This is a genomic window from Kribbella sp. NBC_01505, from assembly GCF_045040285.1.
Lineage (GTDB): Bacteria > Actinomycetota > Actinomycetes > Propionibacteriales > Kribbellaceae > Kribbella.
This window is the reverse complement of record NZ_CP109425.1, coordinates 7,623,348-8,080,653: the sequence shown is the minus strand read 5'-3', so window position 1 is coordinate 8,080,653 and position 457,306 is coordinate 7,623,348. Positions and strand designations below refer to the sequence as shown.

Genomic DNA, 457,306 nt, shown 5'->3' with positions numbered 1-457,306 from the left:
ACCCGGTCGAAGCGGCCGGGCCGAAGCATGGCCTCGTCCACGTCCCAGGGCGCATTGGTTGCCGCTAGCACCAAGAGGCCGTCGTTCTCGGAGCCGATCGCGTCCAGCTCCTGGAGCAGGACGTCGACCAGGCGCCGCGCCTCGGAACCGCCGTGCTTGTGCCGAGCGAAGGCGAGCGCGTCCAGCTCGTCGAGGAACAACACACACGGTGCATTCGCACGGGCGCGCTCGAAGGCGGCGTGCAGGTTGCGTTCGGAGACACCGAGGTAGGGGTCCATCACGTCCTCGATGCGGACGTTGATGAACGGCAGGCCACACTCCCCCGCGGTCGCCCGGGCCAGCAGCGTCTTGCCGCATCCGGGCGGGCCGTAGAGCAGCACACCGCCGCCGGACTTACGGCCGTACTTCTCGTAGAGCTCGGGGCGGCTGAGCGGCAGGATGACCATCCGGTGGATGACCCGCTTGATCTCCTCCATGCCGCCGACCTGGTCGAAGGTCGTCGTCTCCTTGAGGGTGTCGGCCGCGAACGGCGTCTCCTCCGCCTCCGGACCGACCTTGATCTTCACGCCGCTGCGCTCGGAGATCATCGTGTCGACGAGCTGCTGCAACCGCCCGGTCCCCTCGACCACGCCCTTCTGCCGCGCCGACTCCAGCAGGCTCCGGAGCAGCGCGAGCCGCCCGTTGGTCGCGGCCAGCTCACCCACCGGCACGAACTGGTCCTCGGGCAGACCGTCCTTGTCGAGCAGAACGACGTACTGATCGAGGGCCTCTTCGACATGCTCGGCCGAAGCCAGCGACTCGGCCAGAACCAGCCGCAGCAGCACGTCGTCCGGATTCGCGTCGACCGCCTTCCGCAACGCGTCGATACGCTCCTTCACGATCCCCACTTTCGGTTGAGCCAGCGGCGGAGCAGGGACGGCACCACCCAGGAGTAGACACAGAACGCCAGCCAGATCATGGCGAAGGCGAAGGACAGCGGCGCGAGGCCGGCCAGGCGCAGGCCGTAGATGATCGCGACCGCGCCGATCCAGACGATCAGCGGGTTGAACCGCGCGAACGGTCGCAGCGGCAGCATCAACGGATGGTTGATCAGCTTGGCCTCGCGGGCGGCCGCGCGCAGATCCTGGTCGGCCGGCTGGGAAGCGGCGGCCGAGGCGAGCGAGTTGTACCCCGAACGTGCGTCACCGGTCAGCATCGACGCCGTACCGTGCAGTGCTCGGGCGTGCGGATCCTCGGGATCGTGCGCCAACGCTTCGGTGCTGTGGTGGCGCATGTCCCGGTCCTTGCCGAGCGCGAAGGCGACCTCGGCCCGCGCCGACGAGACGACCGCACTCTCCGGCGCCTGCGACGCGGCGCGCTCGACCAGTGCGCTCGCCTTCTCGGCCTGACCGGCCGACAGGCAGACCCGGGCATAGCCGATCAGCAGGTCGGGATTGTTCGGATCCAGGCTCAGACCCTGCAGGTACACCGCCTCCGCCTCGGGCAGCCGCCCTTCGGACCGCAACGCCGACCCGAGCACCTGCAACAGCGGCAGGAACGGCCCATGCAACGCCAGGCCGTCCTTCAGTACGTCGATCGCCTCCGCGTGCCGGTCGAGTTGGTGCAGCGCGGCCCCGCGGAACAGGTACGCGCGGAAGTCGACAGCCGCGTCACCCCACAAACCCTGGAGCTCGTCCAGGGTCCGCTCAGGGTGACCGATCTGCAGCCAGTGACCAGCCATCTGCAGGCGGGCCTCGGTCGGCTCATTCACAGCGTCACCACCAAGGCGAGAAGGAGTGCTTCAAGGATTGCGCACACGACAACCAGGATCGGTCCGAGCACCCACATCGAGTGGTAGTCGGCCCCGCGCAGCTGGAACGCGCGGTCCATCGGCCGCTGCCAGCGCATCTGCACAAGGATGCACAGCACCGCCACCAGGCGTATGACGATCTGCACAGTCTGCGTCTGCTCGCTGTCACCCTCGTCGTTCAGACGTGCGTAGATCACCATGACGGCGACCAACCCGAGCACGCCGGTGCCCACGATCAGCCAGCGCTTGCCGCGGTCGACGCCGAGCCGTCCGCTGTTCAGCCAGGCGATGATGGTCGCGGCGATCACTCCGCCGAAGAAGGCGACGTACGCCTGCGAGTTCAGTCGCCACGGCCGCACTTTCGGATCCACACGCTCGCCGATCGTCGGCCGCAGCAGGTCGTCATGGCTCATGTGCTGGCCACCACTGCGATGGCCAGCTCGGTGAACACGCCGATCGCCACCATCGCCAGATTCCCGGCCCCGAACGGAACGACGTACTCGCGACCGCTCAGCTGGAACAGCCGATCACTGCGGCGCTGGATCCGGTACTGCACGTAGTAACAGAGCGCCGCGACAACCCGCATCGGCAGCAGCGCCTGCCACCACTCCCCACCGCCCGGCAGCAGCAGACCCGCCGCGAAGAACTCGGCCACCACGGCGGCCAGCCCGACCACCACGATCAGCCCGCGCTTGGCGTCGGGGACCGCCAGCCGCCCACTGTTGACGAACGCCAGCCAGGTGATCGGCAGGACACCACCCAGCACCGCGATGTACGCGAATCGCAGCGGCGACCACGGCGCCTCGGACGGGTCCACCTCCGTCCCCGCGCTCGGGCGCAGTACCTCGTCCGGCATCGGACTCCTCAACATCGTGGGTGATGCGGTCATTCTGACATCACAAGGATCAGGCCACTCGATACTGTGGCCCGATGAGCGAGAACTGCCTCTTCTGCGGGATCGTGGCCGGCACGATCCCCTCCACCCACGTCGGCGAGAACGACCGAGCGATCGCCTTCATGGACATCGCCCCGGCCACGCCCGGTCACCTCCTGGTGATCCCGCGTGCCCACTCCACCGACCTGCGCGAGACCGCCCCCGAAGACCTGACCGCGGTCACCCTCCTGGCCCAGTCCCTGATCAGCCGCGTCATCGAGCGCCTCGACGGAGCCACCGGAGCCAACCTCCTGAGCTGCATCGGCCCCGACGCCTGGCAGACCGTCTTCCACACCCACCTGCACGTCATCCCCCGCTACCCGAACGACCCCCTCGTCCTCCCCTGGCAACCCCACGCCGGCGACCTGGACGACATCAAGGCCGTCGGCACGAAGCTGGTGTAACGCTTTCGCCCCCTCGTGACACTGAGGGGGCATGACGCTCACCGCAGTACCTGCCGAACAGAACGTCGTACCGGCGCGCCTGCGGCGACGGTTGCTGCCGCTCTGGGCGGCGACCTTCCTGCAGGCGGTCGGCTTCTGGGTGCCGGTGGAGAAGCTGTTCATGGCCGAGATCGGGTTCGACGCGGCGACCGTCGGCGTCATGGCAGCCGCGTACGCCGCTCTGGTCCCGGTCGCCGAGGTGATCTCGGGGGTGCTGGCCGACCGGTGGTCGCGGCGCGGCGTACTGATGGTGGCCGGGGTGGCACTGCTGACGAGCGTGGCGGTGGGGGCCCTGAGCCACAACGTCGTCACCTACATCGTGGCGGCACTCATCCTTGGCATCTACTTCGCGATGTACTCCGGAACCGTCGAGGCGATCGTGTACGACGTCGTCCTGGAGGAGACCGGGGACAGCGCGGCGTACGAACGGCAGATCGGCCGGGTCCGACTGATCGAGAGCATCGCCTTGGTCAGCAGCGCGCTCATCGGCGGCTGGATCGCCTCCGCGCTGACCCCGCGCGCGACGTACCTGCTGACGCTGCCGTTCGCAGCCCTCTACCTGATCGTGCTCACCCGCTTCCGCGAGCCGACCCTGCACCGCACCGAAGTCCGCACCACTCTGCGCAGCCACCTGACGGTCACCTATCGCGCCATCACCGACGGCGGCCGGCTCATCCCGATCGCTGCCGCCACCTTGATGGGGGCGATGATCCTGCAGGCGATGTTCGAGTTCGGCCCGCTCTGGCTGGTCGAGCTCAAGGCGTCCGCGGTCTATTACGGCCCGTTCTGGGCGCTGCTCGTCGGCACCCTCGGAATCGGCGGCCTGCTGGCACACCGCCTCCGGCTCGACCGGCTGGTCGCGGTAGTCCTGGTCGTGGTCACCATGGTGGCCGCCTGCCTGGTGATGACCACGAGCCACAACCTGACGCTGCTCACCGCTGCCATGGTGGCTCTCGCCTTCCTCCTGGTTGTCATCGGCATCCACCTCAGCCAGCTCCTCCACGACGCCGTACCGTCCTCGATCCGCACCGGAGTCGCCTCCGGAGTCAGCGCACTCTCCTGGGTGGTCTTCACACCGTTCGCCCTCGTGTTCGGTGCACTCACCAAGCGGGTCGGCGTCTACACCTCCGGCTGGATGATCACTGGCGCAGTCGCGGTGGCCGGACTCGCACTGATCTGGGTACAGCGGAATGCACACCGCACCGCACTACGATGAGCCGATGGCAGCGCTGCCCGCCGACGACGTACTCATAGCGCGGTTGCGTGCCGGCGACGAGGACATGGTCGCCGTACTGCTGGACCGCTGGTCGGGCGGGATGCTGAGGGTGGCGCGCTCGTTCGTGTCGACCGAGGAGTCCGCGGCCGAGGTGGTGCAGGAGACCTGGCTCGCGGTGATCGAGGGCATCGACGGCTTCGAGGGCCGGTCGGCACTGCGGATGCCCAACTGGAAGAGCCGGATTTTTCGGCAACCCCGACCGCGATCTTGGCTCGGCACTCGCGGTCGAGGTATGCGTTTTGCAGCGCAAGGATGTTCCCGCGGAGCTCGAAGCTTGCGTTGCTTCGGTCGATCCGAATGCCGTACGAGCCCAAGCATTCGTTGGCGCATACTTCTTCGTCCGACAGGACGTCTCCAGCCAACTCCGAGGCGTACGGATCGACATTCGCTTGGCCAGAACTCGCCACGTCACTCCCCGAACTCATAAACACGATGACCACGACCAGCAAAGTCAGTGCAACAGAGACGCGCCGCAACGGGTTCAGAATCCCTTGTATGCCCAGAGCACGGTCACGACTTCCGGATCGCAGACAACGGCTGTGATGGCCATCGAGGAGATCCCATGGCACACAGGCCGTTCCGGCCATTGGGTCCTGAATGGTTTTGTCGTACAGATAAAGGTAGGGGTTGTTCCGCCTGTTCCAGGTCGACGAAGCGTCGTCGTTGTGAATTGGGACGGTGGTTCATCGCTGCAAGGCTTGCCCTGACTGCGAGACCTCGTCAAGGGCTCGGTTGTTGCCAGAAGCTGCAAAAGGGCGGGCTGCTGCACACCCATCGCGACGAGCGCGACAGGCGACTGTCAACTACGAGTGCACGGACCTGTACAACCCGTTGACACGGTCTCGGCACCGCCGTACGGTCGCTACCTCCATCTTGGTAAGGATTTTCCTGGGGAGGGATCTGTTCGATGAGGGTGTTTCCGATTGCTGCGGCCAGTCTGATCGCGCTGACTGGCTTGACAATGGCGAGTCATGCGACGGCCAGTCTTGATGAGTGCGACAACAACAACATGTGCATGTGGGACAACAACAATTTCGGTCGCCTGATCGGCGAGCGTGGGCACGGCAGTTCAACGATCACCAATCTGGGTCCTTCTGGTGACAACAAGATGGATTCGTGGGCGAACCGTTCGGCGGTGTACGGCGGCTGCATGTACACCAATGCCAACGGAGGCGGCGACAAGCAGACGATGAACGCGACCAGCAGCGACGACAACGTTTCGCCGTTGAACTCCGACGAGGTGTCGTCGTGGCGCACCCGGTACGGCTGCGGCTGACACGCCGCGACCAGACACCGGTGCGCCGGACGCCTTCTGCGACAGTGAACGTATGAGCCAAGCGGTATCAGTTGAACTGGACGAGGTCAGTCGGTCGTTCCGGACGCCGGCCGAAGTGGTGTGGGCGGTTCGCGGTCTGAACCTGCGCGCGTCGGCCGGCGAGTTCGTGTGCATCTACGGCCCCAGCGGGTCAGGGAAGTCCACGCTGGTGCGGTTGATCACTGGTCTTGACCGCCCGGATTCAGGGGAGATTACGGTCGCCGGCCGTTCCCTGGTGGGCCTTGACGAGGCCGGTCGTGGCGAGCTTCGGCTCACCACGATCGGTGTCGCCTTCCAGAATGACGCGCTGCTCGAAGAGTTCTCGGCCGCGGAAAACGTTGCCCTGCCGCTCGAAGCCCGTGGGATGGCGACCGACGACGCTTTGGCAGAAGCCGGCGAACTGCTGGATCGGGTCGGCCTGGAGCGCCTGGCGGATCGGCGGCCTGCCCAGCTCAGCGGCGGTCAGCGGCAACGCGTGGGCATCGCGCGCGCATTGGCGGGCGACCGCGAGATCCTGGTGGCCGACGAGCCGACTGGTGCGCTGGATCGTAAAGCCTCCACAGACATTTTTCAGTTGATGCGAAACCTGTGCGACCAAGGCGCTCTTGTGATCGTCTGTTCACACGACCCGCTCTGCCTGGAGTATGCGACCACAGCCTACGAGATGAACGACGGGCGGCTTCGGTGCACGACCAAGCGATGAAAGGCCATGGAGACGGTCGGAGTAGCAGTCAGAGCGACTGGGCGACTGCCCGCAAGCTCAGCCGCCGCTTGCTGCGCAACCGCCGGGTGAAATTGTCGGCACTGACACTGTTCGTGGCCTCCATCGCGACGATGGCGATGTACGTCGTCTTGGATGCGCAGACGCTGACCGGGCCAGAAACCGCCGACCGCGACCTCGGGCGATTCGATGCCTACGCCGGTTTCGCAGCCGCCTTTCCTGCTGGCAGCCCGGTCGGTCAACAGCTCGAATCCCGCGTTGCAGCCACTACCTCTGCTGCCTCCGCGATCGCGCTTACCGCCGTCGATGTCTCCATTCCGGCGTTGTCGTCCAAGCCAGTCACCTACTTCGAGATGCGATGGGACACCAACCCCTTCCCACGCCGATTCCGGCTGCTGACCGGACGCTGGCCCACCAGTCCCGGAGAAGTCGCCGTCGTCAATCCGGCCCCTGAGTCAGCGACTGGCCCAGGCACAACGTTGCGCGGTTACGGCGAACGGCTGAGTCTTCAGGTTGTCGGCACGGTCGATGACGTGTTCGCCCGCGATCCGTCACTGCTCGGCGGCTGGGGTTCCTGGCAGCGGCTCGACCCCCGGCTCGGGACCAGCGACAACCCCTTAAGTATCCAGCCGGTCGCCTACTGGAACGGTCAGAACGCCGACGCCGTACTAGCAGGCATCGTGGACATATACCACGCCAACCATCCCTTAGAGCCTAGCGACGACCTGCCGCAACTAGTCGCCGACTCCTACCGGACGCGCGCCCAGGTGGAATCCAACAGTGGCCAGTCCTGGCTGCTGAAATCACCCGCCGGCTACCTTGTCCCCTCGATCCTGCTACCACTGTTCGGCACCTTGCTCGCCTTCGCGCTGTGCCTTCGCCTGCTCGCCGGCCGGGCCGCGGTAATGATCTCGATCGGGGTGCGCCGATCGGTGGCCGTGCGGGCCGGGTCGCTCGCGGTCACGGTCGGATGCGTCATCGCCGCAACCAGCGGCGCTGTCATCGGCACACTCGGAGGTTTCGCGGCCGCGTGGGTCATGGCACGCAAACTGAGCGACCCCGACCCAGGGATCCCGCACGTATGGAGCGCAGCCACCAGCCTGTTCATCGTCACCGCCATCGGATGCTTCCTCGGAGCTGCACTGCTGCGCCGGCAACTGACACAGCAGCTCGAAACCCCACCAGCAGGCGAGCACATCGCTCACGCCGCGGGACAGCGGCAGGACCGGACGTGGCCCCAGTCAATGCGCCGACTCGCCGCCGTCGCGGCCGGGTGCGGTGTGATCGTGCAGGTCGGCCGACTGGACAGCGGCACCGGGGCGATGTTCATCGCCGCGACCATCGCAGCCGGACTCGTACTTCTTGCACCCGACATCGTTCCGCGCGCCCTGCAACTCGTCCCGGCCCGCAAGCTACGCACCCGGCTGAGTCTTCGGCAATTGCTCGCAGACACCCACCGTGTGGTCGCCGCCGTGACCATTTTGAGCGTCCTCATCGGCACCGCGATCGGCTTCATCACCCTGCTCGACACGATGGTGCGCACCGCATCCGACCAGACCCATCCCGACGTGCTACCCGGACAAATCGAACTGGCCGAACCCGGCTCTGACGTCCTACCTGCCCCACCCGCAACACAAGACGCCCTCGCCTCCGTCGCAGCGATCCAGCAGCAAACCCCCGTGACGATGCGCTTTCTGCTCGCCCTCGACGGCGACCAAGCCGTTGTCCGCGCTGCGGGATTCAACGGAGCCATCCTCGCCGTCGACTCCGCAGACGACCTCACCCGCCTCCTCGGAAGAACCCTGCCTGACACCGCCACGCAGACCTTGCAGACCGGCGGAATAACTATCTGGGAACAAGCAGAACCGGCGCGGGACCGAGTGGACCTCCGCATTCAGGGCAACGCCAAGCCAGCTCGCCTGGCAACCTCCCTGCCCGCCGCCCACCTCGACGTCGCACCCACTACCTGGAACACCCGGATCGCCGGCGCCGTACTCACCGCGACAGCACAACGACTCCAACTACCAGTCACTGCCGGCGCGAAGATGTACACCGGCCTGTCAGCCGCGCAAGCAGAACAAGTGCGTTCCGCGCTCGCTGACGCCTCCATCGACCCCCGCGTCGCCCGCATCTTCGAGACCCCGCCCGCCCCGATCCCGCCGCTCGCGCTCACCGCAACCGCGATAGGCCTGTTCGTCATAGCCCTTGGTGTAGCCTCAACGGTCGCCGCGAGTCAGACCACCGCGCTACGCGGATACCTGGCACACCTCATTGCGCTCGGCATCCCCGTCAAATGGACCCGCCGGATACTGCTCGGCCAGCAAGCAATCCTCTTGAGCTGCGCGACAGCCATCGGCCTGACTATCGCGACGCCACCAGTGCTGTTAGCCGCCGCCATCATTCCGGACTGGTCGCTCGGCATCCCCTGGACACAACTCGCCATCGCCCTGACAGCCATCTACGCTGCCTGCTTAACAGCAGCCCTCACCAGCGGCAGAAAACTCCGAGCCAACCAACCCTGAGGCGCCGGCATCCTCGGGACCATTGGTCTCTGATTGGGATTCGGGATGATGCTGTACGAGGGCTTCCCCGACCTCGTCGACCTGATCGTCGCCAACATGCCCGCCGAGGTCCAGCCGATCATCCGGCAGCTGTCCACTGCGGCGTACGCCGCTCGCGCCCTGGAGCTGTACGGGGCAACTCTGCCTCCGCAGAGCCATGAACTGGCTGCCGCGGAGCTTCGCCGGCCGTCCCGCGCGCGAACGGACGACGGGTTCCGCGGTCGGCTCACGATCCACGAACTCGGCGGCGGTATCTCCGTCACGAACTCCCGGATCGCGCCGCTGACGATCGCGAGCGGCGCGCATCGCGAGTACGACTACCTGGTCTTCCGGCTGCAGGTGACCGGCAAGGGGCTCCTGCGGCAGCGGGATCGCCAGACCGTCCTGGCGCCCGGGTCGGATGCTCGGCAGTCGATCTGCTGATGATGGCGCTGCGTGATGTCGGGACCGGCGACACCGAACGCCCAGGACGGCGTCCGGCTGCGAGTCCTCAGCGACTACGTCCGCGAACACGCCGGCGACCTGGATCTCACGGGCGAGACACTCGCGGCACCACGCGATCTCCGTCCGCCAGCGCGGGACTCGCCGAAGCACGCACGTTCGAGCGGGCCTTCCAGCGCGAGTACGGCGTACCTCCGGCTCGCTGGCGGCGCGACCACCGCAGCTAGCGGCGAGCCACCAGGTCGTAGACGGCGAGGAGTTCGGGGAGCAGGACTGACCAGTCATAGGCCTGTACGGCGGTCAGTCCGGCGGAGCGTAGGCGCTCGCGGTCTGTGGGCGCGGCGAGCAGGTTGAGGACGCGGTGGGCGAGCAGGTCCACGTTGCCCGGCTCGAACAGGTCGCCCAGGCGGCCGCCCTCAAGGACCTGGCGGAAGGCAGGGAGGTCGCTCGCCAGGACTGGGGCACCCGCGGCCATTGCCTCGAGGAGGACGATGCCGAAACTCTCGCCGCCCAGGTGCGGAGCGACGTACACGTCTGAACCGGCGAGCATGTCGGCGCGGGCTTCGTCGTCGACCATGCCGAGGAACAGCACGTTGTCGCGGCACCAGAACGGCAACGAGCGCCACGCCTCATCAGCCTGGCCGGCCCCGGCCACCAGGACCTTCAGGCCGGGCCGGGCGGTGACGAGCGCGGGCACGGCCTTGAGCAGGACGCCGAGGCCCTTGCGTGGCTCGTCGAGGCGGCCGAGGAAGCTGATCGTCCCGTCGGTCCCCTGCCACTCCTGGCGCGGGCTGCCTTTGAAGCGTGCGGTGTACAGGCCGTTCGGGATCACCACGGCCTCGCCGCCGACGTGCTGGACCATCATCGAGCGCGCGTTCTCCGAGACGGCGATCCGGGCGTCGATCTTCTCCAGCGCCGGGCGCAGCAGGCTGGACGCCGCGCTCATCGCGCGCGACCGGACCTGCCAGGTGTGGAACGTCGCCACGAACGGGCCGCCCGCCGACCAGAGCGCGATGATCGAGGCACTCGGTGTCGTCGGCTCGTGCACGTGGACCACGTCGAAGTCACCCTCGGCCAGCCAGCTCTTCACCCGCGCCGCGGTCCGCGGTCCGAAGGTGACCCGGGCCACCGAGCCGTTGTACGGAACTCCGACGGCTCGTCCGGACGAGACGACGTACGGCGGGACCTCGTTGTCGTCGACCGGGGCGAGCACCGAGACTTCGTGGCCGACGTCGAGCAGGGCCTCGGCCAGGTCGCGGACATGGTTCTGCACACCGCCGGGCATGCCCAGCGAGTACGGGCACACCACGCCGATCCTCACGGACCAATTGTCACCCGAGGCCGGTAAGCAACCGCAGCCCGTCCGCGGCCGGAGTGCCGGGCGCAGCGGAGAGTGTGACGAGCTCCATGCCGGAGTCGTCGGGCAGCGCGAAGTTCTCCTGGTGCAGTTCGAGCAGTCCGACCAGGGGATGCCGGTACGCCTTGCGCCCATGCGTGCGGGCGCGGACCTCGGCGCGGGCCCAGAGGCGGCGGAAGCGGTCGCTGTGCATCGCCAGCTCACCGATCAGCTCGGCGAGGCGCCGGTCGTCCGGGTACTGCCCGGCTGACAGGCGCAGATGGCCGACCACGTCGACTGTGCAGTCGTCCCAGTCGGCGTACAGGCCGCGCTCGTCCTCCTCGAGGAAGATGTGCCGGGCGATGTTGAGGCCCGGCATCGACCGGGCGAACAGCAGCTCGGCCAGACGGTTCCCGGCGAGCGCCTCCAGGCGGTGGTCCATGATCAGCGCGGGGGCGGCGATCAGGTCGAGGACCCGCTGCAGCTCGGGCCGGATCTTGCTCGCCGGCGCCTTCGCGCGGCGGCGGCGCTGGCGCGCGAGGCGGTCGAGGTGGCCGCGTTCGGTCTCGTCCAGGCCGAGTACGCGAGCCAGCGCGTCCAGGACCTGCTCGGAGGGCTGGGTGGCGCGGCCCTGCTCCAGGCGGACGTAGTAGTCGACGCTCACGCCGGACAGGTGGGCGACCTCCTCGCGGCGCAGCCCTTCGACCCGGCGACGGCTGTCGGTAGGGATGCCGACGGTGGCCGGAACGACCCGGGAGCGCCGGGTCCGCAGGAACCCCGCGAGATCGTCCATGCCTCCAGTATCGCCTCGAGGCGGCGTACAAGGGTGGTCCTGCCAACACCAGGAAGTCCGGTCCGACGGAAGTCGCGCCCCTGAACACCGGGCGCCGCGGTGCCCAGACTCGAGCCATGAAGACTCTGATCGTCTACGCCCACCCCGAGCCTCGTTCGCTGAACGGTTCGCTGAAGGACCTCGCGGTGTCCACGCTGGAGGGCGCGGGGCACGACGTACTGGTGAGCGACCTGTACGCGATGAACTGGAAGGCCGCCATCGACGCCGCGGACTTCGGCCCGTGCGACCCGCTGCGGATCCCCCGCGCCTCCGGCCAGGCCTTCGACGCCGGCACGCTGACTCCGGACGTCCGCGCCGAGCAGGAGAAGCTGCTCTGGGCGGACACGGTCATCTTCCAGTTCCCGCTCTGGTGGTACTCGATGCCGGCCATCCTCAAGGGCTGGGTCGATCGCGTGTTCAGCTTCCATTTCGCGTACGGCGTCGGTGAGCACAGCGACACCCGGTACGGCGAACGCTTCGGGGAAGGCACGCTGGCCGGGCGCAGGGCGATGCTGTCGGTGACCACCGGCGGCCCGGAATCGCATTACGCCGAGCGTGGGATCAACGGACCGATCGACGATCTGCTGTTCCCGATCCACCACGGGATCCTCTACTACCCCGGTCTCGAGGTGCTCCCGCCATTCGTGCTCTACGGGACCGATCGGCTGAGCGACGAGGAGTACCCGGATGTCGCCAAGGCCTGGACGGATCGGCTGCTCACCTTGGACTCGACCGCACCCATCGCGTTCCGGCGGCAGAACTACGGCGACTACGAGATCCCGTCGCTACAGCTGAAGGATGGATTGGAGCCCACCGGCCGAAGCGGCTTCGGGCTCCACGTGCGCTAGTCCTCGAGGAAGATCCGCTGCAGCATGTGCCAGTCCTCGGGGTGCGCGGCGATCCCGCGGGCATAGGCGTCGGCGCAGCGCTGGGTCATCGCCGCGGCACCGCCCTCGGTGCCGACCGGGTCGTGGAAGGTGATCACCAGATCCGGCCCGTCGAAGTGCAGCGTGGCCGGGATCAGCGGGGCGCCGGTCTTCAGGCTCAGTGCCGCCGGGCCGACCGGCATCCGCGACGGACGTCCGAAGAACGTCACCGGTACGCCGCGCTCGGACAGATCGCGATCGGCGACCAGGCAGACGAACTGCCCGGCCTGCAACTGCTCCGCGAGAACCGCGGTGACGTCCTCGTCACCACCGGTGAGCGGGAGCACCTCCATGCCCAACTGCTTGCGGTAGGCAATGAATCGGTCGAACAGCGACTCGGGCTTCAGCCGCTCCGCCACCGTCCAGACCGGCATCCCTGTGCGCCCGGCCCAGGCGCCCGCGTGGTCGTAGTTCGCCAGGTGCGGGAGCCCGCAGATGACGCCCTTCCCCGCGGCATGGGCGTCGCGGAGCAGCTTCTCGTTCACCGTCCGGACCCGGCCGACGATCTGCTCATCGGTCCAGTCCGGCAGCCGGAACGCCTCCTGCCAGTAGCGCAGGTAGGAGCGCATCCCGGCCTGCGTCAGCGCATCGAGCTCCGCCGGGGTGGCGTCGGGGCGGACGACCGCGAGATTGCTCCGCAGCCGCTGCACCCCGCGGCCGTTCCCGCGGTAGGTCCGATCCGCCGCCCGCTGGAACAACCAGGTGACGGTTCGTTCCGGCAGGCGTCGTACGACGGTCCAGGCGAGCGCGAAGGCTAGGTCGACAACCCGCTGGCGGAGCGCCTCCACGTCAGTCCTTGGCGGGCGGCGCAGGTGGCGCGGGCGGCGGCGGGGTGTCGAGACCGGCGTTGGCCGGGTCGGCCAGCACCTGCTTGCGGACCGACAGCGACCGCTGGATCACGGTGATCGTGCTCGCCGCCGCGATGTACCAGATCACGATCTCCAGCAGGATCGGCAGGTTGAACAGGTCGGAGAAGAACGCGACGACCAGCGTGAAGACCAGGCGGTCGGCGCGCTCGGCCAGGCCGCCGCTCGCCTTCAGCCCGAGGCTCTCGGCCTTGGCCCGCGCGTACGACGTCACCGCACCCATCACCAGCGCCCACAGCGTCACCGACGCCATCAGGGTCGAGTCGCCGGCGTTGGAGTTCGCGTAGAACAGCACCAGGCCGCCGAAGATCGCGCCGTCGGCGATCCGGTCCAGCGTCGAGTCCAGGTACGAACCCCACTTCGACGCGGTCCCCGACGTACGGGCCATGTAGCCGTCGATCAGGTCGGAGAAGACGAAACAGGTGATCACCAGCGCGCCCACCCAGAGGTGGCCGCGGGGGAAGAAGATCAGCGCCCCGGCCGACACCCCGACGGTGCCGACCAGCGTGACCATGTCGGCGCTGACGCCGAGCTTCAGGAGGAGGTTGGCGATCGGTCGGATCACCGCGGTCCAGAACTTCCGGAATCTGTTAAGCATGGCGACCGCGATCGTAGTCGCTCCGGATCACTATCGGATGACAGCCACCCTGCTGGGAGTGATCCTGGATACAACACGCTGGGAGGTGAGGCATGCGAATCGCCCTGTTCGCCGTGCTGATCGCGCTGGTTCTGCCTGGATGTTCGGTCGCCCGAAACGCCAATCGGGTCGACCCGTCCATCCCAGCCCCACCGCCCGGCATCCCCACTGTCATCGCTCCCCCACAGGCCCAGGGCCTCGACGGCCGGTCCGGTGCACCCGGCCCACAGGTCTGTACGGCGATCGCCGGTGAACTGACCGGTCGCCTGAGCGTGCCCGTCGTCGCCCACGCAGGCGCCTGGAACGACGGCGGTCTGCCCGCCCTCGACCTGTGCACCCTGCTCGTCGAAGGTCGCTCGGTCACGGTCGGAGTGAGCGCTCTCCCAAGGCAACCGGATTCTCTCGGCCGCCTCCTCACCGGCGCCGGCCACATCGCGCCCCTGACCGAACTCGGGCCGGAAGCTCAGATCACCGAGTCCCGGATCGTCTTCATCACCGCCGATCACGCCATCCGCATCACTCCCGCCGGCGGCATCGACCAGGGCCGCGCCGACGGCCTCGACCGCGCCAAGGCCGTGACGATCGCGCTGGCCGCGAGGGACGCCGTACCTCGTGTGCTTCGAACTGCTCGCCAGACCGACTCGACGTGTCAGATCTCGAACTCGGCGGCCGAGAAGTTCATCGGCGCCGCGGCCCAGCTACGCCGCGACTACCGCGTCCACGGCGCCCTGACCTGCATCTGGGGCACCCCCACCGCAACGGTCGCCATCGTCGAGGCCTTCGACCAAACCGCCATCCCCGAGTCCCAACGCACACCCCCACCCCACAACGCCCCCATCGGCAGCCCCGGCTACTACCTCCCCGAAAACGCCGAACTAGTCTTCCAACTAGGCCGCCGCGTAGTCCGCGTCACCGCCCTAACCACCCCACCCCGCGCAGTCCCCCTCGAAGCGCTGACCGACATCGTCGACCAAATGATGCCCCTCTTCCTGAGGTAAGCCGCTCGACCCGTGCGATCCTGGGGTGGTGGGCGAGCTTGGGTCGGTCGATCTTCAGCTGCCGTCGCCGGTGTCAGAACTCGTTGACGGCCGTCTGGCTGCAGCCGGCGTGCGGGTGCTTCTCAAGCGCGACGACCTGATCCACCCCGAGATCCCAGGCAACAAGTGGCGCAAGCTGAAATACAACATCTCCACGGCGCGTACGCTCGCCTGCGACACCCTCCTGACGTTCGGGGGTGCGTACTCCAACCACATCCGGGCGACTGCCGCGGTTGGCTCCTACGGCGGGTTCAAGACCATCGGCGTGATTCGTGGCGAAGAACATTTGCCGTTGAACCCGTCCCTCGCATATGCGGTGGCCCGCGGCATGCGGCTCAGCTATCTGGATCGAACCACTTACCGTGCAAAGACCTCGCCTGAAGTGATCGGCAGCCTGCACAGGGAATTCGGTGATTTCTATCTGCTGCCCGAAGGCGGCAGTAACAGCGACGCTCTCCGGGGATGTGCAGAGGTCCCAGCAGAGCTTGCAGTGCCGTTCGACGTGTTGTTCTGCGCGGTCGGCACCGGCGGAACGCTGGCCGGGGTCGCGGCAGGGCTGACCACTCGCCAGATGGCGATTGGTGTCCCGGTTCTGAAGGGCGGAGCCTTCCTCGAGGACGAGATTGTTGAGATGCAGCAGCGCTTGTACGGCGAACGCGTCGGCACCTGGCATCTCGAATGCGGCTATCACTTCGGTGGCTACGCGAAGCGAACACCCGAGCTGGACGACTTCATCGAGGACTTTCACTTGAAGCACGGACTCCGACTCGACTGGGTGTACGAGGCGAAGATGATGCACGCAGTGTTCGACCAGGTCGCACGCGGAACGTTCGCCCGCGGTACGACGATCGTCGCACTCCTCTGCGGATCCGGAGAGATCCCTGGGTTGTGAGCTCAGTCCTCCAGCCACTCAAGTCGCCACTCGCCCGAGTTCACCGTGAACTCCTTGCCGAATCCAAGCCACTGGCCGCTCATCGACCGCCCCTGCGGGCTGACGACGAGCTGGATGGTTCCGTGGTAACCGGCACCCCGGTAATAGCCATCCGACGATGTCCGCTCCGCCCAGGTCCCGGTGGCGATCGCTCCCTTCAGCGACAGTTCCAACTTGAGCCTCGACTCGCCCTCTGCTGGATCGTTGGTACCGACTATCCGGCGACCTGCATGACGCAGTCGCACCGTGTGCTCGCCATGGAGCCCCTTGTCTCGGCCAGATGAGTAGTAGCTGTAGCGGGAGAGCCACAACCCGGCCAGCGTTCCATCGGTGACGTCCGCGAGGTCGGCTCCTCGGAAGTCCGCCAGGTCGGCGACGAGATCTGCCACCGAGCACTGATACAACTCTGCCAACCTGGCCAGCACATCCAACGACGGCGCATAACCAGTCGCAGCCGGCCACTGCTCCCAGTATGAAAAGTTCTTGAAAGTCTTCGGGTCTTCCGGCCACTGCTCGTTCCATCGGTCCGCTGCATCGCGCTGGCTCCAATCGCGAGCCAGCCGGAAGGCGACCCGGCGATTGACGCCGAACCGGTCAGCGAAGGCATCTGCTATCTCGACCCAGGTGGAGCCCTGGCCACGCAACTCGGCTGCCCATTGCCGTCGCTCCTGGCGCATGCTCCCGCCCGCGCTGGGCCGGAGTGCTGGATTGGTACTCACAGTGACCATGGTGCCACGAAAAGTCCCTGTCTGGCGGGGAGGTGTGCCGGGAATGATCACCGGTTGCCTCGGTGGTTCCGGTGCGTGATTGGCAGCAGAGTTTGGGGTGAGGTCAGGGCGGCAGGTGAGCCCCGAGCGCGCAGGGCGGTGCGCCGTCTCCCCTGCCCTGTCGCCCTGGCCGTTCCACTCGCCGTCCACACCTACGGGGGCACCACCTATGTCGAACCCAACAGCTCCTCCGCGGCGGTTCTGGCTCGTGCAGGACGAGGCCGGAATTGTTGCTGAGGGCATCCTTTGGTCCAGCGGGCAGGTCGCCGTGCACTGGCCCGGCCGTCCAGTGGGAACGTCGCAGTGGACCTCCATCACGGACTTGCTGGCAGTGCATGCGCACGAGGTCGAGTGGATCGACACGGGCCGGGGCCGGCGCCGCGAATGCGCGCACGCTGAGTGCGTCGAATATGACAACGGCGCGATCTGGGTGCACTGATCCGGTCCGCTAGTACTGTGTGGTTCGTGCCGGATGCAGCTGCGAGGCCGGAGCGGCGGACGGTGCTGGTGTCTTGTCTGCTCGTGTTCATGACTCAGATGGCGACGACGATCTACTTGCCGTCGCTTCCGGCGGTCGAGCGGCAGTTCGGGATCTCGCGGAGCTTCGCGGCCTTGTCGGTGTCGTTGTTCGTCATCGCCGCGGCTTTGCCGGTCCTGCTATGGGGACGCGCGGCGGAACGGTACGGCCGCCGCGCAGCGGTGCTCGCCGCGCTTGCCCTCTTCGTCGTCGCCAGTGTGCTGTTGGCGCTGAACACCTCCGCGCCCGGGTTGCTGGTCCTGCGCTCGCTGCAGGGCGTCGGCGCCGGTGGCGCCGCGATCCTTGCTCGGATCATCGTGCGGGACCTCGGTGACGGCGAAGTACTCGCGCGCCGGCTATCGGTGCTGTCGATCGCATTCGTGGCCGCACTCGGGGGAGGTCAGTTCCTCGGCGGTCTGATCGGCAAGTACTCGCACTGGCAGACGGGGTTCGTCGTACTGGCGGTCGTCGGATCGATCGGCGCGCTCGCGACAACAACTCTGACGCTGGAGCCCAAGCAGGGACGAGGCCGACAGTCCGGCGCGACCCGGCTGTACCTCCAGATTCTCACCACCCCGGCATTCTTGCGCCCGACCGTCGCCGCCGGTCTCGGCTTCGCCACCATCGTCCTCCTGCAGGAGGTGGCGCCGTTCGTCTTTCAGCGGGACTTCGGCCTGAGCGTCGATGCCTACGGCAATGTCGGACTCCTGTTCGGCTTGTCCTACTTCTCCGGTGCGCTGGTGGTGAACCGATGGTCGGCTTCGATCGGCTCGGCGAAGCTGATGCGCGGCGGTGCGCTCGTCATGACGGGCTCGGGCGTCCTGCTGGTCGGTTTGTGGATCCTTCCCGGCCTTCCGCTCACCGCAGCGATGGTCACCTTCATCGCGTTGTACTGCGTCACGACCTTCGGCCAAGCAGCACTGTTTCCCAGTGGCATGGCCGTCGCGGTGACCAGCGTGCAGGGCAACGGAGCCTACGCGGTGGCTCTGTGCGGATTCGCGGCGCAGTCCATCGCCGGCCTCGTGACCAGCCTCGCAGTCGTGCTGCACGACAACGTCACTTGGGCGAGCGTCGCAACAGCGATGAGCGCCCTCGCCTATCTGCTGGTCCGCCGCAGCGCCAGGTAACCAGCCGCGCCACACTCGAGGCGGGCTGCCGGTCGTGGCGCGTCGAGTGAAGCCACCGTGGCGATGGGTGGGTAGCGGACCGCCATCAGCCACCAACTCTGCGCGGCCCGCCTGGTCCACGCTCTGCCCGCGGATCGATCACAACGTCCGAAAACACGCCGACCACGTACCGCTGTCATGTCTCGGGACATCGGTACTAGTTGCTGTCTCCGAAGATAGGTGGCAGTTATGGCTGCGGTCGAGCCGGTCTGGCGGCGTTGGGCTGTGGTTGTGAGCCTGTTGGGGAGTGCGGCGCCGGCTCGGGATCTGCGGGAGTTGTCGATCAGCGGAGTTCTGCTGCCGCTGGGTGGCAGTAGATCCACACAAAGGCGCGCCGATGGGTCGGTGCCCGTTGGCGGCCGAGCTTCCCGTTGCCTGGGCCTCAGCAAATTTTGGTGGGTTATCCGTTCAAGTTGACCCTTCTCTGGTCAAAAAACGAGGGGAGAACCAGCAACTTGAGCGGAGATCCCCTCAACCTTCCCGTGCAGCAAATCGGCCGCAGCCGCGACCCCCGGCCATGAACCAGAACTCAAGCCTGCGAACCGCTCAAAGTGTCACCAATGTCCCGCGACACACCGTGAACTATCTGACGAGACTCAACAGCCGACCACGTACCGCGAACCTTCGGACGCAACGACACCTCGCGCGGCGGTGCGGACACTGAGCGGGCGGTGTCAGGTGGTTGGCCAGGACTTGGCGAGTAGGGCGCGGGTGTCCGCGAGGAGCTGCGGCAGCACCTTGGTTTGGCCGATTACGGGCATGAAGTTCGCGTCGCCTTCCCAGCGCGGTACGACGTGCTGGTGCAGGTGCCCGGCGATCCCCGCACCGGCGATCTCGCCCTGATTCATGCCGATGTTGAACCCGTGCGCATCCGACACCGAACGCACCGCCAGCATCGCCTGCTGAGTCAGCGCAGCAATGTCAGAGACCTCAGCCGCCGTCAGCTCGGTGTAGTCGGCCACATGCCGGTACGGCACCAACATCAGGTGCCCCGGGTTGTACGGATACAGATTCAGTACGGCGTACGCCGCCTCGGCCCGGTGCACGATCAGCGCATCGGCATCCGGTTCGCCGGGCAACCGGCAGAACGGGCAGCCCGACCCGGCGTCCTTGCTCGTGGGCTTGTTCTCACCCTCGATATAGGCCATCCGATGCGGCGTCCACAGCCGCAGGAACGGATCGGCCACCCCGACCCCGTCCTGCCGCACCAGCTCCTCAGGAACATACGGCGAGTCCGGATCTGTCTCGTCGCCCATGGCTCATCCGTCCCGAAATCTGTCGGTGGTCGATGCAACGCTTGATTCATGTCCAGATACCGTCTGCAACCGACACCCCAGCAGGCCGACGCCTTGCTGCTTCATTGCAGGCATGCCCGATTTGTCTGGAATCTCGCGGTCGAGCAACACTCCTTCTGGACTCCCGACCGCAGATCGGCACCCGGCTACCTCGAGCAGTCTCGACAGCTCACCGAGGCTCGCAGGGAGTTCGAGTGGCTCCGGGATGGTTCTCAGACCGTTCAGCAGCAGGCGTTGCGCGACTTCAGCCAGGCGATGTGTGCATTCTTCAACGGAACGCATCGGCCACCTACCTGGCGGAAGGCCGGAGTCAACGAAGGATTCCGCATGGTCGCGTTCAAGCCTGCGCATCTTCGTCGCCTGAGCAAGAATGTCGGCGCGGTTCGAATCCCCAAAGTGGGCTGGACCAAATTCCGATGGAGCCGACTCCCCCCAGCCGCGAAGTCCTACCGGGTGACACTCGACCGATCCGGCCGATGGCACATCGCGTTCGCAGCGATCCCCCCGGAGATCAAAGCGCCGGGACGCGAGGAGGTCGTTGGCATCGATCGCGGAGTCGCCGTCACGATCGCTCTCTCGACCGGAGAGCTGCTCATTGCTCCGCAGCTTCGCCCAGCCGAGCAGCGCCGTTTCGAGCATCTCGCTCGCAAACTGAGCCGAGCTCAGCCGGGATCCACAAGGCGAGGACGCATCAAACTCGCGGTCGCCCGCCTGCTGGCCCGCCAGCGCGATCGGCGCAGGGATTGGATCGAGAAGCAGACGACAATGCTCGCCGGGCGCTTCGATGTCATCAAGCTCGAAGACCTGCGGGTCGGGCAGATGACCCGCTCGGCCCGACGAACCAGGGAACACCCTGGGGTCGGAGTGCGTCGCAAGTCCCAGCTGAATCGCCGGGTCCGCGACAGCGCATGGGGGATGATCGCCCAGCGGCTCCGAGACAAAGCGGCTGGACGGGTTGAGTTCGTCAGGGCAGCTTTTACTTCGCAACGTTGTCACCGTTGCGGCCACACTGCGAGAGAGAACCGCAAGAGCCAAGCGGCCTTTCGCTGTGTGACCTGCGGACACACTGATCACGCCGATGTGAATGCTGCCAAGAACATCGCGGCAGGGCATGCCGTGACTGCGCGGGGAGGCCAGCCGTTGGGCCGGCCTGCGAACCGCGAACCTCACCGCTCGACCTCCCCGGTCAGTGGCTGAACCCGGCTTACGCCGGGTGGATGTCAAACCTGGGCGCGCTTCTGCACGGCCTCGACGATCTCGGCGACCGCGTCCGCGAGCGGTACGCCGTTCTTCTGGGTGCCGTCGCGGTAGCGGAAGGACACCGACCCGGCGGCCATGTCCTCGTCGCCGGCGATGAGCATGAAGGGGACCTTGGCCTTCTGCGCGTTCCGGATCTTCTTCTGCATCCGGTCGTCGGAGGAGTCGACCTCGATCCGGATCCCCTGCGCCTTCAGTTGCTGGGCGACGTCGTACAGGTAGTCGACGTGTCCGTCGGTGATCGGGATCCCGGTCACCTGGACCGGCGCGAGCCACGGCGGGAAGACGCCGGCGTAGTGCTCGACCAGGACCGCGACGAACCGCTCGATCGAACCGAACAGCGCGCGGTGGATCATCACCGGCCGCTGCCGCGAACCGTCGGGCGCGGTGTACTCCAGCTCGAACCGCTCCGGCAGGTTGAAGTCCAGCTGGATCGTCGACATCTGCCAGGTCCGGCCGATCGCGTCGCGGGCCTGCACGGAGATCTTCGGGCCGTAGAACGCGGCGCCGCCCGGGTCCGGGACCAGCTCCAGGCCGGAACCCTCCGCGACCTCGCGCAGCGTATTGGTCGCCTCTTCCCAGACCTCGTCGGACCCGACGAACTTCTCCGGGTTCTTCGTGGACAGCTCCAGGTAGAAGTCGTCCAGGCCGTAGTCGGCGAGCAGGCCCAGCACGAAGGTGAGCAGGTTCTTCAGCTCGTCGCGCATCTGCTCACGCGTGCAGTAGATGTGCGCGTCGTCCTGGGTGAAGCCGCGGGCGCGCGTCATGCCGTGGATGACGCCGGACTTCTCCAGCCGGTAGACCGTGCCGAACTCGAACAGCCGCAGCGGCAGCTCGCGGTACGAGCGACCGCGCGCGGCGAAGATCAGGTTGTGCATCGGGCAGTTCATCGGCTTCAGGTAGTAGTCCTGGCCCTGCTTGCGGATCTGCCCGTCCGCGCCACGCTCCTCGTCGAGGTGCATGGGCGGGTACATGCCGTCGGCGTACCAGTCCAGGTGGCCCGAGGTCTCGAACAGCTGGCCCTTGGTGATGTGCGGCGAGTAGACGAACTCGTAGCCGTCCTCGACGTGGCGCTGGCGGGAGTAGTCCTCCATCACCTTGCGCAGCACGCCGCCCTTGGGGTGGAAGACCGCGAGGCCGGAGCCGATCTCGTCGGGGAAGCTGAACAGGTCCAGCTCGTTGCCCAGCTTGCGGTGGTCGCGCTTGGCGGCCTCCTCCAAGCGGGTCAGGTACGCCTTGAGCTCGTCCCGGCTCTCCCAGGCGGTGCCGTAGATGCGCTGCAGCTGCGGGTTCTTCTCACTACCCCGCCAGTACGCCGCTGCCGTCCGCATCAGCTTGAAGTTGCCCAGGTACCCGGTGGCCGGCACGTGCGGACCGCGGCACAGGTCCTTCCAGGCGACCGAGTCGTCGCGCCGGATGTTGTCGTAGATCGTCAGCTCGCCGCTGCCCACCTCGACGCTCGCGCCCTCGGCAGCGTCGGCCGCGGAACCCTTGATGCCGATCAGCTCGAGCTTGTACGGCTCGGCCTTGAGTTCCTTGCGCGCGTCGTCGTCGCTGACCACCCGGCGGCTGAAACGCTGCCGCTCCTTGATGATCTGCTGCATCTTCTTCTCGAGCTTGCCGAGGTCGTCCGGGGTGAACGGAGTCTCGACGTCGAAGTCGTAGTAGAAACCGTTCTCGACGGGCGGGCCGATGCCGAGCTTGGCGTCCGGGAACAGCTCCTGCACCGCCTGCGCGAGCACATGCGCGGTCGAGTGCCGGATGATCGCGCGGCCGTCGTCCGAGCCCGCCTTGACCGGCTCGATCTCGTCGCCGTCCGCGATCACCTTGGACAGATCGCGCAGCTCACCGTTGACGCGAGCGGCGATGGCGGAGCGGTCCTGACCGAAGATCTCGGCGAACAGCTCCCCGATCGTCGTCGTCTCGGTCACACTCCGCTCAGCCTCGCCCTCGACGCCGACCAGATGGACCTTGACTTCCGACACGGTGCACTCCTCCACTACGACCGGCCCACTGCCGGTCCCGCACGAATGGTATCGGCGACACGGTTGCCCCGGATGACGGGCACCCCTGACGAAAGTAGGGGGTCGGTCAGGTCTCTCGTCCGATGTGGGCAGGGGTCAGTCCTTCATACCGTCGGTTCATGGCCGATGCCCTGCTGCACTTCGCGGAAGAACTGATGTCTTCGTGGTGGATCTACCTCGCGGTCTGGGGGTTCGCCGCGCTCGACGGCTTCTTCCCGGCCGTCCCCAGCGAGACCCTGGTCGTCACCGCCGGCGTCTTCGCCGCCTCGATCGGCAGTCCCAACCTGTACGTCGTGATCGTGGTGGCCGCCCTCGGTGCCTTCGTCGGCGACCACCTTTCCTACTGGCTGGGCCGCGGCGCGGGTGGCCGGATGCTCGACCGCGTCAAGCCCGGGACCAAACGCCATACCGCCATCATGTGGGCGCGCCGAGCGCTCGCCGACCGCGGCGGCCTGGTCCTCATCGTCGCGCGCTACATCCCGGGCGGCCGCACCGCCGTCACCCTCACCATGGGCAGCGTCCGCTATCCCCTCCGCCGATTCACGCCGTACGCGGCACTGGCCGCCATCAGCTGGGGTCTCTACTGCACCCTCGTCGGCTACATCGGCGGCAAAGCCTTCGAGGACAACCCCCTCAAGGGCGTCGTCCTCGGCATCGGCCTGGCCCTCGGCGTCACCTTGATAGTCGAGCTCGTCCGCCACTACCTCCACAAGCGCCGCCCTCAACCTGAGGTCGAGCCTGAGGTCCTCGTCGAGGCGCAGAGCAGCCTGGCCGAGCGCTGAAGACACACGACAGCGCCCCGGCTTCGTGGAAGCCGGGGCGCTGTCAGGTGCTGGTGCTACCGCGGAACGTTGAGCGCGATCGTGATCTGCTCGGAGACCTTGGCGGCGAGCTCCAGGCCGGCGCGACGGGTGGCCGGCTGGAGGGCCGAGTGGTCCAGCGGACCCTCGGCGGCGATGTGCTGGTCGGTGGGGATGTCAACGACCGCGGCCGCGCGGGACTCGAAGTACGGCCGGAGCTGCTTCTCGACCTCGCGGTTCACGTCACCCGGACCGTTGGAGACCGCGATCACCGCACGGCGGATCAGGCGCTGCGCCTCGGGACCCTGGTTGTCCAGCTCCTCCAGCATCTGCACGGCGGCCGCACAGGACAGGCTCTTCCACTTGATCGGGATGACGAGGGCGTCGGCCGCCTTCATCGCCTCGCGCCAGTTGCTGGAACCCTCGTTGTTCCCGGTGTCGATCACGAGCACCTTGTAGAACCGGCTCAGCAGACGGTGGATCTGGTCGAAGTCCTTCGCCTCGATCTGCGCGTACGTCGTGACCGCGGACGTCAGCACGTCGTACTGACCCGAGACCTGGTGCCGCAGGTATGCCGCGACGTCGCCCAGGCGCGCATCCGGCTGGGTCAGCATCGCCATCGCCTGCAGCATGTCCGTGACCGTGGACCGCGTGTTCGTGTCGTGCGTACGCAGGTGCATGTTGCCGCGCAGCTCGTTGTTGTCCCAGGCCACGACACCGCCACCACGCGCCTGACCGAGCGCACCGGCCAGCAGCAGCGTGGTCGGGGTCTTGCCCGAGCCACCCTTCGGGTTGGCCACCACGATCGTGACCGGGCGCCGGAACGCGGTCGCCGCGGTTGCCCGCGCGATCCGCTCCGTGCGCTCGGTGGTGCCCGGGCGCAGTCGCAGCACGCTCCGCACACCGCGCTCGGCCGGAGCCTCCCGCGGCAACGGCAGCGCCTGCATCAGCTCGTCGGTCCGGTACGAGACATCGCGCTGCTGCGGGACGTTCTGGCCCGGGATGCCCTGCGGGAAGAAGTGCTGTGCGGCCGGGGACAGCTGCTGTCCACCTTGCTGGCTCGGCTGCTGCTGGCTCGGCTGCTGCTGCGGGGCGGGTGGCGTGTGGCCGCCGCCCAGACCACCGCCGGTCGGGCCCTGACCGAAAGGCGGGCCAGTGACGTTGAACGACTGACCTCCGAACACCGGAGTGGTCGGCTGCTCGACGGCCGGGGTCTCGTCTGCGACGTCGTCAGCAGCGGCGTCGTCCGACTTGTCCGCGGCAGGTTGCGTCCAGGAGCTCGTCGGCTCGGTGGCCGGCTGTGTCCAGGACGGGCTGGGCGACGGAGCCGGGCTCGCGGCTTCGTCGGCAGCTGGGGTCTGCGGCTCGCTTGGGGGCGTCGGCTTCTCCCAAGGCGCTGCTTGGCCTGTGGCCGGACGGGACCACGAGTCACCCGGGAAGTCCTCGGACAGTTCGTCCGAGCTCTCCTCCTTGGCCGCGGCCGCCTCGGCGGCCGGGTCGGAGTTCGGGTCCGGCTGGGTCCAGGAAGGCGTCGGTTGCCACATTCTCCGGACCTCGGCCGCCGCCGCTTCCCGGTCCTTGTGCTGTCCGGAGTTGTGCGAGTCGGTCACGACCTGGGTCCCCGATTTCTGTGAGAAGGGGCGGCGGTGCGCCCCACAGCTGCTATGTCGATCCGGAGGTGAGGTCCCCGGGTGTACCACTATCCCATGCGGGGGTGTCCACACCACGTCACGACCCGGAGGGTCGCAGGTTCCTGCCACCTGTAACCGTCAACCGGCTACCAAACCCGCTTCATAGGCAACAATCGCGGCCTGAACCCGGTTCTTCACCGCCAGTCGCAGCAGGATCGCACTCACATAGGCCTTCACGGTCCCCTCGACGAGGTACAGCCGCTTGGCGATCTCGGCGTTCGACATCCCGGCGCCGACCAGACCGAGCACCTCCCGCTCCCGCGGACTCAGTACGTCGACCTGCTCCTTGGCCGCCGCGGCCCGAGCCATCGAGCCGCCGCTCAGCTCGGCGATCACCCGTTGGGCCACCCGCGGCGACAGGTAAGCGGCACCCTCCGCGACAGCCTTCAGCCCGGCGATCAGCTCGCGCGGATCACCCGACTTCAACAGGAACCCACTCGCCCCGTCGCCCAGCGCCCGCGCGATGTAGGCGTCCTCGGAGAACGTCGTCAGCATCACGACCGCCGTCTCCGGGACCTGCCGGCGGATCTCCGCGCCCGCCTCGAGCCCGTCCATCCGCGGCATCCGGATATCCAGTACGGCGACGTCGGGCCGGTGCTTGCGGGTGAGTTCGACTGCCTCCAGACCGTCGGCGGCCTCGGCGACCACCTCGATCGCCGCATCGGTGCCGAGGATCGCGCGCACCCCGGCACGCACCATCAGCTCGTCGTCGGCCAGCAGAACCCTGATCGTCATCTCGCGCTCTCCGGAGTTGGCTGAACCGAACCGCTCTGCACAATCGCCTTGCCCACCAGCACCCCGCCTGAGAAGCACAACCGGTACACGTAGTTCGTCGAGAACGGCTCGGCCGGCCGGTAGTACCGGCACGACCATCCGCTCGGCGGCACGAACGACTCCGACGGCGGATCGATCATCTCCATCGCCGGGAGCGCTCTCCGTACGTCGCTCTCCGCCTGCCCGATCGCCAATCCGTCGTACTCGGCGGGTCGCAGGATCGAGCTGTAACCCGTGACCAGGTAGTAGCCCAGAGCAACGATCCCGATCACTGCGCCGAGGATCAGTGGTGCGACCACGGCCGTGACCAGGCCGCGCCGCGCGGTTCGCCGGACTTGGGCCCGTTCCACCGCTGCGCCATCTAGCTCGGGCTCGGGCTCGGGGCGTCCGCCGGTTTGCGGGATGCGCGCTCGCACTTCGAAACCGCCGGTCGCCCGCGGGCCGGCGTACAGGCTCCCGCCGACCAGCCGCACCCGCTCGCGGAGCCCGTCTAGACCGCGGCCGCTCGAGGGTATGGCCTCGGGAACCGGTCGCTGCGGTCCCGTGTCCAGCACCGTCACCGTCACGTCGCTGACCTCGACTGCGATGCGCACGGAGACCGCTCCCCCGGGTGCGTGCTTGCTCGCGTTCGTCAGCGACTCCTGCACGACCCGATGCACGGCCCGGTCGACCATCGGCGACAACTCGGCGGGGCCTTCCTCGACCAGCTCAACCGCCAGGCCCGACGCGGCCGCGCGTTCCACCAAGGCCGCCACCGACTCGTCCTGCGGAACCGTGGTCGCCTCGGCATCCCGCAGTACGCCGATGATGTCGCCTAGCCGCTCGGTCGCCATCGCGGCCGCTTCCCGCAGCGAGGTCGCGGCCTGCCGCTGCTCAACCCCCAACGCCGGATCGAGCTCGAGAGCCGCTGCCCGCAAGGCGATCAGGCTCAGCTCGTGCCCGACCGAGTCGTGCATGTCCTGAGCGATCCGAGAGCGCTCTCTGAGGCGTTCTTGCGCCACCGCCATCCGCTGCTCACGCTCGATCCGCTCGGCCCGCTCCCAGCCGGCCGATGCCAGCAGCACCTGCTGTGCGCGGTACCGGCCGATCAGCCACGGCAACACAACGAGCAACAGAGCCAGCAACAGCATGACCAGCCACGTCAGCACGGCCTCGGTCTCCGGCACCTCTGGCCGAACCACCAGCTCCAGAGCCAGCAGCCCGAGCAAGGTCCAGCTACACAGCATCACGAAGTGCCGGAGCTGCGTCTCGCGGCGGCCGGCCAGGTAGCTCATGACGATGATCGCGATCACCAGTGCGATCGGAACGCCGTGCCGGGTCCCCATCGAGAACGCCAAGATCGCGCTCTCCGCCCAGGCGACGAGCGCCAAGGCGAGCAGCGGGCGGACCCGCCGTACCAAGACCGCCGCGCCCAGGACCAGGACGCAGGGCAGCTGGATCCACCAGGGATCATCCCGGGCACCGCTCTCCGCGAGAACGGGAAGGCTCAGCGCGGCCCACAGGCCGGCATCGCCCCAGCGCCGCCAGTTCATGGCGCCGACGCTACACAGCCGCCGGACCCACGCAGTACTGCCGAAAGTCACTGATCTTCCGCGGCCTCGACGATCTCGAACGGTACGTAGGTCAGATTGGGCACCGTCTCACCGCGCAGCCGCGCGACCAGCAGGTCGACGGCGGTCTGCCCCATCGCGGTCTGGTTCTGCCGCACATGCAGGTACGGCGGACCGCCGATCGAGTCACCCGGTGAGTCGAAACAGGCGACCACGCGATTGCCGCCGAGCGCCCGGTCGGTCATCCGGGCCAGGTTGTACTCACACGCGAAGTACGCCGTCACCTCCGGATTGCGGTCCCGGAACGTGCGGATCGCCTCGATGTCGCCCTGCACACTCTCCATCGAGCCGGGGAGTGTGCTGCGCAGCTCGGTCAGCTCATGGGCCCGACCGCGGGCCTGGAACGCCGACCGGAAACCCTCGAGCCGATCCTCGATCGACGACGTGTTGACCGGCGGCGGCGAGACGAACGCGATGTGCTCGTGCCCCTGGTCGAGGAGCTGGGTAGCGAGCGCTCGCGCGGCCGCGACGTTGTCGGTCTGGACCGCGGACACCGGTATCCCGGACAGACGCCGGTCGACCAGCACGATCGGGAAACCGTCCAGCACCTGCCGCAGGAGACTCGCGTTGTAGAAGTCTCCGTGGACCGGGAACACGATCAGCCCGTCGACCTCACCGGTCGCGACCAGCGAATCGACGGCCTTCTCCTCATCGGCCTGCTGCCCGTGCGTGCGCCGGACGATCAAGTGCGTCTCGTGCTCCGCGCATCGCTCCTCGATCGCGCACATGAGCTCCAGGCCGTACGAGTCCGACACATCCGGTACGACGAGCGCGATCGTCCGCGCCTCGCGTCGTGGAGCCGCGACCCGGCCCCGGAGCGGCATCGTGACCTCGGACAGATCCGGGAGCTGCTGCACCACGAACGTGCCCTTGCCCCGGACCCGCTCCACCAGCCCGGCCTCGCGCAGCACCTCGAGCGCCCGCTTCGACGTGATCCGGCTGACGTTGAACTCGACCGCCAGCTCCATCTCCGACGCCACCCGGTCGCCCGGCCCCAGCGCCCCGCGCCGGATCTGCTCGAGCACCCGCGCACAGATCTCCTCGTACAGCAGCACCCGACCGACCTCCCTCACCCCGGCCCGCACCTGTCCGGTTGGCATATCCAATCATCCCGCAGCGGAGCGCGCCCTGGTCTTGACCTGACGGCCTGCCAACATGCGCGCATGGACGCCACTCGCCCTGCCCGCTTCGCCTCAGGACCCGTGCTGGCGGTCGCCGGCCTGCTGGCCGCCGTACTGACTGCGCTGTCCGGTCGCTACGGCTACCACCGCGACGAGCTGTACTTCCTGGTTGCCGGGCAAAAGCTCGCGTGGGGGTACGTCGACCAGCCGCCGCTGACGCCGTTCATCACACGCATCTCCACCGAACTCTTCGGCAACACCCCGATGGGTCTCCGCGTCATCTCCACTCTCGCCAGCGTTGTGAGCGTGATTGTGATCGCGTTGCTGGCTCGCGAATTCGGCAGTGGGCGCTCGGGGCAGGTCGTTGCCGCGATCTGCGCTGCAGTCTCTGGGTTCCTGCCAGCTGTCGGCCATCTGGCGTCCACAGCTACCTACGACCTGCTCGCGTGGATGCTCGTAGCGCTGTTCGTGGTGAAACTCCTGCGCACCGAAGACACCCGCTGGTGGCTGGCCCTCGGGTTGACTGTCGGCATAGCCCTTGAGAACAAGTACCTGGTCGTGTTGCCGCTCGCGGCGCTCCTTGTGGCGCTGCTGATCACCGGACCACGCCGGCTACTGCGCTCGTGGTGGCTGCTTGCTGGTGTCGCGATCGCGGCGCTCATCGCCCTGCCGAACGTCATCTGGCAGTTCCAGCACGACTGGCCGCAGCTCACGGTGGCCGGCGGTATCAGCGACGCCGACGGCACCAAGAACCGGATCATGTTCATCCCTCTGCAGATCCTCCAGCTCTCGCCACTTCTCCTCCCGGTCTGGATAGCCGGCTTTCGCAGACTGTGGAAGCTGCAGTGGCCGCGCTCAGTGGCTCTCGCCTTCCCGATCCTCTGCGTCGTCGTACTGGCCGCGGGCGGCAAGTCCTACTACGCCCTCCCACTCCTGTACGTCTTCGTCGCGGCCGGCGCCGAGCCGACCTACGCCTGGATCACCAGACACCGCCCCCTGGCCGCGGTCGCCCTGACCTTCACCGCCGTGACCTCAGCCGTCTTCACGCTCCCGGTCCTGCCGGTCTCCGCCGTCAACCTCGTCATCCCCGTCAACGTGGAACAAGGCGAGCAAATCGGCTGGCAAGCCCTCACCCAAACCGTCGCCGACAACATCCCCCTGGCCGAACGCAGCACCACCACGATCATCGCCAGCAACTACGGCGAAGCCGGCGCCCTCCGCCGCTACGGCCCCGCCGCCGGCCTCCCCCTCGCCTACTCCCCCCACATGAGTTTCGCCGACTGGGAACAACCCACCGCCGCGGGCCCGGTCCTCCTCATCGAGCTGGAACGAAACCCGGCCCTCGAATCCCACTTCCCCAACTGCCGCCAACTAACAACCCTCACCACCCCCACCCACAACGAGGAAAACGGCGCCGCCCTGGTCCGCTGCGACACCCCCACCACCCCCTGGCCCACCCTCTGGCCCCAACTCCGCCGCTACTACTGACTCTTTGGCCTTCCCGCCCCAGCTCACGTCGTTCCTCGCGATTAGACAAGACCTCTTGTACAAGCCGCATTGCCAACAACACTCCACCCAGGCGACCCGGCAGCAAGCGGTACGACGTTGATCAAGGTGGCGGCTCCGACGTAGGCGAGGCGGCTAGCAGCTAGCCAGAGCGTTTGCACAGTGCCGCCAGCAGCGGCTGGGCACTCGATGCGAGGGCGGTGCCTCGACTTCTGCAAGCGCGCCCACCACCCCATGGGTTGCCCTCCGAACTGGGGGGGTTGCCCACTCGACGCACCAAGGGGCAACCCCCTACAGCGGTGGGCAACCCCTGGGCTGTAAGTCACCACAGGGCAAACTCCCCAGACCCGTTGCATGGCTCAGAAGCCGGTCCAGTGGAGAAAGGTGGGCCGACGGCTCCTTTGTGCGCGTGCCGCATCTTTGTGCACCCACCAGTCGTTTCCGAGACTCGCGAACGACTGGTGCGCGCCCAAAGCCGAGATCCGTGCCCAAGGCCAAGACTCGCGCCCAAAGGTGGGCCGGCGGCTCTTTGTGCACGTGCCGCATCTTTGTGCACCTATCAGTCGTTTCCGAGGCTGGCGAATGACTGGTGCGTGCCCAAAGCCGAGATCCGCGCCCAAGGCCAAGACTCGCGCCCAAAGATGCGCCGGCGGCTCTTTGTGCACGTGCCGCATCTTTGGGCACCCACCAGTCGTTTCGGAGGCTCGCGGATGGTTGGTGGGTGCTCAAGGTCGAGATCCGTGCCCAAGGTCATGGCTCGCGCCCAAAGGTGGGCCGGCGGCTCTTTGTGCACGTGCGGCATCTTTGTGCACCTACCAGTCGTTTTCGAGGCTGGCGGATGGCTGGTGGGTGCTCAAGGTTGAGGTTCGCGCCCAAGGGTGGGTCGGCGGTTCTTTGTGCGCGCGGGTGGGTGGTCGTGCGGGCGGGCGGTTCCTGAGGTGGTGGTCGCGTTGTCGTCGGCTTCGTTGTGCTCGGTTTGCGTGGATTTGCTGCCGCTATGTGGCAGTAGGTCTCCGTTGAGGTGGTTGGTGTGTCCCCGATTCGCGCCGTACCGGACAGGCCGGACACGTAGCCGGTGGTTGGTCGTCGCGGCGGCCGATTTGCTGAAGTGCTAGGTGGGCGTGGCCTGTGGTTGAGGGGGATGGCGAGGTCGGTGACCGAGTTTCGGTTGCTTGAGCTTCCGGGCTATGGCTGGGGTGGGCGAGGTGGGTCGTCTTTGAGGTGACCGTCGTTTGTGGTTGCTCGCGTCAGAACCGACGCTGCAGGAGGTCCGGGGGGAGTCCGGGTGTTGTTTGTGGAGTCCTGCGGCCGCCATTTGGCAGTAGCACTCCACAGATCGGCCAGCCCGCGCCAGCGCCCTCGCGTACAGCACCAGCACCCATCCCGACCCGCAAGAGCGTGCCAGCCCAGGACCGGGCAACCGCGCCAGCCCCGACCGAGAACCCAGCAGCAGACCAGCCACCGCGGGCATCATACGAGCGCACCACATCCGTAGCCGGGAACGGTAAGGCCAGCCCCAAGCCCTAGCCGGAACCGTTTGAGCAGACCCAAGCCGGAGCGGGGAACTGTAGAGCAGACCCCAGCCGTAGCCGGAACTGTTTGAGCAAGCCCCAAGCCGAAGCGGGGAACCGTTCAGCGGACCCAAGCCGGAGCGGGGAACTGTTGAGCGGACCCGAGCGGTCGCCGCCGATGCGAAGCGAGGCGAAGGGGGTGCGGGTGGCGAAGCCCCCGCAACGCGCCGAGCGAAGCGAAGGCGCACAAATGACGAAGGCGAGGCGGCGAGCGCTGTTAAGCGCCGCACACCTCGCCTATCGACTTCGTGGACGATACTGGGATCGAACCAGTGACCTCTTCCGTGTCAGGGAAGCGCGCTACCGCTGCGCCAATCGTCCAGGCAAAGAACCTGAAGTTCTTCGAGGTGGAGACGGGATTCGAACCCGTGTACACGGCTTTGCAGGCCGTTGCCTCGCCTCTCGGCCACTCCACCAAGCGTAGAGCTTGGCCCACCACAACCGACCCGAGTTAAACCATCTCCGAGCGGACGACCGGGCTCGAACCGGCGACCTTAACCTTGGCAAGGTTACGCTCTACCAACTGAGCTACGTCCGCACTACGACCGGTTTGGTGTTCCCCGGCGCGAGAAGAACATTAGCCCATCCTGGGCCCAGTTCAAAAATCGGGGTCCCTCGCTGGACGACGTACCGTCACCTCCTGGTCACCAAGGGGCCGCGATTCGCCTTAGCACTAAGGTGTTCGGTGGAAGGAGTGGCACATGCGGATCTGGGTGAACGGCGAGTTGGGCGGCGAACTGGCGACGGTTCCGGCGCTCGATCACGGGTTGACGACGGGTGACGGGGTGTTCGAGACGATCAAGATCGTCGACGGACGGCCGTTCGCGGTACGGCGTCATATGGAGCGACTGGTCCGCTCCGCGACCGGCCTCGGCCTGCCGGCGCCGGATGTGGCCGCGATCGAGAGCGGAATCGCCGAGGTGGTCGCGGCGGATCCGGGGATCGCGTTCGGCCGGTTGCGGATCACGTTCACCGGTGGCGTCTCGCCGCTCTCGTCGGACCGTGGGACGACCGGTCCGACGGTCGTGATCGCCGCCCAGGCGATCGAGCCGCCCGCGCCGACGTCCGCGACCGTCACGGTCCCCTGGACCCGCAACGAGCGCAGCGCTGTCGCCGGCCTGAAGACCACGTCGTACGCCGAGAATGTCCGCGCGCTGGCTTATGCCAAGGAGCGTGGCGGCAGCGAAGCGATCTTCGCGAACACGACCGGCGCTCTCTGCGAAGGCACCGGTTCGAACATCTTCTGCGTATACGACGGTGAGCTCGTGACACCGACTTTGGAGTCGGGCGCACTCGCCGGCGTGACCCGCGCGCTCGTGATCGAGTGGTTCGGTGCGAGCGAGCGCGACGTACCGCTGGAGCAGCTGTTCGAGGCCGACGAGATCTTCCTCACATCGACCACGCGCGACGTTCAGGGAATCCACAAGGTGAACGACCGCGAACTGTCCGCGCCGGGTTCGATCACCGCGCAGGCGATGAAGATCTTCGCGGATCGTTCGCTGGAAGACCTCAACCCCTAGAGGTCCTTCGGGGCGTCGAGCATCTGCGAGGTCGCGACGGTGACGATGTTCTCGCGGGTGAAGACGTCGACGCCGGCCAGGCGGTGCAGCCACTTGCGGTAGATGACGGGCTCGACCTTGCCGGCGACCGCGTCGTACCAAAGCTTGAACGCTGCCCAGTTGTTGCCGGGTTCGACCTGCCCGAAGAACTGGGCGGACGGCGTCGCGGCGACGGCCTTCCGCGTCTCGTTCCACAGGTCGTAGGTGAATTCGCGGGACACCTCCGCGAGCGCGATCCGGATGACATCGCCGAACGCGCGGCTGTCCAACGCATCCGACGGCGAACTGCGCATGACGGAGCTCGCCAGCGTCGCGCTGACGTCGAAGAGCGGCCTCAGCTACCAGGTCACCCAGCTCGAGAAGGCCGGCCTCGTCCAGCGCCGTCCCTCCGCCACCGACGACCGCGGCATCATCGCGGCCCTCACCGAAGCCGGCTGGGCCAAACTGCGCGAAAGCGCCCCGGACCACATCGCACTGGTCCGGAGCGCCTTCGTCGATTCACTCAGCAAACAGGAGTTCGCCGCTCTCACGGCAGCCGTCGACACCTTAGGGACCCGACTGGGTCTCACCGGTGAAACCGTGACCGCCCTGCGCGAGAAGAAGTAACTACTCCCCCGACGCCTTACGGCGCTCGCGGTAGGCGGCCACGTGCAAGCGATTCCCGCAGGTGCGGGCGTCGCAGTAGCGCTTCGAGCGGTTTCGCGACAGGTCGATCAAGGCGTCGTCACAATCCGGCGCCTCACACCGGCGAAGCCGCTCCCGCTCCCCCGCCGAAATCACCTGCGCCAGCGCGATCCCACACTCCACGGTGATCCGGCACGCCAGCGACGAACCGTCCCGCGAGTAGTGGATGTGCCACGGGTGCCCGTCGTGGTTCGTCAGCCGCGGCGTCGACGTACCGCGCGCGATGATCGCGTTGATCATCGCCGCCGCCGTCGCGTCCGACTCCGTCGTGAACACCGGCGAGAACAACGGCCGCAGCTCCTGCACATCGGCCAGGTCCTTGTCCGTCAATATCCCGACCGCACTGAACTCCCGCTCCTGGACGAACTTCTCCAGCTCCTCCAAGGTCCCCATCGTGTCGACCTGGCTGTTCGGCCCGGGCAACGTGTTCACCAGCCGGACCAGCGTGCCGAGCGCCTGCTCGGTGTCGTGCGAGAAAGTCACAATCACGTCTCCAACGTGACGGGGTCTCCGTCCTGGCCCAAGAGTAGCCCGCCCCGATTAGAACGTCGCCGAATCATGCGCTAAGGTTTCACCCGCAAGACCCCACCAGGCAACACCAGCAACACGCACCACGCCTGGGCGATTGGCGCAGTGGTAGCGCGCTTCGTTCACACCGAAGAGGTCACTGGTTCGAACCCAGTATCGCCCACAGCAAGAACACGTAGGTCAGAGCGGGAACCCGGCAGATGTCAGGTCCCCGCTCTTCTCGTTTCACTTTTCTTCGGTCAGCAAGAAGGCAGCGCGAGCGGCTGGGGCCCTTGTCGTGAACAACTCGTTCTCGTCGCTCACGACCGGGCCGTCGTTCGCTCGCGCGCCGGCCGGCGCGCCGCGAGACCAACGGCCACCACCAGCAGTACACCCGCCACTCCAGCGGCGATGTGCAGGCCCGAGACCCGATCCTGGGCGGTCACGCCGACCCCGGCGATCGCGCCGAGGACGGCGACGCCCAAGACGCTGCCCGTCTGCCGGCCGGCATTGAGCAGTCCGCTTGCGGTGCCCGCTGTGCCGTCAGGTGCGGCGCCAACGACGAGTGCGATCTGCGGACCGACCGTCAGGCCGACGCCGCAACCCAGGACGAACAGCGCGACCGTCAACGGCAGAGCACCGTTCGTAGTGCTCACCACGAGCAGCGCGGAAGCACCGACTGCAGCCACCGCTAGGCCACACAAGGTGACGCGGTGGACACCGAACCTGACCGAGAGGCGCCCGGCGAGTACCGGCAGCAGAAACACCGGAAGCGCCGACGGGAGGAACTGGAGCCCGGTCTGTAGGGCGTCGAGCTGGTGAACCTGCTGAAGGAAGAGGCTCAAGGCGAACAGCAGGCCGTAGTAGGCGGTGAACAACAGCAGACCGATCGCAACGAAGGGCATCAGCCGCGGTGCACCCACGAGTGCGGCCGGGAGCATCGGAGCGGCGGCACGGCGCTCCCGCACGACGAACGCGGCTGCCGCAACCAGAGCGACGGCGGCTGCGACGACCACAAGGGGCGACGACCACCCGAGCGATCCACCCTCGATGAGCGCGCCGGTGAGGCAAGCGAGCCCGACGACGACCAGCGCCTGGCCGACGACGTCGGACCGCGTGCCGCGGTCCGGCTCGGCGGAGGGCAGGCCGCCTCGGGCGGCGAGGGCAAGCGTCAAGAGTCCGATCGGGACGTTGATGAAGAAGATGCTCCGCCAACCGATCGTGGTGACCAACACCCCACCGAGCACGGGACCGAATGCTTGGGGACTGCCGGCGGCCGTCGTGAACAGGGCGACGGCCTTGGCCTTCGCGGCCGGGTCCGGGTAGGCCTTGGAGATCAATGCCATGGCGGCGGGCATCAGCATCGCCGCTGCGACGCCCTGGACCAGCCGCGCCCCGACCAGTACGGCGCTGTTCGGGGCCAGCCCACACGCCACGGAGGCCAAGGTGAACAGCGCCACGGCAAGCCGGAACACCCGGGCGCTGCCGAACCGGTCGACAAGCCCACCACCGGAGAGCAGCAGGCTGGCCAGGACCAGGACATAGCCGTCGACGACCCACTGAAGCGTCGACAGGTCCGAGCCGAGGCTGTCGCGTACCGCCGGAAGTGCGACGTTCACGATCGTTGTGTCGACGATCACCATCGCGAACCCGATGCAGACGATGGCCAGGGTGCGACCCGGCCGGACGATGTTCACCCGTGCTCCGAGGCTTTCCGACGCGTCATGCGCGGCATGTGACATCAGGTTCATGGCACACCTCATCTTCCTTCGCGCCCGCGCGAACGCAAGCGATCATGTTCCTGACAATCATTGGGTGCCCAACTATAGTTGGTGCAATCGTTGACCGCTCGGTTTATGCTGCATGAGTGACGCCACGCGAGCCGTCGATCACCACGGCCTCCCGATCCCTGGTACCGGCCGAGTTGCAGGACCGCACCGACTACCTGCTGTGCAAGGTCTCGGAGACGCTGAAGCGCCTGGCCGACGACACGTTCGCCGCGCACGGGCTGCGCGGAAGCCATCACGCGGTGCTGCGCGTGCTCGCCGCGTGCGGGCCAGTCACGCAGCAGGACGTCGCCGGCCGGCTCTACGTCGACCCGAGCACGATCGTCGATCTCATCGACCACCTCGAAGAGCAGGGCTTGATCGTCCGCGAACGCAATCCACGCGATCGCCGCGCCTACCTGGTGCAGGTCACAGACGAGGGCCGAACGCGGCTCTCTGTCGCGGACGCGACCGCCGCGAGCCTGCAGGAGAGCCTGTTCGTGGGGCTCGATCCGCACGACCGCGACCAGCTGCACGAGCTGCTCGGCAAGCTCGCGGCCCTGCCCGAGTCGCCCGACCGGCGGATCCCACTGACCGGCGAAGCCTCGCGGGCGCGGCGCTCGGCGCGCCGGCGGCGCAGCGCATGATCAGCGTCGAGGCCGCCGGGCGGCAGGTACTGGCGGACACGATCGCCGGTTGAGCGGAGAGAGCACCCCGTGGTTGGCCGTCGAGCAGGTGGTCGCGAGGGACAGCCCGGGACGCAGCTTCCTGGCGCGAGCGGATGGTGCGCAACTGCTTATCGTCGGCAGGGGCCGCCCGGGTGGTCTGGCTGAGGCTGGGAGTTAGGGGAGCCAGGTGCCGGCTTTCATTAGTAGGCGGCCTTTTGTTTCGTTGGATTCTCGCCAGGCTTGGATTTTGGTGGGGGTGGCTCGGATGAAGGGGTAGTTGGGGAGGGGGCGGGGGTCGAAGCCGGCTTTGGTGGCGAAGGCTTCGGCTTCCTCGGGGGTTGGTTGGGTGGGGTCGGTGGTGGCGGTGATGTGGACTACGTCGCGGAGGGTGCCGATCGTGAGTTGTAGGTGGGGGTTTTGGTGGAGGTTCTTTGCTGTGGGGTTGGTGGCTGAGGTGGCTAGGTAGAGGTGGGCGCCGGTCCAGAGGAAGGACAGGGGCATCAGGTACGGCGTGCCGTTTGGTGAGGCTGTGGCTACCCAGGCGTCGATGTCGTGGGTCAGGCGGTGGAGGGTGTCTTGTTTGCGGGTGGCGAGGGGCCTGGGGAGGGCGGACTCGGTCATCTGGACAGCGTTTCACGGGGTGGGAGCGGAGCCGGGTTCTGGATCAGGTTGTGAGAGCTGATTCGGCGTGGCGGAGGTCCTGGTCGATTCTGCTGGGCTGGAAGTTGTGGCTGATGGCGGTGTGGAGGTTGTGCGCTGCCCAGAAGGCGTTGAAGGTCCTCAGCAGCAGTGGGCCGATCGTCGACTGGATGATCTCGTCGAGTTTGGTGATCGCTGCCGGCTGGACGCCGTACTGGGCGCCTTCCTCTTGCAGGTTGTGACGGGTGGCGATCAAGGCGAAGCGGCGGTCGCCTCGGGCGGCGCCACGGTTCCAGTCGACGACCGCTGAGATCTGCCCGTCAGCGTCGTACAGGATGTTGCCGAGGGTGTAGTCGGTGTGGACCAGGTCGGAGCCTGCCGAAGGTGGTTGGGCGGCGGCCAGGGTTGCCAGCTCGGTGAGGAGGCGCTGGGTGCGGGGGTTGTAACGACCCAGGGTTTTGGTCCAGGCCTCAAGACGGGTGCTGGTGGCGAGTGCGGGTGGCGGTGGGACGTCTGGGCGATCGGCCAGCAGGTTCGCGAACCTGCTCGTTCATCGTGACCATGGCTGCCACGCGGTCCGCGGTGACGGTCGTCGGGCGGCTGCCGGGGAGGCGCTCTTGCAGAACAGCCGTGTGGCCGTCTCGCAGAGGCAGGACGGCCTCATGGGACGGCACTGGGAAGCCGTGTTGTTTGGCCAGAGCGATGATCTCCGCCGTCAATCGCATCAGGTCCGCGTCGGCGCTCGTGCGGGTGAGCACGAACTGCCTGCCGTCGGGGCCTTGCAGGTAAGCAGCTCCGCTGGTGCCGCCGACCAGGTCGTCGAGGCCGACGAGTTCCAGTTGGAGGTGGAGGTGTGCGTTGAGTTCCTCGACGACCTCGGTCGGGCGCCATGGGCTCTCTGTCTCACGGAAAGCCAAGGGGTGTTCTGACACCGTATGCAGGTTAGTCGCGTCGGCGGAGGCGACGGATACATGAGACGAAATCCGGCGGTTCCGAACGGCGTGTTGAGTGGACAGAACATGTGGTGCGCGTGTGACGAATGAGGCCGTTTTCAGGCGTGAAAACCCAGTTTTGGAAGACGCCGAAAGTGCGCTACTGTTCTGCTCGCGCCGGGGAACACCAAACCGGTCGTAGTGCGGACGTAGCTCAGTTGGTAGAGCGTAACCTTGCCAAGGTTAAGGTCGCCGGTTCGAGCCCGGTCGTCCGCTCGTAGATGGCTGTACGAGCCAGGCTTTACGCCTGGTGGAGTGGCCGAGAGGTTAGGCAGCGGCCTGCAAAGCCGTCCACACGGGTTCGAATCCCGTCTCCACCTCGAATGGTTTGCAGTGCATGGACGATTGGCGCAGCGGTAGCGCGCTTCCCTGACACGGAAGAGGTCACTGGTTCGATCCCAGTATCGTCCACGAAGTCGATAGGCGAGGTGTGCGGCGCTTAACAGCGCTCGCCGCCTCGCCTTCGTCATTTGTGCGCCTTCGCTTCGCTCGGCGCGGGCGGGGGCTTCGCCACCCGCACCCCCTTCGCCTCGCTTCGCATCGGCGGCGACCGCTCGGGTCCGCTCAACAGTTCCCCGCTCCGGCTTGGATCCGCTGAACGGTTCCCCGCTCCCGCTCGGGTCTGCTCTACAGGTCCCCGCTCCGGCTCGCGTCCGGTCAAACAGTTCCGGCTACGGCTCGCGTCCGCTGAACAGTTGCCGGCTTCGGCTCGCGTCTGCTCAAACGGTCCCCCGCTCCGGCTGGGCTCTGCTCGAACAGTTCCGGCCACGGCTCGGGTCTGCTCTACAGTTCCCCGCTACGGCCCGGGTCTGCTCAAGCAGTTCCTGCTATGGCACGGTCCGCTGAGAGATTGCCTGCTACGGCTTGGGGTTGGCCTTACCGTTCCCGGCTGCGGATGTGGTGCGCTCGTGCGATGCCGCGGTGGGTGGTCTGCTACTGGTGTCTCGGTCGGGCTGGCGCGGTTGCCCGTCCTGGGCTGGCACGCTCTTGCGGGTCGGGATGGGTGCTGGTGCTGTACGCGAGGGCGCGGGCTGGCCGATCTGTGGAGTGCTACTGCCAAATGGCGGCCACGAGACTCCACAAACAACACCCGGACTCCCCCCGGACCTCCCGCAGCGGCGGTTCTGACGCGAGCAACCACAAACGACGGTCACCTCAAAGACGACCCACCTCGCCCACCCCAGCCATAGCCCGGAAGCTCAAGCAACCGAAACTCGGTCACCGACCTCGCCATCCCCCTCAACCACAGGCCACGCCCACCTAGCACTTCAGCAAATCGGCCGCCGCGACGACCAACCACCGGCTACGTGTCCGGCCTGTCCGGTACGGCGCGAATCGGGGACACACCAACCACCTCAACGGAGACCTACTGCCACATAGCGGCAGCAAATCCACGCAAACCGAGCACAACGACGCCCCACCGTCTCATCCCCGCCCGCCCGCCCGCGCGACCGACCGCCCGCCGCGTGCACAAAGAACCGCCGACCCACCTTTGGGCGCGAACCTCAACCTTGAGCACCCACCAGCCATCCGCCAGCCTCGAAAACGACTGATGGGTGCACAAAGATGCGGCACGTGCACAAAGAGCCGCCGGCCCACCTTTGGGCGCGAGCCATGACCTTGGGCACGGATCTCGGCTTTGAGCACCCACCAACCATTCGCGAGCCTCGGAAACGACTGGTGGGTGCCCAAAGATGCGGCGCGCGCACAAAGAGCTGCCGACGCACCCTGGGTCGCTAACAGCTGGCTGGGCAAGGGGTGGGGGCAGGGTCGCGAGCGTGGAGCGGGCGGCTGGGCGGGCCTGCAGCGCCCATTGAGGCGGCGGCGCGGGGCGGTCGGCGGACCGGCAGCACCCATTAAGGCGGCGGGCGGGAGTGGCGGCACGCTCAGCGGGCGGGCAGAACAGTGGGCCGGCGGGGGTTACTGGGTGGTGCAGGTCCGGCGAGCGCCGGTGAACGATCCCAGTCGGGCGGCGGGTGCCAGGTGATGCAGGTCCGGCGGGGGTTACTGGGTGACGGAGGTCCGGCGAGCGCCGGTGAACGACCCTGGCCGGGCGGGGGTGGTGCTGGGTGGTGCAGGGTCGGCGTGCGCGCTGGGTGATGGCAGCGGGGGTTGTTAGAGGCGTAGGTGGGAGGCGCCGTTGAAGTCGAGGATGGTGCCGGTGGCGAACTCGGCGGCGGGGCTGGCCAGGTAGAGGATGGCGGCTGCTACTTCGGTGGGGGCGGCTACTCGGTTGAGGGGGCTTTCTTGGCTTCGGCGGGTCAGGCCTTCGCCGGCTAGGTTTTCGGCGGCCATGTCGGTGGTGGTCCAGCCGGGGGCGATGGCGGTGACGGCGATGCCGTCGGGGCCCAGGGCTCGGGCGAGGGACTGGGTGAACGAGACGATGGCGGCTTTGGAGGCGCCGTACGCGGGCTGGTTGGGTTCGCCGCGGAAGGCGCCGCGGGAGGAGACGTTGATGATGCGGCCGCCGCGGGGCATGTGGCGGACTGCGCACCAGGTCGCGTTCGCGGGGCCGATCAGGTTGACGGCGAGGGTGTCGGCCCACGCCTGTTGCCATTCGACGTACGTCGTCTCGCGGATGCGGTGCGGGTGGTAGACGCCGGCGTTGTTGACCAGCACGTCGATGCGGCCCAACGCCCCAGCAGCTTCATCGACCATGCTCTGTACGGCGTCTGGGTCCGCCAAGTCGGCGTGGACGAGTACATGTCCACTACCGGGGAGCGCGGCCAGGACTTCCGAGGCTGCCGAACGGGACGAGCTGTAGTGGACGGCGACCCGGTCACCGTCGGCGGCGAAGGCGTGGGCAGTGGCGGCACCGATGCCACGCGAGGCACCGGTGATCAAGACGGCACGATCCATACTCAGATCATCGCGGTACCGATACCTTCCCCGCCCCACCACCCCGGTCACTTATCGCGGCTTGATGTCCCGCCGGTAGGACTTGCTCGCCCGCACCCACTCCTTCTTCGCCAGCTGCCGCGCCCGCGCATCGGACCGCCGCGCCATGTACGCCGCCTCCTTGCGCAGCTGCACCCAGCTCTCGTACCGGCGATACGACAACGTCCCGTCCACCAGCCCGGCCTTCACGGCGCACCCGGGCTCACCGTCGTGCGAACAGTCCTTGAAACGGCAGCTCTCCGCCAGCGCCGTGACATCCGGGAACGCCGCAGCCAGCCCCTCGCCAGACTCCTGCAGACCGATCCCCCGCAGCCCCGGAGTGTCGATCACCACGCCACCGCTCGGCAGCACCACGAGCTCACGCCGTACCGACGTGTGCCGGCCCTTGCCGTCCTCGCGGATCGCCTGCACGTCCAGCAACTCCACACCGGCCAGCGCGTTCACCAGCGAGGACTTGCCTGCACCACTTGACCCGAGCAGCGCCAGCGTCGCGTCGCCGGCCACCAACTCGTGCACAGCGTCCATGCCTTCACCGGTCGCAGTACTACACACCAGTACGTCGGCCCCGGGCGCAGCCGCCGCGACATCCTCGGCCACGGCATCCGCGTCGCCGACCAGGTCCGCCTTCGTCAGTACGACGACCGGCCGGGCACCGCTCTCCCACGCCAGCGCGAGGAAGCGTTCGATCCGGCCGATGTTCGGCTCGGGATGCAGACCGACCACGATCGCGATCACGTCGACGTTCGCGGCGAGCAGCTGGCCTTTCGACGTACCGCTGACCTCGGCGCGGACGATCGCCGTACGGCGTGGAGCCAGCGACTCGACGGTGATGCGGTCGTCGGGCCAATGGCGGAGCAACGCCCAGTCCCCTGTGCAGGGCGCTGCGTGGGTGTCGCCGGCGATCGCTCCGAGGAGTGCACCGGACCAGGTCGCGCGGACCGGCCCGTCCTCGGTGAGAACTGTCGCCAGGCCTTTGTCGACCCGGGCGACGCGTCCCGGCACGAGCTCGGCCGGAACGGAAGCTAGATAGTCGGCCGTGAGACTGTCCAGTCCCAGAGCCTGCAGTGTCACGGACATGACGAACCTTTCGGAAGGTCCGGCCGCGAGCTCAGCTCAGCGGACGGACGAAACGGGAGACAACGGCCCGGCTGTGGGCCTCGTAGTGGCTCATGGCGGGGTGCCTCCCTTCCAGTTCCTGCGGGTCCTGATCGAGGACCGGTGATCGCGACGCGACCAGCCTATGTCGTCCGATTCGTCGTGCGCACCGGGTTTTCGGTCACCGTCTGTTCCGGGGCCGCTTCCGGCTCCGGCTCAGGCTCTGGTTCAACCTCTGGCTCAGGTTCCGGTTCGGCCTTGGGCGGCGTGGGCTTAGGTTCGGCCAGCCTCTCGATCTTGCGGGCGAGCTGCAGCTCCGGCCGCTCGTGACCGACCGGGGTCAGCGCGGGGTCGGGCTCGTCGTCCGAGTGCTCCGCCTCGTGGTGGGGATCAGGCTCGGCCTTCATCACCGGCTCGACCTCATCGTCGTCCTCGAGCTTCGGCAGTGCGGGCTCACGCACCTTCGACTCCCGCAGTGTGGGCGGCCAGAGCCGGTTCACGACCGCGTTCAGGGCGGCACCGATCAGTACGGCGATCGTCGTCATGTACAGCCACATCAGTACGGCGATCGGCGCCGCGAGCGGACCGTAGATCGACGTACCGCCGACTGTGCTCTGCAGGATCCAGCGGAGCACGAAGCTGCCGAGGATCCAGATCGACAGCGCCAGGAACGCACCCGGCAGGTCCGAGACCCAGGGCGTCCGGACCGGCACGGAGACGTGGTAGAGCGTGTTCAGGAAGCCCGCCGAGAGGATCGTGACGACCGGCCAGTACAGCTGGTTCAGGAAGTCCAGGCGGGGCGGGAGGAGGTGGTCGACGGCGTCCGGACCGGCCAGCACCAGCGGCAGCACGATCACGCCGATCACCAGAGCGATGCTGTACAGGCTGAAGGAGAGCGCGCGGGTCCGGACGATGCCGCGCTTGCCGCCCATCCCGTACATGATCGTGATCGTGTCGACGAACACGTTCAGCGCGCGGCTGCCCGACCACAGGGCCAGCACGAAACCGATCGAGATGACGTCCGGCCGGCCGCCGTTCAGCACCTTGTCCAGGGTCGGCACGATGACGCTGTTCACGGAGTCGTCGGTGAGCGCTCTCGCGGCGAGCGCCGCGATCTCGAGCTTGATCTGGGCGATCTGTACGACGTTCAGCCAGCGGTCGGCGATGTAGCCGAGGCTGCCGGCCAGCCCGAAGATCAGCGGCGGCAGCGAGAGGATCGCGAAGAACGCGCCCTCGGCGGCCAGCCCGGTGACCCGGTAGCGCAGACACTCCCCGACCGTCTGGGTGAGCAGCTTCCAGATCGTCGAGGGGATCTTGCGGACCCATGCCAAGGAGACCGAGCTCCCACTCGCGGGCCCTGCCCCTGAACGTGCCATACCGCTTACCGTACTGACATGGCGGACCCAAACGCTGCAACGAATCAGGCTCCCCCACTGCACGGGGTGAACTTCTTTACCTCCGACGCTGCCCTCGGTGACGCTCTGCGGCCGTACGCGGACCTCGTGAAGGATCCCGGTCTGGTCCGGATCGGAGAGGTCGCGGGATCCGAGGAAGCGCTCTCCCACGCGCTCCCGGCGAACCAGAATCCCCCGGTCCTGCGCACCCACGACCGCTACGGGAACCGGATCGACGAGGTCGAGTTCCACCCGTCGTGGCACTGGCTGATGGAGCAGGCCGTCGGCTTCGGGCTCCAGGCCGCGCCGTGGACGAGTTCCCAGCCCTCCCCACATCTGACCCGGGCGGCCGGGTTCTACGTCTGGTCGCAGGTCGAGCCCGGCCACGGGTGCCCGATCTCGATGACGTATGCCGCCGTACCGGCTTTGCGGACCGACGAGCGGCTCGCGGCCGAGTGGGTTCCGCAACTGGCTTCCACCGAGTACGACGTACGGCGGTTGCCCGGGGCAGCGAAGCGTGGCGTGCTGGCGGGGATGGGGATGACCGAGAAGCAGGGTGGTTCGGACGTCCGGGCAAACCTGACCACGGCGACTCCGGCAGGCGGGGATGGGGAGTATCTGCTGGACGGGCACAAGTGGTTCTGCTCGGCGCCTCAGGTCGACGTGTTCCTGGTGCTCGCCCAGGCGTCGGACGGACTGAGCTGTTTCGTCGTCCCCCGGGTGCTTGCTGACGGCAACCGGAACACGTTCGCGCTGCAGCGTCTGAAGGACAAACTCGGCAACCGCTCCAACGCGTCCAGCGAGGTCGAGTTCCACAGCACCGTCGGCTACCGCCTGGGCGACGAAGGCGCCGGCGTCCGCACCATCATCGAGATGGTCGCCGCCACCCGCCTCGACTGCGTCCTGGGCTCCGCCTCCCTCCAGCGAAAAGCCCTGGTCGAAGCCGTCTGGCACACCAAACACCGCTCAGCCTTCGGCGGCCTGCTCGCCGACAAGCCCGCCATGCAGAACGTCCTGGCCGACCTCGCAATCGAGAGCGAAGCAGCAACCGCTCTCGCGATGCGGCTGGCCGCCGCCGTGGATGCCTCAGCCTCCGGCGACGACCCGGCCGGAGCCTTCCGGCGGATTGCGTTGCCGTTGGCAAAGTTCTGGGTCTGCAAGCGGACTTCGTTCATGGTGGCGGAGGCGCTGGAGTGTTTGGGCGGGAACGGGTTCGTGGAGGAGTCGGGGTTGCCGCTGCTCTTCCGGGAGTCGCCGCTGAACTCGATCTGGGAAGGCTCCGGGAACGTGAACGCACTCGACGTACTACGCGCCTTGCGGCGACCGGAGTCTCTGGATGCCTGGCTGCTGGAGGTTGGCGCGGCACAGGGTGCGGACCATCGGTTGGATGCGGCAGTGCACGACGTACTGCAGGCTCTGTCAGACATCGACGGCGCTGAGGCCGGGGCTCGGCGGCTGGCGGCGCGGATGGCGTTGTGCCTGCAGGCGTCGCTGCTAGTGCGCCACTCGACGCCTGCGGTGGCGGACGCGTTCGTGGCGTCGCGCCTGGCCGGGGACTGGGGTGGAGTGTTCGGGACCCTGCCGCGTACGACGCCGTTCCAGGAGATCGTCGAGCGCACGATCGACTGACCCACAGCCGACCTATCGTCGACCTCATGCTCAAAGCCCGTCAGTTCGTGTTCGCGGCCGCACTGGTCGGCTCGGCGCTCGTAGCCCCCGTGGCCAGTGCAACCACTCCGGTGGACTGCCTCACGCCGCAGCAAGCTCACACCGACCGACCGCGCGACCTGATCGGCGGGCAGCGGGCCGCTCAGGACGACGTCCTCCCCGACGGCAGCCGCGCGCCGCAGATCCTCCGCGACGCGTACGCGTCCGGCGCACTCCCCCGGCGCCTGCTGACCAAGGACCCGGACGGCACCGTGCACGCCAAGGTCGGCAAAGGTCAGGCGCGGATCCAGGTCTACGTGCACGTGGTCCACGACGGCGCGACCGGCAAGGTTTCACCCACCGACGTCGTCAAGCAGCTCCAGGCGCTGAACCGCAACTTCGCGGCCACGTCCGCGAACATGTTCGCCTTCACACTCGTCGGCTTGGACTACACCGACAACAAGACCTGGCACACCGTTCACACCTCCGACGAAGGTCCGACCCTGCCGGACGAGGCGGCGATGAAGACCGCACTCCACAAGGGCGGGCCGGGCGATCTCAACCTCTACCTGAACGAGCCGCAGTACCAGGACCCGAACGACGGATCGCTCAGCGGGCTGATCGGCATCGCCACGTTCCCGTGGACGCGCGCCGACGACCCGGTCCGGGACGGCGTGATGATCAAATACACGACGTTGCCCGGCGGCGCGAGCACGCACTTCAACGAAGGCAAGCAGGCCCTGCACGAGACCGGGCACTGGCTCGGGCTCTATCACGTCTTCCAGAACGGCTGCACCACCCAAGGTGACTACGTGGCAGACACCCCGGCCGAGGCGAGCCCGACCGACGGCTGCCCGACCGGCAAGCTGGCCTGCGACGGTTCGAGCCTCGCGCCGGTGCACAACTTCATGGACTACAGCGACGACGCCTGTCTGTCCGAGTTCACCCCGCAGCAGGCGCAACGTGCCGCCGACAACTGGCTGGCCTACCGGTACGCCCGCAGGTCCTGAGTACGGCGCACGCACGATAGGGTGACCAGGGTCGCGACTGGCGCGCTGAGGTGGAGAACCACCGGGGAGCGAAAACCGTCGGCACCGTGCGCCTGGGTGCCTTCGACCCACTGCAAACCGCAGGAGAGACATCGATGACTCATCAACCCTTCGACGCTGCCGCAGCGTCGGCCGCGTACAACAACGCCCTGCAGGTGATCGCCGCCGTCGAGCCGACGATCGCCGGAGCGATCAAGGCCGAGCTGGAAGACCAGCGCTCCTCGCTGAAGCTGATCGCGAGTGAGAACTACGCCTCCCCGGCCACCTTGCTGACGATGGGCAACTGGCTGTCCGACAAGTACGCCGAGGGCACCGTCGGGCACCGCTTCTACGCCGGCTGCCAGAACGTGGACACCGTCGAGACGGCCGCGGCCGAGCACGCCAAGGCGCTGTTCAACGCCCCGCACGCCTACGTCCAGCCGCACTCCGGCATCGACGCCAACCTGGTCGCCTTCTGGGCGATCCTGGCCCAGCGGATCGAGTCCCCGACCCTGGCCGAGGCCGGGGCCAAGCACGTCAACGACCTGTCCGACGAGGACTGGAGCAAGCTCCGCAAGGCGCTCGGCGACCAGCGGATGCTCGGCATGTCACTGGACGCCGGCGGTCACCTGACGCACGGCTTCCGCCCGAACATCTCCGGCAAGATGTTCAACCAGCACTCCTACGGCACCAACCCCGAGACCGGCCTGCTGGACTACGACGAGGTCGCCCGCAAGGCCCGTGAGTTCAAGCCGCTGATCCTGATCGCGGGTTACTCGGCGTACCCACGCAAGGTCGACTTCGCGAAGATGCGCGAGATCGCCGACGAGGTCGGCGCCACCCTGATGGTCGACATGGCGCACTTCGCCGGTCTGGTCGCGGGCAAGGTCTTCACCGGCGACTTCGACCCGGTGCCGCACGCGCACGTCACCACGACCACCACGCACAAGTCGCTGCGCGGCCCGCGCGGCGGCATGGTGCTGTGCCAGCCGGAGTACGCCGAGTCCGTCGACCGCGGTTGCCCGATGGTCCTGGGCGGTCCGCTCAGCCAGACGATGGCCGCCAAGGCGGTCGCGCTGGCAGAGGCCCGGCAGCCGTCCTTCCAGACCTACGCGCAGGCCGTCGCCGACAACGCGGTCACCCTCGCCGAGGGTCTGATGAAGCGTGGCGTCAAGCTCGTCACGGACGGTACGGAGAACCACCTGGTCCTGCTGGACGTCTCGGCGTACGGGATCACCGGCCGGCAGGCCGAGTCGGCGCTGCTCGACGCTGGCATCGTCACCAACCGCAACGCGGTCCCCCGCGACCCGAACGGCGCCTGGTACACCTCGGGCGTCCGGATCGGTACGCCGGCCCTGACCACCCGCGGCTTCGGCGCCGACGAGTTCGACAAGGTGGCCGAGCTGATCGTCGACGTGCTGTCCTCGGTGACGCCGACCACGACCGCCGCCGGTGCGCCGTCGAAGGCCAAGTACGTGCTGGCCGACGGGGTTGCCGACAAGACCCGCGCGGCCTCCGCCGAGATCCTCGACAAGCACCCGCTCTACCCGGGCCTCGTGCTCAGCTGATCATCCCGGCCGGCGCCGTTCCCACCGCGGAACGGCGCCGGCTTCTTGCTTTCGGCAACAATCAGAATCTTCTAATTAATGTAAGGTTCAATCATGACGCCCACCCCGGAAGAGATCAGTCAGTACGTCGAACGCTTCGCCGGTGTGATGGCGAACAGCGGCGTACCGACGATGTCGGCGCGGGTGATGGGCCGGATGCTGGTCAGCCCCGACGGGACGATGACCGCGGCCGAGCTGGCCGACACCCTGAAGATCAGCCAGCCTGCGGTCTCGGGCGCGGTCCGGCAGCTGATCCAGATGTCGTTCATCTCGCGGGAGCGGATGCCTGGTTCGCGCAAGGATCACTACCGGATCCGCGAGGACGTGTTCGCCGCGATCCTCGAACGCCGCAACCAGGCGCTGACCGAATGGGCCGCCAGCAGCAGCTACGGGGCCAACCTCTTCGGCGCGGATACGACCGTCGGCCGTCGGCTCGCCGAGGCCGCGGACTTTTTTACCTTCGTGCATGCCGATCTCGTGCAGACCATGAAGGACTGGCACAACAAGCACCCGCGCTAGGGTCTGGGCAGCTCGACCATCAGCTGCTTCGCGACGGCCAGGGCGGTCGCGTCATCGCCGTGCGGGGTGACCACTTGCAGGCCCACCGGCAGGCCGTCGAGCAGCCCGGCCGGCACGCTGACGGCGGGGTGACCGGTGACGTTGAACGCCCAGCAGGGGTCGCCGACGATGATGTTCTCGTTGTACTGGTCGTAGCCGTGGGCAACAGTTAGCGTGGTCGGGGTGACGAGCGCGTCGACCACGTCGAACAGATCGGCGAGCGCGGTGTTGTTGCGGTCCCGCACCTCGCGAGCTCTGATTGAAGCCGTCGCCTCGGTGCCGCAGCCGGCGTCCAGGTCGGACAGGACCTGCCATGCGTCGTCGGTGGGCAACAGGTCGAGCGGTACGTCGATCACCTCGACGACTGTCAGCCGGTCGCGCACGATCGCGTCCACGCCGGCGTCTACGGCGTACTGACTGAGCGTGGACAGGTAGGCGACCTTCCACGGCTTGTCGGCGAGCACCGGCACCGGCCAGAACGGTAGTGCTGTGGGATCGAGTCGGTGCGGTCCGCTCACCACACTCGTTGCCAGCATGACGTCGTCGAGGTTCGCGCCGATCACTCCGGCGGTGGTGAGCCCGCCCAACGCGCGGCCCACCGCGCGCGGCACCCGGCCGAGCGTGCCCTTGAACCCCACCAACCCGCAGAACGATGCGGGGATCCGCAGCGACCCACCACTGTCACCACCTGTTGTGAGCGGTACGACGCCGGCCGCAACCGCCGCCGCTCCCCCAGCCGTCGACCCACCTGGCGAACGGGTGACGTCCCACGGATTGCGGGTGTAGTCGCTCCCGTTCCACCCATACGTCTGCGAACCGGGCCCCGGTCGCGCGCGCGTCGCCGTACCGATCGGAATCGCCCCCGCCGCCAGCAACCGCTCGATGATCGGCGACCCCGGTGGCGTGCGCGCCTTCACCAAGAACGGCACCCCCGCCAGCACCCCGTCCGGATCCACCTCCCGAGCCAGCCGAAGCGCTCGGTCACCATCCAGCTCATCCACGAAATGCAACACCGGATCCAACCGCCGAGCCGCCCCCAACGCCTCCCCCACCACCTCAGCAGCCGTCAACCGCCCAGCCCGAACCCCCGCCGCAATCTCCCCCGCACTCAGCACGCCCCAACCCTATCCACCTCCAAACCCCGCCCTTGCGGCAACAGCGTCGCGAAGGATACGTAGTAGTCGGCCGGCGCAGTCGACCGACCGCCTGAACCAGCCCGGCAGGTGGTCAACCGCAGCACCACCTCATGTCGTTGGCTACGCCGTGTCGTCGGTGATGGTGTGGCCGGCGGATTGGAGGGTGGTGATGGCTGTGGGGAGGTCGGCTTCGGTTACTAGGACCAGGTCGGCTTGGTAGGTGGAGGCGGCGCAGACGGAGAGGCCGGCGGCTGCGAGCGGGTGGACTATCGAGGCGAGCATGCCGGGTTGGTCCAGGGCGTGGGGTTCTTGGTTGTAGAAGGCTCGCCAGGGTTCGGTCGAGTCGCCCTCGGCGATGAGAGTGGTGCCTTCGGGAGTGTGGGAGAGCGCCCACCAGTCGCCGGACGGCACGGCGGGGATGCCGTCGGCGACGTGGGTGATGGTGAAGCGCGGTTGGAGGAGGGTGAGGGTTTGCGCTGGCATGGAGCCAGTCTGGTGGGTCAGCGGGTGAGGGCGTAGACGGCGATCGCGGCGAAGTCGTCGGCGGGTTCGGACGCCTGCCAGGATCGGACGTCGTCGACGTAGCGCGAGCCGCGGCCGGTGAACTCGGCGTACTGGTCGACGCCGTTCGCCGGGCAAGCCTTCATACCGTCGACGTGGTCGCCGAGTCCTTCGTCGAAGAGGCCGGCCGAGTTCGGGCCGTTGACGACCGCGCCGACGACCTGGCGACCGAGGATGTTGCCGATCTGGTGATGCGGGCAGCGCCCAGCGTTGGAGCCGACACCGACCATGAACGAGACACCCCAGGCGTTGGCCCCGAACGCCCAGTCCAGCTGCTGCGCACCGAAGGTGTCGTACGCCCGGTCCCCGGTGACCTGCCGGTAGAGACGCGCCGTCGCAGCCAGTCCGAAGGTGTGCGGTACGGCGTCAAAGTTGTTGTACTGCGCCCCCGCCCGGAACGGATCCGAAGCCGCCCGCTTGGTCCCGATCGCAAGCTGCGCCCGCAGATCACCAGTGAGCTTGGCAACCAACGCCCGGTCCGATCGCGACGCCCGGATCAGATCCGCATGCGCCAGCGCCGAGACGTCGTACAGGTTCAGCGTGTCGCCGCCGGCCTCGTGCTGGAGATACTGACCAGCCCAGTACGACGCCTGTCGCACCCAACCGGATGCCCGCCGATCGCCAAGCCGCTGCGCCGCCAACGCGAGCTCAACAGCACCCAGCTCCATGTCGTCGCGCCAAGCCGACTCCGGATAGAAGGCGAACGGCAGCGACGTCGTCAGCTGGCCAACCCCAGTGGTCTTCGCCTGCGCGAAGATCTGCGCCGCGGTCTCCAGGTGCTTGCGAGCCAGCTTGCGATCCGTCCGCGCCTCGACCTGCGCCGCCAGCGCAAACGCCGCCGCGGTCCGACCGGCCAGGTTCGGGCTGATCGGCTTCCCAGGCGCCGCCGCCCGGAACACCGGACGGTTGCGCAGATGACGTTCGGCAGGTGCAGTCAGCTGGTCGTCCGCCTCGGGCAGCCGCCAGATGTCGTGGTCGCCGATGAACGTGCCCTCGGCGTTCCCGGTCCCGACGCCGACCTGGATGTAGAGCGTCTTCGACTTCTCGTCCCACATCTTGTCCAGCCACTTCAGGCCGTGCCGAGCTTCGTTCGTCACTTGACGATCCGGCCGCCGGGCGTCCCGGGCCGATGCCCACAGCAACGATTCCGAGTAGGCCGCGATGTGCGTGAACTTCAGGTAGTCGCCGGCGTCGTACCAGCCGCCCTCGACATCCACCGGACCACCGACCCGCTGCAGCTCCCCCACCGTCTGATCCGTGTCCGGATCCACGAACGTCGGCGTCTCGTAGACCTGCGCGGCCCGATCCGTCAGGTGCGCAGGCTTACGCCCGAGCGACCCCGGTACGACGTTCGCGCCGTCCCGCTGCTCGGTGAAGAACGTGACCGCCTTGTCCTTCGCCGAGGTGGCCAACGCATCCCCGTCGGCCCGGACCACGAACGCAGGCGACGAGGCAACCCCGGACACCTCGACCCGATACGTCCCCGGCACCCGCAGCCGGGACAGGTCCACGGCAGCGACGTGCTTGTACTTCGCGTTCCACTCCCCCAGCCCGGCACCGACCCGCCCGGTCAGAACCCGCCGGCCACGACTGTCGGTGACCTGGAACGACTTCCCGGTCACCGACCCTTGGCTCAGCACGTACGCCGATTTGCCGTCGAAGGCGCCGTACCCGAGCTGGTTGACCCGGACCGCACCTCCCGTGGCCGCCTCGACCGGACCGACCAGTCCCAGCACCAGTCCTGCCGCCACCACCACAGACCCCACCCGGCGTATCGCCTTCACCGCAGCCTCCCGTCGCCCATCACAAAACAGAGAACAGTTAGGAAAGTTTCCTGTTCATTCGACGAAAAGTACAGGGGTCAGGGCTGGGACGGCACTCCTTGAGCGAAGACATAGACCGGCTCCGCCTCCGGCTCGGTCGACGGATGGTCGACGTAGTCCTCCAGCACGTCCTGGATCCGCCCGCGCAGCTCGACCAACCGCTCCGGCGTGAGCTTCAGCCAGACATCGATCGACAACTCGGCCTCACCCCACGCCGCGCCGTACTCCGGACGCTTGGCGACCCAGTCGCGGATCTTGCCGGCGCGGTACGTGACGTTGCTCTCCTCGGCGACCCCGCCGATCAGCTCGGCGCCGGGCTCACTGTCGTCGACGCGCCACGAGTACGACGACCAGGCACTCTTCCACCATCTCTCGCGGCGATCCTTGGCGAGCTCGGGAACCTCCTCGATCACGCCCGCGGTGGCCAGCACCTTGAGGTGGTGGCTGATGTTGCCGACCATCTCCCCTGTCCGCGCAGCGAGCACCGAGACGGTGGACGGCCCGTCGACTGCGAGGATGTCCAGCAGCCGGCGTCGTAACGGATGATCCACGGCCTGAACCCGGGAAGCTCCGGGCGAGCGGGTCTTTTTCGGCGACATGAGTCCATGGTAGTTAGACAAGATCTCTTGTACAAGCTTCATTGCCCAGCGTGTTTCAGGCGGGAAACAATTCCCACCAGACTGGTTGGGATAGCCACATCGTGAGATTGCATCTCGCGATGCAGGATGATGGGTTGATTTGTCAGCCGTTCACGCTGACTCTTGTGAACATGCTCGCTGCCCGCTCCACTCACCTCGTAGGTCGGATTCATGTCGACCTCGGGCGGATGCGCAGCGCCATCTGTTGTCCTTCGATCTTCTGACAGCCACCCCGCCGGGCCCGCTCGAGGCCCCCTGATCTCCCCGATCACCGCTGGGTGCGCACCGCGCAGACGCATCGAACCGACGACGTTTCGATCCCCCCTGCGGCGGACGCACCTGTCACAAGGACAAGGACACCTGCCGGATGACTGGCGCACCTTCTGCTCCTGCCGCCAAGACGCCTCGCCCCCGTAAGGGCAAGGGCGAAGGCCAGTGGGCGCTCGGCTACCGCGAGCCGCTGAACAAGAACGAGGAGAACAAGAAGAACGACGACGGCCTGAACGTCCGGGCCCGGATCGAGAACGTCTACGCGCACCGCGGCTTCGACTCGATCGACCCCGCCGACCTGCGCGGGCGCTTCCGCTGGTGGGGGCTGTACACCCAGCGCAAGCCCGGCATCGACGGCGGCAAGACGGCGACGCTGGAGCCCGAAGAGCTGGACGACAAGTACTTCATGCTCCGGGTCCGGATCGAGGGCGGCCAGCTCAGCACCGAGCAGCTCCGCGTGATCGCCGAGATCTCCACCACCTACGCCCGCGACACCGCGGACATCACCGACCGGCAGAACATCCAGCTGCACTGGATCCGGGTCGAGGACATCCCGGCCATCTGGAACAAGCTCGAAGCGGTCGGCCTCTACACCACCGAAGCCTGCGGCGACGTGCCGCGCGTGATCATCTCCTCCCCCGTCGCCGGGATCGCGGCCGACGAGATCATCGACCCGACGCCGGCCATCGACGACATCGTCGAGAAATACATCGGTACGACGGAGTTCTCGAACCTGCCGCGCAAGTTCAAGACCGCGATGACCGGCCACCCGTCGCACGACGTCGTACCGGAGGTGAACGACATCGCGTTCGTCGGGGTCGTGCACCCCGAGCACGGCCCGGGCTTCGACGTCTGGGTCGGCGGCGGCCTGTCCACGAACCCGATGCTCGCCCAGCGGCTCGGCGCGTGGGTGCCGCTCGACGAGGTCCACGAGGCCTGGTGGGGCATCTGCAGCATCTACCGCGACTACGGCTACCGCCGGCTGCGGACCCGGGCGCGGATCAAGTTCCTGGTCGCGGACTGGGGTATCGAGAAGTTCCGTGAGGTTCTCGAGGAGAAGTACCTCAAGCGGAAGCTGATCGACGGCCCGGCACCGGAGATCCCCGCCGTCCAGGGCGACCACGTCGGCGTCCACAAGCAGAAGGACGGCAAGTACTTCGTCGGCGTCGCGCCGGTCGTCGGTCGCGTGTCCGGCGAGAAGCTCGCCCAGGTCGCGGACGTCGTCGCCGCGCACGGCTCGGACCGGATCCGGACCACCGCCCAGCAGAAGCTGATCGTGCTGGACGTCGAGGAGTCGAAGGTCGAGTCGCTCGTCACCGAACTGGCCGCGCTCGGCTTCCAGGCCCGGCCGTCGGCCTGGCGGCGGAACACGATGGCCTGCACCGGCATCGAGTTCTGCAAGCTGGCGATCGTCGAGACCAAGGCCCGCGCGGCCCAGCTCATCGACGAACTCGAGGAGCGGATCCCCGACCTCGACGTACCGATCACTGTGAACGTGAACGGCTGCCCGAACTCCTGCGCCCGGATCCAGGTCGCCGACATCGGCCTCAAGGGCCAGCTGGTCCTGGATGCCAACGGCAACCAAGTACCGGGCTACCAAGTGCACCTCGGCGGCGGGCTCGGCCTCGACGCCGGCTTCGGTCGCAAGCTGCGCGGTCACAAGGTCACGTCCGACGACCTGACCGACTACGTCGAGCGCGTCACCCAGAACTACCTGAAGGAGCGCAACGAGGGCGAGCGATTCGCCCAGTGGGCCACCCGAGCTGACCAGGAGGCACTGACATGAGCGAGCGTGCTGCACCGCTTTATTGCCCGTACTGCGGGGATGAGGACCTCCGGCCATCGGAGGAAGGGCATGGCGCGTGGGAGTGCCGGCCGTGTGCACGGGTGTTTTCGCTCAAGATGATCGGGTTGCGGGTGAACGTCGAATGAGTACAGATCTGAAGTCGCTCGCCGAGGAGGCGAACGAACGATTAGCGGATGCCTCGCCGCAGGAGGTGCTGGCGTGGGCGCGGGAGACCTTCGGGGACGACCTCGTGGTCACCGCCTCGATGGCCGACGGTGCGCTCCCGCACCTGGCGGCCGAGGCGGCTCCTGGTGTCGACGTGTTGTTCCTCGACACCGGCTACCACTTCGTCGAGACGATCGGCACCCGTGACGCGGTCGCGTCGATGCTGCCGATCAACCTGATCAACGGCACGCCGCTGCAGACCGTCGCGGAGCAGGACGCCGAGTACGGCGAGAAGCTGTACGAGCGTCGCCCGGATCAGTGCTGCGCGCTCCGCAAGGTCGAGCCGCTCAACCGGCACCTGTCGCACTACAAGGCCTGGGTCACCGGCATCCGCCGCGAGGAAGCACCGACCCGCGCGAACACGCCGCTGGTCGAGTACGACGAGAAGCGCGACATGGTGAAGCTGAACCCGATCGCCCCGTGGACCCAGGACGACCTGGACTCCTACATCAGCGACAACGGCGTACTGGTCAACCTGCTCCAGTACGACGGCTACCCCTCGATCGGCTGCGAGCCCTGCACCCAGCGCGTCGCACCCGGCGAGGACCCTCGTTCCGGCCGCTGGTCGGGCACCGGCAAGGTCGAATGCGGGCTCCACACATGACCGTCACATTGGAGACTCCCCTGACTACACACACGGTGACCGAGCTCGACGCCCTCGAAAGTGAGTCGATCTTCGTCTTCCGTGAGGTGGCTGCCGAGTTCGAGCGGCCGGTGATCCTGTTCTCCGGCGGCAAGGACTCGATCGTGATGCTGCACCTGGCCCGCAAGGCGTTCGCGCCGGCCGGGGTGCCCTTCACGTTGCTGCACGTCGACACCGGGCACAACTTCACCGAGGTGCTCGACTACCGCGACACGACCGTGGCCCAGCTGGGCCTGCGGCTCGAGGTCGCGAGCGTCGAGGACTACATCGCCGACGGCCGGCTGCGGGAGCGCTCGGACGGCACCCGGAACCAGCTGCAGACCGTACCGTTGCTCGACGCAATCAACGAGCACCGCTTCGACGCGGTCTTCGGCGGCGGCCGCCGCGACGAGGAGCGCGCCCGGGCCAAGGAGCGCATCTTCAGTCTGCGCGACGAGTTCGGCCAGTGGGACCCGCGCAACCAGCGCCCCGAACTCTGGTCGCTCTACAACGGCAAGCACAAGCCGGGCGAGCACGTGCGGGTGTTCCCGCTGTCCAACTGGACCGAGCTGGACATCTGGAACTACATCGAGCGCGAGCAGATCCCGCTGCCTTCGATCTACTACGCGCACCAGCGGGACGTGTTCGAGCGCGACGGCATGTTGCTTGCCGTCGGCCCCTACTCGCAGCCTCGTGACGGCGAGACCGTTGCCCCGCGCACCGTTCGCTACCGCACCGTCGGCGACATGTCCTGCACCGGCGCCGTCGCGTCCGCCGCGGCGACCGCCGCCGAGGTCGTCGTCGAGGTTGCCGCGAGCACCATCACCGAGCGCGGCGCGACCCGCGCCGACGACCGGGCCAGCGAGGCCGCCATGGAAGACCGCAAGCGAGAGGGGTACTTCTGATGAGCACTCCCCTCAACCGGCAACTGCTCCGGCTTGCCACGGCCGGTTCGGTCGACGACGGCAAGTCCACGCTGGTCGGACGGTTGCTGCACGACTGCAAGGCGATCCTCGCCGACCAGATCGCGCATGTGAAGACGGTCTCCGAGGCCCGCGGCGGTGACTTCGACTTCGCCCTGCTCACCGACGGCCTGCGCGCCGAACGTGAACAAGGCATCACGATCGACGTCGCCTACCGGTACTTCGCGACCGACAAGCGCTCGTTCATCCTGGCCGACTGCCCCGGGCACGTGCAGTACACCCGCAACACGGTCACCGGCGCCTCGACCGCCGATGTCGTGATCATCCTCGTCGACGCGCGGCACGGCGTACTGGAACAGACCCGGCGGCACCTCGCCGTCGCGGGCCTGCTCCGCGTCCCGCACGTGGTGCTCGCGGTGAACAAGATCGACCTGGTCAACTACGACGAGGCCGTCTACACCGGGATCACCAAGGACGTCGAGCAGCTCGCCGAGCAGCTCGAGATCGCGGACCTCAAGACCATCCCGGTCTCGGCGCTGGTCGGCGACAACATCGTCGCCCACTCCGAGAACACCCCCTGGTACGACGGTCCGGCGCTGCTCGAGGTCCTCGAGAACGCGACCGGCCGGTCCGACATCTCGGGCCGCGCGCTGCGGTTCCCGGTCCAGTACGTGATCCGCCCGCAGACCGACGACGAGTACCGCGACTACCGCGGCTACTCCGGGACCGTTGCCTCCGGCACCGTCTCGGTCGGCGACGACGTGATCGTGCTGCCGGCAGGCCGCCGTACGACGGTCTCCGGCATCGACCGCGCGATCGTGTCCGCGACAGCGACCGCGGTGGCCGAGCGGCCGTCCGCGGTCGCCGGTGAGGCGGTGACCGTCCGGCTCGCCGACAACCTCGACGTCGCCCGCGGCTCGGTCATCGTCGCGGCCGACTCCTCCCCCGGCACCCGCCGGGAACTCTCCGCAACTGTGGCTTGGCTGTCGGAACGTCCGCTGACCGTGGGCGCCCGGCTGCTGATCAAACACACCACCACAACGGCCCAGGCGATCGTCACCAAGATCTCCGGGGTGCTCGATCTCGATTCACTCGGTGTCATCGACGCCGCCGGACTGGATCTGAACGACATCGGCAAGGTGCAGCTCAAAATCGCCGCACCGCTGGCCGCCGACCCGTACTCCAGTAACAACATCACTGGATCCTTCCTGCTGATCGACGCCCACGACGGGTGGACGCTGGCGGCAGGCATGATCGACGACGAAGAAGGGGAACTGCTGTGACTGCTCCAGCTCTCGTGATCCTCGCCCACGGCAGCCGCGACCCGCGGTCGGCTGCCACCGTCCACTCTCTCGTGACGTGCCTGCGCGAGATGCGTGACGACCTGCGGATCGAAGCCTCCTTCCTCGACCACTGCCCGCCCACGCCGTACCAGGTGATCGGCAAGCTCGCCGCCGAGGGCGTGGAAGAGATCGTCGTCCTGCCGCTGCTGATGTCGTCCGCCTTCCACGCCCGGATCGACGTACCGGCCGTCATCGACGAGTCGCGCAGCCGCTTCCCGAACCTGCAGATCATCGCCTCCGACGTGCTCGGGTACGACGACTCGCTGCTGGACGTGCTGGACCGGCGGATGCGCGCCGAGCTCAAGGACGGCCGGGTGCGTGAGCTCGACGCCCTCGTCCTCGCCGCCGCCGGATCCAGCGACGCCCAGGCCAACGCCAGCGTGACCCGCCTGGCCCGCCTCTGGGGCCAGCGCCACAAGCTGCCCGTGACGGCCGCCTTCGTCTGCGCCGCCACCCCGTCCCCAGCCGAGGCCGTCCTCCAATGGCGCCTAGAAGGCCGCCGCCACGTAGCAGTAGGCTCCCTCTTCCTGGCCCCCGGCATCCTCCCGGACCGAGCAGAAGCCATGTCCCGCAAGGCCGGCGCCGTAGCCGTCTCCCGCCCCCTCGGCGTCAGCGCCGAAGTAGCCCGCCTGGTCCTGCTCCGCTACGGCGTAGCCGGTCTAGACCTACTAACCCTCGCCCCACCAGCCCCCCGCCCAGTCCTGGTGCAATCTGCCTGACCTGTAAAGCATCCGGGCCACATCCGATCCCTGGCCCGGATGCTTTTGCAGGAACGTGCAACTGACTCAGTCGGTGGCTTGGTGCGACTCGTCGGCGGCATAGCATGGCGCCCATGCACCGGCGACTACTCAGCGTCAGATTCGCGAACCGTCTGCTCCCGTTGCTGGTGATCCTGACGCTGGCCTTCCTTCCTTGGCTAGTGGTCGATCAGGGAAGCACCAACGAAGAGCAGGAGTTCTACCGTGGATTCCAGCTTCTCGACGTAGCGTCCGTCGTCACGAAGGGCGCCACTCTGTGGGCACTGATCTGCCTGTTCCTGGCTGTGCTCTGCATGCTGCTGCCCGGCACTGCCATCGCAGTGCTCGGCAGCCTCGCCGGAGCTCTGACGACCGTCTGGTATCCGCTGGCCATGTGGAACTCCTCGCCGGACGACTATTCAACGAGCGGATGGATACTCGGCCCGAAGCTCGCGGCCGCACTATGGCTGACGAACTTCGTGGTCACCGCTGTCACCAGATTCAAACAGCGCCGCCGCGACGGCATTCCGAACACCTCGAAACGACGAATTGCACTCGGCGTCGCGATCGCGGTCGCAGTGACATACGCCGTACCGCTCAGCCACGACGGCTTGAACCGCTGGGCAGACCGCTGCTCTGCACAATTCGAAGCGACGCCGGCCGAGGTGCTCCGGACCATCCAGGCCGACCCGGTGGCCGGGGTCGATCTCAGTCCAGCAAACATCGCACCGGATATCACTTATCGCTCGGAGCGCGCCCGCGCCATGCTGGCCGCTGTCAGCAAACCCGGCGGTGGCTTCCGGCCGGCTACTCGTGTCATCGTCACTGCCGCCGGTGGCCGCGGGGCCGACTCGGTGAACCCGATCGGCACCGTCAACGGCGATCCGATCCTCGCGGTCGGTCCGCCCTCCTGGTTCGGGACGGGCCTGCGCGGATCACTTGTCGCATTCGATCGGAAGACCGGCGTGGCCCGATGGGGTCGCCAGTACTCCGGCACCGGCGTACACGCGCGCCGGACTCCCGACCAGCTGATGATGCTGAAGCTGACTCCCCGGCCGATGGCAACATCGTTCGCCATGGCCGACGGGAAGCGACAGTGGTGCACCTCCCTCGGCAAGGACCCGATCTACGACAGCAGCGCCGTCTTCGAATCCGCTACCACCGTGCAGGGCGATCAGCTGTATGTCGTCCGCAGGCTGGGTGATGAGCGCGACCGCAAGGATCTCCAGCTGGCGCGGGTCGACACGACGACCGGCAAGATCACCTGGGAGCAGCCGATCCAAGGTCACGACTACGTGAGCTCGATCAAGACCTTCGGCGATCAGATCCTGTTCAGCCAAGTGTCACCGGACCAGTACGCCGCCGACTGGAACACCGAGGACCGCCCCAGGAAGCCGAACCGCGGTGCCCTCATCGCCCACTCGGCGGCAACCGGTGCCCCGACCTGGACCTACGCCGGCCCGGACGACTCGAACTGGGCGGTCGACTTGATCGGATTCCGCGACGACACCGTCATCGTGGCGGCTCGTCAGGCGGACACGAGCCCAGCCAAAGGCGCGGAGCCCGTGCGGAGCTGGCTGATCGCACTCGACACGACCGGCAAGGAACGCTGGCGTCAGGACCTGGGCAGCGCCCTCGCTTTCAACCTCACCGACGAGGCAAAGGTTGCCGGTGACGTCGTTCTCACCGAGGAGCGCGCCGCCGAACGGGATCCGATCCGTCTCGTGGCGCATGACACCGCCACCGGCAAGGTCCTCTGGAGCCGACTGGGCGGCGGCGCCCGGACGCCCAATCTGCATCTCGAAAAGTCCGCCGTCGTCGACCACCACCTGGTGGCCGCCGCCTACGGACCCGACTTCGGGATCCGGTCCCTCGACCTCCGCACCGGCAAGGAAGCAACCGTCATACCGGAAGGCAGGATCGACACCGTCGTCGGCGACGACAAGTCGATCACCTTCACCACCGAGAGCCTCGTCATCACCCTCGACCACAACTGACGCACTGCGACTATTGCGCTCGCGCGCGGCGGGTTCGCGACCAGCCTGCTTCGGCCAACGCGATAGCGATCACCCACATGGCAACTGCGATGACTGGTGCGCCAGTCCAATGCGTCTCTGTTCCCGCCAACTTGGAGGGTCTGCTCAGGACCAGCAGGATGGTGACCGCAAGGCCAGCGACGGCGCAGGCGAACGCGAGACCGGTTGTCGGCGGCTGGAACAGGGCAACTACGGCCAGCAGGATGTAGACGAACAGCAGCATCCACAAGCGGATGGCGACCCACGGCGAGCTGACATCCTCGATCCAGAACATGCCGATCCCACTGTGAACGTCGGAGCCGACGGTCAGCCAGCTGGGCGCCAGCACGACCAACTGCGCGATCGCGACGGCGAAGCTCATCAGCCGGTAGTCCATCGGTCTGAACTGCTCGGATGCCTCGTTGTCGCCGGGCTGACTCATCGCAGATCCGTCCATATCTCCTAGCCTGATGTCTGTCGGTTGACGACAAACCCGGATCGCCTCCCGCAGCAACAAGCCGCCAGACGACGGAACCAGTGAGCCCCCGGCGCGTCCGGGCGCTACGGCGTGTCTACAAGCTTGATGCCTGCCAACCCACCCTAGTCGTGGCGAGAGCCGGGGGTTTGAACAGGAACTGGTGGGGGTGGACAGGTCATAACTTGTTCAAGCCCGCCCTGCGGTGTGGACGCCCCCGACGGCTGGCGGCGGAGACAGGTTCTCAGGGCCGGAGACCTGTGGTGCGGGGTCTCCGGCAACCGTTGACTGTCTCCGGCCACCACTCCGGCCGCGGCGGCTAGTCCGGGCGGACGCGGCCGGATTCTGACCAGCCGTGCTCGGCGACGACTATGGCGACCATCCACAGCAGCAGCGCGATGATTGGCGCTCCGGTCCAGTGAGCGTCGGATCCCGACGGGTCCGGTTTCAGGAACAGCATGACGATGGTGACCCCAAGCCCCAGCGGTGCGCAGACGAGCACGGCGGCGGTTGTCCGCGAACTGACCAACGCGACCAGCACCAGGCCGATGTAGACGACCAGCGACAACAGCCGCAGGAAGGTCATCGGCGACTCGGTCCCCTCGCTGGTGAACCAGCCCAGTCCGCTGTACACGTCGAGGTCTCCCCCGTCGCTGACGGTCATCCAGGTCGGGGCGAGGACGACGAGTTGTGCGATCGCGACGGCGAAGCTCATCAGGCGGTAGTCCATCGGCCTGAACTTGTCGGGCTGGTGCTCTTCCACGTTCTCAGCCTGCTGTCTGTCGGTTGAAGGTGATGAAGAGGCCGTTGGCGTCGATCGTCACGGTGCGGTTGTCGCTGACGATGCGGTCGACGGGGCCGATCTTCTTGCCCGGGAGGGGGTTGGTCACGGCTCCTGACGTGAGGTCGATGGCGATCAAGCCATCGTCGTAGGTGTTCGCGACGAGGGTGTTGCCGAGGACCTCGGAGGCACCGGACCGCAACGGCGAGCCGGTGGTGGTGAGCTGGGTCCGCCAGCGTTCGGTGCCGTCGGCAAGATTCCGGGCGACCAGGGACGAGCTGCCTTTGCTGGTCCCCTTCTCGTGGGAGAGGACCACGTCACCAGCCACCTTGACGGGGCCGCCGAGGAGGTCGTCGAACGGGTTCTTGAACTCCTGCTTCCACAGCTGCTTGCCGGTCCGATCGATACCGGCCAACCAGCCTTCGGAGGACGCGCCGCGCGACATCACGACCGCCACGTCCTTGCCGGTGGCAACGACGTTGCTGATCCAGCCTCGCTCATCGGGTCCGCGGTAGGACCAGGTCGCGCTACCGTCCGCGACCGAGCGGGCCACCACAGCGCCGCGGTCACCGACCGGCTGCGAGGAGTACTTCGGATCGAGGATCCGCGACCGACGGCTCGCGTTCATGGCACCGCCGAACGGGCTCAGCAGGAGCTGATCGTTCAGCACCCGCACGGAACCGGCCTCCGTCAGACCCGCAACGGGCGTCTCCCAGTCGACCTTGCCGGACCGGGTGTCCAGGCGGGACAACCGCACGTCCTCATCCGGAGCAGACTGGCGGACGACGAACATCTCGTCCCCGGACGTCACCCAGTCGGAGGCAGGAACCGAGTCGCTCTCCCGGTCCGCACCGACCTTGCCGCACCAGGCCAGGGAGCCGTTGCCCGTGTCCACCGCCGCGACACGCAATGCCTTGTCCGTGGGGTTGTACGTCAGCACCATGCGGTCGGCCGGGTCTCCGCCGCTGGCGTTGTAGCCGACCTGCCGCCGGCCCCAGACCGGCTTCCCGGTCGCGCCGTCGAGCTGCACGATGGCGGCGTACGTCGTCTTCCCGATGAGGCCTTCGCCGCCGACCTCGAACCGGACATTCCCGTCGCTCGAGTTGGCCAGGACCGCTGCGTTCTCGTTGAGGTGGGGTACGACGACGGCGTTGCGGGCCGTTCCCAGCGGAGCGAGCGGGTGTTGCGCGACCTCTAGGAAGTTGCGGGCGTTTTCCCGATACTCCTGGGGGAAGTCGTCGACCTTGACCTGGTCGAGCGGCACCGCATGGAAGTTCGCGAGGTCCCCGCCCGGGACCTTCGGGAAACTTGCCGCGCACCGGTCGGCCCACAGCGGTCGGCCGAAGACGACGCCGGCGGTCACGATCAGCACGACTCCGGTGCCGATGGCAGTGAAGATGATCCGCCGTTTGCTGTCCGCGCCACGCATCGAAGCCCCGTCCCCAAGTCGTATGTCGCGGACATCCTCGCAGGACCGGGGAGGCGTGGCGGGGGCACAAGGCGGTGATTGCACCAAGCTGCAACAGACTCGTCGTGGATATCGTGATATCTTGCTAGCTATGGCGAAAGAGGCGACCAAGAACATCCTGCTCCGACTCGACCCTGAGCTCGCGGAGCGGCTGCAGACCGTGGCGGCCGTCGAGGGGCGGTCAGTGTCGGAGGTCGCGCGTGAAGCGATTGCCGAGCTGGTTGAGCGCCGCCGTGCCGACAGCAGCTTCAGCCGGCTGCTGGAGGCAAACCTGAGCCGCCATGAGGAGTCCCTGCGCCGCCTCCGCGGTGATGGCTGATGCACTACCTCGACCTGTACGACGTCCTGGCGGTCGCCGCTCGCGTGCTGCGTTGCACGTCCGAGGAGGCAGTACGCCGGACTGACCTCGACTCGGTCGAGCGGGTGCTGGCGGAGGTGCGTGGTGCCGAGGAATTGGCCGAGGCGACCGCGGTGCTGCTCGACGGGCTGGTCCGGGCACGGCCGTTCGGCGGCGCGAACCGCGTGGTGGCGGTGGCCGTCGTGCTGCAGTTCACCGGGCTGAACCACGCCGACCTGCGGCTCGAGCCCGTCGAGGAGTTCGACGAGCTCCTGGACCGGATCACGGCCGGCGACGCCAGCGACGTGGCCGACTTCCTTCGCGACCGGCTGATCGGAGTCACGCTCGAGGAGCGGCTCGGCCTGACGCTCGAGGCTGCGGTCGACGAGCTCCGGTCCGGGCTCGACCATGAGATCGACGACTGGATGTGGAGGCGAGTCGGTATGTACGAACGGTTCACGGAAACCGCGCGGCGGGTGGTCGTCCTCGCGCAGGAAGAGGCGCGGCAGCTCGACCACAGCTACATCGGCACCGAGCACGTGCTGCTCGGCCTGATCCACGACCCTGAGACGGCCTCCGCGAAGCTGGTGCCCACGGTCAGCTCGCGGGAGGTGCGTGAGCTCGTGGTCGAGATCGTCGGTCGCGGCAAACGCGCACCCCACGGGGCCATCCCGTTCACGCCGCGGGCCAAGGCGACTCTCGAGGATGCCTTCCTCGAGATGCGCCGCCTCGGTTCCGACGAGATCGACACCGAGCATCTGCTGCTCGCGCTGATCAAGGACACCGACGGTGTCGCCGCCCAGGTGCTGGCCCGGCTCGGCGTGGACCTGCACAATCTGCGCAGCCAGGCCGAGCAACGGATCGATCGCCGCCGGCGGTCACGGACCGCGGTCGAGGCGATGGTGGCCGGCGATCCGGACTGGACGACGTACGGGCGGCGGCATCACCTGCTCGCCGAGCTGAACGCCGTCCTCGACGAGAACGAGCGGCTGCACGAGCAGGTCGCCAGGTTGCGCGACCTGCTCCGCAAGCACGAGATCGATCCGGAGAGCTGAGCTCAGGTCGCGGCGAGCCGCTTCTTCTCCTTGGCCACATCGAAGTCCGCGGCCGGCCACTGCGGGTCGAGGCCCTTCAGGGTCTCGAGCAGCAGCGTGGTGACGGCCCAGTTGCGGTACCACTTGCGGTCGCTGGGGATCACGAACCACGGGGCCTGATCGGTGTTACAGCGCTCGATCGCCGCGTGGTAGGCGTCCATGTAGTCCGGCCAGAGCTGGCGCTCGTCGACATCACCCGGGTTGTACTTCCAGTGCTTGGTCGGGTTGTCGAGACGCTCCTCGAGCCGGACCCGCTGCTCCTCCGGCGAGATGTGCAGGTAGCACTTCAGCACCGTCACACCGCTCTCGGCCAGCTCGGCCTCGAAGTCGTTGATCTGGTCGTAGCGCCGGTCCCAAACGTTCGGCGCGACCAGGTTGCGGACGCGCGCGATCAGCACGTCCTCGTAGTGCGAGCGGTCGAAGATCCCGATCATCCCGTGCCCCGGGACGGCCTGCCGGATCCGCCAGAGGAAGCCGCGACGCTTCTCGGCCGGCGTCGGCGCCTTGAACGAGGTGATCTTCAAGCCCTGCGGGTCCATCAGTCCGGCGCCGTGGCGGATCACGCCACCCTTGCCCGACGTGTCCATCCCCTGCAGCACCAGCAGCACACTGCGCTCGCCGCCCTTGCGGCCCTCGGCGAACAACCGCTCCTGCCAGTCCGACACCTCCGCCCCGAGAGTCTCCAGCGCGGCCTTGCCGTCGTCCTTGGCGCCACCGAACCCCGTCGTCGCCCGCGGATCGTAGGTCGTCAGATCCACCGGTCCCTCGGGGACTCGCAACTGCTCGAGCAGCCCCCCGGCCTCTTCCGCCTTCTGCTTCTTCTGCTTCGCCATCAGCCCATCCTGCCTTATCGCGCGACCGACATCGCGGAGGTACGGCGCCGACGCCACAGCACGATCTCAGTCACGACGATCGCGACCAGGCAGACCACGAACGCGCCGACACCCCAGAACAGCCCGCCGAGCAGGGCCAAGCAGTCGGTGGTGTCGTCGCCCGTGCACATGGTCCGGTCGTAGTACGCCGTACCGACTCGCACCGCGAGATAGCTCAGCAACGCGGTGCCGAGCACGTAGGCGACGACCCGCAGCGGCCAGCCCGCGCTCAGTCGCACGGAGAGCGCCGTACCGATCAGGACGACGGCGAGCAGCAGGAGCAGGAACTCGAAGGCGGCCAGCTCGAACTCGTCGCGGGCCCAGACGAACCGGAACCCGGTGTTGGCGACCCCCAGCACGATCAGGAGCACGCTCAGCACGGCCAGTTCGGCGCCGAGCCAGATGCGGGCCTTCGGCAACGGCCAGGCGATGACGACCGCCGCGATCCCGAGCACGGCCGCGACGAACCCGAGCGGCAGGTTCCATTCCTCGGAGCCGTGACCGGTGAAGTCGTGGAACTGGACGAAGCCACCGACGGCCAGCAGCACGAGGCCGACCACCAGGAGTGCGGAGGCGATGAGCCCTCGGTTCTTGAGCATGCCTTCAGCGAAGCACGTCGAGAGGTTCAGCCGCTCAGGACGTGCGCGACAATGCGATCAATCGAGACAAAGCCCTTAAGTACTTCTTCCGGTAGCCGCCCTTGAGCATGGCCGCGGAGAACAGCTGATCCAGCGGTACGCCGCTCGCCAGCAACGGCAGATCGCGGTCGTACATGCGGTCGGCCAGCACGACCATCCGCAGCGCCACGTTCTCGTCGTCGAGCGGACGGATGTCGGTGATCGCGACCGCCTGCACGCCGTCGAGCAGAGCGCCGTACCGGCTCGGATGTAGTTGGGCCAGGTGGTGATGCAGGTCGACGAAGTGATCGCACGAGGTCGCGGGCCGCTCGGCCGCGGTCTGCTCGACCCGCGCATCGGTCCACGGCTCGGGCGCTTCCGGGAGCCCGCGATGGCGGTAGTCCGGGCCGTCGATCCGCCGGACGTCGAAGTTGGCGGCCAGCGCCTGGATCTCACGGAGGAAGTCGATCGCCTGGAAACGCCCCTCCCCCAGTTTGTCGGGCAACGTGTTCGATGTCGCGGCGAGCTGGACACCGGCCGCGACGAGCTGGCCGAGCAGCCGGCTGATCAGCATGGTGTCGCCGGGGTCGTCGAGCTCGAACTCGTCGATACAGATCAGCCGGTACGGCGAGAGCGCCTCGACCGCGGCGCGCAGCCCGAGCGCGCCGACCAGGTTGGTGAGCTCGACGAACGTGCAATACATCTTCGGACCGGCCGCCTCGTGCCAGAGCGACGCGAGCAGATGGGTCTTGCCGACGCCGAACCCACCGTCCAGATAGACACCCGGCTTGCCCGCTTCCGGCGCTCGCCCACGCAACCGCGACCACAGGGATGGTGCCTGCCGCGGCTGAGCCAACTGCTCGGCCCGCTCGCTCAGCACCGCCAGTGCCTCGGCCTGCGAGGGCTCCTCCGCATTCGGCCGGTACGTCGCGAACCGCGCGTCCGCGAACCGTGGCGGCGGCACACACTCGGAGAGCAGCCGATCCGAACTGACCTCCGGCCACCGCTCACTCAGCCGAATCACCATGCCCCCAACCCTAAGCGACCCCCTCTGCCCCCTCCGCAGCCGCCGCCAACAGCTCCTAACGTCCGAACGATCGGAGGGCGGGGTGTGCGGTTCTTTCGGACGTTGCGAGGGTTGACCTCAAGGTTGGTTGAGGTTTTAGGTGTCGCGGACGGCGGGCGGGTGCTGACCTTCGGGTGGTCGGGCGGTGATCCGCTGCCGGTGGACTCCCCTGATCTGTCCACCCGCAGGGTCACCGTCACCGAAGCCCTGGGCGACGTCCGCGCGCGGCTCCGCGAATTCGTCCTCCTTCCCTGACGTCCGAAGAACCGCGCTCGGACGCTGGGCCTGGTCCCCGCGCACACCGCGGCCTTCTCCCACCTCAACAGGAGAAGGCCGCGGTGCGGGGACGGGCCGCGGAGGACCTGGTGGGTTCCTCCGCGACCCTGCTCATCAGTAGATCGTGTAGCTGAAGGTCGCCTTGCCCGAGGCGCCGCCGGAGTCCTTCCCGGTGACGGTCACGGAGTAGGTGCCACGGGTGGACGGCATCCCGGTGACCGAGCCTGACGAGCTGATCGTCAGGCCGGGCGGCAGGCCGGTGGCGGTGAAGGTGATCGGCAGGCCGGCGCTCGACGTACCCCGCAACTGCAGCGGGAAGGCCTGCCAGCCGACGAACCCGAACTGGCTCCCCGGGTTCTCGACCGTCACGGTGCCGGTCTGCGTTCCGGTCACGGTGAGCCGGTACGTCGACTCGTGGCTGACCGCACCGGTCCCCTTCACCACGATGTCGTACGAACCGGCAGCGGTGGAAGCGGCGGCGGCGATCGTCAACGTCGACGACGAGCCCGACGTCACGCTGGTCGGCGCGAACGTCGCGGTCACCCCGGTCGGCAGCCCGCTGGCGGCGAGTTGCACCGACTGCGCGTCACCACTGGTGGTGACCGTCTTCACGGTCGTCTGCACCGAGTTGCCCGGGGCAACCGAACCACTGGCCGGGTCGAGGCTCAGGCTGAAGTCGTTCCCGGCCGGCGGCTGCTCGCCGACGGCCAGCTTCCAGAGCCCGTACGCCGCCGCGTCGGCACTGCGGTCGAGCACCGTCGCCGCGATGTTCGACGGGTACTTGTCACACGCCGCGTGGTAGCAGGGGTCGTAACCCGAGCCAGCGGTGCCGCCCCATTTCTGTGCCTGCGCGCTGGTCTTGCGGGCACTTGCCCCGGCGGCGACACCGCTGGTCGGGATCCCGGCATTCTTGAAGGACGCGTCGTCCGAACGTCCCGCACCTTCGGTGTTCTCCTCCGGCGCCAGGTTCAGCCCGTCGTAGAACGCCTTCAGCACCTTGCCGGTGTCGGTGGTGATGTTGTTGACGAAGTACCCGGCGTTCGTGGAGGCGACCATGTCGAAGTTCAGGTAGGCCTTGATCTTCGACTTGTCGGCCGCCGGCAGCTGGGCGACGTAGAACTTCGAGCCGTTCAGGCCCTGCTCCTCGTCGGTCCACCACGCGAACCGGACATGCTTGGCCAGCGTCGGCTTGGCCTGTGCCAGGGCGAGCGCGACCTCGAGGATCGTCGCCGACCCCGAGCCGTTGTCGTTGCTGCCCGGACCGGCGCTCACGCTGTCCAGGTGCGCGCCGAGCATGATCACCTGGTTCGCGTCCCCACCGGGGAAGTCGGCGATCAGGTTGTCCGAGGGGTACTGGCAGTTCGTGCACCGCTGCTTGGCCACCGTGTACCCGGCGTCGCGGAGCTTCTGCTCGATGTAACTGACCGACGCGGTGTGGCCCGCGCTCCCGGCCCGCCGGTTGCCACCGTTGTTGTCGGCCGCCGTCTGCAGCGCCTGCAGGTGTGCCTTCACCTTCTCGACGTCGATGTTCGGTACGCCGGCGGGCGGGGCGGAGCCGCCGACGGTCAGCCGGTACGTCGCGGTCCGGTCGACGTCGGCACCGTCGCCGGTGATCCGGACGTCGTACGCACCTTCCGGCGTACTGGAGGAGGTGGTGATCTTCAGCGTCGACGAGTTGCCGGACTGGATCGAGGCCGGGTCGAACGACGCGGTCGCGCCGGACGGCAGACCGGTCGCGGTCAGCTGGACCGACTGCGCCGAACCGCTGCCGATCACCGTGTTCACGGTCGCGGAAACGCTCTCTCCGGGCTTCGCCGAACCGCTCGCCGGGGAGACCGACATGGTGAAGTCGTTGCCGGTCGCCGTGCAGGTGGCCTCGCCGGACTGGGCCGGGACCGTGACGGCGTCCCAAGCAGCCTTGACCTTGCCGTACAGGGCACAGCTGCTGTCCAGGTTCTTGGCCGCGGTCAGCGTGGTCGAACGCCACTTGCCGTAGGACATGTTCGAGGTCTTGGCCAGCATCGCGTTGTAGAAGAGCTTGCCGGCCTCCTTGATACCGATCCCGGTCAGCGTCGTGTTGTTACACGTCGGGCTGTTCGGCTTGCCGTTGCCGGGGTTGGTGCCCTCGGCAAGCAAGTAGAACCAGTGGTTCATCGGGCCGGCCGAGGCATGGATCTCGTTCGGCAGGCTGCTCGAGTTGCAGTCCGGGTGCCCGGAGACGTTCGACGGCTTGTACATCACCCGGATCGGGCCGTCGCCGGTCAGGTCGATCTTCTCGCCGACCTCGTAGTCGGGGGCGTCGTTCGGGTTGTTCAGGTACGCCTCGGTGAGCGCTCCCCAGATGTCGGCGACCGCCTCCTGCGACGGGTAGCCGGAGATGCCACCGGGGGTGTACGCGTCCAGACCGTGGCCGTACTCGTGCGCGACCACATCGGTGGCGGTGATCCACTGGCGGGCGTTGTTGTAGCCGAAGATCACGCCGTCGGAGTTGTACTGCGAACCCCAGTAGGCGTTCACGTCGCCGAGACCGACGAGCGCGTCGGCCCACTTGCCCTGGTTGTCCAGGCCGTTGCGGCCGTACCAGTTCTTCAGCAGATCCCATTCACCGGCGGCGACGTACATGACGTCCGTGCAGCCGGCTTCCTTGTCGGTCTTGGACGTGCTGCCCCAGGTGTCGTCGGAGCCGGAGTACGTCTGGCCGTTCGCCGAGTCGCCGCAGCGCAGCGAGGGACGAGCCGGGTCGGTCATCGTGTACGACGATCCGGACTTCGTCGTACCGATGGTCAGGTTGGAGCCGTTCCAGATGCCGGTACCGGTCCCGGCCGCGCTCTCCTCGGTCGTGTGCACGACCTTGCCGGTACGCGCGTCGACGTACACCTTCTGGCGGGTCGCCTCACCGTGGTCGCGGCCCTGGACGCGGGCCTCCCAGGCGAGCACCGGCTTGGCGCCACCGGCGTACACGACCAGCGTCGGCTCACCAGGAACCGGGTCGGCCTTCTCGATCGTCTTCAGTGCTGCCTTCTGGGCAGCTGCCTTCGTGACCGTGGGTGTGCGGTCGACGGAGATCGGCTGCTGCTGGGCGACGGTGATGCCCTTGGCGTTTCCGGCGGCGTCGGTGGTGACGACGAAGTCGCCGCCGATCACCGCGAGGTCGTTGTACGTGCGCTGGTAGGCGACGTACTGCAGACCCCACGGGGTGCTGATGTCCTGCTGGCGGATGAACCGGTCCCCAGAACCGGCCTTCAGCTCAGCGGCCCGGCCGTTCACCAGGCGGTCGGCGGTGCGGATGGCGGCGGCCCGTGACTGTTGCTGATCAGTAGGACCAGGCTTCGCCGCGGCGCTCGCGTCGGCGTCGGCCGACGGGAGCTTGGTGGTGACAACAGCGGTGGCCAGAAGCGCGAGACTGAGCACGCCTCCGACCGTCGCTGTACGCAGGGCAGTGCGTTTCACTGGGACACGTCCTCACTAGATGGGGGCGGGGACCCCGCCACCGGCCGCTGGGGCTGCAGTCCGGGCCGGCCGGTGGCGGATGCAGAGGACGCCGGCTCCGGCAGGGCAGGCAGGTAAACATCCGGGGTCCTCTGTTGGTTGAGATTGACACCTCCACGTGATGGCTGTGATATCCCAGCAGGGCATAACCTCGCCGCTATGGAGCTCGAACTTCGCCATCTCCGCGTGGTCTGCCGCCTTGCGGACACCGGCAGCGTCTCCAAGGCCGCCGCGGCACTAGGCGTCTCACAACCGTCCCTGACCGCCCAGCTGCACCGCATCGAGGAGGCGGTCGGTGGTTCGCTGTTCGACCGCGGCTCGACCGGCGTCGTACCGACACCGTTGGGCAAGCACGTCCTGAACAGGTCGCGGGCGATGCTCGCGGACATGGACGAGCTGATCGGATCGAGCCGGCGTTATACCTCCGGATCCGGCACGCTGCGGCTCGGGTCCTCGCGCACGGTCATGTTCGGGGCCTGGCTGTCGCGGCTCGAGAGAGCGTTCGCCGGCAGCGAGATCGCCACCCAGGTGGACTCGTCGAGCGCCGTACTGACCGAGCTGCTGGCCGCCGATGTCCTCGACATCGCGATGATCGGCCGCGCCGAGGACGCCTACGCACCGCCGTGCCCGCAGGGCATCCGGGAGCAGACGATGGTCTTTCCCGAGCCGTTCTCGATCGCGCTTCCCGCCGATCACCACCTGGCCGGCGTCGACGAGGTCAAGCTCGCCGAGCTGGCCGACGATGTCTGGATCTGCCCACCGGCCGGCAAGGAGGACGGTGAGCTGGCCTACCTGCGCGAGGTCTGCGAGGACGCCGGTTTCTCCCCGCAGTTCCGGTACGGGAACCTCGACACGACCGAGATCGAGCAGCTGATCGGCGCCGGGCGCGGCATCTGCCTGTGCGCACCGACGGTCCGGGAGCTCCCCCGGACCGTCGTGAAGCCGCTGGCCGGCCAGCCTTTGTCGTGGCGGCGGACGCTGCGCTGGCGCGTCGACAACGTGAGCCAGGAAACGGTCGATCTCGTCCACCAGGCCTTCATCGACACCTACCGCGAAACCATCGCGGAGAACGCGGCCGCCCGCGACTGGTGGAGTGCGCATCCCGAGGCGCACCCCACCGTCATCGACCCGGAGTAGCGGTCAACGGTTAACGGTTAACGCAGCCGGTAGGCGTTGGTGACCGTCTGCGTGGCGGTGTTGCCGGCCCTGTCGGTGACGACCGACTTCAGCGCGATCGTCTTCGCCGGCGTCTTGAAGGTCGCCACGTAGTTGCCCTTCCGCTTCGCCACGACGGTCGCCTTCGTCCAGTGCTTCCCGGCGTCACCCGAGACCCACACCTGCACCGACTTGACCGCGCCCACCGGCGCCTTCGGCTGGTAGGTCACCACGAACGGCAGGTTCGTGACCGCCGTCCGCTTCACCGAGTTGTTCAGATCGACGCCCGGCTTGAACCGCGCTCCCCACAGCGGCAACGGCACCGACTTCTTCCCGGTGTTCGCCGAGCTGAACGTCCAGACCGCGCTCAGCTGAGTCGAGAGCTGCATGTTCGGCACCGTCTGCGTCGACTCCAGCCGGTACGTCGATTTGCCCGCGGGCAGGTTGTCGACGTCGATCTGGCTGGGCACCGTCTCCGCGCCTACCAGCTTGCCGTTGCGGAACAGGCGGGTGCTGTAAACGCCGCTCGACGAGACCGCGATCCCCGGATTCCCGTCCTGGTCGGAGTTGGGGTTCAGCTGGGTGTTGATCGAGTTCCCGGTCCTGGTCGACCAGCCGTTGAGTGCAGGGCCGGCGACGGACGAACCCCACCGCTCCTGATAGCTCCTACCGCGCTGGTAGACCGTCTGCGAGCCCCGATCCACGAGCGGATCCTCGGCACCCTTGGCGAGCTGCGACTCCTTCAGATCGGAGTCCCAGGTCGCCCCGGCGTCGAAGTAGTGCACGGTCCGGACTGGCAGGTGGTAGTAGAAGTTCTGCGACAGCGAGCTCGCCGTCATGCCGGGCAGGGTTCCCATCCGGACGTCGGTCACATAGGTGCCCGCGTGGTCGGCCGCGTGCTGCGATGCCACGGTTGCGACATCCTTCACGGTGACAACGCGGTGGTAGCCGGTGAAGTACCGTCCACGGACGCCTTGCATGAGGTCATAGCTGTACGGCGAGTCGGTGAAGTTCCCGTCCTTGCCCGGCACGCCCCAGCGCGAATAGATGTACGACGTCATGTCCTTCGCCGGGATCGGCGCGCCGAGCGTGCCGACGAAGAGCTGGTCGAGGTCGGAAGCGAAGACCGCGTTCGTGTAGGGCCCGTTGACCCCGGCCCGGACGTACCCGACCTCCACGCTGTCGAGTTTCGCGTCCTTGTTCGGCAGCGTCATCCGGAACGACTTGGCGAGCTTCGCATCGGCGACCAGCACCGTCGTCTGGCTGAGCGTGAGCGCCGGCCAGACCAGCTGGTACGTCTTGGTGCCGTCGGTCATTGAGGCGTCGATGAAGTACTGACCCTTCGGCAGCCGGACCTTCGCGACGCCCTGCGAGTCACTGACCAGCGGTGTGGTGATGCCGGTGCCGACGTCCAGGATCCCCGAAACCGTCTGCGTAGCACCCTGGCCGTTCGGCAGCAGGTGCTTGACCGTCACGTCGTAGCTCTCCACCTCGCGCTCCACCGCGAACGGCGTACCGATCGTCTGTCCGTCGCCGGTCGCCAGCAAGCGACCGGCGTACTGGCCGTCGGGGACGTGCCGCGTGTCCGCCGTGACCGAGGTCGAGGCAGTTCCGCCGGCCGGAATCGTCAGGGTCGTCGGACTCACCGTCACGACCGGGTCGCTCGCGGAGACCGTCAGCGTGACCGCCTTCGTGCCCAGGTTGCGGTAGGTGAGCTGCTTGGTGGACGGCTTGTGCTCCGGCCACAGCGCCTTGCCGAACGAGAGGCTGCCGGGATCCGCGACCACCGTGTCCGTGATCGCCTTCGCGACGTCGATGCGGCCCGCGCCCTGCTGGAAGACCGTCTGCTTGGGGAGCACCTTCGCCGTACCCATCAGGGCTGACTTGAGCTCACCGGCTGTCCAGGTCGGGTGCTGCTGGAGCAGGAGTGCGGCTGCGCCGGCCACGTGCGGCGTGGCCATCGACGTACCGTCCAGGGCGAGGTACTGCGTGCCGACGGGAGTGCCGATCTGCGAGTTCTTCGCCTTCGCGGCGACGATGTTCACGCCCGGCGCGGTGACATCGGGCTTGAGCGCACCGTCACCGACCCGCGGTCCGCTGTTCGAGAACGGCGCGAACTGGTCCTGCTTGTCGACCGCGCCGACGGTGAGCGCGGCGTCGGCGCTCCCCGGCGAATCGACCTTGCCGCCGTCCTCACCTTCGTTGCCGGAGGCAATCACGAAGAGCGCGCCGGTCTGTGCGGTGAGCCGGTTCACGGCCGCTTCCAGCGGGTCGATCCCGGGTGAGTCCGGACCGCCGATGCTGAAGTTGATGATCTTGGCCTTCTGGTCCACGGCGGCCCATTCCATCCCGGCCAGCATCGCGGACTCGTCGCATCCGCCATCGCTGCCGCAGACCTTGCCGTCCAGCAGCTTGGCGTCCGGCGCGACGCCCTTGTACCTGCCGTTCGACGCGGCCGCCGTACCCGCGATCGTCGAGGCGACGTGCGTGCCGTGCCCGAAGTCGTCACCGGCCGGGTCGGCGGTGAAGTTCTTCGCCCCGACGATCTGCCCCTTGAAGTCCGGATGGGTGGCATCGATGCCGGTGTCGAGCACGGCCACCTTGACGCCCTTACCGGTGAAGCCCGCTTTCCAGGCGGCCGGTGCGCCGATCTGCGGAACGCTCTGGTCCAGCGTCACGTGCCGCTTGCCGTCCAGCCAGATCTTCTGCGCTCCGGCCTGCTGGAGGAAGGCACCGCTCTTCGGAACCGACAACGCCACCGCACCCGACAGCTGCCGCCGAACGGTTGCCATCCGCAATGACTTCGGTTGTGCACCCTCGACGATCAGCGGGATGCTCTTCGAGTTCGCGTCGTCGTACCCGAACGCCAGCAGCGTCGTCACGTCGAACAACCGCGGATCGAGCTTGCCCGAGCGCACCTTCGCGTCGGCATCGTCCGGCAGCACCGTGAGGTGACCGCCCGCACGCCGGATCCGGAAGAGAACGCTCTCCCGGCCCGGTCCACGTTCGATCCGCACCTTGTTCTGATCACCACCGAGCAGGATCACCCGGTCCCCCGTGATCAGCGTGACCACCTTGTCCTTCGAACTCACGGTCCGCGCGAGCGTCGCCGTACCGGCGTCCTGTGCGGCGTCCGCATCTCCGCCGGCCTTCATCAGTCCTGCGGTACCTGCTGCCACGGCAACTGCGGTGGCAACCGCTAGCCATCGCTTCATCAGTTCCGCACCCGGTAGGCGTTGAGAACGGTCTGGGTCGCTGTGTTGCCGGACCTGTCGGTGACGACCGACTTCAGCGAGATCAGCTTCGCCTTGGCCGGTGTCTTGAAGACGGCGAGGTAGTTGCCGTGCCGCTTCGGTACGACGGTTGCCTTGGTCCATGTCTTGCCACCGTCACCGGAGATCCACACCTGGACACTCTTCAGCCGACCGACCGGAGCCTTCGGCTGGTACTTGACCACGAACGGCAGGTTGGTGGTCGCCGTCCGCTGCACCGAGTTGTTCAGGTCGACACCGGGCTTGAACTGCGTGCCCCACAACGGAAGCGGAACCGTCTTCATGCCGGTGCCCGCCGAGGCGAACGTCCAGACGTTGCTCAGCTCAGTGGCGAGCTGCACGCCCGCGCTCTTCTGGGTGTGCTCCAGCCGGTACGGCGACTTCGCCGTCGGCAGCTTGTCGGCGTCCAGTTCGTCGGCCTCGGCCGACGCGACCAGCTTCCCGTTCCGGAACAGCCGTAGGCCTCCGTCCCAGCTCGCCGCTTCGCCGGGGTGCCCGTCCTGGTCGCTGTTCGGCTGCAGCTCGACGTGCATCGAGCTCCCGGTCCGGGTCGATCGACCATCGAGGGCCGGGCCCGCGACAGCCGCGCCCCATCGCTCCTGGTAGCTCTTGCCACTGCGGTAGGTCGTGTCCGACGTCCAGCCCGCGAGGGGCTCCAGTTCACCCTTGACGATCCGGTTCTGACCGATGTTGGCCGTCCAGAGCGGGCCGGCGTCGAAGTACTGCACGCTCTTGCTCGGCAGGCGGTGGTAGTAGGAGATGATGCTGCCCGGCGTCTGCATCCCGGGGAAGCCTCCCAGCCGCAGATCGGTCGCGATACCGCCGGGCTGATCCGCGGCGTACTGCGAGGTCACCGTGGCCAGCGTCTTCTGGTCGACGATCCGCTGATAGCCGGTCTGGAAGCGCCCACGCGTTCCTTGCATCAGGTTGTAGGCGTACGGCGAGTCGATGTACTGACCGTCCTTGCCCGGCACACCCCAGCGCGAGTAGACGTAGGACACCAAGTTCTTGGCCGGAGCCGGGCCGCCGAGCGAGGCCACGAACACCTTGCTCAGATCGGAAGTCTCGGTGGACCTCTCGAACACGTCGCCCGTCGAGGTCATCGAGTAGCCGACCGACATCTCGGTCAGCTTCGCGTCCTTCTTCGGCACCGTGATCCCGAACGGCTTGGCCAGCTTCGCATCGGCGGTGAGAACCGTGTTCTGCCGGAGGTCGATCATCGGCCAGACCAGGTTGTACTGCTTCTCGGCATCGCCGGTGATGGTGGCGTCGACGACGTACCGGCCCCGCGGTAGCCGCACCTTCGCGATGCCCTGGCCGGTGTGGAAGACCTCGGTGATCTTGCCGTCGGCGAGGTTGACGATCCCGGTCACGTAGTTGTCGGTCGGCTGACCGTTCGGCAGCAGGTGCTTGATCGTGACGTCGTAGTTCTCCTGCTCCTTCTCGATCGCGAACGGCGTCCCGACCGTCTGCCCGTCCCCGGTCGCCGTGACGCGGCCGGTGTACATGCCGATCGGCATCTGACGGGTGTCGGCCGTGACCTTGACCGCGCCGGTGCCCCCGGCCGGGATGGTCAGGGTTGTCGGGCTGAACGAGAACGCCTTGGTCGCAGTGCTGGTCAGAGTCAGCGTGACGGGCTTGGTGCCGAGGTTGCGGTATTCGAGATCCTTCACCAACGGCTTGTCGTCGGTGTGCGGCCAGAACTGCGTACCGAACGACAGGCTGCCCGGTACGGCGACCACCGACTGCGTGATCGCCTTCGCGACATCGACCCGGCCGGCACCCTGCTGGAATACGGTCTGCTTCGGCAGCACCTTCGCCGTACCCATCAGCGCCGACTTGAGCTCCGGCCCGGTCCATCCCGGGTGCTGCTGCAGCATCAGCGCGGCCGACGCTGCCACGTGCGGCGTGGCCATCGACGTACCGCTCATCTTGAGGTAGTACTTGCCGACCGGGTCGCCGATGGTCGAGTCCTTGGACTTCGCGGCCACGATGTCGACGCCCGGTGCGGTGATGTCCGGCTTGAGCCCGCCGTCCCCGACGCGCGGACCAGGGTTGGAGAACGGCGCGTACTGATCCTTCTTGTCCACGGCGCCGACCGTGAGCGCCGCGTCGGCGCTGCCTGGTGAGTCGACCTTGCCGCCGTCCTCGCCCTCGTTGCCCGCGCAGATGACGAACAGGGCGCCGGTCTGGGCAGAGAGCCGGTTGACGGCCTCTTCCAGCGGATCGACGTCCGGAGTGTCCTGGCCACCGATGCTCATGTTGATGATCTTGGCCTTCTGGTCGACCGCGGCCCACTGCATCCCGGCCAGCATCTGGGACTCCGGGCAGTCGTCGCCCGAGCAGACCTTGCCGTCGAGCAGCTTCGCGTCCGGCGCGACGCCCTTGTACTTGCCGTTCGACGCGGCGCCCGTGCCCGCGATCGTCGAGGCGACGTGGGTGCCGTGGCCGATGTTGTCGCCTGCGTTGTCGGTGGTGAAGTTCTTCTCGGCGGTGATCTTGCCCTGGAGGTCCGGGTGGGTGGCGTCGATGCCGGTGTCCAGGACCGCGACTGACATGCCCTTACCGGTGAAGCCCGCCTTCCAGGCCGCCGGGGCACCGATCTGCGGAACGCTCTGGTCGAGCGCGATGTGCCGCTTACCGTCGAGCCAGACCTTCGCGATCGCACTGGTCGAGCGCGTCTGCGCGCTGAACTGCTGGAGGAAGTTGCCGGTCTTGGGCGCGGACACCGCCGCCCCGTTGATCGCCGGCAGGTTCTGGCGAACAGTTGCCGCCTGCAACGACCGTGCGCGGGAAGCGCCGTACTGGATGATCAGCGGTGTCGCCGTGGTCTTCGCGTCCTCGTAGCCGAACTTCAGCAGCGTGGAGACCTCGAAGAGCCGGCGGTCGAGCTTGCCTTCCGCCACCTGCGCGCCGGCGTCGCTCGGCATCACGGTCAGCTTGCCCTCGCTGCGCTGGGTCGAGAACGTCACGTGCTCCCGGCCGGGACCGCGGTCGATCCGGACCTTGTGCTCGTCACCGCCGAGCAGTACGACCTTGTCGCCGGTGATCAGCGTCACCACGCGATCCTTCGGCCCGATCGGTCGGGCCAGGTCCGCCGTACCGGTCTCTTGAGCGGCGTCCGCACCGCTCCCGGATACCACGACTCCGACTGTCGCCCCCGCAACGGCCACCGCTACGGCGACCGCCAACCAGCGCTGCTTCATCTCGTCCTCCACGCATCCCCAGACGCCGCCCGATTCCGGACCGCACTCCCTGGATGCGCTGAAGGACCAAGAAGGTTGAGTTCCCGGAACTTGCACTTTGTTGCAATCCCTTCAACGGTTCGTCCAGCGATATTCGACGTAATGTCCGATGCGGGTCCCGGAACGGCCGGGAGCCGCCGAGCGGAGGAAACATGAAGCATGTTCGACACGCGGTCTCTCGCGGTGTGGCAGCAGTGAGCGTCGCCGCAGCGATCGCCGTGGCGCTGGCCGTGCCGGCATCTGCTGCGCCCCCCAGCGGGAGCTGTAACGGCGATCTGTCGCTGTGCAACACCATGTACGGAAAGGCACTGAAGGTCGACTCCGTGCTCGGAGAACGCTATGCCAGGCTGGGGAACACGGGGTTCTTCCAGGTCATCGGTCCGCACGGCTTCAAGAGGACCGGCCCCACGCTGACGGGCGAACTCAAGCACAGCTTCCCGATCAACCAGAGCTTCAGCACGGGCGACCTGATCTGCGTGCAGTTCTGGGCGAAGAACGCGAACGGTAGCTTCACCCAGAAGGGCGGCAACGTCTGCGGCACCCTGCCCATCAGGTAGACAGACCCGGTTGGACCGGCTGCAAGGTTGCGACGAACGCCTAGGCGCCTAGGCGATCGACCGTACGACGTTCAGGCAGGCTCCAACTGGTCGGCGAGCGCATCGACCGAGTCGTAGCCATCGGCGGTGAGGACGAGATTCAGGGTGCCTCGGTACGGGGGCAACTAGCCGGGCTCGTCGGTCCAGGTGAGGGTGAAGGCCACGGCGCCGAAGCTGAGGTGATCGCCGGGGCGGACGCGGACGGGGGTGGTGATGCGGCGGCCGTTGTGCTGGGTGCCGTTCATGGAGCCGAGGTCGCGGACCATCCAGCCGTCGCCGACGTGGCGGAGCTCGGCGTGGTGGCGGGAGACGGAGATATCGCCGAGGCGGAGGGTGGCGCCGTCGCCGCGGCCGATCCGGACGGTGGCCGAACCGGACGGCGGTAGGGCGAGCTGGGCGGCCGGTACGACGATGAGTTCGCGGCGGGCGAGCGGGATACCGAGAAGGTCTTCGAGGCGGCGCCAGAGGTCGACGCGCGCCAGCCGGGTGCGCGTGGTGCGCACCCAGCCGGCGATGCGAGGTTCGGGGCGGGGCAGGTCGGTCAGGACCGAGTCGAGCTCACCGCGGCTCTGCGCGTTCAGCACGAAGTTCATGCGGCGGATGAACGTGTCGTGCGACAACCGGCCCGAGCCGGCGCCTTCCCGCAGGACGGCGAGCACACGATCGCGCTCGGCGTCGGACGGACGCGCGTTCGTCAGCGAGAGCGGACCCATGAACGAAATTGTCGGCGCAGACCGGCTCACTGTCCACAGACCTCGCGGGTCGGGCCCTACTTGTACTGAACCCGATCGGCCACGTGCGCGTCACCTTGGACCAGCCCGACGTTCGAGACTCCGACAATCAGCTGGTGCCCGGTGGCGTTGTTCCGATAGGTCACGTAGGTCGAACCGGCACCCGCGTCGGCCCCGATCCGGCGCCAGGACGAGCCGCCGGTCTTCGAGATCTTGGTGAGCGACTTCGTCACGTCCGGCGTCGCGTAGTACGCCATCCACTTGGTGTCACCACGACCCCAGGCGCGGATCAGGTTGTCCGACCAGTCCACCGCACCCCACGCCTTCGGCTCGCCGACGAACTTCGCGCTCGTCGCCGCGTGCCAACCACCGGAGCCCCGCAGACCGACGTTCTGTACGCCGACAGTGAGGTTCCCGCCGCGCGCATCGTCGTGGTAGGTCACGTAGATGGTCCCGGCGGCCCCTTCGGTACCGACCCGGCGCCAGTGGATACCACCGGGGGTCGCCTGCGCGTTCAGTGCGCGGGCGGTCGCCGTACTGGCGTAGCAAGAGGTGGCGGCCTGTTCACCGCTGCCCCAGGCGCGGACGAGCCGATCGGCGTACGTCACGGCGCTGACGTCCGCGACGGACTTCCCGCAGGACGCGGCGGCCGTCGCGGCTGTCGCCGGAGCGGCGCCACCGAGCACGACCGGCACGGTCACAGCGAGTGCGGCAGCCGTACCAAGGAGTTTCTTCTGACCGTTGATTCGCATGATCAACCTCCCGAGTTGGTCAACTTGCGTTCACCCCGTAGGACGCATCGGATCGCGATGGAGTTGAGGGTGAGTGAGAATGACCACATGGACCTGCCTGTGATGCCACCGGTCAAGCCGATGCTCGCCAAGCCCGTGAAGGGGATCCCGCACGGGGACCTGAGCTACGAACCCAAGTGGGACGGGTTCCGCTCGATCATCTTCCGCGACGGTGACGAGGTGGAGATCGGCAGCCGCAACGAGAAGCCGATGACGCGGTACTTCCCGGAGCTGGTCGAGGCGATCAAGGCCAACCTGCCGGAGCGCTGCGCGATCGACGGCGAGATCATCGTGATCGGCGAGTCCGGCGACCGCCTCGACTTCGAGGTGCTGCAGCAGCGCATCCACCCGGCCGCGAGCCGGGTGACCATGCTGTCGGAGAAGACGCCGGCCCGGTTCGTCGCCTTCGACCTGCTGGCCCTTGGTGACGAGGACTTCACCGAGCGGCCCTTCAGCGAACGCCGTACGGCGCTGATCGGAGCGCTGGCCGATGCGAAGCCGCCGATCCACATCACGCCGGCCACGACCGACCACGAGACGGCCGGGCAGTGGTTCGAGCAGTTCGAGGGCGCCGGGCTGGACGGGCTGATCGCGAAGCCGCTCGACGGGCTCTACATCCCGGACAAGCGGACGATGTTCAAGGTGAAGCCGGAGCGTACGGCGGACTGCGTGGTCGCGGGCTATCGCCTGCACAAGAGCGGACCCGACCGGATCGGTTCGCTGCTGCTCGGTCTCTACAACTCCGACGGCACGCTCGCGAGTGTCGGTGTGATCGGCGCCTTCCCGATGGAGCGGCGGATGGAGCTGTTCGAGGAGATGCAGGAGCTGGTCACCACGTTCGACGACCATCCGTGGGCCTGGGCCAAGCAGGAGGAAGGCACCCGGACGCCGCGCAACGCGGAAGGCAGCCGCTGGCAGGCGGGCAAGGATCTGTCCTTCACGCCGCTGCGGCCTGAGCGGGTCGTGGAGGTTCGTTACGATCACATGGAAGGCGTGCGCTTCCGGCACACGGCCCAGTTCGTGCGGTGGCGTCCGGATCGCACTCCCGAGTCCTGCACGTACGAGCAACTGGAGGAGCCGGTGAAGTTCGACCTGGCCGACGTACTGACGAGCGCGACCAGCTGATGATCTACGGCATCTACAAGCGGATGCTCCGCCGTCAACTCGCGAAGCTCCCCCAGCCGCAGCACGTCGCGATCGTGATGGACGGCAACCGCCGCTGGGCGCGCCAGGCCGGGCTCGGCGACGTACGGCTCGGTCATCGCTTCGGAGCCCAGCATCTGGAGCAGTTCCTGAGCTGGTGTGCCGGCTCGGGCGTGCGATGCGTTACCGCGTGGGTCGCGTCCGCCGACAACATCCGGCGGCGGGACTCGGCCGAGGTCGACTACCTCATGCAGCTGGCCGAGACCGTCCTCGCCGACCATGTACGACGCGACCACCGCTGGCGACTGCACGTCGCCGGCCAGCTGGACCTGCTCCCGGACTCGACCGCCCGCGCCCTGAAGGAGGCCGTCGAGGCCACTCGGGATCGCGCCGACGCCGGTGACCTGACCATTGCCATCGGCTACAGCGGCAGACTCGAAGTCGTCGACGCCGTCCGCGGCGTACTGGACGAAGCCGCCGCCTCCGGCCGCGACCTCACGGACGTAGCCGCCGCGCTCACCGAGGACGACATCAGCCGGCACCTCTACGTCCCCGGTCTCCCCGACGCCGACCTGGTCATCCGCACCAGCGGCGAGCTCCGCATGTCCGACTTCCTGCTCTGGCAGGCCACCCGCTCCGACATCGAGTTCTGCGACCTCTACTGGCCCGCCTTCCGCGAAGTAGACCTCCTCCGAGCCCTCCGAACCTACGGCCGCCGCAAAGCAGACTCCACCCGCTGACAGCAGTTGGTCAGCTACCTCACGACAGGGGCCTGGCGGACCGCACGGTTGGCTGTGGTCAGGATCGCGAGTGCGGCGAGCCACGCTGCACAGATCAATACCGTGCTCTTCGGACCCAGCGACGCGATCAGTACGCCGCCCAGCATCGCGCCGACCGCCAGGGCGCCGGTGGTGAGCGTGCCGGCCGCGCTCGCCGTTCGGCCGCGCAGGCGATCCGGCGTACTGGTCAGGCGATGCGTGCTGATGGCAACTGCGTAGATCGGCGCGATCAGGGACTCCGCGGCCGCGACGACTCCTAGCAGCAGCGGGTTGGGGGCAAGTGCGTAGAGGGGGAAGGTCAGCGCCTCGATCCAGAGCATCACCACCGCGATCCGGCCGAGCCGGAACCGCCGGATCGCGCGGTGTGACACCAGCGAGCCGAGCATCGCGCCCACCGCGGCCGCACTGAAGATCAGGCCGATCTCCAGCGGACTGGCCGAGACTCCCTGGGCGAGCGTGATGATGATCAAGTACCCCGCGCCGTACCGGAGGTTGTCGGCTGCCGATGCCAGGGTCAGGAAGCGGATCACCGGCTGTCCCCACAACCAGCTGAGACCTTCACGCACGTCGGTCCGCAGCCGGGCCGATCCGATCCGGCGTTCTTCCTGGAAGTCGGCGCGCATCAGCCGGAGCGATGCGGCGGACACCGTGAAGGAGACCGCGTTGACCAGGAAGGGAACGGTCCTGCCCGCGGAATAGAGAATCCCCGCGAGCGACGCTCCGAAGATGCGGACGGTGTTCAGCGCAGACTGGGTGTATCCGAGCGCGGCCGGCAATTGCGTGGTTCCCACCACGCTGGGCAGCGCTGCCGTGTTGGCGACCTGGAACAGCGTGGTCAGGATCCCGGTCAGCCCGGCCATCACGTACAGGTGCGGCATGGTCAGGTGGCCGAAGGCCAGGGCGACAATCACGCTGACGGTCAGCAGGGCCCGGCCGATCTCGCACCAGATCATCGTGGTCTTGCGGTCCCAGCGATCGACCAAGGCGCCGGCCAGCAGGCCGAAGACCAGGTACGAGGCGGTGTTCAGCCCGAGGACCAGACCGGCTTGCACACTGGATCCGGTCAGGCCGAGGACCAGCAGCGGCAGGGCGATGTCCTGCGCCTGATCACCGACGAAGGACACCACCTGCCCGCTGAGCAGGAGTTTGAAGTCGCGGTTGCGGCGAAGGGTGGTTGATGCAGACATATGACTACGCTCCGTAGTAGCTCTAGGACACAGTTCTCCCCGGGAAACTGGTGTCCGAGCTAGGACAAGCAAGCCATTGGCACGAACGAAGGCTAACGCACCTTGGTGTCACCAGAGATCGCCGAATCACTGGAACGATCCAGTCGCACATGTGATGGCCGAGTGGGGGCACTATGGGTGCATACCGACTGGTAGCAGCGGAGGTGCGCGATGTACGACGTCGTTCTGCTCGTGGAGCAGGAACTGTCCGAACCCGACGCGAAGCGGGTGGTCGAGCTGCACGAGGACATGCCGGATGAGGTGAAGTACCACGTGCTGGTGCCGTGCCACAACGCGGAGGCCGGGGTGGAGGCTTCGATCAGTGCGCTGGGTACGGCGGATCTGTACGGACCCGGACTGGCTACTCAGCGGCAGGACCTGGCCGAGGCGCAGAAGGCGATCGACGGCGAGGCCAAGGGGTGCAGCGGCCGGAGTGTGCAGCGGCTGCGGGACCTGGGGCAGACGGCCGAGGGTGGGATCACCCATGAGCGGCCGATCGACGCGCTGATCGCGACGGTGGACGCGTCGAAGGGGCAGGAGGTCGTGATCCTGACCCGGCCGCATGTCGTCGCGGAGTTCTTCCACCTGGACTGGACGAACTCGGCCCGCCGGCATCTCAAGGTCCCGGTCCTGCATCTGCTCGAGCAGGACGCGCAGAAGGAACCGACGCCCTAGTGGCTTAGCAGCGCCACGTAGGTGACGCCCGCGGCCAAGGCGCCGATCAGCAGGGAGAGCGACGTCCGCAGCACGCGGTCGCCGACCTTGCCGTAGTGCTGCCCGTCCTCGGAGTGGTACGCGACCTTGTAGCCCGCGTACCCCGCGACGAGGACCAGCGCCAGCTTGATCACGCGGGGTCCCCCTCCTCCGGACGGACGGCTCAGTTCAACGGTAGCGCGGTCTCCGCGAACTGGGTGTGATAGAGATCGGCGTACTCACCATTGCGCGCGAGCAGCTGTTCATGCGTGCCGCGCTCGACGATGTTGCCGTGGTCAACCACCAGGATCAGGTCGGCGTTGCGAACCGTCGACAACCGGTGCGCGATCACCAGCGACGTCCGACCCTCCAGCGCGGTGTCCAGCGCCTGCTGGACATGCACCTCGGACTCCGAGTCCAGGTGTGCCGTCGCCTCATCCAGCACGACGATCTGCGGTGCCTTCAGCAACAACCGGGCAATCGCGAGCCGCTGCCGCTCGCCACCGGACAGCCGGTGACCGCGATCCCCGACGACCGTGTCGAGGCGATCCGGCAACGAATCCACCAGCTCCCAGACCTGCGCCGACCGCAGTGCCTCGATCATCTCGTCCTCGGTCGCATCCGGCTTCGCGTAGATCAGGTTCGCCCGGATCGTGTCGTGGAACATGTGCGCGTCCTGCGTGACGTACCCGATCCGGTCATGCAGCGACTGCAGCGTGACATCCCGTACGTCGGCTCCACCGATCCGCACGGCTCCCCCGCTGACGTCGTACAGGCGGGCGACCAGGTTCGTGATCGTGGTCTTGCCTGCGCCGGACGGGCCGACGAGTGCGACCATCTGACCGGGCTGGACGACGAAGTTCACGTCCTCCAGGACCGGCGCGGAGACGCGCTTGTCGAGCACCGCGACCGACTCCAGGCTGGCGAGCGAGACCTGCTCAGCGGTCGGATATGCGAACGCGACGTGGTCGAACTCGACACTCGCCGCGTCCTTGGGCAGGTCCTTCGCATCGGCCGCATTGCGGATCATCGGCTGCAGATCGAGCACCTCGAAGACTCGCTCGAACGACACCAGCGCCGTCATCACATCGACGCGAACGTTGGACAGCGCGGTCAGCGGACCGTAGAGCCGACCGAGCAGCGCCACGAGGGCGAGCAGTGTCCCGACGGTCAGGGCCTGGCGAACGGCGAGGTTGCCGCCGACGCCGTACACGAGGGCTGTTGCGAGCGCGGCGACGAGCGTGAGCGCGGTGAAGAACACCCGGCCGAGCATCGCGATCCGAATCCCCAGATCACGGACCTCGCCGGCGCGCTGACCGAACTCGCGGTCCTCGATCGCGGGCCGGCCGAAGAGCGTCACCAGGAGCGCTCCGCCGACGCTGAACCGCTCGGTCATCGAGGTCGACATGCCGGCGTTCAGGTTCATCTGGTCGCGGGTCATCGAGGCCAGCCGGCGGCCGAGGATCCGGGCCGGGATCAGGAAGACCGGGAGCATCAGGATCGCGACCAGGGTGAGCTGCCAGCTCAGCACCAGCATCGCGCCGACGACGAGGATCAGGCTGATCACGTTCGAGACCACGCCGGACAGCGTCGAGGTGAAGGCCTGCTGCGCGCCGATCACGTCGTTGTTCAGCCGGGAGACGAGCGCGCCGGTCTGGGTGCGGGTGAAGAAGGCGACCGGCATCTGCTGGACGTGCGAGAACACCTTGGTCCGCAGGTCGAAGATCAGACCTTCACCGATCCGCGCGGAGAACCAGCGCTGCATCAGCCCGAGCACCGCCTCGACCAGGGCCAGCCCCGCGACCACCAGCGCGAGCGCGGTGACCAGACCGCCGTTCCCCTTGATGATGCCGTCGTCGACGATCTTCTTGAACAGCAGCGGCGACGCGATCACCAGGAACGCCGACACGATCACGAGCAGCAGGAACACCGTGATCTGCAACTTGTACGGCTTCGCGAACGCCGCGATCCGCCGCAACGTCCCCTTGGCCAGCTTCTGGTCCTTGACCGACGAATCCATCCGCCGCCAGTTCGCGGCGCCCATCGGCATCCCGCCACCCATTCCCGACATGCACTGCCCTCTCTGCCCACCTCGCGTGAACCTTCACAACACTTCAGGTCGCACCGATCTTCCGTCCTGCAACCATTGGTTGCGCATTGCCCGCGGGACGGCTAGAGTCATGCGCAACAAAAGGTTGCGAAAGGAACAGTGACTCCGATGACTCGAAGCATCGCACGGGAGCTCAGGATCGACGCCTCGCCCGAGGTCGTCTACGAAGTGATCAGTACGCCGGAACACCTGCGCGAGTGGTGGCCCGACGAGGCGGACGTCAAGGCCTCCCCCGGCTCGATCGGATCGGTCTCGTTCGGCCCGGACAACACCGTCGCGCTGACCGTCGTCGAGGCCGACCCGCCGCGGCGCTTCTCCTTCCGCTGGGCGCACCCCGCGGACGAGGCCGCCGGCCCGGCCAACTCGCTGCTGGCGACCTTCGACCTGATCCCGGACGGGGACGGCACGTTGCTGCGCTTCGCCGAGACCGGGTTCGACGAGGCCGGTCGCTCCGATGACGAGTTCAACGACCACACGACCGGCTGGGACTACTTCCTGCCCCGGCTCACGCCGTACGCAGCGCAGGTTGCCGGCGCGTAATGACGGTCGACAACGAGCTCTGGTCGGCGATCGGCGACCCGACCCGGCGGGAGATGCTCGACCTCCTGCTGGCCTCCGGCGGCGGTACGGCGACCTCGCTCAGCGAGCGGTTGCCCGTCACCCGGCAGGCAGTCGCCAAGCATCTCGGCGTACTGGAACGGATCGGGCTCGTGCACGCCACGACCTCGGGCCGCGAACGCGTCTACACCGTCGACGAGGACCAGCTCGCCCGCGCGGTGGCACAACTCTCGACCGTCCGCGATGCCTGGGACGGCCGCCTGCAACGCATCAAGCGGATGGCAGAAGCCATCCAGAACACGAGGAAGAGGTAAGCATCATGGTAGACATTTTGCACCGCATCGGCGTCCAGGCTTCGGTCGACGACGTCTACAAGACCCTCGGAACCGTCGACGGCCTGGCCGCCTGGTGGACCGAGGACACCGAAGGCGACGCGGCTGTCGACGGCGTCCTGAAGTTCCGCTTCGCCGAGGGCGGCTTCGACATGAAGGTGCTCGAGAGCGAGCCCGGCAACCTCGTGCACTGGGAGGTCGTCGACGGGCCCGAGGAGTGGATCGGCACCCACGTCCGGTTCGACCTCAGCCAGGAGGACGACTTCGCGATCGTCATGTTCCGGCACGAGGGCTGGCAGGAGCAGGTGCCGTTCATGTACCACTGCAGCACGAAGTGGGCGACGTTCCTGATGAGCCTGAAGAAGCTCGTCGAGACCGGCACCGGCGAGCCCGCGCCGCACGACGTCCGCGTCAGCAACTGGCACTGAGCCTTGTTCCCGGGGTCAGGGCTTGTGGCTGAGGCGACGGTAGGTGGACCAGCGGGACGGGGGGCGTTCGTTCTTGCTGGGGAGGATCTTGTGGATCGTGGTGGCGTCGGACTCCCACGCGTCGGCGGGGAGGTTGCCCAGGACGTCCTCGTAGATGGAGCGGATGACTTCGGCCTGGGCGGACCAGGAGAAGCGGCGCTTGAGCTTCGGGTCGTTGGCGATGCGCTCGCTGATGCGGTCGCGGTCGGCCAGTACGGTGCGAGTGGCGGCTACGAAGGCGTCCACGTTGCCGGCCGGGTAGACGGCGCCCAGATCGAGTGAGGTGACGAGCTCGGCCTGGGCAGGGGTGTCGCTGGTGATGATGGGGAGGTCGGCGGCCAGGTACTCGCAGAACTTGTTGGTGACGGCGATGTCGTGGTTCGGCGCGTGCAGCATCGGGCTGATGCCGATGGTCGCGCGGCGGATGTAGCGGGGGACCTCGTCGGACCGGACGAAGGGGGCCAGGTGCACGCGATCGGCGACGCCGAGCTCGGTGGCTCGGGCCTTGAGCTCGGCGATGACCTTGTTGGGATTCGCCACGATGGCCAGGTGTACGCCGGGGAGCTGGGGCAGGGAGTCGACGACCGTGGCGATGCCGCGGGCGCGGTCGACGCCCCCGGAGTACACGAGCAGGGGTACGTCGGCGGCCAGGCTCAGGACGTCGCGGAGGTCGTCGGCCTCGGCGTCGGGCAGTCGCTCGATCGGTGCGTTCAGTACGACGTCGGGCAGCACCCGCAGCTTGTGATCACGCTGGAGCCAGTGCGCCAGTGGCTCCGAGATGGTGATCACGCGGTCGGCGTCGGGGAGGAACTCACGCTCGAGATCGCTGTACGCGGCGACCTGCAGCGGCGGGACGACCGGCGTACCGGGGATGTACTCGTGCGCGTCGTAGATGAGTTTGATCTTGCGTCCGGCGAGGGCGGCGCGGTGGGTCGCGCGGGCGGCGATACCGAGCATGAACACGTCGTGCACGTGGATCAACTCGGGCTCGAGCTGGTCGAGGAGTGGACCGAGCGTGAGCTCGTGGTCGATCACCTCGGGCATCTGACGGCGCCAGCGGCCGGAGGGGAGCGAGCGGTGCAGGGCGATCATCCGCTCGCGCCGCTTGCCGATACCGAGGTCGGTGGCACGGTCCGCGCGGCGGGCCGGGAAGGCCCGGGCCTCGAGGACGGCGCGCTGCAGGATCAGTGCCCGCCAGCGCGCGGCGCGCTGGAGGCGGCTGCCGAGCGACTTCGAGCTGCCGGCGGACTCGGAACCGGATCCGCCGGGACCGCGGACGTCGCGGCCGCGGTCACCACGGAGCTCCCGGGTCGCGTACTGCCAGCGGCCCTTGGCGACCTCGTACTCGTCCTCGTCGCTGAACCACGGCCGCAGGCCGTCGAGCCGCTTGCGCCAGCCCGTCAGGCTCGCCCTCGACGGCACCTGCGGGCAGAAGACGTGCACACTGCCGTAGACGCGGCTGAACTGCGAACTGGAGACGCCGATACAGGTGACGTCGAGGTCCCACTTCGCGGCGGTCTGCGCGTACTTCAGCACGCGGGAGTCGCCGATGATCGAGTTGTCGGCCATCATCACGATCTTGCGCTTGGGTGGCGGCTGCCAGTCGGCCAGGACGTCGGGCGGGCCCTCGACCAGTCCGGCCAGCAGCCGGCCCGAACGACGGCCGTCGTGCACCTCCGCGACGAAGGCCGGGCCGCGCGCGGCGTACTCGCGGCTGCGCTCCGGGTTCGCGATGACGTCGAGCAGGACGGCTTCGAGGTCGTCGCCGGTCGCCTGGACGATCGGCAGCTCGAGGCCGGTGGCGGCGGTGACGTGGTCCCGGACGCTCTGGGACACGTGCGAGACCACGAGCCGGCCGGCGGCCATCGCCTCGCACGCGGCGACGCCGTAGCTGCCGATCCTGAACTGGTCCACGACGATGTCGGCGTCGCGGTAGACCGACGGCATCTGGTCGGGACCGACCCCCTCCACCCGGCGGTACTCGATCAGGCCGCGGCGGTCCAGCTCGGCCATGATCGGGTCGACCAGGTCGGAGCCCTTCATCGCGGCCTTGCTCGGTGCGTGCGCGACCACCGGGCGCTTGCGCTCGAGCACGGGAGTGTCACTGCGCCAGCGCTCCGGCTCGATCACGACCGGGCACCAGGTGGCGTTCGGGACGAAGTCGAGCAGGTCGGGTGTGGAGGCGTACGTCGGGCCGGGGTAGGAGTTGAACAGCTTGACCGAGCGGGTCGTGTTGGCCTCGAGCAGCTCGACGGTCCGGTCCTCCATGTACGGGAACGGCGACCATTGTTCCGACACCACGTGCCGGCTCGGGATCCGGACGTCGCTGCCGTGCGCCATCAGGCCCACTCGCAGCCCCTTGGCCAGCAGCTTGAGCAGGTCGCCGGAGCCGTCGTTGGCGTGCAGGACGCCGAACAACGGCCGGTTCGCCTCGATCAGCGCGTGGGTGTAGTTCGCCAGGACGTGCTCGTAGAACTCCGTCTGCCACTGCTTGTCGCCGTAGGTGGCCAGCGGGATCTGGTAGTCCGCCGGGAAGTCGAGCACCCCGTTGGTCCAGGCGTACGACGTCACGCTCGTGTCCGGTGCCTGGGCCTCGATCGCCCGCGCCCACAGATCCCCTTGGCCGGCGAAGTTCGCCGGGCCGATCAGCAACCGGTTGGGTACCGCGGGCGGCACCGGCATCGCCTTACTCACAATTACGATCTCCACACCCTCGGAATCGGTCGTCGTACCGCCACCTGGTCCGGTTCGGCGATCGAAGGAAAGACGTATCAAACCACCCGCAGGGTTGCATAGTGGTCCAGGCCGCCTTTCGCGCCCGAGAATATCCCGATCAGGCCGTTTTCCGTGCCTTCGGGCGGTCACCGGACTCCATTTCGGCACTGGCCGAATCTGGTCCGGCGCCCCCGAACCGTTCTCCCCGTGAACCGGAAGAACTGTTCAGGTCACGCGAATACTCCCCCGGGGTCAGCCGAAGGCGGCCAGGAGCTCCTTCAGCCGGCGCTCCTGCGCTGCACCTTCCGCTTTGAGTTGGTCGGCGTACGAGCGATCGGCGGCACCGAGCAGCAGCGCCTTCGTCTCCCGGACGGCACCGGCCAGCGGCGTCAGTACGGCGTCGGTCAGGTCCTTCACGGTCCCGGCGAGCTCTTCAGCCGGTACGACGATGTTCGCGAGGCCGATCTCCTTCGCCTCCGCGGCCTCGACCCAGCGGGTGGTCGCGCAAATCTCGAGGGCCCTCGAGTAGCCGACGAGCTGGACCAGCGGCTGGGTCCCACCAAGATCCGGGACCAGGCCGAGCGCGGGCTCCCGCATGCTGAAGCGGGCATCCGGGGTCAGGACGCGCAGGTCGCAGGCAAGCGCGAGCTGGAAGCCGGCGCCGACCGCGTGCCCCTGGACGGCCGCGATGCTGATGATGTTCGGGTTCCGCAGCCAGGAGAAGCCCGCCTGGAACTCGGCGACGATGTCGTAGACCTCTTCGGTCGGCTTCGCGCCGAGGCTGAGCAGCGGCTCCTCGCCCTGGTCGTTCTCACCCATGATGAGCCGCCGGTCCAGGCCCGCCGAGAACGACGGGCCCTCCCCCGACAGCACGACCACCCGGACGTCGTCCGGCAGCGACCGGCCGAAGTCGGCCAGTGCCCGCCACATCGCCGGGGTCTGCGCGTTGCGCACCTCCGGCCGGTCCAGTACGACGCGCGCCACCGGGCCATCCACCGAGAACCGCAGTCCGAGATCAGTCATGCGGCGTACATTACCCGAGAGTAGCTACGAGCGTCAGGCGAGCGAGACCAGGTCGGCGTAGTCGTTGGTCCAGAGGTCCTCGACGCCGTCGGGGAGCAGCAGGACACGCTCCGGCTCGAGCGCCTGCACCGCACCCTCGTCGTGGGTGACCAGCACGATCGCGCCCTTGTACGAGCGGATCGCGTTCAGCACCTCTTCACGCGAAGCGGGGTCCAGGTTGTTGGTGGGCTCGTCGAGGAGCAGGACGTTGGCCGCCGAGACCACCAGCGTGGCCAGCGCCAGCCGGGTCTTCTCCCCACCGGACAGGACCCGGGCGGGCTTGTCCGCGTCGTCCCCGGAGAACAGGAACGCACCGAGCACGCTGCGCGCCTGGGTCTCGTTCAGATCCGGGGCGGCGGTCTTCATGTTCTCGATGACCGTCCGGTTCACGTCCAGGGTCTCGTGCTCCTGGGCGTAGTACCCGAGCTTGAGGCCGTGACCGTCGATCACCTCACCGGTGTCGGACTTCTCGATCCCGGACAGCACCCGCAGCAGCGTGGTCTTCCCGGCACCGTTCAGTCCCAGTACGACGACGCGCGAGCCGCGGTCGATCGCCAGGTCGACGTCGGTGAAGATCTCCAGCGAGCCGTACGACTTGGACAGCTCCTTCGCCATCAACGGCGTCTTGCCGCACGGAGCCGGCGACGGGAACGAGATCTTCGCGACGCGGTCGGTACGACGCTCGTCCTCGAGCCCCGACATCAACTGCTCCGCACGCTTCAGCATCTGCTGCGCCGCGGTCGCCTTGGTCGCCTTGGCGCGCATCTTGTTCGCCTGGTCGACGAGCTGGGTCGCCTTCTTCTCGGCGTTCGAACGCTCGCGCTTGCGGCGGCGCTCGTCCTGCTCGCGCTGCGTCAGGTAGACCTTCCAGCCGACGTTGTAGACGTCGATCTCGGCCCGGTTCGCATCCAGGTGGAAGACCCGGGTGACCGTCTCCTGCAGCAGGTTCACATCGTGGCTGATCATGATCACGCCACCGGCGTACGACTTGAGGAAGTCGCGCAGCCAGACGATCGAGTCCGCGTCCAGGTGGTTGGTCGGCTCGTCGAGCAGCAGCGTCTCGGCCTGCGCGAACAGGATCCGCGCCAGCTCGACCCGACGGCGCTGACCACCGGACAGTGTGCCCAGCGGCTGGCCCAGCACACGATCCGGCAGGCCCAGGTTCGCCGCGATCCGAGCGGCCTCCGACTCAGCGGCGTACCCGCCGGCGGCATGCAGCTCCGCCTCGGCCCGCTCGTACCGTCGCATGCCCTTCGCGCGGGTCTTCTCGTCCGCGCTGGCCATCGACTTCTCCGCGGCCCGCATCCGGTGCACGACCTCGTCCAGCCCACGAGCGGACAGGATCCGGTCCCGAGCCAGTACGTCGAGGTCACCCGTCCGCGGGTCCTGCGGCAGATACCCGATCTCGCCCGACTTGGTCACCGACCCACTCGCCGGCAGCCCCTCCCCGGCCAGAATCTTCGTCAGCGTCGTCTTGCCGGCGCCGTTCCGCCCGACCAGCCCGACCTTGTCCCCCGGGCCGACCCGGAAAGACGCCGGCGACAGCAGCTGCCGAGCGCCGACACGCACCTCGAGATTGGAAGCAGTAATCATCGCGGTCGCAGGTGTCCTCAGGCTTGGGGGGCGTACAGGGGTGGCGGGTCGGCAGTGCGGTGTCACGACACGCCTACATCCCTCGCTCTGAGGTCTAGTCTAGTGGCTGTGAAATTCAATCCCGACGCGGATCTCGACACCAGTGGTATCGAGGACACCCGCGGCAGCGGTGGCGGACGGAGCGGCGGGCTTCCCGGAGGCATGATTCCGGTCGGCGGCGGCATCGGCGGCATCATCCTGCTGGTCGTCATCGTGCTGCTGAACGGCGGCATCCCGGGCCTCGGCAGTGACGGCGCCGAGGAGCCGACGAGCCAGAACACCGGCCCCGGCAGCCTCAACGCGTGCAAGAACGTCACCACGAGCAAGGACTGCCGCTTCGTGGCCGATCAGAACTCGATCCAGGGCTTCTGGTCCGCTGAGCTCCCCCGCCGTGGCAAGAAGTACGTTCCGGCCCCGATGCGCGTCTTCGACGGCCAGGTCAGCACCGGGTGTGGGCCCGCCACCAGCGCGGTCGGGCCGTTCTACTGCCCGCCGGACAAGCGCGTCTACCTCGAGCTCGGGTTCTTCGAGACCCTGCAGCAGGACCTGGGCGCCCAAGGTGGCGACTTCGCCGAGGCCTACGTGATCGCCCACGAGTACGGGCACCACATCCAGAACCTCTACGGCATCCTCGGCCGTATCAAGACCCGCTCGGGCCCGACCTCGGACTCCGTCCGCTCCGAGCTCCAGGCCGACTGCTTCGCCGGAATCTGGACCAACCACGCCACCACGGTCCCCAGCAAGAACGGCAAGCCCTTCATCCTCGACCTCACCGACGACGACATCGCCCGCGGCCTCGACGCCGCCGCCTCGGTGGGCGACGACCGCATCCAGTCCAAGACCCAGGGCCAGGTCGACCCCGAGTCCTTCTCCCACGGCACCGCCGACCAACGCATGCACTGGTTCAAGACCGGCCTCGACTCCGGCGACATGAACGCCTGCGACACCTGGTCCGCCAACCCCCTGTAAACCCGCCCGCTCCCCGCTCCGGGCGAAACGCGCCTTTGTGGAACCAAACGGGCGCCCAGTGACCGCAACGCTCCACAAAGGCAAGCCGAACCGGCGGGGCGGGTCAGGCTACTTGGGCGGGGCGGTGGTGGCCGGGGAGGAGTTCGTCTACTAGGGCGTCTGTTTCGGGTTCGGCGCCCCGGGGGGCGCCGTGCTTGGCCAGGGCTGTGTAGAGCTGGGTGGCTACGTTCGTCACGTCTTGGGAGGTGCCGAAGTGGGCGGCCAGGCGGAGGGTGGCTCGCCAGAGCTCCTCTGAGGCCGGGGAGAAGCTGAGGCCGGTCTGGAGGGCTGTGCGAGCCGTTTGGCCGTCGTTGTGGGTCAGGGAGGCGTCGGCCAGCTTGAGGGCCGCGTCGACGACTGCTTCGGCCATGCGGCGTTCGATGCCGGAGGATGCCAGCCATGAGTAGCGGCCGGCCGGGAGGTTGGCCCAGGCGGTGCCGTGGACGAGGGCGAGCGCCTTCGACAGGGCGGTTCGCGGATCCTCTTGCATGGTGGACTGCTTCGCCAGCGTGCGGAACACGTCCCAGTCGACGCGGACCACGCTGCGGTTCAGCATCCAGCGGCCGGACTCATCGGCGTACATGGCGTCCTTGCCGACCCAGCGCCGGGTGTGCTCCAGGGCGGCGTCACGCAGTTCGTCGCTGATGCCGCGCGGCCAGACGGCGCCCGCGAGCACGTTCGGGTGTACGCCGTAGTCCTGGCAGGCCAGGAACGCGATGATCTCGGTGGAGAGCGCGATCCGGCCGTCGTCGATGGCGCCGCGGGCGTCCACCTCGACCGGGCCGAGCAGGTCGACCTCGACCGGCGCGGGAAGCGAAAGGTCGGTCGTCGCGAACTCGTACGCCGGCATGTTCTGCTCGGTACGGCGCTTGTCCAGCGCATCGGACTCCGCCGCGTCGAACAGGCCGACCAGCTCGGTGACCTGCTCCGGCGTGACGCTGTGTGCCTCGACCTCGAGGCCGAGCAGGCGGCAGACGGCCCGGTTCTTCTCGTCGACGACGAAGCGCCACGGCGAACTGATCACGTCGCCGACCACGACAACCGCAATGCCACGCTTCTGGTCCTCGGCAAGCCGGTTCAGCTGGTCCTGCTCCTCCGGCGACGGCGGCGCGGACACGAAGACGATCTCCGCGTTCCACAGCGTCGGATCCGGGTCGGTTGTCCGGGCCTCGGCGACCGACGCAAGGGTCCGCCGTTCGCACGCCTGGACCTGCGCGTCCGTACGGCGGGTCACCTCGGACAGCGCAGCGTCCAACCGAACCCAGTAGCTCAGCCGGCCGGGAGCCACCGACGACAGGTCATCGCCGAACCCGACCATGCTCACATGCGCACCCTCGGACCACAGGTTCGTCGCGAGCTCGACGGCCAGCGAACCGACCACATCGCGGGAAGCGTCCGTGATGCCGCCGAAGCTGACGATGCCGTTCGCCGTGTCGAGGTCGACCAGCACAGTCGCGCCGTCGGCGTTCTCACCAATCGTCACCAGCGTCGGGTACGGCGCCGGCGCGCTCACCTCGCCGATCGGGCCGAGGCCGCGGCGCAGCGTCCAACGGGTGCCCTCGGCAATGACCTGCCACGGGCCGGGCGGAGCGGACTGCGCCTCGTACGGGTCGAGGACCAGCGTGAGCGCGGTGTCGGTCACCAGCGCGGCGACCACCTTCGGCATCGGGCGCTCGGTCTTCGCCATGTCCGCACCGAGTTGACGCAGCGCGGAGTCGACGAACTGGGCGGTCGGAATGTCTGATGCGAGGCGCAGGCTGATCTCGGTCTGGCGGTGCCCGGCGGCCTGCGAACCCGGGCCCTGCGCCCAGCCGCGGCGGCGCTTCAGCGCCAGCGCGAGACCGGCGGCGAGCAACGCCCCGCCGGAACCGTAGATCCCGGCCCGATTGAGGTCATCACCCGCAACCACCTGGGACTCAGCAGCCTGCGGGTCCCCCGCGACGCCACCGACAACGACCGACGAACCGGACTCGACGCCCTGGTCGGCCCAGCGCGAGCTGTGCTCAGGCGTCGCGGCCTTCGTCGGCTTGCTCACCGTCGTCTTGGCTGGGGCCTGCACCGTCGGCTTGGCGCCACCGACGTTGACCTGGACCGTGTGCACCCCCGCGCCCTTGGCATCGGCCGGCAGCCGCACCTGCCAGCCCGGCAGGATCAGATCCGGGTTGATCAGACGGCGGCCATCGGGCTGCAGCTTGTTGTGGTTGAGGTCGTAGATCTCCTTGTAGCGGCGGCCCTCCCCCAGATACCGCTCGGCGATGTCCCACAGGCAGTCGTAGTTGCGGCCGTGCGGCGGACGAACCTCGGTGTACTTGACGACGTGACTCTGGTGGCCGTTGTCCGTCCGGACGCCGGCAGGCGTCTTCGCCCCGGTCTGCACCGCACCGGACAGCACACTGCTCCGCTGCTCGGTCTGCCGGAACGACGAAGCAGACTCGTGCTCACCGCCCTGGACAGCCGACACCGAGGTCGGAACCGTGCCAGGGCTGGTGGTGAGAGCGCTCGCGACCGGCACACCGACGCCTGCGGCACCAGCGATCAGTACGACGGCGGAGATCAGCCTGCGCGCCAGAGTCTGCGAACCGCCACCAAGTGGGATCCGCGGTGACAATCCATGACCGCGGATCTCGCCGACCGCCTCGGCGATCAGGCAGATCACGAAATGCAGCCATGCCACCCAGATGAAGAAGGCGATGATCCCGAGCACCGAACGGATGTCGAGCTCGTCGAGCAGGACGTTCCACCTCGGCATCTGGTCCGGCCACGGCGTACCGAAGAAGTGCCACAGCACGTACGGCACCCCGGCGACGACCGCCACGATCGCCAGCAGCGCCACGAACCCCTTCAGCCGATCCGCGCCCGGACTCGACGACCGCTGCTGCGGCAACCGAGCCGGCCGCACCGGCTCACCGGTTCTCACCATGCTCGCTCCTCCATCCCCGTCCCCACCACGTCAGCCACCGATGGCCTGCACTTCCTGCACAGGCAACCGCTGCACAGCCTGGACGTGCGCGCGGCCGATCGGCTGCCACTGCGAGCCCGAGTTGATCCAGTAGGAGACTTCCCACGTGATGTCCAGCTTCACGGTGTACATGCCGTCGGGCTGGTTCGCGCTCGACCGCTTGTACACGTGCTTACAGGTGCTCAACTGGGTGAACGGGTCGCTGTTGTCGTCGTACCCGTCCGGGTCGTCGAGCGGGGTCACACCCATCGGGCAGGTGAACGGCTTCGAGCCGTCGCCCGGATCCACCGTCATCTCGACGACCAGCCCACGCATGATCAGGTTGTGGGTCTCGTCGTACAGGCCGCCGTTGATCTCGGCGGGGTCGACCTTCTTCGGGTCGGTCTTCTGCACGATCGCGCTGTCAGGTGTCAGCGTGAAGTACGCCGGCACGTTGACCCGCGGCGTGTACGTCGGCTTGACCTGCAGAATCGGTGCCGGGTAGCTGTCGCCGAACTGCCACCAGAACTCTTTCATGTAGTCGCGTTCCTGGCACTGCTCTTCTTCATCGGGACTGACCGGGACGATGGCGCGCGTCAGGTGCGCCTTGTCGCCGCCGTTCACCGTGTCGAGGTCGTAGTCGGCGATCGACAGCCGCAGCACGAACTTCTTCCCCCGGGGCGCCTTGGGCAGCTTGATCCCCTGCGGGACCTCGAAGTCCCGGCACGGAATGAAGACCTGCCCGTTCAGTTTCTCGCGCCAGGTCGGCGGCGGCACGCCCGGAGTCGCCGGGTAATACGCCTCACCGGAGCTGCAGAACGCGCCGAAACCGAACGAGTTCACGTACATGCTGCAGACGTTGTTGCCCGTCTGAATGGTGTCAGCGGTCGCGGTCGAGGCGGGAAAGGCCAGCAGCAGGGCGAACACTCCGCCCAACGCGACCAGCCCGCGACACACTCGGTTACGCATCCTCACTCCCCAGGCTAGTCTCATCGCAGATTATCCAGATCCAGGCGCGGAGTGACCGTTGTCCGGTATGCCGTCACCTGTTCGATATGTGAATTCGCTCGTTCCGATCTAGGCCGGATAACGCACCCCCGCACACGTCACGCCCTTCGTCGGCGCCAGCCTGTACGGCCGCCAGCCGAGCCCGGTCTTGATCATGTCGATCACCTGCGGTGAGCCCTGCGGCGCCGCCACGACCCACTGCTTCGTCCGCGGATTCCAGTACTGCGTGGTCTGCGAACGGCACAGGGTCAACCGGATCACGTTGTTCGGCTGGGTTATCACGCCGCGAACCACCACGCTGCCCGGAGGCTTCATCTCCCAGCCCTGCGTCCGCGCGTCGACGATCTCCTGCGAGACATCCGAGTAGAAGAACGAAGGGAACTTCGTCCGCAGGATGGTGTCGTCCTTGCTGACCAGCGCCTGGAAATACAGCGGATAGCTCTGCACGAGCCCTTGCACCGCTTGATTCGAGCCGAAGCTCCCCGGCACCACGACGACCTGGGCCTTCTTCGGCGAGGCACCGGTGGTCTGCGCCGACTCGGCGGGCGCGCTCGGCGACGTGGCGGCGGTAGCCGACGGCGTATCGGACGTTGTCGAGCTACTCGAATCGCCGCCCACCGGCACCGGGCGGCCGCCATCGCTGCCGCCGCCGCACCCGGCAAGCAGCACAGCACCAGCCAGCACGGCGGTCGGCAACGCAAGTGTTCGCACGGTGGACTTCCTTCGGATCATCGGGCTCACCGCCGGCTGGTGGGCGCCGACGTGGGCGGAGTCTTGGTGGCACCAGTCGGTGGCTTCGAGCTCTGCTCGCCATCGGTCGGGCTCGGGCTGGGTGTGATGCTCGGTGTACAGCTGGCCGGGAACGGGATCGGCTCGAGCGTCCAGATCGGCGTCGGCGATCCCACCGTCCACTCCGGACACGGGACATCGACCGTCGGCGGGACCGCCGTACTGGAGATTGTCCAGCCCGGGCCACCGGACTGTTGCGTGACGAAGATCGGCGGGATGGTGGGGCTGTCGTCGCTCTCCAGGACGCCTTGCTCGGCGTGGGCAGTGCCGGTGCCGGTGGACTTCAGGGAGGTCTTGCCGATCAGGCCGAGGAACGTTGTCTTGTTGGCGATTCCGACCGCGATGTCCACCTGGTCGGTGGTCAGCTTGGTGGGCGCACAAGAAATCACCGCAGGATCGTTGGAAGAGACCTGGGCGCAGAAGTCCGCGATCGCGGTGGCGGCCTTGGTGGTGTCGATCGTCGCTTCAGCCGTGTTCAGCTCGATGGTGGCGGCGCCTACCCGGGCGGCCTCCTGGGCGTAGCCGACCGCTCTCGAGCGGGCGCCCAACTGGCGGCCGCCGTCGATGACCAAACCGGCGAGGGTGAAGATCATCACCGCGAGAATGGCTACTGCAGGACTCAGCGCGCCGCGGGGGAAGACCCGGTGGTTGCCGGGGGCATCGATGCGGAAGAACTCGACGATGCGGGACCGCTGCGTCTCAGGAGCCATCGCGCACCCCGCGATACGGGTCGACCGAGGCGGTGAAGGTCTTGGTGATCGTGGTGTCGCCACCGATGCCGAGCAGGCTCAGGTCGCGGTAGTCGATGGTGCAGGTGACCTCGACGGTCATCGCGGCGCCGGCTGCGAGCGGGGTGGTGACCACGCCGGAAGCGCTTTCCTTGCAGGACTTGACCGCTTGGCCGACCGCCCGGGTGACGGCGGCGTCGACGCGCGCCTGGGCGTCGGTCTGGGAGCGGGACATGCTCGCGGCGCGGGCGCCGTCACGGGCCGCGCCCTCCAGCAGTGACGAGGTCTGGAAGTAGCGGCCACAGGCGAGCAGGAACATGAACAGGACCAGCAGAATCGGCGCCAGCACCGCCATCTCCAGCGCCATCGTGCCGCGCTCGTCACCGCGCAGTCGAGGCCGCTTCATTTGTCGTCCGCGTCGAACTGCTCGATCGGGCCGGTCGCCGTCCGCTCCACATGCAGCTTGAGCCCAGGGACCAGCGAAACCGTGTCACCGCTGACGGTGAACGAAACCATGCCCGCCGGATTGTTGTACGCCGGTGCTGCCACGACTGCATGCTGCAGAGTCGTCCCGCCCAGTTGGTTGGCGTACGACTCGATGTCGATCCGCACCTGCTCCCCCACCGCCTGGGTGTACACCGGCGGCTGCACCAGCCGGAGGCGGGAAACGCCTTCCTCGGCTGCGTTCAGCGCGACGGACCGGCCGTACAGGAAGAGCGCCGTCTGGATCGAGACGAAGATCAGCGCCATGATCGTCGGCGCGAGGATCGACAGCTCGAGGGCGCTCGCACCACGCTCGGACCGGCGCCGGCGGCCAAGGCCGGGGGTGCGGTCGGGCGAGACGGTCGGGGGGCGGACCAGCACGGTGGATCAGCCGTTCTCGATCTCGCCGGTGCGCTTGTCGATCACGCGCCGCACCACCAGGCCGATGGCCAGCGCGGCCGCGACCAGGATCGCCGAGATGATGGCCCACTCGAGCGCGGAGGCGCCGGCCTGCGTGTGGCCGCGGCGCGAGCGGGCGCGCTGGGCGTGCGCCCGTGCCACCGCGTAGCCGGCCATCGCCCGCCAGAACTGCAGTTCCGAGTTCATCCGAATGCCTTCCGATCATGAGGCCCGAAGCAGCCTCAGTATGCCTTGTACGACGGACAGATCCAGTCGAACCGAATCAGGTCACTTGCCCAGGATCGCGATTCCGGCCGGGAATCCGAGGAACAACATGAACGCCGCGCACATCACCAACTGAGCGACCAGCATCGACTGTGAACGCTCGCCGGCCTTGCCCTCGACATCGGCCAATTCCTTGCGACGCAGGGATGCTGCCCGGGCCAGCAGCGAGGCGCGGATCTTCGCGCCTTCGTCACCGGCCAATGCGAGCGCCGAAGCCAGGTCGCGGAGCTCCTCGACCCCGAGGTCCTCGCCGAGCCGGGCCATCGCGTCCCACGGCGTGATGCCGATCAGCCGTGCATTCGCGAGGGCCTGCCGGATCCTCGCCATCGCCCAGTGGTCACCGATCGTGGACGCCGTCATCAGCGCCTCGGGCAGACCACGGCCGCCGGCCAGGTTCATCGCGACCAGGTCCAGGAAGCTGCCGACCACATGCCGGAAGTCCCGCCGTCGCGCCTCAGCCTCCTGCCGTAGTGCCAGGTCAGGAAGGAAGAACGCGAAGGCCATCGCGCCCAGCGTCACGACGGCCGGGGTCGCCCCCGGAGCGGACAGGCCGAGCGCGCCGAACAGGAACAGCACCACCGGGATGAAAATCATCGCGCCGAGGGCGAAGAGCACCTTGGTCGCCAGCATCGCCGCGAAGGGCTGGTTCATCACCGCGAGGTCGCGGCGCAGCTTGCCGAAGGCCCACCCGCGCGCGTTCGCCTCGGCCTCGAGCCGCTGACCGAGCGTGTGCCGCGCCCGGTCGATCCCGCCGAGCACACGCTCACCGGCAGCGCTCGTCGTCGCGCCACCACCGCGGCCGGCGTCGATCCGGGCGATGGTCGAGAGCACGTTGGCGCGCGGCCGGATCAGCATCCGCACCAGCAGGTACACACCGAGCCCGACCAGAGCGCCGGTCAGGAAAGCCCACATCATCCGCCCACCACCTCCATCCGCTCGTCACTGGCCCGCTTGTGGCTACCACCGATCAGGAACCGCTCGGGGACCTCGATCTTGGCGAGCTTGCGCAGCCAGACCAGACCGATCGCGTAGAGCCCGATCACGATGAAGAGCACGAACTGCCCGATGAAACTCGTGTACGGCGCGACGTAGGCCGGGTTGAACAGCACCAGCGCGGCCGCGACGAGCAGCGTGATCGCGACGACCACCTGGACCGATCGCCGGGTGGACCTCCGTTCGGCCGCGACCTTTCGCCGTACGTCGAGCTCCTCGCGCGCCGAATCGGCCAGCGCGGTCAGGACTTCGCGCAGACCGGGGCCACGCAGCCGGGCGTTCAGGACGAGCGCGGCCACGATCAGATCGGCGGAAGGATCGTCGAGGTCGTCGGCGAACCGCATGAGTGCCGAGGGCAACGGTTCGCGGATCCGCAACCGGTCGACCAGCAGGTTCAGGCCGGGCTTGATCGCCGGGGCCGCGTTCACCGCGGTCGCCGGGATGGCCTGCTCGAGGCCGACCGCACCGGCGATCGTGTCGCGCAGCGCCTCGGTCCAGGTGGCCAACGCCTCCAGCCGCTCGATCGACCGTCGTTCTTCACCGGTACCGCCGAAGAAGCGGTCGGCCAGCGCGGCCAGCAGACCGAGCGCCGCGGCGAGCACCAGCCACTGCGTCACGACCAGTACGACGAGGCCGACGCCGATGCCGACGCCGAGCCGGATCAGGTTCTTGCGGTTCTCGGCACCGCCGCCGCGACGGAACATCGACGGCGTCGCGTCCCGCGGTTCGGTGCCGCGGATCGCGATGATCAGCAGCAGGACGGCACCGCCGACGACAGCTCCGCACAGCAGGGCAAGGAGGGTCTGATTGCTCATCTCGTCACGCCCACGATCCGTGCACCAGCGGCGCGTACCCGAAGTGCTCGAGCTCGTCCATGCAGGCGATCGGCGCGTGGGCCGCGGCACGACCGTCCGGCCCGGGCGCGAACACCTCGCCCGACAACACCCGCCCGTCCCATCCGGTGACTTCGCGGATGCTCTCGACGTACCGGCTCAGGCCGCCGCCGTGCTGGTAGTCGTTGTGCTTGCGGACGAAGACCACGAAGTCGAGGGCGCCCGCGATCAGCATCTGGGTCGCCTCCATCGGCAGCCGTTCGCTCGCCTGGATGGCGTAGGTGCTGATCCGGTTGAACACCTCGACCGAGCTGTTCGAATGGATCGTCGACAGTGAGCCGTCGTTGCCCTGGCTCATCGCGTTCAGCATGGTGACGATCTCGTCGCCCAGTACCTCACCGACGATCACCCGCGACGGGTTCATCCGCAGCGATCGGCGGACCAGGTCGGCCATGTGCACCGCGCCCATGCCCTCCGAGTTCGGCAGGCGTTCCTCGAAGGCGACGACGTTCGGGTGCAGGTCCTTGAACTCACCGAGGCCCAGCTCCAGCGAGCGCTCCACCGTGATCAGTCGCTCGTGCCGGTCGATCTCGTTCGCCAGCGCGCGCAGCAGGGTCGTCTTCCCGGAGTTCGTCGCGCCGGCGATCATGATGTTCTTCCGCGCCCGGACGGCGGCGGTCAGGAAGGAGGCGACCTCCGGCGAGAAGGTGCCATTGGCAACCAAATCGCGGAGGAAGACCCGGCCGAGCCGCGCCCGCCGGATCGAGACCGAGGGGCGCGAAGTCACACCCATGACTGCCGAGAGCCGCGAGCCGTCCGGGAGCCGCAGGTCGAGCTGTGGGTTCGCGGAGTCGAACGGGCGACTCGTCAGACCGGCGTGGGCCGCCAGCACCTGGATCAGCTCGACCAGTTCCTCGTCGCTCTCGGCGACCGGACCAGGCGTCTCCTCACGACCGTCGCCGTACTGGACGAAGACCTCGTCGAAGCCGTTGATGTCGATGTTCTCGACGTCGGGATCATCGATCAGCGGCTGCAGCCGCCCGACGCCGAACAGCGCGGAGTGGATCGCGCCGGCGATCTGCGCGTCGTCGTCCGGAGTCGGCGGCGTGCGGCCCTCGGCCAGCTCGTAGCGCGCGTGGTCCTCCAGCACCTGGACGATCAGCGATCGCGCGTACTCGCGCTCGTCCTCGGCGCTCATCGGCGGTACGCCGTTCACCTGGTCGCGACGGCGTTGTTCGTTCAGCCGGTCGGCGACCTGGGAACGCAGCCGGCGTACCAGCTCCTGGTCGGCGCTCATCGCTCGCCCAGGGGGAACGCGGCCTCGGCCATGTCCAAGTCCTGCGGTGACGCGACCAGTGCGGCCATCTCCGCGGTGATGTCGGTCGCGGACCGGATCAGCTGGGTCTTCGCGAGCCGGCCGTGGCCGCGTCCTTCGAAGAACGCCGCACCGACCGGGTCGAAGGCCAGATGCCACCGGTGTCGCACCGGCACGGACATCGCGTCCAGCACGGACCAGACCTGCTTGACCGCGTCACGCTGCTTCGGATCGGCCACGACGACCACTCCGAGTTGTGCGTCGACCTGGCTGGCCAGTGCGGCCAGCCGCTCCCGCAGGTGCGCTACAGACGAACCAGTTGCCGAGCACACCAACACGATCAGGCGCGCGGAGTAGACGATCGGCAGCTGCGGCGAGGTCGTGCTGATCCGACCGCAGTCAGCCAGTACGTCGCCGAACTGCATCTGGTTGAACGTCAGGCCCAGTGGATGCCACAGACCGCCCATGCCGCCGACCTGCTCAGGTGAGCGCACACCGAGCAGTACGTCGAGACCGCCGTCGAGCTGCTGGCCGTGCGCGAGGATGACCTCGTCACCGAGGCCCTTGCGGCTTGCGGCCGCCAGACTGACCAGTCCGCGATCCGAGTTCAGCGGCGTACCGCCAGGTGCGGTCATCCGGATCGCTACGTCGCTCCCGGACGGGTCACACTCGGCCAGCAGCACCTGCCGCGGCCAGAGTGCTCCCAGCACCAGACTGGCGGTGGTGACGCCTGGAGAACCCTTGGCGCTCGCAAGTGCGACGAGAGCCATCAGCCGCCCCCGCTGGTGCGCGCGACGTCGGTCCTGGTCCCGGGGTTCAGCTTCACGAGCACCAGCGTCTTCGAGGACGCGGCGGCAGCTACGGCCGCAGCCTTCCCAGCCGGCACGAGGATGCTCACGTTCAGCGTGTTGACCGTGGATCCCTTGTCTGCGACGACTCCACCCTTGGCGTCCATCACCAGCGCCGCTCCGACCAGTGACGCCGGACCGACCGTGTCCTGGTTCGCGGTCGGCACTCGGATCACCTGAACGAGGTCGCCCGGGCTCAGCCCGTCGGACGGTGCCCGGCCGGCGTCGAGCACCACGCCGACCTTCGCGCCCGAAGGCGGGATCGGGATGTCGCCGGTCAGATTGCCCTTGGTCAGGAACTGGTCCCTGTACACCCAGCCGGTCGTGTACCTGCCCAGCACCGTGTTGCGGTCCGACCACTTGATCAGGGCATCGGTCGCACCCGCCAGATCGCCTTTGGCCAGGTCCTTGTCGGTCATCAGATGACCCGGTGGAATCGAATCCAGCCCAACGGCCACGTAGTCCTGGCGATTGCCGCTGTTCAGGGCGATGAGGGCGGAACCGGCGGCGCCGAGCAGGATCAGGATGACGGCGAGGGCGGCCAGAGCAGGGCGGCGCTCTCGGTTGTTGGGGAGGCGGTTCGTACCACTGCCGCCCGATCGACCGGTACGGCGGGCGTTCGGGGCGGGAGTACGCGCGGACGACGAGAGACTCACGGGCCCACCGTAATGGCATGCCTGCCACTCGGCGTGTGCTTGTTACCGGCTCGCGACCAGGCCGCGCGCTTCCGAGGTCAAAAGGGCGGTGAAGGTGCCCGCCCTGACCCAGAACTGGTCTAGGTAGGTGCACCGCACAAGACGTGAATCGTTCACCGAACGGCCGCTTCGAGCACCTGGTGAGTCACCGGAAGTTCGCCGGCGTACTTTGCGCAGCGGCGTGTCTGCCCACCAAGATGCCGCAGGCAACGAGCCTTCAGTACTACGAGGGTTCGGGCTCCGTCAGCTCGATCCGGATCGACCGCGCATCCGCGCCGGCCGCCTCCAGCACCTTCTGCTTCGGATCCGCCACCCCCAGGAACGGCGGCCGGACCAGCGCGGCGATCTTCTTCAGCCGCGGGTCCTCCAGCACCGTCTCGATCGCCCGCCGGTCTCCCCCACACACCAGCGCATCCAACCGAGCCCCGGCCAGGATCCGTACGGCGACCTCCGTGGCCGCCGCGAACGCCTCCCGCGCCTGGTTGTCACGCCGCCGCGCGAACCGCTGCTGCGACCATCCACCGGCCTTCGTCGTCCCCTGCACATGCCGGGACCCGACCTTCGAGTCCACCAGCCGCGGTCCCACGAAAACCCCCGCGCCATACCCACCGCGCCGTACCAGCAGGAGTCCGAGCCGGTGCTCCCCCACCACATGCGCAACCAGCCCCTCGCGACTCAAGTCCACGAGAGGCTGGAAGGGCACATCCACCACGGCCACCGCCCCGTCCGCCGCAGACACCGTCACCTGATGCGGTGCTACAGCGAACGAGACGTCGCCATGGCGTTCACCGAATCCGCTCAGCCACCTGTCCAAGCGCTCCGGCGAGACTGAAACGACTCGGCTCATTCGGCCGAGGCCGGTTCGTCCCAGGGATTGACGACCTCAACGCCGAAACCTGCGAAATCAGCGACATTTCTCGTCGCAACCACCGCTCCTTGTGAGGCCGCAATGGCAGCGATCATCCCGTCCTCGACCGACGTCGCCCGTCCTGCGGCCGCGCGGGCGACACGGATCGAGGCATGCGCCCTGGCTGCTTCTTCGTCATAGTCCAGCAGCCGATCTTGCGCTGCCCTGATCAGTCGCTCGACAGCCTCGGTGAGGTTAGTGCGTCTGCGTCCTTCCGGGAGTCGCCGCACGCCGTACAGCAGCTCCGACACCGTGACCGTGGTGATGGCAAGCTCAGGCCCGTTGTCTGCCAGCCAAGCCAGCACCGCCGCACTCGGAGCTTTCCTCAGGGGCTCGGAAAGGACGTTCGTGTCCGCGACAATCACGCGAGGTCGACCTCGCGTGATGCGGACCGCTCCGGCAACTCAAGCTCGTCGCCGCGGAGATCTTCAGCCGTATTCAGCCAGTCGTCGATGAAATTCGCGGGAGTCCGCACAGCCGAATCCAGGATCGCCCGCGCTTCCGCCTCCATTGAACGATTGTGCTTGGCTGCCCGCTTCTTCAGCGCGCGACGGGTCGCCTCCGGCACATTGCGGAGTGTCAGTGTGGCCATGAGCCGCCCCTTCCTGAATTCCCCTGCTTGCTGTCAATGCTAGCAGGTTGAGGTCGAGGGGACTCTCGGTCACACGTTGAAGCCGAGGGCGCGGAGCTGGTCGCGGCCGTCGTCGGTGATCTTCTCGGGGCCCCACGGCGGCATCCAGACCCAGTTGATCCGGAAGTCGTTGACGAGGCCTTCGAGCGACATCCGGGTCTGGTCCTCGATGACGTCGGTCAGCGGGCAGGCCGCGGACGTCAGGGTCATGTCGATGATCGCGGTGCTGGTGTCGTCGACGGTGACGCCGTAGATCAGGCCGAGGTCGACGACGTTGATGCCGAGCTCGGGGTCGACGACGTCCTTGAGCGCCTCCAGCACGTCCTCGACCGGGGGCGGCGTGCTGCCGGTGCCGGCCTGGGCCGCGGCGGCTGCTTCGAGGTCGACCTCGGGCAGCTCGATCTTCTCGTCGGTCTGGTCAGGCATTCTTCACTCCTTCTTTGGCAGCCAGCGCTTGGGCGGTGGCGTCGCGCCAGGCCGACCAGCCCAGCAGTGCGCACTTCACGCGGGCGGGGAACTGGGCGACGCCCGCGAAGGCGACGCCGTCCTCCAGAACCTCTTCGTCCGGCTCGATGGTCCCGCGGCTCTGCATGAGCTCGAGGAACTTCTCGTACGTCGCCATGCCCTCGGCGACCGGCTTGCCGATCACCAGGTCCGACATCACCGACGTCGCCGCCTGGCTGATCGAGCAGCCGACGCTGTGGTGGGTGACACCCTTCACGGTGTCACCGTCGAGCTCGACGCGGAGCGTGACCTCGTCCCCGCAGGACGGGTTCACGTGGTGCACCTCCACGTCGTACGGGTCCGCGAGCCCCGCGTGGTGCGGGGTCCGATAGTGATCCAGGATGATCTCCTGGTACAGGCTGTCGAGCTGCATTGATCAGTCCACCTTGCTCTATCTAATGTCAAGCAAGCTTGAAGAAGCTACGGACGAATCCGAGGCCGTCGACGAGCGCGTCGATCTCCTCGGGAGTCGTGTACAGGTAGAAAGACGCTCTGGTCGACGATTGCATTCCGAACCGCTCGTGCACCGGACGCGCACAGTGGTGTCCGGCCCGGACGGCGATGCCGCGCGTGTCCAGCACGGTCGACACGTCGTGCGGGTGGACGCCGGCCAGCTCGAAGCTGATCGCACCACCGTGGTCGACGGCGTCGGTCGGACCGAGCAGCTTCAGCCCGGGCACCGTCTTCAGTCCCTCGAGCGCGTACTCGACGATCGCGTGCTCGTGCGCGGCGATCTTGTCCATGCCGATGCCGGACAGGTAGTCCAGCGCGGCACCCAGACCGACCGCCTGCGCGATCGGCGGCGTACCGGCCTCGAACCGGGCCGGCGGCGGTGCGTAGGTCGAACCCGTCATCCGGACGATCTCGATCATCTCGCCGCCACCCAGGAACGGCGGCAGCGAAGCGAGCAGGTCGTACCGGCCCCAGAGCACGCCGATACCGGTCGGGCCGACGACCTTGTGCCCGGTGAAGACGAGCATGTCCGCCCCGAGCGTGGACACGTCGACCGGGAACTGCGGCACGGCCTGCGACGCGTCGACGACCACCGTCGCGCCGACCGCGTGCGCCTTGGCCGCCACGTCGGCGATCGGGTTGATCGTGCCGAGCGCGTTCGAGACCCAGGTGAGCGAGACAACCTTCGTCTGCTCGGTCAGCAGCTCGTCGATGTTCGACAGGTCGAGCCGGCCGTCCTCGGTGACGCCGAACCACTTCAGCGTCGCACCGGTGCGCTCACACGCCAGCTGCCACGGGACGATGTTGCTGTGGTGCTCCATCTCGGAGATCACCACGACATCGCCCGGCTTCAGTGACGCGCCGAGCGTGTGCGCGGCCAGATTGAGCCCCTCGGAGGCGTTCTTGGTGAAGACGATCTCGTCGCGGTTGGTGGCGCCGATGAACGCCGCCACCTTGTCCCGGCCACCCTCGTACGCCGCCGTGGCCTCCGCGCCGAGCTGGTGCATGGCGCGGGCGACGTTGGCGTTGTGCTTCAGGTAGTGATCGGAGATCGCCTGGACCATCTGGGTCGGCTTCTGCGAAGTGTTCGCCGAGTCCAGGTAGACCAAGGGGAGCCCACCCGCGAGCTCACGGCTCAGGATGGGGAAGTCCGCCCGGACCGATTGCAGGTCCAGGGGACTGCTGAACGTCCGGGCGTCGGTCACTTGGCAGTCGCCTTCAGGAAGCGCTCGTAGCCGTTCGCCTCGAGCTCGTCGGCCAGCTCGGCGCCACCCTCTTCGGCGACCTTGCCGTCGACGAACACGTGCACGAAGTCCGGCGTGATGTAGCGCAGGATCCGCGTGTAGTGGGTGATCAGCAGAACGCCCTTGTCACCCTTCTCCGCGAACCGGTTGACGCCGGTGGAGACGATCTTCAGCGCGTCGATGTCGAGGCCGGAGTCGGTCTCGTCGAGGATCGCGATCTTCGGGTCGAGCAGCTCCAGCTGGACGATCTCGTGGCGCTTCTTCTCACCACCGGAGAAGCCCTCGTTCACGTTCCGGGTGCCGAAGTCGGCGTCCATGTCCAGGTCGGCGAGCGCCTTGTTGACGTCCTTGACCCAGGTGCGCAGCTTCGGGGCCTCGCCGTCGATGGCGGTCTTCGCGGTGCGCAGGAAGTTCGACACCGACACACCGGGGACCTCGACCGGGTACTGCATGGCCAGGAACAGGCCGGCCCGGGCGCGCTCGTCGACAGTCATGTCGAGCACGTCCTCGCCGTCCAGCGTCACGGTGCCGCCGGTGACGTTGTACTTCGGGTGACCGGCGATCGAGTACGCCAGCGTGGACTTGCCGGAACCGTTCGGGCCCATGATCGCGTGCGTCTGACCACCGGCGATGGTCAGGTCGACGCCGCGCAGGATCTCCTTCGGGCCGTTCTCGGTGTCGACCGACACGTGCAGGTCGCGAATCTCGAGTGTCGCCATGAGGTTTTCTCTATCTCCGTCTGCTCTACAGGGACTTCTGATTTAGGGGGTTCTTGACGTCGACCAGTACGTCGGCACCGTCGAGGCGAACCGGGTAGACCGGGACCGGGTCGTACGCCGGCAGGCTGAGCGGCTCGCCGGTGCGCAGGTCGAAGCGGGATCCGTGCAACCAGCACTCGATCTCGCAGTTGCCGACGTCACCCTCGGACAGCTGGATCTGCGCGTGCGAACATTCGTCCCGCACCGCGAAGTACTGTCCTTCGCTCTTCACGACCGCGACCTCGACGCCACCGATCTCCACCGCGACGACTCCTTCGTCGGGTACGTCGGTGGCGGCGCAGGCGCGCTCAAAACTGTCGCTCACTGGCCGAGAGCCGCCTTGGCCGACAGGCTCAGCTCGGCGGTGCGGGCCAGCTTGGTTTCGATCACCTCGTGCAGGTGGTCGACGACCTCGGGGACACCGATCTTGCCGATGATGTCGTTGAAGAAGCCGGACACGACCAGCCGGCGGGCGGCGTCCTCGGGGATACCGCGGGCCTGCAGGTAGAACAGCTGCTCGTCGTCGAACCGGCCGGTCGCGGACGCGTGTCCCGCGCCCTCGATCTCGCCGGTCTCGATCTCCAGGTTCGGCACCGAGTCGGCGCGGGCGCCCTCGGTCAGGACCAGGTTGCGGTTCAGCTCGTAGGTGTCGGTGCCCTCGGCCGCCGCGCGGATCAGCACGTCGCCGATCCAGACCGAGCGAGCGTTGTCACCGGCCAGCGCGCCCTTGTAGTGCACGTTGCTCTTGCAGTTCGTCGCCTCGTGGTCGACGAAGAGCCGGTGCTCGTGGTGCTGGCCCGACTCGGCGAAGTACACCCCGAGGAACTCGGCGTCGCCACCAGGACCGGCGTACCGGACGTTGGCGTTGATCCGGACGACCTTGCCACCGAGCGTCACGACGACGTGCTTGAGCTTGGCGTCGCGGCCGATCAGCGAGTCGTGCTGGGCGAGGTGCAGCGAGTCGTGGTCACCCTGCTGGATGCTCACCACCCGCAGCTCGGAGCCGTCGCCGACCTTGATCTCCACGTTGGTGCTCAGCTCGCCGGCACCGGTGTGATCGATGATCACGAGACCTCGGCTGTGCCGGCCGGCCTCGATGATCAGGTGCGTGTACCCGCGGCCGCCGAGGCTGGCCACGTTCACGTGCACCGGCTCGGTCAGCTCGGCCTCGTTCGGGATCCGGACGGCCAGCGCGGACGGGGACTGCTTCCACGCGATCGCGGACGGACGGTCCTGCGGAGTCAGGACCTTGAGCGCGTCGGCGACGACGGTCTCGATCTCGACCCGCTCCGGGCCCGAGGCGTCGATCTTCGGCGTCTCGGTGCCTTCGGAGTCCTCGAACAGCGCCTTCAGCACCTTGATCGGGGTGAAGCGCCACTCCTCCTCGCGCCCGTTCGGCACCGGGAAGACGTCGACGTCGTACGACGTGGGCCGCTCGCTCCGGGCCTGCAGCGGGACCGGGGAGCCCGGCCCGTGCGAATGCGCCTTGTTGCCAGTGGCAACCAGAGTTTCGACGCTGTCAACCGTTTGCGGCATCAGCCGACGGCCCCTTCCATCTGCAGCTCGATGAGCCGGTTGAGTTCCAGCGCGTACTCCATCGGGAGCTCGCGGGCGATCGGCTCGATGAAGCCGCGGACGATCATCGCCATCGCCTCGTCCTCGGCCATCCCCCGGCTCATCAGGTAGAAGAGCTGGTCGTCGCTGACCTTGGAGACGGTCGCCTCGTGCCCCATCGCGACGTCGTCCTCGCGGACGTCGACGTACGGGTAGGTGTCGGACCGGCTGATCGAGTCGATCAGCAGGGCGTCACAACGGACCGTGGACTTGCTGTGGTGGCTGCCCGGCGCGACCTCGACCAGACCCCGGTACGACGTCCGGCCGCCACCGCGGGCGACGGACTTCGAGATGATCGAGCTCGACGTGTACGGCGCGTTGTGCACCATCTTCGAGCCGGCGTCCTGGTGCTGGCCCTCGCCGGCGAACGCGATCGACAGCGTCTCACCCTTGGCGTGCTCGCCCATCAGGTAGACGGCCGGGTACTTCATCGTCACCTTGGAGCCGATGTTGCCGTCGATCCACTCCATGGTCGCGCCCTCTTCGCAGGTGGCGCGCTTGGTGACCAGGTTGTAGACGTTGTTCGACCAGTTCTGGATCGTCGTGTAGCGGCAGCGGGCGCCCTTCTTCACGATGATCTCGACGACCGCGGAGTGCAGCGAGTCCGACTTGTAGATCGGCGCGGTGCAGCCCTCGACGTAGTGCACGTAGGCACCCTCGTCGACGATGATCAGCGTCCGCTCGAACTGGCCCATGTTCTCGGTGTTGATCCGGAAGTAGGCCTGCAGCGGGATGTCCACCTTGACGCCCTTGGGCACGTAGATGAACGAGCCGCCGGACCAGACCGCCGTGTTCAGCGCGGCGAACTTGTTGTCGCCGACCGGGATCACGGAGCCGAAGTACTCCTTGAACAGCTCCGGGTGCTCCTTCAGGCCGGTGTCGGTGTCCAGGAAGATGACACCCTGCTCCTCCAGGTCCTCGCGGATCTGGTGGTAGACGACCTCCGACTCGTACTGCGCGGCGACGCCGGCCACGAGGCGCTGCTTCTCCGCCTCGGGGATGCCGAGCCGGTCGTAGGTGTTCTTGATGTCCTCGGGCAGGTCTTCCCAGCTGGTGGCCTGCTTCTCCGTCGACCGGACGAAGTACTTGATGTTGTCGAAGTCGATGCCGGACAGGTCGGCACCCCACGACGGCATCGGCTTGCGGTCGAAGAGCTTCAGGCCCTTCATCCGCAGGTCCAGCATCCACTCGGGCTCGCTCTTCAGCGTCGAGATGCCTTGCACCACCTCGGCGCTGATGCCGCGCTTGGCGACCGAGCCGGCAGCGTCACTGTCGGACCAGCCGAACTTGTACGTACCGAGCCCGTCGAGCTCCGGGTGAGCGGTTTGCGTCATCGTGCAGTCCTCGCAGATTCGCCGTCGGATACAGGAGAAACCGGCTCTGTGACTACCTGGCCGGGGATGTGCGTCGTACAGACACCGTCGCCGTGGGCGATGGTGGCCAGCCGCTGGACGTGCCGGCCGAGCAACCGGGAGAACTCCTCGGTCTCGGCCTCACACAGCTGGGGGAACTGCTCGGCCACATGGGCGACCGGGCAGTGGTGCTGGCAGAGCTGAGCGCCCTGGCCAGCCTGTTGGGTGGAGGCGGCATAGCCGTCGGCTGTGAGCGCCTGGGCCAGAGCCTCCACCTTGGAACCGTCCGGAGCCGCGTCGACCAGCACTCCGTAGCGCTGTCCTACCTCGGCGGCGCGACGGCGCGCGAACTCCGCGACCGCCTCGTCCCCGCCGGCCTCCGCGATGAACTGCAGCGCGGTGGCGGCCAGGGCGTCGTACGCCTGGTGGAACGCGTGCCGGCCGGTGTCGGTCAGCACGAAGACCTTCGCGGGGCGACCGCGGCCACGGGGGCCGTAGACGCGCTCCTCGCGGGCCTCGACCAGGCCCTCCTCGAGCAGGTGGTCCAGGTGCCGACGGACGGCAGCAGGGGTCAGCTCGAGGCGCTCGGCCAGCACAGCCGCGCTGGACGGGCCGTTGGTCAGGATCGACCGGGCAACCCGGTCGCGAGTGGACTCGTCCCGCGCGCTGCCGGTGCCGGCAGGCGCCGCGGCAGTCCCCTTCTCAGGAGTCGCGGAAGTTTTCACAACATCAGTGTCGCGTAAATAGCGGAGCCCTTCAAATAAGGCTCCCCTAACCGGTTCACGCGACTCCGCTGAGGGAAACGGGTGGGCGTGAGCGAGGTCACGTCCGGGGGTTCTCTATGCTGCGGTTTGTGCCAGTCGCGGTGGAGATCGACAACCTCGTCGTGCGGTACGGCGAGAAGGCCGCGGTCGACGGGCTCACTCTCACCGTAGCCGTCGGCGCCGTCACGTCCGTGCTCGGCCCCAACGGGGCGGGCAAGACCACGACCGTGGAGACCTGCGAGGGGTTCCGGCGACCGGACTCCGGCAGTGTCCGGGTGCTCGGGCTGGACCCGATCGCCGACCACGACGAGCTGATGCCACGGATCGGCGTGATGCTCCAAGAGGGTGGCGCGTGGTCCGGGGTTCGCGCGCTGGAGATGCTGCGGTACGTCGCTTCCCTGCACTCGCATCCGCTGGAGATCAGCACGCTCGTGGATCGGCTCGACCTCGGTACCTGCGGCAAAACGCCGTACCGGCGCTTGTCGGGTGGTCAGAAGCAGCGGCTGTCGCTGGCCCTGGCGATCGTCGGCCGGCCGGAGATCGCGTTCCTCGATGAGCCGACCACTGGGCTCGATCCGCACGGTCGGCGCGAGATCTGGCAGCTGATCCGCGATCTGCGCGATGACGGAGTGACCGTCGTACTGACGACGCACGCGATGGACGAGGCAGAGCAGTTGTCCGACCAGGTCCACGTGATGGCCGCGGGGAAGCTGATCGCCTCTGGTACGCCGGACACGCTGACGGAGCACGGCACCAAGTCGCTGGAGGACGTCTATCTGGCGCTCACCGCGCCGCCCGCACGGGAGAAGAGATGAGCAGCGACACCGCCACGTTCACGCCGCAGCCGGGCAGTGCGCCGTGGCGGCGCAAGGTGCTCGCCCACACCGCGATGGAGTTCCGGCTGCTGATCCGGAACGGCGAGCAGCTGTTGCTGGCGCTCGTCATCCCGCTCGGTCTGCTGCTTCTGCTGGGTGGGACCGGGCTGGGTAATCGCCTGCCGCTCGGCGACGGCCGGCCGATCGATGACGCCGTACCGCGGGTGCTTGCGCTTGCGGTGTTGTCCTCGTCGTTCACCTCGTTGGCGATCGCGACCGGTTTTGAACGTCGGTACGGCGTGATCAAGCGGCTCGGGGCTTCGCCACTCTCGCGCACCGGACTGCTCGCCGGGAAGATCGGTGCGGTTCTGATCGTGCAGGTGATCCAGTTCGCCGTACTGATCGCGACTGGCTTCGCACTTGGCTGGAAGCCGGCTGGTGGAGCAGATGCGGTGGTCGGGGTCCTTTTGACCGTCCTCTGCGGTACGGCGGCGTTCGCGTCGCTCGGTCTGCTGATGGCCGGCGTACTGCGGGCTGAGGCGACGCTGGCCGCGGCCAACCTGCTGTATCTGCTGCTGCTGGCCGGTGGTGCGGTGATGACGCCGGTCGACGAGTACCCGGAGGCCATGCAGGGCGTCGTCCGGCTGCTGCCGAGCGCGGCGCTGGCGAGCGGACTGTCGCACTCGACGGTCGACGGGATCATCCCGTGGGCGGCGGCGCTGTCGCTGGCACTGTGGGCCGGAGTCCTGGGCTACCTGGTCTCCCGAACCTTCCGATGGGACTGACCTTTAGAGTGTGCCGGTGATGACGACCGAACTTCCGCCCCAACAGACTGAACCAGTCGGCCGGTTCTGGCGCCTGGTGCCCGAGCCCAGCCTTGACGCGGTCCGGCGCTGGGGCTGGGTCTCGGTGTTCGTCAACATCGGCATCGTCGTCACCGGTGGACTGGTCCGGCTCACCGGCTCCGGACTCGGCTGCCCGACCTGGCCGTCGTGCACGGACACGTCGTACGTGCCGCACGCCGCGCTCGGAATGCACGGCGCGATCGAGTTCGGCAACCGGATGCTCGGGTTCGTGGTCGCTCTGGTCGCAATCGGGACGTGGCTGGCCGTCATGCGGTACCGCCCGATCCGCCGCGACCTGCGGCGTTTGGCGACCGCGGCTGCGCTCGGCGTACCGCTGCAGGCCGTCATCGGCGGTGTGAGCGTCCTCACGGGCCTGAACCCGTGGATCGTCTCCGCGCACTTCCTGGTCTCCCCGATCATCATCACGCTGACCGTGTCGATGATGCGCCGCTCCCGGACGAGCCCTTATCCCCACACTCCCCCGGTGGTCCGCGCGCTCGCCACGGCCTCCGTGGTGGCCGTCTGGCTGACCGTTGCCATCGGCACCCTGGTGACCGGCGCGGGGCCGCACTCAGGTGACCCGGATACCGGGCGCAACGGCTTCGACGAAGAACTCATCAGCCAGCTGCACGCGGACGTGGTCTTCGGCCTCCTCGGCATCACGATCGCCCTGGTCATCGCCACCCGAGTCACGGCCACCTCCCGCACCCTCCGCAAACTGGCCGCCTGGCTCCTGGCCGCCGAGCTCCTGCAGGGCGTGGTCGGCTTCACCCAGTACTTCACCCACCTGCCCTGGGTCCTGGTCCTCATCCACATGTTCTTCGCCGCCCTGCTGATCGCCCTCGTGACAGCCGTCTACGGCGAACGAGGCACCCCGGCCACCTAACCCGGTTCATGGTGATCTGCTGCCTCTGGGTGGCAGCAGATCCCCGCAAACCGAGACTCCGCCATCCGCTTGAACTCCCGGGCTCCGCCATCCGGCCCCGAGCGGCCGGACAGCCGCCACAACCCGTGGGCGTGAACAAGAACCGGTGGGCTTGAACAAGGAATTACCTGTTCACACCCTCCACCGGGTAGGCGGACCCCCGGGCCCGGCCGCTCCCCAAACTGATTTGGGGAGCGATACCGCAACAGGCTCGCAGGGGCTGCAGAGCCCCGCAAAGCTTGGGTTATCGGACTCGGTAGACGGATCCGGGGCCGAAGACCGGGGTGGAGACGAAGAGGTCACCCCAGCGGTTGTAGGCGACGCCGCCGGGCAGGTTGAGCTTGCCGCGGGCAAGTTCCTTGCGGTGGCCCCACTTGTCCTGGACGATCAGCGAGCCGATCGGTGAACCGCCCATCTCGAACTTCAGCCAGCTGTCGCGGGCGAGCTGGGTCACGGCGAGCTTGCCGTGCGGGCCCCCGGCCAGGTCGACGATCGACGTGTAGCCGTCGGCGGCGCGGGTGCAACTGCCCTTCCGCGGTTTGACCGGATCGCAGACCGCGTTCACCGAGCCGGGCTTGATCCGCCAGATCTGCGACGTACCCGGGGTTGCCGGGAAGCCTCGCAGCTCGCCGACGTACCAGTAGCCGTCGGAGCCGACCGTCACCGAGGTGGCGACCGCCTCGCTGGGGATCGGCGTACCGGCCGGCGGTGCGTCCGGACCGAGGCCGGCGGGCGTCTTCACGACCCGCGGCTTGAGGCGGGCGACCGTCTTGATCTTGCCGTTCGGCCAGACCCGGAGCAGGTCGTTGCCGGCGGCATCGGCCACCAGGACGGTGCCGTCCTTGAGCGCCGCGACGCCGTACGGGTTCGACTCGGTCGGCGAGTCGGCCAGGTTGTACGGATCCGGGTCCTTGGACTGGTACTTCGCGATGTCCGCGACCGCCACCGGCGACTTCCCGGGCCGCAGCCGGAACAGGGTCGCCCCACCTGGCGGGAGCGGCTGACCCGGCTCACCGCCCGCGCCGGTCAGCGCGTACGTCGTACCCCAGCTGGTGCTGTCGATCGCCGGCGGGAACCCGCCCGGGACCTGCCCCAGCTTCCAGGTCTTGTGACCGTTCGTGGCGTACACCGAGCCGTCGGTCACGCTGTACACAACCTTGTCGCCGTACGTCGCCACACCCCGCGGACCGTTCAGTCCCGTGGCAACCGGCTTCAGCACACCGCCACCAGCGGCTGCTTGTCCCGCGACCAGCATCGAGCCGGTCAACGCGAGCGCTGCGATCGCAGCTATGCGTGTTCGTACCCCCACAGTGTTGCCCCCTGAGATCTGTGTCTCCCCAGCCGCGGAGTCACTCCACAGACGTCAACATCGCAACACCGCACACGGCCTCGGTCAAGGCCCACAAGGGCAGAACTCTGTGCAGCCAACTGCTCGCTGTCGGAGGCGAAGGCCTTCAGCGCAGCAGCGGATCGATGGCCGCGGCAATGAAAAGCAGGGCCAGGTAGATGTTGGAGAAGTGGAAGAGGCGCATCGGCCGCAGGGCCGCGCCCTCGGCGCCGGTGTGGGCCCGGCGGAGGAGGTTGCGGGCCTCACGCAGGAAGACCACGCCCAGTACGACGGCCGCTACCGGGTAGACGAAGCCGGTGTCGCCGACCGGCCAGAGGGCCAGCGAGGTGACGACCATCACGACCGAGTAGGCCATGATCTGGCGGGCGGTGGCGACCGGGGTGGCGACCACGGGGAGCATCGGTACGTCGACCGAGGCGTAGTCCTCGCGGTAGCGCATGGCCAGCGACCAGGTGTGCGGCGGCGTCCAGAAGAAGACGACGCCGAACAGGACGATCGGGGTCCAGGCCAGGTCGTTCGTGACCGAGGTCCAGCCGATCAGGGTCGGGAAACAGCCCGCGATGCCGCCCCAGACGATGTTCTGCACCGTCCGGCGCTTCAGCAGCATCGTGTAGCCGAAGACGTAGAACAGGTTCGCCGCGAGCGCCAGGCCCGAGGACAGCCAGTTCACGAAGAAGCCGAGCTCCAGCGTGGCGAGCACGCCCAGGACGATGCCGAAGACGGTCGCCGAGCGCGGGCTGACCGCGTGCCGCGGCAACGGCCGCCGGCGGGTCCGCCGCATCTGCTCGTCGATGTCGCGGTCCAGCACGCAGTTGATCGTGTTCGCGCTGCCGGAGGCGAGGATGCCGCCGATCAGGGTCCAGGCGACGACGCCCAGGCCCGGGACTCCCCCGGCGGCCAGGAACATCACCGGCACCGTGGTGATCAGCAGCAACTCGATGATGCGCGGCTTGGTCAGGCCGACGTACGCCTTCACCACGTCGCGCACCGACGGACTCACCACAACAGATGGGTCCGGCAGCGGCGCCGGGTACGACGTCGTCGCGGCTGGACGCGGGTCGACGGCCGTCACGAACACCTCGAAAACAGTGGGTTGACGCCGGTGACCGGCGCTGACGATTCGACAGTCTACGACGCCTCGTAGGAGGAACTGACCACCCCCCTCGTCAACGTCACCGCGAGTCCGGGAACAACGACGTTCACGTCTGAGTTGCTCATCTGTGAGACGCCTGAAACGTGCTGGCGAGTAGGCTCCTGAGCGAGCACCGGCACGGGTGTTCACAGCCATCGAGAGGAGCGCCGCCGGCGTGACGGAGAAGACCAGCCCCAAGCTTGATTGGACCGAGCTCGACGAGCGCGCGGTGAACACCGTGCGGGTCCTCGCGATGGACGCCGTGGAGAAGGTCGGCAACGGCCACCCCGGTACGGCGATGAGCCTGGCGCCGGCGGCGTACCTGCTGTTCCAGAAGGTGATGCGGCACAACCCTGCCGACTCGCACTGGGCCGGCCGCGACCGCTTCGTACTGTCGGCCGGGCACTCCAGCCTGACCCTCTACATCCAGCTCTACCTGGCCGGCTTCGGCCTGGAGCTCGACGACCTGAAGGCGCTGCGCACCTGGGGCAGCGCCACCCCGGGCCACCCGGAGTACCGGCACACCAAGGGTGTCGAGACCACCACGGGCCCGCTCGGCCAGGGTGTCGGCAACGCGGTCGGGATGGCGATGGCGGCCCGCCGTGAGCGCGGCCTCTTCGACCCCGAGACCGCCAAGGGCGAGAGCCTGTTCGACCACCACGTCTACGTGATCGCCTCCGACGGTGACCTGGAGGAGGGTGTCTCGTCCGAGGCCTCCTCGCTCGCCGGCCACCAGCAGCTCGGCAACCTGACGGTGATCTGGGACGACAACAAGATCTCCATCGAGGACGACACCAACATCGCGTTCTCCGAGGACGTCTCGGCCCGCTACGCGGCGTACGGGTGGGATGTCCACAAGGTCGACTGGACCAACGGCGGCACCGGGTACGACGAGGACGTCCAGGCCCTGTACGACGCGATCGAGGCCGGGAACGCGGTCACGAACAAGCCGACGTTCATCCAGCTGCGCACGATCATCGGCTGGCCGTCGGCCACCAAGAAGGGCACCGGCAAGGTGCACGGCAACGCGCTCGGCGCCGAAGAGGTTGCCGCGACCAAGGAGATCCTGGGCTGGGACCCGGCGCAGAACTTCCAGGTCGCCGACGAGGTCGTCGCACACACCCGCCAGGCCATCGAGCGCGGTCAGGCCCTCCAGGACGCCTGGAACGCCGGCTTCGCGAAGTGGCAGGCCGCCTCCCCGGAGCGCGCCGAGCTGTTCGACCGGCTCAGCAAGCGTGAGCTTCCGGCGGGCTGGAAGGACGCCCTGCCGAGCTGGGACGCCGACGCCAAGGGCGTTGCGACCCGCGCGGCCTCCGGTGACGTGCTGACCAAGCTCGCGCCGGAGCTGCCCGAGCTGTGGGGCGGTTCGGCCGACCTCGCCGGCTCGAACAACACGACCCCGAAGGGTCAGCCGTCGTTCATCCCGGCCGAGCACTCCACCGAAGCCTTCCAGGGCGACGAGTACGGCCGCGTCCTGCACTTCGGCATCCGCGAGCACGGCATGGGCTCGATCCTGAACGGCATCGCCCTGCACGGCGGAACCCGCCCGTACGGCGGCACCTTCCTGGTCTTCTCGGACTACATGCGCCCGTCGGTCCGGCTGGCCGCGCTGATGAAGCTGCCGGTCACCTACGTCTGGACGCACGACTCGATCGGCCTCGGCGAGGACGGTCCGACCCACCAGCCGATCGAGCACGTCTCGGCACTGCGCGCGATCCCGGGTCTGGACGTCATCCGCCCCGGCGACGCGAACGAGACGGCCGCCGCCTGGGCCGCCGTACTGGAGAACAACGACCGCCCGGCCGCACTGGCGCTGACCCGCCAGAACGTGCCGACCTTCCCGCGCGGTGTCGACGGCTACGCGACCACCGAGAACGTGAAGAAGGGCGCCTACACGCTCCTCGACACCGACGGTACGCCGGACGTCGTGCTGATCGGCACCGGTTCGGAGCTGCAACTGGCCGTCGAGGCTCGCGCCGAGCTGGCCGACGAGGGCATCAAGGCCCGCGTCGTGTCGATGCCGTCGCGCGAGTGGTTCGACGAGCAGGACGACGCCTACCGCGAGAGCGTCATCCCGGCCGACGTGCGGGCCCGCGTCTCGGTCGAGGCCGGGATCGCGCAGAGCTGGAACGCCGTCGTCGGTGACGCCGGCCGCAGCGTCAGCCTCGAGCACTACGGCGCCTCGGCCGACTACAAGAAGCTGTACGACGAGTTCGGCATCACGACCGCCGCCGTCGTCCAGGCGGCCAAGGACAGCATCGCGACGGCGGCCGGCATCTCCGGTCCCGGCGTACCGCCGAAGCGCGCCGCGGCCGGCCCGGTCGGACCGGCCGACGTCTCCAACTGACACCTCACAACAGAAGATTCCGGAAGAAGGCATCGGACATGAACGATCGCTTGAAAGCACTCGCCGACGCGGGTGTCTCCATCTGGCTCGACGACCTGTCCCGCGAGCGCCTGAACAGCGGCAGCCTGCGGACGCTCATCGAGGACAAGCACGTCGTCGGTGTGACGACGAACCCGACCATCTTCGCCAAGGCCATCTCCGACGCGGACGCGTACGCCGAGACCGTCGGCAAGCTGGCCGCCCAGGGCGTCTCGACCGACGAGGCGATCCGGGTGATCACCACCACCGACGTCCGCGACGCCGCGGACCTGTTCAAGCCGATCTACGACGACACCGACGGCCAGGACGGCCGGGTCTCGATCGAGGTCGAGCCGACGCTGGCGCACGACACCGCGGGCACGATCGAGCAGGCCAAGCTGCTGTGGGAGATCGTCGGCCGCGAGAACGTCTTCGTGAAGATCCCCGCCACCAAGGAGGGCCTGCCCGCGATCACCGCGACGCTGGCCGCCGGGATCAGCGTGAACGTGACGCTGATCTTCTCCCTCGAGCGCTACCAGGCCGTCGCGGACGCGTTCCTGTCCGGCCTCGAGCAGGCGATCGAGAACGGCCACGACGTGACCAAGCTGGCCAGCGTGGCGTCGTTCTTCGTCAGCCGGGTCGACACGGAGATCGACAAGCGGCTCGACTCATTGATGGGCACCGACCTCGAAGACACAGCCAAGGCGCTCAAGGGCAAGGCCGCGGTCGCGAACGCGCGGCTCGCCTTCGAGGCGTACGAGGAGATCTTCGACACCGACCGCTGGCGCGAGATCGAGACCGTCGGCGCCAAGCCGCAGCGCCCGCTGTGGGCCTCGACCGGCGTCAAGGACCCGACCTACTCCCCCACCCTGTACGTCGACCAGCTGGTCACCCAGGGCGTGGTCAACACGATGCCCGAGGCAACCATCAAGGCGGTCGAGGAGCACAGCGAGGTCACCGGGGACAGCGTCCGCGGCGACTACGCGGGGGACCGCAAGGTGATCGACGACCTGGAGAAGCTGGGCATCTCGTACGACGAGGTCGTCCAGATCCTCGAGGACGAGGGTGTCGCGAAGTTCGACGCGTCCTGGTCGGAGCTTCAGGACACCGTCACCGCAGCCCTGAAGGGTGCGGCCAAGTGACTGGTGTAACGACTCACAACGGCGACTGGACCGAGGTCGTCAACAAGCTGGTCGAAGAGAAGATCGCGTCCCGGATCGCCGCGAAGGACGCGACGATCTGGGGACCGGACGCCGAGCACGAGGCCGGCATCCGGCTCGGCTGGGTGGACCTGCACGAGACCTCGCGGCCGCTGCTCGTCGAGATCGAGGCCCTGCAGGCCGCCTTCCGCGCCGAAGGCGTGACCCGCATCGTCCTGTCCGGCATGGGCGGCTCGTCGCTGGCCCCCGAGGTCATCACCCGTACGGCGGGGGTCGAGCTGGTCGTGCTCGATTCGACCGACCCGAGTGTCGTTGCCCGGGCGCTGGCGGGTGACCTGTCGAAGACGGCCGTCGTCGTGTCCAGCAAGTCCGGTGGCACGGTCGAGACCGACAGCCACCGTCGCACGTTCGTGAAGGCGTTCACCGACGCCGGGATCGACGCGGCGTCGCGGATCGTGGTCGTCACCGACCCGGGTTCGCCGTTCGAGAAGCTGTCGGCCGACGAGGGCTACCGCAAGACGTTCCTCGCCGACCCGAACGTCGGCGGTCGCTACAGCGCGCTGACCGCGTTCGGCCTGGTGCCGTCCGGTCTCGCCGGTGCGGACATCGCCGATCTGCTCGACCAGGCTGCCGAGGCGGCTCCGGCGTTGCAGGCCGACTCGACGGACAACCCCGCGCTGTGGCTGGGCGCCGTACTGGCCGCTTCTGAGGGCCGGGACAAGGCGATCATCACGGCCGACGGGTCCGACATCGTCGGCTTCCCGGACTGGGCCGAGCAGTTGATTGCCGAGAGCACCGGAAAGCTCGGGACCGGCGTACTGCCGGTCGCGGTCGAGTTGGGCGCGCCTGAGCTCACGAGTGAAGCTGCTGACCTGACCAACGCACTGCTGGCCAGCAAGCCGACCAGCAGCGTGCCGACGGCACTCACGTCAGGTTCGCTTGGTGGGCAGTTCCTGCTCTGGGAGGTCGCGACGGCGGTGGCCGGCTACCTGCTGGGCATCGACCCGTTCAACCAGCCGGACGTCGAGAGCGCCAAGCAGGCCACTCGCGGTCTGCTCGACGCGCAGCCGGAGCCGGAGGCCGCTGCCTTCACCGACGGTGTCGTCGAGGTGCGCGGTTCCACGGGTCTGCTCGACGGTGTCGACTCGCTTCAGGGCGCGGTCGACGCGCTGCTGGGTCAGCTCGACGAAGTTGGGTACGTGGCGGTCATGGCCTATCTCGACTCCGAGCGGGACGCTTCGCTGATCGGCGTTCGGCCGGCGCTGGCGGCCAAGACCGGTCGCCCGGTCACGTTCGGGTGGGGACCGCGGTTCCTGCACTCGACCGGCCAGTACCACAAGGGCGGTCACCCGGAGGGCGTGTTCCTGCAGATCACCGCGGCACACCCGGCGGACGTGGAGATCCCGGATCGCCCGTTCACCTTCGGTACGTTGATCTCGGCGCAGGCCGCGGGCGACGCGAATGTGCTTGCCGACCGCAACCGTCCGGTGCTGCGACTCCACCTCACCGATCCGGCGAGCGGCGTACAGCAATTGCTTTCTCTGTTCACGAAGTAAGTAACCAGGAGGATTGCGGCTGATGACCGCTGAGCTTGACGAAGGGCCGGTCGGCCCGGTGAACCCGCTGCGCGATCCGCAGGATCGGCGGCTGCCGCGGATCGCCGGGCCGTGCAGCCTGGTCATCTTCGGTGTCACCGGGGACCTGGCGCGGAAGAAGCTGATGCCGGCGGTCTACGACCTGGCGAACCGGGGGCTGCTGCCCCCGGGTTTCGCCCTGGTCGGGTTCGCCCGGCGCGACTTCACCAACCAGGATTTCGCGCAGATCGTGCACGACTCGGTCAAGGAGCACGCGCGGACGCCGTTCCGCGAGGAGGTCTGGCAGCAGCTTGCCGAGGGCTTCCGCTTCGTGCCCGGTGATCTCACCGACGACGAGGCGTTCAAGCGGCTGCGCGAGACCGTGGACGAGCTGGACGTCAGCCGTGGGACAGGTGGCAACCACGCGTTCTACCTGTCCATCCCTCCGGGCCTGTTCCCGCAGGTCGTGCAGCAGCTGTCCGAGCACGGCCTCACCGAGGAGAAGCCGGGCTCGTGGCGGCGGGTCGTGATCGAGAAGCCGTTCGGGCACGACCTGAAGAGCGCTCGTGAGCTGAACCGCGTGGTCGAGTCGGTCTTTCCGCCCGAGGCGGTCTTCCGGATCGACCACTACCTGGGCAAGGAAACCGTCCAGAACATGCTGGCGCTCCGGTTCGCGAACGCGATGTTCGAGCCGGTCTGGAACAGCCATTACGTCGACCACGTCCAGATCACGATGGCCGAGGACATCGGCATCGGCGGCCGGGCCGGGTACTACGACGGCATCGGCGCGGCCCGTGACGTGATCCAGAACCACCTCCTCCAGCTGCTCGCGCTGGTCGCGATGGAGGAGCCGGTCAGCTTCGACGCGTGGTCGCTGCGGCAGGAGAAGAAGAAGGTGCTCGCGGCGGTCAAGCTGCCCGAGCGCCTCGACCTGCACACCGCCCGCGGTCAGTACGCGGCCGGCTGGGCCGGTGGCTCGAAGGTGAAGGGCTACCTGCAAGAGGACGGCATCCCGAAGCACTCCGCGACCGAGACCTTCGCGGCGATGCGGGTCGACGTGGACACCCGGCGCTGGGCCGGCGTCCCGTTCTACCTGCGCACCGGCAAGCGCCTCGGGCGTCGCGTGACCGAGGTCGCGGTGATGTTCAAGCGCGCCCCGCACCTGCCGTTCACGAAGACCGAGACCGAGGAGCTGGGCCAGAACGCCCTGGTCCTGCGGATCCAGCCGGACGAGGGCATCACGATGCGCTTCGGCGCCAAGGTGCCCGGGACGTCGATGGAGATCCGCGACGTGAACATGGACTTCCAGTACGGCGGTTCGTTCACCGAGTCCTCGCCCGAGGCCTACGAGCGGCTGATCCTGGACGTGCTGCTCGGCGACCCGCCGTTGTTCCCGCAGCACACCGAGGTGGAGCTGGGCTGGAAGATCCTCGACCCGGTGATCAACTACTGGGCCGAGCACGGCAAGCCGGAGCAGTACGCCTCCGGTGACTGGGGTCCCGATTCGGCCCACGAGATGCTGGCCCGCGACGGGCGCAGCTGGAGGCGGCCATGATCATCGACCTCACCAACACGACGTCGAGCGAGATCGCGTCGGCGTTGCTGAAGGCCCGCCGGAGCGCGGGCTCGCCGGCCATGGGCATGGTCGGCACGATCGTGGTCGTCGTCGACGAGGCGTCGCACCACGACGCGATGAAGGCCGCGAACGAAGCCGGCCGCGAGCACCCGTCGCGGGTGCTGGTCGCGATCCTGCGGCCGGGACGTGGCGCTGCGGGTCTGGACGCCGAGGTTCGGGTCGGCGAAGGCGTTCCGGGCGAGGCCGTGTTGCTGCGGCTGCACGGTGAGCTGGCCCGGGTTCCGGAGTCGGTCATCACGCCGCTGCTGCTGCCGGACTCCCCCGTCGTCGTCTGGTGGCCGGGTGGCGGACCGAAGGTTCCGGCCGAGGACCCGCTGGGCAAGCTGGCTCGCCGTCGGGTCACCGACGCCGCGTCCAGTCGTCGGGCGACCGTCGACTTCACTGGGCGCGCCGAGGGCTACGCGCCTGGCGACACCGACTTCGCGTGGACGCGGCTCACGCCGTGGCGTGCGCTGATGGCGGCTGCGCTGGATCAGTACCCGACCAAGGTGCTCGCGGCTGAGGTCGTGTCGGCGAAGGGCAACCCTTCGGCGGACCTGATGGCTGCGTGGCTGCAGTGCCGGCTGGGCGTTCCGGTCGAGCACAAGAACTCGCGCGGCCCGGGCATCACCGCCGTACGGATGTTCACGGCGTCGGGGCCGATCGCGTTGACCCGTCCGGATGGGTCGGTCGCGACGTTCACGATCCCGGGTGCTCCGGATCGGCCGGTCGCGCTCAAGCGTCGTACGCCGTCTGAGCTGTTGAGCGAGGAATTGCGGCGACTCGACCCGGACGACGTGTACGCGAAGACGCTGGCCTGCATGGTGGAGCGGGAGAAGATGCCCGCCTCGGCGAAGACGGTCAGCGACGCGGACCGTCGGTCGACCCAGGCCGCCGTGAGCAAGGCGGCGGCGAAGACCGCTGGGGTCACGGGGAGGGCCGCATCGGCCGAGCTCGCGGCGCACGCGGACGGCAAGAAGGCCAGCCCGGCGAAGAAGGCCGCGGTCGCGAAGAACGCGGCAGCGCGCAAGCCAGGAGTCCCGAAGGCGACAGCCAAGAAGACGGCTGCGAAGCGTACGGCGAAGTCCTCGTCGGCTGCTCGGTCGACCGGTAGCCGGTCGACGGCCAAGAAGGCGGCCGCAGGCAAGAGCACGGCCAAGAAGGCTCCTGCCAAGAAGACCGCGAGCAAGCGCGTGGCGGGCCGCTCATGACCGGGCCCGAGCGCGAGGTCGAGTCCGAGCTGTTGATCCACCGGGATTCGACGGCGCTGGCGCATGCGGTGGCGGCTCGATTCGTCACCGCGCTGGTCGATGCCCAGAGCAACGGCCGGGTCGCGCAGGTGGTGCTGACCGGCGGTCGCGTCGCATCGGCCGTGTACAAGGCCGTCGCGGAGTCGCCCGCCAGTGCGACGATCGACTGGCAGCGGGTCGAGTTCTGGTGGGGTGACGAGCGGTTCCTGCCGCCCGGCGACCCCGAGCGCAACGAGACCCAGGCGCGCGACGCTCTGCTGTCGCAGGTGGAGATCGATCCGGCCCGCGTGCACCCGATGCCCGCGGACACCGGCCAGTCCCCCGAGGACGCCGCCGAGACCTACGCGACCGAGCTCGCCGCGACGATCTCGGCACTCAGCGACGTCAAGGGCCGCGCCGTACCGGCCTTCGACGTCCTGATGCTCGGCGTCGGCCCGGACGGCCACGTGGCCTCGCTCTTCCCCGGCTACCCGCAACTGGCGGTCACGGACGCCTCGGCAGTCGCCGTCCACGACTCCCCGAAGCCGCCGCCCACCCGAATCTCCCTCACGGTCCCGGCCCTGAACCGGTCCCGCGAGGTGTGGTTCGTCGTCGCCGGAGCCGACAAGGCCGAAGCAGTAGCCGAAGCCCTCAAGGAGGGCAGCACCCTCCCGGCCTCCGCCCCCAAGGGCCGCAACCGCACCCTCTGGCTCCTAGACGAAGAAGCCGCCTCCCAAATCCAGTAACCACCCACCCCTCCGGCCCCGGGCCCCCACCCGGGGCCGACGCATGCCTCCCCCCGCTTTGAGCACCCCTCAACCATTTCCGCCGCAGGAAAACGGTCGAACCGTGCTCAAAGCCGCTGGCGCCGCACGCCTTGAGCACGCATCAACCACTCCGCGCCCGCGGAAATGGTCGAGCCGTGCTCAAGGCAGGCTCGGGCTCAGGCTTTGGTGAGGGCTTGCTGGGCGAGGGGGATGAAGGTGGCGGGGTCGAGCTGGGACTCGTCGTGGCGGTTCTTGACCTCGGTGATCAGGAACGACTTGTCGCCCTTGCGGAAGTAGATGATGCCGTTGGCGCCGCGGGCCTCGTCGCCGAGGTCGGCGATCGGCTTCCCGCCTTCGCCGATGGACGGCCGGATGATCGCCTCCGAGCCCACCGACAGCTGGATGTTGTTGCCGTTGTCGGCCACCGCCGAGTAGTTGCAGGTCGCCGACAGGACCTTCTCGCCGTCGGAGGCGCCGATCTCGTCGACACCGTCCTTGACCGGCTCGCCCAGCACGGATTCGACGTCGGCCTTGGCGAGGTACTGGCAGGACTTGAAGTTGTTGACCGGCTGGTCGTCGCCGTCGTCCGACTGATCGCTCTGATCCGTTTGCTGGTGCGAGTTGGCGGTCGGCGCGGGGTGGTCCGCGCCGCAGGCGGCGAGAGTGAGCAGCAGCGCGGCGGCGGCCGCCGTACCGGCGAGGATCTTCATTTTCCGTACTCCTTGAACGTATCGGTGACGGATCGATGTTGGAGGCCGGGCATTTCACGGGCATCTCAGGAAGTGTCCGTGGGCGGTGGCAGGATGACGATATGACTGGATTTCGTGCTCTTCACGAGGCGCCGACCGGGTTCGTGATGCCTAATGCTTGGGATGCCGGGAGCGCGGTTCTCCTTGCCACAGCAGGGTTTCCGGCGATCGCGACGACCAGTGCGGGGATCGCGTTCTCGCTGGCCAAGGGTGATCACACGCTGCCCGATGGGGCGCCGGGCGTGTCCCGGGAGGACATGTTCGAGCGCATCCAGCAGATCGCTGCGGCGGTCGACATACCGGTGAGTGGTGATCTCGAGGACGGGTGGGGCGCTGCCCCGGAGCAGGTCGCCGACACGATCCGGCTGGCGCGGGCGGCCGGGCTTGCCGGAGGCAACATCGAGGACTACGACGGCCACGAGTTGTACGACGTGGAGCTCGCCGTCGAGCGAATAGCGGCAGCACGTGAGGCGGCGGGGCCTGACTTCGTGCTGACGGCACGCACCGACGGCCGGCTCCTGAAGACACCCACGTCACTGGCCGACTCGATCGATCGCGCCAACCGCTTCCACACCGCCGGCGCCGACTGCCTCTACATCCCCGGCGTCAACGACCTCGACACCATCGCCACGATCGTCCGCGAGGTCGCGGGCCCGGTGAACGTCGTCATCGGCTTGGGCGCCTCCACTCTGACTGTCCCAGCGCTCCAAGCGGCCGGCGTGCAGCGGATCAGCCTCGGCGGCAGCATCGCCCGCGCCGCGCTCGGCTTCATCCGTCGCAGCGCCGAGGAGCTGGCCACCCACGGCACGATCACCTTCGCCCAGGATCAGATCCCGCAGGGCGAGCTCAACGAGCTCTTCGCCCGTTCAACAGAATTGCGGGGCAACTGAAACCCAGGACTGAACACGAAGCTCCCGGATCCCTTGATACGAAGGGATCGGGGAGCTTTGCGTTGGGTCAGAAGCAGAAGCCTTGCCCGCTCCCGAAGGACCAACACTGCACCTGCTTCTCACTCGAACCGGTCTTGCCGGCGTTGTCCGTGACGGTCAGCTTCACCGTGTACGTCGCACTCTTGCCGGGGAAGGCATGCGTCGTCCGCACCCCGCTCCCCGTCGTACCGTCGCCGAAGTTCCACGCGTACGACGCGATCGTGCCGTCCGAGTCGCTGGAGGCCGAGCCGTCGAGCGCGCAGTTGAGGCTGCTCGAGCAGTTCACCGCGAAGCTCGCGGTCGGGGCCGATCCACCGGGCGGCGGGGTGTCGCCGAGCTGCTCGTTGGCCCAGTCGCCCATCACGCCCCAGAGCTTGCCGTGCGCGTTGTACGACGCGCAGTCGGTCCGGAGCCACGAGAAGACGCCGTACACCTTGCCCTGGTAGTAGTACGGGCCGCCGCTGTCACCTTGGCACAGGCCGAGGCTTCCGTCGCCGTACCCGCTGCACATCATGTAGCGGTCGTCGTACTGCTGATTGATGCTCGCGCAGTTCTGCTTGTCGACCGTCGGCAGGACCGCTTCGTACAGTTTCGTGTTCCGCTGGTTGTCGTTCGCGTCGGTCTTGCCGTAGCCGATCGCCGTGCCGCGGGTGCCGACCGGCAGCGAGTCCGAGGACTTGGCGATCGACGGGTAGGCCATGCCGGCCGGGGTCGGGATGTCGGTCTTGGTCAGGATGACCGCGACGTCCCAGCCGGTCCGCCAGCCGTCGTTGGCGTTGTAGTTCGGGTGCGTCCGGTACTCCTGGATCTCGATCCGCGTGCCCTTCGTCGTGTCGCTCAGGTCGTCACGCCCGTAGACGAGGTACTTGTCGCCCTGCGCGAACTTGCAGTGCGCCGCGATCAGGACGACCCGCTTCGCCACGACGGTGCCGGTGCAGGACTGCTCGGTCGGCCGGGCTCCCCCGGTCCGGTGCTGCGAGATGATGAACGGGTACTTGCAGACGGTGGTCGGCGTACCGCCGATGACGTTGGGGTGGGCGTTGGTGTCGCAGCCCGGCGGCGGCGTGGTCGGACCGTTTGGGATGTAGAGGAGCTTGTTCGGGGTGTCCGAAGACAGGCCGGACATCTTGCCGGTGCTCGCGTTGTCCAGGATCCATTTCTGGAGGTCGGCCGGCGTGCTGTTCGGTGCCTCGGACAACCGCAGTGCCATCGCTCCGGCCACATGCGGCGCGGCCATCGACGTACCGCTGAGTTGTCCGTACGACGTATCGCTGCCCTTGAAGGCAGAGTCGATTCCGGACCCCGGAGCGAACAGGTCCATGCAGCTGCCGGCGTTGGAGTCGCCGGCACGAGTGTCGCTGCTGGTCGCGTTCGCCACCTGCAACGCGGACGGTGTCTGACCGCCGGGCCCGTAGTTGCAGGCGTTGCCGCCGTTGTTACCCGTGATCAGCGACCACTGCACGCCCGAGTCGATGGACGCCTTGATCGCGTTCACCGCGATGTCCTTGTCGTCCGTGTAGACGCTCAGGTTGACGACCGCGGGCTTCACCGCGTTCTGCGTGATCCATTCGGCGGCCGTGATCAGGTCGGCGTCCTCGCCGAAACCGTCACAGCCGAGGATGCGGACCGAGACCAGGTTCGCCTTCTTGGCCACGCCGCGCGTCTTGCCGGCCGCGATACCGGCAACATGCGAACCGTGGTTGTGGCAGTCGTTGCCCTGGTTGGGGGTCGCGTGGAAGTCGGCGCCGAACTTCGCCCGGCCCTCGAACTCCTGATGGGTGTAGCGGATGCCGGTGTCGACGATGTAGATCGTCGCTCCCGCTCCGTCGTTGGGATAGGTGTACTTGCGGTCGAGCGGCCGGTCCCGTTGGTCGATGCGGTCCAGGCCCCAGTTGACCGGACTGCTCTGGGTGCCGCCCGGACCACCGATCGACGCCCGACCACTCTGCCGGACCTCGGCCACCGCCGGGTCGTTCGCGAGCTTCTTCGCCTGGCCCGCGTTGAGGTTCTTGACGACGTAGCCCTGCATCGTTGCCGTCAGCACGCTTTTCAGCTCGCCGCCGTAGCGGTCGATCAACGCGGCCGCCGTACCGGCGATTCCGGCGGCACCGCGTTGCGGGGCGAGGGTGACGACGTACGAACCCGGGACGGGGTGGCTCGCGTGATTGACGACCGTCCGGGGCGGGGACGGGTCCTGAGCCGACGCGGCGGGGGTGGTCGAGATCACGGCGAGGCCGGCCGTGATCGCGACGACCGAGGCGGCCGCGCGCCGTACTGCTCTGCTCATGTTTCCTCCTGTGCGATGGGAACGCACTGAAGGTAGGCAGCGGGCGGCGGGCCCGGACACCTCTGTTAAGACCGGGGTTTCACACCCGTTCGCAATTCTGTTGAGACCACGTCCACCGCATGCCGACGATCCCGGCCGGTACGTCGGTCTCCGCGAGCAGCGCCGAGTCCGCACCACCGATCCACAGCTCGGCGAGGTTGCCCTCCGGCGCGGCGACCGTGCGGCGGTCGTACCGCTGACAGTGCGCCGGTACGACGCCTGCCGCGAACCGCGTCTGCAGCACGTACTCGCGGATCGGTTCGACGAAGCGGTGCTCGTAGTTGACCATCAGCGTGCCCGGCGCGAACCGCCACTCGTACTCGAGCAAGGCCGGCTGGCCGACGTCGAGCACCCGATCAAGGATCAGCTCGGCCACCACCAGGCCGACCGAACGATCCACCTCAACCTGCCCGATCCGCGCGTTCGCCACTGCGGCGAGCTCGGGCGGCTGGTCCGGCCGCTCCTCGGCGAAGTAGAGCACGCCCAGCCGGGAGACCCGGTCCGTTGCTGCCCGCACCAGCTCGCGGACCCGGATCCGCTGGACCATCCGGTCCGCACCCAACTCGACCGTCACCTGCACGCTGACCCGCCGGAGCCGACCCCGCTGCGGAACCCCGATCGTCTGCAACAGCGCCTCGGGCCGACCATCGTCGAACAGGAACTTCGGCGCCATGCTGCCCGGCACATGCCCGATCCAGCGCCCCCGGATCCGCCGCGGCCCGAGCAACGACATCAACGCATTGGGCGGCACCTCCAACAGCTCCTCCAGCAACCGCACAGCCGCCAGCGAAGCCACCCGCTCCGGCCGGCTCCGCCCCCGCCGCCAGTAGCTCAGCGTCGCGATGCTCAGCTGCGCCCCACGCTCCCCCAGCCAGTCCCGGATCTCCTCGAGCGTCAGCCCGCGGACCTCGATCGCCAGATGCAGCGCCGCCGGAAACGGCCCGTTCCGCAACGCCAGCTCCAACTCCTGCCGAACCCGCGCATCAGTGGTCTCCACAGCGCCCACCTTCCTCACGAAGTGTGTTCACCTTCTAACACTTCGCAACCGAATAGGCGAGCCCCTAGGCCGCGCTCAGCGGCGGGAAGAGTGCTCGGACGTCACCGCCGCGCACCCAAGTCCCGATCGCCAACGCTGCGGTCGCCTCGAGAAGGCGCGCTCGCGCCAGCCCGCCCGCCGGCACCGGCTCGCAGCCCAGATCCCGAACCAGCCCGGCCACGCGCTCCAGAGCCGCCCGATCGTCCCCGCACAGCGGCACGCCGAGTGGCCGGCCCTCAAAACGGTGCGGTGCGTCGCGCCACACCGTGTCAGCGGCCAGGTTGAACGCCTTCACGACGTGGGCGTGCGGAACGGCACTGCTGATCGCCTCCGCCATGGCCGCCTCGGCGAGCGAATGGTCCCGTTGATCGAGCGCGTTCGTGCAGTCGATCAGGACCGTCCCCGGCGCAAACTCCAACTCCACAAGAGTTTCCAGCACCACCTCGGCAGGAACGGCCAGCAGCACCACCTCGCCGTACGCCGTTGCCTCCCGCAACGAACCGGACCTTGCCCCGATCCGTTCCGCCGTCGCCGCCGCTCGACTCAGCTCCCGCCCGCCGATCATCAGCTCGTGCCCCGCCCGCACCCAATGCCGCCCGAGCGCCGCCGCCATCCCGCCGTTCCCCACAGTTCCGATCCGCATGCCGAGGACGCTAGCCGGACCGATAGGAACCATCCGGTGCCCAACAAGCGCGCACAATGGACCCGTGTTCTTCTCAGACTGTCAGGCCCGAGTCGCCGTAGAACTCATCAGCGGCCGCTGGCCCATGGTTGTCCTCTACGCCCTCAGCCACGGACCCGCCCGCCCGGTAGAGCTCCGTCGACGCATCGGCGGCATCAGCCAGAAGGTCCTCACCGAGACCCTCCGCCGACTCGAGTCCAACGGCCTCGTCCAACGCCACCGGTACGCCGAAGCCCCGCCCCGCGTCGAGTACTCGCTGACAACCGCCGGCCAGGACCTCCTCATCCCGATCAATGCCCTCGGCGACTGGGCCAACCGCCACGCCGACGCCGTACTAGCTGCCCAAGAAGCAGCCGACGTCTGATCTTTGTGGATCGCTGAGGCCACCAGGCGCCCCTGAGGATCCACAAAGGCGGTTATCCACAGGGGGTTCGGCAGCGCTGCGCGGAATCCGTCAGGCTTGGGGGATGGATTGGTGGTGGCGGCAGCAGTTGGCGGGCGGCGGGATCGACGCGCTGATCCACGACCAGAACCGGATCGTTTCGCGGGTGCAACTCCAGGACGCCGGCTGGTCCGGCGACCAGATTCGGCGCAGGCTACGCAGCAGGCGCTGGCAAACCGTCTACCCGGCGGTCTACGCAACACACACCGGACCCATCGGGTACGACGATCGTCGCCTCGCCGCGCTCCTGTACGCCGGGCCCGAGGCCGCGTGGAGTCACTACACCGCCGCCGAACAACTCGGCCTGCTCAGACCCGACAGCAGCCGCCCCATCTACCTAACCATCCCGAAGCGGCGTCGACTCCGGCCCCGGCCCCACCTCGTCATTCACCGCGACGAACACTGGCACCGCCGGCTCGCCACAGTCGTCCCACCCCGCCGTACGCCGGCCAACGCCGTACTGGACATCGTCGGCATCTCCCCCACCGCCGACCAGGCCGCAGCGGTGATCGCCCAAGCCTGCCAGACCGGTCGGGTAAGCCCAGCACAACTCGTGACCGCACTAACCGATCACCAACGCCTACGTCATCGCCAGGTGCTTCTTCCGATCCTCACCGACGTCGCCGCGGGCTCGCATTCGCTCCTCGAGCTGCGGTACCTGCGCGATGTGGAACGTCGTCACGGGCTGCCGACCGGGACTCGGCAACGCGCTGTGGACGACGAGTTCACCGATGTCTTCTACGACGGGTTCAACCTGCTGGTCGAGCTGGACGGCCGCTTGCACCTCGTTCCGCGCCAGCGGTGGCGGGACCTCGATCGGGACAACCGTGCCACGCTCAGAGCCGAAGCCACGCTGCGCTACGGCTGGTTCGACATCACGAACCGGCCGTGCGAGGCCGCCGTACAGGCCCTCCAAATCCTCCGCCGCACCAACCCCGCCCTCACCGCGCGCCCCTGCAGCCCAGACTGCCCTGTTCGGTAGCGCCTTTGTGGACTCCGGTGGGCGTCAGTTGCCCGCGAGGCTCCACAAAGACTCAGGTGTCGTAGCCGAGGTGGAGGGTGGAGGTGTAGGTGCCGGTGGTGCCGGGTGGGGCCAGGCCGGGGGCGGGGGCTGGGGTGGGGGGTTCGGGGGTGGCGCCTAGGAGGCGGCGGGTTAGGGCGTCTCGGGAGGAGAGGAGTTCGTCGGCTGCGGTGCGGAGGTGGTCGGGGGCGGGTGGGGTGCCGGCTTGGGCGGCCAGGAGGACGGTGCGGCGGACCAGTTCCTTCATGAAGGAGGCTGTGGTGCCTTCGGTGCGGGCTACCAGTTCGTCGACGATGTCGGTGGGGAGGTCGAGGGCGGGGCCGTAGAGGCGGAGCAGGCGGGCTCGGCCGTCCGCGTCAGGGAGGGGGACCTCGACGGCCATGTCTACGCGGCCGGGGCGCTGGGAGAGGGCCGGTTCCAGGAGATCGGCGCGGTTGGTGGTGAGGAGGAAGGCTACGTCCGCGTCCTGAGCGAGGCCGTCCATCTCGTTGAGGACCTGGAAGAGCAGTGGGTTCTCGCCACCGCGGGAGTAGTCGCGGGCCTCGGCGACCAGGTCGCAATCCTCCAGTACGACGAGCGCGGGCTGCAGCATCCGCGCCAGTGAGCAGGCCTGGGAGATGAAGTGGATGCTGGTGCCGGCCAGCAGCACGACGGTGAAGTCGGGCAGGCGGGACAGCAGGTAGCGAACCGTGTGGGTCTTGCCGGTGCCCGGCGGGCCGTAGAGCAGGACGCCGCGGCGCAGGTGCTGGCCGGCTTCGAGCATCGTCTCGCGGTGTTCGGCGATCCCGATCACCTCCCGCTCGACCCGCTCCAGGACGCCCTCCGGCATCACGACGTCGTCGCGGGTGATGTCGGCTCGCGGGTGCAGCCGGAACGGGCCGATGCCCTGACCGAACTCGCTGCCCTCGAACGAGACCACCTTGCCGCGGAACACGTTGTGCGTGCGGATCAGCTCCGGCAACGCCTTCAGGAAGCGGTCCCCCGCCTCCTTGCCGACGGTCAGCACCTCGAGATCCACGGTCGATCGCCCGTACTGCTGGTTCGGTGCCCGCAACAGGGCGGCGTACCGGTCCTCGCCCTGGACGCCGAGGTAGAAGCCGAAGGCGACGCAGTCCATGTCCTCGTCGAGATCGACCGGGACGCGGACGTAGTCGACGGCGCCGATCCCGAAGCGGTCGTAGACGGCCATCTCCAGGACCTCGCTGAGCGAGTGGTGCCCACGGCCCGAGCCGGCCAGGCCGACGAGCTCGAAGGAGTCGAACCAGGCCTCGATCGCGCGCTGCACGTTCGGCAGGTCGTACGGCGCGAAGGTCGACGACACCACCGGCACCTGCTCGGGCTCGGCGCCCAGGTGCTCCATCAGCTTGTCGCGCAGCCCGGTCCGGTTGATCCCGGCCGGGCGATGGCTCTGCATCCGCTCCAGGAACCCGGTGAACAACCTGGCGAACTCGTCGATCTCGTCCGGCATCGGTAACCCTTCAGCTGTCCGTCCCCCGACCCGATCCGGAGGGCCCTCCGAAACGCCGGATAGGATCTCCACCATGACAGATTCCGAGTCCACCGACCGTCCGTACGGCGCCTACCCCGTCCGGATCGGTTTCCAGATCCAGCCGCAGCACGCCGAGTACGCCGCCATCCGGCGTACCGTCGCCCAGGCGGAGGAGATCGGCGTCGACATCGCCTTCAACTGGGATCACTTCTACCCGCTGTCCGGTGAGCCGGACGGCCTGCACTTCGAGTGCTGGACCATGCTGGCCGCCTGGGCCGAGGCGACCGAGCGGGTCGAGATCGGCGCCCTGGTCACCTGCAACTCCTACCGCAACGCCGACCTGCTGGCCGACATGGCCCGCACCGTCGACCACATCAGCGAGGGCCGGCTCATCCTCGGCATCGGCTCGGGCTGGTTCGAGCGCGACTACGACGAGTACGGCTACGAGTTCGGTACGGCGGGTGGCCGCCTGAACGCCCTCGGTGAGGCGCTGCCGCGGATCGAGGCCCGCTGGGCCAAGCTGAACCCGAAGCCGACCCGCGACATCCCGGTGCTGATCGGCGGCGGCGGCGAGAAGAAGACGCTCAAGCTCGTCGCCCAGCACGCCAACATCTGGCACGGCTTCGGTGACGCCGAGACGATCGCGCACAAGCACGCCGTACTGGACGAGCACTGCAAGACGATCGGCCGCGACCCGGGCGAGATCGAGCGGTCGACCGCGGTCGGCGACAAGTCGCCGGAGGATGTCGGCAAGGGGCTGCTCGACGTCGGCACCCGGCTGTTCACCGTGTCGGCCAGCGGCCCGGACTACGACCTCGGCCAGTTGCGCGACTGGGTCGCGTGGCGCGACGAGGTCAACGCCAAGTAATCCGCACGACCGGGTGGCCGTCGGAAGACGTCACCCGGTCGAGCCGGGCCCCGGCGGGCGGATAGAATTTCTCGCATGGTTTCGAAGTACGCGCGTGGTTCCGTCCGGCCGATGACCCGCTGGGGCACCGAAGTGATGCACCACCTCAACCAGCCGGTGACGGACTTCGGTCCCGAGCTGCAGACGCTGGTCGCCGACATGTTCTCGACGATGGACGCGGCCGAAGGCGTCGGCCTGGCCGCCAACCAGGTCGGGGTCGACCTGCAGGTCTTCATCTTCGACTGCCCCGACAAGGACGGGAACCGGGTCGAGGGCGTCGTCTGCAACCCGGTGATCGAGCTGCCCGAGGGCAAGGACCGCCGTCTCGACGAGGGTGACGAGGGCTGCCTGTCGCTGCCCGGTGCCTTCACCAAGTGCGCGCGCCCCGACTTCGCCAAGGTCACCGGCGTCGACGAGCACGGCGAGCCCGTCAGCTACGAGGGCACCGGCCTGCTGGCCCGCTGTCTCCAGCACGAGACCGACCACACCCAGGGCACGGTCTTCGGCGACCGGCTCTCCCGCAAGTACCGCAAGCGCCTGTACGCCGAGGCCGAGGAGTTCGCGCCGGACTACCCCGAGGACTGGCCGATCAGCCCGATGGTCCAGCACGAGGAAGAGGACGAGGAAGTCCCCGCGACCTGATCTGGCGCACTACCAGCGCGCCTTCTCCAGATCGGCGAGGACGATGTCGACCGTCTGCTCCGGGGTCTGACCGGTGGTGTCCACCCACAGTCCCCGGCGCGGGATCTCGTCCAGCCCGGCCTGCAACGCCCGTACGCCGTCGGCCAGCGACTCGCCGTCTTCCTGCCAGTCGCGGTAGGAGTTGTTCCCGCCGCGGCCGAGCTCGCGCTCGACGATCGACTCGACGCTCGGGGTGAGCACCACGAGGTAGGTGTCGACTCCTTCGAGCCTTGCGAACCAGCCTTCGACGTGATCGCCGAGCACGATGTCGCTGGCCACGAAGTCGAAGCCGTTGTCCGCGTAATGCTGCGCCACGAGCGCAGTTGCGGCGTACCGGAGTTCCAGCTGTCGCACCGCCTCCGCGGACGGGTCCGGGGTCATCACCTCGGCACCGGCGACCACTCCGTTGTAGAAGACGTCGCCGTCCAGCGTCGCGGCCGGCGGTCCCAGGCGGGACGCCAGGAGCGGCGCGACCGTGGACTTCCCCGACGCTTGTAATCCGGTGACCAGCACGACCTTTTGCATGCAGGTATCAGATCACGTGGAAGGCCTCGGCCGTCATCGAATAAATCGTCGCGTTGAACGACTCGCCGTCGAAGTCGAGGTCGGCGGTGTGGTCGAACGTCATCCCGAGGCGGCGCATCACCGCGATGCTGCGTTCGTTCGGCGTGTCGGTGACCGAGTTGATCCGGGGCAGCTTCAGCTCGGTGAAGCCATAGGCGAGCCAGTGCGCGGCCGCCTCGGACGCGTAGCCGTGGCCCCAGTACTCGCGGGCCAACCGCCAGCCGACCTCGAGCGTGTCCGGGTACCAGACCTCGCGGGACAGGCCGCCCGCGCCGAGGAACGCGCCGTCGGCGGCACGCTCGATGGCCAGGAATCCGAAGCGCTCGGCCTCCCAGCCCGCGTTGATCCCGGCCGCCTCGCGGTCCGATTCCGCCCGGGTCAGCGGCCCGCCGATGTAGCGCATCACATCCGGATCGCTGTTCAGCGCGGCCCACGCGTCCAGGTCGGTGTCCTGAAACGGCCTCAGTATCAGGCGTTCAGTCGTACGCATCGTCTCCCCTGTCGATAAACTGCAACGATGAACGATCCGGGGGCTCAGTTGAACGGTCCAGGCGCGCAGAAGCGTCCTGTCACGCTCGACGACGTCGCGCGGGCCGCCGGGGTGTCGCAGCCGACCGCTTCCCGGGTCCTGAACGGCAGCTCGCGACGAGTCGCTCCAAGCTACCGCGAGCGGGTGCTGATCGCGGCCCAGACGCTCGGCTACACCCCGAATCTGCCCGCCCAGGCAATGGCCCGGGGCACTTCGCGCACGATCGCGCTGGTGATCAGCCTGATCTCCGACCCGTACTTCTCCGCGATGGCCGCCGAGATCATGAAGCAGGCCGAGACGATCGGGCTGCACGTCTCGATCGCGGTCACCGAGCGGCAGGCCGAGCGCGAGCTCGACCTGATCCGGGAGCTGCGCGGTCAACAGCCGCGCGCGATCATCCTGGCCGGCACCGGGTACGTCGATCCGCCGTCGGAGCAGGCGTTGATCGACGAGCTGCAGCGGTACGAGGAGACCGGCGGCCGCGTCGTACTGATCAGCCGGTCCGATCTGCCGTTCGAGACCGTCGACTTCGATAACCACGACGGTTCCTGCCAGCTGGCCCGCGAGCTGGCAGCGCTCGGCTACCGGAACTGCCTGGTCCTCGGCAGCGCGACTCCCCTGCTGTCGATGCGGCAGCGGGTCGAAGGGTTCGTTGCCGGATTCAACGAGTCCGGCCGGACGCAGGTCCACCAGCCTGGATTCAGCTGGGTCGCTGCCCGCGAGTTCGTGCTCGGGCTCAGTGACGCCGAGGCGGCCGAGCTCGATCTCGTGTTCGCGGTGACCGACGACATGGCGCTCGGCGCGCTGGCCGGGCTGCGCGAGCGGGGGCTGCGAGTTCCCGAGGACATCGGCGTCGCCGGGTTCGACGACATCAGCACCCTGCGCGACGTCGTACCGAAGCTGACCACCGTGCATGTCGCTCTGAACGCCGTCGCGCAGGAGGCCGTCTACCGCGCGACCACCACCGATACCGAGCTCGTGCGCCGGACCGTCCCGGCGTACCCGGTCCTGCGCGCCAGCACGCCGGCGGTCACAGCTTCACGCCGCCGCTGATCAGGTCGAGCTTCCAGTAGCGCTGCAGGCTCAGGAACAGGATCGCGAGCGGCACGATCGACACCAGCACGCCGGCGATCACGATCGAGTACTGCGCCGCCTGGCCGCCAGTGATGATCATCAGCCCGTAGAGCCCGAGGGTGAGCGGATACAGGTGGTCGTCGTTGATCATCACGAACGGGAGCAGGAAGTTGTTCCAGATCCCGATGAACTGCAGCAGGAACACGGTCACCAGCGCCGGCAGCATCAAGGGCGCGCCGACCAACCGGAAGATCCGCCATTCGCTGCCACCGTCGATCCGCGCCGCCTCCATGATCTCGTCCGGGACCGACGCCTCGGAGTAGATCTTGCAGAGGTAGATCGCGAACGGGCTGACCAGCTGCGGCAGCAACACCGCGGCATAGTTGTTGGTCATCCCGACCTTGGCCAGCAGCAGGAACTGCGGCACCGCGAGCAGGATCTGCGGCAGCAGAACCGCGGCCACGATCGCCCGGAACAGGACGACGCTGCCGGTGAACCGATACTTGCCGAGCGCATACCCGGCCGCGCCGGCGATTGCCGTGGACAACAATCCGCCGCCGACCGCGTAGATGACCGAGTTCAGCACCCAGCGTCCGAAGATGCCGTGGTTGTAGCTGAACAAGGCATCCAGGTTCGACCAGAAGCCTCCATTGAAGACAGGCACGAACGGAGCGGTCGAGAACAGTTCGTCGTTCGTCTTGGTCGCGGCGATCACGATCCACAGCACCGGCAAGACGCAGTACAGGGCACCGATCAACAGGATCAGCGTCGGCACCCAGCGGGTCCGCTGTCTCATCGGCTCCTCCCGACCCGGCGGCCGATCGCCGACACGACCACGGTCGCGGCGACCGTCATCAGGATCAGCAGGAACGATGTCGCGGCACCCTCGTAGATGCTGTTGTCCACGAACGCGTCCGTATACGCGCGCATGAGCGGCACCCAGGTCGACGAGATCGCATTCGCCAACGGCTTCAGCGTGGTCGGCTCGTTGAACAGTTGCAGGGCGCCGATCACGCTGAACAGCGCGACCATCGCGACCGCGGGTGCCATCAGCGGCAGCTTGATCCGGGTCGCGATCTGGAACTCCGTGGCGCCGTCGAGCTCGGCCGCCTCGAACAACTCCCGCGGCAGGCTGCGAACGGTGGTGTAGAGGATCACCATGTTGAATCCGACGACACCCCAGACCGCGACATTCGCGACGCTGAAGAAGATGCCCTTGGTCCCGAAGTAGTCGATCGCGCCGCCGCCGATCGGGCTGGTCGCGGGCAGGTACATGAATCCCCACAACAAACTCGCCACGACGCCGGGAACGGCGTACGGGAGAAAGATCGCCAGCCGGGCGAACCCGGTCAGCCGGGCGCGCTTGGCATCCAGGCAGAGCGCGAAGACAGTCGCCAGTACGACGGTTGCCGGGACTCCGAAGGCGGCGATCAGCAGCATCCGGCCGAGGCTCGCCCAGAACTCGTGATCGCTCAGAGCGGCCGTGTAGTTGGCCAGACCGGTCCATACCTCGGTGGGTTTGCCGCCACCGAGGAGACCGCGGCCGACCTTGAGCCGGCGGAAGCTGAGGAAGATCGCGTAGATCGCCGGGGCGACCGTGAACAGCACCAGGAGGACGACGGCCGGGGTGACCAGTGCGGCGGGCAGGAACCCGCCGTACTGGTGACTCCGTCGGTTGGTTCGGCGCATCTCAGCCGGCGACCTGGAAGCCGAGCTTCTTCATGTCGTTCACGGTCGCGTCCTGCATGGCATCGAGCGCGCCGGAGAGCGGTGCCTTCTTCTGCAACGCACCTCCGAACGCGTTCGAGTAGGAGTCGAACGTCACGTTCGCGTTCGGGCCCCAGATGTCGAACGTGCGCACACCCTTGGCTGCGGTCGCCATCAGCGTGTTGTAGTCCGGCTGGTTGGACATGAACGGCGGCGGCGACTTCAGCTCCGGCAGTTGCTGACCGGCCGGGGACGCGGGGAACGCTTGCACGTTCTTGATCAGGGACGCCATCCCTGCCTCGGACGAGTTCATCCACTCGACGAACTTGGCCGCCTCGGCCGGGTGCTTGGAGTTGGCGGTGACGGCCTCGGTCTCGCCGCCCCAGATACCGACGGTTGCGTCACCGGCGGTCCAGGCCGGCAGCGGCGCGGCGGCCCACTTCCCGGCGGTGTCCTTGGCGATCGAGGGCAACTGGTTCGGGCCCCACTGCGCGCCGACCCAGCCGATCAGGGTGCCGTTGTTCATGTCGGTGTTCCACTGCGCCGACCAGTTCGGCTGCGGGCTGACGAGGCCCTGCGTGATCAGGTCGTTCCAGAAGTCGGCGACCTTCTTGCTGGCGTCGTCGTTGATCTTCACGGTCCACGTGTCGCCGTCGGCCTTCCACCAGTTGGCCCCGGCCTGCTGCGCGAGCCCGGCGAACCAGCCCGGGTCGGCGGCGGTGAAGTTGCCGATGTACTTCTTCGGCTCCGCCTTCTTGATCGCCGCGGCCGTCGTCGCGTACTCGGCCCAGGTGGCCGGCGCCTTCAGACCGAGCTTGTCGAAGATGTCCTTGCGGTAGAAGAAGACCATCGGGCAGACGTTCTGCGGTACACCGTAGGTCTTGCCCTCGAACTGCACCTGGGACAACGAAGGCTTGTCGTACTTGGTGTCCAGACCCTTCACGTAGTCGTCGATCGGGACCACGACCTGGTTCGCGATCAGCGCGGGCAGCGCCTGGTACTCGACCTCGGTGATGTCGGGGTTCGTACCGGCCTTGTTGTTGGTGATCAGCTTGTTGTAGAGCGTGTACCCGGTGCCGGACGGCTTGGTCAGCTTCACCTGGATGTTCGGGTTCAGCTTGTTCCAGTCGTCGACGACCTTGTCCATCCCGCCGTCCCAGTTGACGTAGGTCAACTCGATGGGTCCGCTGGCAGTGGTCTTCGTGTCGCTGGTCTTGGTGTCGCTGCCTGAGCAAGCGGTCAGTGCCAGCGCAGCGGCCAGAACGCCGGCGCCTATGCGTACGTACATGGTGGTCCTCACTTAGATGCCCAAGCTGGGTACTCGGTCGGCGTGGTCTGGATCCCGATCCACTGCCGGTGGGTGTAACCGGCCAGCTGGCCTTCGCCGCCGTGCCGGGCATAGCCGTCGTTCACATGCACCTCGTTGCTCTTCACCTTCTGCGCGAAGGCGAGGCCGCGCATCGGGTCCTTGGTGAAGACCGAGTTCATCAACGTGCGGTGGCGGTTCACCAGGTCGAGCGCCTCCGCCTCGGTGTCGACGACGGTGATCGGCATCACCGGTCCGAAGATCTCCTCGGTGAACAACGGCATGTCCGGGGTCACTCCGGTCAGCACGGCCGGCTGGTAGAACAAGCCGTCGTACGTGCCGCCCGTCGCGAGCTTTGCGCCGGCCGCGAGCGACGGCTCGACGAGACCCTCGTGAAAGCGCTTCAGCTGTTGCTCGGTGATGATCGGGCCGAGGTCGACGCTGTCCCGCAACGGATCCCCGACGCGCAGCTTCGCGACCCGATCAACGACAGCTGCCGTGAACTCGTCGGCGACCGACCGCAGCACGATGTGCCGGCCGGCGGTGATACAGGTCTGCCCCTGGTACCAGAGCGAGGTCCACAGCGCGCAGCTCGCGGCCTGGTCGATGTCGGCGTCGTCCAGTACGACGAACGCGTTGTCGCCGCCGAGCTCGGTCGCCGCCGCCCGGAAGTTCTTCCCGGCGAACGACGAGATCTGCTGGCCGACCTCGAACGAGCCGGTGAAGTGGATGAGATCGAGATCGGGATGCTCAGAGAGCGTTCTCCCGGTTTCCGGGCCGTCTCCCGGGACCACGTTGAACACACCCGCGGGGACCCCGGCCGCCTTCGCCGCCTCGGCCAGCACCTGACCGCCCGCGATCGGCGTCAGCTCGGCCGGCTTCAGCACGACGGCGTTGCCGTAGGCCAGGCCGGGCGCGAGCGCGCGCATGGCGAGGCTCATCGGGTAGTTCCACGGCACGATCAGCCCGATCACGCCGAGCGGGACCGCCCGGGAGAGCGAGATCTTGCCGTTCTTGTACGGCGGCAGGATCGCGCCGGCGTTCTCGGTCAGCTGGGTGGCCGAGTTCAGCAGCTGGTTGATCGACTGGCCGAGCTCCTCCTCGGCCTTCTCCTTCGTCCCGCCGGTCTCGCGGATGATCAGCGTGAGCAGCTCGTCGCGCCGGTTCTCCAGCTCGCGGGCGAAGGCCCGCAGGATCTCGCACTTGGTGTTCGCGTCCGCCTCGGCCCAGCCCGGCTGCGCCCGCCGGGCGCTGCGGACGGCCCGGTCGACCTGCTCCGCGGAGGCCGTGCCGTAGCGCGCGAACGCCGTACCGGCTGCCTTGTCCAGGACCGGTGACCAGTCCGACGCGGGCGCTTCCGCCCAGCCGTCGATCCACACCTGTGCCTCGTACTCCTGCATTCGCCTCACCCTTCACTTCGGTGGAGATGTCACCACTCGGGAATGCGCTTTCCCCGCAGGATTACGCATTCCCAGGTTCTGGTCAAGGGTCGGTCTCCGAGAAAGTTTTCTGCTCGGTGTCGAAGTGGGCCGGCGGCCTTCGTAGCCAGGGTGAAGGATCGGCAACGGGTCGGTCCGAGCACCGGAGGTCAGGATGACCAGCACCGCCACCACCACGACCGTCGCCCGCTTCCTCGGGCAGAAGCTGCTGGAGCCGCTGCACCTGGTGACCTACATGTGCGACGAGCCCAACGAGGCGATGGCGGCCATCGGCTTCGACGACGGCCAGTACTGGCCGCTCTACTTCGCCGGCCGGGCCGCTCCGCTGGGTCAGGTCCCGGCCGCGGTCGTGGACGCGATCTTCTACAACTTCGCGCCGGGCATGGCCGAGGAGTTCTACACGGGCGTCTGGGAGATCACCACCCCTTCGGAGGCGCTCGCCGCGCGGGAGGCCGGCAGCGTCGCAGCCCTCCGCCGCGTCCTCGGTCCGCTGGCCGACTCCCCCGCCGTCGCCCGCGCCGCCGATCTAGCGCTGCGGATCGCGCTCTCTGCACCGGTCGAGGGTCGTCCCCTGTACGCCGGGTTGCGGACGATCGCCGTACCGACCGAACCGCCCGCCCGGCTCTGGCACGCGGCCACGCTGCTGCGCGAACACCGGGGCGACGGGCACAACGCTGCGCTTGTTGCTGCTGGTCTCGGCGGTCAGGAGGCGCACGTGTTCGCCGCGCTGGACGGTGGGATGACTCCGCGCCAGTACGGCCGGCTTGACCCGCTGTCGGATGCTCAGCTGGAGGCCGTCGTTGCTGGTCTGCGGGATCGCGGGCTGGTCGACTCCGCTGATGGGTTCACTGCGGCCGGCCGGGAGCTCAAGGACCGCATCGAGGAGCAGACCGATGCGGCCGCCGCTCCTGCTTATGCCGGGCTGACTGCTGAGGAGCTCGCCCAGTTCACGGCAGACCTGGAGCCTTTGGCGGCTCGGATCGAGGCTGTCGGCTACTGAGATCGGCGGCTACTGAGGTCGCGTCGCGTAGAAGGTGACCGCCGCCGAGCTGGCGACGTTCAGCGAGTCCACTCCTCCGGCCATCGGGATCTTCACCGTCAGGTCGGCCTGCTCGAGAACATGCGGCTTCAGGCCGTGCCCCTCGGTCCCGAAGATCAGCGCGAGCCGCTCGTCCTTGCGAGCGGCCAGCTCATCGAGCGTGATCGAGTCGTCGGTGAGCGCCAGCGCCGCGGAGACGAACCCTTGCTCCCGCAGCACGGTGAGCGCGCCCGGCCACTCCTCCAGCCGGGTCCACGGCACCTGGAAGACCGTGCCCATCGACACCTTGATCGACCGCCGGTACAACGGGTCCGCACAGGTCGGCGTCACCAGCACCAGATCCACACCCATCGCAGCCGCCGCCCGGAACCCGGCCCCCACATTCGTGTGATCCACGATGTCGTCGAAGATCGCGATCCGCCGTACGGCCGGGGTCAACAACTCCTCGAGCGGTCGAGCCGCCGTCCGCCGGTACGACGCCAGCGCACCCCGGTGCACGTGGAACCCGGTGACCTGCTCCGCCAGCTCCTCGGACACCACATAAACCGGAGTCTCCGGCCACTTGGCGAGCACGTCCTCGAGCGAATCGAGCCATCGCGGCGCGAGCAGGAACGACCGCGGCTCGAACCCACCCTCAGCCGCCCGCCGGATGACTTTGTCGCCCTCGGCAATGAACAGCCCGTGCTCCTCCTCCAGCAACCGCCGAAGAGTCACCTCCCGCAGCTGCACATAATCCGCCAACCGCGGATCCCCCGCCTCACCAACCTCAACCATCCGCCCAGTCACCCACCCATCCCACCACCCCGCCTCCCCCACTCCCAACCCCACACCCCCACCTTGAGCACCCACCAACCATTTCCCGGCCAGAAAAGTGACTGGTGGGCGCCCAAAGATCCACCCCGCGCCCAAAGAGCAGCCGTCGGCTCTTTGTGCACCAACCCCCACCTTGAGCACCCACCAACCGCTTCCGCACCGAAACGATCGGCAGGCTCCCAAAGATCGGCCTCGTGCACGAGGGAGCAGCCCCAAACCGCTTTGGGGAGCTCAGCACCCCGGCCCCCCGACAGGGGAGCACTGCCTACCCGAAACAGCCCGCCAAACTCCCCAAACCGCTTCGGGGAGCGCAACACCCCCGACCACCCCCCGACCGGGGAGCACTCCCTACCCGAAACAGCCCGCCAAACTCCCCAAACCGCTTCGGGGAGCGCAACACCCCCGACCACCCCCCGACCGGGGAGCACTCCCTACCCGAAACAGCCCGCCAAACTCCCCAAACCGCTTCGGGGAGCGCAACACCCCCGACCCACACCCTCGACCGGGGAGCACTCCCCACCCGAAACAGCCCGCCAAACTCCCCAAACCGCTTCGGGGAGCGCAACACCCCGGCCCACACCCTCGACCGGGGAGCACTCCCCACCCGAAACAGCCCGCCAAACTCCCCAAACCGCTTCGGGGAGCGCAACACCCCGGCCCCCCGACCGGGGAGCACTGCCCACCCGAAACAGCCTGCCGAACTCCCCAAACTGGTTTGGGGAGACCCCTTGGGCGATTGGGGTGGGCGGGGCTGCGGCGGAGCGTGGCGCCGGCGGGCTTGCGGCGGCTGAGGGGCGGGCGGGAGCCTGCGGGCCGGCGGTGGAACGGGGCGGGGGTTCTGTCAGGTGGGGCGGGCAGAGATCTGCGGGGTGGGGGTGTTAGGTGGGGCGGGCGGTGGCGGCCACCTCGACTACGTTGCCTATGACGACGATGGCGGGGGCGCCTACGCCGGCTTCGCGCATGGTGGTGGCAATGGTGGCGAGGGTGGCGGTGACTCGGTGCTGGCTGGGGAGGGTGCCGTCGGCGATGGCTGCGGCGGGGGTGGTGGCGGGGCGGCCGGCGGCGATCAGGCGTTCGGTGATGGCGGGGAGGTTCTCGACTGCCATCAGGAGAACCAGGGTGCCGCTGAGTTGGGCGAGGGCGTCCCAGTTGACCAGGGAGTCCGGGTGGGACGGCGGGATGTGGCCCGAGACGACGGTGAACTCGTGGGTGACGCCGCGGTGTGTGACGGGGATACCGGCGACGGCCGGGACCGAGATGGAGCTCGTGATTCCCGGTACGACGGTCCACGGGACACCGGCCTCGGCGCAGGCGAGCGCCTCCTCGAAGCCACGGCCGAAGACGTACGGATCGCCGCCCTTGAGCCGTACGACGACCTTCCCGGCGCGACCACGTTCGACCAGGATCCGGTTGATCTCCTCCTGCTGAGCAGCTCGTCCACGCGGCAGCTTGGCCGCGTCGAACAGCTCTACGTCGGGTGACAGCTCGTCCAGCAACTGCTGCGGGGCAAGCCGATCGGCGACGACCACCTCAGCCTCGGCCAGCAGCCGCCGTCCGCGCACGGTGATCAGGTCCGGGTCGCCCGGTCCCCCGCCGACCAAGTACACGCCAGGCCGGTTGCCGGCCGCAGCGCGGGCACCGAGCTCGCCGGTGCGGAGGCCTTCCAGGATCGCGTCCCGGACGGCGGCCGAACGACGGTGATCGCCACCACCGAGCACCCCGATGGTGACGTTGTCGTGCTGACCGGAGGCCGGGGTCCAGGCAGTTGCCCGGGAGCGGTCGTCGGAGCGGACGCAGAAGATCCGGCGTTCCTCGGCCTCGCGGGACACCTCGTCGTTCACGGCCACGTCATCGGTGGCAACCACGACGTACCAGGCATCGGCGAGGTCACCGGACTGATAGCCGCGCGAGATCCAGGTCAGCGACGGGTTGGCGAGCAGGCCTTCGATGGTCGGGGTGATCGACGGGGAGATGACGTCGATGACCGCGCCGGACTCGAGCAGCCGCGGCAGCCGGCGCTGGGCGACGCCGCCACCGCCGACCACGACGACGCGGCGTCCGGTGAGGACGAGGCCGGAGAGGTACTGGTCGGTCACGAGTCGATCCCCGCGGACTCGAAGGTCGCCATCTCGCCGAGCGCCCGGACCGCACAGGCGAGGATCGGGTAAGCGAGAACAGCGCCCGTACCTTCACCGAGCCGCAGATCCAGGTCAACAAGCGGGACCAGGCCGAGCGTCTTCAGCGCGACCGCATGCCCCGGCTCGGCCGAACGATGCCCGGCCACGCAGTAGTCGACCGAGTGTGGCGCGAGCGCCTGAGCGACCAGAGCGGCCGCACCCGCGATCACGCCGTCCAGGATGACCGGCACCCGGTTGGCGGCACCGCCGAGGATGTACCCAGCCAGTGCCGCATGCTCGAGACCGCCGAAGGCCTGCAGCGCCCCAAGCGGATCAGAAGCCGGTACGGCGTGCTTCGCCAACGCGGACTGCACAATCGCGGTCTTGCGCGCGAGGGTGGCGTCGTCGATGCCCGTCCCCCGGCCCGTCACCACCTCGGCGGTCGAACCGGTGAAGGTGGCGATCAGAGCGGCCGAGGCGGTCGTGTTCGCGATGCCCATGTCGCCGGTGAGCAGGCAGCGGTACCCGTCCTTGACCAGCGTCTCGGCCAGATCGAAGCCGACGGTGATGGCTGCGCAGACCTCGTCGTACGTCAGGGCGGCTTCGACCGACAGGTCGCGGGTCCCGGGCCGGACCTTCGCGTGCACGACGTCGAGCTCGTCGATCGGCGCGGCCACCCCCACATCGACAACCCGGACATCGACCCGGTTGTTGGCGGCGAAGGCGTTCACCGCGGCGCCACCGGCGACGAAGTTCGCCAGCATGCCCGCGGTCACCTCCTGCGGCCACGGGGACACACCCTGCGCATGGACGCCGTGATCGGCCGCGAACACCGTCACGACAGCCGGTGTCGGCACCGCGGGCGGGCAGACTCCCGTCATACCGGCGACTCGGACCGACAGATCCTCGAGCACGCCCAGCGAGCCCGGCGGCTTCGTGAGCTGCCCTTGACGCTCCGCAGCCGCCCGCATCGCCACCTCGTCCGCGGGCGCGATCCGCGCCAGGTACTCCTCCACCGCTTGCCCTCCACTGTTCGATGCCCACTCGTGCATCGATCTTCGCATCCTCAGGCGGCTCCCCTCGGACGGCATGCGATCCGGTGGACAGTAATGTCGGATTCACCACACGTCGCAGATCGCGGAGGACCCCAGATGTCGCTCGATCGTCCTGTCACACCGGACCCGTACAAGCTGCTCCCCGAGGTGGGCAGCTTCACTCTCACCAGCACCGACGTGACCGAGGGTGAGAAGCTTCCCGACGCCCAGGTGTTTGCCGCGGGCAACACGTCGCCGCAGCTCAGCTGGTCCGGCTTCCCGGCCGAGACCAAGGGCTTCGTCGTCACCTGCTTCGACCCCGACGCCCCGATCGTGTCCGGCTTCTGGCACTGGGTCCTGGTCAACCTCCCCGCCGACGTCACCGAGCTGGAGACCGGCGCCGGCGCCACCGACCGCCTCGCCAACGGCGCGTTCCACGTCCGCAACGACTTCGGCACCAAGAACTTCGGTGGCGCCGCTCCCCCCGCGGGCGACCAGAACCACCGCTACTACTTCGTCGTGCACGCGATCGACGTCGAAGCCCTCGACGTCGACGACGAGGCCACTCCCGCCGTCGTGTCGTTCAACCTGGCCTTCCACACGCTGGCCCGCGCCATCCTCACGCCGACGTACCAGACCGCGGAGTAAACGTCCGCTCGATCCACTCGACGCCCGCGGCCACCGTGGCGCGGGCCTCGAACAGCCAGCTTTCGGCCGGGCCGACCGAGCCTTGCGTGCCTGCACCTGCGCGGACAGCCTGATCAGCCAGTACGGCGACCTCGTGCGTGATGCCGTGCTCGCCGTACGGGAGTGAGCCGTAGAAGGTGTCGATGGTGCGGTAATCCCGCCACCCGCTGAGGGTCGGCATGCGGTATTCGTGGTAGCGCTTGCCCTCGACCTCGGCGATCGCTTCCGCGTGGTGGCACACGGTCAGCGTCTTCAGTGGCGCGCCGAGCAGCAGCACGCGGCCGTCGAGCTCGAGCAGCCGGCCGAGCGTCCCGTCGGGTCCCCACGGGTCGTCCGCATCAGTGATCAACTCGGGCGCCCGCGGTCCGAGCGCAGCGAAACTCACCTCGGGATGCGAACTGCGTAACGCACCCGGCCAGGTTCGGACCCGCTCCGGGAATCGCCCGAAGTCGCGTCGAGCCGACGACACCGCCGGATCGAACGCCGGCATCTCGTCGTACGCCCGCCGCCACGCCTCCGGCCAGAACTTCAGGTGGTACGGACTGTCGTCCCAGCCACAGAAAGCCACCAAAGTTCCGTCAGGTCCGAGGGCGTCCCGGAGCGCAAGCAGCACGGTGTCGATCCCGCCGACCACCCACCCGAGCGCCGACAGCCGCGCGTGCACCATCAACACGTCGCCCGCACGCACGCCCAACTCCCGCACGCCCCGCGCGATCCCGCTCCGCGTCAGTGGCTGGAACTCCGGATCGCCCAACATCGCCGCCGTAGGAAACGCCATCCCGCCATCCTGTCGCCAAGGACATGAGGTGGCGAGGCAATTTCGGCCGCCCGCACCCCAGCTGAGCGTGCCGCTGGGGCCGGCGGTCGACCTCTATAGGTCCGTACCGACTAGTCCTTGATGCCGGATTGGGTGACACCTTGGATCAGGTAGCGCTGGAGGAAGGCGAAGATCAGGACGAGCGGCAGGATCGAGACTGCCACCGCCATGAACAGTTCGTGGATGTTGATGGTTTGGGCGGTGACGAAGGTGGACATCGCGACTTGGATGGTCCAGGACGACGAGTCCTGACCGATCACCAAGGGCCAGAGGAAGGAGTTCCAGTTGCCGATGAAGGTGATGGCGGCGATGGCAGCGAAGAAGGGCAGTGAGTTCGGTACGACGATGCGCCAGAAGACGCCGAAATAGCCGGCTCCGTCGACGCGGGCCGCTTCTTCGAGTTCCTTGGGAAAATTCAGAAAATACTGTCGGAAGAGGAAGGCCGCGAATCCACTGAACAGCGTCGGGATGATCAGGCCGCGCAGGGTGCTGACCCAGCCGAGCGACGAGACCACGATGAAGCTCGGGATGAAGGTGACCGCGCCGGGGATCATCAAGGTCGCCACGATGGCGTAGAAGATCTTGTCGGCGTGCTTGTACGGGATCCGCGCCAGGCCGTAGCCCGCCATCGAGGCCAGCAGCAGCTGGCCGCCGGTGCCAAGGATTCCGACGACGGCCGAGTTGTACATCGCCCGCGCCATCGGCACCTGGTTGTCGTTGAACAGCTCACCGATGTTGCCCCATTGGATGTCCTTGGGGAACAGCTGCCAGTCCGGCGCGGTGATGTCGGCTTCCGTCGACAGTGCGTTGCGCAGGATCAGGTAGAACGGCAGCACGAACAACACGACCGCGATCAGCAGCGCGATCCAGCGCAGTACCAGCGCGATCGGGCTCCGCTTGAAGCCGATCGGCTCCAGAGTTCCGGTGGTGCGTTCCGCGGTGGCCATCAGTCGCCAGCCTTTCCGAAGCCGAAGATCCGGGTCTGCAGCAGGGTGACGATCATGATGATCACGGCCAGCAGCAGGGCGCCGGCCGAACCGTGGCCGAGGTCCTGGATCGAACCGAGCGAGATGCTGTACAGGTACATCAGCGGCGGCCGCGCGAAGTTCTGCGCGCTGCCGAGCAGGTTGTAGAACTCGTCGAACGCCTGGTACGCCGCGATCAGGTTCAGCAGCAGCACCGACACCGAGGTGGCGCGCAGCTGCGGGAGCGTGATGTAGCGGAACACCTGCCACCCGGGCTTGGCTCCGTCCACGTACGCCGCCTCGTACAGCGACGGGTTGATCCGCTGCAGGCCCGCGATGAACAGGATCATGTAGAAGCCGAGCTGCAGCCAGAGCCGCACCGTGATGATCGGAATCCAGTACCACGGCGGATCCAGCGTGGACAGCCAGGCGATGTTGTCGATACCGAACCAGCCGAGCACGGTGTTGGCCAGACCGAACCGGACGCCGTTGAAGATCGACAACTTCCAGATCAGCGACGCGACGACGTACGAGCAGGCCGTCGGCAGGAAGAACACCGAGCGGAAGAAGGCCTTCGCGACCTTCACCTGGTTGACCAGCAGCGCGAGCGCCAGCGACATCACGAAGGTCAGCGGCACGATGAAGATCGCGAAGATCGTGAACGTGCCGAGACTCGAGAGGAAGTTGTGGTCGGTCAGCATGTCGATGTAGTTCTGCAGACCGACGAACTTCGATGGCGTGACCGTGTTGTACGCGTCGAAGAAGCTGAGGACCAGGCTCCAGATGATCGGCAGGTACGAGAAGACCAGCAGGCCGAGCACGAACGGGCCGACGAACAGCCAGAACGACAGCGTGCTGCCGGCGATACCCTTCTGACGCCGTCCCCGGTCCCGCCGCTTACCAGACACGGCGGGCTCGGTACGACGGACGTCGGTCGAACTGCGGCTCATCCGAACAGCCGCGACAGCTCGTCGTTCACCGTCTTCTCGGCCTTGGAGATCTCCCCTGCCGGGTCCGATCCCTTCCGGATGATGTTGGTGAGCATGTCGTTGAACGCGGTGTTCATCTTCGGGGTCCAGGCGGGATCATCGGTGTGCCCGAACTCGCCGGTCAGCCGGACCGTCTCGGCGGCGACGCCGCTCTGCAGCTTGGCGGCCTTCGCGGCCAGCGACTTGCGCGGCGGGATGTGGAAGCCGTAGTTCAGGCACCAGTCCTCCTGGAACTCCTGCTGGTCGATCCACAGCCACTTGACGAACTTCTTCGCCGCGTCGACGTTCGCGCTCTTCGCGTTGACGAACTGCGTCCAGCCGCCGGAGTAGACCGCCTGCTTGCCCTCGGCATCGAGCTTCGGGAACGGGATGACGCCGAGGTCGTCGCCGAGTGCCTTCTGCAGTCCCGGCAGTGCCCACATGCCGATCCACTGCATCGCCACCAGCCCCTGGACCAGCGCGCCCGGGTCGGTCCAGTCGGTCGGCGCACCGAGCAGCACGCTCTTGCTCGCGTACAGCTCGTGCAGCTTGCCGAACGCCTTGGCCGCGCGCTCGTTGGCGAAGCCCGCCTTGTGATCGGTCGTCAGGCGGTCGCCGCCGGACGACCAGAGCGCCGGTGCACCGAGCGCGAGGCCGCCGTCGTTGCCGACGAAGATGCCCTTGACCTTGTCGGTCGTCAGCCCCTTGGCGGCGGCGATCAGGTCGTCGATCGTCTCCGGCGGCTTGATGCCGGCCTTGTCGAGCAGCGACTTGCGGTAGTAGATCACCTGCGGGTCGACGATCATCCGGATGCCGTAGACCTTGCCGTCGACCGTGTTGGTCGCGAGGTCGGCAGGGCTGAAGTCGTCCTTGACGTCGGCGAGGATGTCGTCGAGGGCAACGACCTGGTTGCTCTTCACCATGCTGAGGTTCAGCTGGCTCTCGAAGATGTCCGGGCCCTTGTTCGACAGCAGGCCGGAAGCGAGCTTGCTGGCGTAGTCGCCCGGCGTCCACTCCACCGCGACTCCTGCGTCGGTGTAGGCCTTGGCGTACTTGAGCGCCGCCTCCTTGGTCCCGTTCTCGCCGTACTGGTGGTACCACTGCGAGAGATTGACCTTCGCCCCGCCGCCACCACCTCCGGTCGACGGCCGGCCGGTGTTTCCGCCGCAGGACGCGGCGAAGGCCGCGATCGCGGCCAGTCCACCGGCCCGCTTGAGCAGATCCCGCCGGTTCAGACCGGCGTTCGGAACATGAGCAGGCATGAATTCCACCTCCCGAAGAGCAGCGCCGCAGGGGTAGAGGCGCTCAGTGAGTTCCGAGTTACTTAACGGGGTTAAGCATCTCCGATTTCGCACACAGTACAACTAAATCGAACATCGCAACAGCCTCCACCCAGGGAACGTTACTAGGTGAATCGTTGAAGAATTACCAGGCACACTGAACCAAAAGCGCGCCCGGCGCAAGACCGGGCGCGCTGTTCTGTGTTCGATTGTGTGGAATGTTGCGCGTACGGTACCGACCCGTGATCAGTTAAGCGTTTTCCCGTCCGCCGCCAACCGGATCAACGACTCCGTTGGCGCAAAACGCTCGCCGTACTTCGCGGCCAATTCCGTTGCTCTTTCAACGAACTCCGGTACGCCGTACGAGTTGATCGCCTGGAGCGCACCCCCGAGCAGCGGCGGGAACCCGATTCCGAAGATGGAACCGATGTTCGCGTCCGCCACCGAACGCAGTACGCCCTCGTCGAGGCAGCGCATCGTCTCCAGCGACATGATGAACGTGAACCGGTCCTGGAGGTCGACCACAGTGGCGTCCGACGTACCGGTGAAGTGCTCACGCAGACCGGGCCACAACCGCTTCGGCCCATCGGCCGGGTAGTCGTAGAAGCCGGCGCCGGCCGCCTTGCCGCGCCGGTCGAACTCGTTGACCATCCGATCGGTGACCGCCATCCCGGCGTGGTCGTCGAAGGCACCCGCGCTGCCGCCGGCCGCGCGGGCCGCGTCGCGGATCTTCTGCGGCAGCGTCAGCGTGACCTCGTCGATCATCGCCAGCGGCGGCGCCGGGAAGCCGGCCAGCGACGCGGCGCGCTCGATCATCACCGGATCGACGCCCTCGCCGACCATCGCGGCACCCTCCATCACCAGCGTGCCGAAGACGCGCGAGGTGAAGAAGCCACGGCTGTCGTTGACCACGATCGGCGTCTTCTTGATCTGCCGGACGACGTCGTACGCCTTGGCCAGGGTCCGGTCGGATGTCTTCTCCCCCACGATCAGCTCGACCGCGGGCATCCGGTCGACCGGCGAGAAGAAGTGCATCCCGACGAAGTCGTCCGGCCGGTCGATGCCGTCGGCGAGCGAGGTGATCGGCAGCGTCGACGTGTTCGAGCAGAGCAGCGCGTCGGGCTCGATCACACCGGCGATCTCGGCGAAGACCTTCTGCTTGAGCTCCTCGCTCTCGAAGACCGCCTCGATCACCAGGTCGGCCCCGGCCAAGTCGTTCGGGTCTGCGCTGGGCGTGATCCGGCTCAGGAACTCCTCGACCTTCGCCACGGTGGTCCGGCCCTTCTGCAGTTGCTTGGCCAGCAGCTTCTCGGAGTAGGCCTTGCCCTTCTCGGCCGCCTCCAGCGAGACGTCCTTGAGCACGACCTCCATCCCCGCCTTCGCGCACTCGTACGCGATCCCGGCGCCCATCATGCCCGCGCCGAGCACGCCGACCTTGCGCGCCTTGTACGCCGGTACGCCGTCCGGCCGCGAGGCTCCGGCGTTGATCGCCTGCAGGTCGAAGAAGAACGCCTTGATCATGTTCTTCGAGATCTGGCCGGTCGCGAGCGAGACGAAGTACCGCGACTCGATCCGGGACGCGGTGGCGAAGTCGACCTGCGCGCCCTCGATCGCGGCGCTCATGATCGCCCGCGGCGCCGGGTACGGCGCACCCTTCAGCTGCTTGCGCAGGTTCGCCGGGAAGGCCGGCAGGAACGCGGCCAGCTTCGGCGAGGACGGCGTACCGCCCGCGATCTTGTACCCGTCGCGGTCCCACGGCTGCTTGGCATCCCCGTCGTACTCTTCGATCCACTTGTACGCCGTCGCCAGCAACTGGTCGGCCGGCACGATCTCGTCGATGATGCCGACCGATAGCGCGTGCGCGGGCTTCATCCGCTGCCCCTGCAGCAGCACCTTCATCAACGCGTCCTGCAGCCCGAGCATCCGGACCGTTCGCGTGATGCCGCCACCACCCGGCAGCAGACCGAGCGTCACCTCCGGTACGCCGAGCTCGATCCGGTTGTCATCGGCAACGATGCGGTGGTGCGTGGCGAGCGCGATCTCCAGCCCGCCGCCGAGCGCCGTACCGTTGATCGCGGCAACGACCGGGACGCCGAGCGTCTCGAGCACCCGGAGCTGCCGCTTGATCTCCTCGATCATCTCGAAGACCTGCTGCGCGTTCTCAGGCTGGATCTGCGACAGCACCTCGAGGTTGCCACCGGCGAAGAACGTCGACTTCGCGCTGGTCACGATGACGCCCTTGAGCGTCTCGCGCGAGGCTTGCAGCCGCTCGACCGTGGCCCCCATCGCGGCGACGTACGCGTCGTTCATCGTGTTCGCCGACGCATCCGGGTCGTTCATCGTCAGCGTGACGACGCCGTCATCGTTCTTCCACTCGATCATCGGATTGGTCGCGGAGGCGTCCCGCCAAGCTGAGCAGGGAGGTACCGCGACTTCCCCCCTTCGCGGATCGGGGACTGTCGGTCCCGTCTGATTGGATCTCTGACATGTCTCGGTTCCGGCTGTATCCAGCTCCTCCGCAGGAGGTCGCGTTGCTGGAGCAGTGCAGGCAGGCCCGCTATGTATGGAATCTGGCAATTGAGCAGTGGTCGATGTGGTCTCGTGACAAGGGCCCGACACCCGGGTATTGCGAGCAGGCTCGCCAGTTGACTGAAGCACGAGCCGCGTCCGCCTGGCTCCGTGCGGGAGCCCAGACCGTGCAGCAACAGGCCCTGCGGGACTTCAACCAGGCAGCCAGAAACTACTACTCCGGCACCCACCGGCGGCCGACTTGGCGCAAAGCCGGGCTGAACGAGGGCTTTCGGATCGTCGGTGCTCAAGCGTCTCGGATCGTAAGGCTGAGCCGCAAGTGGGCACAGGCACTGGTGCCGAAGGTCGGCTGGGTGAGATTCCGGCTGTCCCGCGCCATTCCCGACGCGAAGTCGTACAGAATCACCCGTGATCGGGCGGGCCGCTGGCATCTTGCGTTCGCCGCCGTGCCACAACCAATCCCTGCGCCGGGATCGGGCGAGGTGGTAGGCGTGGACCGCGGAATTGCTGTCTCTGCCGCATTGTCGACCGGCGAGCTTCTGTCGTGCCCGCGCTTCTCTCACCGCGAGCACGAACGACTCATCCGCTTGGAACGCCGGCTGAGGCGCTGCCGCCGCGGTTCGAATCGGCATGGGCGAGTAAGAACTGCCCTCGCGAAACTTCACGCCCGGGCGGCGGATCGCCGCAAGGACTGGATCGAGAAGTGCAGCACAGACCTCGCGCAGCGATTCGACGTCATCCGAGTGGAAGACCTGCGTGTTGCCCAGATGACGAGGCGACCTCGGCCGAAGCCTGACCCCGAAAGACCAGGTAGGTACCTGCCGAACCGTCGACGCGCCAAGGCCGGACTCAATCGCGGTATCCTCGCCAACGCTTGGGCCGCTCTGGTTGGTCGACTTGAGCAGAAAGCCCCTGGGCGGGTCGAGAAGGTCAACCCCGCGTACACGTCGCAGACCTGTAGCGTCTGCGGGCATCGCGCACCGGACAACCGCGAGAGCCAAGCGGTCTTCCGGTGCGCAGCCTGCGGATACCAGGCGAACGCGGACGTCAACGCGGCAGTGAATATCGCAGCCGGACGGGCTGTCAGTGCACGCCGAGGGGTGCCCCCACGGGTCCCACCGAAGCGTGAACCTCAACGCGCTGCCTCCGGGTAGTCTTTGGAATCCTCACACCATGGGTGTGGGGAGGACGTCAAGCCGCAAGCCTTTCGATGATCGTCGCGACGCCCATGCCGCCGCCGACGCACAGGGTGGCCAGGCCGTAGCGGAGCTCGCGCCGCTCCAGCTCGTCCAGCAGGGTTCCGATCTGCATCGCGCCGGTGGCGCCGAGCGGGTGCCCGAGCGCGATCGCGCCGCCGTTCACGTTCACCTTCTCGTGCGGTACGCCGAGGTCGTTCATGAAGTGCAGGACAGCCGCGGCGAACGCCTCGTTCATCTCGTACAGGTCGATGTCGGACGCCTCGAGCCCGGCCTTGGCCAACGCCTTCCGGGCAGCAGGTGCCGGACCGGTCAGCATGATCGTCGGGTCCGCGCCGCTCACGCCCACGGACACCACACGGCCGCGCGGAGCCTGGCCAAGCGCCTCGCCGGCCTTCTCACTGCCGACCGCCACCAGGGCAGCGCCGTCGACGATGCCGGACGAGTTGCCGGCGTGGTGGACGTGCTCGATCCGCTCGACGCGCACGTACTCCTCCAGCGCGACCGCGTCGAAGCCACCGTGCTCACCGATCGCCGCGAACGACGCGGGCAGACCGGCCAGCGTCTCCACCGTCGTACCCGGCCGGACCAGCTCGTCGTGATCGAGGATCTGCAGGCCGTTGCGGTCAACCACCGGTACGACGGATCGCGCGAAGTAGCCGTTCGCCCAGGCCTTGGCCGCCCGCGCGTGCGACTCGGCGGCGTACGCGTCGACGTCGGTCCTGGAGAAGCCGTCCATGGTCGCGATCAGGTCGGCGCTGATGCCCTGCGGGATGAAGCCGGTGGCCAGCGCGGTCTCCGGGTCCATCGCCCAGGCACCGCCGTCCGAGCCCATCTTCACCCGGGACATCGACTCGACGCCGCCGGCCAGGATCAGGTCCTCCCAGCCGGAGCGGATCCGCTGCGCGGCCTGGTTGACGGCCTCCAGACCGGAGGCGCAGAACCGGTTGAGCTGGACGCCACCGGTCGTGTTCGGGTAGCCGGCCATCAGCACGGCGGTCCGGGCGATGTCCATGCCCTGGTCGCCGATCGGAGTCACCACGCCGAGCACCACGTCGTCGATCACGGCCGGATCGAGCTGCGGGTTCCGGGTCCGGTACTCCTCCAGCAGCCCGGTGATCAGCTGGATCGGTTTCACCTCGTGCAGGGCGCCGGTCGGCTTGCCCTTACCCCGCGGTGTGCGGATCGCGTCGTACAGGAAGGCTTCACTCATGATGTTCCCGTCGGTCGAGTCGTCCCTCGCATTGTGACAGTGTTGGTGTCACGGTCGTCAAGGGGCCCGGTTTATGATCTCCGCCATGCCTACTGTGTCCACGACCGGCAAGCCGGAGGGTCCGGACGACGCCACGCTCACGGTCGACGAACTGTCGACGCGGGTGGGGATGACCGTCCGCACGCTGCGGTTCTACGCCGGGCGCGGCCTGATCCCGCCGCCGATCCGCCGCGGCCGGGTCGGGTACTACGGCGCCGAGCACATCGCGCGGCTCGATCTCGTCCGGGAGCTGCAGGCGCACGGCTTCACCCTGTCCGCGATCGAGGGCTATCTGGAGCGGATCCCGGCGGATGCGACGCCGGAGGACATCGCGCTGCACCGCACGCTGCTGACGCCGTGGATGCGCGATCTGCCCGAGACTCTCGATCGGGCCGCGCTGGTACGACGTACCGGCCGTGAACTGAGCGATGACGACATCGTCGCGTTGGTCGCGCTGGGTGTGGTCGAGCCGACCCCGGACGAAGACGTCTTCCACGTCGCGACCGCCCATCTCGGGCTCGGCGCCGAGCTGCTCGACCTGGATCTACCCGTCGACGCGGTGCTCGCGGTGACCCGGGTCTTCGCCGACCACGGACGGGCGATCGCCGAGGAGCTGACCGAGGTGTTCCGGACCATGGTCTGGCCGCACTACCGGGATTCGGGCGGCGCGCCGGAGCACATCCAGCAGCTCGTCGAACGCTTCAAGCCGGTCACCATCCAGGGGCTCGTGATCGCGTACGAGCGCGCAGTCGGCGAGACCCAGCGCGAGACGATCCGCCGTACCCAGAGCAAGCGCGGCAAGCGCTAGGAAGTTCGCAGAATTTCGGTAGGGCCCGCGAAGGGTTTTCTGCCGAATCTGTCGGGACCGGCGGATAGCGTGCGCGCATGAAGTCGGTGAGTGTGCGTGATCTGAGTCCTGCCGAGGTGAAGAGAGCCGTCGGTGCGACGACCTACTCCAAAGGGCTGGACTACGCCCGAAGCCGAGCGGTCAGGTCGATGTGGTGGGACTCCGAGGGGAGTGTGCTTCACGGTCGGGTGCGTGGGCGGCTGGAAGAGTTCTACGAGACGACTGTCCAGCTCTCGTCTCCTGGCTATGGTCGCGCGGAGTACGTCCAAGGCGATTGCAGCTGCCCGGTCATGTTCGACTGCAAACATGCCGCCGCATTGGTTCTGGAGGCGATCGCGTCCGCCGCAGTGGCACCCGCCGTCTCACAGCCGTCCTTGCCAAGTCTCCAACCGACGCCTGCGCGGAAGCCCGCTCGACCGGCAGTAGTGGTACGGCCACCGACCTGGGAGGATTCCCTCGGCCTGATCCTCGGTGCGAAGGCCGCGGCGAACGACCCCGGCCACGCAGCGCCGCTCGCGATCGAGCTGACCTTGTCAACGAGACCTTCGCCGTACGGCGCGGAGCGGTCGACATCAGCTCGACCGCAGCTGATGGGACGCGTGGTGAAGGCGGGCCGGACCGGCTGGGTGCGGGGAAACCTGAGCTGGGGCAGGCTGAGCAACTCCTACGGCGAGCTGATCGCTGTGCATGCGCAGGTGCTCCGGGAGCTCTATGCCTCCTACAACTCGCGCAGAGCTGACTTCAGCTACTACAGCGATGACAAGCTCATCGCCCTGTCCGACTTCAACAGCCGACAGCTCTGGACGCTCCTGGACCAGGCCCTGTCGGTCGGTGTGCGGTTGGTCTACAGCAAGAAACGCCAGGGCGACCTCGACCCGTACGACGACGCCGAGTTCAGTCTGGACGTCACGCAGGACGCCTCGGACGGCTCGCTGGTGGTGCGACCGGTCATTCGGGTCGCGTCTGATGGAGATGGTCCGGCGCGAGATCTGGTACCCATCGCATTCATCGGCGTCGAGGGGCACGGGCTGATCTGGGCCGACCGGACCGAGCTCGCGGCCGCGCAGGATCCGGCCGAGGTGCGATTCCGGTTGGCCAGGCTTTCCCGATCGGTGCCGCCAGGACTCCAGCAGACTGTGCTGGCCGGGCAGAGCGTGCGGATCCCGTCGACCGAGACCGCCCGCTTCCGCGCGGAGTACTACCCGCACCTTCGGAAGGTGGCAGCGGTCGTTTCGTCGGACGGATCGTTCTCGCCGCCGGCGATCTCCGGCCCGCAGCTCAGTCTGCAGGCCGGGTACGGCGACTTCCATGTACTGGATCTCAGCTGGAGCTGGCTCTATCAGGTCGACGACGCGCACATCCGCCTGCCGCTGGGATCGGGCCCGTCGGAGAGCGACCTCTACCGTGATCCGGCCAAGGAGCTCGAGATCCTAACCGATCTCGACCTGCCCGAGGAGCTACGCTCCGACTCCACCCTCCGGGGGCTCGAGACCTTGCAGTTCAGCACCGAGGTGCTGCCCCGTCTGGCCGCGCAGCCAGAGGTGGACGTGGTGGTGACCGGCGCGCCGGTCGACTATCGCGAAGCAGGCGATTCGTTGACCATCGGTGTCTCGACCTCGGCGCCGGCCGGTGAGACGGACTGGTTCGACCTCGGGATCTCGATCACGGTCGAGGGGCAGAAGATCCCCTTTGTCGACGTCCTCCGTGCCCTGACCGCCGGACAGTCCTACCTTCTCCTCCTCAGTGGCGCCTACTTCAGCCTGGACAAGCCGGAGCTACAGACGCTGCGGGCCCTGGTCGAGGAGGCCAAAGCACTCCAGGACTCCCCCAGCGGCAACCTGAAGATCAGCCGGTTCCAGGTCAGTCTGTGGGACGAGCTGGAGGCGCTCGGCGTGGTCGGCCGCCAGGCGAAGGCCTGGAAACAGCAGTTGACCGCACTGCGATCCGTCGACCCGGCCGTCCGCACAGAGCTGCCCGCCACGATCCAAGCCTCGCTGCGGCCCTATCAGCTCGACGGATTCCGCTGGCTGGCGTTCCTGTGGCAGTTCGGTCTGGGAGGCATTCTGGCCGACGACATGGGACTCGGCAAAACTCTGCAAACGCTGGCCTTGATCGCCCACGTCAAGGCGACCGAAACCGCTCCTGCTCCGTTCCTGATCGTCGCCCCCACCAGCGTCGTGTCGAACTGGCCGTCCGAAGCCGCCCGGTTCGCGCCCGGCCTGAAGGTCGTGCCGATCGCCGACACACTGCGTCGCCGCGGCCAGACGCTCGCCGAGGCGATCGGCGATGCCGACGCCGTGGTGACCTCCTACACGCTGCTTCGTCTCGATATCGACGCCTATGCGGATCGATCGTGGTCAGGGCTGATCCTGGACGAAGCGCAGTTCGCCAAGAACCATCAGTCCAAGCTCTACCAGGCCTGCCGACGCCTGCCGACACCGTTCAAGCTGGCCATCACCGGCACGCCGATGGAGAACAACTTGATGGAGCTGTGGTCGCTGCTGTCGATCACCGCACCTGGTCTCTTCCCCAGCCCGACCCGCTTCGCCGAGTACTACGCCCGCCCGATCGAGAAGCAGGGTGCTTCCGACCGGCTGGCCCAGCTGCGCCGACGGATCAAGCCGCTGGTGATGCGCCGGACCAAGGAGCAGGTGGCAGCCGATCTCCCCGCCAAGCAGCAACAGGTGATCGAGGTGGAGCTTCAGCCGCGGCACCGCAAGCTCTACCAGACCCACCTGCAGCGCGAACGACAGAAGATCCTCGGACTGGTCGGCGACCTCGACAAGAACCGGTTCACGATCTTCCGGTCGCTCACCCTCCTGCGGCAGCTGAGCCTGCACGCCGGGCTGGTCGACGAGACCCACAGCAGCCTGCCCAGCGCGAAGATCGAGGCGCTGCTGGGCCAGCTCCCCGACATCATCGGCAGCGGGCACCGCGCAGTGGTCTTCAGTCAGTTCACAGGGTTCCTGGACCTGGTGCGGCAGCGACTGGATGCGGACGGCATCGAGTACTGCTATCTCGACGGGAGCACCCGCAACCGGCCGGCCGTACTGCAGAAGTTCAAGGACGGCGAGGCCCCACTGTTCCTGATCAGTCTCAAGGCCGGTGGGGTCGGGCTGAACCTGACCGAAGCCGACTACTGCTTCCTGCTCGATCCTTGGTGGAATCCGGCGACCGAAGCGCAGGCGATCGACCGGATCCACCGGATCGGGCAGCAGCGGACGGTGATGGTCTACCGCTTGATCGCCAAGGACACCATCGAGCAGAAGGTGATGGAGCTGAAGGAGCGCAAGGCAGCCCTGTTCGCCAGCGTGATGGATGAGGGCAACGCCTTCGGCGCCGGGCTGAATGCCGACGACATCCGAGGGCTGTTCAGCTGATCCGCGGCCCGGATCAGGGTGTGGGCAGCCGGAGGTGCGAGGGCCGCACGGAGATCGCTGCCTGTGACAACCGGATCGGCTGCCCGCGCGTCGAGCTTCGGTGAAGAAGATCCTGATCGCAGCAGCCGCCCTCCTGCTCTCCGTGGTCTGGTTGCCCACAGCAACCGCATCCACGACGCACCAGGTCGGTATCGCCACCTATTCCCTGGGGGACTCGGTGTTCGAGCTCCCACCAGCAGCCGACGGGACGCCCGCCAAGGGCGAGCTCACGGCCGTCGTGCACTACCCGAAGGACCTCGCCGGGCACCGCTACCCCGTCGTACTGATCTCGCACGGGCTATGGATCAGTTGTGCGGACAAGCAGGCGTGGAAGGACCAGGACTGGGTGAAGCTGGACGCCTGGCCGTGCGCGAAAGGCACGCCGGAGATTCCGAACTACCGCGGCTACGACTACCTCGGTACGACGCTCGCCGCACAGGGCATGATCGTGATCTCGATCAGCGCGAACGGGTCGAAGGCCCGGATGGGCCAGGAGCAGGACCAGGCCCGAGCCGCCCTGATCAACCAGCACCTGAAGATGTGGCAGCAACTGTCGAGCACCGGCGGCGGACCGCTGGCCGGGAAGCTCCCGGTGAGCTTCAAGGGCCACGTCGATCTGACGAACGTCGGCCTGATGGGACACTCGCGCGGTGGTCGCGGCACGCTGGCCTACGCCGCCGATCAGAACCAGAAGAACTGGCCGGCCGGTGTCCGGATCAAGGCGGTCGTCCCGCTGGCCGCTGCCGAGCCCTACTCCCCTGACGACGACCCGAACAACCCCGAACTCGACGCCTACCGGATCACGAACATTCCGGTCGGCGCCTTCATCGGCACCTGTGACGGCGCGGTCCGCGGCAACGTCTACGACTACCTGCAGGCCAACAACAAGCAGCCGCTCTACGAGTGGACCGTGCGCGGCGCCAATCACGACTTCTTCAACACCCAGTGGTCACCGTCGAGCGGTCAGATCGGCGCGTACGACGACGCGCCCGCGGACTGCGAGGGGCCGCGGATGACCGAACCGCAGCAGCGTTCGGTCGCGACGGCGTACACGTCGGCGTTCTTCCGGCGCTACCTGCTGAACGACCGCAGCGGGATGCCGTTGCTGACGGGTGCCGTGCGGCCGTTCGCGGTCGACGTGAAGGTGGATCAGGGCGTGGGCAGCCGGAGGTAGGTCAGGCCGCGCAGGTCGACGTACGTCTCGGTGGGTGTGGTGACCACGCGCAGGAGCACGTGGTCACAGCCCGCGCACCGGGCCACCATGCCCGGTGCGTTCAGGTAGAGGCGGGTGTCGGCGAAGACGCCGGTCTGGCCACAGCCGTCGCAACGGGTGATCGCGGCCGTCACATCGACCGCGAACACCTCGCTCAGTGCGCCGGCGGCGGCGTTGCCGTCCAGGTAGTCGGTCATCACTCAGCCTCCTGTCGGTCCGAAGCGTTCGGTTCTGATGCGGGCAGGATCGTGGCCGGCGGCAACCAAAAGGTCGGCCACGGTCTCCACGAACGGGGTCGGGCCGCAGACGTACGTCGTCGGCGCGTCGGCCGGGGTGAACGCGAGCCGCTCGATCACATCGGCATCGATCCGGCCGACTCTCGCCTCCCCCGCCGGTGCTTCCCGGGTGTAGACGAGGCTGACGTGGATGTTGTCATCCGCGGCGAGCTGCTTGAGGTCGTCCACGTAGATCACCGAGGTCGGGCGGCGGACGGAGTACAGGAGCCGCACAGGCGTCGTACTGTCGGTGTGCGCCTGCAGCATCGCTCGCAGCGGCACGACGCCGGAGCCGCCACCGATGAGTTGCACGGGCCCCTCCTGCTCGGGCTTCCAGACGAACCAACCGCCGACCGGGCCGCGCAGCTCCAGCGGGTCGCCGGGCTTCAACACGTCCACCAGGTACGGCGAGACTTCGCCGTCCGGAACCTCCTCGACGGTCAGCTCAATCGTCGTACCGGTCCAGGCCGACGCGATCGAGTAGGACCGGGACGCGCGGTAGCCGTCGTCCGCGGTGAGCCGGACATCGAGGTGCTGCCCAGCCAGGTGACCGGGCCAGTCCGGAACGTCGAGCACGATCGTGCGGGCCGTGTCCGTCTCCCGGCGTACCTCGGTGACAGTGCCGACCTGCCAGCTCAGTCGCCGGCGTATCGCTGTTCTTTCCATGGGTCTCCGTACTCGTGATAGCCGGCCGTCTCCCAGAAACCGAGGTCCTCGCTGTCGGACAGCTGCAGGCCGCGGACCCACTTGGCGCTCTTCCAGAAGTACAGATGCGGCACCAGCAGCCGCGCCGGGCCGCCGTGCTCGGGATCGATCGGCTCACCGTCGTACTCGTAGGCGATCCAGGCCTGACCGTCAAGCAGATCATCGAGCGGCAGATTGGTCGTGTAGCCGCCGTAGCTGCTGACGAGCGCGAAATCGGCCGACGTCTCGACATCGGCGAGCAGCGTGTCGAGCGAAACTCCCTGCCATTCGGTCTGCAGCTTCGACCACCGCGTCACGCAGTGGATGTCCTTGGTGATCTCCTCGGACGGCAGCGCCAACAGCGAAGCCCAGTCCCACTTGTGCTTCTCGCCGGACTCCGTGGTCACGGTGAATTCCCAGTGCTCCGTCCGCACCTGCGGCGTCGGCCCGGCCGACAGCACCGGAAAGTCATGCGTCAGATACTGCCCCGGCGGAAGCTCCGTCCCACTCCGCCGACGACCGGTGAACCCCGGCGACACGATCCCCATGGCTGACCTCCCTCAGGAATACCTGAGGGCAGTCAACCATCTCCGTCTCTCAGATGCCCATTGTTCTGCCGATGATTTCCTTCATGATTTCGGTGGTGCCGCCGTAGATGGTCTGGACGCGGGTGTCGAGGTAGGCCTTGGCGATCGGGTATTCGGTCATGAAGCCGTAGCCGCCGTAGAGCTGGAGGCAGCGGTCGACGACCTTCTTCTGGAGTTCGGTGGTCCACCACTTGGCCATCGCGGCCTCGGCGACGGTGAGGGTGCCGGCGTTGAGTTCGGTGATGCAGCGGTCGACGAAGACGCGGGCGATCTGGATCTCGGTGGCGAGTTCGGCGAGCACGAAGCGGCTGTTCTGGAAGGAGCCGATCGGGCGGCCGAAGGCGGTGCGTTCCTTGACGTAGCGCAGGGTTTCGTCGAGGACGTTCTCGCAGGCGGCGACGGCGATGACGGCGATCGCGAGGCGCTCCTGGGGGAGCTTCTGCATCAGGTAGACGAAGCCCTGGCCCTCTTCGCCGAGCAGGTTGGCGACCGGGACGCGGACGTCGTCGAAGAAGAGTTCGGCGGTGTCCTGCGCCTTCAGGCCGATCTTGTCCAGGTTGCGGCCGCGTTCGAATCCGGGCATCCCGCGCTCGACGACGATCAGCGAGATGCCCTGGGCGCCGGCGTCCGGATCGGTCTTGGCGACCACGATCACCAGGTCGGCGAGGATGCCGTTGGAGATGAACGTCTTCTGGCCGTTCAGCACGTAGTGGTCGCCGTCGCGGCGGGCGGTGGTCTGGATGCCCTGCAGGTCGCTGCCCGCGCCGGGCTCGCTCATCGCGATCCCGGTGATGGTCTCGCCCGAGCTGAAGCCGGGCAGCCAGCGAGCCTTCTGCTCGTCGTTGGCATAGTCGAGCAGGTACGCCGAAACGATGTCGGTGTGCAGCGAGAACCCGACCCCGCTGGCATGAGCCCGGGCGGTCTCCTCGAGCAGGACCGCGTTGAACCGGAAGTCGCGCACCCCGCCGCCGCCGTACTCCTCCGGGACCATGAAGCCGAGCAGACCGGTCTCACCAGCCGCGGTCCACAGCTCCCGCGGCACGATCCCCGCCTCCTCCCAGCTGGCGTGATGCGGGACGATCTCCTTGTCACAGAAGGCCCGGACGGTCTCCCGGAAGGCATCGTGATCGGCGTCGAAGAGCTGACGTTCCACGGGCGGTTTCCCTTCAGTCCTGGCGGTGCTTAATTCTGATGGGCGGCGCCGGCCTGAAGCAGACCGTCGATGTCGGTGATGCCCCAGTCGGCCAAGGCCTCGCGGGTGTGCTGACCTGCCCGGGCGGGCGGCCGGTCGAGCGAGGTCGGCGTACGGGAGAAGCGCGGTGCGGGCGCGGCCTGGCGGACGCCGTCCTTGTCGACGAAGGTGCCGCGGGCTTCCAGATGCGGGTGGTCCCCGGCGAGCGGGAGGACCGGGGCAACGCATGCGTCGGAGCCGTCGAAGAGCTCGGTCCACTCGGCCTGCGGCCGCTGCCGGAAGGTCTCGGCCAGCACCTTGTGCAGCTCGGGCCAGTTGGCCGGGTCGTACCGGTCCGGCGCCTCGATCCCGAGCTTGTCGATCAGCTCGGCATAGAACTGCGGCTCGATCGCACCGACCGCGACATGCTTGCCGTCGGCCGTCTCGTACACGTCATAGAACGGCGCCCCGGTGTCGAGCAGATTCGTCCCCCGGTCCTGCTTCCAGGATCCGCCGGCGAGCGCGCCGAGCAGCATGGTCGTCAGGTGCGCGGAACCGTCCACGATCGCGGCGTCGACCACCTGCCCCTCGCCAGTCCGCTGCGCGTTGTGCAGCGCAGCCAGTACGCCGACGACCAGATAGAGCGAGCCGCCCGCGAAGTCACCGAGCACGTTCGCCGGAACCTGCGGCGGTCCCCCGGCCCGGCCGATCAGATGCAGCGCACCGGACAGCGCCAGGTAGTCGATGTCGTGCCCGGCCGACTGCGCCAGCGGCCCGTCCTGGCCCCAGCCGGTCATCCGGCCGTAGACCAGCCGCGGGTTGATCGCCGCGCAATCCTCCGGCCCGACCCCGAGCCGCTCCGCGACCCCCGGCCGAAACCCCTCGACCAGTACGTCGGCCTCCGCGACCAGGCACCGTACGACGTCGATCGCGGCCGGGTTCTTCAGGTCGAGCGCGACGCTGCGGCGACCGCGGTTGACGAGCTCCAGCTCGGGCGGACCCATCGCCAGCCCACCGCCCGGCCGCTCGATCCGGAGCACGTCGGCGCCGAGCTCGGCCAGCATCATGCAGGCGAACGGCGCCGGGCCGAGACCGGCCAGCTCGACGACCTTCACGCCTTCCAGGGGTCCCATGCCACCATTGTGACAGTTCCACTGTCACAGTCGTCAAGTCATCGGACGCGGCCGATCAGTCGGCACAGCAACGGGTGAGGTGCCGCCGGCAGGTTCGGGCCCTGCGGACGACGGGGGGAATCCGGTGGCCGGCGCTGTTCAGCAGTGGAGGTGCCGAACAGCGTCCACAGCAGCATCGGCGGAGGGATGAGCTCCGCCGAGGCGCCCGAACGACCGGGAGCCGAGGTGCCGGGCCGCCGCCGGATCGGCGGCGGCACGCAGCGAAGGGGTGCCTCGGCCCACAATCCTGGACGGGAAGAACCTGCAGGCGCGCGAGAGCGCATCGGCGCACCGCGGAGATGGTCATCAAAGCACCCCTGGACCTGCTCGACGTCGGACTGTCGCCGGGGTCTGGGGCGCTCACCTGCGACGCTAGCACCGCCCCTAGCGGGAAGACCAGGCTGTGTCCAGAGCAAGATGGCTATCCGGGCAACAATCCGTCCCGGATCTTGACCGGGCCAGTGCCGCCGTTTACACCGTTACCGACCGTTCCCTGCCGCCGCCCCGACAGAACAGGTGAAACGATGACGCTGGACCGGAGAGACTTCCTCAAGACCGCCGGCCTGACCGCGGGTGTGTTCGCCGCGCTGCCCGCGAGCCTGCAGCAGGCCCTCGCTGCCCCCGCCCCGACCGGCGGGCTGGAGATGATCGAGCACGTGGTGATCCTGATGCAGGAGAACCGTTCCTTCGATCACTACTTCGGCACGCTGCGCGGGGTGCGCGGGTTCAACGATCCGCTCGCCAGAACGCTGCCGACCGGCCGGTCGGTGTTTCATCAGCCGAGCGGCAGCAGCTATGTGCTGCCTTATCCGGTGGCGAGTCAGTACATGACCGGGACTCCGCACGACTGGGGCTCGAGCCACGGCGCCTGGAACGGCGGTCGCAACGATCAATGGATTCCGCAGAAGACGAAGTACTCGATGGCGACGCATCTGCGTTCCGAGCTGCCGTTCTACTACGCCCTCGCGGACGCGTTCACACTCTGCGACGCCTACCACTGCTCCGAACTCGGGCCCACCAATCCGAACCGGTTCTACCTGTTCACCGGCATGCTCGGATATGAACCCGGTACGTCGAATCGCGCGATCGGCAACGACTCCTGGCAGAACCCGGGCCACACCGGCTACACGTGGACGACGTACGCCGAACGGCTCGAGGCGGCGAACAAGACCTGGAAGGTCTACCAGGAGTGGGACAACTACGGGGACAACTCCCTGGACTACTTCAAGAAGTTCCTCGACATCGGGCGGAAGGCGCTCGCCAGGACGTCGTACCAGAAGCTCGAGTTCTTCTACGACCAAGGTGTCCGGCCGGGGAACGCTTCGCAGCGGGCGACTCTCCTGCAGCAGCTCGCGGATGGCGTCGCCACGCTGACCGCGGCCGAGCGCCGGCTCTACGATCGCGGCCTGGCGCGGGTCGCCGCCGACCAGCTCGTGCCCGCCTTCGGCGCCGATGTCGCCGCGGGGCGACTGCCTGCGGTGTCGTGGATCGTGGCTCCGGAGCCGAAGTGCGAGCACCCCGCCTGGGGTCCGGCCGAGGGCGCCAACTTCACCAAGGAGATCCTCGACAAACTCGCGTCGAACCCGTCGGTGTGGAACAAGACGCTCGTGCTCATCACGTACGACGAGAACGACGGGTTCTTCGACCATGTGCCGCCGCCGGTTCCGCCGGTGAACGCGGACCAGGGACAGTCGACGCCCGGGATCGCCGACGAAATGGTGAACGGGGAGCCGATCGGTCTCGGGAACAGGGTTCCGATGCTCGTCGTGTCGCCGTGGAGCCGCGGCGGCAACGTCTGCTCGCAGGTCTTCGACCACACCTCAGCCCTGCAGTTCCTGGAGAAATGGTCCGGGATCGCCGAGCCAAATATCTCGCCGTGGCGGCGCGCGGTCTGTGGTGACCTCACCTCCGCGCTCGATCTGACGACGCCGAACCCCAGCTACCCGTCGCTGCCCTCGACTCCCCCGACGCCTGGCTGGGAGACGACGTACCCGGCGCCGCCTGCCAACCAGGCACTGCCTCAGCAGGAAGCCGGAGCGCGTACGTCGCGGCCGCTGCCCTACACGCTCACCGCCTCCGGTCGAGTTGCCGCGGACAACTTCTGGATCGACTTCAGCAACACCGGCGCCGCGGGTGCGCACTTCTATGTCTATGCGAACGCCTTCCGCACCGATGGACCGTGGCGCTACACAGTCGGTGCCGGGAGCAACGTTTCCGACTACTGGCAGGCCGGTACGCCGAGTGGGGCCTACGATCTGTCGGTCGTGGGACCGAATGGCTTTGTACGCCGCTTCGTCGGCAACCGGACCACGGCGACCAGCAACGGGAACGCCAACCCCGAGGTCACCCTGCGATACGCGCCGGCCGACAGCCTGGTCTGGCTGAAGATGACGAACTCCGGGGCCAAGGCCTGTGTGATCACGATCCAGACCAACAACCGGGCCGGCGGTCCTTGGACATACAGCGTCGGGGCAGGCGCATCGGTTGAAGACTGGTGGAGTACGGCGAACGGTGCGGACGGCTGGTACGACCTGACCGCGACTGCCGACACCACCGACGGCTTCAGCCGCCGGTTCGCCGGTCGACTCGAGAAGGGCACCGGCGGAATCAGCGATCCGGTGATGGCATCCGGCCGGCTCGGCGCTTCGGTCCGGAGCTTCGACAGCCAGGAGGGCTCCGAGCCCGCTTCTGCAGTAGTGGACGGCAACTCGGCGACGTACTGGCACTCGCGCTGGAGTGATCCGGCCGCTCCCCTGCCGCACGAGATCCAGCTCGATCTGGGCACCGCGCGTACCGTCACGGGGTTGACCTACCTGCCGCGGCAGGACGGCAACGCCAACGGGCGCATCGGCCAGTACGAGGTGTATCTCAGCACCGACGGCACCAACTGGGGCACGGCACACGCGACCGGACGGTTCGCCGACACCGCTGCCGCCAAGACCGTCCGCTGCTGGCCAACGACCGCCCGCTACATCCGCTTGCGCGCACTGAGTGAGGCCGGCAACCGAGGCCCGTGGACAAGCGCCGCCGAGATCACGCCGCTGGGCTGGTGAGCTATTTGAACGTCTCGGCCGCCCGCTGAATGGTGGTGTAGTACTCCGACCAGCCGGCCTCGTCCAGCAGGCCGGCGTCGGAGCCACCCTGGCCGTCGATCAACTCCCGGATGATGTCGGCGTGACCCGCGTGATGCGCGGTCTCGTCGACCACCCGAACCAGCAACGCGCCGAACGTCGTCCGCCGCTTGTCCTCCGCCCAATGCGGAACCTCGGCCGGCGCATCCAGCTCGAACCGCGCAATCGACTCATCGCTGTGTGCACAGGCCGCCCGGTAAAGCCCGGTGATGTACTCGGTGCTCTCACTCGGCTGCGTCCACATGTCCGCCCCGTCCCACACCGAAAAGTCCGCCTCCCACGGCAACTGCTCAGCCGGCGGCCGCCCGACACTCGTCCCGAGATACACGTACTCGATCCCCGCCAGGTGCTTCACCAACCCCAGCAAGTTCGTCCCCGACGGCACCAACGGCCGCCGCCGGTCGTACTCACTCACCCCCTCCACCTTCGCCAGCAACAACGCCCGCGTACTCCGCAGATAGTCATGCAACACCGTCTTCATACCCAGCACGCTAACCGAGCCCCCGGACAATCCCAGCCGCACGACCGACTGCAGGTACTCCCCCCGCCGCCCTGCCCAACCCTGCCGGCGAGCGGGCCGGACCCCACCACCTGCAGTCGTTGATGCTGCCTGTGGATAACTCGCGCCGCGATCCGGCCGACTTTGGCACCCTGATGGAATGCAACCTGTCGACGAGATTGTGGCCCAGCTGGGTGGTTGGGCGACGTCTGCCCAGTTGCGCCAGTTGGTCACTCGATCGGCGCTGGAGCAGGCCGTATCGCGCGGAGACGTGGAGCGGGTCACCCGCGGCGTCTACGCCGTACCGGACCTGGGGCCGGAGCGCTTGACCGCGCTGGCGTACGACGGGGTGGCGTCGCACCTCAGTGCGGCTCACCTCTGGGGTCTGCCACTGCTGAATCCACCACCTGAACCACACGTCATCCTCCCGCCCCGGCGTCATCCGCGGTCTGTCCGCCCAGCAGTCCTGCACTGGGCGCCGGTCACTCTCGACGAACGCCAGAACCGGATGACCTCATTGCTCCGAACGGTCGTCGACTGCACGCGGATCCTCCCGTTCGGCGAGGCACTCGCCCTCGCCGACGCGGCCCTGCGCACCGGCAATCTGAGTCGGTACGAACTCAAGAACGCAACGATCGCCATGCACGGCCCCGGGCGACCGACAGCACTCCGCGTCGCGACCGCCGCGACGGCACTGGCGGAAAGCTTCCTGGAGTCCATCCTGCGCGGCCTGCTGATCTGCGCCGGATTCACCGAGTTCGAGCCCCAGGTCGTGGTCCGCGACGCCGGCGGATTCATCGGCCGGGTGGATCTCGGGCATCGAGCGGCCCGGCTCGCGCTGGAGGCCGAGGGCTACGGGTACCACAGCTCGGCGCCCGCCTTCGCCGCCGACTGCCGCCGCTACAACAATCTGATCGCCGCCGGCTGGCTGGTCCTCCGCTTCACCTACCAGCAGATCACCCAAGAACCCGCCTGGGTCATCGACCGGGTACGCACCACCCTGGCCCTGAGAACAGCCAGTACGACGCTCGCACCGCTCAAGTCGCTGACAACCACCCCAGCCGACCGCGCCGCCTAACCACCACCCTCCACCCAACCGCACGACGGACTGCAGGTACGCCGTTCCTCCGCCGTGGCTCGCCCGTAACCCAGTAGCCGAACCACCCAGAACTGGGACCACCTGCAGTCCTTCATGCTCGCCAACCCCAGGCAAGGCCAGCCGAACAAGCCGGCCCGACACCAACCAGCCGACCGCCGCTGGCCTGCAACCGCACTAAGGACTGCACGTACGCCGATCCGTGCCGCAGGTACACCCGTTCACCGCGCTGATTCGTGCCGCGCGGCCCGGCCCGCGGACCGGGCGAGCGGACCTACCTGCAGTCCTTCGTGCTCGGCAACCCCGGTGGAAGGCCAGCCGGAGACCCCGACACCTACCAGCCGACGGCCGACGGCCGACGGCCGACGACGGCCGGCCTGCAGCTGCACTACGGACTGCAGGTACGGCGGTGCTTGGTGCGGGTATGCCGGGTCCGCGCGCTGGCTCGGCCATACGCCGGTGGCCGAAACACCGGGGACTGGGACTACCTGCAGTCCTTCGTGCTCGGCGATCTCAGGGGAACGCCAGGCGGAGGAGCTGGGCCGGCACCAACCAGCCAACGGCCGTCGGGTGGGCTGCGGCTGCACTACGGACTGCAGGTACGGCGGTGCGGGGTGCAGGTACACCCGTTCACCGCGCTGATTGGCCCCGCGCGGCCCGGCCCGCGGACCGGGCGAGCGGCCCCACCTGCAGTCCTTCATGCTCGCCAACCCCAGTGCAAGGCCAGCCGGACAAGCCAGCCCGGCACCAACCAGCCAACGGCCGCCAGCCAGCCAGCAACTGCACTAAGGACTGCACGTACGCCGATCCGTGCCGCAGGCACACCCTTTCACCACGCTGATTCGTCCCGCGCGGCCCGGCCCGCCGAGCGGGCGGGCCGACCCACCTGCAGTCCTTCATGCTCGCCAACCCCAGTGCCGGGCCAGCCGGACAAGCCGACCCGGCACCAGATACCGGACGGCCGCCGGGCGGGCTGCGGCTGCACTACGGACTGCAGGTACGGCGGTGCGGGGTGCAGGTACACCCGTTCACCGCGCTGATTGGCCCCGCGTGGACCGGGCCGGAGCAGGCGGGCGGGACAACCTGCAGTCCTTCGTGCTCGGCGGTCTCAGGGGGAAGGCGGGGCTGGGCCGGTACCAGATAGCGGGCGGCCGGCGGGCGGGTTGGAGATGCACTACGGACTGCAGGTACGGCGGTGCTTGGTGCGGGTGTGCGGGGTCGGCGCGGTGGGCGGCTGGGCGTGGGGTGGGGCGCGGAGGGGGCGGGTGGGACTACTTGCAGTCGTTCGTGTTGGGGGTGGGGGTTGTGGGTGGGGCGCCTGGGGGGATGAAGGGGGCGGGCGGCGCGCCTTGGTGGATCAGGTGGAGGAGGGCGTCGGTGTTGACGTGGGTGTCGATGGCGTCGGCGAGACGGTTGAGGCGGGATTCGCGGAGGGCGCTGAAGGAAGTGGTGCCGTCGGGGGCCGGTTTGCCGGTCAGGGCTGCTACCTCGGCGAGGAAGGCGTGCCGGGTGGGGTCGTCGTCGAGGAGGCCGTGGTAGATGGTTCCCCAGGTGGTCGGGGTGCGGCAGCCGCCCGGGAAAGAGTCGGCGTCGCCGGTGACGGTGACCGTGCCGTGGTGGATCTCGTAGGCGGTGGGGGTGGGCCGGGCGAGGGTTTTCGCGCGGGCGAACTCGGTTGCTACTGGCAACAAGTTCAGCCCGGTGTGGGTACCGCCGCCTTCGACGCCGTCCGGGTCGGTGATCGGGCCGCCGAGGAGTTGGTAGCCGCCGCAGATTCCGAGGATCGGCCTGCCCTTCGCAGCCCGGGCGGCGACCGCTTCGTCGAGGCCGAGGGAACGCATCCAGGCCAGATCGGAGACGGTGGCGCGGGAGCCGGGCAGGACGACGAGGTCGGCGTCGCGGACCTCGGCGGGGCTGGTGGTGAAGAAGACGGTGTTGGTCGGTTCGGCGGCGAGCGCGTCGAGGTCGGTGAAGTTGCTGATCCGGGGGAAGCGAACGACCGCGATCGACAGCACGTCCGCGCTCGCGGCAGTACGTCGTACCGGGATGTCGAGCGCGTCCTCCGAGTCCAGCCAGAGCTCGGGAAGCCACGGCAGGATCCCGTACGTCGGGCGCCCGGTCACCGAGCCGAGCATGTCGATGCCGGGCTGGAGGAGCGAGACATCGCCGCGGAACTTGTTGATCAGGAAGCCGCTGATCAACGCCTGGTCGGCCGCGTCGAGCAGTGCGACCGTGCCGAACATCGAGGCGAACACTCCCCCGCGGTCGATGTCACCGACCACGACCACCGGTGACTTGATGTGCTGGGCGAGGCCCATGTTCACGTAGTCGGACTGCCGCAGGTTGATCTCGGTCGGGCTGCCCGCGCCCTCGGCGATGACCACGTCGTAGCGGCTCGCCAGGTCGTCGTACGCGGCGAAGGCAGCCTTGGCCAGCTCGGCGCGTTCGGTCAGGAAGCCGCGGGCAGAGAGCTCTCCCCACGGCTGGCCCATCAGGACGACGTGGCTGCGGCGGTCGCTGCCGGGTTTGAGCAGCACCGGGTTCATCGCTGCCTCGGGCTCGGCGCCGGCCGCGATCGCCTGGATCCATTGGGCGCGGCCGATCTCGGTGCCGTCGGCGCAGACCATCGAGTTGTTCGACATGTTCTGGGCCTTGTACGGCGCCACCCGCACACCCTGGCGCGCGAGCCAGCGGCACAAGCCGGTGACCACGGTCGTCTTGCCGGCGTCGGAGGTCGTACCAGCGATCAGGAGTCCTGCCACGAGGTCGATCCTAGAGCCCGCATCGTCAGCGCCAGATGCAGGCGGAACCGACCGCCGGCGCTGCCGAACGGGAAGCCAAGGACGGCCTCCGCCTGCTCGAGCCGATAGGCCACCGTGCTGTGGTGCCGGTAGACGAGCGCGGCGGCTTTGCGGACCGAGTCGGTGACGGAGAACGCGCGCAAGATCGCGAGCAGGTCGTCACCGCCGGGCTCGGCGGCAATTCGGTCCAGGGCCGCGACATCAGGCGACGCGGCGAGGTCCGACGGCCGCAGTCGCTCCACCACCACCAGCAGACCGCCAAGGTCATCAGCCCGTACGACGGGGTCCTGGGGCGAGGTGAGTCGGAGCGCCGTGCACGCATCCCGCCAGGAGTCGGCAGCCCGGATGGCCGGCACCATCGGACCGATCCCGGTCCGAAGCCCATCGGAGGGCGGCGGCTGCTCCGATGCCGTCCACAGCGACACCATGAGGGCTCCGACCGGGCCCGAGACCACGCGGGCATCAGGTGCGACGGCGGGTGGGCAGGCTACCGGGGCCGATCCCGCGGCGGGCGGGCACGGAGTGGAGACAGCAACGCGGAGGGTGGCGGTGGGAGTGATGCCGAGGAGGTGGAGTGCTCGGGAGCGTTCGGCGATGCCCGCAGTGGCGGAGACGACCAGCTCGACCAGGGCTGGGTCGCCGACCGCCGGGAGGTTGCTGACGGTGCGGTCGAGCAGCAGGGAGCCGGCTAGGGCGAAGCGTTCCAGGACGATCTCGTCCAAGGGCAGCGGGTCGCCGCGACGGGCGAGCCAGAAGCGGGCGTCGCCGTACTCGCGGAGGTCGGCGACCGACGGCGGTCCGCCGAGGTCGATGGTGCCGTCCGGATCGGCGCGCAGGACGAGACCGCGACCGGGCGCGTCGACGCCGACCGGGCATTCCGCCAGGGCCGCCGTACTGCGGAGCAAGGTCGCGAGCTCGGCGCGGTCCGTCATCAGGGCGTCGAAGAAGCCGATCACGCGGACGGCGCTCTCCGCGTCGGAGTCCAGCGAGGAGAGTCGCAGCAACAAGCCCTTCATGTCCAAAGACTACGCAGAGGTTACGCCGGGTGGCGGACAGGACGGCCTGGATCTCCGCCACCCGGCGGCTGCGCCGTGGCAGGCTGGCGAAGGATGCTCGAAGGGTCGGCGAACAGAGAGGCATCACGATGACCCAGTACGCGATCGACCCGGAGCTCCTGCCCTGGCTGGCGATGATCCCGGAGACGGATCTGAGCGACATGGCCGCGCTGCGCAAGCGCATGCCCGAGATGAAGAACCTGATCCCGCCGGTCGTCGTACCGGACGGGCTCGACATCCGCGAGATCACGATCCGCGGCCGCGACGGCTACGCCATCCGCGCCAAGGTCTACACGCCGGCCGGGGAGGTCGACGGGCTGCGGCCCGGGTTCGTGAACATCCACGGCGGCGGGTTCGTCTCGGGTGACATCGACATCATGGAGCAGAGCGCGGTCGACATCGCCGCCGGCGCCGGCGCCATCGTGGTCTCCCCGGAGTACCGGCTCGCACCCGAGCACCCCTTCCCCGCCGGGCTCGAGGACTGCTACGCCACCCTCGAGTGGCTGGCCGCCAACGCGGCCGACCTCGGCGTCGATCCGGACCGGATCGCAGTCGGTGGTGCCAGCGCGGGCGGCGGCCTGTCCGCGGCCGTCGCACTGCTCGCCCGCGACCGGCAAGGCCCTGCGATCTGCTTCCAGCTCCTCGAGATCCCCGAGCTCGACGACCGGTTGGAGACCCCGTCCATGCGGGAGTTCGTCGACACCCCGATGTGGAGCCGGCCGAAGGCGGAGTACAGCTGGAAGTACTACCTGTCTGGCGCACCGGAGACCCTAGGGCTCCAGTACGCCGCTCCGTCGCGTGCCGAGGATCTGCCCGGCCTCCCACCCGCGTTCGTGTCAGTGTGCGAGTTCGACCCGCTGCGCGACGAGGGAATCATCTACGCGCAGCGGCTTCTGGAGGCCGGTGTCAGCACCGAGCTGCACCACTACCGCGGCACCTTCCACGGCTCGGCCATGGTGGCGACTGCCGAGGTGAGCAAGCGGATGGCGGCCGATGCGATCGGCGCCATCCGCCGCGCGCTCAACTGACGGGAGGTTCGTCCTTGCCTTGTTCGGCCTCGGGTTTGACCGGAGTGATCCGGCGGCCCTGAGCATCGGTACTGGGTAGCCGCGGGGCCGGTCCCTGGAAGCGTGCGCCACCCCCGTCGCGAGCAGACAGCGGCTTGGCGATGTTCTCCAGCGACTGGCCCTCGGCATCGACGCCGAAGAACCACGCGATGATGCCTCCGGCCAGCATGATCACCGCACCGATGATGTAGCCGATGGCGAGCGGACCGCGGGCCGGGTGCTCGCCCTCGCCGATCAGCGACGCGAACAGGAACGGGGCCACAACTCCACCAGTGAGCTGCGAGATCGCGAAGAAGAACGAGATCGCCTGGCCGCGGAGCTCGATCGGGAAGATCTCACTCACCGTCAGGTACGCCGAGGACGCGCCGGCCGAGGCGAAGAAGAACGTCACGCACCACATCAGCGTCAACGTGGTCGCCGTCAGCGAACCGGCGTTGAACAGCAGCGCGGTGATGAACAGCACGACGGCCGCGATCGAGTACGTCGCGAAGATCATCTTCCGCCGGCCGATCGTGTCGAACCAGTGCCCCAGCAGCAGCGGCCCGGCCAGGTTGCCGATCGCGAACGGGAAGAAGTACAGCGCGACCCCGGAGTCGCTGAGCCCGAAGTACGACTTGAGCACCAGCGCGTAGGTGAAGAAGATGGCGTTGTAGAGGAAGGCCTGGGTGACCATCATCGAGAAGCCGAGGAAGGATCGGCTGCGGTAGTCGCGCAACATCACCCGGGCGATCTCGCGGTACGTCACCGGCGGGTAGTCGACGACGGTGATCGCCTCGTCGTCGCTCACCTCGCGCAGTTCGCCGCCCTGACGCCGTACGGTCTCCTCGATCCGGTCGACGGTGCGCTCGGCCTCCTCGACCTTGCCGTGCGTCATCAGCCAGCGCGGGCTCTCCGGGATGTGCCGGCGCAAGTAGATGATCATCAGACCCATCACCGGACCGACCAGGAAGCACAGCCGCCAGCCCCACTCGATCGGGAGGAAGTCCGGGTCCAGGAAGACCAGGCCGACCGCGGATCCGATCAGCGCACCGGCCCAGTAGGTGCCGTTGACGCCGATGTCGACGCGGCCGCGGTACTTCGACGGGATCAGCTCGTCGATCGCGGAGTTGATCGCGGCGTACTCACCGCCGATACCCATCCCGGCCACGAACCGGCAGAGCGCCAGCGACCAGAAGTCCCAGGTCAGACCTGCCGCACCGGAAGCGATCAGGTAGACCATCAGCGTGATGATGAACAGGCTCCGCCGGCCCCACTTGTCGGTCAGCCGGCCGAAGACGAGCGCGCCGACCACCTCACCGCCCAGGTAGATCGAGGCGAGCAGCCCGACCTCCGCCGTACTCAGACCGAGGGTGGCGCCCTCTTTCAGGGTGTTGCCGACCAGCGAGACCAGCTGGATCTCGAGGCCGTCCAGAATCCAGGAGACACCGAGGCCGACGACGATCATCCAGTGGAACTTTGTCCACGGCAATCGGTCCATCCGGGCCGGCACGAGGCTGGGTATCGGCTTGCCCTCCACAAGTGCGTGCTCGTTGCTCATCCCTGCTCCTCCCGAGCCCGGCGTCCCCGGCTGGGACACGCCCACGAGGGCCCGTACCCCGCGCGCGCCGGACTCCAAACCTGACGACCTACAGTTGCCGGTATGGAGAACGAGATCAGCGTCGTGGATGCCAAGGAGCGGAGCCGGTACGAGGCGATCGACGCCGACGGCAACCTGATGGGCTTCGTGGACTACGCGCTGCACCCCGGCGTCATTACCTTCCTGCACGCGGAGACGCTGCCGGACTTCCGCGGCCGCGGCGTGGCCGGACGGATCGCGGTGAAGTCGCTCGACGACGCCCGCGCGCTCGGCCTGCGGGTCAAGCCCGCCTGCCCGTACTACCAGGACTACCTGACCAAGCACACCGAGTACGCCGACCTGGTGGCCGGGTGACCGCGCCGGTGCTCGGCAAACTCGAGTGGCAGCCGGTGGCCGCCGTACCGGAGTTGCTGGCCGCGCCGACCCGTGATGCGGTCGGCGACCTTCCGGCGTACGCGGTGGCGATCGATCCGGAGCTGGCCGACACGGCCGCGTTCTGCGCGGAGTACGACGTACCGATGGCTGCCTCGGCGAACTGTGTGATCGTCCTCGGCAAGCGTGGCGGTGAGTCCTCGTACGCCGCCGTGCTGGTGCTCGCCGACGACCGCGCCGATGTGAACGGGGTGATCCGCAAGCACCTCGGCGTCCGGAAGATCTCGTTCGCGGCGCAGGACGACGCGGTCGCCTCGACCGGCATGGAGTACGGCGGCATCACGCCGATCGGGCTGCCCGCCGAGTGGCCGGTGCTGGTCGACGAGGCCGTCGTACAGGCCGGGCCGGTGGTGATCGGCAGCGGGATCCGCGCGTCCAAGATGCTGATCGACGGCGCCGAGCTGGCCAAGCTACCGAGCGCGACCGTACTGGCCCTTGCGCAAAGGTGATCTCACGCTTCGGAGCGGCGACCGGCCGTAGGCCGTGGACACGGAGTAGGCTCCCGGGCTGAAATGGGTGCGTGGACAGGTGTGGCAGGTGAGTCAGTGACAGCGGCCGGCGGCGGCGGAGATGGCGGGCCGACAGCGCTGCGAATCATGCTGGGCGGGCAGCTCCGGCGGATGCGGGAGCTGGCCGGGATCAGTCGCGCCGACGCGGGCTGGCAGATCCGCGCCTCGGAGTCGAAGGTCAGCCGGATGGAGCTCGGCCGGGTCGGCTTCAAGGAGCGCGACGTCAGCGACCTGCTCGACCTCTACGGGATGCGCGACGACGACGAGCGCTTCCGGTTGATGGAGCTGGCGCGCGCCGCGAACAACCCCGGCTGGTGGTCCCGGTACGGCGACGTGATGCCCAGCTGGTTCACGAACTACGTGGGGCTCGAGGTCGCGGCGACGCTGATCCGGACCTACGAGGTGATGTTCGTCCCCGGTCTGTTGCAGACCGAGGACTACGCGCGAGCCGTCGTCCAGCTAGGCAAGTCCTACCTGCCGAACGAAGAGGTTGATCAGCGGGTGGCGCTGCGGGTGACCCGGCAGCAGATCCTCACCCGGTCGACCCCGGCGCGGCTGTGGGTGGTCATCGACGAGTCGGCGCTGCACCGGCCGGTCGGTGGTGAGAAGGTCCTGCGGGAGCAGCTCGAGTACCTGATGATGTGTGCGCACCAGCCCAACATCACCTTGCAGATCATGCCGTTCAGCAGTGTCGGCTACCCGGGCGCGGGTGGGGCGTTCAGCATCCTGCGGTTCCCCGACGGGGACCTGCCGGACATCGTCTACATCGAGCACGCGGCGAGCGCGCTCTACCTCGACAAGCTCGAGGAGGTCGACGAGTACGCCGCGATCATGGAGGGGCTCACGATCGCGGCGGCACCCGTCTCCGCGACCGAGGGCCTCCTGAAAGAGGCCCTCGCGCGGCTGGACTGATCGGACGGGATCAGTTCAGTTGCATTCAGGCCAGCTTCAGGTCCACGACGATGTTGCCGCGGGTGGCGTTGGAGTACGGGCAGACCTGGTGGGCCTTCTCGACCAGGTCCTGGGCGACGTCCTGCTCCAGACCCGGCAGGCTGACGACCAGGGCGACCTGGAGACCGAAGGCGCCACCGGCGATCGCGCCGAGGCCGACCTCCGCGGTGACCGTCGAGCCGGTGACCTCGACGCGCATCCGGCGGGCGACCGTCAGCATCGCGCTCTGGAAGCAGGCGGCGTAGCCGGCGGCGAAGAGCTGCTCGGGGTTGGTGCCGTTCCCGGTACCGCCCAGCTCGGCCGGCGGTGCCACGATGACCTCGAGCTTGCCGTCGCTGCTCGCGACCTTGCCGTCGCGGCCGCCTTCAGCGGTGGCCTTGGCGGTGTACAGAACCTTCTCGACCGGTGTGGTCATGGTTTGTCTCCTGGAAGTTTTCAGCGAGTGGGGTCGAGCACGAGCTTGCCGACGGTCCGGCGGGCCCGCATGTCTTCGTGAGCGTTGGCGACCTCGGACAGCGCGTACTCGCCGCCGACGATCGGGCGCAGGGTGCCATCGGCAACCAGACCGAACAGCTCGGTCAGCGGGTCACCGAGCAGGCTCGGGTCCCCGAAGCAGTCTGCCAGCCAGAATCCGACGATCGTCTTCGAGCCCTTCATCAACCGGCTCGGGTCGATCGCGGCGGCGGACTGGCGGGAGGCCGCACCGAAGGTGACGAGGCGGCCGAACTTGGCCAGCGCGGCGAACGACTCGTCGAACGTCGGTCCACCGACCATCTCGAGCACGATGTCGACGGGCTTGCCGCCGTTCGCCTCGATGATGCGGTCCTTCAGGCCTTCCGGCGTACCGTCGATGGCGGCGTCGGCGCCGAGCTCGAGGGCCTGCTTGCGCTTCTCCTCCGACGACGCGGTCGCGATCACGCGGCCGGCGCCCCAGTGCTTGGCCAGCTGGATGGCGAGGGATCCGACGCCACCGGCGCCGGCGTGCACCAGCACGGACTCACCGGGCTGGAAGTGGGTCGAGGTCTTGAGCAGGTGCCAGGCGGTCGTGCCCTGCAGCACCAGCGCGAGTGCGTCTCCGTCGGAGACACCCTCCGGAACATCCCACGCGTACGGCGCGGCGGCGACAGCCTTCTCGGCATACCCACCCGAGCCGACCAGCGCGACGACGCGGCGGCCATCGGCCGTGTGACCGACCACCTCACCGCCGGGAATCATCGGCAGCTTGGCCGCCTGCAGGTAGCTGTTCTCCACCTGGTGGGTGTCGGCGTAGTTGATACCGGCGTGATCGACGGTGATCAGCACCTGGCCGTCACCCGCGACCGGATCCGGAACGTCGCCGACCTTGAGGACCTCAGGTCCACCGAATTCAGTGATCTCAATGGCTCGCATACGTTGTACTATACACTGTACGTTAGGGACTTCAAAGGGAGGTGGGTCACATGGCGCGGACGCCGCGGAACACGCTCAGTTCGGAGCTGGTCGTGCGGACCGCCCTGGCGGTGATGGAGGCCAAGGGCGCCGACGGCTTCAGCCTGCGCGGGGTCGCGGCCGAGCTCGGGGTCGGGCCGATGGCCCTCTACACCTACTTCCGGAACAAGGACGATCTGTACGACGCCATCCGCGATCATCTGATGGGGTTGATGCCACCGGCGCCGGACGGGCTGGACTGGCCGGACCAGGTCCGATCGGTCTGCCGCGACCTGCGGATCCTGATGCTCCAGCATCCTTGCCTTGCGCAACTACTCGCGAGCCGGCCGTTGAGCGGGCACGAGACCGCGCGGGTCGCCGAGGGACTGCTGAGCGTGTTGCGGTCGGCCGGGTTCGAGCCCGAGATCGCCGCTCGCACACACACCACACTGTTCACCTACGTGCTCGGGGCAACCACCTGGGAGATCCAGATGGCGCAGGAGCAGAGCGACCCGGACGCGCTGCGACGGCTGCGCGCTTCGATGGAGTCGCTGTCGTCGCGGGACTTCCCGACAGTGATCGAGCTGGCGCCGGAGCTGGCCCGGACGACCGGTGGCGACAAGCAGTTCGACTACGGGCTCGACCTGCTGCTCGCTGGGCTGACGGCTAGAACACCATCGTGACGATGGCCAGGATGCCGATGCAGACGATCAGACCGCGCAACGCGATCGGAGGCAGCCGACGGCCGTAGCGAGCACCGAGGAATCCGCCGATGGTGGAGCCCACGGCGATCAGGCCCGCGGCCAGCCAATCGACATCGGCGACGATGATGAACAGGATCGCGGCGACCGTGTTGACGACCGTGGCCAGCACGTTCTTCAAGCCGTTCATCCGCTGGAGGTTCGGATCCAGGCCGAGGCCGAGGATCGCCATCAGCAGGACACCCTGAGCAGCACCGAAGTAGCCGCCGTACACGCCGGTGGCGAAGACCGCGGGGATCACCCACCAGGCGCCGCGGTGGGTATGCGACGGGACGCTGATCCACTTCGACAGCAACGGCTGGAAGGCGACCAGGACACAACCGAGGAGGATCAGGACCGGTACGACGGCGTGGAACGCGGACTCCGGGGTGGTGAGTAGCAGCACTCCCCCGACGACTCCGCCGACCAGTGAGGCCGGCACCAACCGGATCATCCGGCCGCGCTGGCCTTCCAGCTCACGCCGGTAGCCGATCGCGCCGGCCGCCGTACCGGGTGAGAGACCGACGCTGTTGGTCACGTTCGCCAGGACCGGCGGGATGCCGACAGCGAGCAGGGCCGGGAAGGTCAGCAACGTGCCCGATCCCACCACGGCGTTGATCGTGCCCGCGCCCATTCCCGCCACCAGGACGAACAGCGCCTCGAACCATGTCATCGTTGCCCGACTCTACGGGGCCGCGCGGTCCTGCCGGTGCGGTGGTCCGGAAGGTGAACGAACAACAGGGCCGCCCGGGAGAACCCGGACGGCCCTGTTCAAGTGGCAGTTATGCCTCGGGCAGCGTGTGCTCCGGGCTGGTCGACGGCGCCGGCGCCGCGGTGGTCCGGCCGCTGACCGCGGCGTTCTGCGCGGCCGCGATGGCTTCCTGTACGGCGTTGTCGGCCTCGGCGACCGCCTTGTCCTGGACACCGCTCTCGACCTCGGGCGTGGCCTCGGCGTCGGTGATCTCCGGCGCCTGCCAGTTGCCTTCGGCCTTCTGCGGGATCCCGGCGATCTGGCCGACGGCGCTGCCGAGACCCTCCATCGCCTTGCCGATCTCGCTCGGGATGATCCAGAGCTTGTTCGAGTCGCCCTGGGCGATCGACGGCAGCATCTGCAGGTACTGGTACGCGAGCAGACCCTGGTCCGGCTTGCCGGCGTGGATCGCGTTGAAGACCGTGGTGATGGCCTGCGCCTCACCCTGCGCCTTCAGGATCCGGGCCTCCCGCTCGGCCTGCGCGCGCAGGATGCGGGACTCCTTGTCACCCTGGGCGGTCAGGATCGCGGACTGCTTCTGGCCCTCGGCCGAGAGGACGGCCGACTGGCGCATACCCTCGGCGGTCAGGATCGCGGCGCGCTTGTCGCGGTCCGCGCGCATCTGCTTCTCCATCGAGTCCTGGATCGAGGGCGGCGGGTCGATCGAGCGCAGCTCGACGCGGTTCACCCGGATGCCCCACTTGCCGGTGGCCTCGTCCAGCACGTAGCGGAGCTTCTCGTTGATCTCTTCACGCGAGGTCAGCGTCTGCTCGAGGTCCATGCCGCCGATGATGTTCCGCAGCGTGGTCATGGTCAGCTGCTCGATGGCCTGGATGTAGTTCGAGATCTCGTACGTCGCCCGGACCGGGTCGTTGACCTGGAAGTAGATGACGGAGTCGATCGACACCATCAGGTTGTCCTCGGTGATCACGCCTTGCGGCGGGAACGAGACGACCTGCTCGCGCATGTCGATGGTGTAGCGGACCTTGTCGACGAACGGGGTCAGCAGGTTCAGGCCCGGCTGCAGGCCGGTCTTGTACTTGCCGAACCGCTCGACGATCCCGACGGTCTGCTGTTGCACCACCCTTACGGACTTGGCCAGGGTGACGATCACCAGAATGGCGACGATCGCCAGCACCACAAGGAAGCCGATCACTGGACCCTCCACTCGACAGAACCCTCAGGACGGACAGTCTTTCCTATCGACGGGGCAAGTGGCGGTCCGGTTCCCCGGCGCGTCGGTGCCTGTTCGAGCAGTTTGCTCGACGTCCTGTGGTTCGAGCCTACTGCGGGTCTCCGGGAGCGCTCTGCGGGCCGGGCTCGGGGTCGTTCAGGCCGGGGTGCGTGTCGAGCTCGTGGCGCACCGGCTCGGGGACGGGATAGACGACCGCGGTCGCGCCGTCGATCGACATCACCTCGACCCGGGTCCCGGGCAGGATCGTCGACACCTCGTCGTACGGGCGGGCCGTCCACAGCTCACCGCCGAGCCGGATCGAGCCGCCGCCGTCCGGATGGATCGCCTTCACCACCGTGCCGGTGCGGCCGATGACGTGGGCCGAACCGGTCTTCAGCTCCTTGCCGTCATGGATCTTGCGGACGATCATCGGCCGGATCGCGGCCAGCATCGCGCCGGCCGTCAGCAGCCCGACGACGATCTGCAGCCAGAGCAGCCCCGGGAAGACCGCGGCCACGCCGGCCGCCGTGAACGCACCGGCCGCCAGCATCAGCAACGTGAAGTCGAGCGAGGCCAGCTCGGCCAGGGCCAGGACGCCGGCGATCGACAGCCAGGCGACCCACAGATTCTCGCGCAACCAGTCCATCTACCAACCCTATCCACGTTCCGGGTATTCGGTAGGCCCTTGGACGCACCCGTTACCGATCCGGCTCCCGCCGTACCAGTCCCTGCCCGCCCGATCGTGGCGCCCCCATCTCGTGGGTTCCCCCATCAGGTTGTGGGTTCTTGACCCGCATGAGGGTCCAGAACCCGCAACCTCGTAGGTCAACCCAGCAGATGGCGGTACGGCGGTCAGAGGGCGCGGGCGGTGTAGCGGCCGTCCTCGTGGGTGAGGGAGAGGGCGATGTCGAAGGTGTCGCTGAGGGTTTCGGCGGTGAGGGCCTGGGCGATCGGGCCGGCGGTGACGACCTTGCCTTGCTTGAGGAGCAGGGCGTGGGTGAAGCCGGGCGGGATCTCTTCGACGTGGTGGGTGACGAGGATCATCGCGGGGGCGCCGACGGCGGTGGCGATCGAGCTGAGCGAACGGACGAGCTGTTCGCGGCCGGTCAGGTCAAGGCCGGCGGCCGGCTCGTCCATCAGCATCAGCTCGGGGTCGGTCATCAGCGCCCGGGCGATCTGGACGCGCTTGCGCTCGCCCTCGGACAGGGTGCCGAAGGTGCGGTCGCTGAGGTGCGCGATGCCGAGCTCGTTGAGCAGTTCCTTGGCGCGCTGGTGGTCGAGTTCGTCGTACTCCTCACGCCAGCGACCGAGGACGGCGTACGAGGCGGAGACGACGACGTCGGAGACGCGCTCGCTCTTCGGCAGCCGGTCGGCGAGGGCGGCGCTCGTCAGGCCGATCCGCGGGCGGAGCTCGAAGACGTCGATCGCGCCGAGCACCTCGCCGAGCAGGCCGACGACGCCCGAGGTCGGGTGGATCTGCGCGGCCAGGATCTGCAGCAGGGTGGTCTTGCCCGCGCCGTTCGGGCCGATCACGACCCAGCGATCGGCTTCGTCGACCGACCAGTCGACACCGTCCAGCAGGCGTGCCTCACCGCGCACGATCGAGACATCTGCCAGCTCCACCACAGCAGTCATGCGGGCAAACCTACGTGGTCCCCGGCGGGCGACGTACGCCGGGTGAGACACTGACCTGCGTGCTGACCACCTCCGCCTCGGTCCGGTTCACCGTGTGGACGAACGCGATGCTGACCGGGGCCTGCGATCCCGACACCGCCGCGCAGAAAATCCTCGGCGAGGACGTCGGGCACCACGTCGCCGGACTGCCGGGCCACCCTGCGCCCGCGACGCTGCCCGTCGCGCTGAACCTGCTGCGCGCGGCCGGCGCCAAGCAGGCACATCTCGCGCTGCCGATTCCCGGCGATCCGATCGGCCTGGCCGGGCCGCCTGCCTTCAACGAGGTAGCCCTCGAGTCCGGTGAAGCCGTCGTCTTCACGGGACCTGAGCTCGGCCTGGTTCCGGCGTACGTCGGTCCTGCCGTCCAATGGACCGCGCTGCCCGCCAGCAGTCCGCTGCCGGCCGACTTCGGCGAGGCCGACCGCGCGCTCCGGCTCGCGCTGATCGACGCCGCCGACTCGTTGGCCGCCCTGGATGTCGCCCGCTGGAAGCCCGAGGTGGCCGACGCCCTGATCGACATCCGCCGCATCGGCACCGGCCGCGGCGACGACCTCGCCCCCGGCTACCCCTCCCGGGCCGTCAAGTCCGCCGCCACCGCCCGCCGCCTGCTGGCGATCGCCGACGCGGCCCTCGAAGACGACGGCGCCGCCATCTCCACCACCGACGCCGACGCCCGCCGCCGCACCCTCACCAAACTAGCCGCCGCCGCCCGCCGAGCCCTGGTAGCCGCCTGCGCCCCACCCCTCCCCACCTGACCCACCCCGGCGGCCCCCACCCCGACGGTCAACCCCTCCAGTGGGGGGTTGCCCACTCATGTGGGGGGTTGCCCACTCGTACTCCCGACCGGCAACCCCCCAACCCAATGGTCACCCCCTCAAGTGGGGGGTTGCCCACTCGTATTCCCGACGGGCAACCCCCCATCTCGGCGGGCATCCCCTCAAGTGGGGGGTTGCCGGTCGAAGTGGGGGGTTGCCGGTCGAAGTGGGGGGTTGCCCACTGGGAACGAGTGGGCAACCCCTCGCTTCGAGGGGCAACGGCGGTTGGGGGCGGCGGCTGGGGGCGGGTGTTCACGTTTGGGATGTGGACCGGACCACTGGGCGACAGGTGTTGTGGGTAGCGTTCGGGGTGAGATGACTGCAGAGGCTGAGGTTGAGATGAATTCGGCTGAGCGGCCGACGTTGCTGGTCACGTTGACCGGGACGGACCGGCCGGGGCTGACGTCCGCTGTGCTGTCGACGCTGGCGACGCGCGGGCTGGAGGTGATCGACGCCGAGCAGGTCGTGCTGCGGGGGCGGCTGATCCTGGGCGTACTGCTGTCCGCGCCGCGGGACCACAAGAACCTGAAGGAAGAGCTGAAGGCGCTCGCCACCGCGCTCGACATCGACATCTCGGTGAAGAAGGGTGTCGGTGACAACGAGCCCCGGCGCAAGGGCCGCAGCCAGGTGACCGTGATCGGGCATCCGTTGTCGGCGGTCGGGCTGGCGGCGATCGCCGGGCGGATCGCGGACACCGGGGCGAACATCGACCGGATCAGCCGGATGGCGCGGTACCCGGTGACGGCGATGGAGATCGCGGTGTCGGGTGCGCAGCCCGAGACGTTGCGGACGGTGCTCGCGCAGGAAGGCGTTCGCCAGGGGCTGGATGTCGCCGTACAGGATGGTGGGTTGTACCGGCGCGCCAAGCGGCTGATCGTGATGGACGTCGACTCCACGCTGATCCAGGGCGAGGTGATCGAGATGCTCGCCGGGCACGCGGGCCGGCTCGAGGAGGTTGCCCGGGTCACCGATCAGGCGATGCGCGGTGAGCTCGACTTCGCCCAGTCGCTCGAGCACCGGGTCAAGGCGCTGGCCGGGCTTCCGGCGTCGGCCCTTGACGAGGTGTACGACGCGATCCAGTTCGCGCCGGGGGCCCGGACGCTCGTGCGGACGCTGAAGCGGCTCGGGTACCAGTTCGCGATCGTCAGTGGCGGCTTCAGCCAGATCACCGACAAGCTCGCCGCGGAGCTCGGCATCGACTACGCGAAGGCGAACGAGCTCGAGATCATCGACGGCAGACTCACCGGCCGCGTGATCGGCGAGATCGTCGACCGCGCCGGCAAGGCGACCGCGCTGCGTCAGTTCGCCGAGCGTTCCAAGACGCCGCTGTCGCAGACAGTCGCGATCGGCGACGGTGCCAACGACCTGGACATGCTGGCTGCTGCGGGTCTGGGCGTCGCCTTCAACGCCAAGCCCGTCGTACAGGCCGCCGCCGACACCCACGTCAGCGTCCCCTACCTCGACACGATCCTCTACCTCCTGGGCATCAGCCGCGAGGAAGTAGAAACCGCCGACGCCGACCAACCCAGGTAACCCCCACCCCTCGCCATTTCCTGGACCCACCCACCGATGGTGGGCGAACCCACGCCCCTCGCCATTTGGGGCGCGGCAGGCAGGGGCGCGGATACGATCGGGGGTTATGGAGTTCAGGAGCCGGGCGGCGGGGGTTGAGGACGCGCAGGCGATCTATGGGGTGATCGCGGCGGGTGAGGTGGGGTGGCACGGAGCGGCCGAGGTGGTGCCGGATCGGGTGGGCGCGGATCTGCGGCGGCCGTTGATCGACCTGGACCTCGACACGCTCGTCCTGGAGGCGCCGGACGGTGAGCTGGTCGCGTGGGCGTGGAATCACGGCGGCAAGCGGGCGCAGGTGGACGTGCATCCGTCGTACCGGGGACTTGGGCTTGGGGCTCGGCTGCTCGACTGGGCGGAGGCGCGCTCGCGGGAGGTCGGTAGCGAGTGGATCGCGCAGACGGTCGATGACGCCGACAAGGCCGGGACCGAACTACTGCAGCAACGCCAGTACGACGTACTGGCAACCAACTGGCTCCTCGAGCGACCGCTCGGCGACGCGCCGACTGGTGAGGTGCCGACCGGCATTCGGCTGGCCGGCTACGACCCGGATCGCGCGGCTGAGGTGCACGACGTGATCGAGGACGCGTTTGCTGCTTTCGGGGCTCGGCGGAAGTCGTTCGACGAGTGGGCCGAGCTCACGGTCGCCCGCAGCAGCTTCCTACCGGAGGCATCGACCCTCGCGTACGACGGCGACGCCATCGTCGGTGTGGTGATCGCGCTCGACGGCGAGGAGGGGTACGTCGAACAGCTCGCCGTTGAAACCGGCCACCGCAACCGCGGGATCGCCCGGGCGATGCTGGACCGGACGGCCGCGGAATTCCGGCGGATGGGTCGGGACAACCTGATCCTCTGGACGCACTCGGGCACCGGTGCGCTGGCGATGTACGAGCACCTCGGCCTGCGGGTTCGGCGCAGCACGACCGTGTATCGGCTGATGCTCTGAACTGTTGACACCGCAGCGTGAGAGCGCTCACATTGGGCAGAACCTCAACCCGCCCCTGGAGGTCTCTGTGCGTTCTCGTCCGCTCTTCGTGGCGTCTCTCGCCGCACCGCTGCTCATCGCCGCCTCGCTGACTGTCGTCGCGCAGGCGAGCGCCCCACCGCCACCGGCCGGGTGGTCGACCGTCTGGGTCGACGACTTCGACGGACCGGCGAACACGCTCCCGTCCGGCGCGAACTGGATCATCGACACCGGCCACGGCTACCCCGGCGGCCCCGGCAACTGGGGTACCGGCGAGGTCCAGAACTACACCAACAGCACCAACAACATCGCCCTCGACGGCACCGGCAACCTGAAGATCACGCCGCGCCGCGACGGCGCCGGCAACTGGACCTCCGGCCGGATCGAGACCCAGCGCAGCAACTTCAAGCCGCCGGCCGGCGGGGTGCTCGCGATGGAGAGCCGCATCCAGATGCCGAACGTCACCGGCAACGCCGCGCTCGGATACTGGCCGGCGTTCTGGGCGCTGGGTTCGCCGTACCGGGGCAACTACTGGAACTGGCCCGGCATCGGCGAGTTCGACATCATGGAGAACGTCAACGGGATCAACTCGGTCTGGGGTGTCCTGCACTGTGGCGTGAACCCCGGCGGCCCGTGCAACGAGACGACCGGCCTCGGCGCCAACCGCGCCTGCCCCGGCTCGACCTGCCAGTCCGGCTTCCACACCTACCGCTTCGAGTGGGACACGAGCATCTCGCCCCAGCAGTTCCGTTGGTACGTCGACGGCCAGCAGTTCCACTCGATCAGTCAGGGTCAGCTCCCGGCCGACACTTGGACGAACATGACCTCGCACGCCGGCTACTTCATCCTGCTGAACCTGGCGATCGGCGGGGCGTTCCCGGATGCACTCAACGGACCGACCCCACGCGCTGAAACCGTGCCGGACCGGCCGATGGTCGTCGACTACGTCGCCGTGACGCAGAAGGGTGGCGGCAGCACGCCTCCGCCGACCTCTCCCCCACCAGGTGGTGGCGGCAACGCCTACAGCACCATCCAGGCCGAGTCCTCCCAGCAGCAGAGCGGCACCGGAATCGAGACCACGAGCGACACCGGCGGCGGCCAGAACCTGATGCAGGTCGGCAACGGCGACTGGGCGCTCTACCGAGCCATCGACTTCAGCAGCTCAGCCGCGCACCAGTTCACAGCGCGCGTGGCCTCCGGCGCAGGCGGTGGAGTCAGCGGTCTGGTCGAAGTCCGCCTGGACAGTCGCAGCAACGCCCCGATCGGCAGCTTCGCGGTCGGCAACACCGGCGGCTGGCAGTCGTGGCGCTCGGTCCCGGCGAACATCTCCGCGGTCACCGGCGTACACGACGTCTATCTGACCTTCAGCAGCGGCCAGCCGGCCGACTTCGTCAACGTCAACTGGTTCACCTTCGGCCACTGAGCACTACAGGATCTCGGCGGGCCCCGGTACGGCGATCGTCACCGGGGCCCCGTAGTTGCCGAAATCGGCGACCACCTTGGTGCCGTCGAGCTCGAACTCGAGCTTCGTCAGCAGCATGTCCTTGCCCACCGTCGCCCTCACGGGGACCTCGTGCAGCTTCAGCTCGGCAACCATCCCGGCGCTGATGTAGTCGCCGAGCGCCTTCGCCGCGGTGGCCTTCGGCAGGTCGATCGTCATCGAGTAGACCGTCGACTCCCCGGCCGGTGCCGAGCTGAAGCTGGTCGCGTACGCCGCGCCGCCGATCAGCTCGTAGGTCTCGGTCCGGGTGGCGAGCAGCTGGATCAGCGTTGCATTCAGGGTCGTGCCCTTCGGGTCGAACTTCACCCACGGCTTGGCCGGGTCGGTGCTCAGGGCCTTGTCCCGCGCGTAGAGCTCGCCGCCGACCCGGACGACGCTGCTGACCTCACCGTCGTCGGACGTGGTCCCGGACACGTCGGCGCGGGCGCCGGACAGCTTGACGTCGGTGGTGAACCTCGTGACCCCTTCCGCATCGATGTTCACGGCAACGGATCGGAAGCTGCCCTTCGCCTGCATCGCCGCCCGCACCTTGGCGGCGAAGTCGGCCTGGGTCAGGACCGCGCCCGGGTCGCCGGAACCGCCGCAGGCGGCCAGCAGCACGAGGGCTCCGGCGGCCAGGATCGGCATCACCATCTTCTTCACTGTCGGAGGGTTCCACGCGGAGTGACGATTCGGGCACCTTTTTGCACCTTGTTGCAATGCACGGCCTGCGGGCCTGAACCTTTATCCTTCGCCTATGTCTGAACTGCAGGGTGGACCGGGAGCTCTCTTCGCGATCGGCGGTGCCGAGGACAAGCTGAAGAAGCGCACGGTGCTGCAGGAGTTCGTCGAGGCTGCCGGTGGGTCGAAGGCGCGGATCGTGGTGGTGCCCACCGCATCGGCGCTCGGGCAGGACGTGGTGGATGTCTACCACGCGCTGTTCGCGGCCCTGGGAGCACAGAGCGTCGTCGGAGTCCGCCCGGAGAACCGGGAGGACGCCGACGACCCGGCGTTCATCGCGCCCCTGCACGACGCCACCGGCATCTTCATGACCGGCGGCAACCAGTTGAAGCTCGCCGGAGTGGTCACCGGTACGGCGTTCGGCCGGGCCGTCACCGCGGCTCACGCGCGCGGGGCGGCGGTCGGTGGGACGTCGGCCGGTGCGAGCATCCTGGCCGAGCACATGATCGCCTTCGGCCGGTCCGGGGCGACACCGCGGCAGCGGATGAGCCAGCTGTCGAACGGGCTCGGCCTGGTGCAGGGCGCGATCGTCGACCAGCACTTCGCCCAGCGGAACCGGTACGGGCGGCTGCTGTCGCTGGTCGCGCAGTCCCCCGGGCTCCTGGGGATCGGCGTCGACGAGGACACGGCGGCCGTCGTACGGGGAACTCATCTGGAGGTTGTCGGCCGCGGCGCGGTGACGATCTTCGACGGCAGCCGGATCAACTCCAACGCGCACAACGCGAGCCGGTCGGAGCCGCTGCTCGCGTCGGGCGTCGTGCTGCATGTGCTGCCGGCGACGGCGACGTTCGATCTGCAGGCGCGGGTGCTGTTGTCGTACGGGCCGCAGCCGGCGGCCGAGGAGATCGCCGGACTGGAGGCGGCCGAGGCCGACCTGCGGAAGCTGGCCAAGGAGATCGCGGCCGAGGGCGTCTCACCGAAGTACTACGCGGACCGCAAGAAGCGCGCAGGCCGCCGGACGGCCAAGGCTGCGCGCCCAGCGGCTGCCGGGGAGTCCAGACCGGGGGCGACCGAGCCGATCACGGCCGGCGCCGACCTCGACACCCCCGACCGCTTCGAGCCAGACAGTGGGACCGCATGACCGATACGACCGCCACCGCCGGGACTCCGAGCCCCGACCTCAAGATCATCGAGACCCGCGTCTACCGCGGGGCGAACGTGTGGAGCTACGAGCCCGCGATCCACCTGGTCGTCGACCTCGGGTCGCTGGAGAGCTTCCCGTCGAACACGATCCCCGGCTTCACCGAGAAGCTTCTCGAGCACCTGCCGCGGCTCGACCAGCACCACTGCTCGCGCGGCCGCCGTGGCGGCTTCATCGAGCGGCTGAACGAGGGCACCTGGCTCGGCCACATCGCCGAGCACGTCGCCCTGCAGCTGCAGCAGGAGGCCGGCCACGACATGCGGCGCGGCAAGACCCGCCAGGTCAAGGGCCACCCGGGGCGCTACAACATCGTCTACGCGTACGCCGATGAGGCGGTCGGGCTGGCAGCCGGTGAGCTGGCCGTCCGGTTCGTGAACAACCTCGTCCAGACGGACCCGGAGTTCGACTTCACAGTCGAGCTGGAGAAGTTCATCAAGCAGGCGGAGCGGACGGCGTTCGGTCCGTCGACCCAGGCGATCGTGGACGAGGCCGTCTCCCGCGACATCCCGTGGATCCGGCTGAACAAGGCCAGCCTGGTCCAGCTCGGCCAGGGTGTGCACGCGAAGCGCATCCGCGCGACGATGACGTCCGAGACCGGGTCGATCGCGGTCGACGTTGCCAGTGACAAGGACCTGACGACGCGGCTGCTCGCCTCGGCCGGTCTGCCGGTGCCGCGGTCGGAGTCGATCCGCACGGTCGACGAGGCCGTCTCGGTCGCGAACAAGCTCGGCTACCCGGTCGTCTGCAAGCCGCTCGACGGCAACCACGGCCGTGGCGTCTGCCTGAACCTGCAGGACGCCGACGCCGTCCGCGAGGCCTTCCCGATCGCGGCCGAGCAGTCCCGCCGCGGCTGGGTGATCGTCGAGAACATGGTGGTCGGCAAGGACTACCGCTGCCTGATCATCAACGGCCGGATGGAGGCCATCGCCGAGCGCGTCCCCGCGCATGTGGTCGGCGACGGCGTGCACACGGTGGCCGAGCTGGTCGACATCACCAACGCCGACCCGCGCCGCGGGGTCGGGCACGAGAAGATCCTGACCCGGATCACCGTGAACGCGGCCGCCCGCGAGCTGGTTCGCACGCAGGGGTTCGAGCTGGACGACGTACCGCCCGAGGACGTGACGGTGAAGCTCACGCTCACCGGCAACATGTCCACCGGTGGTATCTCGATCGACCGGACCTGGGAGGCGCACCCGGAGAACGTCGAGATCGCCGAGGAGGCGGCCCGGATGATCGGGCTCGACATCGCCGGCATCGACTTCATCTGCCCCGACATCACCCAGCCGGTGCGCGAGACCGGCGGCGCGATCTGCGAGGTCAACGCCGCACCGGGCTTCCGGATGCACACCAACCCGACGATCGGCGAGCCGCAGTACATCGCCAAGCCGGTCGTCGACATGCTGTTCCCGCCGGGCGCGACCAGCCGGATCCCGATCGTCGCCGTGACCGGCACGAACGGCAAGACCACCACCTCGCGGATGATCAGCCACGTCTTCAAGGGCATGGGCCGCAAGGTCGGTATGACGTCGACCGACGGCATCGTGATCGACGAGCGGCTGGTGATCCGGTCCGACGCCTCCGGCCCGAAGTCGGCCCGGATGGTCCTGCAGAACCCGCGCGTCGACTTCGCCGTGTTCGAGGTCGCCCGCGGCGGCATCCTGCGCGAGGGCCTCGGCTACGAGCGGAACGACATCGCCGTCGTACTGAATGTGCAGCCGGATCACCTCGGGCTGCGCGGGATCGACACGCTCGAGCAGCTCGCCGATGTGAAGGGTGTGCTCGTCGAGGCCGTGCCGCGGACTGGGTACGCCGTGCTGAACGCCGACGACCCGCTGGTTCGCAAGATGCGGCGGAAGTGTTCGGGGCAGGTCGTGTGGTTCAGCATGGCCGAGCCTGGCAGCGAGGTCCGCGAGTACATCGAGGGGCACTGCCGTCGCGGTGGTCGCGCGGTGGTGCTCGAGCGCTCCGAGCTCGGCGACATGATCGTGGTCAAGCACGGCCGCCGGTCGATGCAGCTGGCCTGGACACACTTGCTCCCGGCAACGTTTGGCGGCCGGGCGATGATGAACGTGCAGAACGCGATGGCGGCCGCTGCGGCCGCGTTCGCGGCCGGTGCGCCGCTGCACGACATCCGCCAGGGCCTGCGGACGTTCAACACTTCGTACTACCTGTCCCCCGGCCGGCTGAACGAGATCGATGTCGACGGCCGGACGGTTATCGTCGACTACTGCCACAACGCGCCCGCGATGCGGATGCTCGGCGACTTCGTCGACCGGCTCGGCGAGAGCCTGATCGCGTCGTCCGAGCTCGGGCGACCGTCCCGGATCGGCGTGATCGCGACTGCGGGCGACCGGCGCGACGAGGACATCCTCGAGCTGGGCGAGGTCGCGGCCCAGCACTTCGACGTACTGATCGTCCGTGAGGACGCGCGGCTGCGCGGTCGGCAGCGCGGCGAGCTGGCCGAGCTGATCGCGGTCGGCGTCCGGCGGGCGATGGAGGCCGGGGCCCGGTGCCGTCAGGTCGAGATCGTGATCGACGAGCTGACCGCGATCCGGCACGCGCTGGCCCGGTCGAACCGGGGCGACCTCGTCGTCATGTGCGTCGACCAGCACCAGACCGTGCTGAGCGAGCTCGAGTCCGTGTCGCATCTCGCCCAGGCGGGCGCGCGCTCCGGGGACGAGGGTGGCGATCCGGACTTCGTGAAGCCCGAGGAGACCGACGTACCGGAGGAGTAGGGCATGCGCCCGACTGTGCTGGCGTACTACTTCCCTGACTGGCATGCCGATCCACGCAACGCGGCGTGGTTCGGCGCCGGGTGGACCGAGTGGTCGTTGCTGCAGGCGGCGCGGCCGCGGTTCCCGGGGCATCGGCAGCCGCGGGTGCCGGCACTCGGGTATCGCGATGAGGCGGATCCGGCTTGCGCTTTCGCCGACATCGCTTTGGCTGCGGCGCATGGGGTGGACGGGTTTCTGTTCGACTACTACTGGTACGACGACGGTCCGTATCTGGAGGGGGCCCTCAGCAACGGGTTCCTGCGGGCGGAGAACCGTTCACAGGTGAAGTTCGCGCTCATGTGGGCGAATCATCAGCTCGTCGACATCTTCCCGGACCGGCGCACCGGCGTACCGGGGTTGCTGAAGAACGGTGCGCTGGACCGGACGGCGTTCGAGGAGATGGCGCGGCACGTCATCTCGCGGTACTTCTCCGAACCGAACTACCTGACGATGGACGGCCGGCCGTGGTTCACGGTCTACGACCTGGCGAACTTCATCGATGGGCTGGGCGGGGTCGCGGCTGCTCGCGATGCGCTGGACTGGTTCCGCGCGGAGACGGTCGCGGCTGGGTTTCCGGGGCTGCACCTGGATGCGGTGCTGTGGAGTTCGGCGGTGCTTCCTACGTCGAGCGAGTCTCCGTTGGTGGTGGATTGGGTGCGCGAGCTCGGGTTCGATTCCGGTACGTCGTACGTGTGGGTGCATCACCACGATGTCGGCGGCTCGCCGTTCCCGGAGGCTCCGATCGAGGCGATGCGCGAGTCGGCCTTCGCGGAGTACGAGCGCTACGCCGACCTGCTCGACGTGGACTTCCATCCGAACGTGACGGTCGGCTGGGATCCGTCCCCGCGGACCGATCAGAGTCACCCGTATGCCGCCGGGTCGTATCCGTGGACGTCGGTCTGGGATCCCGGGCCGGCGGCGTTCGCCGAGGGGCTGCGGCAGGCGCGAGACTTCGTCGTACGGCGGAAACCGCGGCACCCGATCATCACCGTGAACGCGTGGAACGAATGGACCGAGGGTTCCTATCTGCTGCCGGACACGACCCACGGGACCGCGTTTCTCGAGGTGATTCGCGACACGCTGGGGATCGACGGAACTCGCTAAGGGTCAGCGTCGTTGGCCGTTGCGTGAAGATGAAGTTGCTGGCGGCCACGATCGCCGTCGCTGTCCCGGTCCTGCTGTCCTCCTGCGGTACGGCGGAGGCCCCGAAGCCCGCCGCTGCTGCGGTGCAGACGCCGAGCGTGCTCGTAGAGGACGCATGGGTCCGCGCGACCGTCGGCACCAAGGACACCACGATGACGGCGGCGTTCATGGCGCTGACCAACCCGGGCAACGCCGACATCAAGTTGATCTCGGCAACCTCTCCGGTCGCGGGCATGGTGCAGTTGCACGAGATGGCGATGAAGGACGGCAAGATGGTGATGCAGGAGAAGGCCGGTGGTGTGAACGTCCCCGCCACCTCGCACGCGCATCTGTCCCCCGGCGGCGACCACATCATGCTGATGGGCCTGAAGAAGCCGCTGAAGCCCGGTGACGAGGTCCCGCTGACGCTGAAGTTCTCCGACAACACGACCCACGACCTCACCGTCCCGGTCAAGGCCTTCACCGAGGAAGAAGAGCACTACCACCCAACGCCTTCCACCAAGTGAAGCCGTCACGGCGACAGCTGTTCGGGTACGCCGGAGCCGCGGCCGCGGGTGCTGCGGTCACGGGTGGCGCCGTCGTTGCCCTCGATCAGCCTGTGCCGCCGCCACCGGCCAGCCGGTTGATTGATCCGTACGGCGATCACCAGCCCGGTGTCGCTGCCACCTCTCCTCGTCATGCGGAGTTGGTGGCCTTCAAGCTCCTGCCCGGGACCGACAAGGCCGCGCTCGCGCGGTTGATGCGGTTGTGGAGCGCGGACATTGTTGCGCTAGGCAACGGGCGACCGGCGCCTGGGGACACCGCGCCGGAGTTGGCCACCTCTGGGGTCGCGTTGACGACGACGGTCGGGTTCGGCCCGCGGGTGTTCGAGCTGGCGGGACAGAAGGCGGCCGGTCCGGACGATCTGCCGGTGATGCGGCACGACCGCTTGCAGAACGCGTGGTCGGGTGGCGACCTGCTCATCGTCGTCGGCGCGGATGACGAGCTGAGCGTCGTGCACGCCGTACGGCGGCTGGTCGCGGACGCGAAGCCGTTCGCAGTACCGGCCTGGCGGCAGACCGGATTCTGGAACAGCACCGGCCCCGACGGTGGAGCGATCACCGGCCGCAACCTGTTCGGCCAGGTCGACGGCACCGGCAACCCAGCCGTCGGTACGCCGGAGTTCGACGCGACCGTCTGGTCCGCCGACGGTGGCACGACCCTCGTCGTACGGCGCGTCGAACTCAACCTCGACACCTGGGACGAACTCACCCGCTCCGAACAGGAACGCGCCGTCGGCCGCAAACTCAGCACCGGCGCACCCCTGACCGGCACCGCCGAACACGACGAACTCGACCTCGACGCCCGCGACCCCGACGGCCGCCCACTGATCGCCGCGAACGCCCACGCCCGCCTGGCCCACCACTCCGAGAACGACGGCCGCCGCATCTTCCGCAAAGGCCTCAACTACGTCCACGACACCGGCACCACCCGCGAGTCCGGCCTCATCTTCCTCAGCTACCAGGCCGACATCACCAGCCAGTTCTTCCCCCTCCTGGCCCGCCTCGACGCAGCCGACGCCCTCAACGAATGGACCACCACCATCGGCTCCGCCACCTTCACCATCCCACCCGGCCTCCACCCCGGCGGCTGGATCGGCCAAAAACTCTTCAGCTGACAGCTCGCCTTCCCCGGATCCGCCACGCAACCCCACCAGAACCCGTGGGCGCGCAGCCCTCGTGGTGGCCGGGAACAGGTCATAACTTGTTCACGCCCACCAGTTCTTGTTCACGCCCCCGCCTCCCGCCGGGCTGCCAACGCGCCGACGATCGGACGCGGCCCGCCACCTTCGCCATCCGCCCGCCTTCCAGAAGCTCTTCGGCTGACCTGTCACCCTGGCACGCTCGGTAGAGCGTTCTAGGGGGTGAGGAGGCGATGCCGATGAGAGACCGACCGACCGAGGCGGACTTCGACGACTTCGTACGAGCACGCTGGAGCGCGACCGCCCGCCTGGCCTATGCGCTGACCCTGGACCATCAACGCGCCGAGGATCTGGCGCAGGAGTCGTTCACGAAGCTGTGGTTCCACTGGGGCAAGGCCAGTAGCGGAAGTCCGGAGGGCTATCTGCGCCGGATCGTGACCACCACCTTCCTGTCCGCCGGGCGCCGCCGCTGGTTCGGTGAGCAGCCGACCGACAGCCCACCCGACGTCGCCGTGGCCGCGGCCACCGGCCAGATCGACGAACGGCTCGCACTCCGTCGGGCGATGGCGCAACTGAGCCCGCGGCAACGAGCCGCCGTCTATCTCCGGTACGCCGAAGACCTGCCCGAACGCGCTGTCGCCGACCTGCTCGGCTGTTCGGTCGGCTCGGTCAAACAAACACACGCGCCGCGGACTCGACGTGCTCCGGGCCGAACTCCACTTCACGACACCCGATGAGCTGGCCGTCCTGGCCGGGAGGGGAATCGCATGACCTACGACCTGGCCGACAAGTTCGCCACACTGACCGACGACCGGCCCGAACCCGCCGACCCCGCAGTACTCGTCCGCTCCGGAATCACGCGCAGCCGCCGCCGGCGCCGTACCGGGATCTCCCTTGCCGGTGCGGCAGTCGTCACCGCGATCGCCCTCACCGCGGCGCCGCTCGCCGGAGCGCTCCGTGGCGGTGCACCCGAGGTCGCCGGTGCACCGACCGGGCATGGCACTCAAACCGTCGACTCCGTTCGCTGGGCGCCACAGCCGAACCGAACCGAGAACCTCTACCAGGTAGCCAGCAGAACCATCGACGGCGAGATCTGGGAAGCCTTCATCCACGGACGCGACGCCTGCCTGAGCCTCTTTCACAAGGCGGTCACCGATCCGATGGTCGATCCGATGAAACCTTGTGTGCCACACCAGACCGGCGTGGCACGTCCGTTCCGGTCGGCGCACGGCGGTTTCACGGTCTTCGCCGGAAGCACCTCCACGAAGGCCGCAGTCGTCCGCATCACGTCCGGTGACCGGGTCTACCTGGTGAAACCGGTCCCCACGATCGCGTCCAAGACCACGCTCTTCTACGCCTTCGGCCTGCCCGGAGTCGACTTCGGCAAGCCGAAGTTCCAGGCCTACGACGCGAAAGGCAAGCCGGTCAGCTAGCGCGGAAGCTGAGGAACTTCGTGCTGGGGTAGCTGTGGAAGTTGTTGGCCGGCTCGAGTGAGGCCTGGCCGGTGCAGTCGGGGGTGCGGTAGAGGAGGACGTCCTCGGTGGACCAGTTGAAGAGGGCACCGGGGGCGAAGGTCAGCTGGGTGCAGGCGGTGGGGACGTCCTTGTAGATGACGGCCTTGCCGCCGAAGCTGGTGGTTTCGTAGAAGCAGGCCAGGCCTGGCTCGCAAGCAGTGCTCTCCGAGTACGCCGAGGCCGAGGTGGCGGTGGCGCCGCCGAGCAGGAGGGTGGTGGCAGCAGCGCCGACGAGGATGCGACGGTTCACAAGAACTCCCGGTGAAAGAGGGGGCGATTTCTCTGTGCACCGACGAGCCTATGGTTGAACCTTCACCTAGAGAGCGCTTTCCGGCGTGTTGCGGCGGGAAAGCAGCCGGCGGCGCGGCTCTTCGCGGTCGATCCAGTCGAGGTCATCACCCAGTACGGCGTCGTTCGTCCGCTCGGCGTACGGGTCGGGCGGCGGCGGGACCGGCGGGAGTGCGCGCAGCTTCAGCGCGACCATCGGGATCGCGAGCAGGACGGCCACCACGAGCCAAGCGCCGTACTCGCGCAGGAGCGGCTCGAAGGAGTTGAAGAACGCATCCATCGCGCCATCGACAGTCGCATTGAACGACTGACCACCAGGCGCTCGGTCGATCGACTGCACCGCAGCGACGACGCCGAAGGAGGCGAGGTACCAAGCGGTCAGCGGAATCCAGTAGTACGCCGAACGCCACCCGCGCAACCAGCAGGCGACGTACAGGGCGAGTGCCAGACCCACGCCGACCAGCAGCCCGCTGAGCTGCCAGAGCCAGCGGAAGTCAGTCAGCTGAGCGGCGGGACGCAGCGCGTACCAGGCGAGCGGAAGCGCAAGCGCGAACGCGGCGACCACCGAGCTTCTGGTGCCCACGGCACCGAAGATGCCGCCGACAGCACTTGCCACCAGCAACGAGATCAGCAGACCCCGCTCGTCCCATGGGTTTCCGGTCAGCCACCAGGCGCCTGCGGCAACGATCACCACGAGCGGCACCGTCGCGCGGACCCGCGCGATCAGCAGACCGGCGAGCACTCCCCCGGCGAATCCGCCCAGGAGCAGGAGATCCAGCCGCGGCGGCACGAACATCGTCGTACCGCCGGGCAGGCCCTTCAGGTATGCCGCGGAGAAGCCACCCACGAACCAGGCGACGACAGCAGCCGGGATCGACCACAGGTAGCGCATTCCACATCCCCGTTCCCACCCCCAACCGAGGCGGACGGGGGTTAGTGCTGGGCTCTCTCGACCTTAGTCTTCAAGTCTTCCGCAGTGTCGACGGTAGCTCCCTCGGACCGCAACCAGCCGTCAAGACTCGCCCGATCCTGCAGAGACATCACGGCGACCACGTCACCCGGCACTGCCTGAGCGACCAAGGCCTGCGCCGCTTCGAGCTCGGTCGGGAACGCCGGTACGTCGTCGACGCCGACCGACGCGGCCCCCTCGCGGAACACCGCCTCCAGCTCGGACGGCGGCCGGCCGCGCAGGTACTCGCTCTTGTGCCCGATCGCGACCTGGTCGGCGCCACGTGCACCGATCGCACCCAGCGCGGAGACCATGTCGTCGGCCCGGTCGCCCGGGGAACCGAGCGCCAGCAGCAGACGACCACCTTCGTGGCGTACGCCGTTCATGATCTCCAGCAGGGCTTCCAGGCCGGCCTCGTTGTGCGCGAGGTCGATCACGACGGTGAAGCCGCGCAGCGAGTACATGTTCATCCGGCCGGGGTTGTTCTCGTTCGGCGCGAACGTGCTCAGGCCTTCGATCACCGCGGCCCGCGGCAGCCCGAGCCCGAGCGCCGCCGAGGCGGCCGCCAGCGCGTTCTCCACGTTGTAGTGCGACAGGCCGGACAGCGTCATCGGTACGTCGACGACCTTCAGCAGCGGTTCCGCGTCGGTCGCCTGGTCGAGCACCGTGATGAAGCCGTCGAGGACGGTAGTGGCCCGGCCGCCTTCGTCGAGTACGGCGCGGATCGACGGCGAGTCGGGATCGCGGGAGAACACCCAGCACTTGGCCGGCGAGCCGAGCCGCATCGCGAACGTCCGCGGGTCGTCCCCGTTCACCACGCACCAGCCGCGCGGGCGGGTGATGTGGGTGATGACGGCCTTCACCTCGGCGAGCTGGTCGACGGTGTCGATGCCGCCCAGGCCGAGGTGGTCCGCGGTGACGTTGGTGACGACGGAGACGTCGTTCGAGACGACGCCCACACCGCGGCGCAGGATGCCGCCGCGGGCGGTCTCGGTGACGGCCAGCTGGATGCCCGGCTGGGACAGCACCTGGCCGGCGCCGCTCGGGCCGGAGAAGTCGCCGTACTTGACGAGCTCGCCGTCGAAGTAGACGCCGTCGGTGCTCGACCAGCCGACGTGCAGCCCAGCCGCGCGGCCGATGTGCGCGATCATCCGGGAGGTCGTGGTCTTGCCGTTGGTCCCGGTGACCGCGACGACCGGCACCTTCGGCCGGATGGTCGGCGGCACGTTGCCGGGCGGCTCGTTGTGCACCCGCTCGCCGACGGTCGCCATCAGCTCGGGCAGGTGCTCGGCGCCGAACGCGTCCAGCACCTCGACGATCGCCGCCGCGAGCGCCCGCGCCCGCTGTTCGTGGGCCCAGGGGAAGGCCACGACCAGCCGATGGTTGTCCGACTCGGGCCGGACCCGGACACCGATCCGGCCGATCCCTGCCTCGCGGGCGATCCGCCGTACGACGTGACCGGTGACCCGGATCGCGAACCGCTGCCGGAACCCGGAGCCGATCCGGCCCGGCCGGGTGGCGCCCAGGCCTACGGCCTGCGCATAAGCCTTCGCGGCCGGCGCCGGAGCGTCGACCAGTGCAGTCACATCCAGCGTCAGCTTGACCGCCGCGCGGCTGAAGTAGAGGTTGGCGCCGTCCAGGACACGGAGCTCAACCAAAGAGGTCGTGGGCACTAGGAGATGTCCCCCGATCTCATGCAGTCGCGAGCATGTGCTCGGTGGTGTAGCTCGGCGTGCTGGGGTGAAGGCCTCGATGTGGTCCATCGTGGCTTTTGCCCCAGTGCGGCGAGGTGCGCCGCCGAGTGCAGCGCAGCACGCATGGGATTGGGGGACATCTCCTACGCTCCCATCGCGTGGTAGCCGCCGTCGACGTGGATGATCTCGCCGGTGGTGGAGGGGAAGAAGTCACTGAGCAGGGCGACGATGGTCTTGCCGGTGGGTTCGAGGTCGGTCGGGTCCCAGCCGAGCGGGGCGCGCTCGAGCCAGGGCTCTTCGAATTTCTCGAAGCCCGGGATCGCCTTTGCGGCCAGCGTCTTGAGCGGGCCGGCCGAGACCAGGTTGCAGCGGATGCCCTGCGCGCCGAGGTCGCGGGCAAGGTAGCGACTGGTCGACTCCAGGGCAGCCTTGGCCACGCCCATCCAGTCGTAGCCGGGCCACGCCACGGTCGCGTCGAAGGTCATCCCGACCACGCTGCTGCCGCGCGGCATCAGCGGTGCGCAGGTGGTCGCGAGCGACTTCAGCGAGTACGCCGAGACGTGCACGGCCTGCGCCACGTCCTCCCAGGGACCCTCGAGGAACTTGCCGCCGAGGATCGTCTCCGGGTTCCCGTACGCGATCGAGTGCACGACGCCGTCGAGACCGTCGACATGCTCCCGGACGGCGTCCGGCAGCGCGGCGAGGTGGTCGGCGTTCGTCACGTCGAGCTCGAGCACCGGCGGCTCGGTCGGCAGGCGCTTCGCGATCCGCTTGGTGATGCTCAGCGCGCGGCCGAAGTTCGAGATCAGCACGGTGGCGCCTTGTTCCTGCGCGACCTTGGCCGTGGCGAAGCCGATCGAGGAGTCCAGTGTGACCCCGGCGACCAGGATCCGTTTGCCGTCGAGGATGCCCACCGGCTTCCCCCTTTCACGAGAGTGAGTTGACTAGTTGCCCATACCGATGCCGCCGTCGACCGGGATCACCGCGCCGGTGATGTACCCGGCCTCCTCGGAGGCGAGCCAGCGGACCGCGTGCGCGATCTCCTCGGTCAGGCCGAACCGGCCGAGCGGGATCTGGCCGAGATACTGCTTGGCTGTGTCCTCGGGCAGTACGGCGGTCATGTCGGTCTCGACGAATCCCGGGGCGACCACGTTCGCGGTGATGCCGCGGCTGCCGAGCTCGCGCGCGATCGAGCGCGCCATCCCGACCAGGCCGGACTTGCTGGCCGCGTAGTTGACCTGCCCGGCCTGGCCGAGCAGCCCGACCACCGAGGAGATGAAGACGATCCGGCCCTTGCGCAGCCGCAGCATGCCCTTGGCCGCACGCCGCGCGACCCGGAACGAGCCGGTCAGGTTGGTGTCGATGACCGAGTCCCAGTCGTCGTCCGACATCCGCAGCAGCAGCGTGTCGCGGGTGATGCCGGCGTTGGCCACCAGCACCTCGACCGGACCGTGCTGCTCCTGGATGGTCTCGAACGCCGCGTCGACCTCTTCCTGGTTGGTGATGTCGCACTTCACCCCGAGGAAGCCGTCCGGCGGCGGACTGCTGTTGTAGGTGACGGCGACCTGGTCGCCGGCTTCCTTGAACGCGGTCGCGATCGCCAGCCCGATCCCCCGGTTGCCACCGGTCACCAACACAGACCTACCCACAAGAACTCCTCACCCGTCGCCAGTCGTAGCCGAACGCTATCCTCAGGAGTCTTCGAGCCGGAAACCGACCTTCAGTCCGACCTGGTAGTGGTCGATCTGGTTGTCGACGATGTGCCCGCGGATCTGGGTCACCTCGAACCAGTCGAGGTGCCGCAGGGTCTCGCCGGCCCGGCCGATGGCGTTCGTGATCGCCTCGTCGACCCCCTCTTTCGACGTACCGACGAGCTCGGTGACCCGGTAGGTGCGATCGGTCATCAGCGCTGCCCTTTCTGTCCTGCCTGCGCCCGGGCTGGAGGCGCGGCGTACCGTGGTTGTTGGTGAGGAGGATAGATGTCCAAACGTCGTGAACGGTCCGGCGAAACGGTCATTTCGGTGACGAGTGCGCAACCCGGCCGTTCCGAGGACCTGGACAGCCGCATCATCCGGTACGCCGCGATGATGGGACTGCGGGTGGTCTGTTTCGTGCTGGCCGTGTTCACCCCGTCGCCGTGGCGCTGGATGTTCGTCGCCGGCGCGATCTTCCTGCCGTACTTCGCGGTCGTGCTGGCGAACGTCGCGAAGACCGCGACGCAGGACGGCGGCACCCCGTACGTCGCGCCGGAGCGCCCTTCCCTGGAGGCATCTTCGGGCCCGGTGATCCGTGCCGAACCCGACGAAACCGAACACCCCGATGGGGTGCGACAGACCGACACCGAAAAGTGATCTGTGCCGGGACTGGAAAGTTCGCCGGGTTCCGTGTCAGAATCTCCCGCGTGCTCTGAAGTTCACTGTTGGAATTCAGACACTTGATGCGGCGTCGGACGGCTCCCCCCGTGGCTGTCCGACGTCGCTTCATTTGTGCCGGGGCCGATCATTTACCCCAGGCTATTGATTATTGAGGAATCAGTAATGGACCTACCCGAGATCTGCTCGTCCAAGGGGTGCGGCAACGCCGCCACCTGGGCGGTGCTGTGGAACAACCCCAAGATCCACACGCCCGACCGGCGCAAGACCTGGCTCGCGTGCGACGAGCACAAGGCGACCCTGTCGGACTTCCTCGACCGCCGCGGATTCCTTCGCGACGTCGAACCTTTCAACGCACCGGCGACTTAGCGAAAAAGCATATTTCCGGATTGTCGTCCGGCCGCTTTAACCGCCGATGGCGGACATCGGGCGCACCGGTTGCAGGAACTCGGGATCATTGATCCCGTGCCCGGGGAGTTTCTTCCACATCGCCCGCCGCCAGCGATCCGCGAGTTCCGTATCGTCGGCGCCCGCTCTTAGTGCACCGCGCAGGTCGGATTCGGTCCGGGCGAACAGACAATCCCGCACCTGACCGTCCGCGGTCAGCCGGACCCGGTCGCAGTCGCCGCAGAACGGCCGCGTCACCGACGCGATGATCCCGACCGTCTGGTCCCCACCGCGGACCCGGAAGATCTCGGCCGGCGCGCTCCCCCGGGTCGCCGCGTCGGTCGGCTCCAGGCCGAACGGCTCGCCCAGCTGCGCGAGGATCTCGTCCGCGGTCACCATCGTGGCCCGGTCCCAGCCGTGCTGCGCGTCCAGCGGCATCTGCTCGATGAACCGCAGCTCGTAGCCGTGCTCCAGACAGAACTCCAGCAGCTCCGAAGCGTGCGTGTCGTTGATCCCGCGCATCAGCACCGCGTTGACCTTCACCGGCGACAGTCCGGCTTCCTGAGCCGCCGCCATGCCGGCCAGCACGTCCTTCAGGCGGTCCCGCCGGGTCAGTTCGGCGAAAGTATCGGGCCGGATGGTGTCGAGGCTCACATTCACCCGATCCAGACCGGCCGCCTTGAGCGCCACTGCCTGCCGGGCCAGCCCGATCCCGTTGGTGGTCAGCGAGACCTCGGGCCGCGGCGCGAGGTTCGTCGTACGGTCGACGATGCCGACCAGACCGCGGCGCAGCAACGGCTCACCACCGGTGAACCGGATCTCCCGGACACCGAGCTGGGTGACCGCGATCCCTACCAGGCGGACGATCTCGTCGTCCGTGAGCAGCTCGGGCTTGGCCAGCCAGTCGAGCCCCTCCTCCGGCATGCAGTACGTGCAGCGCAGGTTGCAGCGATCCGTCAACGACACCCGGAGATCCGTGGCGACCCGGCCATAGGTGTCGGCCAGGCCTACCTGTGTCACCTCTTCAGTCGCCGTCACCAGGCCAGAGTACGTGCCGACGATCAGCGGTTGGGGGCGATGGCTTAAGTTCGAGATGTGCGTCGATTGATGAACGTCCGCTGGCTCGGCGCCGCGCTGACAATTCTGGTTCTCGCCGGGGTGTGTGTTCAGCTCGGCCGCTGGCAACTGCATCGGTTGCACGACCGCGAGGAACGCAACGGCGTGACGCGCTCCAATCTCGCCGCGCCACCGGCGCCACTCGACCAGATCGTCGGCCCACAGGCCGTCATCGGCGACCAGCACGCCTGGCGGACCGCGGTCGTCACCGGCCACTTCGACGCCTCGAAGCAGATAGTTCTCCGCTATCGAAATGTCAGCGACCGGCCCGGGTTCGAAATCGTCACCCCGCTCGTCCTTCCGGACGGCAAAGCAGTTCTCGTCGACCGTGGCTTCCTGCCCCGCCAGGCGGCCGAGCTGGCCCCGACCGCCATCCCCGCCGTACCGGCTGGTGAAGTGACGGTCACCGGGCGTCTGCAGCGCAGTGAGCGTGGTGGGCACACCAACGGCGGTACGCCGGACAACGGGACCGCGCGGCTGATCAACGGGCCGGAGTACGCGAAAGCGCTTGGTCTGGACCTGTATGACGGTTATCTGACCGTGAACAGCCAGGTGCCGGCCAACGACCCTTCGTTCGGGAAGTTCCCCGGGCCGGAGATCGACAGCGGACCGCACTTCTTCTACGCGCTGCAATGGTTCCTGTTCGCGATCCTCGCGGTCGGCGGACTGATCTACTTCACCCGCCGTCCGGCCACCAACGCGGCCGGCGAAGTTGTTGCCGAGCGCAACGACGTACCAGAACCCGCCGGTACGCCGGACTGAGCCCCGAACGCTTGCCGTCGGCCACGAACCGTCGAGGTGCGGAGCTTGCGGTGGTGAGGCAGGATGGTGCCGTGGACCTTGGACTGCGCGACCGCATCTACATCGTGACCGGTGCCAGCACCGGCCTCGGCTTCGCCACCGCGAAGGCCCTGGCCGCCGACGGAGCCCGGCTCGTCATCTCCAGCCGGAGCGAGGAGAACATCACCCGGGCCGCCGCCGAGCTCGGGGAGAACGTGGTCGGCATCCCCGTCGACAACGCGGACCCGGAGAGCGCCGAGCGGCTGGCCGCCACCGCGATCGCCAAGTGGGGTGCCTTGCACGGTGCTCTGATCAGCGTCGGCGGGCCGAAGCCCGGCACGGCGCTGGACTCCGACGAGGCCGACTGGCAGGCCGCCTTCAACAGTGTCTTCCTCGGCGGGCTGCGGATCGCCAAGGCGGTCGCCCGAGCTGGTTCGGACGGGACGTCGATCGCCTTCGTGCTCTCCTCGTCGGTCAAGTCCCCGATCCCGGGCCTCGCCATCTCGAACGGACTGCGCCCCGGCCTGGCCATGGTCGCCAAGACCCTGGCCGACGAGCTCGGACCGAACGGCGTCCGCGTCAACGGCCTGCTGCCCGGCCGGATCGCGACCGACCGGCTCAAGGAGCTGGACGGCAAGGGCGGCGACCCCGAGGTGGCCCGCCGCAGCGCCGAGCGGACCATCCCCCTGCGCCGGTACGGCGATCCCGACGAGTTCGGCCGGGTCGCCGCGTTCGTCCTCTCCCCCGCCGCCTCCTACCTGACCGGCGCGATCATCCCGATCGACGGTGGCGCCCTCCGCACGTTCTAGACCGCATTCCCCCGGAGGGATGGGATCTTCCCACCAGTTCCTGGTAATTACTCGCATAGATCACAGGGGCGCTGTTATCTTCTAACAGCCTCATTCGCCCCCTGGGAGGAACTGATCCATGCGACGAACCAAGATCCGGACGGCCGGCGTCCTGCTCGGCGCCCTTGCGTTGGTGGTCACCACGAGCGGCGTAGCGAACGCCGCGTCGTTCAGCTACGGTGCCTACGAGGGCGGCGGCTGGGGGTCCTGGCAGCAGGACCCGGGCGACGGCGCACCCGGGGACTCGATCGAGGCGTGCGACATGAAGGCGGACGGGTGGGGAATCGAGGTCCGCCTGGACATCGGCCGCGACGGCGACATCGACCGCAAGGTCAGCACCCGCGGTCACCCCGCCGACTACTGCTCGGGCTGGGCCAGCGGCGACATTCCGGAGGGAACCAAGGTCCGCGTCTGGGTCGTGAAGGTCAACGGCAGCACCGACTACCACCCGGTGTACAAGGACGGCACCGCCTAGCCGTCGGCTGGATCAAACGCGGGCCTTCCGGCGGCATCGGCACCAACCGCACCTGCGCCAAACAAACCATCAACTCCCTCCTGACCGACGCAGCCACCGGCGCCCTCCCACCCCCACCCTCCCGACGCCGCTTCCCCCGCCTACCCAAACCCCGCCCGTAACTGGGCGGGATGGCAAGGTCGGCGGTCGAGGTTCCCCCTTGCGGAATTTCAGTGGATATCCGTTCAGGTTGACCCTTCTCTGCCCAAATATTGAGCAGAGAAGGGTCAACTTGCGGGGAGATCCCCTCGCTTTTCTGCACCGCAACCGAAGCCCGGAAGCTTAGGCGACCGGCACCCGGTCGCCGACCTCGCCATCCGCCTCAGCCACAGGATTGGCCCGCCACCCGCTCGTTGGCGCCGGCCGCGGCGGCGGGCAAACTACCGCGTGCGCTGCCGGCCGCATGCCAGCGCGCGGAACGTGGGTTTGCGGGGATCTGCTGCCTCCCAGCGGCAGTAGATCCGCGCAGAGCACGCAGTTGCTGCGGATTCGAGCACCCCAGCGGGCGGATGCTGTTGGGTAGGAGCTTGCAGCGAGCTGTGAGGGAGTGGTGTGGTGCTGGCGTGGGATGGGACGACTCGTCAATCGGGCTGGTCGTCCTTCGGGCGGTCCTTGTCCTTGGAAGGCTGGACGCGCTTGGGCTCGCCGGGCATCTTCGGATACTCCGGCGGGTAGGGCAGGTCGGCCTCGCCGTGGTCGCGTTCGTGCTTGGCCGACAGCTCCAGCAGTGACTCCAGCGAGAAGGCCTGCTCGCCGACCGCGGCGTGCAGGTCACCGACCTCGGCGAACCGGGCCGGCATCGTGAGCACATCGAAGTCGTCCGGTACGACGTCGTCCAGCTCCTCCCAGCGCAGCGGCGCGGACACCCGGGCGCGCGCGTTCGGACGGACCGAGTAGGCCGAGGCGATGGTGCGGTCCCGGGCCATCTGGTTGTAGTCGATGAAGATCCGCTCGCCGCGCTCCTCCTTCCACCAGTTCACCGTGACCTGGTCGGGGAGCCGCTTGGACAGCTCGCGGCCGAGCGCGATCACCGCACGGCGGGCCTGGATGAAGTCCCAGCGCGGCTCGATCGGCACGTAGACATGCAGACCGCGGCCACCTGAGGTCTTCGGGAAGCCCTCCAGGCCGTGCTCGGCGAGCAGTTCGCGCAGCGCCGGCGCGACCGCGACCGCGCTCTTGAAATCCGTCCCCGGCTGGGGGTCGAGGTCGATCCGCAGCTGATCCGGGTGATCGACGTTCGGCCGCCGCACCGGCCAGGGGTGGAAGGTCAGCGTGCCCAGGTTGGCCGCCCAGGCGACCACCGCCAGCTCGGTCGGGCAGACCTCGTCGGCGGGCCGGCCGCTGGGGAACTTGATGGTCGCGGTCTCCACCCACTCGGGCGCGCCCTTGGCCACCCGCTTCTGGTAGAACGCGTCGCCGCGGTTGTCCGCCCGGGTCGAGAGTTTGGCCCCCTCGAACCAGCCGCCCGGCCAGCGCTCGAGCGTGGTCGGCCGGTCCCGGAGCGCGCCCAGGATGCCGTCGCCGACCGCGACGAAGTAGTTCACGATGTCGAGTTTGGTCAGCCCGCGCTCCGCGAAGTACGGCTTGTCCGGGTTGCTCACCCGGACCTGCCGCCCGCCGATCTCGAGCTCGATCGCCTTGGTCGCCGCCATGCGGTGACGCTACCGCGCGGCGCCGACAAACCTCGGGAAAACACCGGAAAGGCAACTTTTCGTCAACCCTGGCCACGTCCGGTAACTGGGCGGTAACGTACACGCACTTCGTTCCTGGGGCGTGAGGCCCCCGGGACGCTTCGACAAGGAGCGCGAGGATGAACAGATCCGCCCTGTTCGCCGCTGCCACCGCAGTTGCGACCACCACCGCCCTCGGGCTGACGTCGGCCACCACCGCCACCGGTGCGCCAACGGCAGCCCCCGTCCCCAGTCCCGCGGCCGCCGTCGCCCAGGCCAAGGCCGCGATCGGGGACAACCTCGCCGCGCTGAAGGCCACCCCGGCCGACGCGTTCGCCGTACGCGATGTGATCGTCGACAAGAGCGGCGCCACCCACGTGCGGATGGACCGGACGATCGGTGGGCTGAAGGTCCTCGGTGGCGACGTCGTCGTCCACCAGAGCGACGAAGGCGTGTGGCAGGGGGCCAGCGTGACCCTGACCAAGAGCGCGAACGTCGACCGGACGCCGAAGGTCAGCGTCGCCAGTGCCACCACCAAGGCGCTCGCCAAGGGCCAGCAGGCCGAAGGCAAGCCCGCGCTGGTGATCGAGGCCCGCAAGGGCACGCCGCGCCTGGCCTACCTGGTGACCACGACCGGCACCCAGGCCGACGGCACGCCGAGCCACATCACGACCACGGTGGACGCGCTGACCGGCGCGAAGCTGATCAGCGAGCAGCACATCGAGACCGCGACCGGTGACGGCCAGAGCCTGTACTCCGGCACCGTGCCGCTCGACACCACGCCGGCGACCGGCGGCTTCACGCTGACCGACCCGGCCCGCGGCAACGGCTTCACCGGCGACGCGAACAACAAGACCGAGTCGATCCTGTGCCAGCTGCTCGGCATCGGCTGCATCGTCCCGACCAAGTACACCGACGCCGACAACCACTGGGGCACCGGCACCACCGCCGACCGCGCCAGCGCCGCTGTCGACGCCCACTACGGCGCCGCGACGACGTTCGACTACTACAAGAACACCCACGGCCGGAACGGCATCTTCAACGACGGCAAGGGCGTCCCGAGCCGCGTGCACTACGGCTCGAACTACGTCAACGCCTTCTGGGACGGCAAGCAGATGACGTACGGCGACGGCGACAACGTCGTCGCGGGCCCGCTGGTCTCGATCGACGTGGCCGGCCACGAGATGTCCCACGGCGTCACCTCGGCGACCGCCAACCTCACCTACTCCGGTGAGTCCGGCGGCCTGAACGAGGCCACCAGCGACATCTTCGGCACCCTGGTCGAGTTCTACTCGAACAAGGCCGCCGACCCGGGTGACTACTACATCGGCGAGCGGATCATGAAGGACCGCCCGGCGCTGCGCTTCCTGGACCAGCCCAGCAAGGACGGCAAGTCCGCAGACTGCTGGTCGTCCGGTGTCGGCAACCTCGACGTCCACTACTCCTCGGGGGTCGCGAACCACTTCGCTTACCTGCTCGCCGAGGGCACCGGTCCCAAGACCATCGGCAACCTGCCGCACAACGGCACCACCTGCAACAACTCCACGCTGCAGGGCATCGGTCACGACAAGCTCGGCAAGATCTGGTACCGCGCGCTGACCGTCTACATGACGACCAGCACCAACTACGCCCAGGCCCGGACCGCGACGCTGAACGCGGCCACCGACCTGTACGGCGCGAGCAGCCCCGAGCGTGCCGCCGTCGCCGCCGCCTGGACCGCGGTCAGCGTCAACTAAACAGGTGATTTCGCCGGTCCTGTCCCACTGGGGCGGGCAGGACCGGCGAATGATCCCCCGTGCCCTCGTGGGCAACAACCAGGTGTTCACGTATTGGACCTTGGCGGGGACCTGTCCGGGTGTGAGACTGCGCGACATGTCTGCCCAAATCCGACCACGACGCCGCCTGGGCGCTCTGGTCATCACTTCCACACTTATCGCCTCCGGAGCGGCTGTCGTCAGCGCCGTACCGGCGGGCGCCGCGTCCACTTCGGTGGTCATCACCGAGGTGTACGGCGGTGGCGGCAACAGCGGGGCGCCGTACACGAACGACTTCGTCGAGCTGACCAACAACAGCTCCGCCCCGGTCGACCTGACCGGATGGACGATTCAGTACGCCTCCGCGGCCGGCACCTCGTGGACCAACAAGATCACTCTGACCGGATCGATCGCACCCGGCGGGGTCTACCTCGCCCAGGGCGCGTCCGGCGGCGCCAACGGGCAGCCGCTGCCGACGCCTGACGCCACCGGCAGCGTGAACATGTCCGCCGCCTCCGGCAAGGTCGCACTGGTCTCCTCAACCACCAGCCTGAGCTGCGCGACCGGCTGCGCCACCGCGCCCGGCGTGATCGACTTCGTCGGGTACGGCGCGGCCAACGACTTCGAGACGAGCGCTGCCCCGGGGACGTCGAACACCACGTCGGACACCCGCAAGGTGCCGACCACCGACGCCGACAACAACGGCACCGAGTTCGCCGAGGGTGCGCCGACGCCGAAGGCGCTCACCTCGACGCCGCCGGACCCGGACCCGATCGACGCCAAGATCCACGACGTCCAGGGCGCCGCGCACCTGTCGCCGCTGGCCGGCAAGGTCGTCGGCAACGTGACGGGTGTGGTCATCGCGAAGAGCGGTAACGGCTTCTGGTTCCAGGACCCGCAGCCGGACGACAACCCGGCGACCAGCGAGGGCCTGTTCGTCTTCACCAGCTCCGCTCCGACCGTCTCCGTGGGTGACGCGGTGACCGTGCAGGGCACCGTGGCCGAGTTCCGGCCCGGCGGTGCGGGCGGGGTCACGAACCTCACCACGACCGAGCTCACGCAGGCGAAGATCACGGTGACCGGCACGGCCGCCGTACCGGCTCCGACCATCGTCGGTCCGGGTGGCCGGGTGCCGCCGTCGACGGTGATCGACAACGACTCGTCCGGTGATGTCGAGACCACCGGCACGTTCGACCCCGCGCAGGACGGCCTGGACTTCTGGGAGTCGCTCGAGGGCATGTGGACCGGCATCAACAAGCCGGAGGTGACCGGCCCGACGAGCTCCTTCCGCGAGCTGTCCGTCGTACCGGCCGGCGCCGGCGTGCGGACCGTCCGCGGGGGCATCGTGCTGCAGAAGACCGACAGCAACCCCGAGCGGATCCTGCTGGACGACCTGCTCGTACCGATCCCGGACGCCAAGACCGGTGACAAGCTGGCCGGCACGGTCGCCGGTGTCGTCGACTACGCGTTCGGCAACTTCAAGCTGCTGCCGACCACCACCCCGACCGTCATCGACGGTGGCGTGAAGCGCGAGGCGACCAAGGCCTCGTCGCTGCTGCAGGTGTCGGTCGCGACCTTCAACGTGGAGAACCTCGACCCGTCCGACGGTGACGCCAAGTTCGACGGGCTCGCCCAGGCCGTGGTCAAGAACCTCGCCGCGCCGGACATCATCGGGCTCGAAGAGGTCCAGGACAACGACGGTGCGACGAACTCCGGTACGACGGCCGCCAACGTCACGCTCGACCTGCTCACCGCGGCGATCGTGAAGGCGGGCGGACCGAAGTACGCCTACCGCCAGATCGACCCGGTCAACAACGCCGAGGGTGGCGAGCCGGGTGGCAACATCCGGGTCGCGTTCCTGTACCGCACCGACAAGCCGGTCAAGTTCGTCGACCGGGCCGGCGGCGGTTCGGCGGTCGCGACGACGGTCACCACCGACCGCTTCGGCCGCCCGCACCTGAGCGCCTCGCCCGGCCGCGTCGACCCGGCCAACCCGGCCTGGGCCGCCACCCGCGTGCCGCTGGCCGGCGAGTTCACCTGGCTCGGCCAGAGCCTGTTCGTGGTGGTCAACCACTTCAGCTCCAAGGGCGGCGACAACCCGCTCTGGGGCCGGACGCAGCCGCCGGTCCAGTCGTCGGCTCCCAAGCGGCACGAGCAGGCGCAGGCGGTCCGGTCCTTCGTGGACGGGATCTTCGCCAAGGACAAGGGCGCGAACGTGATCGTGCTCGGTGACCTGAACGACTTCGACTTCTCCGAGACCACCGACATCCTGGTCGGCTCGGGCAAGACCGCGCTGATCGACATGCCCCGGACGCTGCCGCTGAAGGAGCGTTACAGCTACGTGTTCGAGGGCAACAGCCAGATCCTCGACCAGATCCTGATCTCGAAGAACCTGCAGCCGGCCTCGACGTACGACGTCGTGCACATGAACGCCGAGTTCCCCGACCAGATCAGTGACCACGACCCGCAGGTGGTGCGCGTCATTCCACTGCCGTCATGGATCCACTGATTTCGTGAGCCTTACGTCGGTGGTCAGGACGGGGTTTTCTTGCCCTGACCACCGATACTGGGCTTGTGACTGATTCCACCAAGCAGTACGCCGTACAGAAGTCTGACGCGGAGTGGAAGGTGCAGCTGTCCCCCGCGGAGTTCCAGGTGCTGCGCAAGGCCGGTACCGAGCGGCCCTTCACCGGTGAGTACACCGATACCAAGACCGTCGGTGTCTACAAGTGCCGAGCCTGTGACGCGGAGTTGTTCCGGAGCGAGACCAAGTTCGACTCGCACTGCGGCTGGCCGTCGTTCTTCGCGCCGCTGGCCGAGGAGCGGGTCGAATACATCACCGACACCACCCTCGGCATGAAGCGGGTCGAGGTCCGCTGCGCGAACTGCGGCTCCCACCTGGGCCACGTGTTCGAGGGCGAGGGCTACGGTACGCCGACCGACCAGCGCTACTGCATCAACAGCGTGAGCCTGGTGCTGGAGCCGGAAGCCTAAATCGGCGTGGCCAGGGCTACCGGGTTGCCTTCGGGGTCGGCCAGGTAGGCCTGGCGTTCGCCCCACGGCATGGTGGCCGGCTCCTGCAGTACCGGGTGGCCGGCCTTCCGGAACACTTCCACCTCGGCCTCGACGTCGTCGACGTACACGAAGAGCTCGAAGCGCGGCGCCGTACCGACGGTGATGCCGAGCTGGGCCTCCGGCCAGTTGGAGTCGGCGATCCCCAACGAGGAGTCGCCGCGCTCGAGACCGACGTAGTGCGGGTCGCCCTCGAGCGGGAACTGATATGTCATCTCGTAGCCGAGCAGCGCGTAGAACTCGACCGAGCGGCGCACGTTGCTCACGTAGAGCACCGGGAACGCCTTGCGGTGTATCACGCCAGGTTGGCGATCAGCTCGCCCAGCTCGGTCCGCTTGCCGGTGTAGAACGGCACCTCTTCACGGACGTGCCGGCGGGCGGTGGACGCGCGCAGGTCGCGCATCAGGTCGACCATCCGGTGCAGCTCGTCGGCCTCGAACGCCAGCATCCACTCGTAGTCGCCGAGCGCGAACGAGGCGACCGTGTTCGCCCGCACGTCCGGGTAGCTGCGGGCCATCTTGCCGTGCTCGGCGAGCATGAACCGGCGCTCCTCGTCAGGGAGCAGGTACCACTCGTAGGAGCGGACGAACGGGTACACGCAGACGTACGCGCGCGGCTCCTCGTCGGCCAGGAACGCCGGGATGTGGCTCTTGTTGAACTCGGCCGGCCGGTGCAGCGCGAGCTGCGACCAGACCGGCGCGAGGTGCCGACCGAGCCGCGACCGGCGCAGCGCGTGGTACGCCTTCTGCAGCGCGTCCGAGGTCGGCGCGTGCCACCAGACCAGGAAGTCGGCGTCGGCACGGAGGCCCTCGACGTCGTAGAAGCCGCGGATGACGACGTCATCGGCCGCCAGCTTGCCGACCAGTTCGTTCAGCTCGGCGGTGAGTTCGTCGCGGTCCACGTCACCGAGCCGGGTCTCCACCTTGAAGACCGACCACATGGTGTAGCGGATCACATTGTTCAGCTCGCGCGCCTTCGGCTTCTCGGTCACGGAGCCATTCTCTCCAATGAATCGGTGAAACCACGCACCCGGGTGGCCGCTTTCACACCCGAGGCCACACAGGCCGCGATCCCGACACCCCGGTACGCCGCGCCTGCGACCTCGAGACCGGGGACCTCGGCCACGGCCGCTTCCACTCGATCGACGCGGTCGAGGTGGCCGACGGCGTACTGGGGAAGTCCGCCACCCCAGCGGCTGACGAGGGAGCCGATGATCGGTCCCTGGAGGCCGACGGCGCGGTTCAGATCGGCCGCGGCCAGGCGGACGAGCTCGTCGTCGGAACGCTGCACGATGTACTCCTCGCCGAGGCGGCCGACCGAGGTCCGCAGTACGGCGAGGTCTCCCCCGGCGTCACTCGACCACTGCCACTTGGCGTGTGAGTAGGTGGCGGCCTTGATCGTGCGCTGCTCCACCGACGGGACCAGGAATCCCGATCCGGTGGCGGCCTCGGGCCAGTCGCTCTTGCGGACCGCGAGCGTGACGATCGCCATACTCGCGTACTCGATCGCGGCCAGCTCGGTCGATGCCGTCGGCACCAGTTCGGCCAGCATCCGGCCGGCTGGGGCGGCCGGGGTGGCGACGATCACGGCATCGGCGGTCAGGTACGTCGGGGCCGGCACCGGGCCGGCTTCCAGCGTGTAGCCGTCCGGGGTGCGGGTGATCCGCCGTACGGCGAGTTGTCGTTGAATGACCACGCCGCGGGCGAGCAGGTCCTTCTCCAACGCCGCGATCAGCGTGTTGATGCCGCCGACGAGGCCGGCGAACACGGGTTGACCGGCGCGCTTCTGACCGAGCTCGCGCAGCTCGGCGGTGGCGGCGAGCAGACTCGGGGCTGTCCGCAACTTCGCGTACAGATCCGGTACGGCGGCGGCCAGCGAGATCTCGTCCGCCTTGCCCGCGTACACGCCGCCGAGCAGCGGATCGATCAGCTTCTCGGTGACCGCCGATCCCATCCGCTCGGCAACGAACCGCCCGATCGCAACGTCCTCGGTCAACGCAGGCGGCGGCAGCTCGGCCTCACGCGCGACCTGCTCAGCAGCGGCAGTCCCCAGTACGTCGGCCGCGGCGGCCGGGTCGACCGGAACGCCCATCACCGTCGGCGGAATCGCCCGGATCCGATCGCCGACCCACAGCCCCGCCGAGGTCGTTGCCGGATGCACCAATTGGTCCGCGAGGCCGACCGCCTTGATCAGGTCGACTGCCTCCGGCCGCCGAGCCAGCACCGACTCCGCGCCGAGGTCGACCGGCACGCCCTCGACCTCGGCACCGGCCAGCTTCCCGCCCAACCGCGGCGACCCTTCGAGCACCGTGATCCGCGGCGGATTAGGCCCACTCGCCAACGCGTGCGCAGCAGCCAGTCCACTGATGCCGCCGCCCACCACAACAACCCGGCTCACTAGCCCTCCAAGCTCAACACGTACGCCACCTGCGGTCTCTCACCGACCGTACGCCCGGCTGCTCGCCTCCTGGGGCTGGTCGGCGATCGAGGCCGCGAAGTACTGACGGTTGTCGCGTTCGAAGGCGAGCAGCTCGTCTGCGTGGTCCGCGGTCGGTCGTTCGAGGGTGACGCCGTACTCAGAGAGCAGCACGTGCAGACTTCGTCTGGACGTACTTCACGATGCGGCCGAGGACCTCGGGGTCGGCATCCGGCGGGACGCCATGGCCGAGGTTGAAGATGTGACCGGGCGCGGCCTGACCCTCCACGAGGATGCGGTCGATCTCGGCCTCCAGCACCTCCCAGCCGGCGTGCAGCAGCGCCGGATCGAGGTTGCCCTGGACCGGCTTGGTGCCGCCGATCCGGCGAGCCGCCTCGTCCAGCGGCACGCGCCAGTCGGCCCCGACCACGTCGGCGCCCGCGTCGCTCATCAGACCGAGCAGCTCACCCGTGTTCACCCCGAAGTGGATCTTCGGTACGTCGTACGCCGAGAGCGCGGCGAAGACCTTCGCCGAGTGCGGCTGCACGAACCGCTCGTAGTCGCGCGGCGACAGTCCACCGGCCCACGAGTCGAACAGCTGAATCGCCGACGCCCCCGCCTCGACCTGGACCGTCAGATAGGCGATCGCTACCTCGGCCAGCCGGTCGGCCAGCGCGTGCCACAGCTTCGGGTCGCTGTGCATCAGCGCCTTGGTCTTCGCGTGGTCCTTGCTCGGCCCGCCCTCGACCAGGTACGACGCCACCGTGAACGGCGCGCCCGCGAATCCGATCAGCGGGGTCTCGCCCAGCTGCGCGACCAGCTCCTGCACCGACTCGGTGATGTACGGCACGTCGGCCGGCGTCACCGGGCGGATCGCCTCCACCCCGGCGAGGTCGCGGATCGGGTCCGCGACGACCGGGCCGACTCCGGGCTTGATCTCCACCCCGAAGCCGGTCGACTTCAGCGGCGTCACGATGTCCGAGTAGAAGATCGCCGCGTCGACGCCGTAACGGCGTACCGGCTGCAGCGTTATCTCGACGACGAGGTCGGGCCGCAGACAGGACTCGAGCATCGTGGTCCCCTCCCGGACCGCGCGGTACTCGGGCAGTGACCGGCCGGCCTGGCGCATGAACCACACCGGAGTGTGCGGACCGGGCTCTCCGCGAGCGGCGAGCAGGAAAGGGGAACTGGCAGGCGTCGAAGGCACACGGAAATGATCCCACGCTCCACCGAACAGCTATTCCGGGCCTGACCGGTGCCGGTTCTGACGACGCTCGCGCTTGGTTACCGGCGCGTCGAGAGCAGCGTCGGTGCGTAATCAGTCGTAGGCTGCGAAGCATGGGTGCCCGCAAGCAGGTCGACGCGCCACCCGCGGAGTTTGCCGAGGCCGTGACGCAGTTGCGCGGTGCCCGGTTCCGGCCCGAAGTATTCGTCGAGGAGATGCCGGCACCGCAGCGGATCGCTCCGCACGCGGCCGCGGTCAGCGCCGATGTGACGATCGACGGCGACGATGTCGCCACCGGTCGGCTCGTCGTCCTCTACGACCCGGCCGGGAACGACGCCTGGCAGTCGACCTTCCGCTGTGTCGCGTATGTGCGCGCTGCCGTCGAGCCGGAGATGGTGACGGACGCGCTGCTCGGTGGCGTGGGCTGGACCTGGCTGATGGAGGCGCTCGCCGATCGGGGTGCGGAGTATCTGGCCCCGAGCGGTACCGTCACCCGCGTGGTTTCGGAGAGCTTCGGCGGCATGGCCGACGACGACGCGACGGCGGAGATCGAGATCCGCGCGTCCTGGAGCCCCGTGCCCGGCCCCGGCGGACTGGTCGACGTGACCAAGCACGCCGAGGCGTGGGGCGAAACACTGTGTACGGCGGCCGGACTGCCGCCGGTGCCGCCGGGGGTGGTCGCGATGCCGACCCGGCGTGGACAGCGGGGCCGATGAGCCAGGCCGACCCCCAGCAGCAGCCGCCAGTTGAAGCTGAGCCGGTCCAGGACGGGCCGGTCGTGGAACTGCCGCTCCTCGAGCTACGCGACGGCCTTTCCGAGGTCGTCGACACCGACCCGGCGCTGACCGAAGTCATCGAAGCCTTCCGAGCCGGCACCGGTTCGGTTGCCGTCGACGCCGAGCGCGCGTCCGGCTACCGCTACTCGCACCGGGCCTACCTGGTCCAGCTGCGCCGCGAGGGCTCCGGCTCCGCGCTGGTCGACCCGATCCCGTTCGGCGACCTGTCTGCTCTCGGTGACGCGATCGTCGATGCGGAGTGGATCATCCACGCCGCGAACCAGGACCTGGCCTGCCTCGCCGAGGTCGGCATGGTCCCGCGCAAGGTTTTCGACACCGAGCTCGCCGGCCGCCTCCTCGGCTACCCGAAGGTCGGCCTGGCCTCACTGGTCAGCGAGGTCCTCGGCTACCGGATGCGCAAGGAGCACTCGGCCGCCGACTGGTCCACCCGTCCGCTTCCCGCGCCCTGGCTCGTGTATGCCGCTCTGGACGTCGAGATGCTGATCGAGCTCCGCGATGCCATCGAGGCCGAACTGCGCCGCGAAGGCAAGTGGGAGTGGGCCGAGCAGGAGTTCGCGGCCATCCTGTCCGCACCCCCGCGCGAGCCGAAGCCGGATCCCTGGCGCCGGACCTCGGGCATGCACCGGGTTCGCAATCGCCGGAGCCTGGCCGTCGTACGGGCGCTCTGGGAGGCCCGCGACCAGATCGCGTCGTCCGCCGACATCTCCCCCGGGCGAATCCTTCCCGACGCCGCGATCGTCGAGGCCGCGGCCGCGATGCCGACCGACCGCGACACGCTCCAAAAGCTCACCGCCTTCAAGGGGCGCGGCGCACACCGCCACATGCGCACCTGGTGGGAGGCGATCGATCACGCCCGCCGCCTCCCCGACACCGAACTCCCCAAGCAGGGCCCCCGGTACGACGGCCCGCCCCCGGCTCGCGCCTGGGCCGACCGCGACCCCGACGCCGCCGCACGCCTCTCCGCCGCGCGCACCGCGGTCTCCGAGATCGCCGAGGCCCACCGCCTCCCCACGGAGAACCTGCTCTCCCCCGACACCATCCGCCGCCTCGCCTGGACCCCACCCGCGGACGCCGACCTCACCGCCGTCTCCACCTTCCTCCGCGACCACCACGCCCGAGACTGGCAGATCGCCCTCACCGCCCCCGTCCTCACCGACGCCATAGCCACCGAACCAGCCACCAACCTCGACTAACCCGGCTCACCCACCGAACGCCCAACCGCGCACCGGCGGCCGTCGAGCGAAGCCACCTCCCTCACGCGTCGACCAGACAGCACGGCTAGCCGCCGTGGTGGCAGAGGTAGATGGCGAGGCCACGGTCGAACTGCGCGTCGCCGGGGGTTTCCGGCTCTGGGTCGGGTGGGCTGTCGCGGACCGCCCCCACTGATCAACCTCTGCTTGGTCCACCTCGGCACGCTCAACCGCAGCCCGAAACCGCCTGCGGAGCATGTTGGTCAGTGGCACAGGTCCGCTGCGCTGTTGGGTGCGGGCCGAAAGTCCTCGGCCGGGGGCCGTGGGCTTGTGGTTGCTCGCTGCGACCGGCCGATCTGAAAGACAGCGTGGCTGGGCGCCGCGGTGGCTGGGGTCTTGTCTGACCAGGAACCCCTCCTTCCCGAAGGTGCTCGTCCCATCCGACCGCTCGGATTCGGCCGGCGGGCTAGGCGGTGGCTGGTCGCCGCTGCGGCCGGTGTTACTCAGACGGGTGGCTGAGCGGGTGCGTGGTTGAGGGGGATGGTTCGGTCGGTGACCGCGGTCCCCGGTTGCCTGTGGTTAACGGGTTGTGGTTGCCGCCGAGGATCAGGAGGCTTGGTAACTGACCCGCCGCGGTGGTTGGCGCCGCCCGGTCAGCTGGCTGAGAGTAAGCGTGAAGGCTGGGTCGTCGAGTGTGAGGAGCGTGTCGCCGGAAATCGAAATCCAGCGACACGGACCCCACACTCGAGTGCCGATCGCACACTGACGCCACTCGCCGGGCCACTTTCCCAAACAGTGACCTGAAGTTACCCACTAGCGTCGCCCTCGCCCAGCCCAGCCATAGCCCGGAAGCTCAAGCAACCGCAACCGTGGTCACCGGCCTCGCCAACCCCCTCAACCACGCACCGGCCCCGGCCACCCGTCTCAGCACATCGGCCGCAGCGGCGACCAGCCACCGCCCACCCCGCCGGCCGGATCCGAGCGGACGGACGGGACGAGCACATTCGGGAAGGAGGTTACTGGCTAGACAAAGACCTCAACCACCGCGGGAACCTCCCCGGCCGCCCCCCACCAGGCCAAATCCCGGCTTAGCGGGGAACTACTGCCTCCCAGAGACAGCAGATCCCCGCAAACACCCACAAACCCCGCCCAGCCACAGGTTCACCGATACCTACTGCCAAATACCGGCAGCAATGGGCTGGCTGGCGCGGTGGTTGTGGGGCTAGGGTGTCGCGTTATCCGGTGGATTTTGGGTGCTCCGTGACGATTTTCCACCGGATAGCGGGAGTGACAGTGGTGGAGCATCCCGACCGGCGCACTATGAGGTGGCTGGGTCGAAGATGGCGCTTTGGACGTAGGCCATGGCGGCTACGAACTTGGGGTCGGTCAGGCGGCGGGTCATCTCGTCGGGGTCTACGAGCTCGATGCGGGTGTGGAGCCAGTAGAGGTTGCCGAAGGGGTCGCTGACGCGCGCGACGACGTCGCCCCAGAGCATGTGGGTGGGTTCGGTGACGACCGTGCCACCGGCGGCGACGGCGTTCCTCAGGGTGAGCTCGACGTCGGGAACGTAGAGCCGGAGGAACGCGGGGGTCGGCGTCCAGTTGGGCTTGTCGAACATCATCACGACAGAGTCCCCGATGCGCATCTCGGCGTGACCGATGCGTCCCTCGTCGTCGACGACGCGGCCGCCGAGGTCCTCGGCGCCGAAGGCGGCGGCGAGGAAGTCCATCAGGCCGGCGGTGTCACGGCCGATGATCCACGGGGTCACCGAGTGGTAGCCGTCGGGGATGCACTTCACAGTCATGTCCTGCTCCTTCATGGTTGGTACTCACCACGCTAGGAGCAGAACAGGACAGCTTGTGACCCCTACTTCTTTGAAAAAATTACCGCGAAAGCTGAGCCTCGATCGCCGAGACGACCTCTTCCGACTCCGGCGTGGTCTGCGGGCGGAAGCGGGCAGCGACCGTGCCCTCGGGGCTGATCAGGAACTTCTCGAAGTTCCACTGGATGTCACCTGCCTCGCCGGCGGCGTCGGTGGTCTGGGTGAGTTCGGCGTACAGCGGGTGGCGGTCGTCGCCGTTCACCTCGAGCTTGTCGAGCATCGGGAAGGTGACCCCATACGTGGTGGAGCAGAAGGTGTCGATCTCTTCGGCGGAGCCGGGCTCCTGGCCACCGAACTGGTTGCAGGGCGCACCGAGGACGGTGAAGCCGCGCGACTCGTAGGTCTTCTGCAGGTTCTCCAGGCCTTCGTACTGCGGGGTCAGGCCGCACTTGGACGCGACGTTCACCACGAGGACGGCCTTGCCCTTGTACTCACCGAGCGACGTCGGCGCACCGGACAGAGTGGTCAGCGGGATGTCATACAGACTCATGCGGCTCCTTGCAGGTTACGAGAGAGGAATTCGACCGTGCGCTCCCACGACAGCGCCGAGGCGTCGATGTCGTGGAACGCGGGCATGGGGTTGTCGAACGCGTGACCGGCGCCCGGGTAGCGGTGGACCTCCGCGCCGACCAGCGCGGGCACGACTACGTCCACCGGGACGTAGTCGTCGGCGTCGCCGAAGTGGTGCAGGCTCGGCGCGGTCACGTCGGGCGCGAGGTGCAGAAGGTTCGGCAGAGCAGAGCCGTAGTAGCTCACGAGCGCATCCGGCGACGAGACCGCGGCCACGTTGAAGGCCAGTCCACCGCCGAAGCAGAAGCCGATCAGCCCGGTACGGCGATCGCGGCCGCGCAGGTACTCCAGGGCGGAAACGCAGTCCGTGACCGCCTGGTCCCAGTCGAGCCGCTGCATCGTGCCGATCGCGCGTTCGAGCAGATCGGGAGCGTCCTCGTCGTCCAGGTCGACGCCGTCGAGGCGCCAGTAGACCTCGGGCGCGATCACGTAGTACCCGAGCGCGGACAGCTCCGCGGCACGCTGCTCGATGTACGGCGAGACCCCGAAGATCTCCTGCAGGAGCAGGATTCCGGGCGCGCTCGAATCAGCGTCCCCCCACTCGTGCACTGGCATCAAACCTGAACCTGTGTCGATCTCCAAAGTCACACGTTGAAGGGTACGACCTCCCGCCGAACCGGCTGCTCCACGGGTCCGGGGACCCAGCTCGCAGTCTCCTCGATCGCCGCCGTCAACAGGTCGAACAACCGCTCGTCCGGATTCGGCACGCAGGCCTGCGAGATGCCCTCCACGGCACAGGACACCGCGCGCGGAGCGGTCCGGCGCGCGAAGTCCGGCGTACCGCGATGGGCCCGCGCGGTGAAGGACCGCGCCCACTTCGTGGCGGAGGGGACTGACTCCAGTACGTCGCGCGAGGCCGGCTCGAGGTCGTCCAGCGGCCGCCCGTCCAGCAGGGCCAGCTGCCGCTCCCCCACCAGCAACGCGACGGCCAGGATGTACTGCCGTTCCTGTGAAACCACCGGCAGCGCATGCTGAATGCACCGCGCGGTCACCCGCGGTACGACGTGTGGGTCATCCGGCGTCAGCCCGATCACCGACGGGATGAGCGGCGCCAGGCGAGTCCGCCCGGCGTCCGACGTGCAGTCGTTGACGTCGCGAGCCACCCCCGCCAGCAAGGCGTGCGTACACCCCGGATGGTCGGACCACGGTTCGCCGGCCAGATACGAGGCGAACTCCATGAAGCACGCACCCTTGCGCGGATTGCGGTGCTTCCCCCGGCTGAGAACGGGGACTGACAGCTCAAAGTTGTTCATAGAACAGCTCCCGATGAGTACCTGTCGTCTCAGCATGCGCCGATTCCCGGCCGGACGCCACGGCTTGGCTGAACTGGCGTCAGATGGTCCAGCTGACCGGATAGTTGACGATCGGGGTGAACGTCACACCGATCGCCTCCATCTCCCCGCGCGCAACGACGGCCATCTCCCGCAGCCCGCTCATCTGCGCCGCATGATCCGCCGAATCCCAGACGCTGACGTGCACGACCGAGCCCTCCGGCGAGACGGCCGCGTAGTAGTGGATCAGACCCGGGAGCGCCTTGATGGCCGGGACCAGGTACTCCGCCGTCTTCGCGGTCACGGCGTCGACCTCGGCGAACCGGCCCGGGTCAAAGGTCCCACGGGACACCCGGACAACCGCTGTCGCTGGTAGGGCCTCGGCCATGGTGATCCTCCCCTGATCGGTGAATGCTCGCGGCAGCGTAGCGCCGGCCTCGGCGCTGCAGGCCGAGATGGCACGGACCGGCCGGCACCGTGACGAGCCGCACACCGCGGGGTGCTTTGGAGGTTCTGTTACCGGCGGGTAGCATTCAGGTAGCTTTCCCGACCCCCAGAGGAGCTTCCTCGTGCCCCGTGAGATCCGCGATGTCGTGTTCGTCGACGGCGTTCGCACCCCGTTCGGCAAGGCCAAGGGCCAGTACGCCGAAACCCGCGCCGATGATCTGGTGATCAAGTGCATCCGCGAGATCCTGCGACGCAACCCGTCGCTGCCTCCGGAGAAGGTCGAGGAGGTCGCGATCGCGGCCACCACCCAGATCGGTGACCAGGGCCTGACCATCGGCCGTACGGCGGCGCTGCTGGCCGGTCTGCCGAACACCACGCCCGGCTACGCGATCGACCGGATGTGCGCCGGCGCCATGACGGCCGTCACCACGCTCGCCTCGGGCATCGCCTTCGGCGCGTACGACGTGGTCGTGGCCGGCGGGGTCGAGCACATGGGCCGGCACCCGATGGGTGAAGGCGTCGACCCGAACCCGCGGATCATCTCCGAGAAGCTCGTCGACACCAGCGCCCTGGTGATGGGGTCGACCGCGGAGAACCTGCACGACCGGTACCCGTCGATCACCAAGGAGCGGACCGACGCGTTCGCCGTCCGGTCGCAGGAGCGGGCTGCCAAGGCCTACGCCAACGACCTGATCCAGCCGGATCTGGTGCCGATCGCGACCCGCTCGGCCGAGCTCGGCTGGGGGCTGGCGAGCACCGACGAGCCGATGCGTCCGGGCACCACGATGGAGGACCTGGCCAAGCTGAAGACCCCGTTCCGGCCGCACGGCCGGGTCACCGCGGGCAACTCGGCCGGCATCAACGACGGCGCTACCGCCGCGCTGATCACGTCGGCCGAGGCGGCCGAGGAGCTGGGCCTGAAGCCGAAGATGAAGCTGGTCTCGTACGGCTTCGTCGGCGTCGAGCCCGAGGTGATGGGCTTCGGTCCGGTGCCGGCGACCGAGAAGGCGCTGAAGCTGGCCGGGCTGACCATCGACGACATCCAGGCCTTCGAGGTCAACGAGGCGTTCGCCGTCCAGGTGCTGGCGTTCCTGGAGCACTACGGCATCGCCGACGACGACGAGCGGGTCAACCCGTACGGCGGTGCGATCGCCTACGGTCACCCGCTGGCCTCGTCCGGCATCCGGCTGATGACTCAGCTCGCCAAGCAGTTCGAGCTCAAGCCCGAGGTCCGCTACGGCCTGACGACGATGTGCGTCGGCCTCGGCATGGGTGGAACGGTCATCTGGGAGAACCCGAACTGGGAAGGGAACGCGGCCGCATGAGCCTGCAAGAACTGATTGATTCGGCTTCGGCCCTCTCGACCGACGAGGTCGTCACGCTCGCGCACTCGCGGGACGTCGTACTGCCCAACAAGGCGGGCACCCTCGCGCTGATCACGCTGGACAACGGGCACGACCACACCAAGCCGAACACCTTCGGCCCCAAGGGCCTGGGCTCGCTGAACGCGGCGATCGACGCGGCACTCGCCCGCGAAGACGTCGTCGCGATCGGCGTCACCGGTAAGCCGTTCATCCTCGCGGCCGGCGCCGACCTGACCGGCGTACCGAAGCTGGTCGACCGCGAGCAGGCGCTGGCGCTCGGCAAGATCGGCCACGGCGTACTGCGCAAGCTGGTCGACGGCGGCAAGCCGTCGTTCGCCTTCGTGAACGGTGTCGCGCTCGGCGGCGGCCTCGAGGTCGCCCTGCACGCGACGTACCGGACGGTCTCGGTCGCGGCCGGGATGCTGTCGACGCCCGAGGTCTTCCTCGGCCTGCTGCCGGGCTGGGGCGGCAACTTCCTGCTGCCGAACCTGATCGGCGCCGACAAGGCCGTCAAGGTCGTCGTCGAGAACGCGCTGAACCAGAACAAGATGCTCAGTGGTCCGGAGGCGGTCAAGCTCGGGATCGGCGACGTCCTGCTGGACTCGGCCGACTTCCTCGAGCAGTCGCTGATCTGGGCCTCGAAGGTACTGACCGGCGAGATCACGGTCGAGCGCGCCGAGATCGACCGCGGCGACGCGTGGGACGCAGCCGTTGCCCGAGGCAAGGGATTTGCCGACGTCAAGGTCAGCGGCGCGGCGCCCGCGCCGTACCGGGCCCTGGATCTGATCGCGGCGGCCAAGGACAACGACCGCGACCGTGGGTTCGCGGCCGAGGACGAGGCGCTCGCCGACCTGATCATGAGCGAGGAGCTGCGCAGCGGCCTCTACGCCTTCGACCTGGTGAACAAGCGGGCCAAGCGGCCGGCCGGTGCGCCGGACAAGTCGCTGGCGCGCCCGGTCAACAAGGTCGGCGTCGTCGGCGCGGGTCTGATGGCCGGCCAGCTGGCCCTGCTGTTCGTACGGCGCCTCGAGGTGCCGCTCGTGCTGACCGACCTCGACCAGGAGCGGGTCGACCGCGGTGTCGGTTACGTGCACGGTGAGATCGACAAGCTGCTCGGCAAGGGCCGGATCCGTCCGGACAAGGCCAACCAGCTGAAGGCGCTCGTCACCGGTTCCGTGGACCGCACGGTCTTCGCCGACGCCGACTTCGTGATCGAGGCGGTCTTCGAGGAGCTGCAGCTGAAGAAGACGATCTTCGCCGACCTGGAGAAGATCGTCCGGCCGGACGCGATCCTCGCGACCAACACGTCGTCGCTGTCGATCACCGACATGGCCGCCGACCTGGAGCACCCGGAGCGGGTCGTCGGGTTCCACTTCTTCAACCCGGTCGCGGTGCTGCCGCTGCTGGAGATCATCCGCGCCGCGCAGACCGACGACGCGACGCTGGCCACTGCCTTCGCGGTGGGCAAGAAGCTGAAGAAGTCCTGCGTGCTGGTCAAGGACGCACCGGCGTTCGTGGTGAACCGGCTGCTGACGCGCTTCCTCGGTGAGGTCAGCGCGGCCGTCGACGAGGGCACCCCGATTCCCGAGGCGGACAAGGCGCTGTCGGCGCTCGGCCTGCCGATGCCGCCGTTCGTGCTGCTGCAGCTGGTCGGTCTGCCGGTCGCCCTGCACGTCGCGGAGACCATGACCCGTGCCTACCCGGACCGCTTCCAGGTCTCGGCGAACCTCGCCAAGGTCGTTGCCGCGGGCAAGCCTTCGTTCTACGTCTGGCCCGAGGGCAAGCCGGTCGTCGACCCGGAGATCGAGCGTCTCGTGACCGTCGGCGACAAGCCGTCGTCGGCCGACGAGCTCCGCACGCGCGTGCTCACCGCACTCGCCGAGGAGATCAAGATCATGCTCGACGAGGGTGTCGTGGCCGAAGCGCAGGACATCGACCTGTGCCTGCTGCTCGGCGCCGGCTGGCCGTTCCACCTGGGCGGCATCACGCCGTACCTGGACCGGTCCGGCATCGCCGAGAAGGTCAACGGCAGCAGGTTCCTTCCGCGGGGTCTCGCTAGCCTCTGAAGGCCTTGACCGCCGCGAGCAGCTGGGCCGACGTCATCTTGGTGTGCTTCTTCAGGATGGCGTCGGCTCCGCTCTCGTGAGCGGCCAGGTCGGCGTAGAGCGCAGCGACCTTCTTCTCGCTGAACCGATCGATCAGATACTCGATGACCCACCAGGCTTGCCCGTACGAGCGGTCGCCGTTCGCACTGAACTCCGCCGGGCCCGGCAGCGCCTTCATCGACGGCAGGGTCTTGCGGACCGACTTGCGGTACGGGTCGACCGTCCACTGCGGGTCGTCCTCGATCACGGCACACCGGATGTACTCCGCGTAGCCCTCGACCATCCACATCGGCGCCCGATCTCCGAGCAGGACCGCGGCGGCATGCGTCATCTCGTGCGCCAGCAGGTCCTTGTCGAGCTTCTTGCGGAGCTCCGGGTTGACCACGATCCGGGAGCCCACCGGCGTGGTCCGCCGGCCGTGCGGATCTCCGTCGTACACGGGGAGGTCCTTGGCCGCGATCGTCCAGCCCTGGGCTCCGGAGGTCCAGAAGATCGACAGCACCTGCGGCTCAGGCATCGCGACGACCATCACCGAGCCGTCCCACGGCTGCGGCCAGTGCCGCTGCACTCCGCTGACGGCCTGCTGCGCGGTCGCGGCGATCTTGGCGCCGAGGGCGGCCTCGCGCTGGGCGACGACCACGGCGACCTTGCCGCGGCGGACGACCGTGATGGGTTGGTAGTCCCACGGCTGGCGGTGGCCGGCGTAGCTGAGCACCTCGTCGATCACGTTGTCCTCGACGAGCAGCCAGCCGCTCCCCCGCCGTACGAAGGTGTAGGCGAGGTCGGTCTGCACCGGCTTCTTGTCCAGACCGGACAGCTGGTAACGCATCATCAGCCGGGACGAGAAGGCCGTCGGGCCGTACTTGTCGGTCATCCGCGGGACCTGGTGCTCGTTGGCCAGGAAGTACTCGAGCTTGACGAACCCGAACTGCCGCAGGTTGGCGAACAACGTCCGCTGCCGGGCGAGCAGCTTGGCGTCCTTGGGGTTCACCGCGGCGAGGAACGCCTTCACATCACCTTTGCGGACCGCGGCGGCCCGCGCGCTCAGCAGGGTGTTGATCTCCTGCTTGCGAGCCGCGGTCTGATCCGGCGTGAGCCGGCCGGACGGCACCGCTTTGACCGCTGCCGCACTGTTGCCCGGCGCCGCAGCGCCCTGCTGGAGCCGGACGCCGACCACTGCCACCGCTCCGGCGATCGCCAGTGCGACAACCCCGGCGACCAGGCGCCTCGGGTGCTTCATCTACGTGCTCCCCCTCCGATGGTCGGCTGATCCTATCCTCAGCCGACCACCGGAGCTGGGCTCAGGCCTTGACCTGCTCGCCGGTCTTCTGCTCGATGCCGACACGGCTGCGGCGGTAGCCGTAGACCGCGTAGATGATGAAGCCGAGCACCATCCAGATGGCGAACCGCAGCCAGGTCTCCAGCGACAGGTTCAGCATCAGGTAGACGCAGATCAGCGCGGCGACGATCGGGATCACCGGGTTCCACGGCACTGTGAAGGAGCGCTTGATGTCCGGGCGGCTCTTGCGCAGCAACGGCACCGCGATCGAGACCAGGGTGAACGCGGCCAGCGTGCCGATGTTCACCATCTCCTCCAGCTTGCCGATCGGCGTCACGCCGGCCACGATCGCGACCACGATGCCGATACCGATCGTGAGGCGGTACGGCGTGCCCCACTTCGGGTGCGTCTTGCCGAGCTGGCGCGGCATCAGGTGGTCGCGGCTCATCGCGAACACGACGCGCGCGGCACCGATCATCAGTGTCAGCACGACCGTGGTCAGACCGGCCACAGCACCCGCGGAGATCAGCGTCGCGAACCCGCCACGACCGACCGAGCGGAACGCCTCGGCGAGCGCCGCCTCACCGCTGATGTCGGTGTACTTGACCATGCCGGTGATCACGATGCAGACCGCGACGTACAGGACGGTGCAGATCGCGAGCGAACCGATGATGCCGCGCGGCAGGTCGCGCTGCGGGTTCTTCGCCTCTTCGGCGGTGGTCGCGACCACGTCGAACCCGATGAACGCGAAGAACACCAGCGAGGCGCCGGAGACCAGACCCATCACACCGAACGACGAGGGCGTGAAGCCGAACAGGGCCTGGAACAACGGCGTCGTGATCGTCACGTCGCCGCTCGGGGCCGGAACGCTCGGCGGGATGAACGGGGTCAGGTTCGAGCCCTTGATGTAGAACAGGCCGGCGACGATCACGAACAGCACCACGAAGAGCTTGATCGCGACCAGGACCAGGTTGACCCGCAGCGACTCCTTGATACCGATCGTCGCGAGGGTTGCAAGGACCAGCACCAGCAGCATCGCCAGCACGTTCACGTGGCTGTCCGGCCCGATCGAAGCGGGCCAGCCCAATCCGATCTGTTCCAGGAACAGCGCGGCGTACGTCGACCAGCCCTGCGCGACAACGCTTGCCCCGAGCATCAGCTCGAGCAGCAGGTCCCAGCCGATGATCCACGCGAAGATCTCACCGAGGGAGAAGTACGAGAACGTGTACGCCGAACCCGACACCGGGACGGTGGAGGAGAACTCGGCGTAACACAGGGCGGCCAGCGCGCAGCAGAACGCGGCCAGCACGAAGGACAAAGCGATACCAGGGCCGGCATAGGCCTTGGCGGCACGGCCAGTGAGCGTGAAGATACCGGCACCGATGATCACGCCGATGCCGAAGACCGTGAGGTCCAAGGCCGTCAGGCGTTTCTTGAGCTGGTACTCCGGCTCGTCGGTGTCGGCGATCGACTGCTCGATCGTCTTCTTCCGCACAAGACTCATCTGCGCCTCCTCGACTGCGTCCTTCTCAGGACAGGACGGAACCCTCCGAGCCTGCCTCTCTGACAGCGCGAGGTCAATTCGGCACTCAGCGTCGCGGCCGGTATGTCCGTAAAGATGTCCATAACGTGACCTCGGTGAGACCGCTGCGGCTGAGCAGGATGCGGTCGCGCGACACCTGATTGGTGCCGTGGGCAGCCATGTCCTCGTACAGGTCCTCGACGGCGTCCAGACCGATCCGCTGCACCAGGTAGCGGACGGCCAGCCAGCTGACGCCGTACACGTCGGCAGAACTCTCGTAGAAGCCGGCATCGGTCGGCAGTGCGTGCAAGGTCGGCAGCGCGTCGTCGATGACCTCCTGCTCCCACTTGCTCACCTCGCTCGATCCGCCGATCGCTTCGATGCCGCTCCAGGAGACATACTCCGCCGCGCCCTCGGCCAGCCACAACGGTTCGTACCCACCGAGATCGGCCGTGGCCACGTGGGTGAGCTCGTGCGACAGCAGGATCTCGTCGACCTGGTCGCGCTGGTTCGGGTTCACCACGATGTAGGCGCCGGCCACGGTGCCGTCGGCGGTGTCCTGACCGGGCAGCGACGAGAACGTCGAACCCGCGCTCGCCGCCGACTCGATGTCCTCGTCGGCGAAACGCGCGTCCCGTACGTCGGTGTCGTCGAGCGCGATGATGAGGGCCGACCCACGCCAGCGGCGCGGCCAGTAGTCGCGGACCTCGACCAGCCCCTCGGCCGCCTCGGTCAGGATCTTGCGGCCGCGGGCCCGGTCCCCCTTCTCGACCACGACCAGGACGCGGGGTCCCCGCACCACCTCGATCCGGCCCAGGTCCCAGGCCTCGCGGTGCGCGCCCGGACCGAGGTCCTTGTCGAGGTCGTCGTCATCGGTCAGCACCCAGCGGCCGGCCCGGTTGATGAACGTGTAGCCCAGCTCGGTCGTCACCGGGGCGACGTCGACCTTCGGGATCTGGTAGCGCATCAGGATCCGGACCAGGTACGTCACCCGCCCGCGGGCCTTCGCGACCGACGGGTCGAAGCGCTCCTCGGCCTGGCTGTAGCCGAGCTCGGTGAAGTCCATGTCGACCAGGTTCGCGAAGAGGATCTTCTGCTGGGCGATCAGCTTCGTGTTCGACGGGTCGACGTCCTTCAGGAAGAGCGCCAGGTTGCCGTTCTGCACCGCACGGGCGCGGCGGATCAGAATCGTGTCGATGGCCACCCGGCGGGCAGTCGCCGCCAGCGATGCCTTGGACGGCGATCTCGGCGTACTGGCCGGGGCCGGCTTCGGTGTCGCGGCGAGCCGCGTCCGGGCGTCCTCGGACCGCTCGCCGACGGCGTACACAACACCGCCGGACGCGAGCGCTACCGCCAGCAGCAGCCCCAGCCATCGGCGGGGGCCAGCCGGAGCGCCTGGCGGTGGGGCGCTAGGGATGGTCGCACTCACGTCGGGTCGTTCCTCCGAGGGCCCGTCTGTCTACAGCCCGGCAACCATACTCGGTTCGCCGCGATCCGCCAGCAACGCGCTGGTCACGATGCGGCGGCGGTCTTCAATGCCCGGAAGAGAGCAGCCTCGGTCAGGCCGACGTGTTCGGTCATGATCCGGTCCCGCTCCGCCTGGCTGGACCCCAGCGCGGCCAGCTCCTGATACAGAGTGACGACTTCTGTGCCACCGAAGCGCTCGAAGAGATAGTCGACAGCGAGCCAGGACAGCGGGTACGAACTGTCGGGCTGCTGGAAGAAGACACCATCGGCCGGCAAGCTCTTCGCCTTCGCCAGATACTTCGTCCGGACCTCCTGCCGGTACTTGCCGAGGGCCAGATCCGCGGCCCCGTCCATCGGCAGGAACTCGACGTACGTCGCGGCGCCCTCGACCAGCCAGCGCGGGGCCAGGGCGCCGTACGGGGCGGTGGCTACGTGGGTGAACTCGTGCGCGAGGGTCCGGGCGTCGATCCTGGTGCGGTTGTGCGGGTTGATCACGACGTACGAATCGGCGCGTTCGCCGGAACCGCTGACCTCGCCGGGGAGCGTGCGATAGACCCAGGTCGCCATCGCGAGGGCGTCCTCGGCGTTCTTCGGGACGGTGTAGTCGGCGCCGCGGACGATCTTGTCGTCGAGGGCGATCACGACACCGGAGCCGGTCCAACCGCCGGGCCAGTTCTTGCTGACCGCCTTCACTGCGCTGGTCGCGAGCCCGGTGAGCTTGGTCGCCAACTGCTGCTGGCCCTTCTCGACGACCACAAGCACGCGTGCGGCGCGTTTGACGAGGACCTCGCCCATGTCCCAGGCCTCCTCGTGCGAACCGCGTGGGAGGCGTTTGTCGAGGTCCTGGTCGGAGACGAGCGTCAGCCGGCCGGCCGTGCGCTCGGTGAAGGTGTAGCCGAGCATGGAACGGACGGGGACGCTGTCGATGCCGCGGATCTGGTAGGTCATCGCCACGGCCACCAGGTACGTCGAGGGGCCGTACTTGCTGGTCACGGTCTCGTCGTACTGCTGGGAGAGCTGCTCGTACGCGAGTTTGGCGAAGCCGAACTGCTTGAGGTTGGTGAAGAGCGTGCGCTGGCGCTCGATCAGGCTCAGGTTGGCGGGGTCGACATCGGCGAGGAAGGCCGCCTGGTCGTCCTGGAGTACGGCCTGGGCACGGCGCTTGAGGACCTTGTCGACGGCCGCGGAGCGGGCAGCCAGATCGATGTCCGGGGTCTTCTGCGCGGACTTCGCGGGCTCGTCGGCCTCGGTGCTGGATTGGTGCAGCGCCAGGCCGCCGGCGATCGCCGCCCCGACCAGCACGAACGACAGCAGGAACGGCCATAGCGGCGTACGGGCTCGTCCTGCTGCCCGTCGCCGCGCCGGCGCTGCGTGGCGGCCCACTCAGGCCGCCTGCTCAGGCTCCGGCTGGCCGACCGGTCGCCGGCTCATGGATCGACTCGCCCTGGTTCTGAGCTCCCTGGTTTTGAGCTCCCTGGTTCTGAGCTCCCTGGTTCTGGGCGATGGCCTCGATGACGTCGCGTGCGATCTGCTGGCCGGTGAGGCCGATCTGCTGCAACACCGCCGGACGCTTCGCATGCTCCAAGAACTGCTGTGGGATGCCGAAGTCACGCACCGGCGTGCTCACACCCGCATCGCGCAGGGCCTGGGCGATCATCGTGCCGCACCCACCGGCGCGGCCGTTGTCCTCGACCGTGACGACCAGCTTGAACTTCGGCGCCAGCTCGACCAGCTTCGGATCGACCGGCTTCACCCAGCGCGGGTCGACCACAGTGACGCCGATGCCCTGCGCCTGCAGCCTGTCCGCCACGTCCATCGCGGTCGCGGCCATCGAACCGATGCCGACCAGCAGTACGTCGGTGCCCGAGCGGTGCAGCACGTCCATCGAGCCGACCTTGTCGATCGGGTCGATGTCCGGGAAGACCTCGCCCTTGGCATAGCGCAGCACGGTCGGGGCGTCGCTCACGTCGACGGCCTCGTTGAGCAGCTCCACCAGCCGGGTGCTGTCGCGCGGCGCGGCCAGCCTGAGACCGGGGACGACCTGGACGATCGACATGTCCCACATGCCGTTGTGGCTCGGGCCGTCCTCACCGGTCACCCCGGCGCGGTCGAGCACGAACGTGACGCCGCACTTGTGCAGCGCGACATCCAGCAGCAGCTGGTCGAACGCCCGGTTGAGGAACGTCGCGTACAGGCCGACGACCGGGTGCATGCCGCCCATCGCGAGACCTGCGGCGCTGGTGACCGCGTGCTGCTCGGCGATGCCGACGTCGAACGTCCGGTCGGGGAAGACCTGCGCGAACTGGTTCAGGCCGGTCGGATTCATCATCGCGGCCGTGATCGCGACCACGTCCGGCCGGCGGTGACCGATCCGGACCAGCTCCTCGGCGAACACATCCGTCCAGCCGCGCGGCTTGTTGGCCGGGCGCATCTGGTGGAAGTTGTCCTCCTCGTCCTGCTCGGCAGCGGCGTACCCGAAGCCCTTCTGGGTGACCGCGTGCACGATCACCGGGCCGCCGAACGCCTTCGCCTTGCGCAGCGCGTCCTCCATCGCCTGACGGTCGTGACCGTCGACGGGACCGACGTACTTGAGGCCGAGGTCCTCGAACATGCCCTGGGGGGCGAGCATGTCCTTCAGCCCCTTCTTCACGCCGTGCAGCACCTCGTACATCGGCGGGCCGACATACGGCGTACGGCCCAGGTTCTTCTTGATCAGGTCGAGGATCTTCTCGTACCGCGGGTTGGTGCGCAGCGCGGTCAGATGCGTCGCCAGGCCACCGACGGTCGGGCTGTACGACCGGCCGTTGTCGTTGACGATGATGACGAGCTTGAGGTCCTTCTCGGCAGCGATGTTGTTCAGCGCTTCCCACGCCATGCCGCCGGTCAGGCCGCCGTCGCCGATCAGCGCGACGACATGCCGGTCCTCCTTGCGGATCCGGTACGCCTTGGCCAGGCCATCGGCGTACGAGAGGCTCGTGCTCGCGTGGCTGTTCTCGACAATGTCGTGCTCGGACTCGGCCTGGCTCGGGTAGCCGCTCAGGCCGCCCTCCTGCCGCAAGCTGTCGAACTTCGGCGCCCGGCCGGTCAGCAGCTTGTGCACATACGTCTGGTGCCCGGTGTCGTAGACCAGCCGGTCCTTGGGCGAGTCGAACACCCGATGCATGGCCAGTGTGATCTCCACCATGCCCAGATTGGGCCCGAGGTGGCCACCCGTCCGCGACACGGTCTCCACCAGTACGTCGCGGATCTCCACCGCGAGATCGGTGAGCTGCTGATCGGTCAGCCTCTTGAGGTCCGCCGGCCCTCCGACCGTCTCCAGCACGCGCATCGAGCCCCTTCCGCAGGTCGTCCTCGAACGCTTGAGTCTATGCATGTGCCCCCGCGATTCCGAACCCGACGGGTACGTGCTGTGAATCTCACCGTCTGAGACGCTTACTAACAGTGATTAGTTCGGGGTCTCCCCTACAGTGACCGCATGCAACAGGTGACCACCCTGTTCACCAAGTACGACGGCACCCCGCACCGCCTGATGGAAGCCGTCCACCTAGGTGAAGACGAACACGGCCTCTGGGTAGGCTCCCGCCCCGGCCAACGCGCCCGCCGCGCCGACGGAACCTGGATCACCGTCGACCACCACCGCGTCCGCCTCTTCCCCCGCGGCCAATGGTGGTCCGCCCTCTTCAACGACACCCCGCACTCCACCCACATCTACTGCGACGTGACCATGCCCCCCGAGTTCGGCGTGGACACCGTCACCCTCGTGGACCTGGACCTCGACATCCGCCTGATGCGCAGCGGCGCCGTACGGGTCATGGACGAAGACGAGTTCGAAGCCCACCGGCTCAAATTCGGGTATCCGCCCCAGGTAGTAGCCACCGCCCAAGCCACCTGCACCTGGCTCCGGGCCAACATCGCTGTAGCCGAGCCCTTCCGCTCCGCCTACAAGCCCTACCTGGCCGCCGTAAAAGCCCTCTCCACCTAGCCGCCCCGCCAGGCCATCACACCCCGCGCCGGCCGTGGCCTGGCCTTCAGGCCGTGGTCGGCCAGTGCGGCGGCGAGCGTGGCCGCCCTGCCGGTGGCAAGCGGTCGGCGGACCGCCACCACTCACTAACAGAGCGTGGCCCGCTCGGTTCACGCTCAGCGCGTCCTGCCCGGACGGCCCAGCAACGAGTTGGTGAGTGATGCACGTCCGCCTGATCCGCGGCGAACCGGGGCCAGACAGCAACCGGCCCCCGCCGGCTAGGAGCCCCCCTGAGCCGACAAGGGCCGATCAACCCGCGCCCTCTCGGAACGCGACCCACCCATCCTCAACCACACCCCGTACCCAATCCACCCCTCACAGCAAGATTGCACCTTCCTGCAACGGCGTCACACTCCCCCGGAACACGGCCTTGAGCTCGTTCAGCGCTCAGTCCGATAGTTCGGGACCTGTTCCTCACCACGCCGGACGCGGAACGCTCCTTCGGGAACAGAACCCATCCCTGGGGCGAGGCCAATCAGGCAGGCACCACACCAAAATGCATACATGCCGCGAATCGACTGCGGATCGAGCATGACGTAGACGAGATTCAACGCCGCCTCTCCGCAGCTCGGACAACTCATCCGCGCCGCTTTCGACGGGTCCTTCCAGGCGCGATCGAACGCCTTCTCCCATCTATCAGCTCGGCCAGAATCAGTGATCATTCAAGCTCCTCCACCGCGCCCCGGGGACCGTTCCAGCTCGGATCTCCGCCGCCTCCCTCATCCCGCTGCACAACGCGCCGCAGCTCCCGTCGCAACTCGGTCGCCAGAACCTGCGAGCGCAACATCTGACCCGCCGTACGGCGAACGTCATGGGGCTCGAAGTCCATCCTCTCGGCCATCTGAAGAACCCAGCCCGCCGCGCACCGCATCCAGTACTGCCGGCCAGAACCCCAAGCAGTTTCGACCGTCAGCTCAGCCAGCTTCTGCGGGGTGGGTACGTCGACACCGCCGAACTGTGCCCAGACCTTCGTGAACCTGTCGAGACATTCAGACAGGTCGCGCTCCATAAAAGGCCACATCGCGATGAAGTTCGACTGCTTCAACGAGGCGCGCCCCTCGCCTTCCACTCCGGAGCCGATCTGACCGTCGGGCATCACGCCAATCCAGGCACTATCGCTCCGATAGACCAGCGGAACCCACTCACTCACGTCGCAACCTCCCAGGCCAGTTCCTCTGCCCGGCCACCGGTCTGCGCGTAATGAACCGCGGCCGCAAAAGCCTCCTCCAGACTCACCACGGCCGCACCGTCGTACTCTCCCGGCTGACCTCCAGCCACGACCGTGACACGCCCCTGCGCCTTCGCCGCCCTGGACCTCAGGTTGTAAAAGACCGCATTGTCCTCAGTCACATAGCCGACAAGGCCATCGCGAGCACTCCCGCCAATAGCCAGATGCGCCTCACCACCCGGGCTCAAAGTGACCAACGTGTGCCGCCGTCCGTCCAACGACCGCACCAACTCGACAACCAGCTCGTCGCACAGCTCCCCAGCCGCGAACTCGCGCTCAACGTAAGTCTCGTTGTCATCGACGCTCGCCGACGTAATGAACATGCCCTACACAACAGCCTTCCGCGACAGATCCATCAGATTCGGATCCGCCTCCATCAGCAGGTCCTCGAACGCATCACTCCCACGCTCCCGAACGAACGCGGCCTCGCTCCCAGTGATCGGCACCAGCCAAACGATCCGAATCTCCCGCCCGTCCTCAACCACCGTCGCAAACTCGTCCGGGAAGTACACCGGACTAGCCACGAACAACGCCTCCATCCGGGTCCCGTCAACCAGCACCCCAGCCGGCCCCAGCACCTCCCCCCGAAGCAACCCCCGATGCTCCTTCAAACACGCCATCGCCACCTGCTGCACGACAGCCGGCACCGGCGCCCCAGCAAACTCCTCCGTCACCAGCACCAGCAACTCCTGGAACATCCCACCCCCAGACGGCCCATCCAGCCGATGCCGCCCCAACCCTAAAGTCCCAAACGCCACCGACCCAGCACCAGACCCAGACCCACCCGCCAACTCCACAACCTGAAACGGCACCGCGCCCCCATCCGGATCCGTCCCCCACCCCCGCCGAATCGCCCCGAGCTGCCCCTCCAGATGCTCAACAAGCCCCACGCCGCTCGCTCCTACCTCAATGCCGCTACCCGCTTGGACGAATTCCCCGGAAGAGCTGCGCCATGGCAGATCCCAGATGCTCAATGATGTCGTGCCCAACCTTGTCCGGATGAGGCAGGTAGTAGAGAAATGAGGTGACGATCACCGTCGTCACCTCACGGTCGCCTTCACAGACCTGCCGCTCCAGGAACTCAAGGACAGCACGCCAGTCGAGGCCATCCACGTCATCCGCCACGAAAGCCTTCACCACTGTCTGCGCAACATCCCAAAAGATGACGTGAGGCAGAACCTCGCCGGGGTCGAACGCGTGACCGTAGTACGCCTCGTGAAAAACCGGGAACCTCGTCACAAGATCCTGAACGAGCCGCACGTCACTCGTCACGGCTCTCTCGGTCCGCAGCCAGAACGCCAGCACCCGCAGCGCCCCGCCAACATCGCCGACAGTGCGCGAGACGTCGCCATCCGCCTCCAGAAGGAACGGCGGCTTCCCATCCACCCGCGACTCGAACTGGACTCCGAACGACCTCGACGACCGCTTCACATACCAGAGCTCGTCATCGTCCCTCGGCCACTTCACCCGCAGACGCTCCACTCGAAGGTCCGAAAATGTATTTCGAAGCCCCAAGAGGACCTCAGCGGCGGCCCCACTCGCAGGACGACCCGTCACCCACTCGACCTCATCCGCCATCCCGATAGACCCCTCCCTCTACGACCTGCCTCGAGGCCTTCTCGCTCACCGGCCGCCAGAAATGCGTCGTCAGTCGGGCAAGCGCCTCATGCGGAGTCCCCTCCATCACACGCTCGCCACTAACCGCCAGGACGAATTCTCCGGTACTCCTGCGCCAGAGCGGCAGGCAACTGATCAACGATCCCGTATCCCCGCCGTCCCGGGTGCGGTAGACCCCACAGAAACGACGCTGAGACAACTCCCCTCACATCAGGGAGTCCTCCGCGCCACTGTTCGTCCAAGAACCCCAGAACCCCTCGCCAGTCCAACCCCTCCGGATCATCCACCACGAAGGCCTCCAGCACCGCCTCTTCAACCTCGCCGAAGAAGAGATGAGGCAGCACCCCGCCCTCGTTGAAAACGTGAGCCTCGAAGGCGCCTGTGTACTCCGGGAACCTCGCCACCAAGCTCTCCACCATGCGCACGGCACCGGCGTTACCCATACGGCCGAGGCTCCAGCGGTCGTTCAGCCACTATGAACACATCAGCAGCCGAGCAACAGGGCAGCTCCGACAAGTTGGTCATCCACCCTCTACTTTCCTGGAGACGAGATCCGCGGAACACATGCCAGCCATTGGTCAGGTCGACATAACAAGAGGCCCATTCAGAGTCAAATGATTGCGCAGATCATTCACCCCTTCGCCTATCAAGGTGGTGTCGATCACCGAGTTGTCATGTTGTTCTACATCGACACTGAACAACGACGATGTCTTCGGGGAGTAGATGATAAACCCGTCACTCATCCACTGTGCGGCAGCTGGAATCAGAGCGGAGTGGATGGTCTCAGCCGAAGCCTCGAACCACGCCGCGTCCGGAGCGTCCATGACCGAAGCCAGTAGGCCATCTGCTTGAAGGCTGCTGAAGTCGAACGACGACGCCGCGTCCAGGAACTTGTCCTTGGCAGTCCATCGTTGGATAACCCTCTCCCGCGACCTGCCCAGCACCTCGACTTCCTCGGTCATTCGCTGGGACGTCTCGAAGTCGCACCACTTGTCCGGTGACCGGAGTTCGCGGTCAGCAAAGAGCTGCGAAAGCTCAGCCCTGGCTTGCTTCGCTTTCCAATTCCATCGCGCGAGCTGCGCCCGTTCTGCCGCGTCACCCACAAGTTCCACCAAATCGTTCCAGTTGTCGATCGCAAGCCAAGTCGTGCCGGCGTCGGCATTGTGCACCAGCACCAGTGCATTGCCTGCGGCAACGAAGTACGTGTGAATATGGGCAACAGCGAACTCCAGGCTGCGCGGGGGGTGCCGCGATCGACACCACTCGAACTACCTCCGTCAGTCCCCAGTTGATCGCCTCTGGATCGTCCTTCACCGCCTGCGTCAGACCACCGGCAAAGATGATTTGATCGACGCCGAGCATTCGCAGGGTAACGAGTTGCGGAGCGTCCAGAATGTCCTCGCGCACACGCCCGTCGGACCAGACGTAGTTCATGACGAGGTCGAGACCGTAGCCGAAGACTGTCGGCCGCACGTCGTAGACCAGACACTCCTCGAAGTTTCTCCACACCACCAAGCGCTCGGGCAGCGATCGAGTCATGTGCAGTACACCCGGATCCCTTGCGTGTCCGACGGCTTGGCCACATGCTCCCAAGTTTCCCGTCTACCACTACGGTTCATGATCCTGACCTCCCCGCGCCTGGGACCGAGCGTGTCCACGAAATTGCACTACGTTGCAACGCCCAGCGGGCGTTGCGAGCGTCACAGAGTGGGAAGCATCTCTATCCACTCCCAGCCGTCACAGCTTCTTCGTCCTCTCCAGCGCCAGCCGTCGGATCCGCTTGGTTCTTCCGTGCTGGCTCAACCAGCACGCGACTTCGGGCTCAGGAGAAAACTCAGCGAGCCGTACCTGCAGCCAGTCCGACCAGGACTCGTCGATTCCCTGATGCAGCGCAGGCGCCAGCGGCCGTGTCTCGAGCACTTTCAGATCCCGCGCGCGGCGGGTCGCATAATCTCGCTGCTTATCGGTTACCAGCTGGTCGATCCATGATTGCCGATCCGAATCTGAAATCCACTCGAGTTTTCTCAGCACGATACTCAACGCCACGTTGGGATCAGGCTCAAGCCGCACCGCGCGTAACAACAGTTCCGACGATTCATCCGAGTCTGTCGCGGGGACGTAGACCTTCCACCGCTCATGCTCGTCCCGCACATCAGCGACTTCCATGCCTACCAAATCCGCGATGGAGTTGATCAACGCCACGAGTTCCGCATTCATCTAGCAGCCTCTGGGTCGCTTCCCCGTCACAGGATCCTTGGGGAAGTTCCGGTTGTACTCGGCCATCTTGCTCTTCAGCTGCCCCCGGATCTCGGACAGGTGCCGACCGACAATCTTGCGCTGTCCCGAAGTCAGCTCTTCATAGTCATGAATTGGCTTACCGTTCTGGCCGACCTGAATATCGTAGCCATCGCCCTTCAGGTGGCCATGAGGCGGCTCGTGATCGTTCGAGTAGATCTGGAACACATACTTGCCGTCGCGGAACACCGTGCCGGACGGACCACCATCGCCGCCTCCGTTGTGAACGAGGACCGGCGTGCTGCCTGCCCTTACATAGTAGGTGTGGATGTCGGCAACGGTCAGGTTGTAAGCGGGCGCCCGATGAGCCGTCTTCGCCACCAGGCCGGCCACCAGGGCCACGCCTCCGGTGGCGCTCAGGATCTTTTCGCCTCGGGCCAGCTCGTCGGCACGCTCGAAGCGACCGTTGGTGACCGACCAGAACGGGTGGTCTTCGGTGGTGGTGACCTTGCCGCCGTCGACGACCAGGTCCGTGAGCGTGTCGCTGTGCACCCAGACCTGCAGGACTGTCTTTGCGGCTCTCTCACCCGTTTCGGGATCGGTGGCGATGACTTTGTCGCCGGGTTTGATTTCCTGGATGGGTTTGTAGGTGCCGTCGGCCATCAGGACGTCGGTGGCACCTGCGAAGCTGCAGTAGTTCTTGGCCTGCTGCTCCAGCAGTTTTGCTGCTCTGGCGGCGGCGGATTCTCGGGCTGCTGTTTCGGCGGCTTGTCGGGCGGCTGCGGCGGTTGCTGCTTCGGCTTTGGAGGCTGCTGAGGCGGCGGGGCCGGCGCCGTGGGTGCCGGCCAGGACTTCGGCGAACATTTCTGCGACACGGCCGGCGGCTTTGTTGGGGTTGCCGGCCGCGAAGTCCTGCTGGATGGGTTCGACCATCGCCTTGGCGACGCCGAGGGGGTCGCGGACGATCAGCGAGAGGGCTTGGGCCTGGGAGTCGCAGGCGGCTTGCTGGCCCATGTGGCATTGGCTGGTCTGCCAGACCATCTGGCCGGCGCCCTTGACTGTGTCGACGGCGCCGGCGCCGATGCCGAGTGCCACCTGGCCCCAGGGGTTTTCGGGGCGGTCGAGCTTCTTCTCCACGTGGTGACCGACGCGCTTCAGCCAGCCGCCAACTCCACCGCCGCCGTCGTTGTTGTTGTCGGAGCCGCTGCCGCCGTTGTTGCCGTTCTGGTCGTCACCGCCGGAGTTCTGGTTCGTGCCGCCCGAGTTGCCGCTGCCGGTCTGGGTCCCGCCGCTCGTGGTGGTGGTCGTTCCCCCACCGCCGCCACCACCGCCACCGCCACCGCCGCACTCGCAGGCGTTGATCAGCCCGGTCGGGTCGGAGATCGTGGTGGGGTTGTTGTTGCCGTAGGTGTAGCCGAGCATCTGGTGCGGGTCGGTCGTGTCCATCATCGGGTCGACGCTGATGAAGCGCCCGATCGAAGGGTCGTACTCGCGGGCTCCGACGGTGGTCAGACCGGTGGCTTTGTCCTCCGGTTTGCCGAGGAATCCGTGGTTGTCCGGCCAGGCGACGTCAGCTCCCCGGGCCTCGCCGAACGGTGTTGTGTACCGCTTGGTGGTGGCCAGCGTCTTGGAGTCGACGGCGACACTCGACGTGCCGTGGTGATCGGGGACCAGCCACTTCAGGTCGGTGACGGTCGCCCTGACCGCGATGTCCTGACCGTTCATCGAATACGTGCGCTTGGACTCGACGGTTTTCTTGTCGTTGTCGAGTGTCAGTTCGAGCGATCCGATGAACAGGACCGTCTCGTCAGGACCCTTGCGCAGGATCAGACCGCCATCGGCGTCGTACACGTACGACGTGTCGCCCGTCGGGCTGCCGAGCTTGGTCAGCTTGTTCTCGGCGTTCCAGGTCAGCGCCTCGACACCACCGTCCGGGTCCGGCCGTTGCGTCGTGTTACCCGCGTCGTCGTAGGTGTAGTTGGCCACCGGCGTGGGCGCGGCGCCGGTCGTGGTGACCGACTTCAGCGTGTGCTGCTGCGCGGCGTCGTACGCATAGGTCTCGGTGGTGTCGCCCACCGGCGCGTGGTCGACCTGGGTCTTCCGCAAGCCGCTGGGTGTGTAGGTCCATGACTGCCAGTACGGCGCCGGTCCGCCCAGCCCAGCCACCGAGGGAGCCGCACCGCAGTTGGCACCCGCCGGGGACCACGCATCGGTCATCCGAGCATGCGTGTCGTACTTGTAGCACTGCGCGTCGCCGCCGACCTTGTTGTCGTCCTTGAGCAGATTGCCGGCCTGGTCGTACGCGTACTCGTGGTTGGCGACCATCTCGACATCGCCGGAGGTACTCGTCAGCAGTCGCCGGGTCCCCGGCTCGAACGTGTTGACGATGTCCATGTTGTGCTGGTCACCGAGCTCGTACCGCTCGGGATCACCCACCGCGGTGTACTTGACGTCGTTCGCGTACACGGCGTCGCCGCTCTTCATCGAGACCGGCTGGCCGAGGTTGTTGTAGGTGTAGTTGAGCTTCTCCGAACCGACGTTCCCGCCGCCCGGCACGTAGGTCCAGTCGACCGACTCGTTGTCCGGCAGGTAGGCGATCGTCGTCTGGTACGTCCCGGCCAGCTCAGGTCCTTCGGAGTCCGGGATGACCAAGCTGGTGGCCGTCGGCTTGTAGAGCACGTTGCGTGCGGTGATCTTCGACTTGTACGCCGGGCCTGCCAGGCCGGTGGGATACCGGACGCTCTGGTACAGCTGGCCGAGCAGGCCGGTGGCGTCGTAGTCCCAGTCCAGCCGGAGGTTCGCGTCGGTCTTGGAGCCTTCGTGCACCGTGGTCTTGCGATCCAGGTTGTCGTAGCTGGTGATCAGCTTCTTCTGGTTCGCACTCGTCACCGAGACGGGCCGGTCCACCACGTCGTACTCGTACGTCATCGTCCCGGCATCGGGATCCGTCGTGCTGGTCCGGCGGCCGAGGATGTCGTAGCCGTATGTCCACGTCGAGCCGCCCGTGGTGAGCTGCGTCAGCCGCCCGCCGACGTCGTAGGTGTACTTCGTGGGAATGAAGCCGGCGGTCACCGTTGCACCGTCGTACTCACGGCTCTCGACCACGCGACCCCGCGCGTCCGAGATCGTTGACGAGGCCGGTGTGCCGTTCGGCGGCAGGACGGTGACTGTGTCCCCGCCGTACACGGTGCGGGTCGACCATTTCCGCTGTGCCGAGCTCTGGAACGCCGCCTCGGTCACCCGGCCGACACCGTCGTACGTCAGCAGTGTCTCGTTCGGAACCTCGGCGTCGAACACGGCTGCGAGCGCGCCCGACGGTGCCGCCGAGTTCCACAGGTCGTTGTTCTGAATGATCGGGAGGCCCCGCGAGTTGTACTTCGTCTCGTTGATCAGGCGGCCGCCGTTCGGTGCCACCGACTGGGTCTGCCGGCTGCGCAGCAGGGAGTCGTAGATCGCGTAGCCGGACAGATAACCGTTCGCGCTCAGGTTGAGGTCGTCGGTGCGCACGTACGACGGCGCTGTCCTCGACAGGTTGTAGGTGAACTTCATGTTCGCCAGCTCGTTGGCGGCCTTGGACTGGTTCGGCAACCACACCGCGGTCATCCGGCCGAGCGAGTCGTAGTCCTGATCGGTGATCTTGCCGTTCGGATCGACGGTCCGTGCCGCCATGCCCCACTCCGGCCGATAGGTGGTCGTGGTGGAGAGCGTCTTACTGGCCGCGTCGCCGGGGGTGATCGGCGGCGACTTCGAGACTGTCTGCTGCAGCGCGCCCGGACCGGCCGGGGTGTAGACGGTCGACGACGTCCGACCGAGGGCATCCGTGTGCGTCTTCGGCCGGCCGAGTTCGTCGTACGTCGACGATCCGGTTGTCGAATAAGACGGAACACCGGCCGTCGAATAGCTCGAGAGCCGCTGGGACGAGGTGACATCACCCTTCGTCGGCGCGGATCCGAACGAGCCGCCGTCGTAGATGGTCCGCACGTCGGAGATGTACCTGGCCTGCGGCGGATTCGCCGAGGCCGCGTCGCACTCCCCCTGGGACGACACGACCCGCGAAATGGAACTCCGCAGACCGGTGGCCGCGTTCTTCGCGTACGACGTCACCGTGCAGATGTCATCTGCCGTGCCCGGGTTGCCCAGGTCCTCGGAGGTGACCGGCAGACCGGTGTCCGGGTCGTACGTCGTCGACCCGACGTGCACGAGATCGGCTCGCCCGCCGTCCCGGGTGATCCTCGACGCAGCCGCGGACGGCTTGACGAGGTTCGCTCGCCGGATGATGCCGGTCTCGACCGTCTGCGCGGCGGTCTCCTGGACCCAGTAGTCGGTCAGGTTCCCGGTGACCTCGGTGTTGCTGTCGATAGCGGCGTACGTGATCGCTTCCCGGACCAGGCCCGCCAGCGCCGGTGCGTCGACGCGGGAACCGCCCAGCGTGTCGGGCAGGGTCACGGACTTGAGAACGCCGGAAGTGCTCGTGCGGTCGCCGTTCATGCCACGGAAGTACGACGTCACCGTGCGGGATCTCGGACCGGGCTGGAATGGATCACCCGAGCTGGTGGTGACGGTGCGGAAGCCGCGCCACTCCGACCAGGTCCGCTCCTTGGCCGGAACCAGCGGGTTCTCTGCATAGTGCCAGGCAGCACCGCCGCCGTACGAGTAGTTGGTGACGACTGCGTCGGCACCGCCGGTGACGTCGTTGACGCGGATCTCCGCAACGACATGCCGGTGGAACCAGTCGTCGCGCTCCGCGGAATCAGCCGGCTGCCAGTGCACTGGGTAACAGCGCATAGTGTTGGTCGCTGCCGAAGCCGGCATGTTGCCCGGTACGCCGTCGTCCGGGGCGACGCACTCCGGGGCGGCGTAGTTCACGCTGACCTTGGCGCCGGTCTCGGTCCAGATCGTGCCGACCCGCAGCTTGTTCATCGGCGAGATGCCGTCTCTGCTCGAGTCGACGCGGTTCGGCATGCTGGTGCCTTCGAAGCTCACGGTCAGCGGTGCCGCGGCCGCGCCGCCTGCCACTCCGGTGTGCGTGATCGACTTCAGCCACAGCGAGCGGCCGGACATGTTGTCGCCGGGCGACGGGAAGTCCGGGGTGAGCTGCCAGCGGTCGACGAGCTGAGGAGTGCTGCCCTTCATGACCTGCGTGGTGACCTGGTCGAGCCGGCGCCGCGAGAAGAACGACGGTCCGGGCTTCATACAGGTCGCACCAGCGGCACAGATCTGGTCGAACGGTACGTCCGGCCAACTGGCCTTGGTGGCCGCCGTCAGCGAAGTGCAGTTCGTCAGGCAACGTTCCTGAGTCGTGAAGGTGACCTGCATCGGCGCGGTGGCGGACATCGCGTCCGACCGCTGGCCGTACAGGATCTTCGTCAGGTAGCCACCGCGGTCGTAGATCTTGGTCGCGGTGGTGGCACCGTTCTTCGCGTAGTAGTTGGTCTCGTTGGCATACCAGAGCGACATGGCATTGGCGTGCGGATCGACGACGAGGTCCAGGTTCCAGCGCCAGGCCTGGTTGTCACAGAAGGACGTCGCGAACGTCGTGTCGTGGCAGGGCTCGCCGGTGTCGTCGCCTGCGACCGGCACCGTCCAGACCGAGTTCGTGACCGGGTCGCTCGCGCCCGGCAGGACGTGCTCGCGGCCGAAGTAGTACTGGGTGCCGTCGAGGGTGGTGACCTTCCAGGCCTCGCGGTCGTTGTCGCCGTTGTCGGTCGGGTTGGTGACCTTCTCGATCTTCGAGCCGTCGTCGTTCTTCAGCCGCCAGCCGGTCCCGTCCTTGACGAGCTCCCCACCCTGACCGTTCAGGACCAGGGTGGCGTTGTCGTACTTCCAGCACAGGTCGTACTTGCCGGTCTGGCCGTCGTCCCCGCACGACCCGTACTTCCGCTCGATGTACGAACCGCCGAGGTCGAACCCTTCGCCGACCCACGACGACTGGTTGTTCGCGACCGCGGTCTTGCCGTCGACGGACTGCGCCGAGTAGTCGATCGACAGGTTCGGTGCCGGACCGGCCGTGGTCGGCGGTACCCGGAGCGGGTAGTTCCAGGTGAAGTCGCCGCTGTTGCGACCCGCTGACCAGGACGCGGCCGGAGAGAGCCCAGTGGCCGCATAGTCGCCGCCACTCGAACCGGTCGCCGCGGTGACCGCCATGACCCGCTCTTCAGAGCCAATGGCGACCGGAGCGGTCAGCGTCTGCTTCTCCTGATTGTTGACCGAACCGACCGGGGTCGGCGTCAGGCAGCCCGCCTTCCTCGGTGTCGTCAACGCACACTTCGGCAGGCTGACAAGCTCCAGACGAGAGGCCCAGTTGCCACCTCCGGCTTCGGCGAAGCGCGAGTAGTCGACGGTCAGCTCGGCCGGTGCGTCGCCGGTCTTGCCATCGGCGCGACTGACTGTCAGCAGGAAACCCGAAACGTCGGCGGCCTGCGCCTGCGCAGGATCCAGAATCCGCAGGCGCGCCGACGAGGGTGCAGCAGCACCGGACTTCGCCCGTCCGGGCCGAGCGGTCAAGCGAACCGCGCTGTCCGTCGAGGCCGGAGCGGTCTTGGTCGCGAGGCTTGCGCCGGCCAGAGACACAACCTGCTCCCCCGGCGCCGGCAAGGTGGCCGGGCTCGGCGCCGGTGCGGGCCGCATCGCTGCCGCCCGCTCCGCGTCCGCCTTCAGCGCCGCGGCCGGATCGACCGCACCGACCTTCGCATCATGCCTGGCCGGAAGCGGTGGCATCTTGGACGGGGCGGCCGTAGCCGAGGTTGAACCTTGGCTGACGAGGCTGCTGGCCAGAATCGCGCTCGCGGCGACGAGCGTGACGAGACCACCGAGTCGTTTCGACATGCTGCTGCTCTCCTGTCAGCCGGCCGGCGGCGGGCAGACGCCGTCGCCCAGTTCGGGGAATTCGACACAAACCGCGTTGTCCACCAGCGGGCCGACGTACAGCCGGAAGTCGTCGACGAGACCGGCGAACTCGCTCCCGGTCGCGCGGCCCTTACCGACGACCGTGCTACCCAGCCGGTACGGCGACGTGTACGCGTCCGTACCGCCCTCCACCGGGGTCTTGTCGACGGTCAGCTCGATGTCACCCAGCGGGTCCTGGTTCGTCGCGCCGGTGGCGTTGGCGTCGTACGTGCCGACCAACAGCCGCCAGTCGCTGGTTGCTGCGTCGTTGTCCTCCGGGAAGACGGCCCGGTTCTCCCCGGTCCCATCGGCACGTGCTCGGGTGAAGACCCACTGGCCTCCGAGCGAGTCCAACGGCTCCCAGGCCAGGCGCCACGCATCGCGATCGGCGCCGGCCTGCCGGGCAACGACCGCCGGCTTGCTCGCATCGCTCAGCTTGACCCAGACGGCCGCCGAGAACGTCGTACCGGCGTCGACCACCGGTCGCGGCAACGACAGTGCCTCGCTGGCGGCACCGGTGAACTGCAGCACCTTGCCGCGGTCGTCGTCCTCGACGAAGGCAGCCGCCTGATCCGCGCCGGCGCCACCGAATCCGGACATGATCATGTTGGCGCCGAAGACGGTCTCCGGAGTCCGCCAGACGTTGTCCGTACCCAGCGTCGCGGTGTCCAGCGGCCAGCGAGCAGCCTGGCGAACGACGACCGAGCCGTCCTTGCGAAGGTCGGTCAACCCCATGATCACCTTGGCGTCCAAAGCTCGTTGCCACAGGTTGACGGAGTCCACCGAGCCCGGGAACCGGTTGGTGAAGACGTCGTTGTACTGACCTTGCCCCACAGACAGCGGACCGGTCGCCTTCCAGGCCGAGTCCGGGTAGGCAACGTTTCCGGCGGTCTGCAGCCGGCCGTTGACGTAGAGCTGCATGCGGCCGAGACCCTGGTCGTAAACGCCGACCAGGTGGGTCCAGGCGCCGAGAACGGCCGGCTCGTCGGAGGTCGCCTTCACATTGACGGGTGACATCGCATCGGTCTTCATGCGGAGGAAGACCCAGCGGTTCAGCGACAGCGAGTAGTAGAGCTCGAAGGCACTGCCGATGTTGCCGGCCGCGCCGACGACCACCGCTTCCTTCGCCGACGTCACTCGGGCCCACGCGGAGACCGTGAAGCTCTTCGAGGTGTCGACCGGAGTCACCGCGGTCTGCGCGAAGTCGTCGACTCCGTCGACCTTCAACGATCCGCCGTCCCGGCCGGCGTCGTCGAATGCCGCGCCGCCGCTCAGCGTCAAGGGATGCGCCGGGCTGGCCGAGTCGGCCGCGGTCGTCCCTTGGCCGTCGTCGAACGACCACGAAGCCACGGGTGGCGACGCGCTCTTGACGTTGATCAGGTAGTCCCGGGGCTTGCTCGCATGGGACGCGCCGTCATAGCTGACCACGTGCAGCATGTTGTAGCCCTCTTGTGGTGGCACCAGACTCTTCACGACGTTGAGGCCGCTCGCCGCACCACGCGCAGTCTGGCCCTGGAACCAGTACTCGTGCCGGACGACGTCAGGTGCACCGCCCTTGATCGTCACCGAGAGCGCGTCCCCGAGCGGGACGATCTCGTCGCAACGCGTCGCGCCGACGCAGTTCGGCACGTCCGTGCTGCCGTACTTCGCCGTCACGATCGGCGCCGGCGGCGCCGATCGGTCGACCTTGAAGTAGCAGTAGATCGTGAACGCCGAGGCGAGCGAGCCGGTGGACGAGTACGGATAGATGGTCCGGGCCCGGAAGTGCACCAGTTGCCCGTCCGGGATATCCGTACTCGGGATCGTCACCGTCTGCGGGATGCCAGGCGCGACGAGCCCGGTCCGCAGCATCCGGAACGAGTTGCCGGTGGTGCTGTACAGGTAGATCTCGGTGTAGACCTTGAGGCCCTCGTTAACGTTGCCCTTGAGGACGGGGGTGACGCCGAACTGGATGTTGTTCGAGCCGACGTTCACCGGCGAGCTCGCGTCGTCACAGCCGACGGCCGGGTCGGTCAGGCCGAGCCGGCGGGGTACGTCCGGAGGGGTCACGTAGTTGACCTCGAGCTCACCGAAGGAGCTGAACTGCTTCCAGGCCAGTCCGTCGGTCTCGCTCGTCGCGGTCATCCGGAAGGTCGAGGTGGTGTAGCCCTTGGTCGCCGTGTCGATCATCGAGTTGGTGACCGGGATCTCCTCGTACGCGTCCGGGCAGGACGTGTTGTACCCGTGCGCGAAGCTCTTGCTACCGGCCGCGAGCTGGACCGCGGGCTGCTTGTTCCAGGTCGTCGCGGTCGTGATCGGCGCGGTGCGGGTCACGGTGACCGAGTGCGCCGTGCAGTTCGCCGAATGGGTCTCGTACGTCCGGAAGTTCGCGCTGAGGACGGTCTTGCCGCGGAAGAGGGTGGTGTCGAACTGCCAGAAGGAGCGGACGATCTTGTGCTGCTCGAAGTCCTCGAAGCCGACGCCGAGGCTGTGGGTGGTCTTGTAGAACGAGGTGGTCGGGTAGAGCTGCCAGGCGGCTGCCCAGGAGGCGCGGGTGACCGTTTTCAGGACCGGGTCCAGGACGACCGGGTAGACCGTGGTCGGGTTCGTCAGCAGCTTGGCGTCGGGGACCATGGTGAGGCCGGTCGGGTCGCCGCGGAGTTGCATGGCTGTTGAGTGCGTCCCGGCCGGGCCGTCGCTGACGAGCTCGGCCGAGCTACGGGCAGCGGCCGCTTGCTTGCCTTGGGCACCGGATTGGGCAGCGGATTGGGCGCCGGTCTGGGCGGCGTCCCACATGATGGCGTCGCCGGCGGACATGATGAGGCGGCCGGTCTTGTCGACGTAGGCGGGGCCGCCGGGGCGGTTCGCGCGCAGGGACAGGCCGGCGGTCGTGACCGGGAACTTGATCGAGCGGAGTGCCGGGTTCGAGGCGGCTTCGCGGCTCTTCACGACCAGGTTGTAGCTGAGGCCTTCGGAGGTTGAGTCGACGACGAGGTCGACGCCCTGGAGGACTTCGCCGTACGTCGCGGTGGAGCCCGAGAGTGATGGTCGCGGGAGAGTCCAGGGCGACTTGAGCTCGAAGGTGCCCTCCTTCAGGCCGACCTTGCCGACCGGGCCGCTGCCGCCGCCCGACAGGGCGATGTCGGACAGGGCGTTCTTCGGCCCGACGGTGCCGTCCGGGCGGAACTCGAGGGTGGTGTCGATCGCGTTCCAGACGCCGTCGCGCTTCACGCGCACCGGGCCGTTCGAGACCTTGCTGGTCAGCGAGCCGTCCGGGTTGGCGAAGGTCTGCGACAGCTCCGTGGTCCGGTCGGCGATCTCGACCCGGGCACCGCCGGCGGCCGCGAACTTCATGGCCTCCGCCTGGTCCCGGCCCACTTTCGGGATCGGAGGTGGCGCCGCAACAGCCGGTACGGCGTGCAGTCCGGTCGTCAGCACGGCCAGGGCAACCAGCACCGCAACTGTGCCTCGACCGCCATCAAGGCGCGCCAAAGCAGCACGAGATCCCCACACGTTCCCCACCCCACCTGTTCGTTCACACATCCCGAGGGGCCAACTTTCAACCGTGCAGCCCGCCCAGGACCAGGTACAACCCGTACAAAGGCCCATCCAGTTCGGATGGGCCTCTGTGACGCGGGCTACAGCGTCGGCTCCACCACCGACCGGGTCATCGTCTGGAACTACTGGAACGGCCCCTGCCGGCGCTGGCAACTCACCAAGTTCTAATCCCTCGGCAGGATAGATTGCGGATATGGGACGGGATGTGCGGGTGGTTTATCGGAAGTTCGACGAGAGTCTGCACTGGCATCAGTGGCTGGAGTGGCTTGGGGAGGATGAGCACGGGGTCTGGCTGGGTGGGCGGGTCGGAGCTGTGTCGCAGCGCGGTGAGGGGCTGAAGCTCACCGCGGAGGAAGCGCATGTGCAGCTGTTTCCGCGGGACAAGTGGTTCACGGCGATCTTCAACGACGCGCCGCGGATGACGGAGATCTACTGCGACATCACCACGCCGGTCGAGTTCTCCGAGGATCGCGTGACGATGATCGATCTGGATCTGGACGTGATCAAGCGGCGCGACGGGACCGTGCTGGTGGATGACGAGGACGAGTTCGCCGAGCACCAGGTGAAGTACGGATATCCGGCCGAGATCATCGAGCGGGCGCAGGCTTCGTGCGACTGGCTGGTGAAGGCGGTGGCGAACGACGAGCCGTTCACCACCGTCTACAAGACCTACCTGGATATGGTGCGGTAGCTGACGGTTGTGTTCTTGAGCAGGAGCGCGCCGGGAAGCGGGGCGCGTTGGCCGGCGAACATGTCGGCTATTGGGGAGACCGTGAGGTAGAGGTTCTGGCCGGCCGGTACGTCGACGGCGATGGCCGGGAGCTCGATGGTACGGCGGACGCCGTGGGCTGCTCGTTCTTCGCGCAGCGGCATGGTGTTGTTCTGGATGACGCGGGCGGTCAGCGGGCTGGTGCCAACGCTCAGGGCGAGGAACGCCGGGGTGCGCGGGACGATCGTGTAGACGTTCGCGGAGACGTGCGGGGTGCCGGCGACGGTGAGCGGGCCGGCGGCGATCTTCACGTTGACCGGGAGGCCGGCGCCGGTCGGAGTGGCGATCTTGCCCAGGGAGCGCGTGGTGTTGGATGCGAGGGTTCGTTGCGTCAGGCAACGGCCATCGGCGGTGGAGAGGTGGTACTGCCCGAAGCCGGTCAGACCGGTGGACTGCCCCAGCAGGTTGAGCCGCAGGAAGCGGAGCGCCAGGTTGGCGAAGTTCGGGGAACCGAGGGCGATCGAGCACGGGTCGCCGGAGGTGCCGTAGCCCGGCGGTACGACGGCGGGTAGGGCGTGGCCGCCGTTGTAGCCGACGAGCATCGAGCGAGACCGGGCGCGCGGGGTGAGGGCGCGGTCGAAGTTGGACAGGCCTTCGTTGAGGTTGAAGAGGTTGTCGGTGACGCCCTGCTCGAACAGGACCGGTATGTCGAGTTTGCGGCCGTGCGCGACGTGCCAGGCGGGACCGTTCTTCGCGAAGAAGGCGGTGAGGTCCCGGCCGGCCTTGCCGGTCGGCCAGGCGCCGGTGGCGATCAGGGTCGCCCAGGACTTGCCGATCGCGGGCGGCAGGTTCTTGCCGCCGCTGGAGTAGAGGATTCCGAGCCAGATCGTCCGCGCGGTCTCGGACGGGGCGAGGGAGCGCTTGAGATCCCACCAGGTGATCTCGGGGGCGAGCGCGTCGAAGCGGGTCCGGCCGTGGTCGCGGATCTCGGTGAAGGCACCGGCGAGCTGGTAGCCGCCGCCGTACGAGCCTCCGATCGCGCCGATCAGCGGGTCACCGGGTCGTTGCTTGGTCACCCAATCCAGGCTCGCGACGAAGTCGATCAGCTTCACGACGTCGCGGCCCTCGTAGTCCGGGTTCATCACGTGCGCGACGCCGGTGCTCTCGCCCCAGCTGCGCTGGTCGAAGCTGAGGATGCCGAAGCCCGCGTCGAGGTGGGCCCGGAACTGCCGGATGTCGGTGGTCCGCGAGCCGCCCCAGCCGTGGCTGCTGAAGATCAGCGGCACGGTGTGGGTCGCCGAGGCCACGGCGGGTTTGAAAAGTGTGTAGCAGATCTTCACCGGCACTTTGGTCCCCGGCTCGGGGACTGAGAGGACGCAGCCGGTGGTGACCGTGTCCTCGGCTGGAACGGCAGCGGCGGCCGGCGCTGGGACAAGCGCTGCACCGAAGAACAGGAGGGCTGAGAGGGCAGAAAGCGCACGCCGCATGTGATCACTCCCCGTGGTGGACGGATCTCGCTCCGCACACGCTAGACGACGGTGAGCGTCGTTACCAGCGCCAGCCTCGGCACAGATCGCCGTGAGGAGCTGCGACACTGTGCACCGTGCATATCGCGATCGAGATCGTCGCCCTCGTCGCCGTGGTGGCGGGCGGGGCCGCGCTGGCTCGGCGGATCGGGCTGTCGGCTCCCCTGCTGCTCGTGGTGATCGGGGTCGCCGCGTCCTATCTGCCGTTCGTCCCCCGGGTCGAGCTGGAACCCGAAGTGGTCCTGATCGGCTTCCTGCCGCCGCTGCTGTACTCCGCGGCGATCAAGACCAGCCTGGTCGACTTCACCAAACATCGCCGGTCGATCGGCCTGCTGTCGATCGGCCTGGTCGCCTTCACCACGGTCGGTGTCGGCCTGACGGCGTACTGGCTGCTCAATGTGGTGGCCGAGTCGCAGGGCTACAAGCCGCTGCCGCTGTGGGCGGCGTTCGCGATCGGCGCGGTCGTCGCGCCCCCGGACGCCGTAGCGGCGACCGCGATCGCGCGGCGGGTGGGTCTCCCCCGGCGCGTGGTGACGATTCTCGAGGGCGAGAGCCTGGTGAACGACGCGACCGCGCTGGTGCTCCTTCGGACCGCGATCGGCGCGGCCCTGGTCACGCCGACCGTCCTCCACGTGGGCCTCGACTTCCTCCGAGCGGCCGGTGGCGGAATCGTGATCGGCCTGGTGGTGGCGATCCTGCTGGCCAAGGTCCGCAAGCGGTTCACCGATCCGGTGCTGGACACCACGCTGAGCCTGACCGCGCCCTTCATCGCGTACGTCGCCGCCGAGAACCACACGATCCACGCGTCCGGCGTACTGGCGGTGGTCGTCTGCGGCCTGATCCTCGGTCACAAGGCGCCGATCCTCCAGTCCGCCAAGTCGCGCATCTCGGAGAGCACGAACTGGCGCACCTTCCAGTTCCTGCTGGAGAACACGGTCTTCCTGCTGATCGGCCTGCAGACGCGGTGGATCCTCGACGACCTCGCCGAGAGCCCGCTGCCGGGCTGGCTGATCGCGGTCGCGACGATCGCCGTCTTCCTGGCCACGGTTCTGCTCCGGCCGATCTGGGTCATCCCGACCACCTACCTGTCCCGGCGCATCCTCGGCCGGTCCCGTCCGGGGCCGGTCTCCTTCGGGGCGGTGATCGTCGTGAGCTGGGCCGGGATGCGCGGCGTGGTCACACTCGCCGCCGTCTTCACCCTGCCGGAGAACACGCCGCACCGCGAGGTGCTCGTCTTCATGGCGCTCGCGGTCACCGGTGGCACGCTGCTGCTCAACGGCTCGACCCTGCCCTGGCTGGTACGGCGGTTGCGCCTGCCCGGGCCGGATCCCGCAGAGGACGCGCTGCAGGAGGCCGCCGTACTGCAAGGGGCGCATCGGGCCGCGCTCGAGAAGCTGGACGAGATCACGACTCCGGACGATCCCGAGGCGGTACTCGCGGTTCTCCGGCAACGCGGTGAGTCGCGTGCTCTGGCCGCGTGGGAGCGGTTGGGGCGGCCGGAGACGGAGTACGAGACGCCGAGCGAGGCGTACCGGCGGCTGCGGATGGCCATGCTGGAGGCCGAGCGGTCGCACATCCTCGAGGTTCGCGACGCCGGTCTGGTCGCCGACGAGGTCCTGCAGCGGGCGCAGTCAGTGCTCGACATCGAGGAGTCGATCCTGGATCGCAACGAGGACGACGATGTCGGCGGCCGCTCGGAGGACCTGCGTCCACCGGCCTCGGCGAGTGGCGGCTGCGAGCACCTCCGCGAGGCGCCCGCGGTGGTCACCCCGAACACGCCCTCGGGCTGTGAGGAATGTCTGGCCGAGGGTGGCACCTGGGTGCACCTGCGATTGTGTCTGGGCTGCGGTCACGTCGGTTGCTGCGACTCGTCGGAGATGAAGCACGCGAGCAAGCACTACGACGAGACCAAGCACCCGGTGATGCGCAGTTTCGAGCCCGGTGAGAACTGGCGCTGGTGCTTCGTGGACGAGAAGCTCGGCTGATGGCGGCCTGTCTGTTCTGCTCGATCATCGCCGGTACGACGCCGGCGCACATCGTCCTGGACACGCCGGAGGTGCTCGGCTTCCTCGACATCCGGCCGGTGTTCAAGGGCCACACGCTGATCGTGCCGCGCGAACACGTGCCGACGATGGTCGAGCTGCCGGACGAGCTGACCGTGCCGCTGTTCGGGGCCGCTCGTTCGGTCGCGGCCGCGGTGCGGACGGCGTACGAGGCGCAGGGGTCGTTCGTTGCCGTGAACAACGTTGTGTCGCAGTCCGTCCCCCATCTCCACGTGCACGTCGTGCCGCGGACGAAAGGGGACGGACTGCGCGGCTTCTTCTGGCCGCGGACCAAGTACGCCGACGATGCCGAAGCGGCGGACTACGCCGAGCGACTGCGAGCTGTGCTCTAGAGCGGTCGGTCCAGCCGCTCGGTCAGTCGCTCCAAGGCACGCTCGACCGCGGCCCGGACAGTGTGGTCCGGGTCGTCGGCCAGCTCCTCCACCGCGGCTGCGTGCTCGAACTCCCCCGCGGCACCGATCGCCCGGACGGCGGCCGCCCGCACCCTCGGCAGCTCGTGCTCCAGCATCGGCAGCAGCGAATCGACCAGCTGACCGAGCTCCCGCTGGGCGGTGATCCGGGCGACGTGCTCACGGACGCGCCAGGCCGGATCGTCCGCCACGGCCAGCAAGGCGTCCACCGCGTCGTCCCGCCAGACATAGAGCAGGACGCGCGCGGCCCAGACCCGGATCCAGTAGTAGTTCACCGGGTCGACCGGCGGCTTCCAGCCGCCCGGATTCGGCGAGCCGGTGAGCGCGACCAGCTTCGGCAGGTCCGCGCCGTACGCCGCGTCGCCGGAGATCTCGCCGGTCAGGAAGGCGATCGCCCAGTCGATCACCGTGTCCTCGCCGTACGCGGCGCAGGCGGCCTGCACCACTTCGCGCGGATGGTCTCGAGTCATGAGGTCAGTAAATCCCGTCCCACCGACAATTGACCTGAGACGCCGCGCATACTGCCGGACATGGACCAGGTATGAGGCCGCCGCCGAGTCCGCAAGACGCGTTCCGAGAGCTTTTCGAGCGGAACTTCCGGGAACTGCTCGGCTACGCGCTGCGCCGGTGCGGCTCCCCTGACGACGCGGCTGATGTCGTGGCCGACACGATGCTGGTCGCCTGGCGACGGTTCGACCAGGTGCCCACCGACGGCACCGCACGACTCTGGCTGTACGGCGTCGCCCGCCGCGTGCTCGCGAATCACCGGCGCGGGGTCCAGCGGCGGGACCGCCTCGGCGAACGACTGCGCGTGGAGCTGCAGGACGTCGTACCGGATCATGCCGACGGGGTCGAGGCGAACGCCGTACTGGTGGCGGCGTTGGCCGGGTTGGGTGAGCCCGACCGCGAGCTGATCATGCTCACCACCTGGGAGAACCTGGAACCGCAGGAAGCGGCGGTGGTCCTCGACGTACCGGCGCGGGTGGTTCGGACCCGGCTGCACCGGGCGCGTGGCCGGCTGCGGAAACAGTTGGGAGACGCCTTCGGCGATCACGGACATGAACGGGATGAACGAACCCTGCGACCAGCTCAGGAGGAGCGATGAACGAGCGCGAACTCGACCAGCTGATCGCGCGGGCCAACCCGTACGGCGACGAGACGGTCCGGCAACTGCCGACCGCGGGCGCCGAGTCCGATCTGCTGGAGGACATCTTGACCACCACCGAACCCGCCACCCGGTTACGGCCGAGCCGCCGCCGTCGACTGCGCAATCATCGAGTGGTCATTGGCGCCGCGGCCGCGGTCGCCGTGGCAGCCGCCGTCGGCGTCGTGGGCGCCGTACTGCCGAAGGACAGTCCGGTCGCGCCGCTCGTGGCACCGCAGCCGGCGTACGCGGCAGAGCTCGTCGCGGTTGCCGAGGCGAACGAGCGCATCCTGATCGACGACCCGGCCTGGAAGATCTCGCAGGTCGACGAGTTCACCAAGGACTCGGGTGACATGACGTTCAGCAACGGGGACAAGAAGTTCCAGGTCACCTGGTATCCCGCGAGCGACTACCAGTCCTACTTCAAGGACCGGACCGATGGCTCGGTCGGGCACGCCGAGGTGCAGGTGCTCGGTCAGAGGGGGACGCTGTTCCGCTATGCCAACGAGAACTTCGACTTCGCGTTCATGCTGCCGTCGAAGGGCCCGAGCTTCGTCGAGACCCGCGCCGACCTCGGTTCCGAGGAGGCCTACCGGGAGGTGCTCGGCAAGCTGAAGAAGGTCGACGTCAACACCTGGCTCGGCGCGATGCCCGAGTCGGTCGTGAAGCCGGAGAAGGTGCGCGCGGCGGTGGACGGCATCCTGGCCGAGGTCACGGTCCCGAAGGGCTTCAACAAGGCGCCGCTGTACAAGGAGACGGTGATCGCGCGCTACCACCTCGGTGTCCGGGTCGCCGGCGCGGCGTCCTGCGCCTGGCTCGACCAGTGGACTGCTGCGACAGAGTCCGGTGACAAGGCGAAGGCGGCCGAGGCCGTGAAGGCCATGCAGGGCAGCAAGTCCTGGAAGATCCTGAAGGAGATGCAGGCCGAGGGCGACTACCCCGACAGCATCTGGACGTACGCCGACGAGATCGCCGGCAAGGTCAAGCCGGAGTCCAAGAGCGGCAAGCCCGCCGACGGCTACCAGGAAGGCCTCGGCTGCCACTGATCACTAACGTCCGAAGGATCGGAGTACACCGCCTCCGGTTCTTTCGGACGTTACGAGAAAGGGCCGACCGGGGTGCACCGGTCGGCCCTTCTGCGGTGGTTAGTTGGCGATCAGGGAGCGGAGGACGTACTGGAGGATGCCGCCGTTGCGGTAGTAGTCCGCCTCACCGGGGGTGTCGATGCGGACGACCGCCTCGAACTCCTTGACCTCACCGGCCGGCGAGGTCGCGGTGACGTGGACGGTGCGCGGGACCGAGCCGTCGTTCAGCACGGTGACGCCGCTGATGTCGAAGGTCTCCTCGCCGGTCAGACCGAGCGACTCCGCGTTCTCACCCTCCGGATACTGCAGCGGGAGCACGCCCATGCCGATCAGGTTCGACCGGTGGATGCGCTCGAACGACTCCGTGATCACCGCGCGGGCGCCGAGCAGCGCCGTACCCTTGGCTGCCCAGTCGCGCGACGAACCCGAGCCGTACTCCTTGCCGGCCAGGATGACGAGCGGGATGCCGGCCTCGGCGTACGCCTCGGAGGCTTCGTAGATGCTCGTCACGGGCGCGTCGTCCTTGGTGAAGTCGCGCGTGAAGCCGCCCTCGGTGCCCGGTGCGATCTGGTTGCGCAGGCGGATGTTCGCGAAGGTGCCGCGGATCATCACCTCGTGGTTGCCACGCCGCGAACCGTAGGAGTTGAAGTCCTTACGGTCGATGTTGTGGTCGGCCAGGTACTTGCCCGCCGGGCTGTCGGCCTTGATCGCACCGGCCGGCGAGATGTGGTCGGTCGTCACCGAGTCGCCGAGCTTGGCCAGCACGCGCGCCCCGGCGATGTCGGTCACCGGCGACGGCTCGTGCGCCATGCCGTCGAAGTACGGAGGCTTGCGCACGTACGTCGACTCGGGGTCCCACGCGAAGGTCTTGCCCTCCGGCGTCGGCAGCGACTGCCAGCGCTCGTCACCGGCGAACACGTCGGCGTAGTCCTTGGTGAACATCTCCTTGGTGATCGAGCTCGCGATCACGGCCTCGACGTCGGCCGCGACCGGCCAGATGTCGCGCAGGAAGACGTCGTTCCCGTCGGTGTCCTGGCCCAGGGCGTCGGTCTCGAAGTCGAAGTCCATGGTGCCGGCCAGCGCGTACGCGATCACCAGCGGCGGGCTCGCCAGGTAGTTCATCTTCACGTCCGGGTTGATCCGGCCCTCGAAGTTGCGGTTGCCCGACAGCACCGACACCACTGCCAGATCGGCCGCCTGGACGCCGGCCGAGACGGCCTCCGGGAGCGGGCCGGAGTTCCCGATGCAGGTGGTGCAGCCGTAACCGACCAGGTGGAAGCCGAGCTTCTCCAGGTACGGCGTGACGCCCGCCTTCTCGTAGTAGTCGGTGACGACCTTCGACCCGGGCGCGAGTGAGGTCTTCACCCACGGCTTCGAGGCGAGGCCCTTGTCGACCGCGTTCTTGGCCAGCAGCGCGGCGGCCATCATGACCGACGGGTTCGACGTGTTGGTGCAGGAGGTGATGGAGGCGATCACGACGTGGCCGTGGTCGAGCTCGATCTCCTGGCCGTCCAGCGTGACCGTGGTCTTCTTGGTCGGCCGGTCCGCCTTCTGCGGCGAGTTGTGCGGGTTGTCGTCGACGTGACCGTGCCCGTTCGGCGCGTCGCTGGCCGGGAAGCTCCCGGTCTCCGACGGGTCGACGTCGAGCTCCTCGGTGGCGTAGTCACCGAGGACGCCGCGGAACGACTCCTTGGCCTTGGTGACCTCGATCCGGTCCTGCGGACGCTTCGGGCCGGCGATCGACGGAACGACCGTCGACAGATCCAGCTCGAGGTACTCCGAGAAGCGCGGCTCGACGGCCGGGTTGTGCCAGAGGCCCTGCTCCTTGGCGTAGGCCTCGACCAGCGCGACCTCGTCGTCACCGCGACCGGTCAGCCGCAGATACTCCAGCGTGATGTCGTCGATCGGGAAGATCGCACAGGTCGAGCCGAACTCCGGGCTCATGTTGCCGATGGTGGCGCGGTTGGCCAGCGGCACCGCGGTCACACCTTCGCCGTAGAACTCGACGAACTTGCCGACCACACCGTGCTTGCGCAGCATCTGGGTGATCGTCAGCACGACGTCGGTCGCGGTCGCGCCGGCCGGAACCGAACCGGTCAGCTTGAAGCCGACCACCTTCGGGATCAGCATGCTGACCGGCTGGCCGAGCATCGCGGCCTCGGCCTCGATACCGCCGACGCCCCAGCCCAGCACCCCGAGGCCGTTGACCATCGTGGTGTGGCTGTCGGTGCCGACGCAGGTGTCCGGGTAGGCCTGGCCGTTGCGGACCATCACCGTCCGGGCGAGGTGCTCGATGTTGACCTGGTGCACGATGCCGGTACCCGGCGGGACGACCTTGAACTCGTCGAACGCGGTCTGGCCCCAGCGCAGGAACTGGTAGCGCTCACGGTTGCGCCCGTACTCGAACTCGACGTTGCGCTCGAAGGCGTCCGGCGTACCGAAGACGTCGATGATGACCGAGTGGTCGATGACCAGCTCGGCCGGCGCCAGCGGGTTGATCTTGGTCGGGTCGCCCCCGAGCTCGGCCACCGCCTCGCGCATGGTGGCCAGGTCGACCACACACGGCACCCCGGTGAAGTCCTGCATGATCACCCGGGCCGGGGTGAACTGGATCTCCGTGTCCGGAGCCGCGTTCTGATCCCAGTTGCCCAGCTTGCGGATGTGGTCGGCGGTGATGTTCGCGCCGTCCTCGGTGCGCAGCAGGTTCTCCAGCAGCACCTTGAGGGAGTAGGGCAGCGTCTCCGCACCCTCGATACCCGCCAACCTGAAGATCTCGTACGACTGTCCGTTGACCTCGAGTGCCCCCTGGGCACCGAAGCTGTCGACGCTCGCCATCAACCTGCTCCTCTATCCGGTCCAGTTCCGCTGGGGCCCATCCTCCCGGGCCCCGCGTCTCGCCCCGAGGTCAGGTAAACCTAACTTCGGAGCGAGGAAGTCTCTCGACATCAAGATACACGACATCGAGTCATATTTTCGAGGTGACGCTGCCGAAGCTCGTCAGGAGAGCTGGGGAAGAACTTCGGACGCGATCAGATCGAGGTGGTCCAGGTCGCCCAGGTCCATGATCTGCACGTATTCGCACTGCGAACCCACCGCGGCGAACTGACCGAGCCGATCGACGACCTCGGCCGGCGTCCCCGCGATCGCACCCTTGCGGAGCTCGTCCACATCGCGCCCGATCGCGTCGGCCCGCCGCTTCACCTCCGCGTCGTCCTTCCCCACGACCACGGTGTGCGCGGTGGACAGGGCCAGCGTGCTCGAGGCGCGGCCGATCGCCGTACAGGCTGCTTGGGCGCGGTCGAACAGCGTCTTCGTCTCCTCGAGCGACTTGAAGCCGGCGTTGAACTCGGTCGCGTACTTCGCGGTCAGCTCCGGCGTGCGCTTCTTGCCGGCACCGCCGATGATGACCGGCGGGTGCGGCTGCTGGACCGGCTTGGGCAGCGCCGGGGAGTCCTTCAGCTGGTACTGCTTGCCGTCGAACTGGTACTTCTCCCCCACCGGCGTGTCCCACAGCCCGGTGATCACCTCGAGCTGCTCCTCGAGCAGGTCGAAGCGGCCCGGCGTGTCCGGGAAGTCGAGCCCGTACGCCGCGTGCTCCGCCTCGAACCAGCCTGCGCCGAGCCCGAGTTCCGCGCGGCCGCCGCTCATCTGGTCGACCTGGGCGACCGTGATCGCGAGCACGCCGGGGTGCCGGAACGTGACCGGGCTGACGAGCGTGCCGAGCTTGATGCGCTTGGTCTCACGGGCCAGGCCGGCGAGCGTGATCCAGGCGTCGGTCGGGCCCGGCAGACCGCCGCCGTCGCCCATCGCGAGGTAGTGGTCGGACCGGAAGAACGCGTCGAAGCCGTTCTCCTCGGTCCGCTGGGCGACGGCCAGGAGCTCGTCGTACGTGGCGCCTTGCTGGGGTTCGGTGAAGATCCTGAGAAGCATGCGGATAACGCTATCTCGCGTTCGAGAACAACCTCTCCACGTACGACGGCTGCCACCGCGGATCACGTGCAGTCAGGCGGCGGGCCAGGTTGCCGATGTCCAGCCGCGACTCGACCGGGGTGTCCCACCACTCGGGCACCTGGTCGTACCAGCGGTCGATCCGGAGCGTCCGGCCGGCCGCGTCGAGCCTGGCGAACAACCAACCGCCCTGCTCCCGAGCCTCGGTCAGCCACAGGTCGCCGAGCAACCCGCTGAGCTTGTCGGCCGCGAACTCCTCGCCGTCGACCTCGGGCGGCTCCAGATCGAACCGGTACGACGGGGCGTGGGGATCGAGCACCTGCACCTGGATGGTGAACCCCGAGGGCACGATCGCCGTCCGGGCTCGGCACCAAGCGTGCAGCGCGTCGAACGCCGAGGACCCGCCGGGCCGCGGGCGGACCCGCTCAACCTCGGCCCGCATCGCTTCCTCGAGCGAGCCCGGTATCAGCTCAACCCCAGGACCACCGGCGCCCACCAGCCCGAGCCCCGGAATCGACATCACGCCAAGCTTCGCGGCCGGCGCCTGCCGGGCCTCGCCGTACTCCTCCCGCTCGTCGTACGCCGGGCCAGGTGGTCGCTGCTCGTCGTAGGCCGGGCCAGGTGGTCGCTGCTCGTACGCCGCGCCCTCATCGACCGCCTGCCCGTACGCCGCTCCGTCGTCGACCGTCTGCCCGTACGCCGCGCCGTCGTCGACGGTCTGCCCGTACGCCGCGCCGTCGTCGACCGTCTGCCCGTACGCCGCGCTCTCGTCGACTGCCTGCTCGTCCGCGAACGTGTCGCCAGGCTGCTGCTGCGTGCCGTCCTCATCTGCGAACACCACCGGGATCACCCCGGTCGCCTCATCCGCCTCCTCCGGCCACTCGTCGTACTGGCCACGCTCGTGCAGCTCGCCGTTCGGCGCCGGCGGCTCGGCCTGTGCCCGATTGACCGCTAGTTCGGGCTCCTGCTGCGTGCGAGTCAACGCATCCGAAGCACCCGTCGGCTGCCAGGCGCCCTGAAGGTCAGCGCCCACCTCACCCGTAGCGAGTGCCGCATCCACCGCCTGAATCACGCCAGTCGGCTCGTCATCCGCAAACTCGGCCGTCTGGTAGGCAGGCTGGCTCGGCTCCGCATCCGGCCAAGGCGACGGATCACCAGGCGTAGGCGACGGATCCGGAGCGGGCGCCGGCTCAGGCGGCGGCACCGGAGCGGGTTCAGGCGCAGGCTCCGGCTCTGCCGGCGGCACCGGATCCGGCTGAGGTGCAGGCTCCGGCTCAGGCCCCGGATACGGCCCCGGCACAGGCGTCGGCCGCGGCTCCGGACCAGGCACCGGGTGCGGGTCGGGCGTCGGATACGGATCCGGCGTCGGATACGGGTCAGGCCCTGGGCCCGGGTTCGGGTTCGGCGCGGGATACGGATCCGGAATCGGATGCGGCTCAGGCGCCGGGTACGGGTCTGGCGTCGGGTACGGGTCTGGCGTCGGCTCAGGTGTCGGCCGCGGCTCGGGACCAGGCGTCGGGTACGGATCCGGCGTGGGGTACGGATCCGGGCCAGGCGTGGGGTTAGGGCCAGGTACCGGGTACGGATCCGGGCTGGGTGTGGGGCCAGGGGCCGGGTAGGGATCCGGACCGGGCGTGGGGCGTGGGTCCGGCGAAGGGTGCGGGGTCGGCTGCGGCCAGGGCCCAGGCTGGGGCTGCGGCCACGGCTGCGGCTGGGGGTGAGGGTCGACCTGAGCTTCAGGGTGCTGCTCGGTCGAGGGCTCGACGAAGACCGGGATCTCGGCGGTCTCGTCATCCAGCAGGTCGTCCTGCGCACCAGCCTCCGGCGCGAACGGGCTGCCCGCGGCGAGGTCACGGCTCCCGGCGGACTCCCCCGGCAGGGCTCGCGCGTCTGTCCGGCCGTCCTCGATCGAACGAGCGGCGGTGCCCTGATCCGAGCTTGCTGCATCCGCCGGCTGGCCGCCGAACCTGCCTGCGGGGAACGGCGTACCCGGCTCCTGCGCCTCGGGCGTGAACGCGCCGGATTCGGCCGGCGCACTCGGCTGAGGTGCGAAGGGACTGTCGAACTGCTCTGCTGATCCCGCGAGCCCCTCCGGCTGTCCGGCGAACGGGCTGCTCGGCTGCTCGGCGGACGGGTCGGACGGCAACGCACCGGACTCGGTCCGCGTACTCGGCTGAGGCGCGAAGGGGTTGTCCGGCTGCTCAGCTGAACCCGCGAGCCCAGCCGACTGTGCGGCGTACGGGCTGCTGGGCTGTGTCGCAGCTGGGTCAGACGTGAACGCGTCGGACTCGGCCGGGGAGCCCGGTTGCGGGGCGAAGGGGGACGGGCCAGCGAAGGAGGCCGGGGCATCGGGGACAGCGGCGATCTCGGCGGTGGGGGCTTCGTCGTCGTCGACGAACGAGGCGGGCGATGCGATCGGGTGCTCGGCGGACGACGTACTGGCCGACTCTGCAGAGTTGGCTACCGGGGCGTCGGCGGTGGAGCGTGGGCCTTCGACCCACTCGCCGTTGATCCACGCAGGTCCGTCCCAGTTCTCGTTCGTGTCGGCGGAGCTGTCGGTCGGCGCGAACGGCGAATAGGCAGCGGTCGCCTCCGGATCGGCCGGGACCGCCGGGCGCTCGGCAGCGGCGTCGGACGGTACGGCGGCGAACGGCGAGTGAGCCGCAGTCGCATCCGGGTCAGCCGGAGCGGGAGCAAACGGCGAGTCGGCAGCGGTCGTGCCCGGGTCAGACGGCACAGGCGCAAACGGCGAACGCTCGGCAGTCGCGTCCGCGCCTGCGGGAGCGAACGGTGAGTAGGCGGCGGTCGCATTCGGATCGGCCGAGACCGCCGGGCGCTCAGCAGTCGCGTCTGCGTCAGACGGTACGGCGGCGAACGGCGAGTGAGCCGCGGTCGCATCCGGGTCAGCCGGTGCCGGCGCAAACGGGGAGTAGGCGGCGGTTGCATTCGGATCAGCCGAGACCGGAGGGACCGCCGGGCGCTCAGCAGTCGCATCCGCGTCAGAGCCCGCGGGAGCGAACGGGGTGTAGGCGGCGGTTGCGTCTTGGTCTACGGGGGCGGACCAGGACGGCTGTTCGGCGGTTTCCCAGTCTTGGTCGGGGGTCGGGGTGGCGCTGGCGGGAGCGTCGGCGAAGAGGCTGGCGTAGAAGTCGTCGCCCTCGTGGCGGCCGTCGCCTACGCGTGGAGGCTCGGAAGAGGGCAGGCGGTTGTACGGGAGGCCGTTGTCGGGCACATCGACCGGAACGTAGGACCCCAGGCCCGGAGCCGCGGCAGGCGGCGCGGCGGGCGCCGGCGCGGGGGCTTCCTCGGGCTTCCGCCGGCGGAGCCAACCCTGCTTCTTGCCGACCACGCCGTACTGATCGTCCTGCGGTGCCTCGTCACGACCGAACGGGACCTGCTGGTACGCCGCGGGCTGGCCGGTCTCGATCGGCGTACTACCGGTGTCGGTGGCGATCGGCTGGCCGGTGAACGGGCTGATACCGGGCGGGACGACGAAGGATTCCTCGTCGTCGTACCCCGGCCGGCCGTCAGGTGCTCCAGTCACGTCAGGCTCAACGACCGAACCCACGGTCACGTCAGGCTCGGACGGAAACTTTTCCGGGACCGCAAGATTCGGCGGTACGCCGACCACCGGCGGGCTGTACACCGGCACCCCGGTCGGCGGTGTGTCGTCGAACTCGTCAACAGCCGGCGCCGCACCCCCAGCGGCAAAAGCCCGCGCCGCCCCCGCCCCCGCGGGAAGGTCCGGCTGCACCGGCGACCGCGGGTCGATGTTGAACGGTGCGAAGAACGCGGCGAGCGCCTCCGCCGTGATGGCTCCGCCCGTGCGGATGAGCGCAACGCCATACGGAAGCAGCTCGTCCAGTCCGCCCAGGTAGTCGGCCCACTCCGCGACCCACTCGATCATTTCGCGAGCGGAGTCCTCCTCGGAGGTGATCCAGCCGCCGATCTGCAGGAAGCCGTCCGGAATCGGCTCCCACGGGTCGCCCTGGTACGCCGCGCGCGCCCACGTCCCGTTGAAGGCGCCGTAGACGAACCCCAGCTCCCCCGCCGCGAGCCGCTGCCGCACCTCGGGCAGGCCGATCCACTCCGGCGAGCCAGCGAGCAGATCCGACCCGGCCGTCTGGCTGTGCTGCGTCTGGTAGCCGAACAGCACGGCCCGGCCGTCACCGAGGCGCTGCAGGCGCAGGATGGATCCGGTCTCGTCCTGGTGGTAGTAACCGCCGTCGTCGGCGTACCACCGCCGGTCGAAACCGGTGGCGTGGGCCACGGCGGCGAGGGCGCTCCAGCGAGCGCGCAACTCCTCCGGGTCGTCGAGATCAACGAGCGGCATTCAGGTCTCCAGCGCATTGGAATCCAGACCCAGCACGCTACCCGAGGCTCCGGACACCCACCACTCAGCTGTCCACAGGTCAGTTGTCCACAGGCTGCAACACGGCGACGCACTCGATGTGGTGTGTCATCCCGAACAGATCGAAGGCCCGCAGCGACGCGATCCCGTAACCGAGCCGCCCGAACGTCTTCAGATCCCGCGCCAACGCGGCCGGGTCGCACGCTACGTAGGCGATCCGTCGCGGCGCCAGCGCCGCAATTCGCCGTACGACGTCCTTCCCGGCACCTGTCCGCGGCGGATCCAGCACGACCAGGTCGACGTGCTCGAGCCCCTGGCGGATCGCTGTGTTCAGCACCCGGTCCACATCACCTGCCTCGAGCGTCACACCCGGCAGATCGTGCAGATTGCGGCGTGCGTTCTTCACCGCGTCCTTGTCGCCCTCCACCGCGAGCACAGTGCACCCAGCCTCGGCCAGGAACGCCGCGAAGAGCCCCACACCGGAGTAGAGGTCCAGAGCGGTCTCCCCCGCCGCAGGCTCGAGTCCGCTCATCACAGCGTCCACCAGCGTCTCCGGAGCGGCCGGATGCACCTGCCAGAACCCGTTGGCCTCGACCCGGAACCGTCGGTTCCGCACAACCTCTACAACTCGACCAGCCGACGCAGAGTCCGTGACCACCGCAGTCTTGCCCTCAGACGACACCACAGCCTGAACAGACGCCACGTCAGGCCACCGCTGCGACAGCACATCCGGAGTCGCTGGGTGAGCGATCAGGCACTTGTCGATCGGGATCAGGTCATGGGACCGGTGCGCACGCATCCCCGGTCGGCCGTCGACTACGGCGTACCGCTGTCGTGTGCGCCAGCCCAGGCCGTCGTCCCCGGGTGACTCCATCACCACGGTCCGCTCGATCCCACCGATCCGCCGCAGCGTGTCGGAGACGACGGTGGCTTTCAGCCGGCGCTGCTCGACGATGTTGGCGTGCTGGAAGTCGCATCCACCACAAAGCCCCGGACCCGCGTGCGGGCACGGCGGCTCGATCCGCTGTGGCGACGGTGTGAGCACCTGGACGGCGTCGGCCCGCAGGTACTTGGCTGTCTGCTCGGTGATGCGGGCGTGCACCAGCTCGCCTGGTAGCGCGTGCCGGACGAAGACGACCTGGCCCTCGTACCGGGCCACACAGTGGCCACCGTGCGCCACTGGTCCTACTTCGACCTCAACTACCGTCCCGACGATGTTCTCGGCTGTGTTCTCGGCTGTCACCGATCTCCTGACGACTTGCGGGGCCCGCGACGTACCTGTCCGGCGACCCGTTCTTCCCGGTCCTGCCGCTCCTCAGCGACCTGGGACGAGATCAGCTGGTAAGGAACGGACGTAACCATCACACCAGGTGTGAACAAGAGCCGCCCCTTGAGCCGCAGTGCGCTCTGGTTGTGCAGCACGTGTTCCCACCAGTGTCCGACCACGTATTCGGGGATGTAGACCATCACCACGTCCCGCGGCGACTGCCTGCGGATGTCCCGCACGTACTGCAGGATCGGCCGGGTGATCTCCCGGTACGGCGACGCGAGGCGCTTCAGCGGGATCGGGATCCCCATCCGGTCCCACTCCGACTGCAGTACGTCGGACTCGTCCCGGTCGACGTCCACCGTGACCGCCTCGACTGTGTACGGCCGGGCCGCCTTGGCGAAGGCCAGCGCGCGCAGGGTCGGCTTGTGCAGCTTGGAGACCAGCACGATGGCGTGCACGCGGGACGGCAGCATCAGCGTCTCGTCACCGTCCACGGCCGTCTGCTTACCGACCGTGTCGTAGTGCCGGCGGATGCCCTTCATCAGCAGGAACAGCGCGGCCATCGCGATGATCGCGATGTAGGCGCCGTGGGTGAACTTGGTCAGCAGCACGATCACCAGCACGATGCCGGTCATGGTCAGGCCGACCGTGTTGATCACCCGGGACCGCATCATCTGCCGGCGCTTGCCGCCGTCGGTCTCGCTCTTCAGGTGCCGCGTCCAGTGCCGGATCATGCCGAACTGGCTGAGCGTGAAGCTGACGAACACCCCGACGATGTAGAGCTGGATCAGCTTGGTGACCTCGGCGTCGAAGGCGATGATCAGGCCGATCGCGCACAGCGCCAGCAGGATGATTCCGTTGCTGTAGGCAAGCCGGTCGCCGCGGGTGTGCAGCTGCCGCGGCAGGAAGCCGTCCCGGGCCAGGATCGAGCCGAGCACCGGGAAGCCGTTGAACGCCGTGTTCGCGGCCAGCACCAGGATCAGCATGGTCGCGCCGATCACCAGGTAGAACCCGGGCGGGAAGTTCGAGAAGACCGAGTCCGCGATCTGGGCGATCACGGTCTTCTGGGCGTAGCCCGGGCCGACCGGCTCGCCGTTCTGGGTCAGCTGGGTCGCGGGGTCCTCGGCGAACCGGAGCCGGATCTTGTCGGCCAGGAACAGGATGCTCATCAGCATCGTGACCGCGATCGTGCCGAGCAGCAGCAGCGTGGTCGCCGCGTTCTTGCTCTTCGGCTTCCGGAACGCCGGTACGCCGTTGCTGATCGCTTCGACACCGGTCAGCGCAGCGCATCCTGAGGAGAAGGCTCTGGCCAGCAGGAAGACCGCCGCGAGTCCGTTGAACACCTCGTGTCCCGGCTCGGGCCGGACCTCGAAGTGCGAGCTCTCGGCCATCGGCAGGTCACCGAACGCGTAGCGGACGACTCCCCACAGTGACATCCCGATCACCGCGGCCATGAACACGTACGTCGGGATCGCGAAGAAGGCACCGGACTCCCGGACGCCGCGCAGGTTCATCGCGGTCAGCAGCAGCACGAGCCCGACCCCGATCGGCACCTCGTGGCCGGCCAGGAACGGCAGCGCGGACTTCGCGTTCTGCACGCCCGAGGAGATCGACACGGCCACCGTGAGCACGTAGTCGACCATCAGCGCACTGGCCACGGTCAGGCCGGCCGTCGGGCCGATGTTGACCGTGGCGACCTCGTAGTCACCGCCACCGGAGGGGTAGGCGTGCACGTTCTGCCGGTACGACGCGACCACGACGAGCATCACGAACGCGACCAGCAGGCCGATCTTCCAGGAGAAGCTGTAGGCGGCCAGGCCGCTGATGGACAGGGTCAGGAAGATCTCGTCAGGTGCGTAGGCGACCGAGGACAGTGCGTCACTGGCGAACACCGGAAGGGCGAGCCGCTTGGGCAAAAGCGTCTCACCCAGCTGGGTGCTGCGCAGTTTGCGACCGAGCAGCAGCCGTTTACCGATATCGCCGAGAGCGGGAGTCACACGGGAGATGTTAGAGGGCCCCCGAGTCTCCTGTAGCGTCTATCCCTGCCGAACCGACCATTGTGCCCCCGTTGGGGCAAGGAGTGATCAGCGAGTGCACGTCGTCATCATGGGGTGCGGCCGCGTCGGTTCGACGCTGGCCAGAACTCTGGAGAAGCGTGGCCACACGGTCGCGATCATCGACCAGTCCGCGGACTCGTTCCGCCGCCTGAGCCCGAACTTCACCGGCCGCACGGTCACCGGGATGGGGTTCGACCGCGAGGTGCTGATCGAGGCCGGGATCGAGGAGGCCGAGGCGTTCGCCGCGGTCTCCAACGGCGACAACTCGAACATCCTGGCCGCCCGGGTGGCCCGCGAGAACTTCGGGATCGGCAACGTGGTGGCGCGCATCTACGACCCGGGCCGCGCCGAGGTCTACCAGCGGCTCGGTATCCCCACGGTCGGCACGGTCCGCTGGACGGTCGACCAGATGATCCGCCGGCTGCTGCCCGAGGGCTCGGAGCCGGAGTGGCGCGATCCATCGGCCACCATCCGGCTCGCCGAGGTGCACGTGCACTCGGACTGGGTCGGCCGGCTCGCCCTGGACATCGAGAAGGCCACCGGGACGCGTGTCGCATTCCTGACCCGGCTCGGCGAGGGCTTCCTGCCCAGGGCCGACACGGTCATCCAGGAGGGCGACCTGGTCCACGTCGTGATGCTGGAGCGGGACGCCGCCGCGATCGAGTCCCAGCTCGGCACCAAGCCTGAGGAGCTGTGATGCGGGTAGCCATCGCCGGGGCCGGACAGGTCGGCCGGTCGATCGCCAGCGAACTGCTGGACAACGGCCACGAGGTCCTGCTGATCGACAAGGACCCCCGAGCGATCAAGGCCGAGTCGGTACCGCGCGCCGAGTGGCTGCTCGCCGACGCCTGCGAGCTGTCGTCCCTGGAAGAGGCCGCGTTGCAGCGCTGCCAGGTGGCGATCGCCAGCACCGGCGACGACAAGGTCAACCTCGTCGTCTCCCTGCTCGCCAAGACCGAGTTCGGCGTCCCCCGGACCGTTGCCCGGGTCAATCACCCGCGCAACGAGTGGATGTTCAACGAGGCCTGGGGCGTAGACGTCTCCGTCTCCACCCCGCGCATCATGTCCGCCCTGGTAGAAGAAGCAGTCTCCGTGGGTGATCTCGTCCGCCTCTTCACCTTCCGCCAAGGCGACGCCAACCTCGTAGAGCTCACCCTCCCCGAGGACTCCCCCATGATCGGCCGCCGGGTCGGCGACATCGACTGGCCCCTGGACACCGCCCTGGTGGTCATCCTCCGCGAAGGCCGAGTCCTCCGCCCGGAACCCGACGGCACCCTCGAGCTCAACGACGAGCTCCTCTTCGTAGCCGCCGACGAAACCGAAGAGCAGCTGGAAGACATGCTCTCCCCCCACCACCACCGCCCCGGCCGCCCCCAGTAACGGCCGACCCCGCCCCCGTCCTGCAGGCTTGAAAAAAAGGTCGATCCGCTGGGGTCGTTCCCTGCGACAGTCAGGGTATGAGCACGTCGACCGACTCGGACCTCCTGCGGCGGATCGCCGCCGGAGACGAGGCTGCGCTGCGGCTCTTGTACGAACGGCACGCGGGCTGGCTGCTGCTCCGGCTGAACCGGCGCTGCGGCAACGCAGAACTGGTGGCCGGCGCGTTGCAGGACACCTTCGTCGCCGTTTGGCAGTCAGCGGGACGCTGGCGGGGTGAGGGCGAGGTGGCGGCCTGGCTCTGGGGGATCTCGGTCCGCCGCCTCGTCTCCGCCCTCCGCGGCCGGCCCGCGATCGATCCACTCGGCGAGGAGATCGTCGATGCCGCCACCGACCTGGTGCAGAGCGCCGAGGACGAGTTGCTCCTCGGTGTCGAGTACGGCGACGTCGGCCGGGCGTTGCGATCGCTGCCGCCCGAGTTGCGGGAGATCGTCCAGGCCACCGTGATCGACGGGCTCACCACCAAGGAAGCGGCCAGTCTGCTCGGCATCCCGCAGGGCACGGTCAAGAGCCGCCTCCGGGTGGCCAAGGTCAGGCTGCGCGAACGGCTGCTGCCGATCAGGGACGGGAGAATCTGATGGCAGGCGAATGGCACCTCGGTCCCGAGTTGCTGGGCAGATATGCCGCCGGCACTCTCGATCTCGGACCGCAGGCCGCAGTTGAGGTTCACATCGTCGGCTGCTCCGACTGCCTGGCGCTGGCCTCGGCGATCGCTCCGAAGGACGTCCTGCAGGACGTCTGGACCGGCGTGCTGATCGCCACCGCTGCACCCAAGACATCGTGGCTCCTCCGCGTTCTCCAGCGACTCGGGCTCGGCGAAACCGACGCGGTCATCCTGCGAGCGTCCAGCTCGCTGTACCGGCCGTGGTTGCTGTCGCTGGTCGGAGCGTTCGTCCTGGGAGTCGCAGGCACCATGTTGCCGGCTGTGGAGCAGCGTGCCTTCTATCTCCTGGTCGCACCGCTGCTCCCGGCAATCATTGTGGCGGCGGCCTATGACTCGACCGACCCGATCCGCGAGCTCGCCGCCGGTACGCCGTACAGCAAACTCCGGATCGCCTTGCTGCGAACTGCTTTCGCGGTGGCGGTCGCACTCCCGTTGGTACTGGTTGGTGGTCTGGTCCTGCCCTTCGTGGGAGCCGACGCGTTCACTTGGTTGCTACCGGCACTGACCCTGACTCTTCTTGCTCTCGCTTTGCTGACCTGGTGGAACGCCGCCACGGCCGGCGGCACCGTCGCCGTGATCTGGCTGCTCGTCGTTGCGACCCTCCGCGCCGTCGACCAGGTCTCTGCTGTCGACACCCTCGTCGCTCAACTGGCCTTCGCCGCCGCAGCCCTCCTGGCACTGGCCGTCCTCACCGTCCGACTCAGCAGTTATCACGCACCAGGAGGCTACGCATGAGCGTCCAGATCGCCGTCCTCGACGGCGTCGCCAAGTCCTACGGCGGGACGGAGGCACTGCATCCGACCGATCTCGTATTCGGCCCCGGGGTGATCGGCCTGCTCGGCCCGAACGGCGCCGGCAAGTCCACCATGCTCCGGTTGCTCGCGACCGCGATGCCGCCGACGGCCGGCCGGATCGTCGTCGGTGGGCATCTGGCCACCGGCGGGATCGCGGACCGGACCGCCGCGCGGCGCAGACTGAGCTACCTGCCCCAGGAGGTCGGGATCCCGCGCCGGATGACCAGCTTCGGCTTCCTCGACTACATCGCCGTACTGAAGGAATGGAAGGACCGCGAGGCTCGGCACCGCGAAGTACTGCGGGTGCTCGGGCTGGTCAATCTGGAGGAGTCCCGGACGAAGCGGGTCTCTGCCCTGTCCGGCGGCCAGCGTCGCCGGCTCGCCCTCGCTCAGGCGCTGATGGGTGATCCCGACCTGGTCATCCTCGACGAACCAACCACCGGCCTGGATCCGGAACAACGCGCCTCGCTCCGCGGCATCCTCTCGTTGTACGCGACCCGCGGCTCTGTGCTGCTGTCCACCCATCAGACCGAGGACGTCTCGGCACTCTGCGACCGGGTGATCATTCTCGATGCCGGACGGATCCGCTTCGACGGAACCGTGCCCGAGCTTGTCGGTCTGGCCGAAGGGCAGGTCTGGGTCGGAGCCGAGTCCAACACTGGGGCCTTGTCGTCCTGGCGGACCGGCAACGGCGAGGTCCGATCACTCGGCGGTGCGCCGGCCGCAGGCAGCCGGCGAGCGGATCCCGCCGTCGAGGACGCCTACCTCCTCGTCCGCAGCGACGCCAAGATCGGAGAGGCCCGATGAGCGCCACCACCGTCCCACTCGATGCTCTGGCAGGTGAGTCCATGCTGGCTGAGCTGACCCGCAAAGAGATTGTCCGGTACGCCCGTCACCCACTGTTCCTGATCGGGGTCGTCCTGGTCGCCCTGACGTCGAGCGGCGCGAACACCCGGAGCTCCTCCCTCGACAACGTGATCGGCCCGGCCGCCGGACTCGGTGTCATCGGCCTGCTGGTGATGGCCTCGCTGACCCGCAGTTCCGACCAGATTGCCGATGCGGCCGGTGCCGTGGTGGTCGGTGAACGCACCCGGACCCTTGCACTGGTCGGCGCACTGGTGGTCCCGTTCACCGTCGGTCTGGCCTGGCTCGTCTGGGCGGTCTGGGCCTACAGCTACTGGCCGTCGGAACCGAACGGTGCGCCCTTCGGCGGGGTCAGTGACGGCTGGGCGTATGCGAACCTGGTCGCCCTCGGGCTGATCCCGTCACTCGGCGGCCCGATCCTGGGTCTCGTGCTCGGCCGGTGGGTCCATCGACGTGGCGCCGCGCCGATCTTCGCCGTGCTGCTGGTCGCGGAGACCATCGTGATGCAAGGCCTCTTCGAGCCGTTGCGCTATCCGCGGCTGATCGCGCCGTGGACCTACTTCACCGGCCAGATGGGGGTACCGGGTGACAACGAGCGCGTCGGAATCATGACGGGCTCACCACAGTGGTACTGCGGCTATCTCCTCGCGCTCTGCTGTCTGGGAGTCGTACTCGCGCTCCTGCACGATCGCGAACAGCCGCGCAACAAGCTGTACGCCGTACTGGGCGTGGTCGTGGTGATCGCCGTCGTCACCTGCGGCCTCGCTATCACCGGTGGCGTCCAGGAAATGATGGTCAACCCGATCCCCTCGCACTGATGATCACCTACAGCCACCGCGCCGTGCCCTGGGGACTCCTCGGGGTGGGCGCGGCCCTTCTGATCGGATTGCTCAGACTGGTCGAGCGCAGTCCGTACGTTTTGTGGCCCCTGCAGGGGACAGCAGTCGGCCTGCTCGCCGGCATCGCGGTCTGGTGCTACCGCGAGCCAGCAGCCTCATTGATCGACACGTTGCCCCGAGGACTGCGCTGGCGGACCACAGCCCGGTCGACGGGCCCCCTCCTTCTGCTGGTCGTTTGGTTGCTGGCGCTGCGATGGACCAGTACGGCGTACTTCGGGCACACCTGGGACATCGCCTGGCAGGGTGGCGCCGCGATGATCTGCGCGATCGGTTTCATGACCTGGACCCGCTCCCGCGGTTCGACCGGCCCGGCCCGAGCAGCCTCAGCAGCCATCGTCGGCGTCGCGCTGGCGGTCTCGCTGGCCCGGCCGGGCGCTCGCCACGTGCCGATCTTCCCCTACACCAGCACGGGCGACTGGCAGACCAGCCGCGTGCTCTGGGGCGGAGCAGCTGTCGCAATACTGCTTCTGCCGGTCCTGACGACGAGACGGCCAAGGGCTCGCGGGATCGATGGAGAGTGACCGGAGGCCTGCTCAGGATTCGCGAGCAGGCTCTTCGGTCTTCTTGTCCTCGGGTGGTGGCGGCTGGGTGCCCTTGAGGAGGTGGGTGAAGTTCTCTTTGACTTCGTCCCACTTGTCTTCGGGCATGGAGCTCCGGAGGACGGCGTACGCGGCCCAGAGGGTGAGGGCGTAGAAGGGGAGGCCGAGGGCGATCTTGGCTACGCCCAGGGCGTTCACGCTGTCGGTGAGGTACAGGGGCAGCATGATGGCCAGGCGGATGCCTACCTGGGCGGTGAAGACCATGGTGACGCGGTTGAGGGCCCGGTAGAGGACCTCGTCCTGGCGCCAGGCCAGCCAGGTCTGGGTGATGGCGCCGTACAGGAGGCCGAAGAGCGGGTAGCGGGTGATCAGCGTGATCGCGTAGACGACGAAGAAGCTCGCGTTCAGGATGATGCCGGGGAGGAAGACATCCTCGGCCTGACCCGTGCGGGACGCAGTGAAGGCGGAGATGCCGACGCCGACGAAGCCGCCGATCACGTTCGCGATCGGCTTGCGCTGGATCAGGCGGATGACGCCGACCAGAGCGGCCGCCGAGATCGCGACGATCAGGGCCAGCTTCAGGTCGTGGTCGCTGAACGCGTAGACCACGGTGAACGCGATCCACGGCAGGCCGATGTCGACCAGCATGCCGACCCAGCCCAGGACCTGCTTGGTGGTGCTCTTCGGCGGGGTGACCTCGGTGTCAGCCATGCGCAGCCGTCGGACGGAGCTCGTAGCGCGGGTTGAACATCACCCGGTCGCCGTCGACGACCCCGATCCGTCCGGAGGCGGTCAGCTCCGAGCCCGGGTGGATGCCGGCGATCTTGCGCCGTCCCAGCCAGACCAGCTTCACCGTGCCGGTGCCGTCGTACAACTCACCCTCCAACGCTGGTACGCCGCCGCGCGGGCTGAACGTGATGGTCCGCAACGTGCCGTACAGCGTGACGACCTCGCGGTCGCGGCAGCCGGTGATGGACCGCGCGCCACAGTCGTGCGCGTAGTCCCGAAGGACCTCTGCGTCCTGCTGGTCCCGGTCGCCGGCCAGCCCGCGGAAGGCCCGCCGGAACAGGCCGGCGGGTTTGTCGCTACCCATAGCTGTGATTGTAGTCCGGCTACGCTTCCGGAGCCTCTTCCACCGGCTGGGCGCCCTCGGGCAGCCGCAGCGGCAGGGACTCACGCACAGCCATCGGCTCGTCACCGCGGACGACGATCACCTGACGCAGCGTCTCCTCGAGCGGCGGCGCGGCCTCCGGGTCGACCGCGGCGCGGCCGAGGATGGTGGCGCGCAGCAGCCAGCGCGGACCGTCGACACCGACGACGCGCGAGGTCTGGCTGTAGATCTTGCCGTCCGGGTCCTCGACCGGGACGACCAGCACCAGCTCGGTGCCGAAGCCCGTCTCGGACTCGGTCGCGGTGCCGCCCATCCGGGTCGCCTCGCCGGCGATCTCCTGGCGAACCTCGTCCCAGATGCCGGTGCGCTTCGGCGCCGCGAAGGCGCGCAGCTCCAGCGCGGAGTCCTCGACGACGAGCAGGATCGCCTGCACGTCGCCGGACTGCTCGTCGACCTGCAGCCGCAGCTCCATGCCCGGGAGCCCGCTGATCACGAGGGCGCCGAGGTCGATCCGGTCCTCCGCCTCGAGCAGCTCCGGGTCCACCTCGGTCGAGTCGAACGGGCCCTCGGCACGCGGCTCCGCCGTACCGGTGGCCGCCTCGTCGGTCGCGGTCTCGAGGTCTTCGTTCTTGCTCTTCCGACGGAAGATCACAGCTCTTGCCTACTTCCCAAGTCGATTCCACTGCGTTGTATTGATTTGGCGGCGGTAGTCTCCCGCATCAAAGGTGTCACCCGTCGCACCTGTTCAGCGTGTCACATTCCCGAAGCCACCCGTCGAGCCGTACCCGCCCTCGCCGCGGTCGGAGCCGGGCAGCGTGGTCACCTCGACGAACTTGGCCTTCTCGACCTGCTGGATCACCAGCTGCGCGATCCGGTCGCCGCGCTTCAGTGTCACCTCGGCGTGCGGGTCGAGATTGATCAGGCAGACCTTGATCTCACCCCGGTAGCCCGCATCCACGGTGCCCGGCGCGTTCACGATCGACACCCCGTGTTTGGCGGCCAGTCCGGACCGCGGGTGCACGAGGGCGACGTACCCGTCCTGCAAGGCGATCGCGATGCCCGTACCGACCAGGCCGCGCTCGCCGGGCTTCAGGGTGATGTCGGAGACCGCCACCAGGTCCGCACCGGCGTCGCCGGGATGTGCGTACGCCGGAATCGGCAGGTCGGGGTCGAGTCGCTGGATGAGAACCTCAGTCACGAGAGGCGACCCTACCGACGCGCTCCGAGACGTCGCATGCCAGGCTGGCCCTGTGGGTGTCTACCGCGAAAAACTGAGCGTGCCGTTGTCCTGGTGGATCATCTCCGCCGCCGCTGTCGTGACGCTGTTCGGCATCACTGCCGTCCCGGCCGGGCTGCCGGCCGGGATCATCGTCGGCGGCATCACGCTGGCCGTCCTGCTCACCATCCTGATCCGGTACGGCGGCGCCCGCGTCGAGGTCGATGCCGATCGCCTCCGGGCCGGCCGAGCCGTCATCGAGCGCGCCCATCTGGGCCCTGTCGAGGCACTGACCGGCGAAGCTGCCCGGAACGCCTTCGGCCGCGACTGTGACCCCAAGGCCTACCTGCTGCTGCGCAGCTACGCCCCCGGCGCGGTCCGGGTCGCGATCACCGATCCGGGCGACCCCACACCGTACTGGGTGCTCGCCACGCGGAACCCGGAACGGTTGGCAGCCGCTCTGAGCGGGCACAGCGTGACAAGATCCTGACTGTCAGGCAATTCGCTGAGGAGGGTATGTCGTGGTCGGAGCCAAGATCGGCTGGAAGTTGGTGCAGACCGCATTCTCGGTCGCAGTCGGTATCGCGGCCAGTAAGGCGGTCGGCGCGGCCTGGAAGCTCGGCTCGGGCGGCAAGCCGCCGAAGAAGGGCCAAGGCGGGTATCTGGAGGTCGCCGCCTGGGCAGCTGCCAGCGCTGCTGCCGCAGCCGTCGCGACGGTGTTCGCCGAGCGCCAGGCAGCGTCGTACTACCTGCGGTCCACCGGACACGCCCCTCCCGGCTGGGAGCAGGACGGCACGGTGGCCAGCGGGCTCGTGAAGAGCATCGACAAGGACTGATTCAGACACGACGAACGGGACCGTCCTCGCTCGAGGACAGTCCCGTTCGTCGCTTGTCGTGCGAAGAAGAGGGCTCTGGGTCAGGCCGCGCAGTCGCGGCAGATCAGCTGGCCCTTCTTCGTCTCGGCGAGCTGGCTGCGGTGGTGAACCAGGAAGCAGCTCGAACACGTGAACTCGTCGGCCTGGCGTGGCAGCACCCGCACTGCCAGCTCTTCGTGACTCAGGTCGGCACCGGGCAGCTCGAAGCTCTCGGCCGCCTCCGCCTCGTCCTCGTCGACCTTGCCGGAGTTCTTGTCGTGACGGCGAGTCTTCAGTTCCTCGATCGACTCTTCGGAAGCGTCTTCGTCCGTCTTGCGCGGGGCGTCGTAATCAGTCGCCATGGTGTTCCCTGCCCTCTTCGTACCCGTGGTGTTGCCTTGCTGAGCCCTTGAACGGGTGGAGTGGCCGAGAAATTCCGCGCTGAAGCACCGCGCCGAACGTTTCGTCCCCCGAAACCCTTGACAGCCAGGCCGAGAGCGGCAACTTCCGCTCCCGAGGACGGGATTGTGCCCTATCGAAGGCCCTTCGCGCGCGCCGGGGTCCAACTTGTGACCCGCGTGTCGCAACAATTGTCAGGACCGAACAATTGAATGCTCATTACCGCCCAGTTCGAGCAGAAATGAACACAAAACTGCAACTAAGCGTGCAGGGGGTCGGCCGCGGCCAGCAGGTCGTGGAACGGTCCGAAAAGCTCCGGCGCGGCCGCGATCGACATCTCCGGCGATACGGGCGCTCCGTGCAGGCCGCCGACCTTCGCCCCGGCCTCGGAGGCGATCAGGGCGCCGGCGCCGTAGTCCCACGGATTCAGGCCGCGCTCGTAGACCGCGTCCAGCCGGCCGCAGGCGACGTAGCACAGGTCGATCGCGCCGACCCCGATCCGGCGGATGTCGCGGACCTCGGCGATCAGGTGCGTGATCACCTCGGCCTGGACCTGGCGCCGGGCCGGGTCGTAACCGAAGCCGGTGCCGACCAGGGCCTTCGCCAGCTCGGTGCAGTCCGAGGCCCGGATCGGCTTGCCGTCCAGGAACGCGCCGCCCCCGAGAGTCGCCGTGAACACCTCGCCCTTCGGCGCGTCCACGACCACCCCGGCGACCGTCGTACCGTCGACCTCGACAGCGATCGAGACGGCGTACGTCGGGTGGTCGTAGAGGTAGTTGACCGTGCCGTCGATCGGGTCGACGACCCAGCGCACCCCGCTGGTGCCAACCACGTCGTCACCCTCCTCGCCGAGGAACGAGTCGTCCGGCCGGGCCTGCAGCACGCGGGCGCGGATCAGCTCCTCGGACTCCCGGTCGACCGCGGTGACCACGTCGGTGATCGTGCTCTTGGTGTCGGCGACCGTGATGGTCCCCCGGCGCCGCTCGACGATCAGGGCCGCGGCTTCTTCGGCGACCGTCACGGCGAGCTTGAGGAGGTCTTGGGGGTTCATACAGGTTCCTTCACAGTGGGTCGAGTCGGTCGGCGCAGGGCCGGGCAGCAGTCGTGCCGGCAGTCGTCCCAGGCCGGGCCGAGCTTGCCGACGCAGGGCCGCTGCGGCTGCTCGCCGCGCTCGGCGGCGGCGCGCTCGACGACCAGGTCGCGCAACATCGTGACGAACCGCTCATCGGTCCCGGGCGTCGCCGCGCGGGCCATCGGCAGTCCGAGCTTCGCGGCCGTCTTGGCCGCCTCGGTGTCGAGGTCGTAGATGACCTCCATGTGGTCGCTCACGAACCCGATCGGTACGACGGCCACTCCGGGCACCCCGTCGGCCGCCAGAGCCTCGAGGTGGTCGTTCACGTCCGGCTCGAGCCACGGCATCTGCGGCGGGCCGGAGCGCGAGCAGTAGACGAGATCGGTACGCCGGGTCTGTCCGGTCCGGCGCTCCAGCTCCGCGCCGATCTCCGCAGCGACGTCCAGGTGCCAGTCGACGTACCCGTTGCCGTCCGGACCGCTGGTGTCGTTCATCGCGTTCGGGATCGAGTGCGTGACGTACGCGACCGCACTGCCCGCGGGGAGCGTGCTGAGCGCGTCGGCGGTCGCCTCGGTGAACGAGCTGACGAAGCCCGGGTGGTTGGCGTAGTGGCGCAGCTTGTCGAGCCGGGGCGCGTTCGGCACCTGGCTGGCCGCGTCCTCGAGGTTCTCGCGGTACTGCCGGCAGCCCGAGTACGACGGGTAGGCCGCGGTGACGATCACCACCGCGCGCTGGATGCCGTCGGCAGCCATCTCGCGCAGGGTGTCGGTCAGGTACGGCGCCCAGTTCCGGTTGCCCCAGTAGATCGGGAGCTCCAGGCCGGCCTCGGCGAACGACTCCCGCAGCGCGGCCAGCAGCGCGCGGTTCTGGTCGTTGATCGGGCTCTTGCCGCCGAACGAGTAGTAGTGCTCGCCGACTTCCTTCAGCCGCTCGTCCGGGATCCCCCGGCCCCGGGTGACGTTCTGCAGGAACGGCAGCACGTCTTCGGGCTTCTCGGGTCCTCCGAAGGACAGCAGGAGGACGGCGTCGTACGGGGCAGCATCTGTGGTACCGACGGACATGGTTCCAGTCTCTCAGCCGGACCGAAACGATGGTGCGCGGGGCCGCAGGTCGATGTCAGGACCTAGTGCCCGAGGGGCTAAGGTGCAACTGCCATGCTGAAGCCTTACCTGCACCTGATGCGCCGTCCCGGCGCCGGCGCGTTCTTCAGTGCCGGGGTGCTCGGCCGGATGCCGATCTCGATGACCGGGCTCGGTGTCGTGATCCTGATCGCCCGCGAGAGCGGTTCGTACGGCCTGGCCGGCGCGGTCTCCGGAGTCGCCGTCGTCGCGGGCGCGCTGACCGGTCCGATCCAAGGTCGGCTGGTCGATCGCTTCGGGCAGCGGATGCTGCTGATCGTCGGCTCGGTGCTCTGCACGGTCGGACTGTCGGCGCTGCTGATCGCGGTCAAGGCCGATGCGCCGACCTGGGCCCTCGACGTGCTCGCATTCGTTGCCGGTGGCACCCGTCCGCAGGTCGGCTCGTTCGTCCGGGCCCGCTGGACCCACCTCCTCGGCCGCGGCCGGGCGCTGCAGACGGCGTTCGCGCTGGAGGCGGTCGGCGACGAGGTCGTCTTCATCATCGGTCCGGTCGTGGTCACCTTCCTCGCGACCGAGATCAGCCCGTACGCCGGGCTCGCCACGGCCGCCGCACTCGGCCTGCTCGGTGGTCTGTGGCTCGCGTTCCTGCGCGCCTCCGACCCGCCCGGTCGCGGCAAGGCCAACGGCAACGAGCAGGCGCCGATGCCGTGGGTGTCGATCGCCCTGCTCAGCCTGATCGGCCTGGGCCTAGGCGCGACGCTCGGCGGGGCCGAGGTGATCACGGTCGCCTTCGCCACCCTCAAGGGCCAGGCGAGCATGGCTGGCGTCGTACTGGCCGTCTGGGCGTTCGGCAGCCTCTTGGCCGGACTCTGGTACGGCTCGGTGCACTGGCGCGCTCCAGTCGAACGCAGGCTGCTGATCGGAACGATCCTGCTAGCCATCACCCTGGCCCCCCTCCCCTGGGTCGACAGCGTCTGGATGCTCGGCGTCGTCCTCTTCTGCTGCGGCATGACGATCGCCCCGACCATGGTCGCGGTCACCGCCTGCGTCGAGGAGTGGGTCCCGCCCGAGCGCCTTACCGAAGCCATCACCTGGACCGTCACCGGCATCCTCCTAGGCGTCGCCCCCGGCAACGCCGCCGCCGGCCACGCAGTAGACCTCTGGGGCCCCTCGGACGCCTACTGGGTCCCCTTCGGCGTAGGCATCGCCTGCGCCTTCATAGCCGCCGCCTCCACCACCTTCGCCCGCCCCAGAACCACCTTCGCCCACAACTGACCAGCGCCGGTACGGCGATTGCCCGGTTCACAGGGGATTACTGCCGGTATTTGGCAGCAGGTATCCGTGGATCTCCTCGGTTGGGGTGGTGGCGGTGGCTGAGGTCTTGGGTTGGTCAGTAGCCCCTCCTTCCTGAATGTGCTCGTCCCATCCCGCCGCTCGGATTCGGCCGGACACGGTCGGCGGTGGCTGGTCGCCGCTGCGGCCGGATTGACTGAGACGGGTGGCTGAGGTGGTCTCGGGCTGGGCCGGGTGGTGCGGTCGGTGACCGAGGTTGCGGTTGCTTGAGCTTCCGGGCTACGGCTGGGGTGGGCAGGGTGACGGTAGTCGGTAACTTCGGGTCGCTATTCGAGAAAAAGCACCGACCAAGCCATCTGCCCGCGGTGAGCTTGGATCCTCTGCCCGCGGTGAGCTTGGATCCTGGGTTCGCGGTGAGCTTGGATCCTGGGTTCGCCGGTGTCCCGTTGCGTGCTGGGTGACCCAGGGTGCGGGGTGCCGGGGAGCGTTACCCGTCATCTTCGGGTCGATTCCGCTCCCCAACCCGACCAACCACAGCCCCGCAACCGACACCACCACACCAACAGCCCCCGACCGTGCCACCGGGGAGCATTACCCATCGTCTTCAGGTGGATTCCGCTCCCCGGACCGGCCAGTCACCGCCCCGCGAGTGGCGCCACCGTGCGAACAGCCTCCGACTGTGCGGACCGTGCCGCCGGAAATCGATATCTGCGGCACACTCCTCACACTCGACAACCCAGCACGCACACTCGCACGGTGGCTTCACTCGCGGCGGCACGGTGGCTTCGCTCGCGGGCAGCACAGAGGGTTCACCCACCAACGGCATCCCCCGGCCAACTGCTCTTGCCGGCAGCAACCACCGCGACGGGCCAGCTATCGAGCCTCCTGATCGTCGGCGGAACCACAGCACGTCAACCACAGGCAACGGGAACCGCGGTAACCAACCGAACCATCCCCCTCAGCCAAAGACCTCCCCAGCCACCCGTCTCAGTCAAACCGGCCGCAGCGGCGACCAACCACCGCGACGGATCACCGACCAAACCGCCTGGCCACCGCCCCGAACCACCTCCGCCCACGGCACCGCCGTACCGAAGAACGGGTAGCGGTCGCCGATCCGGGCAGTGTCACGGCGTCGCCCACGCTCCCGGCCGCCACGCCAACCGGACTACTACCCGTCCGCCGGTACGGCTAGTGGGTGCGAGGTAGCGGCGCGTTCCAGCCTCGGCGGATGGCTAGGAGGCGGATGGCGAAGCAGGTGAGGACGGCGACGTACGAGACCCAGAGGGCGTTGTAGTCGAGGGCCGAGGCGACGACCACGATGGTGGCGCCCAGAAAGGCCGGGGTGGCGTAGATCTCCCGCCGGAGTACGACGGGGACGCGGCCGCTGAGCAGGTCGCGGATCACGCCGCCGCCGATGCCGGAGATCGTGCCGAGCAAGGCAGCCGACAGCGGCGACAGGCCGTACGACACGGCCTTCAGCGCACCCGTCACGCAGAACAGGCCGAGGCCGGCCGCATCGAAGATGTTCACCAGCCGTTCGAGGCGCTCGATCCCCGGATGCAGGAAGAACGTGATCAGCCCGGCGACGATCGGCACCACCAGATAGCGCCAGTCCTTCAGCGCGGCCGGCGGCGTCGCGCCGATCAGTACGTCGCGGATGAACCCACCGCCGAGCCCGGTCACCAGCGCCAGCACCTGGATCCCGAACACATCCAGCTGCTTGCGAACCCCGACCAGAGCGCCGGTGATCCCGAACACGAAGATCCCGATCAGGTCCAGCACGTGCAGAGCCACAGCAGCACGCTAATCCACCGGAGCGCCGGTCCCCCGATCCCACGCGGCATCGGGGAACGGCGCCCGCTAACTCAGCAGGGGCGAACGGTGTACACCGGGCTCAGGTCTCTGACCTCGTGCGGCTCCTGCCCCGCAGTCCCGAAGGAGTAAAGGTGGTTGCCGCTGGAGCCGTACATGCTGACCAGCGCGCCACCGGTCTGGTTGTTCTTGAGCCCTCCCTGGCCGAACGCGTTCGACAGGCGGTAGGTCGTGCACGCGTACATGTCGAAGACCCGCCAGTTGCCACCCGGCTCGTTCCACACGGCCAGGCAGGCCCGGCCGGACCGGCAGTTGTAGTCGTAGAAGTCGTTCCGGCCGACGTAGGTGGCGCGTTCCGGCGCCGGCGACATCCCCGGCGTACCGGCCAACGCCACGGCGGGCTTCGCGACGACCGCCGGAGCTTCCTTCGCCGCGGCCTGCAACGACCCACCGGCCAGCGCCATCCCCAGCGCCGCCAGCGTGATGCCGATCATTCGTCCCTGATGCATATGTCCCAACCCTTCGGAGCAGCTCGAACGAGAAATTTCGCTGCGATGGTAAGGGGCGACGGGCCGGTCCCGCTCGACCTTTCGATCTGGGTTTCAACCTGTCCGGATAAACCCCGCGCGGAAGCGGCGCCCGCGCTCTATCGTCTGTGGACATGAGCGGTCCACCCGACGTCGACTACCGAGCTACCTCCGCGCGTCCCGCCTGGGGCAGCCTCCCGGATGCGCTCAAGCACGCGCTGGAAGTTGCCCTAGGCACCGAAATCGCGTCGGTGGGGTCGTCGGTCCGCTCCGGGTTCACCGGTGGGTTCGCGGCTCCAGCCGAGCTCGCGGACGGCCGCCGGGTCTTCATCAAGGCGTCGGACGACACCATCCACTCGTACGGCGCCTACCAGCGCGAGGCCGAGGTCGTCCCGCAACTGCCGGCCGAGGCGCACGCGCCGGCCATCGTCACCACCGCCCGGACCGACAACTGGTTCGCGGTGGTTTCCGAGTGGGTGCCGGGGCGGATGCCGGGCGCGCCGTGGACGGCCGAGGACTTCGCCGTGGTGACCGCACGGTGCGAGGCGCTCGCGGAGGCGATGACGCCCAGCCCGATCGCCGGCCTGGACACGTTTCTGATGGATCTCGAGAGCGGCGAGTCCGCGCTGCTGGTGCCGAAGCAGATCCTGGCCGGAGACCGCGAGCTGCCGCAACGCCTCCAACCATGGGTATGGCGGATCCTGCCGGAGCTCTCCGATCTCGTCGAGCTGGCACCCGAGGCGCTGCAAGGAACCGCGGCAACCCACAGCGACCTCCGACCGGACAACCTCCTGATCGACACGCGCGGCGAGTGCTGGACAGTCGATTGGAACTGGCTCGCGCTCGGCCCCCGCTGGATGGACTGGGTCGGTCTGCTGCCGATGGCGCAGCACCACGGCATCGACACCGGCGCCGCGATCCGCAGCAGTCGCCTGACTGCCGACGTACCGGCTGAGCACCTCGACTGCTTCGTGGCGCTGATCGCGGCGTACATGCTGAAGAACCCGGACAAGCCCCCGCCACCGGGCTGTACGCCGGCCATCCGCGAGCATCAACGTCTCTACGCATGGACGTTCCTGGACTGGCTGGCTACAAGACGTGGATGGACCGCCTAACGTGGAGTCATGACCAAAGCTCCGACCAGCCGGTTCAAGGTCGAGGTGCTCGACGGTGAGCGCACCTCGCGGCGTGAAGATGTCGTCGTGACCGAGGAGCCGCTCGAGCTCCGACTCGAGTGGCCGGGCCGGCCGCCGGAGCCGCTCGTCGTCACCATGCGCACCCCCGGTTCGGACTTCGAGCTCGCCGCCGGCTTCTGCCTCGGCGAAGGGTTCGCGGTCCGGCCGGGCGCGATCTCCACGGTCGCGTACTGCACCGACAACAAGCTCACCCGTGACCAGCAGTTCAACACCGTCACCGTCACCTTCGACGGCCCGCCCGACCGCGAACCACCCCAGCGGTACGGCGTCACGTCCGCAGCCTGCGGGGTCTGCGGCCAGCAGTCCCTCGACGAACTCGCCGAGCGCGACTACGACCCGGTCGATCCGGTCGAGGTGCCGATCGACGTCGTACGGCGCCTCCCGGATCTGCTCCGCGAAGCCCAGCCCACGTTCTCGCGCACCGGTGGTCTGCACGCGGCCGGCCTCTTCACGACCGACGGCCGCAAGATCGTGGTCCGCGAGGACGTCGGCCGGCACAACGCCGTCGACAAGGTCGTCGGTTGGACTGTGCTCAACCAGCACGCCCGGAAGGGACTGGTGCTCGCGGTGAGCGGTCGCGTCGGTTACGAGATCGTCCAGAAGGCTGTCGCGGCCGGTCTCGGGATGATCGTCGCCGTCGGCGCACCGTCGAGTCTGGCTGTCGATCTCGCGCGGAAATTCGGCGTGACGATCGCCGGGTTCATGCGCGGTGAGCGCTGCGTGGTCTACAGCTACCCGGAGCGGATCATCCGTCCAGCTTGATGAACGTCGCCTTCGGGACGTACTCGTAGCGGTCCGGCATACAGGTCAGGATGATGACCTGCCCGTGGTCCCCGGCGCGGCCGAGCAGTGCGCCCATGTCGCGCAGCCGGGCCTTGTCGGACCAGCCGAGCGCGTCGTCGAAGATGACCGGCACGCTGCCGTCGCCGGTGCTGACGAGGTGACTGATCGCGAGCCGGGTGATGATCGCGAGCTGCTCCTGCGCGCCGGTCGACAACGCCTCGATCGGCAGCCGGATCCCGTCCATCTCGCGCTCGGCGACCGCGAGGTCGTCATCGAGCCAGACCTTGAACGACGGCCCGTAGACACTGCGCCCGAGCGCCTCGATCCGGGTCTGCAACGGCTCGGAGTACTTCGTCTGTGCCTCGGCCCGATGCCGGCCCAGCGTCTCGTAGACCCGCCGCGCCGCCTCGGCCCGCCGCTGCAGGCTCTCGTGCTCATTCCGTACGGCGGCCAACTCCAGGTCAGCAACATCGCGCCGAGTGGCCAACCCATCGCGGCCGGACTGCTCCAACCGGCCCTCGGTCGTCCGCAGCGCATCGCGAAGCGTGTCCCGCTCCCCCTGCATCCGGGTCGCAACCACCAACGCATCCGCGAGCTCACCAGCAACCTGGTCGGCACCGGCCGCATCGGCCTGCTCCTGGACCGTGGTCAGCTCCTCAAGCACCGCCTCGACCTCAGCCGTGGCGTCCGTCTCGGCCGCGCTCACCGCCTCGTCGTCGAGCAGCTTCCGCGCGGCTCCAAGCGCGTCGACGGCCGCGGCCAACCGCTCCCCCGCGATCTCCGACCGGGCCCGCGCCTGCTGAGCTTCGGAGCGGTCCTCGTCGGCCGCCTTCCGAGCCTGCGCGGCGGCGAACTCGGCATCCGTCAGCAGTCGCTCGACCCCGGCCAGCTCAGCGCGCGCGTCATCCAACACCCGCTGCGCCGCAGCCAGATCGTCCACCGGGAGCTCTGGCAGCTCGAAGTCGTCGAACAGCGTGTCGAGCGGTGAGCTGAACTCCTCGAACAACGACATCTGCCCTGGCACACCCTCGACGGCTGCCGGCTTCCCGCCACTCTGCTCAGCGTCGTCGTCGCCGAGCCCGAGGCGCGCGGTCAGCACCGCGATCCGCTCCCCGGGATCCCCGGCGGACGTCAGCGACCGCTCGGTCCGCCGAGCCTCCTGCAGCTCCGCCGACGTCGTATCGGCCCGCCGCAACTGCTCCCGCGCGGCCGCGACATCCTTCACGCCGGCCTGCTTCAGCAGCTCCTTCTCACGCCGTACGGCGTCGTCGACCCGCGACCGCAGCATCGCCGCCTCACCGCCCGCGCGCACGGTGACCTCGACGTGCCCCGGTACGCCGACGACCAGCTCACCGGAGACCAGCAGCTCAGCCGTCTCGTCGAACCCGAGCTCCTTCGGCATCCGCCCCGAGCCAGCCTCAACGCCCTTGCCCGACAACTCGACGGGCTCCGCGCCAAGCCGCCGTACGACGACCTCCGGAACGCCGGCGGCCAGCGCGGCGCGCGCCTCGACAACCGCACCGCGCGCGTCCTCGAGCGCCTCGAACAGCCGATCGTCGACCTTGATCTTGTCGAGGATCGCCGCGGCCGCCACGATCCGCGCGCGTACGTCGATCAGCTCGGTCTGCTGTCCGACCAGCCGCTCGAGCTCGGCCTGGTCGACCAGTTGGCTGACCCGCCGCTCGGCTTCCTGCACGTCGGTCCGGCGGAGGTCCTTGAGCTCGATCACCTCGGCCAGCGCGGCTTCAGCGGCCTGCACGGTCTCGGCCGCAGCCTTCGCGACCGTGTCCGCGTCGGTCCGGCGCTCGGCCAGCTCGGCGTCGGCCTTCGTGAACCGCTCGACCTCGTCGAGCAGGCGTTCCCGCTCGTCCCGGGTGCGGGTGTGGTTCACCAGGCGAGCGCGCGCAGTCTCGGCCCGGGACCGGATCGAGTCGCGGCGCAGCAGGATTTCGTCGGTCGCCTGCTTACGCTCGCGAACCTCCTCGACCGTGCCCAGGTGATCGCCCAGACGACCGTCGACATCGGCCAGGTCGAGGGTCAACCGCTCGGCCCGGCGGATGTCCTGCTGGACCTCATCCATCGCCTTCAGCGCCTGCGCCGCCTGCAACTCGGCCGCCGCGACAGCCTTCTCCGACCTCGCGTAGTCCCCGGTCGCTCGTCCACCGCGCGTCCAGTAGCGCAGATACTCGTGCTCGACCGCACTCACCAACGGCATCGAGGCGCCGTCGACCGGCGTACCGGACTCGGCGGTGACGGCGGTGATCAGCGGCTCGGCGTCGGCCGGGGTCGGCAGGATCAGCGACTGCCCCTGGCTGACCATGAGCGTCTGCCAGAGCACCGGGTCGACGTACTCGTGGAAGAGCCGCTCGGCCTCGTTGTGCGCCTCGCGCCCGGTCCACGCAGTACGGCGGCCGTCGGGCTCGACCACGGCGAGCTCGGTCGACCGGTTCTTCAGCCAGCGCTTGGTGTAGGTCAGCTCGCGACCGCCCAGGGTCAGCTCGGCGGTCACCTCCGGACCGACGTCCTGACCGACCGGCTGGATGTCGCGGATCCGGGTCGACTTGGAGTCGTCAGGCAGGTCGAAGATCAGCCCGAACGCCTCGACCAGGCTGGACTTGCCGACCTCGTTGTCACCGACCACGACGGTCGTGCCGAGGGCGGGCAGGCGAACGGTACGGTCCTTGACGCCGCGGAAATCCCGCAGCGTCAGAGAGTGCAGCCTCATCCCGCGTCCCGCGCCAATCGGTGCATCAGCGACAACGCAGCGCCCGCGCCCTCGTCGCCGCCGGCCAGCGCCTGCCGCAACTCCTCCATCGCCGCCCGGGCCGGACCGCTCAGCTGCAACGCATCCAGATCCGCCGCGTCCGGAGCCGGTCGCACCGTCCAGAACTTCGTCCACTTCTCGACGCTGGCGAACGCCTCACCCTGTACGTCGATGATCGTGTCGAGGCGGCTGAGCAGCGGCAGGCTCAGCGAACCGTCTCCCGCCAGCCGCACGTACGTGCGCTCCTTGTCGGGCAGCTCGGCGAACCAGTCCTCGAGCGCGTTGAGCGACTCCTCGTCGAACAGCTCCACGCGGTGGTCGACCATGTGCCAGGCGCCGACCCGGATCGGCTCGACCTCGATCACGCTCTGGCTGACGGTCACCTTCAGCACGTTGCCCGGGTCGTTCTCCTCCGGAGTCGTGACCTCCTGCGTCCCGGAGAACCAGATCCGGTCGGTCACCCGCGTGGTCGAGTGCCGGTCGCCGAGGCCGACGTACTGGACCTTGTTGGCGGCCACCGCGGCCTCGAGGGCCGTCTGGTCGATCGGCGGCACTTCGGACATGCCGCCGCTGAGGCTGGTGAGCTGACCGTGCACGAGCAGGACTCGCGTCGTACCGGCTGGTGCTGCTTCGAGGTCCGCGTAGGCGGCCGCGGCCGGGTCGGACGTGGGCCGGCGCGACCGCCACGGCGCTCCGACCACCTCGACGCCCGGCACGATCTCCACCGGCGTCGTATCCGTCAGCACGTGCACATGCTTCGGCGCGTGGGCCTGCCACTGACTCGACGTCCACAACGAACCCGGCTCGAGCGCGTCGTGGTTCCCCGGCAGCAGCACCACCGGCACCTCGATCCGCTTCAGCGCCTCACAGGCCCGCAGAATCGTCTGCCGCTCCACCTGGTTGTGCTCGAACACATCCCCGGTCACCACCACGAACGCGGCCCCGGTCCGCTCGGCGACGTCGCCGATCCGCGCGACAGCATCGAGCCGGGCCTGCCCCCATCGGGCCTGACCGTCCGGCCCCAGGAACCGGCGCAGCATTCCCAGCTGCCAGTCCGAACTGTGCAGAAACGTGATCGAGTCGTCCATTGCGGTCAGAACGCTAACCCGAGCACCCGAAATCCACCCAACCCAACACACCCCAACCCCCCAACCGCCCACACTCCGGACACCCATCCCCCACTCCACAACCACGCTGCACGACTTTGGGCACCCACCAGCCACGATCGGCGCCCCGAAACGGTTGATGCGAGCACAAGCAGGACCCCGACCAGGCGGATGTTGCGAAGGACACGTAGTAGCCGCTCACCGAGGCCGCTCGAGCACCCCGCCGAGCATCCAACTCGCCGAGCCAAACCCCCACCCCCTGCCCTTCCCGACACCGCCCCTCCACCTCCGCGCCCAAAGGTGCGCCGCCTGCTCCTTGAGCACGCGGCACGTCTTTGGGCGGGCAGGCCATCTTTGGGCGGTCGGAACATCTTTGGGCGGGCGGCGCGTCTTTGTGCACCCACCAGTCACGAACGGGCTCGGGAAATGGTTGGTGGGGACACAAAGATGGACCCCGCGCCCAAAGAGCAGCCCGCGCACCCTTGGGCGGGCAGGCCATCTTTGGGCGGTCGGAACATCTTTGGGCGGACGGCGCGACTTTGTGCACCCACCAGTCACGAACGGGCTCGGGAAATGGTTGGTGGGGGCACAAAGATGGACCCCGCGCCCAAAGAGCAGCCCGCGCACCCTTGGGCGGGCAGGCCATCTTTGGGCGGTCGGAACATCTTTGGGCGGTCGGAACATCTTTGGGCGGGCGGAACATCTTTGGGCGGGCGGAACATCTTTGGGCGGGCGGAACGTCTTTGGGCGGGCGGCGCGTCTTTGTGCACCCACCAGTCACGATCGGGCTCGGGAAATGGTTGGTGGGGGCACAAAGATGGATGGCGCGCCCAAAGAGCAGCCCGCGCACCCTTGGGCGGGCAGGCCATCTTTGGGCGGTCGGAACATCTTTGGGCGGGCGGCGCGTCTTTGTGCACCCACCAGTCACGATCGGGCTCGGGAAATGGTTGGTGGGGGCACAAAGATGGATGGCGCGCCCAAAGAGCAGCCCGCGCACCCTTGGGCGGGCAGGCCATCTTTGGGCGGTCGGAACATCTTTGGGCGGACGGCGCATCTTTGTGCACCCACCAGTCACGATCGAGCCCCGGAAACGGTTGATGGGGGCACAAAGATGGACGGCGCGCCCAAAGAGCAGCCCGCGCACCCTTGGGCGGGCAGGCCATCTTTGGGCGGTCGGAACATCTTTGGGCGGACGGCGCATCTTTGTGCACCCACCAGTCACGATCGAGCCCCGGAAACGGTTGATGGGGGCACAAAGATGGACGGCGCGCCCAAAGAGCAGCCCGCGCACCCTTGGGCGGGCAGGCCATCTTTGGGCGGTCGGAACATCTTTGGGCGGGCGAGGCGACTTTGTGCACGCACCAGTCACGAATGGGCTCGGGAAATGGTTGGTGGGGGCACAAAGATGGACGGCGTGCTCAAAGAGCAGGCGGCGCGCCTTTGGGCGGGCTGGGCGTCTTTGGGTGGGAGGGGCGACTTTGGGTGGGAGGGTTGGGGGGTGGAGAGTGGGCGGTTGGGGTTGCGGCGGTTTACGGGGGCGGATGTGGGGTTGTTGGTGGGGCTGGACTCGGATGTGGAGGTGATGCGGTTTCTGACGGGGCGGGTGACGTCTCGTGAGGAGGTTGTGGGGGTGGTGTTGCCGGGGATGCTTCGGGTGTACGACGAGCATCCGGGGCTGGGGACTTTCGCGGCTGAGGAGAAGGACGGTGGGGCGTTCGTGGGGTGGTTCGGGCTGCAGCCGACGGACGATGCCACGACCGTGGATGTCGGGTACCGGCTGAACCGGAAGTCGTGGGGGAAGGGGTATGCGACCGAGGGGACGCGGATGCTGATCGAGTACGCGTTCACGGAGCTCGGCATGGAGCGGGTGGTGGCCGACACGATGGCGGTGAATCATCGGTCGCGGGCGGTCATGCGGCGCAGCGGGATGCGGTTCGCGCGGTTGTGGCACGAGCACTTCGACGAGCCGTTGCCGGGGACCGAGTTCGGCGAGGTCGAGTACGCGATCGACCGGCGTACCTGGGAAGCTGGGCGTCGTGCCTGACGAACCTCGCCCGTACGCCGTCCTCGACATCGACGCCACCCTGTCCGACACGAGCAAGCGGATCCACTTCCTGGACCGCAAGCCGAAGGACTGGGACTCGTTCTTCGCCGAGGCCAAGAACGACGCCGTCCTGGACGAGGGCCTCGCGGTCGCGACCACGCTCGCGGCGGATCACGAGATCGTCTACCTGACCGGCCGCCCGGAGCGCCTGCGCCGGGACACGCTCAAGTGGCTGAAGGACAACGGCTTCCCCGAGGGCACGGTCTACATGCGCCGCAACACCGACCGCCGCCCCGGCGCCCAGATGAAGATCGACCGGCTCCGCAAGCTGTCCGAGGACAAACCCGTCGCTGTCCTGGTCGACGACGACGTGAAGGTGTGCGCGGTCGCGGAGAAGGCCGGCTACTCAGTGCTGAGGGCCGACTGGGGACTCGATGCCGAGACCCAGCCGACCCTCTTCGAGGCCCAGGAGAAAGAGGGCCGCACTTAAGACCGCAGCTACTGCACGAGGGCTACTTGGTCAGGCCCATCACCAGCGTGTTCGGGTACGGCGGGTACGCCGGCAGGTAGAACTCGGCCACCTTCGAACCGTGCAGGAACGCGTTGCGCGCGTACAGCAGCGGGACGATCGGGGCGTCGTTCATGATCTGCTTGTCCAGTGCGGCCCAAGCAGTCGCCGCCTTGGCCCGGTCCGGCTCGGCCGTGGCCGCTTCGATCGCGGTGTCGACGGCCGGGTTGGAGTAGCGGGACAGGTTGTACCCGCCGTTACCGATCTCCGAGGTGGCGAAGAGCGGCTGGATGTTGCCGATCGCGCTCGGGAAGTCCGGCAGCCAGCTCGACACGTTCAGGTCGAAGTCGGGCTTGTTCCCGGTCACCAGTTCCCGCAGCTGCTCGGTCGGCAACGGCTTGATGGTCGCCGTGATCCCCGCCCGCTTCAGGCCCTGCTGGATCGCCTCGGCGACCGGTATGCCGGTGGTGTCGTCGGCCACCAGGGTCAGCTTCAGATCGCTCACTCCCGCCGCGGCGAGCAACTGCTTCGCCTTGTCCGGGTCACCCTGCGGCTGCGCCTCGTAGGTGTTGTACTTCGTGTAGCCCTCGATGCCGGGGGTGATCAGCGTGCTCGCGATCTCACCGCCGAACTCCGGACCACCGCGCGCGACCTGGACCGCCTGCTTGTCGACGGCGTACTGGATCGCCTTGCGGACCTCGGGATTCGACAGCCCCGGGCGCTTGGTGTTCATCGCCAGGTACATCAACGCGCCGGACGGCGACGTCGCCACGCGGGCCTTGATCGCCGGGTCGCCGGTGACGTTCGGGATCAGGGCGGCCGGGATGTTGACACCCGTCGCGGCCGCGAACTTGTCGTCGCCCGAGTCCTGGATCAGCCGCTGGTTGACCGAGTTGGGCTCCAGGCCCATCTGCCACACGAACGCGTCCGGCAGACCGGTCCGCGCCGGGTCACTGGCCTTGTCCCAGTTCGGGTTGCGCTCCAGCTCGAGCTTCGAGCCCGGCTGGTAGGACTTCACCTGGTACGGGCCACTGGCCACCGGCTTCTCGCCGTAGTGGGCCGGGTCGGTGTCTGCCTTCTGCGGCACCGGCGAGAACGCCGGCATGCTGGCGATCCACGGCCAGTCGCCGAACGCCTTGTTCAGCTTGAAGATGATGGTGGTCTCGTCCGGCGTCTCGACCGAGGCCAGGTGCGCACCCTTGTACGGGCCCTCGTACTTCTGGCCGGCCGCGAGCAGCAGCGACTTGTGGTAGCCCAGTCCCCCGGACAGCTCCGGCGCGAACGAGCGCTCGATGCCGTACTTGATGTCGGCGGCAACGATCGTCGAGCCGTCGGCGTACTTCAGGCCCGGCTTGAGCTTGTACGTCCAGGTCTTGCCGCCGTCGCTGACCTGACCGGTGTCGGTGGCCAGGTCCGGGACCAGCTCGGTGTCCTTGCCCGGCGAGGTCTTCCACGCCGTCAGGCCGCGCAGGATCAGGTGGATCGCACTCGTCCCGAGGTTCTGGCTCTTGGCCGGGTCGAAGTTGATCTCCTTGCTGGTGCTCAGGAACTGCAGCGTGCCGCCTTGGACGGCGACCGCCGAGCCGCCGTCACTCGAACCTGACTTGTCGTTGGCGTTGCAGGCGGTGGCCGCCAACGCCAGCGCGGCCGCGACCGCGACCGCTCGGGTGATGTGTTTCATCGTGTCCTCTCAAGAGGTGTGGGGGGCTCGGGGAAGTAGCACGCAGCTCGATGCTCAGTCTGTCCCTCGACGACCTCGAGCACAGGTCGATCGGTGGCACAGATGTCTTCGGCCTTGTAACAGCGGGTCCGGAACGGGCAGCCCGACGGCGGTGAGATCGGGGTCGGTACGTCGCCGGTCAGCACGATGCGTTCGCGCGTCACCCCGGGCTCCGGCACGGGCACCGCGGACAGCAGCGCCTTCGTGTACGGGTGGGCCGGCGACGCGTAGACCTGGTCCGCGGGCCCTTCCTCGACGATCGTGCCGAGGTACATGACCGCGACCCGGCTCGCCACCTGCCGTACGACGGCGAGGTCGTGCGCGACCACGACGTACGAGAGGCCGAGCTCGTCCCGCAGGTCGGCGAGCAGGTTGAGCACCTGGGCCTGGACCGACACGTCGAGCGCCGAGACGGGCTCGTCGCAGATCAGCAGGTCGGGGCTGACCGCGAGCGCCCGGGCGATCCCGATCCGCTGCCGCTGGCCGCCGGAGAACTCGTGCGGATACCGCTCCAGATGCTCCGCGGACAGGCCGACCTTCTGCAGCAGCTCGATCAGCTGCGCCCGCGTCGGCCGCGTCCCTTGCGCGCGGAACGGCGTACTGATGATGGTGCCGACGGACTGGCGCGGGTTCAGCGATGCCTGCGGGTCCTGGAAGACCATCTGGACGGTACGGCGAACTGGGCGCAACCGCCGACCGCGCCACCGGGTGACGTCCTTGCCGCCGATCTCGACCCGGCCCGAGGTGGGATCGAGCAGCCGGGTCGCGACCCGTGCCAGCGTGGACTTCCCCGAACCGGACTCGCCGACCAGCCCGACCGTCTCGCCCTTGCGGACCACCAGGCTGACTCCGTCGACGGCCTTCACCGTCTGGCCCTCGCGCCACGGCGCGCCCCGCAGCCCGAAGTACTTACGCACCCCGTCGAGCCGTAACAACTCGTCCACAGCATCTTGCGGGCGCTCGCTCATACGACCACCTCCGGACGGCGGCCGAGATGGCAGGCGGCTTCGTGATCGCCCTCACCGGGCCGCGGCGTGAGCTCGGGCCGCTCGGTGATGCACCGCTCGCCCACCTGATCCGTGTACGCGCAGCGCGGCTGGAACGGGCACCCGGTCTTGATCGACCCCGGCGATGGCGGTGACCCCGGAATCGTGGTCAGCCGCGGCTTCGGCGCCACGTCGATCCGCGGCATCGCGCCGAGCAGTCCCAGCGAGTACGGGTGGGCGGCCCGGTAGAACAGGTCCCGGACCGTACCGCGCTCGGCCGCACGACCGGCGTACATCACGAGCACGTCGTCCGCCACCTCCGCGACCACCCCGAGATCGTGCGAGATCAGGACGAGCGCCGTACCGAACTCTTCCTGGACGTCGGCCAGCAACTGCATGATCTGGGCCTGCACGGTGACGTCGAGCGCCGTCGTCGGCTCGTCGGCGATCAGCACGCGCGGGTCGTTCACCAGAGCCATAGCAATCACGACCCGCTGCCGCATTCCCCCGGAGAACTCGTGCGGGTAGCTCCGCGCCCGCCGGGCCGCGTCCGGGATGCCGACCTTGTCGAGCATCTCGACCGCTCGCCGGAACGCGACCTTCTTCGTGACGTCGTGGTGCAGCCGGTACGCCTCGGCGACCTGCCAGCCGACCGTGTAGTACGGATTCAGGGCGGACAGCGCGTCCTGGAAGACCAGCGCGATGTCGTTGCCGCGGATCTTGCGCAGCTCGTCTGCGGGCAGGCCGACCAGCTCGCGGCCGTTCAGCAGGACCTCGCCCTTGATCTCCGCGTTCGACGGCAGGATGCCCATCACGGCCGCCGCGCTGACGCTCTTGCCGGAGCCGGACTCGCCGACGATCGCCAGCGTCTTGCCGGGCGCGACGGCGAAGTCGATGCCGTCGACGGCCGGGACCAGGCCGCCCTCGGTGTCGAAGGTGACCCGCAGGTCGTGAACCTCCAGGACCGGGTCAGCCATGAGTCACCCTCGGGTCGAGCGCGCCGTGCACTATGTCCACCACCATATTCGCGAGGATGACGAGGAACGCGGCGAACAGGGTCACGCCGACCACCACGGCCACATCCAGGCTGCCGACCGCGTCGATCAGCAGGTCGCCGAGCCCCTGCATGCTGAACACCTTCTCGGTCAGGATCGCGCCGCCGAGCAGACCACCGAGGTCCAGCCCGAACAGCGTCACGATCGGGACCAGCGCACCCCGCAGACCGTGCGTGACCACGACCCGTCGTTCACCGGCGCCCTTCGCCCGCGCGGTGGTGATGTGGTCGAGGTTGAGCTCCTCGAGCATCTGCGCCCTGGTCAGCCGGATGTACGACGACGCCGACAGCACCGCGAGCACCAGCCAGGGCGTGACCAGGTGCCAGGCCCAGTCGACCGGGCTCTCGGTCAGCGGCACATACCCGCTCACCGGGACCATGTTCAGCCAGAATCCGAAGACCAGGATCGCCAGCAGGCCGAGCAGGAACGACGGGGTGGAGACACCGATCAGCGCGAACCCGACGGCCAGCCGGTCGAGCAGGCGGCCGCGGTTCAGCGCCGCGATCACGCCGAGCGAGACGCCGATGATCAGCCACAGTACGGCGGCGCCCAGGGCGATCGAGGCGGTCACGGGGAAGCGGTCCGTGATCAACGTGGTCACCGGCCGGGCCAGCGGGAACGAGTACCCGAAGCAGGGCGCGTCGCAGTGCAGCGCGGCCGCGCCCTCGCCGTAGGTCCGGCCGGCGAAGATCCCCTTCAGGAAGTTCAGATACTGCTGGATGGTGCTCTGGTCGAGCTGCATGAAATGACGCGCCTGCTCGAGCCGGTCCGGCGTACAGGGCTTGCCGCAGGACAGCAGCGCCGGGTCGGTCGGGATCGCGTAGAAGACGAAGTAGACGGCCAGGCTCAGCGCGAGCATGACGAGCGTCGCGGCGAACAACCGGCGGATGATGAACCACACGATGTCGGGCATCTCAGTGCGTCCTCCGCAGCCGTACGTCGAACGCGTCCCGGACACCGTCTCCGAGGAGTGTGAACCCGAGGACCGCCACGAACAGGGCGATGCCGGGGAAGACCATGAACCACGGGTCGGTGCCGGTGTAGACCCAGACGATCGAGTCGGAGATCGAGCGGCCGAGGCTCGGTGTCGGTGGTGGTACGCCGACGCCCAGGAAGGACAGGGCGGCCTCGGCGCCGATGTAGCCCGGGATCGCCAGGGTCGCGATCACCAGCACGGGGCCGAGCAGGTTCGGCAGGAGTTCGCGGGTGATCACCCACCAGCCGGTCGAGCCGACGCTGCGGGCCGCCTCGACGAACTCACGGGTGACCAGCGAGCGCGCCTGCGCCCGGATCAGCCGCGCCAGGCCGGCCCAGCCGAAGAAGCTCAGCACGCCGATCAGCAGCAGCGGCCGCGGCACCTTGGCCGGCACGATGATGCCGAGGGCAATCATGAAGACGAGCTGCGGGAAGCCGAACAGGAAGTCCAGCAGGCGGGACAGCACCGCGTCGAACCAGCCGCCGACATACGCCGCGGTGATGCCGAGCAGCGTGCCGATCACGGTCGTCACGGCGGTGACCACGATCGCGATCACCAGCGACGTCCGCAGCCCGAGCACCACGATCGAGAACAGGTCCCGCCCGGTCAGCGGCTCGACCCCGAACCAGTGGTCGGCACTGACGCCGCCGAAGGAACCCCGCGGCGCGTTCCCGCGAGCCGGATCGAGCAGATCGATGTGGTACGTGAACGGGTCCTGCCCCGACAGCTTCACCAGCAACGGCGACACCGCCGCGACCACGATCAGCACACCGACCAGCACCAGACCGACCCGCGCACTCCGGTCCCGTCGTACCCGATGCAGCGCCTGCCGGGTAGGCGAGACGGCCCCGGCAACCGACGAACTCACAAGCACTCCCGACAGTTGTTTTCGAACAGCCGACACAAGCTAGGCCGCATCCTCCCACCACGCCCGCCACATCTTGAATCCTGAGAATCTCGACTCGATAACTCCGGATTCGTTTACCCCTGTCCGACCGGCTACTCTCCGCGCATGGATGGCGAAGTGAGGCTCGGTCCCAGGCTCCTGAAGTACACCCTCTACGGTCCCACCGACGGTTTTCCGGTGGTCTCGCTCGGCGGCACGCCGAGCACCCGCTGGAAGCGTCCATCGGTGGTCGAAGCCATCGCGAATTCCGGTCTGCTGATGGTCGTTCCCGACCGGCCCGGGTACGGCGGCTCCACCCGTCAGCCCGGTCGTTCGGTCGCCGACGCGGCCCGTGACGTCGCCCTCCTGGCCGACCACCTCGGCTGGGCGACTTTCGCCCTGACCGGCGGTTCCGGCGGCGGCCCGCATGCCCTCGCCTGCGCGGCGCTGCTGCCCGATCGAGTCGTCCGCTGCGCCGTCGTCGGCGGCCTCGCCCCGCCGCTGACCCACGACCCCGAGCCCACCGAGGCCGAGGAGCTCGCCGACCCGCGCCGCGACCGGCACGCCTGGCAGGCCGCCCGGGACGTGACCGTCCTCCGGTCCGAGCTCGAAGCGAGCTTCGCCCAGGTGATGGCCGCTGTCGAAGCCGGTGGCCCGGAGTTCCCGCCGGACCCGCACGACCCCGCGCCGCCCGCGCCACCCGCCCGCGACGACCCGGAGGCGATGGCACGACTCACCGCCACCTTCGTCACCAGCATGGACGGGGTGCTCGACGACATGGCGGCCTTCGCCAAGCCCTGGGGCTTCGACCTCGCCGATGTCCGGGTCCCGACCAGCATCTGGCACGGCACCGCCGACGAACGCGCCGGCAAACAGGCCGGCTTCCTGATCGAAGCGCTCCCGGCCGCCGAGTCCATCCAGTACGTCGGCGCCCACGTGCCGCCGTCCGCGGCGTACCGGCGAATTCTGGAATGGTTGCGCGGCGCAACGAACGGGGCTGGTGCGACTCTGTAGGCTCACAGGACCAGCCGCCGCACGATGACGGAGGAAGCATGCTCGAGCTCAGTACGTCGACCTGGGCGATCACCATCGGGTTGATCGTCGTTCTGCTGGCCGTGGACCTCTTGCTCGCGGCGCTGCGGCCGCATCGGGTGGGGTTCAAGGAGGCGGCTGCCTGGTCGGTGTTCTACGTGCTGGTCGCGATCGGCTTCGGGCTGTGGTTCATGAGCCAGTACGGCGGTGACTTCGGGGCGCAGTACTTCGCCGGCTACATCGTGGAGAAGAGTCTGTCGGTCGACAACCTCTTCGTGTTCGTCATCATCATGACCACGTTCGCGGTGCCGGAGGAGCACCAGCACAAGGTGCTCACGTTCGGCATCGTGCTGGCGCTGATCATGCGGGCGCTGTTCATCGCGCTCGGGGCGACGCTGCTTTCACTGTTCTCGTTCATGTTCCTGATCTTCGGGCTGCTGCTGCTCTACACCGCGGTCCAGCTGTTCCGGCACCGCGACGAGGATCCCGACGTCGAGAACAACGTGATCGTGAAGACCGCGCGCCGCGTCCTGCCGGTCAGCGAGGAGTACGTCGGCGGCAAGCTCACCGCTCGCATCGACGGGCGGAAGGTCGTCACGCCGCTGTTCGTCGTGCTGGTCGCGATCGGCGGTGTCGACCTGCTGTTCGCGCTGGACTCGATCCCGGCCGTGTTCGGGGTCACCGACGAGGCCTACATCGTCTTCGCCGCCAACGCCTTCGCGCTGCTCGGGCTGCGCGCGTTGTTCTTCCTGGTGAAGGGGCTGCTCGATCGGCTCGTCTACCTGTCCGCGGGGCTGGCGATCATCCTCGCCTTCATCGGCGTCAAGCTGATCCTGCACTGGGCTCACGTGGACATCAACAAGAGCATCCCCGAGGTCTCCACCCCGGTCAGCCTCGCCGTGATCATCGGCATCCTGGTGATCGTGGTGGTCGCCAGCCTGCTCAAGACCCGCAACGACCCGACCGTCACCGCGCATGCCGGGTCCCTGCACGGGCAGCGTAGAACCACCGACGAATAGCTCCCCGAAAAATTCTTTCCGGACCTCTCAACCTTCGCGATCGCTGCCGTCATCTCTGGTCGTGTGCGGCCAAGGTGACCGCGCCAAGACTCGAGGGGACACAGAAAGATGAAGAAGTTCGGGGTTCTGACCGGTATCGCGGCCGTGGCGACCATGGGAGCCGTGCTGATCGGCGGCGCGCTGCCCAGCACCGCGGCAGTTGCCTCCAGCAACAGCCAGCTGGCGTCGTCGGCGTACGCGAAGAGGTACTTCGCCGGCAGCGCCGGTGACTACCACGCCGCCGCGTACGTGCCGAAGACCTGGAAGCACCAGACGCTCGGCGCCTGGCAGGACAAGTTCTCCGACGCCAAGCACAACCGCCTGGTCCGCTTCAACACCGCGTACAACGCCAACATCAGCACCACCCGGGCGATGAAGCGCAAGGTCGCCGCCCTCAAGCACCTGCGCGGCCTGCACGTGGTCAGCACCTCGACCGCCTCGATGAAGTCCACCTCCGGCCAGGGCCCGCTGACCGTCAGCACCGTGGTCTACACCTACCGCAGCGGCAAGACCACCCGCTGGGTCGCCGACCGCTTCATCGGCGTCGAGGGCGGCAACTCCGCCGAGGTCGAGATCGCCGTCGCCGGCGCACCGAAGGACTACAAGTACCTCGGCGCGGTTCTGCTCAACTCCAGCCGCTCCATCGAGCTCGCCAACTGACGCACCGCGGCCGCCGTACCTCCTGACGGGGTACGGCGGCCTCGTCATGTCGAGAATCGCCGGTCTGATCCGACGTACCTGTGAAGACACCCCGGGAGCGGGTGTCCCGAGCAGGAGCGTGCCGCGATGGACCCGTTGAATCTGGCTGTGAACAGGAAGCTCGTGACCGACGACACGCGACGCTCAGTCAGGCTCGATGAGGTCCCAGCGGCGTTGGCGAAGGAAGCGGGTCGCCGCCCAGGTGAGCAGCGCGCCAAGAAGGGCGCCCGGAAGAAGCCAGCGCCAGCCGGTGAAGGTGCTGGTCGCAATCGCCTGCGGTTGGGGCTGCGCCTCTTGTACAGGTTCGGGCGCTGATCGGTCCAGGGTGGTGGGACCGCCCACGAATTGCTCACCGTTGCGGAGGCCCGTCAGCAGCTTGAGAGAGCTCAGGAGCTTCGTCAGCGCGACAGAATCAGTCCCGGTGTGCCAGACCGGCTTGCCCAGCGGGACCGTCCCGTCGAGAGATTCACTGGTGGCGATCCACGGGCCGCCGGGGGCTTCGGGATAGATGATGTCGATCCGCCAGACATCCATGTCGTGGATCAGCCAGGTGGCCCGGACGAACGGTCCGGATTCATGTGACAGGTCGCGGGGCTCCCGCGGTGTCGCCACCTGCGTCAGTGTCTGCAGCTGGCGGTACTGCGGATCGTCGTACCCGAAGGCGACCACGTGTGGAGGTGCGCTGAGCAGCACGCTGGTGGGACCACCCGCCGCAGCGGGAGTCGTGGTGAGGACAGCCACAGCCACGACGAGCAGCGTGGCGAGCAGAGCTAGAACGCGTCGGACCATACCCGGATACACCGCCGCGGTTCAGGAGGTTCCCGTCGCCAACTGGACCGCACGGGCCTTGTCCGCGACTTCGAGCCGGTAGGTGATGCCGCTGCGCTCCCACACCAGCGTCGGACCGGCGATGCGGACGACGCGCTGGTCGACCAGCACCAACTCGTGCGGTGTGCTGAACCAGTAGCCGTCGACAGCAGGCACGTACTCGAGCTTGGTGTAGTTCTTCTTCCAGTACATCGGATCCACCCCCGACTGGAACTGCTCCAGCCGTACGCCGTCCCAGCTCATCGCCACGAACCCCTTAGACGCCGAGACACCACTCGGTGCACCCAGTAGCGCCGGACGCGCCGGTGTGAAGCCCGCAATCCGCGCAGCCTCCGCCAGCGACAGCTGCCCGGGGACCGCAGGCACAGGAGGCGCCGTACTGGGGCCAGTGCCGACCGGCCGGGCCTCCACTCCCCCGATCCGCAGCCACTCCGCGACTGTCGCCCGTACCGGCGGTGTGAGCGCCAGACCGGCGAGCAGCACACACAGCCCAGCCAGCAACGCCCGCCACCGGTCCCGCAGCCGCCGCCGGACCGGTACGCCGGCCACCCGGGTCAGCACCGCCGCAGTCAGCTCAGGACTCACCGGAGGCGGAACAGCCGACCGTCCCAGCGCACGCAGCTCATCGTCCAAGTTCATGGCAGCACCTCCTCCCGCAGCGACTCCCGCAACCGTCCCAACGCCCGGTGCAGCCGGGACTTGACCGTCCCACGCGGCCAACCGAGCACGACCGCCGTCTCCTGCTCATCCAGCTCCAGCAGATACCGGCACGTCACCACCAGCCGCTGCGGCTCCGGCAGAGCCTGTACGGCGCGCAGCAGCTCAGCCCGCCGTTCCAGCGACACCGTCTCCTCCGCCGGGTCCAGTACGACGTCCAGCGGCGCAGCACGCTCTTCCCGGCGACTGCGCCGGCTCCGCGACCGGATGGCGTTCCGCGTCTCGTTGGCGACGATCCGCAGCAGCCACGGCCGGAACGCCGACCCGCCACGAAACCCACCGAGCGCCCGGTAAGCCTTCACGAACGACTCCTGCACCACGTCGTCCGCATCCGCACCGGCCCCGAGGAACACCGCCGTCCGCTGAGCGATCGGCGCATGCAGCAGCACCAGCTCGCCGTACGCGGCGGAATCCCCGCCACGCACCCGAGCCAGAATCTCCGCCTCGCCGTCGCTGATCCGGACCTCCTCGACACCTCTCGGACACTGTCACTACACCGCCGATGATGGACCGGTTCCGGTTCCCGGGTCGACAGTGTGGCTAGACCCACCCAGGTGTGTGGCTGGACCCGTACTGGACGGCGTCGGAGATTTCTAACGTCGTGGGTATGAAGAACAACGAGATGTTCGAGACAGTACGGAAGTGCCTCGGCCTGTACGGCGTGGCCAGTGCGGTGGTGCTGAGTGTGGTGATCGCGAACGCTGCGACCCAGGGCTCGGTCAGCACGTTCATGTGGGTGCGATCGGTGCTTCTGCTGGCAGTGACGCCGCTGCTCTACCGGCTCGCCGCCAGGGACCCGCAGCGCCTCCGCACCGTGGCCACGGTGCTGCCGATCGCGATCGTCGTGGTTGACCTGATCCCCGGTGTCTGCCCGGTATGGTTTGCCGCGTTGCAGGCAGCGTCGGCGCTCCCTCTGATCGCAGTGGCCGTCATGATGCGTCGGCGGACGGTGGCAGAGACGAGGACGGCATGCGACGACTGACAGCGGCAGGGCAAGGATTCGCCCGCGCAGTCGTGCTGCTGGTCCTGGCAACGGCGGTCCCGGTGCTGTCGGCCGCCCCGGCCCTGCTGGGCGCTCTGACCGGGCGGCCATGGTCGCTCACGAACCCCTGGACCTGGATCGGCTGGCTGCTCTTCCTCGCTGCCTTCACGCTCGCTTTGGCCCGGCCGATAGCCACGCTCGTACGGCGGCTCGCGAACAGCTGGTGCGGTCTGCAGCTCGCGAGCGGGTACCGGCCGCCCGGACCGGAGCCGGTTCAGCTGTCGACCGGACACTGGTGGAACGGCCATTCGTACGAGCGCACCCGCCGGGACGCCGAGCTGGATGCCCGATGGCGGCGCGGAATCGGCGATCCGGCGTACTGGCGGGACGTGCGGTGGGTCCTCCTCTCAGCCGTCACCCTCGCTCCGGTCTGCGCTGTACCACCGGCCGCACTCGCCGCGGCTGTGGTCGCCTGCACGAATCGGTCGACAGTTGCCCTCGGCATCGGACTCGTTCTGGTCGCGGCACTGACCGCACCGTTCGCCTGGCGTGTCCTCGGACCGCTCGCGGGGCGCTGGCTGAGGGTGCCGGACAGCGCCGATCGGGTGCGGGAACTCGAGCTCCAGCGTGCGGATCTGACCAGGTCCCAAGCGGCTGAGATCCGGCGGATCGAGCGCGACCTCCACGACGGTGCGCAGGCCCGGCTGGTCGCGGTCGGGCTATCCCTGGTCACGGCCGAACGACTGCTCGACACCGACCCCGAGCGTGCGAAGGCCCTGCTCCGCGAGGCGCGGGAAGGCACGTCCACCTCGCTGGCCCAGCTGCGCGACCTGGTCCGCGGCGTCCATCCACCGGTGCTCGCCGAGCGCGGCCTGGTCGATGCGATCCGTGCGCTCGCCCTCGACAGCCCGCTCGAAGTCACCGTCACCTCCGAGCTGGGACAACGGCTCGACGCCCCGATCGAGGCCGCCGCCTACTTCAGCGTGGCCGAGCTGCTCGCGAACGCCACCAAGTACGCCGCGGCCTCCACCGTGCAGGTGGACGTCCGCCGATCCGGTACGACGCTCAGCGTGCTCGTGGTCGACAACGGTCCCGGCGGCGCCATCGCCGTACCGGGTGGTGGGCTGGACGGGATCAACCGGCGACTGAGCGCGTTCGACGGCACCCTGGCACTGGACAGCCCGCCCGGCGGGCCGACCCTGGCACGGATGGAGATCCCATGCGGATAGTCGTCGCCGAAGACCTCTACCTGCTGCGTGACGGCCTCGTCCGCCTGCTCGAGACCTTCGGGCACGAGGTGGTGGCGACCGCGGCCACCGGTCCGGAGACGCTGCAGGCGCTCCTGACGCACCGGCCGGACGTCGCGATCGTCGACGTCCGGATGCCGCCCACCAACACCGACGAAGGGCTGACCGCCGCGCTCGAAGCCCGCCGGGAGGTCCCCGGGCTGCCGGTGCTGATCCTGTCCCAGCACGTCGAGCAGCTGTATGCCCGCGAGCTGATCGCCGACCAGGCCGGCGGTGTCGGATACCTGCTCAAGGACAGCGTGTTCGACGCCGACCAGTTCATGGACGCGCTCGAGCGGGTCGCCGCCGGCGGGACCGCGCTCAATCCGCTCGTCGTCAGCAAGCTGCTCGCGCGCCCGGCCACCGAGCCGCACCTGGCCCAGCTGACCGAGCGCGAGCGGTCCGTCCTCGCCCTGATGGCGGAGGGGTTGTCGAACAGTGCGATCGCCCAGCGCCTGTTCCTCAGCGACAGTGCCATCAGCAAGTACACGACCACGACCTTCGACAAGCTCGGCATCCAGACCGACGACTCCGCCAACCGGCGTGTTCTGGCGGTGCTTGCCTACCTCAAAGTCTGAGCAGGTCGACCGTCGTGTGTATAGGGTCGGGATCGTGCCAGACATCGATGAATCGTTCCTTGCCCTGCCCCGGCATGAGCTCGCGGAGGCCGCGCTGCAGCGGGCCCGGGACCTCGGGGCCACCTTCGCGGAGTTCCGGCTGGAGAGGATCCGGTCGGAGTCGATCGCGCTCCGCGACAGCACGCTGGAGAGCGCGAGCGACGGTGAGGACCTCGGCCTCGCGGTCCGCGTCGTCCACGACGGGACGTGGGGTTTCGCGGCCGGAGTCGCGCTGACCACCGATGCGGCGGTGCAGGTCGCCGAGGCGGCGGTGCACATGGCGCAGGTGTCGCGGCCGATCAACGCCGAGCCGATCGAGCTCGCCGACGAGCCGACGTACGACGACGTCACCTGGGTCTCGGCGTACGAGATCGACCCGTTCAGCGTGCCGCGCAGCGAGAAGGTCGCGCTGCTGACCGACTACAGCGACCGGCTGCTCAAGGCGGACGGTGTCTCCCACGTGAGCGTGCACGTCGCGTCGGTGCACGAGTGCAAGTACTACGCCAACACCGAGGGCACGTCGTACACGCAGCAGCGGGTGCGGATCGGTCCGGAGATCACCGCCTTCGCGGTGGATGCCGAGACCGGCCGGTTCGACTCGATGACCACCCTCGCGCCGCCGGCCGGCCGTGGCTGGGAGTACATGACGGGTACCGGCTGGGACTGGAACGACGAGCTCGCGCAGGTCCCGGGCTGGCTGGCCGAGAAGATGGCCGCACCGAGCGTCGAGGCCGGGGTGTACGACCTGGTCATCGACCCGACGAACCTGTGGCTGACGATCCACGAGTCGATCGGCCACGCCACCGAGCTGGACCGCGCGCTCGGCTACGAGGCGAACTACGCCGGCACGAGCTTCGCGACCACCGACAAGCTCGGCAACCTCAAGTACGGCTCGCCGGTCATGCACGTCACCGGTGACCGGACCGCCGAGCATGGCCTGTCCACAGTCGGGTACGACGACGAGGGTGTCGCCGGTCAGCAGTGGGATCTGGTCAAGGACGGCGTACTGGTCGGGTACCAGGTCGACCGCCGGATGGCCAAGGTGAACGAGGAGCTCCTCGGCACCGACCGCTCCAACGGCTGCGCGTACGCCGACTCGTCCGGCCACATCCCGATCCAGCGGATGGCCAACGTCTCCCTGCAGCCCGCGGCCGACGGCCCCTCCACCGAGGAGCTGATCAGCCGGGTCGAGAACGGGATCTACATCGTCGGCGACAAGTCGTGGTCGATCGACATGCAGCGGTACAACTTCCAGTTCACCGGGCAACGGTTCTACAAGATCACCAACGGCAAGCTGGACGGTCAGCTCCGCGACATCGCCTACCAGGCGACCACGACCGACTTCTGGGGCTCGATGGAGGCCGTCGGCGGCCCGGAGACCTACGTCCTGCACGGCGCGCTGAACTGCGGCAAGGCCCAGCCCGCGCAGTCCGGTGCCGTCAGCCACGGTTGCCCGTCCGCCCTGTTCCGGGGCGTCCGCATTCTCAACACCACGCAGGAGGCCGGTCGGTGACCGCCATTCAGTTCACCCCGCAGGACACCGTCGAGCGCGGGCTCGCGCTGGCCAAGGCCGAGGGGGCCGACGGCTGCGTGGTCCTCGTCGCCGAGACCTCCAGCGCCAACCTGCGCTGGGCCAACAACACCCTGACCACGAACGGCGCGATGCGCGGCTCGCACGTCACCGTGATCGCCACCGTCGGCGCCGGTGAGGGGACAGCGACCGGTGTGATCAGCCGGTCCGCGGTCACCGACGACTCGTTGCGTGAGCAGGTGTCCGCCGCGGTCGCGACCGCCAAGGCCGCCGCACCGGCAGACGACGCCCGTCCGCTGATCGACGGCACCACCAGCGCGGACTGGGACGAGGAGGCGGCCGAAACCTCGGTCACCGTCTACGAGAAGTTCGCCCCGGCACTCGGCGAGACCCTGCAGCGCGCCACCAGCGAGGGCCGCTGGCTCTACGGTTTCGCCGACCACGAGGTCGTCACCCTGTACGTCGGTTCCTCGGCCGGGCTCCGGCTTCGTCAGGCCCTGCCCCGCGGTTTCGTCACGATGACCGGTAAGTCCGGCGATCTGAGCCAGTCCGCGTGGGCCGGTGCCGCCACCCGGGACTTCACCGACATCGATGCGCACGCCTTCGACGCCGAGCTGACCCGGCGACTGGGTTGGGCCGCGCGGACGGTCTCCGTCGACCCCGGTCGGCACGCGACCGTGCTGCCGCCCACTGCGGTCGCCGACCTGACGACGTACCTGTTCTGGCAGTTGGACGGCCGGGAGGCCTTCGAGGGCCGCAACGTGTTCGCGAAGCCGTCGGGTGGCACGCGGATCGGCGAAACCCTGTCGAGCAAGCCTGTCCAGCTCCGCTCGGACCCGGCGCTGCCCGGGCTGGAGACCTTCCCGTTCGCGGTCGCGCGCTCGTCGGGTGGTTCCTCGAGCGTGTTCGACAACGGCCTCACGCTGTCCGCGACCGACTGGATCCGCGACGGCAAGCTCGAGACGCTGATGACGAGCCGCCATACGGCCGACCTGATCGGCGCATCCGCCGCCGCACCGGCGATCGACAACTACGCGCTGTCGGTCGACGGAGCCACCGGTACGACGGATGACCTGGTGGCCGGCCTCGAGAACGGGCTGCTGCTGACCTGCCTCTGGTACATCCGGATGGTCGACCCGCAGACATCCCTGCTCACCGGGCTGACCCGGGACGGCGTCTACCTGGTCGAGAACGGCGAGGTCACCGGGGCCGTCAACAACTTCCGCTTCAACGAAAGCCCGGTCGACCTGCTCGGCCGGATCGGTGCGGCCGGTGCGACCGTGCCGTCGTTCTCCCGCGAGTGGGGCGACGACTTCTCCCGGACGGCGACACCGCCGTTGCTGATCCCGGACTTCAACATGTCCAGCGTCAGCCAGGCCAGCTGAAAACACTTGGTGAACGACAACGCCCCGCGAACCTCGAAAGGTTCGCGGGGCGTTCTGTTGCGGTAGATCAGACCGTCGGGTAGCCAGGCTCGGCCGGACCGGCGCCACCAGGACCGAAGCCCGGGCCACGCTCGGCCGCCTTCGGGTCCGGGCCGAACCGGTTGTCGCTCGGCGTGCCGTCGAGGGCCTGCCAGACGATGAACCAGATCTGGCCGATACACGGAATCAGCCAGATCAGGACCCACCAGCCACTGCGGTCCCGGTCGTGCATCCGCCGGACGGAGATCGCGATGGTCGGGATCAGGACGGCCAGACCGTAGATCGTCTGGAGCCATCCACCGCTGGTCCGGCCGTTGGTCTCGAAGTCGAGGCCGAGGATCCGGTCCAGGATCCCGAGGATGATCGAGATCACGAAGCTGAAGAGGATGAACATCCAGAACTCTTTGCGGCGAGCGCGACCACTGAACTGCGCGTACCGCTTGGTGATCACATCTGTGAACCAGTGCATTGCTGCTCTCCGATAGTGAGAAGGTGAGGCGAGGACAGAGCCTGTCGGACCTGCCCGGCGTCGTCAATGCACGGTCGCCGTTCAGTGATCACACTGCAACATGGCGCGCCGTACTTCGAGCGAACTTCACCTTTTCGCGACCGAGACCCGCCACATCGTGTGCGGCTCGTGACCTTCGGTGTAGGCCGTTATCCCCAAGGGCTGCCAGCCTGTGGACAACTCGTCGACCAGGCCCTGGTCGAACAGCCGGCCGACGAACCCGCCGAACTCCTGCCAGTCGTCGGCGCACGGCGCCGCGCCGGACCACACGGCGTACACGAAGAGACCACCTGGCCGGAGCACCCGGTGGACCTCGCCGACCAGGGAGCGCAGCTCACCGGGCGTGAAGGCCATGTTCAGCAACAGATTCGCGAAGACCGCGTTCACCGTGGCATCAGCCGGTGGCAGTGGATCGCGGACATCGTGCAGCGCGGCCGTGACCCGGTCGTCGAGCCCTTCGCGCTGTGCCTGCTGCCGCAGCTGGTCGAGCGCGGTCTCGCTGAAGTCGGTGGCGTGCACGCTGAATCCCTGCCGGGCCAGGAAAAGCGCGTCCCGCCCGTGCCCGGAGCCCAGCTCGAGAACGTCATCGATGCCCGCGGCACCGAAAGCCCCCGCCGCCCACCGCGCCGCCGCCGACGGCTCCGCTCCGTGCAGTTGCGGCTGCCGCGCGTAAGCGGACTCCCACCGTTCCTGCTGAGCCCGTGCGAGCTCGACGTGTCCAGTGTTCATGTTGCTCCCCGTGGTCGTCACGCCGGTCTGGACGATCGGCAGACCGCGCCAGCCTACAGTGCGGAAATCCCCTGCCGCCCGCCATACTTGGATCGGAGAAACTTCACGACCCGGGGGCCGCATGACGAACCGCAGCGACAAGCAGCCGGCTGACGTGCTGCTGCTCGCGAGCGTGCTGGAGAAGCTGCGCACCCACGACGGCCTCACCGTCGCCCGGCTCACCGCCGGCCGCCAAGGGATCGCCGCTCCGTTGCTGGAGCTCGCAGCGACCCGACGATTCGCCAGCGTGCACGATGTCGACCCTTCGGCGGCAGCCTTCGATCTGGTGGCCGGCTGCGTCCGCGACGACCTGCACGGCAGCCAGCAGCTGGTCGCCGACGCGATCCTGGCCCTGGGTCTGTATGCCGGCGCCCATAGCCGGGCCGGCCTCGACGACCGCATCACCCGCGGTCTCTACAGCACCTCACTCGGCCGCCGTCGCGAAACCCTGCTGAACAACTGGCACCGCCTGCACGAGGCCCTCGGCCACCCGCCCGGCGAAGCCCCGAGCGACCGCGCACTCCGCGGTACGACGGAGCCCGCCGTACTGCGCGAACTGGCGAACCAGCTGGTCCGCCGCGACATCTACTCGGTCGGCTCCCGTGCCGTGACGAGGGAGGCCGTGGTGCTGCTGGACGGCGCCGAGCCGGCACCCGAGGCACCGTCCGCCGGACGAGTGATCGTGGTCGGCGGCGCGGTGATGGACGCGACCTTCCGGATCAAGACGGTGCCCGGCCCGGAGACGTCGAGCGAGGCGTACGGCTTCGACCTGTCCCCCGGCGGCAAGGCCGTCACCCAGGCCGTCGCGTGCGCCCGGCTCGGCCTGCAGACCTCGCTGATCGCCGCTGTCACCGACGACCGGTTCGGCGACGAGATCCTGCAGTACCTGCGCAACGAAGGCATCGGCACGTCGCTGATCAAGCGGATCCGCGGCCGGCGGACGCCGTTCACCGGCGTCTTCGAGAAGGAGCTCGGCGACAGCATCGCCGTCAACTGGCGCAACCAGGGCGAGGTCTACGTCTCGCCCGAGGACATGGACGAACGCGCCGACGAGATCGCCGGCTGCGACGCGCTGCTGATGACCTTCGAGGTCCCGCGCGAGACCATGCAGCACACGCTCGCGCTGGCCCACCGCGACCCGGCCGACCGGCCGCTCGTGATCGTCACCCCGGGCCAGCCGTACGTCGACGAACGCATCTCGCGGGACTCCTTCCCACGGATCGACTACCTGGTGGCGCACCCGTGGGAGATCGGCCACTTCGTCGCCCACGGCGCCGGGCCTTTCGACCCCGATCCGGTCGCGCGGAACCTGCTCGCCGTCGGCGTGGAAACCCTGTGCCTGCTGGTGAACGGCGGCTGCACGATCTACTCGGGTCCGGCCCACGACGTACTGAGCGTGCCGACGATTCCCTCGATCTACAAGGAGTCTTCGGCCTCCCGGGACGCGTTCTGCGCGGCGCTCGCGGCCCGGCTCCTCGACAACGACCGGAGCTTCTCCGCGCAGGTCGCGCTGTGGGCGGCCGCGGCGATGTCGTGCGCGGCCGCCGACTTCCCACTGTCGAACTCGATGCCCGACCGGCAGCGGATCGAGACCCTGCTGGCCCGGTCGCCGTTCAGCGTCGACGGCCAACACCTGTAGGGGGTCCGGCTCAGCGACGCAGCCGGCGCTGATCGGCCTCGGGGACGGCCTCGGTCTCGCCGCGCACCCGGCAGCAGAAGATCAGCGAGTCGACCAGCGACGCGCGGCTCTGCTCGAACCGGCCGCGGGGATTGCTCGCCCGCAGGGCCGCCAGGTTGGCGCCCCCGAAGCGGGTCCGGAGTTGCCGCGGGGTCGCGTAGAGCCCGTCGACGTACAGGTACGGGCGCGCCTGGATCGACATCCACTGCTGCCAGTTCGCGGCGCGGTAGCTGGAGCCGACGAACCCGAGATTCGGGTCGACCGCCGTGGTCAGCACCTGGGCCGAGGGCAGCTCCCGGCGGACCGTCTGCCGGACCCGCGCCAGCAGGTACGAGATCGCATTCACCGGGGCCACGTCGAACGAATACACCCGGGACACGTCCCAGGCCGCCTCCATCGGCACGCCGAACTGGAGCTCGAGTTGCCGGCCGACCCGTATCCATTCCAGCGGGGTAACGCTGCACAAGGTCACCGGCAGGTGGTGCACCGGATCGACCAAGGCGAAGTTCAACGAGCCCGCGCGGGCACTGCGCAGGTAATGCAGGCGACTGAAGATCTGGTCCGCCTCGGCATTCCCGAAACGCACGAAACGCAGATCGGAAAGCGCGAACTCATTCTTGGAAACCAGCCCCTGGACCTGCTGCTGGTCGCTGCGCAACCGCTCCGCGTTGCGTTGCAGTTCGGCGGTCAGCTGGGATTTACCAACCATTCCGTTCGACCGCGCGAGGCGCGGAAGATGGAGCAGGGTGCGCACCATGAGAGCCCGGTCCGGGACGTCGTAGCGCCGCGCGGCGGCGGCCAGCAGCGCCTCGAACTCCGGAGCATGCCTTCGGCAATCATCCAGCGAAAGTCGCCCGGACGCGGGCGGGAGCCCGGTTCCCGGTGACTGCGGGACCGACATGACGGGACCTGTTGGCCGCGGCCGGGCCGGGCACGGGCCCGGTCGCGCGGCATTCATCACCACAGCCGCATGCTAGCGGACCGACCTACTGGCGCCACAACATTCCAAACCCACCAGTTTTGGCGGCGCGTCGCGGGCCGGCCTGCCATTTGGCAGGGCCCGGGTGCCAATTGGCGCCACTGATACGCAGCAGCGTCCGCTGGTATCGCAAGGGGCTTGCCAAAATCATGTCCGAACAAAGAAAGCGGTGCCAAATGAAATGGATTGACAACCGTTTGCCGTGGCGTTCACTGAAAGCGTAACCAACAGCGGCTCCGAAGGAAGTGAACCACAGAAAAGAGGGATCACCATGTCTCCGAACGAATTTGTCGCGACCGTCGTGGTACTCGCCAGCGCGGTCCTCCTGATTTCCTTCTGGAAACAGATCCTGTTCATCCTGCTCTTCGGAGTGGTGACCGTCTTCTGCTTCGGTCTCTACAACGTAGCCACCGCGATGGGCCACTAGCACACTTCCTGGCCCACCAGCAGACCGCCCGCACCTCGACACCCGCCCGGGATTCCCCGGGCGGGTATTTTTCGTAGGCTCACACCTGTGAGTGATTCCGCCGCCGATCTCAGCCTGACCGAACTGCTGCATTTACTGACCGGCCGCAAACTCTCCGCGCGTGAACTCCTCGCCGATTGTCTGCGCCGGATCGACCGGGCAGAACCGACCGTGCGGGCGTTCATCACTCACACGCCTGAGCTGGCCGAGGAGGCCGCCCGGCGCGCCGACGAGGCCCGGGCCACGGGTGAGCCGGTCGGGGCGCTGGCCGGCGTACCGGTGGCGTTGAAGGACGTGTTTCTGACCAAGGGTGTGCTGACGACCGCTGGTAGCCAGGTGCTGGCCAGCTACGTGCCTGCGGAGGACGCGGCCGTGTGGGAGCGGCTGGCGGCTGCGGGCGCCGGCATGCTCGGCAAGACCACGACACACGAGTTCGCCTACGGTACGGCGTCCTCCCCGACCGCCAACCCGTGGGACCTGCGTCGTACGCCGGGCGGCTCGTCCGGTGGGTCCGCGGCCGCGCTGGCCAGCCGGATGGTGCCGGCCGCGACCGGTACCGACACTGGCGGTTCGCTGCGCATCCCCGCCGCGGCCTGTGGCGTCAGCACGCTCCGCAGTGCGCACGGCCGGATCTCCCGGTACGGCGTGATCCCGCTCAGCCCCACGTTCGACGTGGCCGGGCCGATGGCACGCCGGATGCTCGACATCTCGATCCTGATGCGAGTCCTGGCCGGCCCGGACCCCCGGGATCCGGCATCACGGGACGAGCCGATACCGGCGTACCCGCTCGAACCACCCCGCGATCTGACCGGAGTGCGGATCGGACTGCCCACTGCGATGTCCTGGAGTCTGGTCGACGACCGGATTGCCAGGGTCTGCCGCGAAGCCCTCGGCGTACTGGTTGCTCGCGGCGCTGTGCTGGTCGACATCGACCACCCGCCGAACACCGACGTGGTGCTGGAGAAGTCCACTGGCGTGTTCGACACCGTCAACGAAAGCGAAGCCCACCAGATCCACGACGCGCTGGTCCCCCACAGTCACCTGTACACGCCGCAGGTACGCGAGCGGGTCCGCAAAGGCGAGCAGATCAGTCCGGAGCGGTACGCCGAGGCACTCCGGCTCCGCACGCAATGGGCGGCGGACTGGCGGGCGATCATGATGACGCTCCGGCTGGATGCGATCGCTCACCCGACCATTGACGCCGCCCCGCCGCTGATCGACCCCACCAGGCCGCCGAAAGGCCCGCGGATCCGTCTGTCGGTCCCTTGGTCGATTGCCGACTTCCCGGCGCTCAGTGTGCCGGCCGGCTTCGACAACCGCGGACTACCGGCCGGACTGTCCCTGGCCGGTCTGCCGGAACGTGAGGCGGAGCTGGTCGGCCTCGGCATCCTCATCGACGAGGAGCTTCAGCTCTGGCGGCACGGACCGCCCGTCACGCCGTGAGTGGGTTGGGGATGTTCAGGTAGACGGTTGAGAGGTTTGCTTGGCAGGGCAGGGTGTCTGCGGTCAGCCAGCGGCGGGCCAGGCGGTCGCCGTCGGGCCCTGCGGCTTGCAGAAGCGGCAGGGCGAGGATGAGGCGGTCGCGGACTACGTCGAGCAGTTCGGCTTCGTCGGCAACTCCGTCGGCCGCCAGGCAGCCCACTACGGCCAGGGCCTGGTTGTAGAGCAGGTTGCCGGTGAGGCGGTCGTCGACGGTAGCGTCGTCGACCACTGCCAGTGCGGAGTCGCGGAGGCCGGTGACTGCGAGCAGGCCGCGGAGGTAGGACGAAGCCAGGTAGTAGCCCTGGTTGTCACGGTAGGCACCGCCCTTGATGCGGCCGAGGCCGTCCAGCCGGATCAGCGTGTTCTGCTGGTGGGCTTCGAGGCCGATGCCGGTCTCGGCGTACAGGTGCAGCATCGGGATCAGGACACTGTCCAGGTACGACGCCACCCAGGCCGCGGGGTCGTCAGCGGCGAACTCACTGAGGCGGCTGAGGCGGTCCGGGCGTGGAGCGACCAGTCCGGCCAGACAGGCGTAGCTGTTCACGTCATTGGGCACCTCGCGGACTGCGACGTCCAGACCAGTCAAGGCCGGTCCGCCCTCGTCCAGTGCGATCCAGGCCGGGTCCCGGACGATCGTGAAGCGTGGATGCGCGGTCGCCGTACCGGCGTTGTAGGCGGCGTCGAGCAGCCGGTAGACCTCCAGACCGCGCCGGAGCTCGGTCGGAGTGGACTCACGCCGTGAGTTGGTGATCCGCAGGCCTAGTGACAGCTTGAGCATCACTGGCAGGTCAGGGTGGTAGAGCGTGCGCATGCTCGATGTCGGGTACCACTGCGCGCCGTGCGGGCCGAGTTCTTTCACGCGGCCTTCCTCCAGCAGCTTGGCGACCCGCGGCCGTTGCCGCAGCGCCGCCGCCTGCCAGGGGTGAGCCGGGATCAGCACCCGGCCCGCCGACGGAGTGATACCGGCCAGCGCGCCCATCAGCTGCACAGCGTCCAGTCCCTGCAGCGAGGGCGCGCCGGCCACCTGGTCCGAGGACACCAACTCGGTGTCGGCCTCGAACCAGTGCACCGCGAAACGGCCACCGAGCTCCGGCGAGTACCTCGCCAGCTCGGCACCGCTCAATCCGTCCCGGCTCTTCGGCGCCGGGTGGTTAGGTTGACCGAACAGCAACGCCTGCTCGATCTCCAGGAAGCGTCCAGGGCCACGGTCGGCTCCGCCCGCGTCGACGAAGTACGCGACATTGCGGACCGACTCGGCCGTGCGCGCCACCAGGTCGTCGATCTCGGCCGGGTCGGCCTCGGTCGACAGCAGCCGCACAAGCTCCTCCGGTGCGGGCGGTACGCCGTCCACCAGGATCTCGGTGAACTGGTGCCAGCCGCTCCGGGACGCGTGCTCGACCCGCGCGGTGACCGTCTTCGCGCCGACGGCCAACCGCAATACCCCGGCTGTCACCGGCACTGCGGCCTCACGCGTGTAGCACCGCAGAATCGCGTTGAGATGCGCCGCTACGGCCGTCTCGGTCGAAGTCACAGCTCGCACTCCTGAAGTTTGGCTCTCCTGAAGTAAGGCAACGCTTACTTAGGTGAGCCTAACTTCAAATGAGCTCGGTGACCACCCAACTACACGTGGCCATCCTCACTCCTACTCCCCGTACGGCGTCCTGGTGAGCACGAACGTCGCCAGATTCAGATGGTCGACAGCGCCGCCGTTCCGGATCACGCGGAGCCGCTCCCCCGCGAAGTACCCGTCCCGCCCCTGATAGAGGTCCGGCCCCAGCGGTGTGAAGCGGCAGCTCATCGCCCCCGACAACTGCAGGACACCGTTGCTGACCACCATGGTCAGCGGAGTGTTGCCCCAGTACCAGTGCCCGAGCAGCTCGCTCCCCTGCTCCAGCTGTGGTTCCGGCAGCCACTCCGGCGCCAGCGCCGGCTCGCGGTCGGCCACCATGATGATCAGCTCCGGAGCCAGGGACGCGACCTGGCCGTACGTCGAATTCCCCAACGTGACCGCACCGATCCGGCGAGCCCGGTCGACGAACAGTCCGGCCAGGAAGCCCGGCATCGAACCGGTGTGGCCGATCAGCAGATAGGGGTCCTCAGCGATCAGCCGCAGTCCGAGCCCGTACGACGCGGTCAGCGCCTCACGTGGATCCGCAGCCGCCGGTGCAGCCATCTCGTCCACGGTGTCGCGGCTGAGCACCTCGCTGACCGGATCGATCCAGAAGCTCGCGTACTTCGCCAGATCCTCGACCGTGCTCCACAACTGCCCGGCCGGTGCCATCGCCCCCGAGTCGTACGCCGGCTCCTCCACCAGCTGACCGCTGAACGGGTGCACCGAATACCCCTGGGCGGCCGCGCCGAACGGGAAGTACGACGTACGCCCCATCTCCAGCGGATCGAGGATGCGCCGCTGCACCAGCTCCAGCCAGGACTCCCCGCGCACCCGCGCCACGATCTCGGCCAGCAACGCGTAGCCGAGGTTGGAGTAGTGGTGGCGCCGATCGGCCGGACCGACGGCGTGCGAATCGTCCATCGCCGCGACCAGCTCGTCGAACGAGACGCCCGGATTGCGTTCCCACCAAGGGCCCTCGGGCTCCGCGTTCATCCCGCCGCTGTGCGCGAGCAGGTGCCGCACGGTCCGGTCGCCGAACGCGATCCCGGGCAGATGCTTGCCGACGGCATCATTCAGCTGGAGCAAGCCGTCGTCGCGGCACTGCAGCACCAGGACCGCGGTCAGCGTCTTGGTGATCGAGCCGATCCGGTACTGCACGTTCGGCCCCGGCGCCAGTCCGGACGCGTTGGCGAACCGGCCGCGCGCACCGGTCCACACCAGCTCACCGTCGCGCACCAGACCGGCGGTCACCGAAGGCAGCCTGGTCTCGCTCTGGGCCATCGCAATCCGGCTGAGCAGCGCGGCGGCAGTGTCGGGGCGTACGTCAGTCACCCGGACGAGTATGCCCGTTGGGGTTGCAGAATGTGCGCCCAGGCCTGACCCGGTGACGGGGTCATCGCACTGCGCCGTCGGCTTTACTCGTCGAGGAGGTGAACGCCAGGTGGCCGCACAGCAAGTTGCCCCGGACGGACTACGCGTGGTGCTCGCCGACGCCCATCCGGTGATCCGCAGCGGCCTCCGTGCCGTCCTCCAAGCCATCCCGGACGTCGACGTCGCAGCCGAGGCGGAGTCCTTCGGCGAGACCGTGCGAGCCGTACTGATGTACCGCCCCGACGTGGTCGTCCTGGATCTGGACCTCGGCCGCCGCACGGTCACCGAGATCCTCCGCTCCGCTCCCCACACCCGGGTGCTGATCTTCACGATGACGGATGAGGACGAGTCCATCGTCGCGGCGTTGCGGGCCGGCGCACTGGGCTATGTGCTCAAGGACGCACCACACGACAGCATCCTCCGAGCTATCCGCGGTGTCGCGGCCGGTGAGGCAGTCCTAGGTCCGACCGTCGCCCGCCGGCTCGGCGAGCTGGTCGGACGCGTCGTACCCGACGCCGGTCAGGTCGGCGGCCTCACCAGCCGCGAGCGCGACGTACTGACTCTGGTCGCGGAGAACCTGCCGAACTCTGCCATCGCGCAGCGCCTCGGCCTGGCCCCGAAGACGATCAGCAACCACCTGTCCGCGATCTTCGCCAAGCTGGGCGTCAGTTCGCGGGCCGAAGCCGCCGTTCGGGCTCGCCGTGAGGGCCTACGCTGAGGTACGCCGACGCCTGCAGTTCGTAGAGCCCGGCGTAGACACCACCACGCGCCAGCAGCTCGGTGTGACTCCCCTGCTCCACGATCCGGCCGTGCTCCAGTACGACGATCACGTCGGCGTACCGGACGTTGACGAGCCGGTGCGTGATCAGGATCTTGGTCCGTCCGGAGCCGATCCGTCGCAGCGACTCGAAGGCGGCCTGCTCGGCGCGAGCGTCCATGGCTGCCGTCGGCTCGTCTGCCACCAGGATGGGTGCGTCCCGATACAGACCGCGCGCCAGTCCGATCCGTTGCCACTGGCCACCGGACAGGTCACGACCGCTCTTGAACTCCCGGGACAGGACAGTGTCTCCACCGGCAGGCAACTCGGCGATCACCGCGTCGGCCCCCGAACCCGCGAGCGCCTCCGCCAGATCGCCACCGCCTTCCAGGCGACCGATCCGGACATTGTCGTACGCCGACATCGGCCAGCGAGCCGGTTCTTGCGCCACGATGGCGATCCGGTCGTGCACAGTGTGCGCGTCGACAGTGGCGAGGTCGACGCCGTCCCAACGCACCTGCCCCGCTGTCGGCGCATAGAGCCCGGTGAGCAGTTTGGCCAGCGTCGTCTTCCCGGAGCCGTTCTCGCCAACCAGCGCGACGGTCTGGCCTTTGCGGATGCTCAGGTTGAGATCCTGGAGTGCTGGTTCGGCCTGGCCGGGGTAGGTGAAGCTCACCGCCTCCAGACTGATCCGGCGCGGATCTCGGGGTGCAGCGGCGCCGGTCACCGGAGCGGTGTGCTGGCGGGTCTGCTCCAGCAAGGTGCTGTACAGCTCGATGTACAACGAGTTCTCGTAGATCTGGGTGACACCGGCCATCGAGTTCGACAATGCGGTCCCGGCAAGCCGCATGGCCATCACAGCAGTTCCGGCGAGGGCGAGCGGCAGCCAACCGGCGTACAGCATCAGGCCGAGGACGCCGAACCCGATCGCCGTACCGAGACCAGCGACCGACCGTCCGATCAGGTTGACCCCGGACTTGGCCATCTCGACGCGTTGCGCCTCCGCGGTGAGCTTCGTGCTGATCCGGAGATACTCGGTCAGGAGAGCGGGACCAGCTGTGCACGCCCGCATCTCGGCAGCCGTCGGCCGCCCAGTGAGCAGACCGCTGGCGATCGACTGGCGACGACGCAGCGACACCATGCGGAGGTACGAGTGGTACTGCAATTGCACCGCACGCGCGGACGCGAGCACCTCCGGTACGACGGCGAACAGGACCAACGGCGCCAGTAGCGGATGCAGGAGACCAGCCGTCGCGACTGCTGCTACCAGCTGGATCAACGACTTGGTCAGATCGGCGACACCGCGCACGCTGATCTCGATACTGCGGATACCGCGCTCCTGCCCCTGCCGAAGCAGGTCCACGTATTCACTGTCCTCAAAGGCGATCAGTGCGACGTCAGCAACGGCCCGGTGCAGCTCCTGCTGCGCAGCCTGCTCGATCCGCGGCCGTAACGCTGCCTGGGCGGCCGAGGCCAGTGCGTCGATGACGGCCCGCCCCGAAAGCAGTGCGACCAGCTGGACGATCGCAGGGAGCGCAGCGGTCAGCCGCCCAGGAGTCGGGCCACCCGCCAGCAGGGCGGTGAGTACGTCGGCCGTCGCGAGCAACCCGAAGGCCGCCACACACCCGGACGCCAACTGGAGCAGCAGTACAGCCACCGTCAGCCGGCGCGATGCCTGCCACGCCAGTGACGCCACCAGCTTGACGGCACCCGGCAGCGACCGCAGTGCAGTACGCAGTCCGCTCCCCGCCGCTTGCTGGCCGATCTGTAACCAGTCCGGCGCTTCTACCTCATCGACACCGACCAATGGCTTGGTCACCGTGGCCGCCAGGGCGCGCGCGCCAGGCTCTCCCGTGTCCGCACCAACAACCCACGCACCCGCTGCTCCGGCGGATGACCGCATCCCAGCAGCCGATTGCAGTGCATGTGCACATAGCTCTGCGTCAGCTCATCCTTGTCTAGCTCAGCCTCGGTCAGCCCCTTGGCGATCTCCGCAATGCGCTTGGACCACATCGACACTGCAGGCTGTGCCGACACCGGTAGCCAGGACGGGTCGCCCAGGACACCCCGCAGCGCGACCTGTTCCTTCCGGAACTCATCTGCGGTCGCCTTGCGGTCCTGAACGCCGATGCGGGCCAGCGACTCGCGCTCGGCCGGGTCGTAGCCGAGTGCCCCGAGCAGTGTGTCGACCGTGTAGACGCCGAGCAGCAACATGTCGAGGCTGCGTCGCTGCCGCAGCAACTCGGCCACCAACTCGCTGTCCGTATGGAACAGCTGCTCGGCCAACTCGATCCCGGCCGCACCGCCGTACCGCTCGACCTCCTGGTCGTAGGTATCGAGCCCGAAGCTCTTGCAGTACCCGGCGTTCACCAGCTCGGCGCCCCAGCTCAGCAACCGCGGTGCGAGCTTCTCAGTCAGTACCGCGGGATCCCCGTGCCAGCGGATGCGCAGATGCGGATCAGGATCGACGTACCGCATGAAGAACCACGAGTCCGCCGTACCGTCAGCGATCGCTTGCGCACCGAACTCGCGGATCGGGTGCGCGATCAGGTCGTCCTCGTACGCCGGGACGTCGTACAGCTTGGCGTACAGCCAATCGCTGCCCGGCGGCCGCAGCCGTCGCGAGGTGTCGGTACGACGTACGGCCGCCGAGCGCCTCGTCGGCTGCGACACGGGTTCGTCGAGCACCAGGGGCACCACCAGTTCGCTGAGGTAGTTCCCCTCGGGCCCGCTCACCCAGGCATCGTCGGGCGAGGGCAGTGCCTCCTGCAGGACGGTTCGATCGCGAACCTTGGCGCGCAGCTGGTCGACGTGTTCGGGATTGTCGAGATCGAGCAGCAGGCGGTTGTCCTTGTCGGCCATGTACACGTACCGCGGGACCTGCCAGCGCTCCCGCCAGACCGGGAACGCGCCGAGGTCGGTCGGCTCCAACCGCCAGCTGGCCGGTGCCAGTACGAGGCGTCCGCGCTGGACCCGCGGCAGGAACGGGAAGCCGGCCGCCGGCCCCCAACTGAAGCCGACATTCGACATCCGGCCGTCGTGGTACACGTGCTCCAGGAAGCTGACGAGCTCCGGCGCGCCGTTCGTGTTGAGCATGTGGCCCGCGCAGGGCACCACCTCACGGCCGTCGACCGCCCAGCGCAGCACGAATCGGTCGCCGCTGAGGCCTACCAACAGCTCATCGGGAGGCAGCTGGTCGTCGCCAGGGGTGGTCGTCAGCGCGATCTCGCGTTCGCGAACCAGTGGCCGGATGGTCACGTTGGCCGCCCGGACGTGACGCGCGAGATAGCTCACCTCGGCCCGCAGCAGGCCTGGATTCCGCTCGGCCTCGGCAGCGGCCGCTGCGCGTAGCGGCTCCACCCCGACCAGATCGGCGAACCGGCCGAGCACCCGGCCGGCCGCGCCGCCACCAAGGTTCGGTCCGATCATCAGCCGGAAGTCGCCGGCGTCCACGGCTGCGGCCGAGGCTGCCACGACGAAGACCGACAGGTCCAGCGAGTCGGACGGCCGCCCCGCACCGAGTGACAGTTTGCCGACCATGGCGTCGTCCAGCTCGACGACCGTCTGCCCGTCCTTGATCGCGCTGAGGGCAAGGTCGACCAAGGTCCGGTCCCGAAGCATCTTCGCATCGGTCGGCTCCTCGCGGCGCTCCAATGGCTGCGGGACGCCGAGGCCAAGCTCCGGATCGAGGAGCTCGAGCAGCGGCACCTCACGCTCCCGGCCGTACCGCTCCTGGAAGGCCTGCCGGTACCCGTCCAGGTACGACGTGCCAGGCGCTGTCGGAGACAGCCGCAGCAACAGCTCGGCGAGCCTGGCGGACTCCGCCGCCACCTCACGCGTGATCCCGCCCTCGAGCGGGATCGCCATGTCTGTCTGGAACTGCGTGGCGGTGTCCCGCAAGGTCTTGGCCTTGGCAACGAGCTTCGGGTACTCCGCAGCCGCGTGGCCGACGTCCAGCCGGTCCCAATCGGCGATCTCGTCGAGCAGCTCGGTGAGTGCGACCGCCTCGGCGCGCGCAGCCGGGATCGCGGTCAGCCGGTCCGCGACGTACCGGGCCGGGTCCTCGATCGTGATCGGTGGGCGTAGGTCGGTCAGCAGAACGGTCTGCTCCCAAAGCTGCTGGAGCAGGCCCGCTACCTTGTCCCGCGGGGCTCCGCCGGCGGCAAGCGATCCGAGCAGTTCCTCGTACCGCACGGGTGTCCGAGCGGCTTCCAGCGCAGCGCGCACGACCGGAGTGGCTCGGAGGTTCACACCCCGGGCGGCCTCACCCGGATCGGTCAGGACCGCGCGCTCGGTCAGAAACAACCGGTCCGCATGCAGGCTGGCGGCCGGGTTGGTGTACCACCGCAGCTCGGCACGCACCTCCGGGCGCTGCTCGAGTTCGGCGATCAGCTCGATCAGCCAGCCCATGTCCGGACGCGTCCGGATCCGCACCGGCTCGGCAGTCATCGCCAGGTCGGTCGTCTCACCCCATTGCGCCACCGCGACTCCGGCGAACGTCCCGTACGGCGTCGGCCGCGTCGCCATCCGGATCAGATAGCGCTGCAGGCTGCTGCGCATCCGGCGCAGTGCCTTCTCGGACTGGGGCTTGCCGGTGCCGGGTGGTTTGGCCAGGGCGCGAGCCAGGTCACCGGCGCCGACCGCCAGCGCACGCTGGATGCGCGGATCAGCGGGCAGCTCAGTACCCGGCGCGATGGCCGTCGGCGGATCGAGAAACGCCTCGACCGGCAGCAACGGCGTCCGCACCATGACCCAGTCCAACGGCCGATACATACCGCTCCCCTTCAGCTCAGCAGCAATACGTGATCCCAGACCGGCTCGGTCGGGGTACTCGCGGCCAGCAGCGCCAACGCCACGCCGGCTGCGCCGTCCAGCAGTCCTGGGTGCTCGCGGATCACACCGTTCGATCCGTTGCGTGAGAAGTAGCCGGTGGACAGCTCTGGCCGGTACAGCCCGAGCAAGTGCTCGGTCAGCTCGTTGACCGCTTCGGTGAACAGAGGCTCGCCAGTGGCGTTCGCGAATCGCAGTGTGATCTGCAGCAGGCCGGCCACGCCGTGACAGAGTCCGGGCGAGTCCCCGATATTCCGCACTGACCATGGTCGGCGGTATACCGCTGCCATCGCCTCGATCGCCAACTCCCGCAGCTTGGCGTCATCGATCGCCGTACCGGCCAGCCACAACGTGTGCGCCACGCCTGGACTGCCGTAACACCAGGCGCTGTGGGCAGGAACCTCCGGCGGGCCATTGGGTGTCACACATGAGGTCCAGTTCGCGCCCCACTCGTCGTCGGCCCGTTGGGCGGTCAGCCACTCGGCGACGCGCGCAATGGCCTCCGCCTGCCGAGGTACGACGTACCCGTGGCTAAGCGCGATCGACAGCGTGGCCAGGGGTCCCGGGATGCCGTGGGCCAAACCGCAGTTGTAGACGCCACCGTCGTACCACTGGGCGATGGCGGTGTCCTCGCGGATCGCCTCCGGCGGCGTGAACCAGTTCGGCTCGTCCGGACCGGAGTCGCACAGGGCAACCAAGCCGGCCAGGTCCGGGCGGCCACGGGCCAGGAGATAGCGGTTCGTGCCGGCGAGACCGTAGATGAGGTCGAACGCTTCGAACGACTGGTGTGCCGGCGTCTCGACGAACACCTCGGACAGCCCAGCGGCGGCCACCGCGATCTGCTCGTCGAGAGTCGCCAGCAGGCCGCCGTACCGGGTGCCTCCCCGGGACAGGTAAGCACCCGCGGCCGCGACGCCGGTGTGCCCGACGAACAGGCCGGGATGATTCCGCCCGGTGTCTTCGATGGCTCGGACCGCGTCGGTCAGCGCCACGTGCGCGTGCCGGTCCCACCCCTCGCCGGGAGCGATCCGGTCCAGCTGCCCGAACAGGACCGCCTTCCCGGCGGAACCGTCGAGCCCCGGCTCGGCGTCGTTGCGGCCGCGCAACCGGCCGGCGACCTCGAGAGCGCGCTCGGTGGCAGCCAGAGCGAGCTGTCCGGTCAGGATCGGCCGCCAGCCGGCATCAGGCACCGCGGGCCTGCTCCTCGGCTCGGTCATTCGGCGCGGCAGTCGGAGCAGGTCACGTCGGTGCAGCACACGTCGGTCCAGCCCGAACCGGTGATCATCATCGGTCCGGAGCTCCGGTCCGGTGCCCGGGTTCCCAGCCGGATGTCGAGGTCGAACTCGTCAATAGTTGCCGTGGGCATCTTGTTCCTCTCGATCGGGCGGCAGCCGGCCACCGAGATCCCGGGGCCGGCTGCCGCGCGGGCCGTCAGCAGTCGACAGTCGGCTTACAGTCGATCGGGCACGTCCAGTCGCTGCAGCACGGCTCGGAGTGCGGGTTGCTCGTGCCCATCAGCGGAGTGGAGACCCGGAGCGGGTCGATGGCCCCGACCCGGATGTCCAGGTCGAAGTCGTCGATCAAAGCGGTCGCCATGTTGCCCTCCTGTTGCTCGGAAGGTGCCGGCGCCGGCTCAGTTGCAGCAGGCGTCGGTACAGCAGTTGAATTCCGTCCACGGACTACTCGTCCGCGACGAGGCGGCGACCACGGGGACGCTGTGCGGGTCGAGCGATCCGACCCGGATGTCGAGGTCGAACTCGTCCCTGATCGCGGTCGTCATGACGGGCAGACGTCGGTCGGGCAGTTCCAGTCGGTGCAGCACGGCTCCGAGTGCGGGTTGCTCCGTGTCGTCAGCATCTCCGGCGTGGCGATCCGGTGCGGATCGAGGACCCCGAGCTGGATGTCGAGGTCGAAGTCGTCGAGTGTCGCAGTGGTCATGATGTCTCCTCCTGGTGCGTGTGGATGTCAATCACCCTGCGTTCGGCAGGTCCCAGGACGACAGAGACGCCGGCCGGGAAGGCCCGGGAAATCCACCCGGGCAGGACGAGGAGGCCCCCGCTCAGCGGATGCAGAGGGTGGCCGCGCAGGTCGTGTCCTGGGTGTGGCACGGACCGATCGCGGTGATCGGCCAGTAGTTCTCGACCGGCACGACGGCCCGGACCCGGATGTCGAGATCGAACTCGTCAATAGTTGCCGTAGGCATGTTCTTCCCTCTCGGTCGGCGTCGGACCAGCGTGCGTCGCGCCGAAGGCGGGAAAACAGGGGCGGGTCCCGGGAACAGGCGGGACGATCTCCCGGTCGTGCCGGGACTGCTCGAACGGGCAACAGCCGGCCCCGTTGACACGGGACCGGCTGTTGGCCGGCCGATGGACCGGGAAGACCCGGGAAGTGCTCCCTACTCGAACGCCTCCGGCGCAGGGCAGGAGCAGATCAGGTTGCGGTCGCCGTAGGCGCCGTCGATGCGGCGGACCGGCGGCCAGTACTTCGACGCGCGGTCGACCGACTGCGGGAAGGCGGCCTCTTCGCGGGTGTAGGCGTGCTCCCACTTGTCGTTGATCACCGAGGCGGCGGTGTGCGGGGCGTTGACCAGCGGGTTGTCGTCGGCCGGCCACTCCCCCGCCGCGACGCGGTCGATCTCGTGCTTGATGGCGATCATGGCGTCGCAGAAGCGGTCGAGTTCCCCTAGATCTTCAGATTCCGTCGGCTCGACCATCAGGGTGCCGGCCACCGGGAAGGACATCGTCGGGGCGTGGAAGCCGTAGTCGACCAGCCGCTTCGCGACGTCGTCGACGGTGATGCCCGTCTCCTTCGTCATCGGGCGCAGGTCGAGGATGCACTCGTGCGCGACCAGGCCGTTCTCACCGGTGTAGAGGACCGGGAAGGCGTTCTCGAGCCGCTTGGCCACGTAGTTCGCGGTGAGCACCGCGTTCTTCGTGGCGGCGGTCAGGCCCTCGCCACCCATCATCCGGATGTAGGCCCACGAGATCGCCAGCACACCGGCCGAGCCGAACGGAGCCGCGCTGATCGGGCCGACGCCGGACTCGGGGCCGGCCTGGTCGAGCAGCGGGTGGTTCGGCAGGTACGGCGCCAGGTGCGCGGCGACCGCGACCGGACCGACACCCGGACCGCCACCGCCGTGCGGGATGCAGAAGGTCTTGTGCAGGTTGAGGTGGCTGACGTCGCCGCCGAACTCCCCCGGCTTCGCGAGCCCGAGCAACGCGTTCAGGTTGGCGCCGTCGACGTACACCTGACCGCCGTGGTCGTGAACGATCTGGCAGACCTCGGTCACGCTCTCCTCGTACACCCCGTGGGTGGACGGGTAGGTGATCATGATCGCGGCCAGCTTGTCCGCGTGCTCGGTGGTCTTGGCGCGCAGGTCGTCCAGGTCGATCGTGCCGTCGTCGTTGCCCTTGACAACGACAACCTTCATGCCGGCCATCACGGCCGAGGCGGCGTTGGTCCCGTGCGCGCTGGAAGGGATCAGGCAGACGTTGCGGTCCTCGTTGCCTTGGGCCCGGTGGTAGCCGCGGATCGCGAGCAGCCCGGCGAGCTCGCCCTGGGAGCCGGCGTTCGGCTGGATGGACACCTTCGCGTAGCCGGTCACCTCGGCCAGCCAGCGCTCCAGCTGACTGATCAGCTTCACGTAGCCGGCGGCGTCCTCGATCGGCGCCAGCGGGTGCATGTCGGCGAACTCGGGCCAGGTGACCGCTTCCATCTCGGTGGTCGCGTTCAGCTTCATCGTGCAGGAGCCGAGCGGGATCATGCCGCGGTCGAGCGCGTAGTCCTTGTCGGACAGCTTGCGCAGGTACCGCAGCATCGACGTCTCGGACCGGTGCGTGTTGAAGACGGGGTGCGTCATGTACTCCGAGGTCCGCGGTACGGCGACCTCGGGCGCGGCCTGCGTGTCGTCGTACTGGACGCCGAAGGACTGGCAGACCCGGGTCAGCGCGGCGGCGTCGGTCTTCTCGTCACACGAGATGCCGACGTGGTCGGCGTCGACCTGACGCAGCCAGATGCCGTTCTGCCGGGCGGCGTCGACGACGTCCGCGGCGGCACCGGGGACGCGGGCGAGCACGGTGTCGAAGAAGTCGCTGTGCACGACCTCGACCCCACCGGCGCGCAGCGACGCGGCCAGCTTGCCCGCGTAGTCGTGCACGCGGCCGGCGATCGCCTTCAGGCCCTCGGGACCGTGGTAAACGGCGTACATGGAGGCAACGACGGCGAGCAGGACCTGCGCCGTACAGATGTTGGAGGTCGCCTTCTCGCGACGGATGTGCTGCTCACGGGTCTGCAGCGCGAGCCGGTACGCCGGGGCGCCGTCGGCGTCGACCGAGACTCCGACCAACCGGCCGGGGAGCGACCGCTCGAGACCGGCGCGGACCGACATGAAGCCGGCGTGCGGACCGCCGTAGAAGAGCGGGACGCCGAAGCGCTGCGAGGAGCCGATCACGATGTCGGCCCCGGCCTCGCCCGGCGCCTCGAGCAATGTCAGCGCGAGCAGGTCGGAGGCGACCGCAACCAGCGTCTCGCGCTCGTGCGCGGCGGCGATCAGCGGCTTCAGGTCACGGACGGCACCGCCGGAGCCCGGGTACTGCACCAGGAAACCGAAGAAGTCGCCCGCGGGCAGACCGTCGGTGGTGTCGGCGACGACGACCTCGATATCGAGCGCCTCGGCGCGGGTCTGCACCACGGCGATCGTCTGCGCGAAGGTGTCGGCGTCGACCAGGAAACGGTTCGACTTGCTCTTGCGATTCGAGCGGTGCGCCAGCGTCATCGCCTCGGCGGCCGCGGTGCCCTCGTCGAGCAGCGACGCGTTCGCGGTCGGCAGACCGGTCAGGTCGGAGACGACGGTCTGGAAGTTCAGCAGTGCCTCGAGCCGGCCCTGCGAGATCTCCGGCTGGTACGGCGTGTAGGCCGTGTACCAGGCCGGGTTCTCGACGAGACGGCGGACGATCACCGACGGCGTGAAGGTGCCGAAGTAGCCCTGGCCGATCATCGAGGTGGCGACGTTGTTGCGGGCCGCCAGCTGGCGCAGCTCGGTGAGCGCGTCGACCTCGGAGGCCGGCTCCGGGAGCCGCAGCGGCTCGGTCGACCGGATCGAGGCCGGTACGGCGGCATCCGCCAGCGCGTCGACATCGGCGTATCCGAGGAGTTCGACCATCCGCGCGACCTCGTCGGGGCGGGGCCCGATGTGCCGGTCGGCGAAGATTGCTGAAATTTCCGTCATCAAAGAGGCTCCGTTGCTGGCTGTAGCTTCCGGGGGCCTCCCCCTCTGTCACGCCATGACCGCACGCTTCAGAGTCGCCTGGCGCACTCGGTCCATGGGCCTGAGAGGTTCCGGGGAGGAATTGCCCCTTCGGCGCCCGGTTGAACGGGTCTCTCCCAAGTGCGGTGTACGGCTAGCAGAAAGAGTACCTCAGCCCGTCATGCGGGCCCGGCGGCGGGCGGCCAGCTCGTCGCTGGCGTGGCTGTCGCCCTCACCACCGTCGCCGTGACCGTCGGCACGCTCGGTCGGCAGCTCGGACAGCGAGCCCTCGACCTCACGCCAGACACCGCCGAGGGCGATGCCGAAGACTCCCTGGCCACCGGCCAGCAGGTCGATGACCTCGTCCGGCGAGGTGCACATGTAGACCGACGCGCCGTCACTCATCAAGGTGATCTGGGTCAGGTCGTCGATCCCGCGCTTGCTCAGGTGGGCGATCGCGGTCCGGATCTGCTGCAGTGAGATCCCGGCGTCGAGCAGCCGCTTGATCACCTTCAGCAACAGAACGTCACGGAAACCGTAGAGGCGCTGCGTGCCCGAACCCGTCGCCGGACGCACCGACGGCGAGACCAGACCGGTCCGCGCCCAGTAGTCGAGCTGACGGTAGGTGATACCCGCCGCGGCACAAGCCGTCGGTCCACGGAACCCGACATCAGCCGGCATCGGCCGCAGGTCGTCCTCGAAGAGCAGGCCCTGAACGCCGGCGGTGATCGCCGCCTCGGCGCGTGCTTCGGACGTCGACTGCGCCGTCAGATCCGTGTCGCCGGTGCGTGTCACGCCTGAGCCTCCCTGAATACCTACTGGAACGAGTCATCTCCGTGGAGTAACGGTGCCCCACGACTCCTTCACGGTAAGCCGCCGACCTGAGAGGGTCAACGACAACCGCTCCGAGCCGTTAGCGTGTCGCGACTCCCATACGAATCGTTACCTACCCGGCCTTGCCCGGTTCAGGCCTCCGAAGCGGGCTCAGCTCTTGTCGAAGTCTTCCGGAGTGACCTGGTCGAGGAACTCGCGGAACCGCTCGACCTCCTCTTCCTCCTGCACCTCGTCGGCCTCGTTCTCACTCTCCGGAACCGGGATCCCGGCCTCGGCCAGGATCTCCTCGGTGCAGAACACCGGTGTCCCGGTCCGCAGCGCGATCGCGATCGAGTCCGACGGGCGGGCCGAGATCTCGGTCTTGTCGTCGAAGACCAGGATCGCCTCGAAGACGCCGTCGGTCAGGTTCACGATCCGCACCTGACTGAGCGTGTGCCCGAGCACGCGGATCGTCTCCGCGAACAGGTCGTGGGTCAGCGGCCGGGGCGGCTCCATCCCCTGCTGGGCGAACGCGATCGCACTCGCTTCGGCCGCACCGATCCAGATCGGCAGGTACCGCTCACCGCCGACCTCCCGGAGCAGCACGATGGGCTGACTCGAGGGCATCTCGACCCGGACTCCGACTACGTCGACTTCGCGCACACCTTCAGCCTACTCCGCGCCGCTCAGTGCGGCAGCCGGGATCTCACCAGTGCCGTGTGCAACCGAACGGTGAGCGCCGCCAGCTCCTGCGTCCGGTCGGTACGGCGCGGGCCCGTGACCTGCTCGATCAGCCCCACCTCGCGGTCGGCGGCGGTCCGGAACGGCCGCAGGTGCCGCGGCTCGATCCCGTACGTCGCGAGCTCCGCGGCCACCTGCGCGACCACGATCGCGTCGCCCCCGTAATGCTTGCCCTCGGCCACGATCAGGCCGTGGCTCTCCAGCTCGGCGAGCAACGCCGTACCGACTCCGGCGGCCGCGCACAGCTCCGCCTTGGTCAGTCGCAGGTCGGTGCCGGTGGCACCGAAGTCGTCAGCGGCCGGCCCGGCGGCCGGCGTACTGGGGGCGATCGGCGGACCACCTGCCGCTGGGCGCAGGCCACGGTCGAGGGCACCGAGGTGCTCCTTGATGACCTTCAACGGCAGGTACTGGTCGCGCTGGGCGGTCAGCACGTAGCGCAGCCGCTCCACGTCGGCGGCGCTGAACTTGCGGTAGCCCGACGCGGTCCGCGCCGGTGTCACCAGCCCCTCGGCCTCCAGGAAACGGATCTTGGAGATGGTGACATCGGTGAACTCGGCCTGCAGCAGCTGCAGGACCTCGCCGATCGAGAGCTCAGGCTTGGCCACTGGCGTAGTAGACCAGCCGGTACTTGCCGATCTGCACCTCGTCGCCGTTGCTCAGCTGGACCTCGTCGATGCGGTCCCGGTTCACGTAGGTGCCGTTCAGGCTGCCGACGTCGCGGACCTTGACGCCGTACGCGTCGCGACGGAACTCGGCGTGCCGGCGGGAGACCGTCACGTCGTCGAGGAAGATGTCGCTGTCCGGGTGCCGGCCCGCGGTGACCACGTCGACGTCGAGCAGGAACCGGCTGCCCGCGTTCGGGCCGCGCTGGACGATCAGCAGTGCCGACCCGGCCGGCAGCGCACCGACGGCGGCCTGGTCGTCGGCCGACAGCGGCTCGCCCTGGTCGAAGCGCTCGGTCTCGGGCTCGGCGCTGATCGGCGTCAGCATCGCGGTGTCCGTCACACCCGGCGTCGGCGTCGCGGCGGCCGGTCGGTCCGCCCCAGGGAGCATCGCTCCGCACTGCGAGCAGAAGCGGCTGCCCTCGGAGTTCTCGTGCCCGCACTGGTTGCAGAACGGCATGCTGTGATCCTCCCGATCGCCGGCGGTCCGGCGACGTTGTTGTTCGTAGACCCCGTGATGACAAGTGTGGACCCGGGCCCCAACCCTCTACCAGCGGTTGAGGTCCGGTAAACCTACCAGGACGGTGTCAGCTCGGGTCGAGCTGGCCCTTGTAGGTCTCGGCGTCCATCAGGGCCTCGACCTCGGCGATGTCGTCGACCTCGATGTCGAGCAGCCAGCCCTCGCCGTACGGGTCGGTGTTGACCAGGTCGGGCTGGTCGGCCAGCGCCTCGTTCACCGCGCGGACCGTGCCGTTGACGGGTGCGAACAGGTCGCTGACGCTCTTGGTCGACTCGAGCTCGCCGCAGGAGTCACCGGCGCGCACCGCGCTGCCGACCTCGGGGAGCTGCACGTAGACGATGTCGCCGAGGGCGTCCTGCGCGAAGTCGGTGATGCCGACCCGCACCGGGGCTTCCTCGTTGGCCTTCACCCATTCGTGCTCGGCCGTGTACTTCAGGTCTTCGGGGTACACCGTCGTTCCTCTTTCTCGAAGGAATTACTTGGTCGGGCTGGGCGCCGGGCGAGCGTAGCGATGCTCCTCCTGCGCGTGCAAGGCGGTGATGGCGACGCTGGTCTCCTCGTTCACGTCCGCCGTCCCGCCGATCTGGGGACCGGTCACCTCACTGACCAGACCGCCGGGAAAGTTGGAGGCCTCGGCCAGGCTGTGCGAGTCGCCGATCGCCTCGATCACGTACGGCGAGTTCACCTTCTTGCCGTCGATCAGGATGCCGGGGGCGTCGTCGACGAAGTCGGTACTGGCCACCACCCGGGCCAGGCCGTTGATCTGGATCGCCTCGGCGCCGGCGTCGCGCAGCTCCTCGATCGCGTCCAGCAGGTTGCTCGACGTCATCTTGCTCTGCGGATCGTTCAGCGTGATCCGGACACCGGGGCCGCGGGCAGGCAGTGTGCCGGCCAGGATGCCGAGCGTGCGGATCTGGGCGTCGGCCTGCTCCTGGGCGGTCTTCGCCTTGTTCGCGCTGGAGGACAGCGTGTTCTTGCGCTCCTCCAGCTCCGCGATCTCGCTCTCCAGCCGCCGGGTGTTCTGGCCGAGGCCGTCGAGGATCGCGATCAGGTCCTCGCGGCGGGCGTTCTGATAGCCGTCGTCGGCCCGGTTCACCCGGACCTGGACGACCGCCGTACAGGCGACCAGCGCGAGCACGACCGCCACGATCGCCTGGCCGCGGGACGGCTTGAAGCCGGCCTTCAGGCGGCGGACGGCGAGGTTCGGCGTCCGCGGCTTCTTCGCGACCGGCATCGGCGTCGGCTCCACCGGATGCGCCTGCTCGACCGACTCCGGCTCGGGCTCACGCCGAACCGGCGGCTCAGGCTCACGTCGTACCGTCGGCTCAGGCTCACGTCGTACCGTCGGCTCGGGCTCACGCCGTACCGGCTGCGCGGGCTCACGCCGTACCGGCTGCGCGGGCTCGGGCCGGGTTGGTGGCTCGGGCCGGGTCGCTTCGGGACGAGTTGGTTCGGGGTCCGGGGTGGGGAAGCGCGGGGGCTTGGCGTGCTCCGACTTCGGGCGGCGCGGGAGCTCGTCCTGCACGTCCGGCTCGGCCTCGGCGTCCGGCCCGGCGGGCTTGCCGTCGGCACCCCACCAGCTCGCGATGACCGTCGGCTGATCGTCCGCCGCGGTCGGCTCGGGAGCCGACTGCTCGGGCGTGCTCTGCTCCGGGCCTGTCTGCTCCGGTGCTGTCTGCTCCGGTGCTGGCTTCTCCGGGTCCGGGGTGTCCGGCTTCTCGTCGCTCATGATCAGGCCCGGAAGATGTGCCGGCGGATCGCGGCCATGTTGGTGAAGATCCGGATGCCCAGGACGACGACCACGCCGGTGGACAGCTGCGAGCCGACGCCGAGCTGGTCGCCCAGGTACACGATCAGCGCCGCGATCAGCACGTTGGACACGAACGACACCACGAACACCTTGTCGTTGAAGATCCCGTCCAGGAACGCGCGCAGCGCGCCGAACACCGCGTCCAGCGCCGCGACCACCGCGATCGGCAGGTACGGCTGCGCCCACTCCGGCACGTCCGGTGCGACCAGCAGGCCGACCACCACACCGATGACCAGTCCGAGTACGGCGATCATTTCTCGATCACCTTCGCGTATCGCAGCGCGATGGTCGCATCCGCCGGCACCAGCAAGGAATCCTCCGTCGTGATCGTCATCCGGACATCGAAGTTGCTGACCAGGTACTGCACCCACTGGCCACCCGAGCTCTGCGCGAACCGGGCCGGCAGCGTCCCGGTGTCACCGATCGCCAGCACCGTGTACGGCGGGGTCAGCGACGTGTAGTCGACCGTGATCGCGCTCCCCGCCCCACGGATCGCGGTCATCGCGGTCAGCCGGTGACCGTTCACCGAGATCGCCTCCGCACCGGCCGTCCACAGCCCGTTGACGAGCTGCTGGAGGTCGACGTCGAGCAGCCGGCCTTCCTTGTCCGCGTCCTTGGCGTCGTCGACCACAGCTTTGACACCCGGCCCGGTCACCGCGACTGCCCCGGTCTGCAGCTCCAGGTCGTCCACCTGCTGCTGCAACGCCGTACCGTCGCTGGTGTTGCTCAGTCCCTCGGCCTGCAGCCGGCGGACCTCGTCGGCCAGCCGGATCTGATCGGTGCGCAACCCCTTGAGCCGGTTGTCGGCCTGGTTGATGCGGGTGATCAGCTCCTTGCGCTGCTTCTCCGCCTCCGGCGCACTGCGGTAGTTCTGCGACGCCGCGACCGCGATCAGGAACCCGAGCACCAGCGCCGCGACCGTCAGCATCGCCCGGTGCCGCACCCGGGCCGGCTTGCCACCCTGCTCCGGCCGGCTCCGGGCGGCAACGGCGTACCCCTCGTCGATCGGGTGCGCCACCAGGTTGTTCAGCAGCGACATCGACGCGTCGACGCGGCGCGGCGGCGGCGCCGGTTTGGTCGCGGGCTCGGTCACTGGGACTACCGGGCCTTGTCGATCGGTTTCACTGTCTGGATCAGGTGCCGCAACTGCTCGAAGTAGAGCACTCCGGCCCAGTAGTAGAGCGCTGTGCCCCAGATCGCGAACGCCCAGCCGACGACGCGGGCCAGCAGGTTCAGCGTGCTGTCGCCGTCACCGAGCAGCAGCAACGGGAACGCGTAGAGCAGACAGAAGGTCGCCGACTTGCCGAGGAAGTGCACCGGCAGCGCGTTGAAGCCGCGGCGGTGCAGCGCCGGCAACGTGAACGTGAGCAACAGGTCACGCAGCGGCAGCGCGATCGCCAGCCACCACGGGATGATGTCGCGCAACGCCAGGCCGAGCACGGTGGCGAAGATGTAGAGCCGGTCGGCCACCGGGTCGAGCATCTGCCCGAGCCGGGTGGTCTGGTTCATCCGGCGCGCGATCTGGCCGTCGGCCCAGTCCGTGAAACCGGAGATCGCCAGCACGAGCAACGCCCAGCCGTCCTCGTGCGGCCCGAGGATCAGCCACAGGAACAGCGGCACACCCAGCAACCTGAGGAAGCTGAGCGCGTTCGGGATCGTGAGCACCCGGTCGGACACTTCCAAGTCCGGCACGCGCCCCCTCCTCTCTCAACCCCTGGATATTCGGTCGTAACTGTACTTGGGCCCCTGGCCCGGGCCATGCCCGGCCACGCGGGCAGGGCCCACTACACCTGAACGCGTCCGCGGGTCACCCGCTATGGGTGCTATGAACCGGTGATCCGATCGATACTGGACCGTGTCCAAGTTCCTGGTACTCATCTACGGCAATCCGCAGTCCCGGGCAGTGTGGGACGGCCTCACCGACGAACAGAAGCGTGAAGGGATGGCAGGGTACGCCGCTCTGCACGAGGCCTTGGCCGAACGTGACGAGCTGCTCGCCTCCGAGTCTCTGGCCGAGCCGTCGGCGACCAAACAGGTCCTGGTGCGTGACGGCAGGCCACTCACCACGGACGGCCCGTTCGCCGAGGTGAAAGAGCAGCTGGCGGGCTTCTACCTTCTCGACTGCGAGTCGATGGAGCGTGCGGCCGAGATCGTTGCCCTGATCCCGGAGGCGCCGTACAGCGTGGTGGAGGTGCGTCCGGTGCGCGACCTGTCGGCGTACACGTGATGGCGGTCGAGGAGGTGCTGCGTGCGCAGGCACCTGCCGTGCTGAGTGCGCTGGCACGCCGGTACGGCGATTTCGCCGCCTGCGAGGATGCGGTCCAGGAGGCGTTGCTCGCAGCATCGATGCAGTGGCCGAGCGACGGCGTACCGGAGAATCCGCGGAGCTGGCTGATCACGGTCGCGTCCCGGCGGCGGATCGAGGTGCTGCGTAGTGAGGCGGCCCGGGTACGGCGTGAGTCGGCGGCCGAGCCGTCGGAGCCTGCCTCGGTGTCGTCGGTCGACGACTCGCTGACGCTGCTGATGCTGTGCTGTCATCCGGAGCTCACTCCCCCGTCCCAGGTCGCGCTCACGCTGCGAGCGGTCGGCGGGTTGACCACCGGCGAGATCGCCCGGGCCTTTCTGGTGCCGGAGGCAACCATCGGCCAGCGGATCAGCCGGGCGAAGGCGAAGCTGCAGGGTGCCCGGTTCGCCCTGCCACCGGAGGACGAGCTGGCGGCCCGGCTGACCGCCGTACTGCATGTGCTGTATCTGATCTTCAACGAGGGCTACACGGCGTCATCCGGTGAGTCACTGCACCGCGTCGAGCTCAGCGCGGAAGCCATCCGGCTCACTCGGCAACTCCGTGCGCAGCTGCCGGACGAGGGTGAGGTCGCGGGTCTGCTCGCGCTGATGCTGCTCACCGATGCCCGCCGGCCTGCCCGGACCACTCCCGAGGGGCACCTCGTACGGCTGCCCGAGCAGGACCGCTCCCGCTGGGACCCGCTGGCCATTGCTGAAGGCATCGAGCTGATCACCACTACCTTGGCGACCGCTCCGGTCGGCCCGTACCAGCTGCAGGCCGCCATCGCCGCCGTACACGATCAGGCCGCCGATGCGGACGCCACTGACTGGCGCCAGATCCTGATGCTCTACGAACTCCTGGAAGCCACGGCTCCCGGGCCCATGGTCACCCTCAACCGCACAGTCGCCGTAGCCATGGTCCACGGCCCCACTCCGGCGCTCGCTCTCCTGGATACCGTCGACCCGGCCCTCACCGACCACCACCGGCTGGCCGCCGTACGGGCTCACCTCCACGAGCTAGCCGGCAACACCGCCGCTGCCCGAGAGTCCTACCTCGAGGCCGCGCGGCTCACCCAAAGCACTCCCGAACACCACTACCTACAGTCCCGAGCCGACGCCCTACTGGACGACTAGCTGGGTCCGGACCGCGTCCATGGCTCGGGTAGTGGACCAGCGGGCGAGCTCCGGCCAGGTGTGGTCGCGGCGTAGCGCCTGGATCAGGCGGGTGCCGATGAAGTAGCCGATCCGGGTCGGGAACTCGCGCTCGCCGCCGAACGCGAGGTAGCGGCCGAGCGTGTCGCCGTCCTCGGCGTCGAGGTCCCGGAGGATGGCCGCCGCGGCCGCATCCTGTTGCTGCTCGCAGTCGGCGAGCCAATCGTCGTACCCGGGACCGAACCAGAGGTGTTCGGCCAGCGTGTACTCCGGGAAGAGCTCGGCGGTCAGTGCAGTCGCGAAGCCCTCGGCATAGACCGTGCACCCGAGAGTGGTGTCGGAAGGCCAGGGCTCTGCCGGCAACGGCAACTGCAGTGCGTGGGCAATCTCGTGGGTGGCGAGAATGCGAGCGGACCGCTCATCGAGGATCTGCTCGACGGCCAGATAGAGCTTCCCACCGGACACCCACCCGTTCGACGTACCGAGTCCAACCATCGCGACCCCCTGAAGGTCGACATGCTCAGCCTCCAACAACGGCACAACGCGCGCCGCCGCCTCCTCGATCCAGCGAACCCCATGCGGCGCGTTGACCCAGATCCGCTCTTCCTGCTCCCGGTACGTCGCCAACGCGCGCTCACGCCGTTCCGAGGTCAGCGTGCGGCCGGTGTTGGTCAGGTCGTCCAGCACCTCCGGGTGCTGCCCGACATACTCGTCCCAGCCGTCCGGTGCGTTGTCCCAGAAGGCCAGGAACGCCGGTACGAGATCCCTCACCTCTAGGCCCATCCGGGCAAGCTAGCGACGCCGACCCCGCGCCCGGGGGTCAATGGCCGGTAGCTGCCACCGTTCTCGGCGGCAGGGGCCGGCCCCAGCTCAGCTCGGCCTCGATCCGCAACTCCAGGACACCGTCCCGGGCGTAGGGACGCACGGCGCTCTCGACGCCGGCGTCGAACGCCGCGGCCTCCTCGGCCGGCATCAACTCCCGGGCCAGACTCGAGGTCGAGTGAAACTGCTCCACGTAGTCGGCGACACGCTGGTGGTACGTGATCGGCGCGGTCCGCGCCGTACCGCTCAGGTCGAGCAGGCCACGTTCCTGGATGGCGTCGACGACCTTGAACTTCGGGTTGAAGTCCTGCTTGCGCGAGTGCAGCTTGATCAGGGCCCTCACGGCGTCCCGCCAGGGCGTGTCCACCGGCCCGTGCTCGATCACGACCAGCTGCGCGTTGGGTGTCAGGTGCGGGACGATCTGGGCGAAGGTCTCCTCCCACGGCATCCAGTGGATGCTGGCGCCGGCGGTGACGAGCGCGTACGGCCCGGTCAGCTCAGCGGTCTCGATGCCGCTCACCTGCCAGTGGATGGCCGGGTGGTCGCCGCCGGGCCGCTGCTTCCCCGCCGCGATCATCGCCGGGGCGATGTCGATCGCGTCGACGGCTTCGACCCTCGGCGCGAGCGGACGCGCGATCGCTCCCTCGCCGGCACCGATGTCGAGCACGCGTCGCGGCTCGTCGGTGATCAGCGCTTCGAGCCTGTCGAAGACCTCGTCCGGGTACGGCGGCCGATGCTGGTAAGCCTCCGCCACCGCCTGATGCTGGAACGTCCCCGCCAGATCAGTCATCCGGTCCCCCAAACAGCCGAGTGTGCCCGGGCGCTGCGCACCGGATCACCCACAGTAGATGCAGGTCAGTCGGGCGCTGTGACGAGGCGGGTGCCGTCGAGGCGGAGGCCGTGGCGGCGGAGGCTGGCGCGGGCGTAGGTGCGTTGGAAGAGGACGAGGGCTGCCAGGGTGACGACCAGGAGGATGTCGTCGAGGAGCGGCACCAGGTCGATCGGCAGGGTCGCGGCGAACAGCACCCGGACGGCAGCGTCGACAAGGAACGCTGCGCCCCAGAACGCGGTACAGGTGCGGAGCAGGCGCTGGAACACCTCGGAGCTGTCCCAGTTGTGTGCCCACTGTTCGGCCTTTTCCGGTGGGAGGACCAGACGTCCTGCCTCGTACAGGAAGGGTTTGCGCGCGAGCAGCGTGAGCAGGCACCACAGCCCGAGGGCTGCTGTCCCCCAGCCGTTCCGGATCAGGAGCACCCGCGGGTTGCCGCTGACCAGTGAGATGCCGATGCTGAGCAGCATCGTGCCGAGCACGAAGACCTGGATCCCGGTCACCCGACGTTCGCGGATCCCGTGCACGACGGCGGCCGCTCCCGTCAGCACCGCACCGGCCAGGAGCGCGACGAACTGGCTCGCTCCCGCCCAGCGCAGGCCGTAGAACGCGACCAGCGGAAGACCGAGCTCGAGGATCAGCGGCCGCCGCCACCAGGGTGTGTTCGTCATTGGTCCTCCTCGATGCCTGAGGCAACGATCCTGGCCGTGAACAGGGCGACCAGCTCGCGGGTGTAGGTGTCCAGATCAAGTGCCGGCGTGCCGTGGAACTGCGCCGGCGCGGCGTCGACGGCGCCCCGGATGGCGACCGCCATCGAGCGGATGTCGAAGTCCTGGAAGTCGCCGGACCGCTGCCCCTCGGCCAGCAGACCTTCGAGCCCGTGCACGCTGACCTCTCGCGACGACTGCTGGTCGTAGTGCTCACCGTCGGGTTTGCGCACGTACGGCCCGATCGCGGTCAGCGCCGCGACATCTTGCGGATGGTCGTGGACGAACCGCAGGTTCGCCTCCAGATAGCCGACGAGTTTGCCGCGCAGGGTCGTCTCCTGCGCCATCCGCTCCAGGATCGCCTGGGCGCCGGCGGTGAACACCTCGATCAGCACCTGCTGGACCAGGTCGTCCTTGTCGCGGAAGTGGTACGACACCATCCGTGGGCTGCTCAGTCCGGCGTGCTTGGTGATCCGGGCGAACGACGCACCGGCATATCCGGACTCGGCCAGCACTTCGATCGCGGCCCGCACGATCTGCGCCCGCCGGGCCACGTTGGTGACGGATCGCTGCTGCTCAGTCATCGCAGTGCACTCCACAGCTCGCAGTGATGCGTGGTCGCGGTGTCGGCCGGCCGGACCCGTCCGGGTTCGAGCACCTGCGGTCCCGGTGCGAACCAGCCGGTCCGCGGCCAGTACGGCGTACTGACGCCGTTGGGATCTCCAGTCGCGGCGAACCGGGCCACGTAGTCGATCATCGTCCGGGACAGGCGCTGCTGCGGTGCAGACAAGGTGAACGTCGCCGCTCCCGCCGGGTCGTCCCACAGGTACGGAACATCGGAGCCGTGGTAGGCGCCGAGCGCGAAGTCCGCGTCGATGTGGAAGATCACCGGGGCGTTCTGGTCGGCGAACTCGTAGGCGTACGTCGGCACCCGGCGCGCGAGCGTTCGCTCGGTCTCCTGGTTCGGGCAGACGTAGGCGCGATCGCCGACGATCGCCGACCAGGCCGCTGCCGGGCTGACGCCCGGACGGACCGGATAGGCCCGCTCCACCTCGCCGGCGCGGTCGCCGAAGGCTCGGTGCAGCAGGTCGCGGTACGCCGTGATGTCCTTCGCCTGATCGGCGAGCGCCACCAGAATCGTCCCCTCGTCCTTGGTCGTTCCGATCAGCACCGGGATCCGCGGATAGCGGCCGTGCTCGATCGCCGTCGCAGGGTGTTCGGGCAACGTGGGCGTGCCGTACGCCGGGCCCCAATACGCCACGGCAACCGCCGGGTCGGTCAGCAACCGAGTGGTCGGCAGAGTGCGCAGACAGTCGAGGACCGCGGTTGTACAGCCGAACTTGGCCGCCACGTCCTGACCGGCCCGCTGCACCGTCGCGACCGGCTGCCAGCTCGCGACCTTGGCGCCCGCGCCCGGAATCAGCGCATCGACCGGGTTCGCCGTACTGCAGGTGCCGGTCTGGATCATCACCCGGCTGAACAGGCCACGGGCGGCCGGTGACACGAACTGGCCGCAGACGCTGTCCCCACCGCCGGACTCTCCGAACAACGTCGTACGGCGCGGGTCGCCACCGAAGGCCGCGATGTTCTGCTGAACCCAGCGCAGCGCCGCCTGCTGGTCCTGGAGCCCGAACGTTCCCGAACCGGTGAGGCCGGGCGCACCGAAGAATCCGAAGACGCCCAGACGGTAGTTCAGCGTCACCACCACCGCATGGCCCCCGACCGCCAGCCGCCGAGGCACCAGGTCGCTGCCGGCGCCGCTACTCAGACCGCCACCATGCACGTAGACGAGCACCGGGAGATTCCGGTCGGCACCGGCTGGTGCCGTGACATTGAGATACAGACAGTCCTCACTGGTCGATCCCGGCGTCCCTGCCGACGGACTCGCGACCTGGGCGCACCGGTTGCCCGGTTGCACCGCCGCCCGAACCCCGGACCATGGCCGCACCGGCTGCGGGGCTTGCCACCGCAGCGTCCCGACCGGTGGCGCCGCGTACGGGATCCCCTCGAACGAGCGGTACCCAGCGTGCACCTGGCCACGCACGGCACCCGACGCCGTCCGGACGACAGACTCCGTGCTGGGGACCGGCTGGACTCCCGTCAGCAGTGTCATGACCACGCCGCCGACGGCGACTGTTCCTGCGATGCTCATCGTCTTATCCAATCAGATCAAAATTTATCTGACCAGATAAAAGTAACACAATGCTGCGCCCGTGACACTCCGTACGGCGAGAGTCAGTCGTAGGTGGCCTGGAGGTGCCAGGTGTTCTGGTGGAGGCTGAAGAGCCAGGCTCGGGTGTCGGCGGTGACGAACTGGAAGCGGGCCTGGCGGGAGGTGGCGGCGGGGTCCCACCAGCGTTCGTCGGTGGTCCAGGGGCCGGCCCAGGCGGTGATCGGGTGGAGTTTGTTGCTGTCGGCAACTCGACGGCCGGGGGCGAGGCGGAAGGCGGTGGGGGCGGCGGAGAGGTCGCCGCGGGCGGTGACGGAGACCTGAGCACCGTTGGCGCCGTAGACCTGGGCCGGGAGCGGGTCGGGGAAGACGGTGGTCGGGGCGAGCGCTGTGATCGCGCCGGGCCAGGGCTGGTCGGGTGCGTGGGCCGGGACCGGGCGGTCACCCCAGGGGACCTGGGTCTGGCGCTCCGCGAAGCCGCGGCCACCGCCGACCACCACTGACACGACAGCGCCGTGACCGAGCATGCTCTGGACCCGGGACAGCGCGCGGTGGATCCGCTCGTCCGGACCGCCGCCCCACAGGCCGTCGGCCTGGGCACCGACCGGGTCCACCTGCTCCGGGATGAGCCGGATCCGGGTGACCGGTGACGTCAGCCCACTGGTCGCCGTACCGCTGCCTTGGAGTTGCCAGCGGACCCGGTCGACCACATCCGCGGCGGTGAACCAGCGCGGGTGCAACCACTCCCGCTCGTGGATCCGGCCGGACTCCGTGCCGACCTCGACGCGCAGGGTCGTACACACCCCGCCCAGCTCGGTCAGCCGGGCGACCAGCTCGTCGGCCACCGACCGGACCGCGAACGCCACCTGGTCGACCCGGTCCACCGGCGGCTCGAAATCGAGACTGCGGGTGAGCTCCGGCGGCACCTCCCGAGCCACCACCGGCCGGTCGTCCGCTCCGCGGGCGAGCTGATGCGCGAAAGCACCGTCCGGGCCGAACCTGGTCAGCACCTCGGTCGGAGACAACTGCGCGAACGCCCCCAGCGACCGCAACCCGAGCCGCCGCAGCAGACCGGTGAGCGTCGGCTGCTCCAGTACGTCGACGCTCAGCGGCGCGAGGAATCCCGGCGAATCGCCCGGCGGCACCACCAGCACCCGACTCCGCTCCGAACTCGCCCGAGCCGCCTGCTCAGCCGCGAACGGCCCGTCCGCGACCCCGATCCGGCCACCCGGCACCTCGAACGTCTCCAACCGGTCGAGCAACTTCTCCGCAGCCGCCGACTCACTCCCGTAGAACCGCTCCGGCCCCCGCGCCCGCACCGCACACATCCCCGGCCGGATCACCTGCACCCCCGGCGTCAGCGCCTCCAAACACTCGACCACCGGCTCGAACGCCCGCGCATCCGTCACCTGGTCGTACTTCACCACTACCAGCTCCGGACACCGAGCCTGCGCCTCCCGAGCCCGCTGCCCCCGCCGCACCCCCTCCCGCCGAGCCGCCACCGAAGTAGCCAGCACCCGCCCCTTCTCCAACACCGCAACAGCCCCCTCCCCCACCCCCGCCGCCACCACCACAGGCCAATCCGGCACCCAAACCACCATCACCCGCCTCACCCGACTGCTTCTTCCTGCCAGGTGGGGGCCGTGGTGAGAGTCGGAGGCGTGAGGACGCGGAGGGTGCCGTCGGGGGCGGGGAGCCAGAGGTTGTGGCGGCGGGGGGTGGTGCCGGCTCGGCGGGTGGTTACGGCGACGGTGGCTTGGCGGGCGGTGAGGAGACCTTCGCCGTCGCCCAGGCCGGTCCAGGTGTTGCTTTCGATCTCGAGCCGGGCCTCGCTGCCCGGCCAGGAGCCATAGGCGATCAGGAGTGCACCGCGGGTCCGCAAGCGGGCCGCCAGCCGGGACGCCTCCCCGGGCGTCACCTCCCCGGGCGGGCGAACCACCACAACCGTCAGCGCATCAACCAGCGCAGCCACCACGCTGAGCCATTCGTTCCCGGGATCCGGCACCAGCACCAGCCGCTCGAGGTCGACCCCGAGCGCCCGCGCCGCCTCCGCACCGAACGAGGGCAGCCCGACCACCCCGCACCAGGCCCCCTCTGCCGACGGCCCTGCCATCAACGCCATCAGCAACGCGGTCGACCCCTGCACCGAATACACCGCGCCACCCCGCAGCGGCGCCCCCGCCAGCAACTCGGAGACCACCGGCGACGTCGGCAGCCCGCGGTCCACCGTCGCCGTGTCCAGCGCCTGCTGCACCTTCGCCTCAGACGCCCGCGCCTTCGCCACCCGCGTCTTGGACAGGAAGGCACGAGCCTCGTCGAGCGCCGTGATCCCCGTCATGACCCCATGTTCGAACACCTGTTCGATCGTGTCAATCCGGCCGCCTTGAGCACCCCTCAACCACTTTGACGCCCGGCAAATGGTCGAGCGGTGCTCAACGTCGTACGAGCGGCCCGCTTTGAGCGCCCGTCAACCACGTTCGCGGGGGCGAGAGTGACTGAACCGTGCTCAAGGCCGGGTGAGCCAGTGGCCGCGCTAGGGTCCGGGCATGCTCCGCGTCGATCATCCCCGCTTCCGCAGCGCGCTCCAGGAGATCGAGGACAGCATCGACACCGCCTGGAACACGCTCTGCGCCGACTCCGGCGTCACACCCGGTACGCCGGAAGCCCAGGAGCTCGCTCAGATCGTCCTGCAGGACACCTCCGAGTTCGGCTGGCGAGTCGTGGACGGTGCGCTCAAGCAGCTGACCTGCACCGAGTGCGGCTCCGGACTGGGCACCGGCCCCCTCGGATGCACCGCCTGCGACCTCGCGAACGGCTTACGCTTCGCCGCCCAGGAGGTGGGCAACGAGCACACCATCCGCGTCTCCTCCGCGGTCGCCCGCACGCGCACCCGCTACACCCCACGCGCCCGCACCAGCTACGAGCTACTGCTGCCCGGGCTGCTCGAAAGCAAGCTACCCACCACCGCGCAGTTTCAGCGGGCGAAAGACCTGATCAACCAGCTCACCGACGACGAGCTGGAGCAGCTGATCGACCCCGCCCCCTTCTTCGGCGTCCTCTGATGGGCAACCTGCGGATCAACGACCCCCGCTTCCGCAGCGCACTGCAGGAGATCGAGGACAGCATCGACACCGCCTGGAACACGCTCTGCGCCGACTCCGGCGTCACACCCGGTACGCCGGAAGCCCAGGAGCTCGCTCAGATCGTCCTGCAGGACACCTCCGAGTTCGGCTGGCGAGTCGTGGACGGTGCGCTCAAGCAGCTGACCTGCACCGAGTGCGGTTCCGGCCTAGGCGCCGGCCCACTCGGATGCACCGCCTGCGACCTCGCGAACGGCTTCCGCTTCGCCGCCCGGGAGACCGACCGCCCGGACGCGATGTCCCGCAACGAGCACGCACTCCGGGTGTCCTCGGCCGTCGCTCGCACCCGCCACCGCTACACCCCGCGCGCCCGCACCGGCTACGAGATCGTCCTGCCCATGCTCCTGGCCGGCAAGATCCCCACCACCCCACAGGCCCAGCGCGCCAAGGACCGCATCAACAAACTCACCGACGACCAACTCGAACAGCTGATCCCCTGCGACGAAGACCTCTGACCTTTGAGCACGGTTCAGTCATTTCCGCGCGCCAAAAGTGGTTGATGGATGCTCAAGGTGCAACCCGGCCGCGGCCTTGAGCACGGCTCAGTCACTTCCGCGCGCCGAAAATGGTTGGTGGGTGCTCAAAGTGCGGCGGGGGCGGGACCTAGGGTGGTGGCATGGCGAAGACGATTGCTACTAATACCAAGGTTGATCTCGAGGGGTTGCTGGAGTTTGTGCGGCCGCGTCATCACATGCTGCTGATCACGACCCGCGCGAACGGTACGCCGCAGGCCTCGCCGGTGTCGGGTGGTGTCGACGAGCAGGGGCGGATCGTCATCTCGTCGTACCCGGAGCGCGCCAAGAGCACCAACGTCGAGCGGAACCCGCAGACCAGTGTTGTGGTGCTCTCTGATGAGTGGAACGGCGCGTGGGTGCAGGTGGACGGCGAGGGCGAGGTCATCCAGCTGCCGGACGCGGTGGAGCCGCTCGTGGACTACTACCGCTCCATCTCCGGCGAGCACCCCGACTGGGACGAGTACCGCGAGGCCATGCGTGCCCAGGGCAAGTGCCTCATCCGCATCACGCCCACCCGCTGGAGCCCGCTGGCCACCGGCGGCTTCCCCGCTCACCTCGCCGACTGAGACCGCCCGAGACCGCCTGAGACCAACTGCCGATGCCGACAGCGCTGGTGATTCACGCCCATCCGGACGACGAGGTCTTCGCCACCGGCGCTGCCACCAGTGTCCTCAGCTCCGAGGGCTGGCAGGTCGCGCTCCGCGTCGCCACCGCCGGAGTCGGTACGGCGGCCAACCGGCTCCCCGGCTCCTGCGAGCTGCTGGGGATCCACGAGTGGGACTGGCTCGGCGGCTCCGACCGCTGGATCGACGACGGCGGCCAGGGCGGACCGCGAACTGTGGCGGCGGCCGACCCGAGTGCGATCGCAGCGGAGGTGGTCAAGGCCATCCGCGGACGAACGCCTGACCTGGTCCTCACGGTGGGCAGCGACGGTCTGACCGGTCACCCGGACCACATCGCCGTCTCGCGAGCAGTTCAGCTGGCCGTCCGGCAGGAGCCCCGTCGCACCTTGGGCGCCCGTCTCCGCGCACAGGATGTCCGAGCCGGCCAGGACCTCCTAAAGCAGCTCCTCCCCGACGCGCAGATCGGCTCAGGCAGAGTCGTCGGTTGTCCCGAGGGCACCGAGCTGGAGCTGGTCGAGGGCGCCTCGGAGGACAGCAGGCGACAGGCGCTCGACCAGTACTACGACCGGCTCGGCACCGGGCCACTCGCCGAGCTGGTGCGCACCCACAACAGTCGCAGCGACGGGCTGCTGCTCCGTGCGGTCTTCGACGCCACCGGCTGGCAGTACGACCGCTTCGAAGTGCTCTGCCCTGGCGCCTGAGGATTCAGGTTCGGGTACGGCGTTCCATGGTTTCGGTGATGCGCTTCATCGCGCCTTCGAGGTGGTCGCGGAGGGCGGTCTCGGCGCCGGGCTCGTCGTGGGCCATGCAGGCGTCGAGGATGGCCTGGTGTTCGCGGCGGGTCTGCTCGATGCGGGCCTTGGTCTGGCGGGAGCCGAAGCGGTAGCGCTCGCTGTTCTGCCAGACGGGCTCGATGGCGCGCGGCAGCCAGCGGGAGCCGCCGGCGCGGTAGATCGCGAAGTGGAACTCGGTGTGCGCCTGGCGGGAGGCGATGTTGTCGCCGAGTTTGGAGAGGCGGACGTGCTCGGCCAGCGCGGTGCGGGCGGCGGCCGCGTCGGCGTCGGTGAAGCGGGTGGCGGCGGCGCGGACGGCGAGGGACTCCAGCGACAGGCGGGTCTGGTGGGTGTCGCGGAGGTCTTCGACCGACAGCTCGCGGACCCAGGCGCCCTTGTGGGGCACGATCTCGACCAGTCCGAGCGCGGCCATCCGGCGCAGTCCCTCACGGATCGGCATCTGGCTCATGTCCAGCCGTTTGGCGAGCTCCTCGAGCCGGAGCGCCGTACCGCTGGGCAGTTCACCGGACAGGATGAGCTCGTGCAGTTCGGCGGCTGCTTCCTCGGCGAGAGTACGACGGCCGGTCGGTCCCCCAGGCGTGAGCTCGAGTCGTCGGGTCATTGGGTGCGGGCTGCCTCTCTCCTCCACACAGAACAGCTCTGGGAGGTAACCGTACGGCAGGCCGGGCCGTCACCGCGCCTTCGCCGACAGATTGCTCAGCTCCGGCTTCAGCCGAGCGCGGTCAGATCCAGCAAAAACCGTTCACCGGAAGCGGATCGGTCCAGAACGTCACTGATCCGGCTGGCCGGCAACAGCTCGACTTCCGACCGCAGCCGCGCCGGTGCGATGTCCGCCAGGGCCTGTCCGACCGCACCGGGCTCGAGTGTCGTCCGCTGCACGTTGACCGGCAGCACTCGCAGGTCACGACCGATCAGCTGATGCAGGTCGAGTGTTGTGAACTCACCAGTCTTGTAACCCAGTAGGGCGATTCGCCCGCCCGGTGTGATGTGTCCGAGCACCCCACTGGTCACCGGACCGCCCAGAGTGTCGATCGCAAGGTCACACCACGGCAGGTCGCGACCAACCTGACCCAGTTCGTCCACACGCACGATCTGGTCGACCAGATCACCAACCAGCCCCACCGACTCGGACACTCCGGCCAGTCCGATCACTCGCGCCGCACCTGCCGACCGGGCGACCGCTGCGCACAGTCGCGCGACCAGTCCGGTGATACCGGTGACGACGACCGTCTCACCAGCGAGCACCTGACCAACTCGCCGTACGGCGGTGTGCGCCGTCAACGCTGGTGTCAGCAACGTCAGGGCGGTCGCGGGCTCCATGGACGCCGGCACCGGATGCACAGCAGCGTCGGGCACAACGGCGTACCGGCCCCACAGCCCAGATCTGGTCACGCCGATGCCTTCACCACGCAGCACCACACCGGCGCCAGCCTCGGCGACCGCCGAACTGACCACCACTCCGAACCCCTCGGAACCCGGAGTAAATGGCGCATCCGGCTGGTTGCCGCCGAGCACCGCCCGATCCTGCGATGTCACCGCAGCGAGCTGCATCTCGACCAGCGTCTCCCCCGGCCCGGCGGTCAGCTCGATCGCCTCGACCGCCAGCTCCGGTCCGGGCCCGTGACTCCGCAGCACGGTCCCCGCTTGTGACCTCATCTGTCCCCCATTTGATATCTGATCACGACAACATCCGACGGAAACCGCCACCTCACGGGGCGGAGACCTCCTTGGCCAGCGGCACGGTCAGCTCCCCAGCTGTCGCCGCACGCTCGCCCACCACCGCATCGCTGCCCATCGGGAACGGCCAGTCGCTCCCGGCCAGCACATGAGCGGCACCGAAGGTCTTCACGAGCAACTGCAGCATGGCCTCGTCATGCACCAGGTCGTCGACGTAGAAGCTGCGAACCGCCTCCGCCACCGGCATCGAGAGCTCGTCGATCCCCGGCCGGCCGGTCTCCACCCCGCGCTGCCACCGTCCAGCCACCGCCGCGGTCACCCCTCCCCCATGACACAAACAGAACCGGATCCCCGGGAACCGGCCCGGCACATCCGCGAAGACCAGTGACGCCGCGGCCAGCCCGGTCTCGTACGGATTCCCCAACAGGTTCGACAAGTAGAACGAGTGGAGCCGCTTGTCGTCACTGTGTCCTGGATGAATCAGCGTGAAGGCTTCCAGCTCGTTCAGCACCTTCCAGACCGCATCCAGCCCCGCGTAGTCCGGCGTACCAAGTGCGAACCCGCTGAACACGCCCTCGCGAGCAAGGGCGGCAGCCACAGCAGGAGCCGCCGGATCGAGCAGCGGCAGGTGACCAAGCACCCGCAGCTGCGGTGTGGCGAGCTCACGCAGCCCCTGGTTCAAAAGCTCGGCCCACTCGACACCTGCGTCGTATCTGAACAGAGCCGGCGGTACTGAGACCACTGCGCCCGCTAGCTCCTGGTCCGCGATCCACTGCAGCAGTGCGGCCGGGTCTGCGAGTCGTTTGAGCGGCAGCCGGTGACCGTCGACCACCAGCGAGCCGCTGTCGACGGCCAGCCCGAACTCACCCCGGTACGCCGCCGTGAGCACAGTCGGCGGAATCAGGTGCGTGTGAACGTCCCAGCCCGCCATGTCAGCGCGCATCCTCGTCGTTGTCGTAGAACGAAGGCCGCTCCGGATAGTGCGGGCCGTCGTACACCTCCAGCAACACCGAGGTCTCTTCAGCCATCGTCGGCCCGTGCACAGAACCCCTGGGGTTCCAGTAGAAGCTGCCCTTGGTCAGCGTCACACCGGTCGGCACATACACGTACCGCCCGCTCAGGCAGAACATGAACTGGTTCGACGCATGCTTGTGCTCGGACGGGATCCCCGAGCCCTTCTCGAAACGCACCAACGCGATCGACGCCTCGGTCTCCGGGTCACGCCAGAGCATCTTGTGCGACAGCCCGCACAGAGACTTCTCGACCCAGTCGAGGTCCTCGGTCTGCAGCAATAGCTCACGCAGCGGCTCGTCGAAGGTCATCAGCCCTCCTCCCGAGGCACAGGCCGACCGGTCACCCGGGTGTAGAGCTCGGCAGCCACACCAGGCCGCAGCGGCGCTACAGCGGCCACATGCCCGTCCGGCCGCAGCAGTACGACGCTGTCCGCCGGTACGCCGTACCTGTTCGTCACAACGCTTCCCGGATCGAACAGCGACCGGTCCCGCAGCCCCGAGTCGTGCGGCGCGTCCCAGCGAGACACCGCGTAGTGCTGCAGCGCGGGTGAGTCGTTGACCGGGATGTCCGGCCGCCGACGCACGTCCGTGAAGTACAGCGCGACGAACGAGTCCCGCACCAGGTCGTGCACAGTCACCCGCCCGGCCGGCCCCTGCAGGGCCAAGTCAGGCGCACGGTCACCAGCCCGGACGGCGGGCGGCTCGGCGGTCGTGGCCACCATCGACCAGTCCCCCACACCGTCCACGTCCAATCGCACACTGAGCAAAGTCCTCGTGTACGCCGTCGCCCAGTCGCTCGTGTCAGCGGTCACCGCGCCGAGCTGGTGGGACATGTACTTCCGGGCCGCCTCGGCCATCTCGCCGGACCCGTTGACCGCGACCGGCCGCTGCTCCTGCTCGTAGCCGTCCAGCAACGACGGGTCCGCCCAGCCACGCAGCACCCAGGCCAACCGCCAGGGCAGGTTGGACGCATCGAGCGCACCGGTGTTCAGACCGAGCGCCCACATCGGAGTGATCAGGTGCGCGGCATCACCCATCAGGAACACCTTGCGATCGACCGTCCACTTGTCGGCGACCCGATGGTGCACGTTGTAGATGACCGTGCCGAGCAGCTCGATCCGGTCGACTTCACCGATGAACTGCTTCACCTTCACCAGCAGGTCTTCGTCACCCGGTGTCTCCGCCCCCGGCGCGAGCGGGAACAGGAACCGCCAGTTGTCCGGCTGGCGGATCAGCACCATCCACTCGGTCCGGTCCGCGAAGTACGCGAGGTACGGGTAGTCGCGGGCGTTGTCGACGTCCAGGTCCACCGCAACGTCGATCAGCATGTACCGCTCGGGCAGCGTCTCGCCCACCACCGGCACACCGAGCGCATCACGGATCTTGCTCCGGCCACCGTCGCATGCCAGCAGTTGCGCGGCCTCCAGCGTCTGCGGACCGTCCGGTGTCTCCACCTGCAGCACGACGCGATCGTCCAGCACCTCGAACGACGTCACGCGGTGCTGTAGCCGGACACTGTGCCCAGCGCGCTCCAGCGCGGCCGCGAGGATCGGCTCCATCCGCTGCTGCGGCAGGTTGATCACGAACGGGAACTGCGTGTCGTTCATCAGCTCGGCCAGCCGCACCGACGCCCGCGGCGTGTTGGTGGCCCGGTCGATGTCACCGATCTCGTCGATCCGGACAGCCGCGTTCAGGATCTCCTCGACCGCGCCGTACCGGTTCCAGATCTCCAGGGTCCGGCTCAGCGTCGTACCGGCCTTGGTGTCGGACGACAGCGTCGCGTCCTCCTCCAGGAGCAGGAACGGTACGCCGTAATGCGCGAGACCGAGTGCGGTGGTCAGACCGATCGGTCCGGCACCGACGACGACAACGGGCAGCTGGTCAGCAGTCAAGAGTCACCCCTCGAGAAGGCACGCTCGCGGGTCAGCGTCGACCCGGTCATCGTGGCCGCATCGGACAGCAGGAACAGCAACGGGCCGACCACGTCCTCGGGGTCGCCGATCCCTATCGTCTCCCGCCAGTGGTCCCGGTCCACACCCTGGTTCGCACTGCGGAACTGCTCGGTGTCGATCACCCCCGGCGCCACCACGTTCACCCGCACCCGGTCCGCAGCCACTTCGGCCGCCAGTGTCTTCGCAAAGGCGACCAGCCCGGCCTTGCTCGTCGCGTACGCCGCCGCGCCCGGATACCCGGTCGACGCCATCCCCGAGGTGAACACCACGACCGAACCGGACCGCTGCGCCACCATCTGCGGTACGACGGCCTGACACACCCACACGACACCGTCCAGGTTCACCTGCAGCGTGCGCGTCCACTCCGCCGGATCCAGGTCCAGTACGGCGGAACGCGGCTGCACGGCCGCACCGGCGACCAGACCGTCGATCCGCCCGTACTGCGCGACCACTCCAGCGACCGCACGATCCACAGCCGCGCGGTCTGCCACGTCCACCCGCACAAACCCGACAGCCGGATCAGCCGGCGGAACCACATCGAACACCACAGCAGTCCCGCCGTACGACGTGATCGCTGCCGCCAGCGCCGCACCGATGCCCTGAGCGCCACCGGTGATCACCACCACGGCTCCCGTCGCGTCGAAGCTCGCTCTCACGAGGGCTCCTGAGCAGACTCGGTCCGCCTGGTCATGGTGTCGGTGATCCGCTGGAACGCACCAGCCAGGTGATCGTGCAGGGCCGCCTCAGCACCAGCTACGTCCCGCGCAGCGCAGGCATCGAGGATCGCCTGGTGCTCGCGCCGGTTCTGCTCGATCATCGCCGCGGTGAGCCGACTACCGAACCGGTAGCGCTCAGAGTTCTGCCAGACCGGCTCGATGGCTCGCGGCAACCACTGCGACCCGCTGGCCCGGTAGATGGCGAAGTGGAACTCCGCATGCGCGTCCCGAGCACCAGCGAGGTCCTGGGCCTGCGACAGCCGCAGGTGATCGGCCAGCGCAGCCGCCGCCTTCTCAGCGTCGGCCTCGGTGAACCGCTCCGCCGCCGCACGGACAGCCAGCGACTCCAGCGCCAGCCGCGTCTCGTGCGTGTCCCGCAGGTCCTCCAGAGACAGGTCACGCACCCAGGCACCGCGGTGCGGGATGATCTCGACCAGTCCGAGCGCCTCCAGCCGCCGCAGTCCCTCCCGGACCGGCATCTGGCTCATCTCGAGCCGGTTGGCTAGCTCCACGAGCCGCAACGGCGTACCGCTGGGCAGCTCACCGGACAGGATCAGCTGGTGCAGCTCAGCGGCCGCATGCTCAGCCAGCGTCCGGCGCCCACCCCGACCGCCACCAGACAACAGCTCCAAAGGTCCATTCATACGCGCACCACCCGATTCCGAAGTTCACCGAGCTTGTCGGCGCGAGTGACCACTACATCGCCGTCCTGCAAGAACACCTGCGGGTCCCGGGCGTTGCCGATCCCGGCCGGCGTCCCGGTCAGCAGCAGGTCGCCCGGCCGCAACGTCATCCCGAACGACAGCTCACTGATCAGCGTCGCCACGTCGAACGCCATCTGCCGCGTCGATGCGTCCTGCCGCACCTCACCGTTCACCAGGCACTGCAACTGGATGTCCTGCGGGTCTACCAACTCATCGGCCGTCACGATCCACGGCCCGAGCGGCATGGTGTTGTCGATGCTCTTGCCCTTCAGCCATTGACCACCATGGGCGCGCTGCAGATCCCGCTGCGACACATCGTTGGCCAGCGTGTAGCCCCACACGTAGGACCGTGCGTCGGCGACCGAGATGTTCCGGCCGGTCTTGCCGATCACCAGCGCCACCTCGGCCTCGTAGTCCCATTTCGACGAGATCGCCGGGTCCCACGCGATGTCGTCGTACGGGCCGATCACCACATCCGGTCCCTTGGTGAAGAACGTCGGATGCAACGGCCGCTCGACGTCCTGGCCCTCGCGCTTGCCCTTGCTCTCCTCGAAGTGGTCCCAGTAGTTCCACCCCGTACACAGGATGTCCCGCCGGAACCGCCGCAACGGAGGCCGCAAAATGCCTGCAGCATAAGGGATCCGCTCGCCCGAGAACTCGGCGCCCGAAGCAATCACCTCGATCAAATCTGTTGCCACCAGCAACAGAACCGAGTCTCCCTCGAGTACGCCGGGCCGTTCCACCCCGTCGTACGAAACCATCACGTACCGCATCTCAGGTCCACTCAACTCCGCGCATGGAATCACCTCCAGATGGAGCGATCACAGCGATCGCACTGATCTCGATCAGATAATCCGGATGCGCCAGCTTGCTGACCTCGACCATCGTCGAGGCCGGCAGCGGTTCGCTGAAGTACTGCGCGCGGACCTCGTGGATCTTCGCGAAGTCCTCCATGTTGCGCACGTACACATCCACCCGGCACACGTCCGCCAGGGTCCCGCCGGCCGCGCGGACCGCGGTGGAGACGTTCTCGCACACCTGCCGCGTCTGCTCGCGGATGTCGCCGACGCCGGCGATGCTGCCGTCCGGACGCCGCGCGGTCATCCCGGAGACGAACACCATCCGTCCGCTCGCCGCGACCGTGGTCGCCTGCGAGAACACGCCGTTCGGGCTGTGCAGTTCGGTTGTCGAGATCTGCATCTTCGCCATCAGTTGAGCACCCCTCCGGCCGGGATGACGGCGCCGACCGCGCGAGCGGCCGCCAAAAGTCCGTCCAGTCCCGACCTCTCGATCAGTACGCCGTTACGTCGCTGGTGCGCCGCGCGCTCCGCCTCGATCTCGCCCGGCAGGTAGAGCCGCTCGACCCCCGGCGCGGTCGCGCTGCCGCGGACCCGGGCGGCGAGCCCGGACGAGCGGCGGCGGAAGTTCTCGGCGCCGCCGAGCAGCTCCGGATCGATCGCAAGAAACAGATGCGCACAGTCGTTCGGCCGGTCCGGCTCGCGATACAGCGGGCGCACCTGATCGCCCCAGCCGCCACCGCTCAGCACCCCGGTCAGTACGTCGATCATCAGCGCCAGCCCGAAGCCCTTGTGGCCGGCAGCCGGCAGCAGCATGCCGAGCACGGCCTCCTCCGGATCCGTCGTCGGCGTACCGGACGGATCGGTGGCCCAGGTGTCCGGGATCGGCCGCCCGGCCGAGGCCGCCAGCCGAATCTTGCCCAGGGCAACAGCCGACAACGCCATGTCCAGCACGATCTCAGCACCAGAAGCAGTCGGTACGGCGATCGCCAGCGGGTTGTTGCCGACCAGCCGCTCGGCCCCACCCGGCGCCGGCATCAACGGTGTCGTGTTCGACATCGCGATACCGATACACCCGGCCTGCGCGGCCTGCATGGCCCACCGACTGGCCGCGCCGAAGTGATGCGCGTTCCGGACCGACACCAGACCGATGCCGTACCGCCCGGCGCGCTCGATCGCCTGCCCCATCGCCTGCGGGCTGGACAGCTGACCCATCCCACCGCGCGCATCCACGACCAGCGCCGCACCGGCATCGGACACCACGTCGAGCTCGCGCTCCCGGGTAACCCCGCCGGCGTTCAGGCGATCGACGTACATCGGGACCAGCATGACGCCGTGCGAGCTGACCCCGCGCAGGTCGGCCTCGACCAGCGCGATCGCGATCGACGCGGCGTCGTCCGGCTCGAAACCGACCGCACTGAAGACGGCCGAGACTGTTGCCTCCAGCCACGACGGCCTGACCAGCACCCGGCGGTCGGCGTCGGAAGCCTGGGTCGTCACCGGCGTTCCTGCGCCCACGGCAGGAGCAGATGCTCGAGCAGTACCAGCCCGTAGAACAAGACGATGCTCATGATGCTGAGCAGGGTGATCGAGGCGAACGCCAGCGCGGTGTCCGCGGCCGCACCGGACTGCTGGATCAGATAGCCCAGCCCCGCGGTCGAGCCGACGAACTCACCGATCACCGAACCGATCACGGCCAGCGAGATCGCGACCTTGAGCCCGGTGAAGATCTGCGGCATCGCGTGCCAGATCCGGAGCTTGAAGAACTCCTGGGCCCGGCTCGCGTTCAGCGACCGGAGCAGCTCGACCAGCTCGGCCGGGGTCGACTTCATCCCCTGCGCGGTCGAGATCACGATCGGGAAGAAACACATCAGCAGCACCATCAGGACCTTCGGCGCCTGCCCGAACCCCATCCACACCACCAGCAACGGCGCGATCGCGAGCTTCGGGATCGCGTTCACCATCAGCAGCAACGGATAGACGAGCCGCTCGAGAATCGCCGACCGGACGATCAGCAGGGCGATCGGGATACCGGTCACGATCGCGAGCGCGAACCCCTCGATCGTCTCCAGCAGCGAGGTCCAGGTGGCGCTCATCAGCATCACCGGGTCCTTGACGAACCGGGCCAGCACATCGGGCGGACTAGGCACCAGGTACGTCGGGATCGTGAAGACGACCGTGGCCAGCCACCACAACCCGATCGCCGCGACCAGGCCGGCGATCGGCAGCAGGACGGCGGAAGCGGGCGAGTCGGTCCACCAGGAACGTCTCGTCATCGCGGCCACACCTCGTCGACCAGCCGCTCGGCGATCGGCGGGGTCTTGTCCGCGAGCAACGCGTGCAACCGGGCACTGATCCGGGCCACGTCTTCCGCGTGCCCGTTCTGACCGAGACTGCGCGGGCGCGGAATCCCGATCTCGACGACGTCACGCATCCGGCCCGGCCGCGGCGACAGCACCACAGCCCGATCGGCCAGTACGACGGCTTCCTCGATCGAGTGCGTGACGAACACGATCGTGGTCGACAGCTCCATCTTGATCCGCTGCAGCTCTTCGGACAGCTCGGTCCGGGTGAGTGCGTCGAGCGCGGAGAACGGCTCGTCCATCAGCATCACCTGCGGATCGCGGATCAGCGACCGGCACAGCGACACCCGCTGCTGCATGCCGCCGGACAGCTCGTGCGGTAACCGCCGCTCGAAGCCTTGTAACCCGACCAGCTCGAGCAGCTCATGCGCGCGGTTCTTGTACGCCGTACGGTCGCGGATCGTTCGGTCCAGTTCCACCGGCAGCAGCACATTGGACAGCACCGACCGCCAGGCCAGCAGCGCGGGGCGCTGGAACATGAAGGCGACATCCGGGCTCGGTCCGGTGACGGGCTTACCCGCCACCTGAACCGTGCCGGAGGTCGGAGACAGCAGTCCCGCGATCAGCCGGAGCAGGGTGGACTTGCCACACCCGGACCGGCCGATCAGCGTGACGAACTCACCGGCGCGGACGTGCAGGTCGATCTTCTCGAGGGCCGTGATCGGGCCCTCGCGTCCGTCGAAGACCTGCCCTACACCGTCCAGCCGGATCATCCGTGACTAGCCCTTCGGAGCCAGGTCGACCGTCACCACGTCGGACGGCTTGACCGCGCCGGCCGGCTGGATCGCCTTGGCGTTGCTCAGGATGTCGAGGACCTTCTGCACCCGTTCGGGATCCACCGCACCGAGCTGGACGTCCTTGCTCGGCTGCGAGTACGGCGTCATCAGCTTCAGTTCCTCGGTCGCCACCGTGACATCGGTGGTCGGCACGTACTTCTTCAGGATCTGCGCGGCCCCGGCCGGGTCCTTGATGGCGTCGTCCAGTCCCTTGAGCAGGGCGCCGGTGAACTTCTTCACCTGGTCCGGGTTCTCCTTGGCCAGGTCGGTCCGGGTCAGGATCGCGTTCCCGTACAGCTCCGGCAGCTGGTCGCCGTACGGCAGCACGACGGCCTTGCGGTGCTTGTCGTCGGCCTTCTCGACCAGCGGGACGCCGACCACGAACTGGCCGATGCCCTGCACCTTGCCCGACGAGAGCAGCTGCGGCAGGGTCGGCGGCGGCGCGCCGACGAAGTTGACCAGCTTGTCGTTGACGCCGACGCGCTGGGCGTAGACCGGGAACGTGACCTGGTTGGTCGATCCCGGCTGGTCGCCGATGTTCTTGTTCTCCAGGTCCTTGGGCGTCTTGATGCCGAGTCCCTCGAGGGAGACGATCGCGGCCATCGACTTCTGCTGGATCATCCCGACCGTGGTCACCGGCAGCTTCTGCTTGCCCAGGGTGATCGCGATCGCGGTGAAGTCCCCGATGCCGTAGTCGGCCTGCCCCCCGGCCACCTGCTTCATCACGTCGACGGTGCCGCTGCCGGGGCTGATCTTGACGTCGAACCCGGCATCCTTGAAGTAGTTCTTCTCGAGCGCGACGTACGCGTAGGCCTCACGACCGAACTGACCGAACGAGGTCAGATAGCTGACCTTCTTCAAGCTCGTGTCCGCGGTCTTGTCCCCACCGCTGTTACACGCGCTGACCAGGGCGAGCCCCAGGACCGCCGTCAGTGCGACGACGGAACGCCTCAACCTCATATCGACCTCTCTCATCCGATATTTGATCAAACATCAAATATGAAAGGGTGGTCAATCGGCCCACGGCGACTTCACAGTGACTTTACCTGCCCGTTGCGCACTGTGCTCCCCGCAGGTCCCGCTGGTGCCACCCGTCCTGGAGCCGTTCCCCTCGGACTGACCCTTCCCGGTCATTCCTCCCGCCCCGACCACAGACCGTACCCGCCCGGACAGCAGATCGCGACGCCCCCGAGGTGCCGATCCGGGACTTCGGCATCAAATTTACGTAAACCCTCAACCTCTTGTGATTCCGAGCACTTTCCGGGCACTCCCCCGGCCGACTGAGCCCGGTCACTCCGGCGAGGGAGGCCCGGACCCCCACGGTTTGACACCATGTGGGAGTGGTCAACGCAATCAGGTCCCTCGGCCGGGCGTCGACGTACCTGCGCTGGATCTATCTACTGATCGGCGCCGCCCTGGTCCTGGCCGTTCTGCTGGTCGGCAGCGCGGTCGGCGCACTGACGCACGACCTGAACCTGCCCGGTCCCGCCAGCGCCGTGATCCTGATCCTGCTCGGCGTTGCGCCACCGCTCGCGATCGGTCTCCTGCCCGCGGTGCGCGAGGTGGAAGGCATCGCGGTCTCGTCGCTGCTCGGCGTGAAGTTCGACGAGCGACCACTCGGCCCGGCGCGGACCTGGGCGCAGCGCCGCCGTACGTCCGCCTGGCTGACCCTGCACCTGGTGGCCGGCGGCCTGGTCGGAATACTCAGCACTATCGTCTTCGGGGCCGGACCGGTGTTCCTCGCGGCCCCGTTCCGCGCACAAGGTCGGCACAACTTCGCGCCAGGCATCTCGTACGACGTCACCGGGTCCTGGACGGACCTGTGGATGCCGCTTGTCGTGCTGGCCGCCCTGGCCGCACTGTTCCTGGTCTCGTCCGCCGTCGGCGCACTGCTCGCCCACCTGGCTCCACGCATCCTCGGCCCGACGGCAGCCGAGCGGATCGAACTGCTCGAACGCCGTACGGCGACGCTTGCCGAACGCAACCGTCTCGCCCGCGAACTGCACGACAGCGTCGGTCACGCACTCAGCCTGGTGACGATCCAGGCGGCGGCCGCCCGCCGGGTGCTGGCCAGCGACCCGGAATTCGCCGAGACCGCCTTAGAGGCGATCGAGACCTCGGCGCGGTCGGCGCTGGCCGATCTCGACCACGTGCTCGGACTCTTGCGCGACGACCGGCGCGCGGGTTCCGCGACCGCACCGCAGGCGACTCTCGACGACCTGGACCGACTGGTTCAATCCACACGGGCCGGCGGCATCACGGTCACGGTCGAACGCTTCGGTGCCCTCGACCGCCTACCATCCGCGGTCTCTCGCGAGGCCTACCGGATCCTCCAAGAGGGACTCACCAACGCGATCCGGCACGCCGGGCACCCGGACGACCAGCTCACCGTGGCGATCGACATCCGGCTGGATCCGTCCGGCCTCCGGCTGACCGTGACCAATCCGGTCAGCGGCGCCTCCAATCACACCGGTGGTGGCCGAGGACTGGCCGGCATCCGTGAAAGAGTCGCCGTACTGCGTGGCGCGGTCGCTGCCGGTCCGGACGACGAGGACTGGCGGCTGACGGTATCGCTGCCGATCGCGGTGACGACGAAGGGATGACAGGCATGACTCTGTCCGTGGTGGTGGTCGACGACGAGCCGCTGATCCGCAGTGGGCTGCGCGCGATCATCAACGCCGAGCCCGATCTCAACGTCGTCGGCGAGGCAGCAGACGGCGCCGAGGTCCTGCCGGTGGTCCGCCGTACGAAGCCGGACGTCGTGCTGATGGATGTGCGGATGCCCGCCGTCGACGGCATCCAGGCCACCCGGCTGCTGATCGACAGCCTCGACCCGGCACCGCGCGTCCTGGTGGTGACCACCTTCGAGAACGACGACTACGTGTACGACGCGCTGCGGGCGGGCGCGTCCGGCTTCCTGCTGAAGCGGACTCCGCCGGACGACATCATCGCCGCGATCCGCACCGTCGCGGGCAGTGAGTCGCTGCTGTTCCCGGAGGCGATCCGGGCGCTCGCGCTGGCGCACGTCGGCGCCCAACCGGCGCGGCCGACCGGGCTCGACGAGTACCAGCTGACCGACCGCGAACAGGAAGTCCTGCGGCTGATGGCGCGCGGCCTGTCGAACGCGGAGATCGCGAGCGAGCTGATCCTCGGACTGCAGACGGTCAAGACCCACGTGGCGAACGTGCTCGCCAAACTGAATTCCCGTGACCGCACCCAAGCGGTCATCAAGGCCTACGAGTCAGGCTTCGTGCCCCTGCACTAAGTAGTAGCGGGGTCGACGTTCTCGTCGGCCAACGCACAGGCGTTGTGCAGCGGATCGATCGCATCCGCCTTGAGGGCGACCCGCCGGAGCAGCCGGCGGAAGCTGAGCCGCTCGTCGTCATCCAGGCTGCCGAGCACCTCGTCCTCGGTGGCCGTCAGCCGCCGCTCGAGGTCACAGAGCGTTTCCTTGCCCTGATCGGTCGGCACGATCAGGCGGGCCCGGCGGTCGGCCGGATCCGGCTGGCGCTGCACCAGCCCGGCCTTCTCCAGATCGTCGAGCAGATATGTCATCACCGTGCGATCGACGCCGAGCTGGGCAGCCAGGTCGAGCTGCCGCCGCGGGCCTTCGGCGTTCACCGTGGCCAGCACCTGATACCCGCGCGGCCCACCCGGTACGTCGTCGAGCGCGGCACCGGAGGCCTTCGCATACCGGCGGAAGACGACGCCGAGCGCCCAGCCGAGATCGGTCTCGACCGACGCACCACTAGCCGTCCGCGGCGCTACGCCACGGGCCGTCTTGGTCTCGACATCCGCCGGAGTGCTGGTCACGAGCCCAGTCTACGTGGTCTGCGCCACTCGGAATACGATCTGGCTTGAATATGTTCTGTAAGACAGACTATCTTCAGAACAGCGCGAATGCGCAGCCTCACAGCCTCCAAGGAGAGAACGACCTATGACCACCTTGCTCCGCGTCGACGCCAGTGTCCGGCTGAACGGATCGGTGAGCCGTGCGCTGGCCGACAGCGCCCAAGCGGCCTGGCAGGCCGAGCACCCGGACGGCGTGGTGATCCGGCGCGACCTCGGCCGCAACCCGCTGCCCGCCACGGCCTGGCCGGCCATCGCCCGGATGGCGGTCGGCGAGCAGCCGGCCACCGACACCGAGCGCGACCAGTTGGCCGAGGCCCTCGCACTGGTCGACGAGATCAGTTCGGAGGTCAAGAACGCCGACGCGATCCTGCTCGCCGTACCGCTGTACAACTACGGGATCCCGCAGCACGTGAAGGTCTGGATCGACCTACTGCTCACCGACGAGCCCTACCTGCGCGGGGTGAACCCGCTGATCGGCCGCCCGATCATCTTCACCCTCGCCCGCGGCGGCGGCTACCAGCCCGGTACGCCGAAGCACGGCTGGGACCACTCCACGCCGTACCTGGAGCGCATCTTCGGTGACGTCCTCGGCATGAAGATCCGGAAGGCCGAGGCCGAGCTCACCCTGGCTCCGGTCACCCCGGCGATGGCAGACCTGATCGAACTGTCCAAGGTCTCCGAGTCCGAGGCCCATGTCGCGGCCGAGGAGCACGGCGTCGGGGTCGCGAAGGAACTCGTCGCCAACGCCGCCTGACCTCAGCTCCTGATGCGATGCCGTGCTAGCCGGCGTCGGATCAGAGCAGTTGCCAGGTAGTCAGTGTGACCGAGAGCGTGACGAGCGCCGGCTCGGGCAGGACCGCGATCCGGTCCGCGAGCTCGTGCGGATGGATGTGCCGCGCGCTCGGCGTCATCAGCACCAACTGCTCCACCGCGACCCGATCGAGCCGCATCGGCTCCTCGATCAGTTCGCGGCCGGTCTCGGCGAAGGTCCCACCGAGCGCGTCCTGCAGGCGCCGCTCCTTGTCCTCGTCGACCGACACCAGGCCCAGTACGCCGACCAGCTCGGCCAGGTGCTCCGGATTCGGAGTCACCACCAGCAGCGCGCCGCCCGGCCGCAGGATCCGGGCCATCTCCGCAGCGTTTCGCGGCGCGAACACGTTCAGCACCACCTGCGCTGCGCCGTCCACCACGGGCAGTTCGCGCCAGGCATCACACACGACCGAACCGATCCGCGGATCCACCTTGGCGGCCCGGCGAGCGGCGTACCGGGAGACGTCGAGCGCGAGACCGCGTCGCGACGCACCAGTGACGCCCGCCAGGTAGTAGCCAGTTCCCGCGCCGACCTCGACGACCAGCTCGTCGCTGTCCGGCTGGAGGTATTCGGCCGCGCGCAGGATCAACGCGTCCCGGATCGGCGCGTAGTGACCGCCGCCGAGGAAGACCGTCCGGGCACCGATCATCCCGGCCGAATCGCCCTCGATCCCGTTCGATGCCGAGGGCAACAGGTTGAGGTACCCCTGCTTCGCCAGGTCGTACGCATGCCCCTGCGCACACCGCGCCGTCCGGTCGGTCAGCGCCAACGCATCGGCACAGACCGGACAGCGCAGTACGGCGACCAGGTCGGGATCCACCCGCCTATTGTCGGTCAGACGATGTCGCGACTGGTGATCCGGGCCCACGCCGCGCAGTAGAAGACGGCCAGATAGCCGGCCTGCAGCAGCAGGTTGCGGACGATCGCATCCCAGTACGGCGGGTCGCGGAGCAGGTCGGCGAACGACGTCCAGCCGTACATCAGCAGCCAGGGATGGATCACGTCGATCTGCGGGATCGCGGACAGGATGCCGAGCACGATGAACGTGCCGAAGGTGGCCGCCATCGCCGCGAGCGGTGTCGAGGTCAGCGACGACACGAACAGCCCGATGCCGGCCAGGCCGAACAGCGACAGCGCGATCAGCACCGCGATGGCGAGCGCACGCAGCAGTCCCGCACCGAGCGAGATCGTCGAACCGGACAGCAGCAGGACGTCACCGACCGGGAAGAGGATGAAGCCGACGATCAGCCCGGCGACCCAGATCGTGAAGGTCGCGGCCAGGCAGAAGATCGCCAGCGCGACCATCTTCGCGGCCAGCAGCCGGGATCGGCCGGCCGGTGCGGTGAGCAGGTTGCGCAGGGTGCCGAGGCTGGATTCACCGGCCAGCGACTCCCCCGAGATCACGGTCACCGCGGTCGGCAGGAAGAACGGCAGCGAGAGCCCGAGGCTGGCCACGATCAGGAACAGCCCGTTGCCCGCGACCTGACCGAGGAATCCCTCCGCGCCGCCTTCGGCACCGGAGAGCTTGATCGCGACGCCGATCAGCAGCGGCACGGCGGCCAGCACGGCCAGCAGCACCCAGGTGCGGACCCGGCCGAACACCAGCTGCAGCTCCGACTTGAACAACGCCAGCGTGTGCCGACCCGCACTCGGTCGTGCGACCTGAACGTCGACGACCGCGCTACTCGGCGACATCGAAACCCTCCCCGGTAAGCGCGACGAAGGCTTCTTCGAGGCTGGGACGCTCCAGGCCGAAGCCATGGATACGGACATCCGCGGCGACCAGCCCCGCGGCAAACTTCTCGATCGGGAGATCGCCCGCGTCACCCTCGACGGTCTCGTCGGCGGTGCGCAGATCGGTCACGCCGAGCCGCTGCAGGGTCTCGGCCGCCGCGGTGACATCCGGCGTCCGGACGACCAGCCGCGGCCGGAGCTCGGACCGCAGCTCCGCCATACTCGACTGGCGAATCAGGCGGCCACGGCTCATCACCGCGGCATGCGTGCAGACCTGCTCGACCTCGGCCAGCAGGTGGGTCGAGGTGAAGATCGTGGTGCCGTCACTCGCCAGCTCGCGGATCAGGTTGCGCACCTCGCGGGTGCCCTGCGGGTCGAGACCGTTGGTCGGCTCGTCGAGCACCAGCAGCTCGCGGCGCTGCATCAGCGCGACCGCGATCGCCAGCCGCTGCTTCATGCCGAGTGAATACGCGCGCACCTTCTTGCCGGCCGCGTTCGACAGGCCGACCCGCTCGAGGGCCTCACCGGCCCGGGCCTTGCGAGTCCGCGGGTCCGCCGTCCGGTCGGCGGCGTCGAAGCGGAGCAGATTCGCCTGGCCGCTCCAGAACGGATAGAACGCCGGGCCCTCCACCAGCGCGCCCACATGCGGCAACACCCGCAGCGACGCCTTGGGCATCGGCTGCCCGAGCAACTGCACCTCGCCGGAGGTCGGCGCGATCAACCCGAGCACCATCCGGATCGTCGTGGTCTTCCCGGACCCGTTCGGCCCGAGGAACCCGAAAACACTTCCCGCCGGAACCTCGAGGTCAACGGCATCCACCGCGATCTGCCCGCCGCGAAACCGCTTGGTGAGTCCACGGGTGACGAGCGGGCTCCCGCCGGTCGGCGTGGCCGGCGGGGGCCGGGTGTCCGAGGGGGTGCTTGAAGCCCCACTCCCCTCGGACGACAACTCCTGCGTCTCTGTCACGGTCAGCGCGGGGCCTTGGCTGCGGCGTCCTGGAGGGTCTGGGCGGTGACCAGGCCGGCGAAGACGCGGCCGTCGTCGGTGATCAGCGCGTTCACCATCTTGCTGGTCACGATCTTGCCCTTGCCCCACGAACCCTCGACCGACTTGGCACCGGCCAGGAACTGGTCGACCGGACCACCGTCACCGGTCAGCTTCACGCCGCGGACCATCACCACGGCGTCCCAGCCCTCGCCCAACACAGTCGGCTCGCTGCTCGGCGTACCAGGCTTCTTGGCCTCCGGCTTGCCCGGAACGGCCTTCGGGTCGCCCGGCTTGACCGGGTGGTCCGGACGGGTCGTCGGCACCTTCGGCTGCGTCACCTCGACGCCCTTCGGCGGGGTGAACGCGAACGTGCTCGCCGCCGGTACGGCGAAGTCGACCTGCGTGAAGCCGATCTCGACCGCCGGGTCCTTGCCCGTCTTCGGCAGCACGGTCACCTGCAGCGGGACGTAGGTCTTGGAGTCCACCGCCAGCGTCACCGAGCCGACCGTCGTCTTGTCCGTCTTCGGGGTCAGCCGGAGCTTGTAGGCATCCCGGCCGGCCACCTTCTCGGTCCCGCTGACGTCGACCTTCGTGGTCGGGTCGATCGCGTCCAGGAACTGCTTGGCCACGGCCTGCGGGTCGTACGACTGCGGAGCCTTCTGCTCCGGCTTGCCTGCCGGATGCGCCGGGATCTGCAGCTTGACCGCCTCGCGCTTGGCCGAGTCGTAGGCCCAGGCGGACTTGCCGTCCGTCGTCCAGACCCGCTCGGCCATGTTGTCGAGCACCGAGACCCGCGCCTTGTCCGGCGTCGCGAACGCGACCCGGGCGGTGTGGTCACCGGTCAGCATCTCGGTCACCTCGCCGCTTGCCGACTCGCTGTCAGGGCCCATGACTCCAGGTAGTGCCGGCAGACCGAGATCCGCGGACGAGTGCACCGTGCCACTCAGTCCGTCGACCTTCGCGGTCTGCACCTTCGCGAGCAACTCCTGAGCGGAGATGCCCGGCAACTTCGGAGAGGCGTCCGCGACCACCGGCCCGAGCGTCCCCACTCCGGCCACCACGGCCACCGCTGTAACCGGAACCAACCACCGTCGACTGCGCTGCGCTGCACCCATGTCCTCAAGACTCGCACCGGCAGCAAGCCCAGCCAAGGGTCTTCGGGGTTAGTTCACCCGAAAGAGTGAGCCCGCCGTACGACCCCGGTAGTACAGCGGGGCGTACGGCAGGCTCGTGACCTGTTCGATCAGCGGCTCTGGAGCGCGTCCAGGGCGACCGTCATCGCGGCCGCGACCCGGAAGTCGACCCGCTCGTCATGGACCGAGATCCGGTACCGGTCCCGGATCGACATCTTCCGCTCGACCGACAGGATCGGCTGCTGGTTCGCGTTGTCGGTGAAGTCGAAGTGGAAGATGAACGGCAGCGGGATGTCGCCGACGATCGGGACGAAGTCCCAGACCCGGCGCAGGATCGCGATCCCGGCGCTCCGCTCGGTGCCCGACGACTCGAAGCCGGCGCCGGTCAGCTGCCAGCTCGACCGCAGCAGGCTCTTGCCGAACTCCTTCTTGAACCAGCCGATCTGCTGGCCGCTCGCGTCGAAGACGTCGTACCCCGAACCGAGGTCGATCCGCTTGCGCGCCTTGAACGAGAACACCACCTGGGACTTGGTGTCGTCGGTGTAGAACGTGACTTCTTCCTTGAACGCCATCCGCTTCTGCTGCGCGAACGCCAGCAGAGGCCCGTCGGATCCGTCCGGGTTGGTCGTGATCAGTTCGTACTTGTTGGCCATCAACGTGATCCGCTGCTTCATCGAGAAGGCGGGCACGTGCATGGATCCCCCACTGGGTGGCACTGTCATGCCGAGGAGTGTGGCAGCTCCACCGGTTCATCCCGCAATCCGATCCCGCAGGCGCGCGCACCCACTCGCAGTCCCCGCGCCACCGCCTCGGCAACGTCGCTGTCAGCAACCACTTGTACGACGAGCTCGGTCGCTCCTTGCAGCATCAGATCCCGCACCAGCTCCACGCCGGTCTCGACGCCCTCGGCCGCATCCCGGGCCGGCCGCCACAGCACCCCGAAGTCCGCCGCCGGCTGATCACCGATCTGTACGACGAGGGTGTCGGCCCGCGCGAGGTAGTCCGCCGGATCCCCACCGATCACCACCCGAACCACCTGTCTCGGCAGCTCGGCCCTCGCGATGGTCTGCGCGGTGGTCTGCTCGGCTCGCTCCGCGTCCGCGGCGATCGAGGTCGGCTCGGCGCCCGGCAGACCGCGCCTGCCCCACGACTCGTGGTGCACCGCCCAGCTCAACGGCCGACGCGACGCCCACCCGCTCCGCACCAACTCCGGGGTCGGAGCGAACTCCTCGACGTATCCGACACAGAGGTAGCCCACCAGCTCGATGTGCGCGGGCAGGTCGAGCACCGCGGCGACCTCACCGGGCTTGAAGAACGAGACCCAGCCGACGCCGAGTCCTTCGGCTCGCGCGGCCAGCCACAGGTTCTGGATCGCGATCGCCGCCGAGAACCACGTCGTCCGCGGATCCGCGTGCCGGCCGAGGACATGCCGTCCACCGCGCCCGGCGTCACAGGTGACCGCGATGTTCAGCGGGGTGTCGAGGATCGCCTCGATCTTCAACCCGTCGAACTGTTTCCGCCGCTCGACCGGCAACGACGCTGCGAACGCGTCCCGCTGCGCACTCGCCAGATCATGGATCTTCCGCCGGGTTCCGACCTCGCGGATCAGCAGGAAGTCCCACGGCTGGCTGAGCCCGACGCTCGGCGCGCGATGTGCAGACTCCAGCACCCGCATCAGCACGTCATCCGGAATCGGCCGGTCCACGAACCCGCGCCGTACGTCGCGTCGCTCGGCTAGGACGCGATGCACCACGTGCCGCTCTCCCGGCGCATAACCGGGAGCGGAGGCGAGCCGCCCGACCGCAGCAGTCGCCTGGGCGGACTTGCGTTTGTCGATCACGAGCTCAGCACCAGTGCTCAGTACGGCGGCCTCCGCGACGCTCGGCGTACCGGCGAGACGCTCGACCTCAGCACTCGGGCTCGGCACGCCCTGACGCTTCAGCTCAGCCGGGGCGACCGTCTGCAGTTCTGCACCGAGGTACGCCGCCAGTCGCTGCAGGCCGGGCTCGCTCTCGCGGCCGTCGACCGTGATCAGGATCCGGACCTTGCCACCGCCCGCCTCGGCCACGGCTTCCCCGACAAGCGCGCGCAGCTCGCGGTACGACGTACCGGCGCGCAGCCCGACGCCGACGACCAGGTTCATTTCTCCAGCCCAGCGTGCACCCGGGCCGCCGCGACCAGCCGCGCAGGCACGTCCGGGCTGGCGGTCCAATGCAGATGCAGGTACGACGCGTGCAGCCGCGGCTGGGTGATCCCCTCGACCGCACCTGGCAGGTACCAGGCCGGGGCGACCTCACTGTCGAATTCGACCGCGGTCCGGTGGAACTCGTGCCCGCGGACCCGACGGCCCTCGTCGAAGAAGGCCGTGGTCGAGGCCGCGATCGCAGTCCGGTAGCCGAGGGTCAGGCTGCTCGTCATCTTCGCGGTCGCGGGGAGGACGCCGGTCATGGGGTGGCCGTCGAGCTCGCGGCAGAGGTACAGCAAGCCGGCGCACTCGGCGATCACCGGCAGACCGGCGGCGATCTCGGTTGCGACCTGACGTCTCAGTTCCTCGTTGGCCGAGAGCGCCTCGGCGTGCAGCTCGGGGAAGCCGCCGCCGAGGTACAGCGCAGCGGTTGCCTCTGGCAACGGATCGCGGAGGGGGTCGAAGCGCACCACGTCAGCACCGGCGGCGGTCAGCAACTCGGTCGTTTCGGTGTAGTGGAAGGAGAAGACCGGGCCGGCAGCCACGGCGACCACCGGGCGACCTTCCTCCGCCGGCGTCACTTCAGCCGTCGGGTCCCAGGTCTCGGTGTCCAGGTCGGACGCCGCTCGGGCGGCCGCCACGAAGGCTTCCAGGTCCACTCCGGCGCGCACCAGTTCAGCGGCGGCGTCGACTGCTATCTCGGCCTGTTCGCGCTGCTCGTCGGCCGGCACCAAGCCAAGGTGTCGGCTCGGCACGGTCAGGCGGGTATCGCGTCGCAGCACGCCCAGCACCGGCACGCCGGTCGGCGCCACCCCGGCCCGGACCTCGGTCTCGTGCCGGTCGGATCCGACCTTGTTCAGGATCACTCCGACGATCCGCACCTCGGTGTCGAAGGCAACGAATCCCTGGACGACCGCTCCGACGCTTCGGCCGGCTGCTGATGCGTCCACCACGAGCACGACCGGTGCCTTCAGCAACTTCGCCACGTGTGCGGTCGACGAGAATCCCTCGGTGCCCAGCGCTCCGTCGTACAGGCCCATCACGCCTTCGATCACGGCGATGTCGGCACCCTGCGCACCATGCGCGTACAGCGGGGCCACGCGCTCCTCACCGCTCAGCATCGCGTCGAGGTTGCGGCCGGGGCGTCCGGTCGCGACCGCGTGGAAGCCGGGGTCGATGTAGTCGGGGCCAACCTTGAAGCCAGCGACCGTGTGCCCGGCGCGCCGCAGCGCTGCCATCAGCCCGACGGCAACCGTCGTCTTCCCGGCTCCTGACGAAGGCGCCGCCACCACAACCCGCGGAATCACCACTCGATGCCCTTCTGGCCCTTCTGGCCGGCGTCCATCGGGTGCTTGAGCTTTGTCATCTCGGTGACGAGGTCGGCGGCGTCGATCAGGCGCTGGTCGGCGTTGCGGCCAGTGATCACGACGTACTGGTGACCGGGGCGGTTCACGAGCGTGTCGACGACCTCGTCGACGTCGACCCAGCCCCACTTCATCGGGTAGGTGAACTCGTCGAGCACGTAGAGGTCGTGGGTCTCGGCGGCGAGCCGGCGCTGGATCTCGCGCCAGCCCTCGACGGCGTCGGCGGCGTGGTCCTCTTCGGTACCGGCCTTGCGGGACCAGCTCCAGCCCTCACCCATCTTGTGCCACTCGACCGGCCCGCCCTGCCCCGTTGCCTCGTGCAACTGACCGAGCGCCTTGAAGGCACCTTCCTCGCCGACCTTCCACTTCGCGCTCTTCACGAACTGGAAGACGCCGATGTTCCAGCCCTGGTTCCAGCCGCGCAGCGCCATCCCGAAGGCGGCGGTCGACTTGCCCTTCATCTCACCGGTGTGGACCATCAGCAGCGGCCGGTTCCGGCGCTGGCGCGTGGTCAGGCCGTCCTGCGGTACGACGTCCGGCTGTCCCTTCGGCACTTCAGGCCGCCTTCCGCTCGGTGACCGCGCGCACGAGGTTGCCGGCGGCAACATCACCGAGGTCGAGGTACTCCGCTCCGAGGTCGCCCGCGAGCTCACCCGCCAGCCCCAGCCGTACCCCGCGTCGCGGCTCACAGTCGACCACGACGGTCGCGATCCCGCGCTGCGCAAGCCAGCCCGCCGCCTGCTTCGCCCGAGCGAACGCCTTGTCCCCATGGGTCGCCCGGCCATCAGTGACCAGTACCAGCAACGGCCTCCTGCGCGGATCCCGGATCGCCGCGATCCGCAGCACCTCCGCCGCCTGCAGCAACCCCTCAGCCAGTGGCGTCCGACCACCCGTCGGCAACGACTCAAGCCGCCGTACCGCCGCCTCCACACTCCCCGTCGGCGGCAACGCCACCGTCGCCTCACCCCCAGCGAACGTCACCAGCCCAACCTTGTCCCGCCGCTGATAAGCATCCAGCAACAACGAAACAATCGCCGTCTTCACCTCCCCCATCCGCTTCTTGGTCCCCATCGACCCAGAAGCGTCAACACAAAACAGCACCAGGTTCCCCTCCCGCCCCTCCCGAACAGAAAGCCGCACATCACTCCCCCGAACCACCAGCCCACTGATCCGGCCGCGGGCGTGTTGGTGGGGGGCGGCGGCGCGGATGGTGGCGAGCAGGTGGGGGCGGCCTGACTCACGTCCTACGCGCGGGCGGTCGCCCACTACGCGGCCTACCTCGGTGATTGCGCGCGAACGGCGGCCGGCTACGCCCTCGCCGGCTGCTTGCACGCTCAGCAGGCGTGCTTTGTACGGCTCGGAGCTGCCGGCGACCTCGCCTACCGGGGTTGGTCGTCCGGGCTGCTCGGCCGGGTTGCTGTCGGCCGGGTTCTGGTCGGCGGAGTTCCGGGGAGGGTCCGGCCCCGGGTCGTGGGAGTCGTCGGCGCGATCGGTGGGCTCGTTCGAGCTTTCGGTGCTGTCATCAGAGCCGTTGGTGGGGGGTGGGGTGTCGGGGTCTGTGCTTCCGCCGCCGTCGGGGTCGTCGTCGGGGTCCTGGGGTGGCGGGGTGCTGTTCTGGATCGCCTGCTCGAGCTGGTCCTCGTCCATCCCGGGCGCGTCGAACGGGTTGCGGCGACGGCGGTGCGGGAGCGCGAGCTTGGCAGCCGCGCGCACGTCCTCCACCTCGACGACCGTTCGCCCCGACCACGCGGCGTGCGCGACCGCGGTCCGGGCAGTGACCAGGTCAGCACGCATCCCGTCCACGTCGAACGACGCGCAGATCTCGGCGATCTGCCGCAACGCCGAGTCGGTCAGGATGACTTCGCTCAGCAGGTCGCGCGCCTTCACGATCCGCTCCGCGAGCTCTCGCTGCGGACCGTCGTACCGGGTGACGAACGCGACCGGATCAGCCTCATAGGACAGCCGCGCGCGCATCACCTCGACCCGAACCGCGGGATCCCGGCTGGCAACCACATCAACCGTCAGCCCGAATCGATCGAGCAGCTGCGGCCGCAGCTCGCCCTCCTCCGGGTTCATCGTGCCGACCAGCACGAACCGCGCCGGGTGCGTCACCGACACCCCGTCCCGCTCGACGGTCGCGCGACCCATCGCCGCCGCGTCCAGCAACACATCCACCAGGTGGTCGTGCAGCAGGTTGACCTCGTCGACGTACAGCAGTCCGCGATGCGCGGCCGCCAGCAACCCCGGCTCGTACGCCGTGATTCCCTCGGCCAGCGCCTTCTCCAGATGCAACGACCCCAGCACCCGGTCCTCGGTCGCCCCCACCGGCAACTCGACCAACCGAGCGGCCCGGCTCACCGCCTCCGGCGCATCATGCGGCCCATCAGGACAGTCCGCCGCCGGAGCCGCCGGATCACACGAGAACCGGCACCCCAGCACCACGTCCACCGGCGGCAGGATCTCGGTCAGCGCCCGCACCGCGGTCGACTTCGCCGTCCCCTTCTCGCCCCGGATCAGCACCCCGCCGATCGCCGGCGAGATCGTCGCGAGGATCAGCGCGAGCTGAAGGTCTTCCATCCCGACCACCGCGGTGAACGGAAAGCCGGTCGAGGGTGGCGCAGGCCGCATCAGCGGGGAGTCCCTTCGTCAGCGGGTGTCCACGCCCGCGCAACTGGTACGCCACGGCACCCGCGGCGGACAGAGCGCGGATGTCCTGGCTCCCGGTCTCCCGGTCACAGTGGCGGGACCGCCCCGGACTCCCGGTCTCCCGGTCACCGGCGTTCCTCCACACCTGTCCCGCCCATCCTGGCACACCCCACCACCCCCAACCGCGACCAGGTTCACCTTCCGAACAACAGGACATATACGCCCACTACCCGGCCTCCCCCGGCGCACGTCAGCGCCCGGCCGACCGCAGTGGAGGTATATGTCCTGTCGGTAGGAGACCTGTGGATGACTTCGGACCCGCCGGGTGGATTTCAGCCACCATCGACGGATGGACTCCGTCCCCGAGATTCTGGCCCGGTCGGGTGGCTGGGCGACGTCTGCCCAGCTCCTCCGGGCGACCACCAGGCACCAGCTGAACGCAGCGGTCGAGCGTGGTGAGGTCGAGCGCGTCGCCCGCGGGGTCTACGGCCTACTGAGCCTGGGGCCGGCGCGGCTGGCGGCACTCGCGTATGACGGTGTGGTCGGATACCTGAGCGCTGCGGCAGCCTGGCAACTGCCTCTTCTGCACAAGCTGGAGAAGCCGCACATCATCGTGCCGGTGAAGCGCCGACCACGAGCCGGCCGCCCGGCGGTCCTGCATTGGGCCGAGGTCACGCCCGACGAACGACGGCACCGAGTCACCGGTCTGGACCGTACTGTCGTCGACTGCACCCGCGTCCTGCCCTTCGGAGAGGCGCTCGCCGTCGCCGATGCAGCCCTCCGATCGGGGAAGCTGAGCTCGGCCGAGCTCAACGCCGCGGCGACCCGGATGCGCGGCCGCGGGTGCCCGATGGCGCTGCGGATCGCCGCCGCGGCCACCGGACTGGCCGAGAGCTTCCTCGAATCCATCCTCCGGAGCCTCCTCCTGGAGGCCGGTATCGACGGCTTCGAGCCGCAGGTCCGGATCGAGCACGACGGGACCTGGATGCGGATCGATCTCGGCCATCGCGTCCTCCGCATCGCCCTCGAGGCCGAGGGGTACGACTTCCACGGTGACAGGATCGCGTTCGCCGCCGACTGCCGCCGGTACGACGACCTGGTCGCAGCGGGCTGGCTGGTGCTGCGGTTCACCTACAGCCAGGTGCTCGACGATCCGGCCTGGGTCGTCGCCACCATCCGGCAGGCGATCGCTCTACGGACAGGACATATACGTCTACTACCCAGCCACCCGCGCCTGCCGCTTGCGCAGCGGCGGTCAGGATGAGGGCACATGTCCTGTCGTTAGGAAGGTCACCACAGTCGCCGCGTAGCGGTCCGGTTCTTCGTAGTGGGGGAAGTGGCCGGAGTGGGTGAAGGTGGCTGAGGGGGCGCCGGTGGTGCGGTAGGCATCGACGGAGAGGGGGTCGGTGGCGGGGTCTTTGATGCCTTCGATGAGGAGGGTGGGTTGGGGGATCTCGGCGAGGCGATCGAGTTTGGAGGTGTAGAGGTCGGCGAGGGTGGAGAGGTGGCTGTAGCCGCGGGACCACTGGTCGTCGGTGAGGCCGGCGGTGGCGCCTAGTTGTTCGAAGGCGGGGCGGCGGGAGGGGTCGTACCAGGAGAGGTCCTGGAAGGCGTCGCCGAGGCCGAAGGCCAGTTCGTAGGTCTTGTCTTCGGGGGTGAGGCGCTGAGGCTGGGCGGCCAGCGCGCGGCAGCGGGCGGCGGACGCAGAGTCGCCGGCCTGTTCGTAGAGGTCCGCGAAGACGGGCAACCGGTAGCGGTCATTGGCGTCGAAGTCCCAGCAGGGACAGTCGAAGACAACCGCGGAGACCGAGTCAGGATGACGGATCGCGTATTCGACCGCGTAGTTGCCACCCGCCGAATGACCGAGGATCGCCCACCGCTCGATGCCCAGCTGACGACGCAGCTCCTCGAAGTCGTCGATCAGGACGTCCATCCGGATCTCGACGTCCGCGGGATCGGAACGCAGCACACCCCGTTGGTCAGGAGCGATCACCCGCAACTGCGAGCCGAGCCGCTCCCCCTGACACTGCGTCCAGTGGTAACCACCGCCGTGGCCGTGGATGAACAGCAGCGGCGGCGACTCCACCGAGCCGTACGACGCGACGTACAGGTTGGTGCCGTTGACCTTCATCGGTACGACGTCAGTCGCTTCGCCAATGCGTTTGCTGCATCCTCGTCGGGCAGCACGCGGATGCCGACCAGCGGGCTCACCGTGACGAAGCCCGCGCGCAAAAACGCCTCGTCGGAGTCGGCCGGCGGATTGGGCTGGGGCGGTGCGATGGTGATCATCGGCTCACCGGTCGGGGCGGTGGTCGCGACCAGACGTGCGCGGGTGATCGGGGTCAGCGTCGCGTGCCGCACCCCCGCCAACTGATCGAGCGCCAGGTCCGGCACGTTCAGACTGAGCATGGTCCCGGCCGGCTCGGACGCGATCCAGGCGAGCGCCTCGCCGGCCATCGTCGCCGCGGTCGCCCAATGCCTCGGCGCGGTGCCCTGGAGGCTGATCGCAACCCCGGAGATCCCCTGCCCAGCTGCGGTCAGCGCCGCAGCCACGGTGCCGGAGTGGAAGATCGGTACGCCGATGTTGTGGCCGCGGTTGATCCCCGACAGCACCAGATCCGGTGCCGGCCCGAACGCCCCGATCGTGGCCAGCGTCACCGCGAGCGCCGGTGTCCCGGCGACCCCGCGGTAGATGATGCCGCCCTCTTCTTCGACAACTGTCTGGATCGGCCGGTTGACCGTCCCGGTCCGTGCGGACCCAACGCCGCTCTGATCGTCCAGCGGCGCGACCACGACCACTTCGTGCCCGAGCTCCGCGATCGCCGGAGCGAGTGCGCGGATCCCGGGTGCCTGGAAACCGTCGTCGTTGGTGATCAGAATCCGCGCCATACGTCCACCCAATCAGCCGCGGTCCTCGATGTCACCCTCCGTCTCAAGGACTGCGTTGCGCAGAGTTTCCAGAGCCTCGTCGCTGGGCGAGGACCACAGACCGCGCTGGGCGGCCTCGAGCAGCCGCTCGGCGATCCCGTGCCGCGCCCAGGGGTTGGACTTGCGGAAGAACTCGGCCATCTCCGGATCCGCGACGTACTCGGTGGTGAGCGTCTCGTACATCCAGTCGTCCACCACGCCCGCGGTCGCGTCGTACCCGAAGAGGTAGTCGACGGTCGCCGCCATCTCGAACGCGCCCTTGTACCCGTGCCGGCGCATCGCGGCCATCCACCGCGGGTTCACCACGCGGGCCCGGAAGACCCGCTTCGTCTCCTCTTCAAGGGTTCGCGTCTTCACCTGAGCCGGTACGGCGGAGTCGCCCACATAGGCCTTCGGGTTGGAACCGGTCAGGTGCCGGACCATCGCGATCATGCCGCCGTGGTACTGGAAGTAGTCGTCGGAATCCATGATGTCGTGCTCACGGGTGTCCGCGTTCTTGGCCGCGACCTGGATCCGCGCGTAGGCCCGCTCCATCGACCCGCGCGCCTCGGCGCCGTCGAGATCCTTGCCGTAGGCGTACCCACCCCAGACGGCGTACACCTCGGCCAGCTCGGCGTCGGTGCGCCAGTTCCGCGCGTCCACGAGCGGGAGCAGGCCCGCGCCGTACGAGCCGGGCTTCGAGCCGAAGACCCGAGCCGTCGCCGACCGTACGTCGTTGCCCGCAGCAACGTCATCGTTGACATGGGCCCGTAGATAGTTGTCGGCGGCATCCTCGTCCAGCGCCGCGACCGTCCGGACCGCTTCGTCGAGCAGCTGGACGACGTGCGGGAAGGCATCCCGGAAGAAGCCCGAGATCCGGATCGTCACGTCGATCCGCGGTCGGCCGAGCTCGGAGAGCTCAACGACCTCGAACCCGGTGACGCGCCGCGAGGCCTCGTCCCAGACCGGGCGGCAGCCGAGCAGCCACAGCACCTCGGCCAGGTCGTCGCCCTGGGTCCGCATCGCCGACGTACCCCAGACCGTGAGGCCGACCGAGCGCGGCCACTCGCCGGTCTCGGCCTGGTGCCGGGCCAGCAGCGAGTCGGCCAGCGCGACGCCGACATCCCAGGCGTTCCGGCTCGGGATCGCCTTCGGGTCGACGGCGTAGAAGTTCCGGCCGGTCGGCAGCACGTTGACCAGACCGCGGGTCGGCGAACCCGACGGGCCGGCCTCGACGAAGCGGCCGTCCAGCGCACGCAAGACGTTGGTGAGCTCGTCGTCCGTGCGGTTCAGGCGCGGCACGACCTCCTGGGCCGCGAAGGTCAGCGAGGACTCGACGCCGACCGAGGACCGGCCGATCACCTCGGTGACGAGGACCGGCACCTTCGCCGCGTCCCAGTTCAGCGTCTCCATCGCGACCACCAGCTTGCGCGCGACCGCCTCCAGGATGTCGACCCCGTCCGCACCGCTCACCGCCGGCAGGTCGGCCAGTGTCGCCAGCTCGGTCAAGTTGGCGGCGAGACCGGGGTTCGCGAGCAGCTCGGCCTCGTCGACCCCGAAGGTCTCCCCCAGCGCGGTTCGCAGACCGGGGATCGAGTACGAGCCGCCCCAGAGCTGCCGCGCCCGCAGGACGGCGAGCACCAGGTTGATCCGCGCCTCGTCAGCCGGCACTCCGCCAAGGATGTGCAGACCGTCACGGATCTGAACGTCCTTGATCTCGCACAGGTACCCGTCCAGATGCAGAACGAATTCGTCGAAAGCCTCGTCGTCCGGCTTCTCGTCGGTGTGCAGATCGTGGTGCAGCTGCGCCGCCTGGATCAGCGTCCAGATCTGTGCCCGCAGCGTCGGCACCTTCTCCGGGTCGAGCGCCTGCACGGTCGCGTACTCGTCCAGCAGGTACTCGAGCTTCGCCATGTCGCCGTACGTCTCTGCCCGCGCCATCGGCGGCACCAGGTGGTCGACGACGACCGCGTGGGCGCGCCGCTTGGCCTGCGTCCCCTCGCCCGGGTCGTTGACGATGAACGGGTAGACCATCGGCAGGTTCCCGAGCACGGCGTCCGGCGCGCAGTCGGCCGCCATCCCGATCCCCTTGCCAGGAAGCCATTCCAGCGTCCCGTGCTTCCCCAGGTGGACGACGGCATGCGCACCGAAACCACCGTCGGCCGGAGCGTTCTCCAACCACCGGTACGCCGCCAGATAGTGGTGCGACGGCGCCATATCGGGATCGTGGTAGATCGCGACCGGGTTCTCGCCGAAGCCGCGCGGCGGCTGGATCATCAGTACGACGTTGCCGAATCGGAGCGCGGCCAGCGCGATCGCCGTCTCGGGTCCGGACGTGTCGACGTACAGGGAACCCGGCGCCTCGCCCCACGCCTCGGTCATTGCCGCCTGCAACGTTTCCGGCACCCGGCCGAACCACTTCGCGTACGTCGAGAGCGGCACCTTGGCCACCGCGTTCTCGAGCTGGTCATCGGTCAGCCAGTCGACATCGTGCCCGCCGGTCGCGATCAGCCGGTGGATGAGCCCGTCCGCGCCGTCGGCCCCCTGCAACTCCGAAAGGTCGAGCCCGCCCAGGTCGTACCCGGCCTCGTCGAGCTTGCCGAGCAACTGCACCGCCGACGCCGGGGTATCCAGACCGACCGCGTTCCCGATCCGGGCGTGCTTGGTCGGGTACGACGAGAGCACGAGCGCGAGCTTCTTCTCGGCCACCGGGACATGCCGCAGGCGGGCGTGCGCCACCGCGATCCCGGCCAGCCGGGTGCACCGCTCGGGATCCGGCGCATACCGAGCCAGCCCGTCGGCGTCGTACGCCTTGAAGGAGAACGGGATGGTGATGATCCGGCCGTCGAACTCAGGGATCGCGACCTGCGTGGCCGCGTCCAGCGGGCTGATCGCCGCGTCGCTGGCCAGCCACTGCTCGCGGGTCGACGTCAGCGCCAGCCCCTGGATCAGCGGGATGTCGAGCGAAGCCAGCGCCCCTGCGTCCCACGCGTCATCGGCACCGCCCGCGCTGGCGTTGGCCGCGACGGACCCACCGGCCGCGAGCAGTGTGGTGACCAGTACGTCGCACTTGCGCAGCAGCTCGAACAGTCCGGCGTTCTCGTCGCTCGTCGCATCGAGTCCGCGCAGCGTGCCGCAGTACACGGCCAGCGGTTGCGCACCGGCAGCCTCAACCGCCGCAGCGAGCGTGTCGACGAACGCGGTGTTACCCGCGATCTCGTGCGCCCGGTAGTAGACGATCCCGACCACTGGCCGGTCGTCGTCGACGAACGTCCCGCGCACCCCGTACGTCGGGAGCGCGGCAGGCGGGTCGAATTCGTCGCCGGTGAGCAGGATGGTGTCGCTCAGGAAGCCGGCCAGGTTCCGCAGGTTGTCGGCGCCGCCCTCGCGCAGGTAGGCCAGCGCCTCGGTCACCGCACCCGCGGGCACGGTCGACAGCGACATCAGCTCCGCATCGGGTGCCGACTCACCGCTGACCACCACTGCGGGCTTCCCGGACGCGAGCACTGCCTCCAGCCCGTCCTCCCAGGCTCGCTTGCCGCCCAGCAGCCGCACCACGACGATCTGGGCGGACTCCAGCAGCGGAGTGAGCTCGGACAACTCCAGGCGCGCCGGGTTCGCGACCTTCCAGCCGGCCGCCGCCTCCGCCGCGGCCAGTAGATCGGTGTCGGCAGTCGACAACAGCAACAGGTTCGCGGGCACGCTGAACCGGTCCTTCCTGGGGGTATCCACGCCCCGGCCGGAGGTGCGACAGCAGCAGTTCCTGACTCCCCGCGGCACTGGTCGGCCGCGGGTCACAGTGGCGGGACCGCCCCGGACTCACACCGGGTTCCTGCACAGCTGTCGCTTGACGCCTGAACCCTATCTCAGCGGTGCTCGGCGTAATGGGCGGCGAGGAGGTCAGTGCCCCAGTCGGAGCGGTGGGACCGCCAGACGGAGTGGATGTGGTTGGCGTTGTCCTGCGTGTTGTCGTACTCGGCCAGGAAGGTAGGGGCGGCCAGGGAGTAGTAGTGGCGGTGGCCGATCCCCGGGGTGGTTTCCCCGGCCCAGGCGAATGTCAGGTTCTCAATGCCTTGCTCGGTCAGGTCCTGCCAGGTGAGCAGACCGATCGGACCGGCCGCGCGACTGACGTACTGGCCGACCAGCAGGCTGAGCAGTTGACGCTGCTCGGCGGTCATGTCGCCGTACGCGAGGCCGCGGTGCAGCAGCGCCGGATCGGCCACTGGGTCGTGGCGGGTGAGCATGTCGTCGGGAGCGTCCGATGAGACGACGGCGACCGCGCGCTGGCTGTCGTCGAGCGCCTGCAGGAGCTGGAAGCCTAGGTCGTGCTCGGCGGCCAGGAAGCGGCGGCCAGACGGTGCCTCGGCCGGGTTGGAGCCGATGAACGACGGAGTGAACGAGATCGCACCGTCGACCAACGTCACATGGATCGCCAGGTGGTGACCGTTCAGCCGCCAGGCCCACGGCTCGAAACTCGCGGGGTCCCCCAGGATGCGCAGGAAGTAGCCAGGCGTGGCCAGCGAGTCCTGCCAGTCCGTCGATGCTGGGACCGGATGCCCGCGCAGGATCACTTCCGCGTCCAGTACGGCGAGTGAGTCGGCCAGTCCACGCTCACTGCAGCTGGCCGCGATCAGCTGGTGCGCCAGCTGCTGCTGCTCCGGAGTGAGCGCTGACAACGGCAGGCCGGGCCGATGCCCAGGCAGATAGGTCCACTCCTGGTGGTCCGGAGTGTCGAACGGCGCCTGGATCAGACTCCGCTGCGCCGGACGCAGACTCTCCAGCAGGTGGATGGCCGCTTTCTGGATCTGCTCTACAACCACGCCGCGCGCTCCTCGTCCTTGGGTTCGTACGTCGTCGTCCAGCGTTCGAACGGCCGGTCCAGCTTGTACCGATAGTCCGGCTGCCGCAGCAGCACGCGTGTTTCGGCGTTCGCCGGGTTCCGCAGGGTCTCGAAGTACTTGACCGACCAGTGGAACCACCGCATGCAGAACAGCCGCATGGTCAGTCCGTGTGACACCAGCAGCACGTTGCGTGGTGCGTCGGCCTGCTCGAAGTCGCGGTGCATCGTCTCCAGAAAACTCGACACCCGGTCGTACACGTCCGACCCCGACTCGCCATGGGTGAACCGGTAGAAGAAGTGCCCGTAGGAGTCGCGCAGTGCTTCCTGCCGCTCGATGTCCTCGGTGTCCTGGAAGTTCGCCCAGTCCTGCTCGCGCAGCCGCGGCTCCTCGCGGGCGACTCCGATCAGGTCGTCCAGCCCGAGCCCCTTGAGCGTCTGCAGCGTGCGCAGGTACGGCGACACATAGACCCGGATCGGCTCGTCCTCGAACAGCTCCCGCAGCTCGTGCCCCGTCTTCGCCGCCTGCTCCCAGCCGTGTGCGGTCAGGGCAACCGAGTGGTCCGGGACCCGCTCGTAGATCGACTTGTCCAGATTCGCCTCGGACTCGCCGTGCCGCATCAGCACGATCCGCATCGGCCGCTTGCTCAGCCCCATGACCGTCCCTTCACCGCTGCCAGGATCGCCGCCGTACCGGCTGCGGCGACACCGACTCGCCGCGCCAGCTTCGCCGTACGCCGAACGTCAGCGACAGTCGGCGTGGGCCCGTCTCCCAGCGTGCCACGGTCCTCGGTATAGGACCCGTAGTTGTTCGTACCGCCCAGCGACAGCCCGAGTGCGCCGGCGAAGGCCGCCTCGACCGGACCGGCGTTCGGACTCGGGTGTTGCGGCGCATCCCGTTTCCACACCCGCCGTGCCTCGCCATAGCGGTTGGCAACAACCCCAGTCAGTACGGCGCACGCCCGCGCGGGCAGGAGGTTCACCAGATCGTCCAACCGCGCGGATGCCCAGCCGAAGTTCGCGTACTTCGGCGAGCGGTACCCGACCATCGCATCCAGCGTGTTGATGGCCCGGTACGCCAGCAGGCCGGGTACTCCGAGCACTCCGCCCCATAGGAGCGGTGCCACGCATGCATCTGAGGTGTTCTCCGCGATCGACTCCACCGTTGCCCGCGCAAGCTCGTCAGCTTCCAGATACGTGGCGTCCCGCGCACACAGGTGGCTGAGCCGGTCCCGGGCCGCCGGAATGTCCTTCTCCTCCAGCAGCGCAGCCATGGTCTCAGCCTCACGCTCCAGACTGCGTGCACCGAGCACTGTCCACGTGGCGACCGCAGTGACGAGCGTGTGCGCAACCGGCCGCCCCCGCGTCAGCCGCTCAGCCGCGAGCCCGGCCAGCGCCGTCGTACCGACCAGTGCAGTTGTGTACGCCGCACCGGCCGCCCGCGAGTCGGCGTACAGGCGAGACTCGAGCCGGGCCGCCGTCTGCCCGAACCCGGCGACCGGATGGAAACGCCGCGGATCGCCCAGAACACGGTCCGCCACGAAGCCGAGCAACAGCCCGAAAGTTGTGGACACCCTGGCAAGTTTGCCAGGAAAGAAATGTGCGAGGCTGACTGGTATGTCGATTGGTGAACTGCTCCGGGCGGTTGATGGGAGCGGCGAGTTCGGGGTGTGGCTGGGGCGGGCCGACGGGACGGCGGTGTTCGAGCACCGGTCCGGGCGGACGCACTACTCGGCCAGCACGATGAAGCTGCCGGTCGCGATGGCGATGCTGCGCAAGATCGAGGCCGGTGAGCTCACGCTCGACCAGCCGGTGGCCGTGCACAACGACTTCGCCTCCGCGGCCGGCGGGCGGTTCGGCGTGAACCCGGACGAGGACGAGGCGCCGGCGACCTGGACCAAACTCGGTGCCAAGGTCCCGCTCGGCTGGCTCGCGACCGAGATGATCACGCTGTCCAGCAACCTGGCCACCGATCTCGTCCTGGAACAGGTCGGCCTCGAGGCGTCCAACGCGGTCCTCGCCGAGTACGGCGACGGCGCCAGCGCGATCCGCCGTGGCATCGACGACCGCGCGGCCCAGGCGGCCGGGATCAGCAACGAGATGAGCCCGGCCGGACTGGCCGGCGTACTCGTTGCCGTGGACAACCAGTATCTGCTCGACCTGCTCGCGGGCAACCAGTGGAACGGCGAGATCCCCGCGCAGCTCCCGCCCGGCACCCGGGTCGAGCACAAGAACGGGTGGGACGTCCGGATCCGGCACGACGGCGGCATCGTCCGGCCCCCGGACGCGGACCCGTTCGTTCTGGTCGTCTGTACGACGTCCGACCTCCCGGACGTGCGAGCGCAGCAACTGATCGCGGACATCGCGCTGGAGGCGTGGAACCACCGGCACGACCTGGGAGCGATCCGATGAAGCTCACCACCCACCTGATCTCCGTCCCGCTGCACACCCCGTTCATCACCGCTCTGCGGACGGCGACGCACGCCGACTCGCTCCTGGTCGAGCTCAGCGACGGCTCGCTCAGCGGTTGGGGTGAGGCGCCGCAGGTCTGGAAGGTCACCGGCGAGTCGCTCGCCGGCGCCCAGGCCTGTGTCGAAGGACCGATCTCCACCGCGCTGAACGGCCTCGGGCCGGACGATCTGACCGAGGCCCTGCGCCGCGTCCAGAACGCTGCCGCCGGAAACTTCGGCGCGAAGGCCGCGGTCGACGTCGCGCTGCACGATCTTGCCGCCCGGCGACTCGGCATCAGCCTGCAGGCGTTCCTCGGTTCGACGGTCGGCACCGTGCGGACCGACGTGACGCTCTCGGTTGGCGATGCCGACGCGCTCGCGACCGCCGCGAAGGCGCGGATCGCGGACGGGTTCGACGTACTGAAGGTGAAGGTCGGCACCGACGCGGCCGGTGATGTGGAGCGGGTCCGCCGCGTGCGGGACGCGATCGGGCCGGGACCGCGGCTGCGGCTCGACGCGAACCAGGGCTGGTCCCGCCGCGACGCGGTCACCGCCATCCGCGCGTTGGAGGACTGCGACCTCGAGTTGGTCGAGCAGCCGGTCGCGGCCGGCGATCTCGAAGGGATGGCGTGGGTCACCGACCGGGTGAACACACCGATCCTCGCCGACGAGTCCGTGTACGGCGTCCGCGACCTCGTCAACGTGATCCGGCACGGCGCCGCCGACATGGTCAACGTGAAGCTCGCCAAGTGCGGCGGGCTGGCGCAGGCCCGGACCCTGCTGGAGCTCGCCCGGGAACACGGCCTCGGTACGGCGGTCGGTTCGATGATGGAAAGTCACGTCGGAATCGGCGCGGCCGCCGCTCTGGTCGCGGCCTATCCGACCTCCGCGGTCAACGATCTCGACGCGGCGTGGTGGCTACGTGACGCACCGGTGATCGGCGGCATCCGGTACGAAGGCTCGCTGATCCACCTTCCGTTTGAGCCTGGTCTCGGCGTGACAGGCTTGTCCGTATGAAGCTTGTCGCTGCCAAGGTCCCGATCAGCACGGTGTGGACCGGACCGGACGCGCCCCGTGAGGTCGACGCGCCCGCCACTGCCACGCAGCCCGATGTGGCTGCCTGGGCGAAGTCGATGGACAGAGAGAGCCGTCTGGGCCTGCACGGCCGGACTCTGTCCCAGCTGCTGTTCGCAGAGCCCGTGCTGGTCCGCTCCGAGCGCGATGGCTGGTCAGAGGTCCTCGCACCCTGGCAGCCCTCGTCCGGTGACCCACTCGGCTACCCGGGCTGGGTGCCGTCGAGCCATCTGGGTGAGCTGCCGAGCAGTGCGACCGATCCGGTGGCCATCACGGTGCCCACCGCGCCCCTGCTTGCAGAGCCGGTGGCTGGTACGCCGGTGATGACCCTGTCGTTCGGCACGGTGCTGGCCTCGGTCGAGCGGACCGATGGGTACACGCGGGTCGCCACTCCGGATGGTGGCTCAGGCTGGCTGGCGAACGACGTACTGCGCTCTGTGGCGGAGCCGTCGATACCGGAGGACCGGCTGCGGCTCAGCGCGCAGTTCCTCGGGCTGGAATACCTGTGGGGCGGCACCTCGGCGTACGGGCTGGACTGCTCCGGGCTGACGCACAGCGTGAGTCGCGTGCTCGGTCTGCGGATCCCGCGCGACGCCCACGACCAGGCCGACACGTTGGAGAACATCCCGATCGACGAGGCCCGGCCGGGCGACCTGTACTTCTTCGCACGCCCGGACAAGCCGGTGCACCACGTCGGGTTCGTCTCCCCCACCGGGATGCTGCACGCCTCCGAGACCGGGAAGCAGATCGAAGACGCGCCGCTTCCCGACGAGCGGCGTACGACGTTGGTCGCCGCCGCTCGCTTCTGACGCTCAGGCGTTCTTGGCGTCCGAGGACTCGGGCGCCGGCTCGTCCGCGGTGACCTCGCCCTGGACCGGCTCGGCCGGCAACCCGCGGGACTTGCGCAGGCTCAGGACCGTGGTGATGCCGAGCGTGACGATGATGAAGCCGAGCGAGAACCAGATCGGGATCTCGGGAGCCCACTCGATGTGGTGACCGCCGTTGATGAACGGCAACTCGTTCACGTGCATGGCGTGCAGGACCAGCTTCACACCGATGAACGCGAGCACGACCGAGAGACCGATCGACAGGTAGACCAGGCGCTTCAGCAGGTCACCGAGCAGGAAGTACAGCTGCCGCAGACCCATCAGGGCGAAGACGTTCGCGGTGAAGACCAGGAAGGGCTCCTGGGTCAGGCCGTAGATCGCCGGGATCGAGTCGAGCGCGAACAGCAGGTCGGTGGTGCCGAGCGCGATGATCACGATCGCCATCGGGGTGACGAGCCGCTTGCCGTTCTTGATCACGGTCAGCTTGACTCCGTTGTACTCGTCGGTCGCGTTCAGCCGCTTCTTCGCGAACCGGATGACCGCGTTTTCCTTGTAGTCCTCGTCGTCGTTCTCACCCTGCGAGGCCAGGTGGATCGCGGTGTAGACCAGGAACGCGCCGAAGATGTAGAAGACCCACGAGAACTCGTTGATCGCGGCGGCGCCGACGGCGATGAAGACGCCGCGGAAGACCAGCGCCAGGATGATGCCGACCAGCAACGCGGTCTGCTGGTACTTCCTCGGCACCGCGAACCTGGACATGATGATCAGGAAGATGAAGAGGTTGTCGACGCTCAGGCTGTACTCGGTGAGCCAGCCGGCGAAGAACTGACCGGCGTACTCCCCGCCCGAGAAGAACCAGACGCCGAGCCCGAAGACCACCGCGAGACCGACGTAGAACGCGATCGCGGTCGCCGACTCACGGGTCGTGGGCTCGTGCGGGCGACGGCCGATGATGAAGACGTCGAAGGCCAGCAGCGCGAGCAGCACGCCGACCGTGATGTACCAAACGTAGTCAGCAACGTGCACAGGAACCTCCGGAGCGCAGACGAAACAGGACTCCGAAGGTCTCTTCCGCCGACCACGTGGCCGACCGGGGGCACCGGGCATGAGCGTGAACTCACGGCCGTGATGACGATGCCGCCGCGAAGGAATACTCCCCTTCTTCACCCCCAGTCTGACGGGTCGCGGACCCAGACTCCAAATCCAGGACACCGTGTCCGCCTGTCGAAATCATCACAGGCCGGTTCGGGAATAGTCACGGACCGTGTCCGATCACCGGAAATCGGCTTCGTGATCACGGGCCCAGGAGGCGAACGGCACCGGTTTCCGGCCGAGGATCTGCTCGGCTACCGGGGTCATCGCCCAGCCGTCGGGCTCGGTCCCCCGACGCATGAAATGCAGGATCGCGTCGACGGTCTCGGGTGCCTCGCCGGCCCCGAACGTGTCCCGGGCCTGACACTCGTCGAGCTCCTCGATCCGGATCGGCTCACCGATCACCTCGGCGATCCGGTCGACCTGATCGCGCAGCGTCACGGGTTCAGCGCCGGTCAGCAGGGCCGACACCACTGCCGGGTCCGCGCCCCGCAGGGCTGCGACGGCGACCGCGGCGATGTCGCGTTCGTGGATCGGCGCGGCGAGCGATCCGGGGTGGACCAGTTCGACGGTACGGCGCTCGCGGATCGACGGGGCCCAGTTCAGCGCGTTGTTCGCCAGTACGAGGGGGCGGATCGGGACGAGGTTCAGACCGGCGTCGGTGAGCAGGCCCTCGGTCACCCGATGATCGACGGCAATCGGATTGGACGTTGCCCACGGCAACAGAACACTGCCGGAGGAGAGCAGCACGACCCGTTCCACGCCGGCGGCCACGGCGGCCTTGCCGAAATCGGTCGCGCTGCCGGGATCGGCGTACAGGAAGACTTGGGCGATGCCGTCGAGGGCGCGGTCGAGGGTGTCCGGCCTGGTCAGGTCGGCCTGGACGACCTCCACCTCGGGGGCGAAGTCGGCCTTGGCGAGGTCGCGGACGGAGGCACGGACGGGGAGATCGGCTGCGCGCAGGCCATCGACGACGTACCGGCCGATGGCGCCACGAGCGCCGATCACGAGAGTGGTCATGGGGTAAGCCTTGGCCAGGGCTCGTCGGGTGCGAACGAGATCGCCGCGAAGCTTCTGGAATCCGACAAGCGCTGCCGCCTTGATTGCGCTATCCGACGCGGTAGTGGGTGGTCGCGGCCTTGATCGTGCGGAGGGTCGGCGCGAGGTTGACCGCGGTGACGCCGGACAGGCTGGCGATGTCGGTCGTCAGATAGCGGTAGAGGCCGGCGAGCGAGTCGCTGCCGATTGCGGCGAACAGGGACGTCGATCCGGTGGTGGCCGCCACGAACGCGACCTCGGCATGGTCGGCCAGGGCTCGACCCGCCGCGTCCAGTTCCGACGGCGTCACGGCGAGCCGGAGCATCGCGCGGGCGGGCAGGTCGAGGAGCATCGGGTCCGCATCGACGTCGAAGCTGATCGCGCCGGTGTGCAGGAGGCTGCGCAGCCGTCGGCGAACAGTCGGTGTGGAGAGCTCGCAGGTGGCGGCGAGGTACTCGATCGGCGCGCGACCGTCGGTCCGGAGCTCCTCCAGCAGCCGACGATCGGCCGCGTCGAGGGTGACCGGCTTGTCGCCGGGCTCGGGTTCTGGAACGTGACGGCGGAGCTCGGCCACCTGGTCCGGGCGGAGCGAACCACGCTTGGCATACGGGAAACCCGCTCCCCCGTAGAACACGTGCAGAACCTCGAACGCCTCGACGTCGATCACCTGCCGGGTACGCGGCAGCGCTTCGAGAAGCAGCGGCCCGACATCCTCGCCGTACACGGTGCACTCGATCTCGGTGCCACCCGCGCAGAGGGTCACCCAACTGGTGTCGGTCCGGCGGGCCAGCGCCTCGGCCACCTCACCGGCCGCACTCGGTACGGCGCGGACCCGGAGCAGCCACTGGACTTCGCGGGTGCGGCTCGGGTGGCTGAGCGCGATGACCCGCAGCGCGCTGCGCTCCCGGAGCCGTGCATAGCGGCGCGCGACGGTCTGGTCCGAGACGCCCAGCACCTCGGCGAGCCGGCGGAACGGCGCCCGCGCGTCGAGCTGCAACGCATGAAGGAGGCCGCGGTCCAGCTCATCGAACGGATCTGGGGTCACGAGTGTCGAGAATAGAACACTCCAGACCTAGGGAACGCTGAATCCGCCATCCGCGACGAGCACCGCACCGGTGACGAAGCTCGAGCGCGGGGAGGCGAGGAACAAGACCACCTCGGCGATCTCCTCCGGCGTACCGACGCGTCCCATGGGTCCTTGAGCGCTGGTCTCCCGCAGGACCTCTTCCGGCACGATCGACAGCAGGGTGTCAGTGCGGACCGCTCCGAGACAGACGGCGTTGACCCGCACGCCCGACGGCCCGAACTCGACCGCCCACGACCGGGTCATCGACTCCAAGGCGGCCTTGGTGCCGCTGTAGGCGGCCGCGACGGGCAGGCCGATCTTGGCGCCGATCGACGACGTGTTGACGATCGTCCCGCCGCCGGTGGCCGCCATCCGCGGTGCGATGGCGGCCGTCAGGAAGTAGGCGCTGCGCAGGTTCACGTCGTAGATGCGCTGGAACTCGTCCGGGGAGACGGCCGGCGTCGGGACCATCGGATAGAACCCGGCATTGTTGATCAGGATGTCGACGTCACCCACCAGCTGCGCCAGGTGCTCGACCTCGGCCATCTCACCGAGATCAGCCTGCAGGTACGTCGCTTTGCCCCCGGCGCCGGTGATCAGCTCGACCGTCTCGGCGCCTTGCTCGGCTCGCCGTCCAGTCACCACGACCTCGGCCCCGGCCGCCGCGAAACTCCGCGCGATCGCCCGCCCGATCCCCGACGTGGCCCCCGTTACGAGCGCCTTCTTCCCCCACAGCTCAGTCATGCCCCGAGGCTAGGGTCGCCGCCCGTCCGCCGCCCCGACTCGCCGTCGGCTGCCGGCAAACTGCTCAGGAGACGCGATGCACTGCCTCGACGTTGTTTCCGTCGGGGTCGCGCAGGAACACGGCGTAGTAGCCGGGCTGATACTGCGGCCACTCCTTCGGCTCATGCAGAACCTCGGCACCGAACTCCTGCGCCGCGGCATGAATAGCGTGCACGGTATCGCGATCAGGCGCGGCGAACGCCAGGTGGACCTCGCGCTGGGGACTGTCGGTCGCCGTCTCCCCCAACCAGAACTTCGGTGCACCGTCCGGACCCGAGAACGCGATAACCACCCCGAAGTCGATGCTCACACTGATCTCGAGCGACGCGAACACCGTCTCGTAGAACCGACGGGACGCGGCAAGGTCATCGCACTGAAGCGAAACATGATCGAACATGCCCAGGACCCTAACCACCCCCACCGACATTGAGGTTTGGCCGACGGCTCCTCGGCAACTTCGCGACAACAGCCTCGTACGACGCGTCGATCAGCTCGAACACCTCGTCATCCGGCACCCCTCCGCCGAACCGCACCGTGTTCCACCCCGACCGCCCGAGGTACGGCATCTTCGACACGTCGTCCGGGTAAGCCGCCACCAACTCGTCCGCCTCGTCCCGGTTCGCCCCACACTTCAACCCGAGACTGTCCGTCCCGAGGAAGGCAAAGATCTTCTCCGCGACCTTCGCCACCACATCCCCGTCCCACGGCTCATCACGCCAAGCCCCCGCCTTCCCCAAGCAGTACCCCAGCACCTCATCCCGACCCAATCCACCCATCGAGTCCTCCTTCTCCCACCCAACCTAATCAACCCCCACGAGGACGACTAGGACAAGTTGAACAGGGCGGCTGCGTTCGCGTGGGCGATCTGGTGTTGCTCGTCGGCGGAGAAACCGAGGGTGTCCAAAGCGTCGACCGCCGACCGGAGGTCGCCCAGCGGGTAGTCGGAGCCGAGCAGGAGTCTGTCCACGCCGAGCTTGCGCAGGCTCCACGCATACTGCTCGCGGTGCGGAGAGTCGGCGTACAAGGCACCCATGTAGGACAGGTCGACCCAGACGTTGCGGTTCCACATCCCGGGGAACGCGGCCAGCACGTCATAGACCACGAGCTCTCCGAACCGCGGCCCGAGAGCGTGGGCGATGATGATGCGGGCATCCGGCACACTCATGCTGAGCTGCACGAACTTGCCCGGCTGGTACGGATCGAACGGCGAGTAGCCGTCGAACAGCACCGGTAACCCGTGCCGGCCGATCTCCTCGACGGTCGCCGTCACCCGGTCGTCGCCGAGGTCGAACGCCTGCGTGTTCGGATGCAGCTTGAACCCAGCCGCCCCGGCCGCGACCACGCGCCCGATCTCCTCGACCGCGAAGTCACCGTCGTACGGATGCACCGAACACAACGGCAACCACCGCGGGTCGTTCGCAGCAAGCGTGAGCACCTGATCGTTCCGCTTCCGAACCTCGTCCGGCTGCCCGAACGGCGCCATCACCAGCGCACCCGCGGCCTGAACCTCCAGCCCGTCCACCGCAGCCCAGTAGTCCTCCGCGCGATGCGGCATCAAGCCCGCCATCCCGGCCCCCGCCTCGAGCTCGAGATGCGCATGCACATCGATGATCGGCCCCACGTACCGCGCCATCATTCCTCCCCATCCGTGGAGCCGCACCCTAATCCCCCACCAACCCGCCCCACCACCAACGACAGCAACCGGCCAACAAACCGCCGCCCGGCCGCACCCCACGCCACCACCACCTGTCCGTAGTGCGGCGTTCACGCCATTGCCGGTTGCGAAGGACCGCGATTCGCGGCCACTCAGGCGGTCGCCGAGGCTAACGTCCGATCCGAGGGCGTGGTCGGCGTTTCTTCGGACGTCAACCACCGCGGGCACGGTCGGGGCCGGTTCACGGATGATTGCTGCCGGTATTTGGCAGTAGGTCTCCGTGAACCTGCGGCTGGGCGGGGTTTGTGCGTGTTTGCGGGGAGCTGCTGTCGCTGAGAGGCAGTAGATCCCCGCAGAGGTGGTTGGTGTGCCCCCGATTCGCGCCGCACCGGACAGGCCGGACACGTATGCGGTGGATGGTCGCCGCGGCGGCCGATTTACTGAAGCGCTAGGCGGCGTCGCCTGGGGCTGACGGGGATGGCGAGGCCGGCGACCACCGTTGCGGTTGCCTGAGCTTCCGGGCTTCGGTTGCGGTCCAGAAAACGAGGGGATCTCCCCGCAAGTTGCTGGTTCTCCCCTCAATATTTGAGCAGAGAAGGGCCCATTTGAACGGATATCCAGCGAAATTCCGCAGGCGAGGCAGGCGACCCGAACCGCAGTGGGCAACCGCGGCGGCGGGTCACCTGACAGGCCTCCTCATCATTGAGAGCAACCACCGCGACGGGTCAGCCAACGGGCCTCCTCATCGTCGGGGGCAACCACAACCCGTTAACCACAAGCAACGGGCACGCGGTCACCGACCGCACCATCCCTCCTCAGCCACAGACCCGCCCAGCCACCCGTCTCAGTAAACCGGCCGCAGCGCCGACCAACCACCGCGCCCCGCGTCGGCCGCCTCCCGTTGACCACCAAGCCCCGGTCCCGGCCTGATCCGACTTCATCTAACGTCCGAAGGACCGGAGAGCCCCACCCGCAGTTCCTTCGGACGTTAACCAGCACCCCTCGCTAACGTCCGAAGGACCGGAGAGCCCCGCCTGCAGTTCCTTCGGACGTTAGCGTCGGTGACCGTCTGCTGGGTCGGTGGGCTCGTGGTTGTACGGCGAGGGCTGCTGGTCGGTGGCGTTCGTCGCGACGGGTTGGGTTGTCGGCGCAGGGCCGGGATGCGTTTGAGCAGGTCTGCAGTGAAGCGACAGCGGCGATCGGGGGCGGGGGATCTAGGGTTCTTGGTATGGGCTCAGTGGTGGTGGCGGCGGTTCAGGCGGGGTCGGTGTTGTTCGATGGGGCGGGGACGTTGGCCAAGGCGGAGCGATTCGTCCGGGAGGCTGCGGCGGGTGGGGCTCGGTTGGTGGTCTTGCCGGAGGCGTTCTTGGGTGGGTATCCGAAGGGGATGGACTTCGGGGTGACGGTGGGGTCGCGGTCGGCGGAGGGGCGGGAGCTGTTCCGGCGGTATCGGGAGGCGGCGGTTGCGGTGCCGGGGCCCGAGACTGGGCGGCTGGCCGAGTTGGCTGCTGAGTTGAAGGTTGAGCTGGTGGTGGGCGTCATCGAGCGGGATGGCGGGACGCTCTACTGCACGGCGTTGTTCTTCACGCCTGGGCTGGTGGCCAAGCACCGCAAGCTGATGCCGACCGCGGCCGAGCGGTACCTGTGGGGACAGGGCGACGGCTCCACGATGCCCGCCGTACCGACCTCGTACGGCGTGCTCGGCGCGGCGATCTGCTGGGAGAACTACATGCCGTTGTTCCGGCAGAGCATGTACGCGAAGGGGGTCGAGATCTGGTGTGCACCGACGGTGGATGACCGTGAGCAGTGGCAGGCGACCATGCGGCACGTCGCTCTCGAAGGCCGCTGCTTCGTGATCAGCGCCAACCAGTACCTGACCGACGCCAACGGCACCGTGCTCATCAACGGCGGCAGCACGATCATCAATCCGCTCGGCGAGATCCTGGCCGGCCCCGCCCGCGAGGGCGAGACCGTCCTCTTCGCCGAACTCGACCTGGCCGACCGCGACCGAGCCGTCTTCGACTTCGACCCGGTCGGCCACTACAGCCGCCCCGACATCTTCACCCTCACCGTCGACGAGACCCGCCGAAGCTAAAACCCAACCAGCTACTGAGCCCCGGCGTTCGTCATTTGGCGGAGCTCCTTCTTCAGCTCGGAGATCTCGTCGCGGTAGCGCGCGGCCACCTCGAACTGGAGCTCCGCGGCCGCGTTGTGCATCTGGTCGGTGAGCTGCTGGATCAGGTCTGCGAGGTCCGACGACGGCATGCCGCCGGCGAGCTCCTTCGCCTTCTCCCCCACCTTGCCCTTGAGACCGCCTGGTGTCGGCGCCTTGCCGCGGCTCTGGTTGCGGCCGCTGCCGAGCAGCTCGGCGGTGTCCGCGTCCTCGCGGGCGAGCATGTCGGTGATGTCGGCGATCTTCTTCCGCAGCGGCTGCGGGTCGACACCGTGCTCGGTGTTGTACGCGACCTGTTTGGCGCGCCGCCGGTTGGTCTCGTCGATCGCCATCTCCATCGACGGCGTGATCTTGTCCGCGTACATGAACACCGCACCGGACACGTTGCGGGCCGCGCGACCGATCGTCTGGATCAGGGACCGGCCGGAACGCAGGAAGCCTTCCTTGTCCGCGTCCAGGATCGCGACCAGCGACACCTCCGGCAGGTCGAGACCCTCCCGGAGCAGGTTGATGCCGACCAGTACGTCGTACTCACCCATGCGCAGTTCGCGGAGCAGTTCGACGCGGCGCAGCGTGTCCACCTCGCTGTGCAGATACCTGGTCCGGATCCCCATCTCCAGCAGGTAGTCGGTCAGATCCTCCGACATCTTCTTGGTCAGCGTGGTGACCAGCACCCGCTCGTTGCGCTCGGTCCGGATCCGGATCTCGTGGATCAGGTCGTCGATCTGGCCCTTGGTCGGCTTGACGATCACCTCGGGGTCGATCAGGCCGGTCGGCCGGATGATCTGCTCGACGAACCCGTCGGACTTGTCCTGCTCGTACTGCCCCGGGGTCGCGGACAGGTAGACCGTCTGGCCGATCCGCTCCAGGAACTCCTCCCAGCGCAGCGGCCGGTTGTCCATCGCCGACGGCAGCCGGAACCCGTGCTCGACCAGCGTCCGCTTCCGCGACATGTCGCCCTCGTACATCCCGCCGATCTGCGGGACGGTCACGTGCGACTCGTCGATGACGAGCAGGAAGTCCTCGGGGAAGTAGTCCAGCAGACAGTGCGGCGCCGTCCCGGCCTCGCGGCCGTCGGTGTGCCGGGAGTAGTTCTCGATCCCGGAGCAGGTGCCGATCTGGCGCATCATCTCGATGTCGTACGTCGTCCGCATCCGCAGCCGCTGGGCCTCCAGCAACTGACCGCCGCGCTCGAGCTCGGCCAGCCGGTCGGCCAGCTCCGCCTCGATCGAGGTGATCGCGCGCTCCATCTTCTCGGGCGCGGTCACGTAGTGCGTCGCGGCGCCGATGTAGAGCTCGGTCTCCTCGCTCAGCACCTCGCCGGTCAGCGGGTGCAGCGTCATCACCCGCTCGATCTCGTCGCCGAAGAACTCCACCCGGACCGCGAGCTCCTGGTACACCGGGAAGACCTCGAGCGTGTCGCCGCGGACCCGGAAGGTGCCACGGGTGCCGGCCAGGTCGTTGCGCGCGTACTGCACGCCGACCAGCTTGCGGAGCAGACCGTCGCGGTCCATCTCGTCGCCGACCTTCACGTGGATCATCCGGTTCAGGTACTCGTCCGCGGAGCCCAGGCCGTAGATACAGGAGACGGTCGCGACCACGACCACGTCCCGCCGGGTCAGCAGCGACCAGGTCGCCGAGTGCCGCAGCCGCTCGACCTCCTCGTTGATCGAGGAGTCCTTCTCGATGTAGGTGTCCGTCTGCGGGACATACGCCTCGGGCTGGTAGTAGTCGTAGTACGAGACGAAGTACTCGACCGCGTTCTCCGGGAAGAAGTGCCGCAGCTCGGTGGCGAACTGGGCGGCCAGCGTCTTGTTCGGCTGCAGGATCAGCATCGGGCGCTGGATCTTCTCCGCCAGCCAGGCCATCGTCGCCGTCTTGCCGGTACCGGTGGCACCGAGCAGAACGACATCCTGCTCGCCGGCGTTGATCCGCCGCTCGAGCTCCGCGATCGCGGCCGGCTGGTCACCGGCCGGATCGAAGTCGGACACCACGTTGAGCGGCGCGACCATACGCTGGAGATCCGTGACCTGTCTCATGGCACCAAAGGTACGTGCCCCCACCGACAAAACCTGAAACCGCAGGTCAGAAGCTCTTTTCGACGCTGTCGTTCATCACCTTGAGGTTGTCCTTGCGACGCTCGTAGACCCGCTTCTCGAGCCCCGCGTCGGTGGCCGTGACCCGGTCCCACTTGTCCGAGTACGCCGTCACGAAGCCCTGGTAGTCGATCAGCCCGTTCTTGGCGGTCTTGATCTTCGCGGTGTAGGTCAGCGCGTAACAGGTCTTGATCGCCGGGTTGGCCGGCTTGCACTCCGTGCCCTTGCCGATCACCACGTTCTGCATCCCGTTCGACTCGATGTCGACCAGGTGCTCGGCGAAACCCTTCGCGTCGTACAGCGTGGTCTGCCGGACCCAGAAGTACCCGTCGATCAGCCCGCGCACGTTGAACTGCTGCAGAATGTAGTTCTGCCCGGTCGCGGCCCTCGGGCTCTTCCGCCAGCCCTTGGCCGGGGTGAACCAGATCCCGTGGCCGACCTCGACCCCGATGTCGTTCGCCTGCTTGGTGTCGTTCGGCTTCGAGCCGGCCGGCGGGGTGTAGAGCGTGCCCGGCGCGTCCGGCGTCTGCACCGCGGCCGGCTGCTTGTTGTTGTTGTCCTCACCACCGCCGGTGACCAGCAGCACGACACCGACCGCGACCAGGACGACGGCCAGCGCCGCGCCGCCGATGACGATCAGCTGCGACCGTCTCGACTTGGCCGGCGGACCCGGCGGCCGGCCAGGTCCAGAGCCCCAGCCGCCGGGCCCCGCGGGTCCCGCGCCGCCTTGGCCTGCTCCCCAGCCACCAGGTGCGGCGGCCGGCGGCGGGCCCGGAGGTGGTCCGTACTGCTGACTCATAGCTGTTCCTCGTGGTGTCGGGGGTTCGTCACAAGCTGTTGAGAACCGACGTCTTCATCTCGGCGGCGTCCGCCTCGGCCTTCGGCGCGAAGTCGACGCGGGTCCGGAAGTCCACCGCGGTGGCCACCTTGTCCTTGCGCAGGTAGACCTCCACATAGCCCCGCACCTGGACGTCCTGGCCCGCCTTGTCCTTGGCGGTGGAGGTGTAGCTCATCGCGACGCACTCCTCCAGGACGTTCTTGGGGCAGGGCAGGATCCGTTCCTTCTCGAGTTTGGCGATCTCGTTCTCGGTCTCGCCCTCGATGATCGCGAGCAGATAGGCGTGCGCCGTCACGTTCTGCTTCTGGCGGACCCAGAAGAACGCCCGCGCCTCACCGTTCGGCGCGTAGGTGACAAGCTCCTTGCCCTGCTTCTCGGTCTCCAGCACACTCCAGGTCGGCACCGGTACGACGGACACCCCGAACCCGACCGGAATCGCCCCGGCCGGCGGCGAGTACGACGTACTGGGCACACTCGGCGTCGGTGTCGTCGACGGTCCGGGGACCGGGTCGGCGGTGTCGTCCCCGCCGGAGACCAGCACGAGCACCAGTGCGACCAGCACGACCACGAGCAGACCGGCGCCGATCGGCAGCAGCAGCGGTGGGATCCGCCGACGCTTCTTCACCGGCGGCGGCGGACGCCGCAGCGACGGCGGCGCGATCTTCTCACCCCACCCGGACGGCGGTCCGGTCGCCGGATCAGGACCAGCAACCGGACCGGCTTTGGCAGCTGCCCCGGACTCCGGCGCCTGCGTACCGGACCAGGGCGACCCCGGACCGGCCGGCGTCGGTGGAACCTCGAGATTCCACGGCGACGGCGGCAGCGCCGGTGCAGGCGCTGCCGCGGGGTCGTCGGGGCCGGGCTTGCTCACCCACGGGTTGCTGTCCCCGGCCCCTTGGTCGCGTTTTCCGGTCACTGGCTCTTGAGCACCGACTGCAGCATCGCGGAGCTGTCCGGCTGGAGCGTCGCCAACTTGTCCCTGCGACCGTAGGTCCGGGTCAGCGTGATCACGCCGTCACTACGCTCGATCACGCCGACCAACCCGACCGCCTCGAACGAGCCGGACTGACTGGTCGAGGTCCCGGAGTAGTTCTGCGTGTACGCGGTCTTGATCGTGGTCTTCTCGTCGGCACCGGGCGTGTACTTGACCGGCTCCTTGGTCTTCACCGCGGTCAGCCCCTTGGTCTCGGCCGCGAGCAGCTTCGGCAGCACCGACTCCGCGGTCTCGCCAGGAGCCGCCTTGAACACCTGGACCATGAAGGAGCCCTCGCCCTGCTTGAGCAGGAAGACGCCCTTGAAGTCCTTCAGCTCCTTGCGGGTGTAGCCCAGCGCCGGCTTCACGTAGACGCCTTCACCGACCTCGAGCCCCTCGTCGGTTCCGGTCGGCTGGTTGTTGTCGCCGTTGCCCGTCGGGGTCGGGTTCGGGTTCGGCGGCGGCGAGACCTGCTTGTCGTCACCGCCCCCGAAGATCAGGGCGAGCACGATGCCGATGACCGCGACCACGACCAGACCGCCACCGGCCAGGTAGAGGATCTTGTTGCTGCCCTTGCCCCGCGGGGCTTGGCCGCCGTACTGCGGCTGGCCGGGGTAGCCCTGCTGCGGGAACTGCTGCTGCCCGGGGTACCCCTGCTGCGGGTACTGCTGCTGGCCGTAGCCAGGCGGCGGTCCCTGCGGGGGTTGCCCGTACGGCGGTTGCCCAGGCTGCTGACCGTATCCCGGCTGACCCTGCGGAGGCTGCCCGTAACCAGGCGGCGGCCCCTGCGGCGGCTGACCCTGCGGGGGCTGACCGTACCCAGGCGGCGGCCCTTGCGGGGGCGGACCATATCCAGGCGGGGGCCCCTGCGGCGGCTGACCCTGCTGCGGAGGCGGACCGTACCCAGGCGGCGGCCCCTGCGGCGGCCGGCCTTGCGGCGGCTGCCCCTGAGGCGGCTGACCCTGCGGCGGCTGACCGCCGTACGGAGGTTGCTGGTTGCTCATGCCTGCGTCTCCCCAGTCGTCACGTCGTACCCACCGGCCGGCGCCGATGCCGTCACACCACGGGCCGACTTCGGCACCGAGCGGACGGAGTTGCCACAGGCGGAGCAGAAGTCCGAGTGCGGCAGCAGCGGCATCTCACAGCGCGAGCAGAAGGCCTGGTCGCCGGAGGCGTGGTTGGAACCGCCGCGAGCGGCCGACTCCAGCGCGGCCTCGAGCAGGCCCTTGTGCAGCACGGTCCGGACCCGGATGATCAGCGCGCCCAGCAGCAACAGGCCCCAGACGACACCCAGTACGGCGCCGATGGTCGAACCGTGACCGCCGACGAACCCGAGCAGGTAGATACCGCCCTGGAACAGCACGTTCACCGCGATGGCCTGCACCAGCGCGATCACCCAGCGCGGCGTGAAGCCGTCGTACCCGGCGCCGAGTCCGGAGAACTCCGCACCCGCCAGACCGGTCGCCGAGCCGTAGATCAGCGGCTTGATGAATCCGTGCAGGACCACGATCGAGATCCACGTCCCGGCGCTGCTGCCCGGACCGGCGAAACCGCCGCTGATCCAGCCCCAGTGCAGGACGAGCGTCTCGAAGCAGGCATACCCGACGCCGGCCACGACACCGAAGGTGAAGCCGTCCATCAGGTCGTCGTACCGCGGCCGCGAGGCCAGGTAGAGCGGGCCGATCTGACGGATCAGCTCCGAGACGACCGGCACCAGCAGAAGCAGGATCAGCAGGTCGCGTCCGGACGGGCCGCCGTCGTTCGCGCCGATCGTGATGGTGGACAGCGAGATCTTGTCCGACCACAACCAGGTGAAGACCGCCGCCAGTACGCCGGTCAGCACGAAGGCTGCCGCGACCACCGGGATCGGCTCGTCCTCCCACAGGTTCACGTCGTACAAGTAGAGGATGTAGACGATCGGGATCGAGAACGCAGCCACCATGATCGCGACCGGCAGGGCACCGAGCGCGGCCGTGACGACCGTCAGCAGCAGCGCGATCCCGAGGGCGACCTTGTAGGTGTAGGGCTGTTTACCCGAGCCCTGCGGCATGATCGTGGAGACCAGCTTGAACGACGCGACCGATTCATCCGGCCGCGCCGCATACGCGTTCTTCCGCTCCGTGTCCCCGGACCGCAGGTCGTTGCCACAATGGTGGCAATACCGCGAGACCTCGGGGACGTCGGAGTTACAGCGCGGACACACCACGCCATCCTCCCTAGCTCGGGCCAACGGAACGGCATCAGCCGATCCAGGTCGGGACAGATTCTCGTACACCCGTTCCCGGATTCATCATTTACCGCGCAGGGGTCATCTTTTCGTGTCCGGACCGTGCTCTGCGCACTCGATCAACGTGTCCCACACCTCATCGAGCCGCGCGTCCAGCTCGGCGAGCGTGCCGGAGTTGTCCACCACCACGTCCGCGACCGCGAGGCGCTGCGCACGCGTTGCCTGGCTGGCGATTCGCTGCTCGGCCTCGGAAAGCGCCATACTTCGTTGCTGCGTCAGCCTTTCCAGCTGAACCTCCGGCGGTACGTCGACCACCAGCACCACGTCGAAGCGATCGGACTGACCGGTCTCGACCAGCAACGGGATGTCGTGCACGACGATCGCATCGTCGGGCGCGGCCGCCTCGATCTCCGCGGCCCGGGCCCGCACCCGCGGATGGACGACCGCCTCGAGCCGGCGCCGCGCATCGGCGTCCCCGAACACGATCCGCCCGACCGCGGGCCGATCCATCTCACCTTCGGCGGTCAGCACCTCGGACCCGAACGCGGCCACCACTTCGGCCAGCCCGTCGGTCCCCTTGGCCACCACTTCGCGCGCCAGCAGATCGGAATCGATCACGATCGCACCGCGCGCCGCCAGTCGCGACGACACCGCACTCTTACCGGCGCCGATTCCTCCGGTCAGTCCAACTCGTAGCACGCAAGCACCCTACTGGACCAAGTCCCGGTCGAGCAGGTCCGCGTGCAGCGCGACGGCCGTCGTACTCGCGTGCCCGGCGGCGCCGATCGCGAACAGCGCCCGATCGCGAGAAGCTCGTCGCAACGTCAACGCCGCCTGCAAACCGGCCGAGCTTCCGCCGACCACCGCAACGTCGAGCATGGACTTAGCATGGCGTATGGGGTGGTTCAGGAAACGGCGGGACGGGCGCGAGCTGGAGCATGTCCGGCTGATGGCCGAAGAGGACACAATCGTGTTCGGCGAGGAGCTGACGCGGTTCGGGGACGCGGACGGCCTTGATGCCGAGACGCGGCACGATTATCAGACCGCGCTCGACGCCTACGAGACCGCGAAGCGGCTCGTCGACAAGCTCGACAGTGTCGAGTCGATCAGTGCGGTCGTCGACACACTCTCGGCCGGCCGCTTCGCGTTCGCCTGCGCGCGGGCCCGGGTCGACGGCTTGCCGCTGCCGGAGCGCCGTACACCGTGCTTCTTCAACCCGCAGCACGGACCGGCGAGCATGGATGTGGTGTGGACGCCGCGCAGCGGCCCCACCCGGAAGGTGCCGGCCTGTGCGCAGGACGCCGCGCGGATCAAGGCCGGAGAGGACCCGCCGGTGCGGATGGTCCGGTACGGCGAGCAGCAGGTGCCGGCCTGGGAGGCCGGGTCACCGAACGAGCCGTACCGGATCGGCTTCTTCGCCTCCAGCACCGCCCGCGCCGAGGTGATCGAGCTCAAGACCCGGATGAAGGGTGAGGGCGGCGGCCACTGGGGCAACGACTTCCCCGACCCCAAACGACGCCGGCCCTAAGACATGCGGAACCCCCGCACCCAGAAGGATGCGGGGGTTCCGGCAGAAACTACCTACTACGGAGAACCGATCAGCCCTGGCCGGTCAGCTTCTCACGCAGCGCCTGCAGCGCCTCGTCCGAAGCGAGCGCACCCTCGGCGGGCGCGTCGTCGGCCGGAGCCGCACTGCCGCCGCCAGTGGCCGAGGAGTACGTGGAGGCCTCGCCGGCCTCGACGTCCGCCGTCTTGGCGTCCTCGATCTGCTTCTTGTGGGCCTCCCAGCGCAGGTGGGCCTCGGCGTACTGCCGCTCCCACTCCTCACGCTGAGCATCGAAGCCCTCCAGCCACTCGCCCGTCTCCGGGTCGAAGCCGTCGGGGTAGATGTAGTTGCCTTCCTTGTCGTACGTCGCCGCCATGCCGTAGAGCGTGGGGTCGAAGTCGTCCGACACGGTGTCGACACCCTCGTTGGCCTGCTTCAGCGACAACGAGATCCGGCGACGCTCGAGGTCGATGTCGATGATCTTGACCATCACGTCGTCGTTCACCTGAACGACCTGCTCCGGGATCTCGACGTGACGCTCGGCCAGCTCGGAGATGTGCACCAGACCCTCGATGCCCTCCTCCACGCGGACGAACGCACCGAACGGAACCAGCTTGGTGACCTTGCCGGGCACGATCTGGCCCATCTGGTGGGTCCGGGCGAACTGCTGCCACGGGTCTTCCTGGGTCGCCTTCAGCGACAGCGAGACGCGCTCGCGGTCCATGTCGACGTCCAGCACCTCGACGGTGACTTCCTGGCCGACCTCGACAACCTCGGTCGGGTGGTCGATGTGCTTCCAGGACAGCTCCGAGACGTGCACCAGACCGTCGACGCCGCCGAGGTCCACGAACGCACCGAAGTTGACGATCGAGGAGACGACACCCTTGCGGATCTGGCCCTTCTGCAGCTGGGTGAGGAAGTTCATCCGCACCTCGGACTGCGTCTGCTCCAGCCACGCGCGACGCGACAGAACCACGTTGTTGCGGTTCTTGTCGAGCTCGATGATCTTGGCCTCGATCTCCTGGCCGACGTACGGCTGGAGGTCGCGGACACGACGCATCTCGACGAGCGAGGCCGGCAGGAAGCCACGGAGGCCGATGTCCAGGATGAGTCCACCCTTGACGACCTCGATGACGGTACCGGTGACGACGCCGTCCTCTTCCTTGATCTTCTCGATCGTGCCCCAGGCCTTCTCGTACTGGGCGCGCTTCTTCGAGAGGATCAGGCGGCCTTCTTTGTCCTCCTTCTGGAGAACCAGGGCCTCGACGTGGTCGCCGACGTTGACGACCTCGTTCGGGTCGACGTCGTGCTTGATCGACAGCTCGCGGGAGGGAATCACGCCTTCGGTCTTGTAACCGATGTCGAGGAGGACCTCGTCCCGGTCGACCTTGACGATGGTGCCCTCAACGATGTCGCCGTCGTTGAAGTACTTGATGGTCAGATCGATCGCCGCGAGGAAGTCTTCCTCCGACCCGATGTCATTGACCGCTACCTGCGGGGTGCTGCGAACTGCGGGGTCGAGAGGTGCCTCGATGCTGGCCGTCATGTGGTGGGTTGCTCCGTGGACTGGTGGCTAGTCATGTTGCGTATGAGCCGTTGGATCGCACCACACCGCTGGACTGCACGAAAAGCACAGATTCACCACCGACAAGCTGCGAGCACGAGCCTGCTCCGTCCGAGGTCGCACAGGCTCATAGCGCAAATCACAGAATACCGGTCTTGACGGAGGCAACACAACCTGGGGCACCCGGTCGGCACCGGCTGCCCGCCGAGGCATCCCGACGTGTCGCTCCGCTCAATGACTGAGTCGACTATATGGCCTCCAGGTCAGGACGGTCTCCGGACAACTCCTGAGTGCCCGCCATTCGGGCGATCAGGGCCGCCGCTACCGCCGCGACCGGGTTCTCCACCGCCCGCGAGGCCAGCTCCAGCAGCGCCCACAGATCAGCAGCCCGGCCGAGCTCGACGAGCGGTTCCGGCAGCCCCAGCCCACTCCCCCGTACGGCGCTCAGCACCGCTCCCGCGAGGACCTGGTCGGTCTCGAACCGCAGCAGGTTGCCGAGATCGGCGTACGGCGAACCGGCGTACGCGAACTCCCAGTCGATCAGACCGGTGATCCGGGCGGTGTCCGGGTCGACCAGCAGGTTCTTGGGGTTGAAATCGCTGTGGACGAGGCAGAACCGGCTCCCGGCGCTGTCCAGCAGCTCTTCCGCCTGCGCGAAGACCTGGGGCAGCCCGTCCCGCGTGACACCGAGACCGGCGGCGTACTCCTCCAGATCGGCGCTGCCGAGCGGCTCGATCGTCAGGTCGCCACCGCGGAACATGCCGGCGGTCAGGAACGGCATCCCGCTGAGCCGGACCAGCAACTCCCCCAGCTGCGTGCCGACCTTCCGGCGCTCCTCCGGACCGGCCGTCTCCAGATAGACCTGCAGGTTCACTCCGGGTAGCCGCTCCATCAGCAGGTACGGCGGGTCCTCCCAGGAGCCCTCGCGCTTCAGGTCGAGGATCCGGGGCACCGGCAGCAGCCCGCGCACCAGCTGCAGCAGCGCCGCGTCCACGACCGCGCGCTCCGGATCCTTCACATACAGCTTCAGGACGGCGTCCTCGCCGCCTGCGGTCACCGCGAAGGTCTGTCCCTGGTAGCCACCGGTCAACGGGACCGCACTGGCGGCGAGCGTCTCTAGTCCATCCACCCGCCCGATCCTGTCAGGCCTTGGAGACAGTTCCCATCGCCGCCAGGACGGTCGGTACGGCGTTCCGCAGTCCGGCCGCGTTCGGGTGCAGCGGCACCAGGCCGTTCGTGGTCACGCTCGGGATCAGTCCCTCGATCCACCGCGTCCCGGCCGCCTTACACATGTCGTGACCGACACTCGGCGTCGCGAGATCGACGTACGTCGCACCGTGGGCGCTCGCCTGCTCAGCCATCCGAACGTTCAGCCGGGTCAGCGCCGCCTGCAGGTAGTCGGCGTCCTTGGCCCACACCGGGACGACCGGCCAGCAGCCGCTCTTACGGATGCCGGTCGGGTAGCCGACCATCAGGATCTTCGCCTGCGGCGCCCGCTGCCGGATCTCCTCGATCACGGTCCCGTAGGTCGCGGCGAAGGCGTCGATCTTCTGCGCCAGCTTGTCCACGCCGCCGGCGGTGTTGGTCGCCTTGCAGGACGTCCCGATGCCCTCGGGTAGCAGGTTCACACAGGAGACCGCGAGGCCGACCAGCCCGATGTCGTTCCCACCGATCCCGACCGACACCAGCGTGGTGTCCGCGCTCAGAGCGTCGTACTGCGGAGCCGCTGTGCCCGCGATGATGCCGGGCTGCGGGCTCGCGAAGTGCTTCGTCGTCGCGGCACCACAGGTCACGTCGCGGAACTTCGCGGGCTGCAACTGCTTGGCGACCAGCGACGCATAGTTGACCGCCGACCGCGCACAGGTGAGCACCTCCTTGGCCGGCAACACGAGCGACCCGGCGGCGAACGAGTCCCCCATCGCCACGTACACCAGCGGCGGCGCCGCGGCCGCTTGGAGTGGCACCAGGCCGCCGACCAGCAAGCCCGCCGCCGACACTGCCGCGACCATCCGCGCACGTACTGATCTCTTCATACCCGCCGCCTTTGATGTTAAGTGACTAGCCGGTAACTGCTCAGGTGCGGCTCAGCATGAAGAACATTCAGCTTCTCGGCAAGACCTCGCCGCCTCTTGGATTATTTACGATACTGCAGTAGCGTAAAGCCATGACACGCGGACGGCCACGGGACACGGCGATCGAGGGCAGGCTGCTCGCCGCCGCGGCGGCGGAGCTGCGGCACGGCGGGTACGACGGGCTGTCGATCGACCGGGTCGCCGAGCGGGCCGGCGTCGCGAAGACCACGCTGTACCGGCGCTGGGCGTCGAAGGCCGAGCTCGTCGTCGCGCTGATCACCACCATGCGCGAGGAGGTCCCGTTCGAGCCGTCCGACGATCCACGCGCCGACCTGACCACCCTGGTCACCACGATCGCCGCCAATCTCACCGCGACGCCGACCAGCCTGATCGCCGACCTGGCCGCCGCGGCGGCCCGCGATCCCCGCGTCGGCGAGAGCGTCCACGCGCTCTGGGCCGACCGGCACCGAGCCGTCACCGACGTGGTCGCGAAGGCGCAGCAGGCCGGGATCGTGCTCGCCCACGTCGCGCCCGCCGTACTGGTCGACCAACTCGTCGGCCCGCTGTACTACCGGCTCCTCGTCACCGGCGAGCCACTCACCCCTGATTACGCCCGGACGCTGGTGCTCAGCGTCCTCGGACCCGAGGAGTCCCCATGAAGCGTCGCCTGCTGGTAGGCCTGGGCGTTTTCGTCCTGCTGCTGATCGGCTACACCACCTACACGATCGTCCGGCCGACCGTCCTGCGCACCGAGGTCGAGATCGACGCGTCACCCGACCAGGTCTGGAAGGTCCTCGCCGACCGCGAGCACTACCCGGCCTGGAACCCGTTCATCGTCTCCTCGACCGGTGACCTGACCGTCGGCGGAACGATCACCAACATCCTTCGCGACACCAAAGGTGCGGAGACGACCTTCACACCGAAGCTGCTGGCCGTGCAGCCCGGCCGGGAGCTGCGCTGGATCGGCCGGATCGGGTTCGGCGGGATCTTCGACGGCGAGCACGCCTTCCGGATCGAGGCGCTGCCGGACGGGCGGTCGAAGCTGATCCAGGAGGAGATCTTCCGCGGCGCCGCCGTGCCGTTCACCGCCGGCATGCTGCGCGACACGATCGAGCCACAGTTCCGCGCGATGAACCAGGCGATCGCGACGCGGGCCGCCGAAGCTCGCTAATGTGACCGCGTGGTTGTGCCGCAACGTATCGAGCTGACCGAGGCCGAGAGCTCGCAAGCCAGCCGGACCTACTGGAACTCCGCCGCCGCTCAGTACCTCGAGGATCACGGCGGCTTCCTCGGCGACGACCGGTTCATCTGGGGCCCGGAAGGCGTCGACGAGGAGTCGGCTCAACTGCTCGGGCCGGTGCGCGGCAAGCGGATCCTCGAAGTGGGCTGTGGTGCTGCGCAGTGCGCGCGGTGGCTGGTCGGGCAGGGTGCCGATGTCGTTGCCTTCGACATCTCGATGGAGCAGCTGCGGATCGCGCAGCAGCTCGACGCGCGCACCGGGACCGCCGTACGGACTGTCGCGGCCGATGCGACCGCACTGCCTTACGCCGACAGCACGTTCGACATCGTCTGCTCAGCCTTCGGCGCACTGCCCTTCGTAGCCGACGTGACCACCGCACTGCGCGAGATCGCTCGCACCCTGAAGCCCGGCGGGCTGCTGGTGTTCTCGGTGACGCATCCGATCCGCTGGTCGATGCCGGACGACCCCTATGCGGGCGGGATGCGGATCGACAAGTCCTACTTCGACCGCACGCCGTACGTGGAGGTCGACGACGCCGGTACGCCGGTCTACGTCGAACACCACCGGACCATCGGCGACTGGATCCGCGCGCTGACCGAGTCCGGGTTCGCCATCGACGATCTGCTCGAGCCGGAGTGGCCGGCCGGCCACACGCTCATCTGGGGCGGTTGGGGACCGCACCGCGGCGCCTACGTGCCCGGTACGGCGATCTGGTCGGCCCGCAAGGAGGTCACCGGATGACGCCGCGCAGGTTCCCGGCATTCGACGGTCTGCGCGTGCTGGCCGCGCTGGCGATGCTGACCGCGCAGGTCACGCTGCACAGCGATGCCGGACCACTCACTGGCCTGCTCTCCCGGCTGGACGTCGGTGCCGCGGTGTTCTGCGCGATCTCCGGCTTCCTGCTCTACCGGCCACATGTAGAGGCGTGGTTCGAAGGCACGCTGCCGCCGCTGACGCTTCCGTACCTGCGAAATCGGGCCGTGCGGATTCTGCCCGTGCTCTGGGTCGCTGTACTACTGGCTGCTCTACTACTGCACTCCGCCGACTGGTCGACGTACCTGCAGCACGCCACCCTCACCCAGGTCTATTTCGAGGGCCCACCAGCTGAGGGGCTCACGCAGCTGTGGAGTCTGGCGGCGATCGCAGCGTTCTACGTGATCCTTCCGGCGCTGGCCAAGCTTCTGACCGGCTACGAGCGTCCGACGCGGCGCAGCGTCCGTTGGCGGCTCAGCGTGCTGGCGGGGCTGACTGTGGTCGGTCCGGTCTGGCTGACAGTCATGAGCGCAACGCATCACCCGAACGCCGGACTCTGGCTGCCCGGGTACATCGGCTGGTTCGCGCTCGGGATGGGCTTGGCCCTCTGGCAGGTGGCCCGCAGCACCGGTCGCCTCGGCTCGTCAGCTCTCGACGTCCTCACCACGATCCCCGGGACTGTCTGGGGCGTCGCGGCCGCACTCCTGCTGCTCGCAGCCACCCCGCTCGCCGGTCCGTACGACCTGTCCGCCGCCACACCCGGTCAGTCGGCGGTGAAGAGCATCCTCTACACCGGCATCGCGGCCTGTGTGTTGTTCCCGGCCTTGGCCCCGACCGGGCGCACCGTCCACTACCTCGGCGGCAGACCGGCACGGCTGGCCAGCAACCTCACGTACGGCGTGTTCGCCTACCAGGTGATCGCGCTGACTCTGCTCGCGCGCATCAGCACCCAGTTCGTCTTCCTGTTCGTTACGACGCTCCTGGCGTCTGTCGGGCTCGCCGCAGCCAGCTACTACACCATGGAGCGGCCTTTAGCTGGTGTCCGGAACGGGTCCGGCGGCGGTAGAAAACCGCCATCGCCATCACCGCGAGCACTGCAAGCGAGCCGACCAGCAGACCGGCCCGGTACGCCCGGTCCGGCATGAACCGTGCGTTGACCAACTGCTCTTCGCCCGCGGGCAGTAGCCAGCCCTGCTGCCAGCCGGCGACCCGGATCGGCGTCAGCTTGTGCCCACTGCCGTCGTACGCGATCCAGCCCTTGTTGTAGTTCTGTGCGACGGTCAGCACCGACTGCTTGCTCGATGCGGGGACCTCGAGGGTCAGACTGGCTGGGTTCGGCCGCCAGACGTTCAGACCGGTCACCGGGGTGACGGCTACATCGCCGAACCCGGCCTTGGTCAGCACGACCTCGGTCGGAACCAGGCCGCCGTTCGTCAGCACATCCACCTCGTGCCGGCCAGCCTGCAGTACGAGGGGTCCCGAGTCACAGGTGCTGAACGCGACCGGACGCCGCTGCAAGAGGTCTCGCACTGTCGCGGTCAGCCGCGTCACGGTCGGCTTGCCGTCCACCCGCACGACCGGTCCGGACCCACACGACTCCCCCACCCGCGCGTCGAGCTGCAGCGCCTGCCGAAGCTCGTCCGCACCCACTACGCGGATCTCCGAGACAGCGACCGGCTTGGTCATCGCAGCGAACCGCATCTCGACGATCCGGGCTGTCTGCTCCTCGAAGCGCACATAGCCGTCCGCATCCAGCTTGTGCGGCGTGGCCGGCCCACCGTCGAAGCTCAGCGTGACTTCGGTCGGCGCAGCTGACGAGAGCGCCAGGTCAGTGCGGAACTGCAGACCGCTCAGCTTCCTTGCCGACGGCAAGCTCAGGGTCAGCGTCGGTTGCCGGTCAGCGGCGTCCGCGACCCAGCTGGTCGTGATGTCCTGATCGACGACCGTCCCCGGCCGCCCTTCCGGCGCAGCGACCGCACGAGAGGACGCAGAAACCCCGATCGGGCCGGACAGCAGACGCTCGAGCGCAGGCCCGTCCTCAGGCAGCGCCGTCCCCTTCAGCCCGTACGACGCGGTCTGCGGAAGGTCCACCGTTCGCAGCAGCCCGCCCGGCTCGTCAGCATCGCGTGCTGAGCCCGGCTGACACAGCGACCGGCTTTCCACGTGCAGACAGGCGGACCGCCCGATCTGCGGGTTCCGGAGCACCAGTGCGCTCGGCTGCCGACTGGCCGCGTGCACATCGACCCGCTCAGCCCGACTACCCGCCGGCTGGTCCCCGACTCGTGAGCGGCGGTCCAACCCGTCAGTCTGGATCAACGGCAGCACACCCTGCGAACCACTCACGTCAGCGTTGGTGATCGCCTCCCGGTCACCACCCAGCGCCGACAAAACCGCCGGTACGTCGCTGGTGGTCCCCTGCACCTCGACGAGCCGCGACTCCGGGATCAGCCGGCCGACATTCGCCGTACCGACGTCGTAGATCTCCACACCGGGGTAGACCCCGACCTGCGTACCGAAATGGGCGACCCGCTTCAGACCCGCCTCGTCCAGGGTCTCGTGCACGGCCGCGGCCGGTGGCACTCCGGCGGCCTGGTCGTTGCGGATGACGACGTACCGGACGCCGGCGTGGACCAGTGTTTGTTGAAGGGCCTGGTCGCCAACGCCCGAAGCGAGGCGGCGTTCCAGCTCGTCATCCAGCCACTGCGGGTTGGCCGCGGGTACGACGAGCACGTTGCCGCTGGTGTTCTGCTTGTCGACCCACGAGCGCCACTGGGCGGAGTCGACCTCGTCCGTGTCGCTCCGCGGCTGGGTCAACGCAGCGGCGCGGTCCGCTGGGGTGCCGTACTGCGCGACCAGGAGTAGCGGGACCAGCCACCAGACCGAGACGGCGAGCACACAGCCGAGCCAGCCCACTGCCATCTTGAGCGTCCAGCGGTCGCGACGCCGGGTGAGCAGCCAGACGATCGGGAGCACCAGGGTGAGCGCAGCCGCGACCGGGTCGGCTCCACCGATCAGTGCGAACGCCATGGCCGACCAGCCGACGCGCCACCAGCCGGAGCGGGCTCGCGGGGTCACCAACGGCAGCAGCACCCAGGGAGCCATGGCCAGCGGCCACACCTCCGCCGAGGTGATCGACATGCCGCTGAGAAGCAGTGGGCTCAGGGCGTACAGCAGGGCCACGGCGAACCTCGTCCAGGGCACGCCGTACCGCCAGGCGTTGGCCAGCTTCCACACGCCGAGGAACGCGACGCACAGCACCACGCACCACCAGAGCCGCTGACCAATCCAGTCCGGCATCGTCAGCGCGTGCATCAGCCACTGGAACGGACCGATCGGCAGCAGATAGCCAAAGGACTGACTCTGCAACTGGCCGAGTGCACTGTCCGGGTTCCACAGGTGCAACGCACCACGCAGAAGCGCGGTCGGGTCGTCGATCCGCGACCCTGGCGCGACCGGGCCTGGAGCGCGGTGAAAACAGAGTGCCGACAGCAACAGACAGCCCAGCACGAGCCTCGCTCGCCAGACCACCTGCTCGGACGTTCCTGCCTTCAGCACAGGCGGACCCTAACGGATCAGGAGCGCTCAATCGCTGGGCGTGGCCATAGTGATATCGAACTCCCAGCGGCTTACGGTGAGGGGCGATGAATTCCGTCACAGAGCCGAGGCTCAGCTTCCTCAGGAGTGCCACCGTGGTCGCAGTCGGCATGGCGATCATGAACGTCGCCGCGTACGGCTTCACCCTGATCGGCACGCACCGGCTGATCCCGGAGCAGTTCGGCGCGATCACCGCGCTGCTCGGCCTACTGCTGATCGGAAACGTCGCCTCCCTCGGGCTGCAGGCCACCGGTGCGCGTCGCCTGGCCACTCAGGCCGACGACGGCTCGCTGGCCCACGCAATGCTGCAGGCGGGCCGCCGTACCGCGGCAGCTCTCACTGTGGTCTGCCTGCTGGCCACACCACTACTGATGTGGCTGCTGCACATCGACTCGATCGTCGCAGTGCTCTTGCTGGCGCCAACGCTCGCCGGACTGACTCTGATGGGCTCACAGCTCGGAGTCCTCCAGGGCACCCAGCGCTGGACCGAGCTGGCCGCCGTGTACACCTCCGTGGGCATTGGCCGGCTGGTGCTCGGTGGTGGGGCACTACTGATCCACCCGTCGCTGGACTCGGCAATGATCGGGCTCGCGCTCGGCGCCGCCGTACCCGCCGTACTGGGCAGTGTTCTGCTGCGCGGTGCGGCCGGTGGGACGCCCGCGCTGGTCAAGGACGTGCTGCGAGAGACTGCGCACGGCACCCACACGCTGCTCGCGTTTTTCGTGATCGCGAACGCCGACGTGCTCCTGGCGCGCGGACTGCTCGACGGCCAGCACAGTGGGTACTACGCCGCCGGAGTGATCGTGGCGAAGGCCTGTCTGTTCCTGCCGCAGTTCGTCATCGTGATCGTGTTCCCGGCACTGGCCAACTCCCCCGGCGACACCGCCAAACTCCGCCGCGCCATCCTCGCGGTGGCGGGCCTCGGCGTCTGCACAGTCGTGGGCACGCTCGTCCTGCCGGATCTCGTCGTCAAGGTCATCGGCGGCCCCGAGAAATACGGATCGCTCGGCCCCTACACCTGGATGTTCGCGATCGCCGGCTCTGCGTACGCCGTACTGCAGATGGTCGTGTACGCCGCGATCGCGCAGCAGGAGAAGCGCGCGGCACTGGTGATCTGGGCCGGCCTGATCGTCCTGGCCGTCACGGCCGGCAGCCTGCTCGGCACCGATGTCGTCTCCGGCATGACCGGCGTCAAGACTCTGGTCGCCCTGACCAGCGCCTGTGCCCTGCTGCTCTCCGGTGCGCTCGCGGCCGGTCTGCGTCGGCAGGCCGGCCGCGCCACTTCGTAGTCGTCACCAGAGGCTGGACTTCGCGAACTTGCGGGCCAGCGTGTTGGCCAGGACAAGCAGCACCAGGCCGACGACGGAGCGGAAGAGCCCGATCGCCGCGGCATAGCTGAACTGCGGCACCTGGGAGGCGAAGCCGAGCTTGTAGACGTAGGTGTCGAGCACCTCGGAGGTCTGCAGGTTCAGCGTGTTCTGCAGCAGCAGGACCTTCTCGAAGCCGGCGGTCATGATCGTGCCGATGTTGAGGATCATCAGGATCACCGCGACCGGGCGGATCGCCGGCAGGTCGATGTGCCAGACCCGGCGGAGCCGCGAGGCACCGTCCACGATCGCGGCTTCGTGCAGCTCCGGCGAGACGCTGGTCAGCGCGGCCAGATAGATGATCGCCGAGAAGCCCATCGTCTGCCACGAGCTCGACCAGACGTAGAGGTGCCGGAAGTAGTCCGGGTTGTTCAGTACGTCGATCGGCCCCGCCCCGAACAGGCCCAGCAGCTGGGTCAGTACGCCGGTGTTCGGGTCGACGAGGACCACGATGATGCCGACCACGACCACCGTGGAGATGAAGTGCGGGGCGTACGTGATCAGCTGCACCGAGCGGCGGTACCACTTCCGCCGGGCCATGTTCAGGCCGAGGGCCAGCAGGATCGGCGGCCAGAACGTCGCGAACAGTTCGTAGATCTGCAGCAGGAGCGTGTTCTTGATCAGCCGCCCGAACTGGTACGACTCGACGAACCGCTCGAAGTGCTTCAGCCCGACCCACCGGCTGCCCAGGATCCCGTCGACCACGTTGTAGTCCTTGAACGCGATGATCGCGCCGTACATCGGCCAGTAGGCGAAGATCGCCAGCCAGACCAGCGGTACGGCGAGCATCGCGTACAGCTGCCAGTTCCGCCGCATCCGGGTGCCCAGTCCGACCGCCTGCTTGGCTTTGCGGACTCCGGGGCGCGCGGGCGTACGTCGTACCAAAGTGTCAGTAGCCATGGCGCGTCAGCCCTTCAGCGAGCCGACCATGGCCCCCTTGACGAAGTGCTTCTGCACAAAGGGGTAGATCAGCAGGGGTGGGATGGTGGCGATCACGATCAGCGAGAACTTGAGCTGCTCCTGCAGCTCCTTCATCCGGATCAGCTCGGCGGTGTCGCGGACCTGGGACGGGTCGAACTGGTTCTGCAGCAGGATCTGGCGCAGCACGAGCTGCAGCGGGAACAGGTGCTCGTTGGTCAGGTAGATCAGCGCGCTGAACCACGAGTTCCACTGCGCGACCGCGTAGAAGAGCAGGTTGACCGCGATGATCGGTTTGCTCAGCGGCAGCACGACCCGCCAGAAGAAACCGAAGTCCGTGCAGCCGTCGACCTTCGCGGCCTCGGCCAGCTCTTCGGGGATCGTGGACTGGAAGAACGTCCGGGTGATGATCATGTTCCAGACCGCGAGCGCGGCCGGCAGGATGATCGCCCAGCGGGTGTTCAGCAGGCCGAGCCGGTCCACCACCAGGTACGACGGGATCAGGCCGCCGCTGAACATCATCGTGAACACGAACAGCGCCATGATGAGGCCCTTGCCCGGAAGGCCTTTGCGCGACAACGGGTACGCCGCGAGCAGGGTCAGGGCGGTCGCGACCAGCGCCCCGCCGACGGCGTACACGACTGAGTTCGAGAAGCCGCTGACGATCGAGTCGTAGTCGAAGACGGCCTTGAAGGACTCGAGGCTCAGCCCGACCGGCCAGAGCCAGACCTTGCCGGAGACAACGTTCTTCGGATCGCTCAGCGAGGCGCTGAGCACATAGACCAACGGGTACAGGACGGCCAGCGTGAACAGGCCGAGCGCCGTGTAGTTGCAGATCATCACGATCCGGTCGGACCGCGTCTCCTGCACCGGGGCGGGTGCGCTCGCAGTTTCCGTTGCCACGCTCATCACCCCTGGTAGGTCTCGTAGGCGGCCTGCTGGATCTCGAGATAGGGCTGCAGGCCGATCTGGCTGATGCGGCTCTTGTAGTCGTTCCACTGCCCGTCGTCGGCCGGGTCGAGCCGGCCGGTGACGAACTTGGCCATCGAGCCGGTCACCTCGGACTTGAGGTTCAGCCCGATCTCCGCGTCCAGTGCGGCCTGATCGGCCTCCAACGTGACCGGCGGGAACTGCTGCTCCATCCGCTGCCGGTGCGGGAACAGGTGGTCCCGAGTCTGCTCGTACAGCGGCGATTCGAAGGTCGGCTTCTTCGGGTCCACCCGCTCGGCCAACCGGAAATCGCCGGACCGGTACATCACGCCGTACTGGTCCCAGGTCTTGCCCTTGGTCTCGTCGGTATTCCACGAGTCGTAGCCGTAGATCGACTGCTTGCCGTTGATCCCCTTGTCGCCCTTGGCCGACCAGCGGAAGCCCGGGCCGGCGTACGAACGCAGCACGACCTCGAGATCGAGCTGGTAGTCGGCCCACCGGACGAGCAGGTCGGGCCGCTTGCACTTGCGGGTCACGACCAGGGTCGACACCTCGAGGCCGACCTTGAGGTAGTCCCACGGCGCGATCTGTACGCCGTTCGGTCCCTTCAGCGGGTCCATCGTTTCGTACTGGTGCCACCGGGCGTTCGGATCGACGAGGTCCAGCGTCATCAACGTGCCCCAGTAGTAGACCCGCGCACCGCCCATGATCGGCCCGCCGGGGTTGTCGCCGTACCGTTTGATCTGGTCCTCGTTCGCGGTGAAGATGTCCTTCGCCAGCAGACCGTCGGCGTACAGACCGCGCAGGTACTTGAGACCTTCGCGCCATTCGTCCTTGACGTAGTTCGCCTCGACCTTGCCGTCGTTGACGGCCAGCCACGGATCGCCGGCGTTGTAGAGGAACGAGTTCATGAAGAACGTGTCCAGCGGCGCGTCCTTGTAGCCGCCGAACGGGATCGTCTTCCCGCCACCGGCGAGGTCCGCCTTCTTGAACGCGGTCAGCACCTCACGGAATTCGTCGGTCGTCTTCGGCATCGCCAGCCCCACCTTGCGCAGCCACTCGGTGTTGAGCAGCGCGCGGCCGTTGGAGGCGCGGCAGTGGTAGCAGTCGTTGATGTCGGGGAAGCTGTAGACGCCTTTGTCCGGTGACTTCAGCAGCTTGGGCGTCTCGGGGTAGTCCTTCATCGCCAACTGGAGGTTGGGCGCGTACCGCTCGAGGTACGGATTCAGGTCGACGAAGAGGTTCTGCGCGCCGTACAGGTAGAGCTGCGAGCGCGTGAACGTGATGCCGAGGAACGCGTCCGGGATGTCCCCCGCCGCCATCATCGCGTTGACCTTCGTCATCGTCTCCGGGTCGTTGCCCTTGCCGGCCACCTGCCGCCACTGGATCCGGATGCCGGTCTGCTGCTCCATCCAGCGGGTGAACTCGTTCTTGCTCCAGTCCCCGACGGTGAGGCTCTGCGGCACCACCACGGTGAACGTCGCCGGCTCGGTCACGATCGTCTGCTGCCGCCGTGCCTTCGGGCCGATGTAGCCCGGCGGATAGTTGATCCCGGACTTCACCGGACCGAGCTCCGCCACCGGCTGGGTCAGGCTTTCCGGCGCCGCGCCGACGTCCGCCGTACCGGAGCCGCAACCACTCAGCAACCCGCTCCCGCCGGCCGCGGCGATCCCTAGAGCTCCGCCGACGAACGTCCGGCGCCTCACGTCTCTGCGCATCTCGCCTCCCGCTACGGTGTGTGAGATATCCGATAGGATCTACGATCGGATGCCCGTGAGGATGGCAGAGATCGGACCTCTTCGAAAGGGGTGAGTGGGCGCCGCCTACAACTTTCCTGCGGAAAGAAAGTTGCCCCGGCCGTCACCTAGGGTCTGGGGATGACGACCCCGAAGTTCATCCTCGAGCTGCGCGAGAAGATCGGTCACGACCTGCTGTGGATCCCCGGCCTGAGCGCCGTCGTCCTCGACGACCACAACCAGGTCCTGCTCGTACAGCGCGCCGACAACGGCCGCTGGTCACTGGTCGCCGGCATCCTCGAGCCCGGCGAACAGCCCGCCGTCGCCATGGTCCGCGAGATCCACGAAGAGACCGCCGTCGAGGCCGAGGTCGAACGCCTCCTCGGCATCGAGTCCTTCCCACCGGCCGCCTACCCCAACGGCGACCAGATCCAGGTCCTCGACATCGCCTTCCGCTGCCGCCCCCTGCGCGGCGAGGCCCGCGTCAACGACGACGAATGCACCGACGTCCGCTGGTGGCCCCTCGACAACCTCCCACCGCTGCGCGACGAAGAGCTCCGTTTCATCGAGCGAGCCCTCTCCCCCGACGAAACGCCGTACTACATCACCTGAATCAGCCGGGGTCGTTCTGGGACGCCACTTCCGCGGGCCATCCGGGGCAACTACAGTGAGTCACCGTCCATGTGCAGTGCATCACCTTCCGCGATTTCACATCGAAACGAAGGAGCCCGGCATGGCAGAGATGATCGAGGACGTCGTCGCGGTGGACGCCTACTACGACAAGGACAGGATCCGCCCCCTGCAGGGCGGCTGTTACACCGAACGACTCGCCGGCTTGGGCGTGGTCTTCGGAACTCTCGGTTGCGCCGTGACGTACACCGGACCCAACGGCGGGCCGGATGGGGACAACCCGGATCTGATCCACCGCGGCACTTACGCGCTGTCCGCCGAGCATGTCATCGGCGGGGTCGGGACGGAGGTCTGCCAGCCGGCCGACGTCGTCGGCGACAAGATCGGCGCGGTGCAGCTCGCCGTCGACTTCCGTGACGACCCGTACGGCGACTTCGCGATCTGCGACCTCGAGGCGCACGAGGACGCCTTCCGGGCTGAGATCATCGGGCTGGGAGCGGTGCTCGGCGACTACGAGGTGACCGACAAGGACCACGGGAAGCTGACCGTCAGAAAGCGCGGCTCGCAGACCGGAGTCACACAGGGCAGGGTCATCGATACCGACGTGACCAAGACGGTCACCATCGGCGGCCAGGAGTACGAGCTCAAGGGCCTGATCGAGATCGGCGCGCTCAAGGGGAACTTCGCCGAGCAGGGTGATTCTGGCTCGGTCGTCGTCGGCCCCTTGAACCAGGTGATCGGGCTTCTGATCGGCGCGAGCCTGGACTTCACCCACGGGTACGTCGCTCCCATCGGCCGCATCAAGGAGCGACTCCAGGTCGAGGTGCGGGCAGCGAACCTGTGGTTCCACGGCGGACCCGTCCTGCGCGTCCCCAAGGGCGTGGACGAAGTCACCCTGTTCCTGCTTCTCTCCGCCCCGGCCCCACTGATCGGCGTAGACCTCGACCTGAAAACCGACAAGCCCACCCCGGCCAAGGTCCCCCCAACGGCGAACATCCCCGGCCTCGGCCCCAGATCAATGCCCATCAAGGTCAGCCGCACCACCCCCGGCGCAACCGGCGTAGTGCGCCTCAAGGCCGTAGCCCAACACGTCCCCAACCTCAAAGCCGAACTGGTCCTGCACTTCCTCTGACCCACAAGAAGGCTCACCGCCCAACCAGGCGGTGCTCCTTCACTTCCGCAGGCTGAGTTGCAGGTCCCGCAGCCAGCGTTCCTTGATCGCCGGCTCGTGGGTCAGCAGCTCAGCCACCTTCCGCCGCACCTCTGGCGTGCGCCCCGCCGACACCACCTGCACAGCCTCGGCCAACGCCATCCGGCCCTTCTCGTCCCTCCGCGGCACAGCCACCTCCGGATCCGCCCACCTGGTCCGCCGGAACGACTGAGCTGTCTTCTGCTGGTGGTCACCGAAGTACGACCAGACCCCATGATCCATCGATACGTTGCGGATCGCCGACGCCGGGAGCTCGCCGGCGAACTCCGCCTCCTGCTGCCAGCGCCAGGTGTTGGGACTGGTTTTCCGCCGTCGAGTGATTCCGACGAACCTCAGCTGGCGCCGGATCACGTCCCACTGCGCGCCGTCCTCCTCGGTCCACCGGCGCAACACGGTGTAGAGATTCCCGAACGTCGACCCCTGCGCCACCAGGTCCACGAACACGGTCGGCCGACCGCGCATCAACTCGGTCGGCGCAAGGCCCTCAGCCGCCAGGTTGGTGCGTAGCTGGCGTCGTTCCGCATCGGTGAAGTCCCGGCCGTCGCCGTGGAACAAGGACAGCGGCAACGGGTGCAGACGCGACGCCCAGTCGGTCTCGGACAGTGCGCCACTCAGGAGATCGAACAGACTGTCCACCGACCGGCCGACGAAGTACAGGTCACCGTTGCCGGACTGACTCAGCACCCGGGCCGCGCAACGGATCAGCTCGTCCAGGAAGAACAGCTCCCCGGCCTCGACCCCGTCGAGGAGGGAGCCGAGCTGATCCGGCCGGATCAGGTCCCAGCGAAACGGCCGGATCGGTTCCATGCGACTAGTGGGCGGCTTCGTGCCAGGTGCGGCCTACGCCTACTGAGACGTCCAGGGGGACGTCCATCTCGACGGCGGCGCCCATGTCTCGGCGGACAAGCTCTTCGAGTTGGTCGCGTTCGCCGGGGGCTACTTCGAAGACCAGTTCGTCGTGGACCTGGAGGAGCATCCGGGACTTCAGGCCGGAGGACTTCAGGGAGGTGTCGACCTTGAGCATGGCCATCTTGATGACGTCGGCGGCCGAGCCCTGGATGGGGGCGTTCAGGGCCATCCGCTCGGCCATCTCGCGGCGCTGGCGGTTGTCGCTGGTGAGGTCGGGCAGGTAGCGGCGGCGGCCGAGGATGGTTTCGGTGTAGCCGCTCTTGCCGGCATCGAGGACGATGCTGCGCAGGTAGTCGCGGACGCCGCCGAAGCCCTCGAAGTACTCGTCCATCAGGCCCTTGGCCTCGTCGACGCCGATCTTCAGCTGCTGACTCAGCCCGTACGCCGACAGGCCGTAGGCGAGGCCGTAGTTCATCGCCTTGATCTTGGCGCGCTGCTCCTGGGTCACCTCGGCCGGCTCGACCGAGAAGACCCGCGACGCGGTCACCGAGTGGAAGTCCATCCCGGAGTTGAACGCCGCGATCAGGCCCTCGTCCTTGGAGACGTGCGCCATGATCCGCATCTCGATCTGGCTGTAGTCGGCCGACATCAGCGACTCGTAGCCCTCGCCGACCACGAACGCCTGCCGGATCCGGCGGCCCTCCTCGGTCCGGATCGGGATGTTCTGCAGGTTCGGGTCGGTGGAGCTGAGCCGCCCGGTCGCCGCGATCGTCTGGTTGAACGTCGTGTGGATGCGCGCGTCGCGCGGGCTGATCGTCTTCAGCAGCCCCTCGACCGTCTGCCGCAGCCGGGTCGCGTCGCGGTGCGCGAGCAGATACGCCAGGAACGGGTGCTCGGTCTTCTCGAACAGCGCCTGCAGCGAATCCGCGTCCGTGGTGTACCCGGTCTTGGTCCGCTTCGTCTTCGGCATCTGCAGCTCGTCGAACAGCACCACCTGCAACTGCTTGGGCGAGCCGAGGTTGATCTCCTTGCCGATCACCTCGTACGCCGCCGTCGCGGCCTCGCGCACACCGGTCGCGAACCGCTCCTCCAGCTCCTCGAGATACGGCCGGTCGACCGCGATCCCGTCCCGCTCGAGCCCGGCGATGACGTCGATCAGCGGCAGCTCGACCTCCGCGAGCAGCGCCGTACCGGCCTGCTTCTCCAGCTCGGCGTCGAGCGTGTCGGCCAGGTCGGCGATCGCGCGCGCCCGCAGCATCGTGTGGTCGGCCGCCGGGCCGCCCTCGATGTCGTCGAAGCTGAGCTGACCGTTCTCGACCTCTTCGGTCCGGAGCTCACGCTTCAGATACCGCACGGTCAGGTCGGCCAGGTCGTAGGACCGCTGATCCGGACGGGCCAGATACGCACTCAGTTGAGTGTCCGAGCTCAGCCCGGCCAGCGTCCAGCCGCGCTCCAGGAATCCGAGCAGCGGGCCCTTCGCGTCGTGCAACGCCTTCGGCTGCTTCGGATCCGCGAGCCACGCCTGCCAGGCGGTCTCGTCCTCCGGCGTCAGCACGGTCGGGTCGAACCAGGCCGCCGCGCCTGCCGTGTTGGCCAGCGCCAGCCCGGTGATCTCACCGGTGCCACGTCCCCAGCTGCCCTGCACCGCGACACCGACCCGCTCGCCGGAGCTCACGTGCTTCTGCAACCAGGCCGCGACCTCACCCGGCTTGAGCTGAACGCCGTCCAGCTCGAAGCCCTGCTCGACCGTCGCGTCGACCTCTTCGTGCTCCGCGACCAGCCGCTCGCGCAGCACCCGGAACTCGAGGCTGTCGAACAGCGTGTGCACCTGCTCGCGGTCCCACGGCACGCGGGCCAGGTCGTCGACGGTGACATCCAGTGTCAGGTCGCGGATCAGCTCGTTGATCTGCCGGTTCCGGATCACGTCGGAGAGGTGCTCGCGCAGCGACTCACCGGCCTTGCCCTTGATCTCGTTGACCCGGTCGATCACGTCGTTCAGCGAGCCGAACTGGTTCAGCCATTTGGCGGCGGTCTTGTCGCCCACGCCCGGCACGCCGGGCAGGTTGTCGCTCTTCTCCCCCACCAGCGCGGCCAGGTCCGGATACAGCCGCGGAGGCACACCGTACTTCGCCTCGACCGCGGCCGGGTCCATCCGGGCGATCTCGGAGACGCCGCGCTTCGGGTAGAGCACTGTGACGTTCTCGTTGACGAGCTGGAACGCGTCGCGGTCGCCGGAGCTGATCAGCACCTCGAACCCCTGGTCGGAGGCCTGGGTCGCGAGCGTGGCGATGATGTCGTCGGCCTCCCAGCCGTCGATCTCCGTGGTCGGGATCCGGAGCGCGTCCAGGACCTCCTTGACCAGCGACACCTGTCCCTTGAACTCGTCCGGCGACTTCGTCCGGCCGGCCTTGTACTCCGTGTACTGCTCGGAGCGGAAGGTCTTGCGGGACACGTCGAACGCGACGCAGATGTGCGTCGGCTGCTCGTCGCGGAGCATGTTGATCAGCATCGAGGTGAACCCGTACACCGCGTTGGTGTGCTGCCCGGTCGAGGTGGAGAAGTTCTCCACGGGCAACGCGTAGAACGCGCGGTAGGCCAGCGAGTGCCCGTCCAGCAGCAGGACCCGCGGGCGGGTGGTGCCTGCCGCCGCAGCATCCTTGGTCGTCGTCGTAGAAGTGTCGGTATCTGGAGCCACACACCGACTCTAGTGGTTCCCTGGGACAGTTTCCGACGTGGGAGCCGACGTGGGAGTTAGTCTGCTGCGGTGACAGATATCAATGCGCTCCCGCCCGGCATGGACGTCGAAGGCAGCCTGCTGCAGCTGATGGGCATCGTGATCAGCGAAGCCGCGCCGGAGCGGGTCGTCGCGACCATGCCGGTGAAGGGCAACACCCAGCCCTACGGGTTGCTGCACGGCGGCGCGTCCTGCGTGCTCGCCGAGAGCCTCGGCTCGATCGGTTCCGCGCTGCACGCCGCGGCGTACGGGAAGGTCGCGGTCGGGGTCGACATCAACGCGACCCACCACCGCGCGGTCCGCGACGGCGTGGTCACCGGCGTCGCGACCCCGATCTACCTCGGCCGGACCACCACGACGTACGAGATCGTCGTCACCGACGACCGCGACAAGCGGGTCTGCACGGCGCGGATCACCTGCCAGCTGATCCAGGCTCCGGCGGGTAGCTGACCGGCTCGGCCAGCGCCGGGCGCGCGAGCTGGGCGCGACGGGCGAGCACCGACCGCCGCGACGACAGCAGCGCCAGCAGATTCGGCGCGTGCTCGGCCGCGAGCCGGCGGGCCACCGTGTGCGTGTTCGCAAATCTCAGTACGCCGGCCTGCCCCAGCCCGAGTCTGGCCAGGAACCGGTTCGCCTCCCGGGCGATCGCCGGAGCGACCACGGCCAGGTGCGGGCAGCTCTCGTGCTCGGCCCAGGCGACCGCCTCGGCGATCATCGCCTTGCCGAGCCCGTGCCGGCGGGCGCCGTCGCTGACATGCAGATACTCCACCGTGAGCGTGGTGTCGTCGTGCAGCGGGCTGACCGCGGCGCGCCGCAGGTAGGCCATCGCGTGCACCTCGCCGTCCAGCTCACCGACCACCAGCCGGCCCCACGGGTCGGCCAAATGCTTGCCGACGGCAACCTCGACGGCGGCGACCGTCGGGATCCCGGGGAGCCGGGACGGATGGTGACCGGCACCGGTCGTGCTCAACTCACGCCACAGCGCGACCAAAGCGGCGGCATCACCCCGCTGGGCGTCCCTCACCGCGATGGCAGCAGCCACGGCGACCTCCTGGTCTGGTCCACCCCCGAGGTGAACGGGACGGGCCCGATACGCTCGTCCTCGCGCAACAGTAGGCCCTCCAGGGTCACTTGCAAAGCTGCGCCCTGGAGTGTGAGTGGAGACCTGGTTTGTTCATCGGAATCGGCACTGTCGTCAACGTCGCAACGGTTCTGGCCGGGTCGACACTCGGTGTGCTCGTAGGGCATCGGCTGAGTCACCGGACCCGCGATCTGGTCACCGACGCGCTCGGCCTGGTCACGCTGCTGATCGCGATCACGTCGGCACTCACCGTGGGCGATAAAGCACTCAGCGACGCGGTCGGTGACAGCGCACCGGTACTGATCGTGCTCGGAGCGATGCTGATCGGCGGCATCACCGGCTCGCTGCTCCGGATCGAGCAGCGGCTGGAGGGCTTCGGCGCGTGGCTGCAGCACCGGTTCCGCCGTGCTGACGGCGAGAGCACCTTCGTGGAAGGTTTTGTTACCGCGTCAATGGTCTTCTGCGTCGGGCCGCTGACCTTCTTGGGCGCGCTGTCCGACGGGCTGGGACGTGGCGCGGACCAGTTGTTCCTCAAGGCCGTGCTGGACGGCTTCGCCTCGATCGCGTTCGCCGCGTCGCTCGGCTGGGGCGTGATGGCGTCCGCGCTCGTCGTACTGGTCATCCAAGGTCTGATGACCGCGGTCGGCGCCGTACTGGGCGACGTACTGCCGGAGGCTCATGTGACCGCCCTGGGCGCCACCGGCGGCGTGATGCTGATCGGCGTCGCACTGCGGCTGCTCAAGATCAAGCAGATCGCCGTAGCCGACATGCTCCCGGCGTTGATCGTCGCCCCGCTGCTCGTGCAACTACTGGTGGTCCTTCGCAAGTGAGCCCCCGGTCCGAACAGGACCGGGGGCTCAGAGGCTTGCTGAACGACTAGTCCTCGCCGAGGTAGGCCTTGCGGACGTCGTCGTTGACCAGGAGCTCGCGGCCGGTGCCGGAGAGCTTGATCTGGCCGACCTCGAGCACGTAGCCGTAGTCCGCCCGCTTCAGGGCGGCCTGGGCGTTCTGCTCGACCAGCAGGATCGTCGTGCCCTGCTTCTGCAGCTCGGTCACCGTCGACATGATCCGCTTCATCATGATCGGCGACAGCCCCATCGACGGCTCGTCCAGCATCATCAGCTTCGGCCGGCTCATCATCGCCCGGCCCATCGCCAGCATCTGCTGCTCACCACCGGAGAACGTCCCGGCCGGCTGCTTGCGCCGCTCCCCCAGGATCGGGAACAGGTCGTACGCCGAGTCCAGGTCGGTGCGGATCCCGGCCGGGTCCTTGCGCGCGAACGCACCGAGCAGCAGGTTCTCCTCGACGGTCAGCCGCGGGAAGATCCGCCGGCCCTCCGGCGAGTGCGCCAGACCGCGGGTGACGATGTCATGGGCCGCGACACTGTCGATCCGCTCGCCCTGGAACCAGATCTCGCCGTGGGTCGGCCGGAGCAGACCCGAGATCGTCCGCAGCGTGGTCGTCTTACCGGCGCCGTTGGTGCCGATCAGCGACACCACCTGCCCCTGCTCGACGCTGAAGCTGATCTGCTTCACCGCGACGATCTTGCCGTAGGCAACTTCCAGGTTCCGGACCTCGAGCATCGCCGTGAGCGGCTTGTCCTCAGTGCTGTCCGTCATGGCTTCGCCTCCTCGACGACGTCCTGCGGCCGGCCGTCATCGCCGTCTTCGTCGTCCTCGTCGTCGTCCTCACCGGTGCCGATGTAGGCCTCGATGACGCGCGGGTCGGACTGCACCTCGCCCGGTGTCCCCTCGATCAGGGTCTCACCGCGGACCAGGCAGAGCACCCGGTCGCAGAGGTTGAAGATGAACCGCATGTCGTGCTCGATCACCACGACCGACAGGCCGGAGTCCCGGATCTTGAAGATCAGATCCATCGCCTGCTTGGTCTCCTGCGGGTTCATGCCCGCCGTCGGCTCGTCCAGCAGGATGAGCTTCGGGTCGGTGGCCAGTGCCCGCGCGATCTCGAGCCGGCGCTGGTCGCCGTACGGCATGTTCCGGGCCAGGTGCTCGGTCGACCGGGCCAGACCGACGAAGTTCAGCAGCTCCTGGGCCCGGACCCGGGTGGCCGCCTCCTCGCGCCGGAACTTCGGCCCGCGCAGCACCGAGGTGAGCGCGCCCGCGCTGGTCCGGCTGTAGCGGCCGACCATCACGTTCTCCAGCGCGGTCATGTTCGCGAACAGCCGGATGTTCTGGAACGTCCGGGCCATCCCCGCACGGACCACGGCCCGCGGCTTCGGCGGCAACGGTGACAGCGCCGGTAACGACGGCGTCTGTACGGCGGGCGCGACCGGCTGCCCCTTCGTCCGCCTCGGCGGCTTCGGCGCCTTCCGCGGTACGCCGGCGAACCGGACCTGACCGCTGGTCGGCTTGTACAGCCCGGTGAGGCAGTTGAAGAACGTCGTCTTGCCGGCGCCGTTCGGGCCGATCAGACCGACGATCTCGCCCTCGCGGACGGTCAGGTTGACGTTGTTGACCGCCAGCAGACCACCGAACCGCATGGTGACGCCGGAGGCTTCGAGTACCGGCCCGCCGACCGCCGGAGCGGCCGGACGGGCATCCGTGACGGTCATTTGGCCTCCTCGACGAGCTGGTTCTCGACCACTTCGGCCAGATGCTCGTCCTCTTCGTGGAACTCGAGCTGACGCCGTCTGCTCGCCACCAGGCCCTCGGGCCGGAAGCGCATCATCAGCACCAGCGTGGCACCGAACAGCAACAGCCGGTACTCCGAGAAGAACCGCAGCTTCTCCGGCAGCAGCTTCAGGATCGTTGCTCCCAGCAACACACCGGCGATGGTGCCCATACCGCCGAGCACGATCGCGGCGAGCAGGAACGCCGACTCCAGGAAGATGTACTGCCCCGGACTCACCGCCACGTCCTGGTGCGCCTTGACGGTGCCGGCCAGACCGGCCAGGAACGCGCCGACCGCGAAGGCGAGCAGCTTCAGCCCGAAGACGTTCACGCCCATCGCCTCGGCGGCCTTCTCGTCCTCACGGATCGCCACCCAGCCGCGCCCGATCCGGCTGTCGTTCAGCCGGGCGAAGACCAGGATGATGAACCCGATCAGGATCAGCAGCAGGAAGTAGTAGTTCGAGAACCTGCCGAGCTCCAGCGAGCCGATGTGGTGCGACTGACCGAAGTCGAAGCTCCCGAGCCGCAGGTCCGGGATGCCGGGAATACCGTTCGGACCGTTGGTCAGCTGCGGACCGTTCGTCCCGTCCAGGTTGAACATCGCGAGCCGGAAGATCTCACCGAATCCCAGCGTCACGATGGCCAGGTAGTCGCCCGAGACCCGCAGGGTCGGGGAACCGATGATGAGGCCCAGCACCGCCGACACACAGGCACCGAGCAGCACCACGACGATGAACGGCGGGTGCCAGTCGATCGTCGCGAACGCCGACTCGGACAGCATCGCCGCGACGTAGGCGCCGGACCCCAGGAACGCGATGTACCCGAGGTCGAGCAGGCCGGCCAGGCCGACCACGATGTTCAGGCCCATCGCCGTCGCGGCGAAGATCAGCACCTGGGTCGCGATCGACATGTTCGCGTCCGACCCGTTCTGGGTGAACGGGAAGAAGAACGCGACGGCGAAGGAGGCCAGCGTGAGCACCTTCTTGTGCCGCCGAGACACGTGCCCGAACCAGGTCATCACGCCGGTGCGGAAAAGCACCAGCACGACCGCGGTGATGAACGCCAGGCAGAGCACGAAGTTCCAGACGTCCGTCAGACCCAGTGCGTAGGCCGCACCGAACAGCGCGGCCGCCATCAGGGCCGCGATCGAGAGAATCTCGAACCAGCCCGGCAGCTTCGCCGCACCGAGGTCGCGGAGCTGGACCAGCGGCAGCAGCCGGGAACCGACCAGCAGCGCGACCGCCCCGACCAACGTCACGTAGCCGCCCGGATTCACGTTGATGAGTCCGTCGGACTCGAGCGTGATGGCGACGAGCGTGAGCAGCATGAAGACTGTCAGCATCAGGCCGAGTGCTCGCACGCCGAGCGCTGCGTCCAGCCATTGCCCGAGCTTGCGGGTCCGTGCCGTGATCAGCAGCAGTACGGCGACCAGTGCGAGGATGATCGTGAGTCGCTGGAGCGGCGCCGGGTTGAAGTTGAGCGAGAGGTTGTCCAGGATCGTGCCGTCGTAGCTCCAGGACAGCATCGAGCCGAGGATCACGAGCACGGCGCCGATCAGCGAGACCAGCCACCCGCCCGACTTGGCGGGAGTCTGCGTGCCCGTCGTGACGGGAGCTTCCGTCGTAGCGCTCATGCGCGGTCCACCACCCTTGCTCCGAGCAAACCTTGTGGCCGGAAGACCAGAACCAGGATCAGGATCACGAAGGCCCAGACGTCCTTCCAGGAACCGCCACCGAACTGACCCGGAACGTACTGCGTGGCGAGCGTCTCGACGACTCCCAGGACCAGGCCACCGAGGACTGCGCCCTGGATGTTGCCGATACCGCCCAGCACCGCGGCGGTGAACGCCTTCAGACCGGCCAGGAAGCCCATCCGGTAGTCGATGAGGTTGTTCTGCAGTCCTTGCGCCACACCTGCCACCGCCGCCAGGACCGCGCCGAGCGCGAACGCGACGACGATGATCCGGTCGACGTTGATGCCCATCAGCCGCGCGGTGTCCGGATCCTGCGAGACCGCCTGCATACCGCGGCCGATCTTCGTCCGGTTGATGAAGAACCACAGCAACGCGGCACAGACGATCAGAGCCGCGACGGTGAAGACCGCCGAGCGCTGGATCGCCACACCGCCGGCCTGCAGCGGATCGCCGGAGACGACATCGAGCTGCGGGAACGGGATGCGCTGCTTCGCGCTGGGCCAGTCCACATGCCGGATCAGCAGCCGGTAGAACACCCAGCCGATCTCGGCGGCCGCGACAGCCGACAGCGCCGCGGTGACGATCGATTGGATCCCCACCTCGACCCGTGTCTGCTTGCGGACCGCGGTCGTCGCCAGCCAGCCGACCAAGGTGCCGACCGCGGCACCGACGACGATGACGCCGGGAACGAGCACGATGCTCAGCTCGGGCTCGACCACGCGGGCGATCGCCCACAGCAGCACGGCGCCGACAGCGGCACCGAGCAGCGGGGCCCGGTCGTACCACTTCGACACCGGGTGATCGAGGTGCAGCTTGCCCTGGCGCCGCGCGCCGAAGTACCCGACGGCGACAGCCAGCCCGGCGAACACCACGATCGTCCACACCGGCTGGTTGTAGAACAGCCGGATGAACTCCTGGAGGAACACCGAGATCCCGATCGCGGTGATCAGTGGTGCCAGGCGTGGCGCGTTCCGCAGGGGACGGTACGCGACACGCTCCATCAGCACCGCGGTGCCGACCGACGCGATCATGGCGCCGACGATCATCACCGGCAGGATCCAGACCGACGTCTTGCCGTCGAAGAACAACAGATATGTGGTCAGTGCGCCGAACGCACCGATCATGAACACCTCGCCGTGGGCGAAGTTGATGAGCTGCACGATCCCGTAGACGACGGTGTACCCGACGGCGATCAGGGCGTACAGCGATCCCAGCGTCAGCCCGTTCACGAGCTGCTGGAAGAACTGGTCCACGTCGACCTCCCAACTACCTCAGTTCCAGCATGCCGCAGGGGCGAGAGGATCACTCCCGCCCCTGTGACATGAGGTCGACTTGCCTACTTGGTTTCGAATTCCTTGGTCTGGACCGTGGCCCACTTGCCGTCCTGGACCTTGTAGACGGTCAGCACCTTGGAGGTGGTGTCGCCGTACTGGTCGAAGGCCACCTTGCCGGTGACCCCGTCGAACGTGACCTTGGCGACGGCGTCGACCGTTGCCTGACGCGCCGACTGCACGTCCTTGGCGTCCTTCAGCGAGACCTTGAGCGCGTTGATGATCGCGTTCGCGGCGTCGTAGGAGTAGCCACCGTAGGCGGCGTACGGCTCCTTGTAGTTCTGCGCGGCGTAGTCGGCGACGAACTTCTTCGCCGACGGCAGCGCGTCGACCGGCGCACCGACCGAGGTCGCGACGTCGTTGTTGCTGGTCTTACCGGCCAGCGTGATGAACTTGGCGTCGAAGATGCCGTCGCCACCCATCAGCGGGATGTTCAGGCCGGCGGCCTTCATCTGCTGCGAGAGCGGACCGGCCTCCGGGTACTGACCGCCGTAGTACAGCGCCTGCGGGGCCGACGGCTTGATGGCCGAGATGACCGCGCTGTAGTTGGTCTCGTCCTCGGAGATGGTCTCCGCGGCGACGACCTGACCGCCGAGCTTGGTGAACTCCGCGGTGAAGGTGCCGACCAGGCCCTGGCCGTAGGCCCGCTTGTCGTGGATGGTCGCGACCTTGGTGATCTTCGCGGTCTCGTACAGGTACCGCGCCGCGAACGGACCCTGGACGGCGTCCGTCGTGCAGGTCCGGAAGTACGTCGGGTACGGACGCTTCGGCGAGGTCAGCCAGTCGGCGCCCTGGGTCAGGCCCGGGCCGGTGTTGGCCGGCGACACCTGGACGATCTGCTTCGGCGCCAGAATCGGCTGAACCTGCTGCGCGACGTCGGTGTTCAGCGTGCCGACGACACCGATCACGTCGGCGTCCGACGCGAGCGAGGTGGCCGCGTTCTTACCGACGTCGGCCTTGCCTTCGTCGTCCTGCGCCGCGACCTCGAGCTTCCAGCCCGGAATGGCGCCGGCGTCGTTGGCCTGCTTGACGGCCAGCTCGACCGAGTGCTTGATGCCGAGACCCAGCTCGGACAGGTTTCCCGACAAGGGCGCGATCACGCCGATCTTGGCGGTTTTGGTACCACCGCTGGATCCCCCGCCGGTGGTGTCGCCGCTGCGTGAACCGCAAGCAGTCAGGGCCAACGACGCAACGATCAGCGACGCGCCGACCCTTACTACGGAACGCTGGTGCACTGTTCCTCCCATGTCTGGATAGTCCGGCCGATCCCCGGACTCTCACGTTTGCCGCGAGCATCCGCAGGTTAGACCGCCGGATGCTCCCAAGCGAACAGTGCACTGCCTGTGTTGTGAGGTCGTTACCGCTGTAAGGGCCGTCTTGCATGCTGGATACTGACCCAGCGGGAAACCGGTCACCAAGGGTCACCGCGCACTCATGGGGAGTGAGGATGGCGGTCCCGATCACCGCACCGCTCTGCACAATCCGTGACAAATTCTCACCACCCATCACCTTCAGGTGACAATCCGTGCCCATGAGGACGCCGGTGGCCGCCGAACCCGGCCCGAACGCCGGCCGCCGGCCCGCCCCAACGCGCAGCCGGGCACAGTTGCCGGTTTTGACATCGTCACGAAGGGTCCCGACGCCGCAGCGCGCAGTTAGTCTGAAACCAGTGCCGGATAGGGGACGGGGGCAACAAAATGGTGTCTGCGCTTCGGTTCGGTCTGCTCGGTCCGCTCCAGGTGCACAGTCCGGCCGGCAGACTTCCCGTCCGGGCCGGTAAACAGCGCGTCGTCCTGGCCAGTTTGTTGCTGCAGGCCAACAAAACCGTCTCGATCGACCAGCTGACCGAGAACCTCTGGTCCGAGGTCCCGGTCCGGACCGCGCGCGCCACGGTCCATCAGTACGTGATGCGGTTGCGCCAGTGCCTCGGCGAGCCCGAGCTGATCCGGACCGTCCCGGACGCCTACGTGATCGAGTTACCGCCGGACCAGGTCGATCTGAACGAATTCGACGAACTCGTCCGCCGCGGCCGTGAACACGGTGCCCAAGGCAACCTTGTGGCCGAGTCCTGCCTGTTGCGGCAGGCAACCGAACTCTGGCGCGGTACGCCGCTGTCCGACGTACCGTCCGATGCCCTGCAACTCGCCGAGGCGTCCCGGCTGTCCGAGCGGTTCCTGCAGACGGTCGAACGCCGGATCGCCGTCGACCTGCAACTGGCCCGGGAACACGAGGTCATCGCGGAGCTGCGGACGCTGACCGTCGAGAACCCGCTCCGCGAACCCTTCTGGTACCAGCTGATCGCGGCCCTGTACCGGACCGGCAGGCAGGGCGAGGCGCTCGAGTCGTACCAGGCAGTCAGCCGGCTGATGAACGAGGAACTAGGCGTCTCCCCCGGGCAGGAACTCCGCGACCTGCACGAGACGATCCTGCACGGCCGTGAGCTGGTGCTGCCCGGCGATCCCGCACCGGTCGCCGTTCCGGAGGCTCCGGCCCACGTGCCACAACAGCTTCCGGCGATCGACACCAGATTCATCGGCCGCAGCAGCGAGATCGACGCGCTGGTCGCCGCGCTACGTCGGCGCCCCGAGCTCGCCGGCCCGCTGGTGGTCGCCGTACACGGTCCTGGCGGTGTCGGGAAGTCGGCGCTGGCCGTTCGAGCCGCGCATGCCGTCGCCGACAACTACCCCGACGGCCAGATCTACATCGATCTGCAGGGCGCGACGCCCGGCCTGGAGAAGGTCGCCACCGACGAGGCGATCTGCCGGTTCCTCCGCGCGATCGCCGGCCAGAACGTCATCCTGCCGACCGACGCGAGTGAGCTGGCCGCCATGCTGCGGACCGAGACCACGAGCCGCCGGATCCTGTTCCTGCTCGACAACGCCGAGCACGGGCCCGAGCTCGCGTCGCTTCTCCCTGCCGGGGCGGGATGTGCCGTCCTGATCACCAGCCGGCAGCCGGTGCCGAGTGTGGCCGCGACCGAGTTCCGCGCGGCACCGCTCTCTACGCCGGAGGCACTCGATCTGCTGACCGCGATCCTGAGCGCGGATCGGGTCGCCGGTGAGCATGATTCCGCGCTGGAACTGATCCAGTACTGCGGCCACAACCCGCTCTCACTGCGGATCGTGGCCGCCCGGCTCGCCGCCTCCCCCGAGCTGGCGATCCGGCACACCGCGCAGCGGCTCAAGGCCGGTCACTGGCGGGACTTCGGTATCGAGGCCGACTCGGTGCGTTCGTCGCTCGAGGTCAGCTACCTCGATCTGGCCGACCGCGCCCGGCAACCGGACGGGGATCGGCACCGGGCCGCCGAGGGCTTCCGGATGATCGGTCTGCTGCAGGCGCCCGAGATCACCGCTCCCGTGCTCGGTGCGCTCCTGGACGTCCCGATCCCCGAGAGCGTGGCGACGCTGGAGCAGTTGGCGGAGCTGCATCTGATCGAAGCCGCCGGTGCGCCGGCCCGCTTCCGCATGCACGACCTGCTCCGCCTCTACAGCCGCGACCTCTCCCGCGAGCACGACTCGCACGAGGACCGTGAGCTCGCGCTGAAGCGTGCCTTCGAGTGGTACGTGACCGCGATCGCCGAGGTCAGCCGCGCGCTCAACGGGAACCGGTGGGAACACCTGAGCCGTACGACGGATTCGATCCTCGATCTGTCCACCACGCTCGACGCCACCGCGTGGCTGGATCTCGAACTGCCGAACGTCTCGGCCCTGGCCCAGCAACTCCCGAGGTCCTTCCGCGAACCGCTCTGCCGGCTCGTGCCGATGATCGCCCAGCAGTTCCAGAAGCGCGGCCGCTGGCGCGAGATCGAGACCCTGATCCGGCTCGCGATCCCGGCCGCCGCCCAGATCGGTGACCGGCGCGCCGAGGCGATGATGCTGGCGAACCTGTCGGCCTGCAACTGGCGGGCCCGCCGCTTCGCCGAAGCCGAGCAGAACCTCCAGGACTCCTACAGCATCCGCCAGTCCTTGGGAGATTCGGTCCTGATCGGCCGCGGACTCCACAACCTCGCCTGGTTCTACCAGCGGACCGGGCGCCTGCCCGAGGCGATCGAGCACTACGAGCGCAGCCTCGAACTCGTCTACGACGAAACCGAGCCCGCCTGGCGCGGCTCCGTGCTGCACAACATGGGCGAAGCCCTGGCCGAAGCGGCCGACTACTCCCGCGCCCAAGAATGCCTCGAGCGCAGCCTGCGGATCCGCCGCCAGTGCGACGACGCCAACGGCACCGCCCTCACCCTCGTCGCGCTCGGCCGGCTCTATGCCCATCAAGGCTCTTACGACTTGGCGTTCACCGCGCTCGACGCCGGCATCGAGACCTGCCGCGACATCGGCAACCGGGAGGACGAGTGGTGTGCGCTCCTCGTCCGCGCCGAGCTCCTGCGCCGTACCGGCGACCTCCCCGCTGCGCAGGCCGCCGTCACCCAGTCACTCGCTATCAGCCGCACGGTGGCCAACGACTACGGTGAGGCGGCCGGGCAACGCCAGCTCGCCCGCATCCTGTCCGAACTCGGCCAAGCACCCGCCGCGAACCAGTCTCAGGCTCGCTCGGCCGAGCTCTTCGCCCAGCTCACCGCGCCCGTCGACACCGCGCTGGAAGCCTTCCTCACTGTCTGACCTAGCCCTTGCTGACGTCCCAGAACGGCCGTGCACACCCACTGTCCGCGATCTCGCTCAGCCGAACCGCGGCGTACAGGGTGTCGAGCGACAGGTCGAACTTCGGATTGCCGAGCGAGTAGTCCGGCAGCAGCCGCAGCGCGCTCTGCTCGGTGAGGCTCGGACGCACGCCCAGTACGCAGCGCGCCTCCTCGGCCTTCCACCAACCGATCAAATCGTTGCCCAAGGCCCCTTCAGCCGCCGGCAGCCGCTTCAGCACCGAGGCCGCCCAGGCCGCGCTGTCGCCACCACACCGCTCCAGCGCCTTGGCAGCCACTGCCTCCCGGAAGAGGGCATCGGAATCCGACCCGGCCCCGGCCTTCTTGGCCGTGAAGTCGCGGGGCGCGGTGGCCGGGCACTTCGCGCCACCGAGCACGCTCGCGGACGCCAGCAGGACGGCTGCCTCACTCGCCTGCTTCGGTAGCTCCGGAGCTGGCAGGCGGCCCTCGGTGAAGGCGCGCAACGCATCACCCTCGACGCTGCCGGCACTATCCGTGGCTCGATTCGTTCGGACGGCCGTCAGAACATCCGACGAGAATCCGAGCGCACGGAGTGTCTGCGTCTCGTAGAGCTTGCCCATGCCGTCCAGCGTCTGCTGCTCCGCCAGCTTGCCGTCGGTCTCGACAACGAGCCGCATCCAGCCGGCGACATCGTCCGACAGCGCTGGTCTGGCGCCTGTCGAAGTCACCGCGTCCGCACAAGCGAGGTACGTCATGGTGTCCCGGCTGACCCGGATGCTCCGCTTCTCGGACAAGAGCGCCGGACAAACAGCCGGTACGACGGGGCTCTGCTTCGCGAGGACCAGCGCCCGCTGGCCCGCCCAGAGCTCGGCTGCCGTGTACGGGCCGATGTCTCCGTCCCGGGCGGCGAGGCGAGTCTTGGCCAGCGCGGCCAGGGCGTCGACCGTCTTGGCCGCGCACGGCTGGCGTGCCGCCGCCAGCTCGGACCAGGTCGATGCCGCGATCAGGTCTTGCTCGGCGAGAGCTTTGGTCGCTTGGGCGCAGGCCCCAGGAACCGGCAGGGGTGCGGGTACGGCCAGCTTCAGAAGCCGCAGTAGATCGCCACCTGACAGGTACGCGCCAGCTGCCTCGAGGCTGCCCTTGGCCAGGTCCTTGCTCAGGCCGGCCATCCGCTGCTGCACGGCTCGCTCGACCGTCTCACGCGGCAGCTTGCTGGTCGACGCCCGCGCGGCCAGCCAGGTGACGAAGAGCGAATCCGCACCTTCTTTGTCCACCAGGCCGTTCTTGCCCCACGGCGCATCGACGGTGACCCCGGGCCGATCGGCCAGCTGCAACGTGATCGCGGCGGCGAACGTGTCCGTCGTACTGGGTAGGCCCGAAGGCTGCCCGATGACGGCACCGTCCCCCTGCTTGACGAGAAGCCGGCTGACCGTCGTACCGGTTGTCGCGCGCCAGGCAGCGAGCTGCGAAGGCGGCTCGCTCACTGCGGTCTGTCCGGCCGGTCCACCGCAACCGGCGACGAGCAGGAGACCGGCAACCGCCGGCACCAGGTGTTTGCGCCTCATGAGAACCCTCCACGACCTGAGAGGGGTGCGGCCGGAAGCCGCACCCCTCGAGTGATCAGAAGCTGCGGTAGGCGTAGTTGCTGGCCTTGCCGATCGTCACCTTGCTCGCGGCCGCGAACGTGGCGCTCGACGCGTGGGTGTAGTTGTTGATCCGGCCACCGGCGGTTCCCTTGGCCGAGACGCTGCCACCGCCCGACGAGATCGAGTAGGTGCCGTCGTTGTTCGCCTTGGTTCCGGTGTCGTACCCGTCGGAGACCCGGGTGTCGGACACGGTGCACCCGCCACCCATGCCGATGGTGCAGGTCTGGATGCCCTGGCCGTTGACGGTCCAGGTGCTCTGCAGACGCTTGGTGCCGCCGCTGTACGGGTAGCCGTTCAGGCAGCCGGTGTTCACCGCGTCGCTGTCGCTCGAGGAGACCCGAATCGTCTGCTTCTCCGGCCAGGTGACCTTGTCCGTGATCGTCAGCACGGCCAGCGCGCCGTTGACACCCCAGGTGCTGCCCGGCTTCTGGCAGCCGCCGTACCCGTTGTCGCGCAGGCTGATGACCTGCCCGGCCTTCTTCGCCTCGCCGTTCTCGGCGTGGGCCGGCAGCGCGGTGGCCGCAGCGGCCACAACGGCGCCTACAGCAGCGATTCCGACGGCGATTTTCTTGATCATGAGAAAGCCCTCCCGATGACTGTGACTACGTTGCGTTGAGCAACTGGTCACAGTCTGGAAGGGCGTCCTGCCGTCTGCCTGCCGTCCCGCTGCCTTCGGTGTCTAGGAGCCTGCCTCGTCGACGACGAGCTCGGCCACCTGGCGCATCGACACCCGCTTGTCCATCGCGGTCTTCTGGATCCACCGGAACGAATCCGGCTCCGACAGCCCGAACTTCGTCTGCAGCACCGACTTCGCCCGGTCCACCAGCTTCCGGGTCTCCAGCCGCTCCGCCAGGTCCGCGACCTCACGCTCCAGCTCCGCGAGCTCGACGTACCGCGACGCCGCGATCTCGATCGCCGGCAACAGGTCCGCCTTCGAGAACGGCTTCACCAGATACGCCATCGCGCCCGCGTCCCGCGCCCGCTCCACCAGCTCGCGCTGCGAGAACGCCGTCAGCATCAGCACCGGCGCGATCCGCTCCCCCGCGATCTTCTCCGCCGCGCTCAGCCCGTCCAGCTTCGGCATCTTCACGTCCAGGATCACCAGATCCGGCCGATGCTCCACAGCCAGCCGAATGGCCTCCTCGCCGTCCCCCGCCTGCCCGACGACGTCGTACCCCTCCTCGGCCAGCATCTCGGCCAGATCCATCCGGATCAACGCCTCGTCCTCAGCGATCACCACACGCTTAGCAGTCACGCCCCACACTGTATCGACCCCGCCGTCACGACTTCGCCCCCACAAACGTGTCGAGCCTCTCCACCCCCTCCCGCCGACTCACCGCGATCCCGTTCACCCGCGGCTGCCGCCACGGAATACCGAGCACGTCCAACGTGTTGGTAAGGATCTTCCGGATGTCCTCGGACTCGTTCGAGAACCAGTACCGGATGTAGTAGTACCGTCGCCCGTCGGCCTTGCTCGTCCAGTTGACGAACCGGCTCCCGTCCGAGTGGAACAGCCCTCTCAACAGCTGCTCGGGGTACTTGGCAACGATCTCCAACTGCCAGTCCACCAATTCGATCTTCCGTAAGTGCTTCCGTCCCGGTCCATGCTGCGGAAACAAGCACGGCCAGTGCTTCCACCGAGCCTCCGTCATCACCGCACCTGGTCTGCGCCGCGGAACCGGACTCGCAGTCGGCTTCACCCGGATGATCGTCTCGGCGATCTCCCGATTGAGATCCATGTACCGGGCGTCGTTGGCGATCTGCAACGTGAACACACCTCGCCGGGCCTTGGCGATGGACCCGTCCCCCAGATACCACCCCAAGAGCAACGCGTATGCCTCCTCATCCAGCTCGGCCCCGTCACACCGCGGGCAAGGCGTCGGCTGAAACCCAGTCCCCCGTGGCAGCCCAAGTTCGACATAGTGTCGGCGCCACCGCTTGATCGTCTTCAGTGCAACACCGTGTATCTCGGCGTTCACCCGATCACTGATGCCGTTCTCCGCCATCCGCAACGCGGAATCAACCGTCTCCTGCGACCTGATGTGCCCCATGCCACATGCTCTCGAAGGGCACCGACAAAATCGGCACTCGGGATCCGCGCAAACAGAAGAGCTGAGCCCACCATCGGTGGGCTCAGCTCTTGGCAGATCTACGAAGAGATCCGATGGTGCCGAGTGTGGGATTCGAACCCACAAGCCCTTGCGGGCAATGGTGTTTGAGACCATCGCGTATGCCGTTCCGCCAACCCGGCAGGATCCTGCAAGAGTACTGTAGCCGCTCGATCTGCGGTTCCGAAAATCGACTCTCCGATCGATGCCGGAGCACTGCACGAGGGGCCGAGGCCTCAGCTTTCGCGGGTGGCGAGGAAGGTTCGGGCCAGGTCTGTTGGGTTGAGGTGGGCGGGGTCTCGGGCGGTCATGAGGGTGAAGAAGACGGGGCCGATCAGGCGGGTGGTGGCGAGCTCCAGGGTGTGGGGCGTGCTGTTGGGTGGGAGGGCTTGGGTGAGGACCTGGCGGGCGCTGTCGCCCAGGACGTCTTTGGTGGCTAGGAGTTTGGCCACTTCGGGGTCGTGCTGGGCTTCGCCCAGGAGGGCTCGGTAGGCGGCGCCTGCCGGGGAGTTGGCGAGGAAGTTGACGAGGGCTTCCAGGTAGGCGGTCAGGTCGCCCAGGGCGTCGCCGGTGGGGGCTACGGCGAGCTCGCCCTCGGCGTCGGCGGCGCTGGCTTCGAGCAGGATCTCGGCCTTGGTCGACCACCAGCGGTAGACGGTCTGACGGGAGACGCCGGCGCGTTCGGCGATGCCTTTCATCGTCATCGCCGCGTAGCCGGTCTCGACGAGCAGGTCGTCGACGGCGTGCAGGACGGCTTCTCGGGCGCGTTCGCTGCGGGGGCGGCCGACCTTGCCGTGCTCCGTGTCCATGCCAGCACTATACCTGGACACCGTGACTCGATATTGCTAGATTACTGGACACAGTGCACCGAAATAGGAAGAGAGGGACACGACATGCGTGTCTTCGTTACTGGAGCATCGGGCTGGATCGGTTCCGCCACCGTCGACGAGCTGCTCACCGCCGGCCACGAGGTGGTTGGCTTGGTCCGCTCGGACAGTTCAGCCGCGGCGGTCGCCGCGAAGGGTGCTGAGGCCCATCGAGGTGATCTCGACGACCTCGACTCCCTGCGCGCCGGCGTCGCCGACTCGGACGCCGTCGTCCACCTGGCCAACAAGCACGACTGGGGCAACCCCGCGGAGTCCGACCGGGCCGAGCGCGCCGCGGTCGAGACCATGCTCGACGCCCTGGCCGGCACCGATCGTCCGTTCGTCATCGCCAACGGGTTGTCCGGCATCCTCGAGGGCCGTTCGGTGCTCGAGACCGACCCCTCCCCGGCCGTCGGCCCCGAATCCGACCGAGGCGGGAGCGAGAACCTCGCGCTGGACTCCGCCGTACGGCGAGTGCGGTCGGCTGTCGTTCGATTCGCCCCCTCCGTCCACGGGCGCGGGGACTGGGGCTTCGTCACCTTCCTCGCCGACGCCGCCCGCAAGCAAGGCGTATCCGGCTACATCGGCGACGGTTCGACCACCTGGTCAGCCGTCCACCGCAGCGACGCGGCCCAGCTCATCCGGCTGGCGATCGAACAAGCGCCACCCGGATCACGCCTGCACGCCGTCGCCGAGGAGAGCATCACCACCAAGGAGATCGCCGAAGCACTCGGTACGGCGCTGAATCTGCCGGTCACCTCGATCGACCCGGCCGACGCCGGCGAACACTTCGGGATCGTCGGCCACTTCTTCGCCGCCACGATGACCGCCAAGTCCGACCTCACCCGCGACCTGCTCGGCTGGAAGCCGACCGGACCCGGCCTGATCGACGACATCCTCAGCGGCGCCTACACCAACTGACCGGAGACCACCCCATGTCCGAAACGACCTTCGAAGCCGGTCTGACGGCGTTCATCCTGGTCAAGACCCGCCGGGAATGGCTGGACCTGACCGTCCCCGAACGCATCACCGCCTTCGAAACCGCCGTGCTGCCCACCGTGCGCGACCGGGTGAGCAACGTCCGCTCACGCTTCTACGACACCGAGTTCTACTCCGCCCGGGTCACCGACATCTGGGTCTGGGAGGCCCGCGACCACGAGTCCTTCCAGCTGGTCGTCGAGGCGCTCCGCGAGACCCCGTTCTGGGATCACTACTTCGACATCGTCGAGATCCTGGTCGGCGTGGAGAACGGCTACGCCAAGCACTACGGCACGACCACACCAACCACCGTCGACCAATAAGAAACGAGGCGGACAGCTGATGAGCTGTCCGCCTCGCTGCAGGTTGTCTTACGGGTTGGGCGTCCGGTACGCCGGTGCGATGCCCTCGATGGCATCGCCGATCCGGTGTACCCGGAGCGCGTTGGTGGAGCCCGGGATCGACGGCGGGGAGCCGGCGACGATGACGACCAGGTCGCCCTTCTTCAGCTTGCCCAGCTCCAGCAGGCGCTGGTCGACCTGGCGAACCATCTCGTCGGTGTGGTCGACCGTGGGCACGATGTGGGTCTCGATACCCCAGACGACGCTCAGCCACGAGCTGACCGACGGCACCGGCGTGAAGGCCAGCACCGGGATCTCCGTGCGGTAGCGGGCCAGGCGCAGGGCCGTGTCACCGGACTGGGTGAAGGCGACCAGGAGCTTGGCGTCGAGGCGCTCGGCCACGTCGGCCGCGGCGCGGGCGATGACACCGCCCTTGGTGCGCGGCTCCCACTCCATCTCCTTGATCCGCGACAGACCGTGCTTCTCGGTCGACTCGACGATCCGGGCCATCGTATTGACGGTCTCGATCGGGAACCGGCCGACGCTGGTCTCACCGGACAGCATCACCGCGTCGGCGCCGTCGAGGACGGCATTGGCGACGTCGGAGGCCTCGGCCCGGGTCGGGCGCGGGGCGGAGATCATCGACTCCAGCATCTGGGTGGCGACGATCACCGGCTTCGCGTTCAGCCGGGCCTGGTCGATGATCAGCTTCTGGACCAGCGGCACCTCTTCGAGCGGGAGCTCGACGCCGAGGTCACCGCGGGCGACCATGAAGCCGTCGAAGGCCTCGATGATCTCGTCGAGGTTGGCGACCGCCTGGGGCTTCTCGATCTTGGCGATGACCGGGAGCCGCAGCCCCTCCTCGTCCATGATCTTGTGCACCAGGGAGATGTCGGCGGCGTCCCGGACGAAGGACAGCGCGATCATGTCGGCGGGCAGGTGCAGCGCCCACCGCAGGTCCTCGACGTCCTTCTCCGACATCGCCGGCACGCTCACCGCGACGCCGGGCAGGTTGATGCCCTTGTGGTTCGAGACCGGCCCGCCGACGGTGACGCGGCAGATCACGTCGGTCGCGGTCACCTCCTCGGCGACGAGCCCGATCCGGCCGTCGTCGATGAGCAGCTGGTCACCGGGCTTCACGTCGCCGGGCAGGCCGTCGTACGTCGTACCGCAGATCGTGACGTCACCGGGCACCTCCCGGGTGGTGATGGTGAAGCGCTCGCCGTAGGTCAGCGTGACCTTGCCCTCGGCGAACTCGGCCAGCCGGATCTTGGGACCCTGCAGGTCGACGAGGATGCCGACGTTCTTGCCGGTCTCCGCGGCGGCGGTGCGGATCCGCTGATAGATCCGCTCGTGCTCGGCATGGGCACCGTGGCTCAGGTTGAGACGAGCCACGTCCATACCGGCTTGGACGAGTTCCAGGATGCGCTCGGGGGCGGCAGTAGCCGGGCCGAGCGTACAAACGATTTTTGCGCGACGCACGTCACAAAACCCTACTCCTACAAGACCACTGTGCTGCTGGTCCACCCCCATTACTGGTGGGTTAACACCTCGTGACGAGCCGCCGCAAAGCCTGAAAGGTCAGGAAGGCAAGGGGGTGTAGGGCCCGACGGTGATCTCGCCGGCCAGCCCGGCGGTGACGGTCTGCAGGCCGATCGGCTTCCCGTCGGTATAGGTGACGAGCGTCATCTCCCCCGGCCGCCGCAGCGTGTAGCCGAGCGCGAACGCGTACGCCGCTCCCCCGGTCGTGCCGTTCGTGTACGTCGTCACCGGGCGATCCTCGACGACCTTCGTCTCGGGGCCGACCTGCCGGTGCAGATGTCCGGACAGCAGCAGGGTCGCGCAGCCCCGGGCGGCCGTGTCGGCGAACGAGGACGGGTCGTGGACGACCATCGTCGAGATCCGCTTGTCGTCGGGCTGCTCGCAGGCGACGTCGGCGAGCCGCTTGGACTGCTCGGCGATCGTCTCGTCGCCGGGGCTGTCCGCGCTGCCGAGGCCGGTCTTGGTCGGGTCGCTGTCGCCGAGGAACCGGATCCCCTCGACCTCGACCGGCTTGCTGTCGAGGACGGTGAAGCCGTTCTTCCGCATCGCGTCCTCGATGTGGCCGCCGGCGTCGTGGTTGCCGGCCACCGCGACCACCTTGAGGTCCTTGAAGTGCTGCCGCAGCGAGTGGATGCTGAACACCTCCCACGACTGTCCGGACGACGAGTCGTCCCCGGCGTCGATCAGCACCTTCGCGCCGGCCACCTTCGCGACCTCGCCCGCGACCGGGTCCATCCCGATGTTGTCGTGCCGGTCCGAGACCAGCAGCGCGACGGTCTCGTTCTCGGTCGCCTGGTGGATCCGCCCGCCGACCTTGTCGACCTGGTCGCGCAGCCGCCCGTAGAACGCGGTGGACCGCTCGTACGTCTCGACCGCGGTCTTGATCACCCCGATCCCGCCGGTGGTGGAGAACCCGGACGCGACCTCGACGCGCTTCAGCCGCGGATCGAGCGACAGTTGCGGCAGGAGCGCGGACAGTGGCCGCCATTCGGTCGGCGCGACCTCCGCCGTACGCATCCGTCCTGGTCCGAAGATGGACGCGATCGTGATCAGCATCGCGACCAGTACGACGACCGCCCGGTGCTCGAACCGCCGTTCGTGCCGGTGCACGAGGTCCCACAACTCGCGGCGCCGCCGACGGCCGAGGGACGTCCACAGCGTCGTGACCACCACGACCACCAGCAGCCCGGAACCGGCACCGGCGACCAAGTTGTCGACTGCCATCTCCTGGATGACCTGCTGGATCCGGGCGATCTCACCGTCGGGTTGCGAGGCGATCAGGGCGTCGCGGTTGAGCAGCTCGGTGAGGTTGTCGGCGTCGGTCTCCTGGACGTCGACGTTCACCCCGATCCCGCCCGGCGTCTCGGTAGCGATCCGCAGCCGCGGCAGCACCGCGCCCAGATCGAGCGTCGCATGCCCGTCGAACGTCGGTGAGATGGTCGCCGCGTGAGCCCCGATGGTGACCCGCTCGGAGTCGTTGGCGAACCCCAGCGCCCCGACCACCAGCGCGGTAGCCGCCCAAAGCACCACCAGCCCGGCCCAAGGCGCCACCGCCCGGACCCGCTGCCTCGTCACCAACCGCCGACCCACAGCACCAACCTATCGAGCAACACCACCTCGAGCACGGACCAACTCCCCGGCCCCCCAATCCCACCGGCCGCTCCCACCCCCGCCGTACCAGCCCGCCCAAAGAGCAGCCCACCGCTCTTTGCGCACGAGCCGCAACTTTGAGTACCCACCGACCACTTCGGCGAGCGAAAAGTGGTTGGTGGAGTCCCAAAGTCGACCGATGCGCCCAAAGAGAAGCGCGCTGCTCTTTGGGCGCGAGGCCCGACTTTGGGCGCGAGGCCCGACTTTGGGTAGCCACCAACCACTTCGGCGAGCGAAAGGTGGTTGGTGGAGTCCCAAAGTTGACCGATGCGCCCAAAGAGAAGCGGGCTGCTCTTTGGGCGCGAGGCCCGACTTTGGGCGCGAGGCCCGACTTTGGGCGCGAGACGCGACTTTGGGTAGCCACCAACCACTTCGGCGAGCGAAAAGTGGTTGGTGGAGTCCCAAAGTCGACCGATGCGCCCAAAGAGAAGCGGGCTGCTCTTTGGGCGCGAGACGCGACTTTGGGTGGCCACCAACCAGATTTCGCGCGGGAAAGTGGTTGGTGGGGGCCCAAAGATGCGGCGGGTACGGCGTTAGACCGCCAGGGGGCGGGCTGTGGGGGGGATGGGGGTGTGGAGGGTGGAGGAACCCGTCAGGTGGGTGTCTACGCCGTTGGCGCAGGAGCGGCCTTCGGCGATGGCCCAGACGATCAGGGACTGGCCGCGGCCGGCGTCGCCGCAGGCGAAGACGCCTTCGACCGAGGTGTGGTAGCTCTTGTCCCGTTTGACGTTGCCGCGCTCGTCGAGCTCGACGCCGAGCTGCTCGAGGAAGCCTTCGCGCTCCGGTCCGAGGAAGCCCATCGCGAGCAGCACGAGCTGCGTCGGGATGGTCCGCTCGGAGCCTTCGACGGGGTTGAACCTGCCGCCCTCGAACTTCACCTCGACCAGGTTCAGCCCGGACACGTTGCCGTCGGCATCGGCCTCGAAGTTCACCGTGGAGACGGCGTACACGCGGTCGCCGCCCTCCTCGTGCGCCGAGGCGACCCGGTAGATCATCGGGTACGTCGGCCACGGCTGACCGGCCGGCCGATCGTCGCCGGGCCGGGGCATGATCTCGAGCTGGGTGACCGAACGCGCGCCCTGCCGGTGCGCGGTACCGAGGCAGTCGGCCCCGGTGTCACCGCCGCCGATGATCACGACGTCCTTGCCAGTGGCAACGATCTGGTCCTCGATCGTCTGGCCGAGGGCGACCCGGTTGGCCTGCGGCAGGAACTCCATCGCCTGGTGGATGCCGCCGAACTCACGACCCGGTACCGGCAGATCGCGGGCCGCGGTGGCACCGGTCGCGATCACGACGGCGTCGTACCGCTGCTTGAGTTGGGTGCCCGTGACGTCCACGCCGACGTTGACGCCGGAGCGGAAGACCGTGCCCTCTTCCTTCATCTGCTGGATCCGGCGGTCGACCTGTTCCTTCTCCATCTTGAACTCAGGAATGCCGAACCGGAGCAACCCGCCCGGTGCCTCGGCGCGCTCGTAGACCGCGACCGTGTGGCCGGCGCGTGTCAGCTGCTGCGCGACGGACAGACCGGCCGGGCCGGAACCGACCACAGCGATCGTCTTCCCGGTCAGCCATTCGGGCGGCTGCGGCCGGACGTGCCCGGTCTCCCAGGCCTTGTCGATGATCGCGACCTCGACGTTCTTGATCGTGACCGGGTCCTGGTTGATGCCGAGTACGCACGAGGTCTCGCACGGTGCCGGGCAGAGCCGCCCGGTGAACTCGGGGAAGTTGTTCGTGGCGTGCAGCCGCTCGATCGCCGAGGACCAGTCGTCACGCCAGACCAGGTCGTTCCACTCCGGGATCAGGTTGCCCAGCGGGCAGCCGCTGTGGCAGAACGGGATCCCGCAGTCCATGCAGCGGCCGGCCTGCTTGGTGATGATCGGCAGCAGCGCCTTGCCGGGTCCACCGGGGTAGACCTCTTTCCAGTCCTGCAACCGCTCGGTGACCGGACGCCGCTCGGCGACCTCACGACCAGTGGTGAGAAAACCCTTGGGGTCAGCCATCAGATGGCCTCCATCATCGCTCGCGTGGTGGCGTCCTCGTCCAGCCCGTCGCGCTCGGCAGCCGCCTTGGCTGCCAGCACCCGGGCGTAGTCGCGGGGCATCACTGTTGTAAACCGCGAACCTGCCGCCAGCCAGTCGCTGAGCAGCTTGGCTGCCCGCTCCGAACCGGTCTCCTCGTGATGACGCCGGACCAGGTCCTGCAACAGGTCGGACTCGGCCTCGGTGAGCGGGAGCAGGTCGACCAGCTCCTTGTTCACCAACGCGCGGTCCAGGTCGAGCACATGGGCCACGCCGCCCGACATGCCCGCTGCGAAGTTCCGTCCGACGGCGCCCAGTACGACGACGCGCCCACCGGTCATGTATTCGCAGGCGTGGTCGCCGACCGCTTCGACGACCGCGGTGGCTCCGGAGTTCCGCACACAGAACCGTTGCCCGGCGCCACCGTTGATGAACAGTTCGCCGGACGTCGCGCCGTACGCGATGACGTTGCCGGCGATGATCTGGTCGGCCGCGTCGAACCGGGCATGCCGGTCCGGGCGGATGACCACGCGGCCGCCGGACAGTCCCTTGCCGACGTAGTCGTTGGCGTCGCCTTCGAGGCGCAGGGTGACCCCGCGCGGGACGAAGGCGGCGAACGAGTTCCCGGCCGATCCGGTGAAGGTGAGGTCGATGGTGCCGTCGGCCAGCCCGGCCGCGCGGTACCGCTTGGTGATCTCGTGGCCGAGCATGGTGCCGACGGTCCGGTTGACGTTGCGGATCGCGAGCTGGGCCCGGACCGGTTCGCCGTTCTCGATCGCCGGCCGGCAGATCCGGATCAGCTCGTTGTCGAGGGCCTTGTCGAGGCCGTGGTCCTGGGTGATCACCTGGTGCCGCGACGCGCCTTCCGGCAGCGACGGCACGTGCAGGATCGGCGTCAGGTCGAGGCCGTCGGCCTTCCAGTGGTCGACCGCGCGCTTGATGTCCAGCACCTCGGCGTGACCGACCGCCTCCTCGAGGGTCCGGAAACCGAGCTCCGCCAGGTACTCGCGGACCTCCTCGGCGATGAACTCGAAGAAGTTCACCACGAACTCCGGCTTGCCCGAGAAGCGCTCCCGCAGTACCGGGTTCTGGGTCGCGACGCCGACCGGGCAGGTGTCCAGGTGGCAGACGCGCATCATGATGCAGCCCGACACCACCAGCGGTGCGCTGGCGAACCCGAACTCCTCCGCACCCAGCAGAGCCGCGATCACGACGTCCCGACCGGTCTTCAGCTGACCGTCGGTCTGTACGACGATCCGGTCGCGCAGGCCGTTGAGCAGCAGCGTCTGCTGGGTCTCGGCCAGACCGAGCTCCCACGGACCACCGGCGTGCTTGAGCGAGGTCAGTGGCGCCGCGCCGGTGCCACCGTCGTGCCCAGAGATCAGTACGACGTCCGCGTGCGCCTTGGACACGCCTGCGGCGATCGTGCCGACGCCGACCTCGGAGACCAGCTTCACGTGGATGCGGGCCTGCGGGTTGGCGTTCTTCAGGTCGTGGATCAGCTGGGCGAGATCCTCGATCGAGTAGATGTCGTGGTGCGGCGGCGGCGAGATCAGCCCGACGCCAGGCGTCGAGTGGCGGGTGCTCGCGACCCACGGGTAGACCTTGTTACCGGGGAGCTGACCACCCTCACCGGGCTTGGCGCCCTGCGCCATCTTGATCTGGATGTCGTCGGAGTTCGTCAGGTACTCCGACGTGACCCCGAACCGTCCCGAGGCGACCTGCTTGATCGAGCTGCGCCGGGCCGGATCGTGCAGACGCTCGGAGTCCTCGCCACCTTCGCCGGTGTTCGACTTGGCGCCGAGCTGGTTCATCGCGATCGCGAGTGTCGTGTGCGCCTCGGCGCTGATCGAGCCGTAGCTCATCGCGCCGGTGGAGAACCGCTTGACGATCTCGCTGACCGGCTCGACCTCGTCGATCGAGATCGGCTCGCGGCCTTCCGCGCTGTTCTGATCCTTGAAGGCGAAGAGGCCGCGCAGCGTCATCAGCCGCTCGGACTGCTCGTCCACGCGGGCCGTGTACTGCTTGAAGATGTCGTACCGCCCGCTGCGGGTGCTGTGCTGCAACCGGAACACGGTCTCGGGGTCGAACAGGTGCGGCTCACCCTCACGCCGCCACTGGTACTCGCCGCCGACCTCGAGCTTGCGGTGCGCGGTCAGGATCCCGTCGGCCGGGTAGGCGCGCAGGTGCCGCTGGCGGACGTCCTCGGCGATCTCGGCCAGGCCGATCCCGCCGAGCTTGGACGACGTACCGGTGAAGTACTGCTCGACGAGCTCCGGCGACAGGCCGTTGGCCTCGAAGATCTGGGCACCCGTGTACGACGCGACCGTCGACACACCCATCTTCGACATCACCTTGAGCACGCCCTTGCCGAGCGACTTCACCACGTTGCGGACGGCCTGGTCGGGCTCGATGCCCGGCAGGTACGTGCCGCGACGGCAGAGGTCCTCGACCGACTCCAGCGCGAGGTACGGGTTGATGCCGGCCGCGCCGTACCCCATCAGGAGCGCGACGTGGTGGACCTCGCGGACGTCACCGGCCTCGACGACCAGACCGACCTGGGTGCGGGTCTTCTCGCGAACCAGGTGGTGGTGCACCGCGGCGGTCAGCAACAGCGACGGGATCGGCGCGCTGTCGGCGTTCGAGTGCCGGTCGGACAGTACGACGATGCGCGCGCCCTCCCGGATCGCCGCGTCGGCCTCGGCGCAGATCTCGTCCAGGCGGGTCTTCAGCGCCTCGCCGCCACCCTCGACGTCGTACACGCCGCGCAGGACCGTGGTGGCCAGGCCCGGCATATCGCCGTCGAGGTTGATGTGCCGGATCTTGGCGAGCTCGTCGTTGGTGATCACCGGGAACGGGAGCACCACCTGGCGGCACGACGACGGGCCTGGGTTCAGCAGATTGGACTCCGGTCCGAGGCTCGACGACAGCGAGGTGACGAGCTCCTCGCGGATCGCGTCCAGCGGCGGGTTGGTGACCTGGGCGAACAGCTGCGCGAAGTAGTCGAACAGCGGCCGCGACCGGTCGCTCAGCATCGCCATCGGCGTGTCCGTGCCCATCGAGCCGATCGGCTCGGTGCCGGCCCGGGCCATCGGGGTGAGGATGATCCGCAGCTCTTCCTCGGTGTACCCGAAGACCTGCTGGCGGCGCGTCACCGACGCGTGGCTGTGCACGACGTGCTCACGCTCGTGCAGGTCCTCGAAACGGATCAGCCCGCCGTGCAGCCATTCGTCGTACGGGTTCTCGTCGGCGAGCGCGTTCTTCACCTCGGCGTCGGTGACGATCCGGTGCGCCTCGACGTCGACGAGGAAGATCCGGCCCGGCTCGAGCCGGCCCTTCTCGATCACGGTCGCCGGGTCGATGTCCAGGACACCGGCCTCGGAAGCCAGGACGACGAGGCCGTCCTCGGTCACCCAGTAGCGCGAGGGGCGCAGGCCGTTGCGGTCCAGGACCGCGCCGACCTTGGAGCCGTCCGAGAAGACGACCGAGGCCGGCCCGTCCCAGGGCTCCATCACGGTGGAGTGGAACTCGTAGAACGCACGCTGCTTCGGATCCATCGTGGCGGCGTTCTCCCACGCCTCCGGGATCATCATCAGCATCGCGTGCGGCAGCGAGCGGCCGCCGAGGTGCAGCAACTCCAGCACCTCGTCGAACGACGCCGAGTCCGAAGCACCCGGCGTACAGATCGGGTAGAGCTGCTCGAGGTCGCCCGGGATCAGGTCGCTGGCGAGCAGGGCCTCGCGGGCGCGCATCCAGTTCCGGTTGCCCTGGACGGTGTTGATCTCACCGTTGTGGGCGATGTACCGGTACGGGTGGGCCAGCGGCCAGGACGGGAACGTGTTGGTGGAGAACCGGCTGTGCACGACGCCGATCGCCGAGGCGAGGTCGGGGTCGGTCAGCTCGGGGAAGAACTTGTCCAGCTGGTCGGTGGTCAGCATCCCCTTGTAGGTGATGGTCCGGCCGGACAGCGACGGGAAGTACGTCTCGGTGTCCTTCTCGGCCCGCTTCCGCAGCCGGAACGCCATCCGCTCCAGCGCGAGACCCAGCACCCGGCCGGCCCGCGCGGCCACGAACAGTTGCTTGAAGGTCGGCATCACCGATCGCGCCGTGTTGCCGAGCAGCTCCGGCGTGGTCGGCACGTCGCGCCAGCCCAGCACGGTCAGCTTCTCCTCGGCCGCGAGCTCCTCGATCCTTGCGATCGCCTTCGCGGCGTCGTCCGGATCGGACGGGAGGAACGCGATCCCGGTCGCGTACGCACGCGCGACCGGCAGCTCGAAGTCGCACACCTTGCGGTAGTACGCGTCCGGGACCTGGATCAGGATGCCGGCGCCATCGCCGGAGTCCGGTTCCGCGCCGGAGGCACCACGGTGCTCGAGGTTGCGCAGGGCGGTCAAAGCCTTCGCCACGATGTCGTGGCTGGGAATTCCAGTCAGGGTCGCGACGAAAGCGACACCACACGCATCGTGCTCGTGGCGTCCGTCGTACAGACCCTCACTCGGACGGTGCTGGATTCCTTTGGGGGCACGACCAAACATTCAGGGGCTCCCGTCGTCCTACGGTCAACAACTGGCCGCGGGACAACATTGGCCCAAGCCGGGTGTCCCGAGACTACCTCATGACGACCGACAGGTGGACAGACATTCCACCGCCAGAACGTCGTTCACACTCAACAGTCACGCCTTGTAAGCAAGCGCTCACTACTTCGTCTACCCATCGTGACACCATCGGGTTAAATCTGGGGGATGACAGCGCTCGAATCCGGCACCGGCCAGTCCAACGGCGGCGTCTGGCTCACCCCGGACGGCCTGGTCGCCAAACGTCTCGTCCCCGGCGTGACCGCGCCCCGGCATCACGCCTACTGGGAGCGGCAGGCCCTGGTCGCCGAGACCGGGATCGTGGCCGGTACGCCGGGACTGCGGTCGCCGCGGTATGTCGACGTACGGCGGGATGCGGACGGGATCACGGTGCTGTCGGAGTACGTCGAGCCTGCCTCGGTGGATGCTGGGCGACTTGCTGCTGCGCTTCGGCGGTTCGCGGAGGCTGAGGTCGACGAACCGGCGTGGGGCGCGCGCGACGTTCTGCGGGATCGGATGGCGACGGTCGAGGCGCGAGGTGGGTGGGAGGTGTTGCGCGGCCGCGTCGACGACGCGGTGTGGCGTCTCTGGGAACGGCGAGCGGCCGTGCTCACGGAACTGGACGCACTGCCGCGAGTTCCCACGCATGGCGATGCCCACCCGGGGAATCTGAGCGGGTGGGACGGGGAGAACATAGTCGCGCTCGACTGGGAGCAGTTCGGGCTCGGGCCGATTGGCTTCGACCTTGGGTATCTGGTGGTCGCGCTGCCGGATCACGGGGAAGACCTGCTGGCGGTCGATGGCGTCGTACGGCGTGGCGCCGTACTGACTGCCGCGTTGACGGCTGTGTCGCGGGCGGCGTGGTCGCTTGGGCAGCCCTCCCCCGCTGATCACCTGGAGCGACTGCAGACGCTGGCTTATGTCATCGAGGAGGCTTCGAGCCAGGCGCTGTAAAAGGCTTGGAAGCTGTCGAAGCGCGTGGTGGTCGCTTGCTCGAGTACGGCGTACTGGGCGTCGGTGCCGCGGAACGCCGACCGGTCGAGGGTGCCGTCGGCGAGCAGGACCAGGGCCGTCCGGGCCATCACGAACGCCGTGGTGCTGTCGTCGATGACGGCGTCCAGGGTGAGCTGTTCGGGGGCCATGAAGCGGGTGGAGCCGAACATGCGGCCCATGTCGTTGCGGTAGACACCTGGGCGGTAGTCGTCGAGGTCCATCACGGTCAGCTGCTGGGTGTCGAAGTCGTAGAGCATGGCGCCGTCGTAGAAGTCGCCTTCGATCCAGCCGGACGAGGTCAGCACGTCGTGGAGGTCGTACAACTGGTCGAGGGCTTCGCTGATCTCCTCGGCCGCCAGGGCGCGGAAGCGGTCGAGGTGGGTGCCGAGGTGGTCACCCTCGCGCCAGTCGAAGACGAGCGCCGGGCCCCACGGGGTTTCGATCAGGCCGTGGTACGCCGGGAGCGTGTCGTGCTCGATCTCCGCGGCCAAGCGACCATAACGGCGAACCGCTTCCTGCCTGCGAGGCGCTGGGGCGAACGGCTTGGGGTCGTCCGGGATGCCCGGGGTTTTGACGAAATACCGGTGGCCGTCGATCGTGACGCCGTACGAGATGTTGCCGGAGTCCTGGGTGTGCTCGCCGAACTCGGCGAACACCTCGCCGATGCTCTTCAGGTAGGTATCTGGCTGCTCGTCGATCTTCGCGGGAAACACCCGCTGACATTAACCGACGATCTTCGGGGCGGACCTGTGCCACTCACTAACCCTGCGTGGGCGGGGTTGGCGGGGTCATGCTGAGCGTGGGGTGGGCGGGCCGGCGGGAGTTGGTGAGTGGGGGCGGTCCGGGGTCAGCCGATTCCGGGGCCGACGAGGGAGCCGACGAAGTAGGTGAGGGCCGCTGCCGCGCCGCCGAGGATCAGTTGGCGGAGGCCGGAGTACCACCAGGAGCGGCTGGTGACTCTGCTGACGACCGCGCCGGCTGCGAACAAGGCGGTGAGGCTCATGATCAGGGCCGGTACGACGGTGGTCGCGCCGAGCAGGTACGGCAGGAGCGGGATGAAGGCTCCGACGGCGAAGCAGACGAAGGACGATCCGGCGGCGATGAGCGGGCGCGGGAGGTCTTTCGGGTCGATGCCGAGCTCTTCGCGGACGTGCTCGTCGAGCGCTTGCTCGGGATTGGTGTGGAACTGCTTGGCGACCTTGTCGGCGAGGTCGGGGTCGAGACCCTTGGCGCGGTAGGTCTCGGCGAGTTCGATCTCCTCGTCGAGGGGGTGCCGGGCAATCTCCTGGCGCTCGACCTCGATCTCGGCGCGGGCGAGTTCGCGCTGGGAGGCGACCGAGGTGTACTCGCCGGCGGCCATCGAGAAGGCGCCTGCTGCGAGGCCTGCCAGTCCGGCCAGGACGATGAACTTCGAGCCGGACTGGGTGCCGCCGTCCATACCGGCGATCAGCGCGAAGTTCGAGACGAGCCCGTCCATCGCCCCGAAGACGGCCGGCCGGAGCCAGCCGCCGTTCACATCACGGTGCCGGTGGTCGCCGTGATGCTCAGCCGAGACCTGCTTCTCAGTCACGAGCCTCGTTCTTGCCGGCCTCCGTGCTGGTCAACTCCCCACCAGCAGCCGGTACGTCGCTCGCCGGGTCCGCGTTCTCGACCCCAACCGCCTCAGCCCCCGCCGCCACCGCACTAGGCGAAGTCGCCTCGTCCGGCCCACTCCCACCCGTCAAGTCGAGCTCAGAGGAGGCCGAATCCGAAGCGCCGCTCACCGTGGCCGAGGTTGCTTCGTCGGAGCCGGCCCCGCTCGCCTGGTCGGCGGCGGCCTCCGAAACAGCATCCGTGGGCTCGGGCTCGGCGCCGCGGGCTCCATCGGCACCTGGTTCGGTGGACTCGGCTACGAGGGTCGCTCCGCCTGCGGTTGACGCGGCGGTGGTTGCTCCGGCGGTGGTTGCTTCACCCGCGGTTGACCCGGCGGGGGCCGGCTCCGTGGTCACGGGCGGTCCGTCGGTCGCGGGCGACGTCGTACCGGCATCCGTCGTGTCACCGGCATCGGTCGCGTCGGCGTCGGTCGGCGTGTCGGCGTCGCTGGCTTCGGCGGGGTCGCCGGCGGCGGGGCCGGTGGAGAGGTCTTCCTGGCCGGGTTTGGTTCGGGCGCTGATGATCAGGGCGGCTACGGCCAGGACGAAGAGGATGATCGACGTCCAGACGTTGAGGCGCAGGCCCAGGAAGTGGTTGACGGTGTCGATGCGCATGTTCTCGATCCATGCGCGGCCGGCGGTGTAGGCGGCGACATAGAGGAAGAAGGCGCGGCCGTGGCCGAGGGTGAAGCGGCGGCCGGCGAGCAGGATCAGCGCCATCACGCCCAGGTTCCAGATCGCTTCGTACAGGAAGGTGGGGTGGAAGGTGGCGAAGTCGGCGAAGCCGTCGGGGCGGTGGGCCGGGTCGATCTCGAGGCCCCACGGGCGGGTGGTGGGCTTGCCGAAGAGTTCCTGGTTGAAGTAGTTGCCGAAGCGGCCGAAGATCTGGGCCAGCGCGATACCGGGGGCGACCGCGTCGAGGAAGCCCAGGAACGGGACCTTCGCGCGGCGGCAGGCCAGGTAGGCGCCGAGGCAGCCGAAGCCGACCGCGCCCCAGATGCCGAGGCCGCCGTGCCAGATCTTCAGCGCGTCGATCGGGTGCCTGCCCTCGCCGAAGTACAGCTCGGCGTCGGTGGCGACGTGGTAGATCCGCGCGCCGACCAGACCGAACGGGATCGCCCAGAACATCACGTCGGACAGCACCGTCGGCGAACCGCCGCGGGCGACCCAGCGACGGCGGGTCAGCCAGTAGCCGGCGAAGATCCCGGCCAGGATGCACAACGCGTAGGCACGGATCGGCAGGCCGAGGACATGCCAGACACCCTGGCTGGGACTGGGAATGAACGCCGGCACGATCACGGCGGGGATCAGACTAGACATGGCATCGGGAACGCTACTCGACCGCCCCGGGCAGCGGCCAGGAACCCAGGGTCACGATGGGGACTCAGTGCGTGAGGCAACAAGTCAGCTCGCCGACTTCACTGCGTCGTCGACGGCCTTCTGCAGGCCTTCCGGGCTGAGCTGCTTGGTCTCCAGCTTCTTGCCGTTGACGAAGACCGTCGGGGTGCCGGTGACGCCGCGGCTGTCCGCGGCCTTGCCGACCGACTCGACCCAGCCGCCGTAGCTGTTGGTCTGGATCGCCTGCTGGAACTTCGCGTCGCCGATCCCGAGCTGCTTGCCGAGCTCGATCAGCTGGTCGTTCGTCCAGGACTTGCTGAAGTCGCCGTACATCTCGTCGGCGTAGGTCAGCGCCTTGCCGTTGGCGGCCGCGGCGGCGAAGGCGTTGGCCAGCCGGGGCGAGGCGTCCGGGTTCACGAAGGCCAGCGGCCAGTACGTCAGCTTCGCCGTACCGTCCTGGACGAGTTTGTCGACCGTCGATCCGGTCATCTCCTCGAACTCCGCGCAGTGCGGGCAGCGGAAGTCGAGGTACAGGTCGATCTGCGCCTTCGCGCCGGCCTGGCCGACCGTGACACCCTGACCGGACTGCCCCGGACCCGTGATGACCGCAGGCTCGGTCTGGTTCGTGTTGCCGGCCTCGACCTTGGAGTGACCTCGCAGGTACTGGAAGCCGACGCCGGCCGCGAGGGCCAGCACCAGGACGATCACCACGACGACGCCGGGTGGGACCCGCTTCTTCTGCTGCTGCAGCGGGTTCACATTGGTGGTGCTCACGGTGCTCCTGTCGAGGGGTCCTGATCGGATTCAAGGGCGAACTTGCTGGCCGGCTTCACGCAGAGCCACAACGCCAGCACGAGCAGACCGACATCACGCAAGATCTCCTCGAGGTACTTCGTCTGGCCGGGATCGACCCGTCCGCCGCCGCCGAAGCAGCCGCAGTCGATCGCCAGCCCCCGCGCCCAGGCCGAGCCCACGGCGGCGATGAACACCACCATGAAAACAGCTGCGGCGGCGGCCGAGTGCCGGACACCGAAACCGAGGATCAACAGCAATCCGATCGCGATCTCCAGGAACGGCAGACCCCAGCCGACCGGGTCGGCCAAGCCGTCCGGAAGGATCTCGTAGGCCCGGACAGCCTGCGCGGCGGTCTCCGGATCGGAGACCTTCAGTGCTCCGGCGACGAGCATGACGCCGCCGAGAATCAAGCGTGCCCCCAGTGAAACCCAGGCCCCCCAAGGTTTCACTGGTTCGCCTCTACCAGCTTCCCGAAGTCGTGGGCCATGTCGCCGATCGCGGCGTTCGACATCCAGAGCACGGTGGCCTGGTCGTTCTTGCCGAAGCCGAGCACCTGCGCACCGTGACCGACCTCGTAGCCGCCCGAGGGCAGCTTCTTCATCCCTTCGACCGGTACGCCGACGGCCTGGGCGATGTTCTTGATCGACTCCAGCGAGCCGGTCAGGCCGACGAACGACGGGTCGAACCGGTCCAGGTACTTGTGGATCACCGGCCCGGTGTCACGCGCCGGGTCGGTGGTGATGAACAGCACCTGCACCTGCTTGCGGACCGACTCGTCCAGCTTGGTCAGCGCCGAGGCCACATCGGCCATCACCGTCGGACACACGTCCGGGCAGTTCGTGTACCCGAAGAAGATCAGCGTGACCGGCTTCTTGGTCGAGGTGACCAGGTTGAACTGGTTCCCGCCGGTGTCGGTCAGCGTGGCCGCCGGCAACTTGTACGGCTGGTCGAGGGTGGCACCCCGCATCCCGTTCGGGTCCTGGCTGGTGCGGATGATCGCGCCGCCGGGGTTGTCGGGTTTCTCTGCCTTGCCGCCACTGCAGCCCGTGAGGGCAAGGAGAGCCCCCACGGTCAGCAGAAGCGCCGCGTTCCTGGTTCGACTCACGGCAGGTTCAACGTCCGGCCGCCGCTGACGGTTCCCGGCGGACGCCTTCGGCCAGGCTCTCCGTGAGCGAGCGCACACCGGCCGGGCCTTCGCCGTCGAGCAACCGCTTCACGAAGGCCGAGCCGACGATGACCGCATCGGTGAAGGCGCCGATCGCCGCCGCCTGCTCCGCGTTCGAGACGCCGATCCCGACCCCGATCGGTAGGTCGGTCGTGGCCTTGGTCCGGGCCACCAACGGCTCAGCCAGATCCGAGGCCGCCGACCGGATGCCGGTCACGCCCATCACCGCGGTCGCGTACACGAACCCGCGGCAGGCAGCCGTGGTCGAACGGATCCGCGCGTCGGTCGAGGACGGCGCGACCAGGAACACCTTGTCCAGCTCGTGCTTGTCCGCGGCCGCGATCCACTCCGCGCCTTCTTCGGGAATCAGGTCGGGCGTGATGAGACCCGCTCCCCCGACACCGGCGAAGTCCGCGGCCCACTGGTCCACGCCGTACCGCTCGATCGGATTCCAATACGTCATCACGAGCACCGGGACATCGGTGTACGCCGCGACAGCCTCGACCGTGCGGAGCAGGTCCTTCACCCGGAAGCCACCGGCCAGCGCGGCCTCGGCGGCCCGCTGGATCGCCGGGCCGTCCATCACCGGATCGCTGTACGGCAGGCCGATCTCGAGCACGTCGCAACCACCGTCGACCAGCGCCTTGATCGCGTCCACGCCGCCGTCGTACGACGGGTAACCCGCCGGCAGGTACCCGACCAGGCCGGCGCGGCCTTCGCCGTTGGCCTTCCGGATCGCGGTTCCGGCCTTGCCCAGGGCAACTACTTCACTCATGACCGGCCTCCCCATCGATCAGCCCGAACCACGTGCTGGCCGTGTCCATGTCCTTGTCGCCGCGACCGGACAGGTTCACCAGGATGGTGGCGTCCGGGCCGAGCTCCTTCGCGATCTCCAGCGCACCCGCGACGGCGTGCGCCGACTCGATCGCCGGGATGATGCCTTCGGTCCGCGACAGCAGCTTGAAGGCCTCCATCGCGTCGGCATCCGTCACCGGCCGGTACGTCGCCCGCTTCGTCTCCGCGAGCCACGAGTGCTCGGGGCCGACGCCGGGGTAGTCCAGCCCGGCCGAGATCGAGTGCGACTCGATCGTCTGACCGTCTTCGTCCTGCAGCAGGAACGACCGCGCACCATGCAGTACGCCGACCTGTCCGGCCGTGATCGTGGCTGCGTGCCGACCGGTCTCGAAGCCGTCACCGCCGGGCTCGATGCCGTACAGCTTCACGTCCGCGTCGGGGATGAACGCGGCGAACAGGCCGATCGCGTTCGAACCACCGCCGACCGCGGCGACCGCCGCGTCGGGGAGCTTGCCGAGCAGTTCGAGCGACTGGGCCCGAGCCTCGTCACCGATCCCCCGGACGAAGTCGCGCACCATCGCGGGGAACGGGTGCGCGCCGGCCGCCGTACCGAGCAGGTAGTGGGTCTTGTCGACGCTGGCGACCCAGTCGCGCAGCGCCTCGTTGATGGCGTCCTTCAGCGTCCGGCTGCCGCTCGTCACCGGGATGACCTCGGCGCCGAGCAGCTTCATCCGGGCCACGTTCAAGGCCTGGCGCTGGGTGTCGACCTCGCCCATGTAGACCACGCACTCGAGATCCAGGTAGGCGCAGGCGGTCGCGGTCGCGACGCCGTGCTGGCCGGCGCCGGTCTCGGCGATCACTCGCGGCTTGCCCATCCGCTTGGTCAGCAACGCCTGGCCGAGCGCGTTGCGGACCTTGTGCGCACCGGTGTGGTTGAGGTCCTCGCGCTTGAGCAGGATGCGCGCCCCGGCCACCTCGGACAGCCGGGTCGCGTCGTACAGGAGGCTCGGGACGCCGGCCCACTCGCGCAGCATCCGGTCGAACTCACCGGTGAACACCGGGTCGGCCATGGCGCCCTGCCAGGCCTGCGTGAGCTCGTCGAGGGGCGCGATCAGCGCCTCCGGCATGAACCTGCCGCCGAAACGGCCGAAGTGCCCGAGCTGGTCGGGCAGCACAGTACTCATCCGACAAACCTTCCAATCCCGGCCCAGGGCACGGGAGAGATGCTGTCCCGTGCCGTTTGGACCGGCAGGGAAGGGCTAGTGCCGCTGCTGGATGGCTGGGTGCGATCCGGCGGCGACGAGGTCGGCGACCGAGGCACGGGGATCGCGGCCGGTCACCAGAGTTTCACCGACGAGGACGACATCGGCCCCGGCGCGCGCGAACTCGATTACATCATGCGGGCCCCGGACACCGGACTCCGCCACCCGGACCAGCTCGGTCGGGATCGTCGGCGCGACCCGCGCGAACGTGTCCCGGTCGACCTCGAGGGTCTTCAGGTTCCGGTTGTTCACGCCGATGAGCTGGGCGCCGGCGTCCACCGCACGCCGCGTCTCCTCCTCGTCGTGGACCTCGACCAGCGGGCACAGGCCGATGGAGTGGGCGCGCTCGATCAGCGAGACCAGCGCCTCCTGCTCCAGCGCCGCGACAATCAGCAGCGCCATGTCGGCGCCGGCCGCGCGGGCCTCCCAGAGCTGGTACGACGAGACGATGAAGTCCTTGCAGAGCACCGGTACGTCGACCCGGCCGCGGACCGCGCGCAGATCGTCCAGGCTGCCGTTGAACCGGCGCTGTTCGGTCAGCACGGAGATCGCGGACGCGCCGCCGGCCTCGTACTCGCCGGACAGGGCCGCCGGGTCGGTGATCTCGGCCAGCTCACCCTTGGACGGGCTGGACCGCTTCACCTCGGCGATCACCGCGATCCCGTCGCCGCGGAACACCGGCATCGGGTCCTTGGCGTCGGGCTTGCGCTGCGCCTCCAGCTTGAGGTCGTCCAGGCTGACTAGGGCCTGGCGCTCCGCGAGGTCCTCGCGAACCCCGGCGAGAATGTCGTCAAGCACAGTCATGGTCTGTCCGCCCTTCAGTGGTCGTCGGCGGGGACGCCGAAGCCCAGCAGCTGCAACACCTTGCCGGCCAGCGCACCCAGCGCCACGATCCCGACCGAGATCCAGAACAGCAGCCAGTTCGGGCCGAGCACCATCGCGATGGCACCGACGGTGAAGCCCACCAGGATGATGGCCACCGCGGTCCAGGCCGCGGTGCTGTTGCCGTGCGCGTCGTGGTGAGCCTCGTCGCTCACCCGGGTCGCTCCTTGATCGGCAGTCGTAT

The 457,306-nt window shown here is 68.3% G+C and carries 425 protein-coding genes, 8 tRNA genes, 3 pseudogenes and 4 riboswitches (1 of these 440 running past the window's edge); of the genes and pseudogenes, 156 read left to right on the top strand and 280 right to left on the bottom strand.

Annotated features, from left to right (window positions below; translation table 11 throughout):
- The 4 genes in view from OG474_RS37995 to OG474_RS37980 are tightly spaced (each overlapping or abutting the next) and all read right to left on the bottom strand, a layout consistent with a single transcriptional unit that may run on beyond the window.
- Positions 1-878 carry the 5' portion of a tetratricopeptide repeat protein gene (locus tag OG474_RS37995; protein ID WP_405058480.1) on the bottom strand. The gene continues 382 nt to the left of window position 1, outside the view, so 878 of the gene's 1,260 nt are visible here — the first part of the coding sequence; the start codon lies at positions 876-878; the stop codon falls past the left edge of the window.
- On the bottom strand, positions 875-1,750 hold the full coding sequence (locus OG474_RS37990) for a tetratricopeptide repeat protein (RefSeq protein ID WP_405058479.1): 876 nt from the start codon (positions 1,748-1,750) through the stop codon (positions 875-877). Before OG474_RS37990 ends, OG474_RS37995 begins: the two co-directional genes overlap by 4 nt.
- Complete coding sequence (locus OG474_RS37985) at positions 1,747-2,202, bottom strand: hypothetical protein (protein ID WP_405058478.1); 456 nt, start codon at positions 2,200-2,202, stop codon at positions 1,747-1,749. Before OG474_RS37985 ends, OG474_RS37990 begins: the two co-directional genes overlap by 4 nt.
- The gene (locus OG474_RS37980; protein WP_405058477.1) at positions 2,199-2,645 is read right to left on the bottom strand and encodes a hypothetical protein; all 447 of its coding nucleotides are present in this window, start codon (positions 2,643-2,645) and stop codon (positions 2,199-2,201) included. Before OG474_RS37980 ends, OG474_RS37985 begins: the two co-directional genes overlap by 4 nt.
- A 74-nt stretch (positions 2,646-2,719) precedes the next feature.
- Between OG474_RS37980 and OG474_RS37975 the strand changes: the two genes are divergently transcribed.
- On the top strand, positions 2,720-3,127 hold the full coding sequence (locus OG474_RS37975; protein ID WP_405058476.1) for an HIT family protein: 408 nt from the start codon (positions 2,720-2,722) through the stop codon (positions 3,125-3,127).
- Between the two features lie 31 nt (positions 3,128-3,158).
- A complete protein-coding gene (locus OG474_RS37970) occupies positions 3,159-4,382 on the top strand; it encodes an MFS transporter (protein ID WP_405058475.1) in 1,224 nt (407 codons plus the stop codon).
- Here OG474_RS37970 and OG474_RS37965 read toward each other — a convergent pair.
- A complete protein-coding gene (locus tag OG474_RS37965) occupies positions 4,374-4,571 on the bottom strand; it encodes a hypothetical protein (RefSeq protein WP_405064691.1) in 198 nt (65 codons plus the stop codon). The two genes, OG474_RS37970 and OG474_RS37965, sit on opposite strands and share 9 nt — an antisense overlap.
- Here OG474_RS37965 and OG474_RS37960 point away from each other — a divergent pair.
- The 5 genes from OG474_RS37960 (at position 4,483) to OG474_RS37940 (ending at position 9,462) form a co-directional block, all read left to right on the top strand.
- On the top strand, positions 4,483-4,869 hold the full coding sequence (locus tag OG474_RS37960) for an RNA polymerase sigma factor (protein WP_405064657.1): 387 nt from the start codon (positions 4,483-4,485) through the stop codon (positions 4,867-4,869). The genes OG474_RS37965 and OG474_RS37960 overlap by 89 nt on opposite strands.
- A gap of 480 nt (positions 4,870-5,349) precedes the next feature.
- Entirely contained in the window at positions 5,350-5,718 is a 369-nt protein-coding gene (locus OG474_RS37955) for a peptidase inhibitor family I36 protein (protein ID WP_405058474.1), read from the top strand.
- A gap of 52 nt (positions 5,719-5,770) precedes the next feature.
- Positions 5,771-6,460 (top strand): ABC transporter ATP-binding protein, encoded by a 690-nt coding sequence (locus OG474_RS37950; protein ID WP_405058473.1) that lies wholly within the window; start codon positions 5,771-5,773, stop codon positions 6,458-6,460.
- A complete protein-coding gene (locus OG474_RS37945) occupies positions 6,457-9,000 on the top strand; it encodes a hypothetical protein (protein ID WP_405058472.1) in 2,544 nt (847 codons plus the stop codon). Before OG474_RS37950 ends, OG474_RS37945 begins: the two co-directional genes overlap by 4 nt.
- A 45-nt stretch (positions 9,001-9,045) precedes the next feature.
- Complete coding sequence (locus tag OG474_RS37940; RefSeq protein ID WP_405058471.1) at positions 9,046-9,462, top strand: hypothetical protein; 417 nt, start codon at positions 9,046-9,048, stop codon at positions 9,460-9,462.
- Between the two features lie 241 nt (positions 9,463-9,703).
- Here the strand turns inward: OG474_RS37940 and OG474_RS37935 are convergent, their stop codons facing one another.
- On the bottom strand, positions 9,704-10,801 hold the full coding sequence (locus tag OG474_RS37935) for a glycosyltransferase family 4 protein (protein ID WP_405058470.1): 1,098 nt from the start codon (positions 10,799-10,801) through the stop codon (positions 9,704-9,706).
- 10 nt (positions 10,802-10,811) lie between these two features.
- Positions 10,812-11,609, bottom strand: a complete 798-nt coding sequence (locus OG474_RS37930) for a helix-turn-helix transcriptional regulator (RefSeq protein WP_405058469.1) — start codon at positions 11,607-11,609, stop codon at positions 10,812-10,814.
- Positions 11,610-11,725: 116 nt separating this feature from the next.
- On the opposite strand from OG474_RS37930, the gene OG474_RS37925 reads away from it, so the two are divergent.
- Positions 11,726-12,496, top strand: a complete 771-nt coding sequence (locus OG474_RS37925; protein ID WP_405058468.1) for an NAD(P)H-dependent oxidoreductase — start codon at positions 11,726-11,728, stop codon at positions 12,494-12,496.
- On the opposite strand, the gene OG474_RS37920 is transcribed toward OG474_RS37925, so the two are convergent.
- Positions 12,493-13,362 (bottom strand): phosphatidylinositol mannoside acyltransferase, encoded by an 870-nt coding sequence (locus OG474_RS37920; RefSeq protein ID WP_405058467.1) that lies wholly within the window; start codon positions 13,360-13,362, stop codon positions 12,493-12,495. The two genes, OG474_RS37925 and OG474_RS37920, sit on opposite strands and share 4 nt — an antisense overlap.
- 1 nt (position 13,363) lies before the next feature.
- Complete coding sequence (pgsA, locus tag OG474_RS37915) at positions 13,364-14,038, bottom strand: phosphatidylinositol phosphate synthase (protein ID WP_405058466.1); 675 nt, start codon at positions 14,036-14,038, stop codon at positions 13,364-13,366.
- Positions 14,039-14,130: 92 nt separating this feature from the next.
- Here pgsA and OG474_RS37910 point away from each other — a divergent pair, with 92 nt between their 5' ends.
- Both OG474_RS37910 and OG474_RS37905 read left to right on the top strand, forming a co-directional pair.
- Positions 14,131-15,075 carry a hypothetical protein gene (locus tag OG474_RS37910; RefSeq protein WP_405058465.1) on the top strand — a complete coding sequence of 315 codons (945 nt, stop codon included), beginning with the start codon at positions 14,131-14,133 and terminating at the stop codon, positions 15,073-15,075.
- A 28-nt stretch (positions 15,076-15,103) separates the two neighbouring features.
- The gene (locus OG474_RS37905) at positions 15,104-16,006 is read left to right on the top strand and encodes a 1-aminocyclopropane-1-carboxylate deaminase/D-cysteine desulfhydrase (RefSeq protein ID WP_405058464.1); all 903 of its coding nucleotides are present in this window, start codon (positions 15,104-15,106) and stop codon (positions 16,004-16,006) included.
- A gap of 2 nt (positions 16,007-16,008) precedes the next feature.
- On the opposite strand, the gene OG474_RS37900 is transcribed toward OG474_RS37905, so the two are convergent.
- Positions 16,009-16,722: a hypothetical protein gene (locus OG474_RS37900; protein WP_405058463.1), complete on the bottom strand. Its 714-nt coding sequence runs from the start codon at positions 16,720-16,722 to the stop codon at positions 16,009-16,011.
- A gap of 259 nt (positions 16,723-16,981) precedes the next feature.
- Here OG474_RS37900 and OG474_RS37895 point away from each other — a divergent pair, with 259 nt between their 5' ends.
- Both OG474_RS37895 and OG474_RS37890 read left to right on the top strand, forming a co-directional pair.
- Positions 16,982-17,251, top strand: a complete 270-nt coding sequence (locus OG474_RS37895) for a hypothetical protein (protein ID WP_405058462.1) — start codon at positions 16,982-16,984, stop codon at positions 17,249-17,251.
- Positions 17,252-17,277: 26 nt separating this feature from the next.
- The gene (locus OG474_RS37890; protein ID WP_405058461.1) at positions 17,278-18,456 is read left to right on the top strand and encodes an MFS transporter; all 1,179 of its coding nucleotides are present in this window, start codon (positions 17,278-17,280) and stop codon (positions 18,454-18,456) included.
- A gap of 713 nt (positions 18,457-19,169) precedes the next feature.
- On the opposite strand, the gene OG474_RS37885 is transcribed toward OG474_RS37890, so the two are convergent.
- Positions 19,170-19,751 (bottom strand): HIT family protein, encoded by a 582-nt coding sequence (locus OG474_RS37885; protein ID WP_405058460.1) that lies wholly within the window; start codon positions 19,749-19,751, stop codon positions 19,170-19,172.
- A gap of 48 nt (positions 19,752-19,799) precedes the next feature.
- Between OG474_RS37885 and OG474_RS37880 the strand changes: the two genes are divergently transcribed.
- Positions 19,800-20,987 (top strand): RNA-guided endonuclease InsQ/TnpB family protein, encoded by a 1,188-nt coding sequence (locus OG474_RS37880; protein WP_405058459.1) that lies wholly within the window; start codon positions 19,800-19,802, stop codon positions 20,985-20,987.
- Between the two features lie 23 nt (positions 20,988-21,010).
- Here the strand turns inward: OG474_RS37880 and thrS are convergent, their stop codons facing one another.
- On the bottom strand, positions 21,011-23,032 hold the full coding sequence (gene thrS, locus OG474_RS37875; RefSeq protein ID WP_405058458.1) for a threonine--tRNA ligase: 2,022 nt from the start codon (positions 23,030-23,032) through the stop codon (positions 21,011-21,013).
- A gap of 158 nt (positions 23,033-23,190) precedes the next feature.
- Between thrS and OG474_RS37870 the strand changes: the two genes are divergently transcribed.
- A complete protein-coding gene (locus OG474_RS37870) occupies positions 23,191-23,853 on the top strand; it encodes a DedA family protein (protein ID WP_405058457.1) in 663 nt (220 codons plus the stop codon).
- Between the two features lie 56 nt (positions 23,854-23,909).
- On the opposite strand, the gene OG474_RS37865 is transcribed toward OG474_RS37870, so the two are convergent.
- From OG474_RS37865 to OG474_RS37850, 4 genes are all read right to left on the bottom strand, one after another.
- Entirely contained in the window at positions 23,910-25,481 is a 1,572-nt protein-coding gene (locus OG474_RS37865; protein WP_405058456.1) for an AAA family ATPase, read from the bottom strand.
- A 159-nt stretch (positions 25,482-25,640) separates the two neighbouring features.
- Positions 25,641-26,297 carry a response regulator gene (locus OG474_RS37860; RefSeq protein WP_405058455.1) on the bottom strand — a complete coding sequence of 219 codons (657 nt, stop codon included), beginning with the start codon at positions 26,295-26,297 and terminating at the stop codon, positions 25,641-25,643.
- Complete coding sequence (locus OG474_RS37855; RefSeq protein WP_405058454.1) at positions 26,294-27,868, bottom strand: sensor histidine kinase; 1,575 nt, start codon at positions 27,866-27,868, stop codon at positions 26,294-26,296. Before OG474_RS37855 ends, OG474_RS37860 begins: the two co-directional genes overlap by 4 nt.
- Positions 27,869-27,915: 47 nt before the next feature.
- Positions 27,916-29,019 carry a GntR family transcriptional regulator gene (locus tag OG474_RS37850; RefSeq protein ID WP_405058453.1) on the bottom strand — a complete coding sequence of 368 codons (1,104 nt, stop codon included), beginning with the start codon at positions 29,017-29,019 and terminating at the stop codon, positions 27,916-27,918.
- A gap of 90 nt (positions 29,020-29,109) precedes the next feature.
- On the opposite strand from OG474_RS37850, the gene OG474_RS37845 reads away from it, so the two are divergent.
- The gene (locus OG474_RS37845) at positions 29,110-30,555 is read left to right on the top strand and encodes an ArnT family glycosyltransferase (RefSeq protein ID WP_405058452.1); all 1,446 of its coding nucleotides are present in this window, start codon (positions 29,110-29,112) and stop codon (positions 30,553-30,555) included.
- 1,838 nt (positions 30,556-32,393) lie between these two features.
- Here OG474_RS37845 and OG474_RS37840 read toward each other — a convergent pair.
- The 3 genes from OG474_RS37840 to OG474_RS37830 all read right to left on the bottom strand — a co-directional run bounded on the left by OG474_RS37840 (position 32,394) and on the right by OG474_RS37830 (position 32,682).
- Positions 32,394-32,465 (bottom strand) — tRNA-Val (locus tag OG474_RS37840).
- A gap of 24 nt (positions 32,466-32,489) precedes the next feature.
- Positions 32,490-32,560: transfer RNA gene (locus OG474_RS37835), tRNA-Cys, on the bottom strand.
- A 49-nt stretch (positions 32,561-32,609) separates the two neighbouring features.
- A tRNA-Gly gene (locus OG474_RS37830) sits at positions 32,610-32,682 on the bottom strand.
- A gap of 163 nt (positions 32,683-32,845) precedes the next feature.
- On the opposite strand from OG474_RS37830, the gene OG474_RS37825 reads away from it, so the two are divergent.
- Positions 32,846-33,664 (top strand): aminotransferase class IV, encoded by an 819-nt coding sequence (locus OG474_RS37825; protein WP_405058451.1) that lies wholly within the window; start codon positions 32,846-32,848, stop codon positions 33,662-33,664.
- On the opposite strand, the gene OG474_RS37820 is transcribed toward OG474_RS37825, so the two are convergent.
- On the bottom strand, positions 33,661-33,996 hold the full coding sequence (locus tag OG474_RS37820) for a hypothetical protein (RefSeq protein ID WP_405058450.1): 336 nt from the start codon (positions 33,994-33,996) through the stop codon (positions 33,661-33,663). The genes OG474_RS37825 and OG474_RS37820 overlap by 4 nt on opposite strands.
- Between OG474_RS37820 and OG474_RS37815 the strand changes: the two genes are divergently transcribed.
- Entirely contained in the window at positions 33,995-34,309 is a 315-nt protein-coding gene (locus tag OG474_RS37815) for a MarR family winged helix-turn-helix transcriptional regulator (protein WP_405058449.1), read from the top strand. The genes OG474_RS37820 and OG474_RS37815 overlap by 2 nt on opposite strands.
- On the opposite strand, the gene OG474_RS37810 is transcribed toward OG474_RS37815, so the two are convergent.
- Complete coding sequence (locus OG474_RS37810) at positions 34,310-34,876, bottom strand: CGNR zinc finger domain-containing protein (protein WP_405058448.1); 567 nt, start codon at positions 34,874-34,876, stop codon at positions 34,310-34,312.
- 130 nt (positions 34,877-35,006) lie between these two features.
- Between OG474_RS37810 and OG474_RS37805 the strand changes: the two genes are divergently transcribed.
- Positions 35,007-35,078, top strand: a tRNA-Val gene (locus OG474_RS37805).
- A gap of 136 nt (positions 35,079-35,214) precedes the next feature.
- Here the strand turns inward: OG474_RS37805 and OG474_RS37800 are convergent.
- Positions 35,215-36,645: an MFS transporter gene (locus OG474_RS37800; protein ID WP_405058447.1), complete on the bottom strand. Its 1,431-nt coding sequence runs from the start codon at positions 36,643-36,645 to the stop codon at positions 35,215-35,217.
- A 116-nt stretch (positions 36,646-36,761) separates the two neighbouring features.
- Between OG474_RS37800 and OG474_RS37795 the strand changes: the two genes are divergently transcribed.
- Positions 36,762-37,307, top strand: a complete 546-nt coding sequence (locus tag OG474_RS37795) for a MarR family winged helix-turn-helix transcriptional regulator (protein WP_405058446.1) — start codon at positions 36,762-36,764, stop codon at positions 37,305-37,307.
- A gap of 195 nt (positions 37,308-37,502) precedes the next feature.
- On the opposite strand, the gene OG474_RS37790 is transcribed toward OG474_RS37795, so the two are convergent.
- The 4 genes and pseudogenes from OG474_RS37790 to OG474_RS37775 form a co-directional block, all read right to left on the bottom strand.
- Positions 37,503-37,949: a pyridoxamine 5'-phosphate oxidase family protein gene (locus OG474_RS37790; RefSeq protein ID WP_405058445.1), complete on the bottom strand. Its 447-nt coding sequence runs from the start codon at positions 37,947-37,949 to the stop codon at positions 37,503-37,505.
- A gap of 43 nt (positions 37,950-37,992) precedes the next feature.
- The gene (locus tag OG474_RS37785) at positions 37,993-38,223 is read right to left on the bottom strand and encodes a hypothetical protein (protein ID WP_405058444.1); all 231 of its coding nucleotides are present in this window, start codon (positions 38,221-38,223) and stop codon (positions 37,993-37,995) included.
- A gap of 90 nt (positions 38,224-38,313) precedes the next feature.
- A pseudogene (locus OG474_RS37780) lies at positions 38,314-38,421 on the bottom strand (hypothetical protein); the annotation flags it as partial.
- A 16-nt stretch (positions 38,422-38,437) separates the two neighbouring features.
- Complete coding sequence (locus OG474_RS37775; protein ID WP_405058443.1) at positions 38,438-38,899, bottom strand: hypothetical protein; 462 nt, start codon at positions 38,897-38,899, stop codon at positions 38,438-38,440.
- Between the two features lie 203 nt (positions 38,900-39,102).
- Between OG474_RS37775 and OG474_RS37770 the strand changes: the two genes are divergently transcribed.
- The 3 genes from OG474_RS37770 (at position 39,103) to OG474_RS37760 (ending at position 39,370) form a co-directional block, all read left to right on the top strand.
- Positions 39,103-39,175: transfer RNA gene (locus OG474_RS37770), tRNA-Gly, on the top strand.
- Positions 39,176-39,208: 33 nt separating this feature from the next.
- A tRNA-Cys gene (locus OG474_RS37765) sits at positions 39,209-39,279 on the top strand.
- 19 nt (positions 39,280-39,298) lie between these two features.
- Positions 39,299-39,370: transfer RNA gene (locus OG474_RS37760), tRNA-Val, on the top strand.
- 1,704 nt (positions 39,371-41,074) lie between these two features.
- On the opposite strand, the gene OG474_RS37755 is transcribed toward OG474_RS37760, so the two are convergent.
- Both OG474_RS37755 and rsgA read right to left on the bottom strand, forming a co-directional pair.
- Positions 41,075-41,818, bottom strand: a complete 744-nt coding sequence (locus OG474_RS37755; protein WP_405058442.1) for an SDR family NAD(P)-dependent oxidoreductase — start codon at positions 41,816-41,818, stop codon at positions 41,075-41,077.
- Positions 41,819-41,869: 51 nt separating this feature from the next.
- Positions 41,870-42,934 carry a ribosome small subunit-dependent GTPase A gene (rsgA, locus tag OG474_RS37750; protein ID WP_405058441.1) on the bottom strand — a complete coding sequence of 355 codons (1,065 nt, stop codon included), beginning with the start codon at positions 42,932-42,934 and terminating at the stop codon, positions 41,870-41,872.
- Between rsgA and OG474_RS37745 the strand changes: the two genes are divergently transcribed.
- Positions 42,933-43,079 carry a hypothetical protein gene (locus tag OG474_RS37745; protein ID WP_405058440.1) on the top strand — a complete coding sequence of 49 codons (147 nt, stop codon included), beginning with the start codon at positions 42,933-42,935 and terminating at the stop codon, positions 43,077-43,079. The genes rsgA and OG474_RS37745 overlap by 2 nt on opposite strands.
- Positions 43,080-43,095: 16 nt before the next feature.
- Here the strand turns inward: OG474_RS37745 and OG474_RS37740 are convergent, their stop codons facing one another.
- Positions 43,096-44,328: a YihY/virulence factor BrkB family protein gene (locus OG474_RS37740; RefSeq protein ID WP_405058439.1), complete on the bottom strand. Its 1,233-nt coding sequence runs from the start codon at positions 44,326-44,328 to the stop codon at positions 43,096-43,098.
- Between the two features lie 18 nt (positions 44,329-44,346).
- Here OG474_RS37740 and OG474_RS37735 point away from each other — a divergent pair, with 18 nt between their 5' ends.
- The 4 genes from OG474_RS37735 (at position 44,347) to OG474_RS37720 (ending at position 49,147) form a co-directional block, all read left to right on the top strand.
- Entirely contained in the window at positions 44,347-45,975 is a 1,629-nt protein-coding gene (locus tag OG474_RS37735; protein WP_405058438.1) for an acyl-CoA dehydrogenase family protein, read from the top strand.
- 26 nt (positions 45,976-46,001) lie between these two features.
- Positions 46,002-47,003 (top strand): zinc metalloprotease, encoded by a 1,002-nt coding sequence (locus tag OG474_RS37730; RefSeq protein ID WP_405058437.1) that lies wholly within the window; start codon positions 46,002-46,004, stop codon positions 47,001-47,003.
- 23 nt (positions 47,004-47,026) lie between these two features.
- A riboswitch (ZMP/ZTP riboswitch) is annotated at positions 47,027-47,108 on the top strand.
- A 29-nt stretch (positions 47,109-47,137) separates the two neighbouring features.
- The gene (locus OG474_RS37725) at positions 47,138-48,589 is read left to right on the top strand and encodes a glycine hydroxymethyltransferase (RefSeq protein ID WP_405058436.1); all 1,452 of its coding nucleotides are present in this window, start codon (positions 47,138-47,140) and stop codon (positions 48,587-48,589) included.
- Positions 48,590-48,682: 93 nt separating this feature from the next.
- Positions 48,683-49,147, top strand: coding sequence for a GbsR/MarR family transcriptional regulator (locus tag OG474_RS37720; RefSeq protein WP_405058435.1), 465 nt, complete (start codon positions 48,683-48,685; stop codon positions 49,145-49,147).
- Here OG474_RS37720 and OG474_RS37715 read toward each other — a convergent pair.
- From OG474_RS37715 to OG474_RS37700, 4 genes are all read right to left on the bottom strand, one after another.
- Positions 49,144-50,301, bottom strand: coding sequence for an amidase (locus OG474_RS37715; protein WP_405058434.1), 1,158 nt, complete (start codon positions 50,299-50,301; stop codon positions 49,144-49,146). The two genes, OG474_RS37720 and OG474_RS37715, sit on opposite strands and share 4 nt — an antisense overlap.
- 141 nt (positions 50,302-50,442) lie before the next feature.
- The gene (locus OG474_RS37710) at positions 50,443-50,805 is read right to left on the bottom strand and encodes an ACT domain-containing protein (RefSeq protein WP_405058433.1); all 363 of its coding nucleotides are present in this window, start codon (positions 50,803-50,805) and stop codon (positions 50,443-50,445) included.
- Positions 50,806-50,822: 17 nt separating this feature from the next.
- Complete coding sequence (locus OG474_RS37705; protein ID WP_405058432.1) at positions 50,823-52,667, bottom strand: glycoside hydrolase family 9 protein; 1,845 nt, start codon at positions 52,665-52,667, stop codon at positions 50,823-50,825.
- 77 nt (positions 52,668-52,744) lie between these two features.
- Positions 52,745-53,305, bottom strand: a complete 561-nt coding sequence (locus OG474_RS37700; RefSeq protein ID WP_405058431.1) for a winged helix-turn-helix domain-containing protein — start codon at positions 53,303-53,305, stop codon at positions 52,745-52,747.
- A 406-nt stretch (positions 53,306-53,711) separates the two neighbouring features.
- On the opposite strand from OG474_RS37700, the gene OG474_RS37695 reads away from it, so the two are divergent.
- The 6 genes from OG474_RS37695 to OG474_RS37670 all read left to right on the top strand — a co-directional run bounded on the left by OG474_RS37695 (position 53,712) and on the right by OG474_RS37670 (position 61,247).
- Positions 53,712-55,400, top strand: a complete 1,689-nt coding sequence (locus OG474_RS37695) for a nitrite/sulfite reductase (protein ID WP_405058430.1) — start codon at positions 53,712-53,714, stop codon at positions 55,398-55,400.
- Positions 55,401-55,542: 142 nt separating this feature from the next.
- Positions 55,543-56,229, top strand: a complete 687-nt coding sequence (locus OG474_RS37690) for a phosphoadenylyl-sulfate reductase (RefSeq protein ID WP_405058429.1) — start codon at positions 55,543-55,545, stop codon at positions 56,227-56,229.
- Positions 56,226-57,152: a sulfate adenylyltransferase subunit CysD gene (gene cysD, locus OG474_RS37685; protein WP_405058428.1), complete on the top strand. Its 927-nt coding sequence runs from the start codon at positions 56,226-56,228 to the stop codon at positions 57,150-57,152. The genes OG474_RS37690 and cysD overlap by 4 nt, the downstream gene beginning before the upstream one ends.
- Positions 57,152-58,453 (top strand): sulfate adenylyltransferase subunit 1, encoded by a 1,302-nt coding sequence (locus OG474_RS37680; RefSeq protein WP_405058427.1) that lies wholly within the window; start codon positions 57,152-57,154, stop codon positions 58,451-58,453. The genes cysD and OG474_RS37680 overlap by 1 nt, the downstream gene beginning before the upstream one ends.
- Positions 58,450-59,232: a sirohydrochlorin chelatase gene (locus OG474_RS37675; RefSeq protein ID WP_405058426.1), complete on the top strand. Its 783-nt coding sequence runs from the start codon at positions 58,450-58,452 to the stop codon at positions 59,230-59,232. Before OG474_RS37680 ends, OG474_RS37675 begins: the two co-directional genes overlap by 4 nt.
- 113 nt (positions 59,233-59,345) lie before the next feature.
- Complete coding sequence (locus tag OG474_RS37670; RefSeq protein WP_405058425.1) at positions 59,346-61,247, top strand: PQQ-binding-like beta-propeller repeat protein; 1,902 nt, start codon at positions 59,346-59,348, stop codon at positions 61,245-61,247.
- 10 nt (positions 61,248-61,257) lie between these two features.
- Here OG474_RS37670 and OG474_RS37665 read toward each other — a convergent pair whose 3' ends face one another.
- The 3 genes from OG474_RS37665 to OG474_RS37655 all read right to left on the bottom strand — a co-directional run bounded on the left by OG474_RS37665 (position 61,258) and on the right by OG474_RS37655 (position 63,950).
- On the bottom strand, positions 61,258-61,722 hold the full coding sequence (locus OG474_RS37665) for a hypothetical protein (RefSeq protein WP_405058424.1): 465 nt from the start codon (positions 61,720-61,722) through the stop codon (positions 61,258-61,260).
- 337 nt (positions 61,723-62,059) lie between these two features.
- Positions 62,060-62,503, bottom strand: coding sequence for a hypothetical protein (locus tag OG474_RS37660; RefSeq protein ID WP_405058423.1), 444 nt, complete (start codon positions 62,501-62,503; stop codon positions 62,060-62,062).
- A 4-nt stretch (positions 62,504-62,507) separates the two neighbouring features.
- On the bottom strand, positions 62,508-63,950 hold the full coding sequence (locus OG474_RS37655; protein ID WP_405058422.1) for a PQQ-binding-like beta-propeller repeat protein: 1,443 nt from the start codon (positions 63,948-63,950) through the stop codon (positions 62,508-62,510).
- 130 nt (positions 63,951-64,080) lie between these two features.
- Between OG474_RS37655 and OG474_RS37650 the strand changes: the two genes are divergently transcribed.
- A complete protein-coding gene (locus OG474_RS37650; RefSeq protein WP_405058421.1) occupies positions 64,081-64,308 on the top strand; it encodes a CopG family ribbon-helix-helix protein in 228 nt (75 codons plus the stop codon).
- The gene (locus tag OG474_RS37645; RefSeq protein WP_405058420.1) at positions 64,308-65,381 is read left to right on the top strand and encodes a Clp protease N-terminal domain-containing protein; all 1,074 of its coding nucleotides are present in this window, start codon (positions 64,308-64,310) and stop codon (positions 65,379-65,381) included. Before OG474_RS37650 ends, OG474_RS37645 begins: the two co-directional genes overlap by 1 nt.
- A 2-nt stretch (positions 65,382-65,383) precedes the next feature.
- On the opposite strand, the gene OG474_RS37640 is transcribed toward OG474_RS37645, so the two are convergent.
- The 3 genes from OG474_RS37640 to zapE are packed head-to-tail and all read right to left on the bottom strand — an operon-like array spanning position 65,384 to position 67,936.
- On the bottom strand, positions 65,384-66,253 hold the full coding sequence (locus tag OG474_RS37640; protein ID WP_405058419.1) for a polyphosphate kinase 2 family protein: 870 nt from the start codon (positions 66,251-66,253) through the stop codon (positions 65,384-65,386).
- Positions 66,254-66,267: 14 nt separating this feature from the next.
- Positions 66,268-66,891, bottom strand: a complete 624-nt coding sequence (locus OG474_RS37635; RefSeq protein WP_405058418.1) for a hypothetical protein — start codon at positions 66,889-66,891, stop codon at positions 66,268-66,270.
- Between the two features lie 34 nt (positions 66,892-66,925).
- The gene (gene zapE, locus OG474_RS37630) at positions 66,926-67,936 is read right to left on the bottom strand and encodes a cell division protein ZapE (protein WP_405058417.1); all 1,011 of its coding nucleotides are present in this window, start codon (positions 67,934-67,936) and stop codon (positions 66,926-66,928) included.
- 123 nt (positions 67,937-68,059) lie between these two features.
- On the opposite strand from zapE, the gene OG474_RS37625 reads away from it, so the two are divergent.
- Positions 68,060-68,230 (top strand): hypothetical protein, encoded by a 171-nt coding sequence (locus OG474_RS37625; protein WP_405058416.1) that lies wholly within the window; start codon positions 68,060-68,062, stop codon positions 68,228-68,230.
- A 135-nt stretch (positions 68,231-68,365) separates the two neighbouring features.
- On the opposite strand, the gene OG474_RS37620 is transcribed toward OG474_RS37625, so the two are convergent.
- Positions 68,366-71,701 carry a M20/M25/M40 family metallo-hydrolase gene (locus OG474_RS37620; RefSeq protein ID WP_405058415.1) on the bottom strand — a complete coding sequence of 1,112 codons (3,336 nt, stop codon included), beginning with the start codon at positions 71,699-71,701 and terminating at the stop codon, positions 68,366-68,368.
- Positions 71,702-71,899: 198 nt separating this feature from the next.
- Between OG474_RS37620 and OG474_RS37615 the strand changes: the two genes are divergently transcribed.
- Positions 71,900-72,877, top strand: coding sequence for a LysR substrate-binding domain-containing protein (locus OG474_RS37615; protein WP_405058414.1), 978 nt, complete (start codon positions 71,900-71,902; stop codon positions 72,875-72,877).
- Positions 72,878-72,894: 17 nt separating this feature from the next.
- Here the strand turns inward: OG474_RS37615 and OG474_RS37610 are convergent, their stop codons facing one another.
- Positions 72,895-76,110, bottom strand: coding sequence for a S8 family peptidase (locus OG474_RS37610; protein ID WP_405058413.1), 3,216 nt, complete (start codon positions 76,108-76,110; stop codon positions 72,895-72,897).
- A complete protein-coding gene (locus OG474_RS37605; RefSeq protein ID WP_405058412.1) occupies positions 76,110-79,373 on the bottom strand; it encodes a S8 family peptidase in 3,264 nt (1,087 codons plus the stop codon). Before OG474_RS37605 ends, OG474_RS37610 begins: the two co-directional genes overlap by 1 nt.
- A gap of 233 nt (positions 79,374-79,606) precedes the next feature.
- On the opposite strand from OG474_RS37605, the gene OG474_RS37600 reads away from it, so the two are divergent.
- Positions 79,607-79,969, top strand: coding sequence for a hypothetical protein (locus tag OG474_RS37600; RefSeq protein WP_405058411.1), 363 nt, complete (start codon positions 79,607-79,609; stop codon positions 79,967-79,969).
- 164 nt (positions 79,970-80,133) lie between these two features.
- Here the strand turns inward: OG474_RS37600 and OG474_RS37595 are convergent, their stop codons facing one another.
- Positions 80,134-80,721 (bottom strand): FHA domain-containing protein, encoded by a 588-nt coding sequence (locus tag OG474_RS37595; RefSeq protein ID WP_405058410.1) that lies wholly within the window; start codon positions 80,719-80,721, stop codon positions 80,134-80,136.
- A gap of 56 nt (positions 80,722-80,777) precedes the next feature.
- On the bottom strand, positions 80,778-81,491 hold the full coding sequence (locus OG474_RS37590; RefSeq protein WP_405058409.1) for a hypothetical protein: 714 nt from the start codon (positions 81,489-81,491) through the stop codon (positions 80,778-80,780).
- An 87-nt stretch (positions 81,492-81,578) separates the two neighbouring features.
- On the opposite strand from OG474_RS37590, the gene OG474_RS37585 reads away from it, so the two are divergent.
- Positions 81,579-82,655 (top strand): ATP-dependent DNA ligase, encoded by a 1,077-nt coding sequence (locus OG474_RS37585; protein WP_405064656.1) that lies wholly within the window; start codon positions 81,579-81,581, stop codon positions 82,653-82,655.
- On the top strand, positions 82,655-83,413 hold the full coding sequence (gene uppS, locus OG474_RS37580; protein ID WP_405058408.1) for a polyprenyl diphosphate synthase: 759 nt from the start codon (positions 82,655-82,657) through the stop codon (positions 83,411-83,413). Before OG474_RS37585 ends, uppS begins: the two co-directional genes overlap by 1 nt.
- Positions 83,414-83,427: 14 nt before the next feature.
- On the opposite strand, the gene OG474_RS37575 is transcribed toward uppS, so the two are convergent.
- Entirely contained in the window at positions 83,428-84,639 is a 1,212-nt protein-coding gene (locus OG474_RS37575) for an MFS transporter (protein ID WP_405058407.1), read from the bottom strand.
- A 210-nt stretch (positions 84,640-84,849) separates the two neighbouring features.
- On the opposite strand from OG474_RS37575, the gene OG474_RS37570 reads away from it, so the two are divergent.
- Positions 84,850-85,353, top strand: a complete 504-nt coding sequence (locus OG474_RS37570; RefSeq protein WP_405058406.1) for a hypothetical protein — start codon at positions 84,850-84,852, stop codon at positions 85,351-85,353.
- Here OG474_RS37570 and OG474_RS37565 read toward each other — a convergent pair.
- Positions 85,350-85,526, bottom strand: coding sequence for a hypothetical protein (locus tag OG474_RS37565; RefSeq protein ID WP_405058405.1), 177 nt, complete (start codon positions 85,524-85,526; stop codon positions 85,350-85,352). The genes OG474_RS37570 and OG474_RS37565 overlap by 4 nt on opposite strands.
- A 29-nt stretch (positions 85,527-85,555) precedes the next feature.
- Positions 85,556-87,442 (bottom strand): ABC transporter ATP-binding protein, encoded by a 1,887-nt coding sequence (locus tag OG474_RS37560; RefSeq protein WP_405058404.1) that lies wholly within the window; start codon positions 87,440-87,442, stop codon positions 85,556-85,558.
- A gap of 147 nt (positions 87,443-87,589) precedes the next feature.
- Between OG474_RS37560 and OG474_RS37555 the strand changes: the two genes are divergently transcribed.
- From OG474_RS37555 to OG474_RS37545, 3 genes are read left to right on the top strand one after another with little or no spacing between them, the layout of a single operon-like run.
- Positions 87,590-88,021: an SRPBCC domain-containing protein gene (locus tag OG474_RS37555; protein WP_405058403.1), complete on the top strand. Its 432-nt coding sequence runs from the start codon at positions 87,590-87,592 to the stop codon at positions 88,019-88,021.
- The gene (locus OG474_RS37550) at positions 88,021-88,353 is read left to right on the top strand and encodes an ArsR/SmtB family transcription factor (protein ID WP_405058402.1); all 333 of its coding nucleotides are present in this window, start codon (positions 88,021-88,023) and stop codon (positions 88,351-88,353) included. The genes OG474_RS37555 and OG474_RS37550 overlap by 1 nt, the downstream gene beginning before the upstream one ends.
- 5 nt (positions 88,354-88,358) lie before the next feature.
- On the top strand, positions 88,359-88,799 hold the full coding sequence (locus OG474_RS37545) for an SRPBCC domain-containing protein (protein ID WP_405058401.1): 441 nt from the start codon (positions 88,359-88,361) through the stop codon (positions 88,797-88,799).
- A 15-nt stretch (positions 88,800-88,814) separates the two neighbouring features.
- On the opposite strand, the gene OG474_RS37540 is transcribed toward OG474_RS37545, so the two are convergent.
- The 3 genes from OG474_RS37540 to OG474_RS37530 all read right to left on the bottom strand — a co-directional run bounded on the left by OG474_RS37540 (position 88,815) and on the right by OG474_RS37530 (position 94,208).
- Entirely contained in the window at positions 88,815-91,532 is a 2,718-nt protein-coding gene (locus OG474_RS37540; RefSeq protein ID WP_405058400.1) for a glycosyltransferase, read from the bottom strand.
- Between the two features lie 273 nt (positions 91,533-91,805).
- Entirely contained in the window at positions 91,806-92,576 is a 771-nt protein-coding gene (locus OG474_RS37535; RefSeq protein WP_405058399.1) for an enoyl-CoA hydratase/isomerase family protein, read from the bottom strand.
- A gap of 33 nt (positions 92,577-92,609) precedes the next feature.
- A complete protein-coding gene (locus OG474_RS37530; protein WP_405058398.1) occupies positions 92,610-94,208 on the bottom strand; it encodes an ABC-F family ATP-binding cassette domain-containing protein in 1,599 nt (532 codons plus the stop codon).
- Between the two features lie 108 nt (positions 94,209-94,316).
- Between OG474_RS37530 and OG474_RS37525 the strand changes: the two genes are divergently transcribed.
- The gene (locus OG474_RS37525) at positions 94,317-95,216 is read left to right on the top strand and encodes a neutral zinc metallopeptidase (protein ID WP_405058397.1); all 900 of its coding nucleotides are present in this window, start codon (positions 94,317-94,319) and stop codon (positions 95,214-95,216) included.
- A gap of 103 nt (positions 95,217-95,319) precedes the next feature.
- Here the strand turns inward: OG474_RS37525 and OG474_RS37520 are convergent, their stop codons facing one another.
- The 23 genes from OG474_RS37520 to OG474_RS37410 all read right to left on the bottom strand — a co-directional run bounded on the left by OG474_RS37520 (position 95,320) and on the right by OG474_RS37410 (position 114,757).
- The gene (locus OG474_RS37520; RefSeq protein WP_405058396.1) at positions 95,320-98,175 is read right to left on the bottom strand and encodes a hypothetical protein; all 2,856 of its coding nucleotides are present in this window, start codon (positions 98,173-98,175) and stop codon (positions 95,320-95,322) included.
- A gap of 30 nt (positions 98,176-98,205) precedes the next feature.
- Positions 98,206-99,162, bottom strand: coding sequence for a hypothetical protein (locus tag OG474_RS37515; RefSeq protein ID WP_405058395.1), 957 nt, complete (start codon positions 99,160-99,162; stop codon positions 98,206-98,208).
- A gap of 108 nt (positions 99,163-99,270) precedes the next feature.
- The gene (locus tag OG474_RS37510) at positions 99,271-99,912 is read right to left on the bottom strand and encodes a hypothetical protein (protein WP_405058394.1); all 642 of its coding nucleotides are present in this window, start codon (positions 99,910-99,912) and stop codon (positions 99,271-99,273) included.
- 26 nt (positions 99,913-99,938) lie between these two features.
- On the bottom strand, positions 99,939-100,700 hold the full coding sequence (locus OG474_RS37505; RefSeq protein WP_405058393.1) for a TadE/TadG family type IV pilus assembly protein: 762 nt from the start codon (positions 100,698-100,700) through the stop codon (positions 99,939-99,941).
- On the bottom strand, positions 100,690-101,124 hold the full coding sequence (locus OG474_RS37500) for a TadE/TadG family type IV pilus assembly protein (protein ID WP_405058392.1): 435 nt from the start codon (positions 101,122-101,124) through the stop codon (positions 100,690-100,692). The genes OG474_RS37505 and OG474_RS37500 overlap by 11 nt, the downstream gene beginning before the upstream one ends.
- Complete coding sequence (locus OG474_RS37495) at positions 101,121-101,582, bottom strand: TadE/TadG family type IV pilus assembly protein (RefSeq protein ID WP_405058391.1); 462 nt, start codon at positions 101,580-101,582, stop codon at positions 101,121-101,123. Before OG474_RS37495 ends, OG474_RS37500 begins: the two co-directional genes overlap by 4 nt.
- Positions 101,583-101,588: 6 nt before the next feature.
- A complete protein-coding gene (locus OG474_RS37490; RefSeq protein WP_405058390.1) occupies positions 101,589-101,807 on the bottom strand; it encodes a hypothetical protein in 219 nt (72 codons plus the stop codon).
- A gap of 81 nt (positions 101,808-101,888) precedes the next feature.
- Positions 101,889-102,800, bottom strand: coding sequence for a type II secretion system F family protein (locus tag OG474_RS37485; RefSeq protein WP_405058389.1), 912 nt, complete (start codon positions 102,798-102,800; stop codon positions 101,889-101,891).
- Entirely contained in the window at positions 102,797-103,693 is an 897-nt protein-coding gene (locus tag OG474_RS37480; protein ID WP_405058388.1) for a type II secretion system F family protein, read from the bottom strand. The genes OG474_RS37485 and OG474_RS37480 overlap by 4 nt, the downstream gene beginning before the upstream one ends.
- Positions 103,694-103,697: 4 nt before the next feature.
- Positions 103,698-105,008, bottom strand: a complete 1,311-nt coding sequence (locus OG474_RS37475) for a CpaF family protein (RefSeq protein WP_405058387.1) — start codon at positions 105,006-105,008, stop codon at positions 103,698-103,700.
- The gene (locus tag OG474_RS37470) at positions 105,005-105,796 is read right to left on the bottom strand and encodes a hypothetical protein (RefSeq protein ID WP_405058386.1); all 792 of its coding nucleotides are present in this window, start codon (positions 105,794-105,796) and stop codon (positions 105,005-105,007) included. Before OG474_RS37470 ends, OG474_RS37475 begins: the two co-directional genes overlap by 4 nt.
- Positions 105,796-106,530: a hypothetical protein gene (locus tag OG474_RS37465; protein WP_405058385.1), complete on the bottom strand. Its 735-nt coding sequence runs from the start codon at positions 106,528-106,530 to the stop codon at positions 105,796-105,798. The genes OG474_RS37470 and OG474_RS37465 overlap by 1 nt, the downstream gene beginning before the upstream one ends.
- 262 nt (positions 106,531-106,792) lie before the next feature.
- Positions 106,793-107,416: an acVLRF1 family peptidyl-tRNA hydrolase gene (locus OG474_RS37460; protein WP_405058384.1), complete on the bottom strand. Its 624-nt coding sequence runs from the start codon at positions 107,414-107,416 to the stop codon at positions 106,793-106,795.
- Positions 107,413-107,841, bottom strand: coding sequence for a type II toxin-antitoxin system VapC family toxin (locus OG474_RS37455; RefSeq protein WP_405058383.1), 429 nt, complete (start codon positions 107,839-107,841; stop codon positions 107,413-107,415). Before OG474_RS37455 ends, OG474_RS37460 begins: the two co-directional genes overlap by 4 nt.
- Positions 107,838-108,068, bottom strand: a complete 231-nt coding sequence (locus OG474_RS37450; protein ID WP_405058382.1) for a FitA-like ribbon-helix-helix domain-containing protein — start codon at positions 108,066-108,068, stop codon at positions 107,838-107,840. Before OG474_RS37450 ends, OG474_RS37455 begins: the two co-directional genes overlap by 4 nt.
- Positions 108,069-108,137: 69 nt before the next feature.
- On the bottom strand, positions 108,138-108,533 hold the full coding sequence (locus OG474_RS37445; RefSeq protein ID WP_405058381.1) for a metal-sulfur cluster assembly factor: 396 nt from the start codon (positions 108,531-108,533) through the stop codon (positions 108,138-108,140).
- On the bottom strand, positions 108,526-108,984 hold the full coding sequence (sufU, locus tag OG474_RS37440; protein ID WP_405058380.1) for a Fe-S cluster assembly sulfur transfer protein SufU: 459 nt from the start codon (positions 108,982-108,984) through the stop codon (positions 108,526-108,528). The genes OG474_RS37445 and sufU overlap by 8 nt, the downstream gene beginning before the upstream one ends.
- A gap of 28 nt (positions 108,985-109,012) precedes the next feature.
- The gene (locus OG474_RS37435; protein WP_405058379.1) at positions 109,013-110,269 is read right to left on the bottom strand and encodes a cysteine desulfurase; all 1,257 of its coding nucleotides are present in this window, start codon (positions 110,267-110,269) and stop codon (positions 109,013-109,015) included.
- Complete coding sequence (gene sufC, locus OG474_RS37430; RefSeq protein WP_405058378.1) at positions 110,266-111,027, bottom strand: Fe-S cluster assembly ATPase SufC; 762 nt, start codon at positions 111,025-111,027, stop codon at positions 110,266-110,268. The genes OG474_RS37435 and sufC overlap by 4 nt, the downstream gene beginning before the upstream one ends.
- Before the next feature lie 25 nt (positions 111,028-111,052).
- Positions 111,053-111,391 carry a non-heme iron oxygenase ferredoxin subunit gene (locus OG474_RS37425; protein ID WP_405058377.1) on the bottom strand — a complete coding sequence of 113 codons (339 nt, stop codon included), beginning with the start codon at positions 111,389-111,391 and terminating at the stop codon, positions 111,053-111,055.
- The gene (gene sufD, locus OG474_RS37420) at positions 111,388-112,602 is read right to left on the bottom strand and encodes a Fe-S cluster assembly protein SufD (protein ID WP_405058376.1); all 1,215 of its coding nucleotides are present in this window, start codon (positions 112,600-112,602) and stop codon (positions 111,388-111,390) included. Before sufD ends, OG474_RS37425 begins: the two co-directional genes overlap by 4 nt.
- Entirely contained in the window at positions 112,602-114,014 is a 1,413-nt protein-coding gene (gene sufB / locus OG474_RS37415; RefSeq protein WP_405058375.1) for a Fe-S cluster assembly protein SufB, read from the bottom strand. Before sufB ends, sufD begins: the two co-directional genes overlap by 1 nt.
- Positions 114,011-114,757, bottom strand: coding sequence for a helix-turn-helix transcriptional regulator (locus OG474_RS37410; protein ID WP_405058374.1), 747 nt, complete (start codon positions 114,755-114,757; stop codon positions 114,011-114,013). The genes sufB and OG474_RS37410 overlap by 4 nt, the downstream gene beginning before the upstream one ends.
- A 128-nt stretch (positions 114,758-114,885) precedes the next feature.
- On the opposite strand from OG474_RS37410, the gene OG474_RS37405 reads away from it, so the two are divergent.
- From OG474_RS37405 to OG474_RS37395, 3 genes are read left to right on the top strand one after another with little or no spacing between them, the layout of a single operon-like run.
- On the top strand, positions 114,886-115,611 hold the full coding sequence (locus tag OG474_RS37405) for an ABC transporter ATP-binding protein (RefSeq protein ID WP_405058373.1): 726 nt from the start codon (positions 114,886-114,888) through the stop codon (positions 115,609-115,611).
- Complete coding sequence (locus OG474_RS37400; RefSeq protein WP_405058372.1) at positions 115,608-116,396, top strand: ABC transporter permease; 789 nt, start codon at positions 115,608-115,610, stop codon at positions 116,394-116,396. The genes OG474_RS37405 and OG474_RS37400 overlap by 4 nt, the downstream gene beginning before the upstream one ends.
- 19 nt (positions 116,397-116,415) lie before the next feature.
- Entirely contained in the window at positions 116,416-117,342 is a 927-nt protein-coding gene (locus OG474_RS37395; RefSeq protein ID WP_405058371.1) for a COX15/CtaA family protein, read from the top strand.
- A 283-nt stretch (positions 117,343-117,625) separates the two neighbouring features.
- Here OG474_RS37395 and OG474_RS37390 read toward each other — a convergent pair whose 3' ends face one another.
- Both OG474_RS37390 and OG474_RS37385 read right to left on the bottom strand, forming a co-directional pair.
- A complete protein-coding gene (locus OG474_RS37390; protein ID WP_405058370.1) occupies positions 117,626-118,690 on the bottom strand; it encodes a ScyD/ScyE family protein in 1,065 nt (354 codons plus the stop codon).
- Between the two features lie 145 nt (positions 118,691-118,835).
- Entirely contained in the window at positions 118,836-119,801 is a 966-nt protein-coding gene (locus tag OG474_RS37385; protein WP_405064655.1) for a heme o synthase, read from the bottom strand.
- 235 nt (positions 119,802-120,036) lie between these two features.
- Here OG474_RS37385 and tkt point away from each other — a divergent pair, with 235 nt between their 5' ends.
- From tkt to pgl, 6 genes are read left to right on the top strand one after another with little or no spacing between them, the layout of a single operon-like run.
- A complete protein-coding gene (gene tkt, locus OG474_RS37380; RefSeq protein ID WP_405058369.1) occupies positions 120,037-122,208 on the top strand; it encodes a transketolase in 2,172 nt (723 codons plus the stop codon).
- A 38-nt stretch (positions 122,209-122,246) separates the two neighbouring features.
- Positions 122,247-123,368: a transaldolase gene (gene tal, locus OG474_RS37375; protein WP_405058368.1), complete on the top strand. Its 1,122-nt coding sequence runs from the start codon at positions 122,247-122,249 to the stop codon at positions 123,366-123,368.
- Positions 123,365-124,942 (top strand): glucose-6-phosphate isomerase, encoded by a 1,578-nt coding sequence (locus OG474_RS37370; RefSeq protein WP_405058367.1) that lies wholly within the window; start codon positions 123,365-123,367, stop codon positions 124,940-124,942. Before tal ends, OG474_RS37370 begins: the two co-directional genes overlap by 4 nt.
- Positions 124,943-124,964: 22 nt before the next feature.
- The gene (zwf, locus tag OG474_RS37365; RefSeq protein ID WP_405058366.1) at positions 124,965-126,515 is read left to right on the top strand and encodes a glucose-6-phosphate dehydrogenase; all 1,551 of its coding nucleotides are present in this window, start codon (positions 124,965-124,967) and stop codon (positions 126,513-126,515) included.
- On the top strand, positions 126,512-127,786 hold the full coding sequence (locus OG474_RS37360) for a glucose-6-phosphate dehydrogenase assembly protein OpcA (RefSeq protein ID WP_405058365.1): 1,275 nt from the start codon (positions 126,512-126,514) through the stop codon (positions 127,784-127,786). Before zwf ends, OG474_RS37360 begins: the two co-directional genes overlap by 4 nt.
- Positions 127,783-128,550, top strand: coding sequence for a 6-phosphogluconolactonase (gene pgl, locus OG474_RS37355; RefSeq protein ID WP_405058364.1), 768 nt, complete (start codon positions 127,783-127,785; stop codon positions 128,548-128,550). Before OG474_RS37360 ends, pgl begins: the two co-directional genes overlap by 4 nt.
- A 197-nt stretch (positions 128,551-128,747) precedes the next feature.
- On the opposite strand, the gene OG474_RS37350 is transcribed toward pgl, so the two are convergent.
- Positions 128,748-129,281: a hypothetical protein gene (locus tag OG474_RS37350; RefSeq protein ID WP_405058363.1), complete on the bottom strand. Its 534-nt coding sequence runs from the start codon at positions 129,279-129,281 to the stop codon at positions 128,748-128,750.
- 101 nt (positions 129,282-129,382) lie between these two features.
- On the opposite strand from OG474_RS37350, the gene OG474_RS37345 reads away from it, so the two are divergent.
- The gene (locus tag OG474_RS37345; RefSeq protein WP_405058362.1) at positions 129,383-130,210 is read left to right on the top strand and encodes an oxaloacetate decarboxylase; all 828 of its coding nucleotides are present in this window, start codon (positions 129,383-129,385) and stop codon (positions 130,208-130,210) included.
- A gap of 67 nt (positions 130,211-130,277) precedes the next feature.
- Here OG474_RS37345 and OG474_RS37340 read toward each other — a convergent pair whose 3' ends face one another.
- From OG474_RS37340 to OG474_RS37330, 3 genes are all read right to left on the bottom strand, one after another.
- Positions 130,278-132,536 carry a S8 family serine peptidase gene (locus OG474_RS37340; RefSeq protein WP_405058361.1) on the bottom strand — a complete coding sequence of 753 codons (2,259 nt, stop codon included), beginning with the start codon at positions 132,534-132,536 and terminating at the stop codon, positions 130,278-130,280.
- 79 nt (positions 132,537-132,615) lie between these two features.
- Entirely contained in the window at positions 132,616-133,572 is a 957-nt protein-coding gene (locus tag OG474_RS37335) for an XRE family transcriptional regulator (RefSeq protein ID WP_405058360.1), read from the bottom strand.
- A 64-nt stretch (positions 133,573-133,636) separates the two neighbouring features.
- The gene (locus OG474_RS37330; protein ID WP_405058359.1) at positions 133,637-134,254 is read right to left on the bottom strand and encodes an NADPH-dependent F420 reductase; all 618 of its coding nucleotides are present in this window, start codon (positions 134,252-134,254) and stop codon (positions 133,637-133,639) included.
- Between the two features lie 64 nt (positions 134,255-134,318).
- Here OG474_RS37330 and OG474_RS37325 point away from each other — a divergent pair, with 64 nt between their 5' ends.
- Both OG474_RS37325 and OG474_RS37320 read left to right on the top strand, forming a co-directional pair.
- A complete protein-coding gene (locus tag OG474_RS37325) occupies positions 134,319-134,657 on the top strand; it encodes a winged helix-turn-helix transcriptional regulator (protein WP_405058358.1) in 339 nt (112 codons plus the stop codon).
- A gap of 103 nt (positions 134,658-134,760) precedes the next feature.
- A complete protein-coding gene (locus tag OG474_RS37320; protein ID WP_405058357.1) occupies positions 134,761-135,717 on the top strand; it encodes a hypothetical protein in 957 nt (318 codons plus the stop codon).
- Positions 135,718-135,769: 52 nt separating this feature from the next.
- On the opposite strand, the gene OG474_RS37315 is transcribed toward OG474_RS37320, so the two are convergent.
- Positions 135,770-137,224, bottom strand: a complete 1,455-nt coding sequence (locus OG474_RS37315; protein WP_405058356.1) for an AAA family ATPase — start codon at positions 137,222-137,224, stop codon at positions 135,770-135,772.
- 73 nt (positions 137,225-137,297) lie between these two features.
- Between OG474_RS37315 and OG474_RS37310 the strand changes: the two genes are divergently transcribed.
- Together OG474_RS37310 and def are read left to right on the top strand one after the other, a co-directional pair.
- Positions 137,298-138,113 (top strand): LLM class F420-dependent oxidoreductase, encoded by an 816-nt coding sequence (locus OG474_RS37310; RefSeq protein ID WP_405058355.1) that lies wholly within the window; start codon positions 137,298-137,300, stop codon positions 138,111-138,113.
- Between the two features lie 75 nt (positions 138,114-138,188).
- Positions 138,189-138,794 (top strand): peptide deformylase, encoded by a 606-nt coding sequence (gene def / locus OG474_RS37305; RefSeq protein WP_405058354.1) that lies wholly within the window; start codon positions 138,189-138,191, stop codon positions 138,792-138,794.
- 9 nt (positions 138,795-138,803) lie between these two features.
- Here def and OG474_RS37300 read toward each other — a convergent pair whose 3' ends face one another.
- Positions 138,804-139,358 (bottom strand): AAA family ATPase, encoded by a 555-nt coding sequence (locus tag OG474_RS37300; protein WP_405058353.1) that lies wholly within the window; start codon positions 139,356-139,358, stop codon positions 138,804-138,806.
- A gap of 7 nt (positions 139,359-139,365) precedes the next feature.
- A complete protein-coding gene (locus tag OG474_RS37295; protein WP_405058352.1) occupies positions 139,366-139,887 on the bottom strand; it encodes a GNAT family N-acetyltransferase in 522 nt (173 codons plus the stop codon).
- A gap of 27 nt (positions 139,888-139,914) precedes the next feature.
- Here OG474_RS37295 and OG474_RS37290 point away from each other — a divergent pair, with 27 nt between their 5' ends.
- Positions 139,915-140,979 (top strand): LacI family DNA-binding transcriptional regulator, encoded by a 1,065-nt coding sequence (locus OG474_RS37290; protein ID WP_405058351.1) that lies wholly within the window; start codon positions 139,915-139,917, stop codon positions 140,977-140,979.
- Here the strand turns inward: OG474_RS37290 and OG474_RS37285 are convergent.
- Genes OG474_RS37285 through OG474_RS37270 form a run of 4 tightly spaced genes read right to left on the bottom strand, consistent with a single transcriptional unit; the run spans position 140,957 to position 145,413 of the window.
- On the bottom strand, positions 140,957-141,796 hold the full coding sequence (locus OG474_RS37285) for a carbohydrate ABC transporter permease (RefSeq protein ID WP_405058350.1): 840 nt from the start codon (positions 141,794-141,796) through the stop codon (positions 140,957-140,959). The genes OG474_RS37290 and OG474_RS37285 overlap by 23 nt on opposite strands.
- Positions 141,793-142,689 carry a carbohydrate ABC transporter permease gene (locus OG474_RS37280; protein ID WP_405058349.1) on the bottom strand — a complete coding sequence of 299 codons (897 nt, stop codon included), beginning with the start codon at positions 142,687-142,689 and terminating at the stop codon, positions 141,793-141,795. The genes OG474_RS37285 and OG474_RS37280 overlap by 4 nt, the downstream gene beginning before the upstream one ends.
- A 1-nt stretch (position 142,690) precedes the next feature.
- Entirely contained in the window at positions 142,691-143,995 is a 1,305-nt protein-coding gene (locus tag OG474_RS37275) for an ABC transporter substrate-binding protein (RefSeq protein ID WP_405058348.1), read from the bottom strand.
- 8 nt (positions 143,996-144,003) lie between these two features.
- Positions 144,004-145,413 (bottom strand): aldehyde dehydrogenase family protein, encoded by a 1,410-nt coding sequence (locus tag OG474_RS37270; RefSeq protein WP_405058347.1) that lies wholly within the window; start codon positions 145,411-145,413, stop codon positions 144,004-144,006.
- 193 nt (positions 145,414-145,606) lie between these two features.
- Here OG474_RS37270 and OG474_RS37265 point away from each other — a divergent pair, with 193 nt between their 5' ends.
- The gene (locus OG474_RS37265; RefSeq protein ID WP_405058346.1) at positions 145,607-146,452 is read left to right on the top strand and encodes an SCO6745 family protein; all 846 of its coding nucleotides are present in this window, start codon (positions 145,607-145,609) and stop codon (positions 146,450-146,452) included.
- A 9-nt stretch (positions 146,453-146,461) separates the two neighbouring features.
- Here OG474_RS37265 and OG474_RS37260 read toward each other — a convergent pair whose 3' ends face one another.
- From OG474_RS37260 to cobT, 3 genes are all read right to left on the bottom strand, one after another.
- Positions 146,462-147,265: a TrmH family RNA methyltransferase gene (locus OG474_RS37260; RefSeq protein WP_405058345.1), complete on the bottom strand. Its 804-nt coding sequence runs from the start codon at positions 147,263-147,265 to the stop codon at positions 146,462-146,464.
- 917 nt (positions 147,266-148,182) lie between these two features.
- On the bottom strand, positions 148,183-149,400 hold the full coding sequence (gene cobA, locus OG474_RS37255) for a uroporphyrinogen-III C-methyltransferase (RefSeq protein ID WP_405058344.1): 1,218 nt from the start codon (positions 149,398-149,400) through the stop codon (positions 148,183-148,185).
- Entirely contained in the window at positions 149,397-150,437 is a 1,041-nt protein-coding gene (cobT, locus tag OG474_RS37250; RefSeq protein WP_405058343.1) for a nicotinate-nucleotide--dimethylbenzimidazole phosphoribosyltransferase, read from the bottom strand. Before cobT ends, cobA begins: the two co-directional genes overlap by 4 nt.
- Before the next feature lie 135 nt (positions 150,438-150,572).
- Here cobT and OG474_RS37245 point away from each other — a divergent pair, with 135 nt between their 5' ends.
- Positions 150,573-151,103, top strand: a complete 531-nt coding sequence (locus OG474_RS37245) for a YbhB/YbcL family Raf kinase inhibitor-like protein (RefSeq protein WP_405058342.1) — start codon at positions 150,573-150,575, stop codon at positions 151,101-151,103.
- Here the strand turns inward: OG474_RS37245 and aac(3) are convergent.
- The 5 genes from aac(3) to OG474_RS37220 all read right to left on the bottom strand — a co-directional run bounded on the left by aac(3) (position 151,075) and on the right by OG474_RS37220 (position 157,554).
- Entirely contained in the window at positions 151,075-151,899 is an 825-nt protein-coding gene (aac(3), locus tag OG474_RS37240) for an aminoglycoside 3-N-acetyltransferase (RefSeq protein WP_405064654.1), read from the bottom strand. The two genes, OG474_RS37245 and aac(3), sit on opposite strands and share 29 nt — an antisense overlap.
- 131 nt (positions 151,900-152,030) lie before the next feature.
- On the bottom strand, positions 152,031-152,906 hold the full coding sequence (locus tag OG474_RS37235) for a carbohydrate ABC transporter permease (RefSeq protein WP_405058341.1): 876 nt from the start codon (positions 152,904-152,906) through the stop codon (positions 152,031-152,033).
- Positions 152,906-153,874 carry a carbohydrate ABC transporter permease gene (locus tag OG474_RS37230; protein WP_405058340.1) on the bottom strand — a complete coding sequence of 323 codons (969 nt, stop codon included), beginning with the start codon at positions 153,872-153,874 and terminating at the stop codon, positions 152,906-152,908. Before OG474_RS37230 ends, OG474_RS37235 begins: the two co-directional genes overlap by 1 nt.
- Positions 153,871-155,154: an ABC transporter substrate-binding protein gene (locus tag OG474_RS37225; protein WP_405058339.1), complete on the bottom strand. Its 1,284-nt coding sequence runs from the start codon at positions 155,152-155,154 to the stop codon at positions 153,871-153,873. The genes OG474_RS37230 and OG474_RS37225 overlap by 4 nt, the downstream gene beginning before the upstream one ends.
- A gap of 264 nt (positions 155,155-155,418) precedes the next feature.
- A complete protein-coding gene (locus OG474_RS37220) occupies positions 155,419-157,554 on the bottom strand; it encodes a 3-hydroxyacyl-CoA dehydrogenase NAD-binding domain-containing protein (RefSeq protein WP_405058338.1) in 2,136 nt (711 codons plus the stop codon).
- Positions 157,555-157,658: 104 nt separating this feature from the next.
- Here OG474_RS37220 and OG474_RS37215 point away from each other — a divergent pair, with 104 nt between their 5' ends.
- On the top strand, positions 157,659-158,855 hold the full coding sequence (locus OG474_RS37215; protein WP_405058337.1) for an RNA-guided endonuclease InsQ/TnpB family protein: 1,197 nt from the start codon (positions 157,659-157,661) through the stop codon (positions 158,853-158,855).
- Positions 158,856-158,892: 37 nt separating this feature from the next.
- Here OG474_RS37215 and OG474_RS37210 read toward each other — a convergent pair whose 3' ends face one another.
- Complete coding sequence (locus tag OG474_RS37210) at positions 158,893-160,110, bottom strand: acetyl-CoA C-acetyltransferase (RefSeq protein WP_405058336.1); 1,218 nt, start codon at positions 160,108-160,110, stop codon at positions 158,893-158,895.
- Between the two features lie 85 nt (positions 160,111-160,195).
- On the opposite strand from OG474_RS37210, the gene OG474_RS37205 reads away from it, so the two are divergent.
- The 3 genes from OG474_RS37205 to OG474_RS37195 all read left to right on the top strand — a co-directional run bounded on the left by OG474_RS37205 (position 160,196) and on the right by OG474_RS37195 (position 165,589).
- Positions 160,196-160,957, top strand: coding sequence for a MerR family transcriptional regulator (locus OG474_RS37205; RefSeq protein ID WP_405058335.1), 762 nt, complete (start codon positions 160,196-160,198; stop codon positions 160,955-160,957).
- A 77-nt stretch (positions 160,958-161,034) separates the two neighbouring features.
- A complete protein-coding gene (locus OG474_RS37200; RefSeq protein WP_405058334.1) occupies positions 161,035-164,376 on the top strand; it encodes an SNF2-related protein in 3,342 nt (1,113 codons plus the stop codon).
- Between the two features lie 100 nt (positions 164,377-164,476).
- Positions 164,477-165,589, top strand: coding sequence for an alpha/beta hydrolase family protein (locus OG474_RS37195; protein ID WP_405058333.1), 1,113 nt, complete (start codon positions 164,477-164,479; stop codon positions 165,587-165,589).
- On the opposite strand, the gene OG474_RS37190 is transcribed toward OG474_RS37195, so the two are convergent.
- Genes OG474_RS37190 through OG474_RS37170 form a run of 5 tightly spaced genes read right to left on the bottom strand, consistent with a single transcriptional unit; the run spans position 165,565 to position 169,478 of the window.
- Positions 165,565-165,825 (bottom strand): DUF6510 family protein, encoded by a 261-nt coding sequence (locus tag OG474_RS37190; protein WP_405058332.1) that lies wholly within the window; start codon positions 165,823-165,825, stop codon positions 165,565-165,567. The two genes, OG474_RS37195 and OG474_RS37190, sit on opposite strands and share 25 nt — an antisense overlap.
- 3 nt (positions 165,826-165,828) lie before the next feature.
- Positions 165,829-166,569, bottom strand: a complete 741-nt coding sequence (locus tag OG474_RS37185) for a ferredoxin reductase (RefSeq protein ID WP_405058331.1) — start codon at positions 166,567-166,569, stop codon at positions 165,829-165,831.
- Positions 166,539-167,135 (bottom strand): sulfite oxidase-like oxidoreductase, encoded by a 597-nt coding sequence (locus tag OG474_RS37180; RefSeq protein WP_405058330.1) that lies wholly within the window; start codon positions 167,133-167,135, stop codon positions 166,539-166,541. Before OG474_RS37180 ends, OG474_RS37185 begins: the two co-directional genes overlap by 31 nt.
- A 49-nt stretch (positions 167,136-167,184) precedes the next feature.
- Positions 167,185-168,327, bottom strand: a complete 1,143-nt coding sequence (locus OG474_RS37175; protein ID WP_405058329.1) for an acyl-CoA dehydrogenase family protein — start codon at positions 168,325-168,327, stop codon at positions 167,185-167,187.
- 29 nt (positions 168,328-168,356) lie between these two features.
- Positions 168,357-169,478 (bottom strand): CaiB/BaiF CoA transferase family protein, encoded by a 1,122-nt coding sequence (locus tag OG474_RS37170; RefSeq protein ID WP_405058328.1) that lies wholly within the window; start codon positions 169,476-169,478, stop codon positions 168,357-168,359.
- A gap of 563 nt (positions 169,479-170,041) precedes the next feature.
- Here OG474_RS37170 and OG474_RS37165 point away from each other — a divergent pair.
- Positions 170,042-172,570, top strand: coding sequence for a phosphocholine-specific phospholipase C (locus tag OG474_RS37165; RefSeq protein WP_405058327.1), 2,529 nt, complete (start codon positions 170,042-170,044; stop codon positions 172,568-172,570).
- A 1-nt stretch (position 172,571) separates the two neighbouring features.
- On the opposite strand, the gene OG474_RS37160 is transcribed toward OG474_RS37165, so the two are convergent.
- Positions 172,572-173,129, bottom strand: coding sequence for a DinB family protein (locus tag OG474_RS37160; protein WP_405058326.1), 558 nt, complete (start codon positions 173,127-173,129; stop codon positions 172,572-172,574).
- A gap of 178 nt (positions 173,130-173,307) precedes the next feature.
- Here OG474_RS37160 and OG474_RS37155 point away from each other — a divergent pair, with 178 nt between their 5' ends.
- The gene (locus OG474_RS37155; RefSeq protein WP_405058325.1) at positions 173,308-174,225 is read left to right on the top strand and encodes a type IV toxin-antitoxin system AbiEi family antitoxin domain-containing protein; all 918 of its coding nucleotides are present in this window, start codon (positions 173,308-173,310) and stop codon (positions 174,223-174,225) included.
- A 239-nt stretch (positions 174,226-174,464) separates the two neighbouring features.
- On the opposite strand, the gene OG474_RS37150 is transcribed toward OG474_RS37155, so the two are convergent.
- The 3 genes from OG474_RS37150 to OG474_RS37140 all read right to left on the bottom strand — a co-directional run bounded on the left by OG474_RS37150 (position 174,465) and on the right by OG474_RS37140 (position 178,060).
- Entirely contained in the window at positions 174,465-174,944 is a 480-nt protein-coding gene (locus OG474_RS37150; protein ID WP_405058324.1) for a hypothetical protein, read from the bottom strand.
- A gap of 570 nt (positions 174,945-175,514) precedes the next feature.
- Positions 175,515-177,005, bottom strand: a complete 1,491-nt coding sequence (locus OG474_RS37145) for a cobyric acid synthase (RefSeq protein WP_405058323.1) — start codon at positions 177,003-177,005, stop codon at positions 175,515-175,517.
- Positions 176,990-178,060, bottom strand: a complete 1,071-nt coding sequence (locus OG474_RS37140) for a helix-turn-helix domain-containing protein (protein WP_405058322.1) — start codon at positions 178,058-178,060, stop codon at positions 176,990-176,992. Before OG474_RS37140 ends, OG474_RS37145 begins: the two co-directional genes overlap by 16 nt.
- Positions 178,061-178,089: 29 nt before the next feature.
- Here OG474_RS37140 and OG474_RS37135 point away from each other — a divergent pair, with 29 nt between their 5' ends.
- Positions 178,090-179,127: an alpha/beta hydrolase gene (locus tag OG474_RS37135; protein WP_405058321.1), complete on the top strand. Its 1,038-nt coding sequence runs from the start codon at positions 178,090-178,092 to the stop codon at positions 179,125-179,127.
- Here OG474_RS37135 and OG474_RS37130 read toward each other — a convergent pair.
- Positions 179,120-180,703, bottom strand: coding sequence for an MFS transporter (locus tag OG474_RS37130; RefSeq protein WP_405058320.1), 1,584 nt, complete (start codon positions 180,701-180,703; stop codon positions 179,120-179,122). The two genes, OG474_RS37135 and OG474_RS37130, sit on opposite strands and share 8 nt — an antisense overlap.
- 102 nt (positions 180,704-180,805) lie before the next feature.
- On the opposite strand from OG474_RS37130, the gene OG474_RS37125 reads away from it, so the two are divergent.
- From OG474_RS37125 to OG474_RS37115, 3 genes are all read left to right on the top strand, one after another.
- Positions 180,806-181,096: a GNAT family N-acetyltransferase gene (locus OG474_RS37125; protein WP_405058319.1), complete on the top strand. Its 291-nt coding sequence runs from the start codon at positions 180,806-180,808 to the stop codon at positions 181,094-181,096.
- A complete protein-coding gene (locus OG474_RS37120) occupies positions 181,093-181,623 on the top strand; it encodes a YbaK/EbsC family protein (RefSeq protein ID WP_405058318.1) in 531 nt (176 codons plus the stop codon). Before OG474_RS37125 ends, OG474_RS37120 begins: the two co-directional genes overlap by 4 nt.
- Before the next feature lie 147 nt (positions 181,624-181,770).
- Positions 181,771-182,595, top strand: a complete 825-nt coding sequence (locus OG474_RS37115; RefSeq protein ID WP_405064653.1) for a helix-turn-helix domain-containing protein — start codon at positions 181,771-181,773, stop codon at positions 182,593-182,595.
- Between the two features lie 25 nt (positions 182,596-182,620).
- Here the strand turns inward: OG474_RS37115 and OG474_RS37110 are convergent, their stop codons facing one another.
- Both OG474_RS37110 and OG474_RS37105 read right to left on the bottom strand, forming a co-directional pair.
- A complete protein-coding gene (locus OG474_RS37110; protein ID WP_405058317.1) occupies positions 182,621-183,049 on the bottom strand; it encodes an organic hydroperoxide resistance protein in 429 nt (142 codons plus the stop codon).
- Positions 183,050-183,069: 20 nt separating this feature from the next.
- The gene (locus OG474_RS37105) at positions 183,070-184,023 is read right to left on the bottom strand and encodes a zinc-binding alcohol dehydrogenase family protein (protein ID WP_405058316.1); all 954 of its coding nucleotides are present in this window, start codon (positions 184,021-184,023) and stop codon (positions 183,070-183,072) included.
- A 50-nt stretch (positions 184,024-184,073) separates the two neighbouring features.
- On the opposite strand from OG474_RS37105, the gene OG474_RS37100 reads away from it, so the two are divergent.
- The gene (locus OG474_RS37100; RefSeq protein ID WP_405058315.1) at positions 184,074-184,724 is read left to right on the top strand and encodes a TetR/AcrR family transcriptional regulator; all 651 of its coding nucleotides are present in this window, start codon (positions 184,074-184,076) and stop codon (positions 184,722-184,724) included.
- Here OG474_RS37100 and OG474_RS37095 read toward each other — a convergent pair.
- The 4 genes from OG474_RS37095 to OG474_RS37080 all read right to left on the bottom strand — a co-directional run bounded on the left by OG474_RS37095 (position 184,708) and on the right by OG474_RS37080 (position 188,341).
- Complete coding sequence (locus tag OG474_RS37095) at positions 184,708-185,454, bottom strand: sulfite exporter TauE/SafE family protein (protein WP_405058314.1); 747 nt, start codon at positions 185,452-185,454, stop codon at positions 184,708-184,710. The genes OG474_RS37100 and OG474_RS37095 overlap by 17 nt on opposite strands.
- Positions 185,455-185,563: 109 nt before the next feature.
- Positions 185,564-186,688 (bottom strand): SPFH domain-containing protein, encoded by a 1,125-nt coding sequence (locus OG474_RS37090; RefSeq protein ID WP_405058313.1) that lies wholly within the window; start codon positions 186,686-186,688, stop codon positions 185,564-185,566.
- Between the two features lie 127 nt (positions 186,689-186,815).
- The gene (locus OG474_RS37085; protein WP_405058312.1) at positions 186,816-187,352 is read right to left on the bottom strand and encodes an NfeD family protein; all 537 of its coding nucleotides are present in this window, start codon (positions 187,350-187,352) and stop codon (positions 186,816-186,818) included.
- A gap of 206 nt (positions 187,353-187,558) precedes the next feature.
- A complete protein-coding gene (locus OG474_RS37080; RefSeq protein ID WP_405058311.1) occupies positions 187,559-188,341 on the bottom strand; it encodes an ABC transporter ATP-binding protein in 783 nt (260 codons plus the stop codon).
- A 59-nt stretch (positions 188,342-188,400) separates the two neighbouring features.
- On the opposite strand from OG474_RS37080, the gene OG474_RS37075 reads away from it, so the two are divergent.
- The 4 genes from OG474_RS37075 (at position 188,401) to OG474_RS37060 (ending at position 193,151) form a co-directional block, all read left to right on the top strand.
- Positions 188,401-189,135, top strand: a complete 735-nt coding sequence (locus OG474_RS37075; protein WP_405058310.1) for a hypothetical protein — start codon at positions 188,401-188,403, stop codon at positions 189,133-189,135.
- A 375-nt stretch (positions 189,136-189,510) separates the two neighbouring features.
- Positions 189,511-190,728, top strand: a complete 1,218-nt coding sequence (gene serB, locus OG474_RS37070; RefSeq protein WP_405058309.1) for a phosphoserine phosphatase SerB — start codon at positions 189,511-189,513, stop codon at positions 190,726-190,728.
- A 106-nt stretch (positions 190,729-190,834) separates the two neighbouring features.
- A complete protein-coding gene (locus tag OG474_RS37065) occupies positions 190,835-191,710 on the top strand; it encodes a GNAT family N-acetyltransferase (protein WP_405058308.1) in 876 nt (291 codons plus the stop codon).
- Positions 191,711-191,777: 67 nt separating this feature from the next.
- Positions 191,778-193,151 carry a glycoside hydrolase family 16 protein gene (locus OG474_RS37060; protein ID WP_405058307.1) on the top strand — a complete coding sequence of 458 codons (1,374 nt, stop codon included), beginning with the start codon at positions 191,778-191,780 and terminating at the stop codon, positions 193,149-193,151.
- 3 nt (positions 193,152-193,154) lie between these two features.
- Here the strand turns inward: OG474_RS37060 and OG474_RS37055 are convergent, their stop codons facing one another.
- Complete coding sequence (locus OG474_RS37055; protein ID WP_405058306.1) at positions 193,155-193,871, bottom strand: hypothetical protein; 717 nt, start codon at positions 193,869-193,871, stop codon at positions 193,155-193,157.
- Positions 193,872-193,965: 94 nt separating this feature from the next.
- Here OG474_RS37055 and OG474_RS37050 point away from each other — a divergent pair, with 94 nt between their 5' ends.
- The 7 genes from OG474_RS37050 (at position 193,966) to OG474_RS37020 (ending at position 202,121) form a co-directional block, all read left to right on the top strand.
- Positions 193,966-195,030, top strand: a complete 1,065-nt coding sequence (locus OG474_RS37050) for a cyanophycinase (protein ID WP_405058305.1) — start codon at positions 193,966-193,968, stop codon at positions 195,028-195,030.
- Complete coding sequence (cphA, locus tag OG474_RS37045; RefSeq protein ID WP_405058304.1) at positions 195,027-197,825, top strand: cyanophycin synthetase; 2,799 nt, start codon at positions 195,027-195,029, stop codon at positions 197,823-197,825. The genes OG474_RS37050 and cphA overlap by 4 nt, the downstream gene beginning before the upstream one ends.
- Positions 197,826-197,828: 3 nt before the next feature.
- On the top strand, positions 197,829-198,968 hold the full coding sequence (locus tag OG474_RS37040) for a glycoside hydrolase family 99-like domain-containing protein (RefSeq protein WP_405058303.1): 1,140 nt from the start codon (positions 197,829-197,831) through the stop codon (positions 198,966-198,968).
- A gap of 29 nt (positions 198,969-198,997) precedes the next feature.
- Positions 198,998-199,513, top strand: a complete 516-nt coding sequence (locus OG474_RS37035) for a copper chaperone PCu(A)C (protein ID WP_405064652.1) — start codon at positions 198,998-199,000, stop codon at positions 199,511-199,513.
- The gene (locus OG474_RS37030) at positions 199,510-200,664 is read left to right on the top strand and encodes a Dyp-type peroxidase (protein ID WP_405058302.1); all 1,155 of its coding nucleotides are present in this window, start codon (positions 199,510-199,512) and stop codon (positions 200,662-200,664) included. The genes OG474_RS37035 and OG474_RS37030 overlap by 4 nt, the downstream gene beginning before the upstream one ends.
- A 263-nt stretch (positions 200,665-200,927) precedes the next feature.
- On the top strand, positions 200,928-201,425 hold the full coding sequence (locus OG474_RS37025) for a SigE family RNA polymerase sigma factor (protein ID WP_405058301.1): 498 nt from the start codon (positions 200,928-200,930) through the stop codon (positions 201,423-201,425).
- Positions 201,426-201,455: 30 nt separating this feature from the next.
- Positions 201,456-202,121, top strand: coding sequence for a hypothetical protein (locus tag OG474_RS37020; protein WP_405058300.1), 666 nt, complete (start codon positions 201,456-201,458; stop codon positions 202,119-202,121).
- On the opposite strand, the gene OG474_RS37015 is transcribed toward OG474_RS37020, so the two are convergent.
- The 6 genes from OG474_RS37015 to OG474_RS36990 form a co-directional block, all read right to left on the bottom strand.
- Positions 202,114-202,452, bottom strand: coding sequence for a hypothetical protein (locus OG474_RS37015; RefSeq protein WP_405058299.1), 339 nt, complete (start codon positions 202,450-202,452; stop codon positions 202,114-202,116). The genes OG474_RS37020 and OG474_RS37015 overlap by 8 nt on opposite strands.
- Positions 202,453-202,518: 66 nt before the next feature.
- Positions 202,519-203,382 carry a hypothetical protein gene (locus OG474_RS37010; RefSeq protein ID WP_405058298.1) on the bottom strand — a complete coding sequence of 288 codons (864 nt, stop codon included), beginning with the start codon at positions 203,380-203,382 and terminating at the stop codon, positions 202,519-202,521.
- A 41-nt stretch (positions 203,383-203,423) separates the two neighbouring features.
- Positions 203,424-205,112 carry a Mur ligase family protein gene (locus OG474_RS37005; protein WP_405058297.1) on the bottom strand — a complete coding sequence of 563 codons (1,689 nt, stop codon included), beginning with the start codon at positions 205,110-205,112 and terminating at the stop codon, positions 203,424-203,426.
- Between the two features lie 164 nt (positions 205,113-205,276).
- Positions 205,277-206,047, bottom strand: coding sequence for an enoyl-ACP reductase FabI (fabI, locus tag OG474_RS37000; RefSeq protein ID WP_405058296.1), 771 nt, complete (start codon positions 206,045-206,047; stop codon positions 205,277-205,279).
- A 30-nt stretch (positions 206,048-206,077) separates the two neighbouring features.
- Positions 206,078-206,782: a 3-oxoacyl-[acyl-carrier-protein] reductase gene (gene fabG / locus OG474_RS36995; protein ID WP_405058295.1), complete on the bottom strand. Its 705-nt coding sequence runs from the start codon at positions 206,780-206,782 to the stop codon at positions 206,078-206,080.
- A 42-nt stretch (positions 206,783-206,824) separates the two neighbouring features.
- Positions 206,825-207,037, bottom strand: a complete 213-nt coding sequence (locus OG474_RS36990) for a dodecin (protein WP_405058294.1) — start codon at positions 207,035-207,037, stop codon at positions 206,825-206,827.
- A gap of 75 nt (positions 207,038-207,112) precedes the next feature.
- Here OG474_RS36990 and OG474_RS36985 point away from each other — a divergent pair, with 75 nt between their 5' ends.
- Together OG474_RS36985 and OG474_RS36980 are read left to right on the top strand one after the other, a co-directional pair.
- Positions 207,113-207,484, top strand: coding sequence for a DUF3099 domain-containing protein (locus OG474_RS36985; protein WP_405058293.1), 372 nt, complete (start codon positions 207,113-207,115; stop codon positions 207,482-207,484).
- Between the two features lie 186 nt (positions 207,485-207,670).
- Positions 207,671-207,874, top strand: coding sequence for a hypothetical protein (locus OG474_RS36980; protein WP_405058292.1), 204 nt, complete (start codon positions 207,671-207,673; stop codon positions 207,872-207,874).
- Positions 207,875-207,910: 36 nt separating this feature from the next.
- Here the strand turns inward: OG474_RS36980 and moaA are convergent, their stop codons facing one another.
- Positions 207,911-208,930 (bottom strand): GTP 3',8-cyclase MoaA, encoded by a 1,020-nt coding sequence (gene moaA, locus OG474_RS36975; RefSeq protein ID WP_405058291.1) that lies wholly within the window; start codon positions 208,928-208,930, stop codon positions 207,911-207,913.
- 57 nt (positions 208,931-208,987) lie between these two features.
- On the opposite strand from moaA, the gene OG474_RS36970 reads away from it, so the two are divergent.
- The 3 genes from OG474_RS36970 (at position 208,988) to OG474_RS36960 (ending at position 211,111) form a co-directional block, all read left to right on the top strand.
- Positions 208,988-209,770 carry an SURF1 family protein gene (locus OG474_RS36970; RefSeq protein WP_405058290.1) on the top strand — a complete coding sequence of 261 codons (783 nt, stop codon included), beginning with the start codon at positions 208,988-208,990 and terminating at the stop codon, positions 209,768-209,770.
- A 71-nt stretch (positions 209,771-209,841) separates the two neighbouring features.
- Positions 209,842-210,597 (top strand): SDR family oxidoreductase, encoded by a 756-nt coding sequence (locus tag OG474_RS36965; RefSeq protein WP_405058289.1) that lies wholly within the window; start codon positions 209,842-209,844, stop codon positions 210,595-210,597.
- Between the two features lie 118 nt (positions 210,598-210,715).
- The gene (locus OG474_RS36960) at positions 210,716-211,111 is read left to right on the top strand and encodes a hypothetical protein (RefSeq protein ID WP_405058288.1); all 396 of its coding nucleotides are present in this window, start codon (positions 210,716-210,718) and stop codon (positions 211,109-211,111) included.
- Positions 211,112-211,731: 620 nt separating this feature from the next.
- On the opposite strand, the gene ligD is transcribed toward OG474_RS36960, so the two are convergent.
- Entirely contained in the window at positions 211,732-212,802 is a 1,071-nt protein-coding gene (gene ligD, locus OG474_RS36955; protein WP_405058287.1) for a non-homologous end-joining DNA ligase, read from the bottom strand.
- A gap of 158 nt (positions 212,803-212,960) precedes the next feature.
- Between ligD and OG474_RS36950 the strand changes: the two genes are divergently transcribed.
- The 3 genes from OG474_RS36950 (at position 212,961) to msrB (ending at position 217,568) form a co-directional block, all read left to right on the top strand.
- Complete coding sequence (locus tag OG474_RS36950) at positions 212,961-214,556, top strand: M4 family metallopeptidase (RefSeq protein ID WP_405058286.1); 1,596 nt, start codon at positions 212,961-212,963, stop codon at positions 214,554-214,556.
- Positions 214,557-214,692: 136 nt separating this feature from the next.
- Entirely contained in the window at positions 214,693-217,083 is a 2,391-nt protein-coding gene (locus OG474_RS36945) for a lamin tail domain-containing protein (RefSeq protein ID WP_405058285.1), read from the top strand.
- A 65-nt stretch (positions 217,084-217,148) separates the two neighbouring features.
- Positions 217,149-217,568 carry a peptide-methionine (R)-S-oxide reductase MsrB gene (gene msrB / locus OG474_RS36940; protein WP_405058284.1) on the top strand — a complete coding sequence of 140 codons (420 nt, stop codon included), beginning with the start codon at positions 217,149-217,151 and terminating at the stop codon, positions 217,566-217,568.
- On the opposite strand, the gene OG474_RS36935 is transcribed toward msrB, so the two are convergent.
- The 5 genes from OG474_RS36935 to hemE are packed head-to-tail and all read right to left on the bottom strand — an operon-like array spanning position 217,565 to position 221,268.
- Entirely contained in the window at positions 217,565-217,912 is a 348-nt protein-coding gene (locus OG474_RS36935; protein WP_405058283.1) for a VOC family protein, read from the bottom strand. The two genes, msrB and OG474_RS36935, sit on opposite strands and share 4 nt — an antisense overlap.
- Before the next feature lie 29 nt (positions 217,913-217,941).
- Complete coding sequence (gene hemQ, locus OG474_RS36930; RefSeq protein WP_405058282.1) at positions 217,942-218,637, bottom strand: hydrogen peroxide-dependent heme synthase; 696 nt, start codon at positions 218,635-218,637, stop codon at positions 217,942-217,944.
- Entirely contained in the window at positions 218,634-220,043 is a 1,410-nt protein-coding gene (gene hemG / locus OG474_RS36925; RefSeq protein WP_405058281.1) for a protoporphyrinogen oxidase, read from the bottom strand. The genes hemQ and hemG overlap by 4 nt, the downstream gene beginning before the upstream one ends.
- Positions 220,044-220,082: 39 nt before the next feature.
- Positions 220,083-220,235 carry a hypothetical protein gene (locus OG474_RS36920; RefSeq protein WP_405058280.1) on the bottom strand — a complete coding sequence of 51 codons (153 nt, stop codon included), beginning with the start codon at positions 220,233-220,235 and terminating at the stop codon, positions 220,083-220,085.
- Positions 220,222-221,268, bottom strand: coding sequence for a uroporphyrinogen decarboxylase (hemE, locus tag OG474_RS36915; protein ID WP_405058279.1), 1,047 nt, complete (start codon positions 221,266-221,268; stop codon positions 220,222-220,224). Before hemE ends, OG474_RS36920 begins: the two co-directional genes overlap by 14 nt.
- Before the next feature lie 131 nt (positions 221,269-221,399).
- Here hemE and OG474_RS36910 point away from each other — a divergent pair, with 131 nt between their 5' ends.
- Entirely contained in the window at positions 221,400-222,002 is a 603-nt protein-coding gene (locus tag OG474_RS36910; protein WP_132407951.1) for a DUF3000 domain-containing protein, read from the top strand.
- Positions 221,999-223,276 (top strand): HRDC domain-containing protein, encoded by a 1,278-nt coding sequence (locus tag OG474_RS36905; protein WP_405064651.1) that lies wholly within the window; start codon positions 221,999-222,001, stop codon positions 223,274-223,276. The genes OG474_RS36910 and OG474_RS36905 overlap by 4 nt, the downstream gene beginning before the upstream one ends.
- Positions 223,277-224,591: 1,315 nt before the next feature.
- Here the strand turns inward: OG474_RS36905 and OG474_RS36900 are convergent.
- From OG474_RS36900 to OG474_RS36880, 5 genes are all read right to left on the bottom strand, one after another.
- The gene (locus tag OG474_RS36900; RefSeq protein ID WP_405058278.1) at positions 224,592-225,077 is read right to left on the bottom strand and encodes a VOC family protein; all 486 of its coding nucleotides are present in this window, start codon (positions 225,075-225,077) and stop codon (positions 224,592-224,594) included.
- Positions 225,078-225,156: 79 nt separating this feature from the next.
- Positions 225,157-225,645 carry a glutathione peroxidase gene (locus OG474_RS36895; RefSeq protein WP_405058277.1) on the bottom strand — a complete coding sequence of 163 codons (489 nt, stop codon included), beginning with the start codon at positions 225,643-225,645 and terminating at the stop codon, positions 225,157-225,159.
- Positions 225,642-226,280: a dienelactone hydrolase family protein gene (locus OG474_RS36890; RefSeq protein ID WP_405058276.1), complete on the bottom strand. Its 639-nt coding sequence runs from the start codon at positions 226,278-226,280 to the stop codon at positions 225,642-225,644. The genes OG474_RS36895 and OG474_RS36890 overlap by 4 nt, the downstream gene beginning before the upstream one ends.
- A 29-nt stretch (positions 226,281-226,309) precedes the next feature.
- Positions 226,310-226,978, bottom strand: coding sequence for a hypothetical protein (locus OG474_RS36885; protein ID WP_405058275.1), 669 nt, complete (start codon positions 226,976-226,978; stop codon positions 226,310-226,312).
- A gap of 79 nt (positions 226,979-227,057) precedes the next feature.
- On the bottom strand, positions 227,058-227,384 hold the full coding sequence (locus OG474_RS36880) for a hypothetical protein (RefSeq protein ID WP_405058274.1): 327 nt from the start codon (positions 227,382-227,384) through the stop codon (positions 227,058-227,060).
- A gap of 181 nt (positions 227,385-227,565) precedes the next feature.
- Here OG474_RS36880 and OG474_RS36875 point away from each other — a divergent pair, with 181 nt between their 5' ends.
- Both OG474_RS36875 and OG474_RS36870 read left to right on the top strand, forming a co-directional pair.
- Positions 227,566-228,768, top strand: coding sequence for a thiolase family protein (locus OG474_RS36875; RefSeq protein WP_405058273.1), 1,203 nt, complete (start codon positions 227,566-227,568; stop codon positions 228,766-228,768).
- On the top strand, positions 228,765-230,873 hold the full coding sequence (locus OG474_RS36870) for a 3-hydroxyacyl-CoA dehydrogenase NAD-binding domain-containing protein (RefSeq protein ID WP_405058272.1): 2,109 nt from the start codon (positions 228,765-228,767) through the stop codon (positions 230,871-230,873). The genes OG474_RS36875 and OG474_RS36870 overlap by 4 nt, the downstream gene beginning before the upstream one ends.
- On the opposite strand, the gene OG474_RS36865 is transcribed toward OG474_RS36870, so the two are convergent.
- The 5 genes from OG474_RS36865 to dxs form a co-directional block, all read right to left on the bottom strand.
- Entirely contained in the window at positions 230,863-232,152 is a 1,290-nt protein-coding gene (locus tag OG474_RS36865) for a hypothetical protein (protein ID WP_405058271.1), read from the bottom strand. The two genes, OG474_RS36870 and OG474_RS36865, sit on opposite strands and share 11 nt — an antisense overlap.
- Positions 232,153-232,213: 61 nt before the next feature.
- Positions 232,214-233,695: an APC family permease gene (locus OG474_RS36860; protein WP_405058270.1), complete on the bottom strand. Its 1,482-nt coding sequence runs from the start codon at positions 233,693-233,695 to the stop codon at positions 232,214-232,216.
- Positions 233,696-233,780: 85 nt separating this feature from the next.
- Positions 233,781-235,142 (bottom strand): hypothetical protein, encoded by a 1,362-nt coding sequence (locus OG474_RS36855; RefSeq protein WP_405058269.1) that lies wholly within the window; start codon positions 235,140-235,142, stop codon positions 233,781-233,783.
- An 83-nt stretch (positions 235,143-235,225) separates the two neighbouring features.
- The gene (locus OG474_RS36850; RefSeq protein WP_405058268.1) at positions 235,226-236,563 is read right to left on the bottom strand and encodes a hypothetical protein; all 1,338 of its coding nucleotides are present in this window, start codon (positions 236,561-236,563) and stop codon (positions 235,226-235,228) included.
- Positions 236,564-236,576: 13 nt separating this feature from the next.
- Complete coding sequence (dxs, locus tag OG474_RS36845) at positions 236,577-238,508, bottom strand: 1-deoxy-D-xylulose-5-phosphate synthase (RefSeq protein WP_405058267.1); 1,932 nt, start codon at positions 238,506-238,508, stop codon at positions 236,577-236,579.
- Positions 238,509-238,655: 147 nt separating this feature from the next.
- Here dxs and OG474_RS36840 point away from each other — a divergent pair, with 147 nt between their 5' ends.
- Positions 238,656-239,162, top strand: coding sequence for a DUF402 domain-containing protein (locus OG474_RS36840; protein ID WP_405058266.1), 507 nt, complete (start codon positions 238,656-238,658; stop codon positions 239,160-239,162).
- Positions 239,163-239,581: 419 nt separating this feature from the next.
- Here the strand turns inward: OG474_RS36840 and OG474_RS36835 are convergent, their stop codons facing one another.
- The 10 genes from OG474_RS36835 to OG474_RS36790 all read right to left on the bottom strand — a co-directional run bounded on the left by OG474_RS36835 (position 239,582) and on the right by OG474_RS36790 (position 254,601).
- Positions 239,582-239,863 carry a hypothetical protein gene (locus OG474_RS36835; protein ID WP_405058265.1) on the bottom strand — a complete coding sequence of 94 codons (282 nt, stop codon included), beginning with the start codon at positions 239,861-239,863 and terminating at the stop codon, positions 239,582-239,584.
- Complete coding sequence (locus OG474_RS36830; RefSeq protein ID WP_405058264.1) at positions 239,860-240,351, bottom strand: hypothetical protein; 492 nt, start codon at positions 240,349-240,351, stop codon at positions 239,860-239,862. Before OG474_RS36830 ends, OG474_RS36835 begins: the two co-directional genes overlap by 4 nt.
- On the bottom strand, positions 240,348-240,752 hold the full coding sequence (locus OG474_RS36825) for an Imm1 family immunity protein (protein ID WP_405058263.1): 405 nt from the start codon (positions 240,750-240,752) through the stop codon (positions 240,348-240,350). Before OG474_RS36825 ends, OG474_RS36830 begins: the two co-directional genes overlap by 4 nt.
- Before the next feature lie 3 nt (positions 240,753-240,755).
- A complete protein-coding gene (locus OG474_RS36820) occupies positions 240,756-241,187 on the bottom strand; it encodes a suppressor of fused domain protein (RefSeq protein WP_405058262.1) in 432 nt (143 codons plus the stop codon).
- A gap of 157 nt (positions 241,188-241,344) precedes the next feature.
- A complete protein-coding gene (locus OG474_RS36815; RefSeq protein WP_405058261.1) occupies positions 241,345-242,007 on the bottom strand; it encodes a hypothetical protein in 663 nt (220 codons plus the stop codon).
- 119 nt (positions 242,008-242,126) lie between these two features.
- Positions 242,127-242,489: a hypothetical protein gene (locus OG474_RS36810; RefSeq protein WP_405058260.1), complete on the bottom strand. Its 363-nt coding sequence runs from the start codon at positions 242,487-242,489 to the stop codon at positions 242,127-242,129.
- Between the two features lie 135 nt (positions 242,490-242,624).
- Positions 242,625-243,215 carry a hypothetical protein gene (locus OG474_RS36805; protein WP_405058259.1) on the bottom strand — a complete coding sequence of 197 codons (591 nt, stop codon included), beginning with the start codon at positions 243,213-243,215 and terminating at the stop codon, positions 242,625-242,627.
- Positions 243,216-243,783: 568 nt separating this feature from the next.
- Positions 243,784-244,263, bottom strand: a complete 480-nt coding sequence (locus tag OG474_RS36800) for a hypothetical protein (protein ID WP_405058258.1) — start codon at positions 244,261-244,263, stop codon at positions 243,784-243,786.
- On the bottom strand, positions 244,264-251,106 hold the full coding sequence (locus tag OG474_RS36795; protein ID WP_405058257.1) for a polymorphic toxin-type HINT domain-containing protein: 6,843 nt from the start codon (positions 251,104-251,106) through the stop codon (positions 244,264-244,266).
- A gap of 15 nt (positions 251,107-251,121) precedes the next feature.
- Positions 251,122-254,601: a LamG-like jellyroll fold domain-containing protein gene (locus OG474_RS36790; protein ID WP_405058256.1), complete on the bottom strand. Its 3,480-nt coding sequence runs from the start codon at positions 254,599-254,601 to the stop codon at positions 251,122-251,124.
- Between the two features lie 295 nt (positions 254,602-254,896).
- Between OG474_RS36790 and OG474_RS36785 the strand changes: the two genes are divergently transcribed.
- Positions 254,897-255,394, top strand: a complete 498-nt coding sequence (locus tag OG474_RS36785) for a DUF402 domain-containing protein (RefSeq protein WP_405058255.1) — start codon at positions 254,897-254,899, stop codon at positions 255,392-255,394.
- Here OG474_RS36785 and OG474_RS36780 read toward each other — a convergent pair.
- Positions 255,373-256,899 carry a CocE/NonD family hydrolase gene (locus OG474_RS36780; protein WP_405058254.1) on the bottom strand — a complete coding sequence of 509 codons (1,527 nt, stop codon included), beginning with the start codon at positions 256,897-256,899 and terminating at the stop codon, positions 255,373-255,375. The two genes, OG474_RS36785 and OG474_RS36780, sit on opposite strands and share 22 nt — an antisense overlap.
- 116 nt (positions 256,900-257,015) lie before the next feature.
- Between OG474_RS36780 and OG474_RS36775 the strand changes: the two genes are divergently transcribed.
- Together OG474_RS36775 and OG474_RS36770 are read left to right on the top strand one after the other, a co-directional pair.
- Positions 257,016-258,923: a Na+/H+ antiporter gene (locus tag OG474_RS36775; RefSeq protein WP_405058253.1), complete on the top strand. Its 1,908-nt coding sequence runs from the start codon at positions 257,016-257,018 to the stop codon at positions 258,921-258,923.
- Positions 258,923-259,333, top strand: coding sequence for an HIT family protein (locus OG474_RS36770; protein ID WP_405058252.1), 411 nt, complete (start codon positions 258,923-258,925; stop codon positions 259,331-259,333). Before OG474_RS36775 ends, OG474_RS36770 begins: the two co-directional genes overlap by 1 nt.
- On the opposite strand, the gene OG474_RS36765 is transcribed toward OG474_RS36770, so the two are convergent.
- Positions 259,330-259,881: a HEAT repeat domain-containing protein gene (locus OG474_RS36765; protein ID WP_405058251.1), complete on the bottom strand. Its 552-nt coding sequence runs from the start codon at positions 259,879-259,881 to the stop codon at positions 259,330-259,332. The two genes, OG474_RS36770 and OG474_RS36765, sit on opposite strands and share 4 nt — an antisense overlap.
- Before the next feature lie 71 nt (positions 259,882-259,952).
- Here OG474_RS36765 and OG474_RS36760 point away from each other — a divergent pair, with 71 nt between their 5' ends.
- Together OG474_RS36760 and OG474_RS36755 are read left to right on the top strand one after the other, a co-directional pair.
- Positions 259,953-260,516, top strand: coding sequence for an RNA polymerase sigma factor (locus OG474_RS36760; protein WP_405058250.1), 564 nt, complete (start codon positions 259,953-259,955; stop codon positions 260,514-260,516).
- Positions 260,513-261,601, top strand: a complete 1,089-nt coding sequence (locus OG474_RS36755; RefSeq protein WP_405058249.1) for a hypothetical protein — start codon at positions 260,513-260,515, stop codon at positions 261,599-261,601. The genes OG474_RS36760 and OG474_RS36755 overlap by 4 nt, the downstream gene beginning before the upstream one ends.
- A 99-nt stretch (positions 261,602-261,700) precedes the next feature.
- Here the strand turns inward: OG474_RS36755 and acnA are convergent, their stop codons facing one another.
- From acnA to OG474_RS36730, 5 genes are all read right to left on the bottom strand, one after another.
- Entirely contained in the window at positions 261,701-264,475 is a 2,775-nt protein-coding gene (acnA, locus tag OG474_RS36750; RefSeq protein ID WP_405058248.1) for an aconitate hydratase AcnA, read from the bottom strand.
- Positions 264,476-264,637: 162 nt separating this feature from the next.
- The gene (locus tag OG474_RS36745) at positions 264,638-265,570 is read right to left on the bottom strand and encodes an LLM class F420-dependent oxidoreductase (protein WP_405058247.1); all 933 of its coding nucleotides are present in this window, start codon (positions 265,568-265,570) and stop codon (positions 264,638-264,640) included.
- A 10-nt stretch (positions 265,571-265,580) separates the two neighbouring features.
- Positions 265,581-269,921, bottom strand: a complete 4,341-nt coding sequence (locus OG474_RS36740) for a hypothetical protein (RefSeq protein WP_405058246.1) — start codon at positions 269,919-269,921, stop codon at positions 265,581-265,583.
- Between the two features lie 79 nt (positions 269,922-270,000).
- Complete coding sequence (locus OG474_RS36735) at positions 270,001-271,182, bottom strand: class I SAM-dependent RNA methyltransferase (protein WP_405058245.1); 1,182 nt, start codon at positions 271,180-271,182, stop codon at positions 270,001-270,003.
- Positions 271,179-273,206, bottom strand: coding sequence for an APC family permease (locus OG474_RS36730; protein ID WP_405058244.1), 2,028 nt, complete (start codon positions 273,204-273,206; stop codon positions 271,179-271,181). The genes OG474_RS36735 and OG474_RS36730 overlap by 4 nt, the downstream gene beginning before the upstream one ends.
- A gap of 109 nt (positions 273,207-273,315) precedes the next feature.
- Here OG474_RS36730 and OG474_RS36725 point away from each other — a divergent pair, with 109 nt between their 5' ends.
- From OG474_RS36725 to OG474_RS36695, 7 genes are all read left to right on the top strand, one after another.
- Positions 273,316-273,963, top strand: coding sequence for a potassium channel family protein (locus tag OG474_RS36725; RefSeq protein WP_405064650.1), 648 nt, complete (start codon positions 273,316-273,318; stop codon positions 273,961-273,963).
- On the top strand, positions 273,963-274,646 hold the full coding sequence (locus OG474_RS36720; RefSeq protein ID WP_405058243.1) for a potassium channel family protein: 684 nt from the start codon (positions 273,963-273,965) through the stop codon (positions 274,644-274,646). Before OG474_RS36725 ends, OG474_RS36720 begins: the two co-directional genes overlap by 1 nt.
- Before the next feature lie 77 nt (positions 274,647-274,723).
- Complete coding sequence (locus OG474_RS36715) at positions 274,724-275,281, top strand: RNA polymerase sigma factor (protein WP_405058242.1); 558 nt, start codon at positions 274,724-274,726, stop codon at positions 275,279-275,281.
- On the top strand, positions 275,281-276,102 hold the full coding sequence (locus OG474_RS36710) for a zf-HC2 domain-containing protein (RefSeq protein WP_405058241.1): 822 nt from the start codon (positions 275,281-275,283) through the stop codon (positions 276,100-276,102). The genes OG474_RS36715 and OG474_RS36710 overlap by 1 nt, the downstream gene beginning before the upstream one ends.
- Positions 276,099-276,968: an ATP-binding cassette domain-containing protein gene (locus OG474_RS36705; RefSeq protein ID WP_405058240.1), complete on the top strand. Its 870-nt coding sequence runs from the start codon at positions 276,099-276,101 to the stop codon at positions 276,966-276,968. The genes OG474_RS36710 and OG474_RS36705 overlap by 4 nt, the downstream gene beginning before the upstream one ends.
- Entirely contained in the window at positions 276,965-277,843 is an 879-nt protein-coding gene (locus OG474_RS36700; protein ID WP_405058239.1) for a hypothetical protein, read from the top strand. Before OG474_RS36705 ends, OG474_RS36700 begins: the two co-directional genes overlap by 4 nt.
- Positions 277,843-278,445 carry a hypothetical protein gene (locus OG474_RS36695; RefSeq protein WP_405058238.1) on the top strand — a complete coding sequence of 201 codons (603 nt, stop codon included), beginning with the start codon at positions 277,843-277,845 and terminating at the stop codon, positions 278,443-278,445. Before OG474_RS36700 ends, OG474_RS36695 begins: the two co-directional genes overlap by 1 nt.
- Before the next feature lie 12 nt (positions 278,446-278,457).
- On the opposite strand, the gene OG474_RS36690 is transcribed toward OG474_RS36695, so the two are convergent.
- From OG474_RS36690 to dut, 4 genes are all read right to left on the bottom strand, one after another.
- Positions 278,458-279,174, bottom strand: coding sequence for a DUF3159 domain-containing protein (locus tag OG474_RS36690; RefSeq protein WP_405058237.1), 717 nt, complete (start codon positions 279,172-279,174; stop codon positions 278,458-278,460).
- Entirely contained in the window at positions 279,167-279,556 is a 390-nt protein-coding gene (locus OG474_RS36685; RefSeq protein WP_132169673.1) for an OB-fold nucleic acid binding domain-containing protein, read from the bottom strand. The genes OG474_RS36690 and OG474_RS36685 overlap by 8 nt, the downstream gene beginning before the upstream one ends.
- Positions 279,557-279,575: 19 nt before the next feature.
- Positions 279,576-280,226 (bottom strand): DUF3710 domain-containing protein, encoded by a 651-nt coding sequence (locus OG474_RS36680; RefSeq protein ID WP_405058236.1) that lies wholly within the window; start codon positions 280,224-280,226, stop codon positions 279,576-279,578.
- A 93-nt stretch (positions 280,227-280,319) separates the two neighbouring features.
- Positions 280,320-280,772: a dUTP diphosphatase gene (gene dut / locus OG474_RS36675; RefSeq protein ID WP_405058235.1), complete on the bottom strand. Its 453-nt coding sequence runs from the start codon at positions 280,770-280,772 to the stop codon at positions 280,320-280,322.
- A gap of 52 nt (positions 280,773-280,824) precedes the next feature.
- Between dut and OG474_RS36670 the strand changes: the two genes are divergently transcribed.
- Positions 280,825-281,280: a DUF3093 domain-containing protein gene (locus OG474_RS36670; RefSeq protein ID WP_405058234.1), complete on the top strand. Its 456-nt coding sequence runs from the start codon at positions 280,825-280,827 to the stop codon at positions 281,278-281,280.
- Between the two features lie 31 nt (positions 281,281-281,311).
- Entirely contained in the window at positions 281,312-281,626 is a 315-nt protein-coding gene (locus OG474_RS36665) for a DUF4235 domain-containing protein (RefSeq protein WP_405058233.1), read from the top strand.
- An 80-nt stretch (positions 281,627-281,706) separates the two neighbouring features.
- Here the strand turns inward: OG474_RS36665 and OG474_RS36660 are convergent, their stop codons facing one another.
- From OG474_RS36660 to OG474_RS36650, 3 genes are all read right to left on the bottom strand, one after another.
- Complete coding sequence (locus OG474_RS36660; RefSeq protein ID WP_209699760.1) at positions 281,707-282,006, bottom strand: DUF4193 domain-containing protein; 300 nt, start codon at positions 282,004-282,006, stop codon at positions 281,707-281,709.
- A gap of 296 nt (positions 282,007-282,302) precedes the next feature.
- Positions 282,303-283,094: an inositol monophosphatase family protein gene (locus tag OG474_RS36655; protein WP_405058232.1), complete on the bottom strand. Its 792-nt coding sequence runs from the start codon at positions 283,092-283,094 to the stop codon at positions 282,303-282,305.
- The gene (locus tag OG474_RS36650; RefSeq protein WP_405058231.1) at positions 283,091-284,176 is read right to left on the bottom strand and encodes a ferrochelatase; all 1,086 of its coding nucleotides are present in this window, start codon (positions 284,174-284,176) and stop codon (positions 283,091-283,093) included. The genes OG474_RS36655 and OG474_RS36650 overlap by 4 nt, the downstream gene beginning before the upstream one ends.
- Before the next feature lie 93 nt (positions 284,177-284,269).
- Here OG474_RS36650 and OG474_RS36645 point away from each other — a divergent pair, with 93 nt between their 5' ends.
- Entirely contained in the window at positions 284,270-285,469 is a 1,200-nt protein-coding gene (locus tag OG474_RS36645; RefSeq protein WP_405058230.1) for an MFS transporter, read from the top strand.
- A gap of 1,206 nt (positions 285,470-286,675) precedes the next feature.
- Here OG474_RS36645 and OG474_RS36640 read toward each other — a convergent pair.
- Entirely contained in the window at positions 286,676-287,281 is a 606-nt protein-coding gene (locus OG474_RS36640; RefSeq protein WP_405058229.1) for a trimeric intracellular cation channel family protein, read from the bottom strand.
- A 71-nt stretch (positions 287,282-287,352) separates the two neighbouring features.
- On the bottom strand, positions 287,353-287,808 hold the full coding sequence (locus tag OG474_RS36635; protein ID WP_405058228.1) for a hypothetical protein: 456 nt from the start codon (positions 287,806-287,808) through the stop codon (positions 287,353-287,355).
- Between the two features lie 152 nt (positions 287,809-287,960).
- On the opposite strand from OG474_RS36635, the gene OG474_RS36630 reads away from it, so the two are divergent.
- Complete coding sequence (locus tag OG474_RS36630; protein WP_405058227.1) at positions 287,961-288,941, top strand: phosphotransferase family protein; 981 nt, start codon at positions 287,961-287,963, stop codon at positions 288,939-288,941.
- Positions 288,942-288,950: 9 nt separating this feature from the next.
- Positions 288,951-289,784, top strand: a complete 834-nt coding sequence (fdhD, locus tag OG474_RS36625) for a formate dehydrogenase accessory sulfurtransferase FdhD (RefSeq protein ID WP_405058226.1) — start codon at positions 288,951-288,953, stop codon at positions 289,782-289,784.
- Here the strand turns inward: fdhD and OG474_RS36620 are convergent.
- Positions 289,768-292,530 (bottom strand): AAA family ATPase, encoded by a 2,763-nt coding sequence (locus OG474_RS36620; RefSeq protein WP_405058225.1) that lies wholly within the window; start codon positions 292,528-292,530, stop codon positions 289,768-289,770. The two genes, fdhD and OG474_RS36620, sit on opposite strands and share 17 nt — an antisense overlap.
- Entirely contained in the window at positions 292,527-293,657 is a 1,131-nt protein-coding gene (locus OG474_RS36615) for an exonuclease SbcCD subunit D (protein ID WP_405058224.1), read from the bottom strand. Before OG474_RS36615 ends, OG474_RS36620 begins: the two co-directional genes overlap by 4 nt.
- A gap of 1,516 nt (positions 293,658-295,173) precedes the next feature.
- On the opposite strand from OG474_RS36615, the gene OG474_RS36610 reads away from it, so the two are divergent.
- Positions 295,174-295,719 (top strand): GNAT family N-acetyltransferase, encoded by a 546-nt coding sequence (locus tag OG474_RS36610; RefSeq protein WP_405058223.1) that lies wholly within the window; start codon positions 295,174-295,176, stop codon positions 295,717-295,719.
- Positions 295,712-296,209, top strand: a complete 498-nt coding sequence (locus OG474_RS36605) for an HAD family acid phosphatase (RefSeq protein WP_405058222.1) — start codon at positions 295,712-295,714, stop codon at positions 296,207-296,209. Before OG474_RS36610 ends, OG474_RS36605 begins: the two co-directional genes overlap by 8 nt.
- A 22-nt stretch (positions 296,210-296,231) precedes the next feature.
- Here OG474_RS36605 and OG474_RS36600 read toward each other — a convergent pair whose 3' ends face one another.
- Genes OG474_RS36600 through OG474_RS36580 form a run of 5 tightly spaced genes read right to left on the bottom strand, consistent with a single transcriptional unit; the run spans position 296,232 to position 301,832 of the window.
- Positions 296,232-297,908: an ABC transporter substrate-binding protein gene (locus OG474_RS36600; protein WP_405058221.1), complete on the bottom strand. Its 1,677-nt coding sequence runs from the start codon at positions 297,906-297,908 to the stop codon at positions 296,232-296,234.
- Positions 297,905-298,915 carry an ABC transporter ATP-binding protein gene (locus tag OG474_RS36595; RefSeq protein WP_405058220.1) on the bottom strand — a complete coding sequence of 337 codons (1,011 nt, stop codon included), beginning with the start codon at positions 298,913-298,915 and terminating at the stop codon, positions 297,905-297,907. The genes OG474_RS36600 and OG474_RS36595 overlap by 4 nt, the downstream gene beginning before the upstream one ends.
- Positions 298,912-299,910 carry an ABC transporter ATP-binding protein gene (locus OG474_RS36590; protein WP_405058219.1) on the bottom strand — a complete coding sequence of 333 codons (999 nt, stop codon included), beginning with the start codon at positions 299,908-299,910 and terminating at the stop codon, positions 298,912-298,914. The genes OG474_RS36595 and OG474_RS36590 overlap by 4 nt, the downstream gene beginning before the upstream one ends.
- Positions 299,903-300,901 carry an ABC transporter permease gene (locus OG474_RS36585; RefSeq protein ID WP_405058218.1) on the bottom strand — a complete coding sequence of 333 codons (999 nt, stop codon included), beginning with the start codon at positions 300,899-300,901 and terminating at the stop codon, positions 299,903-299,905. Before OG474_RS36585 ends, OG474_RS36590 begins: the two co-directional genes overlap by 8 nt.
- 1 nt (position 300,902) lies before the next feature.
- Entirely contained in the window at positions 300,903-301,832 is a 930-nt protein-coding gene (locus tag OG474_RS36580) for an ABC transporter permease (RefSeq protein WP_405058217.1), read from the bottom strand.
- 144 nt (positions 301,833-301,976) lie between these two features.
- On the opposite strand from OG474_RS36580, the gene OG474_RS36575 reads away from it, so the two are divergent.
- The 3 genes from OG474_RS36575 to OG474_RS36565 all read left to right on the top strand — a co-directional run bounded on the left by OG474_RS36575 (position 301,977) and on the right by OG474_RS36565 (position 304,600).
- Positions 301,977-302,864, top strand: coding sequence for an alpha/beta fold hydrolase (locus OG474_RS36575; RefSeq protein ID WP_405058216.1), 888 nt, complete (start codon positions 301,977-301,979; stop codon positions 302,862-302,864).
- A 38-nt stretch (positions 302,865-302,902) separates the two neighbouring features.
- Positions 302,903-303,901 carry a TerC/Alx family metal homeostasis membrane protein gene (locus tag OG474_RS36570; RefSeq protein ID WP_405058215.1) on the top strand — a complete coding sequence of 333 codons (999 nt, stop codon included), beginning with the start codon at positions 302,903-302,905 and terminating at the stop codon, positions 303,899-303,901.
- 108 nt (positions 303,902-304,009) lie between these two features.
- Positions 304,010-304,600: a hypothetical protein gene (locus OG474_RS36565; protein ID WP_405058214.1), complete on the top strand. Its 591-nt coding sequence runs from the start codon at positions 304,010-304,012 to the stop codon at positions 304,598-304,600.
- A 183-nt stretch (positions 304,601-304,783) separates the two neighbouring features.
- Here OG474_RS36565 and OG474_RS36560 read toward each other — a convergent pair whose 3' ends face one another.
- From OG474_RS36560 to OG474_RS36550, 3 genes are read right to left on the bottom strand one after another with little or no spacing between them, the layout of a single operon-like run.
- Entirely contained in the window at positions 304,784-305,428 is a 645-nt protein-coding gene (locus OG474_RS36560; RefSeq protein WP_405058213.1) for a hypothetical protein, read from the bottom strand.
- A 21-nt stretch (positions 305,429-305,449) separates the two neighbouring features.
- Positions 305,450-306,106 (bottom strand): hypothetical protein, encoded by a 657-nt coding sequence (locus OG474_RS36555; RefSeq protein WP_405058212.1) that lies wholly within the window; start codon positions 306,104-306,106, stop codon positions 305,450-305,452.
- Positions 306,103-306,609, bottom strand: coding sequence for an RNA polymerase sigma factor (locus tag OG474_RS36550; RefSeq protein WP_405058211.1), 507 nt, complete (start codon positions 306,607-306,609; stop codon positions 306,103-306,105). Before OG474_RS36550 ends, OG474_RS36555 begins: the two co-directional genes overlap by 4 nt.
- A gap of 182 nt (positions 306,610-306,791) precedes the next feature.
- On the opposite strand from OG474_RS36550, the gene OG474_RS36545 reads away from it, so the two are divergent.
- From OG474_RS36545 to OG474_RS36525, 5 genes are read left to right on the top strand one after another with little or no spacing between them, the layout of a single operon-like run.
- Positions 306,792-307,166 carry a hypothetical protein gene (locus OG474_RS36545; protein WP_405058210.1) on the top strand — a complete coding sequence of 125 codons (375 nt, stop codon included), beginning with the start codon at positions 306,792-306,794 and terminating at the stop codon, positions 307,164-307,166.
- Entirely contained in the window at positions 307,154-308,395 is a 1,242-nt protein-coding gene (locus OG474_RS36540) for a sensor histidine kinase (protein ID WP_405058209.1), read from the top strand. Before OG474_RS36545 ends, OG474_RS36540 begins: the two co-directional genes overlap by 13 nt.
- On the top strand, positions 308,386-309,030 hold the full coding sequence (locus OG474_RS36535; protein WP_405058208.1) for a response regulator: 645 nt from the start codon (positions 308,386-308,388) through the stop codon (positions 309,028-309,030). The genes OG474_RS36540 and OG474_RS36535 overlap by 10 nt, the downstream gene beginning before the upstream one ends.
- A 34-nt stretch (positions 309,031-309,064) precedes the next feature.
- On the top strand, positions 309,065-310,582 hold the full coding sequence (locus tag OG474_RS36530) for a TldD/PmbA family protein (protein WP_405058207.1): 1,518 nt from the start codon (positions 309,065-309,067) through the stop codon (positions 310,580-310,582).
- Positions 310,579-311,985, top strand: a complete 1,407-nt coding sequence (locus OG474_RS36525; RefSeq protein ID WP_405058206.1) for a metallopeptidase TldD-related protein — start codon at positions 310,579-310,581, stop codon at positions 311,983-311,985. Before OG474_RS36530 ends, OG474_RS36525 begins: the two co-directional genes overlap by 4 nt.
- A 67-nt stretch (positions 311,986-312,052) precedes the next feature.
- On the opposite strand, the gene OG474_RS36520 is transcribed toward OG474_RS36525, so the two are convergent.
- Positions 312,053-312,493 (bottom strand): DUF805 domain-containing protein, encoded by a 441-nt coding sequence (locus OG474_RS36520; protein ID WP_405058205.1) that lies wholly within the window; start codon positions 312,491-312,493, stop codon positions 312,053-312,055.
- Positions 312,494-312,619: 126 nt separating this feature from the next.
- Entirely contained in the window at positions 312,620-313,261 is a 642-nt protein-coding gene (locus OG474_RS36515) for a class I SAM-dependent methyltransferase (protein ID WP_405058204.1), read from the bottom strand.
- Between the two features lie 121 nt (positions 313,262-313,382).
- Here OG474_RS36515 and OG474_RS36510 point away from each other — a divergent pair, with 121 nt between their 5' ends.
- A complete protein-coding gene (locus OG474_RS36510; protein WP_405058203.1) occupies positions 313,383-314,939 on the top strand; it encodes a PfkB family carbohydrate kinase in 1,557 nt (518 codons plus the stop codon).
- A gap of 10 nt (positions 314,940-314,949) precedes the next feature.
- Here the strand turns inward: OG474_RS36510 and OG474_RS36505 are convergent, their stop codons facing one another.
- Positions 314,950-315,879 carry a hypothetical protein gene (locus tag OG474_RS36505; protein ID WP_405058202.1) on the bottom strand — a complete coding sequence of 310 codons (930 nt, stop codon included), beginning with the start codon at positions 315,877-315,879 and terminating at the stop codon, positions 314,950-314,952.
- 349 nt (positions 315,880-316,228) lie between these two features.
- On the opposite strand from OG474_RS36505, the gene OG474_RS36500 reads away from it, so the two are divergent.
- Together OG474_RS36500 and OG474_RS36495 are read left to right on the top strand one after the other, a co-directional pair.
- Positions 316,229-316,384, top strand: coding sequence for a hypothetical protein (locus OG474_RS36500; protein ID WP_405058201.1), 156 nt, complete (start codon positions 316,229-316,231; stop codon positions 316,382-316,384).
- An 87-nt stretch (positions 316,385-316,471) separates the two neighbouring features.
- On the top strand, positions 316,472-317,866 hold the full coding sequence (locus tag OG474_RS36495; RefSeq protein WP_405058200.1) for an amidase: 1,395 nt from the start codon (positions 316,472-316,474) through the stop codon (positions 317,864-317,866).
- On the opposite strand, the gene OG474_RS36490 is transcribed toward OG474_RS36495, so the two are convergent.
- Together OG474_RS36490 and OG474_RS36485 are read right to left on the bottom strand one after the other, a co-directional pair.
- Positions 317,856-319,436 (bottom strand): IucA/IucC family protein, encoded by a 1,581-nt coding sequence (locus OG474_RS36490; RefSeq protein ID WP_405058199.1) that lies wholly within the window; start codon positions 319,434-319,436, stop codon positions 317,856-317,858. The genes OG474_RS36495 and OG474_RS36490 overlap by 11 nt on opposite strands.
- A 111-nt stretch (positions 319,437-319,547) precedes the next feature.
- Positions 319,548-320,849, bottom strand: a complete 1,302-nt coding sequence (locus OG474_RS36485) for a serine hydrolase domain-containing protein (RefSeq protein ID WP_405058198.1) — start codon at positions 320,847-320,849, stop codon at positions 319,548-319,550.
- 109 nt (positions 320,850-320,958) lie between these two features.
- On the opposite strand from OG474_RS36485, the gene OG474_RS36480 reads away from it, so the two are divergent.
- A complete protein-coding gene (locus OG474_RS36480; RefSeq protein ID WP_405058197.1) occupies positions 320,959-321,606 on the top strand; it encodes a LuxR C-terminal-related transcriptional regulator in 648 nt (215 codons plus the stop codon).
- Here the strand turns inward: OG474_RS36480 and OG474_RS36475 are convergent.
- From OG474_RS36475 to OG474_RS36390, 18 genes are all read right to left on the bottom strand, one after another.
- Complete coding sequence (locus OG474_RS36475; protein ID WP_405058196.1) at positions 321,554-323,464, bottom strand: ABC transporter ATP-binding protein; 1,911 nt, start codon at positions 323,462-323,464, stop codon at positions 321,554-321,556. The genes OG474_RS36480 and OG474_RS36475 overlap by 53 nt on opposite strands.
- Positions 323,461-326,418, bottom strand: coding sequence for a lantibiotic dehydratase (locus tag OG474_RS36470; RefSeq protein ID WP_405058195.1), 2,958 nt, complete (start codon positions 326,416-326,418; stop codon positions 323,461-323,463). The genes OG474_RS36475 and OG474_RS36470 overlap by 4 nt, the downstream gene beginning before the upstream one ends.
- Before the next feature lie 11 nt (positions 326,419-326,429).
- Entirely contained in the window at positions 326,430-327,665 is a 1,236-nt protein-coding gene (locus OG474_RS36465) for a lanthionine synthetase C family protein (protein ID WP_405058194.1), read from the bottom strand.
- A 23-nt stretch (positions 327,666-327,688) separates the two neighbouring features.
- Positions 327,689-327,841, bottom strand: a complete 153-nt coding sequence (locus tag OG474_RS36460; RefSeq protein WP_405058193.1) for a hypothetical protein — start codon at positions 327,839-327,841, stop codon at positions 327,689-327,691.
- A gap of 65 nt (positions 327,842-327,906) precedes the next feature.
- Positions 327,907-328,071, bottom strand: coding sequence for a hypothetical protein (locus OG474_RS36455; RefSeq protein WP_405058192.1), 165 nt, complete (start codon positions 328,069-328,071; stop codon positions 327,907-327,909).
- Positions 328,072-328,108: 37 nt separating this feature from the next.
- Positions 328,109-328,255: an FDLD family class I lanthipeptide gene (locus tag OG474_RS36450; RefSeq protein WP_405058191.1), complete on the bottom strand. Its 147-nt coding sequence runs from the start codon at positions 328,253-328,255 to the stop codon at positions 328,109-328,111.
- Positions 328,252-328,413, bottom strand: a complete 162-nt coding sequence (locus tag OG474_RS36445; RefSeq protein WP_405058190.1) for a hypothetical protein — start codon at positions 328,411-328,413, stop codon at positions 328,252-328,254. Before OG474_RS36445 ends, OG474_RS36450 begins: the two co-directional genes overlap by 4 nt.
- Before the next feature lie 121 nt (positions 328,414-328,534).
- Complete coding sequence (locus OG474_RS36440) at positions 328,535-328,678, bottom strand: hypothetical protein (RefSeq protein WP_405058189.1); 144 nt, start codon at positions 328,676-328,678, stop codon at positions 328,535-328,537.
- A 192-nt stretch (positions 328,679-328,870) separates the two neighbouring features.
- On the bottom strand, positions 328,871-331,702 hold the full coding sequence (gcvP, locus tag OG474_RS36435; RefSeq protein WP_405058188.1) for an aminomethyl-transferring glycine dehydrogenase: 2,832 nt from the start codon (positions 331,700-331,702) through the stop codon (positions 328,871-328,873).
- Positions 331,703-331,780: 78 nt separating this feature from the next.
- Positions 331,781-331,870, bottom strand: a riboswitch (glycine riboswitch).
- Between the two features lie 21 nt (positions 331,871-331,891).
- Positions 331,892-332,515: a MerR family transcriptional regulator gene (locus OG474_RS36430; RefSeq protein ID WP_405058187.1), complete on the bottom strand. Its 624-nt coding sequence runs from the start codon at positions 332,513-332,515 to the stop codon at positions 331,892-331,894.
- Between the two features lie 189 nt (positions 332,516-332,704).
- Positions 332,705-333,196, bottom strand: a complete 492-nt coding sequence (locus OG474_RS36425) for a bifunctional nuclease family protein (protein ID WP_405058186.1) — start codon at positions 333,194-333,196, stop codon at positions 332,705-332,707.
- 23 nt (positions 333,197-333,219) lie between these two features.
- Positions 333,220-333,879, bottom strand: coding sequence for a MerR family transcriptional regulator (locus OG474_RS36420; RefSeq protein WP_405058185.1), 660 nt, complete (start codon positions 333,877-333,879; stop codon positions 333,220-333,222).
- Positions 333,866-334,396: an FHA domain-containing protein gene (locus tag OG474_RS36415; RefSeq protein ID WP_380157571.1), complete on the bottom strand. Its 531-nt coding sequence runs from the start codon at positions 334,394-334,396 to the stop codon at positions 333,866-333,868. The genes OG474_RS36420 and OG474_RS36415 overlap by 14 nt, the downstream gene beginning before the upstream one ends.
- A 127-nt stretch (positions 334,397-334,523) precedes the next feature.
- Positions 334,524-334,907 carry a glycine cleavage system protein GcvH gene (gene gcvH / locus OG474_RS36410; RefSeq protein WP_405058184.1) on the bottom strand — a complete coding sequence of 128 codons (384 nt, stop codon included), beginning with the start codon at positions 334,905-334,907 and terminating at the stop codon, positions 334,524-334,526.
- A gap of 24 nt (positions 334,908-334,931) precedes the next feature.
- Positions 334,932-336,185, bottom strand: coding sequence for a DUF881 domain-containing protein (locus OG474_RS36405; RefSeq protein ID WP_405058183.1), 1,254 nt, complete (start codon positions 336,183-336,185; stop codon positions 334,932-334,934).
- A gap of 2 nt (positions 336,186-336,187) precedes the next feature.
- Entirely contained in the window at positions 336,188-336,520 is a 333-nt protein-coding gene (locus OG474_RS36400) for a small basic family protein (RefSeq protein WP_405058182.1), read from the bottom strand.
- On the bottom strand, positions 336,517-337,359 hold the full coding sequence (locus tag OG474_RS36395) for a DUF881 domain-containing protein (RefSeq protein ID WP_405058181.1): 843 nt from the start codon (positions 337,357-337,359) through the stop codon (positions 336,517-336,519). Before OG474_RS36395 ends, OG474_RS36400 begins: the two co-directional genes overlap by 4 nt.
- 5 nt (positions 337,360-337,364) lie before the next feature.
- On the bottom strand, positions 337,365-337,958 hold the full coding sequence (locus OG474_RS36390; RefSeq protein WP_405058180.1) for a CDP-alcohol phosphatidyltransferase family protein: 594 nt from the start codon (positions 337,956-337,958) through the stop codon (positions 337,365-337,367).
- Positions 337,959-338,121: 163 nt separating this feature from the next.
- Here OG474_RS36390 and OG474_RS36385 point away from each other — a divergent pair, with 163 nt between their 5' ends.
- Together OG474_RS36385 and OG474_RS36380 are read left to right on the top strand one after the other, a co-directional pair.
- Complete coding sequence (locus tag OG474_RS36385; RefSeq protein WP_405058179.1) at positions 338,122-338,493, top strand: YciI family protein; 372 nt, start codon at positions 338,122-338,124, stop codon at positions 338,491-338,493.
- A complete protein-coding gene (locus tag OG474_RS36380) occupies positions 338,493-339,683 on the top strand; it encodes an RNA polymerase sigma factor (RefSeq protein ID WP_405058178.1) in 1,191 nt (396 codons plus the stop codon). The genes OG474_RS36385 and OG474_RS36380 overlap by 1 nt, the downstream gene beginning before the upstream one ends.
- Here the strand turns inward: OG474_RS36380 and OG474_RS36375 are convergent.
- From OG474_RS36375 to OG474_RS36345, 7 genes are all read right to left on the bottom strand, one after another.
- Positions 339,669-340,484: a DUF2268 domain-containing putative Zn-dependent protease gene (locus OG474_RS36375; RefSeq protein ID WP_405058177.1), complete on the bottom strand. Its 816-nt coding sequence runs from the start codon at positions 340,482-340,484 to the stop codon at positions 339,669-339,671. The two genes, OG474_RS36380 and OG474_RS36375, sit on opposite strands and share 15 nt — an antisense overlap.
- A gap of 37 nt (positions 340,485-340,521) precedes the next feature.
- A complete protein-coding gene (locus tag OG474_RS36370; RefSeq protein WP_405058176.1) occupies positions 340,522-341,313 on the bottom strand; it encodes a class I SAM-dependent methyltransferase in 792 nt (263 codons plus the stop codon).
- Positions 341,314-341,378: 65 nt separating this feature from the next.
- Positions 341,379-342,023, bottom strand: a complete 645-nt coding sequence (locus OG474_RS36365) for a VC0807 family protein (protein WP_405058175.1) — start codon at positions 342,021-342,023, stop codon at positions 341,379-341,381.
- The gene (locus OG474_RS36360) at positions 342,020-342,643 is read right to left on the bottom strand and encodes a TetR/AcrR family transcriptional regulator (RefSeq protein ID WP_405058174.1); all 624 of its coding nucleotides are present in this window, start codon (positions 342,641-342,643) and stop codon (positions 342,020-342,022) included. The genes OG474_RS36365 and OG474_RS36360 overlap by 4 nt, the downstream gene beginning before the upstream one ends.
- Positions 342,640-344,211 (bottom strand): carboxylesterase/lipase family protein, encoded by a 1,572-nt coding sequence (locus OG474_RS36355; protein WP_405058173.1) that lies wholly within the window; start codon positions 344,209-344,211, stop codon positions 342,640-342,642. Before OG474_RS36355 ends, OG474_RS36360 begins: the two co-directional genes overlap by 4 nt.
- Before the next feature lie 83 nt (positions 344,212-344,294).
- Positions 344,295-345,818 carry a DNA polymerase Y family protein gene (locus tag OG474_RS36350; protein WP_405058172.1) on the bottom strand — a complete coding sequence of 508 codons (1,524 nt, stop codon included), beginning with the start codon at positions 345,816-345,818 and terminating at the stop codon, positions 344,295-344,297.
- 20 nt (positions 345,819-345,838) lie between these two features.
- Positions 345,839-346,567, bottom strand: coding sequence for a hypothetical protein (locus OG474_RS36345; protein ID WP_405058171.1), 729 nt, complete (start codon positions 346,565-346,567; stop codon positions 345,839-345,841).
- A 208-nt stretch (positions 346,568-346,775) separates the two neighbouring features.
- Here OG474_RS36345 and OG474_RS36340 point away from each other — a divergent pair, with 208 nt between their 5' ends.
- From OG474_RS36340 to OG474_RS36325, 4 genes are all read left to right on the top strand, one after another.
- A complete protein-coding gene (locus OG474_RS36340) occupies positions 346,776-347,291 on the top strand; it encodes a hypothetical protein (protein WP_405058170.1) in 516 nt (171 codons plus the stop codon).
- Positions 347,291-347,824 carry a hypothetical protein gene (locus tag OG474_RS36335; RefSeq protein ID WP_405058169.1) on the top strand — a complete coding sequence of 178 codons (534 nt, stop codon included), beginning with the start codon at positions 347,291-347,293 and terminating at the stop codon, positions 347,822-347,824. The genes OG474_RS36340 and OG474_RS36335 overlap by 1 nt, the downstream gene beginning before the upstream one ends.
- A 161-nt stretch (positions 347,825-347,985) precedes the next feature.
- Positions 347,986-348,450 carry a PPOX class F420-dependent oxidoreductase gene (locus tag OG474_RS36330; RefSeq protein ID WP_405058168.1) on the top strand — a complete coding sequence of 155 codons (465 nt, stop codon included), beginning with the start codon at positions 347,986-347,988 and terminating at the stop codon, positions 348,448-348,450.
- A 32-nt stretch (positions 348,451-348,482) separates the two neighbouring features.
- The gene (locus tag OG474_RS36325; protein ID WP_405058167.1) at positions 348,483-349,208 is read left to right on the top strand and encodes a PIG-L deacetylase family protein; all 726 of its coding nucleotides are present in this window, start codon (positions 348,483-348,485) and stop codon (positions 349,206-349,208) included.
- A 4-nt stretch (positions 349,209-349,212) separates the two neighbouring features.
- On the opposite strand, the gene OG474_RS36320 is transcribed toward OG474_RS36325, so the two are convergent.
- From OG474_RS36320 to OG474_RS36260, 13 genes are all read right to left on the bottom strand, one after another.
- Positions 349,213-349,902: a GntR family transcriptional regulator gene (locus OG474_RS36320; protein WP_405058166.1), complete on the bottom strand. Its 690-nt coding sequence runs from the start codon at positions 349,900-349,902 to the stop codon at positions 349,213-349,215.
- A 107-nt stretch (positions 349,903-350,009) separates the two neighbouring features.
- Positions 350,010-350,957, bottom strand: a complete 948-nt coding sequence (locus tag OG474_RS36315) for an alcohol dehydrogenase catalytic domain-containing protein (protein ID WP_405058165.1) — start codon at positions 350,955-350,957, stop codon at positions 350,010-350,012.
- 52 nt (positions 350,958-351,009) lie between these two features.
- A complete protein-coding gene (locus tag OG474_RS36310; protein ID WP_405058164.1) occupies positions 351,010-351,921 on the bottom strand; it encodes an amidohydrolase family protein in 912 nt (303 codons plus the stop codon).
- Positions 351,911-352,300 carry a cupin domain-containing protein gene (locus OG474_RS36305; RefSeq protein WP_405058163.1) on the bottom strand — a complete coding sequence of 130 codons (390 nt, stop codon included), beginning with the start codon at positions 352,298-352,300 and terminating at the stop codon, positions 351,911-351,913. The genes OG474_RS36310 and OG474_RS36305 overlap by 11 nt, the downstream gene beginning before the upstream one ends.
- Positions 352,300-353,883 carry an FAD-dependent monooxygenase gene (locus tag OG474_RS36300; protein ID WP_405058162.1) on the bottom strand — a complete coding sequence of 528 codons (1,584 nt, stop codon included), beginning with the start codon at positions 353,881-353,883 and terminating at the stop codon, positions 352,300-352,302. Before OG474_RS36300 ends, OG474_RS36305 begins: the two co-directional genes overlap by 1 nt.
- The gene (locus tag OG474_RS36295) at positions 353,880-354,599 is read right to left on the bottom strand and encodes an SDR family oxidoreductase (protein WP_405058161.1); all 720 of its coding nucleotides are present in this window, start codon (positions 354,597-354,599) and stop codon (positions 353,880-353,882) included. The genes OG474_RS36300 and OG474_RS36295 overlap by 4 nt, the downstream gene beginning before the upstream one ends.
- Positions 354,596-355,303 carry a GntR family transcriptional regulator gene (locus OG474_RS36290; protein WP_405058160.1) on the bottom strand — a complete coding sequence of 236 codons (708 nt, stop codon included), beginning with the start codon at positions 355,301-355,303 and terminating at the stop codon, positions 354,596-354,598. The genes OG474_RS36295 and OG474_RS36290 overlap by 4 nt, the downstream gene beginning before the upstream one ends.
- Entirely contained in the window at positions 355,300-356,136 is an 837-nt protein-coding gene (locus tag OG474_RS36285) for a fumarylacetoacetate hydrolase family protein (protein ID WP_405058159.1), read from the bottom strand. Before OG474_RS36285 ends, OG474_RS36290 begins: the two co-directional genes overlap by 4 nt.
- Before the next feature lies 1 nt (position 356,137).
- A complete protein-coding gene (locus OG474_RS36280) occupies positions 356,138-356,572 on the bottom strand; it encodes a RidA family protein (RefSeq protein ID WP_405058158.1) in 435 nt (144 codons plus the stop codon).
- Positions 356,572-357,660: an Ldh family oxidoreductase gene (locus OG474_RS36275; RefSeq protein ID WP_405058157.1), complete on the bottom strand. Its 1,089-nt coding sequence runs from the start codon at positions 357,658-357,660 to the stop codon at positions 356,572-356,574. The genes OG474_RS36280 and OG474_RS36275 overlap by 1 nt, the downstream gene beginning before the upstream one ends.
- Entirely contained in the window at positions 357,657-358,436 is a 780-nt protein-coding gene (locus OG474_RS36270; RefSeq protein ID WP_405058156.1) for an ABC transporter permease, read from the bottom strand. The genes OG474_RS36275 and OG474_RS36270 overlap by 4 nt, the downstream gene beginning before the upstream one ends.
- Positions 358,433-359,236 carry an ABC transporter ATP-binding protein gene (locus OG474_RS36265; RefSeq protein ID WP_405058155.1) on the bottom strand — a complete coding sequence of 268 codons (804 nt, stop codon included), beginning with the start codon at positions 359,234-359,236 and terminating at the stop codon, positions 358,433-358,435. The genes OG474_RS36270 and OG474_RS36265 overlap by 4 nt, the downstream gene beginning before the upstream one ends.
- 6 nt (positions 359,237-359,242) lie before the next feature.
- Complete coding sequence (locus tag OG474_RS36260; protein WP_405058154.1) at positions 359,243-360,259, bottom strand: ABC transporter substrate-binding protein; 1,017 nt, start codon at positions 360,257-360,259, stop codon at positions 359,243-359,245.
- 380 nt (positions 360,260-360,639) lie between these two features.
- On the opposite strand from OG474_RS36260, the gene OG474_RS36255 reads away from it, so the two are divergent.
- Both OG474_RS36255 and OG474_RS36250 read left to right on the top strand, forming a co-directional pair.
- Positions 360,640-361,902, top strand: coding sequence for a sensor histidine kinase (locus tag OG474_RS36255; protein ID WP_405058153.1), 1,263 nt, complete (start codon positions 360,640-360,642; stop codon positions 361,900-361,902).
- 5 nt (positions 361,903-361,907) lie between these two features.
- Positions 361,908-362,564: a response regulator gene (locus tag OG474_RS36250; RefSeq protein ID WP_405058152.1), complete on the top strand. Its 657-nt coding sequence runs from the start codon at positions 361,908-361,910 to the stop codon at positions 362,562-362,564.
- Here OG474_RS36250 and OG474_RS36245 read toward each other — a convergent pair.
- Entirely contained in the window at positions 362,561-363,112 is a 552-nt protein-coding gene (locus OG474_RS36245) for a MarR family winged helix-turn-helix transcriptional regulator (RefSeq protein ID WP_405058151.1), read from the bottom strand. The genes OG474_RS36250 and OG474_RS36245 overlap by 4 nt on opposite strands.
- Positions 363,113-363,236: 124 nt before the next feature.
- Between OG474_RS36245 and OG474_RS36240 the strand changes: the two genes are divergently transcribed.
- Positions 363,237-363,905 (top strand): FMN-dependent NADH-azoreductase, encoded by a 669-nt coding sequence (locus OG474_RS36240; protein WP_405058150.1) that lies wholly within the window; start codon positions 363,237-363,239, stop codon positions 363,903-363,905.
- Positions 363,906-363,945: 40 nt separating this feature from the next.
- Here OG474_RS36240 and OG474_RS36235 read toward each other — a convergent pair whose 3' ends face one another.
- From OG474_RS36235 to OG474_RS36195, 9 genes are all read right to left on the bottom strand, one after another.
- A complete protein-coding gene (locus OG474_RS36235) occupies positions 363,946-364,782 on the bottom strand; it encodes a putative RNA methyltransferase (protein ID WP_405058149.1) in 837 nt (278 codons plus the stop codon).
- A 14-nt stretch (positions 364,783-364,796) separates the two neighbouring features.
- Positions 364,797-365,657 carry an ABC transporter permease gene (locus OG474_RS36230; RefSeq protein WP_405058148.1) on the bottom strand — a complete coding sequence of 287 codons (861 nt, stop codon included), beginning with the start codon at positions 365,655-365,657 and terminating at the stop codon, positions 364,797-364,799.
- Positions 365,644-366,516, bottom strand: coding sequence for an ABC transporter ATP-binding protein (locus tag OG474_RS36225; protein WP_405058147.1), 873 nt, complete (start codon positions 366,514-366,516; stop codon positions 365,644-365,646). Before OG474_RS36225 ends, OG474_RS36230 begins: the two co-directional genes overlap by 14 nt.
- Positions 366,517-366,665: 149 nt before the next feature.
- A complete protein-coding gene (locus tag OG474_RS36220; RefSeq protein ID WP_405058146.1) occupies positions 366,666-367,799 on the bottom strand; it encodes a LolA family protein in 1,134 nt (377 codons plus the stop codon).
- 128 nt (positions 367,800-367,927) lie between these two features.
- Positions 367,928-368,539: a hypothetical protein gene (locus OG474_RS36215; RefSeq protein WP_405058145.1), complete on the bottom strand. Its 612-nt coding sequence runs from the start codon at positions 368,537-368,539 to the stop codon at positions 367,928-367,930.
- Positions 368,536-369,960 carry a 5,6-dimethylbenzimidazole synthase gene (bluB, locus tag OG474_RS36210; RefSeq protein ID WP_405058144.1) on the bottom strand — a complete coding sequence of 475 codons (1,425 nt, stop codon included), beginning with the start codon at positions 369,958-369,960 and terminating at the stop codon, positions 368,536-368,538. Before bluB ends, OG474_RS36215 begins: the two co-directional genes overlap by 4 nt.
- Positions 369,957-371,312: a cobyrinate a,c-diamide synthase gene (locus tag OG474_RS36205; protein WP_405058143.1), complete on the bottom strand. Its 1,356-nt coding sequence runs from the start codon at positions 371,310-371,312 to the stop codon at positions 369,957-369,959. The genes bluB and OG474_RS36205 overlap by 4 nt, the downstream gene beginning before the upstream one ends.
- A complete protein-coding gene (gene cobO, locus OG474_RS36200) occupies positions 371,306-371,920 on the bottom strand; it encodes a cob(I)yrinic acid a,c-diamide adenosyltransferase (protein ID WP_405058142.1) in 615 nt (204 codons plus the stop codon). The genes OG474_RS36205 and cobO overlap by 7 nt, the downstream gene beginning before the upstream one ends.
- A 1-nt stretch (position 371,921) precedes the next feature.
- Positions 371,922-373,994 carry a putative cobaltochelatase gene (locus OG474_RS36195; protein WP_405058141.1) on the bottom strand — a complete coding sequence of 691 codons (2,073 nt, stop codon included), beginning with the start codon at positions 373,992-373,994 and terminating at the stop codon, positions 371,922-371,924.
- Positions 373,995-374,075: 81 nt separating this feature from the next.
- A riboswitch (cobalamin riboswitch) is annotated at positions 374,076-374,149 on the bottom strand.
- Between the two features lie 212 nt (positions 374,150-374,361).
- Here OG474_RS36195 and OG474_RS36190 point away from each other — a divergent pair.
- Positions 374,362-375,276, top strand: a complete 915-nt coding sequence (locus OG474_RS36190; protein WP_405058140.1) for a type IV toxin-antitoxin system AbiEi family antitoxin domain-containing protein — start codon at positions 374,362-374,364, stop codon at positions 375,274-375,276.
- On the opposite strand, the gene OG474_RS36185 is transcribed toward OG474_RS36190, so the two are convergent.
- The 6 genes from OG474_RS36185 to OG474_RS36160 all read right to left on the bottom strand — a co-directional run bounded on the left by OG474_RS36185 (position 375,268) and on the right by OG474_RS36160 (position 383,330).
- Positions 375,268-376,143 carry an alpha/beta fold hydrolase gene (locus OG474_RS36185; RefSeq protein WP_405058139.1) on the bottom strand — a complete coding sequence of 292 codons (876 nt, stop codon included), beginning with the start codon at positions 376,141-376,143 and terminating at the stop codon, positions 375,268-375,270. The genes OG474_RS36190 and OG474_RS36185 overlap by 9 nt on opposite strands.
- Positions 376,140-376,901, bottom strand: a complete 762-nt coding sequence (gene surE, locus OG474_RS36180; RefSeq protein ID WP_405058138.1) for a 5'/3'-nucleotidase SurE — start codon at positions 376,899-376,901, stop codon at positions 376,140-376,142. The genes OG474_RS36185 and surE overlap by 4 nt, the downstream gene beginning before the upstream one ends.
- Before the next feature lie 12 nt (positions 376,902-376,913).
- Complete coding sequence (gene cobN / locus OG474_RS36175; RefSeq protein ID WP_405058137.1) at positions 376,914-380,621, bottom strand: cobaltochelatase subunit CobN; 3,708 nt, start codon at positions 380,619-380,621, stop codon at positions 376,914-376,916.
- A 55-nt stretch (positions 380,622-380,676) separates the two neighbouring features.
- Positions 380,677-380,754, bottom strand: a riboswitch (cobalamin riboswitch).
- A 31-nt stretch (positions 380,755-380,785) separates the two neighbouring features.
- Positions 380,786-381,739, bottom strand: coding sequence for a DUF3500 domain-containing protein (locus OG474_RS36170; protein ID WP_405058136.1), 954 nt, complete (start codon positions 381,737-381,739; stop codon positions 380,786-380,788).
- Positions 381,730-382,413 (bottom strand): phosphoglycerate mutase family protein, encoded by a 684-nt coding sequence (locus OG474_RS36165; RefSeq protein WP_405058135.1) that lies wholly within the window; start codon positions 382,411-382,413, stop codon positions 381,730-381,732. The genes OG474_RS36170 and OG474_RS36165 overlap by 10 nt, the downstream gene beginning before the upstream one ends.
- Positions 382,404-383,330 (bottom strand): cobalamin biosynthesis protein, encoded by a 927-nt coding sequence (locus tag OG474_RS36160; protein WP_405058134.1) that lies wholly within the window; start codon positions 383,328-383,330, stop codon positions 382,404-382,406. Before OG474_RS36160 ends, OG474_RS36165 begins: the two co-directional genes overlap by 10 nt.
- A gap of 43 nt (positions 383,331-383,373) precedes the next feature.
- On the opposite strand from OG474_RS36160, the gene OG474_RS36155 reads away from it, so the two are divergent.
- The 3 genes from OG474_RS36155 to OG474_RS36145 are packed head-to-tail and all read left to right on the top strand — an operon-like array spanning position 383,374 to position 386,089.
- On the top strand, positions 383,374-384,168 hold the full coding sequence (locus tag OG474_RS36155) for a serine hydrolase (RefSeq protein ID WP_405058133.1): 795 nt from the start codon (positions 383,374-383,376) through the stop codon (positions 384,166-384,168).
- Positions 384,165-385,223: a mandelate racemase/muconate lactonizing enzyme family protein gene (locus OG474_RS36150; RefSeq protein ID WP_405058132.1), complete on the top strand. Its 1,059-nt coding sequence runs from the start codon at positions 384,165-384,167 to the stop codon at positions 385,221-385,223. The genes OG474_RS36155 and OG474_RS36150 overlap by 4 nt, the downstream gene beginning before the upstream one ends.
- Positions 385,220-386,089: an NlpC/P60 family protein gene (locus tag OG474_RS36145; protein ID WP_405058131.1), complete on the top strand. Its 870-nt coding sequence runs from the start codon at positions 385,220-385,222 to the stop codon at positions 386,087-386,089. The genes OG474_RS36150 and OG474_RS36145 overlap by 4 nt, the downstream gene beginning before the upstream one ends.
- A 3-nt stretch (positions 386,090-386,092) precedes the next feature.
- On the opposite strand, the gene OG474_RS36140 is transcribed toward OG474_RS36145, so the two are convergent.
- From OG474_RS36140 to OG474_RS36110, 7 genes are all read right to left on the bottom strand, one after another.
- Entirely contained in the window at positions 386,093-387,133 is a 1,041-nt protein-coding gene (locus tag OG474_RS36140) for a TerC family protein (RefSeq protein ID WP_405058130.1), read from the bottom strand.
- Positions 387,134-387,379: 246 nt separating this feature from the next.
- Positions 387,380-388,219: an SDR family oxidoreductase gene (locus tag OG474_RS36135; protein WP_405058129.1), complete on the bottom strand. Its 840-nt coding sequence runs from the start codon at positions 388,217-388,219 to the stop codon at positions 387,380-387,382.
- Between the two features lie 88 nt (positions 388,220-388,307).
- Positions 388,308-389,282: an Lrp/AsnC family transcriptional regulator gene (locus tag OG474_RS36130; RefSeq protein WP_405058128.1), complete on the bottom strand. Its 975-nt coding sequence runs from the start codon at positions 389,280-389,282 to the stop codon at positions 388,308-388,310.
- A 27-nt stretch (positions 389,283-389,309) separates the two neighbouring features.
- Complete coding sequence (locus tag OG474_RS36125) at positions 389,310-390,047, bottom strand: SDR family NAD(P)-dependent oxidoreductase (protein WP_405058127.1); 738 nt, start codon at positions 390,045-390,047, stop codon at positions 389,310-389,312.
- 64 nt (positions 390,048-390,111) lie between these two features.
- Entirely contained in the window at positions 390,112-390,483 is a 372-nt protein-coding gene (locus OG474_RS36120; protein ID WP_405058126.1) for a VOC family protein, read from the bottom strand.
- 10 nt (positions 390,484-390,493) lie between these two features.
- A complete protein-coding gene (locus OG474_RS36115; protein WP_405058125.1) occupies positions 390,494-390,862 on the bottom strand; it encodes an MmcQ/YjbR family DNA-binding protein in 369 nt (122 codons plus the stop codon).
- A 47-nt stretch (positions 390,863-390,909) separates the two neighbouring features.
- Positions 390,910-391,719: an amidohydrolase family protein gene (locus OG474_RS36110; RefSeq protein ID WP_405058124.1), complete on the bottom strand. Its 810-nt coding sequence runs from the start codon at positions 391,717-391,719 to the stop codon at positions 390,910-390,912.
- Between the two features lie 1,249 nt (positions 391,720-392,968).
- Here OG474_RS36110 and OG474_RS36105 point away from each other — a divergent pair.
- Positions 392,969-393,835, top strand: coding sequence for a carbon-nitrogen hydrolase family protein (locus tag OG474_RS36105; protein WP_405058123.1), 867 nt, complete (start codon positions 392,969-392,971; stop codon positions 393,833-393,835).
- Positions 393,836-393,846: 11 nt separating this feature from the next.
- On the opposite strand, the gene uvrB is transcribed toward OG474_RS36105, so the two are convergent.
- From uvrB to OG474_RS36070, 7 genes are all read right to left on the bottom strand, one after another.
- Complete coding sequence (gene uvrB / locus OG474_RS36100; protein WP_405058122.1) at positions 393,847-395,952, bottom strand: excinuclease ABC subunit UvrB; 2,106 nt, start codon at positions 395,950-395,952, stop codon at positions 393,847-393,849.
- 46 nt (positions 395,953-395,998) lie between these two features.
- Entirely contained in the window at positions 395,999-396,808 is an 810-nt protein-coding gene (locus OG474_RS36095; protein ID WP_405058121.1) for a hypothetical protein, read from the bottom strand.
- 28 nt (positions 396,809-396,836) lie between these two features.
- Positions 396,837-397,718, bottom strand: coding sequence for a hypothetical protein (locus OG474_RS36090; RefSeq protein ID WP_405058120.1), 882 nt, complete (start codon positions 397,716-397,718; stop codon positions 396,837-396,839).
- A 41-nt stretch (positions 397,719-397,759) separates the two neighbouring features.
- Positions 397,760-398,824 (bottom strand): hypothetical protein, encoded by a 1,065-nt coding sequence (locus OG474_RS36085; protein WP_405058119.1) that lies wholly within the window; start codon positions 398,822-398,824, stop codon positions 397,760-397,762.
- A complete protein-coding gene (locus tag OG474_RS36080; RefSeq protein ID WP_405058118.1) occupies positions 398,821-400,026 on the bottom strand; it encodes a PrsW family glutamic-type intramembrane protease in 1,206 nt (401 codons plus the stop codon). Before OG474_RS36080 ends, OG474_RS36085 begins: the two co-directional genes overlap by 4 nt.
- Before the next feature lie 102 nt (positions 400,027-400,128).
- The gene (gene coaE, locus OG474_RS36075) at positions 400,129-400,746 is read right to left on the bottom strand and encodes a dephospho-CoA kinase (protein ID WP_405058117.1); all 618 of its coding nucleotides are present in this window, start codon (positions 400,744-400,746) and stop codon (positions 400,129-400,131) included.
- A 9-nt stretch (positions 400,747-400,755) separates the two neighbouring features.
- On the bottom strand, positions 400,756-400,926 hold the full coding sequence (locus tag OG474_RS36070) for a hypothetical protein (protein ID WP_405058116.1): 171 nt from the start codon (positions 400,924-400,926) through the stop codon (positions 400,756-400,758).
- Positions 400,927-400,942: 16 nt separating this feature from the next.
- Between OG474_RS36070 and OG474_RS36065 the strand changes: the two genes are divergently transcribed.
- A complete protein-coding gene (locus tag OG474_RS36065) occupies positions 400,943-401,575 on the top strand; it encodes a hypothetical protein (protein WP_405058115.1) in 633 nt (210 codons plus the stop codon).
- Positions 401,576-401,645: 70 nt separating this feature from the next.
- Here the strand turns inward: OG474_RS36065 and rpsA are convergent, their stop codons facing one another.
- From rpsA to OG474_RS36050, 3 genes are all read right to left on the bottom strand, one after another.
- Entirely contained in the window at positions 401,646-403,139 is a 1,494-nt protein-coding gene (gene rpsA / locus OG474_RS36060) for a 30S ribosomal protein S1 (RefSeq protein ID WP_405058114.1), read from the bottom strand.
- 265 nt (positions 403,140-403,404) lie between these two features.
- The gene (locus OG474_RS36055; protein WP_405058113.1) at positions 403,405-404,286 is read right to left on the bottom strand and encodes a phosphotransferase family protein; all 882 of its coding nucleotides are present in this window, start codon (positions 404,284-404,286) and stop codon (positions 403,405-403,407) included.
- Between the two features lie 13 nt (positions 404,287-404,299).
- Positions 404,300-405,190 carry an SGNH/GDSL hydrolase family protein gene (locus OG474_RS36050; RefSeq protein WP_405058112.1) on the bottom strand — a complete coding sequence of 297 codons (891 nt, stop codon included), beginning with the start codon at positions 405,188-405,190 and terminating at the stop codon, positions 404,300-404,302.
- A gap of 131 nt (positions 405,191-405,321) precedes the next feature.
- On the opposite strand from OG474_RS36050, the gene OG474_RS36045 reads away from it, so the two are divergent.
- From OG474_RS36045 to OG474_RS36030, 4 genes are read left to right on the top strand one after another with little or no spacing between them, the layout of a single operon-like run.
- Entirely contained in the window at positions 405,322-405,888 is a 567-nt protein-coding gene (locus OG474_RS36045; protein ID WP_405058111.1) for a TetR/AcrR family transcriptional regulator, read from the top strand.
- Positions 405,885-406,400 (top strand): SRPBCC family protein, encoded by a 516-nt coding sequence (locus OG474_RS36040; RefSeq protein ID WP_405058110.1) that lies wholly within the window; start codon positions 405,885-405,887, stop codon positions 406,398-406,400. The genes OG474_RS36045 and OG474_RS36040 overlap by 4 nt, the downstream gene beginning before the upstream one ends.
- A 9-nt stretch (positions 406,401-406,409) precedes the next feature.
- Positions 406,410-407,210, top strand: a complete 801-nt coding sequence (locus tag OG474_RS36035; protein ID WP_405058109.1) for a class I SAM-dependent methyltransferase — start codon at positions 406,410-406,412, stop codon at positions 407,208-407,210.
- A complete protein-coding gene (locus tag OG474_RS36030; protein ID WP_405058108.1) occupies positions 407,207-408,367 on the top strand; it encodes an acyltransferase family protein in 1,161 nt (386 codons plus the stop codon). The genes OG474_RS36035 and OG474_RS36030 overlap by 4 nt, the downstream gene beginning before the upstream one ends.
- Positions 408,368-409,514: 1,147 nt before the next feature.
- Here the strand turns inward: OG474_RS36030 and OG474_RS36025 are convergent.
- Positions 409,515-410,729, bottom strand: a pseudogene (locus OG474_RS36025) (alpha-(1->3)-arabinofuranosyltransferase family protein); the annotation flags it as partial.
- Positions 410,730-410,863: 134 nt separating this feature from the next.
- On the opposite strand from OG474_RS36025, the gene OG474_RS36020 reads away from it, so the two are divergent.
- Positions 410,864-412,105, top strand: coding sequence for a polysaccharide biosynthesis protein (locus OG474_RS36020; protein ID WP_405058107.1), 1,242 nt, complete (start codon positions 410,864-410,866; stop codon positions 412,103-412,105).
- Positions 412,106-412,108: 3 nt separating this feature from the next.
- Here the strand turns inward: OG474_RS36020 and OG474_RS36015 are convergent, their stop codons facing one another.
- Genes OG474_RS36015 through OG474_RS36005 form a run of 3 tightly spaced genes read right to left on the bottom strand, consistent with a single transcriptional unit; the run spans position 412,109 to position 415,749 of the window.
- Positions 412,109-413,083 carry an ABC transporter permease gene (locus OG474_RS36015; protein ID WP_405058106.1) on the bottom strand — a complete coding sequence of 325 codons (975 nt, stop codon included), beginning with the start codon at positions 413,081-413,083 and terminating at the stop codon, positions 412,109-412,111.
- A 6-nt stretch (positions 413,084-413,089) separates the two neighbouring features.
- Positions 413,090-414,010 (bottom strand): carbohydrate ABC transporter permease, encoded by a 921-nt coding sequence (locus tag OG474_RS36010; RefSeq protein ID WP_405058105.1) that lies wholly within the window; start codon positions 414,008-414,010, stop codon positions 413,090-413,092.
- Complete coding sequence (locus OG474_RS36005; protein WP_405058104.1) at positions 414,010-415,749, bottom strand: extracellular solute-binding protein; 1,740 nt, start codon at positions 415,747-415,749, stop codon at positions 414,010-414,012. The genes OG474_RS36010 and OG474_RS36005 overlap by 1 nt, the downstream gene beginning before the upstream one ends.
- Before the next feature lie 159 nt (positions 415,750-415,908).
- Between OG474_RS36005 and OG474_RS36000 the strand changes: the two genes are divergently transcribed.
- Together OG474_RS36000 and OG474_RS35995 are read left to right on the top strand one after the other, a co-directional pair.
- Positions 415,909-416,379 (top strand): NUDIX hydrolase, encoded by a 471-nt coding sequence (locus OG474_RS36000; protein ID WP_405058103.1) that lies wholly within the window; start codon positions 415,909-415,911, stop codon positions 416,377-416,379.
- Positions 416,380-416,500: 121 nt separating this feature from the next.
- A complete protein-coding gene (locus OG474_RS35995) occupies positions 416,501-417,529 on the top strand; it encodes a hypothetical protein (RefSeq protein ID WP_405058102.1) in 1,029 nt (342 codons plus the stop codon).
- A gap of 39 nt (positions 417,530-417,568) precedes the next feature.
- Here the strand turns inward: OG474_RS35995 and OG474_RS35990 are convergent, their stop codons facing one another.
- Together OG474_RS35990 and polA are read right to left on the bottom strand one after the other, a co-directional pair.
- Positions 417,569-418,414, bottom strand: a complete 846-nt coding sequence (locus tag OG474_RS35990) for a hypothetical protein (RefSeq protein WP_405058101.1) — start codon at positions 418,412-418,414, stop codon at positions 417,569-417,571.
- A gap of 4 nt (positions 418,415-418,418) precedes the next feature.
- A complete protein-coding gene (polA, locus tag OG474_RS35985; protein WP_405058100.1) occupies positions 418,419-421,151 on the bottom strand; it encodes a DNA polymerase I in 2,733 nt (910 codons plus the stop codon).
- Between the two features lie 69 nt (positions 421,152-421,220).
- On the opposite strand from polA, the gene OG474_RS35980 reads away from it, so the two are divergent.
- Positions 421,221-421,640 carry a hotdog fold thioesterase gene (locus OG474_RS35980; RefSeq protein ID WP_405058099.1) on the top strand — a complete coding sequence of 140 codons (420 nt, stop codon included), beginning with the start codon at positions 421,221-421,223 and terminating at the stop codon, positions 421,638-421,640.
- Here the strand turns inward: OG474_RS35980 and OG474_RS35975 are convergent.
- The gene (locus OG474_RS35975; RefSeq protein WP_405058098.1) at positions 421,603-422,232 is read right to left on the bottom strand and encodes a GNAT family N-acetyltransferase; all 630 of its coding nucleotides are present in this window, start codon (positions 422,230-422,232) and stop codon (positions 421,603-421,605) included. The two genes, OG474_RS35980 and OG474_RS35975, sit on opposite strands and share 38 nt — an antisense overlap.
- Positions 422,233-422,360: 128 nt before the next feature.
- On the opposite strand from OG474_RS35975, the gene OG474_RS35970 reads away from it, so the two are divergent.
- The gene (locus OG474_RS35970; RefSeq protein ID WP_405058097.1) at positions 422,361-423,101 is read left to right on the top strand and encodes a DUF554 domain-containing protein; all 741 of its coding nucleotides are present in this window, start codon (positions 422,361-422,363) and stop codon (positions 423,099-423,101) included.
- A 46-nt stretch (positions 423,102-423,147) separates the two neighbouring features.
- Here the strand turns inward: OG474_RS35970 and OG474_RS35965 are convergent, their stop codons facing one another.
- The 6 genes and pseudogenes from OG474_RS35965 to OG474_RS35940 all read right to left on the bottom strand — a co-directional run bounded on the left by OG474_RS35965 (position 423,148) and on the right by OG474_RS35940 (position 429,173).
- Positions 423,148-423,855: an ABC transporter ATP-binding protein gene (locus OG474_RS35965; protein WP_405064649.1), complete on the bottom strand. Its 708-nt coding sequence runs from the start codon at positions 423,853-423,855 to the stop codon at positions 423,148-423,150.
- 32 nt (positions 423,856-423,887) lie between these two features.
- Positions 423,888-424,844, bottom strand: coding sequence for an ABC transporter ATP-binding protein (locus OG474_RS35960; RefSeq protein ID WP_405058096.1), 957 nt, complete (start codon positions 424,842-424,844; stop codon positions 423,888-423,890).
- Positions 424,841-426,535, bottom strand: coding sequence for a branched-chain amino acid ABC transporter permease (locus tag OG474_RS35955; RefSeq protein WP_405058095.1), 1,695 nt, complete (start codon positions 426,533-426,535; stop codon positions 424,841-424,843). The genes OG474_RS35960 and OG474_RS35955 overlap by 4 nt, the downstream gene beginning before the upstream one ends.
- Complete coding sequence (locus OG474_RS35950) at positions 426,532-427,389, bottom strand: branched-chain amino acid ABC transporter permease (protein WP_405064648.1); 858 nt, start codon at positions 427,387-427,389, stop codon at positions 426,532-426,534. The genes OG474_RS35955 and OG474_RS35950 overlap by 4 nt, the downstream gene beginning before the upstream one ends.
- 120 nt (positions 427,390-427,509) lie before the next feature.
- A pseudogene (locus OG474_RS35945) lies at positions 427,510-427,848 on the bottom strand (branched-chain amino acid ABC transporter permease); the annotation flags it as partial.
- Between the two features lie 83 nt (positions 427,849-427,931).
- Positions 427,932-429,173 (bottom strand): branched-chain amino acid ABC transporter substrate-binding protein, encoded by a 1,242-nt coding sequence (locus tag OG474_RS35940; RefSeq protein WP_405058094.1) that lies wholly within the window; start codon positions 429,171-429,173, stop codon positions 427,932-427,934.
- 453 nt (positions 429,174-429,626) lie between these two features.
- On the opposite strand from OG474_RS35940, the gene OG474_RS35935 reads away from it, so the two are divergent.
- Positions 429,627-432,539, top strand: a complete 2,913-nt coding sequence (locus OG474_RS35935; RefSeq protein WP_405058093.1) for an AfsR/SARP family transcriptional regulator — start codon at positions 429,627-429,629, stop codon at positions 432,537-432,539.
- Between the two features lies 1 nt (position 432,540).
- Here OG474_RS35935 and OG474_RS35930 read toward each other — a convergent pair whose 3' ends face one another.
- The 6 genes from OG474_RS35930 to OG474_RS35905 form a co-directional block, all read right to left on the bottom strand.
- Positions 432,541-434,103: a hypothetical protein gene (locus tag OG474_RS35930; protein WP_405058092.1), complete on the bottom strand. Its 1,563-nt coding sequence runs from the start codon at positions 434,101-434,103 to the stop codon at positions 432,541-432,543.
- Between the two features lie 55 nt (positions 434,104-434,158).
- Positions 434,159-434,761: a hypothetical protein gene (locus OG474_RS35925; RefSeq protein WP_405058091.1), complete on the bottom strand. Its 603-nt coding sequence runs from the start codon at positions 434,759-434,761 to the stop codon at positions 434,159-434,161.
- A 102-nt stretch (positions 434,762-434,863) separates the two neighbouring features.
- Complete coding sequence (locus OG474_RS35920; RefSeq protein ID WP_405058090.1) at positions 434,864-435,448, bottom strand: ANTAR domain-containing response regulator; 585 nt, start codon at positions 435,446-435,448, stop codon at positions 434,864-434,866.
- Positions 435,449-435,464: 16 nt separating this feature from the next.
- Positions 435,465-436,235 (bottom strand): transcriptional regulator, encoded by a 771-nt coding sequence (locus OG474_RS35915; RefSeq protein ID WP_405058089.1) that lies wholly within the window; start codon positions 436,233-436,235, stop codon positions 435,465-435,467.
- 114 nt (positions 436,236-436,349) lie between these two features.
- Positions 436,350-436,435: transfer RNA gene (locus OG474_RS35910), tRNA-Leu, on the bottom strand.
- 93 nt (positions 436,436-436,528) lie between these two features.
- Complete coding sequence (locus OG474_RS35905; RefSeq protein WP_405058088.1) at positions 436,529-437,101, bottom strand: TetR/AcrR family transcriptional regulator; 573 nt, start codon at positions 437,099-437,101, stop codon at positions 436,529-436,531.
- 84 nt (positions 437,102-437,185) lie between these two features.
- On the opposite strand from OG474_RS35905, the gene OG474_RS35900 reads away from it, so the two are divergent.
- Together OG474_RS35900 and OG474_RS35895 are read left to right on the top strand one after the other, a co-directional pair.
- Positions 437,186-438,079: an SDR family oxidoreductase gene (locus tag OG474_RS35900; RefSeq protein ID WP_405058087.1), complete on the top strand. Its 894-nt coding sequence runs from the start codon at positions 437,186-437,188 to the stop codon at positions 438,077-438,079.
- Between the two features lie 14 nt (positions 438,080-438,093).
- Entirely contained in the window at positions 438,094-438,459 is a 366-nt protein-coding gene (locus OG474_RS35895; protein WP_405058086.1) for a darcynin family protein, read from the top strand.
- Positions 438,460-438,507: 48 nt separating this feature from the next.
- On the opposite strand, the gene pyk is transcribed toward OG474_RS35895, so the two are convergent.
- The 4 genes from pyk to gltB all read right to left on the bottom strand — a co-directional run bounded on the left by pyk (position 438,508) and on the right by gltB (position 448,222).
- Positions 438,508-439,959: a pyruvate kinase gene (gene pyk / locus OG474_RS35890; RefSeq protein ID WP_405058085.1), complete on the bottom strand. Its 1,452-nt coding sequence runs from the start codon at positions 439,957-439,959 to the stop codon at positions 438,508-438,510.
- A gap of 99 nt (positions 439,960-440,058) precedes the next feature.
- A complete protein-coding gene (locus OG474_RS35885; RefSeq protein WP_405058084.1) occupies positions 440,059-441,594 on the bottom strand; it encodes a metallophosphoesterase in 1,536 nt (511 codons plus the stop codon).
- A gap of 608 nt (positions 441,595-442,202) precedes the next feature.
- On the bottom strand, positions 442,203-443,669 hold the full coding sequence (locus OG474_RS35880; protein ID WP_405058083.1) for a glutamate synthase subunit beta: 1,467 nt from the start codon (positions 443,667-443,669) through the stop codon (positions 442,203-442,205).
- Complete coding sequence (gene gltB, locus OG474_RS35875) at positions 443,669-448,222, bottom strand: glutamate synthase large subunit (protein ID WP_405058082.1); 4,554 nt, start codon at positions 448,220-448,222, stop codon at positions 443,669-443,671. The genes OG474_RS35880 and gltB overlap by 1 nt, the downstream gene beginning before the upstream one ends.
- Before the next feature lie 207 nt (positions 448,223-448,429).
- On the opposite strand from gltB, the gene OG474_RS35870 reads away from it, so the two are divergent.
- Positions 448,430-449,215, top strand: a complete 786-nt coding sequence (locus tag OG474_RS35870; RefSeq protein ID WP_405058081.1) for an aminoglycoside phosphotransferase family protein — start codon at positions 448,430-448,432, stop codon at positions 449,213-449,215.
- On the opposite strand, the gene OG474_RS35865 is transcribed toward OG474_RS35870, so the two are convergent.
- From OG474_RS35865 to OG474_RS35820, 10 genes are all read right to left on the bottom strand, one after another.
- Positions 449,179-449,967, bottom strand: a complete 789-nt coding sequence (locus OG474_RS35865) for a hypothetical protein (protein ID WP_405058080.1) — start codon at positions 449,965-449,967, stop codon at positions 449,179-449,181. The two genes, OG474_RS35870 and OG474_RS35865, sit on opposite strands and share 37 nt — an antisense overlap.
- Before the next feature lie 134 nt (positions 449,968-450,101).
- Positions 450,102-450,824: a VIT1/CCC1 transporter family protein gene (locus OG474_RS35860; protein ID WP_405058079.1), complete on the bottom strand. Its 723-nt coding sequence runs from the start codon at positions 450,822-450,824 to the stop codon at positions 450,102-450,104.
- Entirely contained in the window at positions 450,817-452,205 is a 1,389-nt protein-coding gene (gene lgt, locus OG474_RS35855; RefSeq protein ID WP_405058078.1) for a prolipoprotein diacylglyceryl transferase, read from the bottom strand. The genes OG474_RS35860 and lgt overlap by 8 nt, the downstream gene beginning before the upstream one ends.
- Positions 452,206-452,289: 84 nt before the next feature.
- On the bottom strand, positions 452,290-452,997 hold the full coding sequence (locus OG474_RS35850; protein ID WP_405058077.1) for a DsbA family protein: 708 nt from the start codon (positions 452,995-452,997) through the stop codon (positions 452,290-452,292).
- The gene (locus OG474_RS35845) at positions 452,994-453,467 is read right to left on the bottom strand and encodes a DoxX family protein (protein ID WP_405058076.1); all 474 of its coding nucleotides are present in this window, start codon (positions 453,465-453,467) and stop codon (positions 452,994-452,996) included. Before OG474_RS35845 ends, OG474_RS35850 begins: the two co-directional genes overlap by 4 nt.
- Complete coding sequence (locus OG474_RS35840; RefSeq protein WP_405058075.1) at positions 453,464-454,123, bottom strand: SCO family protein; 660 nt, start codon at positions 454,121-454,123, stop codon at positions 453,464-453,466. Before OG474_RS35840 ends, OG474_RS35845 begins: the two co-directional genes overlap by 4 nt.
- Positions 454,124-454,130: 7 nt before the next feature.
- Positions 454,131-454,958 (bottom strand): tryptophan synthase subunit alpha, encoded by an 828-nt coding sequence (gene trpA, locus OG474_RS35835; protein ID WP_405058074.1) that lies wholly within the window; start codon positions 454,956-454,958, stop codon positions 454,131-454,133.
- A complete protein-coding gene (gene trpB / locus OG474_RS35830) occupies positions 454,951-456,162 on the bottom strand; it encodes a tryptophan synthase subunit beta (protein ID WP_405058073.1) in 1,212 nt (403 codons plus the stop codon). Before trpB ends, trpA begins: the two co-directional genes overlap by 8 nt.
- 75 nt (positions 456,163-456,237) lie before the next feature.
- A complete protein-coding gene (gene trpC, locus OG474_RS35825; RefSeq protein WP_405058072.1) occupies positions 456,238-457,044 on the bottom strand; it encodes an indole-3-glycerol phosphate synthase TrpC in 807 nt (268 codons plus the stop codon).
- A gap of 14 nt (positions 457,045-457,058) precedes the next feature.
- Positions 457,059-457,277, bottom strand: a complete 219-nt coding sequence (locus OG474_RS35820; RefSeq protein WP_405058071.1) for an HGxxPAAW family protein — start codon at positions 457,275-457,277, stop codon at positions 457,059-457,061.
- Positions 457,278-457,306 lie beyond the last annotated feature (29 nt).

What these genes read in the sequence shown, in the direction of transcription:
- OG474_RS37985 (WP_405058478.1), bottom strand. Translation starts at nt 2,202, where the DNA reads ATGAGCCATGACGACCTGCTGCGGCCGACGATCGGCGAGCGTGTGGAT.
- OG474_RS37980 (WP_405058477.1), bottom strand. Translation starts at nt 2,645, where the DNA reads ATGCCGGACGAGGTACTGCGCCCGAGCGCGGGGACGGAGGTGGACCCG.
- OG474_RS37975 (WP_405058476.1), top strand. Translation starts at nt 2,720, where the DNA reads ATGAGCGAGAACTGCCTCTTCTGCGGGATCGTGGCCGGCACGATCCCC.
- OG474_RS37970 (WP_405058475.1), top strand. Translation starts at nt 3,159, where the DNA reads ATGACGCTCACCGCAGTACCTGCCGAACAGAACGTCGTACCGGCGCGC.
- OG474_RS37960 (WP_405064657.1), top strand. Translation starts at nt 4,483, where the DNA reads ATGCTGAGGGTGGCGCGCTCGTTCGTGTCGACCGAGGAGTCCGCGGCC.
- OG474_RS37965 (WP_405064691.1), bottom strand. Translation starts at nt 4,571, where the DNA reads ATGCCCTCGATCACCGCGAGCCAGGTCTCCTGCACCACCTCGGCCGCG.
- OG474_RS37955 (WP_405058474.1), top strand. Translation starts at nt 5,350, where the DNA reads ATGAGGGTGTTTCCGATTGCTGCGGCCAGTCTGATCGCGCTGACTGGC.
- OG474_RS37950 (WP_405058473.1), top strand. Translation starts at nt 5,771, where the DNA reads ATGAGCCAAGCGGTATCAGTTGAACTGGACGAGGTCAGTCGGTCGTTC.
- OG474_RS37945 (WP_405058472.1), top strand. Translation starts at nt 6,457, where the DNA reads ATGAAAGGCCATGGAGACGGTCGGAGTAGCAGTCAGAGCGACTGGGCG.
- OG474_RS37940 (WP_405058471.1), top strand. Translation starts at nt 9,046, where the DNA reads ATGATGCTGTACGAGGGCTTCCCCGACCTCGTCGACCTGATCGTCGCC.
- OG474_RS37930 (WP_405058469.1), bottom strand. Translation starts at nt 11,609, where the DNA reads ATGGACGATCTCGCGGGGTTCCTGCGGACCCGGCGCTCCCGGGTCGTT.
- OG474_RS37925 (WP_405058468.1), top strand. Translation starts at nt 11,726, where the DNA reads ATGAAGACTCTGATCGTCTACGCCCACCCCGAGCCTCGTTCGCTGAAC.
- pgsA (WP_405058466.1), bottom strand. Translation starts at nt 14,038, where the DNA reads ATGCTTAACAGATTCCGGAAGTTCTGGACCGCGGTGATCCGACCGATC.
- OG474_RS37910 (WP_405058465.1), top strand. Translation starts at nt 14,131, where the DNA reads ATGCGAATCGCCCTGTTCGCCGTGCTGATCGCGCTGGTTCTGCCTGGA.
- OG474_RS37900 (WP_405058463.1), bottom strand. Translation starts at nt 16,722, where the DNA reads ATGCGCCAGGAGCGACGGCAATGGGCAGCCGAGTTGCGTGGCCAGGGC.
- OG474_RS37895 (WP_405058462.1), top strand. Translation starts at nt 16,982, where the DNA reads ATGTCGAACCCAACAGCTCCTCCGCGGCGGTTCTGGCTCGTGCAGGAC.
- OG474_RS37885 (WP_405058460.1), bottom strand. Translation starts at nt 19,751, where the DNA reads ATGGGCGACGAGACAGATCCGGACTCGCCGTATGTTCCTGAGGAGCTG.
- OG474_RS37880 (WP_405058459.1), top strand. Translation starts at nt 19,800, where the DNA reads ATGTCCAGATACCGTCTGCAACCGACACCCCAGCAGGCCGACGCCTTG.
- OG474_RS37870 (WP_405058457.1), top strand. Translation starts at nt 23,191, where the DNA reads ATGGCCGATGCCCTGCTGCACTTCGCGGAAGAACTGATGTCTTCGTGG.
- OG474_RS37860 (WP_405058455.1), bottom strand. Translation starts at nt 26,297, where the DNA reads ATGACGATCAGGGTTCTGCTGGCCGACGACGAGCTGATGGTGCGTGCC.
- OG474_RS37855 (WP_405058454.1), bottom strand. Translation starts at nt 27,868, where the DNA reads ATGAACTGGCGGCGCTGGGGCGATGCCGGCCTGTGGGCCGCGCTGAGC.
- OG474_RS37845 (WP_405058452.1), top strand. Translation starts at nt 29,110, where the DNA reads ATGGACGCCACTCGCCCTGCCCGCTTCGCCTCAGGACCCGTGCTGGCG.
- OG474_RS37825 (WP_405058451.1), top strand. Translation starts at nt 32,846, where the DNA reads ATGCGGATCTGGGTGAACGGCGAGTTGGGCGGCGAACTGGCGACGGTT.
- OG474_RS37815 (WP_405058449.1), top strand. Translation starts at nt 33,995, where the DNA reads ATGACGGAGCTCGCCAGCGTCGCGCTGACGTCGAAGAGCGGCCTCAGC.
- OG474_RS37820 (WP_405058450.1), bottom strand. Translation starts at nt 33,996, where the DNA reads ATGCGCAGTTCGCCGTCGGATGCGTTGGACAGCCGCGCGTTCGGCGAT.
- OG474_RS37800 (WP_405058447.1), bottom strand. Translation starts at nt 36,645, where the DNA reads ATGAACCTGATGTCACATGCCGCGCATGACGCGTCGGAAAGCCTCGGA.
- OG474_RS37790 (WP_405058445.1), bottom strand. Translation starts at nt 37,949, where the DNA reads ATGACCGAGTCCGCCCTCCCCAGGCCCCTCGCCACCCGCAAACAAGAC.
- OG474_RS37755 (WP_405058442.1), bottom strand. Translation starts at nt 41,818, where the DNA reads ATGGATCGTGCCGTCTTGATCACCGGTGCCTCGCGTGGCATCGGTGCC.
- OG474_RS37745 (WP_405058440.1), top strand. Translation starts at nt 42,933, where the DNA reads ATGACGAACCTTTCGGAAGGTCCGGCCGCGAGCTCAGCTCAGCGGACG.
- rsgA (WP_405058441.1), bottom strand. Translation starts at nt 42,934, where the DNA reads ATGTCCGTGACACTGCAGGCTCTGGGACTGGACAGTCTCACGGCCGAC.
- OG474_RS37740 (WP_405058439.1), bottom strand. Translation starts at nt 44,328, where the DNA reads ATGGCACGTTCAGGGGCAGGGCCCGCGAGTGGGAGCTCGGTCTCCTTG.
- OG474_RS37735 (WP_405058438.1), top strand. Translation starts at nt 44,347, where the DNA reads ATGGCGGACCCAAACGCTGCAACGAATCAGGCTCCCCCACTGCACGGG.
- OG474_RS37730 (WP_405058437.1), top strand. Translation starts at nt 46,002, where the DNA reads ATGCTCAAAGCCCGTCAGTTCGTGTTCGCGGCCGCACTGGTCGGCTCG.
- OG474_RS37725 (WP_405058436.1), top strand. Translation starts at nt 47,138, where the DNA reads ATGACTCATCAACCCTTCGACGCTGCCGCAGCGTCGGCCGCGTACAAC.
- OG474_RS37720 (WP_405058435.1), top strand. Translation starts at nt 48,683, where the DNA reads ATGACGCCCACCCCGGAAGAGATCAGTCAGTACGTCGAACGCTTCGCC.
- OG474_RS37710 (WP_405058433.1), bottom strand. Translation starts at nt 50,805, where the DNA reads ATGCCAGCGCAAACCCTCACCCTCCTCCAACCGCGCTTCACCATCACC.
- OG474_RS37700 (WP_405058431.1), bottom strand. Translation starts at nt 53,305, where the DNA reads ATGTCGCCGAAAAAGACCCGCTCGCCCGGAGCTTCCCGGGTTCAGGCC.
- OG474_RS37695 (WP_405058430.1), top strand. Translation starts at nt 53,712, where the DNA reads ATGACTGGCGCACCTTCTGCTCCTGCCGCCAAGACGCCTCGCCCCCGT.
- OG474_RS37690 (WP_405058429.1), top strand. Translation starts at nt 55,543, where the DNA reads ATGAGTACAGATCTGAAGTCGCTCGCCGAGGAGGCGAACGAACGATTA.
- cysD (WP_405058428.1), top strand. Translation starts at nt 56,226, where the DNA reads ATGACCGTCACATTGGAGACTCCCCTGACTACACACACGGTGACCGAG.
- OG474_RS37680 (WP_405058427.1), top strand. Translation starts at nt 57,152, where the DNA reads ATGAGCACTCCCCTCAACCGGCAACTGCTCCGGCTTGCCACGGCCGGT.
- OG474_RS37670 (WP_405058425.1), top strand. Translation starts at nt 59,346, where the DNA reads ATGCACCGGCGACTACTCAGCGTCAGATTCGCGAACCGTCTGCTCCCG.
- OG474_RS37665 (WP_405058424.1), bottom strand. Translation starts at nt 61,722, where the DNA reads ATGGACGGATCTGCGATGAGTCAGCCCGGCGACAACGAGGCATCCGAG.
- OG474_RS37655 (WP_405058422.1), bottom strand. Translation starts at nt 63,950, where the DNA reads ATGCGTGGCGCGGACAGCAAACGGCGGATCATCTTCACTGCCATCGGC.
- OG474_RS37650 (WP_405058421.1), top strand. Translation starts at nt 64,081, where the DNA reads ATGGCGAAAGAGGCGACCAAGAACATCCTGCTCCGACTCGACCCTGAG.
- OG474_RS37645 (WP_405058420.1), top strand. Translation starts at nt 64,308, where the DNA reads ATGCACTACCTCGACCTGTACGACGTCCTGGCGGTCGCCGCTCGCGTG.
- OG474_RS37640 (WP_405058419.1), bottom strand. Translation starts at nt 66,253, where the DNA reads ATGGCGAAGCAGAAGAAGCAGAAGGCGGAAGAGGCCGGGGGGCTGCTC.
- OG474_RS37635 (WP_405058418.1), bottom strand. Translation starts at nt 66,891, where the DNA reads ATGCTCAAGAACCGAGGGCTCATCGCCTCCGCACTCCTGGTGGTCGGC.
- zapE (WP_405058417.1), bottom strand. Translation starts at nt 67,936, where the DNA reads ATGGTGATTCGGCTGAGTGAGCGGTGGCCGGAGGTCAGTTCGGATCGG.
- OG474_RS37615 (WP_405058414.1), top strand. Translation starts at nt 71,900, where the DNA reads ATGGAGCTCGAACTTCGCCATCTCCGCGTGGTCTGCCGCCTTGCGGAC.
- OG474_RS37610 (WP_405058413.1), bottom strand. Translation starts at nt 76,110, where the DNA reads ATGAAGCGATGGCTAGCGGTTGCCACCGCAGTTGCCGTGGCAGCAGGT.
- OG474_RS37605 (WP_405058412.1), bottom strand. Translation starts at nt 79,373, where the DNA reads ATGAAGCAGCGCTGGTTGGCGGTCGCCGTAGCGGTGGCCGTTGCGGGG.
- OG474_RS37595 (WP_405058410.1), bottom strand. Translation starts at nt 80,721, where the DNA reads ATGGGTCCGCTCTCGCTGACGAACGCGCGTCCGTCCGACGCCGAGCGC.
- OG474_RS37590 (WP_405058409.1), bottom strand. Translation starts at nt 81,491, where the DNA reads ATGCGAATCAACGGTCAGAAGAAACTCCTTGGTACGGCTGCCGCACTC.
- OG474_RS37585 (WP_405064656.1), top strand. Translation starts at nt 81,579, where the DNA reads ATGGACCTGCCTGTGATGCCACCGGTCAAGCCGATGCTCGCCAAGCCC.
- uppS (WP_405058408.1), top strand. Translation starts at nt 82,655, where the DNA reads ATGATCTACGGCATCTACAAGCGGATGCTCCGCCGTCAACTCGCGAAG.
- OG474_RS37575 (WP_405058407.1), bottom strand. Translation starts at nt 84,639, where the DNA reads ATGTCTGCATCAACCACCCTTCGCCGCAACCGCGACTTCAAACTCCTG.
- OG474_RS37570 (WP_405058406.1), top strand. Translation starts at nt 84,850, where the DNA reads ATGTACGACGTCGTTCTGCTCGTGGAGCAGGAACTGTCCGAACCCGAC.
- OG474_RS37560 (WP_405058404.1), bottom strand. Translation starts at nt 87,442, where the DNA reads ATGTCGGGAATGGGTGGCGGGATGCCGATGGGCGCCGCGAACTGGCGG.
- OG474_RS37555 (WP_405058403.1), top strand. Translation starts at nt 87,590, where the DNA reads ATGACTCGAAGCATCGCACGGGAGCTCAGGATCGACGCCTCGCCCGAG.
- OG474_RS37550 (WP_405058402.1), top strand. Translation starts at nt 88,021, where the DNA reads ATGACGGTCGACAACGAGCTCTGGTCGGCGATCGGCGACCCGACCCGG.
- OG474_RS37545 (WP_405058401.1), top strand. Translation starts at nt 88,359, where the DNA reads ATGGTAGACATTTTGCACCGCATCGGCGTCCAGGCTTCGGTCGACGAC.
- OG474_RS37535 (WP_405058399.1), bottom strand. Translation starts at nt 92,576, where the DNA reads ATGACTGATCTCGGACTGCGGTTCTCGGTGGATGGCCCGGTGGCGCGC.
- OG474_RS37530 (WP_405058398.1), bottom strand. Translation starts at nt 94,208, where the DNA reads ATGATTACTGCTTCCAATCTCGAGGTGCGTGTCGGCGCTCGGCAGCTG.
- OG474_RS37520 (WP_405058396.1), bottom strand. Translation starts at nt 98,175, where the DNA reads ATGGTGAGAACCGGTGAGCCGGTGCGGCCGGCTCGGTTGCCGCAGCAG.
- OG474_RS37515 (WP_405058395.1), bottom strand. Translation starts at nt 99,162, where the DNA reads ATGCGTAACCGAGTGTGTCGCGGGCTGGTCGCGTTGGGCGGAGTGTTC.
- OG474_RS37505 (WP_405058393.1), bottom strand. Translation starts at nt 100,700, where the DNA reads ATGGCTCCTGAGACGCAGCGGTCCCGCATCGTCGAGTTCTTCCGCATC.
- OG474_RS37500 (WP_405058392.1), bottom strand. Translation starts at nt 101,124, where the DNA reads ATGAAGCGGCCTCGACTGCGCGGTGACGAGCGCGGCACGATGGCGCTG.
- OG474_RS37490 (WP_405058390.1), bottom strand. Translation starts at nt 101,807, where the DNA reads ATGAACTCGGAACTGCAGTTCTGGCGGGCGATGGCCGGCTACGCGGTG.
- OG474_RS37485 (WP_405058389.1), bottom strand. Translation starts at nt 102,800, where the DNA reads ATGATGTGGGCTTTCCTGACCGGCGCTCTGGTCGGGCTCGGTGTGTAC.
- OG474_RS37480 (WP_405058388.1), bottom strand. Translation starts at nt 103,693, where the DNA reads ATGAGCAATCAGACCCTCCTTGCCCTGCTGTGCGGAGCTGTCGTCGGC.
- OG474_RS37475 (WP_405058387.1), bottom strand. Translation starts at nt 105,008, where the DNA reads ATGAGCGCCGACCAGGAGCTGGTACGCCGGCTGCGTTCCCAGGTCGCC.
- OG474_RS37470 (WP_405058386.1), bottom strand. Translation starts at nt 105,796, where the DNA reads ATGGCTCTCGTCGCACTTGCGAGCGCCAAGGGTTCTCCAGGCGTCACC.
- OG474_RS37460 (WP_405058384.1), bottom strand. Translation starts at nt 107,416, where the DNA reads ATGAGCCGAGTCGTTTCAGTCTCGCCGGAGCGCTTGGACAGGTGGCTG.
- OG474_RS37450 (WP_405058382.1), bottom strand. Translation starts at nt 108,068, where the DNA reads ATGGCCACACTGACACTCCGCAATGTGCCGGAGGCGACCCGTCGCGCG.
- OG474_RS37445 (WP_405058381.1), bottom strand. Translation starts at nt 108,533, where the DNA reads ATGCCTGACCAGACCGACGAGAAGATCGAGCTGCCCGAGGTCGACCTC.
- sufU (WP_405058380.1), bottom strand. Translation starts at nt 108,984, where the DNA reads ATGCAGCTCGACAGCCTGTACCAGGAGATCATCCTGGATCACTATCGG.
- sufC (WP_405058378.1), bottom strand. Translation starts at nt 111,027, where the DNA reads ATGGCGACACTCGAGATTCGCGACCTGCACGTGTCGGTCGACACCGAG.
- sufD (WP_405058376.1), bottom strand. Translation starts at nt 112,602, where the DNA reads ATGCCGCAAACGGTTGACAGCGTCGAAACTCTGGTTGCCACTGGCAAC.
- sufB (WP_405058375.1), bottom strand. Translation starts at nt 114,014, where the DNA reads ATGACGCAAACCGCTCACCCGGAGCTCGACGGGCTCGGTACGTACAAG.
- OG474_RS37400 (WP_405058372.1), top strand. Translation starts at nt 115,608, where the DNA reads ATGAGCAGCGACACCGCCACGTTCACGCCGCAGCCGGGCAGTGCGCCG.
- OG474_RS37395 (WP_405058371.1), top strand. Translation starts at nt 116,416, where the DNA reads ATGACGACCGAACTTCCGCCCCAACAGACTGAACCAGTCGGCCGGTTC.
- tal (WP_405058368.1), top strand. Translation starts at nt 122,247, where the DNA reads ATGAACGATCGCTTGAAAGCACTCGCCGACGCGGGTGTCTCCATCTGG.
- zwf (WP_405058366.1), top strand. Translation starts at nt 124,965, where the DNA reads ATGACCGCTGAGCTTGACGAAGGGCCGGTCGGCCCGGTGAACCCGCTG.
- OG474_RS37360 (WP_405058365.1), top strand. Translation starts at nt 126,512, where the DNA reads ATGATCATCGACCTCACCAACACGACGTCGAGCGAGATCGCGTCGGCG.
- pgl (WP_405058364.1), top strand. Translation starts at nt 127,783, where the DNA reads ATGACCGGGCCCGAGCGCGAGGTCGAGTCCGAGCTGTTGATCCACCGG.
- OG474_RS37350 (WP_405058363.1), bottom strand. Translation starts at nt 129,281, where the DNA reads ATGAAGATCCTCGCCGGTACGGCGGCCGCCGCCGCGCTGCTGCTCACT.
- OG474_RS37345 (WP_405058362.1), top strand. Translation starts at nt 129,383, where the DNA reads ATGACTGGATTTCGTGCTCTTCACGAGGCGCCGACCGGGTTCGTGATG.
- OG474_RS37340 (WP_405058361.1), bottom strand. Translation starts at nt 132,536, where the DNA reads ATGAGCAGAGCAGTACGGCGCGCGGCCGCCTCGGTCGTCGCGATCACG.
- OG474_RS37330 (WP_405058359.1), bottom strand. Translation starts at nt 134,254, where the DNA reads ATGCGGATCGGAACTGTGGGGAACGGCGGGATGGCGGCGGCGCTCGGG.
- OG474_RS37320 (WP_405058357.1), top strand. Translation starts at nt 134,761, where the DNA reads ATGGATTGGTGGTGGCGGCAGCAGTTGGCGGGCGGCGGGATCGACGCG.
- OG474_RS37315 (WP_405058356.1), bottom strand. Translation starts at nt 137,224, where the DNA reads ATGCCGGACGAGATCGACGAGTTCGCCAGGTTGTTCACCGGGTTCCTG.
- OG474_RS37310 (WP_405058355.1), top strand. Translation starts at nt 137,298, where the DNA reads ATGACAGATTCCGAGTCCACCGACCGTCCGTACGGCGCCTACCCCGTC.
- def (WP_405058354.1), top strand. Translation starts at nt 138,189, where the DNA reads ATGGTTTCGAAGTACGCGCGTGGTTCCGTCCGGCCGATGACCCGCTGG.
- OG474_RS37300 (WP_405058353.1), bottom strand. Translation starts at nt 139,358, where the DNA reads ATGCAAAAGGTCGTGCTGGTCACCGGATTACAAGCGTCGGGGAAGTCC.
- OG474_RS37295 (WP_405058352.1), bottom strand. Translation starts at nt 139,887, where the DNA reads ATGCGTACGACTGAACGCCTGATACTGAGGCCGTTTCAGGACACCGAC.
- OG474_RS37290 (WP_405058351.1), top strand. Translation starts at nt 139,915, where the DNA reads ATGAACGATCCGGGGGCTCAGTTGAACGGTCCAGGCGCGCAGAAGCGT.
- OG474_RS37285 (WP_405058350.1), bottom strand. Translation starts at nt 141,796, where the DNA reads ATGAGACAGCGGACCCGCTGGGTGCCGACGCTGATCCTGTTGATCGGT.
- OG474_RS37280 (WP_405058349.1), bottom strand. Translation starts at nt 142,689, where the DNA reads ATGCGCCGAACCAACCGACGGAGTCACCAGTACGGCGGGTTCCTGCCC.
- OG474_RS37275 (WP_405058348.1), bottom strand. Translation starts at nt 143,995, where the DNA reads ATGTACGTACGCATAGGCGCCGGCGTTCTGGCCGCTGCGCTGGCACTG.
- OG474_RS37270 (WP_405058347.1), bottom strand. Translation starts at nt 145,413, where the DNA reads ATGCAGGAGTACGAGGCACAGGTGTGGATCGACGGCTGGGCGGAAGCG.
- OG474_RS37265 (WP_405058346.1), top strand. Translation starts at nt 145,607, where the DNA reads ATGACCAGCACCGCCACCACCACGACCGTCGCCCGCTTCCTCGGGCAG.
- OG474_RS37260 (WP_405058345.1), bottom strand. Translation starts at nt 147,265, where the DNA reads ATGGTTGAGGTTGGTGAGGCGGGGGATCCGCGGTTGGCGGATTATGTG.
- OG474_RS37245 (WP_405058342.1), top strand. Translation starts at nt 150,573, where the DNA reads ATGTCGCTCGATCGTCCTGTCACACCGGACCCGTACAAGCTGCTCCCC.
- OG474_RS37235 (WP_405058341.1), bottom strand. Translation starts at nt 152,906, where the DNA reads ATGGCCACCGCGGAACGCACCACCGGAACTCTGGAGCCGATCGGCTTC.
- OG474_RS37230 (WP_405058340.1), bottom strand. Translation starts at nt 153,874, where the DNA reads ATGAGCCGCAGTTCGACCGACGTCCGTCGTACCGAGCCCGCCGTGTCT.
- OG474_RS37225 (WP_405058339.1), bottom strand. Translation starts at nt 155,154, where the DNA reads ATGCCTGCTCATGTTCCGAACGCCGGTCTGAACCGGCGGGATCTGCTC.
- OG474_RS37220 (WP_405058338.1), bottom strand. Translation starts at nt 157,554, where the DNA reads ATGATCGAGTGGAAGAACGATGACGGCGTCGTCACGCTGACGATGAAC.
- OG474_RS37215 (WP_405058337.1), top strand. Translation starts at nt 157,659, where the DNA reads ATGTCTCGGTTCCGGCTGTATCCAGCTCCTCCGCAGGAGGTCGCGTTG.
- OG474_RS37210 (WP_405058336.1), bottom strand. Translation starts at nt 160,110, where the DNA reads ATGAGTGAAGCCTTCCTGTACGACGCGATCCGCACACCGCGGGGTAAG.
- OG474_RS37205 (WP_405058335.1), top strand. Translation starts at nt 160,196, where the DNA reads ATGCCTACTGTGTCCACGACCGGCAAGCCGGAGGGTCCGGACGACGCC.
- OG474_RS37200 (WP_405058334.1), top strand. Translation starts at nt 161,035, where the DNA reads ATGAAGTCGGTGAGTGTGCGTGATCTGAGTCCTGCCGAGGTGAAGAGA.
- OG474_RS37190 (WP_405058332.1), bottom strand. Translation starts at nt 165,825, where the DNA reads ATGACCGACTACCTGGACGGCAACGCCGCCGCCGGCGCACTGAGCGAG.
- OG474_RS37185 (WP_405058331.1), bottom strand. Translation starts at nt 166,569, where the DNA reads ATGGAAAGAACAGCGATACGCCGGCGACTGAGCTGGCAGGTCGGCACT.
- OG474_RS37180 (WP_405058330.1), bottom strand. Translation starts at nt 167,135, where the DNA reads ATGGGGATCGTGTCGCCGGGGTTCACCGGTCGTCGGCGGAGTGGGACG.
- OG474_RS37170 (WP_405058328.1), bottom strand. Translation starts at nt 169,478, where the DNA reads ATGGGACCCCTGGAAGGCGTGAAGGTCGTCGAGCTGGCCGGTCTCGGC.
- OG474_RS37165 (WP_405058327.1), top strand. Translation starts at nt 170,042, where the DNA reads ATGACGCTGGACCGGAGAGACTTCCTCAAGACCGCCGGCCTGACCGCG.
- OG474_RS37160 (WP_405058326.1), bottom strand. Translation starts at nt 173,129, where the DNA reads ATGAAGACGGTGTTGCATGACTATCTGCGGAGTACGCGGGCGTTGTTG.
- OG474_RS37155 (WP_405058325.1), top strand. Translation starts at nt 173,308, where the DNA reads ATGCAACCTGTCGACGAGATTGTGGCCCAGCTGGGTGGTTGGGCGACG.
- OG474_RS37150 (WP_405058324.1), bottom strand. Translation starts at nt 174,944, where the DNA reads ATGAAGGACTGCAGGTGGGGCCGCTCGCCCGGTCCGCGGGCCGGGCCG.
- OG474_RS37140 (WP_405058322.1), bottom strand. Translation starts at nt 178,060, where the DNA reads ATGAAGGGCTTGTTGCTGCGACTCTCCTCGCTGGACTCCGACGCGGAG.
- OG474_RS37130 (WP_405058320.1), bottom strand. Translation starts at nt 180,703, where the DNA reads ATGAGCAACGAGCACGCACTTGTGGAGGGCAAGCCGATACCCAGCCTC.
- OG474_RS37125 (WP_405058319.1), top strand. Translation starts at nt 180,806, where the DNA reads ATGGAGAACGAGATCAGCGTCGTGGATGCCAAGGAGCGGAGCCGGTAC.
- OG474_RS37115 (WP_405064653.1), top strand. Translation starts at nt 181,771, where the DNA reads ATGCTGGGCGGGCAGCTCCGGCGGATGCGGGAGCTGGCCGGGATCAGT.
- OG474_RS37110 (WP_405058317.1), bottom strand. Translation starts at nt 183,049, where the DNA reads ATGACCACACCGGTCGAGAAGGTTCTGTACACCGCCAAGGCCACCGCT.
- OG474_RS37105 (WP_405058316.1), bottom strand. Translation starts at nt 184,023, where the DNA reads ATGCGAGCCATTGAGATCACTGAATTCGGTGGACCTGAGGTCCTCAAG.
- OG474_RS37100 (WP_405058315.1), top strand. Translation starts at nt 184,074, where the DNA reads ATGGCGCGGACGCCGCGGAACACGCTCAGTTCGGAGCTGGTCGTGCGG.
- OG474_RS37095 (WP_405058314.1), bottom strand. Translation starts at nt 185,454, where the DNA reads ATGACATGGTTCGAGGCGCTGTTCGTCCTGGTGGCGGGAATGGGCGCG.
- OG474_RS37085 (WP_405058312.1), bottom strand. Translation starts at nt 187,352, where the DNA reads ATGGACTGGTTGCGCGAGAATCTGTGGGTCGCCTGGCTGTCGATCGCC.
- OG474_RS37080 (WP_405058311.1), bottom strand. Translation starts at nt 188,341, where the DNA reads ATGACTGCTGTGGTGGAGCTGGCAGATGTCTCGATCGTGCGCGGTGAG.
- serB (WP_405058309.1), top strand. Translation starts at nt 189,511, where the DNA reads ATGACTGCAGAGGCTGAGGTTGAGATGAATTCGGCTGAGCGGCCGACG.
- OG474_RS37065 (WP_405058308.1), top strand. Translation starts at nt 190,835, where the DNA reads ATGGAGTTCAGGAGCCGGGCGGCGGGGGTTGAGGACGCGCAGGCGATC.
- OG474_RS37050 (WP_405058305.1), top strand. Translation starts at nt 193,966, where the DNA reads ATGTCTGAACTGCAGGGTGGACCGGGAGCTCTCTTCGCGATCGGCGGT.
- cphA (WP_405058304.1), top strand. Translation starts at nt 195,027, where the DNA reads ATGACCGATACGACCGCCACCGCCGGGACTCCGAGCCCCGACCTCAAG.
- OG474_RS37040 (WP_405058303.1), top strand. Translation starts at nt 197,829, where the DNA reads ATGCGCCCGACTGTGCTGGCGTACTACTTCCCTGACTGGCATGCCGAT.
- OG474_RS37035 (WP_405064652.1), top strand. Translation starts at nt 198,998, where the DNA reads ATGAAGTTGCTGGCGGCCACGATCGCCGTCGCTGTCCCGGTCCTGCTG.
- OG474_RS37025 (WP_405058301.1), top strand. Translation starts at nt 200,928, where the DNA reads ATGAGAGACCGACCGACCGAGGCGGACTTCGACGACTTCGTACGAGCA.
- OG474_RS37020 (WP_405058300.1), top strand. Translation starts at nt 201,456, where the DNA reads ATGACCTACGACCTGGCCGACAAGTTCGCCACACTGACCGACGACCGG.
- OG474_RS37010 (WP_405058298.1), bottom strand. Translation starts at nt 203,382, where the DNA reads ATGCGCTACCTGTGGTCGATCCCGGCTGCTGTCGTCGCCTGGTTCGTG.
- OG474_RS36990 (WP_405058294.1), bottom strand. Translation starts at nt 207,037, where the DNA reads ATGACCGATCGCACCTACCGGGTCACCGAGCTCGTCGGTACGTCGAAA.
- OG474_RS36985 (WP_405058293.1), top strand. Translation starts at nt 207,113, where the DNA reads ATGTCCAAACGTCGTGAACGGTCCGGCGAAACGGTCATTTCGGTGACG.
- OG474_RS36980 (WP_405058292.1), top strand. Translation starts at nt 207,671, where the DNA reads ATGGACCTACCCGAGATCTGCTCGTCCAAGGGGTGCGGCAACGCCGCC.
- OG474_RS36960 (WP_405058288.1), top strand. Translation starts at nt 210,716, where the DNA reads ATGCGACGAACCAAGATCCGGACGGCCGGCGTCCTGCTCGGCGCCCTT.
- ligD (WP_405058287.1), bottom strand. Translation starts at nt 212,802, where the DNA reads ATGGCGGCGACCAAGGCGATCGAGCTCGAGATCGGCGGGCGGCAGGTC.
- OG474_RS36950 (WP_405058286.1), top strand. Translation starts at nt 212,961, where the DNA reads ATGAACAGATCCGCCCTGTTCGCCGCTGCCACCGCAGTTGCGACCACC.
- OG474_RS36945 (WP_405058285.1), top strand. Translation starts at nt 214,693, where the DNA reads ATGTCTGCCCAAATCCGACCACGACGCCGCCTGGGCGCTCTGGTCATC.
- OG474_RS36910 (WP_132407951.1), top strand. Translation starts at nt 221,400, where the DNA reads ATGGGTGCCCGCAAGCAGGTCGACGCGCCACCCGCGGAGTTTGCCGAG.
- OG474_RS36905 (WP_405064651.1), top strand. Translation starts at nt 221,999, where the DNA reads ATGAGCCAGGCCGACCCCCAGCAGCAGCCGCCAGTTGAAGCTGAGCCG.
- OG474_RS36900 (WP_405058278.1), bottom strand. Translation starts at nt 225,077, where the DNA reads ATGACTGTGAAGTGCATCCCCGACGGCTACCACTCGGTGACCCCGTGG.
- OG474_RS36895 (WP_405058277.1), bottom strand. Translation starts at nt 225,645, where the DNA reads ATGAGTCTGTATGACATCCCGCTGACCACTCTGTCCGGTGCGCCGACG.
- OG474_RS36890 (WP_405058276.1), bottom strand. Translation starts at nt 226,280, where the DNA reads ATGCCAGTGCACGAGTGGGGGGACGCTGATTCGAGCGCGCCCGGAATC.
- OG474_RS36885 (WP_405058275.1), bottom strand. Translation starts at nt 226,978, where the DNA reads ATGAACAACTTTGAGCTGTCAGTCCCCGTTCTCAGCCGGGGGAAGCAC.
- OG474_RS36880 (WP_405058274.1), bottom strand. Translation starts at nt 227,384, where the DNA reads ATGGCCGAGGCCCTACCAGCGACAGCGGTTGTCCGGGTGTCCCGTGGG.
- OG474_RS36870 (WP_405058272.1), top strand. Translation starts at nt 228,765, where the DNA reads ATGAGCCTGCAAGAACTGATTGATTCGGCTTCGGCCCTCTCGACCGAC.
- OG474_RS36865 (WP_405058271.1), bottom strand. Translation starts at nt 232,152, where the DNA reads ATGAAGCACCCGAGGCGCCTGGTCGCCGGGGTTGTCGCACTGGCGATC.
- OG474_RS36860 (WP_405058270.1), bottom strand. Translation starts at nt 233,695, where the DNA reads ATGAGTCTTGTGCGGAAGAAGACGATCGAGCAGTCGATCGCCGACACC.
- dxs (WP_405058267.1), bottom strand. Translation starts at nt 238,508, where the DNA reads ATGCGCGTGCTGGAGACGGTCGGAGGGCCGGCGGACCTCAAGAGGCTG.
- OG474_RS36840 (WP_405058266.1), top strand. Translation starts at nt 238,656, where the DNA reads ATGCAACAGGTGACCACCCTGTTCACCAAGTACGACGGCACCCCGCAC.
- OG474_RS36835 (WP_405058265.1), bottom strand. Translation starts at nt 239,863, where the DNA reads ATGATCACTGATTCTGGCCGAGCTGATAGATGGGAGAAGGCGTTCGAT.
- OG474_RS36825 (WP_405058263.1), bottom strand. Translation starts at nt 240,752, where the DNA reads ATGTTCATTACGTCGGCGAGCGTCGATGACAACGAGACTTACGTTGAG.
- OG474_RS36815 (WP_405058261.1), bottom strand. Translation starts at nt 242,007, where the DNA reads ATGGCGGATGAGGTCGAGTGGGTGACGGGTCGTCCTGCGAGTGGGGCC.
- OG474_RS36810 (WP_405058260.1), bottom strand. Translation starts at nt 242,489, where the DNA reads ATGGGTAACGCCGGTGCCGTGCGCATGGTGGAGAGCTTGGTGGCGAGG.
- OG474_RS36800 (WP_405058258.1), bottom strand. Translation starts at nt 244,263, where the DNA reads ATGAATGCGGAACTCGTGGCGTTGATCAACTCCATCGCGGATTTGGTA.
- OG474_RS36795 (WP_405058257.1), bottom strand. Translation starts at nt 251,106, where the DNA reads ATGTCGAAACGACTCGGTGGTCTCGTCACGCTCGTCGCCGCGAGCGCG.
- OG474_RS36785 (WP_405058255.1), top strand. Translation starts at nt 254,897, where the DNA reads ATGGGACGGGATGTGCGGGTGGTTTATCGGAAGTTCGACGAGAGTCTG.
- OG474_RS36780 (WP_405058254.1), bottom strand. Translation starts at nt 256,899, where the DNA reads ATGCGGCGTGCGCTTTCTGCCCTCTCAGCCCTCCTGTTCTTCGGTGCA.
- OG474_RS36770 (WP_405058252.1), top strand. Translation starts at nt 258,923, where the DNA reads ATGGCGGCCTGTCTGTTCTGCTCGATCATCGCCGGTACGACGCCGGCG.
- OG474_RS36765 (WP_405058251.1), bottom strand. Translation starts at nt 259,881, where the DNA reads ATGACTCGAGACCATCCGCGCGAAGTGGTGCAGGCCGCCTGCGCCGCG.
- OG474_RS36760 (WP_405058250.1), top strand. Translation starts at nt 259,953, where the DNA reads ATGAGGCCGCCGCCGAGTCCGCAAGACGCGTTCCGAGAGCTTTTCGAG.
- OG474_RS36755 (WP_405058249.1), top strand. Translation starts at nt 260,513, where the DNA reads ATGAACGAGCGCGAACTCGACCAGCTGATCGCGCGGGCCAACCCGTAC.
- acnA (WP_405058248.1), bottom strand. Translation starts at nt 264,475, where the DNA reads ATGGCGAGCGTCGACAGCTTCGGTGCCCAGGGGGCACTCGAGGTCAAC.
- OG474_RS36745 (WP_405058247.1), bottom strand. Translation starts at nt 265,570, where the DNA reads ATGCTTCTCAGGATCTTCACCGAACCCCAGCAAGGCGCCACGTACGAC.
- OG474_RS36740 (WP_405058246.1), bottom strand. Translation starts at nt 269,921, where the DNA reads ATGCCGCTCGTTGATCTCGACGACCCGGAGGAGTTGCGCGCTCGCTGG.
- OG474_RS36725 (WP_405064650.1), top strand. Translation starts at nt 273,316, where the DNA reads ATGGGGTGCGGCCGCGTCGGTTCGACGCTGGCCAGAACTCTGGAGAAG.
- OG474_RS36720 (WP_405058243.1), top strand. Translation starts at nt 273,963, where the DNA reads ATGCGGGTAGCCATCGCCGGGGCCGGACAGGTCGGCCGGTCGATCGCC.
- OG474_RS36715 (WP_405058242.1), top strand. Translation starts at nt 274,724, where the DNA reads ATGAGCACGTCGACCGACTCGGACCTCCTGCGGCGGATCGCCGCCGGA.
- OG474_RS36710 (WP_405058241.1), top strand. Translation starts at nt 275,281, where the DNA reads ATGGCAGGCGAATGGCACCTCGGTCCCGAGTTGCTGGGCAGATATGCC.
- OG474_RS36705 (WP_405058240.1), top strand. Translation starts at nt 276,099, where the DNA reads ATGAGCGTCCAGATCGCCGTCCTCGACGGCGTCGCCAAGTCCTACGGC.
- OG474_RS36700 (WP_405058239.1), top strand. Translation starts at nt 276,965, where the DNA reads ATGAGCGCCACCACCGTCCCACTCGATGCTCTGGCAGGTGAGTCCATG.
- OG474_RS36695 (WP_405058238.1), top strand. Translation starts at nt 277,843, where the DNA reads ATGATCACCTACAGCCACCGCGCCGTGCCCTGGGGACTCCTCGGGGTG.
- OG474_RS36690 (WP_405058237.1), bottom strand. Translation starts at nt 279,174, where the DNA reads ATGGCTGACACCGAGGTCACCCCGCCGAAGAGCACCACCAAGCAGGTC.
- OG474_RS36685 (WP_132169673.1), bottom strand. Translation starts at nt 279,556, where the DNA reads ATGGGTAGCGACAAACCCGCCGGCCTGTTCCGGCGGGCCTTCCGCGGG.
- OG474_RS36660 (WP_209699760.1), bottom strand. Translation starts at nt 282,006, where the DNA reads ATGGCGACTGATTACGACGCCCCGCGCAAGACGGACGAAGACGCTTCC.
- OG474_RS36655 (WP_405058232.1), bottom strand. Translation starts at nt 283,094, where the DNA reads ATGAACCCCCAAGACCTCCTCAAGCTCGCCGTGACGGTCGCCGAAGAA.
- OG474_RS36650 (WP_405058231.1), bottom strand. Translation starts at nt 284,176, where the DNA reads ATGTCCGTCGGTACCACAGATGCTGCCCCGTACGACGCCGTCCTCCTG.
- OG474_RS36645 (WP_405058230.1), top strand. Translation starts at nt 284,270, where the DNA reads ATGCTGAAGCCTTACCTGCACCTGATGCGCCGTCCCGGCGCCGGCGCG.
- OG474_RS36635 (WP_405058228.1), bottom strand. Translation starts at nt 287,808, where the DNA reads ATGCATCAGGGACGAATGATCGGCATCACGCTGGCGGCGCTGGGGATG.
- OG474_RS36630 (WP_405058227.1), top strand. Translation starts at nt 287,961, where the DNA reads ATGAGCGGTCCACCCGACGTCGACTACCGAGCTACCTCCGCGCGTCCC.
- fdhD (WP_405058226.1), top strand. Translation starts at nt 288,951, where the DNA reads ATGACCAAAGCTCCGACCAGCCGGTTCAAGGTCGAGGTGCTCGACGGT.
- OG474_RS36620 (WP_405058225.1), bottom strand. Translation starts at nt 292,530, where the DNA reads ATGAGGCTGCACTCTCTGACGCTGCGGGATTTCCGCGGCGTCAAGGAC.
- OG474_RS36615 (WP_405058224.1), bottom strand. Translation starts at nt 293,657, where the DNA reads ATGGACGACTCGATCACGTTTCTGCACAGTTCGGACTGGCAGCTGGGA.
- OG474_RS36600 (WP_405058221.1), bottom strand. Translation starts at nt 297,908, where the DNA reads ATGAAACACATCACCCGAGCGGTCGCGGTCGCGGCCGCGCTGGCGTTG.
- OG474_RS36595 (WP_405058220.1), bottom strand. Translation starts at nt 298,915, where the DNA reads ATGAGCGAGCGCCCGCAAGATGCTGTGGACGAGTTGTTACGGCTCGAC.
- OG474_RS36590 (WP_405058219.1), bottom strand. Translation starts at nt 299,910, where the DNA reads ATGGCTGACCCGGTCCTGGAGGTTCACGACCTGCGGGTCACCTTCGAC.
- OG474_RS36585 (WP_405058218.1), bottom strand. Translation starts at nt 300,901, where the DNA reads ATGCCCGACATCGTGTGGTTCATCATCCGCCGGTTGTTCGCCGCGACG.
- OG474_RS36575 (WP_405058216.1), top strand. Translation starts at nt 301,977, where the DNA reads ATGGATGGCGAAGTGAGGCTCGGTCCCAGGCTCCTGAAGTACACCCTC.
- OG474_RS36570 (WP_405058215.1), top strand. Translation starts at nt 302,903, where the DNA reads ATGCTCGAGCTCAGTACGTCGACCTGGGCGATCACCATCGGGTTGATC.
- OG474_RS36565 (WP_405058214.1), top strand. Translation starts at nt 304,010, where the DNA reads ATGAAGAAGTTCGGGGTTCTGACCGGTATCGCGGCCGTGGCGACCATG.
- OG474_RS36560 (WP_405058213.1), bottom strand. Translation starts at nt 305,428, where the DNA reads ATGGTCCGACGCGTTCTAGCTCTGCTCGCCACGCTGCTCGTCGTGGCT.
- OG474_RS36555 (WP_405058212.1), bottom strand. Translation starts at nt 306,106, where the DNA reads ATGAACTTGGACGATGAGCTGCGTGCGCTGGGACGGTCGGCTGTTCCG.
- OG474_RS36545 (WP_405058210.1), top strand. Translation starts at nt 306,792, where the DNA reads ATGAAGAACAACGAGATGTTCGAGACAGTACGGAAGTGCCTCGGCCTG.
- OG474_RS36540 (WP_405058209.1), top strand. Translation starts at nt 307,154, where the DNA reads ATGCGACGACTGACAGCGGCAGGGCAAGGATTCGCCCGCGCAGTCGTG.
- OG474_RS36535 (WP_405058208.1), top strand. Translation starts at nt 308,386, where the DNA reads ATGCGGATAGTCGTCGCCGAAGACCTCTACCTGCTGCGTGACGGCCTC.
- OG474_RS36520 (WP_405058205.1), bottom strand. Translation starts at nt 312,493, where the DNA reads ATGCACTGGTTCACAGATGTGATCACCAAGCGGTACGCGCAGTTCAGT.
- OG474_RS36515 (WP_405058204.1), bottom strand. Translation starts at nt 313,261, where the DNA reads ATGAACACTGGACACGTCGAGCTCGCACGGGCTCAGCAGGAACGGTGG.
- OG474_RS36510 (WP_405058203.1), top strand. Translation starts at nt 313,383, where the DNA reads ATGACGAACCGCAGCGACAAGCAGCCGGCTGACGTGCTGCTGCTCGCG.
- OG474_RS36505 (WP_405058202.1), bottom strand. Translation starts at nt 315,879, where the DNA reads ATGTCGGTCCCGCAGTCACCGGGAACCGGGCTCCCGCCCGCGTCCGGG.
- OG474_RS36500 (WP_405058201.1), top strand. Translation starts at nt 316,229, where the DNA reads ATGTCTCCGAACGAATTTGTCGCGACCGTCGTGGTACTCGCCAGCGCG.
- OG474_RS36470 (WP_405058195.1), bottom strand. Translation starts at nt 326,418, where the DNA reads ATGTATCGGCCGTTGGACTGGGTCATGGTGCGGACGCCGTTGCTGCCG.
- OG474_RS36460 (WP_405058193.1), bottom strand. Translation starts at nt 327,841, where the DNA reads ATGCCCACGGCAACTATTGACGAGTTCGACCTCGACATCCGGCTGGGA.
- OG474_RS36455 (WP_405058192.1), bottom strand. Translation starts at nt 328,071, where the DNA reads ATGGCGACCGCTTTGATCGACGACTTCGACCTGGACATCCGGGTCGGG.
- OG474_RS36450 (WP_405058191.1), bottom strand. Translation starts at nt 328,255, where the DNA reads ATGACGACCGCGATCAGGGACGAGTTCGACCTCGACATCCGGGTCGGA.
- OG474_RS36445 (WP_405058190.1), bottom strand. Translation starts at nt 328,413, where the DNA reads ATGACCACTGCGACACTCGACGACTTCGACCTCGACATCCAGCTCGGG.
- OG474_RS36440 (WP_405058189.1), bottom strand. Translation starts at nt 328,678, where the DNA reads ATGCCTACGGCAACTATTGACGAGTTCGATCTCGACATCCGGGTCCGG.
- gcvP (WP_405058188.1), bottom strand. Translation starts at nt 331,702, where the DNA reads ATGACGGAAATTTCAGCAATCTTCGCCGACCGGCACATCGGGCCCCGC.
- OG474_RS36415 (WP_380157571.1), bottom strand. Translation starts at nt 334,396, where the DNA reads ATGCCGTTCTGCAACCAGTGCGGGCACGAGAACTCCGAGGGCAGCCGC.
- OG474_RS36405 (WP_405058183.1), bottom strand. Translation starts at nt 336,185, where the DNA reads ATGAGCGACGAGAAGCCGGACACCCCGGACCCGGAGAAGCCAGCACCG.
- OG474_RS36400 (WP_405058182.1), bottom strand. Translation starts at nt 336,520, where the DNA reads ATGATCGCCGTACTCGGACTGGTCATCGGTGTGGTGGTCGGCCTGCTG.
- OG474_RS36380 (WP_405058178.1), top strand. Translation starts at nt 338,493, where the DNA reads ATGGCGGTCGAGGAGGTGCTGCGTGCGCAGGCACCTGCCGTGCTGAGT.
- OG474_RS36375 (WP_405058177.1), bottom strand. Translation starts at nt 340,484, where the DNA reads ATGGGCCTAGAGGTGAGGGATCTCGTACCGGCGTTCCTGGCCTTCTGG.
- OG474_RS36370 (WP_405058176.1), bottom strand. Translation starts at nt 341,313, where the DNA reads ATGACTGATCTGGCGGGGACGTTCCAGCATCAGGCGGTGGCGGAGGCT.
- OG474_RS36365 (WP_405058175.1), bottom strand. Translation starts at nt 342,023, where the DNA reads ATGACGAACACACCCTGGTGGCGGCGGCCGCTGATCCTCGAGCTCGGT.
- OG474_RS36360 (WP_405058174.1), bottom strand. Translation starts at nt 342,643, where the DNA reads ATGACTGAGCAGCAGCGATCCGTCACCAACGTGGCCCGGCGGGCGCAG.
- OG474_RS36355 (WP_405058173.1), bottom strand. Translation starts at nt 344,211, where the DNA reads ATGAGCATCGCAGGAACAGTCGCCGTCGGCGGCGTGGTCATGACACTG.
- OG474_RS36345 (WP_405058171.1), bottom strand. Translation starts at nt 346,567, where the DNA reads ATGACGGGGATCACGGCGCTCGACGAGGCTCGTGCCTTCCTGTCCAAG.
- OG474_RS36340 (WP_405058170.1), top strand. Translation starts at nt 346,776, where the DNA reads ATGCTCCGCGTCGATCATCCCCGCTTCCGCAGCGCGCTCCAGGAGATC.
- OG474_RS36335 (WP_405058169.1), top strand. Translation starts at nt 347,291, where the DNA reads ATGGGCAACCTGCGGATCAACGACCCCCGCTTCCGCAGCGCACTGCAG.
- OG474_RS36330 (WP_405058168.1), top strand. Translation starts at nt 347,986, where the DNA reads ATGGCGAAGACGATTGCTACTAATACCAAGGTTGATCTCGAGGGGTTG.
- OG474_RS36325 (WP_405058167.1), top strand. Translation starts at nt 348,483, where the DNA reads ATGCCGACAGCGCTGGTGATTCACGCCCATCCGGACGACGAGGTCTTC.
- OG474_RS36320 (WP_405058166.1), bottom strand. Translation starts at nt 349,902, where the DNA reads ATGACCCGACGACTCGAGCTCACGCCTGGGGGACCGACCGGCCGTCGT.
- OG474_RS36315 (WP_405058165.1), bottom strand. Translation starts at nt 350,957, where the DNA reads ATGAGGTCACAAGCGGGGACCGTGCTGCGGAGTCACGGGCCCGGACCG.
- OG474_RS36310 (WP_405058164.1), bottom strand. Translation starts at nt 351,921, where the DNA reads ATGCGCGCTGACATGGCGGGCTGGGACGTTCACACGCACCTGATTCCG.
- OG474_RS36305 (WP_405058163.1), bottom strand. Translation starts at nt 352,300, where the DNA reads ATGACCTTCGACGAGCCGCTGCGTGAGCTATTGCTGCAGACCGAGGAC.
- OG474_RS36290 (WP_405058160.1), bottom strand. Translation starts at nt 355,303, where the DNA reads ATGAATGGACCTTTGGAGCTGTTGTCTGGTGGCGGTCGGGGTGGGCGC.
- OG474_RS36285 (WP_405058159.1), bottom strand. Translation starts at nt 356,136, where the DNA reads ATGCGGTACGTGATGGTTTCGTACGACGGGGTGGAACGGCCCGGCGTA.
- OG474_RS36280 (WP_405058158.1), bottom strand. Translation starts at nt 356,572, where the DNA reads ATGGCGAAGATGCAGATCTCGACAACCGAACTGCACAGCCCGAACGGC.
- OG474_RS36270 (WP_405058156.1), bottom strand. Translation starts at nt 358,436, where the DNA reads ATGACGAGACGTTCCTGGTGGACCGACTCGCCCGCTTCCGCCGTCCTG.
- OG474_RS36265 (WP_405058155.1), bottom strand. Translation starts at nt 359,236, where the DNA reads ATGATCCGGCTGGACGGTGTAGGGCAGGTCTTCGACGGACGCGAGGGC.
- OG474_RS36260 (WP_405058154.1), bottom strand. Translation starts at nt 360,259, where the DNA reads ATGAGGTTGAGGCGTTCCGTCGTCGCACTGACGGCGGTCCTGGGGCTC.
- OG474_RS36250 (WP_405058152.1), top strand. Translation starts at nt 361,908, where the DNA reads ATGACTCTGTCCGTGGTGGTGGTCGACGACGAGCCGCTGATCCGCAGT.
- OG474_RS36240 (WP_405058150.1), top strand. Translation starts at nt 363,237, where the DNA reads ATGACCACCTTGCTCCGCGTCGACGCCAGTGTCCGGCTGAACGGATCG.
- OG474_RS36230 (WP_405058148.1), bottom strand. Translation starts at nt 365,657, where the DNA reads ATGTCGCCGAGTAGCGCGGTCGTCGACGTTCAGGTCGCACGACCGAGT.
- OG474_RS36220 (WP_405058146.1), bottom strand. Translation starts at nt 367,799, where the DNA reads ATGGGTGCAGCGCAGCGCAGTCGACGGTGGTTGGTTCCGGTTACAGCG.
- OG474_RS36215 (WP_405058145.1), bottom strand. Translation starts at nt 368,539, where the DNA reads ATGACAGTGCCACCCAGTGGGGGATCCATGCACGTGCCCGCCTTCTCG.
- bluB (WP_405058144.1), bottom strand. Translation starts at nt 369,960, where the DNA reads ATGAACCTGGTCGTCGGCGTCGGGCTGCGCGCCGGTACGTCGTACCGC.
- OG474_RS36195 (WP_405058141.1), bottom strand. Translation starts at nt 373,994, where the DNA reads ATGCGGCCTGCGCCACCCTCGACCGGCTTTCCGTTCACCGCGGTGGTC.
- OG474_RS36190 (WP_405058140.1), top strand. Translation starts at nt 374,362, where the DNA reads ATGGACTCCGTCCCCGAGATTCTGGCCCGGTCGGGTGGCTGGGCGACG.
- OG474_RS36185 (WP_405058139.1), bottom strand. Translation starts at nt 376,143, where the DNA reads ATGAAGGTCAACGGCACCAACCTGTACGTCGCGTCGTACGGCTCGGTG.
- surE (WP_405058138.1), bottom strand. Translation starts at nt 376,901, where the DNA reads ATGGCGCGGATTCTGATCACCAACGACGACGGTTTCCAGGCACCCGGG.
- OG474_RS36165 (WP_405058135.1), bottom strand. Translation starts at nt 382,413, where the DNA reads ATGGGGCTGAGCAAGCGGCCGATGCGGATCGTGCTGATGCGGCACGGC.
- OG474_RS36155 (WP_405058133.1), top strand. Translation starts at nt 383,374, where the DNA reads ATGTCGATTGGTGAACTGCTCCGGGCGGTTGATGGGAGCGGCGAGTTC.
- OG474_RS36150 (WP_405058132.1), top strand. Translation starts at nt 384,165, where the DNA reads ATGAAGCTCACCACCCACCTGATCTCCGTCCCGCTGCACACCCCGTTC.
- OG474_RS36145 (WP_405058131.1), top strand. Translation starts at nt 385,220, where the DNA reads ATGAAGCTTGTCGCTGCCAAGGTCCCGATCAGCACGGTGTGGACCGGA.
- OG474_RS36135 (WP_405058129.1), bottom strand. Translation starts at nt 388,219, where the DNA reads ATGACCACTCTCGTGATCGGCGCTCGTGGCGCCATCGGCCGGTACGTC.
- OG474_RS36125 (WP_405058127.1), bottom strand. Translation starts at nt 390,047, where the DNA reads ATGACTGAGCTGTGGGGGAAGAAGGCGCTCGTAACGGGGGCCACGTCG.
- OG474_RS36120 (WP_405058126.1), bottom strand. Translation starts at nt 390,483, where the DNA reads ATGTTCGATCATGTTTCGCTTCAGTGCGATGACCTTGCCGCGTCCCGT.
- OG474_RS36115 (WP_405058125.1), bottom strand. Translation starts at nt 390,862, where the DNA reads ATGGGTGGATTGGGTCGGGATGAGGTGCTGGGGTACTGCTTGGGGAAG.
- OG474_RS36110 (WP_405058124.1), bottom strand. Translation starts at nt 391,719, where the DNA reads ATGGCGCGGTACGTGGGGCCGATCATCGATGTGCATGCGCATCTCGAG.
- OG474_RS36105 (WP_405058123.1), top strand. Translation starts at nt 392,969, where the DNA reads ATGGGCTCAGTGGTGGTGGCGGCGGTTCAGGCGGGGTCGGTGTTGTTC.
- uvrB (WP_405058122.1), bottom strand. Translation starts at nt 395,952, where the DNA reads ATGAGACAGGTCACGGATCTCCAGCGTATGGTCGCGCCGCTCAACGTG.
- OG474_RS36095 (WP_405058121.1), bottom strand. Translation starts at nt 396,808, where the DNA reads ATGAGTCAGCAGTACGGACCACCTCCGGGCCCGCCGCCGGCCGCCGCA.
- OG474_RS36085 (WP_405058119.1), bottom strand. Translation starts at nt 398,824, where the DNA reads ATGAGCAACCAGCAACCTCCGTACGGCGGTCAGCCGCCGCAGGGTCAG.
- OG474_RS36070 (WP_405058116.1), bottom strand. Translation starts at nt 400,926, where the DNA reads ATGCTCGACGTTGCGGTGGTCGGCGGAAGCTCGGCCGGTTTGCAGGCG.
- OG474_RS36065 (WP_405058115.1), top strand. Translation starts at nt 400,943, where the DNA reads ATGGGGTGGTTCAGGAAACGGCGGGACGGGCGCGAGCTGGAGCATGTC.
- rpsA (WP_405058114.1), bottom strand. Translation starts at nt 403,139, where the DNA reads ATGACGGCCAGCATCGAGGCACCTCTCGACCCCGCAGTTCGCAGCACC.
- OG474_RS36050 (WP_405058112.1), bottom strand. Translation starts at nt 405,190, where the DNA reads ATGAAGAGATCAGTACGTGCGCGGATGGTCGCGGCAGTGTCGGCGGCG.
- OG474_RS36045 (WP_405058111.1), top strand. Translation starts at nt 405,322, where the DNA reads ATGACACGCGGACGGCCACGGGACACGGCGATCGAGGGCAGGCTGCTC.
- OG474_RS36040 (WP_405058110.1), top strand. Translation starts at nt 405,885, where the DNA reads ATGAAGCGTCGCCTGCTGGTAGGCCTGGGCGTTTTCGTCCTGCTGCTG.
- OG474_RS36030 (WP_405058108.1), top strand. Translation starts at nt 407,207, where the DNA reads ATGACGCCGCGCAGGTTCCCGGCATTCGACGGTCTGCGCGTGCTGGCC.
- OG474_RS36020 (WP_405058107.1), top strand. Translation starts at nt 410,864, where the DNA reads ATGAATTCCGTCACAGAGCCGAGGCTCAGCTTCCTCAGGAGTGCCACC.
- OG474_RS36015 (WP_405058106.1), bottom strand. Translation starts at nt 413,083, where the DNA reads ATGGCTACTGACACTTTGGTACGACGTACGCCCGCGCGCCCCGGAGTC.
- OG474_RS36010 (WP_405058105.1), bottom strand. Translation starts at nt 414,010, where the DNA reads ATGAGCGTGGCAACGGAAACTGCGAGCGCACCCGCCCCGGTGCAGGAG.
- OG474_RS36005 (WP_405058104.1), bottom strand. Translation starts at nt 415,749, where the DNA reads ATGCGCAGAGACGTGAGGCGCCGGACGTTCGTCGGCGGAGCTCTAGGG.
- OG474_RS36000 (WP_405058103.1), top strand. Translation starts at nt 415,909, where the DNA reads ATGACGACCCCGAAGTTCATCCTCGAGCTGCGCGAGAAGATCGGTCAC.
- OG474_RS35995 (WP_405058102.1), top strand. Translation starts at nt 416,501, where the DNA reads ATGGCAGAGATGATCGAGGACGTCGTCGCGGTGGACGCCTACTACGAC.
- OG474_RS35990 (WP_405058101.1), bottom strand. Translation starts at nt 418,414, where the DNA reads ATGGAACCGATCCGGCCGTTTCGCTGGGACCTGATCCGGCCGGATCAG.
- OG474_RS35965 (WP_405064649.1), bottom strand. Translation starts at nt 423,855, where the DNA reads ATGCTCGAGGTCCGGAACCTGGAAGTTGCCTACGGCAAGATCGTCGCG.
- OG474_RS35960 (WP_405058096.1), bottom strand. Translation starts at nt 424,844, where the DNA reads ATGACCGTCACGGATGCCCGTCCGGCCGCTCCGGCGGTCGGCGGGCCG.
- OG474_RS35955 (WP_405058095.1), bottom strand. Translation starts at nt 426,535, where the DNA reads ATGAGCGCTACGACGGAAGCTCCCGTCACGACGGGCACGCAGACTCCC.
- OG474_RS35940 (WP_405058094.1), bottom strand. Translation starts at nt 429,173, where the DNA reads ATGGGAGGAACAGTGCACCAGCGTTCCGTAGTAAGGGTCGGCGCGTCG.
- OG474_RS35930 (WP_405058092.1), bottom strand. Translation starts at nt 434,103, where the DNA reads ATGAGGCGCAAACACCTGGTGCCGGCGGTTGCCGGTCTCCTGCTCGTC.
- OG474_RS35925 (WP_405058091.1), bottom strand. Translation starts at nt 434,761, where the DNA reads ATGATCAAGAAAATCGCCGTCGGAATCGCTGCTGTAGGCGCCGTTGTG.
- OG474_RS35915 (WP_405058089.1), bottom strand. Translation starts at nt 436,235, where the DNA reads ATGGGGCACATCAGGTCGCAGGAGACGGTTGATTCCGCGTTGCGGATG.
- OG474_RS35905 (WP_405058088.1), bottom strand. Translation starts at nt 437,101, where the DNA reads ATGGACACGGAGCACGGCAAGGTCGGCCGCCCCCGCAGCGAACGCGCC.
- OG474_RS35900 (WP_405058087.1), top strand. Translation starts at nt 437,186, where the DNA reads ATGCGTGTCTTCGTTACTGGAGCATCGGGCTGGATCGGTTCCGCCACC.
- OG474_RS35895 (WP_405058086.1), top strand. Translation starts at nt 438,094, where the DNA reads ATGTCCGAAACGACCTTCGAAGCCGGTCTGACGGCGTTCATCCTGGTC.
- OG474_RS35880 (WP_405058083.1), bottom strand. Translation starts at nt 443,669, where the DNA reads ATGGCTGACCCCAAGGGTTTTCTCACCACTGGTCGTGAGGTCGCCGAG.
- gltB (WP_405058082.1), bottom strand. Translation starts at nt 448,222, where the DNA reads ATGTTTGGTCGTGCCCCCAAAGGAATCCAGCACCGTCCGAGTGAGGGT.
- OG474_RS35870 (WP_405058081.1), top strand. Translation starts at nt 448,430, where the DNA reads ATGACAGCGCTCGAATCCGGCACCGGCCAGTCCAACGGCGGCGTCTGG.
- lgt (WP_405058078.1), bottom strand. Translation starts at nt 452,205, where the DNA reads ATGTCTAGTCTGATCCCCGCCGTGATCGTGCCGGCGTTCATTCCCAGT.
- trpA (WP_405058074.1), bottom strand. Translation starts at nt 454,958, where the DNA reads ATGAGTGAAGTAGTTGCCCTGGGCAAGGCCGGAACCGCGATCCGGAAG.
- trpB (WP_405058073.1), bottom strand. Translation starts at nt 456,162, where the DNA reads ATGAGTACTGTGCTGCCCGACCAGCTCGGGCACTTCGGCCGTTTCGGC.
- trpC (WP_405058072.1), bottom strand. Translation starts at nt 457,044, where the DNA reads ATGACTGTGCTTGACGACATTCTCGCCGGGGTTCGCGAGGACCTCGCG.